This window comes from Pseudonocardia sp. DSM 110487 (assembly GCF_019468565.1).
Lineage (GTDB): Bacteria > Actinomycetota > Actinomycetes > Mycobacteriales > Pseudonocardiaceae > Pseudonocardia.
On record NZ_CP080521.1, the window covers coordinates 8332074 to 8793446 of the forward strand.

The 461373-nt window shown below is 72.0% G+C and carries 426 protein-coding genes, 3 tRNA genes, 3 pseudogenes and 1 riboswitch (2 of these 433 running past the window's edge); of the genes and pseudogenes, 199 read left to right on the plus strand and 233 right to left on the minus strand.

Features of this window, described 5'->3' with window-relative positions:
- A protein-coding gene (locus K1T35_RS39040) for an HAD hydrolase-like protein (RefSeq protein ID WP_255621210.1) crosses the window boundary here: on the plus strand, positions 1-241 show its end. The gene continues 437 nt to the left of window position 1, outside the view; only the last 241 of its 678 coding nucleotides appear in the window; the start codon falls outside the window, past its left edge; it ends in the stop codon at positions 239-241.
- A 512-nt stretch (positions 242-753) separates the two neighbouring features.
- Here K1T35_RS39040 and K1T35_RS39045 read toward each other — a convergent pair.
- Entirely contained in the window at positions 754-1566 is an 813-nt protein-coding gene (locus tag K1T35_RS39045; protein ID WP_255621211.1) for an SAM-dependent methyltransferase, read from the minus strand.
- 121 nt (positions 1567-1687) lie between these two features.
- Here K1T35_RS39045 and K1T35_RS39050 point away from each other — a divergent pair, with 121 nt between their 5' ends.
- Entirely contained in the window at positions 1688-2860 is a 1173-nt protein-coding gene (locus K1T35_RS39050; RefSeq protein ID WP_220256715.1) for an ABC transporter substrate-binding protein, read from the plus strand.
- Between the two features lie 14 nt (positions 2861-2874).
- Here the strand turns inward: K1T35_RS39050 and glpK (K1T35_RS39055) are convergent, their stop codons facing one another.
- Both glpK (K1T35_RS39055) and K1T35_RS39060 read right to left on the minus strand, forming a co-directional pair.
- Positions 2875-4371 (minus strand): glycerol kinase GlpK, encoded by a 1497-nt coding sequence (glpK, locus tag K1T35_RS39055; protein ID WP_220256716.1) that lies wholly within the window; start codon positions 4369-4371, stop codon positions 2875-2877.
- Positions 4372-4402: 31 nt separating this feature from the next.
- Positions 4403-5167 carry an IclR family transcriptional regulator gene (locus K1T35_RS39060; protein ID WP_220256717.1) on the minus strand — a complete coding sequence of 255 codons (765 nt, stop codon included), beginning with the start codon at positions 5165-5167 and terminating at the stop codon, positions 4403-4405.
- 147 nt (positions 5168-5314) lie between these two features.
- Here K1T35_RS39060 and K1T35_RS39065 point away from each other — a divergent pair, with 147 nt between their 5' ends.
- From K1T35_RS39065 to K1T35_RS39080, 4 genes are all read left to right on the plus strand, one after another.
- Positions 5315-6175 (plus strand): MIP/aquaporin family protein, encoded by an 861-nt coding sequence (locus K1T35_RS39065; protein ID WP_220256718.1) that lies wholly within the window; start codon positions 5315-5317, stop codon positions 6173-6175.
- A 38-nt stretch (positions 6176-6213) separates the two neighbouring features.
- A complete protein-coding gene (gene glpK, locus K1T35_RS39070; protein ID WP_220256719.1) occupies positions 6214-7731 on the plus strand; it encodes a glycerol kinase GlpK in 1518 nt (505 codons plus the stop codon).
- Positions 7732-7764: 33 nt separating this feature from the next.
- Entirely contained in the window at positions 7765-9474 is a 1710-nt protein-coding gene (locus K1T35_RS39075; protein ID WP_220256720.1) for a glycerol-3-phosphate dehydrogenase/oxidase, read from the plus strand.
- A 64-nt stretch (positions 9475-9538) separates the two neighbouring features.
- Positions 9539-9742 (plus strand): hypothetical protein, encoded by a 204-nt coding sequence (locus K1T35_RS39080; protein WP_220263321.1) that lies wholly within the window; start codon positions 9539-9541, stop codon positions 9740-9742.
- Here the strand turns inward: K1T35_RS39080 and K1T35_RS39085 are convergent.
- Positions 9739-10221, minus strand: coding sequence for a hypothetical protein (locus K1T35_RS39085; protein ID WP_220256721.1), 483 nt, complete (start codon positions 10219-10221; stop codon positions 9739-9741). The genes K1T35_RS39080 and K1T35_RS39085 overlap by 4 nt on opposite strands.
- A 234-nt stretch (positions 10222-10455) precedes the next feature.
- Here K1T35_RS39085 and K1T35_RS39090 point away from each other — a divergent pair, with 234 nt between their 5' ends.
- The 7 genes from K1T35_RS39090 (at position 10456) to K1T35_RS39120 (ending at position 16943) form a co-directional block, all read left to right on the plus strand.
- On the plus strand, positions 10456-11526 hold the full coding sequence (locus tag K1T35_RS39090) for an NAD(P)-binding domain-containing protein (RefSeq protein ID WP_255621212.1): 1071 nt from the start codon (positions 10456-10458) through the stop codon (positions 11524-11526).
- A 47-nt stretch (positions 11527-11573) separates the two neighbouring features.
- Positions 11574-12155: a Uma2 family endonuclease gene (locus K1T35_RS39095; RefSeq protein ID WP_220256723.1), complete on the plus strand. Its 582-nt coding sequence runs from the start codon at positions 11574-11576 to the stop codon at positions 12153-12155.
- 57 nt (positions 12156-12212) lie between these two features.
- Positions 12213-12794, plus strand: coding sequence for a DUF3558 domain-containing protein (locus tag K1T35_RS39100; protein WP_220256724.1), 582 nt, complete (start codon positions 12213-12215; stop codon positions 12792-12794).
- 108 nt (positions 12795-12902) lie between these two features.
- Positions 12903-13226 carry a hypothetical protein gene (locus K1T35_RS39105; protein ID WP_220256725.1) on the plus strand — a complete coding sequence of 108 codons (324 nt, stop codon included), beginning with the start codon at positions 12903-12905 and terminating at the stop codon, positions 13224-13226.
- Between the two features lie 109 nt (positions 13227-13335).
- On the plus strand, positions 13336-14799 hold the full coding sequence (locus K1T35_RS39110) for a hypothetical protein (RefSeq protein ID WP_220256726.1): 1464 nt from the start codon (positions 13336-13338) through the stop codon (positions 14797-14799).
- Positions 14800-14904: 105 nt separating this feature from the next.
- Entirely contained in the window at positions 14905-15468 is a 564-nt protein-coding gene (locus K1T35_RS39115; RefSeq protein WP_220256727.1) for a PadR family transcriptional regulator, read from the plus strand.
- Positions 15444-16943: a DHA2 family efflux MFS transporter permease subunit gene (locus K1T35_RS39120; protein ID WP_220256728.1), complete on the plus strand. Its 1500-nt coding sequence runs from the start codon at positions 15444-15446 to the stop codon at positions 16941-16943. Before K1T35_RS39115 ends, K1T35_RS39120 begins: the two co-directional genes overlap by 25 nt.
- Here the strand turns inward: K1T35_RS39120 and K1T35_RS39125 are convergent.
- Positions 16940-17197, minus strand: a complete 258-nt coding sequence (locus K1T35_RS39125) for a DUF3040 domain-containing protein (RefSeq protein WP_220256729.1) — start codon at positions 17195-17197, stop codon at positions 16940-16942. The genes K1T35_RS39120 and K1T35_RS39125 overlap by 4 nt on opposite strands.
- A gap of 211 nt (positions 17198-17408) precedes the next feature.
- On the opposite strand from K1T35_RS39125, the gene K1T35_RS39130 reads away from it, so the two are divergent.
- Entirely contained in the window at positions 17409-17822 is a 414-nt protein-coding gene (locus tag K1T35_RS39130) for a VOC family protein (protein ID WP_220256730.1), read from the plus strand.
- Positions 17823-17935: 113 nt separating this feature from the next.
- Positions 17936-19609 carry a sulfatase gene (locus K1T35_RS39135; RefSeq protein WP_255621213.1) on the plus strand — a complete coding sequence of 558 codons (1674 nt, stop codon included), beginning with the start codon at positions 17936-17938 and terminating at the stop codon, positions 19607-19609.
- 21 nt (positions 19610-19630) lie between these two features.
- Here K1T35_RS39135 and K1T35_RS39140 read toward each other — a convergent pair whose 3' ends face one another.
- Together K1T35_RS39140 and K1T35_RS39145 are read right to left on the minus strand one after the other, a co-directional pair.
- A complete protein-coding gene (locus K1T35_RS39140; RefSeq protein ID WP_220256731.1) occupies positions 19631-19855 on the minus strand; it encodes a hypothetical protein in 225 nt (74 codons plus the stop codon).
- Between the two features lie 113 nt (positions 19856-19968).
- Positions 19969-20874 carry an arginase family protein gene (locus K1T35_RS39145; protein ID WP_220256732.1) on the minus strand — a complete coding sequence of 302 codons (906 nt, stop codon included), beginning with the start codon at positions 20872-20874 and terminating at the stop codon, positions 19969-19971.
- Positions 20875-20893: 19 nt separating this feature from the next.
- Between K1T35_RS39145 and K1T35_RS39150 the strand changes: the two genes are divergently transcribed.
- The 4 genes from K1T35_RS39150 to K1T35_RS39165 all read left to right on the plus strand — a co-directional run bounded on the left by K1T35_RS39150 (position 20894) and on the right by K1T35_RS39165 (position 24698).
- Positions 20894-21985, plus strand: a complete 1092-nt coding sequence (locus K1T35_RS39150; RefSeq protein WP_220256733.1) for a sensor histidine kinase — start codon at positions 20894-20896, stop codon at positions 21983-21985.
- Entirely contained in the window at positions 21982-22635 is a 654-nt protein-coding gene (locus K1T35_RS39155) for a response regulator transcription factor (protein ID WP_220256734.1), read from the plus strand. The genes K1T35_RS39150 and K1T35_RS39155 overlap by 4 nt, the downstream gene beginning before the upstream one ends.
- An 86-nt stretch (positions 22636-22721) precedes the next feature.
- Entirely contained in the window at positions 22722-23120 is a 399-nt protein-coding gene (locus K1T35_RS39160; RefSeq protein WP_220256735.1) for a hypothetical protein, read from the plus strand.
- Positions 23121-23300: 180 nt separating this feature from the next.
- Complete coding sequence (locus K1T35_RS39165) at positions 23301-24698, plus strand: APC family permease (RefSeq protein WP_220256736.1); 1398 nt, start codon at positions 23301-23303, stop codon at positions 24696-24698.
- A gap of 81 nt (positions 24699-24779) precedes the next feature.
- Here K1T35_RS39165 and K1T35_RS39170 read toward each other — a convergent pair whose 3' ends face one another.
- The 5 genes from K1T35_RS39170 to K1T35_RS39190 form a co-directional block, all read right to left on the minus strand.
- The gene (locus K1T35_RS39170) at positions 24780-25178 is read right to left on the minus strand and encodes a PPOX class F420-dependent oxidoreductase (protein ID WP_220256737.1); all 399 of its coding nucleotides are present in this window, start codon (positions 25176-25178) and stop codon (positions 24780-24782) included.
- Complete coding sequence (locus K1T35_RS39175) at positions 25063-26127, minus strand: YihY/virulence factor BrkB family protein (RefSeq protein WP_220256738.1); 1065 nt, start codon at positions 26125-26127, stop codon at positions 25063-25065. Before K1T35_RS39175 ends, K1T35_RS39170 begins: the two co-directional genes overlap by 116 nt.
- A gap of 2 nt (positions 26128-26129) precedes the next feature.
- Positions 26130-27179 carry an SPFH domain-containing protein gene (locus K1T35_RS39180; RefSeq protein ID WP_220256739.1) on the minus strand — a complete coding sequence of 350 codons (1050 nt, stop codon included), beginning with the start codon at positions 27177-27179 and terminating at the stop codon, positions 26130-26132.
- Between the two features lie 2 nt (positions 27180-27181).
- Entirely contained in the window at positions 27182-27622 is a 441-nt protein-coding gene (locus K1T35_RS39185) for an NfeD family protein (protein ID WP_255621214.1), read from the minus strand.
- A gap of 89 nt (positions 27623-27711) precedes the next feature.
- A complete protein-coding gene (locus K1T35_RS39190; RefSeq protein WP_220256740.1) occupies positions 27712-28329 on the minus strand; it encodes a dihydrofolate reductase family protein in 618 nt (205 codons plus the stop codon).
- 53 nt (positions 28330-28382) lie between these two features.
- Between K1T35_RS39190 and K1T35_RS39195 the strand changes: the two genes are divergently transcribed.
- The 5 genes from K1T35_RS39195 to K1T35_RS39215 all read left to right on the plus strand — a co-directional run bounded on the left by K1T35_RS39195 (position 28383) and on the right by K1T35_RS39215 (position 33904).
- Entirely contained in the window at positions 28383-29042 is a 660-nt protein-coding gene (locus K1T35_RS39195) for a response regulator transcription factor (protein ID WP_220256741.1), read from the plus strand.
- A gap of 87 nt (positions 29043-29129) precedes the next feature.
- The gene (locus K1T35_RS39200) at positions 29130-30506 is read left to right on the plus strand and encodes a HAMP domain-containing sensor histidine kinase (protein ID WP_220256742.1); all 1377 of its coding nucleotides are present in this window, start codon (positions 29130-29132) and stop codon (positions 30504-30506) included.
- On the plus strand, positions 30503-31435 hold the full coding sequence (locus K1T35_RS39205) for a TAXI family TRAP transporter solute-binding subunit (protein WP_220256743.1): 933 nt from the start codon (positions 30503-30505) through the stop codon (positions 31433-31435). The genes K1T35_RS39200 and K1T35_RS39205 overlap by 4 nt, the downstream gene beginning before the upstream one ends.
- A gap of 551 nt (positions 31436-31986) precedes the next feature.
- Positions 31987-33309 carry an Nramp family divalent metal transporter gene (locus tag K1T35_RS39210; RefSeq protein WP_220256744.1) on the plus strand — a complete coding sequence of 441 codons (1323 nt, stop codon included), beginning with the start codon at positions 31987-31989 and terminating at the stop codon, positions 33307-33309.
- Between the two features lie 157 nt (positions 33310-33466).
- Positions 33467-33904, plus strand: a complete 438-nt coding sequence (locus tag K1T35_RS39215) for an Hsp20/alpha crystallin family protein (protein ID WP_220256745.1) — start codon at positions 33467-33469, stop codon at positions 33902-33904.
- Positions 33905-33936: 32 nt separating this feature from the next.
- On the opposite strand, the gene K1T35_RS39220 is transcribed toward K1T35_RS39215, so the two are convergent.
- Positions 33937-34266: a helix-turn-helix domain-containing protein gene (locus K1T35_RS39220; RefSeq protein ID WP_255621215.1), complete on the minus strand. Its 330-nt coding sequence runs from the start codon at positions 34264-34266 to the stop codon at positions 33937-33939.
- 261 nt (positions 34267-34527) lie between these two features.
- The gene (locus K1T35_RS39225; RefSeq protein WP_220256746.1) at positions 34528-34950 is read right to left on the minus strand and encodes a low affinity iron permease family protein; all 423 of its coding nucleotides are present in this window, start codon (positions 34948-34950) and stop codon (positions 34528-34530) included.
- Positions 34951-35035: 85 nt separating this feature from the next.
- On the opposite strand from K1T35_RS39225, the gene K1T35_RS39230 reads away from it, so the two are divergent.
- Positions 35036-35596 carry a helix-turn-helix domain-containing protein gene (locus K1T35_RS39230; RefSeq protein ID WP_220256747.1) on the plus strand — a complete coding sequence of 187 codons (561 nt, stop codon included), beginning with the start codon at positions 35036-35038 and terminating at the stop codon, positions 35594-35596.
- A complete protein-coding gene (locus K1T35_RS39235; protein ID WP_220256748.1) occupies positions 35589-36482 on the plus strand; it encodes an SRPBCC domain-containing protein in 894 nt (297 codons plus the stop codon). The genes K1T35_RS39230 and K1T35_RS39235 overlap by 8 nt, the downstream gene beginning before the upstream one ends.
- On the opposite strand, the gene K1T35_RS39240 is transcribed toward K1T35_RS39235, so the two are convergent.
- From K1T35_RS39240 to K1T35_RS39255, 4 genes are all read right to left on the minus strand, one after another.
- Positions 36483-36923, minus strand: coding sequence for an SRPBCC family protein (locus tag K1T35_RS39240; protein ID WP_220256749.1), 441 nt, complete (start codon positions 36921-36923; stop codon positions 36483-36485). It lies immediately after the preceding gene.
- A complete protein-coding gene (locus tag K1T35_RS39245; protein ID WP_220256750.1) occupies positions 36920-37471 on the minus strand; it encodes a TetR/AcrR family transcriptional regulator in 552 nt (183 codons plus the stop codon). Before K1T35_RS39245 ends, K1T35_RS39240 begins: the two co-directional genes overlap by 4 nt.
- 90 nt (positions 37472-37561) lie before the next feature.
- The gene (locus tag K1T35_RS39250; RefSeq protein ID WP_220256751.1) at positions 37562-38683 is read right to left on the minus strand and encodes a Gfo/Idh/MocA family protein; all 1122 of its coding nucleotides are present in this window, start codon (positions 38681-38683) and stop codon (positions 37562-37564) included.
- On the minus strand, positions 38680-39507 hold the full coding sequence (locus K1T35_RS39255) for a sugar phosphate isomerase/epimerase (RefSeq protein WP_220256752.1): 828 nt from the start codon (positions 39505-39507) through the stop codon (positions 38680-38682). Before K1T35_RS39255 ends, K1T35_RS39250 begins: the two co-directional genes overlap by 4 nt.
- A gap of 109 nt (positions 39508-39616) precedes the next feature.
- On the opposite strand from K1T35_RS39255, the gene K1T35_RS39260 reads away from it, so the two are divergent.
- From K1T35_RS39260 to K1T35_RS39270, 3 genes are all read left to right on the plus strand, one after another.
- The gene (locus tag K1T35_RS39260) at positions 39617-40954 is read left to right on the plus strand and encodes an NAD(P)/FAD-dependent oxidoreductase (RefSeq protein WP_220256753.1); all 1338 of its coding nucleotides are present in this window, start codon (positions 39617-39619) and stop codon (positions 40952-40954) included.
- A 21-nt stretch (positions 40955-40975) separates the two neighbouring features.
- Positions 40976-41794 carry a class I SAM-dependent methyltransferase gene (locus K1T35_RS39265; protein WP_220256754.1) on the plus strand — a complete coding sequence of 273 codons (819 nt, stop codon included), beginning with the start codon at positions 40976-40978 and terminating at the stop codon, positions 41792-41794.
- Between the two features lie 116 nt (positions 41795-41910).
- Positions 41911-43629 carry a hypothetical protein gene (locus K1T35_RS39270; protein WP_220256755.1) on the plus strand — a complete coding sequence of 573 codons (1719 nt, stop codon included), beginning with the start codon at positions 41911-41913 and terminating at the stop codon, positions 43627-43629.
- Positions 43630-43671: 42 nt separating this feature from the next.
- On the opposite strand, the gene K1T35_RS39275 is transcribed toward K1T35_RS39270, so the two are convergent.
- From K1T35_RS39275 to K1T35_RS39285, 4 genes are read right to left on the minus strand one after another with little or no spacing between them, the layout of a single operon-like run.
- The gene (locus K1T35_RS39275) at positions 43672-44793 is read right to left on the minus strand and encodes an epoxide hydrolase family protein (RefSeq protein WP_255621216.1); all 1122 of its coding nucleotides are present in this window, start codon (positions 44791-44793) and stop codon (positions 43672-43674) included.
- Complete coding sequence (locus K1T35_RS49475) at positions 44784-45923, minus strand: MFS transporter (RefSeq protein ID WP_255621217.1); 1140 nt, start codon at positions 45921-45923, stop codon at positions 44784-44786. The genes K1T35_RS39275 and K1T35_RS49475 overlap by 10 nt, the downstream gene beginning before the upstream one ends.
- The gene (locus K1T35_RS39280) at positions 45920-46057 is read right to left on the minus strand and encodes a hypothetical protein (RefSeq protein ID WP_220256757.1); all 138 of its coding nucleotides are present in this window, start codon (positions 46055-46057) and stop codon (positions 45920-45922) included. The genes K1T35_RS49475 and K1T35_RS39280 overlap by 4 nt, the downstream gene beginning before the upstream one ends.
- Positions 46054-46677 (minus strand): HAD-IA family hydrolase, encoded by a 624-nt coding sequence (locus tag K1T35_RS39285; protein ID WP_255621218.1) that lies wholly within the window; start codon positions 46675-46677, stop codon positions 46054-46056. The genes K1T35_RS39280 and K1T35_RS39285 overlap by 4 nt, the downstream gene beginning before the upstream one ends.
- A 58-nt stretch (positions 46678-46735) precedes the next feature.
- On the opposite strand from K1T35_RS39285, the gene K1T35_RS39290 reads away from it, so the two are divergent.
- Both K1T35_RS39290 and K1T35_RS39295 read left to right on the plus strand, forming a co-directional pair.
- Entirely contained in the window at positions 46736-47887 is a 1152-nt protein-coding gene (locus K1T35_RS39290; RefSeq protein ID WP_220256759.1) for an ROK family transcriptional regulator, read from the plus strand.
- Between the two features lie 74 nt (positions 47888-47961).
- Positions 47962-48729 (plus strand): PIG-L deacetylase family protein, encoded by a 768-nt coding sequence (locus tag K1T35_RS39295; protein WP_220256760.1) that lies wholly within the window; start codon positions 47962-47964, stop codon positions 48727-48729.
- On the opposite strand, the gene K1T35_RS39300 is transcribed toward K1T35_RS39295, so the two are convergent.
- Positions 48707-49078 carry a MerR family transcriptional regulator gene (locus K1T35_RS39300; protein WP_220256761.1) on the minus strand — a complete coding sequence of 124 codons (372 nt, stop codon included), beginning with the start codon at positions 49076-49078 and terminating at the stop codon, positions 48707-48709. The genes K1T35_RS39295 and K1T35_RS39300 overlap by 23 nt on opposite strands.
- Before the next feature lie 54 nt (positions 49079-49132).
- Here K1T35_RS39300 and K1T35_RS39305 point away from each other — a divergent pair, with 54 nt between their 5' ends.
- Both K1T35_RS39305 and K1T35_RS39310 read left to right on the plus strand, forming a co-directional pair.
- Entirely contained in the window at positions 49133-50092 is a 960-nt protein-coding gene (locus K1T35_RS39305) for a zinc-binding dehydrogenase (RefSeq protein ID WP_220256762.1), read from the plus strand.
- Positions 50093-50135: 43 nt separating this feature from the next.
- Positions 50136-50402 (plus strand): DUF1876 domain-containing protein, encoded by a 267-nt coding sequence (locus K1T35_RS39310; RefSeq protein ID WP_220256763.1) that lies wholly within the window; start codon positions 50136-50138, stop codon positions 50400-50402.
- Here K1T35_RS39310 and K1T35_RS39315 read toward each other — a convergent pair.
- On the minus strand, positions 50371-50883 hold the full coding sequence (locus K1T35_RS39315; protein WP_220256764.1) for an Lrp/AsnC family transcriptional regulator: 513 nt from the start codon (positions 50881-50883) through the stop codon (positions 50371-50373). The two genes, K1T35_RS39310 and K1T35_RS39315, sit on opposite strands and share 32 nt — an antisense overlap.
- 109 nt (positions 50884-50992) lie before the next feature.
- Here K1T35_RS39315 and hppD point away from each other — a divergent pair, with 109 nt between their 5' ends.
- Positions 50993-52198 carry a 4-hydroxyphenylpyruvate dioxygenase gene (gene hppD, locus K1T35_RS39320; protein ID WP_220256765.1) on the plus strand — a complete coding sequence of 402 codons (1206 nt, stop codon included), beginning with the start codon at positions 50993-50995 and terminating at the stop codon, positions 52196-52198.
- Between the two features lie 56 nt (positions 52199-52254).
- On the opposite strand, the gene K1T35_RS39325 is transcribed toward hppD, so the two are convergent.
- Complete coding sequence (locus tag K1T35_RS39325) at positions 52255-53946, minus strand: cation acetate symporter (protein WP_220256766.1); 1692 nt, start codon at positions 53944-53946, stop codon at positions 52255-52257.
- Positions 53946-54260: a DUF485 domain-containing protein gene (locus tag K1T35_RS39330; RefSeq protein WP_220256767.1), complete on the minus strand. Its 315-nt coding sequence runs from the start codon at positions 54258-54260 to the stop codon at positions 53946-53948. The genes K1T35_RS39325 and K1T35_RS39330 overlap by 1 nt, the downstream gene beginning before the upstream one ends.
- A 326-nt stretch (positions 54261-54586) precedes the next feature.
- Between K1T35_RS39330 and K1T35_RS39335 the strand changes: the two genes are divergently transcribed.
- The 8 genes from K1T35_RS39335 to K1T35_RS39370 all read left to right on the plus strand — a co-directional run bounded on the left by K1T35_RS39335 (position 54587) and on the right by K1T35_RS39370 (position 66887).
- A complete protein-coding gene (locus K1T35_RS39335; protein WP_220256768.1) occupies positions 54587-55354 on the plus strand; it encodes a GAF domain-containing protein in 768 nt (255 codons plus the stop codon).
- A 19-nt stretch (positions 55355-55373) separates the two neighbouring features.
- A complete protein-coding gene (locus K1T35_RS39340) occupies positions 55374-55547 on the plus strand; it encodes a hypothetical protein (protein WP_220256769.1) in 174 nt (57 codons plus the stop codon).
- Between the two features lie 453 nt (positions 55548-56000).
- Positions 56001-56687, plus strand: coding sequence for a response regulator transcription factor (locus K1T35_RS39345; protein ID WP_220256770.1), 687 nt, complete (start codon positions 56001-56003; stop codon positions 56685-56687).
- Positions 56684-57727, plus strand: a complete 1044-nt coding sequence (locus tag K1T35_RS39350; protein WP_220256771.1) for an ATP-binding protein — start codon at positions 56684-56686, stop codon at positions 57725-57727. Before K1T35_RS39345 ends, K1T35_RS39350 begins: the two co-directional genes overlap by 4 nt.
- Entirely contained in the window at positions 57724-59313 is a 1590-nt protein-coding gene (locus K1T35_RS39355) for a DUF4153 domain-containing protein (RefSeq protein ID WP_220256772.1), read from the plus strand. Before K1T35_RS39350 ends, K1T35_RS39355 begins: the two co-directional genes overlap by 4 nt.
- A gap of 68 nt (positions 59314-59381) precedes the next feature.
- Entirely contained in the window at positions 59382-62291 is a 2910-nt protein-coding gene (gene fdhF / locus K1T35_RS39360; protein WP_220256773.1) for a formate dehydrogenase subunit alpha, read from the plus strand.
- Positions 62292-62371: 80 nt separating this feature from the next.
- Complete coding sequence (gene glp / locus K1T35_RS39365) at positions 62372-63559, plus strand: gephyrin-like molybdotransferase Glp (protein WP_220256774.1); 1188 nt, start codon at positions 62372-62374, stop codon at positions 63557-63559.
- A gap of 76 nt (positions 63560-63635) precedes the next feature.
- Complete coding sequence (locus K1T35_RS39370; protein ID WP_220256775.1) at positions 63636-66887, plus strand: tetratricopeptide repeat protein; 3252 nt, start codon at positions 63636-63638, stop codon at positions 66885-66887.
- 52 nt (positions 66888-66939) lie between these two features.
- Here the strand turns inward: K1T35_RS39370 and K1T35_RS39375 are convergent, their stop codons facing one another.
- The 9 genes from K1T35_RS39375 to K1T35_RS39415 form a co-directional block, all read right to left on the minus strand.
- The gene (locus tag K1T35_RS39375; RefSeq protein WP_220256776.1) at positions 66940-68238 is read right to left on the minus strand and encodes an FAD-binding oxidoreductase; all 1299 of its coding nucleotides are present in this window, start codon (positions 68236-68238) and stop codon (positions 66940-66942) included.
- Positions 68239-68248: 10 nt separating this feature from the next.
- Positions 68249-69469, minus strand: a complete 1221-nt coding sequence (gene ispH, locus K1T35_RS39380) for a 4-hydroxy-3-methylbut-2-enyl diphosphate reductase (protein WP_220256777.1) — start codon at positions 69467-69469, stop codon at positions 68249-68251.
- Complete coding sequence (locus K1T35_RS39385) at positions 69469-70344, minus strand: geranyl diphosphate 2-C-methyltransferase (protein WP_220256778.1); 876 nt, start codon at positions 70342-70344, stop codon at positions 69469-69471. Before K1T35_RS39385 ends, ispH begins: the two co-directional genes overlap by 1 nt.
- Positions 70341-71636: a family 2 encapsulin nanocompartment cargo protein terpene cyclase gene (locus K1T35_RS39390; protein ID WP_220256779.1), complete on the minus strand. Its 1296-nt coding sequence runs from the start codon at positions 71634-71636 to the stop codon at positions 70341-70343. Before K1T35_RS39390 ends, K1T35_RS39385 begins: the two co-directional genes overlap by 4 nt.
- A 13-nt stretch (positions 71637-71649) precedes the next feature.
- The gene (locus tag K1T35_RS39395; protein WP_255621219.1) at positions 71650-73071 is read right to left on the minus strand and encodes a family 2B encapsulin nanocompartment shell protein; all 1422 of its coding nucleotides are present in this window, start codon (positions 73069-73071) and stop codon (positions 71650-71652) included.
- A gap of 278 nt (positions 73072-73349) precedes the next feature.
- Positions 73350-76841 carry an ATP-binding protein gene (locus tag K1T35_RS39400; RefSeq protein WP_220256780.1) on the minus strand — a complete coding sequence of 1164 codons (3492 nt, stop codon included), beginning with the start codon at positions 76839-76841 and terminating at the stop codon, positions 73350-73352.
- On the minus strand, positions 76838-78199 hold the full coding sequence (locus K1T35_RS39405) for a hypothetical protein (protein ID WP_220256781.1): 1362 nt from the start codon (positions 78197-78199) through the stop codon (positions 76838-76840). Before K1T35_RS39405 ends, K1T35_RS39400 begins: the two co-directional genes overlap by 4 nt.
- A 119-nt stretch (positions 78200-78318) precedes the next feature.
- Positions 78319-78984, minus strand: coding sequence for a response regulator transcription factor (locus tag K1T35_RS39410; RefSeq protein WP_220256782.1), 666 nt, complete (start codon positions 78982-78984; stop codon positions 78319-78321).
- Positions 78975-79676: a sensor histidine kinase gene (locus K1T35_RS39415; RefSeq protein ID WP_220256783.1), complete on the minus strand. Its 702-nt coding sequence runs from the start codon at positions 79674-79676 to the stop codon at positions 78975-78977. The genes K1T35_RS39410 and K1T35_RS39415 overlap by 10 nt, the downstream gene beginning before the upstream one ends.
- A 157-nt stretch (positions 79677-79833) precedes the next feature.
- Here K1T35_RS39415 and K1T35_RS39420 point away from each other — a divergent pair, with 157 nt between their 5' ends.
- From K1T35_RS39420 to K1T35_RS39440, 6 genes are all read left to right on the plus strand, one after another.
- Positions 79834-82335, plus strand: coding sequence for an Hsp70 family protein (locus tag K1T35_RS39420; protein WP_220256784.1), 2502 nt, complete (start codon positions 79834-79836; stop codon positions 82333-82335).
- Between the two features lie 470 nt (positions 82336-82805).
- Positions 82806-83048 (plus strand): hypothetical protein, encoded by a 243-nt coding sequence (locus tag K1T35_RS39425; RefSeq protein ID WP_220256785.1) that lies wholly within the window; start codon positions 82806-82808, stop codon positions 83046-83048.
- Positions 83045-83230 carry a hypothetical protein gene (locus K1T35_RS49935; protein ID WP_370645216.1) on the plus strand — a complete coding sequence of 62 codons (186 nt, stop codon included), beginning with the start codon at positions 83045-83047 and terminating at the stop codon, positions 83228-83230. The genes K1T35_RS39425 and K1T35_RS49935 overlap by 4 nt, the downstream gene beginning before the upstream one ends.
- A 218-nt stretch (positions 83231-83448) precedes the next feature.
- Positions 83449-83592 carry a hypothetical protein gene (locus K1T35_RS39430; protein ID WP_220256786.1) on the plus strand — a complete coding sequence of 48 codons (144 nt, stop codon included), beginning with the start codon at positions 83449-83451 and terminating at the stop codon, positions 83590-83592.
- A 53-nt stretch (positions 83593-83645) separates the two neighbouring features.
- Positions 83646-84995: a hypothetical protein gene (locus K1T35_RS39435; protein WP_220256787.1), complete on the plus strand. Its 1350-nt coding sequence runs from the start codon at positions 83646-83648 to the stop codon at positions 84993-84995.
- Positions 84996-85254: 259 nt separating this feature from the next.
- Positions 85255-85695 carry a transposase gene (locus tag K1T35_RS39440; protein ID WP_220256788.1) on the plus strand — a complete coding sequence of 147 codons (441 nt, stop codon included), beginning with the start codon at positions 85255-85257 and terminating at the stop codon, positions 85693-85695.
- Between the two features lie 903 nt (positions 85696-86598).
- Here the strand turns inward: K1T35_RS39440 and K1T35_RS39445 are convergent.
- Genes K1T35_RS39445 through sbnA form a run of 6 tightly spaced genes read right to left on the minus strand, consistent with a single transcriptional unit; the run spans position 86599 to position 97503 of the window.
- Positions 86599-87327: a DUF1775 domain-containing protein gene (locus K1T35_RS39445; protein WP_220256789.1), complete on the minus strand. Its 729-nt coding sequence runs from the start codon at positions 87325-87327 to the stop codon at positions 86599-86601.
- Positions 87324-88352 (minus strand): 2,3-diaminopropionate biosynthesis protein SbnB, encoded by a 1029-nt coding sequence (sbnB, locus tag K1T35_RS39450; protein ID WP_220256790.1) that lies wholly within the window; start codon positions 88350-88352, stop codon positions 87324-87326. Before sbnB ends, K1T35_RS39445 begins: the two co-directional genes overlap by 4 nt.
- Positions 88349-89338 carry a TauD/TfdA family dioxygenase gene (locus K1T35_RS39455; protein WP_220256791.1) on the minus strand — a complete coding sequence of 330 codons (990 nt, stop codon included), beginning with the start codon at positions 89336-89338 and terminating at the stop codon, positions 88349-88351. Before K1T35_RS39455 ends, sbnB begins: the two co-directional genes overlap by 4 nt.
- A gap of 52 nt (positions 89339-89390) precedes the next feature.
- Positions 89391-91931 (minus strand): amino acid adenylation domain-containing protein, encoded by a 2541-nt coding sequence (locus K1T35_RS39460; RefSeq protein ID WP_220256792.1) that lies wholly within the window; start codon positions 91929-91931, stop codon positions 89391-89393.
- 29 nt (positions 91932-91960) lie between these two features.
- Positions 91961-96511 (minus strand): Pls/PosA family non-ribosomal peptide synthetase, encoded by a 4551-nt coding sequence (locus K1T35_RS39465; RefSeq protein WP_220256793.1) that lies wholly within the window; start codon positions 96509-96511, stop codon positions 91961-91963.
- Positions 96512-96522: 11 nt separating this feature from the next.
- Complete coding sequence (sbnA, locus tag K1T35_RS39470) at positions 96523-97503, minus strand: 2,3-diaminopropionate biosynthesis protein SbnA (RefSeq protein WP_220256794.1); 981 nt, start codon at positions 97501-97503, stop codon at positions 96523-96525.
- A gap of 204 nt (positions 97504-97707) precedes the next feature.
- Between sbnA and K1T35_RS39475 the strand changes: the two genes are divergently transcribed.
- Positions 97708-99609: a molybdopterin biosynthesis protein gene (locus K1T35_RS39475; RefSeq protein WP_220256795.1), complete on the plus strand. Its 1902-nt coding sequence runs from the start codon at positions 97708-97710 to the stop codon at positions 99607-99609.
- Here the strand turns inward: K1T35_RS39475 and K1T35_RS39480 are convergent.
- A complete protein-coding gene (locus K1T35_RS39480) occupies positions 99573-100745 on the minus strand; it encodes a DUF418 domain-containing protein (protein WP_255621220.1) in 1173 nt (390 codons plus the stop codon). The two genes, K1T35_RS39475 and K1T35_RS39480, sit on opposite strands and share 37 nt — an antisense overlap.
- A 70-nt stretch (positions 100746-100815) precedes the next feature.
- Positions 100816-101739, minus strand: a complete 924-nt coding sequence (locus K1T35_RS39485; RefSeq protein WP_220256796.1) for a TIGR03854 family LLM class F420-dependent oxidoreductase — start codon at positions 101737-101739, stop codon at positions 100816-100818.
- A gap of 115 nt (positions 101740-101854) precedes the next feature.
- On the opposite strand from K1T35_RS39485, the gene K1T35_RS39490 reads away from it, so the two are divergent.
- The gene (locus tag K1T35_RS39490) at positions 101855-102583 is read left to right on the plus strand and encodes a 2-phosphosulfolactate phosphatase (RefSeq protein ID WP_255621221.1); all 729 of its coding nucleotides are present in this window, start codon (positions 101855-101857) and stop codon (positions 102581-102583) included.
- Complete coding sequence (locus K1T35_RS39495) at positions 102580-103359, plus strand: MBL fold metallo-hydrolase (RefSeq protein WP_220256797.1); 780 nt, start codon at positions 102580-102582, stop codon at positions 103357-103359. Before K1T35_RS39490 ends, K1T35_RS39495 begins: the two co-directional genes overlap by 4 nt.
- Positions 103360-103416: 57 nt before the next feature.
- On the opposite strand, the gene K1T35_RS39500 is transcribed toward K1T35_RS39495, so the two are convergent.
- Positions 103417-104304 carry an endonuclease domain-containing protein gene (locus K1T35_RS39500; RefSeq protein WP_220256798.1) on the minus strand — a complete coding sequence of 296 codons (888 nt, stop codon included), beginning with the start codon at positions 104302-104304 and terminating at the stop codon, positions 103417-103419.
- A 170-nt stretch (positions 104305-104474) separates the two neighbouring features.
- Between K1T35_RS39500 and K1T35_RS39505 the strand changes: the two genes are divergently transcribed.
- Entirely contained in the window at positions 104475-105119 is a 645-nt protein-coding gene (locus tag K1T35_RS39505; RefSeq protein WP_220256799.1) for a TenA family protein, read from the plus strand.
- Between the two features lie 44 nt (positions 105120-105163).
- On the plus strand, positions 105164-107755 hold the full coding sequence (locus K1T35_RS39510; protein ID WP_220256800.1) for a carboxylate--amine ligase/circularly permuted type 2 ATP-grasp protein: 2592 nt from the start codon (positions 105164-105166) through the stop codon (positions 107753-107755).
- A gap of 28 nt (positions 107756-107783) precedes the next feature.
- On the opposite strand, the gene K1T35_RS39515 is transcribed toward K1T35_RS39510, so the two are convergent.
- The gene (locus K1T35_RS39515; protein ID WP_220256801.1) at positions 107784-108581 is read right to left on the minus strand and encodes an LLM class flavin-dependent oxidoreductase; all 798 of its coding nucleotides are present in this window, start codon (positions 108579-108581) and stop codon (positions 107784-107786) included.
- Between the two features lie 31 nt (positions 108582-108612).
- Complete coding sequence (locus K1T35_RS39520; protein ID WP_220256802.1) at positions 108613-109404, minus strand: LLM class flavin-dependent oxidoreductase; 792 nt, start codon at positions 109402-109404, stop codon at positions 108613-108615.
- A gap of 105 nt (positions 109405-109509) precedes the next feature.
- Here K1T35_RS39520 and K1T35_RS39525 point away from each other — a divergent pair, with 105 nt between their 5' ends.
- Genes K1T35_RS39525 through K1T35_RS39535 form a run of 3 tightly spaced genes read left to right on the plus strand, consistent with a single transcriptional unit; the run spans position 109510 to position 114355 of the window.
- A complete protein-coding gene (locus K1T35_RS39525; protein ID WP_220256803.1) occupies positions 109510-111291 on the plus strand; it encodes an N-acetylglutaminylglutamine amidotransferase in 1782 nt (593 codons plus the stop codon).
- Positions 111288-113168 carry a prolyl oligopeptidase family serine peptidase gene (locus tag K1T35_RS39530; protein WP_220256804.1) on the plus strand — a complete coding sequence of 627 codons (1881 nt, stop codon included), beginning with the start codon at positions 111288-111290 and terminating at the stop codon, positions 113166-113168. The genes K1T35_RS39525 and K1T35_RS39530 overlap by 4 nt, the downstream gene beginning before the upstream one ends.
- Positions 113165-114355 carry a DNA glycosylase AlkZ-like family protein gene (locus tag K1T35_RS39535; protein ID WP_255621222.1) on the plus strand — a complete coding sequence of 397 codons (1191 nt, stop codon included), beginning with the start codon at positions 113165-113167 and terminating at the stop codon, positions 114353-114355. The genes K1T35_RS39530 and K1T35_RS39535 overlap by 4 nt, the downstream gene beginning before the upstream one ends.
- Here K1T35_RS39535 and K1T35_RS39540 read toward each other — a convergent pair.
- Positions 114342-115847, minus strand: a complete 1506-nt coding sequence (locus K1T35_RS39540) for a serine/threonine-protein kinase (RefSeq protein WP_220256805.1) — start codon at positions 115845-115847, stop codon at positions 114342-114344. The genes K1T35_RS39535 and K1T35_RS39540 overlap by 14 nt on opposite strands.
- 86 nt (positions 115848-115933) lie before the next feature.
- Positions 115934-117229, minus strand: a complete 1296-nt coding sequence (locus tag K1T35_RS39545; RefSeq protein ID WP_220256806.1) for an MFS transporter — start codon at positions 117227-117229, stop codon at positions 115934-115936.
- Between the two features lie 95 nt (positions 117230-117324).
- Here K1T35_RS39545 and K1T35_RS39550 point away from each other — a divergent pair, with 95 nt between their 5' ends.
- From K1T35_RS39550 to K1T35_RS39565, 4 genes are all read left to right on the plus strand, one after another.
- Positions 117325-118203 carry a LysR family transcriptional regulator gene (locus K1T35_RS39550; protein WP_220256807.1) on the plus strand — a complete coding sequence of 293 codons (879 nt, stop codon included), beginning with the start codon at positions 117325-117327 and terminating at the stop codon, positions 118201-118203.
- Between the two features lie 188 nt (positions 118204-118391).
- Positions 118392-118826 carry a CBS domain-containing protein gene (locus K1T35_RS39555; RefSeq protein WP_220256808.1) on the plus strand — a complete coding sequence of 145 codons (435 nt, stop codon included), beginning with the start codon at positions 118392-118394 and terminating at the stop codon, positions 118824-118826.
- 288 nt (positions 118827-119114) lie between these two features.
- Complete coding sequence (locus K1T35_RS39560; RefSeq protein WP_220256809.1) at positions 119115-119573, plus strand: hypothetical protein; 459 nt, start codon at positions 119115-119117, stop codon at positions 119571-119573.
- A gap of 9 nt (positions 119574-119582) precedes the next feature.
- Positions 119583-120326 (plus strand): hypothetical protein, encoded by a 744-nt coding sequence (locus tag K1T35_RS39565; RefSeq protein ID WP_220256810.1) that lies wholly within the window; start codon positions 119583-119585, stop codon positions 120324-120326.
- A gap of 336 nt (positions 120327-120662) precedes the next feature.
- Here K1T35_RS39565 and K1T35_RS39570 read toward each other — a convergent pair whose 3' ends face one another.
- Complete coding sequence (locus tag K1T35_RS39570; protein WP_255621223.1) at positions 120663-121286, minus strand: DsbA family protein; 624 nt, start codon at positions 121284-121286, stop codon at positions 120663-120665.
- A 160-nt stretch (positions 121287-121446) separates the two neighbouring features.
- Between K1T35_RS39570 and pepN the strand changes: the two genes are divergently transcribed.
- Positions 121447-123984: an aminopeptidase N gene (gene pepN / locus K1T35_RS39575; protein ID WP_220256812.1), complete on the plus strand. Its 2538-nt coding sequence runs from the start codon at positions 121447-121449 to the stop codon at positions 123982-123984.
- Between the two features lie 526 nt (positions 123985-124510).
- Here the strand turns inward: pepN and lipB are convergent.
- The 4 genes from lipB to K1T35_RS39595 form a co-directional block, all read right to left on the minus strand.
- On the minus strand, positions 124511-125155 hold the full coding sequence (lipB, locus tag K1T35_RS39580; RefSeq protein WP_255621224.1) for a lipoyl(octanoyl) transferase LipB: 645 nt from the start codon (positions 125153-125155) through the stop codon (positions 124511-124513).
- Positions 125156-125157: 2 nt separating this feature from the next.
- The gene (locus K1T35_RS39585; RefSeq protein WP_220256813.1) at positions 125158-125412 is read right to left on the minus strand and encodes a hypothetical protein; all 255 of its coding nucleotides are present in this window, start codon (positions 125410-125412) and stop codon (positions 125158-125160) included.
- A gap of 286 nt (positions 125413-125698) precedes the next feature.
- Positions 125699-126226, minus strand: a complete 528-nt coding sequence (locus K1T35_RS39590) for a DUF5130 family protein (protein WP_220256814.1) — start codon at positions 126224-126226, stop codon at positions 125699-125701.
- Positions 126213-126500: a hypothetical protein gene (locus K1T35_RS39595; RefSeq protein ID WP_220256815.1), complete on the minus strand. Its 288-nt coding sequence runs from the start codon at positions 126498-126500 to the stop codon at positions 126213-126215. Before K1T35_RS39595 ends, K1T35_RS39590 begins: the two co-directional genes overlap by 14 nt.
- Before the next feature lie 412 nt (positions 126501-126912).
- On the opposite strand from K1T35_RS39595, the gene K1T35_RS39600 reads away from it, so the two are divergent.
- From K1T35_RS39600 to K1T35_RS39625, 6 genes are read left to right on the plus strand one after another with little or no spacing between them, the layout of a single operon-like run.
- Entirely contained in the window at positions 126913-127971 is a 1059-nt protein-coding gene (locus K1T35_RS39600) for a Gfo/Idh/MocA family protein (RefSeq protein ID WP_255621225.1), read from the plus strand.
- Positions 127968-129071, plus strand: coding sequence for a DegT/DnrJ/EryC1/StrS aminotransferase family protein (locus tag K1T35_RS39605; protein ID WP_220256816.1), 1104 nt, complete (start codon positions 127968-127970; stop codon positions 129069-129071). The genes K1T35_RS39600 and K1T35_RS39605 overlap by 4 nt, the downstream gene beginning before the upstream one ends.
- Positions 129058-130485 carry a sugar transferase gene (locus K1T35_RS39610; RefSeq protein ID WP_220256817.1) on the plus strand — a complete coding sequence of 476 codons (1428 nt, stop codon included), beginning with the start codon at positions 129058-129060 and terminating at the stop codon, positions 130483-130485. The genes K1T35_RS39605 and K1T35_RS39610 overlap by 14 nt, the downstream gene beginning before the upstream one ends.
- Positions 130482-131468 (plus strand): glycosyltransferase, encoded by a 987-nt coding sequence (locus K1T35_RS39615; RefSeq protein WP_220256818.1) that lies wholly within the window; start codon positions 130482-130484, stop codon positions 131466-131468. Before K1T35_RS39610 ends, K1T35_RS39615 begins: the two co-directional genes overlap by 4 nt.
- Entirely contained in the window at positions 131465-132529 is a 1065-nt protein-coding gene (locus K1T35_RS39620) for a GNAT family N-acetyltransferase (RefSeq protein WP_220256819.1), read from the plus strand. The genes K1T35_RS39615 and K1T35_RS39620 overlap by 4 nt, the downstream gene beginning before the upstream one ends.
- A gap of 12 nt (positions 132530-132541) precedes the next feature.
- Positions 132542-133810 (plus strand): nucleotide sugar dehydrogenase, encoded by a 1269-nt coding sequence (locus K1T35_RS39625; RefSeq protein WP_220256820.1) that lies wholly within the window; start codon positions 132542-132544, stop codon positions 133808-133810.
- Here K1T35_RS39625 and K1T35_RS39630 read toward each other — a convergent pair.
- Positions 133747-135204 (minus strand): hypothetical protein, encoded by a 1458-nt coding sequence (locus tag K1T35_RS39630; RefSeq protein ID WP_220256821.1) that lies wholly within the window; start codon positions 135202-135204, stop codon positions 133747-133749. The two genes, K1T35_RS39625 and K1T35_RS39630, sit on opposite strands and share 64 nt — an antisense overlap.
- Before the next feature lie 104 nt (positions 135205-135308).
- Between K1T35_RS39630 and K1T35_RS39635 the strand changes: the two genes are divergently transcribed.
- A complete protein-coding gene (locus K1T35_RS39635) occupies positions 135309-136889 on the plus strand; it encodes a polysaccharide biosynthesis tyrosine autokinase (RefSeq protein ID WP_220256822.1) in 1581 nt (526 codons plus the stop codon).
- Here K1T35_RS39635 and K1T35_RS39640 read toward each other — a convergent pair whose 3' ends face one another.
- The 6 genes from K1T35_RS39640 to K1T35_RS49940 form a co-directional block, all read right to left on the minus strand.
- Positions 136890-138167, minus strand: coding sequence for a hypothetical protein (locus K1T35_RS39640; protein ID WP_220256823.1), 1278 nt, complete (start codon positions 138165-138167; stop codon positions 136890-136892).
- Positions 138143-139075 carry an NAD-dependent epimerase/dehydratase family protein gene (locus K1T35_RS39645; protein WP_220256824.1) on the minus strand — a complete coding sequence of 311 codons (933 nt, stop codon included), beginning with the start codon at positions 139073-139075 and terminating at the stop codon, positions 138143-138145. The genes K1T35_RS39640 and K1T35_RS39645 overlap by 25 nt, the downstream gene beginning before the upstream one ends.
- Positions 139076-139083: 8 nt before the next feature.
- Complete coding sequence (locus K1T35_RS39650) at positions 139084-140262, minus strand: glycosyltransferase (RefSeq protein WP_220256825.1); 1179 nt, start codon at positions 140260-140262, stop codon at positions 139084-139086.
- Entirely contained in the window at positions 140255-141640 is a 1386-nt protein-coding gene (locus K1T35_RS39655) for a UDP-glucose/GDP-mannose dehydrogenase family protein (RefSeq protein WP_370645218.1), read from the minus strand. Before K1T35_RS39655 ends, K1T35_RS39650 begins: the two co-directional genes overlap by 8 nt.
- 75 nt (positions 141641-141715) lie before the next feature.
- Positions 141716-142441: a right-handed parallel beta-helix repeat-containing protein gene (locus tag K1T35_RS39660; protein WP_220256826.1), complete on the minus strand. Its 726-nt coding sequence runs from the start codon at positions 142439-142441 to the stop codon at positions 141716-141718.
- 276 nt (positions 142442-142717) lie between these two features.
- Complete coding sequence (locus tag K1T35_RS49940) at positions 142718-143620, minus strand: SRPBCC domain-containing protein (protein WP_220256827.1); 903 nt, start codon at positions 143618-143620, stop codon at positions 142718-142720.
- 165 nt (positions 143621-143785) lie between these two features.
- Here K1T35_RS49940 and K1T35_RS39670 point away from each other — a divergent pair, with 165 nt between their 5' ends.
- Complete coding sequence (locus tag K1T35_RS39670; RefSeq protein ID WP_220256828.1) at positions 143786-144871, plus strand: peptidoglycan bridge formation glycyltransferase FemA/FemB family protein; 1086 nt, start codon at positions 143786-143788, stop codon at positions 144869-144871.
- A 10-nt stretch (positions 144872-144881) separates the two neighbouring features.
- Here the strand turns inward: K1T35_RS39670 and K1T35_RS39675 are convergent, their stop codons facing one another.
- Positions 144882-147539, minus strand: coding sequence for a LuxR C-terminal-related transcriptional regulator (locus K1T35_RS39675; protein ID WP_220256829.1), 2658 nt, complete (start codon positions 147537-147539; stop codon positions 144882-144884).
- Positions 147540-147584: 45 nt separating this feature from the next.
- On the opposite strand from K1T35_RS39675, the gene K1T35_RS39680 reads away from it, so the two are divergent.
- The 4 genes from K1T35_RS39680 to K1T35_RS39695 all read left to right on the plus strand — a co-directional run bounded on the left by K1T35_RS39680 (position 147585) and on the right by K1T35_RS39695 (position 152350).
- A complete protein-coding gene (locus tag K1T35_RS39680; RefSeq protein ID WP_220256830.1) occupies positions 147585-148247 on the plus strand; it encodes a phosphatase PAP2 family protein in 663 nt (220 codons plus the stop codon).
- Positions 148248-148269: 22 nt separating this feature from the next.
- Positions 148270-149574: a glutamate-1-semialdehyde 2,1-aminomutase gene (locus K1T35_RS39685; protein WP_220256831.1), complete on the plus strand. Its 1305-nt coding sequence runs from the start codon at positions 148270-148272 to the stop codon at positions 149572-149574.
- 206 nt (positions 149575-149780) lie between these two features.
- Entirely contained in the window at positions 149781-151028 is a 1248-nt protein-coding gene (locus K1T35_RS39690) for a phenylacetate--CoA ligase family protein (RefSeq protein WP_220256832.1), read from the plus strand.
- Positions 151025-152350 carry a putative glycoside hydrolase gene (locus K1T35_RS39695; protein WP_220256833.1) on the plus strand — a complete coding sequence of 442 codons (1326 nt, stop codon included), beginning with the start codon at positions 151025-151027 and terminating at the stop codon, positions 152348-152350. The genes K1T35_RS39690 and K1T35_RS39695 overlap by 4 nt, the downstream gene beginning before the upstream one ends.
- A 25-nt stretch (positions 152351-152375) precedes the next feature.
- Here K1T35_RS39695 and K1T35_RS39700 read toward each other — a convergent pair whose 3' ends face one another.
- The gene (locus tag K1T35_RS39700) at positions 152376-153866 is read right to left on the minus strand and encodes an oligosaccharide flippase family protein (RefSeq protein WP_220256834.1); all 1491 of its coding nucleotides are present in this window, start codon (positions 153864-153866) and stop codon (positions 152376-152378) included.
- 2 nt (positions 153867-153868) lie between these two features.
- A complete protein-coding gene (locus K1T35_RS39705; RefSeq protein WP_220256835.1) occupies positions 153869-154684 on the minus strand; it encodes a sugar phosphate nucleotidyltransferase in 816 nt (271 codons plus the stop codon).
- A gap of 179 nt (positions 154685-154863) precedes the next feature.
- Between K1T35_RS39705 and K1T35_RS39710 the strand changes: the two genes are divergently transcribed.
- Both K1T35_RS39710 and K1T35_RS39715 read left to right on the plus strand, forming a co-directional pair.
- Complete coding sequence (locus K1T35_RS39710; protein ID WP_255621226.1) at positions 154864-156090, plus strand: class I SAM-dependent methyltransferase; 1227 nt, start codon at positions 154864-154866, stop codon at positions 156088-156090.
- Positions 156087-157382, plus strand: a complete 1296-nt coding sequence (locus tag K1T35_RS39715) for a glutamate-1-semialdehyde 2,1-aminomutase (RefSeq protein ID WP_220256836.1) — start codon at positions 156087-156089, stop codon at positions 157380-157382. Before K1T35_RS39710 ends, K1T35_RS39715 begins: the two co-directional genes overlap by 4 nt.
- A 75-nt stretch (positions 157383-157457) precedes the next feature.
- On the opposite strand, the gene K1T35_RS39720 is transcribed toward K1T35_RS39715, so the two are convergent.
- The 4 genes from K1T35_RS39720 to K1T35_RS39735 form a co-directional block, all read right to left on the minus strand.
- Positions 157458-158753, minus strand: a complete 1296-nt coding sequence (locus tag K1T35_RS39720) for a DUF4038 domain-containing protein (RefSeq protein ID WP_220256837.1) — start codon at positions 158751-158753, stop codon at positions 157458-157460.
- A 287-nt stretch (positions 158754-159040) separates the two neighbouring features.
- On the minus strand, positions 159041-159946 hold the full coding sequence (locus K1T35_RS39725; protein ID WP_220256838.1) for a polysaccharide deacetylase family protein: 906 nt from the start codon (positions 159944-159946) through the stop codon (positions 159041-159043).
- Positions 159930-161420: an oligosaccharide flippase family protein gene (locus tag K1T35_RS39730; RefSeq protein ID WP_220256839.1), complete on the minus strand. Its 1491-nt coding sequence runs from the start codon at positions 161418-161420 to the stop codon at positions 159930-159932. Before K1T35_RS39730 ends, K1T35_RS39725 begins: the two co-directional genes overlap by 17 nt.
- A complete protein-coding gene (locus K1T35_RS39735) occupies positions 161417-162547 on the minus strand; it encodes a glycosyltransferase family A protein (RefSeq protein ID WP_255622737.1) in 1131 nt (376 codons plus the stop codon). Before K1T35_RS39735 ends, K1T35_RS39730 begins: the two co-directional genes overlap by 4 nt.
- A gap of 25 nt (positions 162548-162572) precedes the next feature.
- Between K1T35_RS39735 and K1T35_RS39740 the strand changes: the two genes are divergently transcribed.
- The gene (locus K1T35_RS39740; protein ID WP_220256841.1) at positions 162573-163379 is read left to right on the plus strand and encodes a GNAT family N-acetyltransferase; all 807 of its coding nucleotides are present in this window, start codon (positions 162573-162575) and stop codon (positions 163377-163379) included.
- 6 nt (positions 163380-163385) lie between these two features.
- Positions 163386-164687 carry a polysaccharide pyruvyl transferase family protein gene (locus tag K1T35_RS39745; RefSeq protein WP_220256842.1) on the plus strand — a complete coding sequence of 434 codons (1302 nt, stop codon included), beginning with the start codon at positions 163386-163388 and terminating at the stop codon, positions 164685-164687.
- A gap of 50 nt (positions 164688-164737) precedes the next feature.
- Here the strand turns inward: K1T35_RS39745 and K1T35_RS39750 are convergent, their stop codons facing one another.
- Together K1T35_RS39750 and K1T35_RS39755 are read right to left on the minus strand one after the other, a co-directional pair.
- Positions 164738-165721 (minus strand): NAD(P)-dependent oxidoreductase, encoded by a 984-nt coding sequence (locus tag K1T35_RS39750; protein WP_220256843.1) that lies wholly within the window; start codon positions 165719-165721, stop codon positions 164738-164740.
- Between the two features lie 103 nt (positions 165722-165824).
- Positions 165825-166421, minus strand: coding sequence for a hypothetical protein (locus K1T35_RS39755; RefSeq protein ID WP_220256844.1), 597 nt, complete (start codon positions 166419-166421; stop codon positions 165825-165827).
- Between the two features lie 200 nt (positions 166422-166621).
- Here K1T35_RS39755 and K1T35_RS39760 point away from each other — a divergent pair, with 200 nt between their 5' ends.
- Together K1T35_RS39760 and K1T35_RS39765 are read left to right on the plus strand one after the other, a co-directional pair.
- Positions 166622-167833, plus strand: coding sequence for a GNAT family N-acetyltransferase (locus K1T35_RS39760; RefSeq protein WP_220256845.1), 1212 nt, complete (start codon positions 166622-166624; stop codon positions 167831-167833).
- A 126-nt stretch (positions 167834-167959) separates the two neighbouring features.
- On the plus strand, positions 167960-169291 hold the full coding sequence (locus K1T35_RS39765) for a HAMP domain-containing sensor histidine kinase (protein WP_220256846.1): 1332 nt from the start codon (positions 167960-167962) through the stop codon (positions 169289-169291).
- A gap of 1268 nt (positions 169292-170559) precedes the next feature.
- On the opposite strand, the gene K1T35_RS39770 is transcribed toward K1T35_RS39765, so the two are convergent.
- From K1T35_RS39770 to K1T35_RS39825, 12 genes are all read right to left on the minus strand, one after another.
- Positions 170560-171261 carry a response regulator transcription factor gene (locus K1T35_RS39770; protein WP_220256847.1) on the minus strand — a complete coding sequence of 234 codons (702 nt, stop codon included), beginning with the start codon at positions 171259-171261 and terminating at the stop codon, positions 170560-170562.
- Positions 171262-171373: 112 nt separating this feature from the next.
- Positions 171374-173473, minus strand: coding sequence for an alginate lyase family protein (locus K1T35_RS39775; protein WP_220256848.1), 2100 nt, complete (start codon positions 173471-173473; stop codon positions 171374-171376).
- Positions 173470-174684 carry a glycosyltransferase family 4 protein gene (locus K1T35_RS39780; protein WP_220256849.1) on the minus strand — a complete coding sequence of 405 codons (1215 nt, stop codon included), beginning with the start codon at positions 174682-174684 and terminating at the stop codon, positions 173470-173472. Before K1T35_RS39780 ends, K1T35_RS39775 begins: the two co-directional genes overlap by 4 nt.
- Positions 174681-176927, minus strand: coding sequence for a glycosyltransferase (locus K1T35_RS39785; RefSeq protein WP_220256850.1), 2247 nt, complete (start codon positions 176925-176927; stop codon positions 174681-174683). Before K1T35_RS39785 ends, K1T35_RS39780 begins: the two co-directional genes overlap by 4 nt.
- A complete protein-coding gene (locus tag K1T35_RS39790; protein ID WP_220256851.1) occupies positions 176918-177976 on the minus strand; it encodes a glycosyltransferase family 4 protein in 1059 nt (352 codons plus the stop codon). The genes K1T35_RS39785 and K1T35_RS39790 overlap by 10 nt, the downstream gene beginning before the upstream one ends.
- On the minus strand, positions 177973-179472 hold the full coding sequence (locus K1T35_RS39795; RefSeq protein WP_220256852.1) for an O-antigen ligase: 1500 nt from the start codon (positions 179470-179472) through the stop codon (positions 177973-177975). The genes K1T35_RS39790 and K1T35_RS39795 overlap by 4 nt, the downstream gene beginning before the upstream one ends.
- On the minus strand, positions 179465-181033 hold the full coding sequence (locus K1T35_RS39800; RefSeq protein ID WP_220256853.1) for a hypothetical protein: 1569 nt from the start codon (positions 181031-181033) through the stop codon (positions 179465-179467). Before K1T35_RS39800 ends, K1T35_RS39795 begins: the two co-directional genes overlap by 8 nt.
- Before the next feature lie 110 nt (positions 181034-181143).
- Positions 181144-182616 (minus strand): sugar transferase, encoded by a 1473-nt coding sequence (locus tag K1T35_RS39805; RefSeq protein ID WP_220256854.1) that lies wholly within the window; start codon positions 182614-182616, stop codon positions 181144-181146.
- A 763-nt stretch (positions 182617-183379) separates the two neighbouring features.
- The gene (locus K1T35_RS39810) at positions 183380-184390 is read right to left on the minus strand and encodes an NAD(P)-dependent oxidoreductase (protein ID WP_220256855.1); all 1011 of its coding nucleotides are present in this window, start codon (positions 184388-184390) and stop codon (positions 183380-183382) included.
- A gap of 24 nt (positions 184391-184414) precedes the next feature.
- Complete coding sequence (locus K1T35_RS39815; RefSeq protein WP_220256856.1) at positions 184415-185581, minus strand: DegT/DnrJ/EryC1/StrS aminotransferase family protein; 1167 nt, start codon at positions 185579-185581, stop codon at positions 184415-184417.
- Between the two features lie 77 nt (positions 185582-185658).
- Complete coding sequence (locus tag K1T35_RS39820; RefSeq protein ID WP_220256857.1) at positions 185659-186804, minus strand: sorbosone dehydrogenase family protein; 1146 nt, start codon at positions 186802-186804, stop codon at positions 185659-185661.
- Positions 186805-186862: 58 nt separating this feature from the next.
- Positions 186863-187813 (minus strand): LLM class flavin-dependent oxidoreductase, encoded by a 951-nt coding sequence (locus tag K1T35_RS39825; protein WP_255621227.1) that lies wholly within the window; start codon positions 187811-187813, stop codon positions 186863-186865.
- A gap of 316 nt (positions 187814-188129) precedes the next feature.
- Here K1T35_RS39825 and K1T35_RS39830 point away from each other — a divergent pair, with 316 nt between their 5' ends.
- From K1T35_RS39830 to K1T35_RS39870, 9 genes are all read left to right on the plus strand, one after another.
- Entirely contained in the window at positions 188130-189641 is a 1512-nt protein-coding gene (locus K1T35_RS39830; protein WP_220256859.1) for a HAMP domain-containing sensor histidine kinase, read from the plus strand.
- Positions 189638-190357 (plus strand): LuxR C-terminal-related transcriptional regulator, encoded by a 720-nt coding sequence (locus K1T35_RS39835; RefSeq protein ID WP_220256860.1) that lies wholly within the window; start codon positions 189638-189640, stop codon positions 190355-190357. Before K1T35_RS39830 ends, K1T35_RS39835 begins: the two co-directional genes overlap by 4 nt.
- 198 nt (positions 190358-190555) lie before the next feature.
- Positions 190556-192046, plus strand: coding sequence for a sugar transferase (locus tag K1T35_RS39840; protein WP_220256861.1), 1491 nt, complete (start codon positions 190556-190558; stop codon positions 192044-192046).
- The gene (locus K1T35_RS39845; RefSeq protein WP_220256862.1) at positions 192039-192749 is read left to right on the plus strand and encodes a sugar phosphate nucleotidyltransferase; all 711 of its coding nucleotides are present in this window, start codon (positions 192039-192041) and stop codon (positions 192747-192749) included. Before K1T35_RS39840 ends, K1T35_RS39845 begins: the two co-directional genes overlap by 8 nt.
- A gap of 37 nt (positions 192750-192786) precedes the next feature.
- Positions 192787-193731, plus strand: a complete 945-nt coding sequence (locus tag K1T35_RS39850) for an LLM class flavin-dependent oxidoreductase (RefSeq protein WP_255621228.1) — start codon at positions 192787-192789, stop codon at positions 193729-193731.
- A complete protein-coding gene (locus K1T35_RS39855; RefSeq protein ID WP_255621229.1) occupies positions 193728-195347 on the plus strand; it encodes an amino acid adenylation domain-containing protein in 1620 nt (539 codons plus the stop codon). Before K1T35_RS39850 ends, K1T35_RS39855 begins: the two co-directional genes overlap by 4 nt.
- Positions 195347-195613 carry an acyl carrier protein gene (locus tag K1T35_RS39860; protein ID WP_220256863.1) on the plus strand — a complete coding sequence of 89 codons (267 nt, stop codon included), beginning with the start codon at positions 195347-195349 and terminating at the stop codon, positions 195611-195613. The genes K1T35_RS39855 and K1T35_RS39860 overlap by 1 nt, the downstream gene beginning before the upstream one ends.
- A complete protein-coding gene (locus K1T35_RS39865; protein WP_220256864.1) occupies positions 195610-196725 on the plus strand; it encodes a hypothetical protein in 1116 nt (371 codons plus the stop codon). The genes K1T35_RS39860 and K1T35_RS39865 overlap by 4 nt, the downstream gene beginning before the upstream one ends.
- A complete protein-coding gene (locus K1T35_RS39870; RefSeq protein WP_220256865.1) occupies positions 196722-197687 on the plus strand; it encodes a methionyl-tRNA formyltransferase in 966 nt (321 codons plus the stop codon). Before K1T35_RS39865 ends, K1T35_RS39870 begins: the two co-directional genes overlap by 4 nt.
- 15 nt (positions 197688-197702) lie before the next feature.
- Here K1T35_RS39870 and K1T35_RS39875 read toward each other — a convergent pair whose 3' ends face one another.
- The 4 genes from K1T35_RS39875 to K1T35_RS39890 form a co-directional block, all read right to left on the minus strand.
- On the minus strand, positions 197703-199184 hold the full coding sequence (locus K1T35_RS39875; RefSeq protein ID WP_220256866.1) for a DUF4091 domain-containing protein: 1482 nt from the start codon (positions 199182-199184) through the stop codon (positions 197703-197705).
- A 95-nt stretch (positions 199185-199279) separates the two neighbouring features.
- Positions 199280-200719: a hypothetical protein gene (locus K1T35_RS39880; protein WP_220256867.1), complete on the minus strand. Its 1440-nt coding sequence runs from the start codon at positions 200717-200719 to the stop codon at positions 199280-199282.
- The gene (locus tag K1T35_RS39885; protein ID WP_220256868.1) at positions 200716-201993 is read right to left on the minus strand and encodes a hypothetical protein; all 1278 of its coding nucleotides are present in this window, start codon (positions 201991-201993) and stop codon (positions 200716-200718) included. The genes K1T35_RS39880 and K1T35_RS39885 overlap by 4 nt, the downstream gene beginning before the upstream one ends.
- Positions 201990-203210, minus strand: a complete 1221-nt coding sequence (locus K1T35_RS39890; protein WP_220256869.1) for an O-antigen ligase — start codon at positions 203208-203210, stop codon at positions 201990-201992. Before K1T35_RS39890 ends, K1T35_RS39885 begins: the two co-directional genes overlap by 4 nt.
- A 54-nt stretch (positions 203211-203264) precedes the next feature.
- Between K1T35_RS39890 and K1T35_RS39895 the strand changes: the two genes are divergently transcribed.
- Positions 203265-203996, plus strand: a complete 732-nt coding sequence (locus K1T35_RS39895) for a hypothetical protein (protein ID WP_220256870.1) — start codon at positions 203265-203267, stop codon at positions 203994-203996.
- A gap of 17 nt (positions 203997-204013) precedes the next feature.
- On the opposite strand, the gene K1T35_RS39900 is transcribed toward K1T35_RS39895, so the two are convergent.
- Positions 204014-206098: a glycosyltransferase gene (locus tag K1T35_RS39900; protein ID WP_220256871.1), complete on the minus strand. Its 2085-nt coding sequence runs from the start codon at positions 206096-206098 to the stop codon at positions 204014-204016.
- A gap of 222 nt (positions 206099-206320) precedes the next feature.
- On the opposite strand from K1T35_RS39900, the gene K1T35_RS39905 reads away from it, so the two are divergent.
- Together K1T35_RS39905 and K1T35_RS39910 are read left to right on the plus strand one after the other, a co-directional pair.
- On the plus strand, positions 206321-207298 hold the full coding sequence (locus K1T35_RS39905; protein ID WP_220256872.1) for an NAD-dependent epimerase/dehydratase family protein: 978 nt from the start codon (positions 206321-206323) through the stop codon (positions 207296-207298).
- A 122-nt stretch (positions 207299-207420) separates the two neighbouring features.
- Complete coding sequence (locus K1T35_RS39910; protein ID WP_220256873.1) at positions 207421-208464, plus strand: hypothetical protein; 1044 nt, start codon at positions 207421-207423, stop codon at positions 208462-208464.
- Positions 208465-208483: 19 nt separating this feature from the next.
- Here the strand turns inward: K1T35_RS39910 and K1T35_RS39915 are convergent, their stop codons facing one another.
- The 4 genes from K1T35_RS39915 to K1T35_RS39930 form a co-directional block, all read right to left on the minus strand.
- The gene (locus K1T35_RS39915; protein ID WP_220256874.1) at positions 208484-209083 is read right to left on the minus strand and encodes an HNH endonuclease; all 600 of its coding nucleotides are present in this window, start codon (positions 209081-209083) and stop codon (positions 208484-208486) included.
- 104 nt (positions 209084-209187) lie between these two features.
- The gene (locus K1T35_RS39920) at positions 209188-210291 is read right to left on the minus strand and encodes a cystathionine gamma-lyase (RefSeq protein ID WP_220256875.1); all 1104 of its coding nucleotides are present in this window, start codon (positions 210289-210291) and stop codon (positions 209188-209190) included.
- Positions 210292-210397: 106 nt separating this feature from the next.
- Complete coding sequence (locus K1T35_RS39925) at positions 210398-211408, minus strand: NAD(P)H-dependent glycerol-3-phosphate dehydrogenase (RefSeq protein ID WP_255621230.1); 1011 nt, start codon at positions 211406-211408, stop codon at positions 210398-210400.
- Positions 211405-212112 (minus strand): 1-acyl-sn-glycerol-3-phosphate acyltransferase, encoded by a 708-nt coding sequence (locus tag K1T35_RS39930; RefSeq protein WP_220256876.1) that lies wholly within the window; start codon positions 212110-212112, stop codon positions 211405-211407. Before K1T35_RS39930 ends, K1T35_RS39925 begins: the two co-directional genes overlap by 4 nt.
- Before the next feature lie 60 nt (positions 212113-212172).
- Here K1T35_RS39930 and cofC point away from each other — a divergent pair, with 60 nt between their 5' ends.
- Positions 212173-212838: a 2-phospho-L-lactate guanylyltransferase gene (gene cofC, locus K1T35_RS39935; RefSeq protein WP_220256877.1), complete on the plus strand. Its 666-nt coding sequence runs from the start codon at positions 212173-212175 to the stop codon at positions 212836-212838.
- A gap of 73 nt (positions 212839-212911) precedes the next feature.
- On the opposite strand, the gene K1T35_RS49490 is transcribed toward cofC, so the two are convergent.
- Positions 212912-213202 (minus strand): hypothetical protein, encoded by a 291-nt coding sequence (locus K1T35_RS49490; protein WP_255621231.1) that lies wholly within the window; start codon positions 213200-213202, stop codon positions 212912-212914.
- On the opposite strand from K1T35_RS49490, the gene K1T35_RS39940 reads away from it, so the two are divergent.
- Positions 213177-215288: an RNA degradosome polyphosphate kinase gene (locus K1T35_RS39940; protein WP_370645536.1), complete on the plus strand. Its 2112-nt coding sequence runs from the start codon at positions 213177-213179 to the stop codon at positions 215286-215288. The two genes, K1T35_RS49490 and K1T35_RS39940, sit on opposite strands and share 26 nt — an antisense overlap.
- Positions 215285-216205: an NUDIX hydrolase gene (locus K1T35_RS39945; RefSeq protein ID WP_255621233.1), complete on the plus strand. Its 921-nt coding sequence runs from the start codon at positions 215285-215287 to the stop codon at positions 216203-216205. Before K1T35_RS39940 ends, K1T35_RS39945 begins: the two co-directional genes overlap by 4 nt.
- Before the next feature lie 108 nt (positions 216206-216313).
- Here K1T35_RS39945 and K1T35_RS49655 read toward each other — a convergent pair whose 3' ends face one another.
- Genes K1T35_RS49655 through leuC form a run of 3 tightly spaced genes read right to left on the minus strand, consistent with a single transcriptional unit; the run spans position 216314 to position 218838 of the window.
- Positions 216314-216778, minus strand: coding sequence for an HU family DNA-binding protein (locus K1T35_RS49655; protein WP_220256878.1), 465 nt, complete (start codon positions 216776-216778; stop codon positions 216314-216316).
- Positions 216779-216826: 48 nt separating this feature from the next.
- Entirely contained in the window at positions 216827-217420 is a 594-nt protein-coding gene (gene leuD, locus K1T35_RS39955; RefSeq protein ID WP_220256879.1) for a 3-isopropylmalate dehydratase small subunit, read from the minus strand.
- Positions 217420-218838: a 3-isopropylmalate dehydratase large subunit gene (gene leuC / locus K1T35_RS39960; protein ID WP_220256880.1), complete on the minus strand. Its 1419-nt coding sequence runs from the start codon at positions 218836-218838 to the stop codon at positions 217420-217422. Before leuC ends, leuD begins: the two co-directional genes overlap by 1 nt.
- A 53-nt stretch (positions 218839-218891) precedes the next feature.
- On the opposite strand from leuC, the gene K1T35_RS39965 reads away from it, so the two are divergent.
- A complete protein-coding gene (locus K1T35_RS39965; protein ID WP_220256881.1) occupies positions 218892-219593 on the plus strand; it encodes an IclR family transcriptional regulator in 702 nt (233 codons plus the stop codon).
- 250 nt (positions 219594-219843) lie between these two features.
- Here the strand turns inward: K1T35_RS39965 and K1T35_RS39970 are convergent, their stop codons facing one another.
- The 3 genes from K1T35_RS39970 to K1T35_RS39980 form a co-directional block, all read right to left on the minus strand.
- Positions 219844-220500, minus strand: coding sequence for a peroxiredoxin (locus K1T35_RS39970; protein ID WP_220256882.1), 657 nt, complete (start codon positions 220498-220500; stop codon positions 219844-219846).
- 231 nt (positions 220501-220731) lie between these two features.
- Complete coding sequence (locus tag K1T35_RS39975; protein WP_220256883.1) at positions 220732-221127, minus strand: hypothetical protein; 396 nt, start codon at positions 221125-221127, stop codon at positions 220732-220734.
- Positions 221128-221145: 18 nt separating this feature from the next.
- Positions 221146-221586: a class I SAM-dependent methyltransferase gene (locus K1T35_RS39980; protein WP_220256884.1), complete on the minus strand. Its 441-nt coding sequence runs from the start codon at positions 221584-221586 to the stop codon at positions 221146-221148.
- Between the two features lie 473 nt (positions 221587-222059).
- On the opposite strand from K1T35_RS39980, the gene K1T35_RS39985 reads away from it, so the two are divergent.
- Positions 222060-223853 (plus strand): Hsp70 family protein, encoded by a 1794-nt coding sequence (locus K1T35_RS39985; RefSeq protein ID WP_220256885.1) that lies wholly within the window; start codon positions 222060-222062, stop codon positions 223851-223853.
- Between the two features lie 835 nt (positions 223854-224688).
- Here the strand turns inward: K1T35_RS39985 and K1T35_RS39990 are convergent.
- From K1T35_RS39990 to gltX, 3 genes are all read right to left on the minus strand, one after another.
- Positions 224689-224761, minus strand: a tRNA-Glu gene (locus tag K1T35_RS39990).
- A 52-nt stretch (positions 224762-224813) separates the two neighbouring features.
- A tRNA-Gln gene (locus tag K1T35_RS39995) sits at positions 224814-224885 on the minus strand.
- Between the two features lie 46 nt (positions 224886-224931).
- Complete coding sequence (gene gltX / locus K1T35_RS40000; protein ID WP_220256886.1) at positions 224932-226425, minus strand: glutamate--tRNA ligase; 1494 nt, start codon at positions 226423-226425, stop codon at positions 224932-224934.
- A 60-nt stretch (positions 226426-226485) separates the two neighbouring features.
- On the opposite strand from gltX, the gene K1T35_RS40005 reads away from it, so the two are divergent.
- Positions 226486-227793 (plus strand): FAD-dependent oxidoreductase, encoded by a 1308-nt coding sequence (locus K1T35_RS40005; protein WP_220256887.1) that lies wholly within the window; start codon positions 226486-226488, stop codon positions 227791-227793.
- A gap of 141 nt (positions 227794-227934) precedes the next feature.
- Here the strand turns inward: K1T35_RS40005 and K1T35_RS40010 are convergent, their stop codons facing one another.
- The 11 genes from K1T35_RS40010 to K1T35_RS40060 all read right to left on the minus strand — a co-directional run bounded on the left by K1T35_RS40010 (position 227935) and on the right by K1T35_RS40060 (position 235578).
- Positions 227935-228765, minus strand: a complete 831-nt coding sequence (locus tag K1T35_RS40010) for a hypothetical protein (RefSeq protein ID WP_220256888.1) — start codon at positions 228763-228765, stop codon at positions 227935-227937.
- Positions 228762-229328, minus strand: coding sequence for a hypothetical protein (locus tag K1T35_RS40015; RefSeq protein ID WP_220256889.1), 567 nt, complete (start codon positions 229326-229328; stop codon positions 228762-228764). The genes K1T35_RS40010 and K1T35_RS40015 overlap by 4 nt, the downstream gene beginning before the upstream one ends.
- 283 nt (positions 229329-229611) lie before the next feature.
- The gene (locus K1T35_RS40020) at positions 229612-229998 is read right to left on the minus strand and encodes an STAS domain-containing protein (protein ID WP_220256890.1); all 387 of its coding nucleotides are present in this window, start codon (positions 229996-229998) and stop codon (positions 229612-229614) included.
- Positions 229999-230264: 266 nt separating this feature from the next.
- A complete protein-coding gene (locus tag K1T35_RS40025) occupies positions 230265-230843 on the minus strand; it encodes an alkaline shock response membrane anchor protein AmaP (RefSeq protein ID WP_220256891.1) in 579 nt (192 codons plus the stop codon).
- On the minus strand, positions 230843-231376 hold the full coding sequence (locus K1T35_RS40030) for a DUF6286 domain-containing protein (RefSeq protein WP_220256892.1): 534 nt from the start codon (positions 231374-231376) through the stop codon (positions 230843-230845). Before K1T35_RS40030 ends, K1T35_RS40025 begins: the two co-directional genes overlap by 1 nt.
- Positions 231373-231840, minus strand: a complete 468-nt coding sequence (locus K1T35_RS40035; protein WP_220256893.1) for an Asp23/Gls24 family envelope stress response protein — start codon at positions 231838-231840, stop codon at positions 231373-231375. The genes K1T35_RS40030 and K1T35_RS40035 overlap by 4 nt, the downstream gene beginning before the upstream one ends.
- A complete protein-coding gene (locus tag K1T35_RS40040; RefSeq protein WP_220256894.1) occupies positions 231837-232025 on the minus strand; it encodes a hypothetical protein in 189 nt (62 codons plus the stop codon). Before K1T35_RS40040 ends, K1T35_RS40035 begins: the two co-directional genes overlap by 4 nt.
- A gap of 52 nt (positions 232026-232077) precedes the next feature.
- On the minus strand, positions 232078-232587 hold the full coding sequence (locus K1T35_RS40045; RefSeq protein ID WP_220256895.1) for an Asp23/Gls24 family envelope stress response protein: 510 nt from the start codon (positions 232585-232587) through the stop codon (positions 232078-232080).
- A gap of 199 nt (positions 232588-232786) precedes the next feature.
- Positions 232787-233413 carry an Asp23/Gls24 family envelope stress response protein gene (locus K1T35_RS40050; RefSeq protein WP_220256896.1) on the minus strand — a complete coding sequence of 209 codons (627 nt, stop codon included), beginning with the start codon at positions 233411-233413 and terminating at the stop codon, positions 232787-232789.
- Between the two features lie 13 nt (positions 233414-233426).
- Positions 233427-233999 carry an RNA polymerase sigma factor gene (locus tag K1T35_RS40055; protein WP_255621234.1) on the minus strand — a complete coding sequence of 191 codons (573 nt, stop codon included), beginning with the start codon at positions 233997-233999 and terminating at the stop codon, positions 233427-233429.
- Between the two features lie 382 nt (positions 234000-234381).
- Positions 234382-235578 (minus strand): MFS transporter, encoded by a 1197-nt coding sequence (locus tag K1T35_RS40060; RefSeq protein ID WP_220256897.1) that lies wholly within the window; start codon positions 235576-235578, stop codon positions 234382-234384.
- 90 nt (positions 235579-235668) lie between these two features.
- Between K1T35_RS40060 and K1T35_RS40065 the strand changes: the two genes are divergently transcribed.
- Positions 235669-236112 carry an Lrp/AsnC family transcriptional regulator gene (locus tag K1T35_RS40065; protein WP_255621235.1) on the plus strand — a complete coding sequence of 148 codons (444 nt, stop codon included), beginning with the start codon at positions 235669-235671 and terminating at the stop codon, positions 236110-236112.
- Between the two features lie 82 nt (positions 236113-236194).
- On the plus strand, positions 236195-237019 hold the full coding sequence (locus tag K1T35_RS40070) for an alpha/beta fold hydrolase (protein ID WP_220256899.1): 825 nt from the start codon (positions 236195-236197) through the stop codon (positions 237017-237019).
- Here the strand turns inward: K1T35_RS40070 and cimA are convergent.
- The 3 genes from cimA to K1T35_RS40085 all read right to left on the minus strand — a co-directional run bounded on the left by cimA (position 237003) and on the right by K1T35_RS40085 (position 241201).
- Positions 237003-238643, minus strand: coding sequence for a citramalate synthase (gene cimA / locus K1T35_RS40075; protein WP_220256900.1), 1641 nt, complete (start codon positions 238641-238643; stop codon positions 237003-237005). The genes K1T35_RS40070 and cimA overlap by 17 nt on opposite strands.
- A 204-nt stretch (positions 238644-238847) precedes the next feature.
- Positions 238848-239807 (minus strand): iron-siderophore ABC transporter substrate-binding protein, encoded by a 960-nt coding sequence (locus K1T35_RS40080; protein ID WP_220256901.1) that lies wholly within the window; start codon positions 239805-239807, stop codon positions 238848-238850.
- Between the two features lie 44 nt (positions 239808-239851).
- The gene (locus K1T35_RS40085) at positions 239852-241201 is read right to left on the minus strand and encodes an MFS transporter (protein ID WP_220256902.1); all 1350 of its coding nucleotides are present in this window, start codon (positions 241199-241201) and stop codon (positions 239852-239854) included.
- Between the two features lie 174 nt (positions 241202-241375).
- Here K1T35_RS40085 and K1T35_RS40090 point away from each other — a divergent pair, with 174 nt between their 5' ends.
- From K1T35_RS40090 to K1T35_RS40100, 3 genes are read left to right on the plus strand one after another with little or no spacing between them, the layout of a single operon-like run.
- Positions 241376-241543 carry a hypothetical protein gene (locus K1T35_RS40090; protein WP_220256903.1) on the plus strand — a complete coding sequence of 56 codons (168 nt, stop codon included), beginning with the start codon at positions 241376-241378 and terminating at the stop codon, positions 241541-241543.
- Positions 241544-241554: 11 nt separating this feature from the next.
- On the plus strand, positions 241555-243033 hold the full coding sequence (locus tag K1T35_RS40095; protein ID WP_220263148.1) for an MFS transporter: 1479 nt from the start codon (positions 241555-241557) through the stop codon (positions 243031-243033).
- A gap of 37 nt (positions 243034-243070) precedes the next feature.
- Complete coding sequence (locus K1T35_RS40100) at positions 243071-244138, plus strand: phosphotransferase (protein WP_255621237.1); 1068 nt, start codon at positions 243071-243073, stop codon at positions 244136-244138.
- Positions 244139-244283: 145 nt separating this feature from the next.
- On the opposite strand, the gene K1T35_RS40105 is transcribed toward K1T35_RS40100, so the two are convergent.
- From K1T35_RS40105 to K1T35_RS40150, 10 genes are all read right to left on the minus strand, one after another.
- The gene (locus K1T35_RS40105) at positions 244284-245330 is read right to left on the minus strand and encodes a 3-isopropylmalate dehydrogenase (RefSeq protein ID WP_220256904.1); all 1047 of its coding nucleotides are present in this window, start codon (positions 245328-245330) and stop codon (positions 244284-244286) included.
- Between the two features lie 288 nt (positions 245331-245618).
- On the minus strand, positions 245619-246173 hold the full coding sequence (gene thpR, locus K1T35_RS40110) for an RNA 2',3'-cyclic phosphodiesterase (protein ID WP_220256905.1): 555 nt from the start codon (positions 246171-246173) through the stop codon (positions 245619-245621).
- On the minus strand, positions 246170-247087 hold the full coding sequence (locus tag K1T35_RS40115; RefSeq protein WP_220256906.1) for a ribonuclease Z: 918 nt from the start codon (positions 247085-247087) through the stop codon (positions 246170-246172). Before K1T35_RS40115 ends, thpR begins: the two co-directional genes overlap by 4 nt.
- 12 nt (positions 247088-247099) lie before the next feature.
- Positions 247100-248719: a phosphoglycerate dehydrogenase gene (gene serA, locus K1T35_RS40120; protein WP_255621238.1), complete on the minus strand. Its 1620-nt coding sequence runs from the start codon at positions 248717-248719 to the stop codon at positions 247100-247102.
- A 141-nt stretch (positions 248720-248860) separates the two neighbouring features.
- Positions 248861-249853 carry an LLM class flavin-dependent oxidoreductase gene (locus K1T35_RS40125; protein WP_220263151.1) on the minus strand — a complete coding sequence of 331 codons (993 nt, stop codon included), beginning with the start codon at positions 249851-249853 and terminating at the stop codon, positions 248861-248863.
- 83 nt (positions 249854-249936) lie between these two features.
- Positions 249937-250620 carry a hypothetical protein gene (locus K1T35_RS40130; protein ID WP_220256907.1) on the minus strand — a complete coding sequence of 228 codons (684 nt, stop codon included), beginning with the start codon at positions 250618-250620 and terminating at the stop codon, positions 249937-249939.
- 52 nt (positions 250621-250672) lie between these two features.
- Positions 250673-251860, minus strand: a complete 1188-nt coding sequence (locus K1T35_RS40135; protein ID WP_220256908.1) for an aminotransferase class V-fold PLP-dependent enzyme — start codon at positions 251858-251860, stop codon at positions 250673-250675.
- 63 nt (positions 251861-251923) lie between these two features.
- A complete protein-coding gene (ilvC, locus tag K1T35_RS40140; RefSeq protein WP_220256909.1) occupies positions 251924-252928 on the minus strand; it encodes a ketol-acid reductoisomerase in 1005 nt (334 codons plus the stop codon).
- A gap of 25 nt (positions 252929-252953) precedes the next feature.
- Positions 252954-253460, minus strand: a complete 507-nt coding sequence (gene ilvN / locus K1T35_RS40145) for an acetolactate synthase small subunit (protein ID WP_220263152.1) — start codon at positions 253458-253460, stop codon at positions 252954-252956.
- Complete coding sequence (locus tag K1T35_RS40150; protein ID WP_370645223.1) at positions 253460-255388, minus strand: acetolactate synthase large subunit; 1929 nt, start codon at positions 255386-255388, stop codon at positions 253460-253462. Before K1T35_RS40150 ends, ilvN begins: the two co-directional genes overlap by 1 nt.
- A 268-nt stretch (positions 255389-255656) precedes the next feature.
- Here K1T35_RS40150 and K1T35_RS40155 point away from each other — a divergent pair, with 268 nt between their 5' ends.
- The 4 genes from K1T35_RS40155 (at position 255657) to K1T35_RS40170 (ending at position 258803) form a co-directional block, all read left to right on the plus strand.
- Positions 255657-256268: a CDP-alcohol phosphatidyltransferase family protein gene (locus tag K1T35_RS40155; RefSeq protein ID WP_220256911.1), complete on the plus strand. Its 612-nt coding sequence runs from the start codon at positions 255657-255659 to the stop codon at positions 256266-256268.
- A gap of 56 nt (positions 256269-256324) precedes the next feature.
- Positions 256325-257149, plus strand: coding sequence for a phosphatidate cytidylyltransferase (locus K1T35_RS40160; protein ID WP_220256912.1), 825 nt, complete (start codon positions 256325-256327; stop codon positions 257147-257149).
- On the plus strand, positions 257146-258300 hold the full coding sequence (locus K1T35_RS40165) for a lysophospholipid acyltransferase family protein (protein ID WP_220256913.1): 1155 nt from the start codon (positions 257146-257148) through the stop codon (positions 258298-258300). Before K1T35_RS40160 ends, K1T35_RS40165 begins: the two co-directional genes overlap by 4 nt.
- An 89-nt stretch (positions 258301-258389) precedes the next feature.
- The gene (locus K1T35_RS40170; protein ID WP_220256914.1) at positions 258390-258803 is read left to right on the plus strand and encodes a PH domain-containing protein; all 414 of its coding nucleotides are present in this window, start codon (positions 258390-258392) and stop codon (positions 258801-258803) included.
- A 16-nt stretch (positions 258804-258819) separates the two neighbouring features.
- Here the strand turns inward: K1T35_RS40170 and K1T35_RS40175 are convergent, their stop codons facing one another.
- Complete coding sequence (locus K1T35_RS40175) at positions 258820-259578, minus strand: maleylpyruvate isomerase family mycothiol-dependent enzyme (RefSeq protein ID WP_220256915.1); 759 nt, start codon at positions 259576-259578, stop codon at positions 258820-258822.
- The gene (locus K1T35_RS40180) at positions 259575-260195 is read right to left on the minus strand and encodes a TetR/AcrR family transcriptional regulator (protein ID WP_220256916.1); all 621 of its coding nucleotides are present in this window, start codon (positions 260193-260195) and stop codon (positions 259575-259577) included. Before K1T35_RS40180 ends, K1T35_RS40175 begins: the two co-directional genes overlap by 4 nt.
- Before the next feature lie 191 nt (positions 260196-260386).
- Between K1T35_RS40180 and ilvD the strand changes: the two genes are divergently transcribed.
- The gene (gene ilvD, locus K1T35_RS40185; protein ID WP_220256917.1) at positions 260387-262228 is read left to right on the plus strand and encodes a dihydroxy-acid dehydratase; all 1842 of its coding nucleotides are present in this window, start codon (positions 260387-260389) and stop codon (positions 262226-262228) included.
- Between the two features lie 19 nt (positions 262229-262247).
- Here the strand turns inward: ilvD and K1T35_RS40190 are convergent, their stop codons facing one another.
- The 3 genes from K1T35_RS40190 to K1T35_RS40200 form a co-directional block, all read right to left on the minus strand.
- A complete protein-coding gene (locus K1T35_RS40190) occupies positions 262248-263168 on the minus strand; it encodes an aminoglycoside phosphotransferase family protein (protein WP_220256918.1) in 921 nt (306 codons plus the stop codon).
- Complete coding sequence (locus K1T35_RS40195; RefSeq protein WP_220256919.1) at positions 263165-263758, minus strand: DoxX family protein; 594 nt, start codon at positions 263756-263758, stop codon at positions 263165-263167. The genes K1T35_RS40190 and K1T35_RS40195 overlap by 4 nt, the downstream gene beginning before the upstream one ends.
- A gap of 94 nt (positions 263759-263852) precedes the next feature.
- Positions 263853-264770 (minus strand): 2-hydroxyacid dehydrogenase, encoded by a 918-nt coding sequence (locus K1T35_RS40200; protein ID WP_220256920.1) that lies wholly within the window; start codon positions 264768-264770, stop codon positions 263853-263855.
- 51 nt (positions 264771-264821) lie between these two features.
- Here K1T35_RS40200 and K1T35_RS40205 point away from each other — a divergent pair, with 51 nt between their 5' ends.
- Positions 264822-265979, plus strand: coding sequence for a sorbosone dehydrogenase family protein (locus K1T35_RS40205; protein ID WP_255621239.1), 1158 nt, complete (start codon positions 264822-264824; stop codon positions 265977-265979).
- 133 nt (positions 265980-266112) lie between these two features.
- On the opposite strand, the gene gatB is transcribed toward K1T35_RS40205, so the two are convergent.
- From gatB to gatC, 3 genes are read right to left on the minus strand one after another with little or no spacing between them, the layout of a single operon-like run.
- Entirely contained in the window at positions 266113-267612 is a 1500-nt protein-coding gene (gatB, locus tag K1T35_RS40210) for an Asp-tRNA(Asn)/Glu-tRNA(Gln) amidotransferase subunit GatB (protein ID WP_220256921.1), read from the minus strand.
- Positions 267609-269111: an Asp-tRNA(Asn)/Glu-tRNA(Gln) amidotransferase subunit GatA gene (gene gatA, locus K1T35_RS40215; protein ID WP_220256922.1), complete on the minus strand. Its 1503-nt coding sequence runs from the start codon at positions 269109-269111 to the stop codon at positions 267609-267611. Before gatA ends, gatB begins: the two co-directional genes overlap by 4 nt.
- The gene (gatC, locus tag K1T35_RS40220) at positions 269108-269425 is read right to left on the minus strand and encodes an Asp-tRNA(Asn)/Glu-tRNA(Gln) amidotransferase subunit GatC (protein ID WP_220256923.1); all 318 of its coding nucleotides are present in this window, start codon (positions 269423-269425) and stop codon (positions 269108-269110) included. The genes gatA and gatC overlap by 4 nt, the downstream gene beginning before the upstream one ends.
- 256 nt (positions 269426-269681) lie before the next feature.
- Between gatC and K1T35_RS40225 the strand changes: the two genes are divergently transcribed.
- Together K1T35_RS40225 and K1T35_RS40230 are read left to right on the plus strand one after the other, a co-directional pair.
- Positions 269682-270335 carry an ACT domain-containing protein gene (locus K1T35_RS40225; protein ID WP_220256924.1) on the plus strand — a complete coding sequence of 218 codons (654 nt, stop codon included), beginning with the start codon at positions 269682-269684 and terminating at the stop codon, positions 270333-270335.
- Between the two features lie 5 nt (positions 270336-270340).
- Positions 270341-271504 (plus strand): helix-turn-helix domain-containing protein, encoded by a 1164-nt coding sequence (locus tag K1T35_RS40230; RefSeq protein WP_220256925.1) that lies wholly within the window; start codon positions 270341-270343, stop codon positions 271502-271504.
- A 24-nt stretch (positions 271505-271528) separates the two neighbouring features.
- Here the strand turns inward: K1T35_RS40230 and K1T35_RS40235 are convergent, their stop codons facing one another.
- Complete coding sequence (locus K1T35_RS40235) at positions 271529-272140, minus strand: TetR/AcrR family transcriptional regulator (RefSeq protein WP_220256926.1); 612 nt, start codon at positions 272138-272140, stop codon at positions 271529-271531.
- 69 nt (positions 272141-272209) lie between these two features.
- On the opposite strand from K1T35_RS40235, the gene K1T35_RS40240 reads away from it, so the two are divergent.
- Together K1T35_RS40240 and K1T35_RS40245 are read left to right on the plus strand one after the other, a co-directional pair.
- Complete coding sequence (locus K1T35_RS40240) at positions 272210-272767, plus strand: peroxiredoxin-like family protein (RefSeq protein WP_220256927.1); 558 nt, start codon at positions 272210-272212, stop codon at positions 272765-272767.
- Positions 272764-273375 carry a hypothetical protein gene (locus tag K1T35_RS40245; RefSeq protein WP_220256928.1) on the plus strand — a complete coding sequence of 204 codons (612 nt, stop codon included), beginning with the start codon at positions 272764-272766 and terminating at the stop codon, positions 273373-273375. Before K1T35_RS40240 ends, K1T35_RS40245 begins: the two co-directional genes overlap by 4 nt.
- A 90-nt stretch (positions 273376-273465) precedes the next feature.
- On the opposite strand, the gene K1T35_RS40250 is transcribed toward K1T35_RS40245, so the two are convergent.
- The 12 genes from K1T35_RS40250 to K1T35_RS40305 form a co-directional block, all read right to left on the minus strand.
- Positions 273466-274608 carry an acyl-CoA desaturase gene (locus tag K1T35_RS40250; RefSeq protein WP_220256929.1) on the minus strand — a complete coding sequence of 381 codons (1143 nt, stop codon included), beginning with the start codon at positions 274606-274608 and terminating at the stop codon, positions 273466-273468.
- A gap of 8 nt (positions 274609-274616) precedes the next feature.
- Positions 274617-275690 (minus strand): ferredoxin reductase, encoded by a 1074-nt coding sequence (locus K1T35_RS40255; protein WP_220256930.1) that lies wholly within the window; start codon positions 275688-275690, stop codon positions 274617-274619.
- A gap of 109 nt (positions 275691-275799) precedes the next feature.
- Positions 275800-276546, minus strand: a complete 747-nt coding sequence (locus K1T35_RS40260) for a 3-keto-5-aminohexanoate cleavage protein (RefSeq protein WP_220256931.1) — start codon at positions 276544-276546, stop codon at positions 275800-275802.
- A 79-nt stretch (positions 276547-276625) separates the two neighbouring features.
- Positions 276626-278938 (minus strand): NAD-dependent DNA ligase LigA, encoded by a 2313-nt coding sequence (gene ligA, locus K1T35_RS40265; protein WP_220256932.1) that lies wholly within the window; start codon positions 278936-278938, stop codon positions 276626-276628.
- A 46-nt stretch (positions 278939-278984) separates the two neighbouring features.
- Positions 278985-280643, minus strand: a complete 1659-nt coding sequence (locus K1T35_RS40270) for a DUF1841 family protein (RefSeq protein ID WP_220256933.1) — start codon at positions 280641-280643, stop codon at positions 278985-278987.
- A 23-nt stretch (positions 280644-280666) separates the two neighbouring features.
- The gene (locus tag K1T35_RS40275; RefSeq protein WP_220256934.1) at positions 280667-281821 is read right to left on the minus strand and encodes a methionine synthase; all 1155 of its coding nucleotides are present in this window, start codon (positions 281819-281821) and stop codon (positions 280667-280669) included.
- A 154-nt stretch (positions 281822-281975) separates the two neighbouring features.
- Positions 281976-283052 carry a tRNA 2-thiouridine(34) synthase MnmA gene (gene mnmA / locus K1T35_RS40280; protein ID WP_220256935.1) on the minus strand — a complete coding sequence of 359 codons (1077 nt, stop codon included), beginning with the start codon at positions 283050-283052 and terminating at the stop codon, positions 281976-281978.
- The gene (locus tag K1T35_RS40285) at positions 283049-284263 is read right to left on the minus strand and encodes a cysteine desulfurase family protein (RefSeq protein ID WP_255621241.1); all 1215 of its coding nucleotides are present in this window, start codon (positions 284261-284263) and stop codon (positions 283049-283051) included. Before K1T35_RS40285 ends, mnmA begins: the two co-directional genes overlap by 4 nt.
- Positions 284264-284657: 394 nt before the next feature.
- Complete coding sequence (locus K1T35_RS40290; protein WP_220256936.1) at positions 284658-285413, minus strand: 1-acyl-sn-glycerol-3-phosphate acyltransferase; 756 nt, start codon at positions 285411-285413, stop codon at positions 284658-284660.
- 89 nt (positions 285414-285502) lie between these two features.
- Positions 285503-286267 (minus strand): GNAT family N-acetyltransferase, encoded by a 765-nt coding sequence (locus K1T35_RS40295; RefSeq protein WP_220256937.1) that lies wholly within the window; start codon positions 286265-286267, stop codon positions 285503-285505.
- Positions 286268-286410: 143 nt separating this feature from the next.
- A complete protein-coding gene (locus K1T35_RS40300) occupies positions 286411-287358 on the minus strand; it encodes an electron transfer flavoprotein subunit alpha/FixB family protein (protein ID WP_220256938.1) in 948 nt (315 codons plus the stop codon).
- Positions 287359-287377: 19 nt separating this feature from the next.
- Positions 287378-288160: an electron transfer flavoprotein subunit beta/FixA family protein gene (locus K1T35_RS40305; protein ID WP_220256939.1), complete on the minus strand. Its 783-nt coding sequence runs from the start codon at positions 288158-288160 to the stop codon at positions 287378-287380.
- Between the two features lie 220 nt (positions 288161-288380).
- Here K1T35_RS40305 and K1T35_RS40310 point away from each other — a divergent pair, with 220 nt between their 5' ends.
- Both K1T35_RS40310 and K1T35_RS40315 read left to right on the plus strand, forming a co-directional pair.
- Positions 288381-288521 carry a hypothetical protein gene (locus K1T35_RS40310; protein WP_220256940.1) on the plus strand — a complete coding sequence of 47 codons (141 nt, stop codon included), beginning with the start codon at positions 288381-288383 and terminating at the stop codon, positions 288519-288521.
- Positions 288522-288755: 234 nt separating this feature from the next.
- On the plus strand, positions 288756-289061 hold the full coding sequence (locus K1T35_RS40315; RefSeq protein WP_220256941.1) for a hypothetical protein: 306 nt from the start codon (positions 288756-288758) through the stop codon (positions 289059-289061).
- Positions 289062-289095: 34 nt separating this feature from the next.
- On the opposite strand, the gene K1T35_RS40320 is transcribed toward K1T35_RS40315, so the two are convergent.
- The gene (locus K1T35_RS40320) at positions 289096-289734 is read right to left on the minus strand and encodes a cyclopropane-fatty-acyl-phospholipid synthase family protein (protein ID WP_220256942.1); all 639 of its coding nucleotides are present in this window, start codon (positions 289732-289734) and stop codon (positions 289096-289098) included.
- A gap of 77 nt (positions 289735-289811) precedes the next feature.
- Between K1T35_RS40320 and K1T35_RS40325 the strand changes: the two genes are divergently transcribed.
- From K1T35_RS40325 to K1T35_RS40340, 4 genes are all read left to right on the plus strand, one after another.
- Entirely contained in the window at positions 289812-290147 is a 336-nt protein-coding gene (locus K1T35_RS40325; RefSeq protein WP_220256943.1) for a YnfA family protein, read from the plus strand.
- A 12-nt stretch (positions 290148-290159) separates the two neighbouring features.
- Complete coding sequence (locus K1T35_RS40330; RefSeq protein WP_220256944.1) at positions 290160-290912, plus strand: bifunctional 2-polyprenyl-6-hydroxyphenol methylase/3-demethylubiquinol 3-O-methyltransferase UbiG; 753 nt, start codon at positions 290160-290162, stop codon at positions 290910-290912.
- Between the two features lie 10 nt (positions 290913-290922).
- Positions 290923-292419 carry a 1,4-alpha-glucan branching protein domain-containing protein gene (locus tag K1T35_RS40335; RefSeq protein ID WP_220256945.1) on the plus strand — a complete coding sequence of 499 codons (1497 nt, stop codon included), beginning with the start codon at positions 290923-290925 and terminating at the stop codon, positions 292417-292419.
- A 162-nt stretch (positions 292420-292581) separates the two neighbouring features.
- Complete coding sequence (locus K1T35_RS40340; protein WP_220256946.1) at positions 292582-293841, plus strand: glycosyltransferase family 4 protein; 1260 nt, start codon at positions 292582-292584, stop codon at positions 293839-293841.
- Between the two features lies 1 nt (position 293842).
- On the opposite strand, the gene K1T35_RS40345 is transcribed toward K1T35_RS40340, so the two are convergent.
- Both K1T35_RS40345 and K1T35_RS40350 read right to left on the minus strand, forming a co-directional pair.
- Positions 293843-294001: a hypothetical protein gene (locus K1T35_RS40345; protein WP_220256947.1), complete on the minus strand. Its 159-nt coding sequence runs from the start codon at positions 293999-294001 to the stop codon at positions 293843-293845.
- 98 nt (positions 294002-294099) lie between these two features.
- Positions 294100-294858: an acyltransferase gene (locus K1T35_RS40350; RefSeq protein WP_220256948.1), complete on the minus strand. Its 759-nt coding sequence runs from the start codon at positions 294856-294858 to the stop codon at positions 294100-294102.
- A 67-nt stretch (positions 294859-294925) separates the two neighbouring features.
- Here K1T35_RS40350 and K1T35_RS40355 point away from each other — a divergent pair, with 67 nt between their 5' ends.
- Together K1T35_RS40355 and K1T35_RS40360 are read left to right on the plus strand one after the other, a co-directional pair.
- Positions 294926-295762, plus strand: a complete 837-nt coding sequence (locus K1T35_RS40355; RefSeq protein WP_220256949.1) for a ribokinase — start codon at positions 294926-294928, stop codon at positions 295760-295762.
- Between the two features lie 5 nt (positions 295763-295767).
- Entirely contained in the window at positions 295768-296697 is a 930-nt protein-coding gene (locus K1T35_RS40360; RefSeq protein WP_220256950.1) for a nucleoside hydrolase, read from the plus strand.
- Positions 296698-296753: 56 nt separating this feature from the next.
- Here K1T35_RS40360 and K1T35_RS40365 read toward each other — a convergent pair whose 3' ends face one another.
- From K1T35_RS40365 to K1T35_RS40380, 4 genes are all read right to left on the minus strand, one after another.
- The gene (locus K1T35_RS40365; protein WP_220256951.1) at positions 296754-297374 is read right to left on the minus strand and encodes a response regulator transcription factor; all 621 of its coding nucleotides are present in this window, start codon (positions 297372-297374) and stop codon (positions 296754-296756) included.
- A gap of 116 nt (positions 297375-297490) precedes the next feature.
- Positions 297491-298123 (minus strand): response regulator transcription factor, encoded by a 633-nt coding sequence (locus K1T35_RS40370; RefSeq protein ID WP_220263155.1) that lies wholly within the window; start codon positions 298121-298123, stop codon positions 297491-297493.
- Positions 298124-298140: 17 nt separating this feature from the next.
- Positions 298141-299283 carry a MacS family sensor histidine kinase gene (gene macS, locus K1T35_RS40375; protein WP_255621243.1) on the minus strand — a complete coding sequence of 381 codons (1143 nt, stop codon included), beginning with the start codon at positions 299281-299283 and terminating at the stop codon, positions 298141-298143.
- A gap of 71 nt (positions 299284-299354) precedes the next feature.
- The gene (locus K1T35_RS40380) at positions 299355-300314 is read right to left on the minus strand and encodes a class I SAM-dependent methyltransferase (RefSeq protein ID WP_220256953.1); all 960 of its coding nucleotides are present in this window, start codon (positions 300312-300314) and stop codon (positions 299355-299357) included.
- Between the two features lie 35 nt (positions 300315-300349).
- Between K1T35_RS40380 and K1T35_RS40385 the strand changes: the two genes are divergently transcribed.
- A complete protein-coding gene (locus K1T35_RS40385) occupies positions 300350-300691 on the plus strand; it encodes a hypothetical protein (RefSeq protein ID WP_220256954.1) in 342 nt (113 codons plus the stop codon).
- A 71-nt stretch (positions 300692-300762) separates the two neighbouring features.
- Here K1T35_RS40385 and K1T35_RS40390 read toward each other — a convergent pair whose 3' ends face one another.
- From K1T35_RS40390 to K1T35_RS40405, 4 genes are all read right to left on the minus strand, one after another.
- Positions 300763-301542, minus strand: a complete 780-nt coding sequence (locus K1T35_RS40390) for an enoyl-CoA hydratase/isomerase family protein (protein ID WP_220256955.1) — start codon at positions 301540-301542, stop codon at positions 300763-300765.
- On the minus strand, positions 301539-302222 hold the full coding sequence (locus K1T35_RS40395) for an alpha/beta fold hydrolase (protein ID WP_220256956.1): 684 nt from the start codon (positions 302220-302222) through the stop codon (positions 301539-301541). Before K1T35_RS40395 ends, K1T35_RS40390 begins: the two co-directional genes overlap by 4 nt.
- On the minus strand, positions 302219-302983 hold the full coding sequence (locus K1T35_RS40400) for an alpha/beta fold hydrolase (protein ID WP_255621244.1): 765 nt from the start codon (positions 302981-302983) through the stop codon (positions 302219-302221). Before K1T35_RS40400 ends, K1T35_RS40395 begins: the two co-directional genes overlap by 4 nt.
- A gap of 74 nt (positions 302984-303057) precedes the next feature.
- Positions 303058-303561, minus strand: a complete 504-nt coding sequence (locus K1T35_RS40405) for a pyridoxamine 5'-phosphate oxidase family protein (protein ID WP_220256957.1) — start codon at positions 303559-303561, stop codon at positions 303058-303060.
- A gap of 56 nt (positions 303562-303617) precedes the next feature.
- Here K1T35_RS40405 and K1T35_RS40410 point away from each other — a divergent pair, with 56 nt between their 5' ends.
- Complete coding sequence (locus tag K1T35_RS40410; RefSeq protein ID WP_255621246.1) at positions 303618-304262, plus strand: helix-turn-helix domain-containing protein; 645 nt, start codon at positions 303618-303620, stop codon at positions 304260-304262.
- A gap of 9 nt (positions 304263-304271) precedes the next feature.
- On the opposite strand, the gene K1T35_RS40415 is transcribed toward K1T35_RS40410, so the two are convergent.
- Positions 304272-305036 carry an ABC transporter ATP-binding protein gene (locus K1T35_RS40415; RefSeq protein ID WP_220256958.1) on the minus strand — a complete coding sequence of 255 codons (765 nt, stop codon included), beginning with the start codon at positions 305034-305036 and terminating at the stop codon, positions 304272-304274.
- 101 nt (positions 305037-305137) lie between these two features.
- Here K1T35_RS40415 and glgX point away from each other — a divergent pair, with 101 nt between their 5' ends.
- The 8 genes from glgX (at position 305138) to K1T35_RS40455 (ending at position 312965) form a co-directional block, all read left to right on the plus strand.
- A complete protein-coding gene (gene glgX, locus K1T35_RS40420; protein ID WP_220256959.1) occupies positions 305138-307141 on the plus strand; it encodes a glycogen debranching protein GlgX in 2004 nt (667 codons plus the stop codon).
- A gap of 6 nt (positions 307142-307147) precedes the next feature.
- On the plus strand, positions 307148-308398 hold the full coding sequence (locus tag K1T35_RS40425) for an APC family permease (protein ID WP_220256960.1): 1251 nt from the start codon (positions 307148-307150) through the stop codon (positions 308396-308398).
- Positions 308399-308490: 92 nt separating this feature from the next.
- A complete protein-coding gene (locus K1T35_RS40430) occupies positions 308491-309186 on the plus strand; it encodes an arsenate reductase ArsC (protein ID WP_220256961.1) in 696 nt (231 codons plus the stop codon).
- A 482-nt stretch (positions 309187-309668) separates the two neighbouring features.
- Positions 309669-309731: riboswitch (Fluoride riboswitch) on the plus strand.
- An 8-nt stretch (positions 309732-309739) separates the two neighbouring features.
- Positions 309740-310201: a CrcB family protein gene (locus K1T35_RS40435; protein ID WP_255621247.1), complete on the plus strand. Its 462-nt coding sequence runs from the start codon at positions 309740-309742 to the stop codon at positions 310199-310201.
- Positions 310198-310575, plus strand: coding sequence for a fluoride efflux transporter CrcB (crcB, locus tag K1T35_RS40440; protein WP_220256962.1), 378 nt, complete (start codon positions 310198-310200; stop codon positions 310573-310575). The genes K1T35_RS40435 and crcB overlap by 4 nt, the downstream gene beginning before the upstream one ends.
- 51 nt (positions 310576-310626) lie before the next feature.
- Positions 310627-311091 (plus strand): universal stress protein, encoded by a 465-nt coding sequence (locus tag K1T35_RS40445; protein ID WP_220256963.1) that lies wholly within the window; start codon positions 310627-310629, stop codon positions 311089-311091.
- Positions 311092-311104: 13 nt separating this feature from the next.
- Positions 311105-312094, plus strand: coding sequence for a sigma-70 family RNA polymerase sigma factor (locus K1T35_RS40450; RefSeq protein WP_220256964.1), 990 nt, complete (start codon positions 311105-311107; stop codon positions 312092-312094).
- A gap of 76 nt (positions 312095-312170) precedes the next feature.
- Positions 312171-312965, plus strand: coding sequence for an SDR family NAD(P)-dependent oxidoreductase (locus K1T35_RS40455; protein WP_220256965.1), 795 nt, complete (start codon positions 312171-312173; stop codon positions 312963-312965).
- 10 nt (positions 312966-312975) lie between these two features.
- On the opposite strand, the gene K1T35_RS40460 is transcribed toward K1T35_RS40455, so the two are convergent.
- Positions 312976-313182: a zinc ribbon domain-containing protein gene (locus K1T35_RS40460; RefSeq protein ID WP_220256966.1), complete on the minus strand. Its 207-nt coding sequence runs from the start codon at positions 313180-313182 to the stop codon at positions 312976-312978.
- A gap of 117 nt (positions 313183-313299) precedes the next feature.
- Here K1T35_RS40460 and K1T35_RS40465 point away from each other — a divergent pair, with 117 nt between their 5' ends.
- From K1T35_RS40465 to K1T35_RS40475, 3 genes are read left to right on the plus strand one after another with little or no spacing between them, the layout of a single operon-like run.
- A complete protein-coding gene (locus K1T35_RS40465; protein WP_220256967.1) occupies positions 313300-314748 on the plus strand; it encodes an MFS transporter in 1449 nt (482 codons plus the stop codon).
- Positions 314748-317231 (plus strand): PEP/pyruvate-binding domain-containing protein, encoded by a 2484-nt coding sequence (locus tag K1T35_RS40470; protein WP_220256968.1) that lies wholly within the window; start codon positions 314748-314750, stop codon positions 317229-317231. The genes K1T35_RS40465 and K1T35_RS40470 overlap by 1 nt, the downstream gene beginning before the upstream one ends.
- A 4-nt stretch (positions 317232-317235) precedes the next feature.
- Positions 317236-317865 carry a TetR/AcrR family transcriptional regulator gene (locus K1T35_RS40475; RefSeq protein WP_220256969.1) on the plus strand — a complete coding sequence of 210 codons (630 nt, stop codon included), beginning with the start codon at positions 317236-317238 and terminating at the stop codon, positions 317863-317865.
- A 1-nt stretch (position 317866) separates the two neighbouring features.
- Here the strand turns inward: K1T35_RS40475 and glgP are convergent, their stop codons facing one another.
- Complete coding sequence (gene glgP, locus K1T35_RS40480; RefSeq protein WP_220256970.1) at positions 317867-320407, minus strand: alpha-glucan family phosphorylase; 2541 nt, start codon at positions 320405-320407, stop codon at positions 317867-317869.
- A gap of 109 nt (positions 320408-320516) precedes the next feature.
- On the opposite strand from glgP, the gene K1T35_RS40485 reads away from it, so the two are divergent.
- The 3 genes from K1T35_RS40485 to K1T35_RS40495 all read left to right on the plus strand — a co-directional run bounded on the left by K1T35_RS40485 (position 320517) and on the right by K1T35_RS40495 (position 323857).
- A complete protein-coding gene (locus tag K1T35_RS40485) occupies positions 320517-320954 on the plus strand; it encodes an Rrf2 family transcriptional regulator (protein WP_220256971.1) in 438 nt (145 codons plus the stop codon).
- A gap of 93 nt (positions 320955-321047) precedes the next feature.
- The gene (locus K1T35_RS40490) at positions 321048-322472 is read left to right on the plus strand and encodes an MFS transporter (protein WP_220256972.1); all 1425 of its coding nucleotides are present in this window, start codon (positions 321048-321050) and stop codon (positions 322470-322472) included.
- A gap of 95 nt (positions 322473-322567) precedes the next feature.
- Positions 322568-323857: an MFS transporter gene (locus tag K1T35_RS40495; protein WP_220256973.1), complete on the plus strand. Its 1290-nt coding sequence runs from the start codon at positions 322568-322570 to the stop codon at positions 323855-323857.
- Positions 323858-323865: 8 nt separating this feature from the next.
- Here K1T35_RS40495 and K1T35_RS40500 read toward each other — a convergent pair whose 3' ends face one another.
- Entirely contained in the window at positions 323866-324369 is a 504-nt protein-coding gene (locus K1T35_RS40500) for an SRPBCC family protein (protein ID WP_220256974.1), read from the minus strand.
- Positions 324370-324445: 76 nt separating this feature from the next.
- Between K1T35_RS40500 and K1T35_RS40505 the strand changes: the two genes are divergently transcribed.
- From K1T35_RS40505 to K1T35_RS40515, 3 genes are all read left to right on the plus strand, one after another.
- Positions 324446-325348: a sigma-70 family RNA polymerase sigma factor gene (locus K1T35_RS40505; protein WP_220256975.1), complete on the plus strand. Its 903-nt coding sequence runs from the start codon at positions 324446-324448 to the stop codon at positions 325346-325348.
- Between the two features lie 57 nt (positions 325349-325405).
- Complete coding sequence (locus K1T35_RS40510; RefSeq protein WP_220256976.1) at positions 325406-325816, plus strand: PPOX class F420-dependent oxidoreductase; 411 nt, start codon at positions 325406-325408, stop codon at positions 325814-325816.
- A gap of 335 nt (positions 325817-326151) precedes the next feature.
- The gene (locus K1T35_RS40515) at positions 326152-328134 is read left to right on the plus strand and encodes an alpha-1,4-glucan--maltose-1-phosphate maltosyltransferase (RefSeq protein ID WP_220256977.1); all 1983 of its coding nucleotides are present in this window, start codon (positions 326152-326154) and stop codon (positions 328132-328134) included.
- Between the two features lie 56 nt (positions 328135-328190).
- Here the strand turns inward: K1T35_RS40515 and K1T35_RS40520 are convergent, their stop codons facing one another.
- The gene (locus tag K1T35_RS40520) at positions 328191-329018 is read right to left on the minus strand and encodes an NAD(P)H-binding protein (RefSeq protein WP_220256978.1); all 828 of its coding nucleotides are present in this window, start codon (positions 329016-329018) and stop codon (positions 328191-328193) included.
- A 95-nt stretch (positions 329019-329113) separates the two neighbouring features.
- Here K1T35_RS40520 and K1T35_RS40525 point away from each other — a divergent pair, with 95 nt between their 5' ends.
- A complete protein-coding gene (locus K1T35_RS40525; protein ID WP_220256979.1) occupies positions 329114-329476 on the plus strand; it encodes a helix-turn-helix domain-containing protein in 363 nt (120 codons plus the stop codon).
- Positions 329477-329967: 491 nt separating this feature from the next.
- On the opposite strand, the gene K1T35_RS40530 is transcribed toward K1T35_RS40525, so the two are convergent.
- Positions 329968-330579 carry a hypothetical protein gene (locus tag K1T35_RS40530; protein ID WP_220256980.1) on the minus strand — a complete coding sequence of 204 codons (612 nt, stop codon included), beginning with the start codon at positions 330577-330579 and terminating at the stop codon, positions 329968-329970.
- Between the two features lie 295 nt (positions 330580-330874).
- Here K1T35_RS40530 and treS point away from each other — a divergent pair, with 295 nt between their 5' ends.
- The 3 genes from treS to K1T35_RS40545 are packed head-to-tail and all read left to right on the plus strand — an operon-like array spanning position 330875 to position 335096.
- Complete coding sequence (treS, locus tag K1T35_RS40535; protein ID WP_220256981.1) at positions 330875-332626, plus strand: maltose alpha-D-glucosyltransferase; 1752 nt, start codon at positions 330875-330877, stop codon at positions 332624-332626.
- Positions 332623-334026 carry a phosphotransferase gene (locus tag K1T35_RS40540; RefSeq protein ID WP_220256982.1) on the plus strand — a complete coding sequence of 468 codons (1404 nt, stop codon included), beginning with the start codon at positions 332623-332625 and terminating at the stop codon, positions 334024-334026. Before treS ends, K1T35_RS40540 begins: the two co-directional genes overlap by 4 nt.
- Before the next feature lie 38 nt (positions 334027-334064).
- Positions 334065-335096, plus strand: a complete 1032-nt coding sequence (locus K1T35_RS40545; protein ID WP_220256983.1) for a sigma-70 family RNA polymerase sigma factor — start codon at positions 334065-334067, stop codon at positions 335094-335096.
- On the opposite strand, the gene K1T35_RS40550 is transcribed toward K1T35_RS40545, so the two are convergent.
- On the minus strand, positions 335097-335771 hold the full coding sequence (locus K1T35_RS40550; protein WP_220256984.1) for a hypothetical protein: 675 nt from the start codon (positions 335769-335771) through the stop codon (positions 335097-335099).
- Positions 335772-335875: 104 nt separating this feature from the next.
- On the opposite strand from K1T35_RS40550, the pseudogene glgB reads away from it, so the two are divergent.
- A pseudogene (gene glgB, locus K1T35_RS40555) lies at positions 335876-338065 on the plus strand (1,4-alpha-glucan branching protein GlgB); the annotation flags it as partial.
- 641 nt (positions 338066-338706) lie between these two features.
- Here the strand turns inward: glgB and K1T35_RS40560 are convergent.
- Positions 338707-339906, minus strand: a complete 1200-nt coding sequence (locus K1T35_RS40560) for a glycosyltransferase family 87 protein (protein ID WP_220256985.1) — start codon at positions 339904-339906, stop codon at positions 338707-338709.
- A gap of 79 nt (positions 339907-339985) precedes the next feature.
- Between K1T35_RS40560 and K1T35_RS40565 the strand changes: the two genes are divergently transcribed.
- The gene (locus tag K1T35_RS40565) at positions 339986-341329 is read left to right on the plus strand and encodes a neutral zinc metallopeptidase (RefSeq protein ID WP_220256986.1); all 1344 of its coding nucleotides are present in this window, start codon (positions 339986-339988) and stop codon (positions 341327-341329) included.
- A 58-nt stretch (positions 341330-341387) separates the two neighbouring features.
- Here K1T35_RS40565 and K1T35_RS40570 read toward each other — a convergent pair whose 3' ends face one another.
- Positions 341388-341978 (minus strand): TetR/AcrR family transcriptional regulator, encoded by a 591-nt coding sequence (locus K1T35_RS40570; protein WP_255621250.1) that lies wholly within the window; start codon positions 341976-341978, stop codon positions 341388-341390.
- 109 nt (positions 341979-342087) lie between these two features.
- Here K1T35_RS40570 and K1T35_RS40575 point away from each other — a divergent pair, with 109 nt between their 5' ends.
- Together K1T35_RS40575 and add are read left to right on the plus strand one after the other, a co-directional pair.
- Positions 342088-342870 carry an SDR family NAD(P)-dependent oxidoreductase gene (locus tag K1T35_RS40575; RefSeq protein WP_220256987.1) on the plus strand — a complete coding sequence of 261 codons (783 nt, stop codon included), beginning with the start codon at positions 342088-342090 and terminating at the stop codon, positions 342868-342870.
- Between the two features lie 209 nt (positions 342871-343079).
- Positions 343080-344105 carry an adenosine deaminase gene (add, locus tag K1T35_RS40580; protein ID WP_255621251.1) on the plus strand — a complete coding sequence of 342 codons (1026 nt, stop codon included), beginning with the start codon at positions 343080-343082 and terminating at the stop codon, positions 344103-344105.
- Positions 344106-344204: 99 nt separating this feature from the next.
- Here add and K1T35_RS40585 read toward each other — a convergent pair whose 3' ends face one another.
- Positions 344205-345119 (minus strand): tetratricopeptide repeat protein, encoded by a 915-nt coding sequence (locus K1T35_RS40585; RefSeq protein WP_220263163.1) that lies wholly within the window; start codon positions 345117-345119, stop codon positions 344205-344207.
- 314 nt (positions 345120-345433) lie between these two features.
- Here K1T35_RS40585 and K1T35_RS40590 point away from each other — a divergent pair, with 314 nt between their 5' ends.
- Entirely contained in the window at positions 345434-345727 is a 294-nt protein-coding gene (locus K1T35_RS40590; protein ID WP_220256988.1) for a hypothetical protein, read from the plus strand.
- 60 nt (positions 345728-345787) lie between these two features.
- Here the strand turns inward: K1T35_RS40590 and K1T35_RS40595 are convergent, their stop codons facing one another.
- A complete protein-coding gene (locus K1T35_RS40595) occupies positions 345788-346090 on the minus strand; it encodes an MTH1187 family thiamine-binding protein (protein ID WP_220256989.1) in 303 nt (100 codons plus the stop codon).
- A 113-nt stretch (positions 346091-346203) separates the two neighbouring features.
- Between K1T35_RS40595 and K1T35_RS40600 the strand changes: the two genes are divergently transcribed.
- The 3 genes from K1T35_RS40600 to K1T35_RS40610 all read left to right on the plus strand — a co-directional run bounded on the left by K1T35_RS40600 (position 346204) and on the right by K1T35_RS40610 (position 349156).
- Positions 346204-346731 (plus strand): MarR family winged helix-turn-helix transcriptional regulator, encoded by a 528-nt coding sequence (locus K1T35_RS40600; protein WP_220256990.1) that lies wholly within the window; start codon positions 346204-346206, stop codon positions 346729-346731.
- A gap of 416 nt (positions 346732-347147) precedes the next feature.
- A complete protein-coding gene (locus K1T35_RS40605; protein WP_220256991.1) occupies positions 347148-348032 on the plus strand; it encodes a pentapeptide repeat-containing protein in 885 nt (294 codons plus the stop codon).
- A complete protein-coding gene (locus K1T35_RS40610; RefSeq protein WP_220256992.1) occupies positions 348029-349156 on the plus strand; it encodes a helix-turn-helix transcriptional regulator in 1128 nt (375 codons plus the stop codon). The genes K1T35_RS40605 and K1T35_RS40610 overlap by 4 nt, the downstream gene beginning before the upstream one ends.
- Before the next feature lie 80 nt (positions 349157-349236).
- On the opposite strand, the gene meaB is transcribed toward K1T35_RS40610, so the two are convergent.
- Positions 349237-350211 carry a methylmalonyl Co-A mutase-associated GTPase MeaB gene (meaB, locus tag K1T35_RS40615; protein ID WP_220256993.1) on the minus strand — a complete coding sequence of 325 codons (975 nt, stop codon included), beginning with the start codon at positions 350209-350211 and terminating at the stop codon, positions 349237-349239.
- 7 nt (positions 350212-350218) lie between these two features.
- The gene (locus tag K1T35_RS40620; protein WP_220256994.1) at positions 350219-351409 is read right to left on the minus strand and encodes an acetyl-CoA C-acetyltransferase; all 1191 of its coding nucleotides are present in this window, start codon (positions 351407-351409) and stop codon (positions 350219-350221) included.
- A 119-nt stretch (positions 351410-351528) separates the two neighbouring features.
- Here K1T35_RS40620 and mce point away from each other — a divergent pair, with 119 nt between their 5' ends.
- The 3 genes from mce to K1T35_RS40635 all read left to right on the plus strand — a co-directional run bounded on the left by mce (position 351529) and on the right by K1T35_RS40635 (position 354636).
- The gene (gene mce / locus K1T35_RS40625) at positions 351529-351960 is read left to right on the plus strand and encodes a methylmalonyl-CoA epimerase (protein WP_220256995.1); all 432 of its coding nucleotides are present in this window, start codon (positions 351529-351531) and stop codon (positions 351958-351960) included.
- Between the two features lie 104 nt (positions 351961-352064).
- Positions 352065-353396, plus strand: coding sequence for a crotonyl-CoA carboxylase/reductase (ccrA, locus tag K1T35_RS40630; protein ID WP_255621252.1), 1332 nt, complete (start codon positions 352065-352067; stop codon positions 353394-353396).
- A gap of 91 nt (positions 353397-353487) precedes the next feature.
- Positions 353488-354636: a hypothetical protein gene (locus K1T35_RS40635; protein ID WP_220256997.1), complete on the plus strand. Its 1149-nt coding sequence runs from the start codon at positions 353488-353490 to the stop codon at positions 354634-354636.
- 40 nt (positions 354637-354676) lie between these two features.
- Here the strand turns inward: K1T35_RS40635 and K1T35_RS40640 are convergent, their stop codons facing one another.
- The gene (locus K1T35_RS40640; protein WP_220256998.1) at positions 354677-355090 is read right to left on the minus strand and encodes a nuclear transport factor 2 family protein; all 414 of its coding nucleotides are present in this window, start codon (positions 355088-355090) and stop codon (positions 354677-354679) included.
- 81 nt (positions 355091-355171) lie between these two features.
- Between K1T35_RS40640 and K1T35_RS40645 the strand changes: the two genes are divergently transcribed.
- Positions 355172-355615 (plus strand): MarR family winged helix-turn-helix transcriptional regulator, encoded by a 444-nt coding sequence (locus K1T35_RS40645; protein ID WP_220256999.1) that lies wholly within the window; start codon positions 355172-355174, stop codon positions 355613-355615.
- Here the strand turns inward: K1T35_RS40645 and K1T35_RS40650 are convergent.
- The 7 genes from K1T35_RS40650 to K1T35_RS40680 all read right to left on the minus strand — a co-directional run bounded on the left by K1T35_RS40650 (position 355612) and on the right by K1T35_RS40680 (position 363062).
- Positions 355612-355890, minus strand: coding sequence for a hypothetical protein (locus K1T35_RS40650; protein ID WP_370645228.1), 279 nt, complete (start codon positions 355888-355890; stop codon positions 355612-355614). The genes K1T35_RS40645 and K1T35_RS40650 overlap by 4 nt on opposite strands.
- Positions 355891-355899: 9 nt before the next feature.
- A complete protein-coding gene (locus tag K1T35_RS40655; protein ID WP_255621253.1) occupies positions 355900-357681 on the minus strand; it encodes a 3-hydroxyacyl-CoA dehydrogenase family protein in 1782 nt (593 codons plus the stop codon).
- A gap of 75 nt (positions 357682-357756) precedes the next feature.
- A complete protein-coding gene (locus K1T35_RS40660; protein WP_220257001.1) occupies positions 357757-359238 on the minus strand; it encodes an aldehyde dehydrogenase family protein in 1482 nt (493 codons plus the stop codon).
- Between the two features lie 61 nt (positions 359239-359299).
- Positions 359300-359902: a sortase domain-bontaining protein gene (locus K1T35_RS40665; RefSeq protein ID WP_220257002.1), complete on the minus strand. Its 603-nt coding sequence runs from the start codon at positions 359900-359902 to the stop codon at positions 359300-359302.
- Entirely contained in the window at positions 359899-360855 is a 957-nt protein-coding gene (locus K1T35_RS49660) for an excalibur calcium-binding domain-containing protein (protein WP_304940836.1), read from the minus strand. Before K1T35_RS49660 ends, K1T35_RS40665 begins: the two co-directional genes overlap by 4 nt.
- Before the next feature lie 505 nt (positions 360856-361360).
- The gene (nucS, locus tag K1T35_RS40675) at positions 361361-362020 is read right to left on the minus strand and encodes an endonuclease NucS (RefSeq protein ID WP_220257003.1); all 660 of its coding nucleotides are present in this window, start codon (positions 362018-362020) and stop codon (positions 361361-361363) included.
- A 19-nt stretch (positions 362021-362039) separates the two neighbouring features.
- Positions 362040-363062, minus strand: coding sequence for a YafY family protein (locus tag K1T35_RS40680; RefSeq protein WP_220257004.1), 1023 nt, complete (start codon positions 363060-363062; stop codon positions 362040-362042).
- A gap of 44 nt (positions 363063-363106) precedes the next feature.
- On the opposite strand from K1T35_RS40680, the gene K1T35_RS40685 reads away from it, so the two are divergent.
- Positions 363107-363637 carry an NUDIX domain-containing protein gene (locus tag K1T35_RS40685; protein ID WP_370645229.1) on the plus strand — a complete coding sequence of 177 codons (531 nt, stop codon included), beginning with the start codon at positions 363107-363109 and terminating at the stop codon, positions 363635-363637.
- 1 nt (position 363638) lies between these two features.
- Here K1T35_RS40685 and K1T35_RS40690 read toward each other — a convergent pair whose 3' ends face one another.
- From K1T35_RS40690 to K1T35_RS40700, 3 genes are all read right to left on the minus strand, one after another.
- Complete coding sequence (locus K1T35_RS40690; RefSeq protein WP_220257006.1) at positions 363639-365348, minus strand: tol-pal system YbgF family protein; 1710 nt, start codon at positions 365346-365348, stop codon at positions 363639-363641.
- A 104-nt stretch (positions 365349-365452) separates the two neighbouring features.
- Positions 365453-366700, minus strand: a complete 1248-nt coding sequence (locus K1T35_RS40695) for a cytochrome P450 (RefSeq protein ID WP_220257007.1) — start codon at positions 366698-366700, stop codon at positions 365453-365455.
- Between the two features lie 27 nt (positions 366701-366727).
- Complete coding sequence (locus K1T35_RS40700; RefSeq protein WP_220257008.1) at positions 366728-367426, minus strand: TetR/AcrR family transcriptional regulator; 699 nt, start codon at positions 367424-367426, stop codon at positions 366728-366730.
- A 100-nt stretch (positions 367427-367526) separates the two neighbouring features.
- Here K1T35_RS40700 and K1T35_RS40705 point away from each other — a divergent pair, with 100 nt between their 5' ends.
- Both K1T35_RS40705 and K1T35_RS40710 read left to right on the plus strand, forming a co-directional pair.
- Positions 367527-368300 (plus strand): enoyl-CoA hydratase-related protein, encoded by a 774-nt coding sequence (locus K1T35_RS40705; protein WP_220257009.1) that lies wholly within the window; start codon positions 367527-367529, stop codon positions 368298-368300.
- 38 nt (positions 368301-368338) lie between these two features.
- Positions 368339-369196: a transporter substrate-binding domain-containing protein gene (locus tag K1T35_RS40710; RefSeq protein ID WP_220257010.1), complete on the plus strand. Its 858-nt coding sequence runs from the start codon at positions 368339-368341 to the stop codon at positions 369194-369196.
- Between the two features lie 56 nt (positions 369197-369252).
- On the opposite strand, the gene K1T35_RS40715 is transcribed toward K1T35_RS40710, so the two are convergent.
- The 5 genes from K1T35_RS40715 to ehuB all read right to left on the minus strand — a co-directional run bounded on the left by K1T35_RS40715 (position 369253) and on the right by ehuB (position 372875).
- Positions 369253-369618, minus strand: a complete 366-nt coding sequence (locus tag K1T35_RS40715; protein WP_220257011.1) for a hypothetical protein — start codon at positions 369616-369618, stop codon at positions 369253-369255.
- A 213-nt stretch (positions 369619-369831) separates the two neighbouring features.
- The gene (gene ehuA / locus K1T35_RS40720; RefSeq protein ID WP_220257012.1) at positions 369832-370593 is read right to left on the minus strand and encodes an ectoine/hydroxyectoine ABC transporter ATP-binding protein EhuA; all 762 of its coding nucleotides are present in this window, start codon (positions 370591-370593) and stop codon (positions 369832-369834) included.
- Positions 370594-370597: 4 nt separating this feature from the next.
- Complete coding sequence (gene ehuD / locus K1T35_RS40725; protein ID WP_220257013.1) at positions 370598-371248, minus strand: ectoine/hydroxyectoine ABC transporter permease subunit EhuD; 651 nt, start codon at positions 371246-371248, stop codon at positions 370598-370600.
- Complete coding sequence (locus tag K1T35_RS40730; RefSeq protein ID WP_220257014.1) at positions 371248-371961, minus strand: amino acid ABC transporter permease; 714 nt, start codon at positions 371959-371961, stop codon at positions 371248-371250. The genes ehuD and K1T35_RS40730 overlap by 1 nt, the downstream gene beginning before the upstream one ends.
- Before the next feature lie 2 nt (positions 371962-371963).
- Entirely contained in the window at positions 371964-372875 is a 912-nt protein-coding gene (ehuB, locus tag K1T35_RS40735) for an ectoine/hydroxyectoine ABC transporter substrate-binding protein EhuB (RefSeq protein ID WP_220263166.1), read from the minus strand.
- Positions 372876-373141: 266 nt separating this feature from the next.
- Here ehuB and K1T35_RS40740 point away from each other — a divergent pair, with 266 nt between their 5' ends.
- The gene (locus K1T35_RS40740; protein ID WP_220257015.1) at positions 373142-374143 is read left to right on the plus strand and encodes a hypothetical protein; all 1002 of its coding nucleotides are present in this window, start codon (positions 373142-373144) and stop codon (positions 374141-374143) included.
- 688 nt (positions 374144-374831) lie between these two features.
- Here K1T35_RS40740 and K1T35_RS40745 read toward each other — a convergent pair.
- Entirely contained in the window at positions 374832-375920 is a 1089-nt protein-coding gene (locus K1T35_RS40745; protein ID WP_220257016.1) for an IS630 family transposase, read from the minus strand.
- 155 nt (positions 375921-376075) lie between these two features.
- Positions 376076-378070 (minus strand): protein meaA, encoded by a 1995-nt coding sequence (locus K1T35_RS40750; RefSeq protein WP_220257017.1) that lies wholly within the window; start codon positions 378068-378070, stop codon positions 376076-376078.
- A gap of 103 nt (positions 378071-378173) precedes the next feature.
- Between K1T35_RS40750 and K1T35_RS40755 the strand changes: the two genes are divergently transcribed.
- Positions 378174-378494, plus strand: a complete 321-nt coding sequence (locus K1T35_RS40755; RefSeq protein WP_255621254.1) for a hypothetical protein — start codon at positions 378174-378176, stop codon at positions 378492-378494.
- Here K1T35_RS40755 and K1T35_RS40760 read toward each other — a convergent pair.
- Together K1T35_RS40760 and K1T35_RS40765 are read right to left on the minus strand one after the other, a co-directional pair.
- On the minus strand, positions 378479-379297 hold the full coding sequence (locus K1T35_RS40760) for a DUF1206 domain-containing protein (RefSeq protein WP_220257018.1): 819 nt from the start codon (positions 379295-379297) through the stop codon (positions 378479-378481). The genes K1T35_RS40755 and K1T35_RS40760 overlap by 16 nt on opposite strands.
- 129 nt (positions 379298-379426) lie before the next feature.
- Positions 379427-380113: a DedA family protein gene (locus tag K1T35_RS40765; protein ID WP_220257019.1), complete on the minus strand. Its 687-nt coding sequence runs from the start codon at positions 380111-380113 to the stop codon at positions 379427-379429.
- 205 nt (positions 380114-380318) lie between these two features.
- Here K1T35_RS40765 and K1T35_RS40770 point away from each other — a divergent pair, with 205 nt between their 5' ends.
- Positions 380319-380873, plus strand: coding sequence for a dihydrofolate reductase family protein (locus K1T35_RS40770; protein ID WP_220257020.1), 555 nt, complete (start codon positions 380319-380321; stop codon positions 380871-380873).
- Between the two features lie 160 nt (positions 380874-381033).
- Here K1T35_RS40770 and murA read toward each other — a convergent pair whose 3' ends face one another.
- Together murA and K1T35_RS40780 are read right to left on the minus strand one after the other, a co-directional pair.
- Positions 381034-382302 (minus strand): UDP-N-acetylglucosamine 1-carboxyvinyltransferase, encoded by a 1269-nt coding sequence (murA, locus tag K1T35_RS40775; RefSeq protein ID WP_220257021.1) that lies wholly within the window; start codon positions 382300-382302, stop codon positions 381034-381036.
- A 10-nt stretch (positions 382303-382312) separates the two neighbouring features.
- The gene (locus tag K1T35_RS40780; protein ID WP_220257022.1) at positions 382313-382942 is read right to left on the minus strand and encodes a TetR/AcrR family transcriptional regulator; all 630 of its coding nucleotides are present in this window, start codon (positions 382940-382942) and stop codon (positions 382313-382315) included.
- Positions 382943-383028: 86 nt separating this feature from the next.
- On the opposite strand from K1T35_RS40780, the gene K1T35_RS40785 reads away from it, so the two are divergent.
- The 4 genes from K1T35_RS40785 (at position 383029) to K1T35_RS40800 (ending at position 385758) form a co-directional block, all read left to right on the plus strand.
- Entirely contained in the window at positions 383029-383481 is a 453-nt protein-coding gene (locus tag K1T35_RS40785; RefSeq protein WP_255621255.1) for a MarR family winged helix-turn-helix transcriptional regulator, read from the plus strand.
- 14 nt (positions 383482-383495) lie between these two features.
- Positions 383496-384341 carry a haloalkane dehalogenase gene (locus K1T35_RS40790; RefSeq protein WP_220257024.1) on the plus strand — a complete coding sequence of 282 codons (846 nt, stop codon included), beginning with the start codon at positions 383496-383498 and terminating at the stop codon, positions 384339-384341.
- Between the two features lie 80 nt (positions 384342-384421).
- Complete coding sequence (locus tag K1T35_RS40795; RefSeq protein WP_220257025.1) at positions 384422-385162, plus strand: SDR family NAD(P)-dependent oxidoreductase; 741 nt, start codon at positions 384422-384424, stop codon at positions 385160-385162.
- Positions 385163-385179: 17 nt separating this feature from the next.
- Complete coding sequence (locus K1T35_RS40800; RefSeq protein ID WP_220257026.1) at positions 385180-385758, plus strand: cob(I)yrinic acid a,c-diamide adenosyltransferase; 579 nt, start codon at positions 385180-385182, stop codon at positions 385756-385758.
- 40 nt (positions 385759-385798) lie between these two features.
- Here the strand turns inward: K1T35_RS40800 and K1T35_RS40805 are convergent, their stop codons facing one another.
- From K1T35_RS40805 to glyA, 13 genes are all read right to left on the minus strand, one after another.
- Complete coding sequence (locus K1T35_RS40805) at positions 385799-386260, minus strand: DUF2550 domain-containing protein (protein ID WP_220257027.1); 462 nt, start codon at positions 386258-386260, stop codon at positions 385799-385801.
- A 17-nt stretch (positions 386261-386277) separates the two neighbouring features.
- Positions 386278-386652, minus strand: a complete 375-nt coding sequence (locus K1T35_RS40810) for a F0F1 ATP synthase subunit epsilon (RefSeq protein ID WP_220257028.1) — start codon at positions 386650-386652, stop codon at positions 386278-386280.
- 11 nt (positions 386653-386663) lie between these two features.
- The gene (gene atpD, locus K1T35_RS40815; RefSeq protein WP_220257029.1) at positions 386664-388091 is read right to left on the minus strand and encodes a F0F1 ATP synthase subunit beta; all 1428 of its coding nucleotides are present in this window, start codon (positions 388089-388091) and stop codon (positions 386664-386666) included.
- 1 nt (position 388092) lies between these two features.
- A complete protein-coding gene (locus tag K1T35_RS40820) occupies positions 388093-389055 on the minus strand; it encodes a F0F1 ATP synthase subunit gamma (RefSeq protein ID WP_220257030.1) in 963 nt (320 codons plus the stop codon).
- Between the two features lie 26 nt (positions 389056-389081).
- Positions 389082-390731 carry a F0F1 ATP synthase subunit alpha gene (atpA, locus tag K1T35_RS40825; RefSeq protein WP_220257031.1) on the minus strand — a complete coding sequence of 550 codons (1650 nt, stop codon included), beginning with the start codon at positions 390729-390731 and terminating at the stop codon, positions 389082-389084.
- Positions 390732-390768: 37 nt separating this feature from the next.
- The gene (locus K1T35_RS40830; RefSeq protein ID WP_220257032.1) at positions 390769-391599 is read right to left on the minus strand and encodes a F0F1 ATP synthase subunit delta; all 831 of its coding nucleotides are present in this window, start codon (positions 391597-391599) and stop codon (positions 390769-390771) included.
- Positions 391599-392159 carry a F0F1 ATP synthase subunit B gene (locus K1T35_RS40835; protein ID WP_220257033.1) on the minus strand — a complete coding sequence of 187 codons (561 nt, stop codon included), beginning with the start codon at positions 392157-392159 and terminating at the stop codon, positions 391599-391601. Before K1T35_RS40835 ends, K1T35_RS40830 begins: the two co-directional genes overlap by 1 nt.
- A gap of 36 nt (positions 392160-392195) precedes the next feature.
- Positions 392196-392411, minus strand: a complete 216-nt coding sequence (atpE, locus tag K1T35_RS40840) for an ATP synthase F0 subunit C (RefSeq protein ID WP_220257034.1) — start codon at positions 392409-392411, stop codon at positions 392196-392198.
- A gap of 67 nt (positions 392412-392478) precedes the next feature.
- Positions 392479-393258 carry a F0F1 ATP synthase subunit A gene (gene atpB, locus K1T35_RS40845; protein WP_220257035.1) on the minus strand — a complete coding sequence of 260 codons (780 nt, stop codon included), beginning with the start codon at positions 393256-393258 and terminating at the stop codon, positions 392479-392481.
- 57 nt (positions 393259-393315) lie between these two features.
- Positions 393316-393534 carry an AtpZ/AtpI family protein gene (locus K1T35_RS40850; RefSeq protein WP_220257036.1) on the minus strand — a complete coding sequence of 73 codons (219 nt, stop codon included), beginning with the start codon at positions 393532-393534 and terminating at the stop codon, positions 393316-393318.
- A gap of 200 nt (positions 393535-393734) precedes the next feature.
- Positions 393735-394184, minus strand: coding sequence for a hypothetical protein (locus K1T35_RS40855; RefSeq protein ID WP_220257037.1), 450 nt, complete (start codon positions 394182-394184; stop codon positions 393735-393737).
- On the minus strand, positions 394181-395335 hold the full coding sequence (locus K1T35_RS40860) for a glycosyltransferase family 4 protein (RefSeq protein ID WP_220257038.1): 1155 nt from the start codon (positions 395333-395335) through the stop codon (positions 394181-394183). The genes K1T35_RS40855 and K1T35_RS40860 overlap by 4 nt, the downstream gene beginning before the upstream one ends.
- A 25-nt stretch (positions 395336-395360) precedes the next feature.
- Positions 395361-396650 (minus strand): serine hydroxymethyltransferase, encoded by a 1290-nt coding sequence (glyA, locus tag K1T35_RS40865; RefSeq protein ID WP_220257039.1) that lies wholly within the window; start codon positions 396648-396650, stop codon positions 395361-395363.
- 101 nt (positions 396651-396751) lie between these two features.
- Between glyA and K1T35_RS40870 the strand changes: the two genes are divergently transcribed.
- Positions 396752-397432, plus strand: coding sequence for a TetR/AcrR family transcriptional regulator (locus K1T35_RS40870; protein ID WP_220257040.1), 681 nt, complete (start codon positions 396752-396754; stop codon positions 397430-397432).
- A 12-nt stretch (positions 397433-397444) separates the two neighbouring features.
- Here K1T35_RS40870 and K1T35_RS40875 read toward each other — a convergent pair whose 3' ends face one another.
- The 10 genes from K1T35_RS40875 to argS all read right to left on the minus strand — a co-directional run bounded on the left by K1T35_RS40875 (position 397445) and on the right by argS (position 410047).
- Complete coding sequence (locus K1T35_RS40875) at positions 397445-398092, minus strand: L-threonylcarbamoyladenylate synthase (RefSeq protein WP_220257041.1); 648 nt, start codon at positions 398090-398092, stop codon at positions 397445-397447.
- A 474-nt stretch (positions 398093-398566) separates the two neighbouring features.
- Positions 398567-399445 carry a peptide chain release factor N(5)-glutamine methyltransferase gene (gene prmC / locus K1T35_RS40880; protein ID WP_220257042.1) on the minus strand — a complete coding sequence of 293 codons (879 nt, stop codon included), beginning with the start codon at positions 399443-399445 and terminating at the stop codon, positions 398567-398569.
- 40 nt (positions 399446-399485) lie between these two features.
- On the minus strand, positions 399486-400553 hold the full coding sequence (prfA, locus tag K1T35_RS40885) for a peptide chain release factor 1 (RefSeq protein WP_220257043.1): 1068 nt from the start codon (positions 400551-400553) through the stop codon (positions 399486-399488).
- Between the two features lie 73 nt (positions 400554-400626).
- Positions 400627-400845: a 50S ribosomal protein L31 gene (gene rpmE / locus K1T35_RS40890; protein ID WP_075955487.1), complete on the minus strand. Its 219-nt coding sequence runs from the start codon at positions 400843-400845 to the stop codon at positions 400627-400629.
- A gap of 128 nt (positions 400846-400973) precedes the next feature.
- Complete coding sequence (gene rho, locus K1T35_RS40895) at positions 400974-403199, minus strand: transcription termination factor Rho (protein WP_255621256.1); 2226 nt, start codon at positions 403197-403199, stop codon at positions 400974-400976.
- Between the two features lie 317 nt (positions 403200-403516).
- On the minus strand, positions 403517-404419 hold the full coding sequence (gene thrB / locus K1T35_RS40900) for a homoserine kinase (RefSeq protein ID WP_220257044.1): 903 nt from the start codon (positions 404417-404419) through the stop codon (positions 403517-403519).
- Positions 404419-405495: a threonine synthase gene (thrC, locus tag K1T35_RS40905; protein ID WP_220257045.1), complete on the minus strand. Its 1077-nt coding sequence runs from the start codon at positions 405493-405495 to the stop codon at positions 404419-404421. Before thrC ends, thrB begins: the two co-directional genes overlap by 1 nt.
- Positions 405492-406790, minus strand: a complete 1299-nt coding sequence (locus K1T35_RS40910; RefSeq protein ID WP_220263169.1) for a homoserine dehydrogenase — start codon at positions 406788-406790, stop codon at positions 405492-405494. Before K1T35_RS40910 ends, thrC begins: the two co-directional genes overlap by 4 nt.
- A 73-nt stretch (positions 406791-406863) precedes the next feature.
- Complete coding sequence (gene lysA / locus K1T35_RS40915; RefSeq protein ID WP_220257046.1) at positions 406864-408306, minus strand: diaminopimelate decarboxylase; 1443 nt, start codon at positions 408304-408306, stop codon at positions 406864-406866.
- Between the two features lie 91 nt (positions 408307-408397).
- Positions 408398-410047 carry an arginine--tRNA ligase gene (gene argS, locus K1T35_RS40920; protein ID WP_220257047.1) on the minus strand — a complete coding sequence of 550 codons (1650 nt, stop codon included), beginning with the start codon at positions 410045-410047 and terminating at the stop codon, positions 408398-408400.
- A 175-nt stretch (positions 410048-410222) separates the two neighbouring features.
- Here argS and K1T35_RS40925 point away from each other — a divergent pair, with 175 nt between their 5' ends.
- The 3 genes from K1T35_RS40925 (at position 410223) to K1T35_RS40935 (ending at position 411882) form a co-directional block, all read left to right on the plus strand.
- A complete protein-coding gene (locus K1T35_RS40925) occupies positions 410223-411068 on the plus strand; it encodes a DUF3105 domain-containing protein (protein WP_220257048.1) in 846 nt (281 codons plus the stop codon).
- Entirely contained in the window at positions 411068-411772 is a 705-nt protein-coding gene (locus K1T35_RS40930; RefSeq protein ID WP_220257049.1) for a DUF305 domain-containing protein, read from the plus strand. Before K1T35_RS40925 ends, K1T35_RS40930 begins: the two co-directional genes overlap by 1 nt.
- A gap of 35 nt (positions 411773-411807) precedes the next feature.
- Positions 411808-411882, plus strand: a tRNA-Arg gene (locus K1T35_RS40935).
- 131 nt (positions 411883-412013) lie between these two features.
- Here the strand turns inward: K1T35_RS40935 and K1T35_RS40940 are convergent.
- From K1T35_RS40940 to K1T35_RS40955, 3 genes are all read right to left on the minus strand, one after another.
- Positions 412014-412793 (minus strand): tyrosine-type recombinase/integrase, encoded by a 780-nt coding sequence (locus K1T35_RS40940; RefSeq protein ID WP_220257050.1) that lies wholly within the window; start codon positions 412791-412793, stop codon positions 412014-412016.
- A complete protein-coding gene (locus K1T35_RS40945) occupies positions 412742-413110 on the minus strand; it encodes a hypothetical protein (protein WP_220257051.1) in 369 nt (122 codons plus the stop codon). The genes K1T35_RS40940 and K1T35_RS40945 overlap by 52 nt, the downstream gene beginning before the upstream one ends.
- Before the next feature lie 203 nt (positions 413111-413313).
- Entirely contained in the window at positions 413314-414159 is an 846-nt protein-coding gene (locus tag K1T35_RS40955) for a hypothetical protein (RefSeq protein WP_220257053.1), read from the minus strand.
- Positions 414160-414282: 123 nt separating this feature from the next.
- Here K1T35_RS40955 and K1T35_RS40960 point away from each other — a divergent pair, with 123 nt between their 5' ends.
- The 5 genes and pseudogenes from K1T35_RS40960 to K1T35_RS40980 all read left to right on the plus strand — a co-directional run bounded on the left by K1T35_RS40960 (position 414283) and on the right by K1T35_RS40980 (position 418381).
- Positions 414283-414462 (plus strand): hypothetical protein, encoded by a 180-nt coding sequence (locus tag K1T35_RS40960; protein ID WP_220257054.1) that lies wholly within the window; start codon positions 414283-414285, stop codon positions 414460-414462.
- A 125-nt stretch (positions 414463-414587) separates the two neighbouring features.
- The gene (locus K1T35_RS40965) at positions 414588-415205 is read left to right on the plus strand and encodes a dihydrofolate reductase family protein (protein ID WP_220257055.1); all 618 of its coding nucleotides are present in this window, start codon (positions 414588-414590) and stop codon (positions 415203-415205) included.
- A gap of 53 nt (positions 415206-415258) precedes the next feature.
- Complete coding sequence (locus K1T35_RS40970) at positions 415259-415582, plus strand: YciI family protein (RefSeq protein WP_220257056.1); 324 nt, start codon at positions 415259-415261, stop codon at positions 415580-415582.
- A complete protein-coding gene (locus tag K1T35_RS40975) occupies positions 415579-416814 on the plus strand; it encodes an RNA polymerase sigma factor (protein ID WP_220257057.1) in 1236 nt (411 codons plus the stop codon). Before K1T35_RS40970 ends, K1T35_RS40975 begins: the two co-directional genes overlap by 4 nt.
- Before the next feature lie 194 nt (positions 416815-417008).
- A pseudogene (locus tag K1T35_RS40980) lies at positions 417009-418381 on the plus strand (IS1380 family transposase).
- Between the two features lie 386 nt (positions 418382-418767).
- On the opposite strand, the gene K1T35_RS40985 reads toward K1T35_RS40980, so the two are convergent.
- On the minus strand, positions 418768-419403 hold the full coding sequence (locus K1T35_RS40985; protein WP_220257058.1) for a TetR/AcrR family transcriptional regulator: 636 nt from the start codon (positions 419401-419403) through the stop codon (positions 418768-418770).
- Here K1T35_RS40985 and K1T35_RS40990 point away from each other — a divergent pair.
- The 5 genes and pseudogenes from K1T35_RS40990 to K1T35_RS41010 all read left to right on the plus strand — a co-directional run bounded on the left by K1T35_RS40990 (position 419363) and on the right by K1T35_RS41010 (position 423967).
- Positions 419363-420331, plus strand: coding sequence for an SDR family oxidoreductase (locus K1T35_RS40990; protein WP_255621259.1), 969 nt, complete (start codon positions 419363-419365; stop codon positions 420329-420331). The two genes, K1T35_RS40985 and K1T35_RS40990, sit on opposite strands and share 41 nt — an antisense overlap.
- Positions 420332-420481: 150 nt before the next feature.
- Positions 420482-421903 carry an IS1380 family transposase gene (locus K1T35_RS40995; protein WP_220257059.1) on the plus strand — a complete coding sequence of 474 codons (1422 nt, stop codon included), beginning with the start codon at positions 420482-420484 and terminating at the stop codon, positions 421901-421903.
- Between the two features lie 358 nt (positions 421904-422261).
- Positions 422262-422462 carry a hypothetical protein gene (locus K1T35_RS41000; protein ID WP_220257060.1) on the plus strand — a complete coding sequence of 67 codons (201 nt, stop codon included), beginning with the start codon at positions 422262-422264 and terminating at the stop codon, positions 422460-422462.
- A gap of 244 nt (positions 422463-422706) precedes the next feature.
- Positions 422707-423297 (plus strand): annotated as a pseudogene (locus K1T35_RS49945) (MFS transporter); the annotation flags it as partial.
- 100 nt (positions 423298-423397) lie between these two features.
- Positions 423398-423967 (plus strand): MFS transporter, encoded by a 570-nt coding sequence (locus K1T35_RS41010; protein ID WP_220257061.1) that lies wholly within the window; start codon positions 423398-423400, stop codon positions 423965-423967.
- Between the two features lie 339 nt (positions 423968-424306).
- Here the strand turns inward: K1T35_RS41010 and K1T35_RS41015 are convergent, their stop codons facing one another.
- Both K1T35_RS41015 and K1T35_RS41020 read right to left on the minus strand, forming a co-directional pair.
- Positions 424307-424669: a nuclear transport factor 2 family protein gene (locus tag K1T35_RS41015; RefSeq protein WP_220257062.1), complete on the minus strand. Its 363-nt coding sequence runs from the start codon at positions 424667-424669 to the stop codon at positions 424307-424309.
- A 15-nt stretch (positions 424670-424684) separates the two neighbouring features.
- Complete coding sequence (locus K1T35_RS41020; RefSeq protein WP_220257063.1) at positions 424685-425470, minus strand: SDR family oxidoreductase; 786 nt, start codon at positions 425468-425470, stop codon at positions 424685-424687.
- A gap of 91 nt (positions 425471-425561) precedes the next feature.
- On the opposite strand from K1T35_RS41020, the gene K1T35_RS41025 reads away from it, so the two are divergent.
- The 3 genes from K1T35_RS41025 to K1T35_RS41035 all read left to right on the plus strand — a co-directional run bounded on the left by K1T35_RS41025 (position 425562) and on the right by K1T35_RS41035 (position 430546).
- Positions 425562-426374 carry a MerR family transcriptional regulator gene (locus K1T35_RS41025; protein WP_220257064.1) on the plus strand — a complete coding sequence of 271 codons (813 nt, stop codon included), beginning with the start codon at positions 425562-425564 and terminating at the stop codon, positions 426372-426374.
- A 174-nt stretch (positions 426375-426548) separates the two neighbouring features.
- Entirely contained in the window at positions 426549-427574 is a 1026-nt protein-coding gene (locus K1T35_RS41030) for an aldo/keto reductase (protein WP_220257065.1), read from the plus strand.
- 227 nt (positions 427575-427801) lie between these two features.
- Positions 427802-430546 (plus strand): LuxR family transcriptional regulator, encoded by a 2745-nt coding sequence (locus K1T35_RS41035; protein ID WP_220257066.1) that lies wholly within the window; start codon positions 427802-427804, stop codon positions 430544-430546.
- 102 nt (positions 430547-430648) lie between these two features.
- Here the strand turns inward: K1T35_RS41035 and K1T35_RS41040 are convergent, their stop codons facing one another.
- Positions 430649-431500: an alpha/beta fold hydrolase gene (locus tag K1T35_RS41040; protein ID WP_220257067.1), complete on the minus strand. Its 852-nt coding sequence runs from the start codon at positions 431498-431500 to the stop codon at positions 430649-430651.
- A 59-nt stretch (positions 431501-431559) separates the two neighbouring features.
- Entirely contained in the window at positions 431560-432213 is a 654-nt protein-coding gene (locus K1T35_RS41045; RefSeq protein WP_220257068.1) for a maleylpyruvate isomerase N-terminal domain-containing protein, read from the minus strand.
- Between the two features lie 127 nt (positions 432214-432340).
- On the opposite strand from K1T35_RS41045, the gene K1T35_RS41050 reads away from it, so the two are divergent.
- From K1T35_RS41050 to K1T35_RS41080, 7 genes are all read left to right on the plus strand, one after another.
- A complete protein-coding gene (locus K1T35_RS41050; protein WP_220257069.1) occupies positions 432341-432760 on the plus strand; it encodes a YciI family protein in 420 nt (139 codons plus the stop codon).
- On the plus strand, positions 432757-434046 hold the full coding sequence (locus K1T35_RS41055) for an RNA polymerase sigma factor (protein WP_220257070.1): 1290 nt from the start codon (positions 432757-432759) through the stop codon (positions 434044-434046). The genes K1T35_RS41050 and K1T35_RS41055 overlap by 4 nt, the downstream gene beginning before the upstream one ends.
- Before the next feature lie 115 nt (positions 434047-434161).
- Entirely contained in the window at positions 434162-436078 is a 1917-nt protein-coding gene (locus K1T35_RS41060) for a serine hydrolase (protein ID WP_220257071.1), read from the plus strand.
- Positions 436079-436098: 20 nt separating this feature from the next.
- Entirely contained in the window at positions 436099-437454 is a 1356-nt protein-coding gene (locus tag K1T35_RS41065; protein ID WP_220257072.1) for a sensor histidine kinase, read from the plus strand.
- Complete coding sequence (locus tag K1T35_RS41070) at positions 437451-438110, plus strand: response regulator transcription factor (RefSeq protein ID WP_220257073.1); 660 nt, start codon at positions 437451-437453, stop codon at positions 438108-438110. The genes K1T35_RS41065 and K1T35_RS41070 overlap by 4 nt, the downstream gene beginning before the upstream one ends.
- Positions 438111-438234: 124 nt before the next feature.
- Positions 438235-438927: a TetR/AcrR family transcriptional regulator gene (locus K1T35_RS41075; RefSeq protein ID WP_220257074.1), complete on the plus strand. Its 693-nt coding sequence runs from the start codon at positions 438235-438237 to the stop codon at positions 438925-438927.
- Positions 438924-440150, plus strand: a complete 1227-nt coding sequence (locus K1T35_RS41080) for a macrolide family glycosyltransferase (RefSeq protein ID WP_255621260.1) — start codon at positions 438924-438926, stop codon at positions 440148-440150. The genes K1T35_RS41075 and K1T35_RS41080 overlap by 4 nt, the downstream gene beginning before the upstream one ends.
- Here the strand turns inward: K1T35_RS41080 and K1T35_RS41085 are convergent.
- Entirely contained in the window at positions 440122-440997 is an 876-nt protein-coding gene (locus tag K1T35_RS41085; protein WP_220257075.1) for a LysR family transcriptional regulator, read from the minus strand. The genes K1T35_RS41080 and K1T35_RS41085 overlap by 29 nt on opposite strands.
- Before the next feature lie 68 nt (positions 440998-441065).
- Between K1T35_RS41085 and K1T35_RS41090 the strand changes: the two genes are divergently transcribed.
- From K1T35_RS41090 to K1T35_RS41100, 3 genes are read left to right on the plus strand one after another with little or no spacing between them, the layout of a single operon-like run.
- Complete coding sequence (locus K1T35_RS41090) at positions 441066-441944, plus strand: serine/threonine dehydratase (RefSeq protein WP_220257076.1); 879 nt, start codon at positions 441066-441068, stop codon at positions 441942-441944.
- Positions 441945-441999: 55 nt separating this feature from the next.
- Positions 442000-442746 (plus strand): aminoglycoside 3'-phosphotransferase, encoded by a 747-nt coding sequence (locus K1T35_RS41095; protein ID WP_220257077.1) that lies wholly within the window; start codon positions 442000-442002, stop codon positions 442744-442746.
- Positions 442747-442786: 40 nt separating this feature from the next.
- Positions 442787-443596: a TIGR03620 family F420-dependent LLM class oxidoreductase gene (locus K1T35_RS41100; protein ID WP_220257078.1), complete on the plus strand. Its 810-nt coding sequence runs from the start codon at positions 442787-442789 to the stop codon at positions 443594-443596.
- Positions 443597-443600: 4 nt separating this feature from the next.
- Here the strand turns inward: K1T35_RS41100 and K1T35_RS41105 are convergent, their stop codons facing one another.
- Positions 443601-444047, minus strand: coding sequence for a helix-turn-helix domain-containing protein (locus K1T35_RS41105; RefSeq protein ID WP_220257079.1), 447 nt, complete (start codon positions 444045-444047; stop codon positions 443601-443603).
- 76 nt (positions 444048-444123) lie between these two features.
- Here K1T35_RS41105 and K1T35_RS41110 point away from each other — a divergent pair, with 76 nt between their 5' ends.
- Positions 444124-444843, plus strand: coding sequence for an SDR family oxidoreductase (locus tag K1T35_RS41110; RefSeq protein WP_220257080.1), 720 nt, complete (start codon positions 444124-444126; stop codon positions 444841-444843).
- Here K1T35_RS41110 and K1T35_RS41115 read toward each other — a convergent pair.
- The 3 genes from K1T35_RS41115 to K1T35_RS41125 are packed head-to-tail and all read right to left on the minus strand — an operon-like array spanning position 444818 to position 447428.
- Positions 444818-445696, minus strand: a complete 879-nt coding sequence (locus tag K1T35_RS41115) for a class I SAM-dependent methyltransferase (RefSeq protein ID WP_220257081.1) — start codon at positions 445694-445696, stop codon at positions 444818-444820. The two genes, K1T35_RS41110 and K1T35_RS41115, sit on opposite strands and share 26 nt — an antisense overlap.
- Positions 445693-446865 carry an MFS transporter gene (locus K1T35_RS41120; RefSeq protein WP_220257082.1) on the minus strand — a complete coding sequence of 391 codons (1173 nt, stop codon included), beginning with the start codon at positions 446863-446865 and terminating at the stop codon, positions 445693-445695. Before K1T35_RS41120 ends, K1T35_RS41115 begins: the two co-directional genes overlap by 4 nt.
- Positions 446866-446909: 44 nt before the next feature.
- On the minus strand, positions 446910-447428 hold the full coding sequence (locus K1T35_RS41125; protein ID WP_220257083.1) for a CGNR zinc finger domain-containing protein: 519 nt from the start codon (positions 447426-447428) through the stop codon (positions 446910-446912).
- Positions 447429-447517: 89 nt separating this feature from the next.
- Here K1T35_RS41125 and K1T35_RS41130 point away from each other — a divergent pair, with 89 nt between their 5' ends.
- Both K1T35_RS41130 and K1T35_RS41135 read left to right on the plus strand, forming a co-directional pair.
- Positions 447518-451531: a trypsin-like peptidase domain-containing protein gene (locus tag K1T35_RS41130; protein WP_220257084.1), complete on the plus strand. Its 4014-nt coding sequence runs from the start codon at positions 447518-447520 to the stop codon at positions 451529-451531.
- A 320-nt stretch (positions 451532-451851) separates the two neighbouring features.
- On the plus strand, positions 451852-452157 hold the full coding sequence (locus tag K1T35_RS41135; protein ID WP_220257085.1) for a trypco2 family protein: 306 nt from the start codon (positions 451852-451854) through the stop codon (positions 452155-452157).
- 9 nt (positions 452158-452166) lie between these two features.
- On the opposite strand, the gene K1T35_RS41140 is transcribed toward K1T35_RS41135, so the two are convergent.
- Together K1T35_RS41140 and K1T35_RS41145 are read right to left on the minus strand one after the other, a co-directional pair.
- Positions 452167-454047, minus strand: a complete 1881-nt coding sequence (locus K1T35_RS41140) for a serine/threonine-protein kinase (protein WP_220257086.1) — start codon at positions 454045-454047, stop codon at positions 452167-452169.
- Between the two features lie 39 nt (positions 454048-454086).
- Entirely contained in the window at positions 454087-454770 is a 684-nt protein-coding gene (locus K1T35_RS41145) for a class I SAM-dependent methyltransferase (protein WP_220257087.1), read from the minus strand.
- Positions 454771-455016: 246 nt separating this feature from the next.
- Between K1T35_RS41145 and K1T35_RS41150 the strand changes: the two genes are divergently transcribed.
- On the plus strand, positions 455017-455544 hold the full coding sequence (locus K1T35_RS41150) for a hypothetical protein (RefSeq protein WP_220257088.1): 528 nt from the start codon (positions 455017-455019) through the stop codon (positions 455542-455544).
- Here K1T35_RS41150 and K1T35_RS41155 read toward each other — a convergent pair.
- Positions 455537-456100: a TetR/AcrR family transcriptional regulator gene (locus tag K1T35_RS41155; RefSeq protein WP_255621262.1), complete on the minus strand. Its 564-nt coding sequence runs from the start codon at positions 456098-456100 to the stop codon at positions 455537-455539. The two genes, K1T35_RS41150 and K1T35_RS41155, sit on opposite strands and share 8 nt — an antisense overlap.
- Positions 456101-456203: 103 nt before the next feature.
- Between K1T35_RS41155 and K1T35_RS41160 the strand changes: the two genes are divergently transcribed.
- Positions 456204-457097: an LLM class flavin-dependent oxidoreductase gene (locus tag K1T35_RS41160; RefSeq protein WP_255621263.1), complete on the plus strand. Its 894-nt coding sequence runs from the start codon at positions 456204-456206 to the stop codon at positions 457095-457097.
- Here the strand turns inward: K1T35_RS41160 and K1T35_RS41165 are convergent.
- Together K1T35_RS41165 and K1T35_RS41170 are read right to left on the minus strand one after the other, a co-directional pair.
- Entirely contained in the window at positions 457084-457698 is a 615-nt protein-coding gene (locus tag K1T35_RS41165; RefSeq protein WP_220257090.1) for an RDD family protein, read from the minus strand. The two genes, K1T35_RS41160 and K1T35_RS41165, sit on opposite strands and share 14 nt — an antisense overlap.
- A gap of 69 nt (positions 457699-457767) precedes the next feature.
- Positions 457768-458727, minus strand: a complete 960-nt coding sequence (locus K1T35_RS41170; RefSeq protein ID WP_220257091.1) for a YafY family protein — start codon at positions 458725-458727, stop codon at positions 457768-457770.
- Between the two features lie 63 nt (positions 458728-458790).
- On the opposite strand from K1T35_RS41170, the gene K1T35_RS41175 reads away from it, so the two are divergent.
- Complete coding sequence (locus K1T35_RS41175; protein WP_220257092.1) at positions 458791-459909, plus strand: epoxide hydrolase family protein; 1119 nt, start codon at positions 458791-458793, stop codon at positions 459907-459909.
- A gap of 4 nt (positions 459910-459913) precedes the next feature.
- Positions 459914-461005, plus strand: a complete 1092-nt coding sequence (locus K1T35_RS41180; RefSeq protein ID WP_220257093.1) for a winged helix DNA-binding domain-containing protein — start codon at positions 459914-459916, stop codon at positions 461003-461005.
- 36 nt (positions 461006-461041) lie between these two features.
- Here the strand turns inward: K1T35_RS41180 and K1T35_RS41185 are convergent, their stop codons facing one another.
- Positions 461042-461373, minus strand: partial view of an NAD(P)-dependent oxidoreductase gene (locus tag K1T35_RS41185; RefSeq protein ID WP_220257094.1) — the 3' end only. It continues 580 nt past the right edge of the window; 332 of the gene's 912 nt are visible here — the last part of the coding sequence; its start codon lies beyond the right edge, outside the window; the stop codon is at positions 461042-461044.

A 461373-nucleotide genomic window follows, 5' to 3' on the forward strand; every position in this document is an offset into this window, starting at 1 on the left:
CGTGCTCGATCGGCTGGCGCTCGACCCCGCCCGCGACCCGGTGGTGCTGGTCGGCGACCGCCACCACGACGTCGAGGGCGCGGCCGCACACGGTGTGCCCACGATCGGCGTGACGTGGGGTTACGCCGAGCCCGGCGAGCTGTCCGGAGCGCGCCTGATCGTGGAGGACATCGACGAGCTCGCGAAGGCCCTCCGCGGCGACGCGGTCTGGTCGACCACGCTCCCGCGCGACGCGGCCTGAGCTCTGGTGCGGTGGCCACATTCGGTCGCCGGGTCTGGTCGGGCTGGTGCAGACCCGCAGTTGTTGTGGGGGCCTTCGGTGGCACCGGGCCCTCTTCAGTCGAGGCCGCAGGGCCTCGGTGGCGCCGCGCAGTGTGCGGGGCAGACGACGCGGGCAGGCCAAGGGCCTGCCCGATGGGGCGCGCGGCGCCACCGGAGGCGGTCTGAGCGGACATGATCGAGGCTTTGGCGCGGAAACGGGCGAAAACGGCCCGGGAACGCGCCGAAATGCTGATCAAGCCGCCATCCCGGGGACAATGCGGCGATCAAGGCGAAATGGTCGCTAGTTGATCTCCGATCGCGACCATCAGCCCTTGATCGCCGCGCTGACCTGCCGGTATCGGGTGCAGACGGTTGTTGTCGCGACCATGGACAACCGATACTGCGGATCATGGTGTCGGCGCCGGGGGTGGCGGCTCGATCTGACAACAGGCTCGCGTCAGGAACGGTGAACGTGGTGGTCACCGCACTACTTCACGGCTTGCGCGCGAGCCCGCCGTACTCGTCGACGGGCGCCGCGATCGGCGGCACGGCCGTCGGCCGCTCGGGTCGCCACAGCGGGGCCGACACGAACCCCGGCTCGACCCACTCCAGCCCGTCGAAGAACGTCGCGATCTCCGCAGGCTCGCGGTTCAGGTAGATCGGACCGCCGGTGTTGCCGTACTGCTTCTGCGCTTTCAGCTTCGCTTCGCTCGCGGTGCCGTCGCCGATCGCGAGATAACTACCCGGCGGCACGTGGTCGAGGATCCGCCTGACCAGCGCGCGGGCCTCGTCGGCGTCGTGGATGTGCCCGAGCACGCCGAGTATGAGCACGGCTACCGGCTCGGTGAAGTCGAGGATCTCCGCCGCGCCCCTCACCAGGCCGTCGACGTCCCGGATGTCGGCGTCGAGGTACCTGGTCTCCCCCTCGGGCGTGCCGACGAGCAGCGCCCTGGCATGGGCCAACACGAGCGGGTCGTTGTCGACGTACACGACGCGGCTGTCCGGCGCGACGCGTTGTGCGACCTCATGGGTGTTGTCCGCCGTCGGCAGGCCGGTCCCGATGTCGAGGAACTGCCGGATGCCGACGTCACCGGCCAGGAACCGCACCACGCGCTGCAGGAACCCACGTGCCTCCCGCGCGTTCACGGTGATCTGCGGGTACAGCGCCGCGAAGGCGTCGCCCGCTTCCCGGTCGACGGCGTAGTTGTCCTTACCGCCCAACCAGTAGTTCCAGATCCGGGCGGAGTGCGGGATGGTCGTGTCGATCCCGGTACCGGTGAAGGCGTCGGTCGGCTCCTCGCTCACAGCACCATCCTGCCGTCGGGCGCAGTCCGGCTCCACCTCGGGCCGATCATCTTGCTGGGCTCCGCCGGCAACCGCCAAGATCGAGCCACCTTCCGCCCCGACCTCTCCCGGGATGCTCTCCATGAGACGAATGACCGGCCTCCGCGCCGCGTCCCTTGCCCTGCCACTCGCCGCGGCGCTCGCGCTCGCCGCGTGCTCGGGAGGCGAGACGGTCCCCGCAGCGGGACCCGCCGCCTCGGCCGCGCCACCGGGCGGCCCTCTCGACCTCACCGGGGCCTGCCCCGCCACGGTCGTCATGCAACAGGACTGGCAACCCGAAGCCGAACACGGCGGGATGTACAGCCTCGTCGGGCCGGATCGCGTCATCGACACCGACGCCAAACACGTGCGCGGATCACTCGTGGCACAAGGCGTCGACACCGGCGTCGACATCGAGATCCGACCCGGCGGCCCCAACGTCGGATTCCAACCCGTACCCGCCGTCATGGCCCTCGACGACAGCATCGTGCTCGGCACCGTGAACTCGGACGCGGCGATCGCCGCGGCCGCAGGCCAGCCGACCGTCGCCGTCGTCTCACAGCTGACCACCAGCCCTCTGATGCTGATGTGGGACCCGGCATCCCACCCCGGCGCCCAGACACTGCGCGACGTCGCGGCGAGCGGCGTTCCCGTGCTCACGTCCGACCCCGTCATCACCGCGCTGCTGGTGGAACAGGGGATCATCACCTCCGCCCAGGTGGACACCAGCTACGAGGGCACCCCGGCGCGGTTCGTCTCCGAGCCACGGATCCTGCAACAGGGCTTCGCCACGGCGGAGCCCTACCTCTACGAGCGGGAGATCCGCGAGTGGGGGCGGCCGGTGGGCTACCAGAAGCTGGCCGACCTCGGCTACTCGGTCTACCCCTCTCCGCCGTCCGTGCGCGCCGACCGGCTCGAGCAGCTGCGGCCGTGCCTGCAGAAACTGGTGCCGATCATGCAGCGGGCCCAGATCGACTACCTGACCGAGCCCGGCCCGACGAACGCGCTGATCGTCGAGCTCACCGAGGCCTACCAGACGGGATGGACCTACTCGTCCGGCGTCGCCGACTACGCGGTGCGGACGATGCGCGAGCAGGGCCTCGTCACCGACGACCCGGCATCGGGCGTGTTCGGGCAGTTCGACCCGGCCCGCATGCAGCAGGTCGCCGACACCTTCGGCTCGATCCTCCGGTCGCAGGGCACGATCACGGATGTGCCGGACGCGGCCGGCCTCTACACCAACGAGTTCATCGACCCGGGCATCCGAATGGGCTGACGCACGAGTCGGGGTCAGTCGGCGGACGGGGACTGCACCCAGCCGTAGCTGCGGTTCACCGCCCGACCCCAGTTCTCGTGCTCGCGGCGGCGCAGTGCGTCGTCCATCGCGGGCTCCCACGCGGCGGCGCGGTGCCAGTTGGCGCGCAGCACCTCGAGGTCCGGCCAGTACCCGACGGCGAGCCCCGCCGCGTAGGCCGCCCCGAGCGACACCGCCTCGGAACCGAGCGGGCGCTCCACCGGCACGTCGAGGACGTCGGCGACGAACTGCATCAGCAGGTGGTTGGCCGTCATCCCCCCGTCGACCTTCAGGCGGGCGACCGGCACGCCGGAGTCGGCGTTCATCGCGTCGACGACCTCGCGGGTCTGCCAGCCCGTGGCCTCCAGCACCGCGCGGGCGAGGTGACCGCGGTTGATGAACGAGGTGAGCCCGACCATCACGCCGCGGGCCTCGGGGTGCCAGCGGGGCGAGTAGAGGCCGGAGAAGGCCGGGACGATGTAGCAGCCGCCGTTGTCGGGAACGGTGCTGGCAAGCGTCTCGATCTGAGCGGCGGTGCCGATCATGCCGAGGGAGTCGCGGAACCACTGCACCAGCGAGCCGGTGACCGCGATCGCGCCTTCGAGCGCGTACACCGGCGTGTCGCCGAACAGGTAGCCGACGGTCGGGATCAGGCCGTGCGTCGACTCGGCGAGCCGATGCCCGGTGTTCATCAGCAGGAACGCCCCGGTGCCGTAGGTGCACTTGATCTCGCCGGGCGCGAAGCAGACCTGGCCGACGAGCGCGGCCTGCTGGTCGCCGAGCGCCCCCGCAACCGGTACTCCGGGCAGCAGCGTGCCGCAGGTGCCGTACACCTCCGCGTTCGGGCGGATCTCCGGCAGCATCCGCCGCGGCACCCGCAGCACGTCGAGCAGCTTGTCCGACCACTGCAGCGTGCGGACGTCCATGAGCATCGTGCGGCTCGCGTTCGTGACGTCGGTGACGTGCCGGCCGGTGAGCCGCCAGATGAGCCAGCTCTCCATCGTGCCGAACAGCACGTCACCCGCCTCGGCGCCTTCGCGCGCCCCTGGCACGTGGTCGAGCAGCCAGCGCAGCCGCGGGCCCGCGAAGTACGTGGCAGGCGGGAGCCCGCAGATGGACGTGATCAGCGGCGCGTGCCCGTCCTCGACGAGCCGCGCGACGATGCCGTCGGTGCGCGTGTCCTGCCAGGTGATCGCCCGCGCCAGCGGCACGCCGGTGTGCCGGTCCCAGATCACGGTGGTCTCGCGCTGGTTGGCGATGCCGAGCCCGACGATGTCGTCCGGGGTGAGGCCCGCGCTCTTGAGGGCGGCCGGGACCACCCGCGTGACGTTGCGCCAGATCTCCGCCGCGTCGTGCTCGACGAGCCCGGGCCGCGGGTAGTGCTGCCGGTGCTCCCGCTGGGCGACGGCCAGCATCCGCCCGGCGCGGTTGAACAGCAGACACCGGGTGGAGGTGGTGCCCTGGTCGATGGCGGCAACAACGCGCTCACTCACGGCGCCTCCTCGGGTCGGGGGAGTTCAGGACTCATGGGCTCGCCATCAGTGCCGCCGAGATCTCCCGCGCCGCGGCCACCAGCTGCTCCGCCAGCCACGGGCGGAGTTCGCCGCCGATGCCGTAGAGGTCCTCCACCGGGCCGACCACCCCGATCGCGCCGACCACGATCCCGCCGCTCGCCCGCAAGGGCGCCGCCGCGCCGCCGACGCCCGACTCGTACTCCCCCGTATCGCTCGCCCACCCCCGCCTTCTGGCGAGGGTGAGCTGCGCCTCCAACGCGGTGACGGTGACGCAGGTGCGCCCGGTCCAGCGCTGCAGGTCCAGATCGCGCGCGGGTGGGGTGGCGACAGGCGAGAACGCGAGCAGGCATTTGCCGAGCGCGCTGGCGTGCAGCGGCTGCTCCTCGCCCGTGCGGATCCGCTGCGGCGTGCCGTCGGGCCGGAAGACGTGGTGCACGAGCCGGACCGCGCCCTTCGCCGGGACGCCGAGGTGCACGGCGAGGCCGGTGCTGCCGGCGAGCGAGTCGGCCCAATTCATGGCGCGGGCACGCAGGTCGTGCCGGTCCCAGCCACCGCGGCCGAGCTCGTGCAACGCCGAGCCGAGCCGGTAGCGGGACGAGACGACGTCCTGGTCGACGAAGCCGACGTCACGCAGCGTGCGGATGATCCCGTGGGCGGTGGGCCGGGGCAGGTCGAGCGCGGCCGCGAGCTCGTTCAGCCCGAGCGGCCGGTCGGTGCTGCCCAGCAGCCGGAGCACGGCTGCGGCCCGCTCGATGGACTGGATGGCACCAGGCACCCCGCGACTCTACGGCAGCGGATGTGATGTTCGTCCGATCGGCGGTTCGACAATGCCGAACACTGGCCGTTGACCGCCCTCTCCGGCCTGCCTACCGTCCGCGACACCCCGCATCCGAGCGGGTGCATCGAGGGGAGGGCTTCAGCGGTGAAGAACTCATACATCGGGGAACTGATCGCAGAGTTCCTTGGAACCATGATCCTCATTCTCTTCGGCGTGGGTGTGGTCGCGCAGGTCGTGACCAACCCCGACGGCGCCATGGGCGACCACGACTCGATCGCCTGGGCATGGGGAATCGGCGTGATCCTCGGCGTCTACGTCGCCGGGCGCGTGTCCGGCGCCCACATCAACCCGGCCGTCACGATCGCGCTCGCGGCATTCAAGGGTTTCCCGTGGCGCAAGGTGGCGCCGTACTGCCTCGCGCAGACGCTGGGGGCGTTCGTCGCCGCGATCATCGTGCGGTTCGTCTACGCCGACCTGATCGCGAGGATCGACCCCAACCACACCATCGCGTCGCAGGGCATCTACTCGACGTTGCCGGGCAACGGGGTCGAAGGCGCCAACGTCACGATCGCCACGGCGTTCTTCGACCAGATCGTCGGCACCGCGATCCTCGTGTTCGTGGTGTTCGCCCTGATCACCGCCGCCAACAACCCGCCGCTGGCCAACATGACGCCCGTCGTCATCGGCCTGCTCGTCGTCGGGATCGGCATGGCGTGGGGCGCGAACGCCGGCTACGCGATCAACCCGGCCCGTGACTTCGGGCCCCGGTTCGCGTCCTGGATCACCGGATACGAGACGGCGATGTTCGACCAGAACGGCAATCTCTACTTCTGGTTGCCGATCGTCGCGCCGATCATCGGCGGACTGATCGGCGGCGCGGCCTTCAAGTACCTGGTGGAGCGCTACCTGCCCGCCGAGGCCCCGGAGGTCACCCTGGAGCCCACGCCGTCCGAGGCCACTCCTACCGCGGAGTCCGCCGAGCCGAAGCACCAGCAGCAGTCCTAGCCGAGCAGCGGAACTGCCCCAACGAAGAGGAGAGACGCATGGCCGACTTCGTCGGTGCCATCGACCAGGGCACCACCAGCACCCGCTTCATGATCTTCGACCACGGTGGGAACGTGGTGGGCAGCCACCAGCTCGAGCACGAGCAGATCTTCCCGCAGGCAGCGTGGGTGGAGCACAACCCCGTCGAGATCTGGGAGCGCACCACCGCGGTCGTGCAGACCGCGCTCAACAAATCGAACCTCAGCTCGTCCGACCTGGCCGCGGTCGGGATCACGAACCAGCGCGAGACGTCGGTCGTCTGGGACAAGAACACCGGGCGCCCGCTCTACAACGCGATCGTCTGGCAGGACACCCGCACCGACCGCATCGCCTCCGCGCTCGACCGCGACGGGCGCGGCGACGTCATCCGGCAGAAGGCCGGCCTGCCTCCGGCCACCTACTTCTCGGGCGGCAAGATCCAGTGGATCCTGGAGAACGTTGACGGGGCCCGCGAGGCGGCCGAGCGCGGCGACGCGATCTTCGGCAACACCGACACGTGGCTGCTGTGGAACCTCACGGGCGGCCGGGACGGCGGCGTACACGTCACCGACCCGACCAACGCGAGTCGCACGATGCTGATGAACCTCGAGACGCTCGACTGGGACGATGAGCTGCTCGGCTTCTTCGGCATCCCGCGCTCGATGCTGCCGCAGATCCAACCGAGCTCGAACACCGCCGGCTACGGCACGACCCGGGCTAACGGCCCGCTGGGCGGCGAGATCCTGCTCACCGGCGACCTCGGTGACCAGCAGGCCGCCACCGTCGGGCAGGTGTGCTTCGCCCCCGGCGAGGCGAAGAACACCTACGGCACCGGCAACTTCATGCTGCTCAACACCGGTCACGAGCTGGTGCGTTCCAAGGCTGGGCTGCTGACGACGGTCTGCTACCAGTTCAACGACGACCGGCCGGTCTACGCGCTCGAGGGCTCGATCGCCGTCACCGGGTCGGCGGTCCAGTGGCTGCGCGACCAGCTGGGCATCATCTCCGGCGCCGCGCAGAGCGAGGCGCTCGCCCGCCAGGTGGAGGACAACGGCGGGGTGTACTTCGTCCCGGCGTTCTCCGGGCTGTTCGCCCCGTACTGGCGGTCGGACGCGCGCGGCGCGATCGTCGGTCTCTCCCGGTTCAACACGAACGCGCACCTCGCGCGGGCCACGCTCGAGGCGATCTGCTACCAGAGCCGCGACGTGGCCGAGGCCATGGAGCAGGACTCGGGCGTCCGACTGGAGGTGCTGAAGGTCGACGGCGGCGTCACCGCCAACGAGCTGTGCATGCAGATCCAGGCGGACGTGCTCGGCGTGCCGGTGAGCAGGCCCGTCGTCGCGGAGACCACGGCCCTCGGCGCCGCGTATGCCGCTGGGCTGGCGGTTGGGTTCTGGAAGAACACCGACGAGCTGCGCTCCAACTGGAACGAGTCGAAGCGCTGGCAGCCGCAGTGGAGTGACGAGCAGCGCACGACCGGGTACGAGCGCTGGAAGAAGGCTGTGACCAGGACGTTGGACTGGGTAGACGTCCACTGAGTGCTACAGCGGCGCTTCGAGAAGGGAACCACCATGAGATCGGTCGCGCTCTCCCCGCAGGCCCGTGAGGCCGCGCTCGACGCGATGAGCTCGACCGAACTCGACGTGTTGGTCGTCGGGGGCGGCGTCGTGGGCAGCGGTGCCGCCCTCGACGCCGCCACCCGCGGCCTGTCCGTCGGGCTCGTCGAAGCGCGTGACTTCGCCTCGGGCACCTCGAGCCGGTCGAGCAAGCTGATCCACGGCGGCCTGCGCTACCTGGAGATGCTCGACTTCCGGCTCGTCGCCGAGGCGCTGCAGGAGCGGGGGCTGCTGATCCAGACGCTCGCGCCGCACCTCGTGAAGCCCGTGCCGTTCCTCTACCCGCTCACCCACCGCGGGTGGGAGCGGCTCTACGCGGGCACGGGCGTCGCGCTGTACGACGTCCTCGGCCTGCTGTCCGGCCGCTCCCGCGGCGTGCCGGCGCACCGCCACCTCACCCGCCGCGGCGCACGCAAGATCGTGCCGTCGCTGCGCAAGGACGCCCTCGTCGGCGCGCTGCTCTACTTCGACGCACAGGTCGACGATGCACGGCACACCATGTTCGTGGCCCGCACCGCCGCCGCGTACGGCGCGCACGTCGCGTCCCGGGCGCGGGTGACCGGCCTGCTGCGTGAGGGCGAGCGGGTCACGGGTGCCGAGGTGCACGACCTGGAGTCCGGCCGCACACTGCGGGTCCGGGCCCGGCAGGTCATCAACGCCACCGGGGTGTGGACCGACGAGACGCAGGGCCTCGTCGGGGAGCGCGGGCAGTTCCACGTGCGGGCGAGCAAGGGCATCCACCTCGTCGTCCCGCGCGACCGCATCCGCGGCGACAGCGGGCTGATCCTGCGCACCGAGAAGTCCGTGCTCTTCGTCATCCCGTGGGGCCGGCACTGGATCATCGGCACCACTGACACCGACTGGAAGCTGGGCCTCGCCCACCCCGCCGCGAGCGCCGCCGACATCGAGTACCTGCTCGACCACGTCAACGCCGTGCTGGAGCAGCCGCTCACCCACGAGGACGTCGAGGGCGTCTACGCGGGATTGCGACCGCTGCTGTCGGGCGAGTCGGAGTCCACGTCCAAGCTCTCGCGCGAGCACGCCGTGGCGCACACGGTGCCGGGCCTGGTCGTCGTCGCGGGCGGGAAGTACACGACCTACCGCGTGATGGCCAAGGACGCCGTCGACGCCGCGGTGCACGGGCTGCACATCAAGGTGCCGCCGTCCGTCACCGAGAAGGTCCCGCTGCTCGGCGCCGACGGCTACGAGGCGCTGAAGAACGCGGCCCCGCTGCTCGCCCAGCAGTACGGGGTCCACGAGGCGCGCATCCTGCACCTGCTGGGCCGCTACGGGTCGCTGATCCACGAGGTGCTGCAGCTCGTGGTGGCCGACCCGACGCTCGGCGAGCCCCTTGCGGGCGCGCCCGACTACCTCCGCGCGGAGATCGTCTACGCGGCCTCGCACGAGGGTGCCCGGCACCTCGACGACTTCCTCGCCCGCCGCACCCGCATCTCGATCGAGACATTCGACCGGGGCGTCGGGGCGGTTGAGGAGATCGCGCGGCTCGTCGCACCCGTCCTCGACTGGAGTGACGCGCAGATCGAGCGCGAGGTGGAGCACTACCGCAAGCGCGTCGAGGCGGAGCGGGAGAGCCAGAAGATGCCCGACGACGAGACCGCCGACGCCGCCCGGATGGGCGCGCCGGAGGTCGTGCCAGTGGTCTAGACGTCACCCGTCCGGTTGTAGGAAAGATGTAGGGCCAGGTGTTCATGCAGTACTACTTGAAGGTATGACCGACGAGAAGCCCGCACGGGGTCGCGAACACATCGACCTGTCCCGCGACCCCACCCCGGGGGTGGCCGACCACGCCGCGGCCGAGGGCGCCGAGCTCGACCCGCTGATCGACCTGTCCCGCGATCCCAACCCCGGGGTGGCCGACCACGCCGCACCGGAGGACGACGAAGGCTCGACCGGGCGGCACCACCGGGTTTAGTCCTCGTCCCATACGCCGAGCAGGCTGACCAGCACGAACACCTGCACTGTCAGCGGAAGGCCAGGCAGCTCCGCCTCGGCCTCGCCGAACCAGGCGCTCGTGCGCCGGACCGCGCCGACGGGCTCGCCGTCGCGCACGAGCACCTGGTCGCGGCGCCACGGTGAAGGTCGCTCGAACGCGTACACGTCGCCGCCGACCTCCACGGTCCAGGTCGAGCGGCCGACGCCATCGGCGAGCGCGACGAGCCGGCCGGACTCGTCGCGCAGCCGGTAGCGCCGGCCCGTCCACCCGCCGCGCGCCACGTCGTAACGGTGCCCGCCGAGCTCGAACGTGCCGCCGCCGATGAATGCGGACGGCTTCCACGTACAGATCGGGGTGTCGTCGCGGGTGATGTCGTAGCGGGTGCTCAGCAGCCCTGCCCGGGACGCGCGCAGCACGATGCCACCCCACCATTCAACGCCGTGATCCGCCAGCCCCACGCAGCTTCTCCGAATGTGCCGGATCTGCTCTCGACCGCTGTTGGCGCCGTGATCGCTGGAATCGGGGACATCAGCACACCCGGCAGGGGGGCCGAGATGGCGCTGAGCGCGGTTCGGCGAAGATCGAAAAGCGTTGGCTGCCACCTCGGCGGGCGCGGTTCGTCACCGACCCGTTCCCACGCGGAGCACACCCGTTGTCCAACCGGGACTTCTCGGCCTCCCGCCCGCGTTGGGGTGGGCGTGCGCAGCGACGTGGATGTTGTGGTCATCGGAGCCGGGCAGGCGGGGCTGTCGGCCGCCTACGGGCTGCGCCGGGCCGGCCTCGCCCCCGGCTCCGGCTTCGTCGTGCTCGACAGCGAGGACGGGCCCGGCGGCGCGTGGCGGCACCGGTGGCGCACGCTGCGCGTCGACAGCGCGCACCGCATCGCGAGCCTGCCCGGGCTGCCGTTCGAGCCCGCCGACCGCACGCGGCCGGCTGCCGAGATCGTGCCCGCCTACTTCGACGCGTACGAGCGCGTGTTCGACCTGCAGGTGCGGCGCCCGGTGCGGGTGGGCGCGGTCCGCTCGACCGGCCCGGATCTCCAGGTCGAGACGGACGCGGGCACCTGGACCACTCGCGCACTGATCAACGCCACCGGCACGTGGACGCGACCGTTCCGGCCGCGCTACCCGGGTGCGGAGGCCTTCCGCGGCCGGCAGCTGCACACGTTCGACTACGCGGGGCCCGAGGAGTTCGCCGGCAAACGCGTGGTCGTCGTGGGCGGGGGAACGTCCGCGGTGCAGCTGCTGATGGAGATCGCCACCGTCGCCGGTGCTACGGCGTGGGTCACCCGGCGCGCGCCGGTGTTCCACGACGGGCCGTTCGACGAGGAGTACGGCCGCGGCGTCGTCGCGCGCGTCGAGGAGCGGGTGCGGGCCGGGCTGCCGCCGCAGAGCGTCGTGAGCGTCACCGGGCTCGCGCTGACCCCTGAGGTGCAGGCAGCGCAGGCGGCAGGTGTGCTGAACCGGCTGCCGATGTTCGAACGGATCACCCCGGACGGCGTCGCGTGGGCAGACGGCGGCTCGGTAGCCGCCGACGTGATCCTCTGGGCCACCGGCTGGCGCGCCGCACTCGGCCACCTCACCCCACTGCGGCTGCGCGCACCGGGCGGCGGCATCGCGGTCGACGGCACGCGAGTGCTCTCCGACCCGCGCATCCACCTCGTCGGGTACGGGCCCAGCGCCAGCACGATCGGGGCGAACCGCGCCGGGCAGGCGGCGGCGCGGGAGGTCGTGGCACTCCTGCGAGAGCCGGCAGCGGCGTAGCCGAATTCCGGCCCGGACCGTCGGTGCCGCCTGCCACTCTGACCGCCATGACGGCCGTCCCCCCGCAGCGACCACACCACCTGCTGACCGTCGCCGAGTTCGCCGCGTTCCACGACGCCACCGAGGGGCGCTTCGAGTTGCAGGAGGGCAACATCGTCTCGTCCCCGAGCCCGACGCCCGAGCACCAGTTGTGCCTCAAGGAGCTGCAGATGCAGCTCACCCCGCAGGTGCCCGAGCACATGGCGCTCATCCCCGAGGTGGACATCGACCTCGCCCTGACGCCATCCCACCGACCCGGGTTCGTCCGAATCCCCGACCTGGTGGTGGTTACGCGCAAGGGCCTCGCACGACGGCGGGCCGAAGGCGGCCTCCTGCGCGCCGACGAGGCGGTGCTCGCGATCGAGATCGTGGCGGACGGCTCGCGACGAACGGACCATACGATCAAGCACGGCGAATACGCCGACGCCGGTATCCCGCACTACTGGATCCTCGAACTGGACGATCGACCGGTGCTCATCGCGTGCCACACGGCCGGGGAGTTCGGTTACGTCGACGCCGCCCCGGTGGGCGGGACGTTCAGTGCCGAGGACCCCTTCCCCGTGCGGCTCGATCTCGACCAACTCCGCTGACTCCGGAAACCGGCAATCCCGCCTCCCAGCCTGATCTGCCCACTACAGTGTGTCGCCGTGGGGGTGCAGCGAGCGGTGCTCGGGATCCTGATCGTGGTGCTCACCGGCTGCTCGACGGGAGGCCAGGCCTCCCCCGCCGATCCACCGACCACAGAAGAAGCCGCCCCCACCACCGTCTCGCTCCCACCGCGGCCTCAGGACGTCCCGATCGACGACGTCGACCCCTGCACACTCCTGACCCGCGAACAACGGGCGGAGCTGCAGCTGGATCAGCCGCCGCAACCTCGCAGAGAACCCTCGGTGCTGTACCCCGGCGACGTGTCGCGATGCTCGATCGGAGGCAGTGAACCAGCGATCTCCATCAGCATTAGCGCAGTCACGACGGCGGGAATTGAGTTCTTCACGACAGGGCAGACCGCCTCTGAGGTCAGGCTCATCGAGCTTGCCGGATTCCCGGCTGTGGTTGCTGCACCCGTACATACAGATGACTCGTGCAAAGTCCTCATCGACACGGCACCTGGCCAGATGGTGGATGTCCAAGCGAGGTCCGCCGGCGCAAATCCACCGATCCCGGAGGAGCAGCTCTGCCGCGATGCAGAGCGGGCCGCAAGCCTGGTGTTGGACACCCTGCTCACCTGACGCTGGGCAGAAGCGTTCACGATCGCGAACGATCGTCCGCGAACCACCCCTCATGCTGAGTACGGAGCTGTAGCGTCGGCGCTCGCTAGCTTATGAGGGGAACGCATCGTGTCGAATTTGCTTCGAGTGGACCCGCACCGATTGACCGCAGTCCGCGAGGCCTATGACAAGGCTCTCAGCGAGCTGCGCCCGCAGCTCGACGACCTGGCTGAAGCGGGGCATATCAAGACCCCATGGCTAGGTGACAGCGTCAGCAACGAGGTCAAGGACACCTACAATCGCGTGGTGATGACGTCGGAATCCGGCACCTACCAAGCGATGGTGCGGTACGAGATCGAATTGACGGCGATTCGCGACCACATCGCGGAGGTGGAGAAGGCCTACCTCGCGGGCGACAGCGCGATCGCCGAGCGGACGCCACGGATGGCCTGACCAAGCACCGATCCGGACGGTGCCACCCGCGACGGCACACCGAGAAGCCGCGGCCCGGCCGGGTGCGCGGTTCCAGCACAGGAGTCCGTGAGCACAAGGGGGAATGCGAATGCCCGGGATCATCCCTCCGGGCCCGGGTGGCGTCGACAAGGCGGCGAACTCGGGCCAGGTGATCGCCGAAGGGGACGGCAACCGGTGGGAGGGCGCCACCCACGACGAGATCTGGGCGATGGTCCAGCAAGGCGACCCGGTGGCGGCGTCCGAGGCCGCGTCGTTCGCCTGGATGAAGACCCAGTTGCTGATCCAGAGCATCGAGGAGCGGCTGACCGCCGTGGTCTCGGGCACGGCCGCGGACTGGGAGGGGGCGGCGGCGAACGCCGCGCGCGGTGCGGTGTCGACGCTCGGTCAGTGGGCCATCGACGGCGCCGCCGGTGCGCGCGGCATCGGGCAGACGCTGCTCGACCAGTCGCACGAGGCCCTCCACGTGCGGCAGCACATGCCCGAGCCGAGGACACAGGCGCTCAGCGCCGAGTGGGACAAGTTCTGGATGGATCCCGGCTACGTCGTCGAGAACGTGTTCGACGGGTTCGCCGACCTGCGCGCCCTCGAGGAGCAGGCCGACAACGATGCCCGCCGGGCCCGGGATCTGATGACCCAGTACGAGACGCGGTCTCGCGGCGACAACATTCCCCGACTGCAGGAGATGACGCCCCCGCCGCAGGTCACGGTGGAGATCGGGCCGGCGACCGCGCCCGCAGGCGGGCCCGGGATCACGGCGCCCGGCGGTCCCGTGCCAGTCGGGCCTGCCGGTGTCGCGCCGGTGGCCCCGGCGGGCACGCCCGGCGTCCCACCTCCCCCGGTCGGCGAGGTACCGACCCCACCCGCCGCGGTACCGCCCGGTGCACCTGCCGCAGTACCCCCCGGCGGGCCCGGCACGACACCCACCGCGCTGCCGCCCAGCGGGCCGGGCGCGACACCCACCGCGGTACCCCCGGTGCCACCCGGGCAGGCGCCGCCCTTTCCCACGCCAGGAACGGGCAATGCCAACACGCCCCCCGCGACACCCCCCGCGGCGCAACCGGCGCCCTTTCCCACGCCCGGGACCGCCGGCCCCGGCAACCAGGCCGCGCCGCTCCCGACCGCTCCGGGCTCGCCGCTGCCGCCCGGTGCCGTCATCCCCCCAGGACCGAGCACGACCACCACCCCGCTGCCGCCACGACCCGGCGGCACCGGCCCCGGCGGCACCGCGCTGCCCAGGCCGGCGCCCGGCTGGCGGGACGTGGTCCAGGGCAACGCGGGCGGGCCCGGTGGCCGAGGCGTTCCGGACGCACCGCTCCGATCGGCGCCGTTCGGGGAACGGGCATCCTCGGGCGTCGCCGAACCGGCCGCGCGCCCCGCCGCCCCGCGCCCCGGCGTCCACCCGGCACCCGGCATGTACCCGCCCGTCGCAGCCGGGATGGGCGCGGGCGGGCAGGACCGGGAGCACCGCCGCGCACCGTTCCTGATCGACGACACCGGCGCCTTCGCCGACGACCGCTGGTTCCCTCCCGCGGTGATCACGCCCGACACGTAGCGGGATCGACGGCTCTCACACCACACTGCACCCTAACCACTCCGTCCGTAGTATTCGGCGCGGAGTAATCGGAGTGGAGTGATCGGGGGCTCGGCGGTGACGACGGTGACCCCACTCGGCATCTCCGTGCTGGCCCTGCTCGCCGAGCGGCCCATGCATCCCTACGAGATGTACCGGCTGCTGCTCGAGCGGCACGAGGACCGGCGCGTGAAGATCCGGCCCGGCTCGCTGTACCACACGGTGGACCGGATGGCCGAGATCGGACTGGTGGAGGCGACCGGTACCGAGCGCGACGGAGGCCGGCCGGAACGCACCACATATCGGATCACCGACGACGGCCGGGAGGCCCTCGCGGAGCGGATCCGCACGCTGCTGGCCGTCCCCGTGAACGAGTACCCGCAGTTCCCGGTCGTCCTCGGCGAGGCGCACAACCTGCCGCGGCACGAGGTGATCGAGCTGCTCAGGGCGCGGACCAGCCGGATCGAGGTCGAGCTCGGCGAGAGCGCCGCGCTGCTGCGCGCCGCCGCCGACCGGCAGGTCGAGGAGGCCTACCTGCTCGCCGCCCACTACCTTCACGAACAGCTCGCCACGGAGCTGGGCTGGCTCACCGACCTCATCGGCCGGCTCGAACGCAAGGAGCTGCGATGGCCGGACGAGGACACGGCGTGAACCCGCCCGGCAACCCGTGGCCCGCGCTCTGGGCGCTCGTCATCGGGTTCTTCATGATCCTGGTGGACGCCACGATCGTGTCCGTGGCGACGCCCGCGATCATGGCGGACCTCGGCGCCGACGTCGCGTCGGTCGTGTGGGTCACCAGCGCCTACCTGCTCGCGTACGCGGTGCCGCTGCTCGTCACGGGGCGACTCGGCGACCGGTTCGGCCCCAAGCAGGTCTACGCCGTCGGCCTCGTGGTCTTCACGCTGGCGTCGCTGTGGTGCGGGCTGACCGCGAACGTCGAGCAGCTGATCCTCGCGCGGATCGTGCAGGGCCTCGGCGCGTCGATGATGAACCCACAGACGATGGCCGTCATCACCCGCACGTTCCCGCCCGACCAGCGCGGCCGCGCGATGAGCCTGTGGGGCGCGGTCGCCGGCGTCGCCACGCTCGTCGGCCCGATCCTCGGCGGTCTGCTCGTCGACGGCCTCGGCTGGGAATGGATCTTCTTCGTCAACGTGCCGGTCGGCGTGGTCGGCCTCGTCCTCGCGCTGCGGCTCGTGCCGGACCTGCCCACCCACGTCCACCGGTTCGACCTGCTCGGCGTGCTGCTGAGCGGGGTTGGCCTGTTCCTGCTGGTGTTCGGGATCCAGGAGGGGCAGACGTTCGACTGGGGTCCGATCGTCGGGCCGATCTCGGTGTGGTCGCTCATCGTCGCCGGGATCGTCGTGCTCGCCGGGTTCGTGTTCTGGCAGGTGCGCAACCGGGGCGAGCCGCTGCTGTCGCTCGCCCTGTTCCGCGACCGCAACTTCAGCCTCGCCAACGCCGCGATCACGACGGTCGGGTTCACCGTCACGTCCATGTCGTTCCCGCTCATGCTGTACGCGCAGGGCGTGCGCGGGCTCACCCCCACGCAGGCGGCCCTGCTCCTCGCCCCGATGGCGGTGATCTCGGGGGTGCTGGCGCCGTTCGTCGGGCGGCTGACCGATCGCCACCACCCGCGCTACATCGCCGGCATCGGGATGGCCTGCTTCCCGGTGGGCCTGTTGTGGCTCGCGGCGGCGCTCGCGCCCGGGGCACCGATCTGGCAGCTGCTGCTCCCGCTCGTGCTGATCGGCACCGCGAGCGCGTTCGTCTGGGCGCCGATCGCGAGCACCGCCACCCGCAACCTCCCCATGGCGCACGCCGGCGCAGGCGCAGGCGTCTACAACACCACCCGGCAGGTCGGTGCCGTGCTCGGCAGCGCGGCCATCGCGGCGATGATGGAGACGCGCCTCGCCGCGCTCCTGCCGAGCATGTCCGGCGACGCGGAAGCCGTCACGCACCTGCCACCCGCGCAGCACGCCGCCTTCGCCACCGCGATGGCGCAGTCGCTGCTGCTGCCCGCCGGCGTGCTGCTGGCCGGGCTGGCCATGGTGCTGTGCTTCGCGCGGCCGGTCCACATGCGAAAGCAGCCCACCGGTGCTGCCGCGGTCGAGGGCCTCGCCTAGCGCCGGCGCCGGCGCAGCCAGATCCCACCGGCGACGATCGCGGTGAGCGACAGGACGAGGACAGCAGGCAGCCCCATGAGCATCGACGTCGCCATTCCGAGGACCCCGATCACGACCACGAGGATCGGCAGCAGCCGCGACGTACCGGTGCGCGGTGGCGGCCACCGCGAGAACCGGCCGGCGAACTCGGGATCCTCCTCCCGCAGCCGGCGCTCGATCTCCTCGAGGCGGCGCCGGTCGTTCTGGTTGAGCATCGCATCGTCTCCCCGACTGGACCCCGCGCACTCCCACCGGCCGGGGTGATCGGCGAGTTCCCGCAGGCGGGCCGATCAAACCGTGCGCTGATCGGATTCGGGTCGCCCCAGTACTCGTCGGGCGCAGGGTCGTATGCGGGGCGTGGCGAGCGCGCTTCCGGGAGACGACCGGGTCTGCGACGATGCTCGCCCCCACGACACGGAGGTAACGATGCCTTCTCGCCTCAACCCGTACCTGAGCTTCGACGGCAACGCGCGGGCGGCCATGGAGTTCTACGTCGACGTCCTCGGCGGCAGCCTGACGCTGAACACGTACGGCGAGTACGGCGACCCGGACGCCCCGGAGGCCGACCGGATCATGCACGGGCTGCTGGAGTCGAGCAGCGGGTTCACGCTCATGGGCGCCGACTCGCCGCCGGGCGTGCCGCTGGATCGCGGCAACGACGTGGCGCTGAGCCTCAGCGGTGACGACGTCGACGAGCTGCGCGGCTACTGGGAGCGGCTCTCCGAGGGCGGCACCGTGAGCGTCCCGCTCGAGAAGCAGATGTGGGGCGACGAGTTCGGCATGTGCGTCGACCGCTTCGGCGTGCGCTGGATGGTGAACATCAGCCAGCCCGTCACCTGACGGACACCGGTCGCGGCCACGTCCGCCGCGAGTGGTGAACTCTTCGCCGCGGGACCGCGTGTCCCCACTGGCGGACCACACCGGGTCCGCGTGACCCGGAGGTGCGCGAGAAGATGGTCCTGCGACGCCGGGCGGACACCGAGACGGAGCCGGCGCGGTGGCGTCCCATCGCGGCGCGGCTGGTCACGGTGATGGCCGCCCTGCTCGTGCTCACCGCCCTCGTCGCGCCTGACTCGATCACCGACCTCGTACCGGCCGCGTTCCTGCGGCTGCCCGTCGAGGCGCTCGTCGGCGTCGCGGTCCTGCTCGTGCTTCCCGCTCGGGCGCGCCGGGCCGTGGCGCTGGTCGGCGGCGCCGTGCTGGGTCTGCTCACCGTCCTGAAGATCCTCGACATCGGCTTCTCCGCGGTACTCGCCCGCCCGTTCGACCCGGTGCTCGACTGGGCCCTGCTCGACGACGGCCTCGGCTTCCTCGGCTCATCGACCGGCCCGGCGGGGGAGGTCGCCGCGGTCGCGGCCGCGATCGGTGTCACCATCGCGGTGCTCGTGCTCGTGACGCTCGCGGTGGCGCGGCTGGCGCGCGTCACCGTCCGGCACCCACGGCCCGCGACCCGCGCCGTCGCCGTGCTCACCCCCGTCTGGATGGCGTGCGCCGTGCTCGGCGCGCAGGTCGTGCCTGGGGTGCCGGTCGCGTCGGCAGCTGCCGCGATCGCTGCCGAGCAGCGGGCGGTACAGGTGCCGACCAGCCTGCTCGACCAGCAGGAGTTCACGGCGGCGCTCACCGCCGACCCGTTCCGCGACGTGCCCGCCGACCAGTTGCTCACCGCGCTGCGCGGCAAGGACGTCGTGCTCGCCTTCGTCGAGAGTTACGGGCGCAGCGCGATCGAGCGCCCCGAGCTCGCCGGACCGGTCACCGCCGCGCTCGACGCGGGGAGCGCGCAGCTCGCGTCCGCCGGGTTCGCGGCCCGCAGCGGCTTCCTGACCTCACCAGTTGCGGGTGGCAGCAGCTGGCTCGCGCACGCCACGATGCTGTCCGGGATGCGCATCGCCAACCAGGCCCGCCACGACGCACTCATGGCGAGCGACCGGCTCACGCTCGTCAGCGCCTTCGCCGAGGCCGACTGGCGGACCGCCGCCGTCATGCCGGGCACTACGGGCGAGTGGCCGGAGGCGCGGTTCTACGGCCACCAGCGCGTCTACGACTTCCCGGCCCTCGGCTACCGCGGCCCCGACCTCGGCTGGGCGAGCGTGCCCGACCAGTACACGATGTCGGCCTTCGAGCGCGCGGAACACGGGCAGCCCGAGCGGCCGCCCGTGTTCGCCGAGATCGCGCTCGCGTCGAGCCACGCCCCGTGGCCGCTCATCCCGCCGGTGATCGGCTGGGACCAGGTCGGCGACGGTTCGATCTTCCAGACGTTGGCCACCGGCGAGCCGCGCGACGCGGTGTGGGCCAAGGGCACCGAGGCCGTCCGCTCCGCGTACAGCCGCTCGATCGCCTACTCCCTCGGAACGCTCACATCGTGGGTGCAGAACTCCGGCGACGACGACCTGGTGCTCATCGTGCTCGGCGACCACCAGGCCGCTCCGATGATCATCGGGCCCGACGCGGGGTACGACGTCCCCATCTCGATCATCACCCGTGACCGCGGGGTCCTCGACCGGGTCGACGGGTGGGGCTGGGACGACGGTCTGCGGCCGAACCCGCAGGCCCCGGTCTGGCCGATGGAGGACTTCCGGGATCGCTTCCTCACCACCTTCGGCCCCGGCCCGACGCCCGAGTCGCACTGACGATCGCCACTTGGCCTGCCGCTACTTGGCGGCGTCCCCCAGTAGCGACATCGCCTGGGCGGCGCGGAAGTACTTGTTCTTGCCGAGGTCGCCGACGGTCTTGACGTTGAAGGCCTGCTTGAGCGCGTCGGCGTCTCCATCGCTGACACCGGCGAGCGCGCTCACCGGGGCCTTGAGGACCTCCTCGAGCGACTTGTCCTCCCACTCCTTGTCCAGCAGCTTGGCCAGATCCGCACTGACGGCCACGGTTCTCCTCCTCGAAACGGCGGTTGGCTGCGCCGACGAAGATCGCATCGTCGGCGCCACGACTAGGGAGCACTAGGTACCCGATCGACGCTCGCGGCATTCAGGGCGAGCGATCACGGTCGGCGTCCGGCGGCGCCGAGCGCTTCGACGAGGACGTCCGCGAGCAGGCGGGCTCCGTCGCCGGGCTCGTCGAGGTCGGGGTCGTAGATCGCCAGGTCGAGGCCCGCCACCCGTGGGTCGCTCAGGAGCGGCACGAGCGTCTCGACGAGCTCGGCGGGCTGCAGGCCGCCCGGGTCCGGGCTGTCGACCGCCGGCATGACGGACGGGTCGAGGACGTCGGCATCGAGGTGCACCCAGATCCGGTCGACGCCGGGAGCGATCGCCCCGAGCGCACGCGTGGCGGTCGCGCCGCACCCGGCGGCGAGCATCTCCTCGACCGTCGCCAGTACGGCGACCGCCTCCCGCGCCGCCGCCAGCAGCGGGTCGCCGGGCTCGTGCATGCCCAATGCGGCCGTGTCGGTGTCGCGGACGTAGGGCCGCAGCCCGTCGATGTCGGTCAGGTCCGGCTGCCCGCGGCCGGTGACCAGCGCGAGCCCTTCACCGGCCGCGGCGCCGACGGACGGCGAGTTGCCCGGGTGCCGGAAGTCGGAGTGCCCGTCGATGTACACCAGGCCGGGGCGGCCGCGGCGGCGCAGCCCGAGCAGCGTGCCGAGCAGGACGCTGCAGTCGCCGCCCAGTACGAGCAGGAACGAGCCGGGTGTCGCGGACCGGTCCACGCGGTCGGCCAGCGCGACGGAGTAGCGGGCGATGGCGGCCGCGTTGAACACCCCGTCACCCTCCGCCCAGCCGCCACGGTCGTAGCGGGGCGGGGTGACCACCCCGCCGTCCAGGGCGCCGAGCCGCGCGAGCAGGCCCTGGTCCCGCAGAGCGCCTGCGAGCTTGTAGCAGCCGGGCACGGTGCCGGGGCGCGGCGGCCGCAGCCCGAGGTTCGACGGTGCGTCGACCACGACGATGCTCATGCGCCATAGGGTGGCACCTGTGAACCGAGCGCTCGCGGTGCTCACGGCCGGCGCGTTCCTCACGCTGGTGATCGCGGTCGTCGGGGCGGGCGGCCCCATCGCCGCGCTGCCGCTCGGCGCGGCGTACACGCTGCTGAGCGTCGGCGGCTTCTGGTGGGTGAGCCGGCGCGCGCGGCCGGCATTGTCGGCGGCGTACGTCGCGGTCCAGCTCGCGCTGGCCTTCACGACCTTTGCGCTCCAGCCGAGCGTGGCCACCACGCTCTTCTTCGTGGTCCTGGTCAGCCAGTGCGTGCTGGTGCTCCCGCGCCCCGCCACCGCCGCGGTCGTCCTGCTCATCCCGTTCGCGCACGCGCCGATGGAGTCGTGGCAGGCGGCGCTGCGGGAGGGGGTCGGCCTGTTCGCGTCCGTGTTGTTCGCCGCGCTCATCACCGAGCTGCTGCGTCGGGAGCAGCAGCTGCGCCGCGACCTGGCCGAGGCGCACCAGCAGCTGCGCGACTACGCCGCGCAGGCCGAGCGCCTCGCCACCGCCCAGGAGCGCAACCGGGTCGCCCGCGACATCCACGACGGGCTCGGCCACTCGCTCACCGTCGTGCAGATGCAGGTCAAGGCCGCGCGGGCGGTGCTGTCCTCCGACCCGGCGAAGGCCGACGACGTCCTCGCCAAGGCGCAGCAGCTGTCGGAGGATGCGCTGGGCGCGGTGCGCCGATCGGTGCACGCCCTCCGCGAACCGCGCGCGACCGGCCCGCTCCCCGAGGCGCTCGGCGCGCTCGCCGAGGAGGCGTCGGCGGCGGGTGTGCCCACCCGGCTCGACGTGTCGGGCACGCAGCGCCCGCTCCCCGACGACGCGCGGGAGGCGCTGTACCGGGCCGCCCAGGAGGGCCTGACGAACGTCCGCAAGCACGCGCGCGCCGGCCGTGCCGACCTGCTGCTGCACTACGGCGAGGCCGCCGTCCGCGTGGAGGTCCGCGACGACGGAGTGGGTGGTGAGGCGAGTTCCGCCGGTTTCGGCCTGATGGGGCTGCGGGAGCGGGCCGCCCAGCTCGGCGGGCGGCTGCACGTCGAGTCGGCTCCTGGTGCGGGCTGCACGCTGTCGATGGAGGTGCCGGGGTGACCGTCCGGGTTCTGCTCGTGGACGACCAGGCCCTCTTCCGGGAGGCCCTCGCAACGCTGCTCGCCGTGCACGAGGGCGTCGAGGTGGTTGGCGAGGCGGGCGACGGTGACGAGGCGCTGCGCAAGGCCGCGGAGCTCGTGCCCGACGTGGTGCTCATGGACCTGCGCATGCCCGTGCTGGACGGCATCGGGGCCACCCGCAGGCTGCGCGTCGAGCAACCGGAGGTCCGGGTCATCGCACTCACCACCTTCGACGACGACCAGGACGTGTTCGCTGCGCTGCGCGCGGGCGCGGTCGGCTACCTGCTCAAGGACGTCTCCTCGGCGCGGCTGGTCGAGGCCGTGCACGCGGCCGCACGCGGGGAGTCGGTGCTACAGCCGTCGGTGGCGGCGAAGGTGGTGGCCCGGTTCGCGCAGCTGCCCGACACGGATGCGGAGGCGCGCCCGCAACCCCTGGTCGTGCCGCTGTCGGACCGCGAGCTGGGCGTGCTCCGCCTGCTGGCCGACGGCCGCAGCAACCGGGAGATCGCCGCGGAGCTGTTCCTCGCAGAGGGCACCGTGAAGAACCACGTGACGAACGTGCTGGCGAAGCTCGGCGCCCGCGACCGCACGCAGGCGGCACTGCGCGCCCGCGCCCTCGGGTTGCTCTGAGCTGAGGGGGTCATGCCGAGGTCATGACCCCGGTCCATGACCTCCGGCACCTGGCACGGAGGCCGCGCTCGACGACCCTTCCTGCCATGACAACCACGCACCCCCACCCCAACACCCGCACCAGCACCCGCAAGGCGCTCCGGTTCGCCACCCACTACCTCGAGATGGTCGTCGCCATGATCGTCGGGATGGTGGCGCTGGCCCCGCTCTGGCCCGCCGAGTGGGTCGCCCGCCCGGACGTGCACGCGATGACGATGGCGATCGACATGACGATCGCCATGGCGCTGTGGATGCGCATCCGGCGCCACTCGTGGCCGCGCACGGCCGAGATGAGCGCGACGATGTTCCTGCCGTTCGTCGTGCTGCTGGTGCCGTACTGGCTGGGCGCGATCTCCGCGATGACCGTCATGGTCGCCGCCCACGTGATCATGTTCCCGCTGATGCTGGCCGTCATGCTGTGGCGCCGGGCCGACTACTGGCACTGACATGAGAAGTCAGCTCTTCCATGCTGCTCGTGTCACTGCCCGTTTGTCTGCCTACGTGGTCGCTGTCCCGCTCGGCGCGCGGGATCCGAACCCTCCCGGTTCGTGTTACGGCGTCTGTTACATCAAATAATCACCAAGATCCTCGACCACCCCTCGTGGTAGCCGTCACACTCACTCGCCATGGCGGACACAGCCCCAGCACCAGCGCACAGTCAACCGGAACTCAAGCGAGCGATCGGCCCAGGGCTCCTGCTCTTCTTCGTCGTCGGCGACATCCTCGGCACCGGGATCTACGCCCTGACCGGTTCAGTTGCCGACGTGGTCGGCGGCGCCCTCTGGGCGCCGTTCCTCGGCGCGTTCGTGGTCGCGTTCCTGACCGCGTTCAGCTACCTGGAACTCGTCGGGAAGTACCCCGGCGCGGGCGGGGCGGCGCTGTACACGCACCGCGCGTTCGGCGTCCAGTTCCTGACGTTCATGGTCACGTTCACGGTGATGTGTTCGGGCGTGACGTCAGCGGCGTCGGCGGCCAAGGCGTTCGGCGACACCTACCTGAGGCAGTTCGCCACGCTGCCACTCTGGATCGTCGCACTGGCCTTCGTCGCGGGCCTCGCGATCATCAACTTCCGGGGCGTCGGCGAGTCGGTCAAGGCGAACGTGCTGCTCACCTGCATCGAGGTGAGCGGCTTGGCGATCATCATCATCGCCGGCCTCTGGGCGATCGGTGGCGGTCAGGGCGACGCCAGCCGGCTGACCGAAATCAACACCGGCGACACGGGGCCGTTCCTGGCGATCACCACTGCCGTCTCTCTCGCATTCTTCGCCATGGTCGGGTTCGAGGACTCGGTGAACATGGCCGAGGAGACCAAGGACCCGGTGAAGATCTTCCCTCGGGCGATGCTGCTCGGTATGGCCGTCGCCGGCACCATCTACGTGATCGTCGCGATCATCTCCTCGATGCTGCTGCCTTCGACCGCCCTGGCCGAGGCCGGTAGCGGTGCGCTGCTGGCGGTTCTCGAGGTCAGCGCGCCCGGCTTCCCGCTGCAGCTGTTCGCGGCGATCGGTCTGCTCGCCGTGATCAACTCCGCGCTGATCAACATGCTGATGGCGAGCCGCCTGCTCTACGGCATGGCCAACGAGCGCGTGCTGCCCAGCGTGTTCGCCACTGTGCACCCCACCCGCCGCACGCCGTGGGTGTCGATCGTGTTCAGCAGCGTCATCGCCTACATCCTGGTGGTGACCGTCGACCTGAGCGTGCTGGGCGGCACCACCGCGCTCCTGCTGCTCGCGGTGTTCACGATCGTCAACATCGCGGTGCTCGTGCTGCGCAAGCACAAGGCCGAGCACAAGCACTTCCGTGCCCCGACGTGGGCACCCGTCCTCGGCGTGTTCCTGTGCGGCTTCCTCGCCACTCCGCTGTCCGGCCGCCCGTGGAGCCAGTTCATCATCGCCGGCATCCTGATCGCAGTCGGCGCGGTGCTCTGGCTCATCAACCACCTGGTGGTCGGGAAGGTGGAGATGGATCCGAGTCACCTCGACGACAGCCGGGACCACCCGCACCCGATCGAACCGCCGAAGTAGACCGCTTCCGACCCGCCAGGGGTCGTGAGTGGATACGAGTGCTCCAGCGCATGTGCCGGCAGTCGTATCCACTCACGGCCCCTATTCCGGTTTCAGCGCGAAGTGGACCGTCCGGCCCGTCCTCCGCCTGCCCACCCAGTGGGCCAGTGGGACCAGCACGCCGTGCAGCAGCGGGTGCTTGCGCCTCAGCAGTCGCGCGGCCTCCCGCTCCTGCTCCCCGTCGAGCAGCCGGGCCGTGCCGCGGATCGCGGGACCCGTCGGGGCTCCCTTGAACGTTGACGGGGCCACCTCGACCGCGGGGTTGCGGCGCAGCCTGCGGGTCTTGCCGGCCTTGGCGAAGGAACGGAACACCGCGCGATGGCCGTCAACGGCGAGGCTCACTGGCGTGGTCACCGGCGTTCCGTCGCGGCGGTAGGTCGTGAGCGCCACCGTCCTCTGCGCCACGAAGGGCGCCAGCGCCGGGATCGGGGTCGAGGGCATCAGGGGTCTCCTCCAGTGGGTCGGACACCACCTGAGACGGAACGTCCCCCGAGCCTGTGACACGGGAGACCGGCCGCCCGCGCCTGTGCAGCGGCGCCGGCCACACCTCCTGGACCCCCGCGTTGAGGTACGCGCCGAGGATCACCGCCAGCGCGATGAAGTACATGCCGAGCAGGAAGGCGATCGGCGCGGCCAACGCTCCGTAGGTATAGCCGGTGCTGGTGACCCAGTCGAGGTAGAGCCGCAGACCGGTGGCACCCACCAGGAACACGACCGCCGCCAGCAACGCCCCTGGCAGGCCGCGATGCCACGGCGGTTTGAACGGCAGCGCGATCCTGTACAGCCCGGTGAGCGCCAGCACCAGCACCACGACGACCACCGGGAGGTAGACGACGGTCACCACCGCCCGTGCCGCCGGCTCGACCACGTCGGGCACGAGCGGCAGCAGGCGGTCGGGGCCGAGCGCCGCGACCGGGAGGAGCACGATGCCGACGGCGAGGCCCGCCAGGTAGAGCAGGATCGCGAGCGTGCGCTGCCACACCCAGCCGCGGACCGGGTACTGGTCGTGCGCCCTGGTGATCGCGTCGACGAACGTCGCCATCGCCGATGAGCCCGACCAGAAGCTCAGCACGAACCCGATCGAGACGACCTCGCCGCGCGCGGACGTGAGGATCTCGGCGACGGTGGGGACGAGGATCTCGTCGACGGCGTTGCGGCTGAACACCCCACTCGTGATCCGGATGATCCACTCCTGCACGGCGACGACCGTGTCCGGGCCGAACCAGCGCTCCACGTACCCGAGCGAGCCGAACAACCCGAGCAGCAGCGGCGGCAGCGACAGCGTCTGCCAGAACGCGGCCGACGCGGACTGGCTGAGCACGTCGTCGTCCCATGCCCGGGTCAACAGCCGGGTGATCAGGCGCCGGGCGGGACTCCCGGCGGACGCCACTACTACTCGCCGGCCGGCAACGGCCGTGACTGCCCGCCGTTGGTGAGCGGGATGCCGTCTGGGACGGCGGCGTCCGCGACCGCTTCGGCCGCGGCCTCCTCTGCCTTCGCCGCGTCCTCGGCGGCCTTGGCCGCCAGCTCGTCGTTGGGGCGCTGGTCCCGGGTGGCGGGCGAGCGCGGGACGGCCTCGGTGAAGGCCCGCGAGACGCCCTGCAACGCGGAAGTGACCTCGCTCGGGATCACCCAGAACGTGTTGCCCTCACCCTGAGCGAGCTGCGGCAGCACCTGCAGGTACTGGTAGGCGAGCAGCTTCGGGTCGGGGTCGTTGCGGTGCACCGCCTGGAACACCTCGTCGATCGCCCTGGACTGGCCCTCTGCCTTGAGGATCACCGCGGCCCGCTCCCCCTCGGCGCGCAGGATCGCGCCCTGCTTGTCGCCCTGCGCGGTGAGGATCTGCGACTGGCGGTGACCCTCCGCGGACAGGATGGCGGCGCGCTTGTCCCGCTCGGCGCGCATCTGCTTCTCCATCGCGTCCTTGATGGTCTTCGGCGGGTCGATGGCCTTGATCTCCACGCGGTTGACCCGCAGGCCCCACTTGCCCGTGGCCTCGTCCAGCACGCCGCGCAGCGTGCTGTTGATCCGGTCGCGGGACGTGAGCGTGCACTCCAGGTCCATCGAGCCAACCACGTTGCGCAGCGTAGTGACGGTGAGCTGCTCGACGGCCTGCAGGTAGCTGGCGATCTCGTAGGCGGCGGCACGCGGGTCCGTGACCTGGAAGTAGAGGACCGTGTCGATCTCGACGACCAGGTTGTCCTCGGTGATGACCGGCTGCGGCCGGAACGACACGACCTGCTCTCGCAGGTCGATCACCGGGTAGACACGGTCGATGTAGGGGATCACGAAGTTGAGACCGGGCTTCAACGTGCGCTGGTACCTGCCGAGCCGCTCGACGTTGCGCGCCCGCGCCTGCGGCACGATGCGCACGGTCCGCATGACGGTGACGACAGCGATCAGGGCGACGAGCAGGCCGACGATCATCAGGGCCAGATCCATGATCACTCCCTCGGATAGACGACGGCGGTGGCCCCGTCGATCTGCAGGACGTCGACCGTGGCGCCGGCCGGGATGACGACGGTGTCGTCCATCGCGCGCGCGGTCCACTCCTCGCCGCCGATCCGCACCCGGCCGTCCCGGCCGGTGACCTCCTGCACGACGTACCCCGGCTTGCCGACCAGTGCGTCCACCCCGAACGGGGCGCCGCCGCGCGGACCCGTCAGGTGCCGCCGCGCGAGCGGGCCCAGCATCACGACGCCGGCCACGGCCGCACCGGAGAACACGACGAGCTGCACCGGCACCGGCACCCCCAACGCCGCGGTGAGCGCGGTGATCAGGGCAGCGCCGCCGAGGATTCCCACCGCGGCGGTGAGCGTGAAGATCTCGAGGACGATGAGACCCACCGCAGCGATCAACCAGATGACCCACATGTCCACGGCCATCGGACCTCCCGCCCACGTCAATGAGGGGCTGACCACCTCAGTATGCGCCGCCGGACCAGGGAGAAGAAGGGTTCGCCTCCGAGCGGCGATCAGCCGACCCGGTAGCGCAGCCACACGAGATCGCGTTCCAGCGCCTCGGCAGCGATCAGTTCGAACGCCGCGGCCGACGCCTGCGCACCGCCGTGCCAGCTCTGCTGACCAGGACCGGCCAGCAGGGGGTGGACGAGCAGGCTCAGCTCGTCCAGCAGTCCGCGCCGCACCAGGGCACCGATCAGCCCGCCACCGCTGTCGACGCGCACGACGCGCGCGCCGTGGTGCTCGCCGAGCGCGGTGAGGGCCTCCGCGAGATCGACGCACTCTGCGCCCGCCACCAGCTCGGGCACCGCGTGGTGCGGCCGGGGCGGCGTGGCCGCGGCGCGCAGCGCGAGCACTCCCGACCAGTGGCCGACCGAGCCGAGGGCCTCCCATTCCCGCACGCGGGCCCTGCTGTCGACCACGGCCAGCAGTGGGGCACCCACGGGCGCTTGCCTGCGCGGCGCGGCACGCAGCGCCGGTTCCTGGGCCAGGATCGTGTCGGCGCCCGCCAACGTGACGTCCTCGGCCCAGGTGGCGGCCAGCTCGTAGAAGCGGCCGACGGCGGGAGCGAAGCCCGTGGTGGCGCCGTCGAGGGCGATCGCGACGTGGGCGACCACGTGGGGTCGGGCCATGCACTGACGGTAGGACGCGCATCCGACAGAAACATCCGTGGCACGCTCTGCCGGTGCGGGTGCTGGTGGTCGAAGACGACGACGGGGTGGCCGGCGCGGTGGTGGAGGCGCTCGGGACGCACGGCCACCGGGTCGAGCGGGTGGCGCGTGCCGCGGACGTGTGGCCGCACCTGCGCGACGCCGATCTCGTGCTGCTGGACCTCGGCCTGCCCGACGCCGACGGCATGGATGTGCTGCGCAGACTCCGCCGGATCGCGGCCACCCCCGTGCTGGTGCTGACCGCGCGGGACGCCGAGCGGGACGTCGTGCGCGGTCTGCGCCTCGGCGCCGACGACTACCTCGTGAAGCCGGTGCGGCTGCGGGAGCTGCTGGCGCGGGTCGACGCCGTCGTGCGACGCACTCGGCCGGCGGAAGGCCCGACCGGCGACGTGGTCGAGATCGAGGACCTGCAGGTGCACCTGGCCGCCCGCCGCGCCACGGTGGGTGGCGCGGACGTCGCGCTCACCGCGAAGGAGTTCGACATCCTCGCCGCGCTCGCCCGGCGGCCGGGCGCGGCCGTGAGTCGCCAGCAGCTGCTCGACGAGGTGTGGGGCGACGCGTACCTCGCGGTGAGCCGCTCCCTGGACGTCCACCTGGCGTCGCTGCGGAGCAAACTGGGCCGACCTGGACTCGTGTCGACGATCCGCGGCTTCGGCTACCGGCTGGGGCGCTGATGGAGTGGGTGGAGCGAACGGCGCATCGGCTCGCACCTTGCGAGCGAGCGGCACTCTCGCTCCATCAGTCGAGGGCGGCGCACTAGCGTGCGGCGTCGGCTTCTCGTCGTACTCCTCGCGTTCGCGCTCGCCGCCGTCGCCGGGTTCGCCGTCCCGCTGCTGCAGAGCACAGCGGCCGGACGCACCCAGGCGTTCGTGCTGACGCGGGCGGGCGACCTCGACCGGTTCGCCGCGCTCGCCCAGCAGGCCACCGGTCGAGCCGGGGCCGGCACCCTTGCTCAGGAGGTGCAGGCCCACCACACCGTCTACGGCGAGGGCGTCGCGGTCGTCGACCGATCGGGCCGGGCGATCGTGGAGGCCGGGCTGCGCGCCGACGACCCTGCCGTCGTCGCGGCCGTGGACGCGGCCCTGCGCAACCAGCCGGCGGCCCGGCAGGCGGGGCTGCGGCCGTGGTCGACCGGCCCGATCCTGTTCGCCCGCCCGATCGGCACCGGTACCCAGGTGGGAGGCGCGGTGGTGCTGCGGGCCGAGCCTGCGGCCGCGGCTGCCGACATCACCGCGGCGTGGGTGGCCGTACTGCTCGGTGCACTGCTGGCCGCCGCCGCGTGCGCGGCGCTCGCGCTGCTGCTCGCCCGCTGGGTGCTGCGACCGATCCGCGAGCTCGCGGCCGGCGTCGGGGAGGTCGCGGCGGGGCACCCCGGCGCGCACGTGTCCCCGCGCGCGGGCCCCACCGAGCTGCGCGCGCTCGCCGCCGCCTTCAACCGGATGTCCGACGCCGTCGCCACCAGCGCCGAGGAGCAGCGCAGGCTCGTCGCCGACACGTCGCACCAGCTGCGCAACCCGCTCGCCGCGCTGCGGCTGCGCGTCGACACCCTCGACCCGCACGTCGCCGCGGCCGGCCGCGCGACGTACCACTCCACCGTGGTGGAGCTCGACCGCCTCGAAGCGCTGCTCGACGGGCTGCTCGACCTCGCCGCCGCGGAGAGCCGCGCCACCGCCCTCGCCGTTGCGGCCCGGCCGGACGACCGCACCGAGCTGACGGCGGTCGTCGCGGAGCGCCTCGACGCGTGGCGCCCCGCCGCGGTACGGGCCGGTGTCGGGCTGCACGCGTCGGCTCCGGATCCCGTGGAGGCGGCCTGCACGGCTTCTGAGGTGGAGCAGCTGCTCGACGTGCTGCTCGACAACGCCGTCAAGTACGGCGGCCGCGGCGCCACGGTCGAGATCGCCGTCTGCCGCGGCGACGGGCTGGCGCTGCTCGAGGTGCGCGACGACGGTCCCGGCCTTCCGGCCGAGCAGCTGCGGCAGGCGACGCAGCGGTACTGGCGCGCCCCCGGCGGCACCGCGCGAGGCTCCGGGCTCGGCCTGCCGATCGCGGAGCGCCTCGTCACCGCGCGCGGTGGCACCCTGCGCGTCTCGTCCCCGCCGGACGCCGGCCTCGTCGTGACGATCGAGTTGCCGGCATGACCCGCGTCTCGCGCCGGGCGCTGCTGGGCGGCCTGCTCACCACCCCGCTCCTCGCGAGCTGCACGGGCACGACGACACCGCCCCTCCCGCTGGCGGCGGGCGAGCCGGGCGGCTTCTACGTCGAGTTCGGTGAGTTGCTCGCCTCCGCGCTCGCGGCGGCGGGCCTTCCCGCCGCTGTCGTGAACACCGGGGGCAGCGTGGACAACATCGAGCGGCTCCGCGATGGCACCGCCGCGCTCGGGCTCGTGCTCACCGACATCGCGCTCGCCGCCCGCAACGGGGACGAGCCGTTCGGCGTGCCGGTGCCGCTGCGGGCGATCGGCCGCGTCTACGAGAACTACATGCAGCTGGTGGTGCGGGCCGAGGACCCCGCCGTCAGCGCCGCCGACCTCGCAGGGCGCCCGGTCTCGCTCGGCGCCGTCGGCTCCGGCGCCGCCGTGTTCGGCGACCGGTTGCTCGCCGCGGTGGGCATCGCGGCGGACGTGACCCGCCGCCCGCTGCGCGACGCCGTCACCGCGCTCGAGTCGGGATCCACGGACGCGCTCCTGTGGTCGGGCGGGGTGCCGACACCCGCGCTCGCCGAACTCGCGGCGCGTCGCCCCGTCCGCTTGCTGCCGCTCGCCGAGCACCTGCCGCAGCTGCGTTCCCGCCACGGCGATGTCTACGGGGCGGTCACCGTGCCCGCCGACGCGTACGGCCCCGCCGCGCCGGTGCCGACCGTCGGCGTCGCGAACCTGCTGGTCTGCACCTCCGCCCTACCCCCGGCCACGGCAGGCGCCGTGGCCCGCACGCTCGTCGCCGCGGCCCCGGACCTGGTGCCGGAGTCGGCGCTTGGCACCCAGTACCTCGACCAGCGCTCGCTGATCGGCACAGGCGCGATCCCGCTGCACCCGGGAGCGGTAGCGGCGTACCGCGAGCTGCACGGGTAGGCGGTGGCCGCGCAGGACGTCGCCCAATACCCCAGGCGGACTTCTGGTCCAGCCGGACTTCGTGATCATTCCTCTGGTCGCCGGGCTCGGCCGCTCCTCGGCACGGCGGAGGCGCCGGCGCAACCCGCGTCGGCCTACGCAGCCCGTCGCAGGTCAGACACCCCGTCGACGGGGTGCGCCGCCCGAGAACGAGCGCGCCGGGCTCGACAGAGCCCGGACTGGGTGGCTCGGCGAGCCTGTGATCATCAGGTCGACGCCTTTCCCGACGCGAGGCGTCGGCTTTCGCGCCGAACCGCTGATCACCGCCTGGCTCGCGGTGCGTTGCGCGGAACGCACCTCCAGGGGGGTGCAGCCGGGTGCCGGACGCTTTCGTGGGCGCGCCGTGCCCGGCACCGGACAGCCCCGGGCCTCACCCACCAGCCCCCGGCCGCCGCCCACCACCGAAATCCGGCTGTAGGACTAAGGGCCCGTAAAGATCGCGCGCGAGCGCCGCGCGGCGGATCTACGGTCGGCGGGCGACAATCCCCGGCATCGACGAGGAGCGGGAGCGGATGAGTACGTCTGACACCACGGTGGCGAGGCCACCCGTTGGATTCGGAGCGAAGGTCAAGCAGGTCGGACCGGGGTTGCTCGCCGCGGCCGCCGGCGTCGGCGCAGGTGACCTCGTCGCCACGATGGTGGCGGGCGCCCGCTTCGGCACCGTGCTCCTGTGGGCGGCCGTGCTGGGCGCCGTGCTGAAGCTCGCGCTCGCAGAGGGCGTCGGCCGATGGCACCTCGCATCCGGCTCCACGCTGCTGGACGGCTGGCGGCGGCTCGGCCGCTGGGCCACCGTCTTCTTCGGTGTCTACATCGTGATCTGGGGGTTCGTGTACGGCGCCACCGCGATGTCCGCGGTGGGGCTCCCGCTGAACGCCCTGTTCGGTGGCCTCGACGTCCGGTACTGGGCCATGATCGCCGGTGTCGTGGGTCTCGTGCTGGTGTGGCTGCAGCGCTACGAGATCTTCGAGAAGTTCATCACCGTCCTGGTGCTGATCAAGTTCGTGTCGGTCGTCTCCGTGGCCTTCCTGGTGGCGCCCGACCTCCTGGACCTGGCAGGCGGTCTGGTCCCCCGGCTCCCCGACGGCTCGGTGATCTACGTGCTCGGCCTGATCGGCGGCGTCGGCGGCACGATCACGATGGCCGCGTACGGCTACTGGATGATCGCGAAGGGCTGGAAGGGCACCGGCTGGCTGTCGATGATGCGGCTCGACAACGCCGTCGGCTACACGATGACCGCGATCTTCGTGATCGCCATGCTCGTCGTGGGCGCCAACCTGCTGCTCGGCCAGGACCTCACCGAGAACGACAGGGGCCTGCTCGTGCTCGGCACCGAGCTGGGCACCCGGTACGGCGACTGGGCGCGGATCCTGTTCCTCGTCGGCTTCCTCGCGGTGACCACCACGTCCCTGCTCGGCGTGTGGAACGGCGTCAGCCTGCTGTTCACGGACTGGACGCGCGCCATCCGGCTGCCCCACGGCGCGGCGGCGGAGGTGGCGGCCGAGGCGTTGCGCACGGAACGGTCGACGGCAACCGAGACCGGATACGAGGCCAGGGCGGCCGAGCGCAGCACGCCGTTCCGGGCGTACCTGATCTGGCTGACGATCCCGCCGATGGCTCTGCTGTTCTTCGATCGCCCGTTCGCGCTCACGCTGATCTACGGCGTGCTCGGGGCCGCGTTCATGCCGTTCCTGGGGGTGACGCTGATCCTGCTGCTCAACTCCAAGCGGATCGCGGCGGACGGCCGGTCGGGCTGGCTGTCGAACGGGCTGCTCGGGTTGGCGTCGGCGCTCTTCGTCGTGCTGCTGGTGGCCGACATCTGGAACCGCGTCTCCTGACCACCGGCGTCGACGCGCCAGCGGGAGAGAGATTCACCCGGTCAGTGCAAGAGCATGAGCCCTTGCATGGCAAGAAACCTGTAGCTAGCATTGGAGGTATCCGAGCGGCACCCCGCGCTCGGGAGGCATCGCGCGATCATGGAAGGAGTGGCATGCGATGCTGATGCGCACCGACCCGTTCCGCGAGCTGGACCGGCTCACCCAGCAGGTGTTCGGCAACGTCCCCGGCACGTGGTCCCGACCCACCGCCATGCCGATGGACGCCTACCGGGACGGTGACCACTTCGTCGTCTGCTTCGACCTGCCCGGCGTTCCCGCCGACGCGATCGAACTGGACGTGGAGCGCAACGTGCTCACCGTCAAGGCCGAGCGGCGCCCGTTCTCGGGCGAGCACGTGGAGATGCAGGTGGCCGAGCGGCCGCTCGGCGTGTTCTCCCGCCAGTTGTTCCTCGGCGACACTCTCGACACCGACCACATCGACGCCTCGTACGACGCCGGCGTGCTGACGCTGCGGATCCCGATCGCCGAGAAGGCCAAGCCGCGCCGTATCTCGATCGCCGGCTCCGGCAGCGAGCCGAAGCAGATCGACGCCTGACGAACACCACTCGGACCGGCGGCCCCGACCGATCATCGGTCGGGGCCGTCGCCGTTCCGCGCTCCGATCCGCGCCTCGAGCTCGGCGATCCGCGTGCGAGCAGCGCTCAGCTCGTCCTGCAGCGCGACGATCCTGGCCGCCGCGTCGAGGTTCAGCCCTTCGTCGAACAGGGCGCGCATCCGCGTGGCCAGCACCAGCTGTCGCCGCGAGTAGCGCCGGTGGCCACCGCCGGAGCGAACCGGGATGAGGACGCCCGCTGCGTCCAGGCTGCGCAGGAAGGCAGGCTGCACGTCGAGCAGCTCAGCCGCCTGCCCCATCGTCATCGCGGGGTAGTCCTCGTCGTCGAGCTGGTCGACACCCACCGGAGAACCCCCTCCCCGCACACGACCGGGCCCGGTCGTGGAGACCGGGCCCGTGGATCAACATGACAACGGTATAGATGATCTCGATGCTCGACTGCCGTCCAGGCGACCACCTCCCGAGTCACTCGACTTCCATCGGAAGCTCGTGCAACACCAAAAACTGTAGTTCCGGCTGGAGATGGGGTCAAGCAGCTACGCCAGAAAACATGGTCCGTCCCTCGACCCGCTCCGCCTGCGGTCACCGTCACCAGGCGGTAGGGATCAGTCCTCCGCGCCCTCCCGGTCCTCGAGACCAACGGCCTTCCGCAGCTCCATGCGGTCGTCGCGCAGCTCGGGGTGGTCGGCGGCGAGCTTCTCCATCAGGTCCGACAGCCCCTCCGCGATGGCGTTCAGCTTCTTCTGCGACGCGTCGTCGGCGCGCTTCTGCGTGTTCTGCAGCAGCGCCACCAGCAGGAACGTCACGATCGTCGTGGCGGTGTTGATGATCAACTGCCACGTGTCGATGCTGGGCAGCACCACGAAGGACGGCGCCCAGAGCACGACGAGCAGCACGCAGAACATGAAGAACCACGGCCGGGAGACGAACTCGTTCACCGCCGACGCGAAGCGGTCGAAGATCGACAGCTTCCCCGTCACATCCGACGGCATCTCGCCGTCGTGTTTCCGCACCTCAGTGGCCGTCATCGCCGCCTCCGTTCCTCCGCGCCGATGATCGGGACTACCCGGACCCGTTGACAAGTAACTCTTTTACGTAAAAACTCTCTTCATCATGAAGGAGCTGTTGTTGGTCGACCGGTTCGACCAGGCGGAGGCGCTCTTCAAACCGCAACGGGTCGAGGTGCTGCGTCAGCTGGCCGAACCGCGCTCGTGTACGCAGGTGGGCGCCGTGCTCGGGCAGTCGGCGCAGCGCGTCTACTACCACGTGCAGCGGCTGCGGGATGCCGGCCTGATCGACCGGGTGGACGAGCGCCGCGTCCACGGCATCTCCGAGGGCATCTACCAGGCGGTCGCACGCTCGTACTGGCTCTCCCCGCGCCTTGTCGGCCCGATCGGCGGACGTGGCGCGCAGGACCAGCTGAGTCTCGGCTACCTGCTGAACCTCGTCGAGGACGTGCAGACCGACCTCGTGCGGCTGGAGGGCCGCCCCGTCGGCGATCTCTCCACGCTCGGCGTCTCGGGCGAGATCCGGTTGCCTCCCGGCGCCCGCAAGGCGTTCCTCGACGACCTGCGCTCGACGCTCCAGGACCTGTTCGCACGCCACGGCGGCAGCGAAGGCGAGGTGTTCCGGCTCGCCGTGGCCTGTTACCTCAAGGAGGCCCACGATGAGTGACCCGACCACTGCCGAAGGCACGCACGTGCTCGGCCTGCAGGCCCGGCTCCCGGTACCTTCGGCCACCGCGTTCCACGCGCTCACCGACCCGCCTTCCCTGCGGGAGTGGCTCGCGGACGAGGCGGACGTCGATCTCGACGCCGGACACTTCGAGTTCTGGGGTCGCCGCGTCCCGCAGGGCGAGCGGGGGCGGCACCGCCTCGTCACGGCGGAACCGGACCACCTGCTCGCGTTCACGTGGACGCTCGACGGGATCGAGACGGAGGTCCGGATCGAGCTGGCGCCCGCCGGTGAGCACACGGCGCTGGCCCTGCGCCAGTACCGGATGCCGACGCTCGACGAGCTGATGGCCCCGCAGGGCCGCCGGGACGGCCGGCATTCCATGCACACGTTCTGGGGCCTCGCGCTCGTCGAACTCGCCGAGCACCTCGCCGGGCGCGCACCCACCCTGCGCGCCGACTTCGACCCCGACCGGTCCCGCGAGATCCGCGCGGAGCTCGACATCGCCGCCCCGCCGGAGCGCGTCTTCGCATCGCTCGTCGAGCCCGCGCAGGTGGAGCGCTGGTTCGGCTGGGCACCCGAGATCGACCCCCGGCTCGGCGGGCGGATCTCGTTCGGGCTCGACGGCGAGATCAGCGAGTTCGAGCCGGGCGAGATGCTCGTCTACGCCGACGGGGCGGGTGCGGTCGTGCGGTGGGAGCTCGCCGGCTCAGGAGGCGGAACGCACCTGACGTTCGTGCAGAGCGGGTTCGGCGCCGACGAACTCGACAGCGCGGCCCAGCACGAGGCCGGGTGGCTCGCGGGCCTCGCCGAGCTGCGTCGCATGCACGAACTCGGCGCGGACTGGACTCCGGTGAGCACCGACCTACCGGAGGAACGCGAGTGATCAGTTACCGACCGGCGCCGCCGCGGCCAATCCCGTGACCATGCCGCGGAAGATCCGGGTCAGCGCGATCCGGTAGATCCAGCCCGTGCCGGGGCGACCGGGGAAGAACGTCGCGCTCCACCGGATGTGCGTGCCCGTCCCGGCCGGGGTCAGCTCGACGACGGCTCGGTAGTCGCGCAACGGCAGCCCGGAGAGCAGCGTGTAGCTCAGCCTGCCGGTCGGTTCCCGCTCCACGATCTCCTCCCGGACACAGTGGCGACCCGTGACGAACCGCGCAATGCCACCGAGCGCGTCCGGGTTGCCGCCCTCGCCGAGCCGCTCCGCGGTGTGCGACCCGAGGGGCGACCACGACGGCCACGTGGACCGGTCGGAGAGCAACGCCCAGACCTCCTCAGGCGACGCCTCGGTCGTCGTCTCTGCGGCGATGCGCTGGATCCTCATGTCACCCTCCCGATGAACAGCTCGACGGCCTCGTCCGCGCCCGCGCGGTCACCCGTGGCCAGCAGGTCGAGCAGCAGCCCGCGGACGGCCGCAAGGCCGAGCCGGGCGGTGGCCCGCGCCTCGTCGGCGGGTAGCCCGCGGTCGACGAGGAGCGCGCTGAGCTGGCCGAGCCATGCCGGGACGACCCAGGTCAGCATCGGCGCCGCGCCCGGGTCGCCCTGCAGCGCGCGGCCGTACAGCTCGAAGAAGAGCCGCTCGTGCGGGTGCAGGCGGGGATCGGCCACGCGCTCCCACATGCGCCGGGACAGGTCTGCCACCGACGCGTCAGGGTCGGCGGCGAGCTCGGCCATCGCGGCGCGCTGCTGCTCCTCGACGCTGCGCACGATCGCGAGCAGGAGCCCGTCCCGGGACCCGAAGTGGTAGATCAGCATCCGGTGGCTGGTGCCGATCGCCGACGCGATGCCGCGCAGGGTGGCACCGCCGAGGCCGTGCCCGGCAAGGTGGGTGATCGCCGACGACAGCAGCGCCGCCTTCGCGTCCCCCTCCACGGAGGCGACTGTACCACTTGGTACACCCCTCCGGTGGTCGAGTAGGGACGGCGCCCCCAGCGCCTCCGCTACTCGACCGGCGAGGGACGGCTATGGCGCCGGGACGTTCACCGCCGCGAGCACATCCGCCACCCGGACCGGGGCGCCGGTGCGGGCCGACTCGTAGACCGCCTGCACGGTGGCCAGCGCGAGCAGGGCGTCGTCGAGCGTGACGCCGGGGCGGCGGCCGGTGCGGATCGCCTCGACGATGTCGCGGTACTGCCGCGCGTGGCCGGTGAACATCGGGCCATGGGCCGGATCGGCCTCCTCATCGGCGGGCAGGACGAGCGCGGTCTGGTCGGAGCGGTCGCCCTTGTCGGCGCTGACCCCCGCGTCCCCCGCGGCCTCGGCGGACGCCAACTCCTTGCTGTGGAAGTAGCGGAGCCGGTCGTCGTCGATCACGGCGGAGCCGGCGTCGCCCAGCACCTGCAGCCGGACGGAGAGGCCGGGGTAGGCGGCCGTGGTGGCGTGCAGGGTGGCCAGCGCGCCGGACTCGAACCGCACGACCGCGGCCACCGTGTCCTCCACCTCGACCCGCTCGTGCGCGAGGAGCCCGGTCTGCGCCGTCACCTCGACCGGCGTGCCGAGGAACCACAGCAGCAGGTCGACGGTGTGCACGCCCTGGTTCATCAGCGCGCCGCCACCGTCGAGCTCCCACGTGCCCCGCCACGCGCCGGAGTCGTAGTAGGACTGGCTGCGCCACCAGGACACCGTCGCGACGGCCGATGTGATCCGGCCGAACCGGCCCGCGCTGATCGCGTCGCGCACCACGACGCTCGCCGGGTCGAAGCGGTGCTGGCTGATCACCGTGACCACGGTGCCCTCGGGCGCCGCCGCTGCGGCCGCCGCGATCGGCGCTGCCGCCTCGACCGTGACGTCGACCGGCTTCTCCACCACGACGTGGCGGCCCGCCTGCAGGGCGGCCACGGCGATCTGCGCGTGCGCCCCGCTCGGCACGCAGATCGCCACCGCGTCGACGTCGTCACGGGCCAGTGCCGCGTCCAGCGAGGTGGTGACCGGCGTGGCGCCGCCGAGCCGCGCGGCGACGGAGTCGGCCGCGGCGATGTCCGGGTCCACCAGCACGCTCACCGCGGTGTCCGGATCCGCCGCGAGCACCTCGGCGTGCAGCGTGCCGATGACCCCGCAGCCGACGACCGCGAACCGCACCGTCACCGGTACTCCACCCCCACCTTGTCGAGGATCGCCGTGAACGCGACGGTCGCCCGCCGGAAGTGGTGCTCGCCGGAGAACCCGCCGAGCGAACCCGCGGTGGCCAGGTGCGGCTCCATCGAGCAGAACCCGTCGTAGCCGTCGGCGACGAGCGCCCGCACGGTGGCCTCGACCTCGCCGTCGCCCTCGCCCGCCGGCACGACAGTGCCGTCGGCCAGCAGCGCGTCCTTCACCTGCAGGTACTCCAGGTGCGGGCGCAGGCTCTCGTAACCCTCGGTGAACGGGGTGACACCCACCTGCACGAAGTTGGCCGGGTCCCACGCCAGCCGCAGCTTCGGCGAACCGACCGACTCCAGGATGTCGAGGCAGCGCTGCGGGGTGTCGCCGTAGATCTCCTTCTCGTTCTCGTGCAGCAGCACGACGTCGTGCCCATCGGCCTCGGCGGCGAGCGCGGCCATCCGGCGCAGCACCTCGTCGCGGTGCGCCGACGGGTCGTCACCCTTCGGGATGAAGAAGGAGAACAGCCGGATGTAGGGCGCCTGCAGCACCTCGGCGACGTGCAGGGCGCGGCGCATCCGCACCAGGTGGGCGTCGAAGTCGTCGAGCACCCCGATCTTGCCGATCGGCGAGCCGACCGATGAGGTGCCGATGCCGGCGCTCTCGAGCGTCGCCCGCACCTTCTCCAGCTGGTCGTCGTCGAGGTCGAGGACGTTCGTATCCCACGCGCTGCGGAACTCGATGTGGCGGATCCCGAGGTCGGTGAGCACCCGGCACTGCTCGTCCAGGTCGGGGGAGATCTCGTCGGCGAAGCCGGAGAGGGTCCACATACTGCTGCACTCCCGTCTGAGCGCCGTTCGATCGGGGCGCCCGACGACTGAGCGTAGTCGGCGGCGGTGGCGGCGCTTGCCTTTCGGGCATCGCGGGTAGGCGATGGCCATGGCCTCGACAGCTCCAGGAACGGCACCGCCGCGCCCCCGTCCACGGGTCGTGATCGTCGGAGGGGGGTTCGCCGGCCACGGCGCCGCGCGGTCGCTCGCGAAACGGGCAGGCGACACGGCCGAGATCGTTCTGATCAACCCCACCGACTACTTCCTCTACCTGCCGCTGCTGCCGGAGGTCGCGGCAGGCGTGATCGACCCGCGCCGGATCACGGTGCCGCTGGCCGCCACCCTGCCCGGCGTGCGGGTGGTGCTCGGGGAGGTCGACAGGGCCGACCTCGACGCGCGCCGGGTCGCGTGGACCGACCCCGAGGGCGGTCGCCACGAGCTGGGCTACGACCGGCTCGTGGTCGCAGCGGGCAGCGTCAACAAGCTGCTCCCCATCCCCGGGGTCGCCGAGCACGCGCACGGTTTCCGGGGCATCCCGGAGGCGCTCTACCTGCGCGACCACATCACTCGCCAGATCGAGCTGGCCGCCTCCACCGACGATCCGGCGGAGCGGGAGGCGCGCTGCACGTTCGTCGTGGTCGGCGCGGGCTACACCGGCACCGAGGTCGCCGCGCAAGGCCCGCTGTTCACCGACGCGCTGGTGCGCCAGCACGGCGCGCTGCGCGACCAGCCCGTTCGCTGGATGCTGCTCGACCTGGCCGAGCGCGTGCTGCCCGAGCTCGACCCGCGGCTCTCGCGCACCGCGGACCGCGTGCTGCGCGAGCGCGGCGTCGAGGTGCGCACCGGCCAGTCGGTGCGGGAGGCCACCCACGAGCACGTATGCCTCACGACCGGCGAGAAGGTGCCCACCCGCACGCTGGTGTGGTGCGTCGGGGTGCGCCCCGACCCGCTCGTGGAGGGGTTCGGGCTTCCCACGAACAAGGGCCGGCTCGTCGTCGATGCACAGCTGACCGTCCCCGGGCACCCCGACGTGTCCGCGTGCGGCGACGCGGCCGCGGTTCCCGACCTGACCCGTCCCGGTGACGTGACGGCCATGACCGCGCAGCACGCCGTGCGGCAGGGCAAGCTCGCGGGCCGCAACGTCGCCGCGTCGCTCGGGCACGGCACGGCCCGCACCTACCGCCACCACGACCTCGGCTTCGTGGTCGAGCTGGGCGGGCGCGAGGCCGCCGCCAACCCGCTGCACGTGCCGCTCGCCGGGCTCGCCGCGAAGGCGGTGACCCGCGGCTACCACCTGCTGTCCATGCCGACCAACCGCACCCGGACCGCGGCCGACTGGCTCCTCGACGCGGTGCTGCCCCGCCAGACCGTGCAGCTAGGGCTGGTCCGGGGGCCGAACGTGCCACTGGAGACCGCGTCACCCGAACTGGAGCACGCCTCGCGGTGATCCGGGAGTAGCTTCCGCCCCATGGATCGGGAGAAGGTCGCGCTGACCGGCGCCCCGGAGACGATGCTCGCAACCCTCTACGCCCGCGCGCTCGACAGCCACGCCCCGCGCTCGATCCTGCACGACGAGGCGGCCGCGCGTGCCGTCGAGCGGATCGAGTACGACTTCCGCCGCACGGGGATCACGGCCACGACCGCGGCGGGCGTCGCGCTGCGCGGCCGGCAGCTCGACACGTGGACCCGCGAGTTCATGGCCGCGCACCCGGAGGCCACCGTGCTGCACCTCGCGTGCGGGCTCGACACCCGCGCCCAGCGCCTGGGTGTCCCACCCGGCGTCCGGTGGATCGACCTCGACCACCCCGATGTCATCGCGCTGCGCGAGCGGTTGCTGCCGCCCCCGCCGGGCGACTACCACCTCGTTCGCGGCTCGGTCACGGACGAGGGCTGGCTGGACTCGGTGCCGGCCGACCGCCCGACCGTGGCGGTGCTCGAGGGCCTCACGATGTACCTCCGCGAGGAGGACGGCCGGCGGCTGATCGAGCGGATCACCGGGCGGTTTCCCAGCGGGCAGCTGCTCTTCGACTGCTACGGCACCATCGGCATCCGGCTGCAGAAGCTCGTGCCCGCCGTGCGCAACGCGGGCGCCACCCTGCACTGGGGCATCGACGACCCCCGCGAGCTCGAGGCGTGGCACGAGCGGCTGGTGCTGCTCGATTCGCTGCGCAGTGTCGACATGCCGGGCCTGGACCTGCTCCCCACGGCGGGCCGAATCCAGATGCGGGTGCTCGCGCTGCTGCCGAAACTCCGGGACGTCGGGCGGATCTTGCGCTACCAGTTCTGACAGCTGCCCGCACACCGATATCTGCGCTCACGCACCCGAGTTACGATCGCGGGATCGTGACCGACGGCAGCGAAGACGGGTAGGAAAATGCTACGCCGACGATGGAGCCAATCGAGATGAGCGCGTCGACGGATACGAACGAAGGTCCGGACACCACGTTGAACAAGCGCTCGGGTCCGTCGAGTCCCGCCGTTGCGATCAAGCAAGCTCGCCGACTCCTGAAGCAGGGAAACTTCGGAAGGGCACGCGCAGCCCTCGGCTTCACAGCCAGTAGCACGACAGTCGAGATCGCCCGCCTCCGCGCGCTTGCGGACGTTGCGTCCGCCGAGAGCAAGCACGCGGAAGCCGCAGATATCTACGGCAAGGCGCACGCATTGTCTCCACAGACGATCGACGTCGCGCTCGACTACATCGACCGCTTGACGGACGTCGGAACCACTGCGATCGCCTACTCCGTGTTCCGCGCCCTACCGGAAACCTCCAAAGACAGCCAGAAGGCTTTACGCAACCTCTACTGGATTTATCGTTTCAATTCTTGGAATGCACACGCGAGCAAGCTGCAGTCGGAACACTCGGTCGTAGTTCCCGGGTTTCAACGACGCATTCGTGACTTGGCCCGACTTCCAGCGAGGCCACTACTGCTCCGCATCGAGCGTCGACTGATCGCCGACTTCGAGTACGAGATCGACAGGTTGTCATCCTTGCAGGCGCTGGGCATTCGCGACCCAGGTCGACGGTACCGCGCCTTTATGGATGTCGAAGCAGCGATCTTGAGCTCGTCCCGCACCAGCGCTCGGATCCACCTGGTGGGGAAGTTCGGCCTGCGGGCACTCTGGCTACTCGCATTCATCGGCGTGATCGCGTACTTCGTGTTCTCGGTAGGTGGAGGCGAGGTGACGCCGGAACTCATCATCGGCCCCGTCCTAGCTGCTTCGTGCTTCGGTCTCGGGGGATGGGCCTGGGGAAAGTCGCAGTCCGCGCTGACCGGCTTGGCGTACGTCATCTTACTCAGTCTTGTGGTCGGCGGATTGGGGGCGCTGATTCTCGGGCTTGCACCCGTGCCAATCCTGTCCATTACAGGATTCGCTTTGATCGCCGGCTCCGTGATCACGACCACCGCAGGCCTTGTCACTTTTGTTTTCAGCATCGGCGCCGCTCAGGCCAGACAGAAGGCAGCGGAGCGCAATGCCAGAGGCGCGATCATCCAGCGTCTTGCCGACCTCCTGTCAGACACAGACGAAGCAAGGGTGTCCGGTAGCGGCATATCAGGTTCCTACTGCGCCCTGCGACTCGAAGAGATCGCAATACTCCTGGAACACGGCATGGTCCAGGAACTGAGAACGTATGACCATCGGACGGATGAATGGCTAGGCGATCGACTCCGCGGCGCAGCCGAGGCGTTGCGGCACACAAAGCGACTTGCCCTGTCCCCAGACGGCATGAGCTATGCGAGAATGAGTCGCCTTCTCCGACAGCAACTGCTGGCCGTTGCCACCGATAATTGGATGAATGCCGCCTATCGACCGCCGCCACCGAAGACGGTACGAAGATGGCAGGACAAGTTGACCTCATCCCTTCGAGTCATCGCCGTCGCCGCGCTGCCCGGTATCGCGCTCCTGGCAATGAGCCCGTGGACGGACTTCGGTACCGATATCGGGAATTGGGCCCGTATCGCGGCCCTCGGCTGGGCAGTTCTCACGCTCATCTGGGCGATAGACCCAGCGGTACGAGACAAGGTCGATGTGGCACGGGGAATCGCCACGTCAATCCGGGAGTTCGGTGGAGGAAAGGTGAGCGCAGGAGAGCCGGGAGGAGACTCTCAGAAGACCCCGTAGGGTGTGCCAGCACCAGGATCGTGCCCGCCCGCGTGGAAGCCGTCAGCGCACCAGCCGGAAGAACGCCCGCAGTTCGCCCGCGAACAGTTCCGGCTGCTCCATCGCCGCGAAGTGGCCGCCGCGGTCGGGCTCGTTCCAGTAGCGGATGTCGGTGAACCTCCGGGCCGCCCACCGCCGGGACGGACGTGGGTTCTCGTGGGCGAACACCGAGCAGCCGGCCGGCACGCGCACCTCGTCGGTGGTCTCGCCGGCGAACGTGCGCTGCACCTCGCGGAAGCTCTCCCAGTACAGCCGAGCCGCCGAGGCGCCGGTGCCGGGCAGCCAGTAGAGCATCAGGTTGTCCAGCAGTTTGTCGCGCGTGAGCGTGCTCGCCGGGTCGGCCCACGCGTGGAACTTCTCGACGATCCACGCGGCCAGCAGGGCGGGCGAGTCGACGAGTCCGTAGCCGATCGTCTGCGGGCGGGTGGTCTGCTGCATCGAGTAGCCGTCGCCGTCCCCCTGGCCGCGGGCGAGGTCGTCGAGGGCGGCCTGCTCGCCCGCGGTGAGGTCGTCGAAGGTGGCCGGGTCGGGCGCGGCCAGCGGCGGGACGAGGTGGATGCCCGCGACGTGCGCCGCGTCGAGCTTGCCGATCCAGGTGCTGACGGACGTGCCCCAGTCGCTCCCGGCCGCGCCGTACCGGTCGTAGCCGAGCCGGGCCATGAGCTGCGCCCACGCCGCGGCGATGCGCTGCACGGTCCAGCCGCGTCTCGCGGGCTTGTCGCTGAACCCGTACCCGGGCAACGACGGGCACACGACGTGGAAGCGGGTCGGCCCCTCGGTGAGCAGCGCAATCACGTCGAGGAACTCGACGACGGAGCCGGGCCAGCCGTGCGTCAGCACCAGCGGGATCGCGTCCGGATGCGGCGAGCGGACGTGCAGGAAGTGGATGCCGAGCCCGTCGATCTCGGTGCGGAACTGCGGCATCGCGTTCAGGCGCGCCTCGGTGGCTCGCCAGTCGTAGCCGTCGGCCCAGTAGGCGCACAGCTCCCGCAGGTACTCGAGGGGCACGCCCTGCGCCCAGCCGTCGACGGTCTCTGGTTCGGGCCAACGGGTGCGCCGCAGCCGGTCGCGCAGGTCGGCGAGCTCGGCGTCGGGCACCGCGATGTGGAACGGGGTCACGGACACGAGGGCTCCCTCCGTGCGGCCGTCGCGAGCGCGACGGCGAGTGGCAGTACGGCGAGCAGGTACGCCGCGCGCAGGTCGAGCGCCGCGCCGAGGGCGGCGAGGACCACCGGCGCGACGAGGATGGCGGTGCCGGACGCGAGCGCCCCGAAGGCCGGACCGCGAACCGCCGACATGCCCGGCACCTGGACGAGCCGGGCGAGCGTGACGGGGTAGAACGCGGCCGTGCCCAGCCCGGCGACGACCAGGCCCGCGATGACCGGCACGGGCGCGTCCGGCACGGCGACGGCGAACGTGCCTGCGACGACCACGGCGCACCCCACGGGCACGACCGGGAACCCGCGGCCGATCAGCCACGGGGCCCCGTACCGGCCCGCGGCCATCCCGAGCAGGAACGCGACGGCCGCGACCCCAGCAGGGCCCGCCGCCAGCCCGGCGTCCTGCAGCCGGGCGGCGGCCCAGATCGTGAAGCAGAACTCGATCGACACCCCGAGCACCACCGCGGCCCACGCGACCGCGACGCGGCGGGAGACCGGCCGGGACGCCGGCGGGGCGGGCCCGGTCGGCACGGGCGCAGCCGGCGCGGGCCCCGCGGCCCATCCCGCGAATGCCGCGAGGGCCACGAGCGGCGGCACGGCGATCAGCAGCGCGAGCCGGCCATTGCCCAACTGCACGTCCAGCATCCCGACGGAGAGCGGCCCGAGGATGCCGCACACGCTGGAGACGGCGTTGACCTGCGACATCCGGGACCCGACGGCCGGACCGCGCAGCAGGGCGGGCGTGACCATGACCAGCCCGGCGGCCCCGGTCCCGAGCAGCAGCGCGCCGGCAGCCGCGAGGAGGGCCGTCGGCCCGGTGGCGAGCAACGCCGCCCCCGCCGCGGCGACGAGCGCGGAGCCACGCAGCACCGGTCTCGGCCCGCGCCGCAGCAGCACCTGCCCCGCGGCGCCCATGAGCAGCAGCCCGACGCCGAACGACGACGAGAGCCAGACGAGTTCCTCGGGCGGGCGGTCCAGGTCGCGGGCGAGCAGCACGAGGCACGCGCCGAGGCTGTTGATCGTGAAGCCGACGGCGGCCGGCCCCGACGCGACCCGCAGGACGACGTTGTCGCGCCGTACCGATGATTCGCTCATGGATGGGCCAGCAGGAGTGCCTGCTGCGGGGCGAGGCGCACGACGCCCGTCGGCGGGCGGTCGGGGGTGACGGCCGGGTCGTCCGTGTCGAACAAGGCGGGAGCGGGCGTGCCGCTGGATCGCGTGCACGTCACGGCCGCACGCGGGCCCGCTCCAGCAGGTGCGCGAGCTGCGCGAGGTCGGCGATCTTCAGGTCGCCGTCGAGGCCGCGGAGCGCGGCCGTGCGCATGCCTGCCGCCCGGCCGGAGGCGAGGCCGGGCTCGCTGTCCTCCACCACCAGGCACGCCCCCGGCTCGACGCCGAGCCGTCCCGCCGCGATCAGGAACCCCTCCGGGTCGGGCTTGCCCCGCCGCACCTCCTCGACCGTCACCAGCAGCGGCGGGTCGATCCCCGCCGCGCCGAGGCGCGCCTTGGCCAGCCGCACGTCCGCGCTGGTCACGACCGCCCATGGCAGGCCCAGCCGGTCAAGCGCGGCGAGCAGCTCGGACGCACCGGGGGCCGCGACGACGTCCGCGAGGTCGTCGTACTGGAGGTCCATCTGGCGCTGCGCGGAGACCGCGACGGCTCGGTCGTCCAGCGCGGGGAGCAGCCGGCGCACGGTGGGTTCTGGCGGGCTGCCGTGGACGGTCGGGAGCACGTCCACCGGATCGAGGCCGTGCTCGACCGACCAGGTGGTCCACGCCCGCTCGACGGATGCGTCGGAGTCGACGATCGTGCCGTCCATGTCGAGCAGGACCGCTCGTACCGACGTCATGTCCATGGGATCCTCCGATTAAACTCGGAGTTCGAGCATAATCCTGGAGGGAGGGGCGATGGCAAGCCCGCGCTGGCACGGGGCGCTCGCCGTGCTCGCCGAGATGCGCCGCAGCCCCGGCGCGACGCGAGCCGCTGTGGCACAGCGGCTCGGGCTCTCCAGCGGCTCAGCCACCGACATCACCGCCCGGCTGCGCGAGCTCGCGCTGCTGACCGAGACCCCGGCCGCCGCCGCCGGTCGCGGCAGGCCCACCACCGTGCTCACCCCGCACCCGGACGGACCGGTCGTCATCGCCGTCGACCTGCGCCACGAGGACTGGCGCTGCGCGGTCGCGGGCCTCGACGGCCGCCCCGCCCCGCTGGACGCCGCCCCGCATGCCAGCCGCGAGCCCGAGCGGGCCGTGGCTGCTATCGGGCAGGCGATCCGGCGGGTGCACGCCCGCCTCGGGGATCAGGTTCGCGCGGTCGGCGTCGCGGCGGCGGCCACTGTGCGGGACGGGCGCATCGTGCAGGCGTCCACGCTGGGCTGGGGCCCCGTCGACCTCACCCCGCTCGGGCTGCCCGGCATCCCGCTGCGCATCGACAACGACGCCACCCTTGCCGGCGTCGCCGAGGCGCGCGGCGGCGCGGGTGCGGGCGCCTCCACCGCGCTGCACGTCACGGTGGAGGTCGGGGTGGGCGGCACGCTCGTGGTCGACGGGCAGCCGGTGCGGGGGGCCACCGGGGCGGGCGGCGAGTTCGGCCACCTGCCCCTCGGCGACCGGAGGCTGCGCTGCCCGTGCGGCGCGCTCGGCTGCTGGGACATGACCGTCGACGGCCGCGCGCTCGCCCGCCACATCGGCGACCCTCCGCCGCGCGACCCGCGCACGTACGCCCTCGCCGTGCTCGCCCGCACCGACCAAACCGCCCGGGCCGCCGTGGATCGGGCGGCGGAGAGCCTCGGCCGGGGCATCGCCGGACTCGTCAACGCCCTCGACCCGGAAGTCGTGACGCTCGGCGGGCTCGCGGCGCCGCTGCGCGCGGCCGCACCGGGAGCGTTCGCCGACGCGTTCGCCGACGGGTTGATGACGTTCCGCCGGGGGGCTCCTCCCCCGCTCCGGGCCGCCGCCCTCGGCGACGACGCCGCGCTGCACGGGGCGGCCGCGACGGCACTGGACGCGGTGCTGACCGAGGAGTCCCTCTCGACGTGGGCGCGGCTGCGCGGCGCCTGAGGCCGTTACGACACGACGAGCGTGACCGACATGGTGTTCGTCCCCACCACGCCGCACGAGAGGACGCTCGCCCCATGACAGAGCTGCCCGCCCTGCCCGAGGACTCCTTCCAGAGGGTGCTCTGCGTCGTCGCGCACCCGGACGACATGGAGTACGGCACCTCCGCCGCTGTCGCGCGCTGGACCGCGCGCGGGATCGACGTCGCCTACCTGCTACTCACCCGCGGGGAAGCCGGAATGCCGAACCCGCCCGAGGAGACCGCGCGCCTGCGCCTCGCCGAGCAGCGCGCCGCCTGCGCGGCCGTCGGCGTCACGGAGCTGACCGTGCTCGAGCACCCCGACGGCATGCTCGTCTACAGCCTCGACCTGCGCCGCGACATCTGCTGGGCCATCCGCCGGTTCAAGCCGGACGCCGTGATCAGCGGCGGGTACGAGATCGAGTCGCCGATGGGCTTCGACCAGGCCGACCACCGGGCCGCCGGACTGGCCACGATCGACGCGGTGCGCGATGCCGGCAACCGGTGGGTCTTCGCCGAGCAGATCGACGACGAAGGCCTCGAGCCGTGGAGCGCCCGCTGGATTCTCATCCCGGGGCTCGTCGGCGGTCTCGAGGTGACGCACGGTGTGGACGTCACCGGCGAACCGCTGCAGCGCGGGATCGCCTCGCTGGAGGCGCACGCCGCATATCTGGCGGCGCTCCCCGACCACCCGGCGCCCGCGGACTTCATCCCGACGTTCCTCGCGCTGAACGGGAAGGCGATGGGGGTCGAGCACGCCGTGCTGTTCCGCGCCCACGACCTGCAAGCGCCGCCGGACCCCCTCACCGAGTCCCTCGCCGACTGACGCGTGCGGCGGCGAGGTAGCCGGAGATCGCGTCCCGGTTGCGGACGAGGCACTCGATGCGCGCGGACATGCGGGCGTGCTCGCGTTCCAGGATCGCGATCGTCTCCGGCGTCGCGTCGGAGACGTGGATCGCCCCCGTGGTGAGGCACGGGAGGATCTGCTTGATCACGCGGGTGGGCAGCCCCGCGTCGAGCAGGCCCCTGATCTGCCGGACCCGGTCCACGCAGGCCTCGTCGTAGTCGCGGTACCCGTTCACGCCGCGGCCCGCGGTGATCAGCTCCTGCTCCTCGTAGTAGCGCAGCAGCCTGCGGGACGTGCCGGTACGTTCCGCCAGCTGCCCGATGCGCATGTGCCCCACCTCATATCGACCTTCACACCGATGTGATGGTTCGAGTCTAGGGTCATGCGAGCTCTCCAGCAGACGGCACTGACCGGTCCGAGCGCCATGCGGCTGATCACCTACGCCCCCGTCCCGGCCCCGGGCCGCGGCGAGGTCCTGATCCGGGTCGGCGCGGCGGGTGTCAACTTCGCCGACGTCATGCAGACCCGGGGTACCTACGACGGCGGTCCGCGGGCGCCTTACATCGCCGGGTTCGAGGCGGCCGGTGAGGTCGTCGCCATCGGGCCCGGGGTGACCGGCCTCGAACCGGGCGCCCACGTGATCGGCATCGGGCCCGGCGCCTTCGCCGAGTACATGGTGCTGCCGGCCGCCGGGGCGGCCCCCGTTCCCGCGGGCTGGAGCGACGAGGAGTCGCTCGGGCTCGTCCTGAACTGGGCGACGGCACTCGCGGCGCTGCGGCTCGGCCGGGTCGCGGCCGGCGAGACCGTGCTGGTCCGGGCGGCGGCCGGCGGAGTCGGGCAGGCGGCGGTGCGCATGGCGACGCACTACGGCGCAGCCGTGATCGGCACCGCATCACCCGACAAGCACGACGTGGTGCGAGCGCTGGGCGCCGACCACATCCTCGACTATCGGAACGCCGATGTTCTGCGCCTCACCGGGGGCCGCGGGGCCGACCTCGTGCTGGAGTCCGCCGGCGGGGACGCGTTCCGGGCAGGGCTGGCCGCGACGAGGCGCGTCACCGGGCGGCTGGTCGTGTACGGGATGGCAGGCGGCGAGGCCACGATCAGCAACCGGGAGCTGAACTTCACCCACCCGATCCACGTGATCGGCCTGCACATCGGCACCCTCATGCAGGCGGCGCCGGACCTGTTCGCCGAGCTCATGGCCGAGCTGGCCGCGCTCGTCGCCGCGGGCGTCTACCCACCGGGCCGCCCCGCCGTCCACGACATGGCGGACGGGCCGAAGGTCCTCGCCGAGCTCGAGGCAAGGGCCACCGTCGGCAAGCTGGCGCTGCGCCCCTGAGGGGCGGACACTGTCTCGCACCGAGCGAGCCGAGGTGAGCGGCATGCAGGCGATGAAGCGCTGGAACGTCGCGATCGAGATCGACGAACAGGACGGCAGGACACGGGCGGTGGCCCGGCTGGATGCGGGGGCAGCGGAGCTCACGGGCGTCGGCATGGCCCGGCGCAGTCCCGAGGACCCGGACGTGCCGCGGATCGGCGACGAGCTCGCCGTGGCGAGGGCGCTGTCGGAGCTCTCCCACCAACTGCTCGACGCCACCGCGGCCGACATCGAGCGGATCACCCACCAGCCGGCGCACGTCCGTATCTAGGCGCACGGCTGGGGCCTGAACGCGGTCGCGCCTCCAGCAGCGGCAGGACCCGGGGCTTCACCACGACCGACAGCACCACCACGCTCGTGGACCGGGCGATGGTGGGGCTGCGGCCGAGCGCGAGCAGGGTGTCCTGCAGGTCCTGGTGCGACGACGCGCCGAGGCGGCAGAGCACGTCGGACGAGCCGGTGGTGGCGTAGGCCTCCAGCACCGCGGGCAGGCCCGCGAGCTCCGCGGCGACGTCCGCCAGCTGACCCTGCGCGATCTCGAGGGTGGCGAAGGCCTGCACCGGGTAGCCGGCAGCGGCCAGGTCGACGTCGGGTCCGTAACCGGTGATCACGCGCTCGCGCTCCAGCCGGTCCAGCCGCGCCTGCACGGTGCCGCGCGCGACGCCGAGCGTGCGCGAGAGCTCCAGCACCCCGGCGCGCGGGCTCGCGCGCAACGCGCTGATCAGGTCGACGTCGAGCGCGTCCAGATCCATGTGGGCAAACTGTACAGCTGACCGGCCCGATCAAGGCACAATCCGTTCAGCACGACCAGCTGTGTACCCGGCAGTTGCGCAGCACATCGAGTGTGAGCTGTCCTTGGGCATGGCCATCGAGCAGACCCTCACCAATCAGGAACGCCTGGCCGAGCTCGACCTCGACCAGCTGCGCCAGCTCGTCGGGCTCGTCGAGTACGACGCGGAAGCCGACCCGTTCCCGGTCACCGGCTGGGACGCAGTCGTATGGGCCGTCGGCAACGCCACCCAGGCCGCCGCGTTCTACCAGCTCGCCTTCGGAATGGAGCTGGTGGCCTACTCCGGCCCTGAGACCGGCAACCGCGACCACCACGCGTACGTCCTGCGCTCGGGCGCGGTCCGGTTCGTGCTGAAGGGCGGGGTGGACCCGGCCAGCCCAGTGCTCGACCACCACCGCCGCCACGGCGACGGGATCGTCGACATCGCCCTCGAGGTGCCCGACGTCGACCGCTGCATCCGGCACGCCCTCTCCCATGGCGCCACTGTGCTGGAGGAGCCGCACGACGTCACCGACGAGCACGGCACCGTCCGGCTCGCCGCGATCGCCACCTACGGCGAGACCCGGCACACGCTCGTCGACCGTTCCCGCTACACCGGCCCGTACCTGCCCGGCTACGTCGCCCGCACATCGACGTACCGCAAGCCGGACAGCGCGCCGAAGCGGCTGTTCCAGGCGCTCGACCACGTCGTCGGGAACGTCGAGCTGGGCCGGATGGACGAGTGGGTGGGCTTCTACCGCCGGGTCATGGGCTTCACGAACATGGCGGAGTTCATCGGCGACGACATCGCCACCGAGTACTCGGCGCTGATGAGCAAGGTGGTGGCCAGCGGCAACCACCGCGTCAAGTTCCCGCTGAACGAGCCCGCGATGGGCAAGAAGCGCTCGCAGATCGACGAGTACCTGGAGTTCTACGGCGGCCCCGGCGCCCAGCACCTCGCGCTCGCCACGAACGACATCATCCGTACCGTCGACGCGCTGCGCGGCGCGGGTGTCGAGTTCCTGGAGACGCCCGACTCCTACTACACCGACCCGGGCCTGCGAGCCCGGATCGGGGAGGTCAGGGTGCCGATCGAGGAGCTGCGGAAGCGCGGCATCCTCGTCGACCGGGACGAGGACGGCTACCTGCTGCAGATCTTCACCAAGCCGATCGGCGACCGCCCGACGGTGTTCTTCGAGCTCATCGAGCGCCACGGTTCCCTCGGCTTCGGCAAGGGCAACTTCCAGGCCCTCTTCGAGGCGATCGAGCGGGAGCAGGCGAAGCGGGGCAACTTCTAGCCCCGCCCGTGTCCGGTGGTCGAGTAGGGCCTGCGCCGCTACTCGACCACCGGCCTTCAGGCCATGATCTTGGGCAGCGGGGTCGTCTTGGGCGCCGTCGCCTTCTCCGAGCCCGCACCGGTCAGGGCACGGACCTCCATCTCCGCCTGCCGGGCGGCCGCGCCATCGTCCCTGCGGCCGAGGAACGTGCCGATCGCCCCGAGCAGGAACGACGCCGGGATCGACACCAACCCCGGGTTGGCCAGCGGGAAGACGGCGAAGTCGACGCTCGGCACCATCGACGTCGGGCGGCCGGAGATCGCGGGCGAGAGCAGGATCAGCACCACGCTGATACCCAACCCGCCGTAGATGCTGAACAGCGCGCCCAGGGTGTTGAACCGCTTCCAGAACAGCGAGTAGAGCAGCGTCGGCAGGTTTGCCGACGCCGCCACCGCGAAGGCAAGGGCCACGAGGAACGCCACGTTCTGGTTGCGGGCGAAGATCCCCGCGACCACCGCGACCACGCCGACGAGCACGGCGGTGCGGCGGGCGACCCGGACCTCGGCGTCCGGCGACGCCGTGCCGCGCTTGATGACGTTGGCGTACACGTCGTGCGCGAACGACGCCGACGCCGTGATCGTCAGGCCGGCCACGACCGCGAGGATCGTGGCGAACGCGATCGCCGAGATGATCCCGAGCATGAACTCGCCGCCGAGCTGGTAGGCCAGCAGCGGCGCCGCGGAGTTGGAGCCGCCGGGAGCATTCGCGATCCGCTCCGCCCCGCCGGGCACGAGCGAGGCCGCGCCGTAACCCAGTACCAGGGAGAACAGGTAGAAGATGCCGATCAGCCAGATCGCCCACACCACCGAGCGCCGCGCCTCCTTGGCGTTGGGCACGGTGTAGAAGCGCATCAGGATGTGCGGCAGGCCTGCCGTGCCGAGCACGAGGGCGAGGCCGAGCGACAGGAAGTCGATCTTGGCGAGATCGGACGCGCCGTACTGCAGGCCCGGGATGAGCAGCCGCTCACCCAGCTCCTTCACCGCGCCGGTGGGCGTCTGCATCGACGGGTTCTTCTCCACCGCCTCGCCGAGCACCGCCGAGAAGTCGAACGCGTGCCGGCCGAGCACCCACGTCACCAGGGTCGCCGCGCCCACGAGCAACAGCCCGGCCTTGATGATCTGCACCCACGTGGTGCCCTTCATGCCGCCGACCAGCACGTAGACGATCATCAGCAGGCCGACGATCGCGATGACGATGCCCTGTCCGAGTGTGTTGCTGTTCGGGATCTGCAGCAGCAGCGCGATCAACGCCCCTGCACCCGCCATCTGCGCAAGCAGGTAGAACAGCGACACCACGAGCGTGGACGTGGCCGCCGCCGCCCGCACCGGACGCTGCCGCATCCGGAAGCTCAGCACGTCGCCCATCGTGAACTTGCCGGTGTTGCGCAGCAGCTCGGCGACCAGCAGCAGCGCCACCAGCCACGCGACCAGGAACCCGATCGAGTACAGGAACCCGTCGTAGCCGTTCACCGCGATCGCGCCCGCGATCCCGAGGAACGACGCCGCGGACAGGTAGTCACCCGCGATCGCGACACCGTTCTGCGGCCCGGTGAACGACCGCCCTGCCGCGTAGTAGTCGGACGCCGTCTTGTTGCTCCGGCTCACGTGGAACACCACGACGAGCGTGACCAGCACGAAGGCCGCGAACACCGAGATGTTGAGGAGCGGACTGCCGAGCCGTTCGGTGGCTGCCTGGGCCAGCACGGACATCAGTAACCCTCCATGCGGGTGCGGATGGACTCCGCGACGGGGTCGAGGTGCCGGTCGGCGTAGCGCACGTAGAGCCCGGTGATCACGAACGTCGAGACGAACTGCAGCAGGCCGAGGACGATCCCCAGGTTGATGTAGCCCAGCACCGGGATCGCCATGATCTGCGGCGCGTAGGAGGCCATCAGCACGTAGCCGAGGTACCAGAGCATGAACACCGCGCTCATCGGGAACACGAACCGCCGCAGTCGTGATTTCAGCTCGCCGAACTCAGGGCTGGCCTGGACCAGCTCATGGAGCGTTTGGTCGTCTCTCACCCGGCACCGTCCGTATCAGTTTTCAAGGTGTGCCTCCAGCCGCATGCAACGACCGCGTCCCGAACCGGTTCCGCGGCCACTGACCTGCAAGATCGAATTTCGGGCACGATGGGGAGCGCCGTATCGATCAGGGCCGGTCCGACCGGGTGAAGGTACGTGTCCCCGCACCGGGTGTCAGCAGGCAGCAACCGAAAAACCACCACCGGGAGTAATCGGAATACGTCCGATGCTCGCGATCTTCCCCCTTTCGGGCCTACTTTCTGCCGCACTCCCGAGCGACACGTCGGTACCCGGTGTGTCGGACCCCGCGGCTACGCTCCCCCGCGATGGGGGGAACGAGAGAGGTCGTCCGGGCGGCGGCGCGTCCGGTCGCGGTCACCGCGGCCACCGTCGCGTGGGTGCTCGGCGCGGTCGTCAACGACCTCTCCGGATGGTCGTTCACGCTCACGGCGGTGGCCGGGGCCGTGCTCACGGCGCTCGCGGTCGGCATCCCGCTGCGCGCCGAGCACAACGCACGCGTGCGCGCCGACACCGCCGAGCAGATCGCCGAGGACGCATCCGCGCGGATGCAACTCGTTCTGAACGACACGCTCGAGCCGCTCACCTACCTCATCGGCCGTATCACCGACCGTCCGCGCTGGTCGTTCGGGCGCGAGGCGGTGGAGCTGCAGGGCCAGGCCAAGGCGGTCGTGCTGTCGGCCGCGGCCGAGGTGCTCGGCGCCGACCGCCTCCGCTCCTGCTTCTTCGTCCGCGTCGAGGAGAAGCCGGTGCGGCTCGTGCCGTCCGGGTTCCAGGGGCGCGCCGAACAGCCGCGCACCACGTTCGCGGAGGGCACGGAGCTCGGCGACTTCGCGCTGGGCATGCTCGCCCGCCGCGAGGACCTGTTCTGCGCCGACACGCACGCCACCCCGCTGCCCGGCTGGACGCCGGGCGGGCACACCTACCGCACCTTCATCGCGGTGCCGGTGGCCACCGAGGAGCGTGAGTTCGGGATCCTCACCGTCGACGGGCTCGAGGTCGGCGACCTCACCGAGGCCGACGTCGCCGCCGTACGGGTGCTCGCCCGCCTGTTGGCGGTCGCCCTCGGCGCCTGAACGAAGCTATCCTCGTGTCGTGGCGAAATCCAGGAAGAACGGTGACGACGTGCAGCGCGCTCGGCTGGCACGTCTCCTGAGCGACCCCGCCACCTACTTCGCCGACGCGCGCCGCCAGGCCCACGAGCAGGCGAGGCGCCTGCTCGCCTCCCGCCTCGACGAACACGGCGAACCCTCCCCCGGCCGCCCGTAAGGACGCGCCCGGCCCTCTGCCGCAGCCCCGGAGGGCCGTCCCCAAGGATGATCACCAGCCTGGTGCGTGAACGGCCACATCCGGCCGCCGATGCACCCAACCGGCGATCATGGGCACAGCGCCACCCATGATCACCAAGCTGGTGCACAGGCGGCCACATGCGGCCGCGAATGCACCCAGCCGACGATCACGCCCCGAGCCACGCCCCCTCAACCATGATCACCAGGCTGGTGCGCGAGCGGCCACATCCGGCCGCGGATGCACCCAGCCGATGATCACAATTCCAGGGTCACCAATCCCCAGCAGTGATCACCAGACCGGCGCGTGAGCGGCCACATCCGGCCGTCAATGCGCCCAGTCGATGATCATGTCGGACGCGGGGTGCGGAGACCTCCACACTTTCTCCACATCACCGACCTCTCGCCTCCACAGCCGGGGCCTAGATTCGGCGCCATGAGCGGGGGCCGGCGGGTGCTGGTGGTGGACGACGAGCCGACGATCGCCGGCTCGATCGCGGCGCGCCTGCGGGCCGAGGGGTACGTGGTCGACGTGGCGCACGACGGCCCGTCCGCGATGGCGCGTTTCGAGGCCGACGAGCCCGACCTGGTCGTGCTGGACGTGATGCTGCCCGGCTTCGACGGGCTCGAGGTGTGCCGCCGCATGCAGGCCCGCCGCCCGATCCCCGTGCTCATGCTGACCGCCCGCGACACCGAGACCGACCTGCTGGTGGGCCTGGCCGTTGGCGCGGACGACTACCTCACCAAGCCGTTCTCGATCCGCGAGCTGGCCGCCCGCGTCGGCGTGCTGTTCCGCAGGATCGACCGCGCCGCGGAGCAGCACGCGGCGACCGCCCGGATCGTGCTCGGCGACCTGGAGATCGACCCCGCCGAGCGGCGGGTGCTGCGCGGCGGCGAGCCCGCCCACCTCACGCCGACGGAGTTCGACCTGCTCGTGCACCTCGCGCGGCAACCGCGCGCCGTCCACCCGCGGGACGTGCTGCTCGCGAACGTGTGGGGCTGGGCCGACGCCACCGGCACCCGCGCCGTCGACAGCCACGTCAAGGCGCTGCGGCGCAAGCTGGGCGCCGACCTGATCCGCACCGTGCACGGAGTGGGCTACGCGCTCGAGGTGCCCAGGTGAACCGGCTCTCGGCGCTCGTCGATCTGCTGCCCCGCCCGCTCGACCCGGTTCGCTCGATCAAGCTGAAGATCAGCATCTTGCTCCTGGGGTCGGGCGCTGCCGGCGCGGTGTACCTGTGGCTGAACTACCGCTGGCTACCGCCGCTCGCGACGATGCTCGTCGCGATCGCGATCGTGCTGCTCACCGCGCAGGTGCTCGCGCACGGCATGACCCGGCCGCTGCGCGAGATGACGGCGGCGGCGATCGCGATGGCGCAGGGCGACTACACGCGCCAGGTCCGTGCCACCTCCAAGGACGAGGTCGGCCAGCTCGCCACCGCCTTCAACCGGATGGCCGCCGACCTCGCCGCCGAAGACCAGCAGCGCCGCGAGCTCATCGCCAACGTGTCGCACGAGCTGCGCACGCCGATCGCCGCGCTGCAGGCCGTGCTGGAGAACGTCGCCGACGGCGTGGCCGAGCCCGACCCGGCCACCCTGCGCACCGCGCTCGCCCAGACCGAGCGGCTCGGCACGCTCGTCGGCGAGCTGCTGGACCTGTCCCGCATCGACGCGGGCGCGCTCACGCTGCAGCCGGAGCTCGTGCAGCTAGCGCCGATGCTGGACAAGGCGGTGGCCGAGGCGCGGGTGACGGCCGAGGTGGCCGGGCGCGACGTCGGCTTCCGGCTCGACGTCGCGCCGCCTGAGCTCTCGGTGCGCGCCGATCCCAACCGGCTGCACCAAGTGGTGATCAACCTGCTCGACAACGCGGCGCGGCACGCGCCGCCGGGAACGGACGTCCACGTCGTCGGACGCCGAGAGGGAGGGGATCTCGTGCTCGAGGTAAGGGACGAGGGGCCTGGGATCGCCCCGGAGGAGCGGGACCGGGTGTTCCACCGCTTCACGCGCGGGGAGCGGGCGGTGGGTGGGGGCACCGGGCTCGGCCTCGCGATCGCGCGGTGGGCGGTGGACCTGCACGGCGGGCGCATCGCCGTCGTCCCCGCGCCCGGGTCGAACGGGCACCCGGGCTGCCGCATCCGCGTGACCCTGCCGGGGCGGTCGTGAACGGGGCGGCGGACGGCAAGGAGATGCCGCCCGAACCGGACACGCCGGGCCCGTCCACGGAAGCGGTTGAGGCGCCGGTTGCGGTCGCGGTCGCCCCGATGCCGCCGGTCGCGGCGGGCGCGCCACCGTTCGTGGCCGAGCCCCTCTTCTTCGCGAACTGGCGAGGGCCCTCCGCCCCGCCCACGCGGCTGCTGCTGGGGGCCGCCGCCGCGGCCGGGCTGACGACGGCGGTCGTGATTCCGCTGGACCGACCGGGGATCGGCTGGTTCGTCGCCGCGGTGGTGGCCGCGGTCGTGGTGGCCGCCGTGGCGCGACAGGCTCGCCGACTCGACCCCGCCCCGCACGCGCGGCGCGCGTACGCCGTCGACGCGGCGTGGGGGCTCGCCGCCGTCGGGCTGGTCGGGGTCACCGCCGTCCGCGACGCGGAGTGGCTGATCGCGCTCTGCCTGCTCGCGGCGCCGTGCGCGGCCTCGATCGCGGTGGCGGGCCGGCACTTCCGCAGCCTCGTCTTCAGCGCGCTCGCCGTTCCGCTGGCCGCGATGCGCGCGCTGCCGTGGGCCGGGAGGGCGCTGTGGGCCGCGCGGCAGGGCGCAGGCGGGAGTGCTGCCCGCACGGTCATGGCGGCCGTGGTCGGGCTGTGCCTGGTGGCCGTGTTCGCGCCGCTGCTCGCATCTGCCGACCCGGCGTTCGCCCGCCTGCTGGACGACGTGATGCCCACCGTCGACGACTCGGGCGTCGCGCGGGCCGTGCTGTTCACGTTCGCGGCGGGCGCCGTGCTCGGCTGCGGGTTCCTGCTGCTGGCGCCGCCCCCGCCACCCGGGCCGCGCGCGAGCGGGCCCGCCCGGCTGCGCCGCGTCGAGTGGGCCCTGCCGATCGGGCTGCTGGTGGGGCTGTTCGGGATGTTCGTCGGCGTGCAGTTCGCCACGCTCTTCGGCTCCGACGACTACGTGCGGCGCACCACCGGCGTCACCTACGCCGAGTACGCCCGCGGCGGGTTCTGGCAGTTGCTCGCCGTCACCGTGCTGGCGCTGGGCGTCGTGCTGCTCGCCTCCCGGTACGCACCCACTCCCACCGGCGCCGATCGCATCTGGAAGCGCAGCCTCCTCGCCGCGCTCGCCGGGCTCACGCTGGTGATCGTCGCGTCGGCGCTGCGCCGCATGTGGCTCTACCAAGAGGCCTACGGCTTCACGACGCTGCGTCTCGTGGTGCTGACGTGCGAGCTGTGGCTCGGCGTCTGCTTCCTGCTCGTGCTGGTGGCGGTGCTGCGCCTGCGGGCGCGCCCCGTCGTGCGCGAGATGGCGGCGGCGGGAGTGGCCGCCCTGCTCGCGCTCGCAGCACTCAACCCCGACGGGTTCGTGGCCACGAGCAACGTCGACCGGTTCGCGACGACCGGCCAGCTCGACACCTGGTACCTGGGCACGCTCTCGGCCGACGCCGTGCCGGCCCTCGCCCGTCTCCCCGAGGAGCAGCGCTGCGAGGTGTTCCCCCGCATCGCCACCGCGATGGACGTGCCCGAGGAGAGCTGGACGGGGTGGAACGCGTCCCGCACCGCCGCACGTGAAGTGCTCGCCGAGATGCGCTGCTGAGGCTCCGCATCGGCGCGTCGTCAACTAGGCTCGTTTTTTACCGCGTTCGCTGCTGAATGGGGAGCTAGATGACCGCCGTCCAGGAACCGGCCACCGCGGTCCGCACCGTCACCGTCTCGATCGACGGCCGGGAAGTCACGGTCGCCGATGGCACAACGATCTACGACGCGGCCAAGCAGGTCGGGGTGGACATCCCCGTGCTGTGCCACAACGAGCGGTACGACCCGGTCGGGGTGTGCCGGATGTGCGTCGTCGACACGGGAGGCCGCGCCTTCGCCGCGGCGTGCGTGCGGCCGTGCGAGGACGGGATGCAGGTGCAGACCGCCACCGACGAGGTCGAGCGCTCGCGCGCGGTGCTGACCGAGATGCTGATGTCGGACCAGCCCGCGCCCGAGGAGGACCGCAAGCACACGACCACGCGCGACAACCTCCTCTTCGATCTCGCCGACGGCTACGGCGTCGGGCAGGACACCCTGCCGCGCGGCTCGGGGCGGGGCACGGACCTGTCCAACCCGGTGATCGCGGTCGACCACGACGCCTGCATCCTGTGCGACCGCTGTGTGCGGGCGTGCGACGACGTGCAGGGCAACGACGTGATCGGCCGCTCCGGCAAGGGCTATGCCACGCGGATCGCGTTCGACCTGAACGACCCCATGGGCAAGAGCTCGTGCGTCACGTGCGGCGAGTGCGTGCAGGCCTGCCCGACCGGCGCGCTGACGAACAAGGCCATCGGCGGCATCCCGATCCGGCCCCGCGAGGAGCTGGACCAGGTCGAGTCGGTGTGCCCGTACTGCGGGGTCGGGTGCGCGCTCACCTACAACGTCGACCGCGAGCGCGGCGCGATCGTGTTCGCCGAGGGCCGCGACCAGCCGGGTTCGCAGAGCAGGCTGTGCGTGAAGGGCCGCTACGGCTGGGACTACGCCGCATCTCCTCAGCGCCTCACGGTGCCGCTGATCCGCGTCGACTCCTCGTACCCGAAGGGCCCGCTGTCGGCGGACGTGCGCGGTGACCGCAACGGCGACAACGACAGGGGCCGCGCGGGGGCGGGCGGCAATCGCAGCGGTGGCGGCCGGGACACCCGGCCGGGCAAGGACCGGGGCCGCAAGCCCGGCGGGCTCGTCGACTACGACGAGGTGCTGCCGCACTTCCGGGAGGCCACCTGGGATGAGGCGCTCGACCTCGTCGCCCGGCGCCTGAAGGAGATCCACGCCGAGAGCGGGCCGGGCGCGATCGCCGGGTTCGGGTCGGCGAAGTGCTCCAACGAGGAGGCCTACCTCTTCCAGAAGCTCATCCGCACCGGCTTCGGCACCAACAACGTCGACCACTGCACGCGGCTGTGCCACGCCTCCAGCGTGGCGGCGCTGTTCGAGGGGGTCGGCTCCGGCGCGGTCTCCACCACCTACGGCGACGTCGTGAACGCCGACGTCGTGATCATCACCGGTTCGAACCCGACGGCCAACCACCCGGTGGCCTCGTCGTTCTTCAAGCAGGCCCGCAGGCGCGGCACGAAGATCATCTATGTCGACCCGCGCGCGTCCACCGTGGCCGAGCACGCCGACGTGTTCGTACAGCTCAAGCCCGGCACCGACGTCGCGTTCTACAACGCGTTGATGCACGAGGTGATCCGCAACGGGAACATCGACCGGGACTTCATCGCGAACCGGACGTCGAACTACGACGAGCTCGCCCGGACGGTGGCGGAGTACCCGCCCGAGCGAGCCGCGCAGATCACCGGGGTCGACGCCGACATGATCCGCGAGGTCGCGCGGCTGTGGGGCGAGGCACGCGCAGGCGTCGTCTACTGGGGGATGGGGATCTCCCAGCACACCACCGGCACCGACAACGCGCGCTGCCTGATCGCGCTGTGCTCGATCACCGGCAATGTCGGGCGTCCCGGCACCGGCCTGCACCCGCTGCGCGGGCAGAACAACGTGCAGGGCGCGTCCGACGCGGGGCTGATCCCGATGTTCTACCCCGACTACCAGGGCGTCGACCGCGAGGCCACCCGCCTGCGGTTCGAGGAGGCATGGGGCACGCGGCTCGACCCGAACCGCGGGCTGACCGTCACCGAGATCGTCAAGTCGGCGCTGGAGCCGGGCGGCGTGCGCGGCATGTACATGCTGGGCGAGAACCCGTTCCTGTCCGACCCGAACATCAACAAGGTGCGCAAGGCGCTCACCGCGCTCGACTTCCTCGTGGTGCAGGACATCTTCCTCACCGAGACCGCCGAGTTCGCCGACGTGATCCTGCCCGCCACCTCCTACCTGGAGAAGGACGGCACCTACACCAACACCGACCGGCGCGTGCAGCTCGGGCGCAAGGTCCTCGACGCGCCCGGCCAGGCCCGCGCCGACTGGGCGATCGTGCAGGACATCGCGCGGCGGGTCGGGCTCGACTGGAACTACCAGAGCCCGAGCGAGGTGTTCGACGAGATGGTCGAGCTCATGCCGTCCTACGCGAACCTGCGCTGGGACAACCTGGGCTCCTCCGGCAAGCTCTACCCGAACGCCGATCCGGAGCACACCGACGGCACGATCGTCATGTTCGACGAGAGCTTCAACACCGACGACGGGCTCGCCCACCTCGTGCCCGCCGAGTGGCTGCCGGCCAAGGAGCTGCCCGACGCCGACTACCCGATGGTGCTCAACACCGGGCGACTGCTCGAGCACTGGCACACCGGCTCGATGACGCGGCGCTCGTTCGCGCTCGACGCGATCTCGCCCGTCGCCGAGGTCTACATGCACCCCAAGGACGCCGCCGACCGCGGGCTGGTCCACGGGGAGCTGGCGCGGGTGCGCTCGCGCCGCGGCACGATCGAGCTGCTGGTGCGGGTGAGCCACCGCGAGCAGCTGGGCAACGTCTTCATCCCGTTCCACTTCCGGGAGGCGGCGGCCAACCTGCTGACGATCGACGAGATCGACCCGTACGGCAAGATCCCGGAGTTCAAGTTCTGCGCGGTTCAGGTCGAGGCACTTTGAGCGAGCTTGCGAGCTCAACATCCGGCGCAGCGAGAGTTGGGCCCCGGCCCGCGGGCAGGGAGTTCTTCTCCACCCGCACGGTGGCCGAGGCGCTCGCCGGGTTCCGGCCCGCCCGACGCACGGCGGTGGAGGACGTGCCGCTCGCCGACGCCCTGCACCGGGTGCCGGCCAAGGCCGTCCCGGCCGCGGCGCCGCTGCCCGGCTTCGCCCGCTCCACCGTCGACGGCTACGCGGTGCGCGCCGCCGACACCTACGGCGCGTCCGAGGCCTTGCCCTCCTACCTCGATGTGCTGGGTGCGGTGCTGATGGGCGCCGCGCCGGACGTGGCCGTGCGGTCCGGAGGGGCGGTCGGGATGCCGACGGGCGGCGTGCTGCCCGATGGCGCCGACTCCGTGGTGATGGTCGAGCACACAGCCGAGACGATGCCCGGCACGATCGAGGTCACCCGGCCGGTAGCGCCCGGCAGCGGCGTCGTCCGCGCCGACGAGGACGTCGCGGCGGGCGCGGCGCTCGTGCCGGCGGGGCGGCCGCTGCGCGCCCCCGACCTGGGGCTGCTCGCGGCCGCGGGCGTCACCACGGTCCAAGTGCATGCCCGGCCACGGGTGGTGATCCTCTCCACCGGCGACGAGGTGGTGCCGCCGGACACCGCGACGCTGCGCCCCGGGCAGGTGCGCGACGCCACCGCCTCCGCGCTGGCCGGGCTCGTCCGGGACGCGGGCGGCGACCCGGTGATCGCGGGGATCGTCTCCGACGAGCCCGGGGCGCTGGAAGCCCGGCTGCGCGAGGTGCTCCCGGGCGCCGACCTGGTGGTCGTCTCCGCGGGGTCGTCGGTCGGTGCCCGCGACGAGACGGCGGGCGCCGTTGCCGCGCTCGGCGACGTATGGTGCCACGGCCTCGCGATCAAACCGGGCAAGCCGACGCTGCTCGCCGAGTGTTCCGGCGTGCCCGTGGCCGGGCTGCCCGGCAACCCGCTCTCGGCACTCGTGGTGTTCCGGCTTGTCGGGGTGCCGCTGGTGTGGCGGCTGGCCGGCTGCGACACTCCTCCGCCCGAGCCATCGACCCGCGCGCGCCTCACCCGCGACCTGCCCTCCGCGGCGGGACGGCTGGACGTGGTGCAGGTCACCCTGCAGGACGGGCTGGCCGAGCCGATCTTCGGCCCGTCGGCCCTCCTGTCGATCCTCGCCCGCGCCGACGGGTACCTGGTGGTCCCGGAGCCGGCGACGGGCCTGGACGCGGGAAGGGAAGTCGAGATCACCCTCTACCGCTAGTGCTTCCCACCGGAGGTGGGCAGCACTAGGTCCCGTCCGAGTATGAGCAGAGCCATATCTATGCAGGGGGAAGCACGTGGTCGACCTCCGTGGGGCGCGGGGCACCCAGATCGGCGACCACAACACGCAGAAGAACTATTTCGTGTTGCCGCCGGCCGAGGTGTCGTGGCCGGTGCGTGTCGGCGCGGTCCCGCTCTTGGCCGGCTGCTACCAGGATCGCGACGAGGCTCGGCTGCTGTCGGATGCGGTCGCCGAGGGCGGCACGGCGGTGGTGACGCAGGTGCTGTCCGGTCTCGGAGGCGTCGGCAAGACCCAGCTCGCGGCCGCCCACGCCCGCGCTCGCACCGACGTGGACCTACTGGTCTGGGTCACCGCGAGCAGCCGAGACGCCATCCTCACCGGCTACGCCCAGGCCGCCGCCCAACTCGGCCACCCGGCCGAGGACACCGAGGAGGCCGCACGATGGCTGCTGGCCTGGCTCCAAGCCGCGACCGAGCGGTCGTGGTTGATCGTCCTCGACGACCTGGCCGACCCCGTGGATCTGCGCGGGCTCTGGCCCGACGGGCCTCGGGGACGCACGATGGTCACCACCCGACGCACCGACGCCGCACTCACCGGTGCCGGGAGGCGACGTGTCGACGTGGGGCTGTTCACCCCTAACCAGGCCCGCGCCTACCTGGCCGCGAAACTCGACGTCGACCCGGACGACGAGCGGATGCGCGACGCCGACGAGCTCGCCGCCGATCTCGGCCACCTGCCACTGGCGCTGGCGCAAGCCGGAGCGTTCATCCTCGACCGCGGGGACACCTGCGCCCGATACCGCGCCCGGCTCGCCGACCGCCGCCGTCGCCTCGCGGAGCTCTTTCCACCGGACTCGCTGGCCGACGACTACCACGACACGGCGGCGGCGACTTGGTCGATCTCCATCGACGCCGCCGACGGCCTGCCCCCGGCCGGGCTGGCGCGTCCCGTGCTGGAACTGTTCAGCGTGCTCGACCCCAACGGTGTCCCCGCCGACCTACTCGCGACGGAAGCCGCGATCGAGTACGCGACAGCCCATTGCGCAACAGCTCCACGCGATGGGCAGGATCTGTTGGATGCGCAGCACAATCTCGCCCGGCTCAGCCTGATCAGCCTCGATCCCGCGGCAGGAGCGGCCGGGGTGCGGGTGCACGGCCTGATCCAGCGCGCCACCATCGAGCGCCTCGACCCGGACCGGCTCGGCGAGCTGCACCGAGCCGCCGCCGATGGCCTCATGTCGATCTGGCCGGAGATCGAGCGCGACACCCAGCTCGGCCACGTTCTGCGGGCGAACACCGCGACCCTCGCCGCCCAGGCCGGGGCGAACCTGTGGCAGCCCACAGCCCACCCCGTGCTCGGACGAGCCGGGCGGAGCCTCGGCGAATGCGGCCTGATCCACGCCGCGATCGGTCACGCGACGCTACTGGTGTCCGACGCGCACCACCACCTCGGCCCTGATCATCCCGACACCCTCACCGCCCGTAGCAACCTCGCTCAGTGGCAAGGCAAGGCTGGAGACCCCGCCGGCGCAGCCGCCGCCTACCAGCAACTACTCACCGACAGACTCCGGGTACTCGGCCCCGATCACCCTTCTACCCTCGCCACTCGCCACCAACTCGCCCACTCGCAGGGCAGGGCCGGGGACCCCGCCGGCGCGGCCGCGGCCTACGAGCAGCTCCTCACCGATGCGCTGCGCGCGCTGGGACCCGACCACCCCGACACCCTCACCATCCGGAACAACCTCGCCCACTTCAGCGCCCAGGCCGGAGACCCCGCCGGGGCAGCTTCCGCCTACGAGCAACTGCTGACAGACGTCCTGCGGCTGCTGGGGCCCGACCACGCCGGCACGTTCACCACGCGCTCCAACCTGGCCGACTCACGCGGCGAGGCCGGGGACGCGGCTGGGGCTGTCGCCGCCTTGGAGCAGCTGCTCACAGATCACCTGCGGGTGTTCGGCCCCGACCACCCGGAGACCCTCACCACCCACGCCAAACTCGCGAGCTGGCGCGGCCAGGCCGGAGACCCCGCCGGCGCAGCCGCGGCCTACGAGCAACTGCTCACCGATGTCCTGCGCGTGCTGGGACCCGACCACCCGGACACCCTCGTCGTCCGCGCCAACCTCGCGAGCTGGCGCGGCCAGGCCGGAGACCCCGCCGGCGCAGCCGCGGCCTACGAGCAGCTCCTCACCGATGTCCTGCGCGCGCTCGGACCCGACCACCCCGACACCCTCGACACCCGCCACCAACTCGCCAGCTGGCGCGGCCACGCCGGAGACCCCGCGCACGCAGCCGCGGCCTACGAGCGGCTCCTCACCGACCGCCTCCGAGTACAGGGTCCCGACCACCCGCGCACCCTCACCACCCGCCACGAAATCGCCTACTGGCGCGGCCAGGCGGGTGACCTGGCCGGCGAAGCCGCCGCCATCGATCAGCTACTCGCAGACCAGCTGCGCGTGCTCGGACCCGACCACCCCAGCACTCTCACCGCCCGCGTCAACCTCGCCACCTCGAGAATCAAATCCGGGGATCCGAGGAGCGCGGTCGCCGCCCTCGAAGCACTGCTCATCGACCTGTTGCGGGTGCTCGGCCCCGACCACCCCAACACCCTCACCACCCGCCACAACCTCGCCCACTCACGAGGCAATGCCGGGGACCCTGCCGGCGCGGCCACCGCCACCGAGCAGCTGCTCACAGACCAGCTGCGGGTGCTCGGCCCCGACCACCCCGACACCCTCACCACCCGCCACGCCCTCGCGACCTGGCGGGGTGTGGCCGGAGACGCCGCTGGCGCGGCCGTAGCCACCGACGCGCTGCTCGCCGATTCTCTGCGGCTTCTGGGGCCCGACCACCCCGATTCACTCGCCGCTCGCCACAACCTCGCGCACTGGCGCAACAAGGCCGGGGATCACATCGGCGCGATCACCGCCTACGAGCAGCTGCTCACCGATCGCCTCCGAGTACAAGGGGCCGACCACCCCCACACCCTCGCCGTGCGCTACGCAATCGCCACGCTGCGGGGCGAGGCCGGGGATCCGTCTGGCGCGGCAACCGCCATCGAGCAGCTGCTCACAGACCGGCTGCGGGTGCTCGGTCCCGACCACCCCGACACCCTCACCACCCGCCACGCCCTCGCCGCCTGGCGCGGTGTGGCCGGCGACCCATCCGGCGCGGCGACCGCCATCGAGCAGCTGCTCACCGACCGGCTCCGAGCGCTGGGGCCCGACCACCCGACAACCCGTGCCACCCGACACAACCTGGAGTACTGGCGCGGCAAGGCCGCTCAGCACCGTCCCGAGCCCAGTTCGTAGCTGTGCTTCCGGCACAGGGCGTCGTTCGCTCCACTCGCACCTGGCTCCCCAGCTACCAGTACAGGCCCTTCGGGTCCAGCTCCGCCACTAGCTCCGCGCGGCCGGGCACCTCGATCGGCCAGTCGCGCGCCGCCTGCTCTCCGAAGCGGAAGTTCGGGGTGCGGCCCGCCGTCCACGGGGCTACCGCGTCCATCAGCTCGCGGTGCAGGCGGGTGGGAACTTCTGTGCCGTCGACCAGCGAGAGCACCTGCAGCAGGTAGGGCGCGTCGCGGTGGGCCACAGCATCCGGGACGGCGGGCGGGCGGGCCAGCGCGCCGCCCATGTGCCGCAGTCCCAGGACGCACATGACCGGGGCGTTGGGCCCGGTGATGTCGAGCGCGGCGTCCAGCACGGCGGGGTCGAGCTCGCGCAGCATCGCGTTGGTGCCGGTGTAGGGGTGCGACTGGTCCGGCTCGTTGAAGATCTCCGCGGCCCGGGTGTACGGCAGCTCGCCGAGCGTGCCGGTCATCCGCACGGCCGCGCGCAGGGGCGCGACCAGCCGCTCCCCATCCGCGGCCGAGCCGGTCCATGCGATCCGGACCTGCGCGACGTACCGGCCGCGCAGGTGATCCGGCACCATCGGCACGTCGGGGTAGGGCAGCGCCCCGATCGACGAGGTGAGTCCGTCGGGCAGGTCGGACGTCCACCCCCGGTACGCGGCGAGCAGGTCACGCACGTGCTCGCCCGCGACGGACAGCGCGCCACCGTAGATCTGGCCGCCCGGCGCGAGCTCGATCTCCATTGCCGTCACGACGCCGAGGCCGTGCCCCGCCCCGCGCAGCACGCGGAAGAGCTCCGGGTCCGTGTCGGCGGTGACGTGGCGCAGCCGGCCGTCGGCGGTGGCGAGGTCGATGCGGCGCACCCGGTCGCTCGCCCAGCCCAGCTCCCTGGCCAGCGCGCCGATGCCACCGCCGAGCGTGTACCCGACCACGCCTGCCTCCGGCGACGACCCACTGGGCGGCACCAGCCCGTGCTCGGCCGCAGCGGCGACCACCCGCGCCCAGCGCGTGCCCGCCTCGACCCGTGCCATGCGGGTCCCGGGTTCGATCCGGACACCGTCCATCCGCCGGGTGCTGATCAGCACACCGCCCGGGAGCGGCGCCGCGCGGCCGTGGCCGCTGGTCTCCACCGCCACCGGCAACCCGTGGTCGGCGCCGTACCGCACCGCGGCCTGGACGTCGTCCGCGTTCTCCGCGCCGACGACGAGGTCCGGCCGGTGCGGGTGCGCCACCTGGTACCCGGCGAGCTGCTCGTCGAACCCGGCGTCCCCGGGCCGGAACACCGGACCGTTCACGTTCTCGATCGCCTTCATACCGGCGACGCTATGGGTCCTTCCGGACAGGATCGGTCCTGATGCCGGGTGGCATGGTGAAGGTGACCGATTCCCGGACCTCGCCCCGCTCGGTGACGGAGACCGGGCCGAGCCCGCCGAGCGCGGCGACGACCCCGTCGACCAGCTCCGGCGGGGCCGACGCACCGGCGGTCACGCCGACGACGCGCGCGTCGCGCAGCCAGTCCGGGCGGATGTCGCTCGCGTCGTCGACGAGGTGGGCCGCCGCACCCTGTCGCTGGGCGACCTCGACGAGCCGGCGCGAGTTCGAGGAGTTGTCCGAACCGACCACCAGCACGAGATCGGCCGCGGCGGCGACGTCGGTGAGCGCATGCTGGCGGTTGGTGGTGGCGTAGCAGATGTCCTCCGACGCCGGTCCGCGGATCTCGGGGAACCGCGCCCTGAGGGCCTCGATGATCGCCGCCGTCTCGTCGACGGCGAGGGTGGTCTGGGTCAGGTACGACACCCGCGCCGGGTCCTCGACGTGCGCGTTCGCCACGTCAGCCACGGACTCCACCAGTATCGTGCGCTCCGGGGCCTCGCCCAGCGTGCCCTCGATCTCGTCGTGACCCGCATGCCCGATGAGGATCACCGTGTCGCCGCGGCCGGCGAACCGCCGGGCCTCGGCGTGGACCTTCGCGACGAGCGGGCACGTCGCATCGATCACGTCGAGGCCGCGGCGCGCCGCCTCGTCGCGCACGGCGGGCGCCACCCCGTGTGCGGAGAACACCACGCTGGCCCCGTCGGGAACGGTGTCGAGCTCGTCGACGAACACCGCGCCGCGCGCTTCCAGGTCGGCCACCACGTGGGTGTTGTGCACGATCTGCCGTCGCACGTACACGGGGATGCCGCGCTGCTCGAGGACCCGCTCGACCACCTCGATGGCCCGTTCCACACCTGCGCAGAACGACCGCGGCGAGGGCAGCAGGACGGTGCGGGCCCCGGCCACCGACAGCCATGAGGCCGACACCGACCACGCGGCGAGCCATCCTTCGTCGTCGCCGTACGCCGTTGCCACGCCGAGCCCGGAGCCGGTGCCGGGCACGACGGCCGCGAGCACCCGCTCGTCGGGAGCGACGTCGAGCCGGATCGGGCCGCGAAAGGTGGCGACGCCCCGGCGCCGCAGCTCGCCGACGATCAGGTCGCCCGCCGGGCAGTCGATCGCGGCCTCACCGTTCCGCAACAGCTCGTCGGCGACGAGTACCGGATTCATCAGACGCGGTCGGCGGCGATGAGCAGGTAGTGGAAGCTGCCCTCCCGGTAAGCGGTCAGGAAGGGCTCCTCGATCCCGGTGGCCACGGGGGACTTCGCGCGCAGCTCCCAGTACGGAATGGTCTGCCCGGTCAGGTCGAGCACGTTGATCGGGACGAGTCCGTTGGCGGCCATCGCCTTGAAGTACTCGCTGCGCGGATGGATGTTGCACGTGTAGTGCTCGTCGATCCGGCTCACGGATTTCGAGCGGCCGCCGGTGACGTCGTTGTAGCAGCCCGTGATGCACACGTAGCGCCCACCGAACGACAACAAACGGGAGAATTCTGCGTAGAGTTCGAACAGATCCACGTACATGGTGGTCTCGTTCGTCCAGATGCCGCGCATGCAGCCCGCGTCGAATCCGGTGTCGAGCATGTTGCGGAAGTGGAAGCGCACGGTGTCGTCCACACCGCGCTCCGACGCCCGTTCATTGGCGAACCCGACCTGGTACTCGGAGATCGTCACGCCGTCGACCCGGCACCCGAAGCGCTGGTGCGCCATGAAGCTCGTGCCGCCCCTCCCGGAGCCGCCGTCCATGAGGCGGTCGGTCGGCGCGATCCGGCCGAGGTTGTCGAGCAGGACGTCGGCCTGCATCGTCTCCAGCCGGTGCATCTCCCGAATGATGCGGTCGTCGCGGGTCTCCGGCGGTCCCTCGAGGACGGACGGGTCGTACTCGCCGATGCCGTAGTGGTGGTGGTAGAGGCCGTCGACGTGGCCGAGCTCGAGGTTGACCGGGTCGTTTCGGTTGGTGTTCCAATACGCCGCGACCGCGCGCTGGTAGTCGGTGCGCAGCACGGACGCGTCGGTGGACGTCGCATCGGTGGACGTCGTGGTCATTCCGATCCTCCTTCGTGGTAGCGGCGCGTGGTGGCGTGCCATTCGCGACTGCCGCCCATCCAGGCCCATGTCTCGGCGAGGAAGCGCCGCAGCGCCGGCGAGCCGGCCACGCTGAGGGCGGCGGCCTCCGCCACGAACTCGTGCATCAACTCGTTGTGGATCTCGACGGTGCGCTTGATCGCCTCCCTGCGGGTAAGGCCCTCCTCCGCGACGAGCACGCTCGGGAGGTTGAAGTCGGTGTCCGACTCGTTCGCGCCCGAGTACAGGTCGTTGATCAGCACGTTCGCGTCGCCTGCCAGCGTGATCGCCCGGCGCACCCGCGGGTGGTAGAACTCGTGTGCCGACAGCTCGTAGCCGCTGACGACGTCGATGAGGATCATCGGCGGCAGGTAGCTGTTGAGGTGGCGCTGCACGAGGTACTCCCACACCGGCGGCACCCGGCCGTTGCTGTGCCAGTCGGCCTCCTGGTTCCACGCCACGTAGAGGATGGCCATCTGGTGCTGGAACCGGCCCATCTGCGCCGCCGACGTGTAGCGCGCCAGGTGCTCCATCGCGCTGCGGAAGGCCGTGGCGATCGGTTCGGCCTCCCGATACTCGTCCAGCTGAGGCGCGTACTTCGCCGGGAGCTGGGCCGGATCGACCACGGCGTGCAGCTTCGCCAGCCGGGACCCGACGATCCGCGGGTCGGCCCCCAGCTCCACCTCGTCGACGTAGTAGTCGTCGGCCGCCCACTCCGCCACCACGCACTTGGCGGCGGCGAGCAACCGGTCCGGATCGTCGGTGCCTGGGTGGGCGAGCATGATCAGGCGCCCGAAACCGGCGGCCCGGAGGCGGTCGAGGTTCCCGGGGTAGATGCCCACCTCCTCCGCCCACTCGAGCAACCGCTCGTCGACCTCCTTCCCCAGCGCCGGGTTGTCGCGCACCGCGCCGGGGCAGAACAGCTCCGGCATCGCGTCGTCGTCCGCGCTCGAGGACGGGCCCGGGGACGGGCTCGGGGCGACGCGCCATCCCGAGGTGCCGAGGCCGGCCGGACCACCGGGAATGCGGCCCGTCGTACCCCCGCCGAGCGCCGGGACCTCGCCCGTGGCTTGCGCCGGGAACCGCAACGCCGACGTCCCGACGCCGCTGGCGAACCGGCGCACGGTGGACGCGGCCCGACGCGGGTTCGCGCCGTCGACGAGCTGCGACAGGTCCGGCGGTGGCGCGTTCGCCGTGTCGGCGAGCACGGCGGCGGCCAGTGCGCTGAGATCGTCCACATCGGACGGAGCGGCCAGGTGTGGTGCCGCACGCATCTGTGCGGCCCCTTCAGTCGCCGTAGTGGGCGAGCTCGACGTTGTCGAGCACGCCGAGCGCGTCCGGCACCAGCACCGCGAGCGAGTAGTACGCGCTGACGAGGTAGGACATGATCGCCTGCTCGCTGATGCCCATGAAGCGCACCGACAGGCTGGGCTCGTACTCGTCCGGGATCCCGACCTGGTTCAGGCCGATCACGCCCTGGTCCTCCTCGCCGGTGCGCATGGCGAGGATGTGGGTGGACTCGCCCCGCGAGATCGGGATCTTGCCGCACGGGAAGATGGGCACCCCGCGCCACGCCGGGATCTGGTGGCCGTCGACGTCGACCGGGGTGGGGTAGATGCCGCGTCTCGTGCACTCGCGGCCGAACGCGGCGATCGCCCTCGGGTGGGCGAGCAGGAACCGGGTGCGGCGGCGCTTGGACAGCAGCTCGTCCAGGTCGTCGGGGGTGGGCGGGCCGGTGCGGGTGTGGATGCGCTGCCGCAGGTCGGCGTTGTGGAGCAGGCCGAACCCGCGGTTGTTGACCAGCTCGAACTCCTGGCGCTCGCGCAAGGCCTCGATGGTGAGCCGCAGCTGCTGCTCGAGCTGGTTCATCGGGTCGTTGTAGAGGTCGGCGACGCGGGTGTGCACCCGCAGGACGGTCTGGGCCACGCTCAGCTGGTACTCGCGCGGCGCGAGCTCGTAGTCGACGAACGTTCCGGGCAGCAGCGCCTCGCCCTCGTGACCGGCCGCCAGCGCGATCTCCGACTCACCGTGCTTGTTCTGCGGTTTGCCCGCCGCGTCGCGGTACTCCTCGACGTGGGTCTGGAGAGTGGCCGACCGCTCCTGCATCTCGTTGAACGCCTGGCGCGGGAGCACGAGCACCGTGACGTCGGTCATCGCCCGCGTCGTGTACTCCCAGATGCCCTCCTCGTCGAGGAGCGCCTCCTCGCCGAAGAACTCCCCGTCGGCCAGCACGTCCAGCTGAACGGGGTTGCCGTACGGGCCGGTGCCGTCCTTGCTGACCTTGCCATGGGCGATGAGGTACATCTGATCGGCGGGCGAGCCGAACTCGGCGATGGTCTGGCCGGCCGCGAACTCCTGCTGGGAGAACCGGCCGGCGAGCCCCGAGAGGACCTCCTGGTCGTCGTAGCCACGCAGCAGGCCGAGCTCCCCGAGCTCGCCGGGGACGACGCGGATCTCCCCGCCGTCGGTCGTGAAGGTCACCCGCCCGTCACCGACGAGATAGGTGAGCCGCCGGTTCACCCGGTACGTACCACCGGACACGTTCACCCACGGGAGCATCCGCAGCAGCCACCGCGAGCTGATCTCCTGCATCTGCGGCACGGATTTGGTCGTGGTCGCGAGGTTCCGCGCGGCTGCAGTGCTCAGACTTAAGCGCGACTGCTCTGCACGACCGTTCACACTCGATTCCGTCGACTCAGCCCGAGTCACGACTCACACACCAATCCCTGGTCGGGGTGGACAGCGGAAGGACGATCGAGGACAGACCGGATCGAAATTCAGCGGCAATACCGCATGATTTCGCACATGGATTGTATGGACGCAACCCCCGGTGACGCCCCCTGAATGCCGACCGAATCAGATCGGCACAGCTAGCAGCATGCCAAGGACGCCCATGACATCGAATACTCCGATAGGGTCGGATCGCTCTTGAAAAGAGTCACCCGCGGTGAGTCAAGTCGCGCAGACGGGTGAAGGCGCTCGTCCGTTCACCCGGCGCGCCCTGCTGCACCCGCCAACAACCGCTCGCACGCCTGTACGAGCACGTCGGCCGCCGTCCGCAGCTCCACCCTCGCGAGCGGGTTCGCCGCGCGACGCCGCCAGCGGGCCAGCTGCTCGGCAGCCGCCCGTGCGACGTCCTGCTCCGTCGCACCCGGTACGAGCCCGAGCCGCGTACGGGGATCGGTTCCCGATGCGCCGAGCAACCGCTCGACGGCGGGGCGCTCGCCGTCCGGGAGATCCAGCTCTCCCGCCCGCAGGGCGTCCACCACGTCCAGCTCCGTGAGCTCGAACGCCCCGGAACGGATCCGGTCCAGCCGGTAGCGCAGCCCGTCACCGCCCACCGGCGGCGGCTCGTGCCGCACCAGGTCCTCCAGCGCCAGCAACACCGCACGCGACTTGAGCGCGTCCGCGCGCCGGGTCAGCCGGTCCTCCATGAACTCGCGCAACCGGGGCAGGCCACTGCTCCGCAGGAGCGAAGCAGCGAGCGCCTGCCGGGTCGGAGCCCGCCCGGACCTGATCTCCGCGACGGCGAACCGCACGACCGCACCGCCGAACGGGACGGGCCGCTCCCGCTCGGACGCATCCGCTGAAGGCGCGACCGACGCTTGCGCAGCCCCGCCGCGACCGACCGGGACCGCACGGCGCCCTGCGGACCGGATCCGGTCCGCCTGGCCGGTGCCGACCATCGCCACGGGCATGGTCGCCACCTCGTCCAACGGTTCGGCGACGCTGTCGTCGAAGCCGCCGCCGTCGTCCTCGGTCCGGGCCAGCAGGGTCCGGAAGTGCTCGTCGGACAGCTGCAGGCCCGCCTGTGCGAACGAGGGCGCCACGGGCACGACGACGTGGCACAGCCGCCGCACGTCCGGCACCGCGGCGCACTCGATCGCCGCTCGCTCGGCGGGCTCGTCGGCCGGTCCGTCCACGAGGAGCGCCCCGATCGCGTGAGCAGGGCGATGCCATGCGGTGCCGAGGGGCCGGTCGGGCAGGAGCACGTCGCCGGCGGGGCCGCGGCGCAGGGGCACGACGAACGCGTCAGCGTCCAGAGCCGTGGCATCGATCAGCGCCGCCCCACCGGTGTCGCGGGTACCGCCCTTGCCGAGCGCCGTGAGCGTCGGCACGAGCGCCACCGGTCCGGCGCCGTCGCCCGGCACCCCGATCCGCAGCGGCGCGTCGAGACGCTCGGCGAGCACGCGAACGGCATCGGCGCGGGCGGTGCCGCGGTAGCGCTCCCGCGCCTCCCGCACGGCGTCGCGTACCTGGTCGATGAGGGGACGGGGCGCCTCGGCGGCATCGTCCCGGGCAGCAGGGCGGTTCGCGACACCCGCCGCGACGGGGGACGGGACGGCGGGCTGCGGCTCAGCCCGCCCCGGAAGGGGGACGAGGCCGTCCACCGTGGTGCCCTGCCCGGGAACGGACCGGACGTCGATCCGGCCCCCGACCGTGGAGATCCGGGTGGTGACGTTGCGCAGGCCCCGCCCCGGCGAGCCGCTCGCTCGGGTCTGGTCCCAGCCAGGGCCGTCGTCCTGCACGATGAAGCGCAGCCTGCCGTCCTCGATGCACATGCGCACCCCGATCGTGGCGCCCTGTGCGTGCTTGCGCGCGTTGTTCACCGCCTCGAGGCAGCAGAAGTACACCGCGGACTCGACGTCCTGCGGGAACCGGCAGTCCGCGTCCAGGCCGGCCGCATCCACCGCGACCGGTGGCTCGCCGGACGCCAGCTCCTTCTCCAGCGCCCGGACGAGTCCCCGCTCGGCCAACAGTGGTGACGACACCCCCATGGCGGTCTCCGCGAGCACCGACTCGGCCACATCGATCTGCTCGCTGACCTGCTCGAGCCGTGCTCGCGCCTTGCCGAACTGGGCCGTGGAGACCTGGTGCTCCACCAGGCCGAGCGCGAGCCGCAGCGACACGAGGTGGTGCTGCGCACCGTCGTGCAGGTCCCGCTCGATCCGCCGCCGCTCCCCGTCCATCTCGGCGACGACGGCACGCCGCGACGCGGCGATCTCGCTCGCGTGCGCGAGGGCGGCCCGCAGCTGCCGCTCCAGCTCGATGCCGTACCTGCTGGCCTGCAACACGGCGCCGAGGCTGTCCGCGACGTCCTCCAGCAGGTGCTGCCGCTGCTGCTGGAGGCCGCCGACGGCGTCGTAGTCCACCGCCAGCGTGCCGATGGCTTCCGTCCCGTGGCGGACGACCACCTGGACGAGCTCGCCCGAATCGCGCTCCGCTCCCTCGCTCCATGTGTAGCTGCGGTCCCGCAGACCGGGCCGGGTGACCGTCAACCGGCAGGTGGTTGCCCCCAGCCCGCGCCCCACGGCCTCCGCCACGCGCGCCAGGTCCGGAGCGTCCGTCGCGGTGACGCGGGAGAACGCCGTGATCCCGGCGAGCACGCTGTACGGGGTGGGCCGGGTGCCGAAGAGGAGCCGGTCGGTCCAGCGTTCGGCCCACACGTAGGCGGGACGCAGCGTCACCGCGGCCAGTACGGTCGCGAGCACGGCGGAGAGCAGCGCGCCGTCCGCGCCCGCGAGGCTCGCGGTGCTGGTGCGCACCAGGCAGTAGCCCCCACCGACCAGCACCGCCGTGAGCCCGGCCGCAAGCCCACGGCTGAACAGCCGCTCCGCGTTCCACAGGCCGCCCCGCCGGGTCGCCACGAACACCGCGCCCGCGATCGCGATCCCGGCCAGCCGGGAGAACCAGAACAGCAGCGCCGTCGGCTCGCCGCGCGCCTCGTCGGTCGGGTCCACCAGTAGCAGCAGGCTGCTCCATCCCGTTGCCCACATCAGCAGGGTGACCGCCGCGAGCACGATCGCGATGGCGGAGGCAACCGCGACCACGCTGAACAGCAGCCGCGCCTGGGTGCGCGCGGTCGCCGTCGGGGCGCCCCTGATCTGGCCCGGCAGGACCATGACCCCGACGACCGGCCCGAGGTACCCGAAGAACAGCACGCAGCTCACGATGGGCGCCAGCAGCGCGGTGCTGAGCCCGGCCAGCAACAACAAGCCGGCGCCCGCGAGTACGAGTGCGGTGCGCGACCGGCCGGACCGGGCCTCCCGCTCCGGTGGAAAGCCCAGCAGCGCGAGGACGAAGGCCGCGACCGCGATCCCCGGGAGCAACACCTGGTGGATCAGGCCGATCTGCAGGCCCGTGACCACATCGACCACCATGACGACGGCGATCGCCTGCACGTTGAACGCCCCTGCCGACGCGACCATCGCGAGCAGCAACAGCCTTGTCGACCAGCTCCTGTCCCTCCCGGCGACCAACACCCCCGCAACCACGAGCGCGAGCACGCTGAGGCCGTAATCGAGGACACCCTGCACACCGAGCCAGTCGATCAACGCCGCCCTGGACGCCATCCACCCGATGGCACCAGCGGCGAGCGCCATCACCGACACCGCCGTGCAGGCGAACAGGAGCACCCGGTACGCCGCGACGGCGAACGCGCTGCGCCGCGCACTGGCGACGCCGGAGACGGTCGTCACGGGATCCTCAGCTCAGCGCCGACGCTGGTCTCGACGATCGGCTCGAGCCGGTCGGGCAGCCGGACGCGCAGCTCGACCGAGCCGGACGACGTGGAATCGGCCGTCTCGGCGGCACTCGTGACGGTGAGATCACCGCCGAGCGCCGTGAGCCGCTCGCTCTCCTCGGCCAGCGCGACGCGGAGGTCCTCGGGGCTCGCCACCGCGGCCGGGTCCTCGATGCGCACGACGACGTGGGCGTCGGTGCGCTCGAGGTGCACGAGCAACTCACCGTCACCCGCGCCACCCGAAAGGGCACCGAACGCGGCCGCGACGACGTAGTACACGCCGGACTCGATCTCGTAGTCCAGGCGTCCGCCGAGGTCGCCGGACAACCGCACCGGCCGGGGCATGTCCGCAGCAACCTCGTCGAGCGCCGCAGCGGGTCCCTGGTCGCGCAGCACGGCCGGGTAGACACCGCGGGCGATCAGGCGAAACCGGTCGAGGAGCTCGTCGAGCGCGACGCGCGCCCGCGTGAGCGCCTCCTGGGCGGCCGCGCTGTCGATCGCCGCGTCCTCGGGTGGGTGGCCCAGCTCCGCGCCTGCCGCCGCGACATCGGCACGCAGGGCGGCCAGCCGGTCGCTCGTGGCGTTGCCCAACTCCATGACCAGGCGCTTGCGCTCCACCTCCCGTGCGCGGGCGAGGCGTTGCCGCGATGCACGCAGCTCCCGCGCGAGGTCGTCGGCACGGCGCACCCGCTCCGCGAGCTCGGCGTTCAGCGCCACCCCGCGCAGCAGCAGCGCGGCACCGTTGGCGACGTCCCGGACGAGCTCCTGGTCGCCGGGGGTGATCGGGGCGCCGGGTTTGGTGATCGTGAGCGCCGCACGCAGGACCGTGCCGTCCAGCACGGGGACGGCGTGGTCGACGTCCGGCCGGGCGAGCAGCACCGCAAGGTTCTCCACGGTCTCGGCCCCGCTGCCGGGACCAGGTGGCGGATGCTCCGCCGCCCCCACCAGCCGATCGGCGACAGCGAGCCACACGACCGCCCTGGTGGCGCCGGTGCCGTCGGCGAGCACCTGCGCGAGCCCTGGCAGCGCCTCCTCCAGCGCTCCGGCCCGGATGCGCGCCGCGGCCGCCGCGAGCGAGGAGTACGGCGTGACCTCGCGGTGGTGGGTGACCCGCTCCACGATGCGGTCGATCCGCGGCTGGACGGCTCCCAGCCCGATCGCGGCCATGGCGACCGCCACGAACGGGATCAGGATCTCGAGCGGTCCATGGCCGAGCGCTCGACCCGTCCAGTCGACCAGGACGACGAGCACGACGGCAACGCCGCAGGCGACCAGCAATGCCCGCAGCGCCCGTGCCACGATCATCCGATTCATCGCGCTCCCGATCCACGCCCGATCGGGTTCCGGACCAGCATCATCACGCTATTCGCCACGGCGGCAGAGGCCAATCGGGCGGACGGACTAGTGGCGCCGGCGCAGGCCATCGGTACGCGTCAGTCGCCGTTGCGCTGCGAGCGCAGGTAGGTGAGCACGGCCAGCACCCTTCGGTGGTGCTCCGTGATGTCGGCGTGCAGGCTCAGCTTCCCGAAGATGCTGGCGATGTGCTTCTCGACCGCCTTCGGCGTGACGAACAGCTGCCCTGCGATTCCGTTGTTCGACCGGCCTTCCGCCATGAGACGCAGCACGTCGAGCTCGCGCTCGGAGAGCGTGGAGATGACCCCCTTCCGCTCCCCGCGCGGCCGCTCCACCAGCCGCCTTGCGAGCACCGGCTCGATGACGATCTCACCGCTGTGGATCCGCGTGAGCGTGTCGCTCAGGACGTCCACGCTCCCGACCTTCTCCTTGAGGCGGTACCCGACGGACTCCGTCCCGATCTGCAGGATGCGCATCAGGTAGTGCGACTCGGCGTAGTGGGACAGGAACAGCAACCCCATGCCCGGGTGCGTGGCGCGCAGGCGTTCCGCGGTGACCAGGCCGCCGTCCGGCTCGGGTGGCATCCGGATGTCCAGGATCGCGATGTCGGCCGGTTCCTTGGCCAGCAGTTCGACGAGGGAGTCGCCGTCGGCGGTGCAGCCGACGACCTCGTGGCCCGCCGCCTCGAGAAGCATGACCAGGCCCTCGCGGAAGAGAGCACCGTCCTCTGCAAGAGCTACTCGCATGGGATCCTCATCGTGATCGTGGCGGCGCGCTGGCCGCTCGTGATGTCGATCGCGCCGTCCAGCGGCCGGACGGCTCCCAGCATCGCGTCGGCGTGCCACGCCTCGGCGCCGCCGACGTCCACGGCGAGCGTGTCGTCCTCCCGCCGCACGACGACGTCGACGCACTCCGCGCCGGGCGGCAGGGCTTCCAGGCAGCCGACCACGGCGAAGTAGGCGGCGCCCTCGGCCGCGGGTCCGAACCGGTCTTCGGAAGCGTTCACCCGCACCGGCGCGTCCAGCCGCTCGGCCGCCTCACGCAGGGCCGGTCCGAGGCCCGCCTCGTCGAGCAGCGGAGGGTAGATCTTCGAGGAGACGTCGCGCAGCTCCTGCAGCACGGCGTGCAGCTCGTCCTGGAAGCCGTCGATGAAGTCCTGCAGGTCGCATTCGGCCTTGGCTGCGCGGTGGCGCAACAACCCGAGCTGCAACGTGAGCGCGGAGATGCGCAGCGATGCGCCGTCGTGCAGCTGTCGTTCGAGGCTGCGGCGCAGCCACCACTGCTCGCGTTCGGTGCGGAGACGGGCCTCCTTCGAGGGTGCGGAGAGTCGGGTGACGGGTTCGGCGGGCGCCGGCGGGGACGGCGACTCGGGGGACGCGCCCTGCTCGGAGGCGCTGCGGGGAGCGTCGCCGGCGCGCTGCGCTGGCTCGAGCATCATGGCGTCATCGTCCGGCCACGGCGCGTATCAGTGAATGGGGTGCACCCCACCTCGGGTAGGGCTGTCCCCCTTGTTTGCCCGGGATCCGGCCAGAACGGTAATGGAAGGCCCCCGCGCGGCGACGGGGCAGACACCAGACCCGTTCCTGGGAGGAGACGTGGGCTATCACCTCGGGGTGGACCTCGGAACGACGTTCGTCGCAGCCGCGCTGGCCACCGACACCGGCGTCGAGATGTTCACCCTCGGCGACCGGTCGGTGGTGACGCCGGCCGTCGTCTACCTGCGCGAAGACGGCGCCCTCGTCTCCGGTGACGCGGCCGCCCGCCGAGCCGTCAGCAGCCCGGACCGGATCGGGCGCGAGTTCAAGCGCCGCCTCGGCGACCCGACGCCGGTGATGCTCGGAGGCTCGCCCTACGCGGTCACCGTGCTGCTCGGCACCCTGCTGCACGACGTCCTCAGCCGGGTGACCGAGACCGAGGGTGCCAAGCCGGACAGCGTGGTGCTCACCCACCCGGCCAACTGGGGGCCGTTCCGGAGGGAGCTGTTCGACGAGGTCCCGCACGTCGCGGGGCTCACGGCACCACGCATGATCACCGAGCCCGAGGCCGCCGCTGCGCACTACGCCGCCTCCCGGCAGCTGTCCGACGGCGAGATCATCGCCGTGTACGACCTGGGCGGCGGCACGTTCGACGCCACTGTGCTGCGCAAGCACCCGGGCGGCATCGAGATCCTCGGCGTCCCCGAGGGGATCGAGCGCCTCGGCGGCGTCGACTTCGACGAGTCGATCCTCTCCCACGTCAACTACGTGGCGGGCGGCGCGCTCTCCGAGCTGGACATGAGCGACCCGCAGACGGCCGTCGCGCTCGCCCGGCTGAACCAGGACTGCGTGCTGGCCAAGGAGGCGCTCTCGATCGACACCGAGACGACGATCCCGGTGTTCCTGCCCAACCGGCACTTCGACGTGCGGCTGACGAGGGCCGAGTTCGAAGACATGATCCGCGCCCCGGTCGAGTCCACGATCGGCACCCTCGTCCGCACGCTGCGCTCGGCCCAGGTCGACCCGAGCCAGCTCTCCGCCGTGCTGCTCGTCGGCGGCTCGTCACGGATCCCCCTCGTGTCGAGGATGATCTCCGAGGAGCTCGGCCGTCCGACGGTGGTCGACGCCCACCCGAAGTACGCGGTCGCGCTGGGTGCCGCCACCCTCGCGCGCGCCGGTGCCGGCACGAGACGCGGCGACGGGCCCGGCCGGGCCCCGGCCGCACCGGTCGGCGCGAAGATCGCTCCGGATGACGCACCGGCGGGCGCGGGGGCCCGGAGCGCACCCGCGGCCCCACAGGCGCCCGATGCGGGCGGGCCGGCGGCAACGCTCACGGCTCCGCCCCACGGGGGAGAGCCGGGCGGTCCTCCGCCGTTCCCCACCACACCTACTGGCTTCGACCGTCCGCCACAGGACGCTCAGGGAATGCCGCAGTGGCGACCGGGGTGGGGGCCACCCACCGGTCCGCCCGCGCCTCCCGCACTGGGCGGCGGCAGGAGGAGCGGCAGGAACCGCGCCCTGCTCGTCGTGGCAGCGGTGATCGCCCTGCTCGCCGTCGTCGGCGGGATCGGCTACGTCGCGGCCGATCAGCTCTGGCCCGGCCGGCAGACACCCACCGCGCAGCCCGCGCCGCCGGCGGCCGCGCCCGAGCCACCGGCCGCCGCACCCGAACCACCCGCCGCGCCGGAGCCTTCCGCCACTCCATCGTCGAGCGTGCCGGTGCCGTCGCTGGGCCAGACGCTGCCGGTCGGGCCAACATCGGGCTTCGTCGTCGTCGCACCCAACGGGCGGCAGGCCTACATCGCCAACCGGGCCGCCGGTGTCGTCACGGTCGTCGACACCGCGGTGAACCGGGTCACGGCCACGATCCCGGTGGAAGCGGGTCCGCCGCAGTTCATGGCGTTCTCACCGGATGGCAGGACCATCTACGTCAGCGTATGGGACGACGCCCGCACGATCGCCGCCATCGGGGTGCTCGACACCACCAGCAACTCGATCGTCGCGACGATCCCCGTCCGCACGAGGCCGTACCTCGCCGCCGTCACTCGCGACGGCAACTGGCTGTACGTGCCCAACCACGACTCCGGCACGGTCTCCGTCATCGACACCGCGACCAACGCCGTGACGACCGAGATCGAAGTGGCCCCCAACCCGCACTGGATCGAGTTCTCGCAGGACGGCACGCGCGCCTACATCGCCAACCACGAGTCGAACCTGGTGTCGGTGCTCGACACGTCGAACAACACCGTGGTCGCCGAGGTACCCGTGGACACCAGCCCGCACAGCGTGGCGGTCCACCCGACGCGCCCGCTCGTGGCCAACGTCAACTACGACTCCAGCACCGTCACGATGATCGACACGAACACCGAGCAGGTCGTGGCCAGGATCCCGGTGGGGCGCAAACCCCAGGACATCACCTGGGCGCCGGACGGCCGGTTCGCCTACACCGCCAACGTCGAGGACAACTCGGTGTCGGTGATCAACGTCGACACGATGACCGTGACGGCCACCATCCCGACCGGGGCATCGCCCACGTCCGTCGCGGTGCACCCGAACGGCGCCACCGGCTACGTCACCAACCTCAAGGACGGCACGCTGACGCTGCTCAACCTCGCCGGCTAGGGCCCGGCCGAGCACCGGCCTGCCCAGCATGAAGATCACGAGCATCGGGTGTCGAAGGCTGTCGGCGAGGGTGTTGCCGAATCAGGGGTGTCGGTGCCCCCGTGCAGCAAGGTCTGCAGTGGTCATGGGGCGCAGACCTGTCCGCGCCCCATGGCTGTCGGTGGGTGGCCTCCTGACGGCGAAGGCCCGGCGCCCACGAGCAGGCGCGACACCGTTCCGACCGGCCAGCCCACAACGCGGTCCGACCGGATTCGGCAACACCCTCCGGCACAGCCATGAACACCCGAAACGGCGGATCATGGCCACCGTCGATCACGAAGTCCGGTCGGCCTGCTGGGTGGGGGTGAACCCTACCCGGGACTTGGCGGGTTTCCTCCCTGGTTTCGTAGGGCCAGCGTCATGTATCGCGGGAGCGGCGAGGAGCATCCTTCAACGGTCAGCGCAAGACCCGGACCGGAAGGAGAACGACGATGAGCACCACCGCCGCACCTCTCACCAATCGTGATCGTGCCGTTCTCCGAGCCGTCGCCGCCGGCCGGTGCCGAATTTCCCCGGCCGGCGGTGAACTAGTCGTCGACGGTATGTATTTCGCCGACCCGTTCGCCGGTCCCCGCCTCGCCGCTGCCGGCCTGATCGCCGCGCCGACGGACACGGGACGCGCTCTGCTCACCGCGTCCGGGCGAGCGCTGATCGGCGCCGGGATGGCATCGTGACCACCGCCGCCGCCCGCCCCATCCGCACGACGCTCACGCGGCACGACCGATGCGACCGCTGCAACGCCGCGGCGCAGGTCAGGGCCCTGCTGCCGGCAGGGGGAGAGCTCCTGTTCTGCGGCCACCACGCCCGCGCACACGCAGCCAGACTGCGCGAGATGGGCGCAGACCTCAGTCCCTGACCCATCCCTTCCACGAGCCCGGTCGCCTCCCGCGACCGGGCTCTTCGCATGTCCGGCCAGGCTTTGAGAAGGGGGTTCGCCCCACCGGGTACGCGGGTGCCGGCTCCCCGCGTCGTGGGGTCTGCTCACTGTTTCCGGCGCCCGCCGACCGCCATTCTTTACATGGGCTTCAGAACTGCGGAATCCGTTCCGCGGCCCGTTTCCGAAGAGGTGGACAAATGTCGGACTACTGCGACGACGAGCACGAGGACGTCGACTGGGAGGAGCACGAGGACTCGGAGGACGAGGACTTCGAGGAGGTCGACTTCGAGGACGAGGACGAGGACGAAGAGGAGGACTGCGAGGACTACGAGTACGCCTGACCCTCGCACCGAGAACCATGAACGCGCAGCCAGTAACGGGCACCGCGCCCCGGATGCCCCACAGCGTCCCGGGTGCGGCGATGGGTGCGGCGCGAGCTGGAGGCCGGCCGGACGTCACCGGCCGGCCTTCGGCATCCCGGCGCCTCCCCGACAGCCCGGTCACCGTGCAGGTGGCCGGCGGTACACAGCAGGACCGCACCGCACTGGCGACGGCCCTGACGCGCGCCGGATCCGGCCGCGTCAGGTTCACCGGCGGCCACCCCGGTGGCCCGCTGGGCACCGCGGTGGAGGCCGTCGTGCTCGTTGTCTCCGCGATGCGGGTGATCGGGGCCGCCGAGCTCGACCTGGTGCGCACCCTGCGCCACCGCTCCCCCCGCCTCCTGCTCGCCCTCACCGCGGTCGACCGGCATCCCTCGTGGCGGGAGGTGCTCGACGCCGACCTCGAGCGGCTGCGGGCCGCAGGCACCACCGTCGCTCCCTTCGCCGTCTCGGTCGACATGCACAGCCACGCCGTCGTCACCGGCGACCACGCGCTCGCCACCGCCTCCGGCATCCCCGCACTCGCCCAGCACCTCGACGAGATCGCCGAGCGGGTCGCGCCCGGCTCCGCCCGGACCGTGGCCCTCCAGGCAGCGAACGCCCGCGCCGAGCAGGCGGCCACGCCGTCTGCCGCGCGCCGAGCCGCCGGACGCAGGCCCCGTGCTGCCAGGACCGACCGGACAGAGCCAGACCGCAGCCGCTGGAGGCAGGTACTCGCCGACGGCATGGCCGTCGCGTCGTCCGACGTGGACTTCGACCTGCGCAGCCGCGTGCGCGCCGCGGTCGCCGACGCCGAGGGAGTCGTGGAAGAGAGCGACCCCAGGCGGGACTGGTCCGACCTCGAGAGCTGGCTGCGCGCTCGCCTCGCCTACGAGGGCGAGCAGACGTTCGCGTTACTCGCCGACCGCACCGCGGAGGTCACCGCAGCGCTCGAGCGGGAGCTCGACGGAGAGCCGCTGCCGCGACCGGCACTTCCCGAGCTGCCCGACCTCTCCGGCCGGCTACCGGCCCGCAACGCACCCAGAGGCGTACGCCGCTCCCTGGCAACACGCAGCCGCAGCCTCGTGATGTCCGGATACGGCGGCCTGATGATGGCGCTGATCCTGCCGCGCCTCGCGGGGGTGCAGCTCCCGGTGTGGGTGATCGTCGCAGGCGCGCTGGCCACCGCGCTCCTGCTGGGCGGCGCCACCTTGAGCGGCGAACGCAAGCGGGAGCTGGAGACGAGCCGCACCCGGGCGAAGTCGCGGGTCCGCAACTGCGCCGACGGCTTCTTGCTGGTGGCGACGAAACACACGCGGGACAGCCTCCGCCGGACCCAGCAGGACCTGCGCAACGAATGCGTCCGGCGGACTGCGGAGACATAGCCCGGAAAGCTCACCAAGCTCGTAAGCTGTCGTGCTTTTGGCGGCAGGGCCCCGGTGGCGCCGGGCCCTCATCAAACCGGCAGGCCGACGCAGGGCCTCCGGCGGCGCCGCGCATCGTGCGGGGCCGCCCCTCACGACTCAAGGGCGCTCCGCGTCGCTTCGCGATCGCTGCGCGACCCTCCTGCTGACCGGCACCGGGTTGTCGCCCGAATCACGGGTTCGGATCGACTCCGCACTGCGGCTGATCGAGAACTTGGACGTGGAGATCGAGCGGTTCACCAAGCTGATCAGTGGTCGGTTGCGCAAGCATCCCGGCTATCGGGCGATCCAACAGATCCCCGGGGTCGGGCCCATCCTGGCCGCGGTGTTCGTGGCCGAGATCGGCGACATCACCCGGTTCCCCGGGCCGGAGCAGCTGGCCAGTTGGGCCGGGCTGACCCCGAAACACCACGAGTCCGACACCACGGTGCACCGCGGCCGGATCACCAAGCAGGGTTCCCGGCTGGTGCGCTGGGCCGCGGTAGAGGCGGTGCAACGGGTCGGCCCGCACACCCGTCCCGGCGTGGTTCGGGACCGGGTCGCCGCCCGCCGGGGCCGCAACATCGGTGTGGTTGCCGGCGCCCGCGAGCTGGTCGAGCTGGTCTTCTACGGCCTGCGTGATGGGCGCATCCGCCGGCTCACCCCGGCCACCCCGGCGTGAGTCGACCATCGATCGTGGTGGGCGCGGGTCGTGCAGGTCATGACCCCCATCCCAGGCGAGAGTCACGGTCCTGGGGATCACGGCGTGGTCGCCCCTTTGATTGACCTCGCCCACCGCGAACCGTCGTAGCACTCCATGCCTGATGGCGAAGGGATGACCGACAGCCCCCACGTGGGCCTGTCCACCGCCGGGGCACCGGCACTGGAGCATGCACCCGACCCCGATCACTCGAACCCCTGGAGCCGCGAGACCACCCCGACCCCGTTCTCCGCCCGTGAACAGCGTGCGCCGGCCGGCGTCGAGGTCAAGGACCTGCGGCCGCTGCGCGGTCGGCCCTGCGGGCCGATCCTTGACCCCGACGCCTCACCCCGGCGCGCCCACACACAGGCGCAGAGACCAAGAAGAAAGATCAGGAGCCACAAACCGGGGGTTGACCGGCCCCGCTCCTTCAGGGATGACCTGCGAGCCTCTGCGACCCCTCTGGGCAGCAGCACGGGCAGGCCAAGGGCCTGCCCAGATGGGCGCGCGGCGCCACCGGAGGCGGTTCTGGCGGGCATGATCGATGTTTCGGCGCGGAAACGGGCGAGAACCACCCGGGAACGCGCCGAACTGCTGATCAAGCCGCCGTCCTGGGGACAACGCGGCGATCAAGGGGAAATGGTCGCTAGATGATCTCAGATCGCGACCATCAGCCCTTGATCAGCGCGCTGACCTGCCGGTATCGGGTGCAGACGGTCCTTGTCACGACCATGGGCAACCGATACTGCGGATCATGGTGTCGGCGCCGGGTGGCGGGTGGCTCGATCTGGCAACAGGCTCAAACGACCCGGGACGCGCCGAATTACCGATCGGATCATGAGGGTGCGAGCTGAAACGCCCGCGTTCCGCAGAACGCGGGCGATATCAGCGACCGAGGTGGCGGCGTTGGCGGCGGGACAGTGCCCGCAGGAGCACGATCAGGGCCGCTGCCGCCGCCAGCACCGCGGCCGCGGTCGCGGCGACGCCTGCCGGCGTGGCCGCCGTCGGAGGGGCGGCGATCGCCTCTCCGTGGTGGTCGCCGTGCTCGACCGCCACCGCCACGGGGCGGGGTGCCGCGCCGAGGGCCAGCTTCAGCGCGTCGTGCGCCGGTTTGGGGCCGCCCTCGGCCCAGCTGTCCGTCCACTCGGCCGTGTTGCCGGCCGCATCCGTGCTGACGGCTCGGAAGCGGACCGGACCCGCGCCTTCCGGCATCAGGTCCACGTGCAGGGTGAAGTCCACCGCCCCGGCGGCACGGGGCTCCGTGGCTGTCCACGAGACGGCCGACGCGATCTCGGTGACGGGGCCGTTCGCGCTCGGGGCGGGCGCCGGGAGCACGGTGGTGGTGAGGTCCGCCGCCCACCCGGGCGGGGCCTGCGCCGTGACGCCGACCAGCGGCCGCCCGGTGGGCAGAAGCAGCTGGAAGCCGGTCACGGGCGCCGGATCGCCGTCGGTCAAGCGGAAGACCAGCGTGACGTTCCGGGCACCGGGTTCGACGCGGTCGGGCTCGATCACGAGCTCGGTGCCGTCGGGCGCACCGGCCGCCGCCGCGGCGCTCCCCGCACCCGGCAGGAGCGCCACGAGCGACAGCAGGAGCGCCGCGACAACCGACCTCATGACCCGTGGCGGCTCAGGTCGTGGAAGAAGCCGTCGACGACGTGCAGCTCGCCCGAGCGGGCCACCTCGTCGTAGACGTACTTGCCCACCGCGAGGTCGAGCACGCCGAGGCCGAACGGCGAGAACACGACCGGCCGGTCCGCCGGCACGCTCACACGACCGGCCATGACGTCGTCGAGCGTGCCGTCCAGGAAGTCCCTGTTGCCGGTCAGCTGTTCGACGAGGTGCGGCGAGGTGTCCGCCTTGAGGCAGTGCTCGACGTCGTCGACGATGTTGGTCGACGCGAGCAGGATCTCCGGCGCGAGGTCACGCAGTGACACGTGCAGCACCACCGGGTTATGTGCGAACCACGACACGTCGTGGATGTGCGGCTTGCCCGCCACGGTGGCGAAGACGACCAGGTCGGACGACCGGATCAGATCCTCGGCGCTGTCGTGCAGGGTGATGCGGCCCGCCACGCCGGACCGCTCGAGGTGAGCGCGGAACCCTGCCGCGCTGTCGGCGGACAGGTCGTGCACGCCGATCTCGTCGAACGACCACCCGGTGCTGGCCAGGAACATCTGGATGTAGCGGGCGATCAGCCCTGTCCCGACGAATCCGACGCGCGCCGGTCGGGCTCGCCCCCGCGTGAGCCGATCGGCCCCCAGTGCCGCCGACGCTGCCGTCCGCGTGGCGCTGATGATCGAGCTCTCCAGGCAGGCGAACGGGTACCCCGTGTCGTGGTCGTTGAGGATCAGCACGGCCGAGGCCCGCGGGATGCCCGCAGACACGTTCTCCGGGAAACTGGAGATCCACTTGAGGCCGTCCACCTTGATCGGCCCACCGATCGAAGCGGGAAGCGCGATGATCCGGGCGGTCGGGCGGTCCGGGAACCGGAGGAAGTACGACGGCGGGTTCACCGAGTCCCCGGCACCGTGCAGCCGGTATGTGGCCTCCACCAGCTCCATGACCTGCTTCTCCCGGCCCTGGAGCGCCCGCTGGACGTGGGCACCCGAGATCACCGCGAACGGCGGCACTCCGCTCACTGGGCACCCCCCGGCACCGGCATGCGCAGTGGTGCGCTCATGCCGACGAGCACCTCACGGTCGCCCTCATAGGGCTCGCGGCTGTGCGCCATCCGCACGTTGTCGACGAGCAGCAGATCGCCCGCCTGCCACGGCTCGCGGAGGGTGTTGGCCTCGTAGACCCGGTTGAGCAGCTCCACGATGTCCGCGCCGACCGGTTCGCCGCCGCCGAAGCAGGTCGTGAACGGCAGGTTGTCCGCGCCGTAGGCCTCCACCAGGTACTCGTGCACGTCGGGGTCCATCGTCCACTCGTTCAGGAAGGCGATCTGGTTGAACCAGCAGGCCTGCCCCGTGACGGGGTGCCCGACCAGCGCGTGGCGCCGCTGCCGGGTGCGCAGGCCGCCGTCCGGCCGCCACTCGAACTCGATCGCGTTCGCCCGGCAGTAGGCCTCGACGGCGCTGCGGTCGTCCGTGCCGAACGCATCGGCGAAGGACGCGCCGATCTCGTCGTTGTAGTTGCGGACGAGCATCCAACCCTCACGCGCGAACCGCTGCACCAGGTCCGGAGGCAGCTGGTTCATCACGGCCGACGAGTCGGCCACCCCGGTCACGCCGCCCACCTTCGGCGGGGTGAGGCAGGCGAAGAGCATCAGCGACGGGACCTCGAGCGTGTAGCTCAGCTCGTGGTGCATGCACATGGGCTGGTTCGCCGGCCACTTCGTCGAGGAGTAGACGCCCTCGGTGTAGGTCTGGCGCGGCGCGAACGCCTCCCGCTCGGCCATCAGCCCCATGCCGAGGCGCTGGTACACGGCCGCGACGTCCGCGGCGTTGCGCAGTCCCAGTCCGCGGACGAGAACGGCGCCGTGCTGCGCCACGACGGACCGCAGGCCGTCGCGGTGCTGGGCCATCCAGCTCGCGGCGTCGGCCGTGGGTTCGACGCGCAGGAGCGGGGTCCGGCCGGGACGCAGCTCGACGTCGAGCGGTGGCGCCAGGTGTGGGGACGACATCGGGATCTCCTCTTGTCGGGTTGGTTCGTGGGATGGAGTCGGATCGGATCAGTCAGGCGTATCGGCAGGCGACGGCGAGGTTCTGTCCGCGCTCAGCCGGTTCTTCGGTCGGTGCGGGCCTGCTGTCGATCAATTCGGCGAGATCGGCCAGTACCGGGTGCTTGATGACGTCCTTGAGGGACACGACGCGGTTCAGGGCGACCGCGAGCTTCACCGCGGAGAGCGAGGAGCCGCCCAGGTCGAAGAAGTGGTCCCGCCGGCCGATCCCGTCGTCCGCGAGGCCGAGCACCTTCGCCCACACGCCCGCGACCCGCACCTCGGTGGGCGTGACCGGCGGAGTGTGGTCGTCCGCGTCGGTCGGGACGACGAGCTCGGCGGCCAGCGCCGTGAGGGCCTTCGTGTCGATCTTGCCGTTTGCCGTCAGCGGCAGGCTCTCCCGCCAGTGGAACGCGACCGGGACCATGTAGTGCGGGAGCGATGCCCCCAGTCGGTCCCGCAGGACGTCCACCTCGAGCGCCCCGTCGCCGGAGTAGAAGGCGACCAGGTGCTTGCCCCGGTCGGGTCGCTCGGCCACGACGACCGCGCCGTCGCGGACGCCGGGCACGCGCAGCAGGGCGTTCTCGATCTCGCCGATCTCGATGCGGAAGCCGGAGATCTTCACCTGGCTGTCGCGGCGGCCGAGGAACTCCAGCTTGCCGTCCGGCCGCCAGCGGCCGTAGTCGCCGCCCTTGTACAGGCGCTGGCCGGGGCGGTGGGGGTCGGTCATGTAGGTCGTGCGCGTGCGCTCGGGGTCGTTGACGTACCCGCGGCCCACGCACACTCCGGAGAAGGCGATCAGTCCGGGAGCCCCGAGCGGCACGGGGTCGAGGTGCTCGTCGACGACGTAGACGTTGACGTTCTGCACCGCAGGGCCCAGCGGCATGCGGTCCGTGTCCGGTGCCTCGTGCATGACCTCGTGGTTGGTGTCGTCCGAGGTCTCGGTCAGCCCGTAGGCGTTGACCAGGGTGGTCCCGGGCCGGGCGGCGAAGTAGCGCTGGGCGAGCTCGGTCTTGAGGGCCTCACCCGTGGCGGAGACGCAGCGCAGGTCCGGGAGCTCGTGGGGGTGCTGCTCCAGGTACGACAGCACGACCTCGAGGTAGGAGGGCACCAGCTGCGCCACCCCGACCCGCTCGCGCTCGACCGTGTCGACGAACCGCGCGACGTCCAGGATCACGTCCTGCTCGACGAGCACGGTCCGCCCGCCGATCAGCAGCGCGGACACCAGCTGCCACAGCGAGATGTCGAAGCACTGCGGCGCGACCTGCGCGACCACGTCCCGCTCGCGGATGCCGAGGTCGGCGATCTTGGCGTGGAGGTGGTTGAGCATGCCGGCGTGCTCGCACATCGCACCCTTCGGCTCGCCGGTGGAGCCCGAGGTGAAGTAGATGTAGGCGAGCTGGTCCGCCGCGACGGCGACACCGAGGTCGGTGCCGGCGTGCTCCTCCGCGTAAGCGGCGTCGACGAACACCTGCTGCACCCCCGTGAGCGTGTCGAGGGCCTTGTCCAGCGTGGTCGTGCTGCCGAGCTCGGTCAGCACCAGCGTGCAGTCCGCGCGGGACAGCGTCCTCGCGATGCGGTCCGCTGGGAAGTGCGGCTCGATGGGCAGGTACACCCCGCCCGCCTTGAAGATCGCGATGACCGCGGCCATCCAGTCCAGGTTCCGCTCGGTCACCACCGCGACCACGCCCTCGCGGCGCATCCCGCGCGCCAGCAGCGCCCGGCCAAGCCGGTTCGCCCGCGCGTTGAGCTCCCGGTAGGTCCACTGCCGGTCGCGGTGCACGGCGGCGACGGCGTCCGGGTGCATCCGAACCCGCTCCTCGAACAGCTCGTGGAAGCGGCGGTCCGGCAGCTCCCGGCGCGGCCCGGCGAGCCCGTCGAGCTGGAAACGCCGCTCCTCGGCCGACAGGAGGCTCGCCCGCCCGTGGTCGGCGTCCGGGTCGGCGACCATCGACTCGAGCGCGGCGAGGTGGTAGCCGGCGATCCGCTCGACGCTCGCGGCGTCGAGCGCATCGGTCCGGTACCGCAGCCGCAGCGCCCCGCCACCGTTCGTCAGCCCCACCCTGAGCACGACGCCATCAGCAAGGTCTCGCCCGGCGTCGATGGTGTCGATCGGGTCGAACTCGGTCTCGAACGCCGGCCCGGCGACGCCCAGCTCGCCCTTCAGCCCCTCCACGTCGAACGCCCGGTGCCGCACCACGTCCATCTCGACCGGGGCGACGGCCTGCAGCAGCGACTGCCACGAGCCGGGTTCGGTGGTGAGCACGCAGGGCAGCGCTCGGCCGCCCGGCCCGGCCGCGTAGCCGGTCACGACGTCCTGCTCGCCGGACAGCGCGACCAGCACCTTCGCGTGCGCGGTCAGCGCGAGGGAGTGCAGGGGCAGGTACATCCGGCCGGCCAGCCGGCGCATCGCCGCGACGAGGTCGGCGGACAGCGGCGCGACGTGCTCGGCCGTGCCCGCGACCGGCTCGAGCGTCCACCGCGGGATCGCGGTCGCGCCGCCCGCGGCGAGGACTCCCTGCCAGAACTCCCGGCCGGTCTCGATCTGCGTGTTCATCGAATCGTTCCTCTCCTTGCCGGGTTTCATCAGTCGCGGACCAGCACAGCGGCCCAGTTGTCGTCGATGCTGATCCGGCGCACCTGCAGATCAGCGGATTGCTCGCGCATCTTCTTCGCGGGATTTCCGCCCCACCGTGCGCCGGCCGGCATCTCCTCGCCCTTCATGAGGAAGGAGTCGGCGGCGAGCACCGAACGCTCACCCATCGTCACGCCGTAGTGGACGAATGCGCCGACACCGAGCGTGCATCCGGCACCGATCGCGGTGCGGTCGGATTTGAATGCGCCGTCCTCCTGCGAGTGGCACTGCACGATGCTGCCGGCGTTGAGCGTGCTTTCGTCGCCGATGCTGACGAAGGTCTTCTCCACGAATGCGCAACCGTCGTCGAACACCCGCCTGCCGATCCGCACGCCCAGCAGCCGCCAGATCACGTTCTTGAACGGGGTGCCGTTGAACATCGGCAGGTACGCCTGAGCCGGCACCTTCCAGAAGCGCTCGTGCCGCCAGAAGGAGCGGTCGTAGATCGAGCAGCCCTCCGGCCGCAACGCCTGGAGCCCCGTCACGGCGCGCTCGACCAGCACGAACCAGGTGACGCCGAACAGGAGCACGAGGGCGTTGGCGAGCACGGCCACCGCTGCACCCCACGAGGCGTGGAGGTCGACGGCGATCATCCCGATGAGGGTCAGCGCGAAGACGTAGAACCACCGGACGAACAGGAACAGCGCCATCGTGACGAGGTTGTGCCTGTTCTTGGCGGCGAGGCGGCGGCGCTGCTCGCCGCTATCCAGGTCGAACCCGATGTCGCGCTGCACCGATCGCGGGATCTCGAAGCTGGGCGAGCCGAGCAGCCCGACACCTTCTCGGATCGGCCCATCGATCGGGACCATGACCTTCGTCGCGAGGAGGCAGTTGTCGCCGGTGCGCCCCTGTGACGGGTACGCGATGTTGTTGCCGAGGAAGTTGTGGGCGCCGATCGACGTTCGCGACACGCGGAACGAGGTGTTCGAGAAGTCGGCATTGATGATCGACAGCCCGTCCGCGACCACGGTTCCGGTGCCGACCGAGCTCAGGAACGGATTGTCGTGCTTCACCCGCTGGCCGAAGTTGGAACCGGTCTGTTCCACCCGGGAAAGGTCGTATCCGAGGCCACGCAGGTAATGGACGATGTAGGAGCTGTCCCCGAAGAGGAACGCGAAGAACTTGATGTTGGTCGTGCGCGCGATCGTCCGGTGGGCCCAGTAGTGGAACCCGTACAACGGGTAGACCTTGTCCGGCCGGATCGCGAGACCGAGCACTCGCGGGACGGTGAACACGAACAGCAGCCCGACCACCACGAAGCCGAACATCAGTGCGGCCGAGGCGACCAGCGCGTACAGGTAGAACGTCCAGTCCCGGATCGCCAGCGGACCGCTGCCGAGCAGCGCCATGACCTGCGGGACCTCGGCGAGCAGCATGATCGCGCCGCCCACGGCGAGCGGAAGGGTCAGCACGAGCAGGTTCAGCAGTTGCACGATCGTGAACACGACCCGGCGCAGCGTGCCGCAGGCCGTGCCGCCGACGCCCCGGTAGTCGACGTCCGTGCGCTGCGCCGGGGAACCGTGCCAGCGCTCGCCGCCCGGGACGGACTGGCCGGCGTGCAGCGACGAGGAGTGGCCGAGCTGGGCACCGTCGCCGAGGGACGTCCAGATGTCGAGCACCGTGTGATCGCCGACGAGCGCATCCTTGCCGAGGGTGACCGCACCGGTCTGGATGACGCCGTTGTGGGCCCGGTAGCCGCTGAAGAACGAGTCCTTCATGATCACGGCACCGTCGCCGAGGGTGAGCATGTCGGTGCAAACGGGAACGTTCTTGGAGAAGACCGCGACGCCGCGCCCGACCTTCGCCCCCAGCAGCCTGAGGTAGAACACGTAGAGGGGCGTGCCGACGAACAGGGCCATCGGGCTCCGCTGGACCAGCGTCTTCACCACCCAGAAGCGGAAGTACGCGAGGCTCCAGACAGGGACCTCCTGCGGCTTCCACCGGCCGACGAGCACCCACTTGAGCAGGACCGGAAGCCCACACAGGCCGACGAACGACGCGACGCCGACCACGACCGAGCGCAGGTAGATCCCGACCAGGTCGGGGCCGGCCGCGATCCAGTCGACGCCGCCGATGACGGCGTAGCCGGTGAGGGCCGGGTAGGCGACGAGGAACAGCAGCTGCAGTGCTCCGCAGAGGAGGTAGCGCTGCTTGCGGGTCGGTGCCTGCCGGTGCCGGGCAGCGCGCACCGTGCGCGCCCGGACCGCTCGCAGGATCTGCGTACCCAGCAACGGCGGCTCCGACGAGTCGGCCGAGCCGGCGGCCACGGCCGCTGGCGTGCCGAATGCCGTTGCCAGGCTCGCGATCGTGGGGTTCGCGTAGACGTCCTTCATCGCGACCGAAGGCAGGTCCTCACGCTTGCGCAGCCGGGCGCAGAACCGAGCCATCACCATGGAATCGGCGCCCAGGTCGTCGAAGAAGTTCGCATCGACAGGAACCTCGGCCCCGATGACCTCGGCCAGGACCGTGGCCAGCTCGGTGGCGAGACCGGTGTCGACGGAGCCCGATGCGGGCGCGAAGGCACGCGCGAGGGCCGCGATGCTCGGGTTCGCGTAGACGTCCTTCATCGCGACCGAAGGCAGGTCCTCACGCTTGCGCAGCCGGGCGCAGAACCGAGCCATCACCATGGAATCGGCACCGAGATCATCGAAGAAGTTCGCGTCAACAGGAACCTCGGCCCCGATGACCTCGGCCAGCAGGCCGGCGAGCTCCCGCTCCGAGGCGGACGTCGACCCGCCCGCTGGCGAAGTCGGCGGCTCGACCAGGTCCACCACCCCGACCGGCGCGATGATCTGCGTCGGGTCGGGATCGACGAACGGCACCGGGACGGACGCGGCCTGGGGGATGGGAAGTGCGAGAGCCTGCGGAACGGGAAGCCCGACCGCCTGCGGAACCGGCAGCTCGACCGGCTGCGGGACGGGCAGCTGAACGGCCTGGGGAACCGGCAGCGGGGTGGCCTGCGGCGTGGGCGGCTCGACCGGCTGCGGCACAGGAAGCTCGACGGCTTGCGGAACCGGCAGCTGGACGGCCTGCGGAGTCGGCAGCTCGAGTGTCTGCGACACAGGCGTCTCGGGCGCCGGCAGCACAACGGACCCGATCTCGTCCAGCTCTGCCCGGAACCCGCTCGCCGGCTGCTGCCCGTCGAGCCGGCCGTGGTACTCGATCTCGCCGTCCGGGTTGACCCGCCCAAGATCGCCGGTGCGGAAGATCCGACCGGACGGGTTCGCCGGGATGCCGAGGAAGTCGGGGATGAAGATCTTCTCGGTGAGGTCGTCGCGGTTCAGGTAGCCGCAGTTCAGCCCGATGCCGGCGATACCGATCTCACCGACCTGCCCGTGTGGGAGGGCGTGGAACGGATCCGCCGCGTCGAGCACGACCGTGCTGTAGGTGGGAAGGGGGATCCCGATGGTCGCCCGCTTGTCCGGGTGCAGCTCGGTCCAGGCGGCCGACACCGTCGCCTCGGCCGGGCCGTAGACGCTCAGGAACCGCCGGCCGGGCTTGTGCCAGCGCCGCACGAGGTCCTGTGGGCAGGCCTGACCGGCCACCAGCAGGAACCGCAGGTTGGGCAGGTCGTGCTCGAGCGTGGCCAGCAGGTCGGGGACGCAGGACATCGCGGTGACGAGCTGAGTGCTCAGGAACGCGTGCAGGTCCCGGCCCCGCAGGTCGACCCCGGCGGGCCGGGGCACCAGTGTCGCGCCGACGGCCCACGGCACCCAGATCTCCTCGACAGAGAAGTCGTACGCGATCGGCACGCCCTGGTAGACGCGGTCCCACGGCCGGATGCCGTACATCTCGGCGGCGACCTTGACGAAGTTGCAGACGCTCCGGTGGTCGACGGCGACGCCGGTTGGCCTGCCGTCCGGGCCAGGCCGATAGCTGATGTAGGCGAGCGAACCGTCCCGCACGCCCCGCTCGGCGTCCGTCAGCCGGTACGACTTCTGCTCGTTGATCAGCGGCAGAGCCCGGTCGAGGCGAACGATCTCGGCGCCGAGCAGATCCATCCGCTCCACGCGCTCGGCCACGTCCGAGACCGACAGCACCGTGCGCACCTGGGCGTCCTCGACGATCGTGGCCATGCGGTGCGCCGGGGAGCTCGGGTCCATGGGGACGTAGGCGGCCCCGATCTTCAGGACCGCGAGGATCGCCCGATACGCGTCCGCCGGGCGGTCGAGCAGCAGGCCGATCCGATCGCCCGCGTTCGCACCCCGCAGGCGCAGGAAGCGGGCGAGCTTGTTGGCCTGGGCGTCGAGCTGGTCGTAGGTGAGCGACTGCTCGGCGGAGTCGACCGCGAGCTGGCCCGCCCGGCCGTAGGTGCGGACCCAGTCGCAGCGCTCCTCGAACAGACGGTCGAGGCGCTCGTCCTTGCGGACCCGCCAACCCTGTGCCTCGTACCGGTCGACCAGCACGAGCTCGGACATCGGGATCGATCGACGGATGTCGTCGCGCTCGGCGAGCGAGACGGGCGGCAGCTGCGCCGGCGGGTCGGGCATCAGCGTGCTCATGACATGCCCCTTCAGGCTGCCCGGGCGACGGTGGACCGGGCGTCGAGCACGTCGTCGCCGTACAGGTCCTGCACCCAGTTGCTCTGGTAGATCGTGTCGAGGTAGCGCTCGCCGAGATCCGGGGCGATGGCCACTGCCGTGAGGTCGCGCGCGTCGTGGCGGGCCAGCCAGTCCATGGCGCCGCTGACCACCGTGCCGGTCGAGCCGCCGAACAGGAACCCGCGTCGGGCCAGCTGGTGGCAGGTGCGGATCGCGTCGCCCTCCTCGACGTGGAGGACCTCGTCCACGTAGCCCTCGTCGAGCAGCGGGGGGCGGACGTTCATCCCGAGCCCCGGAAGCATCCGGCGGGCCGCGGGCGTGCCGAAGCTGACCGATCCGACGGGGTCGACGGCGACGATCCGCACCGATGGGTGGTGCTCCTTGAAGTAGCGCGCGCAGCCCATCAGCGTCCCGGTGGTGCCGGCGCCGACGAACAGCACGTCCAGGCCGGGGAATTGACGCGCAATGGCGGGGCCGGTCGTCCGGTAGTGCGCCTTCCACGCATTGGCATTCGTGTACTGGTTGAGCCACACGTAACGCTTGTCGGACGCGCAGAGGTTGCGCACGTAGTTCAGCCGCGCGCCGAGGTATCCGGTCTCCGGGTCCGGCTCGGTGACGACGTGCACCTCACTGCCCAACGCCTCCATCAGCAACCGGGTCGCGAGGTTGCAGCGGGAGTCGGTGACGCACCGGAACCCGTAGCCCTTGCTCGCGGCGATGATGCTCAGCGCCACTCCCAGGTTCCCGGACGAGGACTCGACCAGGACGGACCCCGGGCGCAGGACGCCGCTGCGCTCCGCAGCCTCGACCATCTCGTTCGCGGCCTTCAGTTTGACGGAACCGGCGAAATTGAAGCCCTCGCACTTCAGGAACAGCGCGTGGCCGAAGATCGACCGCAGGTCGACGTAAAGATCGTCCTGGTTGAACTCCTGCGGAGCGGAGATGATCGGCATGATGGCCCCCTCATTTGCTGAACCGACCTGGATGACCTCGATCGGTCGGTGCGCGACTGGGACAAGAATGCGTCCGGAAGCGGCGCGGAACGATGGGGGCAGCACGTCGCCCGATGAGGGTGGCCCCCGGATCTACGGGGGGCTGTCCCGACCAGGTGGAGCGGGGGTGCACCACCCCCGCTCGCGACGTCGTACCGTTCCGAGGTGGTCGCCGACTCGCCCTTCGTGTCCGACGTCCCCGCCCACCAGGCGCTCGACGCGTGGCGGGACGCGTGCGCGGGCGCCGGTTGCCCGCAGCGGGTGGACGCCGTGCGGGTGCCGGTGGGCGATGCGGTCGGGCGGGTGACGGCCGAGCCGGTGTGGGCTCGCCGCTCCTCCCCCGCGTTCGACAGCGCGGGCATGGACGGGATCGCCGTGCGGGCCGCCGACACCGTCGGGGCCACCGAGACCGCGCCCGTGCTGCTCACCGACTTCGCCGTGGTGGACACCGGCGACCCGCTCCCCGGCGGCTACGACGCCGTGGTCATGCGGGAGCACGTCCACCGGGTGGGTGACGCCGCGGAAGTGCGCGCCGCCGTGCCGCCCTACCAGCACGTGCGCTCGATCGGCGAGGACGTGTCCGCGTCCGAGCTGCTGCTTCCCGCAGGTCACCGGCTGCGCCCGGTCGACGTCGCGGCGGCGGCCGCCGCGGGCGTGGTGGAGTTGTCCGTCCGGCGCGCCCCCGTGGTCGTGATCGTCCCGACCGGCGACGAGATCCGCCCGATCGGCACCGAACCGGGGCCGGGCGAGATCCTCGACACCAACTCGCTCATGCTCGCGGCGCAGGCCCGTGAGCTGGGCTGCACGGCACGCGTCACACCGATCGTCGCCGACGACCCGGCGCGGATCACCGAGGCGACGCGCAAGGCCGCCGCAGAGGCCGACCTGGTGGTGCTCATCGCGGGCTCGAGCGCGGGGCGCGACGACTACACCGCGCGGGTCGTCGCCGGTGCCGGCACGCTCGCCGTGCACGGCGTCGCGGTGCGGCCCGGCCACCCGGTCGTCCTCGGCGCGGTGGACGCCACGCCGGTGCTCGGCGCCCCCGGCTACCCGGTGTCGGCCGCGCTGACCTTCGAGATCTTCGCCGCGCCGCTGCTCGCGGGCCTCGAGGGCGCCGCGCCCCGCGAGCGGCCGGTCACCACGGCCCGGCTGGCCCGCAAGCTCGCCTCCAACATCGGGATGGACGACTGGGTGCGGGTGCGGCTCGGGCGGGTCGGCGGCGAGATCGTCGCGACGCCGTTGCCCCGCGGGGCCGGCGTACTCACCTCACTCGTGCGCGCCGACGGGCTGCTGGTCGTGCCGGCCGGGCTGGAGGGCCACCACGCCGGGGAGCGGGTGCGGGTCGAACTCCTGCGCGGGCTGGGCGAGATCGGGCGCACGATCGTCGCGATCGGATCGCACGACCTCGTGCTCGACGTGGCCGCGTCCGCGCTGCGGGCCGACGACCCGCTGATCACCCTCGCCGGCTCGAACGTCGGATCCCTCGGCGGGCTCGTCGCGCTCCGCGACGGCCTGTGCCACCTCGCCGGTTCGCACCTGCTCGACCCGGCCACCGGCGAGTACACGCTGCCGTACGTCGAGAAGGTCCTCGGCGGCGAGGAGGTCGCCGTGGTGCGGCTCGTGCACCGCGACCAGGGCCTGATCGTGGCCCCCGGCAACCCGCTCGGCCTCACCGGGATCGAGGGCCTCACCCGGGTCCGCTACGTGAACCGGCAGCGCGGCGCCGGCACCCGAGTGCTGCTCGACCACGAGCTGTCGAGGAGCGGCATCGATCCCGCCGACGTGGACGGCTACGCCCGGGAGGAACACACCCACCTCGCCGTGGCCGCGGCCGTCGCCGCAGGCCGTGCGGATGCGGGGCTGGGCATCCTCGCCGCGGCGAAGGCCTTCGGCCTCGACTTCGTGCCGGTGGCCCGCGAGCCGTACGACCTGGTCCTGCGCGCGGAGACGGTGGACGACCCGCTGCTCGCTCCGCTGTGGGACCTGCTGGCCCGCCCGGCCTTCCAGGGGGAGGTGGAGGCCCTGGGCGGCTACGGCTGCACGGAGATGGGCCGCAGGATCCGCTGACCCGTTCCGTAGGTCAGGCGGCGGAGCAACACCTCCGCCGGGCCACGCCAACCCTTTCGGCGCATCAGTTCCGCCATGCCCACCGTTGCGAGCCAGGTTGCGACCGCGAGCGCGGCCGTGCCCGCCACACCCAGGTCGTCGCTCAGGTCGAGGGCGTAGGGCGCGAACACGAGCGTCCAGACCACCGATTGCGACAGGTAGCAGGTCAGGGAGCGCTGGCCCACCGCCGTGACGGCGCGCGTGATCGGACCGCGGCGCTCGCCGATCCGCGCGGCCACGAGGGCGAGCGCCGCGGCGTATCCGGGTCCGCCCAGGTAGCCGGTGGCGTCGTGCACGGTCACCAGCAGGCCGAGGTCCGCACCGGCCGGGAGCACGCCTGCGACCGTGAGGCCCAGCGGCAGCCCGCCCGCGACCGCCGCGCCGATCCCGACGAACGCCGCGACACCGAGCAGCACGCGGTGCCGGGCCGGCTCCTCCAGCAGCCGCCTGCGCGCCGCGACGATGCCGAGCAGGAACGGCATGAGGAGCCCCACCGCCACCATCGGCACGAGCGCGGGCCACGCCGCCGCCCGCTCGACGATCGCGGTCAGCGGGTCCGGCGGCAGCAACGTCGGATCCGGCGCTTCCCGCAGCGACACATCGGCGTTGCCCTGAAGTGACAGCAGCACGAAGATCAGCCCGGCGAGTGTCAGCAGCACCCATTCCTTCCAGCGCACGGCGCCGACGAGGAGGAGGGCGAGGAGCCCGTACGCCGCCACGATGTCGCCGACGTAGAGCAGCACGCAGTGCAGGAACCCGATCGCGATCATCCAGAGGCTCCGGCGCCGCACGAGGCGGCTGACCGCCCGCCAGGCCGTGCCGGCGTCCTGCTGGCGACGCGCCAGCTGCACGACCCCGTACCCGAAGAGCACGCTGAACAGCGGGAACGCCCGCCCGTCCACGAGCGTGGTGATGGCGCCCGCGATCGCGGCGTCGAGCGCCGAGCCGTCCAGCGGGAAGCCGACGAGGTAGCGCTCCCCCCGCACGAAGTAGTGCGAGTTGGCGACGGCGATGAACAACAGCATCACGCCACGGGCGAGGTCGGGCGCGAGCACGCGCTCGGCCAGGCCGGTCGGGCGCAGACGGGTTTCCGGCACCCGTTCAGGAAACCCGGCATGATCGGCCGTGGTCACCAGCCGGAGGTCGCGGACTGGTCGACCTTGGTATTCACTCGTCGCTCAGCTCGTCCTCCAACGGTCGCAGCTCGGAGGCGAGCTGGTCGAGGAACCCTGCCCACGCAGGCACCGGCGCGGCCGGGCGGACCACGAACTTCGTGAGGCCCGCGTCGACGTACCGCCGGACGAGCTCGCGCGCCTCGCCCCATCCGTGCGGCACGAGGCATGCCGGGTCGAGGTCGGGGCGACGCCGGGTGACGCGCTCGCGCGCCGCGGCCACGTCGGCTTCGGATGCGTCGGGCGGGGCCACCGCGATGTTGGTGCCGTAGTGGTCGTCCTCGATCTCCCGGCCCGCCTCCGCGGCGGCGCGTTCGATCTGCGCGCGGGCGTCCGCGGCCTCGTCCGGGGTGACGAGGCTGCCCAGCCAGCCGTCGGCGAGCCGCCCGACCCGCCGCAGCCCGGCCGGGGCTCGGCCGCCCAGCCAGATGTCCGGAGACCGGGGCGGGAGCGGCGCGACGGACACGTCGTCGAGGTGGAAGAACCGGCCGTGATGGGTAACGCGCGGCTCCGCGAGCAGCCTGCGCACCACCGTGAGGGACTCGTCGAACAGGGCGGCCCGGTCGCCGTTCGGAGCCGGGAAGAGCTGCCGCTCCGCCGCGATCGCAGGCCGCACCCCGAACGCGGGCAGGATGCGCTTGGGCGCGAGCGCGGCCAGTGACGCGAGCTGTGCGGCGACCAGCGCCGGGTTCCGCCCCGGCAGCACGACTACGCCGCTGCCGACCTTGAGGTGGCGGGTGCGGGACACCGCGAAGCCCATCCCGACGAGCGGGTCGATCAGGGGGGCGGATGCCTGGTCGGCGAGCCACAGCGAGTCGATCCGCCGCGCCTCCAGCTCGTCGACGAGATCGGCCAGCTCAGGGCCGGGGCCCGGGCCGGCGGCGAGTGGAATCGACCCGATGCCGATGCGGACCTTCACGGCCGTCACGCTACTGGCGTCGGGCGGCTACCGTCAGTACCCGCTACCGGGCATTGATGTCGTGAGTGGATATGCGCGCTATAGCTCGCGTATCCACTCACGTAGTTTTCTGGGCGTGCCTGTCGACATTCCCCGCCCGGAACACCGGCAGCTCGACTACGGGGTCCGGCTGGAATGGGGCCGGGAGGGCGCCGCGCTGCTTGCTGCCGAGTGCGCCGTCGTGGTCGTGATCGACGTCCTGTCGTTCTCCACCGCCGTCGACGTGGCCGTCGGCCGCGGGGCCGCGGTCCTCCCGCTGCGTTCCGCGGAACGCGACAAGGCCGTTCCGCCGGACGTCGTCCGCGCCGGTCCACGGCGCGGACCGGGCCCGTCGCTCTCCCCCGCATCGCTCACCGGGCTGCCCGCCGGCACCCGCCTCGCGCTGCCCTCCCCCAACGGCGCCACCCTCTGCGCCGCGGTCGCCGCCACCGGGGCCGTGCTGCTCGCGGGCTGCCTGCGCAACGCGTCCGCCGTGGCGGCCGCCGCGCAGGCCGCCGGGGGGCCGGTCGGGATCGTCCCGGCAGGCGAGCGTTGGCCCGACGACACCATGCGCGTCGCCGTCGAGGACGCGCTCGGCGCAGGCGCCATCGCGGCCGCGCTGCCGGGCCGCTCCCCGGAGGCCGAGCTGGCCGCCGCCCAGTTCGCCGCCGCCCGCGATCGAGGGCTGGGCGAGGTGCTCGCGGCCACGTCGTCCGGGCGCGAGCTGCGTGCCGACGGCTTCGCGGCCGACGTGGAGCTCGCCGCCGCCCTCGACACGAGCACGGCCGTGCCGCGCCTGCGCGACGGCTTCCTGCAGGCGGCGTGACGGACGGGCGGTGGGTCGAGGTCGGCGACGGCGTTCTCGCCCGCCGGTACGGGGAGCTCGACCTCACGGTCGGCCTGGTGCTCGGCGCGGAGCGCGCGCTCGTCGTCGACACCCGCGGCGACGCCCGCCAGGGCGCGGAACTCGCCGCCGCGGTACGGACCGTGACGAGGCTCCCGCTGGCCGTCGCGATCACCCACGCGCACTTCGACCACTGCTTCGGCACCGCCGCCTTCGCCCCGGCACCGGTGTACGCACTGCCCCGCTGCCGCGCGGTGCTCGCCGCGACCGCCGCGGCCCAGCGGGATCGGTGGTCCGCCTACTACCGCGACCGCGACACCGACACCGCGGACGCGCTCGCCGCCACCGAACCCCCGCTTCCCGACGCCGACGCTCCCGCCACGCTCGACCTCGGCGGCCGCTCGGCCGACCTGCTGCACCTCGGCCGCGGCCACACCGACCACGACCTGGTCGTCGCGGTGTCCGACGCCGGCGTCGTGTTCGCGGGCGACCTCGTCGAGCAGGGCGCCCCACCGGACCTGGAGGACGCGGTCGTGCCGGAGTGGCCGGCCACCCTGGACGCGCTCCTCGCGCTGGAGCCCCGCACGGTCGTGCCCGGCCACGGCGACCCGGTCAACCCCGCCTTCGTGGCCGGGCAGCGGGCGGAGCTTGCCGAGGTGGCGGCGCTGCACGCCGCGGTGGCGGAGGGTCGGCTGTCGGCCGCAGAGGCCGCCCACCGCTCTCCCTACCCTGGCGTGCCATGGCCGTCGTGCCCATGATCAGAGATTGGGCGCGTTCCCGGGTGGATTTCGCCCGCGAATACGCCGGTTCTTCGATCATGCGCTGGAATTGGCGGCCAGCAGCGATGCTCGGATCTCCGCTACGACGTACTCCGGCCGGCTGACGAGGTCGTGCCAGGTGAAGCGCAAGAGTCTCCAGCCTGCGCGGACGAGGGCGTTGCCCTTGCTGCGGTCGGCGCGGAACCGATCCACGTCCGAGTGGTAAGCCCACCCGTCGACCTCGATGGCCAGCCTGGCATCGGGAAAAGCGAAATCGATGGTCCACCGCTCGAACGGCACGGCGCGCTCCCAGCCGGCGAGACCGGCTCCGCGGAGGATCGCGATCATCCGCCGTTCGGCCGCCGACTCGGCACGGTCGGCCGCCGCGGCAACAAGTGCACCGATGCGGGTGGCGCCGTGAGCACCGACGTTCCGGCAGTACGCCTGGTACAGGTCGTCGAAGGTGACGTGCTTCTGCGGAGCGCGGTCGAGGAACGCCGAACCGTCGGGCAGTGCGATCGCGGTCTCCAGCGCGGCGAGCGGCGCCGCCGCGCACCAGATGCCGTCGATGCGTTCCCGGTCCAGGTGGGAGAGGTCGCGACGACGGATCCGCACGCCCGGATAGCCACGCAGTCCCAGGCGGCGCGGCACGGTCACCGGGATTTCGGTCGGTGCAGTGGCCAGCATCCCGTGCCACCACGCCGCAGCCGGCCCGCCGACGGTCGCGTGGTCCCGTCCCCAGAGACCGGCCGCGCGGATCCGCGCCCGGACGGTGAGCCGGTGCCCAGCGGCGAGATACACACGTGGAGCAGCGCGACGCCAACCTTGGTCGCGGGCCCGCCGCCGCAGCACGCTCTCGTCGAGGCCGTGCTGGACGGCCTGGATGGTGGTGATCAGCCCGTCCTGGCGGGCGATCAAGGCGAGGAGGTCGGGCTGCGCGGCCATGACGGGCAGGATGGCGCGAGCCGGGCACTCTCCGAGGCCGTTTCGCCAAAACCGCCGCCATGATCGAAGTACCGGCGCGTTCGCGGGCGAGATCCGCCCGGGAACGCGCCGAACCTGTGATCATGCCGGGTACGGCACGTCGGCCGGGCCCCATCACTAGGGTCGCCCGCGTGACGTTCTCAGCACAGCTGCGGGAGCTGACCGCCCCCACGTGGGACGCCGCGGTCGGGCACCGGTTCGTCGACGAGATCTGGCGCGGCGGGCTCGACTCCGACGTGCTCACGACATACCTCGTGCAGGACCACCAATTCGTCGACGTCTTCCTGGCCCTGATGGGCGCGGCCGTCGCGTCCGCCGACCGCGCCGACGCCCGGGTGGTGCACGCCCGCCAGCTCGGGATCGTCGCCGGCCCCGAGAACGACTTCTTCGCCCGCGCGCTGGACACCCTCGACGTCCCGCTGGCCGACCGCACCGCCCCCGACCTGCTCGAGCCGACCCAGGGCTTCGTCGAGCTGATGGACGACGCGCGCCGCAGCGCCGACTACCCGTCGTGCCTCGCGGTGCTACTGGTCGCCGAGTGGCTGTACCTGGAGTGGGCCACGCGCCCCGAGGAAACGCCGCCGGAGGAGCCGATACAGGCGGAGTGGATCGCCCTGCACAGCGGGCGGGCGTTCGCCGCGTGGGTGGAGTTCCTGCGGGCGGAGTTCGACCGCGTGTGCGCCGCGCTCGGGCCCGACCACAGCGACCGGGTTCGGGAGCTGTTCGTCCGCGCCGTCGACCTCGAGCTGGCGTTCTTCGACGCGGCCTACACCTAAGTGGTGTAGCACTCTCGTCACATCGATGTGGCAGCGTCACCGCCATGAGTGACGTGCCGCTGATCGGCGCCGAGGAGGAGTTCCACGTCGTCGACCTGGAGACGCGACGCGCCGCGCCGGAGGTCGACGCCCTGCTCGCCCAGCTCGACGGCACGGAGTTCGCACCCGAGCTGCAGCGGTCGCTGGTGGAGACGAACACGCCGGTGTGCGGCACGCTCGACGAGCTGCGCGGGCACATCAGACGGCTGCGGGGCCGCCTCGAGGCCGTCGCCGAACCGCTCGGGCTGGGCGTCGTCGCGGCCGGCACCGTGCCGCTCGCCGAGATGGGCGGCGACGCCATCTCGGCGGGGGCCCGCTTCGAGAAGATGCAGCACGAGTACCAGATGCTGGTGCGCGAGCAGCACATCTGCGGCGCGCAGGTGCACGTGGACGTGCCCGACCGCGACCTCGCGGTGCAGGTCGTGCGCCGGGTCGCGCCGTACCTGCCGATCCTGTTGGCGATCTCGGCGAGCTCGCCGTACTGGAACGGCCGCGACTCGGGCTACGCGAGCTTCCGGTCGATGGTGTGGTCGCGCTGGCCCACCGCAGGCCCGCCCGCCCACGTCGAGACGGCGGCCGACTACGACGCACTGGTCGCCGACCTCATCGCGTCGGGCACGATCAGCGACCCCGGGATGGTCTACTTCGACATCCGGCCCAGCGCCCACCTGCCCACCGTCGAGCTCCGGGTGTGCGACGCCTGCCCGGACGTCGAGGACGTCGTCCTGATCGCGGGGCTCTTCCGCGCGTTGGTCGGCAAGGCCAGGGCGGACACGACGGATGGCCTGCCGCTGCCCGACGTGCGGCACGAGCTGCTGCGTGCCGCGTCATGGCGGGCGGCGCGCTCCGGGCTGGAGGGCGACCTGGTCGACCTCGTCGGGCCCGCCCTCGTCGCGCCGCCGCTGCTGATCGGCCAGCTCGTCGACCAGCTCCGCCCCCAGCTGGAGGAGCTCGGCGACTGGGAGCAGGTGCTCGAGCTCTCGGAGGCCACGCTCTCCCGCGGGAGCGCGGCGGCCCGCCAGCGGCGCGTGTTCGGCCGCCGTGGCGAGCTCACCGACGTCGTGGACGTGCTGATCGCCCACACCCAGGGCCGCACGCTGCGCACCGAGCCGCCCGCCACCGTGCCGAGCACACCCGGGCTGCTCGTCGGCTACCACACGGCTGACGACGAGCGGGCTGTGTCGATCGATCCGGCGTACGACGAGGCGGTGAGCGCAGGCGGCACCGTGCTGCCGCACTACGGGTGGATGTTCCGCACGCTCGACCGGCTGGGCCCGCGCGGCATGCGGGCGGCTGAGTCGGCGCTGCGCACCGAGCAGCAGGCCCGCGGCGTCACGTTCCGGGTGGGCAACGGCGACACCGACCGGCTCTTCCCGCTCGACCTCGTCCCCCGCATCATCACGGCCGAGGACTGGGAGGTCCTCACGGCCGGGCTGGCGCAGCGCGTGCGGGCCCTCGAGGCGTTCGTGCGCGACGTGTACGGCGAGCGCACGATCGTCGCCGACGGCGCCATGCCGGCGCAGGTGGTGGACGCCGCACCGGGCTGGAGCCGGCTGGGCAAGCTCGTGCCCGCCGACGCCGTGCGCATCGCGGTGGCCGGCATCGACCTCGTCCGCGACCGCGCCGACCACTGGTTCGTGCTCGAGGACAACCTGCGCGTGCCGTCCGGCATCGGCTACGCGCTGATCAGCAGGCGGCTGATCCGCAGCGCGATGCCCGACCTGGAGCCGCCCGCGGGCGTCGTCGGGCTCGAGGCGGTGCCCGGCATGCTGCGCTCTGCCCTGCTCTCGGCCACCGAGCCCGACGCCCCTGGGCACGACGAGGTCGCGCTGCTGTCCGCGGGCCCGTCCGACTCCGCGTACTTCGAGCACCGCCTCCTCGCCGACCGGATGGGCGTGCCGCTGGTGACCCCGCGTGACCTGCAGGTCACGGAGGACGGCGTGTACCTCGTCAGCACCGGGGCCCGCCGCAGGCTGTCGGCGCTCTACCGCCGCCTCGACGAGAAAGAGCTGATGGCCGCGACCGGCGCCGACATGCGCCCGATCGGCAGGGCGCTGTCGAACGCGGTGTCCCGCGGCACCGTCGCCGTGCTCAACGCGCTGGGCAACGGGGTGGCCGACGACAAGCTCGTCTACGCCTACGTACCGCAGATGATCCGGTACTACCTGGGCGAGGACGCGCTGCTCGACAACGTGCCGACCTACCCGTGTGTCGACCCGGAGCGGCGAGAGGAGGTGCTCGACCGCCTCCACGAGCTGGTGCTCAAGCCCGTGGATGGCTACGGCGGGCAGGGCATCGTGATCGGCCCGCACGCCGACCGGGCCGAGCTCGCCGAGCTGGCGGAGACGGTGCGCACCGATCCGGCGGGCTGGGTGGCGCAGGATCTCGTGCACCTGTCCACCCATCCCACCTTCGCCGGTGACCACCTCGAACCGCGGGCCGTGGACCTGCGCGCCTTCGTGCTCCAGTCGCGGGTGGGCGACCGCACCGCCGTGGACGTCGCCCCGGCCGCTCTGAGCCGGGTGGCGCCGGCCGGGAGCATGATCGTCAATTCCTCACGCGGAGGTGGGGCGAAGGACACGTGGGTGCTGCGGTGACTGCGGGTGCTCTAGCGGGCCGGCCCCCTCAGCCCCGCTTCGCCACGGCCGCGATCAGTGGCAGCGGGTCCGGAGCCTCCCCCACGGGCTGGAACACCACCGTGCTGGCCCCGATCTCGGCCAACGTGGTGACCGACTCGTCGATCCGGGCCACGAGGTCCGGAGCTCCCGCGTCGACCTCAACGAAGACCACCGTGTCGAACGGCTCGCCGGATCGACCGGCCGCCTTGCTGCCGGCGGCGGCGTTCGCCACGCCCTCCCGGACCTGGTCGAGGCTGAGCACCGAGTCGAGGATGACACCGTCGGCCACCTCGCCTGCCAGGCCGACGGTCTTGGGCCCGCGCCCGCCGACGAGCAGCGGTGGCGGGGACGCGGGTGGCCAATCGAGGGTGACGTCGCTCAGGCGCACGTAGCGCCCCTCCATGTCGACGGTGCGACCGTGCAGGAGATCCCGCACCGCGGTGGTGTACTCCCGCAGCAACGTCATCGGCGACGAAACCCTTGCCCCGACCTGCTCCATCCACTCCAGGACCCCGTGGCCGAGCCCTGGCCGGAACCGGCCGGGGAACATCCGGGCCACGGTGGCGATCTCCATCGCGGCGAGCGCCGGATTGCGCAGCGGCACCGGCAACAGCCCGACGCCGACGTGCAGCCGCTCCGTCCAGGCCAGCGCGGCCGTTGCCGTGCTGAGGCCACCCTCGAAGAAGCAGTCCTCCCACAGCCACAGCTGCGCGATACCCGCCGCCTCGGCCGCCCGCGCCACGTCGCGCAGCTGTTCGGGCGAGCACTGCGGGCGGAAGGTCACGCCGATCGTCGGATCCGTCATGTGGCGATCCCACCACGGGAGGCCGACACGATCACGTGCCTCGCGTCTCCCAGGCCGCGATCAGCGGCTCGGGATCGAAGGAGGGCTCGGCGCCGTGGAACACGACGGTGTCGGCGCCGATCCCGGACAGCGTTGCGATCGACTCGTCCATCTGCGCGGCCAGATCCGCGGACGTCGGGTCGAGCTCGACGAAGACGACGTTGTCGAACGGATCACCGCGGCCGGCAGCCGTGCGCCCTTCCGCCGCGGTGGCGAACACGTCGCGGACCTTGTCGAGCGCGAACCCGGCGTCGAGCAGAACTCCGTCGCCGATCTCGCCCGCCAGCCGCACCGTCTTCGGCCCGCGCCCGCCGACGATCACCGGCGGCGGCGAGGCGGGTGGCCAGTCGAGGGTGACGTCGCTCAGGCGCACGTAGCGCCCCTCCACGTCGACGGTGCGGCCGTGCAGGAGATCCCGCACCGCGGTGGTGTACTCCCGCAGCAACGTCATCGGCGACGAAACCCGCGCGCCGGCCTGCTCCATCCACTCCAGGTTGCCGTGTCCGAGCGCGGGCCGGAACCGCCCCGGGAACATCCGGGCGACCGTGGCGATCTCCATCGCGGCGAGCGCCGGGTTGCGCAGCGGCACCGGCAGCAGCCCGACCCCGACCTCTATCCGTTCCGTCCACGCGAGCGCCGCGGTGGCGGAGGTGAGCCCGCCCTCGTAGAAGCAGTCCTCCCACAGCCACAGCTGGGCGAAGCCCGCGGCCTCAGCGGCCCGCGCCACTTCCCGCAACCGCTCGGGCGGGGACTTCGGGGTGAACACCACGCCGGCCGCCGTCATGTGTCGATCACCCCAGAAGTGTCCGACACGAACTGGAAACACGCCACGGACTTGCGCGGGCGCCCGGTCGCGTCGTCCACTCGACGTCGAAGAGCGGAGGCTGCCATGTGCGGTATCGCGGGCGAGATCCGGTTCGACGGCACCGCGCCGGACGTCCCGGCGGTCGCGCGGATGACGGCCGAGATGCACCGCCGCGGCCCGGACGGGTCGGGGGTGTACTCGACGGGCGCCGTCGCGCTCGGGCACCGGCGACTGAAGATCCTGGACCTGTCCGAGCGCGGTGCGCAGCCGATGGTCGACCCCGAGCTCGGGCTCGCCGCCGTGTTCAACGGTCTGATCTACAACTACCGCGAGCTGCGCGCCGAGCTGGAGGCCGCTGGGTACCGGTTCTTCTCGACGTCCGACACGGAGGTGCTGCTCAAGGCGTTCCACCGGTGGGGCGCGGCCTGCGTCGAACGATTCCTCGGGATGTTCGCGTTCGGGATCGTCGAGCGCGACACCGGCGTGCTGACGCTCGGCCGCGACCGGCTGGGCATCAAACCGCTCTACGTCTCCGAGGCACCGGGCCGGCTGCGCTTCGCCTCGTCGCTGCCCGCACTGCTCGCGGGCGGAGACGTCGACACCTCGATCGACCCGGTCGCGCTGCACCACTACATGACGTTCCACTCGGTGGTCCCCGCGCCGCGCACGATCCTCGCAGGCGTCCGGAAGTTGCCCCCGGCCACGGTCCGCACGATCCGGCCGGACGGCACGTCCGACGACCGCGTGTACTGGCGGCCCGAGCACACCCGGAAGCCCGAGCACGCCGGCATGAGCGCCCGCGACTGGAGCGACGCGGTGCTGGAGGCGCTCCGGGTCGCGGTGCGGCGGCGGATGGTCGCGGACGTCCCGGTCGGCGTACTCCTGTCCGGAGGGCTCGACTCCTCCCTCGTGGTCGCGCTGCTGGCCGGGGAGGGCCAGACCGGGCTCGCGACGTTCAGCGTCGGCTTCCACGCGACGGCGGGCGAGGTGGGCGACGAGTTCGAGTACTCGGACCTGATCGCGCGCGAGTTCGCCACCGACCACCACAAGATCCTGATCGACCCCGGCCGGATGCTGCCCGCCGTCGACGCTGCGATCGGGGCGATGGCCGAGCCGATGGTCAGCCACGACTGCGTGGCGTTCCACCTGCTCGCCGAGGACGTGTCGAAGTCGGTCACCGTGGTGCAGTCCGGCCAGGGCGCCGACGAGGTGCTCGCGGGCTACGACTGGTACCCGCCGCTCGCGAGCGTGCCGCGGGAACACGGGCCGGCGGCGTACGCGAAGGTGTTCACCGACCGCCCGCACTCCGAGCTATCCGAGATCCTCGAACCGGAGTGGCTGCTCGACCACGACCCGAGCCGCGCGTTCGTCGCAGAGCACTTCGCCGCACCGGGCGCCGACGAGACGCTGGACGCCGCCCTGCGCCTCGACTCGACCGTCATGCTGGTGGACGACCCGGTGAAGCGGGTCGACAACATGACCATGGCGTGGGGCCTTGAAGCGCGGGTCCCGTTCCTCGACCACGAACTGGTGGAGCTGGTGGCGGCCTGCCCGCCGGGGCTGAAGCTCGCCCACGGCGGCAAGGGTGTGCTGAAGGACGCGGCGCGCGGGGTGGTCCCGGACGCCGTGATCGACCGGCCGAAGGGGTACTTTCCGGTTCCGGCGATCAGGCACCTCGAAGGGCCGTTCCTGGACCGGGTGCGCGACGCCGTCACGGATCCGGTCGCGAAGGCACGGGGGCTGGTCCGCCGGGACTGGCTGGACGCCATGCTGGCCGACCCGAACACGAAGAGAACGAACCTGGGCTCCAACGCGTTGTGGCAGGTGGCGCTGTTGGAGATGTGGCTGCAGGAAAGGGGGCTATGAGGATGGAGCACGCGGGGTTCACCGAGCGACGGCTCGCACGTCTCGGCGGCGGCACGGATGCGCATGGGCTCTTCCCCGCGCGTTACTCCCATCCGGCCCCGTCGCCGGACGGCACCCTGCTCGCCTGGATCTCCGATCGGGACGGCAGGCCGCGCGCGTGGGTGGCGCCACTCCCACCCGCAGGCAAGCCGGTCGTGGAGCCGGACCGGCCGCTGCCGGCCGACGGCGATGTCGAGACCATGTGCTGGTCGCCCGACGGACTCTGGATCGCCTGCCAGATCGCCCCGCACGGCGGCGAGCGCACCCGCGTGCAGGTGATCTCGCCGGACGGCAGCCAGGTGCGTGACCTCGCGCCCGGTGCGGCGGCCGCCACGCTCGGGGTGTGGTCGCACACCGGTCGCCAGCTCGGCATCACGATCTTCACCGAGGGCTCCGGCGACGGGCAGGCCTGCCTCGTCGACCTGCGCGACGGCACGTCCACCGTCCTCGCGTCCGGCCCGGCCGCTCGCATCTGCGCGGTGAGCGGCGACGGCAGGCGGGCGGTCGTGCGGCTGGGGCCCCGCGGGGCCCGCCGGCTCGAGCTGGTGGACCTGCGCACCGGCCGGCGCACCGAGCTCCTGCCCGGCGGGGCCAACGTGGCGGACGCACGGTTCGGCGTCACCGGCCGCCAGCTCTACGTGCACACCGACGCGGGGCGCGAGCGCCCTGCGCTGCTCGCCGTCACGCTGCGCGGCACCAGCGGTGTCTCCACGGTCTACCCGATCGCCGAGCGCCCCGACGACGACCTCGACATGGTGTCCCTCGACCCCGCAGGCGTACGCGCCGCGCTCGCGTGGAACGTCGACGGGCGCAGCGAGATCGAGCTGCTCGACCTGCGCTCCGGGATGCTCGAGCCGGTCGTCCCGGTGCCCGGCGACGTCGTCACGGGCGCGGCGTTCACCCTCGACGGCACCGCGCTGCTCGTCGCGAACGAGGGCCCAGCGGTGTCACCGCGGCTCTCGCGGATCGGGCTCGACGTGCACGGGGTCGCCACCCCGCTGCTGCGCCCCGCCAAGCAGTTCCGCCCGGAGAATTTCGGCAGAGCGCTGGTGGAGCCCACGCTGCACGAGTTCCGGGCCGAGGACGGCCTGCGCCTGTCGGGCTGGCTGTTCCGGCCGAGCGGAGCGCTCGGCCCGCAGCCCACGCTGATCTGGCTGCACGGTGGCCCCGAGGCGCAGGAGCGGCCGACGTTCCAGCCGCTGTTCCAGGCGCTGGTCGCGGAGGGCATCGCCGTTTTCGCGCCGAACGTGCGCGGATCCGGCGGCTACGGGCGCACGTTCACCACGGCCGACGACGGCGAGCGCCGCTTCGCCGCGATCACCGATGTGCGCGTGGCCGTCGACTTCCTTGTCTCCGCCGGTCTCGCCGACCCGACGCGCGTCGGCGTCTCCGGCCGCTCGTACGGCGGCTACCTCGCCCTGGCGGCGCTGGCCTGGTTCCCCGACCTGTTCTCCGCCGGCGTCGACGTGTGCGGCATCGCCGACTTCGCCACGTTCTACGCACACACCGAGCCGTGGATCGCCGCCTCGGCGGCCACGAAGTACGGCGACCCGCACGCCGACGCCGCCCTGCTGCAGGAGCTCTCCCCCCTGCACCGCGTCGACCGGATCACGGCGCCGCTGCTCGTGGTGCACGGCGCGCACGACACGAACGTGCCGCTCGAGGAGGCCCAGCAGGTGGTGGACGCACTGCGCGAGCGCGGCGCGAGCCCCGGTTTCCTGCTCTTCGAGGACGAGGGCCACGAGGTGCGCGGCACCGACAACCGGGTGGTGTTCGTCCGCGAGGTGGTGCGCTGGGTGACCGCGCACCTGCTGGGGCTGTCCGAGCAGACGGCGTGATCACCACCGCGGCACTGCGGGCGTGGTGGCACCACCGGCAGGGCCTCGACGGGCACCTGGCCGGGCGGTCCCCCGCCGACGTGCTGGCCCGCACGGGGTGGGCCCGGTCCGTCGGCGGCTCCGCGCCGTACCTGACGCTGTTCGCGCGGGCAGGCATCGGACGCGGTGAGGTCGACAAGGCCGTCGCCGCCCAGGAGATCTGCGAGCTGCCGTCAGCGCGCGGGTGCACCTACGTGCTCCCCGCATCCGACTTCCCGGTCGGGCTGGCCTGCGGCGCGGGCGCGCCCGAGGCCGAGCTCACCGCGGCGGTGAAGCACCTCGACGTCACCCGGTCCGAGGTCGAGGAACTGTGCGACGCGGTGCTGCGCGTGCTGGACGGCGCCGGCAGGCCGCTCGACCCGGCCGCGCTGCGGCGCGAGCTCGGCCCGGCCGTCCGGGGCCTGGGCGAGGCAGGAAAGAAGCGCGGCACCACGTCCACGCTCCCGCTCGCACTCGGCCTGCTGCAGGGCCGCGGCCGGATCCGCCGGGTCCCGGTGAACGGGCGGCTCGACGAGCAGCGGTTCGGATACGTGCCGTGGGTCCCGTCGCCGCTGCTCGACGCGCCGGATGGTGAGGCCGCACGCACCGTGCTGGCCGCCCGCTACTTCCACTGGGCCGGCCCGGCGTCACTCACCCACTTCCGCTGGTTCTCCGGGTTCGGTGCCGCGGCCGCGAAGGCGGTTGTCGCACCACTGGGCCTGGTGCCGGTCGGCGACCTGCTCGCGCTGCCCGAGACGGTCCACGAGCTGGCAGCCTTCGAGCCACCGGACGAGCCGTCGTACGCGCTGGTCGGCTGGATCGACGGCATCCACCTCCTGCACCGCGACATGCACCGGCTGCTCGATCCGGTGGACACTGCGCGGCCGGAGCCGGCGTCCACGCGGGGACGCACGCTGGGCGACCTCACCGACCCGCCGTGCCAGCTGATCGTGGACCGCGGGCGGATCGTCGGGCTGTGGGAGTACGACCCGGACGCGCGCGAGATCGTCCGGCAGCTGTTCGTGCCGGAGGACGACGCCCTGCGCGCGGCCGTCGCGCGCACCGAGGAGTTCGCCCGCGAGCAGCTCGGCGACGTGCGCGGGGGAAGCCTCGACTCACCGGCCTCCCGAGCGCCACGGCTCGACGCATTGCGGGCTACAGCCGGCTGAACGACTCCATGATCGTCTGGCCGGCGGACCCGGTGCCCAGGACGAACCGGTACGGCTCGTTGGACGTGCTGCCGTCCTGGCGGGTGAACACGACCGTGGCCTCGACGGTGTCGTCCCCGGTCTGGCGGATGTTCTGCAGGTTCACCGACCGGAACTGCGCCCAGAAGCTCTCGTAGCCGTCCCGGCCTTGGGACTGGCCCTGCGCCTCAGGGCCCAGCAGCTGCCACGCGGAGTCGGTGTCGCCGGGCAGGAGGCCGTAGTAGTTCTGGACGAATGCGACGGCGTCGGATGGGGCGGCGGGGGCCGATGTGGGCGCGATGGTGGGTAGCGCTGTCGGGGCAGGTGCGGTGGTAGCCGGGGACGAGGTGGGCGGGGCGGCGGGAGCGCTGGTGGGGGCCGGCTGGGCCGCCGGGCTGCCGCCGGGCTCGGTGCCCGCGCCGCTGGTCAAGATCGCAGCGACAACGCCTGCGCCGAGGGCCACCACGGCGAGCACCCCGAGGAGCAGCGGCGTCCGCCGATTGCGCCGCGGCGCCGGGCGGCCCGGCGCGGGGCGTGGCACGTCCGAAAGGGTGGGCGGCGGGGACTTCGCGGGCGCCGTCACGGCGGTGCTCACCGGCGCCGTCGCGAGGGGGGCGAACCCGGCGTCGCCCCCGCTGCTCAGGGCCGTGAGCGCCTCGCGGGCCTGGGCCGCCGACGGCCGGTCCTCCGGCTCCCGGCTCAGCAGCCGCATGATCACGTCGACGACGGGCCCCTCCTGCTTCGGAGGCCGCGGCTGCTCGGTGGCGACCTTGTGCAGCAGGGCGTAGGCGTTGTCGTCGAGCCCGAATGGCGGGACTCCCTCGACCGCGGCGTAGAGCGTGGCGCCGAGCGCGAACACGTCGGACGCCGCCGTGGGGTTGAGCCCGCGTGCCACCTCAGGGGACAGGAACGCGGGCGTGCCTGCGATCAGGCCCGTGCGGGTGAGCTGCACGTCGTCGACGGCACGGGAGACCCCGAAGTCGGTGAGCTTGACCCGCCCGTCGTCGGCGATCAGCACGTTGCCCGGCTTGACGTCCCGGTGGGTGACGCCCGCGAGGTGCGCGGCGGCCAGCCCGTCGGCGACCTGACGGCCGATGTCCGCGGCTTCCTGCGGCGGCAACGGGCCCTTCTCGCCGAGCACCTGGGCCAGCGACCGCGACGGGAGGTACTCCATCACCAGCCACGGCCGGTCCTCGTGCACGACGACATCGAACATGCTGATGACGTGCGCGTGCTGCAGCCGGGCGCCGATCCGGCCCTCGCGCAGGAGGCGCTGGCGCGACTCCTCGAGCGCGTCGCTGCCCGCGGCTGTGGGCGGTGCGGCCGCGATGAGAAGCTCCTTGACAGCGACCGTGCGGTTCAACAGCTCGTCGGTGGCTCGCCATACCGCACCCATCGCGCCGGCACCGATTCGCTCGTCGAGCCGGTAACGGTTACCGACGCGGACGGGTGTGTGATCGGATGCGGGGCTCATCGCCCGCAAGGGTAGCCAGGCGCGCTGAGAGCATGCTTAGCGCGGGGCCCGCACCCGATCGGGTGAGGGCACGTACCCCGGAAGGCTCAGCCGCGACGCCAGGACAGTACCCACAGGAGTACGGCGGCGCCAGAGACGAGAACCGCAGAGAGGAACGCTGGGCCGCCAGTGAGCGCGCCCATCACCGCCACGCCGACGGTTGCCCCGGTCTGGCGAACCGCGTTCAGCAGGCCGCTCGCCGTGCCGGCGGTGCCATGCGGCGCGGCCGCGACCACGACGGTGACCAGCGCGGGCAGTGTCAGCGACACCCCGGTGCCGATCAGGAGCAGGCCAGCCGCGAGCAGCGGGTACAGCGCGGCGGGCCAGGCCGCGAGCAGCCCTGCGCCCGCGGTGAGCAGCACCAATCCGACGAGGACGGGCAGCCGAGGCCCGCGGGCGGCGACGATGCGCGCCGTGAACACCGGCCCCGCGGCGGTCGGGAGCGTGAGGGGCAGGAACGCGAGGCCGGCCAGCATCGGCGTGAGGTGGTGCTCGTCCTGAAGGAGCAGCGTGGTGGTGAACAACACGCCCGCGAGTACGAAGTTGATTGCCGCGCCGGCCACCAGGCCGGACACCACCTGGGGCGCGCGCAGGAGCTCGGGCGGGACCGTGGGCACCTCGCTGCGCCGCTCCCAGCGGACGAACAGCAACGCGCCGATCACCGCTGGCACAACGGCGAGGGGCTGCGCGGCGACGACTCCCTCCGTCACGGATGCGAGGACGAGGCACGCGGCGAGCTGCGGTCGCCAGTCCACCCGGCCTGGCACCGGCCCGATGCGGCCCTCCCGCGTGGTCATGGCGAGGCTCAGCGCGGCGAGCGGGACGTTCACGAGGAAGACGGCCCGCCAGCCGCCCACGTCCACGAGGAGCCCGCCTGCGAGCGGGCCCGCGACCAACGCGACGCCCGTCGTGGCCGCCCACGTGCCGAGCGCCCTCGCCCGGCGCGCCGGGTCGGGGTACAGCTGCGTGATCAGCGCCAGCGAGCTCGGCAAGCACGCCGCCGCGGCCACCCCGAGCAGCGCCCGCAGCCCGACCAGGACACTCGCCGTGGGTGCGGCCGCGGAAGCCAGCGACAACAGGCCGAAAGCGGCGACGCCCCAGCGGAAGACACGCGCCGCACCGAGGCGGTCCGCTGCCGCGCCGCCGCCGAGGAGGAACGCGGCGAACGTGACGGTGTAGGCGTCGACCACCCACTGCTGCTCGGCGAGCGTCCCGCCCGTAGAGGCCCGCAGGTCGGGGAGGGCGACGGTCAGGACCGTCGTGTCGAGGAGCACGAGGAAGTACGCGAGGGAGATCCCCAGCAGGCGCGAAGTGGTTGCGCCGGTGTTCGGAGCGGTCGTCACGCCGCCGACTCTGCGCAGCGCTCCTCTCTCCACCAACAGGCCGGACCGGACGGAGCGTTCGGGCTTCCCGAACGCCGGCGACCTACGCTGACCACGTGGACCTCCGGCACCTGCGCGTCTTCCTGGCCGTCGCGGAGGCGGGCACGGTGGCGGCAGGCGCCGAGCGCGCCGAGCTGTCGCGCGCCACGGTGTCCGAGCAGGTCCGGGCGCTCGAAGGCGCGCTCGGCGTCGCGCTCTTCGAGCGCAGGCGCGACGGGATGGCGCTCACCGAACAGGGCAGGCGGCTCGTGCCGGCGGCGCGGCAGCTGCTCGACCACGCCGAGGCAGTGCGCCGCCTCGTCACCGACGCTCCGGCGACCATCCGGGTCGGCACCCTCGAGACGCTGATCGCCACCCGGCTCCCCGCCGTGATCGGCCGGCTGGCCGACCGGCGCCCCGACCTCCGCCTCGACGTGCGGTCGATGATGCGCGGGGCGCTCCTACGAGCCGTCCGCGAAGGTGAACTGGACGCCGCGCTCCTGCTGGACACCGGCGCCTCGCTCGGAGGCCTCGGATTCGACGGCGAGAGCGGCGCGCTCCAGTTCGTCGACATCGGTACCGTCCGGCTCCACCTCGCCGCTGGGCCGCGGCACCGGCTCGCGAGCGCCGGGCCGCTCGCACCCGCCGACCTGACCGACGAGCTCGTCCTCGTGACGCCCGCCGGCTGCTCCTTCCGCATGGCCACCGATCGGCTGCTCGGTGCGGGCGGCAGGCGCACCGAGCTCGCCGGCGTCTCCACCGTGAAGGCATGGGCCGGGCAGGGCCTCGGCATCGCGCTGCTGCCGGATTTCGCGGTGGCCGGCGAGCTGTCCGACGGCACCCTCGTGTCGCTGCCGCTGCACGGCCCGCCCGTCGAGCTCGCCCTTCGCGTCGTGTGGCGGGGCGGCGACGAAGGTCGCGAACTCCGTGACGCGCTCTATGCAATTGCCTCCTGAGCTGCGAATCCTTATCGCACCGACCGCTCAGCGCACGAGATCAGGCATCGGTGACAGACCGTGCGTCTTTCCGGTGACGACGCTCTCGCGTGGGAGCGGGAGCCGCCCGGCGGGGGCACCATGGTCACACCGCGCTGCGCAGGCGGGCGCCGCGCGAACTCACCACAGCCGGCAGCGAAGGGGAGAAGATGAAGATCGCCGACATCCTCGACACCAAGGGATCCACCGTTCATTCCGTGCTGCCATGGCTCACGGTGTCAGAAGTCGTCGAGCGCCTCGGCAGGCTGGAGATCGGGGCCGTGCTCGTGTGCGACGAGCACAGCACCATGAAGGGCATCGTGTCCGAGCGGGACATCGTCCGCGCGCTGCGCAAGCACGGCACCACGCTGCTCACGATGCCCGTGAGCGAGGTGATGACCCGCTACGTCCAGACGGCGAGCCCGGACGAGACGGTCGCCCACGCGATGGCCCGGATGACGTCGGGCCGCTACCGGCACCTCCCCGTCGTGGAGAACGGCCGCCTCGTGGGCATGGTCAGCATCGGCGACCTGGTGAAGCACCGGGTGCGCGAGATGGAACTGGAGACGGGTGTCCTCCGAGACGCACTGATCTCCCGCTACTGATCTAGGGATGTCGGCAAAGCCACTTTCATGACGCCTGGCGTCGTGAGAGTGGCTTTGCCGACTCCATGGCCCCGCGTGGCCCTTGGAACGTTCACACTCGCGAACACTCTCGCGCGAACCGGCACGCGGCCCGTACGACTGGGCACCATCCCGCTGGAAGATCGCCAGGGGGAGGACCCGATCTGTATGCACCCTCGTCGACCGGTCCGCATCGATGAGCCAGTCTCTTCCAAAGCACGCCGCTCCACGCACGTCTCCATGTGGCATCGCCCAGCTCTGCCGCTGCTCGTGGTCACGGTATTCATACTGACGGTCGCCGGAGCCGGCCAAGCCCACGCTGACGCCGCCGGGAAAGCAGCGCTGGCGCCGGCACAGGACGCCGGGCTCTTCACGGGCCACGGCGACCACGTCCACATCTCGAGCACGGCGCCCAGGTCTGCGTCCGCACACGGGTGGTGGACCGTCGATGCAAACGTCGGGGAGCCACCAACGCACGCGGTCGTAACCGTTCAACTACAGATGAAGCTGCAGGATGAGAACGATGCGACGTGGATCGACGCAGGCGAACCGGGATCAGAGCGGGTCAAGCCAGGCGGCGGTTCCGCAAACAGAGCGAATGCCCGAGTGCAGTGCAAGAACTCCGCCAGGACCATATGGCGGAGCGTGATCGATGTCGACATCATCGGCTACGCCGACTCGCCGAATCAAACGATAACCCCGGAGCGCGCCATCCCATGCCGAGTATGATCTGCACCCATGAAGGTGCTCAGCCCCAGCATGTTCGTGGCTATCTTCGGCGAACTTCGATCGCACCGGTGGATCACCTCCGATGCTCTGACGGAGGACGCATACAGCTTCTTCGCCAGCCGTGCCGAGCTCATGGGCTGGTCGCGGCAGGATGGTAGTGGTCTGTGGGGCATGAACGACGCGTCCTTCGACCTTTCCGCGAGTAACCCCCGTATCGCATGGTTTCAGGTAGGACTCGACGAGCGCACGGTCGACGGGGCGAGCTTCCCCTTCTACTCCCTGCTGGCATGCGGGTGCGATGTACTGGGCAGGATTGGCGAGATCACGGTGCGGGCGGCGCAGTTCCTCGTGCCGGTGCAGATGGGCGGCACACCGGCAGCGATCTCATCGGTTCCCAACTGGTTCAACGCGTGCGACCCCGCGGCCCGCGTGAGCATGCGCGTCACGCTCGATTCCGGCGAGGACCCCGTCCTGCCGCAGGTGGCGGTCAACGTAGCCGAGCTCGCGTCCCGGATCGCGCGAGAGCCCTTCGCGATCGCACCAGCCGCAGGCACCACACACGTGCGACTTCTTCCAGAGGTGACGGACGGCTTCTGGCTGGGCGACAGCCGCCACCCCGTCACCTTCGACACTGTCGCACCGGACTGGTCCGCCGACTCCATCGCCTGGACGGCGAACCTCCTCACCGAGTCCTGTCGTCGCGTCGGAGTGAAGACCTCAATACTGATCAACATAGACCGAGCCGAGGGTTGATCTGCAATACCGGGTGTCCATGGCTGCGGCGACTACCATGAACAACCGATATTCGGGATCTTCGCGGGAATGATCCGCTGTTTCGGGTGTACATGGTCGTGGGAGCAGCCATGGGCAACCGACAGTCCGGATCATGCCGGCCGCACCCGGAGCGGCCGCTGTCCGCGGCCGGGTTCCATCAGCTCGGTCTGGTCGGACCGTCCGCCGGCACCCGGACGGCACCACAGAGCACCGGGAACGTTCCGCGGAACGCCCATGATCGCCGGTGAGGCACCCACACACGCCGGACCCCGGCCGGATCCAGCGTGCCGTACATCACGAACTCCTGCTGTCCGGCTAGTCGAACGCGGGGTCCTCCACGCGCGTGCGCTTCAGCTCAAAGAAGTGGGGGTACGTCGCCAGCAGGCGGGCCCCGTCGAAGACGCGGCCCGCGTCCTCGCCGCGGGGGATGCGGGAGAGGACCGGGCCGAAGAAGGCGACGCCGTCGACGTGGATCGTCGGGGTGCCCACGTCGAGGCCGACCGGGTCCATGCCGCGGTGGTGGCTCGCCTTGAGCGCCTCGTCGTACTCGGTGCTCGTCGCGGCGTCGGCGAGGGAGGCGGGCAGGCCCAGCTCGGCGAGCGCCTCCTTGATCACGACGTCGAAGTCCTTGTTGCCCTGGTTGTGGATGCGGGTGCCGAGTGCGGTGTAGAGCGGCTCGAGGATCTCGTCGCCGCGCTCCTGGGCGGCGGCGATCGCAACCCGGACCGGGCCCCACGCGCGGTCCATCAGCTCGCGGTACTGGTCGGGCAGGTCACGCCCCTCGTTGAGCACCGCGAGGCTCATCACGTGCCAGTTGATCTCGATGTCGCGGACCTCGCTCACCTCGAGGATCCAGCGCGACGTGATCCACGCCCACGGGCACAGCGGGTCGAACCAGAGGTCGACACGTGCGGTTTCGGTCGGCGCGGCGCTCGTCACGGCTGCTCCTCGGGTCTGGTGCTCGCTCTTTCCCGGCACCAACCCGACCGGGGTACCCGGCATTCCACGCCCAGCCCGATCTCGACGGCGCGCCGCAGACGCACGTGGTTGGATCGGCAGCCAGTCCGAGCGCCAACCGACCCAGGAGTGCCGAGTCCGCATGGCCCCTCCCAACCTGACCCGCACCGACGCCGAGCGTCGGGCCGCGCTGCTGGAGGTCGTCGACTACGCCGTCGAGCTCGACCTCACCGACGGCGCTGGATTGCCGGGTGACGCGACGTTCGCCACCACGACGACCGTCCGCTTCCGCTGCGCCGAGCCGGGCGCAGAGAGCTGGATCGACTTCGTGGGGCCCGACGTCGCCGAGGCCGCGCTGAACGGCGAGCCGCTCGACGTGTCCGGCTACCGCGAGGAGGACGGGATCGCGCTGCCCGGCCTCGCCGCCGACAACGAGCTGCGGGTGGTTGCCACCGGCCGGTACATGAACACCGGCGAGGGCCTGCACCGGTTCGTCGACCCCGTCGACGGTGCCGTCTACCTGTACTCCCAGTTCGAGACGGCCGACGCGAAGCGCATGTTCGCCTGCTTCGACCAGCCCGACCTCAAGGCGCGCTACACCCTCACGGTCACTGCGCCCGAGGACTGGAAGGTCGTCTCGAACGCCTCTGCTGAGAGCGTCGATGACGGCGTGCACCGGTTCGCGACGACCGAGATCATGTCGACCTACCTGGTGGCGCTGATCGCCGGCCCCTACACCGTGTGGCACGACGAGCACGACGGCATCCCGCTGGGCATCTTCTGCCGCGCGTCGCTGGCCGAGCACATGGACGCGGAACGACTGTTCACCGAGACCAAGCAGGGCTTCGACTTCTACCACCGCAACTTCGGCGTGCGGTACCCGTTCGGCAAGTACGACCAGCTGTTCGTGCCCGAGTTCAACGCGGGCGCCATGGAGAACGCGGGCGCGGTGACGTTCCTGGAGGACTACGTCTTCCGGTCCCGCGTCACCCGGTTCCTCTACGAGCGCCGCGCCGAGACCGTGCTGCACGAGATGGCACACATGTGGTTCGGCGACCTGGTCACCATGCGGTGGTGGGACGACCTGTGGCTGAACGAGTCGTTCGCCACCTGGGCGTCGGTGCTCTGCCAGGCGGAGGCCACGGAGTACACGCAGGCATGGACCACGTTCGCGAACGTCGAGAAGTCGTGGGCCTACCGGCAGGACCAGCTGCCCTCCACGCACCCGGTCGCCTCCGACATCCCGGACCTGCAGGCCGTCGAGGTGAACTTCGACGGCATCACCTACGCCAAGGGTGCGTCGGTGCTCAAGCAGCTCGTCGCGTACGTCGGGCTGGAGCCGTTCCTCGCGGGGCTGCGCACCTACTTCCAGCGCCACGCCTGGGGCAACGCCACCTTCGACGACCTGCTCGCGGCGCTGGAGGAGTCGTCCGGCCGCGACCTGTCCGGCTGGGGCGCCCAGTGGCTGAAGACCACCGGGCTCAACCTGCTGCGCCCGTCGTTCGAGCTGGACGACGACGGCCGCTTCACCCGCTTCGCCGTGGTGCAGGGCGGCGCGCGGCCCGGCGCGGGCGAGCTGCGCACCCACCGGCTCGCCGTTGGCGTCTACGACGACCGCGACGGCAAGCTCGTGCGCACCCACCGCGTCGAGGTCGACGTCTCGGGCGAACGCACCGAGGTGCCGGAGCTCGTCGGGGTGCCCCGCGGGAAGCTCGTGCTGGTCAACGACGACGACCTCACCTATTGCGCACTGCGCCTCGACCCTGGCTCGCTCGCCACACTCGTCGACCGAATCGGGGACATCGCGGAGCCGCTGCCCCGCACGCTGTGCTGGTCGGCGGCATGGGAGATGACGCGGGAGGCAGAGCTCAAGGCCCGCGACTTCGCGACTCTCGTGGCAGGCGGGTTCGGTGCCGAGTCCGAGGTGGGCGTGGTGCAGCGGCTGCTGATGCAGGCGCAGACCGCGATCACGTCATACGCCGACGAGCAGTGGGCCGCCGAGCGCGGCTGGTCGATGTTGGTCGACGCCCTGCTGTTCCGGCTCTCCACGGCGCCGGCAGGCTCGGACGCGCAGCTGGCCGTCGTCAACGCGCTCACCGGCGGCGTGCTCTACACGACGGTGCTGGAGGGCATGCAGGGCTGGCTGGACGGCGTCGGCGTGCCGGACGGGCTGACCATCGACACCGACCTGCGCTGGCGGCTCCTGCACGCCCTCGTGGCCCACGGCTACGCGCGCGAGGCCGAGATCGACGCCGAGCTGGAACGCGACCCCACCTCCACCGGGCAGCGGCAGGCCGAGCGCGCCCGCGCGCTGATCCCCACGGCCGAAGCCAAGGAGCGGGCCTGGACCCGGGCCGTCCACGACGACGACATCCCGAACGCCGTGCAGGAGGCGATCATCAGCGGCTTCTCGCACCCCATCCAGCGCGGGTTGCTCGGTGGGTACGTGGAGCGCTACTTCGGCGAAGTGGCCGAGGTGTGGTCGCGGCGCACCAGCGAGCGGGCCCAGCAGGTGGTGGTGGGGCTGTTCCCGTCGTGGGCGGTGGACAAGTCCACGGTCGAGGCCGCGGACGCGTGGCTGGCCGACGAGTCCCACCCGCCTGCCCTGCGCCGGCTGGTGTCCGAAGGTCGCGCCGGCATCGTCCGGGCGCTGGGGGCGCGGGAGTTCGACAAGTCGTAGCCGGCCGCCGAGTAGCACGGTCGCCTGCGTACCCCACCTGGGCCGGCGCTCCTCGTCTCCGCCGGCGCGCCCCGTCGACGGGGCCCGCCGGCCGATACAGGGTGCGCCAGGGGAGCCGGGCGCGGCAGTGCAGGCTCCGGCCTCTTGGGCCTCCGGTGGCGCCGCGCAGTGTGCGGGGTCGCCCCTCACGACTCAAGGGCGCTCCGCGTCGCTTCGCGATCGCTGCGCGACCCTTGACTCGCGAGCCTCTGCGACCCCTCGGGCAGACGTCGCGGGCAGGCCAAGGGCCTGCCCGATGGGGCGCGCGGCGCCACCGGAGGCGGATCCACGGGCATGATCGAGGCTTCGGCGCGGAAACGGGCGAAAACAACCCGGGAACGCGCCGAACTGCTGATCAAGCCGCCATCCCGGGCCACGCACCCCTTGTCGGCCCACGCCACCCGTCGACGGTAGGCGCCAGCCGACACGGGACGCGCGAGCGGGGACGAGGAGCGTCGAGCGTCCGTCGGCGGGGGCGGTGCCCGGCTCAGCGGGCGCCGAGCGCCTCCGCGAGGGCGTCGCGGACCTCGGCCTCCTTCGGGGCCGGTTCACCGCGCTCCCCGGCCAACACCTGCAGGGACGTGATCCGGTCGGCGAGGCCGCAGGAGACGAAGTGGTCGAAGGCCGTCATGTCCGGGTCGACGTTCAGGGCGAACCCGTGGCTGCTGACGCCGCCGCGGATCCGCATACCGATCGAGGCGATCTTGCGACGATCCGGCGTCCACACGCCGACGAGGCTGGAGCCGCCGGGCGGGGTCTGCCTGCGGACGGCGGGGAAGCCCAGTGCGTCCAGGGCGGCGATGATGCCCTGCTCCATCCAGCGGACGACATCGGCGGGGCCGCGCTCGCGCACGTTGGCGACGAGGTAACCGACGATCTGGCCAGGGCCGTGGTACGTGGCCTGCCCGCCGCGGTCGACCTCGACCACGGGTAGCCCGGACGCGGCCGCCGGGAGGTCGGCCGGCGAGGTCCGCGAGCCATAGGTGACGACCGGTGGGTGGGAGAGCAGGAACAGCCGGTCGCCCGCAGTGCCTGCCTGGCATTCCGCCACCCAGCCCAGCATGGCCGTGGTGGCGGCCTCGTACTCGATCTCGCCCAGGTCGATCCGGGTGAGGCCGGGGAAGACCTGCACCGTCAGTGGGTGAGACCCACGCTGCGCAGGAAGCGCCGCCACGCGCTGTTGGCCGGGCGGTACTCGCCGCAGGCGGAGCGGCCGCAGGCGCCGCAGTCGGTGCCGGGCCGGTAGTGCTCGTGTGCCGCCGGACCGTGGCCGCACGTGCACGGGTCGACGACCGTGTGCTGCGCGGGCGGCTGGGGCGGGTCGGCGGGAACCGGCGAGGACACCCGCCGCTGCACCGGGAAGGACTCGAGGTCCGGGATGACCGGCATGCCCGTGGGCGGCGTGAGGACGGACGAACCAGTGCCCCGCCGGCCGCGACGCTGCCCATCGCCGGCTGAATGTCCCGTTGCCGCGTCACCCATGTAGGCCCTGCCCTTCATCAGTCCGTGGCCCGTGAAGGGCCGTGGACGCACAGTATGCGATGCGGGGCACTGAGTCGACCATCACCAACTCCGGTTAAAGCTCGGAGGTTACGGTCGATCTGTTACCGGTCGCGGTCCGCGTGGGCGCGGGGTACCCGATGACGAGCGGTCGGGAAACGCGGCCTGGGCCGGGTCAGCGCGTGCGGCGACGGCCGCCGGCCTGGTCGGCCAGCATGCGCAGGCCGCTCAGCAGACCGCCGAGCAGGTCGCCCTCCTTGAACGAGGCCACCATGCTCATGACGGCGAGCTTGGCGCCGCGGTCGGGCAGCCGGCTGCGGGCCTCGGCACCGCTCAGCACCTCCACGAACCGCTGCTCGGGGCTCACGGCCACGAGCACGGCCTCGCTGGCCCCCTCGAGCTGGTCGTGCAGCTCGGCGACGCGGGCCGACGGATCCGGGCCGAGGTCACCGAGGTACACGCTGAAGCGCAGGCCGGTCTCCCGGCTGGTGAGCGTGAGCGCCTCGTCGAGCCGGGCCATCTGCACAGGGGTGAACGGCTGCTCGGCCCGCGACGGCTCCTGGTACTCCTCCGCGCGGGAGATCCGGCCCGATGCCGTGACGACCGCTCCGACGGGCAGGTCCTCGCTCTCGGGCCGGACGACGGCGGTGCCGGTGCCGCCGTGGTCGGTGGTGCTGCCCGGGTGCGCCTCACCAGCTGCCACGAGCACCTCCTCGCTCGGCGCCGGCGCGCGCACCCACGAGTGCGGGGCCGCGGTCGGCGGTGTGGTCACCTGCGTGGTCGCCCGAGTGGTCGACGGGCGGCAGGTGCGCGCCCTCCGGGTTGGCCGTCCACCACATCGGGTCGTGCGGCCACGGCTGCCCCACCCGGTACCGGGGCCTGCGGGCCATCCGCGGTGCGACCACCAGCAACGCGATACCCAGGTACAACGCCACCGACGGCACCGCGAAGTAGAGGATCGTCTCCCACACGCTCACGTGCGAGAACGATAGTCGACGCGGCGCCGGCGGCCTGCCGCAGGGCGCTCCACGGGGAGCGGGGACCATAATCGTCAACAGCTATTGCGCGCGAGATATATCTACTAAGGTTAGGCGGACCTCACCAGAATCATCGCCCACTTGCAGCAACACCGTCCGGCAGACGTGTTCCCTGCTGTCCCCCAAACGCCGACCTGAGAAAACCCTGTAACACCCCCACCTATTCTCCTGATAGCCAGAACAGGCGGCGGGTACGGCATTCGAAGATCTCGTCGGCGAGGTTCGTGATCAGTCAGGGACACGGGGCGCGAACGCCGTTCGAGATCCGCGAGTGCGGGCCTGTCGCCGGGCGGCGGTGCTCAGTTGCGCCGGCGTCGGTCAGGGGGAATGCATCGCAGGGTCTGGGGGACCGGTGGCGAAGCGAGTTGACATACGCGTGGCCGTGGTGGGTTACGGCTACTGGGGGAGCAAGCACGTCCGCGTGCTGAGCACGATGCCCGACGTCGACGTCGTGGTCGTGGACGAGCACGTCGAGCGGCTCGAGGAGGCGGTGGCCTACTACCCGTCGGTGGAGAGAACGGCCACGTCCCTCGAGGACGTGCTCGACGACGTCGACGCGGTGCTGGTGGCCACGCCCCCGGCGGCGCACGCGGAGATCGCGCTGCAGGCGATCAACGCGGGCAAGCACGTGCTCGTCGAGAAGCCGATGGCCACGTCGGTCTCCGACGCGGAGGCGATGGTGCTCGCGGCCTCTGTACAGGGCGTGCAACTGATGGTCGGGCACACATTCGAATACAACGCCGCCGTGCGCAGGCTGCGGGACATCATCCGTTCCGGCACGCTCGGCCGCGTCCTCTACATCGATTCCGCACGGCTGAGCCTCGGCCGTTACCAGCGCGACGTGAACGTGATCTGGGACCTCGCGCCGCACGACATCTCGATCGCGTCGTTCCTGCTCGACGAACTGCCGGTCGCGACGTCGGTATGGGGCGACCGCAACGTCACGCCGTGGCGGGAGGATGTCGCGTACCTGCGGCTCGACTTCCCGGAGACGCGCGCGTTCGTGCACGTGAGCTGGCTGAACCCGAACAAGGTGCGCCGCACGACGGTGGTCGGCGAGCGGAAGATGGCCGTCTACGACGACATGTCCGACAACGAGCGGATCCGGATCTACGACATCGGCGTCGACCCGGCGAGCATCGACGACCCGCACAGTGCGCACGAGCGGCCGGTCAGCTACCGCACCGGCGACATCGTCTCGCCGTTCGTGGCGTTCCACGAGCCGTTGATGGCCCAGGACCGGGCCTTCGTCGACTCGGTGCGCACCGGCATCCCGTCGGAGACACCCGGCGAGCGCGGGCTCGACATCGTGCGCGTGCTCGCGGCCACCGACGCCGCGCTGGTCACCGGGCGCACGGCCCCGGTGCTCAAGCCCTCGCGGATCCTGCCCGGCGTGCGAGCGGTCTCGTGACGACGACGGTTCCGTTCCTCGACCTCGCCGCTGTGCACCTCGACCTGCGTGACGATCTCGACGTCGCGTGGAAGGAGGTGCTCGCGCACGGGCGATTCATCGGAGGGCCCGAGGTCGCGGCCTTCGAGGCGGCGTTCGCCGCCCACTGCGAGGTGGCGCACTGCGCAGGGGTGGCCAACGGCACCGACGCGCTCGAGCTGATCCTCGCCGGGCTGGGGATCGGGCCGGGCGACGAGGTGATCGTGCCGGCGAACACGTTCGTGGCCACCGTCGAGGCCGTGCGCACCGCGGGCGCGCGGCCCCGGTTCGTGGACGTGCGCCCCGACACCCTGCTGGCCGACCCGGCCGCCGTCGCCGCGGCCATCACGCCGCGGACGGCGGCAATCGTGGCCGTCCACCTGTTCGGGCAGATGGCCGACGTCGACGCGCTGGGGAAGCTCGCGTCCCGGCACGGGCTGGCGCTGATCGAGGACGCCGCGCAGGCCCACGGGGCTCGCTACCAGGGCCGGCGCGCTGGTAGCTGGGGCGCGGCCGCCGCGTTCAGCTTCTACCCCGGCAAGAACCTCGGCGCACTCGGCGACGGCGGGGCGGCGGTCTCCGACGACGCGCAGCTGATCGACCGGATCCGGCTGCTCGCCGACCACGGCCGCTCCGTCGACGACCGGTTCGTCCACGAGGTCTCCGGCCGCAACAGCCGCTTGGACACGCTCCAGGCGGCGGCGCTGCGGGTCAAGCTCGCCCACCTCGATCGAATGAACGAAGCCCGTGTCGCGCTGGTCGAGCGGTACCGGCGCGGCCTGCCCTCGTGGTGCGTGCCGGTCGCGGTGGACCCCGCCGCCGACCCCGTCTACCACCTGGCGGTGGTCCAGGTGCCGGACCGGCCCACCGTCACGTCCGCGCTCGACGCCGCCGGCATCGGGTGGGGGCTGCACTACCCGGTGCCCTGTCACCGTCAGCCCGCCTTCGCCGAGTACGCCGACGGTCCGCTCCCCGTGGTCGAGGAGGCCGCCGGGCGGATCCTGTCGCTCCCGCTGTCGCCCGGCATGGCGCCGGAGCAGGTCGACCTGGTCTGCGAGGTCCTGCACGATGTCCCGATCTGATCGTCACCGGCACGTGCCCTCGTTGCGGGCGCCCCGCGTGCTGATGTACCACTACTTCGGCGACGCACCCGGCGCCGACCCGGAGCAGCTCTTCGTCAGCGAGGAGGCGTTCGCGGCGCAGCTGCGTCACCTGCGCCGCAGCGGCTGGCACGCGCTCACGCTCGACGAGTACCTCGCCGCGCTGGACGGGGCCCCGACCCCGCGCCGCTCGTACCTGGTGACGATCGACGACGGGCACGAGTCCGCCGTGCGCGTCGCGGCGCCCGCGCTCCACGCGGCAGGCGTGCCGTCCGTGCTGTTCGTCTGCCCGGATCACATCGGCGGCCGGGCCGAGTGGACCGACGCCTACGCCGACGAGCGGCTCGCGCCGGCCGAGGAGCTGAAGGGGCTCCCGGACCTCGGCATGGAGCTGGGCGTCCACAGCGCCGACCACACCCGCATGGCCGGGATGGACGACGCCACCCTGCACGTCCACGTCACCGACGCGCGCGACCGGCTCGAGGCCACCACCGGGGTGCGGGCCCGCTCGTTCGCCTACCCGTACGGCACGCACGACCCCGCGGCAAGGGCCGCGGTCGCCGCCGAGGGCTACGAGGTGGCGTTCGCCGTGGCCCGCGAGAACGGCCGCTTCGCGGTCGACCGGGTGTTCGTCCGCAGCGGCGACTCGTTGCTGCGGTTCCGGTTCAAGCTGTCCACGGCGTACCGGGTGATCTCCCGGGTCGGCGGGCGGGCATGGCGGCTGCGGCACGCGGTCCGGAGGCTCGGGGCGCGGCTGCGGGGCATGGTGTCCGGTCGCGGCGCCGCGATCGTGCGCCGACTGGCCGACGTCGTGGTCTCGGGGGCCGCGCTCGTGGCGCTGGCGATCCCGATGCTGGTCATCGCCGCCGCCATCCGGATCGAGAGCGACGGGCCCGCCCTGTTCCGGCAGCGGCGGGTGGGGCTGCGCCGCCGTCCGTTCGAGATGCTCAAGTTCCGCACGATGAAGCCCGGCGGCGACGACAGCGCGCTGCGGGAGTTGATCGCGCGCGAGCTGCGGGGCGAGGACACCGTCGTCGACGGCAGCTCGAAGCTGAACGGTGACACCCGCATCACCCGCGTCGGCCGGTTCCTGCGCCGCACGAGCCTCGACGAGCTGCCGCAGCTGATCAACGTGCTGCGCGGCGACATGACGCTGGTGGGGCCGCGGCCGTGCCTCGAATGGGAGGCCGAGATGTTCCCGGCCGAGTACGGGGCGCGGTTCGACGTGCCACCTGGCCTCACCGGGTTGTGGCAGGTCAGCGGCCGCAGCGCCCTCGGCACGCTCGACATGCTTCGCCTCGACGTCCGGTACGTGGAGGAGCGCACCCTCGCGCGCGACCTCGAGATACTGGTCCGCACGGTGCCGGCCGTGCTGGGTGGGGGTGGATCGCGGTGACCACCGTCCTCGTCGCGACGACGGGCGGCCACCTCACCCAGCTGCACGGCCTCGCCGAGCGGATCCCGCCCGACCCGGACTCCGTCTGGGTCACCCACGCCAACGAGCAGAGCACGTCGCTCCTCGCCGACCGGGACGTGGAGTACGTGCCGTACGTCGGCCAGAAGGACGTGCCGGGCGTGCTCCGGTGCATGCTGCACGCCCACCGGCTGTTCCGGGAGCGGCGGCCCACCCGGGCAGTGTCCACCGGGTCGGGCATCGCGCTGGGCTACCTGCCCTACCTCGCCGCGCGCGGGGTCGAATGCCACTACATCGAGAGCGCGGCGCGGGTGGGCGGGCCCTCGCTCACCGGCCGCATCCTGCGCTGGGTCCCCCGGGTGCACACCTACACCCAGTCCCAGAGCTGGAGCGGCGGGCCGTGGCGCTACGGGGGCAACGGGTTCGACGCGTACGAGGCGGTGCCGGCCCGGCGGGAGCCCGGCGACCGCGTCAAGGTCGTCGTCACGGTCGGCACGGCGGCCGAGTTCCCGTTCCGGCGGCTCGTGCTCCCAATGGCCAAGCTCCTTGCCGCCGACGGGCCACTCGAACAGGCCATGGGCCGTCCCGTCGACGTCCTGTGGCAGACCGGGTGCACACCGGTCGACGACCTGCCGATCACGGCCACCCCGTTCCTGCCCGCCGCGGACCTCACCGCCGCGCTCGCGGAAGCCGACATCGTGGTCAGCCACGGCGGCACCGGCTCTGCACTGGCCAACCTCGCCGCGGGCCGGTTCGCCGTCATGGTGAGCCGGGAGGCCGAGTTCGGCGAGGCGGCCGACGACCACCAGCGGGAGCTCGCCGACGAGCTGGCCGCGCGCGGGCTCGCCCTGCACCGCAGCCCCGCCGACATCACGGTGGACGACCTCGTGGCCACGCTGTCGACGGCGGTGCGCAGGGCGTCCGAGGTGCCGCCGTTCGAGCTCCGGACCAAGACGGAGCCATGAACGTCCTGACCGTCGTCGCAGCCGACCCCGTCACCGATCCTCGGTGGCGCCGGCTGGCCGCGGAGCCGGGCGCGAGCCTGTTCACGTCACCGCCGTGGATCAAGGCGGTGTGCCGCTCCTACGGCTTCACGCCGGAGGCGCGGATCGCGCTCGACGCCGCGGGCGAACCGGTCGGCGGGTTCGCGTGGGTCGCCGTGCAGGACGTGCGCGGGAGGCGCCTGTCGAGCCTGCCCTTCTCCGACCGGGCCGACCCGCTCGTGGCGGAGCCGCCGGTCTGGACCGCCCTGCTGGACGCGGCGAAGACCGGCGACGACCAGCTGACGCTGCGCTGCCTCGACGACTCGGCCGCGCTCGCCGACCCGCGGCTGCGCGCGATCGGCGCGGCGGCGTGGCACGGCACCCCCCTCGACGCGGGGATCGACGAGCTGCACCGGCGGATCTCCAGCACGTCGCGCCGCAACATCGCGGCGGCCGGGCGGGCCGGGGTCCGCGTGGACGTCCGCGACGACCTCGACGCGGTGCGCACCTTCCACCGCCTGCACGTCGGGCTGCGCAAGCACAAGTACCGGCTGCTCGCGCAGCCGCGCGAGTTCTTCGAGAACATCTGGCACGAGTTCCACGAGGGCGGCGCCGATGACAATGGGCGCTGCGTCACCCTGCTCGCGTCACTCGACGGCGAGGTGATCGCCGGCGCGATGTTCCTCGAGTGGAGCGACGTCCTCTACTACAAGTTCGGCGCCTCGGTGCCGGAGCACCTGCGGGCACGCCCGAACGACGCCGTCTACTGGACCGGGATCCGGCGCGGCGTCGAGCGCGGCATGCGGCTCGTCGACTGGGGCTTGTCCGACCTCGACCAACCCGGCCTCGTCGGGTTCAAGAGGAAGTGGGCGAGCGACGAGCGCCGCATCGTCACATTGCGCTCCGGCACCTGGCTGCAGGCGCCCGAGCAGGAGGAGTTCGGGCGGGAGCTGGGTGAGCTCACCCGCCTGCTCACCGACTCGTCGGTGCCCGACGAGATCACCGCGCGGGCGGGCGCGCTCCTCTACCGCTATTTCTGCTGAGGGGGATCAGTCATGTCGGTTGTCGCAGGTCCGGTTGTTGTCGTCGGCCAGGGCTATGTCGGCCTGCCGCTCGCGGTGCGCGCGGTGCGGGTCGGCCACACCGTGATCGGGTTCGACCTGGACAAGCACCGCGTCGACCAGCTGCGGCGCGGCGAGAGCTTCATCGACGACATCGGCGACGACGACATCGCCGACTGCCTGCGCACGGGCCGCTTCACGGCCACCGACAACCCCGGCGACATCGCGGGCTTCCGCGTCGCCGTGGTGTGCGTACCCACGCCGCTGCGCGACGGCGCTCCCGACCTGTCCTACATCGAGGAGTCGGCCCGCCTGCTCGCGCCGCACCTGACCGCGGGCGCCTGCGTCGTGCTCGAGTCCACGACCTACCCCGGCACCACGGAGGAGGTCTTCGGCCCGATCCTCGAGGCCGGGTCCGGCCTCTCGGCAGGCACCGACTTCCACCTCGGGTACAGCCCCGAGCGCATCGACCCGAACAACGCCACCTGGCACCTGCAGAACACGCCGAAGATCGTCTCCGGCGTCGACGAGGCCTCCGCGGCCGCCGTGCGGGAGTTCTACGACACGATCGTCGACCGCACGGTGGCGGCGCCGGGCACCCGCGAGGCGGAGCTGTCGAAGCTGCTCGAGAACACCTTCCGGCACGTCAACATCGCGCTGGTCAACGAGCTGGCGGTGTACTGCCACGAGCTCGGCATCGACGTGTGGTCGGTCATCGACATGGCGGCGACGAAGCCGTTCGGGTTCATGAAGTTCACGCCGGGGCCGGGCGTGGGCGGCCACTGCCTGCCGATCGACCCCTCGTACCTGTCGTGGCGCGTGCGCCGCTCGCTCGGCCGCACGTTCCGGTTCGTCGAGATCGCCAACGACGTGAACGACAACATGCCCGCGTACGTGGCCTCGCGGGTCACCGAGCACCTGAACCGCCGCAAGCTCGCGGTGAACGGCAGCAAGGTCCTGCTCGTCGGGCTCACCTACAAGCGCAACTCCGGCGACGCCCGCCAGTCCCCTGCCGTGCCGGTGGCACACCGGCTCGCCGACCTCGGCGCACAGCTGTCCGCGATCGACCCGAAGGTCATGGCGGCCGACGTGCCCGACGGCGTGGAGCTGGTCGAGTGCACGCCCGAGGTCCTCGAAGGGGCCGACGTCGTGGTGATCCTCACCGACCACGACGACATCGACTGGGAGCTCGTCGAGCGTCACGCCGACCGGGTGCTGGACACCCGCAACCGGCTGTCCGGGGCGGGAGTGGATCGGCTGTGATCCGCGTCCGACAGCGCTGCCACGATCCCGACGAGCCCGAAGAACAGGCCGAACATCGGTGGGCCCGTGAACGTCACGGTGGCGATGGACTGCACGAGGCAGGCCACCATCCAGCCCATCGTCACCAGGCCGATCCACCGCACCAGCGGCTGCCCCGACGACCCCCACAGCCTGCGAGCCGCGCGGTAGATCGCGATCAGGCCGGCCACGAAGGCGATGGTGCCGAGGAAGCCGGACTCGCCGATGATCGCCGGCCACTCGGTGTCGGTGAGGAAGCGGCCGTTCTCCACGCCGCGGCCCAGTCCCCAGACATCGGGGAACCCGCGCGCGACGTACTCGGGGCTGTAGTTATCGGCGGCCGTCGCCGACCCGTACCGGCCGAACCCGGCGCCGAGGGGGAAGTGGCCTGCAGCCACGTCGAAGGAGCCGACGGTGAGCACCGTGCGCGCCGCCGAGGTCGCAACGCTCGGGTCGAGGTAGTCCGAGTAGGTCTCGTTCACCACGGCGGCGATCGGCGCGGCCAGCACGACCGCCGCGAGCGGGACGCACACGGCCGCGGCGAGCAGCGCGCCCCAGGAGCGCCCCATCGCCTTCACCCAGACCCAGGCCGCCACGAGGCTGCCGATGGCGGTCCGGCGCGCGGACAACAGCGAGCCCGCGGCGGTGGCGATCATGAGCACGAACGTCAACACGCCTTTGCGCACCGCTATCCGCCAGGCGGTGAGCGCCACCGCGGACAGCGTCATGAACTGCCCGAGGTCGATCGGGTGGCTGAACGGCCCGACGAGGGACGGGAGCGCTCCGCGGGCCTGTACGGCGTTCTCGTCGCTCGCCATGAACGCCAGCCAGGGGTCCTCGAGCGCGAAGTTGGCCGCGGTGGCCGCGACGCAGAAGACCACGAGGACCACGCCGGCCTTTGCCGCGGAGCGCAGGTGCCGCTCCTCCCAGTCGACCTGAGCGACCGCCCACGCGAACACGAGGCCCTTGGCCACCACCACCGCGCCGGTGAGGAAGATGTCGGGGGCGACCCCGAGGACGAGGCCGCTCACCAATCCGGCGACGACGAAACCTGCGAACCACCACTGCCCGGGGAACACGCGCAGCGACTGCCTCGCGGCGAGGCGGCGCAGCGGCAGGACGAAGGCGCAGAGCAGCACCATCGCCTCGTCCAGGTAGCTCAGCTCCGGCACCGGCACCAGGTGCATCAGCGGGCGGACGAACAGCGCCGCGAGGACGGCGAGCCCCACGGTGGTGCGCGGGGCCGCGACCGCCATGAGCAGGAGGACCGCGCCGACGAGGGTCGCCACGGCGGCGATCGGCTGCACGACGGCGAGCGCACCCAAGGCGGCTGCCGCCAGCGGCCATGGCCACACCGGCCGGTTCAACACGGTCATCACACCAACCGTGCCAGGCTGGAGAGGACTGGTGCAAGGCGCGCTCCCCCACCCTGCACGTCCCTAGACCGAAAATTGCGACGGGCTGATTCCCGGGGGCGAAAATGACCGTTGACCGAGCCATCCACCTACTGCGCGAGCGCTGGAAGATCGTGGCGCTATGCGTGGTGCTCGGCGTGCTCGGAGCGGGGGTCGCGAGCTACCTCGCTCCCCGCCAGTACAACTCCGACATCACGCTCTACGTCTCCCTGCAGGGGGCTGCCGAAGACTCCGACGAGGCGTACCAGGCCAACGAGCTCGCCAAGGAGCGGGTTCTGTCCTACGAGCCGCTCCTCACCGACGAGCGCATCACGCAACCCGTGATCGACCGGCTCGGGCTGGCGATGACCCCGGTGGAGCTGGCCCAGCACATCACCGTGACCGTCGACGCGGACACCGTCGTCCTCACGGCCGACGTGCGGGATTCCACCCCTGACGGGGCGGCGAGCATCGCCAACGCGCTCGCCGAGGAGTTCGTGGGCCTCGTCGGGCAGCTCGAGGAGCCGATCGGCACCGCGCCTCCCCCGCCGGCCCCCGGCCAGCCGGCCCCACCGGCGCAGGAACCCACGAAGATCGGGGCCGAGATCATCCGTCCGGCCACAGCGGATCCCAACCCGGTGTCCCCCGATACGCCGTTCAACCTGGCGCTCGGCGGAGCGCTGGGTCTGCTGATCGGCGTCGTGGGCCTGGTCGTCCGCGAGGCACGGGACAACTCGGTCCGTTCGGCAGCCGAGCTGCGCGAGCTGGTGTCGGCCCCGGTGCTCGCGGAGATCGCTCACGATCGCCGGGTGCCCACGCGCCCGTTGCTCGTCGATGACCCCTTCGGAGCCCCGCGTGCTGAGGCGTTCCGGAGGCTGCGCACGAACCTGCAGTTCCTGAACGGGCGGCAGGGCCGGGGCGTGATCGTGGTGACGAGCGCACGAATCGGCGAAGGCACGTCCACCACCGCGTGCAACCTCGCGATCACGCTCGCCGAGGCCGGCAACCGCGTCCTGCTGGTCGATGCCAATCTGCGCGACCCGGGGGTGGCCGACTACCTGGGGGTGGACCCGGTCCCGGGTCTGGTGGACGTCCTCGTTGGACGGATGGTGTGGCAGGCCGCGTGCAAGCCCTGGAGCCGGGGCGCGTTCGACGTGCTGCCGGCCGGTTCGGTCACCCACGACCACAGCCAACTGCTGTCCTCGTTCGGGCTCGCCGACCTGTTCGGCGACATGCGCAACCATTACCACTTCATCGTGCTCGACACGCCCGCGCTCCTGCCGGTGTCCGACGCCGCGGCGGTGGCCGCGCGGGCCGACGGCGTCGTCCTCGTGGTGCAGCACCGGCAAACCTCGCGGGAGCAGGTGAGCACGGCCATGGCGGCGTTGAACTCGGTGTCCGCGCGAGTGCTCGGTACCGTGCTCGCGATGCGGAAGGGCCGGCTCGGCAGGGAGGCCCGGGTGGCGACCTACCGTTCGTCCCCGCCACCGCCCCGGCGCGATGCGCCCCCGGTGCCGGTTCCCGCCGAGATCACGAGCCCGCCCACGGGAATCCCGCAGGCCATCCCCGAGCAGGCCACGACCAACGGCAAGCGGGAGGAGGGTGGCGTCGGGTCCCACGCCGTCTACGACTCGAAACGGCGGCCGTCGCCGACACGGCGTTCCTGATCACCGCAGTTCGTGGCCGATCGTCTGCGGTACGGCGGTGCGCAGCAGCACGATGTAAACGCCGGCCATCGTCCACCGCAGCAGCACGGTGGCCACCACGATGCCGACAGGGCCGAGGAGCACGAAGAAGATCACGTCCAGCACGGCGTTGAGCACGGCGGTCGCGGCGGCGATCCCCAGCATCCATCGCTGCCTGCGGGCGACCACCAGCAGGCGGGTACCGACCACGTTGAACACGTGGGCCGGGAGCGACAGCATCACGATCGCGCCCCACAGGAACCCCTGGCCCCACGACGCGGGCAGCAGGCCGGACGCGAGCCCGGCGAGGCAGACCAGCGCCCCGCCAGCGGTGAGCACCACGGTGACCAGCCCGAGCACCCGCCCGTCCCGGCGCAGCAGCGCGGTCGCCTCGCCGGGCGCCATCGTCGGCAGCCGGGCCCACGCGCCCACCCTCCGCACGAGGAATGCCATGTTGACGAACTGGGCCGCCGCGTACATCAGCCGGTCGGCCATCTCGTAGCTCGACACGGAGCCCGCTCCGGATGCGGAGAGGAACAGCCGGTCGACCGCCGGGCCGAGCTGCGTCACCCCGGAGGAGAGGGCCTGCGCGACCAGCCCGAACGGTGTCAGGGCCCCGTCCTCGGCGCCCGCCTGCTTGGCGCGGAGCCTGCGCGCCGCCACCGCGAGGACGACCGCCCTGGCCGCCTCCCCCGCCGGCAGCATCGCCGCCACCGCGACGAGGGGCGCGTCCCACCACACGGCAAGGAGCACGGCGGGCAGGAGCGTGCGCATCGCCTGCACCGCGATCGGCACCGTCGGGCTGCCCCGTGCGATGCACTCCCCGGAGAGGATGCTCGCCACCGCGGCGAGGATCGGGGCCGGCCCGACGGCACATACGAGCAGGATGAACTCGCCCCGCGCGGGCGAGCCCACGGCGTAGGCGAGCCCCAGCGCGGGCACCACCAGCACTGTGAGGGCCGTCGCGAACAGCAGGACGCGCCGCCGGTAGTCGCGCAGCGCGGCAGGGCCCGGGTTGCGCTCCCTGCCGAGCACCCGCCCGTACTCCGCGATCGTGGTCAGCTCGACGGCCGAGCCGACGATCACCGACACCGTGATCGCCACGGACGTCGCGAGCAGCAGCAAGTCCGAGGCGCCCGGCGTGAGCACCAGCGCGGCGACGAACGGGAACGTGAACCCCGGCAGCGACCCGATGATGGCCGCTGCCGCGGTGTGCAGGTCCTTCCGCAGGAGGCCTACGCCAGCACGGTGGCGGCCCACCGGTACTGCTCCTCGAGCCCCTCGCGCAGTGGGACGGCGGGCGCCCAGCCGACAGCCGCCTCGATGGCGGCCGTGCTCCCGCCCGTACGCTCGACGTCACCGAGCACCGGGTCGCCCCTGCGGACGACGGGCGTGCGGCCCGAGATCTCGCCGAGGAGCTCGATGACCTCGTTCACCGTGGTGGAGGTTCCGCCTGCGACGTTGAACACCGCGCCCGCGGGGAGGTCGGCCCCTGAGACGCGCAGGTTGGCCTCGACCACGTCGTCGACGTAGGTGAAGTCGCGGACCTGCTCACCGGTGCCGAACACCGGGATCTCCGCGCCGTCGCGAATGGCCGTGCAGAAGTTGGTGAAGGCCATGTCGGGCCGCTGGCGCGGACCGTAGACGGTGAAGTAGCGCAGCGACACCGTGGGCAGGGCGTAGTTCTGGGCGTACAGGACGCAGAGGTGCTCCGCCGCCAGCTTGGTGACGCCGTACGGCGACAGCGGCTGCGGCCGGTCGGTCTCCTCGGTGGGATAGCGCAGCGCGTTGCCGTAGACCGACGACGAGGAGGCGTAGACGAAGCGGACGAGGCGAGGCGCCCGCAACGCCGCCTCCAGGAGCTTCTGGGTGGCGCCGACGTTGCCCTGCAGGTAGGCCCCGAAGTCGCTGCCCCACGACTTGCGCACCCCGGGCTGGCCCGCCTGGTGGTAGACCACCTCGATGTCGGCGAGCAGGGTGGCGAGGTCGACCGCGTTCAGGTCGGCCTCCACCAACCGCAGCCGGGGGTGCTCGATGTCGCGCAGGTTGTCGCGCTTGAGCCGCGGGTCGTAGTAGTCGGTGAGCGCGTCGACGCCCACGACGTCGTGCCCGTCGGCGAGCAGCCGGCGCGCGAGCGTGCTGCCGACGAAGCCGGCAACGCCAGTCACCAGCGCCTTCACGACGATGCAGCCGGGGTGAGACCGCGGAAGAACACGTCCCGGACGACCCGAGGCGCGCTCAAGTCGGCGACAGCGGCCGTGACATCGGTGCGGTCCAGCCCGCGCGTCGCGCGGATGGCATCGGCAAGCGCGGCTGCGTCCCGCCCGCGAACGAAGCCAGAGACGCCCTCGGTGACCAGGCCGCCGGTGTCGGCGCCCTCGGTGACCACCGCCGGCAAGCCCGTCGCCATGGCCTCGACCAGCACCCGCGGGAAGCCCTCGTAGCCGGCGTGCGAGGTCATCAGGAAGACCCCGGAGCGGCTGCGGGCCTCGGCCACGTCGGCCGGCCCGAGCCGCCCTCGCAGCGCGATGCGGTCGGCGACCTCCTTCGGCAGGGCCGCGATCTGTTCCTCCAGCGCGGGCCGCAGCGTGCCGGACCCGATCACCTCGAGCGTCCACGGCTCATCGGGCCGTTCCTGCGCGAGGTGTACGAAGGCGCGCACAGCCAGCGCGGGGTCCTTCGGGACCTCCAGGCGGCCCACCCAGACCACTGCGTGCGGGTTCGCCGGTCGCGTGACCGGCTGCGTGATGGCCGGGTCGAACCAGGTGGGCGCTGACACCGTGCGCGGGTTCCACTGCCGCACCTTCTCCGCGTACGCCGGGTTGAACACGATCACCCGCTCGGCGAGCCTCGCGATCATCCGGTCGAGCCGCTCGTGCAGGCTGCCGGTGAACCGCCAGTACGAGTCCGACGTCGGCCCGAGCAGGCCCCGTTCCTGCGTGTGGATGCAGTACACGAGCGGCCCGCGGAACAGCACGCGGGTGAACATGCCCGTGTCGACGCGGTGAGCCTGGACGGCCTTCGGCTTCGGGATGGATCGCCGGTAGCGCAACAGTCCCGCCACGAGCCGCAGTGAGTAGGGCAGGAAGCCCTTCGGCCGGGACGTGTCGATCCGGGCGACCGGCAAGAACCAGATATCGCGGTCGCCCCGGCGGAGCCGTTGCCACACGCCGAGCGGCTGATCCGGCGAGCCCGCCTCGTGGACCCCGACCATGCCCAGCTGGACGCCCTCCGGCGCGTAATCGAAGAACCCGCGCAGGCAGGTGTCGATCCCGCCGATGGTGACCGCGCGCCGCGGGTCGGACTGCTGGATCACGAGACGGTCGATCTCGCCGTCCTGTGGAGCGTCAGGCATCGCCGTCCCCCACGATGTTCCCGGCAAGGCGCGGCGACCGCCCGACCGCGATCCACGAGAAGCCGGCGCGGCGCAGGACGTCCGGGTCCACGAGGTTCCTCGTGTCGACCACGATCGCCTGCCGGACGACAGTCGCCAGCCGCGGCCAGTCCAGCCCGCGGAACTCCGGCCACTCGGTGAGGACGACCAGCGCGTCGGCGTCCTTCGCGGCCACGTAGGGGTCGTCGACGACCGTCAGCAGGTCTCCGTCGAACCCTGCGCCGTTCAGCATGGGGTCGTCGGCCCGGATCGCCGGGTCGAACGCCTGCAGTTCGGCGCCGGCCTGCCGCAGCAGAGCGGCGACGGCGAGCGCGGGCGAGTCGCGCAGATCGCTGGTGCCGGCCTTGAACGCCAGCCCCAGCAGGGCGATCCGCTTGCGGGTGAGCGACCCGTTCCGCTTGCCCGTGACGGCGGTCTGGATCTTCTCGAGGATCCGCCTGCTCTGGCGGGTGTTCGTCTCGATGGCCGCCCGCAGGAGCCGGAACTCGAAGTCGACCGAGTCGGCCAGCTGCAGCAGCGCCGAGGTGTCCTTGGGCAGGCACGAGCCGCCCCAGCCGGGACCGGGCGAGAGGTAGGACTGGCCGATCCGCTTGTCGTAGCCGAGGCCCTCCGTGACGTCCTCGACGTCGGCGCCCAGCCGCTCGCACAGCTCGGCGATCGCGTTCACGTACGACAGCTTCGTCGCGAGGAAGCAGTTCGCGGCGTACTTGATCATCTCGGCGCTCGCCAGATCGGTGAGCACGGTCGGGGCGCCGAGCCGGGCGTACAGCGCCGCGACGCGCTCGGCGGCGTCCTGGGCGTTCGAACCGACGATGATGCGGTCGGGGTGCAGGAAATCGTGCACCCCGGAGCCCTCCCTGAGGAACTCCGGGTTGCTCACCACGGCGACATCGGGACGGTCGATGAGCTCCGCGGTGCGCTCGCCCGTGCCCACGGGCACGGTGGACTTGTTGACCACGATCGCCCCGGCGGGCAGGACCTCGCGGACCTCGTCGACGACCGCCTCGACGGCGGAGAGGTCCGCGATACCCCCGATCCCCATGGGGGTGGGCACGCAGACGAACAGGACCTCGCACGGCATGCCGTCACTGCGCAGCTCGTCGAGCGCGGCCCGCGCACCGGTGACGAACGACAGCCGGCCTGCCGCCAGCATCTCCCCGACCATCTCGGCGAGCCCCGGCTCACGGATGTCGATCTTCCCGACCTGCAGCCGCTCGACCTTCGAGCGGTCGACGTCGGCACAGATCACCCGATGACCCAACGACGCGAGACATGCTCCGGTCGTCAGGCCGACATACCCAGTTCCCACCACCACGATGCGGCGGGCAAATTCCGACACCAGCGTCTCCTCCCCCGTCAACGCAGGACGTCGTCATGACCCTGTCGGGCCAGCGCTCGGCCGCGTTACCAGTTCCTAATCGGCGGGCGGGCCCTGGTAACCCTGCGCCGCCGACGGGTCGTCGAACCCGACCTCACGGCTGTACCCCGGGCCGATCCGGTTGTCCTTCACAACCACGCCGGTGGAGTCCCTGCCGAGCGCAAAGGCTTTGTTCCCCTCGCCGACCATGTCGTTGTTGCTGATCGTGACGTCCTGGATGTCCTCGAGCGCCACCGACTGCGCCTCGGCGTTCGACTCGCAGTAGTTCCCGTCGAACAGCCAGTTGCGGCTCACGCCCTCACCGGAGCCGCCCTCGTCGTTCGGCCCCTCCGCCATCAGGCACTGCGCCCGGATTCCCTCGCAGCGGTTGCCCTGAATGACCACGTTCGAGCTGCCGGGTAGGTCCACCGCGAACGTCTGGATGCAGTCCACGTGCGAGTCCTCGACGTCGTTCCCCTCGAGGTCGTACACCCGGTTGTTCAGGATCTGGGCGCCGTTGCCGAAGAAGCGGATCGCGTCGACGTCGTCACCGGCGTAGTCGACCTGGGTGATCTCGTTGTTCCGCACCGTCACGTTCTCGCCGTTCGCGATGATCCCGGTGCCGTCGGCGCCCTTGGACACGAAGCCCTCGACGACGACGTTGTCCGCGTTGATCCGGATCCCGGGGACCACGGTCCCGTTGCCGTGGTAGTACACCGGGGCGTCCGGCGTTCCGCTCGTCGTGATCCTCAGCTCCTCGTCCAGCTCCCCGGAGAAGCACACCGCGTCTCCCGGTGCCGGGGTTTCCTCCGGTGCGAGGCAGCGCGCCGGCGCCGGCGGCGGCGCCGAAGGGAGTGTGGACGAGCGCGCGGGCGCCGGCGTCCCCGCGGTCGAGCAGGCCACCACACCCGTACTCATCAGTACCGCGAAAAGGATCCCCAGGCCCCGCAGCACCACGTCCGGACCTCCCCCGCCGAGACAGCGAATCCAGCCTCCACTTCGCAGCGTACGGAAGGCATGAAGCACGTTGGGCCGAACTGGTGACGAAACTGTGAGGGCTCACAGCTGCCGGAACATCGCCACCATCTTGTCGAGGCACTGCTCGAGGCCGGCCCGGGACACGTCACGGGCCTCGGCGGTGCCGTAGCCGAACTCGCGCACGGTCAGCTCGGTGCGTTCGCCGTCGGTCGGCCGGAGTGTGACCACGTGCCGCACCGCGCGGGGCACTCCCGGCGGGATGGCGTCGTCCGGGAGCAGCGCCCGGTCGGCGTCGGTGAAGTCGAGCACGAACTCGAGCCGCTCGGGCGGGACGACCTCCCGATAGGTCCACGTGTTGTACATGTCCTGGCCGCCGTACTCGGCGGGAGCGCGCATGCAGACCAGCGAGGTGCCGCCTTCCCGGACGTCGAGCTCCGCGAGCGGCGAGGTGAAGCCCGTCGGACCCCACCAGCGCATGACGTACGCGGGCTCGATCCACGCCTTCCACGCCTCCTCGACCGGCGCGTCGAGCACGCGGGTGACGGCGAGGTCGTGCGTCAGGGCGCCACCCCGGCTGCTGATCTGCTGCACCGACCACTGGTTGCCGTCCGGGTCGCTGAAGTGGACGAACCCCACGTTGTCGAGCGCGTCCCCTTCGCGGGCCGGCCGGAACGACGTGCCGTCTTCGGTGACGACCACCCCGCTGTTCTCCACGCCCCGCTCCACGAGCTCAGCGTGCGCGGCACGAACGTCCGGGACGACGAGGACGAGTCCGCGGAGCGACCCCGGCACCATGTCCTCGAAGTAGCCCGCCGCCACCTGGATCGAGCAGCCCGAGCCCGGGGGTGTCAGCTGGACGAACCGGTGCTTCTCGTCGGCCCGCACGTCGAGGTCGACGGCGAACCCGAGCTGCTCGGCGTAGAACCCCTTCGCGCGCTCCACGTCAGCCACGGGCACCTGCACCACTTCCAGCGTCCACTGCATGATCTGCTCTCCCTTCCCTCCGGTCCGAGGGAATCGTGCCCGGAGGAGGCGGCCCACCGGATCCGTACCGACCACCTGTCCGCTACGCGGGCGCCACGCGGCCGGGCCTGTGATCGAAGCCCGAGGCCGGGACGGGGCGTACCGTGGCCTGGCGGCACGAGGGGGATGGGATCAGTGCTGGAGATCGAGTTCGACGACGCGCCGTCGCACCCGGAGTGGGACGCGTGGGTGGCCGCCGCACCCGGGGGCCACCACCTCCAGTCGAGCGGTTGGGCCTACGTCAAGGCCGGCGCCGGCTGGCAGGCGAGCCACATCCTGCTGCGCCGCTCCGGCGAGCTGGTGGGGGGCTGCCAGCTCCTGACGCGGGGCATGCCCGTACTCGGCCGGATGGGGTACGTGCCGCGCGGTCCCGTGCTCGCGTCAAGGGACACGGAGCTCGTCGACGCCGTGCTGGCCGCGCTGCGCGACCACGCACGGCGGCACCGGATCGCGGTCGTGAAGATCCAACCACCGGTCGACCGACCTGACCTCCCGGAGCTGCTGGAGTCACGCGGTCTGATCGCGAGCGAACTCCATACCGCGCCGGTGGCGAGCGTGGTGGTGGACGTCGGGCCGGACCGCGACGAGGACACGATCTTCCGAGGGCTGCGGGCCACGACCCGCCGTCGCGTCCGGCAGGCGCGCAAACACGGCGTCACCGTACGAACCGGGGACGCCGAGGACCTGACGGTGCTGCAGGCGATCATCGAGGCCACCGCGCGGCGCCAGGGCTTTGCTCCCTACCCCGTGGACTACTACCAGCGCCTGTGGTCGGCGTTCGGCACGTCCGGTCAGGCCCGCCTGCTGATCGCCGAGCACGACGGCGTGCCGTTGTCGGCCGTGCTGCTCGTGGCGTTCGGCGACACAGTGATCTACAAGATCGGCGGCCTGGCGGACGTCGAGGGCTCGCCGCCCGGCGCGAGCGAGCTGACGCACTGGACGGGCATCGCCTGGGCGCACGACACCGGTCACCGCCATTACGACTTCGAGGGCATCCCGCTCGACGTCGCGCAGGCTCTTCGCGACGGGAACCCGGTCGAGCCGAAGGGCGTCGCCTTCTTCAAGCTCGGGTTCGGGGGCGAGGCAGTGGTGTACCCCGGCACGTACGACCTCCTTCCCGAAGGGTTCTCCGGCCACGCGCTCAGGTACGTCCTGCCGCGTGCCGAACGGTGGCGAGGAGTCGTGCACCGGCTGTCCGGGCGCCGCGGCTGATCCGCCGGGCTCATCCGGGCCGGGACACACCCAGCGCGGTGAGCTGGGCCCGGCCCCCGGCCGCCCGCCCGGGCAGGAGCAGGAGGGTGGCGGCCCACTCGAGCCGCGCCCCGATGCGCTCGAAGCCCGCAACCGCGGCCTCGAGCGCGTCATGGTCACCGTGCAGCCGGCCCGTGGCGCGGGCGAGGCACGCGGCCGCCCATGCGTGCCCGGCGGAGCCCGACTCGGCCGCGGCGAGCCGCTCGGCGGCGTCCGGCCTGCCGGCCACGACGGCCAGCTCGGCGTGGGCGGCCACCGCGTAGGCGTGGTAGCGGCCGCTCGTCGGCTCGGGCACCTCGGCCGCGCGACCGAGGTGCACAGCGGTCCGCGCCGCGGTGAACACGCCGAGCGGCGCGTGCTGCAGGTGGAAGACGTTCGCGCCGCCCGCCTCCGCCGCACGCGCGTTCCACAGCGCGGCCTGCTCCTCGTCGCCGGACAGGCCCCACGCGAGCGCCGCGAACTGGGCGGCCACCGGCAGCCACACCGCAGGCGGGCGGCCGGCGCGCTCCCAGCCCTCCCACATCGCGGGCGCCTCGCGGCGCGCCCAGCCGAGGTCACCCGCCAGCACGAGCGCGGGCAGCACCGTGCTCACCGACAGGTGCGGCGAGTCCCCGTGCAGGTCGGCGTCGAGGATTCGGCGGGCCACGTCGGCCGCGGCCGCGATCTCCCCGACGGCGACCGCGTCGGCGCACGCGACGGCGAGCACGTCCTCGATCTCGGCAGCGCCCTCGGGCTCGGTGGGATCGAACGCGGGGACGAGCGCCAGCCGTTCGGTGGAGAGCCGGTGAGCCTCCTGGAGGTCACCGCCGACGACCGCGGCACCGCGCAGCGCCCCGAGGGCCGCGGAGAGCGGCAACGAGTCGCCGGTGCGGCGGGCCGCGGCGACGGCCGCCTCGGCGAGCGCCCGGTCGGGCCAGAGCTTGCGCGGCCCGGCATTCCAGGCTCGCGCGATCGCGAGCCGCGTGGCGGCGACCGGGTCCGCGCCGTCACCGGCATCGGCCGCCTCCGCGAGCAGCGCGCACAGCCGCTCGTAGGGCACCTCGACGGCGAACGTCGCCGGGCAGCGGCACGCGAGGTCCACCGCGAGCGCCAGCGCCGTCGCCTTCAGGTTCCCGTCGACGGCGACCCGACCGGCCGCCACCAGCAGGTCGAACGCGAGACCCGTGTCGTGGCCCACCTCGGCGCACTCGGCGGCCGAGCGCAGGTCGCGGGCCTGCTCGTCAGGGGCCCCTGCGTGTGCGGCCGCCTGCTCGTAGCGCCTGCGCGCTTCCTGGAGGAAGCCACGGGCGTGCGTGATCCGCCCGAGCGAGCGCGCGAGCCGGTGCGCCGCCGGATCGGGGCCGGGTGGGTAGGACGACAGCGCGTCACGCAGGTCGTCGAGCACGAGGTCCACCTCCGCCCGGCTCGGCTCGACGAGCGCCGCGGCCTTCTCGACCGCCCACATCCGGTACCGGTCCTGCACCTCCGCGGCCTCGCCCGACTCCCGCAGCTTGTCCGCGGCCACGGCGCGGATCGTGGCCAGCAGCCGCCAGCGGCCGTGGGCGTGGACGACGAGGCTCTTGTCGACCAGCCGGCCGAGTACGTCGGCGGCCACCGGTGGCTCGACCCCACCGACGGCCGCCGCGGCAGGAAGGTCGAACCCGCCCGCGAAGACGGCCAGCCTGCGGAACAGGGAGCGCTCCTCGCCGTCCAGCAGGTCGTGGCTCCAGCCGATCACCGTGCGCAGCGACCGGTGCCGCACCTCCGTGCCGCGGCCTCCCGTGAGGAGCCTCAGGTAGTCGCCGAGGCCGGTGAGCAGGCCGGGCCCGCCGAGCGCCGCGCTGCGGGCCGCCGCGAGCTCGATCGCGAGCGGGAGCCCGTCGAGGCGGGCGCACAGGTCCGCGACGGCGCCGGGATCGATGGGCTCGGGAGCGCGGTCGGCGAAGAGCCGCTCGGCGTCGGACCCCAGTGGGAGGGGCCCGACGGCCACCACCCGCTCCCCCGGCACCGCGAGGCGCTCGCGGCTGGTGGCGAGCACGGTGACGGTGGGGCACGCGGCGAGCAACCGCTCGACGAACCCGGCCACGGCGTCGACGACGTGCTCGCAGTTGTCCAGTACGAGCAGCGAACGGCCGCGGGCGAGCCGCCCTCCGATCGCGGCCTCGAGCGGCTGCTGAGGCCCCTCCGCCACGCCGAGCGCGGCCGCGACCGCCTGCGGCACCGAGTCGTCGCGGGCCGGCACCAGGTCGACGAACGCGCCGCCGAACGGGAACGTCGCCGACCCCGCCACCACCACCGCCAGCCGCGTCTTGCCGACGCCGCCCGGCCCGGACAGCGTCACCAGCCGGTGCTCGGCCAGCGCGGCGAGCACCGCGGCCTGCTCGGCGGCACGCCCGACGAACGACGTCCGCGCGGCCGGGAGCCCGGCGATCCCGCCCGGCGGCGGCGCCGGGCCGGCATCCGGGCCCACCAGCGCGGCCAGCTCCCTGCGATCGGCCACCCCGTACTTGCGCAGCAGCGTCGAGACGTGCCCCTCGACGGTGCGCACCGACAGGTGCAGCCGCCCCGCGATCTGGGCGTTGCTCAGATGCGCGCCCACTGCAGCGAGGACCTCGGCCTCGCGGCCGGACACCTCGACCGGGTGCGCCATCGGTCCATCATCGCGGAACCCGAGAAGCGCGGTAGCTTGGATGGAGTGACGGCCCTCGCTTCGCGCCCGGACCGGGCGATCCTCCCGCCCACCCTGCGTGCACCGGCCGCTGCTGTCTCGGTGCTCGCGCTCTTCGTCTTCGGTGTGTTCGCGGCCAGGTACGCGGACGACGACTCCGCCGGCCGGCTCGACCGGCGCGTCCAGAAGCTCTTCGGGGCATCCGATCGAGGGCTGTCGCTCACCGACGCCGTGATCCTCCTCGGCAACCCGGTCACCGTCGTCGTGCTCGCGGTGCTGCTCGCGGGCCTCGCGCTCGTGCTCGGCCACCGCAGGCTGGCCGTGCTCGCGATCGTCGGACCGGGGCTCACCGGGGTCGCCACCACCACCCTCAAGCCGGTCATCGGGCGCACGATCGACGGCGGGTTCGCCTTCCCGAGCGGCCACACCGGCGGGGCAACCGCGATCGGTGTGGTCGCCGCGCTGCTGCTGATCACCGTGCTGCGCCCGGCAACCGGCACGAGCGCGCTCTTGCTCTCGGCGGGTGCGTTGGTGTCCGGGGGAGCGATGGCGCTCGCGCTCGTCGTCGACCGCGTGCACTACCCCACCGACACGGTCGGCGGGTTCTGCGTGGCCGTGGCGGTGGTGCTCACCAGCGCGCTGGTGATCGAGCGCCTGCCTCGCGCAATACCTCGATGGGGTGCGCGGTAGCCCTCCGTCCATCATGGCTCGCATGACGGACCCGTCCCTGCCGAAGTCGGCGGCGCTCAACGCCCGCCTGCACGCCGCGGTGCCGGGTGGCGCCCACACCTACGCCAAGGGCGACGATCAGTACCCCCAGGACCTGGCACCGATCATCTCCCACGGTCGCGGCGCCCACATCTGGGACGTCGACGGCAACGAGTACATCGAATACGGCTCCGGCCTGCGCGCCGTGTCACTCGGCCACGCCCACCCGCGCGTCGTCGAAGCCGTCCGGCGAGAGTTGGACAAGGGCAGCAACTTCGTCCGCCCCGCCGCGATCGAGGTCGAGGCCGCCGAACGGTTCCTCCAGACCGTCCCCACTGCCGAGATGGTCAAGTTCACCAAGAACGGCTCCGACGCCACCACCGCCGCCATCCGCCTCGCCCGCGCCGCCACCGGACGCACCGTGGTGGCCCTGTGCCGTGACCAGCCGTTCTTCTCCACCGACGACTGGTTCATCGCCGGCACACCCATGTCCGCCGGGATCCCCGAGCAGGACGTCATCACGTTCCCCTACGGCGACCTCGACGCCCTGTCGAACCTGCTGGAGCAGCACGATGTCGCCGCCGTGATCCTCGAGGCTGCCACTCAGACCGAGCCGCCCGCCGGCTATCTGGTGGGTGTCCGGGATCTGGCCACCCGCCACGGCTCGGTTCTCGTCTTCGACGAGATGATCACCGGCTTCCGCTGGTCCGAACACGGCGCCCAAGGCGTCTACGGGATCACCCCCGACCTCTCCACCTTCGGCAAGGCAATCGGCAACGGCTTTGCCGTCTCCGCCCTCGCCGGCAAGCGCGAGCTCATGGAACGCGGTGGGCTGCGCACCGACGAGGAGCGGGTGTTCCTGCTCTCCACCACCCACGGTGCCGAGACCCACTCACTCGCCGCCGCCATCGCGGTGATGGACACCTACGCCGAGGAAGGAATCGCCGACCGGCTGCACGAGCTGGGCGACCGCCTCGCCGCCGGGGTGCGGGACGTCGCCGCCGGTATGGGGGTGGCCGACCACGTCCAGGTCCGCGGCCGCGCGTGCAACCTCGTCTTCGCCACCCTCGACGCCGACGGCAAGCCCTCGCAGCCGCACCGGACGCTGTTCCTGCGCCAGCTGCTCGGCGGCGGCGTGATCGGACCGTCGTTCGTGGTCAGCGCCGCCCTCACCGACGACGACATCGACCGCACCGTCGACGTCGTCGCCCAGGCGTGTGCCGTGTACCGGAAGGCGCTCGACGCGGGCGACCCGACGCCGTGGATGGGCGGGCGCCCGGTCAAGCCGGTCTTCCGCCGTTACGCATGATCGGTGACCTGTGGCGACGGTGACATGACGTAACGGTTCATCACCGCGAGGCGAGCGAAGAGCCGTCGGAAGAGCAGTCGATCGGCGCTCCGGCGGCGCCGTGGGGGAACGCGTCAATGTCACCACCTGGTGGGTTTCAGAGCCTTCTGCACCGCATCCGGCGGGCACACCCCGCCGGTCCCGCGATGCGCCGGTCGCTGGCGACCATGGACCAGGCATCCGCCGATCGGATCCGCCGCTACCAGGAGCGCAGGCTCCGCCTGCTGGTGCGCCTCGTGGCGGCTCGTTCGCCGTTCTACCGGCGGTGGTTCGCGGAGGCCGGCGTGGACCCGGCGTCGATCCGGACGCTCGAGGACCTGCCACGCCTTCCGCTGCTCGACCGGCAGGCCGTGATGGACGCGCCTGCCGACTTCGCCGTGCAGCCGCTGCGGCTCATGTGGCCCTCGAGCTCCAGCGGGACCTCCGGGAGGCCCGTCACCGTCTACCGCACGGCGGGCTCGTCCGCCTTCGAGCAGGCCGCGCTGCAGCGCCAGTGGGGCTGGTTCGGCCTCCCCCGCGACGCGCGCCGGGTCGTGCTGCGGGGCAGCTCCATCGCGGTGGACCGCGGCGTGCTGACCCACGAGATCCCCGGAGACCACCAGCTACTCGTCTCCAGCTTCCACCTGACGCCGGACGCGCTCCCGGAGATCCTCCGGACCATCCGGGCGTACCGGCCGGACGCCGTCGAGGGCTGGACCTCCAGCCTCACGCTGCTCGCCGCGCGGATCCGCGACGCGGGTGAGCGGCTGCCGGTGCAAGCGGTGATCACGTCCTCGGAAACGATCAGCACGCGGCAGCGGGAGCTCATGGGCTCGGTGTTCGAGGCGCCGATCGTCGACCACTACGGCCAGACCGAGCGCGTGGCGATGGCCGGCACCTGCGAGGCGCTCGGCTACCACGTGTTCCCCGACTACGGGATCGTGGAGCTGCTGCCGGCAGAGGACGGTCACGCGGAGATCGTCGGTACCCCCCTGCACAACTGGGGCTTCCCGCTGCTGCGCTACCGCACCGGTGATCTGGTCGATCCGGCTCCGTCCGGCCCCTGCCCGTGCGGGCGGGCGTTCCCCCGCCTCGGGGCGGTCGCCGGCCGCAGCGAGGACGCGTTCGTCGCGGCGGACGGGCGGCTGATCCCCTTGCCGTCCACGGTCATCGACGACCTCGCCGGCGTCGACGAGGCGCAGATCGCGCAGCTCGCGCCGGGCCGGTTCGAGGTCCGCATCGTGCCGGGCCGCGGTTTCGACGCCGACGTGAACCGCGCCCAGGTACTCCGCAACATCGAGCGGCTGATCGGCCCCGGTCAGGACGTCGCGATCCGCCGGATGGACCGGATTCCCCGCTCGAGCGCCGGCAAGCTGCGCACAGCGCTGGTCCTCCCCGGAGGAATGCCGGATGGCGCGGGCACACTGATCAAGTGAAGGTGGGTGGCGCGACCGCGCCGATCTCATTGCTGGCCGTCCTCGCCGCGCTGCTGGTGTCCTGCGCGAGCACCCCGGCCACAGCTTCCGTCACCCCGCTCCCGTTCCCGTTCCCGCGCACGGCCACCTACTGGCTGGAGCAGAACGAGATCCCGGCCGTCGACGAGCTGGCGCGGTACGACCTCGTGGTGATCGACAGCGAGTGGGGGCACCGGCTCGACCGAGCCGAGTTCGAGCGGCTGCGCGCGCTCAACCCGGACATCGTGCTGCTCGCCTACGTGAACCTGATCGACTACCGGCCCGAGCTCGGCTCGGCGGGCTACTACGCCGACCGCTACGCGCTCTGGCAGTTCCGCGACTCGACGACCAGCACCTTCCCCGAGGAATGGCTGGCCAGAACGGCGCGGGGAGCTCGGGTGAGCGAGTGGCCGGACACCGTCATGGCCAACCTCGCGGACACCGGACCCAGGATCGACGGGCAGACCTATCCCGAGTACGCGGCCCGGTGGGTGGTGGACCAGGTGTGGTCGACCGGGTTGTGGGACGGGGTCTTCCTCGACGTGTGGGGAGACCGGATCTTCGGGGCGAGCCACACCCGCTGGGACGTCGACGGCGACGGCGACGACGACCCGGAGGACCGGATCTACGGTCCCGACGGCCCGTGGGAACGCGGGGTGACGAGCGCCGAGCAGATCATGCGGCAGGCGATGCCCGGCGCCATCCTGGTCGGCAACGGCGAGCGCACGCTGCGCGACGAGCTGCTCGACGGGCGCGTCTTCGAGAGCTTCGCCGATCCGGGTGCAGGCCGGGACCCGGCCTCCGACATCGACGGCTACGCCGCCGCGGCCGCGAGCGACGGCCACCGGCAGCCCGGCCTCGCAATGAACATCAACGTGCGGCGCGCGCAGGCCGGCTCGCCGGACGAGTACCGCAACGCGAGGTTCTTCCTCACCGCGACCCTCCTGCAGGACGGGTTCTGGGCGCCGATGGGGCAGCACTACGGCGAGCTGGCCTACTACGACGAGCTGGACGGCGGCGGCCTCGGCCCCGGCTACCTCGGCGCGCCGCTCGTCACGAACCCGGCGCCCGAGCGGCTCGACGAGCCGTTCGACGACGGCGTCGGCGTCGTGGCACCGGACGTCGTGCGGCGCGACTTCGACCACGGGATCGTGCTGAACAACGCGGGCCCTGTCGCCCAGACGGTCGATCTCGGCGGCACGTTCCGCCGTCTCACCGGTCGCCAGGACCCGGCGACGAACGACGGCTCCCTCGCCACGTCGGTCACCCTGCCGCCCCGCGACGGGCTGGTGCTGCTGCGTTGACCCGCTGGTCGAGTAGCGGCAAGCCCTATTTCGCGCGGCTCCTCAGGAGGGGCAGCACCACTGTGCGGACGGTCCCCCGCGCCACCACCGCCAGCGCCGCGGCGTAGACGGCCAGGAACGCGAGCACGTCGACGACGAGCAGCAGGAAGCCGAACAGCAGGCCGTGGGCGTCGGAGTGCAGGACCTGGTGTTCGAGCACGAAGACCGCCGCCACCGCGACAGTGCCTGCCGCGAGCGGCGGCACGATCACCGCGACCATGTCCCGAGCGCTGACCCCGACCGCCGACCGGGACAGGTACAGGCCGACCACACCCGCGGTGAGTGCGGTGGTGGAGATCGCCAGTCCGACGCCGAGCAGGCCGAACGGGATGATCAGCACCAGGCTGGCGACCCCGACGACGAACTCGATTCCCGTCAGCCAGTTGAGCATCCGGGTCCGACCGGATCCCTTGATGGCCTCCTCGCTCACGGAGACGAACGCCTTCCCGATGCCCAGTCCCGCCATCGCCACGACGGCCGCCCCTGCGGCGCGCCACGGCTCGCCCAGCAGCACGACGACCGCGGACTCGCCGGCCGCGATGATCAACCCGGACACGACGACGGCGAACACCGTGACCGAGCCGAGTGCCCGCAGGTAGCTCGCGCGCAGGCGCTGCCCGTCCTCCGCGATCCGGGAGAAGGCGGGGAACAGGGCGTTCGCGACGATGTCCACGATCGCGTTGACCGGTAGCCGCGAGATCCGGGTGGCGTAGCGGTAGAAGCCGAGGTCGGTGGTGGAGAGCCCACGCCCGACGGCGACGGCCTCGATCGCCTGCTGGGTGCGGGCCCCGACGAAGTTCACGGTCACCGGGAAGCCGTAGCGGACGAGCTCACGCCACATCTGCCAGGTCGCCCGGCCGCGGCCGGGCCGCCAGTCGGTGATCGCCCACAGGCCGGCGAGCCACACCACGTAGGACACGTAGCTGCCGGCCACAAGGCTCCACACTCCGTAGCCGAGTAGCGCGAGCGTGACCGCCGTGACGGCGAAGCTGATCGAGACGAGCGGCCCGACGACGAGCCTGCGCTTGACGCTGAACTGCCGCTGGAGCATCGCCTCCGGCACGTTCGTGAGCGCGTGCAGGAAGAGCGCGCCCGAACAGACGGCCGCGATGGCGCCTACCGCAGCGTCGTCGAAGGCCAAGCCGACGAGCGGCGCGGCGGCGAACGCGCCGAGCGACATCACCAGGCCCGTGACGATCGTGCCGCGGAAGACGGTCTCCGCCGCGTCGGCCACGTCCCGCTCGCGGTGCACGAGTCCGGCGCGCAGGCCGCTCTCGGACATGTCCGAGAGGAACATGGTGAGGATCGTGCCCGCTGCGAACAGCCCGACCTCGGCAGGCGTGAGCAACCGCGCCAGCACGATCGTCTGCACCAGCGAGACCGCCTCGCCGACGAACATGGCCGCAGCCGATGCGGCGGCTACCCGCTTGATCTTGCCCCCGAGCGCGGGTGCGCCGGGAGTCGTTCCTGCGCTCACGCTCAGTGCGCCGCCGCGCTCAGGACCGGCGATGCGGACGGCAGATCCGTCCGCCACGGCATCCACGGCGTGTGGCCCGCCTGGTACATCGCCTCCAGCGCGACCCGCTCCTTCAGGGTGTCGGCGGGCTGCCAGAACCCGTTGTAGGGGTACGCCGCGAGCCTGCCCTCCTTGGCGAGCACCGCGCACGCGTCGGCGACGAGGTCGCTGTTCTCCGGCAGGTAGTCGAAGACCTCCTGGCGCAGCACGAGGTACCCACCGTTCTCCTGCAGCCGCATGTCCTTCAGCGCCGTGATCGCCTCGATGCGGTTGCCGTCGTTCACCTCCACCACGTGGAACGCCGCCTGCGGCGGCACCGCGAGCAGCTGCCCGACGGCGTCGGGCGTGGCGGCGAACTGGTCGACCATCGCGTCGATGGGGGCGTCGGTGAGCACGTCGGCGTAGTTCGCGAGGAACATCTCCTCGCCGTCGAGCAGGCGACGCACCCGGCGCAGCCGCTCCCCGATCGGCGACTCGAGGCCGGTGTCCACGAAGGTGATCGTCCAGTCCGCGATGTCACTGCCGAGCAGCCGCACCTCGCCACCATGGAGGACGAAGTCGTTGGAGCCGGTCTCCTGGTAGTCGAGGAAGTACTGCTTGATGTGGTGCCCGCCGTAGCCGAGGCACAGGATGAAGTCCTTGTGCCCGTAGTGGGCGTAGTAGCGCATCACGTGCCAGAGCAGTGGCCGTGGCCCCACCGGCACCATCGGCTTCGGCTTGTCCGAACTCCCGTCCCGCATGCGCATCCCATAGCCGCCGCAGAAGAGCACGACCTTCACCCGCAGGCACCCCCTCGACGCCGGGACCGAACGGTCCGCGTTCCGAGGCTCTATTCGGCCCGCCGAGCGGCCCCGTTACGTACGGCCGTTGTGCGGTAACGGGAGGCGGCAGTGGGCCGAGTCCCGCAGCGAGCCGTTGACCACGTCGGTCCAGCCCCCCAATCCCGAGGAGTCATCCGTTGAGCCCTGCGTGCCGCCTGTGCTCCGCGCCACTGACGCGCACCTTCGTCGACCTGGGTATGTCCCCTCCCTGCGAGAGCTACCTGCGGCCCGACCAGCTCGACGAGCCCGAGACGACCTACTCGCTGCACGTCCGGATCTGCGAGCGCTGCCTGCTCGTGCAGCTGCCTGCCCACGTGGCGGCCGAGGAGATCTTCACGGCCGACTACGCCTACTTCTCCTCCTACTCCGACAGCTGGGTCGCCCACGCCGGTCGCTTCGTCGAGGACGTGGCCGTGCGGCTCGGCCTCGGCGCGGGGAGCCTCGTCGTCGAGGCGGCGAGCAACGACGGCTACCTCCTGCAGCACGCCGTCGCGCGCGGGATCAGGGTGCTCGGCGTCGAGCCGTGCGGGGGTGTCGCCGACGCCGCGCGGGCGCGGGGCGTACCGACGGAATCGGTGTTCCTCGGCGAGCGCACCGGCACGGACATCGCCGAACGCCACGGCCCCGCCGACCTCGTGGTGGCCAACAACGTGCTCGCGCACGTGCCCGACCTGCTCGATTTCGCCCGCGGGCTGCGGGCGCTGGTCGCGGACGCCGGCACCGTGTCGCTGGAGTTCCCACACCTGCTGCGCCTGATCGAGGGCAGGCAGTACGACACGATCTACCACGAGCACTACTCGTACTTCACCCTGCGCACGGCCGCTGCCGCGCTCACGATGGCCGGCCTCACCGTGGTCGACGTCGAGGAGCTGTCCACCCACGGCGGCTCGCTACGCGTGCTCGCGCGTCCCGGCGAGCACCGGCCGTCCGAGATGGTGGAGAAGGTTCTCGCCGACGAGCGGGCCGCGGGGCTGCACACGGTCGAGGGTCACGCGGGGTTCGCGCGCGACGTGTTCGAGGTGAAGGCGGGCCTGCTCGATTTCCTGCTGACGGCGGCGCGCGACGGCCGGTCGGTGGCCGGGTACGGCGCCCCGGGCAAGGGCAACACCCTGCTGAACCACTGCGGGGTGCGCGAGGACCTGCTGCCGTTCACGGTGGACCGCAACCCGCACAAGCACGGGATGCACCTGCCCGGCACGCACATCCCGGTGTACCCGCCGGAACGACTCGCGGAGGTGCGGCCCGACTACATCCTGATCCTGCCGTGGAACCTGCGCGCCGAGATCGCCCAGCAGATCGCCTACACGCGCAAGTGGGGTGCCCGCCTGGTCGTACCGATCCCCCGCCTGGAGTTCGTCCGATGAGGCTGCCCCGATCCGCCGCCCTCACCGAGCGGCTGCACGCCGCCGTGCCGGGCGGTGCCCACACCTACGCCAAGGGCGACGACCAGTACCCCCAGGACCTCGCCCCGATCATCTCCCACGGCCGCGGCGCCCACATCTGGGACGTCGACGGCAACGAGTACCTCGAATACGGCTCCGGCCTGCGCGCCGTGTCACTCGGCCACGCCTACCCCCGGGTGATCGACGCCGTTCGCCGCGAGCTCGACAAAGGCAGCAACTTCGTCCGCCCCGCCGCCATCGAGGTCGAGGCCGCCGAACGCTTCCTCCAGACCGTGCCCACCGCCGACATGGTCAAGTTCACCAAGAACGGCTCCGACGCCACCACCGCCGCCATCCGGCTGGCCCGCGCCGCCACCGGCCGCACCCTCGTCGCCCTGTGCCGCGACCAACCGTTCTTCTCCACCGACGACTGGTTCATCGGCGGCACGCCGATGTCGGCGGGCATCCCGCAGCAGGACGTCATCACGTTCCCCTACGGCGACCTCGACGCACTGTCCTCGGTGCTGGAGCAGCACGAGCCCGCCGCGGTGATCCTCGAGGCCGCCACCCAGACCGAGCCGCCCGCCGGCTACCTCGACGGCGTCCGCGACCTCGCCACCCGCCACGGCGCGGTGCTCGTCTTCGACGAAATGATCACCGGCTTCCGCTGGAGCGAGCACGGCGCCCAAGGCGTCTACGGGGTGACCCCGGACCTCTCGACGTTCGGTAAGGCCCTCGGCAACGGCTTCGGGGTCTCCGCCCTCGCCGGCAGACGCGAGCTCATGGAACGGGGAGGCCTGCGCAGCCGTCACGAACGCGTCTTCCTCCTGTCGACGACGCACGGCGCCGAGACGCACGCTCTCGCCGCCGCCATGGCCGTCATGGACACCTACGCGGAGGAAGGCATCACCGAGCGGCTCCACGCCCTCGGGGACCGCCTCGCCGCCGGCGTGCGCGACGTCGCCGCCGGGATCGGCGTTGCCGACCACGTGCAGGTCCGGGGACGAGCGTCCAACCTCGTCTTCACCACCCTCGACGCCGACGGCAAACCCTCCCAGCCCTACCGCACCCTGTTCCTGCGCCAACTCCTCAGCGGCGGTGTGATCGGACCCTCCTTCGTGGTCAGCGCCGCCCTCACCGACGACGACATCGACCGCACCGTCGACGTCGTCGCCCAGGCCTGCACCGTCTACCGCAAGGCCCTCGACGCAGGCGACCCCACACCATGGATGGGCGGACGCCCCGTCAAACCGGTGTTCCGCCGCTACGCCTAGATGGGTCTCGGTGGGCCGAGCGGCACCATCGCTTGCTTCTAGCGCGCGAAGGTGCCGCTCGCTCCACAGGAGCCCTCAGCCCGTCCCTACGGGGAGAAGCAGGAGCCAGTCCTCCCCACCCGCCGAGTTCCGGCCCGGTGTGGTCACCGTGCCGGAGGGCCCGACAGCCGCCTCCAGGGGCGGGGCGGTGGCGTCCGCCGGATCGACCCAGCGGGCGGTCGGCGGCTGGGCAAGCTTCGCCGGGTCCACGGTCACCGCGCGCGCGGTCGGGACGTAGGCCACCAGCGAGCCACCGGCCCTGGCGGCGGTGACGTAGTCGCTGCCCATGATCCCGACCTCGACGCCGGCGGCGACCGGTGCGCCACGCCCGCCGACGAGGATCTCGTCGGACTCGTCCGGCACGAGCGCCTGCCAGTCGAGCGACTCGAAGAACTGCCGCAGCCGGCCCAGCTGGGCGACCGCGGGCGTGTCGAGCCGCCCCTCCCAGCCGGGGTGGAACTCCCAGTCGTCGGAGCCGTAGACGTAGCCCGGCGAGCCCGACGTCAGCGCCCACGCCATCTGCCGGCGCAGCACCTCGTCGCCGGTCACGGGCGTGCCGGGCAGGTTGTTCTCGCCCTCGTAGTTCGCCTCCGAGAGCAGGGCAGGCCGCCGGTCACGCCGGTACGCGTCGAGCACCGCCCGGTACGTGGGCAGGTAGGTGTAGACGAAGTTGAAGTCGGCGTGCGGCGCCCACATGGGGCTGTCCGTGGACTGCGACGTCGGGTAGCCGAGCTGGATCGAGAACGGCCGGGTGTCGCCCGTCGACCGGATTCCCTGCCGTACCTGCTCGAACTTCGCGTCGTGCTCGGGTGGCGAGTCGTGGCGGCCGGTGAGGTCGCTCGGGAAGTGGTCGCCGCCGGTCATCCAGACGATGTTCGGGAAGCGGGCGTACCGCTCGGCGACCATCGCACCGTAGCGGTGGGTGTCCTCGAGGGACGCGTACTTGAAGACGTTGCTGACGTTCCAACCGTCGATCGGGTAGAGGAACAGCGTGTTCCCGTGGGCGCACGCCGAGCGCACGTACTCGTCGACGCGCTGCCAGTACAGCTCGTTCCACCGGGTGACGTCCCCGCCGTCGAACGGAAGGATCCCGTCGAACGTCCGGCCCTCCTCGTCGAGCCCACCGTTGTCCGGGGCGCCGATCAGGGAGACGATCGAGGTGTTGAAGCCGCCCGCCTCCCGGTCGGCGAAGTAGAGCTCGGCCTGCGTCGGCGACCAGCGGACCATCCCCGCCCACGGGGAGTCCCCGAACACGAGGACCGGGGCGCCGTGCTGGTCGGTGAAGTACCGGCCGCTCGCGTCGATCGCGCTGACGTACCTGTGCTCGTCCATCCTCGCCTCGTCGCATGCCGGCTGCGGTTCCACCTCGGTGACGGTAGGACCGGATCCTGCCGGGCTGCACGCCACCGCGAACAGCAACGCCACACCCGCGAGAGCGAGGTTCCGGCCCGCCACCGAGTGCCCCCCGCCGAAAGTCCGCCCCATATCTCGACGGCCCAGCTTCCCGCTGGGCGCACCGGCGAGCCGCCCGAGTATGTCCAATACGAGGACGGCTCGCCGGCGCACCCAGCAGAAACCTGGATCCGCCGATATACGCAACGGACTTCCGGCGGGGGGCACTAGACCATCTGCTTGAGGATCTTCGCCGCGAACCGGGGCGCGCTGGTCGATGTCGAGACCATGGTCCGGGTGATCTCGAACGGCGGTGCGTCGGCCGACACCGGACCTCCCCACGCTGTCACCGCGTGCGAGTAGCCCGCCTCGCGCGCCGCCGCGAACGTCGCGTCGTCGTAGTCGTCGCGGGTGCCGTTCGGGTAGGCGAGGGTGGCCACCTCGGCCGACAGCTCCCGCTGCAGGACCCGCCGCGACTCGCGCAGGTCGACGTGCTGGTCGGCAGCGGTCTCGCGGCCGAGGATCGCGTGGGAGAGCGTGTGGGAGCCGACCGTCATCCCGGCCGGGACGAGCCCGCGCGCGGCGTCCCAGTCCAGGAAGAGCTCGTCGGCGCGGTACTCACCGCTGGGGCGCAAGTCCTCGACGAGCCGCTCGACCGCGTTCATGCGTTCATCGTGCGTCATCCGCTTCACGAGGGTCTCGACGGTACGCAGGGCGGCCCCGTCGTCGCCCAGGACCAGCTCTTGCCCGTCCAGCCGCACCCTGCGCGCGCGGGCCCGCCCGACCGCCCAGCCGAGGCGTTCCCACCAGGCGTGCTGCTCCCCCGACAGGAAGCCCGGCACGAGGTAGATCGTCGCGGGCATCCCGTACCCGCGCAGCACGGGCGCGGCCAGCTCGAGGTTGTCGCGGTACCCGTCGTCGAAGGTCAGCGCGACAGCGCGCGGCGGGAGCGGCCGCCCCGCGGCGAGCGCGTCCAGCGCGTCTTCGAGCGGTACGACGTTCGCGATCCGGTGGAGCACGCGCATCTGGCGGGCGAACGTCGCGATGCCCGCGCCGGGCCTGCTCGGCCAGAACCAGGTCGACTCGATGTTGTGATAGCCCAGAACCAGCAGCCGGTCAGCTCTGCTTCGCACGCTTCCCCCATACCCGTGCCGCGTCCCGCACCGCACGGGCGAGGCCCGGTGCGACCACGTGGAGCGCGGCGAGATAGATCGCTCCGAGGAGCAGTGTCTCCGCGGCGACCAGGCCGAGCCCCGCGGGCACCGGCCACGTGTCGGCCCGCACGATCGTGCGCTCGAGGAACCCGACCGCCACCGCCGCCACGACCGCCGCGGCCGTGGCGGGCAGCATCCGGGCGGCGAGCGCCCGCCCGGAGACGCCGACGACCGAGCGAACCATGGCGAGCCCGGTCAGCGCGACCACGATGGCGGCCCCCGACACCGCGAGACCGACGCCCGGCAGGCCCCACGGCACCAGCACGATGAGCAAGCCGACCCCGCTGACGAGGCCTGCGCCGGTCATCCAGTTGATCCGGACGGACCTCCCGACGCCCTTCATGACCTCGGTGACGACCGCGGTCACGGCCTGCCCCAGCCCGAAGCCCGCCATCGCCGTGAGCACCACACCCGCGCCCCGCCACGGCTCGCCGAGCAGCAGCACGGCGAGCGCCTCGCCGCAGACCGCGAGCGCGGCGGCCACGGGTAGCGCGAGGAACCAGATCCAGGTCAGCGCTCTGAGGAACGCCTCCCGGATCCGTTCCGGGTCACCGGCGAGCCGCGCGAAGGCCGGGAACAGCACGAAGCCGCCCGCCTCCACCACCACCGTCGCGGGCAGGACCGCGATCCGGCGCCCGTAGCGGTAGTTCCCCACGGCGCTCGCGTCCAACGCGCGACCGACGACGGCGATCTCCAACACGTCCCGGCCGCGCTCGACCAGCGAACCGAGGACGAGCGGGTAGCCGTAGGACGCCATCGCCCACCAGAGCCGCGGCGAGAACCGGCCCCGACCGGGGCGCCAGCCGGAGAGCACCCATCCCGCGAGCACGCAGGCGCTGACCATCGCGTACTGGGCCACGACCAGTGCCCACACGCCCCAGCCCGTCGCCGACATGGCGACGGCCACGACCGCGAACACCAGCGCGCCGATCGGGTCCACGACGATCCGCCTGCGGAAGTCGAGGCGCCGCTGCATCAGCGCCTCCGGCACGTGCGTGAGCGAGTGCAGCACGAGGGCCCCGGCCGTCGCAGCCGCAACGGCCCCTGCCGCCGGATCGTCGAAGAGCTCCGTGACCAGCGGGGCGGCCGCGAGCACCGCGAGTGCCGCCAGCACGGCGCCGGCCAGCGTCGCCCAGAACACGGTGTCGGCGGCGTCGCGCACGTCCCCGTCCCGCTGGATGAGCGCCTGGGTGAGTGCTCCCTCGGCGAGCACCATCAGGAGCAGGCCGAGGGCCGTTCCCGCGGCGAACGCGCCGACCTCGGCGGGGGTGAGCAGGCGCGCGAGCACGAGCGTCTGCCCGAACGTGATCACCTGGACCGCGCCGAGCGCCAGCACGGAGAGCGCGGCGCCCCGCCGCAGCACCGACCCCAGTGCCGGGACGCGGGCGGTCACGTGGAGGGGCGCAGCAGCGCTCTCCCGCGCCGCGTGAGCGTGGCAAGGGTGCCGCTCAGCCACTGCTTCGCCGGGTGCACGTTGCGGAGGACGCCCGGCGCCAGCACGAGGCCCACGTAGACCACCGCGGGACGCACCGAGCGGCGCTGCTCGAACGCCCGACGCGCCTGGCGTCGGGCGGTCGGGATGTCCGACTCGATCAGCGCCGTGCGTGCGCGCCGCATCGCCTGGTCGAAGCGCAGCTTGCGCAGGCTGTGGTCCAGCGCGTCCTGGACCTCGGGCGCGTCGGTGAGCGACTGGGCGTTGAGGAACGCCCGCTCGAGGCTGGTCTCGAACGCGTCGACCTGTGCCGGGTCGCGGGAGAACGAGTCGGCGCGCAGCCGGTAGCGGGCGAGCCGCTCGGGGAGGCACCGGACGTCACAGCCCGCGGCGATCATCCGCAGGAACATCGCGAGGTCCTCGACCTTGGGCGTGTCGCAGCTGTACCCGCCGCCCTTGGCCCACGCCTCGGCCCGGATACCCGCGGTGTAGTAGAGGACGTTCCCGCCGATCATCTCGACGAGCCCGATGGGGTGTTCGAGGTCGGCGGGCGTGCTGATCCCGACGGACTGCCGGTAGCTGCGGATCTGGTCCAGCCCGTCCTCGTCCTCGAAGAGGTACGCATCGATCCCGACGACGTCGATCTCGGGGCGCGCGTCGAGGATCGCCGCGGTGCGCTCGCAGAACGTGGGCATCAGCAGGTCGTCGCTGTCGAGCACCGCGTAGTAACGCCCGCGCGCCACCGCGGCCGCCGCGTCGATCCCGCCACCGAGGCCGCGGTTCTCCTGGCGCACCAGCCGGATGCGGGGGTCGTCGGAGTACTTCTCGACGATGCGCACGACCTCGTCGGACATGCCGTTGTCGACGACGATGAGCTCCCAGTCCTCCAGCGTCTGGGCGCGCACGGACTCGATCGTCTCGGGGAAGTAGGCCTCGGTGCGGTACACCGAGGTCAGGATGCTGAACACAGGAGCGCCCGAGGCGGGGAGCGGTGGAGTCACGACCTGGTGGTCGGGTCGCCGCCGCCGGGCGTTAGCAGGGAGATCGACCCGTAACGAAGCGCTCTCCCGGTTCGAGCCCAGGCGCATCCCCGATCCGAAGAGGAGTTGATTCGTGTCCCGGCCGGCCTCCTCGATGTCGCAGATGCGCAACGTGTTCCGGGTAGCAGCGCGGTTCTACCTCCGGCCGGTACGGCGGGCGCTCGAGGATGCGCGCCATCACGCCGCGCGGCGGACATGGGGCGTTCAGCTCGGGCCGCAGCCGGTGCTCGGGAACGAGATCGTGCTGCGCAGTCCGCGCTTCGGCGACGCCGAGCAGTGGCGCGAGGTGCGTACGCGCGAACGGGAGCGCATCGAGCCGTGGTGGGCCTCATCGCCGCTCGGCTGGGAGCAGCGGCACGCCGATGCCCAGTGGGTCAGCGACCTGTTGCAGGCCAGGCGGGAGGCCCGCGCCGGGCGCGCGCTCCCCCTCGTCGTCGAGATCGACGGGCAGCTGGCGGGCCAGTGCAACCTCGAGTGGATCGCCCCGCACACGAGCACCGCCGAGATGGGGATCTGGATTGACTCCCGCTGGGCACGCAGGGGGCTCTCGCCCGTGGCAGCGGCGATGATGGTGGACTACGCGATCTTCGACCTCGGCCTGCACCGGCTGATCGCGCCGATCGCCACGGGCAACGCCGCCGCTGCCGGCGGGGCACGGAAGCTCGGAATGCGGCTCGAGGGCACGATGTCCGGGTTCCTCGACGTCGGCGGTGTGCGGCGCGACCACGAGCTGTGGGCGCTCACACCGGGCTGCGTCCCTGTGGGCGGCCTGACCGCGGCGATGCTGCAGTCGGCGGAACACCGACCGGCCTGTGATACCGATCTCACCGCTCGGGTTCAGGCGGGCCGCCGTCACATTTCCCGCCGGACAGGCGACTAGTACGCCGTGACGAGATCGGGGGCCGGGTTGCGGATCGTGGTACAGAACGGCGAGTACTGGCTGTCCAACAAGGGCGATCTGGCGATGCTCGACGTCACCCTGCGCCGACTGCACCGGCAGTGGCCTGCAGCGCGCCTCGGGGTGATCACGAGCGCTCCGCTGCTGCTGCGCGCGTTCGCTCCTGCCACCGAGCCGCTCACCGTCACGGGCCCGGGGGCGTGGCCACGATCCGGCCTCGCGGCGCGGCTCGCGTCCCGCCTCGGTCCGGGGGTGGCCGGTCCTCCCTCGATCGCGTGGCTGTCGGCTCGGGACCGGGTGGACGGCCTCTGGCAGCGCGTCGTGCGGCGGCTCGGCGTGCGCCTGCCTGCGGCGTCGGGTTGGGTCCCCGATGCGGCGTCCGGCGCCACGCTGGTGTTGGCGATCGGCGGTGGCTACCTCACCGACGTCGACGCCGAGCAGGTGCACCGCACGCTCGACCTCCTCGAACACGCTGCCGATCGCGGCATCCCCACCGCGATGGTCGGGCAGGGCCTCGGCCCGCTCGACGAACCCGTGCTGCGGGAACGGGCCCGCGCGGTGCTGCCACGCGTCGACCTGATCGCGCTGCGAGAAGGGCGGACCGGCCCCGGGCTGCTCGCCGGGCTCGGCGTCGCGGCCGAGCGGATCGTGGTCACGGGCGACGACGCCATCGAGCTGGGCTACGCCGCACGCCGCGACGAGCCGGGATCCGACATCGGCCTGTGCCTGCGGGCCGCGGGTTACTCACCGGTGGCACGGGCCGCAAGGGCCTCGGTGGCCAGCACGGTCACGACACTCGCCACCGAGACCGGGAGCACGATCCGGCCACTGATCATCTCCGAGTACCGCTCCGAGGACCGCCGCTCGACCCTCCCCCTCGTCGCCGGGTTCCCCCGGGTCACACCGGTGCTGGGCCGCTACGCCACCCCGCACGAGCTCGCCCGCCGGGTTGCCCACTGCCGCGTGCTCGTCACCGGCGCGTACCACCTCGCGGTGTTCGCGCTGTCCCAGGGCATCCCCGTCGTCGGCCTCAGCTCGTCCCGGTACTACGACGACAAGCTCCACGGCCTGCGCGACATGTTCGGGGGCGGGCTGGAGCCGATCCGGCTCGACGACCCGGACCTCGACAAGCGCCTCGGGCAGGCCGTGCGCAGCGCATGGGACCGTGCGGGCGAGCTGCGCGAGCCGCTGCGCGAACGGGCCCGCGAGCAGATCGCGGCGAGCCGGCAGGCCTACGAGCGCGTCTTCGCCCTCGTCGAGCGCACCGACCCCGTGGCCAACCGCGCCTGACGACGTCCGCGCATGGCGTAGTTCCGGGGGCGGTCACGAGCCCGCCGAACCTATGCCGTGCGTCGCTGCGCGGCCTCGCGCCGAGCCGGCCCGGTCATCTGCGCGAGGTGCCAGTCGACGGTGCGGGCGATTCCGGTGGCCAGGTCCACCTTGGGTTGCCAGCGCAGGTGCTGGACGGCCGGCCCGATGTCCGCGACCAGGTCGCGCTCCTTCGCACGGTCGGGGAGCCGGCCGAAGGCCGGCGCGACGTTCGCATCGATGGTGTCGGCGATCAGTTCGACGGCCTCGTGGATCGAGTGCACGGATCCGGAGCCGATATCGAGCACCCTCCCGGCCGCGCCGGGCTCGGTCGAGGCGGAGAGCAGGGCGTCGACCACGTCGGCGACGTAGACCCAGTCCACCCGGCGGCGTCCGCTGCTCAGTTCGGGTGCGGCTCCCCGCAGGAGACTGTCGATGACGTAGGGCACCAGCCGCTTGCGGTTCGGCTCGTCGGGTCCGTAGACCATGGCCAGGCGTAGCACGGTGACCGGCAGGTCCCACAGGTCGCGGAACAGCTCCGCGTATGCGGTCGCGGCGATCTTCGACGCGGCGTACGGCGACTGCGCACCGCCGTTGCCGGTGGCGGCGATCTCCTCGATCGATCCTGCGAGCACCGCACGGCAACTGGGAACGGCGGCCGAGGCCGTCATGACGTGGACGGCGCTGAGCAGGTTGTCGGCGAGCATGGGGACGACGGCATCGAGCGCACGCGTTCCGGCGGCTCGGCTCGCGAGGTGTACGACGACGTCGGGTCGGACCTCGCTCACCACGTGCTGGGTGGCGGCCAGGTCGGCCAGATCACACACCCACCAGCGCGGCCCGGGCTCGAGGGAGCGCCCTGCCCGGGTCGTCGCATGGACCTCGGCGCCCATCGCCAGCAGTCGACGGATCAGGTGGCGGCCGATGAAGCCCCGACCGCCGGTGACGAGATAGCGCATCCGCTCCGGCCGGGCAGGACTCGGCGGATCCGGTGCGGCGGTATGCGATAACGGCATGTGAAGTCCTCACAATGTGCGTACGCGGTGAGCGCGCGCGGGGATGGCCGGCCCATCGGGCGGACGTGAGAGGGCCCGTCAGCGGACCGTTGGGTGAGAGGGATCAGCGCAGCAGGAGCGGCGAGGCCGGTGGTCCTCTGCGTGGAGCGCGAGCAAACCATCCCTGCAGCCGACGAAGGCTCGATCCGAGCGGAGTCGTGCGAACCCGGACCGGCACGGGCTCGGCGGGTTCGGTCGGCTCGGTGAAGAGCAGCCGGACGGGATCGAGTACCGAATCGAGGAGCCCGTTGCATCGGGCGAGGACCGCGAAGATCGCGATCAGGCTGCCGGACACCACGACCTGCATCGCCGCGGTCGGCGCGTCGACCGCCATGACGTGCAACAGGCCGTGCCCGGCGTGCTCCGTGCCGGACGTGGCGAGCTTGCCGAGCCCGTGCAGCACCGGCTGCAGGGCCACGACGCCGACCAGCGCGGCCGCCAGACCCGCCGCACGTCCGCGCAGGCGCAGCCACAGCACCGCGGCGATGGCCACGACGAGCGCGAGTCCGAGGGTGTGCGTCGGATGCTCGTCGCCGGCGAGGTCCCATGCGACGGCGAGCCCCACCGCGGCAGCAGCTGCTGTGGTCAGCACGAAGCGCAGGCCGATCCCCATCTCGGAGACGGCCGAGGGCTCCGCCGCGCTGACTGCGAACTGCCGCATCGTCGACGAGTGTGCCTCACGTTCCTGTGACGGCGCTGAAAGAGGAAACCGCTAAGCCACTCAGAGGACACCTGAAGTACACCAGGACGTCACCCTCGACGCCGTGCTGACCAGGCGCCGCCAGAGCGGCCAGCACGTTTACCTCACCCTGGCCTCCGGATTGCCATGGCATTGCCGGGGCGCTCATACGCTCGCGGCACATGGGGCTACCGCAGGAACGGGCGTTGGTTACCGGTCCGGCCCAGGGCGGTCCCGGGCTCGTCGATCGCAACGGGCACGAGCCGTACCGCCAGTACTGCACGAACGGGGTCCGGGTCACGGTCTCGGCCGATCCCGGCGTCGACGCGCTGCAACGCTGGGACCTGATGGTTGCGGCGACGCCGGGCGCCGACGTTGCACAGCTGTCGCCCTGGGCAGCGGTGCGCCGGCACGCCGGGTTCCAGCCGATCTTCGTCATGGCCGAGGACGCAGCCGGCCTGATCGGCGGCGCCCTGGTCCTGTATCGCCGGCTACCCGCCTTCGGCGGCGTCGGCTATCTGCCCTACGGTCCGGTGCTGCCGGACGGAGCCTCCCAGGATGCCGCCGGCAACGCCGTGTGCGCCGCCCTCACCGGCCTGACCGATCGGGGACTGCGGGCACTGTTCGTGCAACCTCCGCACGGAGGCGATCTTGTCAGTCAGCGGCTCGAGCGACTGGGCTTCCGCAGCTCGAGCGCCGGCATCGCGCCCGCCGCGACCTTGGAGCTCGACCTGTCCCGGCCGGTCGACGCCCTGCACAGAGCGCTGCGCAGCGGCACCCGAGGGAGCATCCGACAGGCGGCGAAGCGCGGCGTCGAGGTACGTGCGGGCACCGAGCGGGATCTGCCGACCGTCGCGGAGCTGCTGTCCGCGACCGCGGCCCACCACCGCTTCTCGTCGCTTCCGCTGCCGTACCTGCGCGCGCTGTACCGGCATCTCGCCCCGGACGGCTACGTGAAGATCTTCATCGCCGAGCACGCCGGTGTTCCGGTCGCGGCCCAGGTGGTCACCTGCTGCGGCGGCGTCGCCAAGTTGCGGCTGGTCGGGATGCGCCGTTCCACACCGGCGGCGAGCGGGGCCGCGGCGCTGCTGCAGTGGGAGACGATCCAGTGGGCGAAGCGGAACGGCCACCGGTGGTTCGACTTCGGCGGAATCGCCCCGTCCGCGGTCGATGCCATCCAGGCAGGGCCGGCCGGCCTGGCTGATCGAGTGAACGGGCGGGACTACTTCAAGGCCTCCTTCGGCGGCCGGCCCGTCCGCTACCCGCAGGCCGTGGAGCGATTCTCCGGGATTTTCGTGCGCGTCGGTTACGACCTCGCCCAGAGGTCGGACCTGGGCCGTCGCACCCTCCGCCGGGTCCGGCAGTTCCTCCGGGCCGGTGGGGCGGCTCGCTGACGAATCACGGCGCGCGGCGCGCGTCGGGCGCGGGACACGGGCGGATGACACGCGTGGCGGCGGACGGGCATGCTGGGTGACCGCCGGCGCGGCGCCCGCGGCCGGCCGCCGAACGGGGAGCTCGCCGTGCGCACTCGCATCGTCGGTCTGGCGGTCTGGGTATCGGTGCTGGCCACCGCGCTGTTCGGGGTACCACTCGGCATCGCGGTGTTCGAGTACGCCGTGCAAGCCGAACGCAACAAACTCCTGCGAACCGCCGATGCGGTCGCGATCGCCGTGGCCGAGGACGTCTACGACGGCGAGCAGGTCGACGCGATCCACCAGCGAGATGCGGTCGACATCAGCGTGTACGCCGCAGACGGCGCCCAGCTCGGCGGAGTCGGGCCGGCAACCGTTCCGGCGGACGTGAGCAAGGCACTGCGAGGCAAGGCGGCGAGCGGGACCGACGGCGAGAACCTCGTCGTCGCCGTACCGGTGACGCACGAGGACGACGTCATCGGAGCCGTGCGGGCGGCTGCGCCGCGCAGCTCCGTCGTCCAGGAGGTGGCCCTGCTGTGGGCGGCGATGATCGCACTCGCCGCCCTCGCCGTCACGACCGCATGGCTCGTCGGGCGCCGACAGGCGCGCCGACTCGCGCGCCCTCTCGAAGAGCTGGCCGTCGCCGCGCGCCGGTTGGGAGACGGCGACTTCAGCGTCCGGACCCAGCGAGGCGGGATCGCCGAGATCGACGCGGTGGGCACCGCACTCGACAGCACCGCCACCAGACTCGACGACCTGGTCACAAGGGAACGCGCCTTCTCTGCCGACGCCTCCCACCAACTGAGAACCCCGCTCGCCGGCCTCCGGCTGCGCCTCGAAGCCGCCCTGGAAGGCACCGACCACGACCGGCGCGCCGCCATCGAAGCGAGCCTCGCCGATGCCGACCGCTTGGAGACAACCGTCGAGGAACTCCTCGACCTCGCCCGCGACCGACTGAACAGGCCGATCGAGCCGGTCGACGTCGCGGGCCTGCTGCAGGAGCTCGCGCCATCATGGCGTGAGCAGCTGGCGCGGCTCCACCGCGAGCTCGATCTACGCCTCGACGCCGACCTCCCGCAGACACGCGCGTCCACCGCGGCGCTGCGGCAGGTCCTCGCCGTCCTCCTCGACAACGCCACGAGGCACGGCGCCGGTCGCGTCACCCTGACCGCCCGCGAGACCACCGACGCGGTCGCCGTCGACGTCTCCGACGAGGGCACCGGCATCAGCGAACCGGAAGCCACGCTGTTCGCACGTCGCGCGCAGGGCAACGGACACGGGATCGGCCTCGCACTCGCCCGGCGCCTGATCGAGGCCGAGGACGGGCGACTCCAGCTCAGCAGCCGAGCCCCTGCCGTGTTCACACTCCTGCTGCCGGTCGAAGACGACGCCCCGCTCCCACCAGCATCAACGCCCCAACCGCGGGACGAGCACGTCTAATCCCTCAGCCGGATTTTGTGATCATTGTTCGGCGCTGCTGCCGGGTCCGTTCGGTGGTGGCCACGTCCATGATCCGAGGTATCGGGTCGCTATGGCTTTGGCGACAACCATGAGCAACCGCTACTTGCGATCTTCGCGGGCATGATCTGAAGTTTCGGGCGCTCATGGTCGTGCGGGCAGCCATGGGCAACCGATAGTTCGGATCTTGCCCGCCGCCGATCGGGCGCCTGGCGATCGGGGTGCGATCGGGTCGGTCCATCGGTTCGGTCTGGTCGAGCATCTGCCGTGGGCGCGCCGTTCCCGGCCCGGGCCGACCGGCACCCGCCCCGTGATCCGGGCTTCGCGTGTGGTTCTGCCGGTTCGCATCGACCCGGTCGCCTTGCCGGGGTGGCTGGGTTGGGTGCACTACCGAATAGTGGGGTTGCGTGGGCGGCCGTCCCCGACGCGGGCACAGGCCTGTTTCGAGGAGACCGTCCTGCCGGGTGCCACGCGACTGGCTGTGGTCCCGACCCTCCACACCCAGCCCCGCTCCTGGATGATCGAGGCCAGACCACCCCAGGGACAGGGCTCCACGCACAGGTCCATGATCAGCAGGAACGGGACACCAGCTGCAGGGGTGCCTCGCCGGTCAGAACACCAGCTGCAGGGGTCAGCCCAGGTCCCCGATTCCGCTGATCACACCCCAGATTCCAGGGGTGGCCGGTGGCGAGGACGGGACCACAGCCAGATGCGTAGCACCCAGACGGCGGTGGTCTCGTCGAGGACGGGCGTGCCCCGCGTCGGGGACGGCCGCCCGAGCAACCACATGATTCGGTAGTGCACCCAACCCTGCCACCCCGACACGACGACGCCGGTCGAGGGGAACCTGCCAGAACACGCCGGTAGCCGAGGGCTGGCGCGTGAGGCCGCGGGCTACCCGGTGCCGGGAACGGCGCGCCCACGAAAGCGTCCGGCACCCGGCCGCACCCCCCGGGGGTGCGTTCCGCGGAATGCGCCGCGCCCCAGACGCTGATCAGCGACTCGGCGCGAAACCCGACGCCCCACGTCGGGAAACGCGCCAACCTAATGATCACAGGCCCGCCGAGCCACCCAGCCCGGGCACTGCGGAGCCCGGCGCGCTCGTTCTCGGCTGACGCACCCCGTCGACGGGCTGTCTGACCTACGACGGGCTGCGTCGCCCGACACGGGATGCGCCGGCAGCGCCGCCGTGCCGAGATGCGGCCCTAGTCCTGCCACCAGAGGAATGATCACGAAGTCCGCCTGGAGTACTAGGAGGGGTCTGCCAGCTCCAGCCGGTAACCGTGCCGGCGCAAGGTGACGATCACAGGAACCCGAGCGGAGGGATCGGCAACCTCCCCGATCTTCCGGCGCAGCGCCGCGATGTGGACGTCCAACGTCTTCGTCGGCCCGAACCAGTTCTCGTCCCACACCTCGGTCATCAGGGTCTCCCGGGTCACCGCCGTGCCGGGTTCCACGGCGAGGCGGGCCAGTAGGTCGAACTCCTTCGGGCGCAACGCCATCTCCCGACCCGCGACCGTGACCCGGCGACGGGACGTGTCGACGACGAGGTCACCGACCTGCCGGACGGCCTCGCCCACAGCAGCCACCTCGCTGCGGCGCAGGTGAGCTCGGACCCGCGCCCGCAACTCGAACAACCGCACCGGCTTCACCAGGTAGTCGTCCGCGCCCGCCTCCAACCCCACGACGACATCCATCTCGCTCGAACGGGCCGTGAGCATCACGAGGACACATCCCGGGCGAACCTTGCGCAGCTGCCGGCAGACCTCCACACCGTCGACGTCCGGCAACCCGAGGTCGAGCAGCACGAGATCCACGGCGGCCCCGGCAACGTGCTCGAGCGCCGCCTCGCCCGTGCGCTCCCACACCACGTCATAGCCCTGCGAACGCAGGCTGGATGCCAAGACATCGCCGATGGTCGAGTCGTCCTCGACGACGAGGATGCTGGCCACACCTCATTCTTGCAGGACGCAGGCCGGTCGAAGGTGATCAGGACGCTCGGGTCGCGCCTTCCCTCCGGCGTGTCGTCGGCGACGCCGATGCGCTCGGCGCGCAGTAACCTGATCAACCGGTCACAGGGGTGCGGACCGTCACGGCCCCCGGGGAGCGGGGGTCGAGGGTGACCGACCGCGGCACCTGCGCGTCGCCCTCCCGCTCGGTCCAGCTCACCTCGATCACGTCCGTCCCGTCGATCGAGAGCCCTTCCACGACGGGCGCGGCGTGCTCGGACACCGTCAGGACGGTCGCCGCCACCACCGGCAGCCGTGCGGCTTCGAGCACCGTGCCCACGAGCCAGGACGGCTCCCACGCCTCGAACCGGGGCGACCACCACCCGAGCCGGGTCTCCTCGTCCCCGCGCGCGGACCACGGCTCGCCGACCGAGGTCGCGATCTGCATCACGGGCCGTCCGTCCCGGGTGACGAAGTGGGTGCCGTCGGCCGTCCGCACGTCGAGTTCGGGGTGCAATGGCCACGCGGTGCGGATGCGGTGCTCGCCCTCGCCGGTGAGCAGGTCGACGACCAGCAGGGAGTTCTGCCCCCGGGGCGCCACGACGTACCGCCGATGCGTGACGGGTTCTGCGAGCCGCGTGTAGCCGTCGTGCTCGGCCTCGACGATCCCGTGCTCGAGGTCGACCGACCGCACGGTCGTGTTCGCGTGGCGCACCCAGAGGAACGGGCCGCCCGGGACCGACTGGTCCTCGTCGTCGACGGCGACGGTGGCGTGCGCCCGCGTGCCGCGGAAGGCGCGGCGCCACCCCGGCTCGGCGTAGTAGCTGCCAGTGCCCGGGTCGCCGACGAGGTCGCGGCCGCCCGCGGTCACGGTGACGGACAGGGCGTCGGCATGGCCGTGAGCCGCGATCGACAGGTACCCGAGCGGCCCCACGTCCACGGTGATCCTGCGGTCGTCCCGGCGCATGACCACCAGCCCGCCATCGGGCGCGTACAGCTCCCGCGCGGCCGGGGCGGGGGACGTGGCACCGCGTTCCGGCGGCCCGCCGAGCCAGGCAGCGGCGAGGTCGGCGGGTGCCTCGCCGCGCACGGCGGAGACCGCGGCGAGGTGCCGGTGTACGTCGGGAACCTGGTCCGGGAGCAGTCGAAGGGCGATGCCGCCGTCGTCGTCGCCGTAGCGGGGCAGCGGGTCGCCGTCGCCGAGGAGCGCCCGCAGGTAGCGCGCGCCGCGCCTGAGCCCGTCGAGGACGGGCTCAGGGACCCGGTCACCTCGCAGCCGCAGCAGGGCCGCAGGCACGAGGAACAGGTCGGAGCAGAACAGCTGGTACACGGTGGACTGCTCGGCCCCTGCGCCGTCCGGCAGGATCTGCCGCTCGGCCTCTCTGGCCAGCACCGCGAGCGCCCTCGCCTCCCAGCGCCGCGCCCCCGGGATCTCGGGGTGCAGGATCGCGATGGCGGCGAGCCCGGCCATCTCGCCCACGAGGTGGTTGTTCGCGGAGCTGAACCGCGAGCGCTGCCGCCAGAGCAGCGGCGCGCACTCGCTCAGCATCGCGACGACCCGCGCGTACCGCTCCCGGGTCAGCGACGGGGCGTCCCGAAGGCCCTGGAGCGCGATCGTGACCGACAGCGCCCGCACCCCGACCTCGAACGCCCCCCGCCATGCGATGCCGTTGCCCACCGGGTTCTGCTCCAGCCAGCCGTCGAGCTGATCCAGCGCCGCGTCCGCGTAGGCGCGGTCGCCGGTGAAGAGCCACGCCTGGGCGAGCCACGGCAGGTGCTGGAGCCGGTTGAGCTCCCAGATCCATTTCGGGTCGGCTGCCGCGGTGCGGTGGTCGAGCCGCTTGGCCGGTACGGCGGGCCAGCGGAAGCCGGTGCGCGGGTCGAGCAGCCAGTCGATCGGCCCAGGCCCGACGTCGACCGGCTCCTGCCCGAAGAACGCGAACCGGCCTGCGCGGCACTCGTCGGCCGCCGCGACCACGGCAGCGGCCTCGGCCGGGAACCGGCGGGCCAGGTCGGCGGCCCTGGCGCGGTCGAGGAGCACGGGCCTGCCGATGGCGTCACGGAACCCCGCGAAGGTGACTTCCCAGTCAGCGTCCCGCTGCGCGGGCCGCAGCACGGGCGCCGCGGTCTCGGACACGAGGCGCCCCACCCGCCACGCCACCTCGGGCGCGCTCATGGCCCTGGCCCGGGACCAGTACCAGCCCAGCCGCTTCATCTCACCGTCACCCTCGTCCTCCGCCGATTCAGCAGCCGCTCGTAGAAGTCGAGCAGGTTGCGCTCGGACACCTCCCATGACAGCCGGTCGGCCACCCGGGCCCGGCCGATCGCGCCCATCCGCGCGCGGCGATCGGGGTCGTCGAGCAGCTCGTCGAGCAGCGCCGCGAACGCCCGCTCGTCACCGGCGGGGGCGTAGGCGGCCGCCTCGCCCGCCGAGACCCTCGCCTCCCGCAGCTCGAACGAGACCAGCGGCCTGCCCATCGCCATGTACTCGACGACCTTGTTCATCGTGGAGAGGTCGTTGAGCGGGTTCTTCGGGTCCGGTGACAGGCAGACGTCCGCGGTGGACAGGCAGCGCTGCACGAACTCGTCGGGCACCCGCCCGGTGAACTCGACGCAGTCGGACAGGCCGAGGTCCCGCGAGAGGGCGATCAGGTCGTCGAGGTCGTCCCCGCCACCCATGAGCACGGTGTGCAGGTCGTCGCGGCCCCGGTCGTGCCGCAGGTGGGCGAGCGCGCGCAGCGCGCCGTCGACCCCGTCCTGCGGGCCCATCACCCCGAGGTAGGCGGCGAGGTACCGCTTGCCGCGGCGTAGCCCCGGGTCGGGCTCGCGCGGGCGGAACCGGGACAGGTCGGGAGCGCTGCGCACGACCTGCACGGTGCCGGGCGCCTTGCGGCCGCGGGTGAGCGCGATCTGCCGGTAGCTCTCGTTCGTGCTGATCACGCCGTCGGCCAGCGCGAAGGTGACGCGTTCGAACAGCTTCGCGACCCCGAGGAGGGCCCGGCCGCGTCCGAAGCGGGAGCGGAACAGTTCCGGGACGAGGTCGTGGTGGTCGAAGACGAACCGCGCGCCGGCGGCCATGAGCGGCAGCGCCGCGAGGAACAGCAGGTCGGGCGGGTTGCAGGCCTGCACGACGTCGACCGGGCCCTCCCGCCGCACCCGCAGGGCGAGCCGAAGCGTGTGCCACAGTGCGAGCCCGTACTCCCGGACGTACCCGGTAGGCCCGCCCGTCGCCGCGCGCAGCGGGTAGCGCAGGATCCGCACACCCTCGAGCACGGCCTCCGGCTCGGTGTCCATCGCGCCGCCCATCGGGCAGATGACGACCACCTCGTACCCGGCCCGGACGAGCGCTCGGCTCTCCTGCCACACCCGCCGGTCCATCGGGACCGAGAGGTTCTCGACGAGGATCAGCACCCGTTGTCGCCTCATCGGACCGCCAGCCTCGTGAGGAGCTCCTGGAACCGCGCCGCGGTGTGCTCGATCGAGTACTCGGCCTCCGCGCGCCGCCGCGCCCGATCGCCCATGTCGGCTCGCATCGCCGGGTCGTCGAGCAGGCTGCCGATACGGCCGGCGAGGGCGGCCGGGTCCCCGACCGGCACGACGTATCCGTCCCTGCCGTCCGCGATCAGGTCGCGCACCGCCCCGCAGTCCGTCGCGACGACGGGCACGCCCGCGGCCATCGACTCCAGCACCACGAGCGGCGCGCCCTCGTGCACCGACGACAGGCAGGTGACGTCGCAGCCCGGCAGGAGCTCCCGGACGTCGTCGCGGACGCCGGTGAACAACACGTGCTCCGCGATCCCCAGCTCGGCCACGAGCGCCCGGAGCGCGGGCTCCTCGGGTCCGCCGCCGATCACGACGAGGCGCAGGCGCGGCCGGTTCGCGGACAACAACGCCACGGCCCGCAGCAGGACGTGGTGCGCCTTCTGTCGGCTCAGCCGGGCGGCGATGCCGATCACCAGGTCCGCATCGTCGAGCCCGAGCCGTCGGCGGGCCTCGGCCCGGTCGGCCGCGCCAGGCCGCGGACCGACGACGATCCCGTTCGGGATCACCACCTCCGGCGCGCTGCGCCACGGGAACCGCCCGACCCCCTCCTCGTCGTGCAGGTAGTGCCCCTGGCTGGGGGCCAGCAGCACGAGGGCATGGGACAGGAACAGCGTCTCGACGACGTGGCGCGGGAGCACCCGCCCACCGACGCGGGTGAGGTCCATGTCGTGCGCGGCGACGACGTTCGCCGCCCCGGCGAGGCGCGCCGCGACCCGCCCGAGGGCCAGCGCCGCCCGGTTGTGGTGGGCGACGAGCACGACGTCGGTGCGGGCGGCGCGCAGCGAGCGGACCAGCCGCGGGAGCGTCCGCATGTCGAACCGGCCCGTGCGTTCGAGCACCTCGACCGGCACCACATCGCGGAACGCGTCGCCGAGGGGGCCATCGGCGCGCAGGCACACCAGCCTCGGCTCGACGATCGACCGGTCGAACCGTCGGCACAGGTCGAGCAGCAGCCGCTCGGCGCCGCCCACCGCGGTCTGGTCGAGGACGATGGCGAGCCGCACGGGCTTGCGCCCGGCCGTCCGTGCCAGCGCAGCGCCCGCGCGGGCCACCGACCGACCGAGCGTGAACTCCGCGAGCACGCGGTCGCGGGCCGCGCGGCCCATCTCCGCCGCCCGCGACGGATCGCGGAGGATCTTCACGAGCGCGTCGGCCATCGCGCGTGAGTCCCGTGGCGGCACGAGGTATCCGGTGGCCCCGTCCTCGATCATCTCCGGCACGCCGCCAACGGCCGTGCCGACGACCGGCACCCCGGCCGCCATCGCCTCGAGCACCGCCATCGGGAAGCACTCGGTCGTGGAGCTGAGGACGGCCACGTCGAGCGTGGGCAGCAGCGCGGCCACGTCGGATCGCGATCCGGCGAACGTGACGTTGCCGGCGATGCCGAGCTGACGGACAAGGTCCTCGAGCTCCCCCCGGAGCGGCCCGTCGCCGATCACGACCAGGTTCGCGTCGGGAACCTCGTCGACCACCATCCGCATCGCGCGCAGGAGGGTCCGGTGGTCCTTCTCCTCCCGCAGCACGGCGACGATCCCGATCGTCCTCGTCCCCGCAGGCTCACCTGCCGCGAAGAGGGCGGGGTCGACGCCGTTGTGGATGATCTCGACCTTCTCCGCGGGGTGGCCGAGGTGGTCGACCAGGTAGGGCCGCTGCGCGTGCGCGACCCCGTAATAGGCGCTGGTCACCGGCTCGAGCAGCCGGTCGACCACGGGCCGGACCCGGCCGCGGGGCGTGATGTCGGTTGCGTTGTGCACCCAGACGACCGAGCGCGGCACCCGGGTGAGCGCCGCGGCGATCCGGCCGAGTGCCTCGGCGTTGTAGCCGCGGGTGACCACGACGTCCGGCCGCTCCGCCCGCATCGCACGGATCAGCGCGCCGAGCGCCCGCACCGGGCGGGTCCGGCTGTGCAGGGCTCGCGCCGGCACGTGCGTGCCGCGGAGCTCGCCGAACAGCTCGCCCTCGTCGCCGACGCACACGACCGTCACGCGGAACTCGTGCGGATCGAGCGCGGGCGCGAGCGTCACCACGTGCCGCTCCGCCCCGCCCACACCCAGGTCGGGCACGACGAACATGACGCGCAGCGGGCCCACCCGCCGCGGCGCTCTCCGCCACCACGTCACACCCATCGCCCCGCAACCCCTCGGTAGATCGTGTCCATCCGGCGCCATACGACGTCCACGTCGAACTCCTCGAGCGCCCGCTCCCGTGCGGCAGCACCGAGCGCGGCGCGCAGCCCGTCGTCGGCGAGCACCTTCCGCAGCGCGGCGGCCAGCGCCTCCACGTCGTCCGGCGGAACCAGCAGGCCCGTGCGGCCGTCGTCGACCAGCTCGGGGATGCCCCCCACCTCGCTCGCGACGACGCACAGGCCGTGCGCCATCGCCTCGAGCACGGCCATCGGCTGCCCCTCGTTGCGGGACGGCAGCACGAGGACGTCGGCGTCGGCGAGCAGCTCTCCCACCTGTGCCGGCTGCAGCCAGCTCCGCACCTGGACCGAGCCCTCGAGTCCGTGCTCCGCGATCAGGCGTCTTGCGCGGTCTACGGCGCCGTCACCCGCGAGCGTCAGGCGGGTGCCCGGTGCGAGCCGGGCCCACGCCTCGATCAGCACGAAGGCGCCCTTGCGGTCGCCGATCTCGCCGAGGAAGACGGTGTGGGGCGCGGCGCCCTGGCGGCGCGCCGCAGCAGCGGGCACCCGCACGGCGTTGGGCACCGGCACCACCCGGGCCGCAGGGGCGATCGCGGCCAGCTCCCGCGCCCAGCGATCACCAAGGGCCACCACGACGGCGGCCCGGGTCAGGGTGGCGCGCACGACCGCTTGCAGCGGCCGCGGCAGCCGGTCGTGGAACAGGTGGAACTCGGCGCCGTGCAGGTGCACAACGGCCGGAACGCGCGCCGCCCATGCCAGCCAGAACAGGGTGGCCTTGCGCACGAAGCTGCCGTTCGAGGCCATGTGCAGGTGCACGAGGTCGGGCCTGCGCAGCAGCAGAGCGGCCATGTAGTGCGCGATGGCGCGGGCGAACGTGCCCACCTTGATCGCCCGGCTCCCGTCCCGGTGGGACGTGACGTGCTCGACCCGCCACGTCTCCCACAGCGGGGTTCCGCGCAGCATGCGCACGTAGCTGGCGACACCGCCCCGTGTCCGCATGCTCGTGGAGACCACGAGCGCCCGCTGCCTCACGGGACCGCCACCGGCTTCCGGGCCGGCTCGGCGGCCCCGACCGCCGCGCCGATCAGGAGGAACACCAGCAGGTTCGCGAAGTCGAAGTAGCGCAGGTCGACGGTGAGACCGCAGACGACCCACGTCCCGAGCACGGTCAGGGCGATCAGGCCGAGCCGCCGGCCGGCGAGGCCCTCGACCGGCATCCGCCGCATCAGGGACACCAGCTTCCACGTCACCCCGAGCAGCACGACCAGCCACAGCCCCAGCCCCACGATGCCGAGCTCGGCGGCGATCCCGAGCTCGTTCTCGTGTGACGCGATCGCGTACCCGCGCTGGAAATCGACGTCCGGCGCCCAGACCTGGTGGTAGTAGGTGTTCAGGGCGGCGAACCGCGCGATACCCCAGCCGAGGAGCGGCTTCTGCTCGATCGCCCACAGGGCGGTTGCGATGGCGTTGAGTCGGTCGTCGACCTCACTCGTCGAGCCGATCCCGCCCGCCGCGCGGTCGCTGCTCGTGAACGTCGTCCACGTGACCGCAACGAACGCGAGCGCGCCGGCAAGGGTCAGGACGAAACCGGCGCGCGCGCCCGCGGCGAAGATCGCGCACATCAGGACGGCGATTCCGAAGACCAGCCACACCGCGCGGGTGTGGGTGAGGTAGATCCCCGGTACGCACAGACCCGCGACGACGAGCGCCGCGACCCGCACCGCCGGGCGCAGCGACCGCTCCCTGACGAGGAACATCGCGGTGACGAAGCCCGCGATCATCGTCAGGCCGTTGACGACCGGCTGGTTGAAGATGCCGACCGCGCGGCCCTCCCACGTCTGGGACTCCAGGATGTACTGCGGCCAGACCAGCGCGGTGGGCCCGGTGAACTGCAGGATGCTCGTCGCAGCGGCATACGCGGCGAGCACGGTGATCAGGAACAGCACCGGCCGGATCGACCGCTCCGACCGGAACGCCACGCGCGCCACGACGTAGGCGAGGAACGGCATGAACGTGCCGGTCATGATGAAGCGCAGGACGGGGACGACGGCCCCGGTCCCCGGCTCGACGGGGGGCAGCTCGTGCGGCCACACCGTCGAGACGAGGTTCCACAGCAGGTAGGCCACCATGGCGGCCTCGATGACCCCGAACCGGAACCGCAGGGTGCCGCGCACGGCCGCCACTCCTGCCGCGATCATCAGCGCCAGCAGCGCGAAGACCATCGGCTCCGATGGGAGCGCGGGAACCTCGATCGCCAGCCGGGTGAAGCTCGCGACGACCAGCACGAGCATGGCCGCCGTCGGCGAGCCCAGCACGAGGGCGGCCATCGCCAGTCCGACGGCCACGAACAGCAGCCCGGACGGACCGCTGACCGGCCCGGCGAACACCACACCGACGATGACCAGCACCCCGGCGCCGACAGCGGCACGCACCGGGAAGGCGGGCGCCGAGACGATCGCGGCTGCGTTCACCCGGAGCAGTTCCGCGCCGCGCCGGACGGTGCCGGTCAGCGTGGACGCGTCAGCCATGGTCCGGGACGTCCGCCTGCGACTGGTTGTGGTTCTCGGAAGCGGCGCCGACCGGGACGGTGGCCCACGGCTGCGGGCGCGGGGTGGGGACAGCACTCCGCGTGGACGGGTCGCCGTTCATCTCGGTCGATGCGTACCGGTCCCCGGCATTGTCGGCCGTGGTGTCTCCGTAGGTGTCCTGGACGGCGTTCCGCGGGTGCAGCACCTCACGAGGGCTGTCGAAGTGCGGCTTGTCGAGCACGACCCCGGTGACGTGTGCGTCCACCTGTCCGAGCAGCCGGAGCGCCTCGCGCGCGTCGGCCCATGACGTCGTGTCGCCCTCGAGCACGAGGAGCACCCGGTCGGCGGCCGCGCAGACGACCTGGCTCTCCGGAGCCTCGAGCAGGGGCGGCGCGTCGAGCACGGCGAGCGGGCTGCCGCCGGCGATCTCGTCGAGGATCTCGCTCACCTGCTCGGGCGCCACGAGCGACCAGGCCCCGTCGCCGGTCTTGCGACCGACCGGCAGCACGAGCACCCCATCCGACCCGGCGAGGAGCGCGTCCCGCGCCTCCGCCCTGTCGGCGAGCGCGTCCAGGAAGCCGGGCCGGATGTCGGGCGTCGTCAGGTCGGTGCGGACCAGCACCGCCTGCCTGCGGCGGGCCGATGCGGCCGATGCGAGCTCACGCGCGAGCCGCCGCGCCGCCGCACTGCCGTGCGGAGCCACGACCGCCACGACCGTGCGCTCCGCCCCGACACCGCGGCGCAGCGAGTTGGCGAGGTTGCGCACCACCCGGGCCCGCTCAGCGGGCGCGACGCGGGCGATGTCCGCGAGGACTTCGACGCCGAGCCGGGCCGGCACGTCCACCCCGCTGCGCACCCGCGAGTCGGTCGCGACGAGCAGCAGCGCGATGAGCACGCCGAGCAGCGCTCCACCGGCCGCACCCGTCGCCGTTGCGACGAGCGGGCTCTCCCTCGAGCTCGCCACGCCGGGCTCGGACTGCAGTGGCTTCAGGTGGTTCGTGTTGTCGGCGAGTACGTCGGTGAGCCGTCCCTGCAGGGACCGGATCTGGTCGAGCACGATGTTGACCTGGACGTCCTGGAGCACCTCGGGACCGACGAGCTCCGCCGAGTTGCGGTCGATCTCCGCCTGGATGTCCTCCGCCGTCCGGCGGCGGTCCTCGATCAGGCTCTCGCGCACGTCGTTGCGGAAGGTGTCGGTCGCGGCGGTTGCCGCGGTCCGCGCCGCCTGCTCGTCGGAGCCGGTCGCCGTGATGTAGAGGATCGGGCTGGTCGCTCCCGTCATCGCCGCCAGTGTGACGTTCGCCGGGATCCCCGCCTCACGTCGCAGCAGCTCCTGGTAGCTCTCCTGGTTGAAATAGTCGACGTAACCGAGTGCCAGCACCGCGTCCTGCTCGGGCCCGCGCTCGGACGACTGCGTCGAGAGCGCCGCCGTCGCCGTGTAGGAGGTGGTCGCCGTGGTGAAGAACCACGCCGCCGACGTCGCCGCCCCGACCAGCGCGAGCACGACGATCACCGGCCACCGCCGGAGGACGCGCACGGTGTGTTGCTGCAGCGGGCTCATTAGCCGCCCTTCTCGTGTGGAAAGTGCTTCCCCGACGCATCCGAGCGCGGAGATCCGGATGAACTACTCGTGTGGTGATCGCCGGGCATTACTCCACCCGGCTCTGGGCGTCAGTAGGCGCCACGGGTGCCGGCGACTGCGCCGAACGTCCGCCAGAGGATCAGCGCGTCGAGCGCGAGGTTCCAGTTCTCGACGTACCGCAGGTCGAGCCGGACGGACTCCTCCCACGACAGGTCGCTTCGTCCGCTGATCTGCCACAGCCCGGTGAGCCCCGGCTTGACCAGCAGCTTGCGCTGGGCGTCGCGCCCGTAGGTGGCGACCTCCCTCGGCAGCGGCGGCCGCGGGCCGACGAGCGACATCGAGCCCATGAGGACGTTGACCAGCTGCGGCAGCTCGTCGAGCGAGTAGCGGCGCATGACCGCTCCCACCCGGGTCACCCGCGGGTCGTGCTTCAGCTTGAACAGCGGTCCGGCGCCGTCGTTGTCCGGGCGCAGCTCGCCGAGCCGCTGCTCGGCGTCGACCACCATCGTGCGGAACTTGAGCATCGAGAACCGGCGGCCGTGGCGCCCCACCCGCGTCTGGCGGAAGAGGACCGGGCCACCGTCGAGCTTAACCGCGATCGCGATGGCGAGCAGCAGCGGAGCGACGATGATCAGCAGCAACGCGGAGCCGAGCCGGTCGACGACGTGCTTCGTGACCCACGAGACGCCTGCGAACGTCGGCCTCGTCAGCCGGAGCAATGGCAGCCCGTCCACCGGATCGACGTGCAGCCGAGGCCCGGCCACCTCCATCAGACCGGGATCGACGACGAGCTCGGCCGCCGCCATGTCCTCGAGGTTCCACGCCAGCTGGTGGAGCCGGCGCGGAGTCCAACCCGGCGTCGGGCACACCGCCACCACCCGGTGGCCGCCTTCGCGTGCGGCATCGGCCACACCGTCGAGGTCGCCCACGACCGGGACACCGAGGATGTCCTCCGCCCCGTGGTGCGCCGCGCCCGTTGGCGTGCACACCCCGGTGACCGTCCACCCCCTGTTGGTGTCGCGGCGGGTCCGGATGATCAGGTCTGTTGCGGCCTCGATCGTGCCCACCGCGAGCACCGGCAGCGTGCACCGGCCCTGCTTTCGCATGCGGTAGAGCCGCAGCCGGAGGACGAGCCGCCCACCGGCGGCCAACGCGCCTGCCATCGGCATCAGCCCGAAGACCCACGGCCGAGGGGCCGTTGCCTCGAGGGCGAGCCCCAGCAGGCCGAGCGTGACGGCGCTGGTGACCACCGCGCGGATCAGGCGGCTGAACTCCTCGGCGCCGTGGCCGAGGATGCGCGGGTCCCACGCCCTTGTGGCGATCAGCGCGCAGACCATCAACGAGCCCGCGACGATCCCGACGCTCGGGGAGACGTCACCGAACTCGGGGACATGAGTCCCGAGGCCGAGTGCCAACCCGACCAGCACGGCGATCGTGATGGCGATGAAGTCGGTGACGACAGCGGCGGCCCGGTACCGCGACTCCCACCCGCTGATCGGGTCCCCTGCGCGGCCGGCGACGCGAGCCGACGCCGCACGGGCGCTGCTCGACGTCGCTGCCACGGACTCCCCGGTACGGAGATCAGAGCTCACGTGGTCGGTCCCCCCCTTTGTCCCCTCGCCGGGCGTCGTGAGCGGCGGAATCTCTTCGCATCGCCCTTCGCAGCGCCGGGCCCACCCCCGGCTGAGGCCCGTGATGCCAGTCGTAGACGCCGCGACGCCTGTTACGGGTGATCGCTGTGTGGGATCTCAGGTAGGTAACGCATGGGCGCGCCGGTACTCCGGATGCCGATCGACGGCTCATCCGTTCGGTGCAGGGGCACGGCGGAGCCGCCGACACCGGCGCAACCCGTGCCAGTCGACGCACCTCGTCACCGGCCAGCCACCCCGTCGACCGGGCGTGCCACCCGAGAACGCGCGCGCCGGGCGACACGGGCCGGGCCGATCCGGCATCAGCCTGTGATCACCAGACCGGCGCCTTTCCCGACGCGGGGCGTCGGCATTCGCGCCGAACCGCTGATCACCGCGTCCGGTCGCGCTGCGTTCCGCGGAACGCGCCCCCGGGTGCGGCCGGGTGCCGGGTCTTTCGTGGGCGCGATGCCCAACCAGACCGACCCGATGGACCGACACGATCGCGCCAGACCCACCCGGGCCCCTCGGCCGGTGGCGGGCATGATCCGAACTAGCGGTTGTCCACGGTTGCCCCGACGACCATGAGCACCCGAAACTCCGGATCATGCACGGGAAGATCGCAAGTAGCGGGTGCTCATGGCTGCCGGCACAACCATGAGCAACCGATACTGCGGATCATGGGCGCGGCCACCCGCTAGCTCAGGTGGCGCACCTCGTAGTTGCCGTAATGCTTCTCGTCGGCCGCGCAGAAGACGCCTGCCTGGACGGCCGATATCAGGGCGGGAACGTAGTCCTGGACGGTGTGGTCGACCCGGAACCCGAGCCGGTCCGCGATCTTGCCGAACGCCACCCGGTAGTTGCGCGGATCCGTGTCGCCCTCGCGGAACTCGACCGAGGTGCCGGAGAGGTGCTTCTGCGCCTCTTCCACGATCATGCGCTTGGTGAACTGCTGCGCCTCGTCACCGACGTTGAACACCTCGCCCCGAACCGCATCGGGACGCGCGGCGAGCACCGTCATCACCGCCTTGGCGATGTCGCGCACGTGGCAGTACGGACGCCACGTCTCGGCGTCGTAGACGAGCAGCTCGGCCGTCGTCGCCAGTTCCCGCGCGAACTGCGACACCGTGAGATCGAAACGCATACGCGGCGAGAGCCCATACGCGGTGGCGATCCGCAGTACGGTGCGAACGCAATCCGCCGACCGTGCCCCGGTCAGGATGTGGCGCTCCATGTCGATCTTGGTTTCGGCGTAGAGCGACTGCGGATTGAGGTCGCTCTCCTCGTCCGCCAAGCTCGTGCTCTCGTGGATCCCGTAGTTGCTGCACGTCGACGTGAAGACGAACCGCTCGACGCCGAGCGAATCGAGGCTGTCGAGGATGCGGGCGGCGCCTTCGGCGTTCACCTGCCGGGCCAGCTCGGGGTACCTCTTGCAGATCGGGTCGCCGACGAGCGCGGCGAGCAGCGCGACGCTGTCGCAGCCAACGGCAGCCTTCGCGACGGCGCGGGTGTCGCGCAGATCGCCCCGCATCAGCGTGAGCCGGGGGTCGTCAAGGAGGTGCTGCAACGAGAAACCGTTGTCGTACACCAGCTGGTCGAGCACGTTCACGTGCGCGCCGGCGTCCAGCAGCCGCGCGACGAGCACCGATCCGACGTAGCCCGCCCCGCCGACCACCAGTACGCGCCGCCCCGCGAAGTCCGTTTCCACCGTCAGCAGCTCCCTCGGATATATCTAGGCCTGGCGCTGCGCCAGGGCGTCCCGCAGCGTTTCGACAACGCGTTCTACGTCGGACGAGGTCAGCCGCGGGTGGAGCGGAAGCGTCAGCTGACGCCGGCTGAACAGCTCGGTGTTCGGCAACGACCAGGGGCCGGAGGTCCGCTGGTAGTACTCGAACCGATGAATGGGCGCGTAATGCACGCTCGTCTGCACCCGGGATGCCCGCATCCGGGCCATCACGGCAGCGCGATCAGCTGATTCCGGAAGCAGCACCGGCATGATGTGCGCCGTGGTCCGATGCGCACGCTCGAATGGCACGACGACGTCGGGCGTCGTGCTCGAGACGAGCGCCCGGTATTCCTCGGTCAGCGTCCGACGGCGGTCGTTCCACACCGGAAGGCGCTCGATCTGCACGATGCCGATCGCCGCCCGCAACTCGTCCATGCGGAAGTTGTGCCCGCACTCCACGACGTCGTAGCCGACCGCGCGACCGCGGTCCCTCGCCAGGGTGCTCGCCGTCATTCCGTGGCTGCGCAGCAAACGCGCCCGCGCCCGCCTGGCCTCGTCCGAAATGATGATCATCCCGCCTTCGGCGGTGGTCATGTTCTTGTTGGTGAAGAAGCTGAAAGAGGCGGCGTCGCTGAGCGTGCCGACCGCGCCGGAGAGACCCACGGCATGCGCGGCGTCCTCGAAGAGGAGCAAACCGAACTCGTCCGCGAGGGCCCGCCACCGCGGCATGTCCATCAGGTACCCGCCGTAGTGCATCACCATGATCGCCCGGGTGCGGGGCGTGATGCGCGCACGGGCGTCCTCCACCGACATGTGCGGCCGATCCGGCGACTCGATGTCGACGAAGACCGGGGTCGCGCCGGCGTGCACGACGACGCTCGCGGTGGCGACGAAGCTCATCGACGGCAGGAGCACCTCGTCGCCCGGTCCGACGTCGAACGCCGCGAGGCTCACCTGCAAGGCAGCCGTCGCGGAGTTCACCGCCACCGCGTCGTCGATCCAGTGGAGCGCGGCAAACGCTTGCTCGAATCGCCGGACGCGCTCTCCCATCGTCAGCCAACCATCGTCGATGACTTCGGCGAGCGCTCGTTTTTCCGCTTCTCCGAGCACGGGTGCCCCGAGTTCGATCAATGGCGCGGAAACGACCGGAGATCCGCCTGCGGTGCTCAACACGGCTGTTCACTCGGCCATCGCCCACCCGCCGTTACGGGCACCCGCGAGGCCGGCGGAATCGTGCTCCGAAACGGTGATCAGCCGGGCGGCTGGATCCGGAGTATGCGATCGTCACCGTCGCGGATGTCCCCCCGCCCGTCGCGGTTCGACGTCGACGCCCAGAGCGCGCCGTCCGGTGCGGCCACAACCGTGCGGAACCGCCCGTACGTGGCGTCCACCAATACCGCGGGCTCTCCCACGCCGCCGGAACCGTCGAGCGGAACGCTCCAGATCCGTTCTCCGCGCAGCGCCGCGACGTAGAGGGTGTCGCCGATTATCGCCGCTCCCGAGGGAGAGGCCTCCCGGACGGTCCAGGTGAGCAGCGGGTTGGTGAATCGGCCACCTTCGGTGTCCCCGCTGCCCTCCAGCTCAGGCCACCCGTAGTTCCGGCCCGGTTCGATCAGGTTGATCTCGTCGAGATCGTTCTGCCCGAACTCGGTCGCGAACAGGCGGCCGTCGGCGTCGAACGCCAGTCCCTGTACGTTGCGGTGCCCGAGTGAGTACACCGGCGACCGCGGGTCGGGGTTCCCCGGGGCGGGGGCCCCGTCCGGGGTCACGCGGAGGATCTTGCCGTTCAGATCGTTCGGATCCTGGGCCGCATCGTCGTCACCGGCATCGCCGGTCCCCACGTAGAGCAGGCCGTCCGGACCGAAGACCATTCGGCCACCATTGTGGTACGTGCCCTGGTCGATACCGGTCAGAATGGTTTCTGGCCGCGCCGGGGCGTCGAGCCGGAACCGGATGATCCGGTTGTCCTCGGGCGCGGTGTGATAGGCGTAGATGAGCTGATCCGAGTCGAAGTCCGGCGACACGGCCAATCCGAGTAGCCCGCCTTCACCCTCGGCCTGGATGGCGATGCGCGCCACTTCGCGAACCGACCCCCCGCCGGAGTCGACCCGGAGGATCCGGCCGGATTCCCGCTCGGCGACCACCGCGCCGCCGTCCGGGAGGAACGCGATGCCCCACGGCACCTCGAGGCCCGACGTGAGCTCCTGTACCTGCACCCCCGAGACCACGGCGGCGTTTCCCGGAGCCGCGGGCTCGTAAGCCGACGACGCGCAGCTCGCGAGTGCCAGCGCGGCGAGCCCCGCCACGACGCCCCGCCTGCTGATCGCGGCCCAGCGTCGGGGCGACACCCACGGCGCCGAGCCCGGTCCCATTGCCCTGCCGGCCACCGCGGCCATCGTCCGTCCCTCCGCTGGAACGAGGTCCAGCCGTCGTCGTCTCGACCGTCTCACCCGATCACGCGGGCGCGAGCTCACTCGCCTTCTCCAACGCGAGGCAGTTGTGGGCGAGCTCCTCCTCGCTCGGCGGGACGTCGAGTATGACCGTCGTCGTACCGAGTGCCATGTAATGCGCGAGTGAGCGGGCGACCCGCGCGTAGCTGCCGACCAGGTACGGGCAGAACGTCTTGTAGTTCCGGAACGGCACGAGCCAGTACGGGTCGGGTTCGTCGTCGCCCCGCGTCGGGTCGGAGTCACCGGAGAGCTGGCCGTGCCAGTGCGAGTCGGACACCGCCATCGCCATCCGATGGGTGATCTGACCGCGGCGGTCCTCCGGGAACCGGGCACGGGCGATCCGCCACGCCTCGTCGGACGTGTCACGCGCGATGATCCCCACCCGGATGCCGAAGTGGGAGTCCTGTCCGTGGCCCGTCCACAGGGCCTCCTCGCCGGGGGGTTGCGGGTACTTCACCGCGGTCGCCCCCAGCGACCGCGCCGCCTCCCGCCCCGCTGGTGACGACCCGGAGACCAGTACCTGCGGCAACAGGTGCTCGGGCACCTGGAGCCCCGGCAGAGCGGCCAGCACGAACTTCGTGTACTCGACGAGCCGGGTGTAGCGGTCGTCGTGCGGCGTGGTGTCGCCCAGCGCGAGCAGGTCCTTGACGAATCCGCCCGCGACCATGTTGAGGTGCACGGACCGGCCGTGCATGTGCGCGATCGAGGCGACCATCTTCGCCGCGGTGTGGGGAGGCATGTACACCGGTTGCACGGCGACCAGCGGGTTCAGCTGCCGGGTGTTGCGGACGACGACCTGCGCGACGAGCCACGGGTCGATGAGCCGGTTGTCGGTGTACACGAGCGTTCCCGCGCATCCGGCGCGATCGCTCCACCTCGACACGTCCGCGACGGCACTCAGGTAGTCCGCGCCCTCGTACCCGGTGGACGGGGGGCACGTCGTATAGATGTCCACGACTGTCTCCATCTGCCCCTTGCGCGATCTGCCGCGTCTGCGTGATGTCGGGGCGAATCGACCTTCGGCCGCGATCGACAACGCGGCACCAGGCAAGGCACGCCGCGCATGGGCGGGGACTCGCTGCCGGTCTCCGGCTCGTTAACCGCGAGCGCCGAGCCGCCCCGCAGGGCCGAGTTCTCGATCAGGATCGGCGCCAGGAGGTGCCCCGTCGCTGATCAACCGCCACATCAGCCATTCACGGCGCACTAACGGCGGCGGTCGCTCGAACGACTCTCGGGCAGCGACCCGTGTGCCTCAGTGAGGAGGTTCGTCGATGCGGTTGCCAGTCGCCGTCGCGCCGTGGGACGCGCCGGGCCAGAGCGCGGCCGCCTGCCGCGTCATCCGGGACGTCGTCCTCGTGATCACGGCTATCGCCGTGGTGGCAGTGGTGTGTCCACCGTTGCAGAGCCAACTGCCGCACGCTCGGTTGACGCTGGTCCTCGCATTGTTCGTCGCGGCAGGAGGTGCGTCCGCAGCCCTGCTGGCCACGCTGGTCGCCCGGCTCACCGCCACCCCTCGCATCGGCTGGCTCAGCCTCGTGCTCGCGTGCTACAGCCTGCTCGCCATCCCCACGACGATGATCGGCGCACTCGACGTCGCCCCAGCGCTGGCGGTCGGGGCTGTGCGCCTGCTCGTCCACGGCATCATCGTGGTGTTCCTCATCGTCGCGCTGATCGGCTCGCCGCCCCCGGTGGGCTGGCGAACCGGCCACACGGTTCTCGGTGGCTGCGCCCTGATTGCGGCCGCAGGCGGGATCGGGCTCACCTTTCCCACGGCCGTCCAGGCGGTCATGACGTCGCCGCAGGCACGGATCGCGGGCGCGCTGGTGTGGAGCGGGTTGGCCGCCGCGATCGCCCTGCGCGCCGTGCGACGGCGCGCGTGGCCCCTGTGGCAGGTGGGTGCGGGGCTCACGCTGCTGGGGATCACCGACGCCGGGCGGGCCTGCGCGGACATCTGGCTGAGGGCAGACCTGGATCTGGTGTTCTCCGGCGTCGATCTGCTCGCCGTCGGTGTGGTCCTGTGGGGAACCGTGCACCTGGCAGGTGATGCCCTCGACCGGCTCGCCGACGAGCAGGCCGCCCACGACGAGGAGCTCCGGCTCGCCGAGATCCGGCTCGCCCGTACCGCCGAGCGCGACCACGAGCTGCGCAACGGGCTCGCCGGCCTGGCCGGGGCGACGAGCCTCATGCGCGCGGACAGGGCGGATCCGCTGCTGAGGGACGCCGTCGCGTCGGAGCTGTGCCGGCTCGACGAGCTGTTGCGCGGGCACGGCGACGGCCGGAGCCTGCCGGGCAGCTCGACGTATGCCATCGGTCCGGTCCTGAACGGGCTCGTCGCGCTGCATGCGGCGAACGGGATGGACATCCGGCTCGACAGCGACCCGGGACTGCGCGCCAACGGGGCGCCGGACGCGCTCGCCCAGGTCATGGCCAACCTCGTCGGCAACGTCGCGCGCCACGCCCCGGGAAGCCCGGTGCGGTTGACGGCCTTCCGCGACGGTGACGGCATCGTGATCCATGTGCGCGACTTCGGGCCGGGCATCCCGCCCGGTCGCGAGCACGCCGTTTTCGAGCCCGGCGTGCGCGCCGAGAGGACCGGCGGCACGGGCCTCGGCCTGCACATCTGCCGCAAGCTCGTCGAGGCCTCATGCGGCTCGATCGAGATCGCCCCGCCGACGCCCGACCGCGTCGGCTGCACGGTGGTCGTCCGGCTGCCGGGCCCGCCTGCATCCGACGAGGCCTCGCAGTCGCCGATTCCGGCGCGCCTGTGGTGCAACGCTTCATGAGCGGCGCCGTCGACGGTGGGCTCGCCGGCACCGGGACGGGCGCCGTCGGCTATCCGGTCCTGATCATCGATGATCACGAGCTCTTCAGCACCTCGTTGACCATGGCGCTGCGCAGCAAGGGCTTCGACGCCGGTGTTCTCCCGGTCGCCTACGTGCCCGGCTTCCTCGGCGGCAACGCGGGTCCCACCGGCCTCGTCGTGCTCGACCTCGATCTCGGCCATGATTCATCGGGTCACCGGGTCGACGGCGCCGACCTCGTGGAGGGCCTGCGGGCGCGGGGCTGGAAGGTACTGGTAGTGACCGGCAGCCTCGACGATTCGCGGGTCGCTGCCGCGATCGCCGCGGGGGCCATCGGCTCGGTCCCGAAGTCGCGGCCGTTCGAGGCGCTGCTCCAGACGGTGGCCGCCGCTGCCGAGGGCCAGCCGGTGATGACGAGAACCGAACACCGGGAGTGGCTGGAACGGCATCGGCACCACGTCGCGAAGGAGCGCGAGGTCGCCCGGCGGCTCGCCCGCCTGAGCCCGCGCGAACGCGAGGTGCTCGCGCTGCTCGCGGAGGGCATGCGCGCTGCCGCGATCGCCGCGCACTTCGTGGTGAGCATGCCGACGGTCCGCACGCAAATCAGATCGATCCTCTCCAAGCTGCAGGTCGGCTCGCAGTTGGAGGCCGTCGCGCTGCTCCGTCAGGAGTCCGCTCCCGGCAGCCGCCACACCTGACTCGTCGAACTGCGCTTCTTCATTCGTCAATTCGAACTACTCGCTGCGTTCGAGCGGGTACCGGCCGCTCCCGCGGCCACCGGCCGCGCCGGCTGTTCCACAATTCTGACGATTCGCTCGACTCCGGTCCCTGCCAGCATCTCCTACGAGCATCGACCTCGATTTCTCGCGGTCGGCTGATTCGCACCGAGGAGCAAGGTGGAGACCACGCCCGTTTCCGCTCGGACCCGCGATCACTCGCGAGCGCGTCCGTTGCACCGGGCCGCCACGGTGACGCGGGCCCGCGCCCACCGTCGGGCCCATCTCGTGCGGTCGATCGCGCTCGCGATGATCGACACGGCTGCATGGGCGTTCGCGCTCACCTGCGCACTCCTGCTGAGGTACGAGTTCCAGCTCGGCGAGATCGATCCGGGCGGCCTGCTCCGGATCGGCGGCATCGCCGTGGTCGCCCAGCTGCTGTGCGGCGGCATCATCCAGTTCTACCGGCCGTTCCCGATCGGCAGTTTCGACGACGTCGCCGACGTGGCCCGATCGATGCTCGTGGTGGGTGTTCTGCTCTTCGTCACGAACGTCGTCGTGTCGCCGTTGATCGTGCCTCGGACCGTCCCGTTGATCGCGCTTCCCATTGCCATCATGGCGACGGTCGGACTCCGCGGCACCATCCGTTCCGCACGAGTGCGGGCGCTCCGCCGATACCATCAGGGCAGCCGCCGGGCAATCCTTCTCGGAGCGGGCGCGGACGGCCCCCATCTCGTCCGCTCCATGCTCGAGCACCCCGACCGGAACCTCCTTCCCGTCGCACTGCTCGACGACGACACGAGCCTTCTGCAACAACGTTTCGACGGCGTTCCCGTCCACGGCACCAAGGCCGACATCGAAACCGCGGCGGCCCGTTTCAGGGCCGACATGCTGCTCATCGTCGGCCCGTTGCCGGCGCGGGTCGACCGGTCGGTCGTCGACGCCGCGACCCGCGCCGACCTGCAGATCGTGCACGTTCCCCCGCTCACCGAGATATTCCCATCCGCCGGGACGCGGGACGGCACCTCCGTCAACGGTCTGCACCCACACCGGGTCCGGCAACGCGGGAAGCGCACGCTGGACGTCCTCCTCTGCATTCTCGCCCTGCCCATCGTGCTCCCGGTCTGCCTCCTCATCGCGATCGTGCTGGCGGTGGGTCAAGGCGAGGTGCTGTACTGCGCCCAACGCATCGGGCGCGACGGCCGCCAGTTCACGATGCTGAAGTTCGCGACGATGCGGCCGGGCGATTCCGGACCTCGGGTGACCCGGGAGCGCGACCCCCGGATCACCCCCATCGGCAGGTGGCTGCGCGCGACCAAACTCAACGAGCTGCCCCAGGTGTTCAACGTCGTCAAGGGCGACATGAGCATCGTGGGCCCACGCCCAGAGGATCCGCGCTATGCGGCGTCCTTCACCCCGGAGCAGACCGAGGTGCTCCGGGTGCGCCCCGGCCTCACCGGCCTCGCCTATCTCGAGTTCGGCGACGAGCAAGCGTACATCGAGAGCGTGGATCCGGCCGACATCGAGGCATATTACGTCCGCGAGCTGCTTCCGGAGAAACTCCGAATCGAGCTCCGGTATCTCGAGACGTGGTCCGTCGCGCGTGATCTCGCGATCATCGCCCGGACGGCCACACGTCTCTTCAGTATTTCAGGAGGACCACATGGGTGACGTCATGGCAGTGATCCAGGCAGGCGGGCTCGGCACGCGGCTCGCTCCGTACTCGACGGTTCTCCCCAAAGCTCTCATGCCCCTCGGGGAGGGCACGGTCGTCGACAACATGATTTCGCAGTTCGGCGACGCGGGCGTCAAGCGCGTCTTCATCACGGTCAGCAAGTTCGGTCCGCTCATCCGGTCCTACTGCGGCGACGGAAGCCGCTGGGGCGTCGACATCGAGTACGTCGTCGAGAACGAGCCGCTCGGCACCATCGGCCCGCTCAACGCCCTGCGGGACCGGCTGAAGGACCCCTTCTTCGTCGCCAACTCCGACGTCTACACCGACATCCGGCTAGGCGATGTCATCGACTACCACGCGATCCGGCCCGCGCCGCTGACCGTCGTCGCGAAGCGGCAGACGATCGACATCTCATACGGGGTGCTCGAGCAGGAGTCGGGGCGGGCGAAGGGCTTCCACGAGAAGCCCTCGCAGCAGTACCTGGTGAGCACGGGGATCTACCTCATGGAGCCTGCCATCTTCGAGCACATCCCTGCAGACGGCGCCTTCGGGTTCGACCAGCTGATGCTGGCGATGCTGGCGGACGGCACCCCGGTGAACGTCTACGAGCACGCCGGTTCGTGGATCGACATCGGACGGATCGACGATCTCCGTCGCGCGCAGGAGCACGCGGCCGCCCCCCTGATGAGCCAGACGTGAGCACGGCCGATCGGCGCGGCCCGGGAGGTGCACGCTGGTGATCAAGGTCTATTCGACGTGCCCGCGACCGCCGGACATGTCGGCGCGGGACTACGTGGCCGCCATCAAGAACGTGGCGGCCTGGAGCGAACGGGCCGGTCTCTGCGGAATGCTCGTCCACGCCGACGACGCGCAGGTGGATCCCTGGCTGCTGGCCCAGGTCGTGATCGAGAGCAGTGAGCGGCTGCGCCCGCTCGTCGCCGTGCGGCCGGAGCACCTGCATCCGTACACGATGGCGAAAACGGTCTCCTCGCTCGCCTTCCTGCACGGCAGGCCGGTGCACCTCAACATGCTGGCAGCCGGGATCCGCGGCGAGCCGCTCGGTGCCGGCGGGGGCACGTCGCACGACAAGCGGTACGCGCAGACCGTGGAGTACGTGAACCTCGCCATGGGCCTCATGCGCGGCGAGTGCGTCACCCTCGCGGGCGAGTACTACGCGGTGACCAACCTCCGGCTGACACCCGCGATACCGGACGGCCTGCTGCCGGAGATCATCATCTCGGGAAGCTCCCCTGCGGCGATGGCGGCGGCACGGGCCATCGGGGCCACGGCGGTGAAGCACCCGGCCCCACCCGGCGCGGAGCAGACGTGGCTGGACGCCGCGGACCGCCGGTTCGGGGTGCGGATCGGGATCGTGGCGCGCGCTGACTCGGACGAGGCATGGCGGATCGCGCACGAGCGCTTCCCGGGGCACCGGCGCGAGTGGATCGGCAGACGGGTCACCATGACCGGCAAGGCCGACGGGTACTGGCTCGACCCGTTCCACGACAACCAGGCGCCCTGCCCGTACCTCGTGGGCACCTACGAGGCCGTGGCGCAGATGATCGCCCACTACGTCGTGCTCGGATCCCGGACCTTCATCCTGGACGTTCCGCCGTCCGAGAACGAGCTCGCCCACGTCAACCTCGTGTTCGACGCAGCTCAGGAACTGGCGGTCGCATGATGCACCAACTGCAGGACTACCTGACCCGCGCCGCCGACCGGTGGCCCGACGCAGGTGCGCTCGTCATGGGCGACGAGCGCTGGACCTACGGTGAGCTCGAGACCTTCACCAACCGCTTCGCCCGGATGCTGCGCGCCGAGGGCTGCCGGGACGGCTCCCGCGTCTGCGTACTGGCATCGAAGTCGCCCGCGACCGTCGCCAGCCTCGTCGCGGTCCTGAAGGCGGGCGGCGTCTACGTGCCGATCGACAGCGCCAGCCCGACGGAGCGGGTCGCGCGCATCCTCTCGGCATCGGAGCCGGACGTGGTACTGGTCGACTCGTCGAGCGTCGACGTGGCCGACGGCCTCGTCGAGGCGGGGGCGGTCGACGCCGGTGCGACCCCGATCGGCGGGGTCGCGGGTCAGGTGGTCGGGCGTGCCTTCACGACGACGTTCGACGCCGCACAGGCCGGCACCCTCTCCGGGGAGCCCCTCGGCGGGCGCCACGGCTCGGACGCGCTCGCGCACCTGCTGTTCACGTCGGGTTCCACGGGCATCCCCAAGGGCGTGATGATCACCCATGCGAACGCGATCGCGTTCGTCGAGTGGGCGGTGCGGTATTTCGGCATCCGTCCGACGGACCGGGTCTCGGGGCACCCGCCCCTGCACTTCGACCTGTCGACCTTCGACATCTACGGCACGCTGGCCGCCGGTGCCGAACTGCACCTCGTGCCGAGCACCATGAACCCGAGCCCGCGGGCGATCGCGGATCTGATCCGCGGCAGCGAGCTGACCCAGTGGTTCTCGGTGCCTTCCGTGCTGACCTACCTGATCAAGTTCAACGCGATCGAGCAGGACGACTTCCCAGCACTCGAGCGCCTGCTCTGGTGCGGGGAAGTCCTTCCGACCCCGGTGCTGGCGCAGTGCATGCGGCTGCTGCCGCACGTCCGGTTCACGAACCTCTACGGCCCCACCGAGGCGACCATCGCGAGCAGCTACTTCACGGTGCCCGGCGTGCCACGTGACGAGACCGTTCCCATTCCCATCGGGGTGCCGTGCGGCGGCGAGGACCTGCACATCCTGGACGACTCGCTCCAGCCGGTGGAACCGGACGAGATCGGGCACCTGTACATCTCCGGTGCCGGCCTCTCGCCCGGGTACTGGCGCGACCCCGAGAAGACCGCGGCGGCCTTCCTGACCCCGGCCGATCCGCTCGCGAGGCCCGACCGCATCTACCGCACCGGTGATCTCGCCCGCCGGGACCGCGACGGCGTCGTCCACTTCCTCGGCCGGGTCGACTCGCAGATCAAGAGCCGCGGCTACCGCATCGAGCTCGGCGAGATCGAGGCCGCGGTGAACGCGACGTCCGAGGTGCGGGAGTGCGCCGTCGTCGGTGTCGACGTCGGCGGCTTCGAGGGAACGACGATCTGTTGCGCCTACTCGGTGCGGGAGGGATGCGAGCTGCCGCCGATGGCGCTGCGGTCCGCGATCAGCCGGCTGGTCCCCGCCTACATGCTCCCGAGCCGCTGGCGCGTTCTCGACAACCTGCCCAAGAACGTGAACGGCAAGATCGACCGGAGCCTGCTGAGAGAGCAGTTCCGGCACGAACTCACATCCACCGCCCGAGCGGAGGCATGATGCTCGACGCGTCCGACGCCCACATCGGCCAGATCATGGGCCTGATCCGCACCAGCCTGAACATCGAGCTCGACGACCCGGACCTCGACCTGTTCGACACGGGGCTGGCCGACTCGCTCGCCGTCGTCATGCTGATCGCCGCGGTCGAGGAATGGCTCGCGTGGGTCCTGCCGCTCGAGGACTTCGACCTGGACAACTTCCGCACCGCGCGGCGACTCGCCGAGTACCTCGAGTCGACCGGGGCGCTGCTGCGGGGGGCGACGTGACGACGATCCGGGCGCTGACCGCCGCGGACCTCCCGGCCGTGTGCTCGCTCTTCGAGCAGGTCGCTCGGTCCGGTGGGCCGGAACCCCCCGATGCGCTCGTCAAGTACTTCGAGCTGACCTTCATGGCCAACCCGTGGGCCGACGACGACATGCCGTCGCTGGTGCAGGAGGACCGGGACGGGAACCTGGTCGGGTTCATCGGCTCCCAGGTCCGGCGGATCCGCGTCGACGGGAGGGCCGCACGCGTGGTGTTCAGCGGCCCGCTGGTCGCCGCGCCCGGTTCCCCCGGAACCGGCGCTTTGCTCACCCGCCGCCTGCTCGCCGGTCCCCAGGAGGTGACGCTCTCCGACGGCGCCACCGACTACATGCGCAGGATCTGGGAGGGGCTCGGCGGGTACACCGCCGTCGCGCCGTCGGTGACCTGGGCGAAGATCTTCCGGCCTGCGGGGTTCGCGAGGTACGTGGCCGAACGCGGCGGGCGCAGCGGCCTCGGCCGGACGCTGCGCGTCCTCGGGCCCGGCCTCGACACCGTGGGCCGGGGGCTCATGCGGCGAATACCGCGAATGATCCCGCGGCGGCCCGACGTGACCGTCGAGCCCCTCACCGCCGACGGCCTTGCCGCGCAGCTGCGCTCGGCCGGTCGGAGGCTGAGGCTCTACCCGGACTACGACGAGGCCTACCTGGAGTGGCTGTTCGACATCCTGCACGTCGTCCGAGGGACTCCCTACCGCCACCTGGTGCTCGACCGTGCCGGTACACCGCTCGGCTGGTACGTGTACTACCTCGCCGACTCCGGCCTCGCCCACGTCCTGCAGGTCGCGGCGACCAGGTCGGGGCGAGTGGCGGACGTGCTCGACCACATGCTGTGGCACGCCGACGCGCAGGGCGCACGCGCCGCTCTCGGCAGGCTGGAGTCCGCCACGTTCGGGGAGCTCGCCCCGCGCCGCTGCCTCCTCGTCCAGACCGGGCTGTACTCCCTCATCCACACCGAGAACTCCGCGATCGCCGGCCTGCTCGCAAGCCCGAGGGCCATGATGTCGACGCTCGACAGCGGCGTGTGGATGGGCCACAACACCCTCTTCTCCGACCAGCGCAGACACCCGAGCCCATGAAGATCGTCCTCGTTGCCCAGGAAGCCGCGGGCGTGCGAGCGCTGCGCCTCGTGCTGGACTCGCCCCACCGGCTGCACGCGGTGCTCAGTGATCCCGACCGCGCCGCCGACATCGGCCACTCCCTCGCCGCGGTGGCCCGCGACCACGGCGTTCCGGTCCTGCCCGCCGTGACCGTCAAGGATCCCGGCTTCGCCGACGAGCTGGCGCGCGCGCAGGTCGACGTGCTGCTCAACGTGCACTCACTGCACCTCATCGCGCACGACGTGCTCGCGGCTCCCCGTTTCGGCTGCTTCAACCTGCACCCGGGTCCGCTGCCGGAGTACGCCGGGATGAACGTGCCGAGCTGGGCGATCTACCGGGGTGAGCGCACCCACGGGGTCACCCTGCACTGGATGAGCCCCGCCATCGACGCGGGCGCGATCGCGTACAGCACGACGTTCCCGATATCGCCGCGCGATACCGGGCTCACGGTGTCGGCGTCCTGCGCCCGGCTGGGTGTCGCGCTCGTCGCCCGCCTGCTCGACGAGCTCTCGACGAACCCGGACGCCATCCCCGCCGTGGCCCAGGATCACGGCAACCGGCGCTACTACGGTCGTTCCGTCCCGAACGACGGGTGGATCCGGTGGACGGCCCCGGCACGCCAGGTGGCCGACTTCGTCCGCGCCTGCGACTACGGACCCTTCACCTCTCCGTGGGGCAAGCCGCGGCTGTACACCCCCACCGGTTCGGTGCTCACCACGGGCCGGGCGAGCGCGACGGCCGAACAGACGGCTGGCACCGCTCCTGGCACCGTCGGCCACTGCGACCGCCACGAGCTGTGGGTCGCCGCGAGCGATGTCTGGCTCGTGCTGCGGGACCTGCGGACCGCGCCAGACGGAGCCCCGGTCGCCGCGTGCGATGTGCTGAGCCCCGGCAGCGTCCTCAGCAGGCCGGCGCTGATGCCAGGGGCGCCGGTGAGCTGATCGGCGAACGTGCTGCTATCGAGGCAGTTGCAGGGCCGCGGGGTCGAGCAGCCCTGCGAGCTCCAGCCTCGCCCGGTACAGCTCCTCGGGATCGTCGGACCACGTCCGCCAGTCCTGGCCGACGGACCGGCTGATCCGCCCGGCGTCGACCGGGTTGACGCGCCCCGCGAGCCGGGCGTACGCGTAGTCCTCGACGCCGTCCCGCACCCATTTCAGCCTGATGGACGGGACGACACCGTCGGGCAGGCCGACCTCGTCACCTGGGTAGACGAACATTCCGTCGCCGGGGAACCGGCCGTCGTACAGCACGACCGTCTCCCACGGATCGACGCCCTCCCAGTTGTCCACGCGCCAGTACAGGGTTCCGGTGATCCCCAGGCTGTAGTTCAGGAATCCGGGCAGTACCCGGAAGTTCGCCGGTGAGTAGTCGATGAGCCATTTCGGGGAGTAGCTGTCCTGCGCCAGTGCCGTGTAGGACCACAGCTGCATGCGGGGATCGGCGCCGCGCATCTGGTCGATGACCTCGGGGTCGAAGTCCTTGGGCAGGAAGGCCCATATGTCGACCCCCGGCCCGCCGGCGTCGTCGCTGAACAGCCGCGGGTCGGGCGGCATCGTCACGAGCTGCTTGACGCCTGCCGCGTGGAGGTTGCGTGCCCATTCCTTCAGCGGCTCGACGTAGTCGTCGCACTCGTCGATCTCGTCGGCGGTGTAGTTGTAGATCAGGGCTCCCGGGGACGCTGTCGCCGTCCGCTCCCGGATCTCACCGGGCGTCGGCGGCGGGCCCAGTTCGCAGTTCTCCCGGTCCGCGCCGCTGTAGAAGCCCGCGTTCACCGCGTTCAACCCCACGTCCCGGCCGAGCGGCCCGAGCAGGTCCAGCGACGAGCCCGGCATCAACCCGTGCCGCAGCAGCTCACGGCTCGTCGACTCCGAGTCCGACTCGCTGAGGAAGGCCGTGCGCAGCAACGGAACGTCCGGCAACGTGAAATCCAGGACGGTCAGGGTCAGCTGCCCGTCGAACCCGCCGTGGTCGGTGGTCACCTCGTACGTGCCCGTGTACTCGCCGGCTGTCGCGCCCTTCGGCACGCGGACGTCGACCCAGTACGGCTGGCTCTCGCCCGGCCGCACCACCGCTCCGCGGGCGCGGATCGACCCGTTCAGCTCGGCGCGGGTGCCGGGGTCGACGAACGGGACGAGACCGTCGGCGTACAACCCCGCTCCCTCCGGCCGGTTGCTGCCTCCACGGTCCGGGCTCCCCTGAGTGGCCCGCACGTAGTGCTCGCGGTAGAGCGTGATGTCGTCCGCGGAGATCGTCGCGCCGTCGGGGCCCGCCAGCTCCGTCACGGTCACGTCCTCGACCGTGACCGCGTTCTCACCGCCGGACACCACGATCTGGAAGGACTCGTACTCGTTGCGTGCAGCGGTCAGGACTGCCGCGCCCGCCGGCGACGGCGCGTCCTCGAGCGCCACGCGGGTGAGGGAGCCGGTCGTCCAGACCACGGGCGGCGCGCCGCTGGGCGGTGCTGCGGATGCGCATCCCACGGCCGCGGTTGCCAGCAGCGCGACAGCGGTTGCAGTGGCGAGTACCGCCCGATTCACGATGCCGGGCCGGCGAAGGCCACTCCGCCGACGGTCACTCCCGCCGCGCGCAGCTCCTCGTCGGCTCGTTGCAGGTCCTGGCGGCGGGTCCGGGCGCCGACGACGAGCAGCGACGTCTCGACCGCCCTGCCGGCGAGCTGGGCGTCGGGGTGGTCGCGCAGCGGTGGTGTGTGGACGACGACGACGTCGCGGACCTCGGCGAGTCGGCCGATGACGTCGGCGACGCGCCGACCGGAGAGCAGGTCGACGACGCTCGTCGGCGCGATTCCCGGGACGAGCACGGACAACTTCGGCGTGTCCGGCGACTCCTGGAGGAACGTCTCGGGTTGTGCACCCGCCAGTGCGTCGGCGAGCCCCGGCCGGTCCAGGTCGGCGCCGAGCGTCCCGAGTATCTCGGCCGGGCTGCGGAAATCCGCCCACACGAGCGCGCAGGACGTCCCCGACTGCGCATAGCTGCGAGCCAGGTTGACGGCTGCCGCCGACGCGTCGAGCCGATCCGACTCGGCGATGCCGCACACGAGCACGGTGCCGCGCAGCTTCTCGCGGTTCGGCCACAGCCTGGAGCGCATCAGCCCCGTCGCCTCGTAGGCGTCGGTCCCCGGCGCGAGCAGCAGCCGATCGAACCCTGGCTCGCCCCGGCGGCGCGACCGCTTCGGCGCGGCGGGAACCGTCCCCAGCAGCGGTGCGTGGACGACCTCCGCCGCCGCGCGTGGATCCCCGATCCGGGAGCTCGTGCCCTCCCTGATCGCGGCGATCCCGAGACCGGCGACGAAGCCGACCACCGCGGCGGCGAGACCGTAGAACGCCAGCTCGGTCGCGGGGGAACCGGCAGGGAGGAGCGTCGCCTGGGTCAGCACGACCGGACGGGCGCGCGCATCGGCGAAGGAGCCGTTCGCGGCCATCGCCAGCGCCTCCGAGTAGGCCGCGAACTCGCGCTCCAGCCGCTGGATCTTCCCTTCCGGATCGCCGACGGGAAGGCGCTGCATCTCCAGCTGGGTGTGCTCCACCGCCCGCTCCAGCTCCGCGACGGTCGCGCCCCACGCCTCCCCCGCCACGCGTTCCCGCAACGTGACGAAGGTCGCCGCGTAGGTGTCGACGACCCTCGCGGCCTCCTCCGGCGAGGGCGCGGTCGCCTCGATCGTGATGAGGAACGAGGTATCACTCGCCGAGACCGCGACGTCCGGCTCGTACCCGAGCACCTGTTCGACCGCGTCGGTCACGTACTGGCTCTCGACGAACTGCACCTCGGGAGCGAGCTCGGCGCCGGACACGAAGATCTCCGTCCGCGCGGTGTGCACAGGGCCGCGCATCAGGACCGCGGCCACCGTTGCAGCCGTGCACACCACGACGACCGCCGCGATGAGCAGCCCCCTGCGGCGGATGACGCGGGCCCAGAAGCTGATCTCCAGTTCGTCGAGCTGGTCCCTACGGTTCATGCCCGTTCCCATCTCTTCCACCCGACCTTTCGCCCTTGTGGGCGAGGCGCCGACGCGCCCGGCCTCGGCACCTGCTTCCAGGCGACGAGCGCGCTGACCCAGTAACAGACCGCAAACCCCGCTGCCGCTCCGTTCGCGCCGAACAGCGCGGCGAGCCCCAACACCATGAGCAGGGTCAGCGGGGCCATGACCAGCTGGATCCGGACGATCCGGTCGGCCAGCCGGAAGGTCCCGAGAGCCGCGACCGCGCACGCCATGACCGCCTCGGCGACGACGCTGATCCCGAGCAGCACGCGCGGCACGAAGGTGCCGTCCCAGCTGTCACCGAGTAGCCACGAGCCCGCGGCATCGGGCAGCGCGACCACGGCGACACCCCAGATGACCGCCACCGCGCCGAGGACGAAGGCCGCGCGGACGACGAGCCGGTGCACGGCTTGCCGGCCGTCGAGGCGAGCGGCGTCGGGAAGGATCATCGACCGCAGGGTGAGGATCAGGATTCCGAGCGGCCCGAAGAACAGGTAGGCACCACGGAGCACGCCCAGCTCGGACAGCGCCGTCACGGCGGGCATCAGCAGGTAGGTCAGGTTGGCCGGCAGGTAGGCCAGCGTGTCGCTGGCGCCGAGGGGCGCCGCGAGGTGCTTGTTCGCGACGAACCACCGATGCGGCCACTGCCAGGCAGGAAGGATCGAGGAGCGGACGGCGGAGGCGACAGCCGCGACGGCGCCACCGAGGGCCCATCCGACGATCGCGCCGGTCATCGTCACGTGATCCGCGACGAGCAGGACGGCGGCGGCGACGGCGATCTGCACGAGAACGCGCAACCCGTCGTTGAAGGCGGCGCCCCTCGGCGTTCCACGAGCGAAGGCGAACCCGCGGAGCGCCTCCTGGACGAACAGGAACGGGAGCGAGACGGCGAGCACGACGTACGCGGGCTCGAGATGCCCGACGAGTAACGCCCCGGCCCCGAGGCAGGCAAGCCCGAACGCGACCCCGACCCCGACGGCGTACGTCACGAGCTCGCGAGCCCGTGCACGCAGCTCGCCCGTCCCCGCGTACTGGATGCTGAGCACGTCGTTGCCGGTCGTGCGCACGATGGCCAGCCCGACCATGTAGAAGACCATCAGCACCGCGAACGCGCCGAACTCGGCGGCGGTGACCACGCGCGCCACGAGCACGGACAGCAGGAAGTTGCTGCCCGTGTTCGCCGCCTGGCTCACGATGCCCCAGTGGGCCTGCCGCAGGTTCGACGGAGCCCGTTCGGTCGCCCGGCTCATCTGAGACCCACCTCGTCGGCCGCGCTCGGCGCAGCCGCGGGAGTCGTCACGAGCGCGTAGACCGCCCCGGTCGCCGCGAAGACCAGCCACCAGTGCCGCTGGTAGAAGGCCTCGATGCCGAACGACACGCCGAACATCACGATGTGCCCGCAGAGCAGGGCGAGCGGGATCGTGCGGAACTCGCGCGGAGCGAGCCGCCACGCGAGGACGAGCCGCACCGCCACCGTCGCGATGAACCCCATGAACACCACCAGACCGATGGCGCCGAGGTCGGACAGGAACCACAGCGACGTGTTGTGCACGACGATGCCCTGCTGCTCGATGTAGACGCCCAGCCCGAGCCCGATGATCGGGTTCTCGAGGAAGCCGTTGAACGCGACCTCGCCGATCACGACGCGGGACGCGGTCGTGCCGGGCCTCATGACCAGGTCCATCGAGTTCGGGATCGCCGCGAGGAGGAGCGGAACCACGACGAGCGCCGGAATCACGACCCGCAGCACCGCCCGGCCCCCGACCCACGGCCGCAACAGCAGGATGGCGAACAGACCGAACGCCAGACCCATCCACGACGAGCGCGAGAACGTGAGCAGGAGCGTGGTCGGGAGCACGACGTAGGCGATCAGCGCCCACTTCCCCCGAAGCAGGGCGCCCGGGGTTCCCACGGTGAGGTGGAGCAGGACGAACGCCAGCGCCAGCAGCCCGCCGAAGGCGTTGGCGTCGAGCACAAGGCCGGAGATCCGCTGGCCGGGGTAGGGCTCGTTGATCAACGGCAGGGTGGGCCCGCCGGCATAGACCAGCAGCTGCGCCCCCAGCGCCACCGCGGCGTGGAGCAGCACGGCGCCGACGAACGCCCGTAGCAGCCAGATGACCCGGTCCCAATCCCGCATGAAGTCGACCAACGCGGTGAACAGGCCGAACAGGACCAGCAGGCCGAGCCCCTTCTGCAGCAGGGCGTACGAGGTGATCTCACCAATGCGAAACGCCGACACCAGCATTCCGAACGCGAACAGCGGCGCCAGCGCGAACTGCCACGGCGTCCAGGCCTTCGCGACATGCCGCAGCTGCGGAGCGCGGACGAACAGGTAGGCGGCGATGAAGATGTCGGCAGGCGCGATCTGACGCGTCGTTCCCCATGCGAACTGGATCGGCATCGCCACGAAGTACGCGACGAGAAGCAGCGCAGGCGCCGAGCGCCGCCACGACGCCGACGTATCCAAGATCGCCTTTTGCCCGCCTGCCGACGCCATCACGGCCCCGACGGATCAGGGCGCGTGGATGCCGCCGACGCTCGCCGAATCAGAAGCGAAACGTTGGAGCGATCGTCACCGAGAGATATCAACGAGAGACCTGCCCTGGGAGCCGTAATGTCGCGTGCCGTCGTCCTGTCGCTCGTCGCCGCTCTGCTTATCGTTACCACCGGCTGCAGCACCGTCGAGACACCCGGTCCGGTCCGCCAGGTAGCGGACCCGACAAGCACCGCGGGAAGATCCGAATTCAAGATTATGATCACCGGCCAGGCCGCCCGCTTGAACCCCACGACCCGTGCATGGGAGCCGGTTGATCAGTTCCGCCGCCTCGGCACGCTGATCATCGAGCCCGACCCGTCCGGCACCGGTTTCTCGGTCGGAATGGCATCCGGTTCGTTCTCCGACCTCACCGCGGGCACCCTGCACGTCGTGTCGAACACCTACCTCCTGCGCGACGACGGCTTCGTCGCCCCGGAGAACTGGCAGGCCAAGCGCGCCGCGGCGACGGTGACGACAACCCCGAACGGCCACACGGCGACGATCGACCCGCAGGCAGCGCAGACCGTCGAACTGAACAATTTCGTCGTCTCCGGTTCACCGATCGGCGTTCCGAGGCAGGTCCTCCAGGGCACCCTCACGATCGAGGTGAAGGGCCGATCGGTCAGCGGGACCATCGAGCTCTTCGGAGGCGACTACGTCGACACCGGTGCGGGGATGTACGCCTCCGACGTCTACGACGCGACCTTCACCAGCTGAAGGGGAAAGCCGCCGGATCAACGGTGGCCGTCGACGAACCGGACCCAGCCGTCCGCGACGCGGTGGGCGTCGAGGTGGTGCACCGACTTCGCATTCCACGCGCCCGGCCGAGGGCGCAGAATCTCCTCCGGCAGCGTCGACTCGCGATATTCCGTCGCCGAGATCAGGTCGATGGCGTGTCCGAGAACGCTCTCCCCGTAGTGTCGCGAGCAGCGTTGCGAGAATCGCAGCGGCCGGCCGTCGACGTCGACGATCCGGCCGCCGCAGCGGGCCGAATCCGAGTTCCGCGTGACCAGCGGGCTGGCGGGATGCTCGCGCCACGGTCCACGGATGTCGGCACTGCTGAAGAGTCGCAACTCGTCGTACGTGTGCTGGCGGCTGGTCTCGGTCAGCAGATACCAGCGTCCGGCGCGCTCGAACAGGCTGCTGTCCTTGTACGGCAGCCCCTCGGCGAGAATCGCGCACAGTTCCCAGCGGTCCGGGAACCGCGCGGCGCGGTAGAGCCTGATCTGACCCGACTCGGCAGACTCCGGAATCATGAACGTCTCGTCGCCCGACTCGATCACGTGCGGGTACGACAGGTGGAACGGCTCCGCGAGAACCGGACCGTGATAGATCCATGACCGCAGGTCCGTGCTCGTGGCGAGCGCGATCTCACCGCGCCTCGCCCCCGCCGCCACCTGTTCGAAGAACAGGTGCCACCGGTCGTCCCGGTGCACCGCGAACGGGTCGGCCACCATCTGCAGGCCGAGCTCGCCCATCGCCGCGTCCGAGAACACCAGATCGGTTCGGCCGGCCTCGTGGTCGAGCGGATGCGCGACGTGCTGCACCGCGATGCGCCACGGCGCGGGCGCCGCCAGCTTCGAGCGCACCGCAAGGGGCACCAGACGCCGCGCGGCCCGGAACAACCGCGCGCGCCCCGTTGGCCGGACGCCGCTCGCATCGGCGTGAATGCGCCGGTACAGGGCGAGCAGGGGCGCGATCGCGTGCTCGACCGCGTACCGCTCCTCCACAGCCGCGCGTCCGGCTTCGCCGAGGCGCCTGCGCTCGTCCGGGTCGGCAGCGACCTTGCGCAGCGCCTCGGTGAGCGCCTCCGACTCGCCGGCCGGCACCAGCACACCGGCCTCCCCGTACGCGACGGCCTCCCGGCATCCGCGGATGTCGGTCGTGACGGCCGGGACCTCGCATGCCATCGCCTCCATCAGCGAGACGGGCATTCCCTCCCGGTGCGAGGGCAGCACGAAGACGTCGGTGGCCGCGAGCACCTCGGGAATGTCGTTCCGCTGACCGAGGCGGAGGGTGCGGCGTGCGGCCTCCGGGTGCTCGGACTGGATCTCCTCCAACCGGTGGAGCGCGGCCTGGTCGCGCTCCGTCGGTGAGAGGCCGCCCGCCAGCCAGAGCCATGCGGGCCGGTCGGCCAGCAGTCCGGAGAACGCGGCAGCCAGCTCGAGGAGGCCCTTCTCGGCGACGAGCCGCCCGACGAAGGTCACGACGAGTTCGTCGTCGGGAACACCCAGCTCCCTGCGTACGGCGCGGCCTGCGTCGGCACCGAGCGGCCGGAACCGCCGCGTGTCGATCCCGACCCCCGGTGTGCCGATGACGTGCGACGGGTCGACGGTGAAGCCGCGGTTCCGCGCGAACCGCAGGTCCTCCTCGTTGACGGTGACGATGTAGTCGGTGAGGTGCCGGCCGAAGAACCGCTCGAGGCTGACGTGTGCCGTCCGGGTGAGCGGGCTCATCCGCTCGTGGAAGTAGAAGCCGTGCGCGTGGCTGATGACGACCGGGACACCGGCGAGCCGCGCGGCGAGCCGCCCTTGCAGGGCGGCGAGCGGGCCGTGCAGGTGCAACACGTCGAACCGCTCCCGGGCCAGGTAACGCGCGAGGTCGGCGATCTCGCTGGTGAAGGCCTGCGCCGTGATCTTCCGGCTGACCTTGATCCGGTGGAATTCCACGCCCTCGCCGAGGTAGCGGCGCAGTACCGCTCCGTCGTGGTCGAGATTGCACGCGGCGACGACCTCGTGTCCGTCCGCGGCCAGCGCGGTGAACAGCGGGGAGACGAAGTTGAACGCGGTCTCGACGTGGGAGAGCTGGCAGATTCGCACGGTCCGGCCCTTCTCGCACAACAATTCAGTCCAGTACCCGGATCTGCGACCCACCGTCCGCCGGACCTGGAACTGCCACCGCACAAGTACGCCACAGGCGCCCATACCGGACATCGCCAAGATTGGCGATGTCCGCGAACTCGGGCCCGGCTCGGCGGGTAACGGTGCGGCGCCCGCATCCGAGCGCTCACGGTCCCCGCGAGTTCGAGTCGAAGGATGCGCATGACGAGCGACATCGGTTTCCGCCGCGCCGCCGTGACCGGCGGAGCCGGCTTCATCGGGTCGACGGTCGTCGATCATCTCGTTGCCAAGGGCTGCGACGTGCTCGTGGTCGACGACCTCAGCAGGGGCTCACTGGCGAACCTCGGCGGCGCGCTCGCGGCAGGGGCGGAGCTCGTCGAGCTCGACGTCCGGGACGGCGAATCACTCGAGCGCGAGTTCATCGCGTTCCGCCCGGAGGTCGTGTTCCACCTCGCCGCGCAGATCGACGTGCGATTGTCGATGGAACGGCCGGCCCTGGACGCCCATACCAACGTCGTGGGTTCGATCACGACGTTCCAGGCGGCACACCGAGCAGGAGCGCGCCGCGTCGTGAACACATCGACCGGCGGCGCGATCTACGGCGAGACCGACGTCATTCCGACTCCCGAAACGGTGCCGCCGCGGCCGTTGTCGGCGTACGGCTTGAGCAAGCGCACCTCCGAGGAGTACGCGAGCTGGTTCCGCCGCACCGCCGGCCCGGACGTCGTCACGCTCCGGTACGGCAACGTCTACGGGCCGCGGCAGGACCCGCGCGGCGACGCGGGCGTCATCGCGATCTTCATCGACACGCTCCTCGCAGGGGGACGGCCGACCGTGTTCGGGGACGGCCGCCAGACCCGCGACTTCGTGCTCGTCGACGACGTGGCGAGGGCCAACGTGGCCGCCGCTGTCGCGGGATCCCTCGCCCATGACGTGTACAACGTCGGTTCCGGAACCGAGGTCAGCGTCCTCGAGCTCCTGGCGACCCTCACCGAGCTGCTCGGCGCCGATCCGGTCGCGGCGGCGCCGGAATTCGTCCCGCTCAGGCCGGGTGAGGTGCAGCGCAGCTGCCTCGACGTGCGCCGGGCGCGGGCCGGCCTCGGGCTGGCCGCACCGACCCCGCTGCGCACCGGGCTGGCGGCCACGGTCGCGTGGATCCGGACGCTCGCGGAGGCGTGAGCGCGTCGCTCGCGGGCCGGGTGCAGTAACGGGACCCGCCGACCACTCGACATGCCGAATGGAGCTCCCCAGCACCCGGCCGGTCCGATCTCGGCCGCCCCTGACGTCGAGGGGTCACCACCTTGCGCAGCATCACACTCGGGCACCGCGGCCTGATCCCGATCAGCCGCGCGCTCACCATCGACCTGCTCGTGCTCGCCACCCTGTTCACGGGCGCCGTGCTGCTCGGTGTCCTGATCCACGGCAGACACGCCGTTGCTCACGAGGCCGTCGGGGTGCTTGCGCTCGCGGCCGCGCTCGCCGCAGCCATCCTGCTCGCCGCGGTGGCCGGGCTCACCGGCAGCGCCCGCACCGGGCGGATCGCGGGCGCCGTCGCCCTGTACGCGGCCGTTGCGCTGCTCGTGCGGGCGGCCGGCCTGGAGGACCCCATGAACATCTGGGTGCTCGCCGGTTCCGTCGCCATGCTCGGCGCGCTCGGGCTGCTCGTGCTGGCCGTCCGCGGGCCCGTCACGGGACGGGCCGGGCGGCTGGCGGCCTGCGCCGTCGGCGGGCTCACGGTCGCGATCGTCGCGGTCGTCGCCGCCGTCGCCGTCGTGCTGCCGGGGCGGATGCCGCCGGGCTGGCTGGTGGCCACGCTCGACGTCGTCGCGTGGTCCGGTGCCGGTGCCGCCGGGATCATCGCGCTGGGGGCGGGCACCCGGTCCGGGCGGGCGCTGGTCCGCCGCACCGGGATCGCCTTCGCCACCCTGTCGGCCGCCCACGCCGTGCGGATCATCGCGGGCCAGCCGCCGGGGTCCGACCCCGGTGCCGTCGACGCCGCCCTCGAGCTCACCGCCGTCGCGATGCTGCTCGTCGCCGCGGTCGCCTTCTTCGTCGCCGTCCTGCGCGGCCTTCGCACGCCCGCGGTTGCGCCGGCCCCGGCCCCTGCCGGCGACGTCGCGCGCACGGACGACCGCCAGGACGCCGCGGCCCCGAGCCTTGTCGGCTCCGTCACCGTCGGCCCGGTCACGGACGCGATGCGGATCCTCACCCCTGCGCTGGTGGCAGGCACCCCTGTCGACGGCCACGACCGCGCAGGCGGCCCGCCGCGCCGGTGGAGCCGCACGAGCCCGCATCGCCGCGGCCGCCCCGACCGCGGGCGCCCGCCCGGCCGCACCCGCGATTGACCCCCACGGTGGTCGAGGGTCAGGCGGCGCGCTCTCCCAGCCACGGCTCCCATGACGGCAGCGGCTCGACCGCCAGCACCAGGATCCCGCCTGCCGCGCGGTCGGGGGCCCGCGGGGGGACGGCGAGCGTCCACCCGAGCTCCTCGATCAGCCGGTCGGCCTTCTTCGAGTTGCAGGTGCGGCAGGCCGCGACGCAGTTGTCCCAGGTGTGGGCGCCGCCCCTGCTGCGCGGGACGACGTGGTCGATCGTGTCGGCCCGCTTGCCGCAGTAGGCGCAGCGCCGCCCGTCGCGCCGGAGGACGCCTGCGCGGGTCATGGGCACGGCGTGCCGGTAGGGCACGCGGACGTAGCGGGACAGGCGCATCACCGACGGCGCGGGGATGGTGAGACTCTCGGAGTGGAAGGCGACGCCGCCGAGGGTTTCCTCGACGCATTCGGCCTTACCGGTGAGCATCAGAACGATGGCGCGCTTCGCCGTGACGACGGCGAGCGGCTCGAAAGTGGCGTTGAGAAGCAGGACCCGGGACCCCGTCGGGATCGCGCTCGGGTGCCGCGCGATCCCCGGCGCCTCCCCTGGATCGGGGTCGGCACCGATGGGGTCCGGTTGTCGATGCTTCACGCGACCACCTCCCTGCCGCAGATAAGACCACAGCGGAGCGGCTTACGCACGTGTGATAGAGGACCAACTCGCCGACCGCGCGGTCGGCGGCGGGGGCCGCTCGGTCAGCGGGTGATCGCGTCCAGCGCCGCGCGTACATCGGAGACCAGATCCGATTCGTCCTCGCAGCCTGCGGAGAAGCGCAGCAGGCCTGCCGCCACGTCGTCGCCCCACCGCTGCCGGCGGTCGACGGTGCTGCGCGGGCCGCCGAAGCTGGTGGCCGAGCCGATCAGCCGCGAGGCTGCGAGGAACTCCCCGACGGCCTCCTCGGAGGCGAGTGTGAACCGCAACACGCCGTTCCACCGCCGCATCTGCCGCGCCGCGACCACGTGGGCGGGATCGGCGGGGTCGCCCGGCCACCGCACGTCGGTGACGGCGGGGTGCCCACGCAGCACGGGGACGAGCGCGGCGGCGTTGCGCGCCTGCCGCTCGAGCCGCAGGTCGAGGGTGGCGAGACCGCGGTGGGCGAGCCATGTCTCCATCGGCCCTGGCACCGCTCCGCCGCGCGAGCGCGCCTCGCGCAGGCGCGCGACCAGCTCGGGATCCCGCGCGCTGACGTGGCCGAGCACGACGTCGCCGTGCCCGGCGAGCGCCTTCGTGTCGGAGGCGATCACCAGGTCGGCCCCGAGCTCCAGCGGCCGCTGCCCGAGCGGCGTCGCCGTCGTGTTGTCGACGGCGAGCAGGGCGCCCGCCGCGTGGGCGGTCGCCGCGGCCGCTGCGATGTCGGCGACGTCGAGCCCGGGGTTCGACGGGGTCTCGAGCAGCACGAGCGCCACCCCGTCGAGCGGCGGGAGCGGCGCGGCGGTCGGCGTCTCGCGGACCTCGACGCCCAGCGGCGCCAGCTCCCCGTGCGCGAGGGAGCGGGCGAGGTAGTAGCCGTCGGACGGCAGCACGAGCGCACCGTCGCGGCCCGCGAGCCGCAGCACGGCCGCGATGGCGGCCATCCCGGAGGCGAAGACCACGCACTCGCCGCCGTCGAGCTCACCGATGGCGGCCTCGAGCGCGCGCCACGTGGGGTTGCCGGGCCGCCCGTAGAAGTCGGCAGGCGTCGGATCGGACGGGAGGCCGAGCTCGAAGGTCGAGGAGAGCACGGGCCCCGGGTGCATCGGCGTCCCCGGCCGACCGACCTCGTGCCCCCCGTGCACGCACCGCGTGCCGTCCCCGATCACGCCGGCACCCTACGTCCCGCCCGTCGACAACCGACTTCACACACCCCGTGTCCCCTTCACACATGGCGGGCCTTGTGTGAAGCCCGCAATCGATGTGTGAAGTGCGTTACTCCGGGCGCGGGGCCCGGCTGATCAGCTCCTTGCCCATCTCCGCCGCCGAGAGGCCCTCGTGGCATACCCTCCGCACCGCGTCGGCGATCGGGAGCTCCACACCAAGGCGCTCGCCCAGTGCGCAGATCGACTTGCAGCTCTTCACGCCCTCCGCGACCTGCCCGTGGTTGGCCGCCTCCGCCTGGGCGAGGGACTCGCCGCGGCCGAGGTGCTCGCCGAAGGTCCGGTTGCGCGACAGCGGGGAGGAGCAGGTGGCCACGAGGTCGCCGAGCCCGGCGAGGCCTGCGAACGTCAGCGGGTCGGCGCCGAGCGCGGTGCCCAGCCGCGCGGTCTCGGCCAGCCCGCGGGTGATCAGCGATGCCCTCGTGTTGTCGCCGAACCCCATCCCGGCAGCGATGCCGCACGCCAGCGCGATGACGTTCTTGCCGGCGCCACCCAGCTCGCAGCCGATCACGTCCGTGTTGGTGTAGGCGCGGAAGTAGCCGGTGGTGCAGGCCTGCTGGAGCGCGACCGCGCGGTCGTGGTCGGCGCATGCGATCACGGTGGCGGTCGGCTCCTCCGCGGCGATCTCCCTCGCGAGGTTCGGCCCGGACACCACCGCCACCTGCTCCGCCGGCACGTCGGCGACCTCACGGATCACCTCGCTCATCCGCAGCAGCGTGCCCAGCTCGACGCCCTTCGCCAGGCTCACCAGCGTGCATCCGGCCGGCAGCAGGTCGCGCCAGCCCGCGAGGTTGGCTCGCAGCGTCTGGGACGGCACCGCGAGCACCACCGTGTCGGCCCCGTTCAGCGCCTCGGCGGGGTCGGAGGTTGCGGTCAGCAAGGACGGGAGGGCGATCCCCGGCAGGTAGTCGGGGTTGGCATGACGCTCGTTGACGGCGGCGGCCACCTCGGGGCGGCGCGCCCACAGCCGCACCTCGCGCCCCGCGTCGGCCATCACCTTGGCGAACGTCGTGCCCCACGAGCCGGCACCGAGCACAGCGACGCGCCGCACCGGAGCCGTCACGAGGCCGTCCTCCGGTAGAACTCGTCGGGGGCGGGCTCGCCGCGCACCTCGGCGAGGACGTCGCGCACCCTCGTCATGATCAGGTCGGTGACCTCACGCAGGAGCACGGCGTCGACCGGGCGGTCGCGGTAGGCGGAGAGGTCGATGGGCTCCCCGCAGCGCACGATGATCGGCTTCCGCGGCAGCGGCCGGAACTTCTTGTTGTAGCCGTCCAGCACCTCGCGGGTGCCCCAGTGGACGAAGGGCACCACCGGCACATCGGCCGACAGCGCCAGCCGGGCGACTCCGGTGCGCGACTGCATCGGCCAGCCGTCGGGATCGCGGGTGATCGTGCCCTCGGGATAGATCACCACGACCCTGCCCTGACGCAGCGCGCTCGTACCGTCGCGCAGGCTCTGCTGCGCGTCGGCCGTCTCCCGGTAGACCGGGATCTGGCCGCTTCCGGCGAGCGCCCAGCCGAGCACCGGCGCGCGCCACAGGCTGTGCTTGGCGAGGAACCGCGGCACCCGGCGGGCCTTGTGCACCACGAGCCCGCTGAAGACCGGGTCGAGGTGGGAGACGTGGTTCGCAACCATCAGCGCGCCGCCGGTCGGGGGGATGTGCTCCTTGCCCTCGAACCGGGAGCGGGCCACCAGCCAGCTGATCGGGTAGAAGAAGACCGCGCAGAACGCGATCCAGAACCCGCCCTTCTCTCGACTGACCACGCCCAGAGTGTTCCTGGCGCGGCCCCCAAGGTCCACCACCGGGTCAGGCACGATGGAGGGGTGACCTCGACCGTGGACCTGGTCGTCCCCGTCAAGCCCCTCGCCAAGGCGAAGTCCCGGCTGCGCGGTGCCGCCGACGGCGGCATCGGCGAGCCGCGCGCCCACGCCCGGCTGGCGATGGCGCTCCTGCGCGACACGATCGACGCGGTGCGCGCCGCTCCGGCCGTCCGGCGGCTGCTGGTGGTCAGCTCGGACCCGGTCGTGGCGGCCGAACTGGGCGTGTTCGGCATCGACGTGGCACCGGACGGTCCGGTGCCCGGCCTCAACCCTGCGTACGAGCGCGGCGCCGCCCTGCTGCGCGAGCAGGACCCCGCAGCGGCCGTCGGCGCGCTGCAGGCCGACCTCCCCGCCCTGCGCCCCGACGAGCTCGACGAGGCGGTCGGCGCAGCGCTGGCGCTGTTCGCGGCCGGTGCGCGGCGCGCTTTCGTTGCCGACGCCGATGGCACCGGCACCACGTTCCTGCTCGCCGCTCCCGGCACCGCCCTCGACCCGAGGTTCGGTGTGGGCTCCGCAGGCGCCCACGAGCGATCCGGCGCCCTCCGCATCGCCGGATCGTGGCCGGGCCTGCGCCGCGACGTCGACACCGCAGCCGACCTGCGTGAAGCCGCCGCGCTGGGAGTCGGCGAGCACACGAGCTGTGCGCTCGCCCTGATCCCCGGCTGCTGAAAGCGGACGAAAGTCCCTTTCGTCAGACGGATCGCGGTACGCAACCGACCGTTCACTCCGATGTCGGTCACCGTCACGAACACATCACGGCTGCCGTGAGGAACAATCGCGGCGTGGCTGACGACACTCGCAGGACGCAGGCGAACGGATCGGGTGAGGTGAGCGCCCGGCGGACCCGCACAGGCCGTAGCGCCCCCCGGCCGTCGACGCGGCGGGTCAGCCCGGCGGGCAGTACGAGCACGAACGGGGTGGCGGCCACCACGGCCACGCGCGACCAGCCCGGCCCGGCGGCGCCGGCCACCGGCGCCCGCACGGCGAACTCGCCGTCGGCCGCCGCGGTGCCGGTGAGCCCACCTGCCCGCACGCGCGCACCCGTCTCGGAACTGCCCGACGACCGCTACTTCAACCGCGAGCTGTCCTGGCTCGACTTCAACGCGAGGGTGCTGGCCCTCGCCGAGGACCCGAGCCAGCCCCTGCTGGAACGCGCCAAGTTCCTGGCGATCTTCGCGTCGAACCTCGACGAGTTCTACATGGTCCGCGTCGCCGGCCTCAAGCGCCGCGACGAGACGGGGCTCGCCGTCCGCAGCGCCGACGGTCTCTCCCCGCGCGAGCAGCTGGCCCGGATCTCGACCCGCACGCAGGCGATCCAGGAGGCGCACGCGCGTCTGTTCCTCGACCACGTCCGGCCCGAGCTGGAGGCGCAGGGGATCCACATCCTGCGCTGGACGGACCTGTCCGACGAGCAGCACGCGCGCCTCTCGGCGTACTTCTCCGCCCAGGTGTTCCCGGTGCTGACGCCCCTGGCGGTCGACCCGGCCCACCCCTTCCCGTACATCTCGGGGCTCTCGCTGAACCTCGCCGTCACCGTCCGCGATCCGGACGGCCGCACCGAGCGGTTCGCGCGCGTCAAGGTGCCGAACAACGTGCCTCGGCTCGTGCGCGTCGACACCGAGGACGACACGATCACGTTCCTGCCGATCGAGGACCTCATCTCCGCCCACCTCGGGGAGCTGTTCACCGGGGTGGAGGTGGCCGAGGTGCACGCGTTCCGGGTCACCCGCAACGCCGACCTCGAGGTGGAGGAGGACCGCGACGAGGACCTCCTCCAGTCGCTCGAGCGCGAGCTGGCCCGCCGCCGGTTCGGCCCGCCGGTGCGGCTCGAGGTCACCGACACGATGAGCGACCACGTGCTGGAGCTGCTCCTGCGCGAGCTCGACGTCGATCCGCACGACGTGGTCACGGTGCCCGGCCTGCTCGACCTCACCGCGCTGTGGGCCGTGCACGGGGTCGACCGACCGGACCTGAAGGACGACCCGTTCGTCCCCGCGACGCACCCCGCGTTCGCCGACCGGGAGACCCCGCGCAGCGTTTTCGCCACCCTCCGGGAGGGCGACGTGCTCGTGCACCACCCGTACGACTCGTTCTCCACGAGCGTGCAGCGGTTCATCGAGCAGGCCGCGTCCGACCCGAACGTCCTCGCCATCAAGCAGACGCTCTACCGCACGTCCGGCGACTCGCCCATCGTCGACGCCCTCATCGACGCGGCCGCGGCCAACAAGCAGGTCGTCGCGCTCGTGGAGATCAAGGCGAGGTTCGACGAGCAGGCCAACATCCGCTGGGCCCGTGAGCTGGAGAAGGCGGGCGTGCACGTCGTCTACGGGCTGGTCGGGCTCAAGACCCACTGCAAGACCTCGCTCGTGGTGCGCCAGGAGGGCTCCACCATCCGCCGTTACTGCCACGTCGGCACCGGCAACTACAACCCGAAGACCGCCCGGCTCTACGAGGACATCGGCGTGCTCACCGCCGACCCGACGATCGGCGCCGACCTCACCGACCTGTTCAACTCGCTCACCGGCTACTCCCGCCAGACCTCCTACCGCAGCCTGATGGTGGCGCCCTACGGCGTGCGGCGCGGCATCGTGCGGCGCATCGAGGACGAGATCGAGGCCAAGCGCGACGGCCGCGAGGCCGGCATCCGCATCAAGGTCAACTCGCTGGTCGACGAGCAGGTGATCGACGCGCTGTACCGGGCGTCGCAGGCCGGGGTGCCGGTCGACATCGTGGTCCGCGGCATCTGCGCGCTACGGCCCGGCAGGAAGGGCCTCTCGGAGAACATCCGGGTGCGCTCGATCCTCGGCCGCTTCCTCGAGCACTCCCGCGTCTTCCACTTCGTCGCCGCCGACGAGTACTGGATCGGCAGCGCCGACATGATGCACCGCAACCTCGACCGGCGCGTCGAGGTGCTGCTGCGGGTGTCCGACCCGCGCCTGGCCACGAAGCTCGGCGAGATGTTCGACTCCTGCCTCGACCCGGCCACCCGCTGCTGGACGCTGCACGCCGACGGCCCGTGGGAGCCGTCGCCTCCCCCTGAGGAGGGCGTCTCACACGTGCGCGACCACCAGGCCGAGATGATGCTCCGCCACGCCTCCGTCTCGGCGGAGGCGGAGTGACCGCGCCGCGGGTGATGGAGCCCACCGCGGCGGATGTACTGGCGGCGGGTGCGGTGCTGTGGCGCCCCGGCACGCACGGCATCGAGTTCGCGCTCGTGCACCGGCCGAAGTACGACGACTGGTCGTTCCCCAAGGGCAAGCTCGACTCGGGCGAGACGATGCCCTTCGCCGCCGTCCGCGAGATCGAGGAGGAGACCGGCCAGACATCGCGCCTCGGCCCGCTGCTCGGCGACGTCCGCTACGCCGTGGCCGAGGGCCGCAAGCTGGTGCGCTACTGGGCCGCTGAGGCGATGGGCGGCGAGTTCACGCCCGGATCAGAGACCGACGAGCTGCGCTGGCTGGACCCCGCATCGGCGGCTGAGCTGCTGTCCTACCCGCACGACCTCGACATCCTGCACCGCTTCGCTCACGTCGGCCCGCCGATCTCGGTGATCGCCCTGGTCCGGCACGGCAAGGCAGGCAGCCGCAACCAGTGGGATGGCGACGACGCGCTGCGCCCGCTCTCCGGGTCCGGCCATGAGCAGGCCTGGCAGCTCGACCGGCTGCTCGGGTTGTTCGGCCCCGACCGCGTGATCACCGCGCCGCCGGTGCGCTGCCGCGACACGGTCGTCCCGCTCGCCGACCGGCTGGCTCTGCCGATCACCGACGAGCCCCTGCTCGGCGAGAGCGGCTACATGGAGGACCCTGCGGCCGGCCTCGCTCGCATCCGCACGCTGGCCGCTGTCCCCGGCGTCACGGTCGCGTGCAGCCAGGGCGGGGTGATCCCCCGCATCGTCGGAACCCTCGCCGCGGGCGCAGGCCTGCCCGGGGTGGACCCGGACGACGTCCGGGCCAAGAAGGGCAGCACGTGGCTGCTCACGTTCGGCCCCGACGCCGCACTGCGCACCGCCGACTACTACGAGGACCCAACGGGCTGAACACCCGAAACTCGCGATCACACGTCCTGAGATGCGCCTCAGCGCCCCGTGCAGGGCGTTGACGCGCATCTCGGACTGATCATCGGTCTGCGCACCTCGGCGCCGGGCCTACTTCTTCGACTTCGCCTTCTTGGCCTTGCCGCCCTTGTCGCCGTCCTTCTCGCGAGCCTTGGCCTTGCTCTCCTTGGCCTTGCCGTTGGCCAACGCCTTGCCGTTCTTCCCGCTCTTCCCGTTCTTGGCGGGAGACTCGACGGCGGGCTCCGGCGTCACCGGCTTCGGCGCGGAGCCGTTCGTCTGCACGGCCGCCCCGACGGCGGCCCGGAACCCGGCGCCGGGCCGGAAGGCGGGCACGGTGGTGGCCGGCACGGCCACCGTGTCGCCGGTGCGCGGGTTGCGCGCGGTGCGGGCGGCCCGCGCGCGGCCCTCGAAGACCCCGAACCCGGTGAGCGTCACCGACTCGCCGGAGCGGACCTTGTCGACGATCGTCTCGAGCAGCCCGTCGATGGCTGCCGCGGCGGTGCGCCGATCTCCGAGCCGCTCGGCGAGCGCGTCCACGAGCTGCGTCTTGTTCATGCGTGCACGGTAGAACGCGGTCTGCGGGCCGCCGGAAGCGGCACGCCGTTACACCTGGGTAGTGGTGGGGAGCCGCGCCGGCCGGGCGGCCTCGAACGCCGTGATCTCGTCGACGTGACGCAGGGTGAGCCCGATGTCGTCGAGGCCCTCCAGCAGCCGCCAGCGCGTGTAGTCGTCGATCTCGAACGGCACCGTGAGGTCGCGCGCCTGCACCGTCTTCTCCTCGAGGTCGACCGTGACCTCGACGCCCGGCTCGTTCTCCAGCAGCTTCCACAGCAGCTCGACGTCGGGCTGCGCGACCTCCGCGGCCACGAGGCCCATCTTCGCGGAGTTGCCGCGGAAGATGTCGGCGAACCGGGAGGAGATGACCACGCGGAAGCCGTAGTCCATCAGCGCCCAGACCGCGTGCTCGCGCGACGAGCCCGTGCCGAAGTCGGGGCCCGCGACCAGCACGGATCCCCGCGAGAACGGCTCCTGGTTCAGGATGAACGACTCATCGTTGCGCCACGCCGAGAACAGGCCGTCCTGGAAGCCGGTGCGCGTGACCCGCTTGAGGTAGACGGCCGGGATGATCTGGTCGGTGTCGACGTTGGACCGACGCAGCGGCACGCCGATCCCGGTGTGGGTGCGGAAGGCTTCCATCAGGCCAGGTCCTCCGGGCTGCTCAGGGTGCCGCGCACCGCCGTGGCGGCGGCCACCAGCGGCGACACCAGGTGCGTGCGGCCGCCCTTGCCCTGGCGGCCCTCGAAGTTGCGGTTGGACGTGGACGCGCTGCGCTCACCCGGCGCGAGCTGGTCGGGGTTCATGCCGAGGCACATCGAGCAGCCCGCGGAGCGCCACTCGGCACCTGCGGCCCTGAAGATCTCGTCGAGACCCTCCGCCTCGGCCTGGAACCGCACCCGCATCGAGCCGGGGACCACGAGCATGCGGACGCCCTCGGCGACCTTCCGGCCCTTGATCACATCGGCGGCCGCCCGCAGGTCCTCCATGCGCCCGTTGGTGCACGAGCCGACGAACACGGTGTCGACGTGGATGTCCCGCAGCGGCATGCCGGCCTCCAGCCCCATGTAGGTCAGGGCCTTCTCGGCGGAGACGCGCTCGTTCTCGTCGACGATCTTCGCCGGGTCCGGTACCCGCTCGCCGAGCGGAAGGCCCTGCCCGGGGTTGGTGCCCCAGGTGACGAACGGGGTGAGGGCGTCTGCGTCGATGTCGACCTCGACGTCGAACACCGCGTCGTCGTCGGTGCGCAGCTCGCGCCACGCCGCCACGGCCTCGTCCCACTGCTCGCCCTTCGGCGCGCGGTCGCGGCCCTTCAGGTACTCGAACGTCGTGTCGTCCGGCGCGATCATGCCGGCGCGTGCGCCCGCCTCGATCGACATGTTGCAGATCGTCATCCGGGCCTCCATCGAGAGGTTCTCGATGACGTTGCCCCGGTACTCCAGCACGTAGCCCTGGCCGCCGCCGGTGCCGATCTGGGCGATGATCGCCAGAACCACGTCCTTGCTCGTGACGCCCGGACGGAGCGTCCCGTCCTCCGAGTTGACGTTGATCGCCATGGTCCTGAACCGCTTGAGCGGCAGCGTCTGCGTGGCGAGCACGTGCTCCACCTCGGACGTGCCGATGCCGAACGCCATCGCGCCGAACGCGCCGTGCGTGGACGTGTGGCTGTCGCCACAGACGACCGTGAGGCCCGGCTGGGTGAGCCCCAGCTGCGGCCCGACGACGTGCACGATGCCCTGCTCGGCGTGGTTCATCGGGTAGAGCGGCACGCCGAACTCGGCGCAGTTCTTGCGCAGCGTCTCGACCTGCGTGCGCGACACGGGGTCGGCGATGGGCAGATCGACGTCGGTGGTGGGGACGTTGTGGTCCTCGGTGGCGACCGTGAGGTCCGGCCTGCGTACGCGTCGGCCTGCGAGTCGCAGGCCGTCGAACGCCTGCGGGCTGGTGACCTCGTGCACCAGGTGCAGGTCGATGTAGAGGAGGTCGGGTTCCTGCCCCTCCCCCTCGCGGACCAGGTGTAGGTCCCAGACCTTCTCTGCCAGCGTGCGTGACTTTCCCACGGCGGCAGCCTCCTCGCTGGACGTCTCACATTTCGGGAAGTTAGTATCGGCTCGTGAGACAGCATAGCGGCATCGGCGTGCTCGACAAGGCCGTGGGGGTGCTGCGGGCCACGGCCGCCGAGCCCTGTGGCCTCGCCGAACTGTGCGAGCGCACCGGGCTGCCCCGTGCCACGGCCCACCGGCTCGCCGTCGGCCTCGAGGTGCACGGGCTGTTGCACCGTGGCACCGACGGCCGCTGGCGGCCTGGTCCCGCGCTCGCCGAGCTCGCGGCCGGTGGCGTCGACCCGCTGCTCGAGGCGGCGGGTGCCGTGCTGCCCCGGCTGCGCGACATCACCGGCGAGAGCGTGCAGCTCTACCGCCGCGACGGGATCCACCGCATCTGCATCGCCTCGGCGGAGCCCACGAGTGGCCTGCGCGACACCGTGCCGGTGGGAACCAAGCTGCCGATGACGGCCGGCTCCGGCGCCAAGGTGCTGGCAGCGTGGGCCGAGCCGGCGATCCAGCGCGCCGTGCTCGCGGAGGCGAAGTTCAGCGATCGCGTGCTGGTCGACGTGCGCAGGCGCGGGTGGGCGCAGAGCGTTGCGGAGCGCGAGTCCGGCGTCGCGAGCGTGTCGGCGCCGGTGCGCGACGGCACCGGGCAGGTTGTCGCCGCCGTCTCGGTGTCCGGTCCGGTCGACCGCATCGGCCGCCGCCCTGGCGTCCGGTGGGCGGCCGATCTGCTCGCCGCGGCAGAGGCGCTGCAGCACCGCCTCTAGCGCCCCACGCTCGTGCAGGGCGACGTCGTCCTGTCAGGGGTGCGATGCATCGGGGCGTCACCCCGGCGAACATCGTGCTGTCCGCCGGCTGCGATGCCTATCTGGTGGACTTCGCCCTGGCCAACTGCGCCAGGAGCGACACCGAACCCCGTCGGTCACCGACCCGACATCGTCACCCCCTCGCATTGGATTGCGAGGAGACGCTCTTGTCACGGACCAGGATGCGGCCCCGGCCTGCGCCGGCTCGCGGTCACGGCTGGGGCACGAGGCGAATGTAGGGACGCGGGGCGTCCCAGCCCTGCGGCCAGATCTTCCTGGCTTCGTCATCGGAGACGGATCCGGCGATGATGACGTCCTCGCCCTGTTGCCAGTTCACCGGTGTCGCGACCCGGTGCTTGGCGGTCAACTGCAGCGAGTCGATGACCCGGAGCACCTCGTCGAAGTTGCGACCGGTGGTCATCGGGTAGACCAGGACCAGCTTGATCTTCTTGTCCGGGCCGACGACGAAGACGTTGCGCACCGTCTGGTTCTGAGCTGGGGTGCGCTGGGTCGGATCACCGGAGGTGTCGGGCGGCAACATCCCGTACAGCTTCGAGATCGAGAAGTCGGCGTCGCCGATCACTGGGTAGTTGGGCGCGTGGCCCTGGGTCTCGGCGATATCGCCGGCCCACTTCGCGTGGTTTTCCACGGGATCGACCGAGAGCCCGATGATCTTCACGTCGCGCCGGTCGAACTCCGGCTTGATCTTGGCCATGTACCCCAGCTCGGTCGTGCAGACCGGGGTGAAGTCGCGCGGGTGCGAGAACAACACCGCCCACGACTCACCGATCCAGTCGTGGAACCGCAGCCTGCCCTCCGTGGTCTCGGCCTCGAAGTCCGGTGCTGTGTCGCCGATCTGCAGTGCCATGTCTGCCCTCCTCACCCGGATGGTCGATCCTCTGATGTCGTCCGCGGGCCGGCGGTCCGATACGGGACGCCGCCCATGCGGGGCGTGAATCCTCCTCCTGTCTCGTGCGGTGTGTCTGCCTCCATCCGGCACTACCGTCGTGGCAAAAGGGGGCGTCGGCGGCGGGTTCACGGGCCGGCGGGTTGATCGACATGGGCGCAACGGTGGCGGTCACGGCAGCCGCTCGCTCTCTCATCTACGGCCCAGCCGATTTGGGCGAGTAGCGAGGAAGAGCGCGCGCCGCAGGTGGCCGGCCTCGATCAGGGCGATCGCCTTACGTCGGCGAGCGAGCTTGCGCGCGAAGGCGCCGGGCGTCTCGAGCGCGGCAAGACCGGCCTCGAACTCCTGCCCGTACCGCAGCCATCTGCGTGCGGTGTCGAGGTAGTCCGCGGTCACGTCGACCTCGTCGAGATCGGCGAATCCAGCCGAGCGGAGCAGGCTGAGGTAGTCGCTGCGTGTCCTGACCTCCGGCGGTCCATATAAGACGGCCCGGCGATGATCATCTGCGGGCAGCCCCGGGGCGACGGCGATCGTGTAGAAGGCGATCCGTCCGCCCGGGCGGAGCACCCGCCTGTTGGCTCTCAGCACGGAGAGCTTCTTCCGTAGTCAACAGAGCACGTCGGTGTGAATGACCGCGTCGAAGCTCTTGCCCGCGAACGGAAGGTGCGGCCCGCTGGCGACGACGACGGCGCACCGGGCGCCGAGCCGCTCACGGACCGCCCGCGCGCGGGCGCGACGCAAGCCGTCGAGAGGCACGTCCGACAGCACCACGCGACATCCGGTCTGCATCGAGAGATACAGCCCTGGCCAGCCGCTGCCGCTGCCGAGGTCGAGCAGTCGAACGCCGGCGCGCAGCTCGAGGCGGCGAGCGAGCTCGTCGGCCTGCACGACGGTCGTGTAGCCGTCCGCCCCGAAGTCGGATCCGATGACCAGCTTTTCGACCCGCGCCACAAGCTTGTCCGGTTGCAGGTCCACGCCTCCGCGCTCCCAACTCTCGAATGTGCACGTCGGGCGCCGCACCAGCTCGGCGCCTTCGGTGCCGTCCACGACGGTAGCGACCGCGGGCGTGCAGCGGACCTCGTCGGACGGCTGGCCCTGCGCGCCTTACCAAAACGGCGCTCGAGATGCGCGGGGTCGTCCGTCCCGCGCGTCGTCGTGACGACAGCTGTCGGCCCACGCCGGGCCGCGGACGGCCGAGCAGCAGCACGCGAGCGTCTCACCGTGCAGCGCTCATGATGCGGGGTCGTCAGCCCGGCACCGCCCGAGTTCAACAAATAGGGTGATAGTTGAGGCGAACCCGGCGGTACCGGAGGCGCTCGGAGGCCGGTCTCGTGGACAGCCCGCGAGGCGCGGGCACAACGCTCGACGCCGAGCTACCGCTCACCGCCGTGAGCGGCTCCGTCACCTCCCGCTAGTACCGATCGCGCGGTCGGTCCAGCCATCATCCTGCCGGGCCGCTAACGTGATCTCAGATCGGCTCGATGAGCACAGAGAGTCGCCAGTAGTGAAGACGGGGGACGATGAGCTACCTGCTCGGCATCGATCTGGGCACCACGCGCACGGCTGCCGCGGTCGGCAGGCGCGACGCGCGACCCGGCGAGACCGAGATCGTCAACCTCGGCGACCGGTCCAGTGCCGTCCCCTCGGTGCTCTACCTCGGTGACGACGGCAGCGTCGTCGTCGGGGAGGCCGCGGATCGCCGCGCGCTGAGCTCCCCCGACCACGTCGTCCGTGAGTTCAAGCGCCGCATCGGCGACCCGACCCCGCTGATCGTCGGCGGCAGGCCGTGGGCGCCGGAGGAGCTGTCGGCCCGGCTGGTGCGGTGGGTAGTCGACCGCGTCGCGCAACGCGAGGCCGGCCCCGCGGCCCGCATCGCCGTCACGCTCCCCGCCTCGTGGGGCCCGCACAAGACCGAACGGCTCGGCGGTGCGCTCGCGGGGCAGGGTCTGCAGGTGTCCTACCTCGCCGAGCCGCAGGCGGCGGCGTTGCACTACGCCTCGGCCGAGCGGGTGGAGCCCGGCTCGACGATCGCGGTCTACGACTTCGGCGGCGGCACGTTCGACGCGGCGGTCGTGCACAAGGACGGCAACGCCTTCAAGCTGCTCGGCCGGCCCGAGGGGGTCGACCGCCTCGGCGGCATCGACTTCGACGAGATCGTCTTCCAGCACGTCGTCGCCGGGATGCCGGAGGCGTTCGAGGGGCTCGACGAGAACGATCCCGCCGTGCTGTCCGCGGTGGCGGCGCTCCGGCGCGAGTGCGTGGAGGCGAAGGAGGCGCTCAGCAGCGACACTGAGGTGTCGATCCCGGTGCTGACGCCCGCCGCGCAAGGCTCGGTGCGGATGCACCGCAGCGAGTTCGAGGCGGCGATCCGCCCGCAGGTCGAGGACACCGTCGACGCGCTGCAGCGCGCGGTGGCATCGGCCGGCCTGGCGCCGCAGCAGCTGTCGGCGGTGCTGCTGGTCGGCGGTTCGTCCCGCATCCCGCTCGTCGGGCAGCTCGTCTCGGAGCTGCTCGGCCGCCCCGTCAGCGTCGACGCCGACCCGAAGAACGCGATCGCGATGGGAGCCGCGCTGTCGCTGATGCCGGCCCCGCCGACGGGCACCGGGCCTCGACCCCGCGTCCCGGCGCCGCGCGCGGGTGGCGCTGCCCGATACCCCGTCGCCGCGGGCGCGCCGCCGGTCGGCGGAGGCGGACCACAGGGCCCGTACGGGCCGCCCGCGGGCGGCCCGGGCGGATACGGCCCCGGCCCGATGGGCGGCGCCGCCAGCTCGAGCATCCCGCCGTACCGGCAGGCACCCCCGCGCCCGCCGGTGGCACCGCCGCCGCGCCCGGCGACTCCCTCCTACGCCCCCGCCTTCGAGGACGAGCCCCCCTTCGAGCCCGAGTACGACTACGCGCCAGAGCCTCGAGGCAAGTCCCCGTCGTACCTGGTGACGGTCGGGGCGGTGGCAGCTGCGGCCGCCGTGGTGGCCGCGGTGTTCCTGTGGCCGCGCCCCGACATCGAGCCGGCGAACGCGTCGACGCCGCGCACGCCCGCCACGTCGCAGCAGTCGACGGAACCGGCGCCGACGCCGACGACCTCGGAAGAACCCGCCCCGGCGGAGCCGCCACGCGCGACCCGCCCCGCTCCTCCACCCCCACCGCGAGCCACGACCCCGCCACCGGTCACGACGACCGAGCCGCCGGCGACCACCACCCCACCGACGTCCGAACCGTCGGCGACATCCACCCAACCGTCGACGTCGGAGCCGCCCGAACCCACCGGCGGGAACGAGGGTGGCGGCAGCCAGACCGCCGAAGCGGCGCCGGTCTGACGGTCTCATGCCGTCGGTTTGGCCAGGTAGAGCCTGAGGCGCGGGCCTCCGATGGCGCCGCGGACATGTGTGGGCCGCTTCTACGGTTGGCGGGCGTGGTGGCCTCCGGTGGCGCCGCGCATCGTGGGGCCTGACATCTACAAGGCTGGCTGGGCCTTCGGTGGCGCCGCGCATCGTGCGGGGCCGCTCCACACGGGCAGGCCACGGGTCTGCCCTTCGGGCGCGGCGGCGCCACCGAAGGCGGTCCCACGGGCAATGATCAGGGCGTCGGCGCAAGGGCGGCCACATACGGCCGGCCGTGCGCCGAAGCGATGATCATGGGCACCGGCCTGTCCGCAACCACCACGAAGATCACCAGATGCGTGCCACCGCGGCCGTATGTGGCCGGCCAGGCACCGATCCGATGATCATGTCGCCGATGAGGCCGCCAGGCCCTCAAGATCGGCGACCCCGTGCCCTCACAGCTGCCCGTCCCGCGGCCAGCGCACCGAATCGGCGATCTTGCCCCCGGGCGAGGCCGACAACGGCGGCGACGGCAGGCCTGACCGCCAGCGAGAAGTACCTCAAGGTTGCCAACCGGACACTCAGGTCCTGCTCGGGGTGATCTCCCAAGGTCACGCACCCGTTCTCGGGTCACGCGACCCGTCGACGAGCCGCGCGAGCCGATAAAGGGTGCGCGAGCACAGGCACAGCCGGAACAGACAATGCCAAGGTGACCGAGGATGGGGGTCCGGGGGGCGAAGCCCCTCCGGGTGGGGTCTGGGGGCTGCGCCCCCAGAGAAAAAAACGGAGCGAGGAGGCCTGCGTTCTCCGCAGGCACACCTCGCCCCTCGCGTAGCCCCGACGGGATTTGAACCCGCGCTACCGCCTTGAGAGGGCGGCGTCCTAGGCCGCTAGACGACGGGGCCGTGGGAATTGCTCCGGTTTTGAGTTTATCAGACAGCTTCTGGAGCGTTTCCGCTGGGGTACCAGGACTCGAACCTAGACTAACTGAACCAGAATCAGTCGTGCTGCCAATTACACCATACCCCAAGGGCCCGCGTTCACCCGGAGGTGTCTGCGCCCTGCGGCAACTACTCTAGCCGAGGCTCGCGGCGCGCTCCAAACCGGCCCTCAGTCGGGCGAGGGAGCGCTCGCGGCCCAGCAGTTCCATGGACTCGTAGAGCGGCGGCGACACCGTCCGACCGCTCACGGCGACCCGCACGGGCGTGAACGCCTTGCGCGGCTTGAGTCCCAGCCCGTCCACCAGCGCAGCCTTGAGGGCGCCCTCGATCTGCTCGGTTGACCACTCCGGGAGCGCATCGAGGCCGGTCAGGGCCGCTTCGAGCACCGGGGCGGCGTCGGCGCCGAGGTTCTTCTCCGCCGCGTCGGCCTCGGGCGAGAAGCCCTCCTCGGGCACGAACAGGAAGCGCAGCATGCGCGCCGCGTCGGACAGCACGACGCTCCGCTCCTGCACCAGTGGTGCCGCGGCGGCCAGCAGCGCGCGCTGCCCCTCTGTGGGCGTGCCGGTGATCACACCTTCGGCCTCGAGGTACGGCTCGACCCGCCGCGCGAACTCCTCCACGGGCAGCGCCCGCAGGTGCGCCGCATTGATCGCCTCTGCCTTCTTGAGGTCGAAGCGTGCGGCATTGCTCGATACCCGTGTGATGTCGAACGCATCAACCATCTCGGCCATCGTGAACACGTCGCGATCCTCGGCGATCGACCAGCCGAGCAATGCGAGGTAGTTCAGCAGCCCCTCCGGCACGAATCCGCGCTCGCGGTAGTGGAAGAGGTTCGACTGGGGGTCGCGCTTGGAGAGCTTGCGATTGCCCTCGCCGGTGACAAGCGGCAGGTGGCCGTAGCGGAACGGCCCGTTGCCGATCCCCACCCGCTGCAGCGCTTCGAGCAGCGCGATCTGGCGCGGCGTGGACGAGAGGAGGTCCTCGCCGCGCAGGACGTCGGTGATGCCCATGAGGGCGTCGTCGAGCGGGTTGGTGAACGGGTAGAGCGGGGTGCCGTCGCCGCGGGCGAGCACGAAGTCGGGCACCGTGCCCGCCTTGAACGTGATGGGACCCCGCACGTAGTCGTCGAACGAGATGTCGCGGTCGGGCATCCGCAGCCGGAACACCGGAGAGCGGCCCTCGGCGCGGAACGCAGCCTTCTGCTCATCGGTGTGGTCGCGGTCGGCGTTGTCGTAGCCGAGCTTGGGGTCACGGCCCGCGGCCCGGTGCCGCGCCTCGATCTCGTCCGGCGTCGAGTACGACTCGTAGACCTCGCCCGCCTGCACGAGGAGCCCGAGGGCGTTGCGGTAGGTGTCGCGCCGCTCGCTCTGCCGATACGGACCGTACGAGCCCCCGACCTCTGGCCCCTCGTCCCAGTCGAGGCCGAGCCAGCGCAGCGCGTCGAGCAGCGCTTCGTACGACTCGACGGAGTCGCGGCGGGCGTCGGTGTCCTCGATGCGGAACACGAAGGTGCCGCCGTGGTGGCGGGCGTGCGCCCAGTTGAACAGGGCGGTGCGGATCAGTCCGACGTGCGGGGTGCCCGTCGGCGACGGGCAGAAGCGCACCCGGACGTCGTTGCCTGCAGTCATGATGCGGGTAAGCCTATCGAGGGCCGGCCGGTCACTTCTGAGCGGAGTAGAATTCAACAAATGTTGAGCAACGAGCGCACGACCTGCCTCGTCGTCGGCGGAGGACCAGCGGGCCTGATCCTCGGCCTGCTCATGGCGCGCGCCGGCGTCGAGGTCACCGTTCTCGAGAAGCACGGCGACTTCCTGCGCGACTTCCGCGGCGACACCGTGCACGCCTCCACCCTCACCCTGCTCGACGAGCTCGGCCTCGGCGAGCGCTTCGCCGCCCTCCCCCAGCGGCGGATCGAGCGGGCGCAGGTGCAGTTCGACGCCGGTGTCGCACAGATCGCCGACCTGTCCCGCCTGCCCGGTGCCCACCAGCACATCGCGATGGTGCCGCAGTGGGATTTCCTCGACCTCGTGGCCGATGCGGCCGAGGAGGAGCCCACCTTCACCCTGCGCCGCAACGCGGAAGCGATCGGCCTCCTCCACGAGGGTCGGCGCGTGGCCGGTGTCCGCTACCGCGACCGGACCGACGGCTCCGAGCACGAGCTGCGTGCAAGCCTCACGGTCGCGTGCGACGGGCGGGGCTCCGTGGTGCGCGCTGCCGCCGGTCTCGTCCCCCGCTCGTTCGGGGTGCCGATCGACGTCTGGTGGTTCCGGCTGCCGCGACGGGAGACGGACCCGGCGGGCGGGGTCGGCCGGATCAGCGCAGGCCAGTTCGCCGTCATGATCGACCGGGGCGACTACTGGCAGTGCGCCTTCCTCATCAGCAAGGGCAGCGACGCCGCGATGCGCGCGGCAGGGCTGGAGCGGTTCCGCGAGCGGATCGCCGGCCTCCTGCCATGGATGGCGGATCGGCTCGATGCGCTGACGTCCCTCCACGACGTGAAGCTGCTGGACGTGAAGCTGGAACGGCTGCGCACCTGGCACCGCGAAGGGCTGCTGCTGATCGGCGACGCGGCGCACGCGATGTCCCCTGTTGGCGGTGTGGGCATCAACCTCGCGGTCGCCGACGCGGTGGCCACAGCGAGGCTGCTCGCGCCCGCGCTGCGCTCCGGTGGGATCGTGCCGCGCTCACTGCTGCGCAAGGTCCAGCGACGGCGCTGGTGGCCCGCCGCGCTGATCCAGGGCGGACAGCGCATCGCCCACCGGGCCGTGTTCAGGGGCCGCGGCGCCACCGCCGGCACCCCGGTGGCGAACACCGACCCCGTTGGGCTGGCGGACGGAGTGCCGCTCGCCCCGGCGGAGGCGCTCCCGCCACCCCTGCGTCTGCTCCGGCAGTTCCCGGTGCTGCAGGGCGTGCCGGCCCGGCTCATCGCGATCGGCCCGCTGCCCGAACACGCACCGGACTGGGCCCGCCGCACCACCGAGCCCGCCGACCGCTGACACGGCAGGCCCGGCGGCGCGGCAGCAAAGGCCCGGAGGCGCCGACCACCAGGTGCAGTCGAGATCGGCGTGGCGCTCACCACCGGCCCGGACGGCTGACGCCATCCGGACCGGTGAAGCACTCGTCGGCGCTTGTCGCGATCACTCAGGAGTGGTGCGTTGTCCGGTGTCGGCGTCCTCGCGGTTTCGCCAGATCCTCGATCCGGCGATGCCCCCGATCGCAGCGGCAGCGGCGGCTGCGCCCAACCCGAGGGCGGCCCAGCCGGCCGTGTCGCGGGCGGTATCCAGTGCCTGACCTGGGTCGACGGTCTGCTGTGCTGCCTGCGCGGCATCCGGTGCCTGTGAGGCGACGCTGGCCAGCGGCCCCAGCAGAGCCGTGCCACCGATCAGGGTGAGGGCGAGAATGCCGAGCACACTCAGCGTCCACACCAGGACACCGTGGAGCATCCCGTCACCTGCCGTGCGCCACATCGTGCTGGCTGCAGCCGTGAGTCCGCCGACGAAGAAGGCGATCAGCGCCAGGACGCCGGTCACGATCCCCGCGGCGACACCGGACCCGTCGCGACCGTCGAGGCCCAGGTCGAGCCAGCCCAGCGCGAAGAACAGCAGTTGCAGCACGATGAACACGGTCAGCACGACCGACGCGCCGGCCCAGATCGGACCCCACCGCACACGGTCGCGGCGGTCGACGGCGCGGTCGGTGGCGACCCCTCGGTCGGTGTGTGGCTCGACGGCTGAAGCGGTCGACGTCGCCCGGGTCTCCGTGAGGGGCGGTGAGATGTAGGGATCAGCCACGCTCGGGAAGTCGTCGCTGTCGGCGGGCATCGAGCCTCCGGCGCGGTAGGCGCCCTCGCCACGAGTAGACATGCTCTGGTCCTTCTGTTCGGCAGTTCGGTGTGTGGAGGTTCGGCGGAACGAGTGGATGTGGGGCGCACATCTCGTCATGCCGAGCGCTGACGGCGGGATCGTCATACGGCGGAGAGCCATCGCATGGGCTTGGCCAGGATCCCGGGTAGCTGCTGGCCGGGCCGCTGCTGCTCCCCCTCCACGGAGTTGAGCACGGCGATCCCGCCGGTGAGAGCGGGGACGAGCCATTGCGCGACCTTGAGCTGCTGCTGCACCTTCGCCACACCGGCGGGGGTGTCCTGCACGGCGTCGGTGCCGCCCTCGACCGGAGCGCCGTCGGCCTCCTCGAGCATCCTGCCCAACACACGGCTGTAGGCCGTCAGGCCGAGCGCTGCGATGGTCAATGCCGTTTTCGCAGCGGTGGAGGCGCCGACGCCACGCTGGGTGGCGACGCGGCCCTTGTTCGCGAACAGCAGCCCCGCGCCGCCGACCAGATGGGCGGCGATCGCAGCCAGGTTGACCGGAGTCCACCTTGCCCACCCGGCGTTGGCGACGTGCAACCGCTGCTTCGGGTCGGAGACGTCGGCGGCGGCACCGTTGACGGCGACTGCGCCGGCGAGCGTGCCGCCGAACCATGCGGCGAGTCCGAGGTCGTGCATGCTGCGGACGACCGTGTTGCGCTGTGACATACCTCTATCCCTTCGGTGGTCGTTCGGGCTGCTGGTGCCCGTTCCAGGTCGTGGTGGGGGCACCCCTCTCAGCTCCCGCCACGTCCCGGCATCTCGTTTCTCCGGATTCCGAGCCTTCGTAGCGCTACGGCGGTTTGGTCGACAGCCCTGAACCAGGGCTGGAGATGCTGGAGATGCGACTCCGGGCGGGGCGCGCCCGACCCTCTCTTCCAGAGCGACCGGTCTCTCGCCGCCCTTCCTCTGAATACCCACCGAGGTGGAACTCAACCCCATGGCAGCGAATTCAGGTCGGCGATTTTTCCGACGGTGTCGCCATGCTCGGACGACAGTCGAGAATGGAGTCGAGGCCGCAGATCGTGATCGGCCTCCGCACCGGACGGTGATCCGTGCCGGTGAGAACGAGGTGGCCGCCGGCGAGCCTCAACCGAGCATCCAGATGCAGCAGCGCGGTGATTCCCGCAGCCGCCAGGAAGCTCACCTCGCTCATGTCGAGGATGATCGTGGTTGCGTCGTCGAGCGCATCAGCGAGGCCGGCCACCTGGCCGGCGTTCGAGCTATCGATCTCGCCCTCGAGCTGCACCGTGACAGTATCGGCCGCCACCCGACGATGTCGGGCCCACATGATCGGCAGCTGATTTGCGGCCCGCTCCCGCGTTTGATCATATTTCATCGGACACTCCGTGCGTCTGTCGGGTCGCTTGCGGGCAGGGTTGACAGAAATCGATCAATCGTGGCTTTTCGCGAAATCGTCGTCTTTTCATCCCAGCGGCCGATGCGGCGAATGACGGTATCAAGTTCGAGGAGGCCGAGAATCCTCTCGACGTCCCTCACGGGCGCGAACGCGCTGCGGGCTCTGCGCGCCGCGCACAAAAGGCCTCACGGTCCTGGAACGGCCCTGAGATTGCGTTTTCGCCTCCGCAGGAAATGGCGCCTGCTTCAGCCGGTTCGTGCTCCGCCGGCGGTGACCAGGCGCAGCAGCAGGTCGGCGTGCAGCGCGGGCAGGTTCAGGGCGTGCGTGAGGCGGGGGATGGCGTCGGCACCGATGCGGCGGCGGAGCTCGGAGATGTCGGCGTGGTCGTCGGCCGACACGCGCAGGTACAGGTGAGCGTGCTGGTGCGGGCCCGTCAGGCTGGCGGTCGCCGATCGCACGCCGGGATAGTCCTCGATCTCGTCGGCGAGCGGGCGCACGGCAGCGTCACTGCCGATGTGGGTGGTGCCGGTGGTGATTTCGGATGAGAGCTGCCAGTTGCTGCCGGCGGGCCGCCGGGCCGTCTGGGCGATCAGCCAGCGTAGCGCCAGCAGCCCGATGACGACGGCGACCGCGGCGAAGGCCGACGGTCCCCACCCCGGGAGGACCAGCCCGGGCGGCAACAGCGGCGCATCGGCCGGAACCGGCAGCAGATCGCCGAGGAAGCCGGCGCCGACCAGCAGGACGACCCCGCCCACAGCGAGGCAGAGCAGGCCCAGCAGAGCCAGAACGGTGCGGTTGAGCCGGGCAGGACGGTTCGGGTTCATCACGCGCTCCGATCCGAGGTGACGGTCACCCGAAGTCGCGCAGGTCGGGCGAGGTTGATGTCATCGAGGCGTTCAATGACGAGCGCGCGGACCAGGTCGGGCAGCCCGGAGCGGTCCCGGAGCGGGGTGCGGGCGTTCACCGTGACGGTTCGCGCACCGACCCTGACTCGCGCACCGGTGATGCCGTCCGCGCGCCGTGCGTGACTCGTCAGGTCACGGGCCAAGCTCCGACGAGAGATCCCCGCAGCGGTGTGGTCGTCGCCCGGGGCCAGGGCCAGCACCTGCGGACGTCCGGGAAGCAGGCCACACGCCAGCAACGCGAGCCCGACCGAGGAAAGGATCCCGCCCGCCGCGAGGACGCGAGCGTCGTTCCAGGTCGTGGTGCGCCCCAGCTCCCCGAGGGTGCCGAACGCGACCAACGGCGGGCCACCGGTGATCAACTGGGCGCAGGAGATCACCACGACCACGGCGGCGACGAACAGCATCAGGCCGACGATCGTCGCGGGCAGAGTGCGGCGCGGGCGGCGGATCATCGCACCACCCGCCGAGGGCCGGCGGGGCGGTGCAGGGCGACGACGACGACGTCGACCATGCCAACGCGCTTTCCGGTCAGTTCCCACACCCGCTCGACCAGCCTCCGGCGGACCCGGCCGGTCACTTCGTGCACCGGGTCGGGGTAGGTCACCGACAGCCGGATCCGCAGCGACACCATCTCGCCGGCCACGGTCACCTCCACCCGCGGGGCCTGCTCGGCGTCCTCACCCGTCACCGCCACACCCAGCACACGCCGGGCCGCGCCCCCTACGCCGGGTTCCTCGCCGGCGATCCGGGCAGCGACGGACTCGATGACCCGATGGCCGACCGTGGTCCGACCACGTTCGGCGGCCGGGGCCGGCCGATGATCAGGAACGGTGGGGGCGACAACCACGCCGCCCGGATGGACGCTGGTGCGCCCGGCCGGATCGGCCGAGGTGACGCCCGGACCGGCCGCCCTCATCGCGGGCCGCGGTGTCGGGCGCCCGCACCGAGCGCGGACAGGTCGAGCTGCCCGTCGAGGAACCGGCCGGTCAAGGCCCCGAGCGCGCCCATCATCGCAACGATGGCCATGGCGCCGAAGCCGCCCCACGCGGCCGTCACCCCGAGCACCAGGCCCACGGCCAGGCCGATCACTGTGAGTTTCATGAGGATCACTCCTTCTCAGCCGGTTCCAGGGCGTCGCCGACGGGACGGCAGCTCACGTGACGCGAGCGGGTTCAGAGGACTCGTCACCGGGGTCCTCGTCGGGCAGGTGCAGGTCGTTGACGTTGATGTTGACCTCGACGACCTCCAGGCCGCTCATCTGCTCGACCGCACCGATGACGTTGCGGCGGATCGACTGGGCCAACTGCCCGATCGGGACCCCGTACTCGACGACGATGTCGAGGTCTATCGCCGCCTGCTTCTCCCCGACCTCGACGGTGACCCCGCGGCTCGAGGTGGCTCGGCCGCCCGGGATCCGCTCGGTGATCGCCCCGAAGGTCCGGGATGCGCCCCCACCGAAGTCGTGGACGCCGCTCACCTCACGAGCGGCACGACCGGCGATCTTCTGCACGACGGCGTCGGCGATGGTGGTGCGGCCCTGGCTGCTCGCCAACGCCGCGCTGCCGGCCCCACCGCCGGTCGTCGCGCCGGTCGCGCTGGGTCCAGCCGTGTTGGAACCGCTCGTGGAACGGGCTGAGGTCTGCTCCGTGGCAGCACTGGTCATCTACTCGATCTCCTTCGATCAGAACCGGTGACTCGCCCTCGCCGGTACGCACGGGGAGGCGTTGCGGTCATGTCTGGTGGACACAGCGGGAGGGAGGACCTCACGCACGCCTGATGTGACGTACAACACATCGAGTGGAGCCGTGTCGCAGGCGCCGTTCGTCCCGCTGGACCGACGCCGCGGCTGCTCGGAGATCCGGCTACTCGAAGATGTCGTCGATGATGACGGTGACCTGTACCGGTTCGAGGCCGGTGAGTGCGCGGACCTCGGCGGTCACCGCCTCGCGGACGCGCTCGCCGAGGCGGTGGAGGTCGACTCCGTAGTCCGCGGCCAGGGTGATCTCGATAGCAGTGCTGCGTCCGGCGACGCCCGCGACGACCTCCGCGCCACCGGCCGGGTTCTCGGCGGCACCGTCGGCGCGGACATCGGACCTGTCGCCGGTACGGCCGGCGATGCGTTTGCCGAGGGCCACCCGTACACCGGGCACCGCCTGAGCGGACTCTCGCGCAATCACGACCACGACCCTGGCGGCGATGCGGGTGCGGCCCCGCGCCGACTCGAGCACCCCGTAGTCCAGGTGCTCCACGGCGCCTCGAATCCGACGCAGAGCGTTCTCCACGATGCTGTCCGGCGCACTGGGCTTCTCCGCCGCCAGCTCGGTGAGCGGGGCCCACAGCCGCTCGTACTCGGCCAAGGCCGCGTGGCAGTGCGGGCACCGCCGCTGATGGGCGTCGCGTTCGCCGCGCCGACCGGCGGCGACCTGAGCCAGCACGTCCTCGACCCGCCGGCCGCACGTCAGGCGTTCGCCGCGCGTGCCGCCGGTCATGAGCGGCGCTCGCTCATGACCAGCTCCGCAGGGACTCCACCAAAGTCAACCGCGCTCGATGCAAACGTCCCCGCACTGCGTCCTCCGAGATGTTGACGACGGCGGCAACCTCCCGATAGGTCAAACCCTCCAACTGGTGTAGCACGATCACGGCCCGCTGGTCAGGGGGTAGAGCTGCGATCGCCTCCATCGCTGCCCCCGCGCGCTGGCGGGCGATCACCGTATCCTCCGCGCCGGCCACAGGTTGTGGATCGCCCTCGAGTACGGGGCGGGTCCAGCGACGGCGTCGGATCTGGTTCAGACAGCGATTGACCACGATCCGGTACAGCCATGTGGTGAACGAGCTCGCCCCGGTGAACCCGGCCAGCGCGGTCCACACCTGGATCATCACGTCCTGCGCGATGTCCTCCGCGTCATGCCGATTGCCCAGCATGCGCAGCGAAATCCGGTAGATCCGGTCCCGGTGGCGGCGAACCAACACCTCGTAGGCATCCATGTCGCCGGCCCGCGCCTTGGTGACGAGCCACCTGTCGGCATCGTCATCGGACAGCGCGGCGCCGGCCCGCTCGGCGTCGTCACGACGCACCGATGATCCGCCCGTTCCTCCGTTGCCGAGGTGAATCGCCCCGGGTTCCGTGGAGGCTTGGAAGCCACGGGCGAGTGGACAGTCCCGCCCAGATCGTCCGAGCGCTCCGCGGAGCGGTGCTCGGCCGGGTCGTCCTCAACCCGAGAAGAGGCGGGACCCGGCTGGGCCGGAACCGGTGTCACGGCCTGTGGGGTGCTCGCTCATGGTTCATCTCCAGACACTCGGTCCTTCTGATACCCCGCACGGCCGCGCCGAACCTGAGGAAGCCAGCGACCGGCGACGGTCATCGACGCGCCCGTGCGGAGGCGGCCCTGTGTCGTCGCGACGGCCCACGACCAGCGCCACCGGCGTGGCGATCGCTCTGTAGGACGTGGAATGGGGGTCAGCGCGGGCCCGGGATCTGGTCGCGCTGGTCCAATGCCGCAGTCGATGAGTGGGGCTTGCGGCTTGCCGTCACGGGGACCGCCAGCGCGAGGAGCGCGGCTGCCGTGACGGCCAGCCAGCCGAATCCGGCCCGCTCGTACATCAGTCCGGCCAGCGTGCCGGCCACGGCGGCGCCGCCGTAGGTCGCGGCGGTGTTGAGCGCGAGCACCGCGCCCCGGAGGCCTGGGGCGATCGCGGCCAGCCGGCTGAGCAGCAGCGTCAGCCCGACGTGGTTGACCAGACCCCATATGACCGCGATCCCGAGGAACAGCGCGAGCGCGCCGATCGTCGCGGCGAGCGCCAGGTACACCGCGGCCAGCAGGGCGAGCGCCGGGGCCACCAGGCGGGCGGTGCCGAGGCGGTCCAGGAACCGGTCGACACCCGCCGCGATCCCGAACCCGATGCCGTAGGCGAGGGCGACGAGCCCGGCCATCGTCGCACCGCCACCGTGCACCGCACGCACCTCGACGCCGACGAACGCGAACACCCCGTAGAACGCGGCCATGTACGCGAGCACCCCGGTGAGCAGCGCGGCGACGCCCGGTGCGCGCAGGGCTGCGCCGAGAGCACCGCGGGTGGGACCGACCGCGGGGGTGGCGGGCAGCAGCACGTACAGCGCGATCTGCGTGACACACAGCGCAGCGAGCGCTCCGAACGCCGCCCGCCAGCCGATCGCGTCGCCGAGCACCGTGGCGAGCGGCACCCCCGCCACCAGCGCGATCGACCAGCCGGTGAGCACCCGACCCGTCGCGCGCGCTCCGGCGCCTGGTGGCGCGAGCTCCGCGGCGAGCGCGTACGTCGCGGGCAGCACGACACCCACCCCGATACCGCCGGCGAGCTGGGCGAGCGCGAGCAGCGCCCAGTGTGACGCGACGGCGGACCCGGCAGCGGCCACGGTGAGCGCGCCCATGCCTGCCAGCAGCACGGTGCGCCGCGGAATGGCGTCGAGCCTGCGGCCGAGCAGCAGGGCCGACGCGACGATGCCCGCGCCGTACGCCGAGAGCGCCCGCCCGGCCTCGGCGGTGCTCGCGGCGAGGCCCGCCGCGATGTCGGGGAGCAGCGGGGCGAGCACGAAGGCCTGGGCCCCGACCACGACGACGCCCGCCGTGAGTACCGCGGTGGCGAGCGCTGGAGGGCGTTGGTGGACGACGGTCATGCACCGAAGATGGATCGGGCATATCGCGGCGTCCAGGCCGATCCATCAAGTCCGAACGACTTTCGGCCAGAAGAATGTCAGCATTGGGTGGTGGACGCCATCGACCGGAAGATCCTCGGCCTGCTGCTCGAGGACGCGGGTCGTACCTACGCCCAGCTCGGCCGCGAAGTGTCGCTCTCACCTGCCGCCGTGCACGAGCGCGTGCGTCGGCTGCGCGCGTCGGGCGTGGTCCGGCGCACCACGGTGGAGGTCGACCCGGACGCCATCGGCCGGCACGTGCTCGCGTTCGTGCTCGTCGACAGCGACGGATGGGTCAAGGACGAGCTGTTCGCCGCCACCCGCGCCGACCCGCGCATCGAGGAGGCGCACTCGGTGGCCGGCAGCAGCAACTTCCTGCTCAAGGTGCGGGTCGCCGACCCGGACGAGCTGGAGGACGTGCTGCACGACCTCTACCGGGTCGATGGCGTCGTCCGCAGCCGGACGATCATGGTGCTGCGGCGGGGCTTCGAGCGTGGGATCGGGCCCCCGGGGTGAACTCGTTTACCTCCGACGTCATCGACGTACCTACCTCGGCGGGAAGAGGGTGATCTCGTCACCAAGCGCCGAGGAGGACCCGATGCCGCACTTCACCGCCACCGACGGAACCCGGCTCGCTTACGAGGAGTACGGCACCGGCGAGCCGATCGTGTTCGTCGCCAGCTGGGTGCTGGATGCGGACATGTGGGAGTACCAGATCCCGTACTTCGCCGAACGCGGGTACCGCTGCATCGCGCTCGACCGGCGCGGGCACGGCCGCTCCGACCGCCCGTCCACCGGCTACGACATCGACACCACCAGCGACGATCTCGCCGCGTTGCTGGAGCACCTCGACCTGACCGGCGTCACGCTGGTGGGCCACTCGTTCGGCGGCGCCGAGGTGGCGCGCTACCTGGCCAGGCACGGCGAGGAGCGGGTGGGCCGCGTCGCCCTCGTCTCGGCGGTGGTCCCGTTCCTGAAGCAGACCGACGACAACCCGGACGGCCTCCCGGAAGCCGCACTCGAGGCCACCATCGCCCAGTTCCGGGCCGACCGGCCGAAGTGGTTCGCCCGGCAGGCGCAGGTCTGGTACGCCACCCACCTCGGCAACGACGTCTCGCCCGCGCTGATCGACTGGACGATCGGCAAGTGCCTGTCCGCGTCGCCATGGGCCACCACGCAGCTGATGCGCTCGATGTTCCACGCCGACCACCGCGCCGGACTGCGCGAGATCACGGTGCCGACGCTCGTCGTGCACGGCGCTGCCGACACGTCGGCCCCGGTCGCGCTCACCGGCCGGCGCACCGCGCAGCTCGTGCCCGGCTGCCGCTACGTCGAGTACCCGACGGCCGGCCACGGCCTGTTCGTGACGCACGCCGAGCAGCTCAACGCCGAACTGCTGGACCTGCTCAAGAGTCGACCGTGACCGGTCCGCGCTCGCGCAGTGCCGTGTAGGCGAGCGCGTCGACCAGCGCCAGCCAGGACGCCTCGACGACGTTGCTGTGCACGCCGACCGTCGTCCACGAACCGGCCGGACCGGTGGACTCCAGCAGCACCCGCGTGACGGCGTCGGTGCCGAAGCTCTCCGAGCGGCCGGTCGTCAGGATCCGGACCTTGTAGTCGGAGAGCTCGACGTCCGACAGCCACGGGCACGTCGGGGTGAGCGCCGCCCGCAGCGCGGCGTCGAGCGCGTTGACCGGGCCGTTGCCCTCGGCCGTCGCGATCTGGCGCTGCCCGTCGGCGAGCACGACGCGGACCGTCGCCTCCGCGACGACCACACCGTCGGTCCCGTGCTCCAGGATCACCCGGTAGGACTCCAGCGCGAACGGGACCCGATCCGCCTCTCCCATCGCCGAGCGCATGAGCAGCTCCAGCGACGCGTCGGCGGCCTCGAACGACCAGCCGGCCAACTCCCGCTCCTTGACCGTGCGCGTCACGGCCGACACCGCGTCGGGATGGCCGGCCAGGTCCAGGCCGAGCTCGGTTGCCTTGAGCTCGACGCTGGCCCGGCCGGCCATCTCGGTGACCAGCACCCGCTGCCCGTTGCCCACATCCACGGGGTCCATGTGGTTGTAGAGCTCCGGGTCCACCTTGATCGCACTCGCGTGCAGGCCCGCCTTGTGGGCGAACGCTGACGTCCCGACGTAGGCCTGGTGGGTGTCGGGAGCGATGTTGGCGATCTCCGCCAACGCGTGCGAGGTGCGGGTCAGCTCGCCGAGCGCGCCGTCCGGTAGGACGGGCATGCCCAGCTTGGTCACCAGGTTCCCGACCACGGCGAACAGGTCGGCGTTGCCGGTCCGCTCGCCGTAGCCATTGGCGGTGCACTGCACGTGCGTCGCGCCTGCCTGTACCGCGGTGACCGAGTTGGCCACCGCGGAGCCCGTGTCGTCCTGGCAGTGGATGCCGAGCCGGAAACCGGTGCGGGCGGCCACCTCGGCGACCACCTCGGCGATGCCCAGCGGGAGCATGCCGCCGTTCGTGTCGCACAGCACCGCGACGTCGGCGCCCGCGGTCATGGCCGCCTCGAGCACCCGCAGCGCCGTGTCGGGGTCGAACTTGTAGCCGTCGAAGAAGTGCTCGGCATCGAGGAACACCCGCCTGCCCTCCGCGCGCAGGAAGGACACGGTGTCGGCGACCATCGCGCAGTTCTCGGCGACGTCGGTGCGTAGCGCCCGCTCGATGTGGCGGCGGTCGGACTTCGCTACCAGCGTCACCACAGGGGCCTGGGAGTCGAGCAGCGCCCGTACCTGGGGGTCCTCGGTGACGCTGAGGCCGGCGCGCCGCGTCGAGCCGAACGCGACGAGCACAGCGTGCCGCAGCTCGAGCTCCCCCGCCGCGGCGCGGGCGAAGAACTCGGTGTCCTTCGGCATCGCGCCCGGCCAGCCGCCCTCGATGAAGCCGACACCCACCGCGTCCAGGTGGCGGGCGACGGCGAGCTTGTCGGCCACCGAGTAGCTGATGCCCTCGCGCTGGGCCCCGTCCCGCAGCGTCGTGTCGAAGACGTGGAATGCGTCGCCGAGCGGGGTTCCGGCCGGTTCGGTTCGGGACATTCGAGGGGCTCCTGGGCGGTCGGGCGCGATTCGGGCAACAAAAAAGACCCCCCGCGAGTGCGAGAGGTCTGCGCGTCGGCTGTGGTGCTCGTTAGCCGACGCGCTCGTCAATAATGATCACGCAAAGATGCTGCACGCCGCGAGTGTGGCACGGGCCGTCCCACGCTGTCACACCGCCCGCCCACATACTGGGATCGGCGTGCCCTACCGCGCCGCTGCCGCGAGCCGTGGGACGAACTGGTCGAGCAGGTACGGCAGGCTCAGAGCGCTGGAGAACTGCAGCGCGTCGTAGTCGGTGCCGTCCATGAACAGTGCCCGGCCCTCGCGGACGACCGGCAGCGCGGCGAGGATCGGGTCGGTCTCGATCTCGACGCGCTCCTGCGGCGAGCCCGCCTGCCAGATCAGCACGTCGGCGTTCAGCATGCTCGCGTTCTCCCGGCTCACCGTGCCGTAGAAGCTGTTGCCCGCCGCGGCGTCGAGCTCGGGCGGCACCACCATGCCGAGCGCGCCGAAGAACCGGGTGCGGGTGTCGTCGGTGGCGTGGAAGGGATAGGCGCCCTCGTACATCGGGCCGGAGAGCGCCAGCGTCCGGCCCGCGAGTTCCGAATGTGCGGCCTTCACCTCGGCGAACCGAGCCTCGACCTGCGCGACCAGCTCCTCCGCCCGTTCTGGCTGCCCGAGTGCCTGCCCGGTCACGCGGGTCTGCACCTGCCATGGCGTGCCGAAGTCGACGTACTCGGCCGGCTGCACGACCGTGGGCGCGATCCGGCTGAGCGTGTCGTACTGCTGCTGGTCCAACCCGGCCGTCACAGCCATGATCAGGTCCGGGCGCAGCGCGGCGATCTTCTCGAAGTCGATCTCCTCCCGCGGGAGGATCTCGGGCCGAGCGTCGCCTGCCGCGGCATCGGCCCACGGGAAGATCGCGTCGTCCCGCGACCCGAACGCGTACCGGACGGCGACGGGCACCACACCGAAAGCGAGGATCGCGTCCTGCTCGGTGTACCCGAGCGACACCACGCGCTGTGGCTGCGCCGGCACCATCGTCTCGCCGAACTTGTGCGGCACCGTGATGGTCGCGGGCGCCGCCGCCTCCGGCGCGGCACCGGAGGCGCACCCCGCGACGAGGACAGCGGCGGCAAATCCGATCAGCAGGCGGCGAAGCACCCGCGCTGTCTACCCGAAGTTAGGTGAGGCTGCAATAACCTGGATCACGCATCGGCTTCCAGCCGCAGGTCACGACCGCGCGTCTCCGGCATCTTGATCGCCGTGACCAGGCTGACCAGCATGATCGCGCTCATGTAGATCGCCACGCCGATCCAGCCCGCGGCGAGCTGTACCAGCACGCCGGAGAGCAGCGGCGCGATGCCGCCACCGAGTACCGCGGAGAACTCGCGCCCGAGCGCCACCCCCGCGTAGCGGTAGCGCGATCCGGCCAGCTCGGCGAACGCTGCGCCCTGCGAGCCGACCGTGCCGTACGCGGCGAAGACGAACCCGATCACGATCACGAGCACGACGAGCCCCGGATTGCCCGTGTCGAGCATCAGGAATGCCGGGGCCGGGAAGACGACCAGGAAGGCGGCGACCGCGATGATCACGGGCCGGCGGCCGAACCGGTCGGTGAGCGATCCCGTGACGAACGCGGACACACACCCGAACAACGCCCCGACCAGCAGCGCCTGCGGCACCAGCCGAGGGTCGACCCCCACCGTCTGGATCAGGTAGCTGCCCATGAACACCTGGAACACGTACGACTGCGTGTTGCCGCCGATGTTCAGCGCGAACGTCCGGAAGAACGGTCGCCGCCCCACGGTGAACACACTCCTGATCGGCGACTCCGCGGCCTTCTGCTCCCGCTTCGCCTCTTCGAATACGGGCGCGTCACGCAGGCGCCTGCGCAGGACGTACGCGGCGACCGTCACGAACGCACTCGAGAAGAACACCACCCGCCAGCCCCACGCGAGGAGCTGATCCTGCGGCAGCAGCTGGGCGAGGATCCAGACCACCGCCCCCAGCGCCGTGCCGGCCGACGCGCCCACGAACACCAGCGACGCGTACCGCCCGCGACGCTCGCGTGGCGCGACCTCGGTGAGCAGCACCACCCCACCCGCCTGCTCCGCGCCGGCCCCGGCGCCCTGCAGCAGCCGCAGCACCACGAGCAGTGCCGGCGCGAGCAGCCCAGCCTGCTCGTACGTCGGCAACGCCCCGATGAGGAACGTCGAGATCCCCATCAGGAACAGCGTGGCCACCAGTACGAACTTGCGGCCCAGCCGGTCGCCGTAGCGGGAGAAGAACAACCCGCCGAGCGGGCGGGCGAGGAAACCCACCGCGTACGTGGCGAAGCCCGCCAGCACCCCGATCGCCGGGTCCGCCTGAGTGAAGAAGATCTTGTTGAAGATGATCGCGGTGGCGGTGCCGTAGATGACGAAGTCGTACTGCTCCAGCGCCGTGCCGATCAACCCGCCCCATGCCGCTGTGCGGAGGTTGCGCCGGTCGACGAGGTTGCCGGAGCCGTCGTCAAGGGCCTGCACCCCACCCTGGGGCCTCACATCTTCAGCCATCCAGGCGACCCTAATGGCACCTCGCTGCCGCGGCCGGCCGGCGCCGCGCCGTGCGCTCGCGACGGTCCCGGCTCGGGACCGATGAGTTCCGGGTCTCTCCACGGTCGACATCTCCAGTGGCTGACGAGTACGTCGGTCCCGCGCTTGCCGGACCAATCTGGAGGAACTCGAGCCATGCCCGCGAACTCGGTTGTCTGCGCGGCCGTTCTGGTCGCTGACCTCGATCGTGCCCGGCGCTTCTGCTGCGAGACGCTCGGCCCGGATGAGGCGTTCTACCTGGCCGGTGGCCGGACGGTGCTGCACATGGCCGCGCCGTCGATGGCGACCGGGGCAGCCCGGTGAGCGCCGCACGGATGGCCGCGCGTCCCCGCCTGGGCCTGGTGGTGCTCATGCTGCCGACCCTGCTCGTGTCGATGGACATGTTCGTGCTGCACTTCGCCGTCCCCGAGCTCAGCGCCGATCTGCAGCCGAGCGCGGTGGAGCTGCTGTGGATCGTCGACATCTACGGATTCCTGGTGGCCGGCTCGCTGATCACGATGGGGACGCTCGGCGACCGGATCGGTCGGCGCAGGCTGCTGCTGATGGGTGCGGCGGCGTTCGCCGGGGCCTCGGTGCTGACGGCGTTCTCGGTGAGCCCGGCGATGCTGATCGTCGCCAGGGCGCTATTGGGGCTGGTCGGTGCGAGCCTGCTGCCCTCGACTCTCGCGCTGATCCGGAGCCTGTTCGACGACGAGCGGGAGCGGGGTGCCGCGTTCGGGGTGTGGGTGGCGGTGTTCACCAGCGGCGGGGCGATCGGGCCGCTGGTCGGTGGGGTGATGCTGGAGCAGTTCTGGTGGGGCGCGGTGTTCCTGCTCGGTGTGCCGGCCATGGTCCTGTTGCTGGTGCTGGGTCCGATGCTGCTGCCGGAGTCGCGGGACCCCGACCCCGGGCGGCTGGACCTGGCCAGCACCGCGATGTCGCTGTTCGCGGTGCTCGGCATCGTCTACGGGCTCAAACGCGTCGCCGTCGACGGGCCGGACATGGTCGCCGTGCTCGCGGTGGTCGCGGGGCTGGCGGTGGGAGTGGTGTTCCTGCGCCGTCAGCGGATCCTCACGCACCCGTTGATCGACCTGACGCTGTTCCGCGCGGCCCGGTTCAACCTCGCGCTGGTGGCGCAGCTGTGCACGAATGCCGCGTGGGCCGGCACCTACCTGTTCGTGGCGCAGCATCTGCAGCTGGTGGCCGGGCTGTCCCCGTTGGTGGCCGGGCTGTGGACGTTGCCGGGTGTGGCTACGGGCATCGTCACCTCCACCCTGGTGCCGAGGCTCGCCGGGCGAGTACCGCCGGACCTGCTGCTGGCCGGGGTGATGGCGGTGTCCGCTGCCGGGTGCGTCGTGCTCGCGACCGCAGGGCCGGGTATCGGTGTGGTGGTCGCCGGCGCGGCCATCATCATGGGGATGGCCAGCGCGGTCGTTGCGGTGAGCACCGATGTGATCGTCGGGTCGGCGCCACCGGAGCGGGCGGGCGCAGCGTCGTCGGTGTCGGAGACCAGCTCCGAACTCGGGATCGCATTCGGTGTGGCGCTGCTGGGCGCCGCCGGCGCGGCGGCGTTCAGGGGCGCATTGGTCCCGCCCGCCGGAATCCCCGAATCGGGGCTGGGGACCCTGGGCGGCGCGCTCGACATCGCGCGCGGCCTGGCCGACGATGTGGCGTTCGCGGACGCCGCACAGGCGGCTTTCCTCACGGGCATGCACGTCGCGGCCTGGGTCGGCGCCGCGGTCATGGCCGCAGGCTCGGCATCGGCGCTGGTGGTATGGCGTCGCACGCCGGCCGCGACACTGCCCTCACGCTGACGCGCTTCGGAGATCGTCCACCCCCGAGGAGAAGCCGATGATGCGTCGTTCTCGGCATGAGCCACCCGGAAAGCAGGAACTCGCTCGCAGCCGGATCGCCCGCCACGGCACAGCTGCATGGTCGTCGCCGGAATGGCACGCCGACGCGGTGATGTGGCTCGACGAGCAGCTGGCCACCGCGGGCATCCACCGCCACGGCGATGTCGAGCAACCACACCTGCGCCCGTGGGCAACGGTGCTGCGGGTGCCCACCTCCGCCGGTCCGGTCTGGCTGAAGGCAGCCGGACCCGGCACCGCATTCGAGGTCGGCCTGTACGACCTCCTCGCCCGGATCGCCCCGGGCCACGTGCTGACACCGCTCGCCTCGGACCCGGAGCGCGGCTGGATCCTGCTGCCCGACGGCGGCCTGCCCATCGGGGAGCGTCTCGCCGGCACCGAGCTGACGACGGCGCTCGTGGATGCACTCGGACAGTACGGCCAGCTACAACGCGAGCTGGCTACCCATGTCGACGAGCTCCTGTCCCTGGGTGTCGCAGACATGCGCCCCGCTGTCATGCTCGACCGGTTCGATGAAGCGTTGGAAGTCACCGGCGCCGCCATCGACGGACGCGGCGGCACCGCGGATGCGACGCATGCGCGAGTCGCGGCGATGCGACCCACATTTGCCCGGTGGTGCTGGCAGCTCGGCGAGTCACGGGTGCCGGTGAGCCTCGACCACAACGATCTCCACCCGTGGAACATCCTGGGCACAGGCGTCGCGACGTTCTACGACTGGGGCGACAGCGTCGTCGCCCACTCCTTCGCGGCAATGCTCGTGCCACTGGGATTCGTGCAGCGCCTACTCGACGCGAAGCTCGACGACCCCGCATTCCTCCGCGCGCGTTCCACCTACCTGGAGGGATTCGCCCACACCTCGGGCGAGGAGGACCTGGGCGCAACCCTCGAACTCGCGTGCCGGGTCGCGAAGGTCGCCCGCGCGCTCACCTGGAACCGCGCATTGCAGGCCGCCCGCGACGACGGCGAGGAGATCGACGACGACTGGGTCCGCGCGCCCCTGGACAGTGTCGCGTCCCTCCTGGACGAGTCCTACCTCGGCGGGGCTTGATCCCACGGTGGCGCCGCTGTGCCGAGCCTGCTCGATCGACCGAACCCGCCCACCCCTCCGCGCGGTTCCGGCTATCCGGATGTCAGCAAGCCACCTTCATGCCACGAGATGGCATGGAGGTGGCTCTGCTGACACGTGGACGGGCCTACGCAGTCGGGCTCGGGGTGGCCCTCGCGCTCACCAGCGCCGCCAGGCGGTCGCCGATCGACTGGGTGTGGCCGGTGGCGCTGTGGTCGCGGGTGGCCAGGTCGAAGGAAACGGCGGCCTCGATGCGGCGGGCGGCGTCGCGGTTGCCCAGGTGGTCGAGGAGGAGGGCGACCGAGAGGACGGCGGCGGTCGGGTCGGCGATGCCCTGGCCCGCGATGTCGGGGGCGCTGCCGTGCACCGGCTCGAACATGCTCGGGTTGCGCCGGCTCACGTCGAGGTTGCCGCTGGCGGCGAGGCCGATGCCGCCGGTGACGGCCGCAGCGAGGTCGGTGAGGATGTCGCCGAACAGGTTGTCGGTGACGATCACGTCGAACCGGCCGGGGTCGGTGACCATGTGGATCGTGGTGGCGTCGATGTGCTGGTAGGCCACCGACACCTCGGGGTGCTCGAGGGAGACCTCCTCGACGATCCGCGACCACAGCCGGCCCGAGTAGCTCAGCACGTTCGTCTTGTGCACGAGTGTGAGGTGCTTGCGCGGCCGCCGCGATGCGCGCGCGAACGCGTCGCGCACCACCCGCTCCACGCCGTACGCGGTGTTGGTGCTCACCTCGGTGGCGATCTCGTGCGGGGTGTCCTTGCGCAGGATCCCGCCGGTGCCGACGTAGGGACCCTCGGTGCCCTCGCGCACGACGATCAAGTCGATCTCGCCCGGTGACGCGAGCGGCCCGCGGACGCCCGGGTAGAGCCGCGCGGGACGCAGGTTGACGTGGTGGTCGAGCTCGAACCGCAGCCGCAGCAGTAGGCCGCGCTCCAGGATGCCGCTGGGGACCGACGGGTCGCCGACGGCTCCGAGCAGGATGGCGTCGTGCTGCTGCAGCTCGGTGAGCACCGACTCCGGCAGAAGTTCTCCGGTGGAGTGCCAGCGCGCGGCGCCGAGGTCGTAGGTGGTGGTCTCGGCGCCAGGCGATACCTCGTTGAGGACCTTGAGCGCCTCGTCGATGACCTCCGGCCCGATGCCGTCCCCCGGAATGACCGCAAGGCGCATTGCCGATGTCCTCTCTCCGTCTGGCCCCGAAGCAGCCGGGCGCACGTTACCGGCCGCGACGGCACCGCTCCGCCGTCCGCCACCCGATCGCGGTCACCCGGTCGCGTGGATCTGGTGCGAAAGCGGATCACCGCGCCGTTCTCCGGCGCGGGACACGCCCCCGAGCGGGCCATTCTGCCCCTCCGCCCGACCGCCTCGAACGGCGCCCCCGCTCTCGGCCAGCACCCGTACGGCGGATGCTCATCCCTCCGAACGCGCGCACACAGCTACGCCGGGAACGGTTAGTGATCAACTTCCGGTGAGTGGCCACGACGCCAGCAGCTCGTACCGGGAGGTGCGGCCGGGTCCGCCACCGAGGTGGCTGCGCACGAGGTGCAGCTCGGCCGCGGTCCACGTGCGCCCCGCGAACCCGGCCAGCGCGGCGACGACCGGCCTCAGGTCGGCCCCGTTCCGACCACGGGCCAGTGTGAGGTGGGGCCGGTAGGGCCGGTCCTCGACGTCGACCCCTGCCCGCCGGGCCGCCGCCCGCACGGACGCCGCGAGCCCGCCCAGCGCCCCCACGTCACCTGCCACGCGGGTCCAGAGCACGCGATCACCGAACCGGCCTGCGCCGTGCAGCGCGAGCCGCATCGGCGGGTGCCGGGCGGCGGCGCGGCCCAGCCGCGCCGAAAGGTCCATGCGTGTCTCGTCATCGACCCCACCGAGGAACGCCAGCGTGAGATGCCACTGGGCGGGCAGGCTCCAGCGCAGCTCCGGGTGCGCGGAGCGCATCGCCGCTGTGGCCGAGCGCAGCTCGTCCAGTACCTCGGGCGGCGGCGTCACCGCCACGAACAGCCGCATCATCCACGCCGGGGTGGCAACGGCACGCGGGCCAGGTCCGCGGCCACCACGATCTCGCCGCCGAACACCTCGGACGCCTCGGCCGCGAACCGGGCGGGGTCGGCGTAGCGCTGGGAGAAGTGGGTCAGCACCAGCTTCCGCACCCCGCAGTCGGCGGCGACCGTCGCGGCCTGCCGGGCCGTCAGGTGCCCATACGTCCGCGCGAGCGACTCGTCCTCGGTGAGGAACGTCGACTCGATGACGAGCATGTCGGCGCCGTCCGCCAGCGCGTACACCCCGTCGCAGAGGCGGGTGTCCATGACGAAGGCGAACCGCTGTCCGCGCCGCGGAACACTGACGTCCGCCAACCGCACCGTGCGGCCCGACACCACGATCGCGCCCTCGCGCTGCAGCCTGCCCACGTCGGGACCGGATATCCCGCGCTCGGCGAGCCGCCCGGGCAGCATGCGTAGCCCGTCCGGCTCGGTGAAGCGGTAGCCGAACGCCTCAACCGGATGGTCCAGCCGAAGCGCCTCGAGCACGCCGGACGGGCCCGACGCGAGCACGCCGTCCCGCTCGACCGGCTCCTCTTGAACGTCCGCGACCTCGTGGAACGAGCTGGCGTACCGCAGCGCCGCGAAGAACTCCCGACCGGACGCCGGGTAGTGCGCGATCACCGGGTGCGCGACGCCGTCCAGCGAGAGCCGCTGGACGATGCCGGGAACGCCCAAGCAGTGATCACCGTGGAAGTGGGTGAGGCAGATCCGGGTGATCGCGCTGCTGGGCACGCCGGCCAGCAGCATCTGCCGCTGCGTGCCCTCCCCCGGGTCGAAGAGGAACCCCTCCCCGTCCCAGCGGAGCAGGTAGCCGTTGTGGTTGCGGGTGCGGGTCGGGGCCTGGCTGGCGGTGCCCAGCACGACGAGCTCCCGACCCGACATCCCGCGGACCGATCAGTCGAACGAGATCAGCCGCGTGGTCCTGGCCCCGACCGACGCGCCGATCGGCTCCAGCACGCCCGGGTCGACCGGCCGGTCGACGCGCAGCAGCATGATCGCGTCGGTGCCGTCGGTGGTCTGGCTGATCTGCGCGGCCTCGATGTTGACGGCCGCCTCGCCGAGCAGGGAGCCGACCCGCCCCATCACGCCAGGACGGTCGGCGTACTCCAGCAGCAGCACCTCGCCCTCGGCGCGCAGGTCGAAGTGCCGGCCGTTGACCTCGACCAGCTTCTCCACCTGCGCCCTGCCGGTGAGCGTGCCGGACACGGTGATGGACTCGCCGTCGGGCATCGCCGCGCGCAGCTGCACCACGCTGCGGTGGTTCTCGCTCTCCGGCGCCGTGGTCAGCTCGACGTCGACCCCGCGCTCGGCGGCCAGCGCCGGCGTGTTGACGAAGGTGACCTGGTCCTCGACGACGTTGGTGAACACGCCGCGCAGGGCCGCGAGCTGCAGCACCGAGACGTCCTCTGACGCGAGCTCACCGGCGACGTCGACCGTGACGGTGCTGGGCACCCGCCCTGCGAGGGCGTAGAGCACGGCGCCGAGCTTCTGCACGAGCGGCAGCCACGGCCGCACCTCCTCGCCGACCACGCCGCCGACCTGCACGTTCACCGCGTCCGGCACGAACTCGCCCGCAAGCGCCAGCTGCACGGACTTCGCGACATCGGTGCCGGCCCGGTCCTGCGCCTCGTCGGTGGACGCGCCGAGGTGCGGGGTGACGACCACCTGCGGCAGCTCGAACAGCGGGCTGGAAGTGGTGGGCTCGGTGAGGTAGACGTCGATCCCGGCGCCGCCGACGTGCCCGCTGCGCACGGCCTCGGCAAGCGCGTCCTCGTCGACGAGGCCGCCGCGGGCGGCGTTGACGATCAGCACGCCCTTCTTGGTGAGCGCGAGCTGGTCCTTGCCGATGAGGCCGAGGGTCTCCGCGGTCTTCGGCAGGTGGATCGAGATCGCGTCGGCGCGGCGCAACAGCTCATCGAGGTCGGTGAGCTCGATGCCCAGCTGGGCGGCGCGGGCCGGCGCGACGTAGGGGTCGTAGGCGATCAGCTCGACGCCGAACGCGGCGAGCCGCTGGGCCACCAGCTGCCCGATCTTGCCGAGGCCGACGATGCCGACCGTCTTGCCGTTGAGCTCGACGCCGGTGAACGAGCTGCGCTTCCACTGGCCCTGCCGCAGGCTCGCGTCGGCGGCGGCGATGTGCCGCGCGGTGGCGAGCAGCAGCGCGACCGCGTGCTCGGCCGCTGAGACGATGTTCGACGTCGGCGCGTTGACGACCATGACGCCGCGGGCCGTGGCGGCAGGCACGTCGACGTTGTCCAGCCCGACACCGGCGCGGGCCACGACCTTCAGCCGCGTGGACGCGGCGAGCACCTCGGCGTCGACCTTCGTGGCCGAGCGGACGAGCAGGGCGTCGGCGTCGGTGATCGCGGCCAGCAGCGCGGGGCGGTCGGTGCCGTCCACGTGGCGGATCTCGACGTCGTCACCGAGAAGGGCGACCGCGGACGGCGCGAGCTTCTCGGCGAGCAGGACGACAGGGCGGGTGGCTGCCTGCCCTCTAATCTGGACGGTGCTCACGACGGATGCAGGGCTCCTGGATCGGGGTCAGGTGTGCGACCCCCGATCGTAGATGCGCAGATCGGGCCCGGTACCCGCGGCGTGGGCGGTTCGACATGCGAAGGGGACGAACCGCCCGGCCTAGCGTTCCGAACCGGAACGCTAGACGACCGCGGGACGCACCTGCTCCACGAGCAGCTCGACGGAGCGCATCCACGCCGACCTGTCGACCACCGGGAACGTCACGATCAGCTCGTCGGCGTCGGCGCGGCGGGCGAAGTCCTCCAGGTACTTCACCACGACGTCCGGGGTGCCCGCCGCGGTGTAGCGCGTCATCGACCGGATCTGCTGCCCGGCAGGCGCCTCGAGCAAGATCTCGGCCTCCTCGTCGGTGAGGTCGTGGCCGCCGCGCGACAGGAACCGCTTCACGCGGTCGCGCTGCACCGCGTGCAGCGCCTTCGCGGCCTCGTCGGCGGAGTCGGCGGCAACAACGTTCACGGCGGCCAGCACGCGCGGCTGTCCGAGCTGGGCGGACGGCCGGAACTCCTTGCGGTAGAGCGCGACGGCCTGCTCGAGGGCGTCGGGCGCGAAGTGCGAGGCGAAGCCGTACGGCAGCCCGAGCGCCGCGGCCACCCGGGCGCCGTACAGCGAGGAGCCGAGGATCGTGATCGGCACGTTGGTGCCCCGGCCCGGGTAGGCGTGCACGCCCGGCACGAGGCTCTCGTCGGAGAGGAACGCCTGCAGCTCCTGGACGTCCTGTGGGAAGCGGTCGGCCGCGGTGTGGTCCCGGCGCAGGGCGGCGACCGTGGTCTGGTCGGTACCGGGCGCCCGGCCCAGCCCGAGCTCGATGCGCCCGGGATGCAGGGTGGCGAGGGTGCCGAACTGCTCGGCGATCACCAGCGGCGAGTGGTTGGGCAGCATGACGCCGCCGGAGCCGAGCGCGATCCGCTCGGTGTTCGCCGCCACGTGCGCGATGAGCACGCTCGTGGCCGACGAGGCAACCGCCCGCATGTTGTGGTGCTCCGCGTACCAGATCCGCCGGAACCCCCACTCCTCAGCGCGCTGCGCGAGCCCGACGCTCGCCTCGAGGCCTTCGCGGACCGTCTCGCCGTCCCCGACGGTGGCGAGGTCGAGGATCGAGAGCGGAAGTGGCAGGGACACGGCGGTGACCTTTCGTCGCGGGACACCTTGGTCAACCGCCCGGCCCCGGCCCGTCTTCCCGCGAAGGGGGCAAGGGGCTACTCGCCCTCCTCGACATGCCGGAGGATGTGCTCGACGAAGTCCTCGATCGGCTGGGCGGGCCCGGCGTCGGGAGGCCGGATGTGCGCCGGCTCGCCGAAGTCGGAGAGGACGACGGTGATGCGCGAGCCGACGTCGACCGATCCGAAGAGCCCGTTCACGCTGGCCGGGAGCTCGAGCCGGCATTCGACGATGCGGCCGGAGGCATCGGTGCGGACCCGGCCGGTCGCGACCGCGTCGAGATGACCTGCCTGGTGGAAGGACGTCCGGAGCTCGTCGCGCAGCGGCGCCGGACACGTCTCGAGCGCACGCGCGGCGCTCATCGTCACACCGTGGTCGCCGCCGTCGCCCGTCCGCACGTCCACCACCCCGTAGAGCCAGCCGAGCACGGACAGCAGGCCGGCCGATGCCCAGCTGCCCATGTCCAGGACGTGCCACTCGTCGCCGGTATCCCGGCTGTAGACGATCCCGCCGTCCGTGATCTGGAAGACGTCAGGGACGTCCGCCGGTAGTTCCGTCACCGTGTGGCAGGCCTCGCGCCGGTGGGCGAAATCGCAGACCCCCTGGCTGCGTTCCCGCATCATCCCGGCGGGCTCGGACTCCATCCGCATCTCGAAGTGGACGGTGCCGGCGTCGACCGTCACCCCCACCGCCGCCCGGATCTTCGCGTCGTCCGCCTCCACCGGTCCCCCCGTTCCCGCAGTGCGCCCGGATGCATCCTCGTCGTCCACTCGGTCAGCGGGGAAGGCCGGCGATCACCTCGGTCCCGCGGTCCAGCTCCGCCTCCGTGTTGTAGTAGTGCGGGGACAGCCGCACGAGCGGGTGCACGTCGCGCACCTCCGTGTCGAACTGGGTGTGCTCGGGATCGGTCGAGGTCACGTTGACCCCGGCGCGGGCGAGCTCGGCGACGACATCGTCGGTGGGCATACCGTCGACCTTCGCCGTCACGATCGCGCACCGGTTGCGGCCCAGGTCGTGGGTGGACACGCCGGGCAGCGCGTCGAGCCGCTCCCGCAGCTGCGCGCCCAGCGCGAGGGTGCGCCCGGCGATGGCGTCCAGGCCCAGGTCCAGTGCCTGCCGGACCGCGGCGCCGAGCCCGAGCAGGTTGACGTAGCTGTTCTCCCACGACTCGAAGCGCCGGGCGCCGTCGACCCACGTGAAGCCGCGCCCGCCGTCCCACGTGGCGGAACGGATCTCGGCGACGTACGGGTCGAGCCGCTCCAGTGCTGTCGAGCGCACCCAGAGGAACCCGGTGCCGCGCGGGCCACGCAGGAACTTGCGCCCGGTGGCGGACAGCAGGTCGCAGCCGATCTCCTCCACGTCGACCGGGAGCTGCCCGACAGACTGGGTGGCGTCGAGGAGGTACAGCACCCCGGCCTCGCGGGCGATCCGGCCGATCTCGGCGGCCGGGTTGACCAGCCCGCCGCTCGTCGGGACGTGGCTGACCCCGATCAGCCGGGTGCGCTCGTCGACGAGGTCGGCCAGCGCCGCGGTGTCGAGCTGCCCGCTCTCGTCGTTCGGGACGACGACGACCTCGGCGCCGGTGCGCTTCGCGACCTGGAGGTACGCCAGCACGTTGCTGCCGTACTCGGCGCGGCCGGTGAGGATCCGGTCGCCGGGACCGAGGGGCACCGAGTAGAACGCGGCGTTCCAGGCGTGGGTGGCGTTGTCGAAGAAGGCGATCTCGTCGGGGGCGCCTCCGACCAGCTCGGCCACCGCGGTGTACACGGCCGCGATGTCGTCCTGGGCGGCGTCCGCTGCCTCGTACCCGCCGATCTCGGCCTCGCGGCGGAGGTACCCGGTCATCACGTCGAGGGTCGGTTGCGCCAGCAGTCCCGTGCCCGCGTTGTTGAGGTGGACGCGGTTCGCGCATCCGGGGGTGAGGGCACGAAGGGCGTCGACGTCCACGGCCCGATCATGCACGAACGGCACCCTCGCCCGACATGGTCGGAACGAGAGTGCCGTTGGTGCGATTCAGCCGCAGGCTCAGGTGGCCTTCTGGCCCACCCAGCTCATCAGGCCGCGCAGTTTCTCCCCGACCTGCTCGATCGGGTGGTTCTGCCCCTCCTTCTGGAGGCGGGTGAAGTTCGGGCGGCCGGCGTCGTCCTCGGCCACCCACTCGCGGGCGAACGTGCCGTCCTGGATCTCCCCCAGGATCTTGCGCATCTCCTGCTTCACCGCGGGCGTGATCACGCGCGGGCCGCGGGTGAGGTCGCCGTACTCGGCGGTGTCGGAGATGGAGAAGCGCTCGTTGGCGATGCCGCCCTCGTACATGAGGTCGACGATCAGCTTGAGCTCGTGGAGGCACTCGAAGTAGGCCACCTCGGGCGCGTAGCCGGCCTCGGTGAGCACCTCGAACCCGGTCTGCACCAGCGCGGCCGCGCCGCCGCAGAGCACCGCCTGCTCACCGAACAGGTCGGTCTCGGTCTCCTCCTTGAACGTCGTCTCGATGACGCCCGCGCGGGCGCCACCGATCGCCGCGGCGTAGGAGAGCGCGAGCGCCTTGCCGTTTCCGGATGCGTCCTGCTCGACCGCGATCAGGCAGGGCACGCCCTTGCCGTCGACGAACTGGCGGCGCACGAGGTGGCCGGGGCCCTTCGGGGCGACCATCGCGACGTCGACGTTCGACGGCGGCTTGATCAGCTCGTAGCGGATGTTGAAGCCGTGGCCGAAGAAGATCGCGTCGCCGTCCTTCAGGTTCGGCGCGATGTCCTCGGCGTAGATGTGGCGCTGCTTCGTGTCCGGCGCCAGGATCATGATCAGATCCGCCCAGGCGGAGACCTCGGCGGGCGTGCCCACCTGCAGTCCCTCGTCCTGCGCCTTCTGCCGTGACCTCGAACCCTCGGGCAGGCCGATCCGGACGTCGACGCCGGAGTCGCGCAGCGACAGCGAGTGCGCGTGGCCCTGGCTGCCGTAGCCGATCACCGCGACCTTGCGGCCCTGGATGATCGACAGATCGGCGTCGTCGTCGTAATAGATGTTCACGCTCATGACGGGTGTGGTTCGTCCTCTCCAGTTAGCGAACAGCTGCTGCGGTGATGGAGCGGGGACCGCGGCCGACGGCCACCATCCCGGACTGCACCATCTCCCGGATCCCGAAGGGCTCGAGGTTCTTGAGCAGTGCGCTGAGCTTCTCAGCGGTGCCGGTGGCCTCGATGGTGAGGGCCTCCGGCGTCACGTCGACGGCCTTGGCGCGGAACAGGTCGACGATCTCGAGCACCTGGCTGCGCACGCCCGGGTCGGCGCGCACCTTCACCAGGAGCAGCTCGCGCTGCACCGAGGCCGCCGGCTCGAGCTCGACGATCTTGATGACGTGGATGAGCTTGTTGAGCTGCTTGGTGACCTGCTCGAGCGGGAAGTCGTCGACGGCGACGACGATCGTCATCCGCGAGACCTCGGGGTGCTCCGTGGGCCCGACGGCGAGCGACTCGATGTTGAACCCGCGGCGCGAGAACAGGCCGGACACGCGGGCGAGCACGCCCGGCTTGTCCTCGACCAGCACCGACAGGGTGTGCCTCTGGATCATGCTTCCCTCGTCATCTGCGTGCTGGCCACCGCGTCGTCGGCCACGAGCTCGTCCGAGTCGAACAGCGGCCGGATGTCGCGGGCCGCCATGATCTGGTCGTTACCGGTACCGGCCGCGACCATCGGCCACACCTGGGCGTCGGCGCCGACCACGAAGTCGATCACGACCGGACGGTCGTTGATCTCCATCGCCCGGTGGATCACCTTGTCGACCTCGTCCTTGGACTCGGCGCGCAGCCCCACACACCCCATGGCTTCTGCCAGCAGCTTGAAGTCGGGGATCCGGTGCTTGTGGGTGCCGAGGTCGGTGTTGGAGTACCGCTCCTCGTAGAAGAGGTTCTGCCACTGCCGGACCATGCCGAGGTTGCCGTTGTTGATGATGGCGACCTTGATCGGGATGTTCTCGATGGCGCAGGTGGCGAGCTCCTGGTTCGTCATCTGGAAACAGCCGTCGCCGTCGATGCACCAGACCACCGCGTCCGGCAGGGCCATCTTGGCGCCCATCGCGGCCGGCACGGCGTAGCCCATCGTGCCGAGGCCTCCCGAGTTCAGCCAGGAGCGCGGCTTCTCGTACTTGATGAACTGCGCGGCCCACATCTGGTGCTGGCCGACGCCCGCGGTGTACACCGCGTCCGGCCCGGCGATCTCCCCGATCCGCTCGATGACGTACTGCGGGGACAGCGAGCCGTCGGCAGGCCAGTCGTACCCGAGCGGATAAGTCGTGCGGAGCTCGTCCAGCTGGGCCCACCACTGCCCGAGGTCGGCCGCGCCGGAGGCGCGCTCCGCCCGGACGGCGTCGATCAGCTCGGTGAGCACCTCCTTGCAGTCGCCCACGATCGGGACGTCCGCGCGGCGGTTCTTCGAGATCTCGGCCGGGTCGATGTCGGCGTGCACGACCGTGGCGTTCGTCGCGAACGTCGACAGCTGGCCGGTGACCCGGTCGTCGAACCGGGCGCCGAGCGTGACCAGCAGGTCGGCCTTCTGCATCGCGGCCACGGCGGCCACCGTGCCGTGCATGCCCGGCATCCCGACGTGCTGAGGGTGGCTGTCCGGGAAGGCCCCGCGCGCCATCAGGGTCGTGACGACCGGGATGCCGGTGAATTCGGCCAGCTCGAGCAGCTCCGCCGTGGCCTCTGCCTTGAGCACGCCACCGCCGACGTAGAGCACGGGCTGCTTCGCCGAGCACATCAGCTTCGCGGCCTCGCGGATCTGCTTGCCGTGCGGCCGGGTCGTCGGCCGATATCCGGGCAGCTTCATCTCCGGCGGCCAGGAGAACGTGGTCTTCTCCTGCAGCACGTCCTTCGGGATGTCCACCAGGACAGGGCCGGGTCGGCCCGTCGAAGCGAGGTGGAACGCCTCCATGATCGCCCGCGGGATCTCCGCCGGGTCGGTCACGAGCATGTTGTGCTTGGTGACCGGCATGGTGATGCCGGTGATGTCGGCTTCCTGGAACGCGTCGGTGCCGATCAGCGGCCGGCTCTGCTGGCCGGTGATCGCGACCATCGGGACGGAGTCCATGTGCGCGTCGGCGATCGGTGTGACCAGGTTCGTCGCGCCGGGGCCCGACGTCGCCATGCAGACCCCGACCTTGCCGGTGGCCTGCGCGTAGCCGGTGGCGGCATGGCCCGCCCCCTGCTCGTGGCGCACCAGAACGTGCCGCACCTTTGTGGAGTCGAGCAGCGGGTCGTAGGCCGGGAGGATCGTGCCGCCGGGGATGCCGAAGACTACTTCGCAGCCCACCTCCTCGAGCGAGCGCACGAGCGACTGGGCGCCCGTCATCGGCACCTCCTCGATGCGCCGTACCGGCTGGCCCGTGGTCGCGGGCTGGCCATGGCGGCCAGGAGGCGGCCCCGGTTTCGGGGCCTGCGGCCCGGGGACCGGGCCGGATCGGGGCGTTGCGGTGGTCATCTGCTGATCGCTCCGCATGGGTTTCGGGATCCGGACAGAAAAAAACCCCCGACCGTCTGGCTGACGGAACGAGGGTGGCGCGTCGACGACCGAGGGCTCGCTCAGGCGTGGACGCGCCTGCGAAGTACGAGCACTCGGATGGCGGACATGGCAGCGACGCTAGTGGCCGGGTGCGCCGCGCGTCAATTCCGTGGGAAGTCCGTACCAGATCGTGGGACGGGCGGTCTTGGCGTTTCACGTAGTTCTGCGGAGGCGTCGAACGCCCGCGCGGCGCGACGCTGCCTTGATGAGCTCAGGCCTGTACGCCCTCAAGCCCTGGTACGCCGACCGACTCGCAGGCGCCCGCCGCGCCCTCGCGGCCCGCGGCGTGACGCCGAGCACCGTCACCGCCGCCGGGGTCGGCTTCGGAGCGCTGGCCGGGCTCGTACTGGCGACGGTGCGCAGCCCGCTCGCGGCGACGGTGCTGGTCGCCGCGCTGCTCGCGCTGCGGCTGGCGGCGGCGAACCTCGACGGCGCGCTCGCCCGCGAGACCGGCACGGGCACCCGGTGGGGCGCGGTCGTCAACGAGCTGGGCGATCGCGGGGCCGAACTGGCCGCGCTCGCCGGGTGCTTCGCCCTCGCCCCGCCGTGGCTCGTGCTGCTGGCGATGCTCACCGCGAGCGCGCCGTCATGGGTGGCCCTCTCCGGCGCCGCCGCCGGAGCGGCGCGGATCAACGGCGGGCCGGTGGGCAAGACGGAGCGCTGCCTGCTGCTGATCGTGCTCGCCGCGGTGCCTGCGCACGCCGACGTGCTGCTGGTCGTGCTCGCCGCGGGCTCGGCGCTGACGGCCGCGGTCCGCCTCCGGGCGCTGCACCGGGCGCTCGCGCCAGCCAGGTTCAGGACCGGTAGGACTACGTAGCTCGATCCGGTGGTCGCACGGATGGATCGGACCGTGAGCCGCGACACCCTCGACCCATGGATCCGGTGACCCTCACCCTCGGCGCACTCGGCATCGGTGGAGCCGCCGTCGGCGGCGCCCGCAACGCCGAGCTCACCGCACGCTGGCGTACCTGGCTGATCGCGGCCCCGCTCGTGCTCGGCCCGCTGCTCGTCGGTGGGCGCGCCGGTGGGGCCGTGCTCGCGGCGGGGCTCGCGGCCGTCGCGGCCGTCGAGTTCGCGCGGCTGGCGTGCCTCCCCCGCACCGACACGGTGGCGCTGGTGCTGCGGGTCGTCGCCGTGCCGGGCGTGGCGCTCCTGCGCCCCGACCTGCTCGGGCTGCTGCTCCCCGTGCTCGCGGTCGGTGCGGCTCTGCCCGCGCTGCTCACCGGGGACACCGAGGCGGGAGGGCGGCGCGCGGCGTACGGCGCGTTCGGCACGGTGTGGATCGGCGGCGGCCTCGCCGGGCTCGCCGTGCTCGATCCGGCGGTCGCCGTCGCGGTCTGCCTCGCCGTCGCCGTCGCGGATGTCGGGGCGTGGTGCGGTGGCAAGCTGCTGGGCAGGCGCGGCCCGGGCGCCCGGCCGCTCTCACCGCTCTCGCCCGCGAAGACGTGGGGCGGCGTCGCAGGGGCCGCGCTCGGCGCGGGCGGCGTGCTGCTGGCGCTGGGCATGCCGTCGGCCGGGTTGCTCCTCGCGGTCGTCGTGGGAGGTGTGCTGGGCGACCTGCTGGAGTCGATGCTGAAGCGGGAGGCGGGCCGCAAGGACGCCGCGACGTGGCTGCCCGGATTCGGCGGCCTGCTCGACCGGATCGACTCGCTGCTGGTGGCGCTGCCGCTCGCCGTGCTGGTCACGGGGTTGGCATGACCGCCCGGCCGGCCGCCGCGGCGCGGCACTGGTTGTGGCGGCTCGTCCTGACGCTGACGGGTGGGCTCACGGTCGTCGGGGCGCTGCCCCGCGGCGGGTGCGTCGTGGTCGCGAACCACAGCTCGCACGCCGACACCGCGGCGCTGCTCGCCGCGGTCCGCAGCCGGCACGCCCCGCGGGTCGCCGCCGCCGCCGACTATTGGTTCGCCGGTGGCTGGCGTGCCGCCGTGTGCCGGGCACTGGCCGCCGCGTTCCCCGTGCGCCGCACCGGCGGTGGGAGCGCCGACATGGAAGCCGCCGTCGACCTGCTGCGCGCAGGGCGGGCCGTGATCGTCTATCCGGAGGGCACGCGCGGCACCGGCGTCCCGGCCCGCTTCCACGCGGGTGCCTTCCGGCTCGCCGCGGCGGCCGGGGTTCCGGTGGTGCCGGTCGGCATCGCGGGCACGGCCGACCTGCTGCCCAAGCACGGCAGGCTGCACCGCGCCCGCGTGACGGTCCGCATCGGCACCCCGGTGCCACCGGACCCGGAGGTAGCCCGCGCGGAGGTGGCCCGCCTCGCAGGCCCCTCCCGACGAACGGGCCGTTCATCGGAAGAGACGCGGCGGCGCGTCGGCCGGGTCGCCCTGTCCGGCACGGGCCTCGTGATCGTGGCGGCGTGGAGCTTCGCCGAGGCGATCGTGTGGCCGCTCCTGCCGGAGCTCGTGCTGTTCGCACTGGTGCCGGCCGCGCCGCGGGCCGGCGTCCGGCTGGTTCCGGCAGCGGTGCTGGCCAGCATGGCCGGCGGGCTCTGCACGCTCGCCCTCGGGATGGCGGGCGCGGCCCCCGCGGCCCCACTCGTCACGGAGCGGATGCGGGTCATGGTGGCGGAGCAGACCGCGGACGAGGGCGCGCAGGCGGTGCGCCACCAGCCGCTCTCCGGCATCCCGTTCAAGGTCTACGCGGCCGAGGCAGGGCGGGCGGGGGTCGACCCGCTGCCGTTCCTCGGCGCGGCGATCGGCCACCGCGGGGTGCGCATCGCCTCGGTCGGCGCGGCGTGCACCCTGCTGGGCGTCGCGCTGCGGCGGTGGCCTGAGCGGTACCTCCAGGTCCTCGGCACCGGCTGTGGGCTCTTCGCGATCGGGCTCACGCTGGTGGTCGCGGCCTGGATGTGAGCAATCGAGCGAGCGGCAGCGAGCCGATCATCAGCACGGTGCGACGATGGTGGCGTGAGCGAGCTGACCAATCGACACCGCAGCATGGCGTGAGCGCCCCACCAGAGCCCCCACCGCGCGCCGTCTTCCGCGTCTCCCCGCTCGTCGTGCTGGTGGCGCTGACGTTGGCCGTCTGCGTCACCCCCGTGGCGTGGGCCGCGCCGTACCTGTGGCTCATCTACCTGATCCCGATCGGGATCATCGTGTGGACGCTGCGCGTGCGCACCACGGCCGACCCTGAGATGGTCACCGTCCGCAAGATCGTCGGCGGGCGCCGGGTGCCGTGGGGCGAGATCGCGAAGGTGCGTCTCGGCCGCGCCCGCAACCCCGCTTCGGCCCGCGTCAGCGCCGTGCTGGCCGACGGCTCCGAGCTCGCGCTGCCCGCCGTGCACGTGCGCGACCTGCCCCGCCTCGCCGCGGTGAGCGGCGGCCGCCTTCCCGATCCGGCGGCGACCGCCGAGTAGGCAGGCCCCGTTCCTGTCAGAAGGGCACCTCCACGCCGAGCAGGCCATCGCCGTGGCCACGGCCCGACAGCACCCGGCAGAACTCCACCGCGTCCAGCTCCAGCTCGGGGCCGTCACCGCGGCTCCACCGTCCGCCTGCCGGGCCGGTCAGCACGAGCGTGTGGGGCATGCCGTGCCGGCCGGCCCACTCGGCCACGACGTCGGCGACGATCGCGCCGTCGTGCTCCGGCGTGAGCACCAGATCCCGGCCGGTGGCGCGGGCGGTGTCGACGCGGTGCATCCACGTGTCGCGGGTGAGGATCGTGTCAACGAGAAAGCCGAGCACCCAGTGCTCCTGCTCACCGTTCACGATCTGCACGCCCGGCATCGTCATGGCGAGGACCTCCGCCGGGGTCTCCCGACGGCACTGCGCGGCGAGTGGGCCGACCTCCGCATACCGCTGGATGAGCTCTTCGGGCGTCATGTTGCCGCGCTCCTCGACCTGCAACCCGGTGAGCGCATCGATGAACACCCCGCCCCGCCGATGGGCCACCTCGTTCTGACGCGCGCCTTCCTCCGGCGACGCCGCTAGCTCGGCCATGCCGAGGCAGTGCGCCGCCATCTGGCGCACGTCCCACGCCGGGCAGTCGGTCGGCAGCGTCCAGTCCTCCGGCGAGAGGCTGCGCAGCATGTCGAGGAACCGTCCGTACTCGGTGGCGGCCAGTCGAATCGCCACCTCGCGGTCGAGGGCCGAACGGCGGGGCTCGGCCTTGCTGCGCGTGTCGGTCTTGGTCATCGGGACTCCTCGGTGTCGTCGGTACGAGGGATGCCGAGCTCGTCGGCGTACATGTCGACGGCCCGGTCGAGCAGGCGGGCCCAGCGGTCGCCGCCGGGGTCGTTCGCCCATTGCTGGTCGACCAGGCCCGCGACGAGCGCCGTGTAGAGGTCGATGTCGGCGTCGTCGGTGATCCCCATGGCCGCCATCCGGGCGCGCAGACCTTCGAGCACGCGCACGGCGGGGGCGTAGCTCTCCGCGCTCGGCGCGAAGTCCGGGATCGTGCGCAGGTTCATCAGCTGGTGGCGGGCGAGGTCCGCGACCGAGAAGTCGAAGTACCGTCGCGCGAACCGCTTCAGCGTCGGCCGCGGATCGCCGGGCGCGTCCGGCTCGGTGCGCTCGACGAGCTCCTCGTACTCCGTCCACGCCTGGCCGAACATCGCGTCGTAGATCGCGTGCTTCGACGCGAAGTGCGAGTACAGCGACGGCGCCCGCATGCCGACGCGGGCCGCGACCTCGCGCAGGGTCAGCGCCGCGAGCCCGTTCTCCCGTGCGACCGCCCACGCGGCGGAGAGGATCTCCTGGCGCGCCGCCTCACGTCGTTTGCTCTGCCAATCAGCAGTAGCTTCGCCTAACACGATTAGGAATCGTCCTCGGCGCCGGGCCATCCGTCAAGGGCGCGTGCGGCGGGCGCGTAACGTGGTATCGATCCCGCAGCGGGTCCGCCGGACGACGGCCCCGGCCAGGCCCGCGCGGAGCGCAGCGATGCCCGCGGAGCCACCGCTCGCGGCCGAGTGCGCGCAGCTTCGGCCCAGCGAGAGGAAGAACCGTGCCGGCACTCCGGTCCCGAGTCACCACCCACGGCCGCAACGCCGCCGGAGCGCGCTCGCTCTGGCGCGCCACCGGCATGGGCGACGACGACTTCGGCAAGCCGATCGTCGCGATCGCCAACTCGTACACCCAGTTCGTGCCAGGGCACGTGCACCTCAAGGACCTCGGCGACCTCGTCGCGGGCGCCATCCGCGAGGCGGGCGGCGTGCCGCGGGAGTTCAACACGATCGCCGTGGACGACGGGATCGCGATGGGGCACGGCGGGATGCTCTACTCGCTGCCCTCGCGCGAGGTGATCGCCGACGCCGTCGAGTACATGGTCAACGGCCACGCCGCCGACGCGCTCGTCTGCATCTCCAACTGCGACAAGATCACGCCCGGCATGCTCAACGCCGCGATGCGGCTCGACATCCCCACCGTGTTCGTCTCCGGCGGGCCGATGGAGGCGGGCAAGGCCGTCGTCGTCGGCGGGGTCGCGCAGGCCCCCACCGACCTGATCACCGCGATCGCGGCCTCTGCGTCGTCGCATGTGGACGAGGCCGGCCTCACCGAGGTCGAGCGCTCCGCATGCCCGACCTGCGGCTCGTGCTCCGGCATGTTCACCGCGAACTCGATGAACTGCCTCACCGAGGCGCTCGGGCTCGCGCTGCCCGGCAACGGCTCCACGCTGGCCACGCACGCCGCGCGGCGTGAGCTGTTCCTCGAGGCGGGCCGCACCGTGATGGCGATCGCGAAGCGCTGGTACGACGAGGACGACGCCTCCGTGCTGCCGCGCTCGATCGCGAACAAGAAGGCGTTCGAGAACGCGATGGCCCTCGACGTCGCGATGGGCGGCTCCACCAACACGGTGCTGCACATCCTCGCCGCGGCGCAGGAGGGCGAGGTCGAGTTCACCCTCGCCGACATCGACGCGGTGTCGCGCCGGGTGGCGTGCCTGGCGAAGGTCTCGCCGAACTCGAACTACCACATGGAGGACGTGCACCGCGCCGGCGGAATCCCCGCGATCCTCGGCGAGCTGTGGCGGGCCGGGCTGCTGAACGAGGACGTGCACACCGTGCACTCGCCGTCGCTTTCCCAGTGGCTCTCGGAGTGGGACATCCGCTGCGGGTCGGCGTCGGAGCAGGCGGTGGAGCTCTTCCACGCCGCGCCCGGCGGGGTGCGCACCACGGAGGCGTTCTCCACGCAGAACCGCTGGTCGTCGCTGGACACCGACGCGGAGAACGGCTGCATCCGCGACCTCGCCCATGCCTACTCCGCCGACGGCGGCCTCGCCGTGCTGCGCGGCAACATCGCCCCGGACGGCGCCGTGATCAAGACCGCCGGGATCCCGGAGAACATCTGGCGATTCGAGGGCCCGGCCCGGGTCGTCGAGAGCCAGGAGGAGGCCGTGTCGGTCATCCTCACCAAGCAGATCCAGCCCGGCGATGTGCTCGTCGTGCGCTACGAGGGGCCGGCAGGCGGGCCAGGGATGCAGGAGATGCTGCACCCCACCGCCTTCCTCAAGGGCGCGGGCCTCGGCGCGAAGTGCGCCCTGATCACCGACGGCCGCTTCTCCGGCGGTTCCAGCGGTATCTCGGTGGGGCACATCTCCCCCGAGGCCGCCGCGGGCGGCGTCATCGGCCTGATCGAGGACGGCGACACCGTGCTCATCGACGTCCGGGCGCGCGCACTCGAGGTGCTCGTGCCGGACGAGGTGCTGGCCGAGCGCCGCGCCAAGATGGACGCCTCGGAGCGGCCGTGGCGACCCCGCGACCGCGACCGTCAGGTGTCCAAGGCACTGCGGGCCTATGCGGCGCTGGCGACGAGCGCCGACAAGGGCGCCGTCCGCCAGGTTCCGTAGCCGCAGGCCCTATCGGACGTCAGGGCCGTACATCGGGCCGTAGCGCGGCAAGATCGCACCCTGCCAGCGCGGGGCCGAGCGCGTCGAGGGCGCCGGCCGCGATATCGACCATCTCGACGACGCGTGCGGCGCCGAGGTGGTCGGCGGCGAAGCCCAGGTACTGCACGTGTACCTGCACCTGGGCCCAGAGCCGTTCCACCTCGCGCAACTCGTCCGGGACCGGATCGACGTACGTGGCCGGGGCGGGCGCGCCCTGCGCGGCGAGCGTCGCGACGTCCAACCCGGCGGGCGCGACGCGGGCGTTGCCCCAGTCGATCAGCACGCCTCCTTCCGGCGTGAGCAGCACGTTGCCGCGGTGCGCGTCCCCGTGCGTGAGCGTGCGCGGAAGCAGGGCGAGCGCCGCACGCAAGTGGGCGTCGGTCGACCAGGCCTCGAGCAGATCGACGATCTCGGCGAGCCGCGCGTCGCCGGTGCGGTCGCGCGCGCCGCGAACCGCCGGAAGCGTGTGCACGGTGACCATCCCCCACCACCAGCGCGCGTCGACGACGGGGACGCCTCGCGGACGTTTCCGGTGCCAGTGCGCGTGCACGCGGCCGAGCACGTCCCACACCTCGGCGGGCACCTCCCCGCCGTCGAGCGCGGCCCCGGCGTAGAAGGGCATCAGCAGCCATGCGCCGTGCCGGTCCCGGCCGGCCGCGAGCAGGCGGGGCCGGTCCACACCGGGTACGACCGTGATCGCGCGCATCGCGGCCACCTCGCTCGGCCGCGCCCGTTTGAGGACGACCGAGAAGATGTGATCGTCGGCGTCCAGGTCGATCCGCTCGACCGCGGCGGCGACGTACCCGCCGCCGAGCGGCGCCCGCGCGGTGACCGCCACCGGCGCCCCCGCCCACCGCTCCACGGCCTTCAGCCATGCGTAATCCGGCGGCGGGGGTGTCACCGCAGCAGCACGAGCACCAGCACGGCGGCGACCACACCGATGACCAGGGCGAGTACCCCCCACGGGGCGGGGCGACGGTTCCAGGTGCGGCCCTTGTCCAAGGCGATCCGGCCCGCCCCGGTGAGCGTGAGCGCGGCCGCCGCCAGCCCGAGCACCACGTCGAGCTCCACAGCACCCGCCCCCGCAGGCGAGGCGATGAAGAAGCCGTTGCCCGCCCTGAGCGCGACCGCGTTGATCGTGATGCCGACCAGGCCCGCCGCCGCGAGCGGGGTGAGGAAGCCCAGCACGACGAGCGCGCCGCCCACGACCTCCGTGATCCCGGTGACCCATGCCAGGATCACGGTCTGCTGGAACCCGAAGCCCTCCAGCACGCGGGCGAACCCATCGATGCCCGGTCCGCCCCAGAGGCCGGCCACCTTCTGCATCCCGTGGGCGAAGAACGTGCCGCCCACGGCGAAGCGCAGCAGGAGCAGCCCGAAGTCGGTGCCCGGGTTCCACGCCAGCGGCCTGCGATTGGGCAACGTCTTGGCGGGCTCGGAAGAACCGAAGCCGCCCGCGCCGGGCAGGATCGACGTGGGCTGGTCGCTCATGGCGCCCGAGCGTAGCCGCCGTGCACGTCAGCAAAGCCAATTTGCCGCAACCTGGTGTCGGCAAATTGGCTTTACCGCAAGAGAAGGACGCTGCTCAGTAGCCGTCCGCAACGAGGTTCGGCGGCTCCTCACCCCGGACGAACGCGGCGATCTGCTCGGCCGCGATGTGGTAGGCCCGCTCCAGCCGGCCGGGCACGCTGCCTCCGACGTGCGGGCACAGGAAGAGCCCTTGCGCGGCCCACAGCGGGTGGTCGGCGGGCAGCGGCTCCGGTTCGGTGACGTCCAGCGCGGCCAGCAGCCGCCCGCTGGTGAGCTCGGCGGTGAGCGCGTCGGTGTCGGCCACCGGCCCGCGGGCGGCGTTGACGAGCAGCGCGCCGTCCGGCATCGCGGCGAGGAACTCGGCGTCGATCAGCCCGCGGGTCGCTTCGGTCAGCGGGACGATCACGACGCAGGCGTCGTGCTGCCCCAGCAGGTGGTGCACCTCGTCGATCCCGTGGACGCCTGGGCGGGCCCGGCGCGCCACGAGCGTGGTGGCCACCTCGAACGGGGCGAGCCTGCGGACGGTGTGCTCGGCGACGTCACCGGCGCCGACGATCAGCACCCGCTTGCCGGCGAGGGTGTCGGTGACGTGGTAGTCCCAGCGCCGCGCCACCTGCGCGCGCACGAACTGCGGGAAATGCCGGTACACGCTGATCAGCGCACCGACGATCCACTCCGCGGTGGCCCCGCTGTGGGCCCCGCGGCAGTCCGAGAGCGCGACCCCAGCGGGCAGCCGCCCGACCCACGCCTCCGCGCCCGCGGTGAGCAGCTGCACCAGCCGCAGCTCAGGCAGCCGTTCCACGACTGAGACCGCCGTGGTGGGGGCGAGGAACGGCGGTACGAGGACCTGCGCCCGCGCCGCCGCGGCCGGGAGCTCGCCGCCCGGGTCGTAGCGCACGACCTCCACGCCCGCCACGTCGGCGAGCGCCGCCTCTCCCTCGTCCTCCGGCACCAGCACCGTGATCTCACCCATGAACGGCACTATTCACCGGGCACTCACCCGCCGCTACCTAACCTGGACCTCGTGGGAGGACGGGTGCGGCGCGCGGCCGCGGCGGCGCTGCTCGTGCTGACGCTCGGTGGCTGCGCCACGTTCCCCGAGCAGGGCCCGCGCGAGTGGCGCGAGCAACTGGAGGGCGCCGGAGAGCTGGGCGGGCCGCCCGTGGTGCCGGAGGACACCCCGCCGCCGCAGACGCCGCAGCCGCCCGGCCCGGAAGGCCAGGGCGGACCTCAGCAGGTGCCGTCGGGTTGCCAGGACCCCGACCCCCAGGTCATCGCCACCTGCCTGGAGCCGGTCGGCGCCATCGCGGTGCTCCCCGACGCGGCGTCCGCGCTGGTCGGAGAGCGGCAGACCGGGCGGGTGCTGCGGGTCGAGCAGGGCAGCGAGCCCCAGCTGGTGGCTACCGTGCCGGTGGACGCCGCCGGCGGTGGCGGCCTCAGCGGGCTGGTGCTGTCGCCGTCCTACATCGAGGACCAGCTCGTCTACGCCTACATCACCACGCCGCAGGACAACCGCGTCGTGCGCCTCGCGGCGGGTGAGCCGCCCAAGCCCGTGCTCACCGGCATCCCCCGTGGCCCGGTGAACAACGGTGGTGCCCTCGCCGTCGACGAGGACGGCTCCCTGCTCGTGGCCACCGGCAACGCGGGCCAGGCCACTCCCCCGCCCGACTCCCTTGCCGGCAAGCTGCTGCGCATCGACCTGCAAGGCCGTCCGGCGAAGGGCAACCTCGACCCGCTCTCGCCGACCATGAGCTCCGGCCTGCAGTCGCCCGGCGGGATTTGCGTCGACCCCCGGCGCGGCACGGCCTGGGTCACCGACCGGCGGGCGGGCGAGGACGCGCTGCACCTGATCGTGCCCGGCCCGCTCCCTTCTCCGGCGTGGCGCTGGCCCGACCGGCCCGGCGTAGCGGGCTGCACGGCTCAGGACGGCGCCGTGGCGGTCGCCCAGATGCGCCCGGAGTCGCTGTTCGTGATCCGCTCCGACGCGAAGAACCTGTTCGTCGGAGCCCCCGAGACCCTGCTGCAGGAGACCTACGGCCGCCTCTCCGCGGCCACCCTCGCCCCGGACGGGCTGGTGTGGCTCGGCACCGTCAACAAGGCCGGCGGCGGCCAGCCGGTGTCCTCCGACGACCGGGTGATCCGGATCCAGCCCCTCGCCGCCGGAGGAGACCACCGCCAGTAGCGCCCCTTCCGGTGGTCGAGTAGCGCCGGCCCGCCAGGGCCGGCGCGTATCGAGACCACAGCCACGATCGGGGATGGTGGTCTCGATACGGGCCGGCGCTGGAGCGCCGGCCCTACTCGACCACCGGGTTGGCTCAGCTGCAGCGCTCGATCACCAGCTCGCGCACGCGCTTGGCGTCGGCCTGGCCCTTCGTCGCCTTCATGACCGCCCCGACGATCGCGCCCGCGGCCTGGACCTTGCCGCCGCGGATCTTCTCGGCGACGTCCGGCTGGGCCGCGAGTGCCTCGTCGACGGCGGCGAGCAGTGCGGTGTCGTCGGAGACCACGGCAAGGCCGCGCGCGGCGACGACCTCGTCGGGCTCGCCCTCGCCCGCGAGCACGCCGTCGACCACCTGGCGGGCCAGTTTGTTGGACAGCTCGCCCGCCGTCACGAGCGCGATCACCCGTGCCACCTGGGCCGGCGTGATCGGGAGCCCGGCCAGCTCGACGCCACGGGCGTTCGCCTGCTGCGTCAGGTACGCGACCCACCACGACCGGGCCTCGCCCGCAGGGGCGCCCGCCGCGACGGTGGACTCGATGAGGTCGAGCGCCCCGGCGTTGACGAGGTCCCGCAGTTCCAGGTCGGTGAGCCCCCACTCGGCCGTGATCCGGCGGCGACGCTCCCACGGCAGCTCGGGAAGCGTGGCGCGCAGCTCCTCGACCCACTCGGCGGGCGGCGCGATCGGCACCAGGTCGGGCTCCGGGAAGTACCGGTAGTCCTCGGCGGTCTCCTTCGTCCGTCCCGCCGACGTGGTGCCGGTGGACTCGTCGAAGTGCCGCGTCTCCTGGATGATGCGCCCGCCTGCGAGCAGCACGCCCGCCTGGCGCGTCATCTCGTAGCGGACCGCCCGCTCCACCGAGCGCAGCGAGTTGACGTTCTTGGTCTCGGTGCGGGTGCCGAACTCGGTCGTGCCCTTCGGCATCAGCGAGACGTTGGCGTCGCAGCGCAGGGAGCCCTGGTCCATCCGGACGTCCGAGACGCCGAGCGCGCGCAGCAGGTCGCGCAGCGCCGTGACGTACGCGCGCGCCACCTCGGGCGCCCTGTCCCCGGTGCCGGTGATCGGCTTCGTGACGATCTCGATCAGCGGAACGCCCGCGCGGTTGTAGTCGAGCAGCGAGTACTCGGCGCCGTGGATGCGCCCGGTCGAGCCGCCGACGTGCAGCGACTTGCCGGTGTCCTCCTCCATGTGCGCGCGCTCGATCTCCACGCGGAACACCGAGCCGTCGTCGAGCGGCACGTCCAGGTACCCGTTCACGGCGATCGGCTCGTCGTACTGGGACGTCTGGAAGTTCTTCGGCATGTCCGGGTAGAAGTAGTTCTTCCGCGCGAACCGGCCCCACGGCGCGATCGTGCAGTTCAGGGCGAGCCCGATCCGCATCGCCGACTCCACGGCGGACCGGTTGACCACCGGCAGCGCGCCGGGAAGGCCGAGGCACACCGGGCACACCTGGGTGTTCGGCTCGGCCCCGAACGCGGTGGGGCAGCCGCAGAACATCTTGGTCTGCGTGTTGAGCTCGACGTGGACCTCGAGGCCGAGCACCGGGTCGAAGCGCTCCAGGACCTCGGTGTAGTCGACGAGCGTCGGCGTGCTCACGACGGAACCTCCAGCGAGGGGACTCGATCGATCACGGTGCCGTTCTCGGAGTTGCGCGCCGCCTCGTAGGCCGCGGCGACCCGGTACATGACGGCCTCGCCGAGCGCGGGCGCCATCACCTGCAGCCCGACCGGCAGCCCGTCGGCCAGCCCGCTCGGCACCGACATCGCGGCGGTACCGGCCAGGTTGGTGGGGATCGTGGCCAGGTCGTTGAGGTACATGGCCAGCGGGTCGTCGACCTTGTCGCCGATCTTGAAGGGGGTGGTCGGCGCCGTTGGCGAGACCAGCACGTCGGCCTGCTCGAACGCCGTGGCGAAGTCGCGGCTGATGAGGGTGCGCACCTTCTGCGCCTGCCCGTAGTAGGCGTCCCAGTAGCCGGACGAGAGCGCGTACGTGCCGAGGATGATCCGGCGCTTCGCCTCGGCACCGAACCCGGCCTCCCGGGTGGCGGCCATGACGTCCTCGGCCGATGCGCCGTTCTCGACCCGCAGCCCGTAGCGCATGGCGTCGAACCGGGCGAGGTTGGACGACACCTCGCTGGGCAGGATCAGGTAGTACGCCGCGAGCCCGTACTCGAAGTGCGGGCAGGAGACCTCGACCAGCTCAGCGCCGAGCTTCTCCAGCTGGCGCAGCGCGTCCTCGTAGGACGAGCGGACGCCCGCCTGGTAGCCCTCGCCGGACAGCTCGCGGACCACGCCGACCCGCAGCCCGGACAGGTCACCGCCCGCACCGCGGCGCGCGGCCTCGACGACCGATGGCACCGGCTGGTCGATCGAGGTGGAGTCCATCGGGTCGTACCCGGCGATCACCTCGTGCAGCAGCGCGGTATCCAGCACCGTGCGCGCGCACGGTCCGCCCTGGTCGAGCGAGGAGGCGCAGGCGATCAGCCCGTACCGCGAGACCCCGCCGTACGTCGGCTTGGCGCCCACGGTGCCGGTGAACGCGGCGGGCTGGCGGATCGAGCCGCCCGTGTCGGTGCCGATCGCGAGCGGCGCCTCGAACGCGGCGAGCGCCGCGGCCGAGCCACCACCGGAACCGCCCGGCACGCGCGTGGTGTCCCACGGGTTGCGGGTGGGCCCGAACGCCGAGTACTCGGTGGACGAGCCCATCGCGAACTCGTCCATGTTGGTCTTGCCCAGGATCGTGATCCCGGCGGAGCGCAGGCGCGCGGTGACCGTGGCGTCGTACGGCGGGCGCCAGCCGTCGAGGATCTTCGAGCCCGCCGTGGTGGGCATGTCGATCGTGGTGAAGACGTCCTTGAGCGCCAGCGGCACGCCGGCCAGCGGCGACGCGGGTGCGCTCCCCGCGGCCAGGCTCTCGTCGACCATCGACGCCGACTCCAGCGCGGCGTCGGCCGCGACGTGCAGGAACGCGTGCACCTGGTCGTCGACGGCCGCGATGCGGTCGAGGTGGGCCTGCGCGACCTCGACGGCCGAGACCTCGCGGGAGTGGATCTTCGCGGCGAGCTCGGCCGCGGTCATCCGCGTGAGCTCGCTCATGCTTCCTCCCCCAGGATCTGCGGCACGCGGAAGCGGCCGTCCTCGGCGGCGGGGGCGCAGGCGAGCGCCTGCTCCTGGCTGAGGCCGGGGCGCAGCTCGTCGGGGCGGAACACGTTCTGCAGCGGCACCGCGTGGGAGGTGGGCGGGATGTCGTCGGCGGCGACCTCGCCGACGCGGGCGACCGCACCGAGGATCACCTCGAGCTGGCCTGCGAAGACATCCAGCTCGTCGTCGGTGACGGCGAGCCGGGAGAGCCGGGCGAGGTGCGCAACCTCCTCCCGGCTGATGTGCGCTGCCGCGGATTCGGCGGACATGTCCCTCCAGGACGGGTGTGCTGCGGAGGCCCGCAACCGGTGCGGACGATGGTGATCCCGACGCCGCGCCATGCGCTGGCATCGGCCCCTGTGAGTCTAGTAGCGGGGCGGGTACGGGCTGTCGCCCGCACCGGATGTTGTGCCGAAACCGCCCGCTCCTGACACAATCCGGGGAGCAGTGCCGCCGCGTGAACCGCCCCGACTGCGGCGGGAGTACTCCCGCGGTGGGGGGCGTGTACGCGAGAGGACGTGTGGTGTGTCGTTCCTGCTCCGGGTCGTGCTTCCGGACAAGCCGGGCAGTCTCGGGGCCGTAGCCACCGCGCTCGGCAACGCGGGTGCAGACATCCTCGGCGTCGACGTGGTGGAGCGCGGCCTGGGTCACGCGGTGGACGACCTCGCGGTCGAGCTGCCTCCCGGCCGACCGCCGGACGTGCTCATCACGGCGGCCGAATCCGTGCCCGGCGTCGAGGTCGAGTCGGTCCGGCCCCATTCGGGCCGGCTGGAGACCCACCGCGAGCTGGAGCTGATCGACCAGATCGCCGGCGACCCCGACACCGGCCTCCAGCTGCTCGCCGAGGGCGTGCCACGCATCTTCCGGGCCGGCTGGGCGCTGATCGCCGCGCGGGAGAACGGATCCTCCTACCGGCTCGCCGAGAGCACCGCCGCTCCGGAGACCCGCGCGGGCGACCTGCCGTGGCTCCCGCTCGACAAGGCGACGGTGCTGGACCCCGTGGTGCACTGGATGCCGGAACCGTGGAGCGACCTCGACACCGAGCTCGCGGCGGCGCCGTTCGGCCCGAAGGCGCGGGCCCTGGTCGTCGGCAGGCCCGGTGGGCCCGCGTTCCGCCCATCGGAGCTGGCGCGCCTGTCCCATCTTGCCGGCATCGTCGTCACCGTGCTGGGCCCATAGTGTCGATGGACCGGCCATGGTCCCGCGTGCCGAGCTGGGTCGGCGCAGCGTTGCGCCCCGAGCTGGCCGGCACGATCGATGGCATCATCGCCGCCGTCCGCGGGGAGGTGCCCGAGTACGCCCGTCCGCTCACGGGCCGCTTCGGCGCCCGGATCACCGAGGGTGTGTCGGTGGCGCTGGGCCAGTTCCTCGACCTGCTCGGCCGCGACGACCCCCTTGGCGACGGCACCGTGTACCGCGCGCTCGGTCAGCTGGAGCACCGGGAGGGCCGCACGCTCGCGGCCCTGCAGTCGGCCTACCAGGTGGGCACCCGGACGCTGTGGCAGCGCCTGGCCGCCAGCACCACGGCCCGGAAGCTACCCCCGGACGTGATCTTCACCCTCGCCGAGGCCCTGTTCGGCTACATCGAGCAGATCAGCGCCGCGTCGGTGGCCGGATGGGCGGACGAGGAGGCCAGCCAGGCCGGATCGCTGCAGGCCCGCCGGCATGCGCTCGTGGAGCTGCTCGCCCGGCCGGCCCCGCCTGCCGAACTGGAACGGGTCGCCGCCGCCGCGGGCTGGACCGTGCCGCCGCGGGTCGCCGCGCTCGCCGTCGACGACGCCGTCGCGATCGCCGCGCGGCTGCCCGGCGCGGTGGGCGCCGACCTGGACCCGGTGGGCCTCGTCGTCGTCACCGCGCGCGGTGAACCCGATTCCGCGTGGCTGGAGCGCGTCCGCGGTGCCACCGGTGATCGGCGGGCCGTGCTCGGGCCGGTGGTCGAGCCCGCGAATGCACATCGCTCCGTGGAGCTGGCCCAGGCCGCATGGCCGCTGCACGCCGCGGGCCGGCTCGACGCCGGCGCTCCCGTCGTCCGGGCCGATGAGCACCTGCTTGCGCTGCTGCTCGCGGCGGCACCCGAGCTCGCCTCCGCCCTTGCCGAGCGTGCGCTCGCCCCGCTGCGCGCGCTGCCGGCCGGCGCCGCCGTCCGGGCCGAGGAGACCCTGCGAGCCTGGCTGGACGCCCACGGCGACGTCACCGCCACCGCCACCGCACTGCACGTGCACCCGCAGACGGTGCGCTACCGCCTCGCCTCACTGCGCGAGACGTTCGGCGAGGCGCTCGACGACCCGGCCGCCCGACTGGAGCTGGCGCTGGCCCTCCGGAGCGGCCCGGCCCGGGACCGCACCTGATCGTCCTGGGGCTGCGCCCGGGGCTCAGGTCGCGGTGAGCCCACGCAGGACTACGTCGAGGCCGCGCCTGAACTCCTCGTCGGGCGTCACCGACCTCGCGTCGGCGGCCGTGCGCGCGAGCAGCGGGTACTCGTCGGGACGCAGCTCGGACATCACGATCGTGCCAGGCCCGGACAACGCCGCGAAGTGCTCGTTCTGCAGGAACCCCAGCAGGTGCCCGATCAGCGTGCGCTGGGCGAGCACGCGGTCGGTGCCGTCGAGGCCGCCGTCGGTGAGCACCGACAGCATGGCCTCGATCAGGCGGAGCGAGCCCGGCGCCGCCTGCCGGTGTCGCAGCACCAGCGGAACGATCCCCGGGTGCCGGGCCACGGCGACACGCAACCGGTCGAGCAGCACCCGGACGCGGTCCTGCCAGCTGCCTTCCGGCAGCGACAGGTCGACCGAGCGGAACACGTGGTCGACCACGAGCAGCTCGAGGGCCTGCCGGTCGGCGACGTAGCGGTACAAGCCCATCGTCGCCACGCCGAGCTCCCGCGCGACGGTGCGCATCGTCAGCGCGGAGAGTCCGTCGCGGTCGACGACGGCGAGCGCGGCGGCGACCAGCTGGTCGTCCGTGAGTGAACGAGGACGAGGCACGGCTTGACAGCGTACAAGGTACGCGCATACTGGCCGTAGGCGTACCTTGTACTCTTAAGGAGTCCGATCATGACACCCGCAACCGTCAGCGCGCGCACGCTCGTCACCGTGACCGGCGTCGACGTGCCCGTCCCCGACCCGGACCGCCTGGTCCACCTGCAGTTCCGCCGGTTCGCCGGTTGCCCGGTGTGCAATCTGCACCTGCGCTCGATCGTCAACCGGCGCGCGGACATCGAGGCTGCCGGCATCCGGGAGCTCGTCCTCTTCCACTCCAGCGCCGACGCGCTGCGCCCCTACACGTCGGATCTGCCGCTCGACGTCGTCCCGGACCCCGGGCGGGTGCTGTACCGGGAGTTCGGCGTCGAGTCCGGCCCGCGGGCCCTGCTCGACCCGCGCGGCTGGCCCGCGATCGCCCGGGCGGTCGTACGCGAGCTGCAGGCCGTGCGGGGCGGCCGTCCCGCTCCCCCGGCCCGTCCCGAGGGCGGGCGGCTCGGCCTGCCCGCCGACTTCCTCGTCGCATCCGACGGACGGGTGCTGGCCGCCAAGCACGGCGCGCACGTCGATGACCAGTGGTCGGTCGACGAACTGCTCGCGCTCGTGCCGAACGCGGCGCGGGACCTCGCATGATGAGCGCCGAGGTGTACGTGACCGGCCGCGTGCTGGGCGGGGACGAGGAACGCCAGCTCGCCGACCGCGTGCTGCAGGCGCTGACCACCGAGGAGTCGGCGCCGGACGCGGTGATGGACTCGGCGCGCGAGCTGGCCCACGTCCTCGTCCGGCAACCGGGCGCGTGGGCCACCGGCGGCCCGCCGCCCGACGCGGCGCCCCGTTACCTGGTGCGCCTGACCGTGCCGCAGGCCTGGTGCAACGACCGGCGGTTCGCCGACCACGTCGTGCCGCTGATCACTTCAGCGATCGCCGGGACGGAACCCGATCCCACCCGGCTGAACCGCGAACCACATTGCGTCGTGCAGATCGTCGGCCTACGCGAGCACTGCGTGGGCACGCTGGGCCGAACCGTCACGAGCACCGAGATCACCCGGCTCATGACCAGGGGGTTCCGCGAGTCCGGCGACCGTCCCGACGCGCCCGAGGGCAGCACCATCGACCCTGTGTGCGGGATGCCGGTCGAGTGGGCCTCCGCGAGGTTCACCCTCACCCACGACGGCGTCGACTACGCCTTCTGCGCCCCGTCGTGCCGCAAGGTCTTCGCCGAGGACAGCGCCATCACGTGATGCAGCCGCACTCCGCTCACACATGAACTTCGGCGCTCGCACACCAACCGGAGTTGGTGTGCGAGCGCCGCTGTTGGTGTGTGAGCCTCGTCAGCCGGCCAGCCGGACCGGAGTTCCGACCAGCTTCGGCCGCTCAGGCAGCGGGGTGACCTCGGCCTTCGGGCCACCGCCCGGGAAAGCGAGCCGGGCGAGCTTGCGCAGCACGGTGCCGTACTGCTTCGCGAGCGACCCCGTGGTGTACGGCAGGCCGTAGCGCTCGCAGATGTCCCGGACCCGCGGTGCGATCTCGGCGTAGCGGTTGCTCGGGATGTCCGGGAAGAGGTGGTGCTCGATCTGGTGGGACAGGTTGCCGGTCATGATGTGGAACAGCGGGCCGCCGGAGAGGTTGGCCGAGCCGAGCATCTGCCGGACGTACCACTGGCCCTTCGTCTCGCCCTCGAGCCGCTCCTCCTCGAACGTCTCGGTGCCGTCCGGGAAGTGGCCGCAGAAGATCACGGCGTGCGACCACACGTTGCGCACGACGCTCGCGGTGGCGTTCGCGGCGACCGTGGAGAGGAAGCCGGGGCCGGACAGCAGCGGGAAGAGCACATAATCCTTGGCGAGCTGCTTGCGCGCCTTACGCCAGAGGTTGCGGGCCTCCTTGCGGACCTGCGACCACGGCTTGGTGCCCTCCTGCGCCTTCTCGATCTCCAGGTCGTAGAGCGCGATGCCCCACTCGAAGATCGCCGCGAGGCCCATGTTGTAAATGGGCTGCAGCAGGTAGACCGGCTTCCACTCCTGCTCAGGGGTGACGCGCATGATCGCGTAGCCGAGGTCGCGGTCCTTGCCGCGGATGTTGGTGAACGTGTGGTGCTCGTAGTTGTGCGACTTCTTCCACGACTCGGCGGGCGAGGCGTGGTCCCACTCCCACGTGGTCGAGTGGATCTTCGGGTCCCGCATCCAGTCCCACTGGCCGTGGAGGATGTTGTGGCCGAGCTCCATGTTCTCGAGGATCTTGGCCGCGGACAGTGCCGCCGTGCCGGCCAGCCACGCGGGCGGGAACAGCGAGAACAGCAGCGTGGCGCGACCGGCGACCTCGAGGCCGCGCTGCGCGGCGATGACCTTGTGGATGTACTGGGCGTCGCGCTCGCCGAGCGAGCCGACGACCTCGGCACGGATCGCGTCGAGCTCCGCGCCGATCGCCTCGACCTGCTCGTCGGTCAGGTGCGCTGCGGCGCTGGGGGTCTCAGGCATGTTCGCTCCTACAGCTCGATCTCGACGTCGCCCGCGGCGCCGGAGACGCACGTGCGGACGGTTTGGCCTGGTGTGTCGTGCACCTCGCCGGTGCGCAGGTCGCACACGCCGCCGGAGCGCAGCTTCCCGACGCATGTGTGGCAGATGCCCATTCGGCAGCCGTTCGGCAGCAGTGCGCCCGCCGACTCGCCGGCCACCATCAACGGAACGCCGGGGCCGGCGTCCGCCGTGATCCCGCTCGTCGTGAACACGACGCGGCCACCGCTGCCGGTGTCCGTAGCCGGGGTGGGCGGGACGAACCGCTCGATGTGCAGCGCGTCGGAGTCGCCGTACCGATCCCAGTGGCCGGCCAGCGCGTCGAGCAGACCGGCCGGGCCGCACGCCCACGTCTGGCGGGCCGCCCAATCGGGCACCACGTCGGCGAGGGCATCCGGGCTGAGGCGGCCCTCGGCGGCGGTGTGCCGCTCGACGAGGCGCAGCCCCGTGGTCGCGGCGAGCCTGCGCAGTTCGGACCCGAACACCAGATCGGCCGGGGTGTGGTCGCAATGCACGACCACGGCTCCGTCCAGGGCGTCCGGGCACGTTGCGGCGAGCTCGCGCAGAATGCCCATGACGGGCGTGATCCCGCTGCCCGCTGTGACGAACAGCAGCTTCTCCGGCACCGGGTCGGGCAGCACGAACTCGCCTGCGGGCGGCCCGATGCGCAGCAGCGCGCCGACCGGGGTGCGGTGCGCGAGCGCACCGGACACGGTGCCGCCCGGCACCGCGGTGACGGTGACGGCGAGGCGCGGGTCGTCCGGCCTCGAGGTGACGGAGTAGGTGCGCCACTGCCACACGCCGTCGAGCCGGGTCCCGATCCCGACGAACTGGCCTGCCCGGTGCGGGGTGCGCGCCCGGGCGGTGTGTAGCAGCAGCGTGGTCGTGTCGGCCGTCTCACGACGCAGTCCCACGACACGCGCGTGCGGCTCGCTGGTGGACCACAACGGGTTCAACGTGCCGAGCAGGTCATCGGGGAGCAGCGGCTGGGTGAACCAGGCCGCGGCCCCGTGCACTCGCCTGCCGATGTCGCCGAGCACTCCCATGCGGCCGACGCTATTGCTCGCATCGCACACGTGGCCACGGCTCGGGCCACGGTCGGCGGGCCAAATCTGTTGCTTGAGCCAAACCCGCAGGTCGAGTAGCGGGAAGAGCTCAGATCCGGTAGCCGCTGCTCCGGAGCTTGCGGCGGATGTCCCACGCCTCGGAGACGAGGTGGTCGTTGCCAGCGGCGAGGTATCCCTCGGGGGTGACGAGAACGTCCTCGAACCCGATCCGGGTGTCGACGCCCAGCATCATCGCCTGCTCCAGCACGGGCCAGGCACCGGTGTCCTCGCCGTGCAGCAGGATCGGCACGGGCATCGAGCCGAGCGCACGCAGGACGCGGAGCCCCTCCGCCACCGCGGTGCTGGGGTCGGTGACGGTGGACTCGGCGAGCACGCGTGTGGTGCCCGGCGGCACGCCGTTGACGCGCAACGTGACCGCGTCGCCGCTGGTCCACACCCCGAGCTCGATGCCGATTCCCACCGAGCGGGCCGCGGCGCAGACGTCGACCCAGCCCTTCTCGTGCACGTTGACCGAGCACACGTCGGGCTTGCCCACGCCGAGGTGCCCCCAGGCGAGCACGGCCTCGATGCGCTTGCGCGGATCACGCTCGATCCAACGGCCGGTGGTGACGCCGATCTCCATCGCCGGCACCTGCGCTCGGATGGCGGCGACGGTGTCGCCGACGAACACCGGGTCGAGCGTCTCCAGCCCCGATGGGTCGCGGGGGTGCACGTGCACCGAACTGACCTTGAGCTCGGAGACGGCACGGGCGGCACGGGCGAGGTCTCGCGGGGTGACCGGGAGCAGGGGATGCGCGTCGGCCGGCCACGACCCGTTCAGCACCGCCTGCAGCACGCTGGCACCCCCATCCCCGGGAATCCTAGCCGTCGGATCTCCGGATCGTACGTGCACCCGATGGGGATGATCATGCCGGTCAGGTCTCGACCGTGGCGACCTCCCGCGCCGCGTCCGGCCCCCGCTCCAGCAGCACGCGGAAGCCCGCCTCGTCGAGGATCGGAACGCCGATCTCGAGCGCCTTGTCGTACTTCGAGCCGGGCGAGTCGCCCGCGACCACGAACGCCGTCTTCTTCGACACCGAACCCGCCGCCCGGCCACCGCGCGCCGTGATCGCCTCCTTCGCCTCGTCGCGGGAGAAGGCCTCCATCGAGCCGGTGATCACGATCGACATGCCCTCGAGCGTGCGCGGCACCGACGCGTCGACCTCGTCGACCATCCGCACGCCAGCCGCCCGCCACTTGCCCACGACCTCGCGGTGCCAGTCGACCGAGAACCAGTCGCGCAGGGCCGCCGCGATCGTCGGCCCGACACCCTCGACGCTCGCGATCGGGGCCAGCGCCGCGGCGAGCGCCTTGGCCTGTGCCCGCGCCGCCTCGCGCGCCGCGCGTTCCCCGGCCGCGGCGCGCTCGTCGGTGGACCCGCCGTCCGCATCGGTCACGGCGGCGACCGCCTCCGCCCCGGTGGCGGCAGGCGTTGCGGTGCCGCCGGGCGTGTCGTCGCTCGGGTCCTCCGCCGTGCCGTCGGAGGTGATCACGACCCCCGCTTCCGCGGTGGCCCGTGCCGCCTCCTCCGCGGCGGCCTCGATCGCGTCCATCGACCGGAACTCGCGCGCCAGCGCCTGCGCGGCCGTGGGCCCCACGTGCCGGATCGACAGGCCCACGAGCACCCGCCACAGCGGCCGGTCCTTCACCGCCGCCAGGTTGGCGAGGAGGCGGTGGCCGTTGGCCGACAGCTCGCCGTCCTTCTTGCGGAAGAGATCGACCTGCAGCAGGTCGGCCTCGGCGAGCCCGAAGACATCGCCCTCGTCCTGCACCACGCCCGACTTCAGCAACGCAACCGCCGCCTCGTACCCGAGGCCCTCGATGTCGAACGCGCCGCGCCCGGCCATGTGGAACAGCCGCTCCCGCAGCTGCGCGGGGCAGGACCGGTGATTGGGGCAGCGCAGGTCGATGTCGCCTGCCTTCTGCTGGGCCAGTTCGGTGCCGCACTCCGGGCAGTGGGTGGGCATCACGAACTCGCGCTCGGTGCCGTCGCGCATCTCGACGACCGGGCCGAGCACTTCGGGGATGACGTCGCCCGCCTTGCGGATGACGACCCGGTCGCCGATGAGCACGCCCTTGCGCTTGACCTCCTGCGCGTTGTGCAGGGTGGCCAGCGCGACCGTCGAGCCCGCGACGACCACCGGCTCCATCTGCGCGAACGGGGTGACCCGGCCGGTGCGCCCGACGTTGACCTGGATGTCGAGCAGCTTGGTGGTGGCCTCCTCCGGCGGGTACTTGTACGCGATGGCCCAGCGCGGTGCCCTCGACGTGGACCCGAGCCGCCGCTGCAGCGTGACCTCGTCGACCTTGACCACGACACCGTCGATCTCGTGCTCGATGTCGTGGCGGTGCTCGCCCCAGTACCGGACGTGGGCGAGCACCTCGTCGATGCCGGTGAGGACGACGCTGCGCTCGGAGACGGGGAGTCCCCACGTGCGGAACGCGTCGTAGCACTGGGACTGGCGGTCGAACGTGAAGCCTTCCCGCTTGCCGAAACCGTGGCAGATCAACCGCAGCTTGCGGGACGCGGTGACCTTGGGGTCCTTCTGCCGCAGCGATCCGGCCGCGGTGTTGCGCGGGTTGGCGAACGGTGGCTTGCCCGCCTCCACGAGGGAGGCGTTGAGCGCCTGGAAGTCCTCCAGCCGGAAGTAGACCTCGCCGCGCACCTCCACCACCCTCGGCACCGGGAACTCGTCGGTGCCGGTGAGGCGGTCGGGCACCTCGTCGAGGGTGCGCATGTTGAGCGTGATGTCCTCGCCGGTGCGGCCGTCGCCGCGGGTGAGGGCGCGGGTGAGCTTGCCGTCCTCGTAGAGCAGGTTGACGGCGAGCCCGTCGATCTTCAGCTCGCACAGGTAGTGGAGCTTGCCCTCGCCGACGTCGCGCGTGATCCGCTCGGCCCACGCACGCAGCTCGTCCTCGGTGAAGGTGTTGTCGAGGCTGAGCATGCGCTCGAGGTGGTCGTACGCCGTGAAGTCGGTGGCGAACTTCCCGACCACCTTCTGCGTGGGCGACTCGGGCGTGACCAGCTCGGGGTGCGCGCTCTCCAGCTCGACCAGCTCGCGCCACAGGGCGTCGAACTGCCCGTCGGAGATGACGGGCGCGTCGAGCACGTAGTAGCGGAACTGGTGGTCGGCCACCTCCGCGGCCAGCCGCGCGTGCCGTCCGCGCACGTCTGTGTCAGTGCTCACGAGCAGAGGTTAGCGACGGGGACCGACATCCGGCGGGATCCCGCGCTCACCGCTTCCGGCGCAGTGGGACGATCCGGGCCTCCTCCGTGCGGCCCAGCATGTCGACCTGCGCCACGTACCGTCCGAGATCGACCGGCTGCCCGGCGAGTGCCCCGTGCAGGTGCTCCACCAGCACCTCGCCGATCGCGTGCAGCACGTCGTGGCGGTCCATGCCGGTGGCCGAGAGCCGCTTCGCGGCCTGCCAGACCTCGGGCGGCTCGTCGTCCCACAGCTGGTTGGCGACGATCTCGTGCACCGTGATGTGCAGCCGGGGGTTCACCCCGTCGACGGTTTCCGAGCCGGCGTCGGCGAGGGCCTCGTGGTACTCCGGGTGCTCGCCCTCGATGAGCATGCCGCGGTCGTCCGGGTCGCTCGGGTCGAGGAACGGGAACTCCTCTTCCCCGATCCGCGTGCCGACGGTCGGCGCCGCGAACATCCTGCGTTCGAGCAGCTCGGGCAGATCCTCCGGCCGCACGTCGTCCAGCTCGAGTCCGGCGAGGTAGGCGTCCGCGACGTCGGACGCCATCGGCACGGGGTCGCCGGGCCGGCCGATCGAGCAGGCCATGTCGTCGACGGCCTCCCGCAGCTCGGCCATCGCCGCGGCCGGGAGCTCCGCCCGCCGCCCCGCCCATTCCGCCCATGCGCGCACGGTGGCCGGGAGCGCCTCGAACTCGTCGTCCGTGATCTCGGGACCGTCGTTGAGGGTCTCGTCGAGGAACTGGTCGATCAGGCCGGGCCCGACGCGCAGTGGCCGTGCGGGATCGACGGCGTCGCCGAACTCGACGAGCAGCTCGGCGCAACCACGGGCCCCGGGCGGGAGATCGCGCGCTTCCTCCGAGCGGAGGAACTCGTCCACGACGCCGGCCCGTGCCGCGGCGTCGAGCGGGACGGGTGCGGGCACCGGCCGAGGCGCCGGAAGCAGCCGCACCCTGGCGAGGGCGAGCGCGCGGGACGGTGTGAACTCCTCGTCCACGGGCGGTTCGAGCCCGGCCTGCGCGAGGCGGTCGGTCTCGGCGAAGGCCGGGACGAGGAGTGCGGCCGCCGCAGCCGGCGCGATCTCGCGCACGTCGGTGGTGGCGTCGGCCAGCTCGCGCAGGTCCGCGAGCACCCCGTCCGGCTCGTCGGTGACGAACGCGTCCTTCGCGATGCCGCCCAGGATGTGATCCACCAGTACGACGACCCCGTGCCTGCGGTCGGCACGCTCGACGATGAGCAGCACGCTCGTCTGGTCACCGAACACGTCGCCATAGCTCCACGCCGCGCTGATCCGCTCGGTGCCCAGCACCGCGGCCCACGCGGGCTCGTCGACCCCGCGCGCGACCAACGCGTCGGCGGCCGCGGCGGCCTGCTCCCGCTGCGGTTCGGTGCCGACCGACGCGATCACCCGCAGCAGGCCGACCGCTCCGGCCCGCGACCTGCGGGCGGCGTGGGCCACCAGGCCCTCACCCAGCAACACCTCCGGGTCGGCGGCGCCGTGGAACTGGCCCCACCACGCGCCGAACAACTCGGACACGTAGAGCTCGGCGTCGAGCGCGTCGCCGCCGGACTCGAGCTCGCGGAAGGCGCTCTGCGCCATGCTCGCGACCACGGCAGCCGGCCCTGGCGGCTCGTTCCGGCCGCGCGTCCCCGACTTCCTGCGCTTCCGTCCCTTGCTCTGCGGACTCACCCGGGCAACGGTGCCAGATACCGCTACCAGTCCTCTGGCGGGTCGACGAACGCCTGGCCGATGTCGCGGACCAGCGCCATCGCCCGGAGCGCCCACTCCGGCGTAGCCCCGGCGAGCCCGCACGTCGGCGTCGGGACCACGAGCGCGCCGAGGCGGGACCGGTCGAAACCGAGCCGGTCCGCGAGATCGAACGCGGGACGCGCGATCTCGCGCAGCTGCGGTCGCGTCGCGGGCTCGCGTGCCGGCACGAGACCGAGCAGGAGAGGCGTGCCCGCGTCCCAGATCTCGCCGAGCGCGTCGAGCGCCGCGGGCACCGCGGTCTCCCCGTGGAACACCGGCAGTGTGGCGTCGATCCCGACACCCGCCGCTCCCGTGCCTGCGAGCAGCCGGACCGGCGGCCGGTCGGCGCAGCAGTGCACGACCACCGGCACGCCGAGCGCCGAGACGAAGTCCCGGAGGGCGTCCTGGGCCTCCGTGCGCCCGACCGCCCGCACCGTGCCGTAGCCGGACGCGGTGGGCAGCGCGCCCGCCAGCACCGCCGGCAGCGTCGGCTCGTCGATCTGGACGAGGACGTGGGCGCCGGTGCGCGTGGCCACCTCCGCGACGTGGGCGCGAAGCCCTTCCAGGAGGCTCGCGGCGAACTCCCGGACCGCGCCTGCGTCGGTCAGCACGCGGTGACCGCTGTGCAGCTCGACGGCGGCGGCCAGCGTCCACGGCCCGGCGGCTTGCACCTTCACCCACTCCGGCCGGGCGGGCTCGCAGGCCTCGTCGAACGCGTCGAGGTCCCCGCGCAGCAGGTCGACGGCCCTGCGGTGGTCCCGGCCGCGTCGCGCCGCGACCCGGTAGCCGCTGGGCACGACCTCGACCGCGATGTCGACGAGCAGCCCTGCCGTCCGGCCGATCATGTCCGCCCCGACCCCGCGGGCCGGGAGCTCGGGCAGGTGCGGCAACAGTGGCAGCTCGCCCACCACGGTCGCGGCCGCATCCCTGGGGTCGGTGCCGGGAAGCGAGCCGACGCCCGTCGCGGCGCCGTCGGGCCAGCGAGCAGGCGGCGCGGCCGACTCCGCGCCGTCGGCGGGCTCGGGCTGGACGAAGGCGCCGCCCCCCACCGTCTCCCCCGGTCTGGAGCCGGCAAGGCCGGCGGCGGCGAGTGCGGCCTCGAGCGGATCGGTACTCACGGCCGGTGTCTACCACCGCCACTCCTGCCTCATGCCGCGGACCCGGCCGAAAGGGACGAGACCCCGACTCGCGCGCACCCAGACCCCGACTCGCGGACGGGGAGCCTTCGGCCCCCGCGAGTCGCGGTGTGAGTGTGCGCGAGTCGCGCCGCTACTACGCCGTGGCGGTGATCGTGGCGCTGCCAAGGACGATGTCCCCGGCCGCGTCGGGGCGGTAGAGCGCCACCGCCTGGCCGGGGGCCACGCCGCGCAGCGGCTCTGCGAGCTCGACGTGCAGGCCGTCGGCCGTCTGCTCGGCGACCGCCGCGGCCATGCCGCCGTGCGCGCGGACCTGGGCGACGCAGTCGAACCGGGCCCCTGGCGCGGCCCCCGCGCTCCAGACGGGGCGGCCGCCCTCGATCGTGCGAACGTCCAGCGCCGTGGCCGGCCCGACCGTCACGGTGCCGGTGACGGGCTCGATCCCGAGCACGTACCGGGGGCGGCCGTCGGCGGCGGGGGCATCGACGCCGAGGCCCTTGCGCTGCCCGACGGTGAATCCGTGCACGCCGTCGTGGCGGGCCAGCTCGGCCCCCGTCGCGGCGTCGACGATCGAGCCCGGCCGCACGCCGAGCCGGGAACCGAGGAACGCCCGGGTGTCACCGGAGGGGATGAAGCAGATGTCGTGGCTGTCGGGCTTGTCGGCCACCCGCAGGCCGCGGGCGGCGGCCTCAGCGCGGACAGCGGGCTTCGGGGTGTCGCCGATCGGGAACATCGCGTGCGCGAGCTGCTCGGTGGTGAGCACGGCGAGGACGTACGACTGGTCCTTGTCCGCGTCGACGGCTCGCCGCAGCTCACCCGCGACCAGCCGCGCGTAGTGGCCGGTGCAGACGGCGTCGAATCCGAGCGCGACCGCCTTGTCCAGCAGCGCGGCGAACTTGATCTTCTCGTTGCACCGCAGGCACGGGTTGGGGGTCTGCCCGGCGGCATAGGCGGCGACGAAGTCGTCCACCACGTCCTCGCGGAAGCGGGCGGCGAAGTCCCAGACGTAGAACGGGATGCCGAGCACGTCCGCGGCCCGGCGGGCATCGCCGGCATCCTCGCGCGAGCAGCAGCCGCGGGAGCCGCTGCGCAGGGCGTCCGGGGTCTCGGAGAGCGCGAGGTGGACGCCGACCACGTCGTGGCCGGCATCGACGGCGCGGGCGGCGGCCACCGCCGAGTCGACGCCACCGCTCATCGCTGCGAGAACCCTCATCGCGCCAACGCCGCCTTCCCGGCGCGCCGGGCCCGCTCGACGACCGGGCCGATCACGGCCGCGACCGCGTCGACGTCGGCGGCCGTCGAGGTGTGGCCGAGTGAGAACCTCAAGGACCCGCGGGCGGTCGCCTCGTCGGCCCCCATCGCGAGCAGCACGTGGCTGGGCTGCGCCACCCCTGCCGTGCACGCCGAGCCGGTGGAGCACTCGATGCCCTGTGCGTCGAGCAGCATCAGCAGGCTGTCGCCCTCGCAACCGGGGAACGACAGGTGTGCGTTGCCCGGCAGCCGCGAGGGCCCGCCCTCGACGACGCCGGTGCCAGGGTCCCCGTTCAGCGTGGCCTCTGGCACGACGGCCCTGATCCGGGCGACGAGGTCGTCGCGCAGGTCGGCGAGCGCCGGGCCGCGCCGGGGCGCGTCGGCGACGGACAGCTCCACGGCGGTGGCCAGACCCACCACCGCGGGGGTGTCGAGGGTGCCGGACCGCACGTCGCGCTCCTGCCCGCCGCCGTGCAGCAACGGGGTGAGCACGACCTCGCGGCCCAGCAGCAGCGCGCCTGCCCCGATCGGGCCGCCGAGCTTGTGACCGGTGAGCGACAACGCGTCGACACCCGACGCGGCGAAGTCGACCGGGAGCGTCCCGACGGCCTGCACCGCGTCGGTGTGCATCGGCACGTCGAACTCGTGGGCGATCGTGGCGAGCTCGCGGATCGGGTTGACCGTGCCGACCTCGTTGTTCGCCCACATCACCGAGACCAGAGCGACCCGCTCCGGCTCCTTCGCGAGGGCCGCGCGCAGCGTCTCGGGGCGCACGCGGCCGACGTCGTCGACCTCGAGCAGTTCGACCTCGGCGCCCTCGTGCGCGGCGAGCCACTGGGCCGCGTCGAGCACGGCGTGGTGCTCGATGGCCGAGACCAGGACGCGGGTGCGCCGGGCGTCGGCGTCGCGGCGCGCCCAGTACAGGCCCTTGACCGCGAGGTTGTCGCTCTCCGTGCCGCCGGTGGTGAGCACCACCTCCGACGGCCGCGCGCCCACGGCGGCCGCGATGCGCTCACGCGCCTCCTCGACGTCGCGCCGCGCGCGGCGGCCGGACGTGTGCAGGGAGGACGCGTTCCCGGTGCGGCTGAGTGCCTCCGCCATCGCCGCCACGGCCTCGGGAAGCATCGGCGTGGTGGCGGCATGGTCGAGGTAGGTCGCGCTCGTGGCAGCCACCTCCCCGGTCGTTCGATCCGCGGGCCAGGATAGTCGCCGCGAATGGCCGTCCCGGTCGCGCCCGCTAGGAGGGTCCTGAACGACTCGGGCCGTAGCGAGCGGCGTCCAGGTGGTGTCCTCGCAAGGCGGACGATCGCGCCGATACCGCTGTTGTATCGGGGCGATCGTCCAACGCGGCGAGGGCGCCGCCTGGGCGCCGCGCAGTAGGTCCGAGTCGTTCAGGGCGCTCCTAGTGCCCCCCGCCGGAAGTCCGCCGAGTAATTCGGCGGCCCAGGCCCACGCTGGCCGCACCGGCCGACGGGGCCGAGTACGTCCAGTACGAGGCCCGCCGTCCGGCGCACCCAGCGAGAACCTGGATCCACCGACTTACCCAACGGACTTCCGGCGGGGGACACTAGGCGGCGAGGGGGGCGCTGTGCCGGCGGCGGATGGCCGGGTGCGGCACCCCCGTCACCGCGGCGACCGCGTCGCCGGCGGACCGGGCCAACTCGCGGCGGTCGGCGGACGGCGGCAGCGCCGGAAGGATCGTGAGCTCGCAGTCGATGCCGGGCAGCGCCAACACCCGCATGAGGGAGTCCCACAGCGTCTGCTCACCGATGAACGCCGCGGCCGTCGCCCGCTCCCCGCCCGGCAACCGCAGGACCACGGCGACCGGCCGCACCGGCGCGCCCGCGTCGATCGCGGCCTGGAACACCGCCCGCCGGAACGGTCCCGCCGCGGCCCCGCACCACGTCGTGCCCTCCGGGAACACGGCGACGTCGGCGCCGTCCCGCAGCGCGTCGGCGGTGTCCGCGACGGTGGCCCGCAGCCCGCGCAGGCCCGCCCGGTCGACGAACAGCGCCCCGCTGCGGCGCGCGACGCCGCCGATCACGGGCCAGTCGCCCATCTCACGCTTCGCCACCATGCGCACCGGGCGCAGCGTCCCGACCGCGAGCACCTCGACCCACGACAGGTGGTTCACCGCGAGCAGCTCACCGCCGTCACCCAGCTCGCCCGCCACGCGCAGCCGCACACCGCTGCACCGGAGCACGACCCGGTAGCACGCGCGGAGCCAGTGGGCACGCGCGTCGGCCGGCAGCAGTGCGACGCCGACGAGCGAGGCCACCAGCACGACCGCAAGGCCGCAGAGCCGGCAGAACACCAGCGGCACCCGCCCTCCGTCGGACGGCGGCTGGCAACCGGGCCCGCACGGCGACACCGGCAGCCAGCCGGACGCGGTGGCTGTGGGGTGTCCGAGCATCAGGATTCGCCGAGGAAGAACCGGGCGTAGCGCTCGTCCATGTGGTCGAGGCCGAGTAGCACGAAGAAGTCGGCGCAGTCGAAGTCGGGGTCGAGGGCGGGTGGCCCGCAGACCCACGCGCCCAGCCGCAGATAGCCCTGCAGCAGCGGCGGGATCGCGACCCGGCGCGGCCGGCGCAGCACCGGCGGCTGCCACGGCCGCAGCGGCCGCACCCGGTACGGCTCTGGCGACAGGTGCCTTGCCAGCGCGCGGTCCCACACGGTCGAGGCCGCCGCCCCGCCGTCGCCGAGCGGCACGCTCGCGCAGCCCGCGAGCCAGCGGTGCCCGGTGAGCAGCATGTACCGCGCGAGCCCGGCCCAGACCAGGCCGACGACCGCCCCGTTGCGGTGGTCGGGGTGCACGCACGAGCGGCCCGTCTCCACCAGCGAAGGGCGCAGCGGCGCGAGCTCGTCGAGCACGAACTCGCCTTCCGAGTACAGCCCGCCGGCCCGCGCGGCCGCGGACGGCGGCAGCATCCGGTAGTTCCCGACGATCTCGCCGCTGCTCTCGTCCCGCACCAGTAGGTGGTCGCAGAACGCGTCGAAGCGGTCGACGTCGAGACCGGGTTCCGGGGTGTGCAGTACGGCCCCGAGCTCCTCGGCGAAGACGCTGTGGCGAAGCCGCTGGGCCGCGCGCACCTCATCCGGCTCCGTCGAGAGCAGTAGGGAGTAGCGGGAGGAGGAGTCCGACTGCGGCGTACGGGCGAGCACCTGCGTCGAGGTCACGGGGGTCTTGGTACGGGCCGAAGGCAACACCCGTACCCGAATGCATGAACGATGGAGTGGCAGGCGGATGAACAGCGCGGCCGCCACCTGACACACCCGTGCCCCGAGCGGATCTCCGCCCGGGGCACGTGGGTCGGGCTGCCTCAGCCCTTGCGCTTGGCGATCTCCTCACGCAGCTGGGGTGCGACCTTGAACAGGTCGCCCACCACACCGAAGTCGGCGATTTCGAAGATCGGGGCCTCCGGGTCCTTGTTGACCGCGATGATCGTCTTCGAGGTCTGCATCCCCGCCCGGTGCTGGATCGCACCGGAGATGCCGAGCGCGATGTACAGCTGCGGCGAGACCGTCTTGCCGGTCTGGCCGACCTGGAACTGGTGCGGGTAGTAGCCCGAGTCCACCGCCGCCCGCGACGCGCCGACCGCAGCGCCGAGGGAGTCGGCCAGGGCCTCGACCACCGCGAAGTCCTCCGCCGACCCGACACCGCGGCCACCGGAGACCACCACCGACGCCTCGGTCAGCTCCGGCCGGTCGCCACCTGTGATCGGCTCCCGGCTCACGACGGTGGCCGAACGCCCGGTCGCCGCCGGCACCTCGACCGTCTCCTCGGCGCCCGCGCCGGGCGCGGGCTCGGCCTCCACCGAACCCGGCCGCAGCGTGATCACCGGGTGTGCGCCGTTCGCCTTCGCCTCTGCGGTGTAGGCGCCACCGAACACCGAGTGCGTCGCACCCTCGGGCGTGACCACCACGACGTCGCCGAGCAGCCCGGAGTTCGTGCGCACCGCCACCCGGCCCGCGATCTCCTTGCCGTCGGCCGAGACCCCGATCAGCACCGCAGCCGGGTCCTTGGACTCCACCAGCGACGAGAGCACCGCCACCTCGGGCGAGAGGAACTCGCTCGAGTCGGTCTCCGCGACGTAGATCTTCGCCGCCCCGTACTCCTTCAGCCCGTCGGCCAGCTTGCCCGCCGTGCCGGCCGGGCCGACCACCACCGCCGACGGCTCACCCAGCGCCCGGGCCGCGGTCAGCAGCTCGAACGTGCTCTTCTTGATCTCACCCTCGAGGTGGTCGACGAGGACCAGTACCTCAGCCATGACTGTCCGTCTCCCTCTCTCAGATGAGCTTCTGGCCGACCAGGTACCCGGCGATCTTCTGCCCGCCGTCGCCCTCGTCGGTGACCTTCTCGCCCGCGCTCTTCGGCGGCTTGGGCTGCGACGAGGTCACGGCCGTCAGCGCGTTGGCCAGCCCGACCTCCGATGGGTCGATCCCGGCGTCGGCCAGGCCGAGCGTGGTGACCGGCTTCTTCTTCGCAGCCATGATCCCCTTGAACGACGGGTACCGCGGCTCGTTGATCTTCTCCCCGACGGACACCACGGCCGGGAGCTCCGCGGTCAGGGTGGTGATCCCGTCGTCGGTCTCGCGCTTCACGGTGACGGTCGAGCCCTCCACGGTGACCTCACGGGCGTGGGTCAGCGCGGGCACGCCCAGGATGTCGGCCAGCATCGCCGGCACCGCGGCGGCCCGCCCGTCCGACGCCTCGTTACCCGCCACGACCAGGTCGACGCCTTCGACCGTGCCGATCGCCTTGGCAAGAGCCTTGGCGGTCTGCACGGCGTCCGACCCCGCCAGCGCCTCGTCCGACAGGTGCACGGCCTTGTCCGCGCCCATCGACAGGGCCTTGCGGATCGCGTCCGTCGCCCGGTCCGGCCCCATGGTCAACACCGTGACCTCGGAACCGTCGTGAGCCTCCTTCAGCTGCAGCGCCGCCTCGACCGCCCGCTCGTTGATCTCATCCAGCACCGCGTCGGTGGCGTCGCGGTCCAAGGTGCCATCCGAGCGCAGCTTCCGCTCCGAATACGTGTCGGGCACCTGCTTGACCAGCACGACGATGTTCATCGGACCTCTTCGACCTCCTGCCGGTGCGGACGTGCCGCGATGGGCCTGTCGGACGCTCGGCGTCCGGCGCCGTCAAACATGCCATCCCGGTTCGGAATCGGCGCGCCGGACGCCCGGTTCGGGCAATTGTTACCAGCGGGTAGCTGCGCGGCAAACGTCCCGCGGGTGAGACTGCTCACCCGTAGCGCGTAGCAGGCGTGACGGCGGGTAACACGGACTGATGGCACTTCTGCACCGAATCCGCGCATTCCTCGCGAGCCCACAGGGCAAGCGCCTCACCGATCAAGGCAGGCGCATGGCCGCCGACCCGCGCAACCGCGAGCGCGCCCGCGGCTTCCTCTCTCGCCTGCGCGGACGCTGATCCGTCCGGGGAAGGCGGGAACGCCGACGGGCGAACCTGGCGCAGCGGGTACACGCACGGGCCGATCCGCGGGTACTGTCCGGCAACCCGACCCGCGGAGCCGCCCATGTCCGTACCGGCCCGACAGGGACGAACCCGCCTCTCCACCACCCAGCACGTGTCCGGTGGCAGTGTGGTGGGCGTGGTCGATCCCCCCGTTCTCGCACTACTCCGACCCGTCCCGGGACGGGTCGGATGATCGTCACAGGCTACGACGACCGCCAGGGCTGCGGCTACGTCCTGCGCACCGGCGCCGACGCGACGGACGGCGTCCCGATCGGCGAGGAGGTCAGCCACGGCGGCATCGCCGTGCGGGCCACCCCTGAACTCGCCGCGCTGCTGCGGGACGCGCTGCGGTCCCGACCCACCGCATTGCTGAGCTGGCAGGGACCGCGGGTGCCGCTCACGCTGGAGGACGCCACGCTCCTCGCATGGCTCATGCACGACGTCGGCGGCGTCCTGTCCGTCCGCGGCGCGCCCCGGCACCCGCCTGCCGGCTGAGCCGAGACCTGCGGCACGGAGCGCAGCGGAGCGATCAGACTCTGCGGACGCGCAGGACGTTGTCCGTACGGTGGCCCGGCCGGCCGTCCGGGTCGGGGAAGTCGCGCTCGACGACCTCTTCGAGCTCCACCCTCCAGCGTCCCGGCTCCAGGTCCAGCGACTCGAGCACCTCGGCGTTCGTCGGGAAGTGGTGCTCGAAGGGCGGGGTCTCCTGCCACGAGGGCCAGCCCCCGTGCCCGACGACGAGCAGGACGCCGCCCGGGGCCACCGCGGCCGCTGCCCGCGCCAGGATCGTCTCGCGCTCGCCGTCCACCGCGACCGGCGAGTGGAGGAACTGCGCCGACACGAGGTCGAAGGAGCCGTCCGGGAACGAGCGGGACAGGTCGTGCCGCTCCCACCGGATCCGCTCCTCGACACCGGCCTCGCGCGCATGGTCCGCGCCCCGGCGCAGCGCCGTGGCGGAGACGTCCACGGCCGTGACCTGCCAGCCATGGCCTGCGAGCCAGATCGCGTCCCCGCCCTCCCCGCAGCCGAGGTCGAGGGCGGTGCCCGGCGGCAGCCCGTCGACCTCCCGCACGAGGAGCGCGTTCGGCCGCCCGCTCCAGACCCGGCCCTCGGCGCCGTAGCGCTCCTCCCAGTACTGCTCCGCGCTCTCCGCGGTGTCCTGATTCATGGGCCCACCGTGCCTGCGCGCAACGCCGACCGGCAATATCGTTTGCCGTTCCGGCAACAGCCTTATCGTGTGCATCCGTGACCGTTGCGCGCTCCGTCGTCCTGTTCGTGCTCGCGGCGATCGCCGAGATCGGCGGTGCGTGGCTGGTCTGGCAGGGGGTGCGGGAACACCGCGGCCTGCTCTGGATCGGGGCGGGGGTGCTCGCGCTCGGCGCGTACGGGTTCGTCGCGACCCTGCAGCCGGACCCGCACTTCGGCCGGATCCTCGCCGCCTACGGGGGCGTCTTCGTGGCCGGTTCGCTGCTGTGGGGTGTCGTGCTCGACGGGTTCCGGCCCGACCGCTACGACATCATCGGCGCGGTGATCTGCCTGGTCGGAGTCGGCGTCATCATGTACGCCCCGCGCCCGGCCTGAGACGGTGTGCACGTGACGACAACCGATTCGGCCCTTCCGCTGACCGGCGAGCGCACGGTGCCGGGCATCCCGGAGGAGAACTACTGGTTCCGCCGGCACGAAGCCGTCTACATCGCGCTGCGTGATCTGGTCGCGGGGGCGTCGGTGCTGGAAGCCGGCTGCGGCGAGGGGTACGGCGCCGGGATGCTCGCGGAGGTCGCCACCGGCGTCCTCGCGCTGGACCTCGACGCGGCGACGGCGGCACACGTCGCGCGGCGCTACCCGGGAGCCGGGGTCGCGCGGGCCAACCTCGTCGCGCTGCCGGTGCGCGACGGCGGCGTGGATGCCGTGGTGTCGCTGCAGGTGATCGAGCACCTGTGGGAGCAGGAGCGGTTCCTGCGGGAGTGCCTCCGGGTGCTGCGCCCCGGCGGCGCGCTGGTGGTGTCCACGCCCAACCGCCTCACGTTCTCCCCTGGCCGCGACACCCCGCTCAACCCGTTCCACACCCGGGAGCTGTCCGCCGCCGAGCTCGCCTGCCTCGTCCGGGACGCGGGCTTCGCCGACGTCGAGGTCGAGGGCCTGCACCACGGGCCGCGGCTGCGCGAGCTCGACGCCCGGCACGGCGGCTCGCTCGTCGACGCCCAGGTGGCCGTCGCGCTCGCGGGCGGGTCGTGGCCGGCCGCGCTGCGGCGCGACGTCGGGTCCGTGACCGCCGGGGACTTCGTGCTGCAGCCCGGCGACGTCGACGCGAGCCTTGATCTCGTGGCGTTCGCGACCCGCCCGTAGCGTTCACCCGATGAGGGAGCCCGTCGGGACGTTCTGCCTCGTGCTGCACAGCCACCTGCCGTGGCTCGCGCACCACGGGCGCTGGCCCGTCGGGGAGGAGTGGCTCTACCAGTCGTGGGCGCACGCCTACCTGCCGGTCCTGGACGTGGTGCGGCGGCTGGCCGCGGAGGGCAGGCGGGAGCTGCTCACGCTCGGCGTCACGCCGGTGCTGGCCGCCCAGCTCGACGCCCCGCACTGCCTGCGCGGCGTGCACGACTGGCTCGGCGGCTGGCTGCTGCGCGCGCACGGCGCCGCGTCGCGGCTGCCCGATCTCTCCGCGCGGGAGCACCGGGCGGCGACGGCTGCGCTGGAGGTGTTCGAGCGCGACTGGCGCCACGGCGCGTCCCCACTGCTGCGATCGCTCGCCGAAGCGGATGCGCTGGAGCCGCTCGGCGGCCCCGCGACGCACGCGTTCGGCCCGCTGCTGCAGCCCGAGGTCCGTGCGTTCGCGCTGGAGGCCGGGCTCACCGACTCGACCGTCCGGCTCGGCGCGCGACCGGCCGGGATCTGGGCACCCGAGTGCGGCTACGCGCCCGGGATGGAGCGCGGGTACGCGGCGGCGGGGGTGCGGCGCTTCCTCGTCGACGGACCGGCGTTGCGCGGCGACACCGCGCTCGGCCGGCCCGTCGCCGACTCGGACGTGCTGGCGTTCGGCCGCGACCTGGAGGTGACCTACCGGGTGTGGTCGCCGCGGTCCGGCTACCCCGGCGGGCGCGACTACCGCGACTTCCACACCTACGATCACCCGTCGGGCCTCAAGCCGTCGCGGGTGACGGGGCGGCAGGTGCCGCCGGAGGCCAAGCGGCCCTACGACCCGGCGCGCGCCGCCGCGGCCGTCGCCCGGGATGCCGCCGATTTCGTCCGGGTGGTCCGCGAGCGGCTCGTCGCCCTGCGCGAGCGCATGGGGCGGCCGGCACTCACGGTGGCGGCGTTCGACACCGAGCTGTTCGGGCACTGGTGGCACGAGGGCCCGGCCTGGCTGGAGGCGGTGTTGCGCACACTGCCCGACGCGGGCGTGCGGGTCACGACGCTGCGCGGGGCCGCGGCCGCCGGGCTGGTGGGTGCGCCGGTGGAGCTGCCGCCGTCGTCGTGGGGGTCGGGCAAGGACTGGCGCGTGTGGTCGGGCCCGCAGGTCGCCGACCTGGTGGAGCAGCAGGAGCGGGTGCAGAAGGCGCTGCTTGGCGCGGTGGCGCCCGGGCTCGCCCGCGACCCGGTCCGCGACGCGCTGGCCACGGAGGCCCTGCTCGCGCTCTCGAGCGACTGGGCGTTCATGGTCAGCAAGGACTCGGCGGCAGGCTACGCCCGCGAGCGCGCGGCGGTGCACGCCGCACGCGTCGAGGAGCTCGCCGGCCTGCTGGGGGCGGGCCGCCACCGAGCAGCCGAGCGCCGGATCGCGAGCTGGAGCGGCGACGACGCGGTTTTCGGCCACCTCGACGCCCGCGGCCTGCTCCCCGCTCCCCGCCCCTGAGCAGCACCCCGACTCGCGTACACGCAGAGCGCGACTCGCGTACACGCAGAGCGCGACTCGTGGACGGGAACACGCCCCAACTCCGCGAGTCGCGGTCTGGTGCGCGCGAATCGCGGTCTGGGTGCGCGCCTCTGTGCCGCTACCCACCGGTAGGTTCCCCCAATGCGAGTGCTGATGATCTCGTGGGAGTACCCGCCGGTCGTGGTCGGTGGCCTCGGGCGGCACGTGCACGCCCTCGCCACCGAGCTGGTCACCGCCGGGCACGAGGTCGTCGTGCTCTCCCGCCAGCCCGCGGGGAGCGACGCAACGACTCACCAGACCGACGACGAGGTGCTGGACGGCGTGCGGGTGCTGCGCGTCGCCGAGGACCCGCTGCACCTGGAGTTCGACCGCGACCTGGTGGCCTGGACGCTCGCGATGGGGCACGCGATGCTGCGTGCCGCCCTGACCCGGCTGATCGCGTCATGGCGTCCGGACGTGGTGCACGCCCACGACTGGCTCGTGGCGCACCCGGCCATCGCGCTGGCCGACGTGCTCGAGGTCCCGCTCGTCGCAACGATCCACGCCACCGAGGCAGGCCGTTACTCCGGCTGGCTCTCGTCGCCGCTGTCCCGGCAGGTGCACTCCGCCGAGTGGTGGCTCGCGCAGCGCGCCGACAGCTTGATCACCTGCTCCGCCGCGATGCGCGCAGAGGTGGCCGAGCTGTTCGACGTCGATCCCGATCCGATCGTGGTGCTGCACAACGGCATCGCGCCGCGACGCTGGCGGGCGAACGCGGCGCGGGTGCGCGCAGTACGGGAGTGCTACGCCCCCGGCGATGCGCCGGTGCTGCTGTACTTCGGCCGGCTGGAGTTCGAGAAGGGCGTGCACGACCTGATCGCGGCGCTGCCCCGGATCCGCCGTGCCCACCGGGGCACCCGGCTGCTGGTTGCGGGCACCGGCACCGCGCACGACCAGCTCGTGGCCGCCGTGGAGACGCACCGGGTGCGCCGCAGCGTCACGTTCACGGGCCACCTGCCCGACGCCGACCTCGCCGCCCTGCTCCGTGCGGTCGATGCCGTGGTGCTCCCGAGCCGCTACGAGCCGTTCGGGATCGTCGCGCTGGAGGCTGCCGCGGCGGGCGCGCCGCTCGTGGCATCGACAGCGGGCGGGCTCGGCGAGGTGGTGGTCGACGGGGAGACCGGGGTGTCGTTCGCGCCAGGGGACGTGGCGGGGCTGGCCACTGCCGTGGGCGCGGTGCTCGCGAATCCGGCCGCGGCTGCTCGGAGGGCCCGCGCCGCACGAAAGCGTTTGGGGAGCACGTTCGAATGGAGCCGGATCGCCGCCGACACCGCATCGGTGTACGCGGCGGCGACCCGCAGCGGCGCGGCCGAGCTCGGCCGTCCGAAGATCCCTACGGGGAACGTGTTCGGGCGGGAGTAGCTCAGGCGGCGTCGCTGCGCAGCACGTCGAGCGCTGCGTCGGGGTACTCGCTGGCGAGCTGCTCCACGAGATCGTCGCGGTTCTCGCCGACCGCCGCATTCACCGCGAAGGTGTACTCCTCCTCGAGTGCCTGCAGACGGCGGACGGTGGCGTCCTTCATGGTCGGAACGCTTCCTCTCGGAACGGGTTGTGATTCCACCGTGACCAACGGAGGAAACCCCGGCTTCGTTCCCAGAAGAGATCTCAGCATGCCGGAGGTCACATCGATTCAGACTCCATGAGCCTCGCCTCGACGGCCGCGGCGGACTTCCGCGCGATGTCGGCGAGCGCGGCGCGCCGCTGCGACGCGGCCTCGTAGTCGGCCTTCCGGTCGCGCACCACGCGGGCGGGCGCCCCTACCGCGATCGAGTATTCCGGCACGTCGCCCCGTACGACGGCATGCGCGCCGAGCACGCAACCGGAGCCGACGCGGGAGCCGCGCAGCACCGTCGACTTGACCCCGAGCCAGCAGTCCGGCCCGATCCGCACCGGCGTCTTGACGATGCCCTGGTCCTTGATCGGGAGGTGGACGTCCTCCGTGCGGTGGTCGAAGTCGGTGACGTACACCCAGTCGGCGACGATCGTGGCGGCGCCGATCTCTACGTCGAGGTAGCAGTTGATCGTGTTCTCCCGCCCGAGCACGACCTTGTCGCCGATGCGCAGCGAACCCTCGTGGCACCGGATCGCGTTGCCGTCCCCGATGTGCACCCACCGGCCGATCTCCAGCCGCCCGTAGCCGGGACGCGCGTGCAGCTCCACGCGCCTGCCGAGGAAGACCATGCCGCGTAGCACCACGTGCGGGTTGGCGATGCGGAACCGCAGCAGTCGCCAGTAGCGCACCAGGTACCAGGGTGTGTAGGCGCGGTGGCGCAGCATCCAGCGCAGGGACGCGAGCGTGAGGAAGCGGGCCTGCCGCGGATCGCGCCGACCCGCGCGGCTCCACCTGTGACGCATCGGCGCGCCCCACATGCTCGTCATGGGGGGACCTTATGACGTGGGTCGGAGCGGCTTGCGTCAGCGGCACTGATCGGCGAACGTCTTCGCCGTGTCCCGGATCGCCGTGATCGGCAGCGTCAACCTCGACCTCGTCGCCAGGGTGCCACGCCTGCCCGAACCCGGCGAGACGCTCGCCGCGAGCGGGCTGCGGCGCGTGCCCGGTGGGAAGGGCGCCAACCAGGCGCTGGCCGCGCGGCGCCTCGGCGCCGACGTCACGATGGTGGCCGCGGTGGGCGCCGACGCGGCCGCCGACGAGGCGCTCGCCCTGCTCGCCGCGGACGGGGTGCGGCTCGACCGCCTGCGCCGCGAACCGGACGAGCCCACCGGGCATGCGCTGATCACGGTGGACGACGCCGGTGAGACCACGATCGTCGTGATCGCGGGCGCCAACGCCACGCTGTCCGTGACCCCCGATGACGTACGCGACGCCGACGCCGTGCTCACCGTCCTCGAGATCCCCGACGCCACCGTGACGGACACGGTGCGGCTCGCCACGGGCATGGTCGTGCTCAACGCGGCGCCCGCACGCCCGCTGGACCCCGAGCTGATCCGCCGCGTCGACCTCATGGTGGTCAACTCCGCGGAGTACGCCGCGATCGACGGGCTCGACGCCGCCGGCGCCGTCGCCGTGACGTACGGCGGCAAGGGCGCGGTGCTGCGGCGCGGGGGGCGCGAGGTGGCCCGCGCCGAGCCGCCGCCCGTCACCGTGGTGGACGGCACAGCCGCGGGCGACACGTTCACCGCAGCCCTCACCGTCGCGCTGCTCGACGGCGCATCCGACGAGGAGGCGCTGCGCAGGGCCTGCGCCGCGGGGGCGCTGGCCGTCACGAAGGCGGGCGCGCAGCCGTCGCTGCCCACCGCGGCCGAACTGGAGGCCGTCCTGTGAGCGGGGTGAGCACCCCCATCGTGATCGACACCGATCCCGGTGTCGACGACGCCGTGGCGATCATGCTCGCGCTCGCGTCGCCCGAGGTGGAGCTGAAGGCGATCACCACCGTCTTCGGCAACGTCGCGCTGGACGCCACCACGGCGAACGCGGGGCGCCTCCTCGCGCTCTGCGATCGTGCCGACATCCCGATCGGGGTGGGCGCCGCGCGGCCGCTCGTCCACCCGCAGCGGGAGCGAGCGGCGCAATGGCACGGCAACGACGGGCTCGGCGGGCGCGCGGCCGCGCTGCCCTCTCCGGCGACACCGGACGCACGCACCGCGATCGAGCTGCTCACCGACGTGCTGCGGGCCTCGGACCGGCCGGTGACGCTCGTACCGGTTGGGCCGCTGACGAACATCGCGCTCCTGCTCGCCGTCCAGCCGGAGCTGGCTCCGAGGATCGAGCGGATCGTGTGGATGGGCGGCTCGTTGGGAGCCGGCAACACCACAGGCGTGGCCGAGTTCAACGCGTACAGCGACCCGGAGGCCGCGCACCGGGTGCTGACCCAGGGCGAGGTGCCGGTCACGATGGTGCCGCTGGACCTCACGCTGCGCTGCCCCGCCGGCCCGGAGTGGATCGAGGCGCTCGCCGGCGCCGGGCCCCGGTGTGCCGCGCTCGCCGAAGTCATCACGCACTACCGGGCGGCTTTCCGCACCCAGTACGGCATCGACGCGGTGGCCGTCCACGACGCTGTGGCCGTGCTGGAGGCCGTGCTGCCGGGCACGCTGCGGACGACCCCGAAGCCGGTCGCGGTTGCCTGCGACCTCGGCCCGGCCCGGGGCGCGACCGTCGGGATGCCCGAGGGCTCCGGCCCTCCGGTGCGGGTGGCGCTGGACGCCGACACCGACAAGGTGCTCACGGAGATCCTGGAGCGCCTGCGCCGCCTCGGCTGACTCCGTCAGGGTCGTGAGTGGATACGCGCGCCATAGCTCGCGTATCCACTCACGAGTCAAGCGAGGCCGTGTTCGATCGCATAGCGGACCAGGGCCGCCCTGCTGTGCAGGTGCAGCTTGCGCAGCACGTTCTGCACGTGGTTCTCGACCGTGCGCGGGGAGAGCACGAGGCGGGTGGCGATCTGGCGCGCGGTGAGCCCGTCCACCACGAGCCGCACCACGTCGGACTCCCGCTCGGTGAGCTGGCGCTCCCGTTCGGCGGCGGGCCGGCCGAACTCCTCGAGCAGGACGTCGGCGAGGCCGGGGCTGAACACCACCTCGCCCGCGGCGGTGCGGCGGACCGCGCCCGCGAGCTCGGTGGGCGCGACCGGCCCCGCGAGGTGGCTGGTGGCGCCCGCGCGCACGGCGGCGAGCGCGACGGCGTGGTCGGACTCGGCGGAGAGCGTGAGCAGCGGCACCTGCGGCACCGCGGCGGCGAGCTCTGCGACGGTGCTGAGCGTGGCGGGGCCACCGTCGAGCTCGATGACGATGACCTGCGGGCGGCGCTCCGCGACGAGCGGCAGCGCACCGGACGGATCGGTGCCAGCCACGACGACCCCGCCGCGCTCCAGCACCGCCGCGACGTCCGGGACGGCGCGCGTCGTGGTGACGAGCACGGCGGAAGCCTGAGCGTTCATCCGGCCGACGCCGCCCACCGCCGCACGATCATGTCCGGATCCTCCCAAAGTGGGACGCTCCGCGGAGCCGGTTCCGATGTGATCACCCGTACGGCGCACACGGTCACCGGCAGTGCTCACTCCTCGACGAGGCCCCTCTCGATCGCGTACCGGGCCAGCTGCACGCGGTTGTGCAGCTGGAGTTTGCGCAGCGTGCTCTGCACGTGGGTCTCGACGGTGCGGTGCGAGACACCGAGCCGTTCACCGATCTGCCGCGCCGTGAGACCCTTTGCGACCAGGCGTAACACGTCGGTCTCGCGCTCCGTGAGCGCGGGGACCGCGGGATCGGACCGCTCCGTGCCCGCGAGCCTGCGGTACTCCCCCAGCACCAGGCCTGCGAGGCCGGGTGTGAACACCGGGAATCCGTCCGCGGTGCGCTGCACGGCGGCGAGGAGCTCCTCGGCGCTTGCGGACTTCACGAGGTAGCCGGCCGCACCCGCCTTGACCGCCTCGAGGACGTCGGTGTGCTCACCGCTCGCCGAGAGCACGAGGATCCGGGTGTCGGGCAGGGAGTCGAGGATCCCCTCGATCGCCTGCACCCCGGACTTCTCGCCGAGGTTGAGGTCCATCAGCACGACGCGCGGCCGCACCGCTCTGGCGATCCGGACGGCGGCGTCCGCGTCCGGGGCGGTGGCCACCACGTCGAGGCCGCGCTCGGCGAGGTCGCGGGCAACGCCCTCCCGCCAGATCGGGTGGTCGTCGACCACCATCACCGTGATCCCGTCCGTCACGCCCCGTCCTTCCGCGCCATCTCGACGATCCACTCCGTGCCACCCGGCCCGGTGTCGCAGGTGATGGTGCCACCCAGGTCCTGCACCCGACCCCGCATCGAACGGGCCACCCCGAGCCGGCCCTCCGCCTCCGCGGCGGCGAGCCGGCCTTCGGGGATGCCATGCCCCTCGTCCCGGACGCTGATCTCCACGCCGGTCCCGACGTCCTCCAGCAGCACCCATGCCGGCGCGTCCGGGCCGACGTGCAGCGCGACGTTCGCCAGCGCCGCGCCCACGACGGCCACCAGCTCGTCGACGGTGTGGGCCGGCAGCTCGACGGGGTGTGCCGGCGTCGACACCGTGACGCGGGAGGACGCGAGCACGCGCAGCGCGGCCGCGAGGTCGCGCCGTCCGCGCTCGTCGACGGGCGCCGTCCCGGTGGTGAGCAGCGTGCGCAGCGCGACCTCCTGCTCCCCGGCCAGCGCGCCGAGCTCGCCCGCCGATCCGCCGAGCTCCGCGCCGCGCCGCCGCACGTACCCGAGCACCTGCAGCACCCCGTCGTGCACGGCGCGGGCCAGCCGCTCGCGCTCGGCCATCGCGGCCTCCGAGGCGACGGCGAGGCGCACGCGCTCGGCGGAGCGGCGCAGCACGGTGGAGGCGAACCCGATGGTCAACCCGGCGAGCGCGAGCAGCTGAATGTCCGGCAACTCGGCCTCGAGGCGCGCCTGGAACCCCACGAGCGCGGCGCACACGACCGCCGCGCCTGCGATGCCACCCGGGACTCCGTAGGCGATCGCGCAGGCCAGCACCGCGCCGGACGTCCATATCGAGCCCATCACGGGCGCGTCGGCCGCGAGCTGCGCCGGGGTCTGGACGAGCGGGGTGGCGGCCATGACCGCGAACGTCACGAGGACGTCGACGCCGGCCACCCACCCGCGGCGGTCCGGGTCCGCCGGGCGGCGCAGGTATGCGTACCCCGAGCCGGCGGTCCACCCGATCATCGCGACGAGCACGCCGACGGCACCAGCTGGGGAGGCGAAGTCGGCCAGCGACAGGAGCACGCCTGCCGCGACACTCACCAGGGTGAGCACCCGGTAGACGACCATCCCCCGCCACAGGGGCTCGAGCGGGTGCTCGACGTCGGCTCGGGGGAAGGTCACCGGGTCAGTGTCCCGGGGCCTGTCGGGCCCGCCATCCGCAGGACTACGCAGTCTTGATCGCGCAGTCTCGGTTACGCAGGCTTCGTCCCGCTGACCAGCGCGTTGTAGAACCAGCCGCGCGGCACGACCCGCGCGAGTACGTTGGCGTCCAGCCAGGACAGCCGCTGCCATGACGTGTAGGCGAACATCGCCCACCCCCACCCGAGCTTCCCCGGCGGCACCGCGGCCTCGAACGTGCGCACCGGCCAGCCGAGCATCGCCGCGGTGAACTCCTCGGTGACCACCCGTGCGTCCGGTGCACCCGCCCGGCGCGCGGTGGCCTCCAGCTCGGCCGGGTCGAACACGTGGATGTCGACCATCGCCTCCAGCGCCGCGGCCCGGGACGACTCGTCGAGCTCCTCCTGCGGCCGCCGCCAACCCCGCAGCGGCTGCAGCCGGGTGATCGTCGTGACGGCCTTCCAGGTCAGCGAGCCGAGGCGCCGGGCGTACCGGTCGCCGATCCGCGTCGGCTCGCCCGCGAACACGAACCGCCCGCCCGGCTTGAGGACGCGCAGCACCTCCCGCAGCGCCAGCTCCACGTCCGGGATGTGGTGCAGCACGGCGTGCCCGACCACGAGGTCGAAGGTCTCGTCGTCGTACGGGATGCGCTCGGCGTCGGCCACCCGGCCGTCGACGTCGAGTCCGAGGTGCTCCGCGTTGCGCAGGGCAGCCTGCACCATGCCCGGCGAGAGGTCGGTGACGGAGCCACGCGTGGCCACGCCCGCCTGCATGAGGTTGAGCAGGAAGAAACCGGTGCCGCAGCCCAGCTCCAGCGCCCGCTCGTACGGCCGGCCTGCCTCACCCGCCGCGTAGCGGAAGCGGTCGGCTGCGTAGGTGATGCAGCGCTCGTCGTAGGAGATCGACCACTTCTCGTCGTAGGTGCCGGCCTCCCAGTCGTGGTAGAGCACGTTGGCCAGCTTCCGGTCGTGCTGCGCCGCCGCCACCTGCTCGGCGGTGGCGTGCGGGTTCGGTGCCGGGTCTGACGTACTCATGGGTAGGGACATTAGTGCCCCTATGATCAGTGGTGATGAGCGAGCGTGTGACGCCTCCCGCCGGGGCATGGGGCGCGAGCGACCAGTCGCTGACGCCGCGTGCGGGGCACGGCATCGTCATCGTGGTGTCGATCGCGCTCGCGGCCGCGCTGGTGGCGAGCAGCCAGGCCGCGGGCGGCGCCGGTCTGATCCCGCTGCTCATGCTGCTGCTCAGCTGCGCCGCGCTCATCGTCCCGGTCGCCGTGATGGCCATGACATGGGCGCACGCCGGTCCCCGGGTGCGCGGGCTGTTCGCAGCGGCCGGTCTCGCCTGCCTCGTGGTACTCGGGTTCGCCGTGGCCGGCATCGTCGTGGCCGCGCCCACCGTCCTGTCCTGAGCGGGCGTCCGGGCCCGGGCGAGCGGCTCCCCCGCGTACCGAGGGATCGTGCCGCTCGCCCACACGGGGTGCTACCGCCCGACGAACTTCGCCTTCCCCGGCCCGTTCTCGACGAACGACTCCATGCCGATCCGCCGGTCCTCGGTGGCGAACAGCGCCGCGAACAGGTCTGCCTCGATGTCGAGTCCGGTGCGCAGGTCGACGTCCAATCCGCCGTCGATCGCCCTCTTGGCCGCCGCGAGCGCCACAGCGGGCCCGTCCACGAACTGCTCGGCCCACCGCCTGGCCGCCGCGTAGACGTCGTCGGCGGGGACGACCTCGTCCACCAGCCCGATCTCGAGCGCCTCATCGGCCTTGACCATCCGGCCGGTGAAGATCAGGTCCTTGGTGCGCGACGGGCCGATGAGGCGCGACATCCGCTGCGTGCCACCGCCGCCGGGGATGATGCCGAGCAGGATCTCCGGCTGGCCGAGCTTGGCGTTGTCGCCGCAGACGCGGCGGTCGCAGCCCAGCGCCACCTCCATGCCGCCGCCGAGCGCGTAACCCGTGATTGCCGCGACCGTGGGCTTGGGGACCTCGGAGAGCGCCCCGAAGCAGGCCGAGAGCCTGCGCGCGACGGGAGCCATGTCCGAGTAGGACAGGCCTGCCATCTCCTTGATGTCGGCCCCGGCGGCGAAGACCTTCTCGCCCCCGTACACGACGACGGCGCGCACGTCGTCCCGCCGGGTTGCCTCCTCAGCGGCGGCCTTGAGCTCCTCCTGCACCTGCCGGTTGAACGCGTTCATCGGCGGCCGGTCCAGGCGGATCGTGCCGACGCCGCCGTCGACGTCGAGCTTCACGAATTCGGTCACGGCCGTGACATTAGGGCCTCTGCCAGTTCCACGGGGCGGCTGAGCGCGACGCAGTGCCCGCCAGGCAGCTCCTCGACCTCCACGCCGGGCAGCCGCTCGGCCACCACGCGGCGCTGGAACTCCAGCGGGAAGAACCGGTCGTCACAGCCCTGCAGGAACCGGGTGGGTACGTCCGGCCATGCCGCGAGCGGCCACGGCTTCTCGAACGGCGTGCCGGACTGCTCCGGCTCACCGACCGCCATCGCCTCGGCCACGATCTCCGGCGGGACGTCGTGGAGGAAGTCGACGAGCGGGTCGAACCCCTCCGCGCTCCGGCCCTGCCGCTCGGCGTACGCAGCGCGGGCCGCGGCCTGGCCGGTTGCCCCCCACCACTCGCCGGCGGACTCGCCCGGCTTCGGGACCATCGCGTTGAGCAGCACGATCCCGTCGACCGGCATCCGTTGAGCCACGAGCGACACGGTGAAACTGCCCAGCGACTGCCCGACGAGGACGAGCCCCTCGCGGCGGTCGCCGATCGCGTGGACGACCGCTTCGGCGTACTCGTCGAACCCGGCGTCGTCGTTGCCGGCCGGGAGGTCGACCGCGATCGCTTCGTGGCCCCGCGCCCGCAGCTCGGGGACAAGGCGGTGCCAGTACCACGCCTGCCCGCCGGCACCGGGCACCAGCACGAATGTGGTCATGACATCCCCTCTCCGACACTCGGCGTCGCCGGATGCGACGCCCCTGTGAAGAAACCCACCAGTAGCTCCGCCACGGCTTCCGGCTCGGCCACGTGCGACTGCCCTGCGAGCACGTGGCGCCGGGCGCGCGGCACGTGGGCGACGATCGCGTCAGCGGCGTCGTCGAAGAAGCCGGGCCGCAGCCCGGCCATGTGCGGGTCGTCGAGCCCGCCCGTGATGACGAGCGTCGGCTGGGCGATCCCGGTGATCCGGTCGGGCGGGCCGTCCGCACCGAGGCACGCCGCGTCGTAGGCGAGCGTGTGGGCGATCTCCTCGAGACCCGGCCAGAAGGGGGTGGCGCGCGCCGCGGCGATCTCCCCCTCACCTACTCCTGCCAACCGCATGAACAGCTCGACCGCCGCACCGCGGCGGCCCGCGGCGACCAGCGGCGTGAGCGCCTCGACGTAGTCGCGCCACCGCTGCGTCGCGTCGGCGCCCACCGGGTAGGGCACCTCGTACACCGCCAGCGTGTCGACCGCGCTGCCGGCAACGGCCGCCTCCAGCGCGAGGGCGCCGCCGGACGAGACGCCGTACAGGTGCGCCCGCCCGCCGACCTCACCGATGATCGCGTCGAGGTCCTCGATCTCGCGCCGGACGTCGTAGGGCGGGGTGTCGCTGCTGGCGCCCCTGCCGCGCCGCGCGTAGTTGCAGACGGTGAAGTGCCGGGCGAGCAGCGGGACGAGCGGAGCGTTCTCCGAGCCGTCGTCCAACCCGCCGCCCACCAGGACGATAGGCGGGCCGCTCCCCGCGAGCTCGTACGCGATCCGCGTACCGTCCCTCGACGTCGCGCGCCCGATCACGCTTGCCCCCGCTGCGCGAACTCGTCGGCCGACCCGCCGCCGGGGAATCGGGTGGTGAAGTCGAGCACACCCACCCACGTCGGGCGCACCGCGATGCGGGCCATGCGGACGCCGGGCTGGTCCACCTCCGCCACCGCGGCCCGGCCGGCCTCCTCGCCCTGGTAGCGCATCTGGGCCAGCACGTACTCCGGCACGATCCCGTCGACGTCGGTGACCTCGGCGCGGCCGCGCAGCAGCAGCACCTCCGGCGGCGCGGCAGCGGTGTCGATCGTGATCGCCACATCGGGACGGGCGCGCAGTGCGGCGATCTTGCGAGCACCGGCGAACGTCGCGAAGACGATCTCCTCGCCGGTCCAGTGGAAGAGCATCGGGAACACGCGCGGGGTGCCGTCGGCCGCCGTGTAGGCGAGCCGGGCGAGTTCGCGGGAGGCCAGCAGCCGCTGCGCGGTCCCGCTCGCGATCAGGTCCGGGTGCCCCTGCGGAAGTGCCGTCGTCCCCATGGTCCTAATTTAGGAGCTATTACCCCTTAAGCACAAGTGCTTGCTACAGTTTCTTCATGCGGCAGTACGACGATCCCTGCGGGGTGGCCCGCGCACTGGACGTGGTGGGCGAGCGGTGGACGCTGCTCGTCGTCCGGGAGCTGCTGTTCGGGCCGAAGCGCTTCTCCGACCTGGTCAGGGGCCTTCCGGGGATGAGCCAGAACGTGCTGTCACAGCGGCTGCGCGAGCTGGCGAGCGTCGGGCTCGTGGAGCGGCGGCGGCTGGGGCCGCCGGTGAGCGGGCAGGTCTACGAGCTCACCGAGCACGGGGCGGCGCTGCGTCCCGTGGTGATCGAGCTCGCGCGGTGGGGCAGCCGGATCCCCACGGTGTCCCGCGCCGACCTGTCCGTCGACGCGCTGGCCCTCGCGCTGCTCACCACGTTCCAGCCGGACGGGGCCGAGGACGTCCGGATCACGCTGGCGCTGGGCGACGACCGGTTCGCCGCCGAGATCACCGGCGGGCGCCTCGAGATCGTCCGCGGGGAGACCCGGCACCCGGACGCGGAGATCCGCACCGACGCGGCCGTACTGCGGTCGGTGGTGTTCGGCGGCCGCCCGCTGGCCGAGGCGGTCTCCGCAGGCGAGGCCGAGGTGCGAGGCGACGCGGAGAAGGCGACGGACTTCGTGTCCCGCTTCCCCCGGCCGGCGCCGGTCGGTTCCTGAACGTCCCCGCTACCGCAGCCAGGCCGAGTAGCGGCCCCTTCGCTTCTGCACCGAGAGCGGCAGGTTGAAGGTCGTGCTCAGGTTCTCGTCGGTCAGCACGTCGTCCAGCAGGCCCGCGGCCACCACCGCGCCCTCGCGCAGCAGCAGCGCGTGGCTGTAGCCCACCGGGATCTCCTCGACGTGGTGGGTGACCAGCACCGACGCCGGGGCGTCCGGGTCGGCGGCGAGCGCGGTGAGGCGCCCGACGAGGTCCTCGCGTCCGCCGAGATCGAGGCCTGCCGCCGGCTCGTCGAAGAGGATCAGCTCCGGGTCGGTCATGAGGGCGCGGGCGATCAGGGTGCGCTTGCGTTCCCCCTCGGACAGGGTGCCGTACTCGCGGTCGGCGAACCCGTGCATGCCCATCGCGGCGAGCAGGCTGTCGGCGCGGTCGGTGTCGGCCCTGTCGTACCGCTCCCGCCAGCGGCCGAGCACGCCCCACCCCGCGCTGACGACGACGTCGCGCACCTTCTCGTCGTTCGGCACCCGCAGGCCGAACGCGGCGGACGTGAGGCCGATCCGCGTACGCAGCTCGAACACGTTCACCCGGCCGAGCTGCTCGCCGAGCACGTGCACCGTGCCGGTCGTCGGGTGCAGCTCAGCCGCGGCGATGCGCAGCAGGGTGGTCTTCCCGGCGCCGTTGGGGCCGAGGACCACCCAGCGCTCGTCGAGCTCGACGGTCCAGTCGATGTCGCGCAGGAGGGTGGCCCTCCCGCGGCGGACGGTGACCCCCGACATCCGGACGACGGTGTCCGCAAGATCACCCGCGGTGGGCCCCGTGGTTTGCAGGGACTCATAACTTGATCCGGGCGCAGCCACGGGGCATATCCTCGCCGATCGTGCCGGTCTTCCCGCTGGGTGCCCATGCAGACGACGGAGGCGTGCGCTTCGCCGTGGCCTCCACCAGCGCGGATGCCGTCGAGGTATGCCTCGTCGACGGCGTCGACGGCGCCCTGTCCGAGAAACGGGTGGCGCTCACGGAGCGCACCTTCGGCGTGTGGCACGGGTACGTCGAAGGGGTGAGGCCGGAGCAGCGCTACGGCTACCGCGTGCACGGCCCGTACCGGCCGTGGGACGGCGTACGGGCCAACCCGGCGAAGATCCTCGTCGACCCCTACGCGCGCCGGATCACAGGCGGTGTCACCGACCTGCGCGCGGCCAGGGGCTGGGTGGACGATCCGCTGACCGGCCCGGCCAGCGAGATCGACTCGCTGGGCCACGTGCCGCTGTCGGTGGTCAGCGCGCCCGACGGTGCGCCCGCGGGCCAGAGCCCCGACGTGCCCTGGTCGGAGACGGTGATCGCCGAGCTGCACGTGCGCGGCTACACCAAGCTGCACCCCGAGGTGCCGCCAGAGCACCGCGGCACGTACCTGGGGCTGGCCCATCCGGCCGTGATCCAGCACCTGTGCCTGCTCGGCGTCACGGCCGTCGAGCTGCTGCCGGTTGCGGCGATCGCGGACGAACCGCCGCTGCTGGAGCGCGGGCGCTCGAACTACTGGGGCTACGCGACGCTGGGCTTCCTCGCCCCGAACCCGCGATACGCGAGCAGGCCGGGCGCCGAGATCGAGGAGTTCCGGGCGATGGTGGCGGCGCTGCACGCCGCGGGCATCGAGGTGATCCTCGACATCGTGCCGAACCACACCGCGGAAGGCGGGATCGGCGGCACCACGCTTGCCTACCGCGGGCTGGACGCCCCCTCGTACTACGCGCTGCGCAGCGACGGTCACGACGCCGACGTCACCGGCACCGGCAACACCCTCGACGCCGGCTCACCCACCGTCATCCGGCTGGTCTGCGACGCGATGCGGTACTGGGTCACGGTGCTCGGCGTCGACGGCTTCCGCATCGACCTGGCCAGCGTGCTCGGCAGGCCCCGCTCCGGCCCATTCGACCCGCACGCTCCGCTGCTCACTGCGATCGCCATCGATCCCGTCCTCTCCACCGTCAAGCTCATCGCCGAGCCGTGGGACGCCACCGGCGAGGGCTACCAGGTGGGCGGGTTCGGCGTGGCATGGTCGGAGTGGAACGGGCGCTACCGCGACGCCGTGCGCGACTTCTGGCGGGGCCACGGCAGCATCGGCGAGGTCGCGTCCCGGCTCACCGGGAGCTCCGACCTGTACCGGATCTCCGGCAGGCGCCCGTGGGCGTCGATCAACTTCGTCACCGCGCACGACGGCTTCACCCTGCGCGACCTGCTCTCGTACGAGCGCAAGCACAACGAGCGCAACGGGGAGGAGAACCGCGACGGCACCGACGACAACCGCTCGCAGAACTTCGGCGAGGAGGGCGAGACCGCCTCCCCGGTGCGCGCCGCCCGCAGGCTCGCAACGGCACGGGCGATGCTGGGCACGCTGCTGCTGTCCACCGGCACTCCGATGCTGCTGGCAGGCGACGAGCTGTGGCGCACGCAGCGGGGCAACAACAACGCGTACTGCCTGGACGACGAAACGTCATGGGTGGACTGGTCGCGGCGGGACGGGGCGCTCGCGGCGTTCACCGCACGGGTCGCGGCGCTGCGGCGCGACTCCCCCGCACTGCACCGCGACCAGTTCTACCGCGACGGCGAGGTGCTCTGGTGGCACCCGTCGGGCCGGCGGCTCGGCGGGCACGACTGGCACGAAGGTGGCCTGCACACCCTCGGGCTCCTACGCGGCGAGTGGCTGCTGCTCCTGCACGCGGGCACGGAGGCGGTGGCCGCCACACTGCCCCCGGAGGGCCCGTACACGCCGGAGCTGGACAGCACCCGCGCCGACGGCATCCCGGCCTCCCGCCGTCCGCTTCCCGCCGAGACCACCATCACGCTCCCGCCCCGCTCCCTGCTCCTGCTGAGGACTGCATCATGAGTGATCATGAGTGATCAGCAAGGGCTCGCCCGGCGGCTGGGGACGACCGACGCCATGGTGATCGGGCTGGGCTCGATGATCGGTGCAGGGGTGTTCTCGGCGTTCGCCCCCGCCGCCACTGCCGCAGGGGCCGGGCTGCTCGTCGGCCTGGCGATCGCCGCCGTCGTCGCGTACTGCAACGCGACCGCGTCGGCGCAGCTCGCGGCCCAGTACCCGACCTCGGGCGGCACCTACGTCTACGGCCGCGAGCGGCTCGGGGACTGGTGGGGGTTCCTGGCCGGGTGGGGGTTCGTGGTCGGGAAGACGGCCAGCTGCGCGGCGATGGCGCTGACGTTCGCGGCCTACGCCGTGCCGCCCGCATGGCAGCGGCCGGTCGCGGTGGCAGCGGTAGTCGGACTGGCGGCGGTGAACTACCGCGGGGTGACCCGCACGGCCCGCCTCACCCGGGTCATCGTCGTGGTCGTACTGCTCGCGCTGGCCGTCGTCGTCGTCGCGGCCCTCCTCGGCGGGCAGGCCGATCCGGTGCGCCTGACGGCGGGCCTGGCCGGCGGTCTCGACCCGTACGGGGTGCTGCAGTCCGCGGGCCTGCTCTTCTTCGCCTTCGCCGGCTACGCCCGGATCGCCACCATGGGCGAGGAGGTCCGGGAGCCGGCGCGGACCATCCCGCGCGCGATCGTCGGTGCCCTCGCCATCGCGGTCGCGGTGTACGCCGTCGTCGCGGTCGCGGCGATGCTCGCGCTCGGCCCGGACCGGCTCGCGGCGTCGCGGGCACCACTGGCCGACGCGGCCACCGCCGGCGGCTGGGACTGGGTCGTGCCCGTCGTGGCGGTGGGTGGCGCGGCCGCGGCGCTGGGCGCGCTGCTGGCGCTGATCGCCGGGATCGGGCGCACCACGCTCGCGATGGCCCGGCAGTCCGACCTGCCCCGCTGGCTCGCCGCCGTGCACCCGCGCTACCAGGTGCCGCACCGCGCGGAGATCGCGCTCGCCGTGGTCGTGTGCGTGCTCGTGCTCACCCTCGACCTGCGCGGCGCGATCGGCTTCTCCTCGTTCGGGGTGCTCCTCTACTACCTCGTGGCCAACCTCGCGGCCTTCACACAGCCCGCCGAGCGGCGCCGGTTCCCCCGCTGGCTGCAGGTCCTCGGCGCGGCGGGCTGCGTGCTGCTCGTGGCCACCCTGCCATGGCAGGCGGTCGTCGCAGGGCTCGCGGTGTTCGCCGTCGGGGCCGGCTACCGCGCCGTCCGGTTGGCGGCCGGGTGAACAGTTCCTGAACGACCCGGCGGAGCCGTGCACCCGCTCGTACCGTGATCCGGGATCGCGTTGCCTGCCCCGTCGACGCCGCCGGAGAAGACATGGCCCGCAACATCGAAGAGTTCGAGCTGCTGAACACGCAGTCGCAGCTGCGCAGAGCGGCGATGCACGCCTTCGACTACTACGAGGGCACGATCCCCCTCGCCGAGTGCCAGTCCGTCGTCGAGGAGTCCTACGAGCTCCTCTGGCGCACCGCGGTGATCAAGCACCACCTGGTCGCGCTCGCCGATCGCTGGTCGATCGAGCGCCTGCGCCGGATCGGGATCCTGGGCCACGGGCTCCAGCGCACGGCGCCCGAGGTCCTGTTCGTCGACGCGGACGACTCCGGCCTCGGCGCCGCCGCCGCCGCGCTGCTCTCCGGGTACGCACGCGGGCGCGTCCTCGGCGGATCGGCCGGGCTCCGGCCCGCCGCCGCCCTCGACCCGGCGATCAGCGAGGCGGCCGCCGCCCGCGACCTCGACCTGTCCGACGCCTTCCCGAAGGCCGTCACCGCCGAGGCCGTGCACACCGCCGACGTGCTCGTAGTGCTCGGTGACATCCCGACGCCGCCGCTCGAGGCGGCCGTACCTCGCACCGAGCGCTGGGAACTGCCCCGCTTCGACGGCAGACCGGCCGACGTCGCCCGCGCCGCGCTGGACGACCTCGACATCCGGGTGCTGGCGCTGCTCTCCGAGGTTCTGGCCACGGCACGCGAGGTCCGGCGCATCGACACCGCATCGAGCCTCGACAGCCGCTAGCGCGGTGGCCACATTCGTTCGCCGGGTCTGGTCGGGCGGGGTGCAGAGCCGCAGTGGTTGTGGGGCCTCCGGTGGCGCCGCGCAGTGTGCGGGGTCGCCCCTCACGATTCAAGGGCGCTCCGCGTCGCTGCGCGATCGCTTCGCGACCCTTGATTCGCGAGCCTCTGCGACCCCTCTGGGCAGAAGCACGGGCAGGCCACAGGCCTGCCCAGATGGGCGCGCGGCGCCACCGGAGGCGGTCCGACGGGCATGATCAATGCTTCGGCGCGGAAACGGCCAAAAACCACCCGGGAACGCGCCGAACTACTGATCAAGCCGCCGTCCCGGGGACAATGCGGCGATCAAGGCGAAATGGTCGCTAGATGATCTCTAGGAGCGACCATCAGCCCTTGATCAGCGCGCTGACCTGCCGGTATCAGGTGCAGATGGTCGTTGGCGCGACCATGGGCAACCGGAACCGCGGATCGAGCGGGCGCCGTAGACTCTGCGCCGGCGATGGAGCTCGCCCTGAACCGCCCTCCCGGGCCGATGGCTCCTACCGAGGGAGGTGTCCGTGTCGGATGTACGCACCGCTGCCCCGGCCGGCGGCCTGCTCCGGCGCAAGGGGCTGGACGTGCTCGCCGTGATCGCCGCGGGCGGCGTGCTCGGGGCCGAGGCGCGCTACGGCGTCGGGGCCCTGATCCCGCACACCCCCGACGCATGGCCGTGGTCGACGCTGCTGGTCAACCTCTCCGGTTGCGTGCTGATCGGCGTGCTCATGGTCGTGATCATCGAGTTGATGTACGGGCACCGGCTGCTGCGCCCGTTCCTCGGCGTCGGGGTGCTGGGCGGGTACACCACGTTCTCCACGGCCACCGTCGAGGTGCTCTCGCTGATGACCGCGGGCCGCCCGGGCGCAGCGTTCGGCTACGTCATCGCAACGCCGGTGCTTTCCGTGCTCGGCTGCGGGATCGGAGTCGTCGCCGCCCGCTTGCTCGCCGGCCGGTCGCCCCGCCGCCCCGAGGTGGCCCGGTGAACGCCACGACCGCGCTGTGGGTGGGCATCGGCGCGGCGGTCGGCGCGCCGATGCGCTACCTCGTGGACCAAGCCGTCAAGAGCCGCAACCGCTACCGCTTCCCGTGGGGCACGTTCACCGTCAACGTGATCGGCTCGTTCGTGCTCGGCGCGCTCACCGGCGCGGCCACTGTGCTGCCTGCGGCGGTGTCGGCAGCCGTCGGCACCGGCTTCTGCGGGGCGCTGACCACCTACAGCACGTTCAGCTACGAGACGTTCTCGCTGCTGGAGGACAACGGCCGCGCCACGGGATCGGCGTACCTCGTCGGCAGCGTCGTCACCGGCCTGCTGGTGGCGGCGGTCGGCTGGTGGGCGACCTTCACCATGGTCACCTGACCGCAGGTGGGCGACACTGGTGGTCCACCAGGAACCACCCGGGAGGACGCCGTGAGCACTCCCTCCGACGCCGGCCGGCCCGCCGAACCCACCCTCGTCGTCGGCCACGGCCAAGATCCCTCCAGCGACCACGCCCTGACGGCCGCGGTCGACCTCGGGCGAAGGCTGGGCGGGCGCCTGCACGTCGTGCACGTCATCGACCTGAACGACTACCCGGTCAACATCGACGCGCCCGACTGGGAGCAACGCGGCGCCGAGGCGGTGGCCGCCGAGCAGCGGCACGTCGAGCACCTGCTCGCCGACGCGCCGGTGCCGTGGACCTACGAGGCACGCCACGGCGATCCGGCCAAGGTCCTCTGCACAGCTGCCGACGAGCACGACGCACTGCTGATCGTCGTCGGGTCCCGCGGCGAGGGGCTGCGTCGCGCGCTCGGTCGCCTGATGGACCCGTCGATCTCGCACGGGGTCATCCAGCGCCAGCACCGGCCGGTGCTGGTCGTTCCCACGCACGACTGAGAAACGGCTTCACATGACGGCTCCTGGGCCGGTGCGGTCGGACGAGTTCGAGGGCTCGACGGCGGCGTACCGAACCGAACTGCTCGCCCATTGCTACCGCATGCTGGGTTCGATCCATGACGCCGAGGACGCCGTTCAGGACACGTACCTGCGCGCGTGGCGGTTCTACGAGGGGTTCGACGGCAGGGCGCCGATCCGGTCCTGGCTGTACCGCATCGCCACCAATGTGTGTCTCACGGCGCTCGATCGCCGCGGGCGACGCCCGCTCCCGTCCGATCTGCACGCCGCGCACCAGGACGCCGTCGGGCCGGTCGCCGAGGCTCGCCAGGACGTGCCGTGGTTGGAGCCGGCCCCCGACGCGGCGTTCACCGGCGCCGACCCGGCCGGTGTCGTCGTGGCCCGGGAGAACGTCAGGCTTGCGTTCATCGCGGCGCTCCAGCACCTTCCGGCCCGGCAACGATCCGTGCTCCTGCTGCGCGATGTGCTGGCGATGACATCGAACGAGGTCGCCACGACGATCGGCACCACCACCGACGCCGTCAACGGCATGTTGAAGCGGGCCAGGAAGCAGCTCGCCGCAGAAGACCTCGCGCGCGACGACGTCGCCGAGCCCGACGAGCCCGCCGAGCGCGCGCTGGTGGGGCGCTTCGTCGCGGCGTTCGAGAGCTCCGACGTCGCCGGGCTGGTCGAACTGCTCAGCGACGACGCGATCTTCGAGATGCCGCCGCTCCCGAGGTGGTTCGCGGGCGTCGCCACCATCCGGCAGTTCGTCGACACCCACGTCCTCCACCCGGGCAACAGCTGGCGCGTGGTCCCGACGCGGGCGAACGGGCAGCCGGCCGTGGCCACCTACCTGCGGGACGACGGCACCAGTCCGCATCGGGGGCACGGGATCACCGTTCTCACCGTCCACGGCATGCGGATCAGCCGCATGGTCTCGTTCCTCGACCCCGGCCTGCTCGGTGTCTTCGGCCTGCCGCCGACCTACCCGGATCGGGCGTGACCAGTTTCCGCTCACCGGCTGGTCGTGATCCCGACGGCGGCGACATCCGTCGCCGGATCGGGAGAGGGAGCCCAGCATGCTCGAGGGCAAGAACGCGGTCGTCTACGGAGCCGGTGGGGCCATCGGCGGGGCGATCGCCCGCACCTTCGCCGCCCGAGGCGCGCGCGTGCACCTGGCCGGCCGGAACGCTACCGCGCTCGACGCCGTGGCCGAGGAGATCGCCGGAGCGGGCGGCGCGGTGGAGACAGCACAGGTCGACGCGCTCGACGAGACCGCGGTCGGCGCGCACGTCGACACGGTGGTTGCGTCCGCGGGGAGCATCGACATCACGGTCAACGCCGTGGGGATCGACCACATCCAGGGAGTGCCGCTCGCGGAGCTGTCCACGAAGGACTACAGCGCGCCCATCGCTGCCTACACCCGGACCCATTTCCTGACGGCGACGGCGGCTGCGCGGCACATGATGCGGCAACGCCGTGGGGTGATCCTCACCCTGTCGACGCCCGGGGCACTCATGGCGGGCGCCGTCGCCGGCGGGTTCGGGGTTGCCTGCGCTGCGATCGAAGGACTGACCCGCCAGCTCGCCGGCGAGCTGGGCCCCTACGGCATCCGGGTCGTGTGCCTTCGCCCCGACGGGATCCCGGAGGCGATCGGCGCAGGCTCGCACAGCCGCCAGGTCTTCGCCCGCCGCGCCGAGATCCTCGACATCTCGCTGGACCAGTTCATCGACCGGTTCGCCGACGGCACCCTGCTCAAGCGCTCGGCCACCCTGGACGACGTCGCCAACGTGGCCGCCTTCATGGCGTCGGACCAGGCACGGGCGATGACGGCGACAACCGCGAACATCAGCGCAGGTTCGGTCGTCGGCTGACACCGCGGGGTCAGCCCCCGCAGCATCCGCCTCCGCAGCAGCCGCCACCGGCCGGTGCCGACGCCGAGCCGCGCCCGCCCACCGCAACCGTGCTGAGCAGCTTGACCGTGTCGTCGTGCCCGTCCGGGCAGCGCGCAGGCTCGGAGGCATCGGCCATGGGGCGGCTGACCTCGAAGGTCGAGCCGCATTCACGGCAGCGGAAGTCATAGCGGGGCACAGCCAGAGCCTATCCAGCGTGCCTCAGGACCAGAAGATGGACCACAAGTGAACGTTGCGTTTCGTAGGGGTGGACTCTACTCTCCCTAGAGAACGCAGCGTTCTCTAGGAGGTCAGGATGGCGCGCCGTGTGCTGCCGGGTCTCATGCTCGTGATGCTGCTCGGCGCCCTCGACCAGACGGCGATGGCTCCTGCGTTGCCCGCCGTTGCGACCGACCTCGGTCGGTTCGACCTCATGCCGGCCGTGATCACGGCGTACCTGGCGGCGGCCACCGTCGCGATGCCGCTGCACGGCAAGCTCGGCGACCGGTTCGGCCGGACGCCCGTGCTGCTGGTCGCGATCGTGGTCTTCGTGCTCGGCGCCGTGCTCTGCGCCACCGCCACCTCGATGCCGGCACTGATCGTCTGGCGGGTCGTGCAGGGAGCGGGCGGCGGCGGGCTCATGATCGGGGCGCAGGCCGTGCTCGGCGAGGTGGTGAGCCCGCGGGAACGCGGGCGCTACCTCGGCCTGCTCGGCGCGGTGTACGTCGTCGCCGCGGTGGGCGGTCCGCTGTGGGGCGGGCTCGCCGTCGACCACCTGACGTGGCGCTGGATCTTCGCGATCTACCCGCCGCTCGGCCTGGTGGCGCTGGTCGTCGTGGCCCGCACGCTGCGGCTGCCGCCGCCGGCGGAGCGGCGGCCGTTCGACGTGCTCGGGGCGATCCTGCTCTCGCTCACCGTCACGGGCGTCGTCCTGCTCGGCAGCGGCCCGGGCGGCCTCACCCCGCTGGTCGCGGTGGCCACCGTGCTCGCCGCGGCGGGCTGGCTCGCCACGACGCGCCGAGCCGCCGACCCGGTGCTGCCGCTGCGACTGTTCCGCGCGCGCTCCATCGCGATCCCGACGGCCGTCAGCCTGCTCATCGGATTCGCCCTGTTCGGCACGATCAGCTACCTGCCCGCGTTCCTCCAGGTGGCACGGGGCGTCACGGCCACGCAGGCCGGGCTCGTGGTCACAGCGCTCATGGCGGGCGTCCTCGTCACCACGACGGTGTCCGGCCGGATCATCACGCGCACCGGCCGCTACAAGGCGTTCCCCATCGCGGGCACCGCCACGGCAGCGCTCGGCCTTGCCCTGCTGGGCACCGTCGGAGCCACCACGCCGCTCCCGCTGGTGCTCGCCGCGCTGCTGCTGGTCGGGCTGGGCGTCGGAATGGTCATGCAGGTGATGGTGCTGGTCGCGCAGAACGGGGCCGAGCACCGCGACCTGGGTGCGGCGACGTCAGCGGTCACGTTCGTGCGCCAGATCGGCGCGAGCACCGGGGTCGCCGTGATCGGCGGCCTGATCACGTCCCGGTTCGCGGCGGCGCTTCCCCCGGGCACCGACGCACGCGTCGCCACCACCCTCGATCCGGAGCGGCTCGCCCACCTGCCCGCCGCCGTGCGCGACGCGTTCGGCGCGGCCGTTCCCCCGGTGTTCGGGTACGTCGCCCCGCTGCTCGGGCTGGCCCTGGTGCTGGCCGTCGCACTGCCCGCCCGGCCGCTGCGCGACACGGCGCATGTCGGCTCACCTTCAGGAAGGAGGCCGTGATGACACACGCCCCCACCCGCCCCGCCACCGGCTTCGTGCTCCCGCTCACTGCCGTCGGCCGCCAGGATCTCGCGGCCGCGGGCGGCAAGGGCGCCAACCTCGGCGAGCTGGTCCGCGCCGGGTTCCCCGTGCCGGACGCCGCCGTGGTCACCACCGATGCCTACGCCGCTGTCGTGGAGCACGCGGGCCTCGCTCAGGCCGTGGCCGCCGCTGCCGAGGACGACGGGGCCGCGCTGCGGGGCGCGTTCGCCGCCGCCGAGATCCCCGCCGACATGCGCGCGGCGATCCTCGACGCCTACGCGCTCCTCGGGAACGGGCCGGTGGCCGTCCGGTCGAGCGCAACGGCCGAGGACCTGCCCGGTGCGGCGTTCGCCGGGCAGCAGGACACCTACCTCAACGTCGTGGGCCCCGAGGCGCTGCTCGACGCGGTCCGCCGCTGCTGGGGGTCGCTGTGGACGGAGCGGGCCATCGCCTACCGGGCGCGCCGCGACGTCGATCCTGCAGGCGTGCGGATCGCGGTGGTGGTGCAGCGGATGGCGCCTGCCGCGTTCGCGGGCGTGCTGTTCACGGCCAACCCGGTGAGCGGCGACCGCGAGGAGGTGGTCGTCGACGCGAGCAGCGGGCTCGGTGAGGCCGTCGTATCCGGGCTGGTCACGCCCGATCACTACGTCCTCGACGCGGACGGGAACGTGCGCGAGCGGCGTCCCGGGCTGCGCGAGGTCGTGGTGCGCGGGGTCGAGGGCGGTGGTGTCGAGCACCGCGCCGACGAGGCACACGTGGAGCTTCCGGACGCGGTGCTCGCCGAGCTGGCCGCGCTGGGCCGGAAGGTCGCCGCGCACTTCGGGCGGCCGCAGGACATCGAGTGGGCGTGGGCCGACGGCCGGATCTGGCTGGTGCAGGCGAGGCCGATGACCGCGCTGCCCCCTCCGCCCATCCACCTGTCCCGGATCCAGCGCATCACCGGCCCGCAGATCATCGAGTACGTGCCGGTCCGCCCCTACCCCATGGACGTGAGCGGCTGGATCGAGCGCGGCATCGGCCGCATGGTCGCGCGGATGCTCTTGGAGATACCCGGGTTGCGCATCGACTTCGCCGACGTGCTCCCCGAGGTCGACGGGGTGGTGGACCGGTTCGTCCCACCTCGGCCGCGCCCCACCCGGAAGGTGCTCGGCGCACCGGCTCGCAACCTGCGGCGGATCCGGCGCTTCCGCCCGGCCGACTGGACCCGCGATCCGCGGTACGCCCGCTTCGAGCGGGAGGTGCACGAGCTCGCGGCCCTCGACGTGGGCGCGCTCGGCTGGGACGAGCTGCGCCGGCTGCCGCAGCGCGCGTTCGACACCGCGGACATCGTCACCGACCTGCGCGTGGACTACCTGCCCCTGGTCGGGATCGACCTGCTGCGGTTGCGCCTGCTTCAGGTGCTGCTGCGCCGCCGCGACGTCGCCGGGCTCACCCTCGGCACGCACACCCGCACCGAGGACGCCAACCGGGAGCTGCTGCGGCTCGCCGAGCGCGTGCGCGCGGACGGGGCGCTGCGCGCGGTGTTCGGGCTCGACCCGGAGGCGCTCGCGGAACGGATCGAGCAGGATCCCGCGTTCGCCGACTTCCGTGCCGCGCTCGCGGCGTTCCGCGCCGAGTACGGCCACCGGGAGACGGCGAGCCCGCTGCTGATGTCCTCGCCGACATGGGGCGACGCGCCCGTCACCGTGCTCGGCATGGTGAAGGTCCTCGTCGAGGACGCGCCACCGGCGCCGCCGGCCGACCGCGCGGAGCAGGCCGAACGACAGCTGCTGGCGCACCGGCTGGTGCGCCTGACCCGCTCCGCGCGGCGCGTGCGGCGCCTGCTGGCCGCAGCCCGCGCCGGCATCGCGTTCCGCGAGGACACGCACTTCCACGCCACCCGCGTGCTCCCGGTGCTGCGCCACGCCGTGCTGGAGATGGGACGCAGGCTGGCCGCCGCCGGTGTGCTGCGCGACGCGGACGACGTGCTGCACCTGCGCCTCGAGGAGCTGGAGGTTCTCGGCGACCCCGCCACGCTCGCCCCGGCCGACGCCGAGCGCATACGGGCCGCGGCGCGCGCCCGCTCGGCCCGGCGCGCCGAGCTGGCAGGTGTGCCGCTCATCGCACCGTCGGTGCTCTTCGCGGGCCGCGCTGCGCAGGGCGATGCGCTGGTCAGCGGCACCCCGGCCAGCGGCGGGCTGGCCACGGGGCCGGTGCGAGTGATCCGCGACACCGCCGACTTCGGCCGGCTCCGCAGCGGTGAGATCCTCGTCTGTCCCTACACGAACCCCGCATGGACCCCGCTCTTCCAGCGGGCGGCCGCCGTGGTCGTGGACACCGGGGGCGTCGGGTCGCACGCCGCGATCGTCGCCAGGGAGTACGGCATCCCGGCCGTGATGGGCTCGGCCACCGGCACGAGCGCGCTCACGGACGGCCAGGTCGTGACGGTAGACGGCGACACCGGCAAGGTCACGGGAGACTAGGGGCGTGAGCTCCCCGGCGCGGCCCCTCTCAGAACCGGACCTCGACCACCGGAAGCGGCCCCGCAGGCGTGGCGCCGCGCTGGAGACGGCGATCCTCGACGCGGTGCTGGCCGAGCTCGCCGACGTGGGCTACGCACGGCTCTCGATGGAGCGGGTGGCCGAACGCGCGGGCGCTAGCAAGGCGTCAGTGTACCGGCGCTGGCCCAGCAAGGTCGAGCTCGTGATGGACGCGGTGTACCACGTCTTCCCAGAAGCCGGGTCACCACCGGACACGGGCAGTCTGCGCGGCGACCTGCTGGCCATGATGCGCGCGGTCGCCGAGCAGCTCGCGGGACCGGCGGGCCAGGCGCTCTCCGGAATCCTCAGCGACGCGCTCGGCGATCCGGACCAGGCCCGGCGCGTGCGCTCCTACGCTCGGGGCAACAGCCAAGGGGGCGTGCGCGAGATCGTGCGCCGCGCGGTCGCCCGCGGCGAGGTGGACCCCGCCGCGGTGACCGAACGGCGCCTCGAGGCAGCGCACGCCCTGCTGCGGCACCAGTTCATCACCCGCGGCGTCCCGATCCCGCTCGACGTGATCGAGGAGATCGCCGACGAGGTGGTGATCCCGCTGCTCCAACTCCCGAAGAGGTCGTGATTCAGCGGGGCAGGACGATCTTGCCCAGCTCCGCGGACGAGGCCAGCAGCGGGTGGGCCGGCAGCACGCGCACGGTGTAGCCGGTGAGGCCCGCGTGCGGCAGCTTGACCATCGACTCGAAGCGCTCGCCCATGCCGTCCGCCGCGCTGACGTGCTCCATCCCCACGGTGACGCTCTCGGCGAGGTCGTCCGTCTCGCCGACGCGCCCGATCACCGCCTCCACCAGGACGTCCTTCGGCTCGAGCCCGGCAAGCTGCACCGAAGCGCGCACGGTCATCGGCGCGCCGACCTCCGGGGTGTCCGGCAGGCCGGACGCGTCGACGCCGGTGATCTCGACCTGCGGCCACGCGGCGTTGAGCCGGGCCCGGTAGGCGGCCAGCTCGCGCGCGGGCCCGTAGTCGTCGCCGGAGATCCGGGCGGCCGCACGCGCGGCGGGGGCGTACCAGTCCTCGACGTACTCGCGCACCATTCGCGTGGCCTGCACCTGCGGACGGAGCGTGGTGAGTGTGTGGCGCACGAGCTCCACCCAGCGCGGAGGCACCCCGTTCGTGCGCTCGTAGAACGCGGGCGCCACCTGCGTGGCGAGCAGCTCGTAGAGCGCGTTGGCCTCGAGGTCGTCGCGCCGCACCGGGTCCTCGATGCCGTCCGCGGTGGGGATCGCCCATCCGTTGGCGCCGTCGTAGAACTCGTCCCACCAGCCGTCGCGGATCGACAGGTTGAGCCCGCCGTTGAGCGCCGACTTCATGCCGGATGTGCCGCAGGCCTCCAGCGGCCGCAGCGGGTTGTTCAGCCACACGTCGCAGCCCCAGTACAGGTACCGCGCCATCGACATGTCGTAGTCGGGCAGGAAGACGATCCGATGGCGCACCGCGGGGTCGTCGGCGAACCGGACGATCTCCTGGATCAGCGCCTTGCCGCCGTCGTCGGCCGGGTGACTCTTGCCCGCGACGACGAGCTGCACCGGTCGGTGCGGGTCGAGCAGCAGGTCGCGCAGCCGGTCCTTGTCGCGCAGCATCAGTGTGAGCCGCTTGTACGTCGGCACTCGGCGGGCGAACCCGACGGTGAGGATCTCCGGGTCGAAGACGTGGTCGGTCCACGACAGCTCCGGCGTGGACGCGCCGCGCTGCAGCCACGCCTCCCGCACCCGGCGGCGCACCTCGGACACCAGCCGCGCCCGCAGCGCGCCGCGCAGCTCCCACAGCATCTCGTCGGAGACGGGCTCGCGTGGACCGTTCGCCACGGGGCCGCAGTCCCCGAGCAGCGCGGTGACCTCGCGGGCCTCCCACGTGGCGCCGTGCACCCCGTTGGTGACCGAGCCGATCGGCACCTCGTCGGCGTCGAAGCCCTCCCAGAGCGGGCCGAACATGCCGCGCGACACGGCGCCGTGCAGCTGGGAGACGCCGTTGGCGCGCTGGGCCAGCCGCAGGCCCATGTGGGCCATGTTGAACATGTTGGGGTTGTCCTCGATGCCGAGCGCGAGGACCCGGTCCATCGGGACGCCGGGCAGCATCCCGTCGAAGAAGTAGTGCCGCACCAGGTCCACCGGGAACCGGTCGATGCCCGCTGGGACGGGGGTGTGCGTGGTGAAGACGGTGCCGGCGCGGACCGCGGCGACGGCCTCGTCGAAGGAGAGCCCGTCGCGCTCGTGCAGCTCGCGGATGCGCTCGAGGCCGAGGTAGCCGGCGTGACCCTCGTTGGTGTGGAACACCTCCGGCTGCGGGTGCCCGCTGACCGCGCAGAACGCGCGCACCGCCCGCACCCCTCCGATGCCGACGAGGATCTCCTGCTTGATGCGGTGGTCCTGGTCGCCTCCGTAGAGCCGGTCCGTCACGCCGCGCAGGTCCGGCTCGTTCTCCTCGATGTCCGAGTCGAGCAGCAGCAACGGCACCCGCCCTGCCGTGGCCTGCCAGACGCGCGCCTTGAGCACGCGCCCGCGCGGCATCCCGACCTCGACGAGCACGGGTTCGCCGTCCTCGCCTGCGAGCAGCTGCAGCGGGAGGCCCTGGGGGTCGAGCACCGGGTAGTGCTCGAGCTGCCAGCCGTCGAGCGAGAGCGACTGCCGGAAGTACCCGGAGCGGTACAGCAGCCCGACGCCGATCAGCGGCACACCGAGGTCGGACGCGGCTTTGAGGTGGTCGCCCGCGAGCACGCCGAGGCCGCCGGAGTAGTTCGGCAGCACCTCGCTCACGCCGAACTCCATGGAGAAGTAGCCGACGGCAGCGGGCAGCGAGGGGTCGTCCTCGCGCTCCAGCTGGTACCAGCGCGGCTCCTGCAGGTAGCTCGTGAGGTCGTCGGCCAGCTCGCGCACGGTGACGACCGTGTCCGCGTCCTTGGCCAGCTCCTCGAACCGCGCCGAGGAGATCTCCCCGAGCAGCCGCACCGGGTCGTGTCCCGCGCGCTCCCACGCGTCGGGGTCGAGCGTGGCGAAGAGGTCCTGGGTGGGCGTGTGCCAGGTCCACCGCAGGTTGGTGGCCAGTGTCTGCAGCGGAGCCAGCGCGGAGGGCAGCTGGGCGCGAACGGTGAACCTGCGGAGAGCCTTCACCCGGCAGACGATAGATGAATGGATCCCGGGATCGGTCCAGTGCTCGCCGCTTGATTGACAGCCGATCGAACTAGAACTAACTTGGTTGCAGTTCGAGCGGAAGGATCACATGGGCCTCAGCAGTAGGAGCGCCGTCGCGATCCATGCGCTCACGATGCTGGGCCGCTGGAACGACCGGTCGCTCACCTCGGCGGAGATCGCCGACAGCCTCGCGAGCAACCCCGTTCTGGTGCGGCGCATCCTCGGCAGCCTGCGGGACGCGGGCCTCGTCCTGTCCACCGAGGGACGCGGCGGCGGCTGGACCCTCGCCCGCAGCCCGCGGGAGATCACGCTCCACGACGCGTTCGCCGCGGTGGAGGAAGGCCCGGTCCTGTCCCGGCACGCGCATCCACCCAGCGACGCGTGCGAGGTCGGGCGGCACATGCAGGCCCTGCTCGAGTCCGAGTTCCGCGCCGCGGAGCACGCCATGGAAGAGCGACTCGGACGCACGACCATCGAACACCTCGTCCAGGAGACGCTGACCCGCGAACGCGAACTGGCGCGCTAGTCGCCCCCGAGAACGGCGGAGGCAATCGACCTCCGCCGTTCATTTTTGCCCTAACTGTAACCATCAACGTGGCAGTAAACGGAGGAACGCCCTATGACGTCCACGACGGAACGAACCGGCGCGGGGCCCGCCCTGCTGGCCGTGCTCACGCCGGCACTGCTCGCCACGGTCGTCGCGAGCGACATGGTCAACCTCATGCTCCCGGCGATCGGGGCCGAGTTCGGGGCCTCCGCCGCCGAGCTCGCGTGGGTCGTCACCGGCTTCCTGCTGGTGTTCTCGATCGGCATCCCCCTCTACGGCCGCCTCTCCGACCGGGTGAGCCTGCGGCGCCTCTTCGCGTTCGCGCTGCTGACCTACGCGGCCGGGAGCCTGGTCTCCGCGCTCGCCCCGAACCTCCCCGTGCTCGTGTTCGGGCGGATCGTGACGGGGGTGGGCGGGGCCGCGATACCGGTGCTGTCGATCATCGCCGTCACCAGGTTGCTGCCACCCGGCAAGCGCGCAACGGGCATCGGCGTCGTCTCCGCGGCCGCGGGCGTCGGCACCGCGGCCGGGCCGGCCGTCGGCGGGGGGATCGGGCAGCTGCTCGGGTGGCCAGCGCTCTTCTGGCTCATGTCGGTGGTCGCGCTCGTGCTGCTCCCCGCGGCGTGGCGGGTGCTGCCGGGCGAGCCTCCGGCCGGCACGGACCGGTTCGACCTGACCGGCGGGACCCTGTTGGGCCTCGGCGCGGGGCTGGTGCTGTACGGCATCACACAGGCACAGGTCGCGGGCGTCACCGCGGCCTCGTCGTGGGGCAGCCTCGCCGTGGCGGTGGTGGCGCTCGCGCTCTTCGGGTGGCGCACGGTCCGCGCCGAGCACCCGTTCGTCCCGCCGGCGCTGTTCGCCAACCGCGTCTTCCGCACCGCGGTCGGCGTCGCGTTCCTCTCCATGATCGTCAACCTCGGCGCGCTGGTGTTCGTCCCGCTGCTGCTGATCGACGTCAACGGGCTCACCCCGGGAGAGGGGGCCATCGTCATGGTGCCGGCCGGGATCGCCGTCGCTGTCCTCTCGCCGCTCGTCGGCAGGCTGGCCGACCGCATCGGCGCCCGGCCGCTCGTGTTGACGGGCCTCACCGCGATGCTCGTGTTCGCCCTCTTCCTCTCGACCGTCACGGGGGTGATCCCGGCCGGGGTGGGTGTTCTCGGCCTCAGCGTCGGCTTCCTCCTCGTGCTGACCCCGATCATCAGCGCCGCCGCGAGCGCGCTGCCGCCCGACCAGGTCGGCGTCGGCCTCGGGATCCTCCAGGGCGCCCAGTTCCTCGGCGCAGGCACCGGGCCGGCCCTGTTCGGCGCGCTCGTGAGCGCGCGGGAGCAGGGCGGCGGCGCCGCACTCAACCCGCTGTTCACCGCCCACGCGGGAGCCGCATTCTCCGACGCGTTCCTGGCCATGGCGGCGGTCTCCGCCGTCTCGCTCGTCGTCGCGTTCCGGATGCGTCCCCGGGGTGTGGCTCGACACGCTCACGCGGGCCCTGCTGCGGGATGAGGGGACTTCCGCCACATGAAAAGTGCGATGGCGCGCGAAACGGGCACCGGGCACTGTTCTGCCACCCCACACTCGCCGCGCCATCGGGAGCGCACATGTCAGCGTCGACCGCGCAGCCCACTCCGACCGACGTGCGGAAGGTGGCCCTCGCCAGCCTCGTCGGCACCACGATCGAGTGGTACGACTTCTTCCTCTACGCACTGGCCGCGGTGATCGTCTTCCGGAGCCAGTTCTTCCCCGGCACATCCGAACTCGCAGGCACGCTGGCCACGCTGGGCACGTTCGCCGTCGGGTTCATCGCACGCCCGCTCGGCGGGGTAATCTTCGGGCACATCGGCGACCGGATCGGGCGGAAGATGACGCTCGTCACCACGCTGGTGACGATGGGGGTCGCGACCTTCCTGATCGGTCTGCTGCCCACGTACGAACAGATCGGGGCCGCCGCGCCGATCCTCCTCGTCGTGCTGCGCATCGCGCAGGGCCTCGCGGTCGGTGGGGAGTGGGGCGGCGCGGTGCTGATCTCGGTCGAGCACGCCCCCGAGGCCCGTCGCGGCTTCTACGGCGCCTTCCCCCAGCTCGGCGTGCCGCTGGGGCTGATCACCTCGAACCTCGCGATCCTGATCCTCGCCGGTGTGATGCCGAGCGAGCAGTTCTTGGCATGGGGCTGGCGCATCGCGTTCCTGATCAGCGCACTGCTCGTCCTCGTCGGGCTCTACGTCCGGCTGAGGGTCACCGAGAGCCCCGAGTTCGCCGCGGCCCGCGAGAACCCGCCGTTGCAGCTGCCGATCGTGACGGTCGTGCGCAACCACTGGCCACAGGTGCTCTGCGGGACGGCGATCTTCTCCGGCATCACGGCGATGGGGTACATGGCCGCGACGTTCGCGATCCAGTACGGGTCGACCACCCTCGGCATCGTCAACACGTTCCTGATCCTCGCGGTGATCGTCGGCGCGATCGTCGAGGTGCCGCTGTCACTCTGGTTCTCGGCGAAGTCCGACGAGATCGGCCGGCACCGGATGATCGTGTACGGCTCCGTCGTGGCCGGGGTGGCCGCGATCTTCTTCCTCCCGGTGATGTCCACGGCCGTCCCTGCGCTCGTCTTCATCGCGATGTTCTTCGCCCGCGTCTCGGGTTCGCCGATGTACGGCCCCGCGGCCGCCGTCGCGGCGGGCGCCTTCCCGGTGGAGGTCCGCTACACGGGCGCGTCGATCGGCTACCAGTTCGGCGCGATCGCGGGCGGAGCGCTCGCGCCGATCATCGCCACGCTGATCCTCGCCTCGCCCGCCGGCGTGTGGGGCGTGTCGGCCTACCTGGCGGCCATGGTCGCGGTGACCGGCATCGGCGCGTACGTGGCCGGCCGGCTCGCGGCACGTCAACCTGTGTGACGCCGAACTCAGGACGGATGCTCCGCTCCTCCGGCGGCACCGCGACGGCGTTGGTCAGGCCCCGAGTACGTGCCGCGCTCCAGCAGTTCTTTCAGGTTGCGATGGCTTTGCGGCGCTCGGCTGGCCGCGATCCGGCCGAAGACGTCGGGCATCAGCAGCTTGCCCGCTCCCCGCCCGTGGAAGTCCAGCGTGAAGGTGACCCGCGAGCCGCTGCCACCGTCGATCGGCTCCACCGAGATGGTCGCGTTCACCCGCAGCGGCCCGTCGACGCTGCCAGCGGCGAAGCTCATCGGCGGGCGGAAATCGGTGATCTCCTGTGTGGTCCGGTACTCGACCCGCCCGATCTTCCGCGTGGTGGTGAACCTCGTGCCGAGGCCGGGCGGGCGGTCTCCGTGGATGCGCACGCCGGCAACGTCGCTCTGCCACTCGGCGAACCGCCCGGGATCGGTGGCGTAGGCAAAGACCTCCTTCGGTGGGCACGCGATCTCGATGGTCGAGGTGATCGGCGGCATGGCTCCCCCTGGGGTGTCACATCGACTGGGTTCGATCCGTCATCAGTGATGACGGATCGTGTCGGGAGAATGTGACGTGTCGGAAGCCGAGCGCCTCGCAGAGCGCTTCCACGCCCACCGCGGTCGGCTGCGGGCGGTGGCGTACCGGATGCTGGGTTCGCTCAGCGAGGCCGACGACGCCGTGCAGGAAGCCTGGCTGCGCGTCAGCCGCGCGGGCGCAGCGGGCGTCGACGACCTCGGCCGGTGGCTGACCACCATCGTCGCGCGGGTGTGCCTGGACATGCTGCGCACTCGCGCCGCGCGGCGGGAGCAGCCGTCCGGGGTGCACCTACCCGACCCGATCCTCGCCTACTCCGATGCGCCGGACCCGGAGCAGGAGGCGCTGCTCGCCGATGCGGTCGGGCTGGCGCTCCTCGTCGTCCTGGAGGAGCTCGCGCCGGCCGAGCGGCTGGCACTCGTGCTGCACGACACCTTCGCCGTGCCGTTCGAGGAGATCGCCGCCATTCTCGGACGTTCCCCGGCCGCCGCCCGTCAGCTCGCCAGCCGCGCCCGCCGCCGCGTTCGTACCTCGGAGGCGCTGCCCGACGCCGACCTCGCCGGTCAGCGCAAGGTGGTGGACGCCTTCCTCGCGGCCGCCCGCACCGGCGATCTCGAGGCGCTGGTCGCCGTGCTGGACCCCGACGTCGTGGTCCGCGCCGACTGGGGAGCGCCCGCTGCCGGCTCCAGGGTCCTGCGCGGGGCGCGGCCGGTGGCCGAGCAGGCACTCGCCTTCTCGAGACGGGCCGCGTCCACGCGACCCGCGCTGATCAACGGAACTGCCGGGGTGGTCGCGACCGCACACGGGCGGCCGGTCGCGGTAATGGGTTTCACCGTCAGGGACGGGAGGATCACCGAGATCGACATCCTCGCCGACCCGCAGCGCCTCCGGCGGCTGCACCCGGCGGTCGTCCCCGAACCGCCGATCACCGCCGGACCATGAACCGGGCAGCTCGCGCGGTCGCCGGCGCTGGCGATCCTTGGTCGCTAGGGTCGTCCGATGGATCTCGACGAGGCACGAGAGGTCATCCGCGAGCAGCACCGGGCGGTGCTCGCCACGATCCGGGGTGACGGCACCCCGCAGATGTCGCCGGTCCTCGTTGCCGTGGACGACGAGGGGCGCGCGCTCGTGAGCACCCGCGAGACCGCCCTCAAGGTGCGCAACCTGCGCCGGGACCCGCGGTTGTGGCTCTGTGTGCTGCCGGACGGGTTCTTCGGACGCTGGGCCCAGGTGGAAGGACGTGCGGAGATCATTTCCCTGCCGGGCGCGATGGACGGCCTCGTGGACTACTACCGGCGTGTCTCGGGCGAGCACGAGAACTGGGACGACTATCGCGAGGCCATGCGTCGGGACCGGCGGGTGCTGCTGCGGGTCGAGCTCACCCGCGCAGGCCCCGACCGCGCCGGCTGAGAAGAGCGACCGACGGACGGCGGCCGTCCTCACGGCAGGTCGGGTACGTCCGGCCCGCCGTCGTCGGAGGTACGGCGACGAACGGGACTCCCGCGGCCGTGCCGGTGATCGTGATCTCTTCCGTCATGTCTCCCCCTCCGGGTGAAGACGCCGGCGCGGACGTGCTGATACGCCACCCGGAGCAACTCAACCGTCGCCTCCGCCGGCTCGCCACCGGCATCATTGGGTCGGTCGGGTGACCATCGGGTGAACGGCGGCGCCCCGTTCTGATCGAACGCAGATCGGGTAGGTAGTTTTGTGACTTCCACGACGGGTGCTCAGCTGGGGGTGTGCCGATGACCGGTCGGCTCGGAATCGATGACGTGACTCCCACCGTGAGCGGTGGTCGTCATCCGAGCAAGTCCGTCGTCGGCGAGGTCGTCCCGATCACGGCCACGGTGTGGCGGGAGGGCCACGACGCGGTGGCGGCCAACGTCGTCTGGCGCCGGATCGGCAGCCAGGGCGCGGCGCACCACGTCCGCATGACTCCGGTCGGCACCGGCACCGATCGGTTCGCCGCCACCGTCGTGGCCGACGAGCCGGGCCTGTGGACCTTCCGCGTCGACGCGTGGAGCGACCCGTGGTCCACGTGGCGGCACACCGTCACCGTCAAGCTGTCGGCCGGGCAGGGCGCCGAGGAGCTGGCCAACGACCTGGAGGTAGGTGCCCGGCTGCTGCAGCGGGTGGGCCGCCGCCCAGGTGAGCGCCCGCACCGCGACCTGCTCTTCGGCGCAGCCAACGCGCTGCGCGACACCGCGCTCCCGCTGCACGCGCGCGTGGCACCCGCGCTGTTCCCGGCCGTCGAGAAGATCATGACCGAGCGTCCGGTCCGCGAGCTCATCACGCGCGGGCGCCCGCAGCAGATCCACGTCGACCGCGAGCGGGCCCTTTTCGGGTCGTGGTACGAGTTCTTCCCGCGCTCGACCGGCGGCGTCGACGAGATGGGCCGCCCCATCCACGGCACGTTCCTCACGGCGTCGAAGGAGCTCGACCGCGTCGCCACGATGGGCTTCGACGTCGTCTACCTGCCACCGATCCACCCCATCGGCACGGTGCACCGCAAGGGCCGCAACAACAACGTCAACGCGGGGCCCGGTGACGTCGGCTCGCCGTGGGCGATCGGTTCCGCCGAGGGCGGGCACGACGCCATCGAACCGGAGCTCGGCACGCTCGAGGACTTCGACGCGTTCGTCGACCGCGCCCGTGACCTGGGCATGGAGGTCGCGCTCGACTTCGCTCTGCAGTGCGCCCCCGACCACCCCTGGGTGGCAGAGCACCCCGAGTGGTTCACCGTGCGCCCCGACGGCACGATCGCCTACGCGGAGAACCCGCCGAAGAAGTACCAGGACATCTACCCGGTCAACTTCGACAACGACCCGGCCGGGATCTACGCCGAGTCGCTGCGGGTGGTGCTGCACTGGGCCGAGCACGGGGTGCGGATCTTCCGCGTGGACAACCCGCACACCAAGCCGCCGAACTTCTGGCACTGGCTGATCTGGCAGGTCAAGGCCCGCTATCCGGACGTGCTGTTCCTCGCCGAGGCGTTCACGCGCCCCGCGCGGCTGTTCGGGCTCGCGCGGCTGGGCTTCACGCAGTCGTACACGTACTTCACGTGGCGAACCACGAAGCAGGAGCTCACCGACTTCGCGCTGATGCACGCCGAGCGCGCCGACGAGTGCCGGCCCAACTTCTTCGTGAACACCCCGGACATCCTGCACGAGTCGCTGCAGACCGGCGGGCCCGCGATGTTCGCGATCCGGGCCACGCTCGCGTCCACGCTGTCGCCGACGTGGGGCGTCTACTCCGGCTTCGAGCTCTTCGAGTCGGAGCCGGTGCGCCCCGGCAGCGAGGAGTACATGAACTCCGAGAAGTACGAGCTGCGTCCCCGCGACTTCGCCACCGCCCTCAACCACGGCCGCTCGCTCGAGCCCTACCTCGGAAGGCTCAACGAGATCCGCCGCGCCCACCCGGCGCTGCAACAGCTGCGCGACCTGCACTTCCACGAGGTCGACAACGACTCGATCATCGCCTACTCGAAGACCGACCCGGTCACCGGCGACACCGTGCTCGTGGTGTGCACGCTCGACTCGTTCCACCCGCAGGAGGGCACCACCTCGCTGAACATGCCCGCCCTGCGCGCCGAATGGGACGACCGCCTCACGGTGCACGACGAGATCACCGACGAGACCTACGAGTGGGGCCGGTACAACTACGTGCGACTCGATCCGTCGCGGAACGTGGCGCACGTCTTCCGCGTGGCGCGGAGCGCCACCCCTTGATCGGCGGAAGTGGTGTCAGGGCGACAGATTCGTCGCGCTGACACCACTTCCAGCGATCAGTCGCGGAACGCCGTGATGTTCCGCCCGACCCACTCGGCGTACGCCCGTGGCGGGCGGCCGAGGACTCGCTCGACGTCGGGGCTCACACGCTGGTCGGCGGGTGTCGCCTCCCCGAAGATGTCGAGGGTTGTGTCGGCGACCCGCTCCGGCATGAACCGCAGCATCTGCGCCTTGGCCTCCGCGCGGGTCTGCTCGACCAGCCGCACCTCCTCGCCCAGTGCCGCACCGATCGCCGCGACCCGCCGCCGCGGCGCGATCGGCACCGGCCCGCTGAGCTCGTACACCTGGCCGACGTGCCCGTCGCCCAGCAGGACAGCGGCGGCGACGTCGGCGATGTCAGCGGGGTCGATGACGGGAAGACCGACGTCCGGGAACGGTGTGAAGACCGTTCGCCGGTCGCGGACCGCCTCCGCCCACCACAGGTCGTTCGACGCGAAGCCGCCAGGGCGCAGCACGGTCCAGTCCACGCCCGACCCCGTCAGAGCGTCCTCCAGGTCGGACGGGTGACGGCCGGTGGCAACGCCTTGCGAGGACAGCAGGACGACGCGGCGCACGCCCCGGGCCTGCACGACGTCGAGGACGGCGGCCATGTCGCCACCTCCCGCGTCCCACTCCCCGGAGGTCAGCAGGAACAGCGCATCAGCTCCGTCCAACGCCGGCTCGAGGGTCGCCGGGTGCATCAGGTCGGCCTCGACGTGCACTACGCCCGCCGGCAAGTCCGAGGCCGGCCTGCGCGACACCGCCGTCACCTTCTCCCCCGCCACGGCGAGCGCCTGCACCAGCGGCCGCCCCACGTTCCCGGTAGCTCCGGTCACCACGATCACGATCTGCTCCTCCCGCTCGTCCGGCTGGTCAGCCGGTACGAACGGAAGCTAGTGTCCGGAGGCTAGTAGGTACCTAGAGGAAAGTGACTATCTCCGTGACTGTGCAGGCGTGCCCGATCACCCCGGTCGTCGACATCGTCTTCAGCCGGTGGACCACCCCGATCCTGTGGACGCTGCACGCGTCCGGCCGGCAGCGGTTCGTCGAGCTCCAGCGCCGCATCGAGACGATCACCCCGAAGGTGCTCACCCAGCGGCTGCGGCAGCTGGAGCGCGACGGCCTCGTGACGCGCACCTACCACCCCAGCGTCCCGCCGCGGGTGGAGTACGAGATCAGCGAGCTGGGACTCAGCCTCGCCCCGCTGTTCCAGCAGCTCGCCCACTGGGCCGACGACCATCTCGACGAGGTCGACAAGGCGCGCCACAGCTACGACGAGGCCGGCCGGCCCCTGAGCAGCTAGCCCGCACGTCTCGCGGAGATCAGGGCGCATCCGGCTGCGCGAGTACGCCAGCACTAGCCGGGAGGCACCGTCCAGAGCCCCCGAGGCCTCCGGTAGTGCGTGCCACGGAATGGCCGGTTCACGGCCACGGCAGCTTGATCAGTAGTTCGGCGCGTTCCCGGGTCGTTTTCGCCCGCTTTCGCGCCGAAGCGTTGATCATGTCCGTCGGACCGCCTCCGGTGGCGCCGCGCGCCCTGAGGGGCAGGCCCTTGGCCTGCCCGCGCTGCATGCCCCAGGGGTCGCAGAGGCTCGCGAATCAAGGGTCGCGCAGCGATCGCGCAGCGACGCCGAAGGCGCCCTTGAATCGTGAGGGGCGACCCCGCACACTGCGCGGCGCCACCGGAGGCCCCGGGTTCCTCAGGCCCGGCGCCACCGAAGGCGCCCACAACCACTGCAGGTCCGCACCCCGCCGACCAGACCCGGCGAACGGATGTGGTCGCCGCACGCGCCGATCAGCGCGGCGAGTGCAGCCACGGCTCCCGCAGGTCGTAGTAGCGCAGGTCCTGGATCAGCTCCATGGCCTCCCGCAGCACCTCTGCGGCCTCGGCGGGTATCTCGCCCCGCTCGCCAGCCCGCGCCTCCTCCTCGGAGGTGAAGTACATGACCTGCGTGAACGCGCCGTCTCCGCCGTCGTGGAGGGCGGTGATGTAGCCGAGCAGGTCCGGGCGAATGTCCGGGTGGTCCCGATCGAGGCTCGACGTCATCTCGCGCAGCCGGGCCACGTCACCCGTGCGCCCCTGCATCACCTGCACGAATCCGGCCTCGTCCGAGCCGCCGCGACGCGCCACGGACACATCGCTGCAGTCGTGGAACTGCACGCCCTCCGGGAACAGCTTCTCGACACCCGAGAACCACTCGCCCTGCTGGGCCCGCCCGCTGTTGCGGCGCGCCGCCTCCGCCGACTCGAAGCGGGCGATGCCGATCAACGTGCCGTCGTCGGTCACGCCGACCGTGCTACCGAGCCAGCCATCGGCGCCGGGCGCCAGCCGCCGCGTCCAGTCCTCGAGCGCCTCGCGCATCTGCTCCGCGTCGCCGATCTGCCCTTGGAACACCTGTACGAACACAGCCCACTCCTTCCACTCGAGGGGCGACCAAGGGTCCTCCTGCAGACGGGCGTGCGCGCCGTCCATACGGCGTAAGGACCGGACTCGACGGACGCGCGAGCCCGTCACGCGCGGTGAGCCTACGGATGCGATCCGCGACTCGTCTGAGGTGGCTGCCCCCGAGCTCCGCGACGCCGGGAGCTACGCTCCGACGCGGCCGCCGAGCCACGTCCTGCACCCGGGCCCTCCGCCCGGTAAGACTGGCCGGGTGCCCCCTCCGCCATCCGTCCCCGCCCGGTAGGAACGCGATACGCCCATGTCGATCGACACCTCGGCCACAGAGACCCGGCACACCGAAGACGACCAGATCGTCGAGACATCGTCCGAGGATTTCGAGCATGCGCGCCCGCTGGACGTCGATCATGATTGGTTCAAGCGGGCCGTCTTCTACGAGGTGCTGGTCCGGGCGTTCTCCGACTCCAACCGGGACGGCACCGGCGACCTGCGCGGCCTGACCGAGAAGCTCGACTACATCCAGTGGCTCGGCGTCGACTGCCTCTGGTTGCCGCCGTTCTACGACTCCCCGCTACGCGACGGCGGCTACGACATCAGGGACTTCCGCGCGGTGCTGCCCGAGTTCGGCACCGTCGACGACTTCGTGGTGCTGCTCGACGAGGCGCACAAGCGCGGCATCCGGGTCATCACCGACCTCGTCATGAACCACACCTCCGACACGCACCCGTGGTTCGAGGAGTCCCGGCGCAACCCCGAGGGCCCCTACGGGGACTACTACGTGTGGTCCGACGATGACTCCCGCTACGCCGACGCCCGGATCATCTTCGTCGACACCGAGACGTCCAATTGGACCTACGACCCGGTGCGCGGCCAGTTCTACTGGCACCGCTTCTTCTCCCACCAGCCGGACCTGAACTACGACAACCCCGACGTGCAGGACGCGATGATCGACGTCCTGCGGTTCTGGCTGGACCTGGGCATCGACGGGTTCCGGCTCGACGCGGTGCCGTACCTGTTCGAGCGCGAGGACACCAACTGCGAGAACCTCGAGGAGTCGCACGCGTTCCTCAAGCGCTGCCGCAAGGTGATGGACGTCGAGTACCCGGGCCGCGTCATGCTCGCCGAGGCCAACCAGTGGCCGTCGGACGTCGTGGAGTACTTCGGCGACGCCGAGGTCGGCGGCGACGAGTGCCACATGGCGTTCCACTTCCCGCTCATGCCGCGCATCTTCATGGCCGTCCGCCGGGAGAACCGCTTCCCGATCTCGGAGATCCTGGCCCAGACGCCCGCGATCCCGTCCGGCGCGCAGTGGGGCATCTTCCTGCGCAACCACGACGAGCTGACGCTCGAGATGGTCACCGACGAAGAGCGCGACTACATGTACGCGGAGTACGCCAAGGACCCGCGGATGAAGGCCAACATCGGCATCCGCCGCCGGCTGGCCCCGCTGCTCGACAACGACCGCAACCAGCTCGAGCTGTTCACGGCGCTGCTGCTCTCGCTGCCCGGCTCGCCCGTCCTGTACTACGGCGACGAGATCGGGATGGGCGACAACATCTGGCTCGGTGACCGCGACGCCGTGCGCAGCCCGATGCAGTGGACGCCGGACCGCAACGCAGGCTTCTCCACCTGCGACCCAGGGCGGCTTTACCTGCCGCTGATCATGGATCCGCTCTACGGCTACCAGGCCGTGAACGTCGAGGCGCAGCTCAACAGCACCACCTCGCTGCTGCACTGGACCCGGCACATGATCGAGGTCCGCAAGCGCCACCACGCGTTCGGGCTGGGCGAGTACCACGAGCTCGGCGGCTCGAACCCGTCGGTGCTCGCCTACATCCGTTCGTCCGGCGACGACGTGGTGCTGTGCGTCAACAACATGTCGCGCTTCCCCCAGCCGGTGGAACTGGACCTCTCGGCGTGGCAGGGTTACGCCCCCCACGAGTTGACCGGAGGTGTGCCCTTCCCGCGTATCGGAGAGCTGCCCTATCTGCTCACCCTTCCCGGGCACGGCTTCTACTGGTTCTCGATCACCCCTGCGGAGGAAACTGGATGACGCTCGCCGAGGAGCTCCCCGAACTTCTGCCCGCGTGGCTGCCGAAGCAGCGCTGGTTCGCCGCGAAGGGCCGGCAGGTCCGGTCCGTCGCGATCGCGTCCATCACGCCGCTGCGCACCGACGGGGTGCCCCTCCTCGACCACGTGCTCCTCGCCGTCGACTTCGCCGACGACTCCCCGGTGCAGCACTACCAGCTCCTCGTCGCCCGCCGCGAGCACCCGCGCGGCGAGCTGGAGCACGTCGTGATCGGGGCCGTCGGCAGCCACGTCGCCTACGACGCGCTGTGGGACACCGCGGTCACCGAGTGGCTGCTCGACGCCATCCGCACCGGGCACACGGCGGGTGACATCCGATTCGTCCCCGAGCCGGGCGCCGAGATCGCGCAGGGCGTGCCCGGCCGGGTGCTCGGGGTCGAGCAGTCCAACACCTCGGTGTCGTGGGGCGAGCAGTCGATCCTCAAGCTGTTCCGCCGCGTGCTGCCCGGGATCAACCCGGACCTCGAGCTGCACCGGGCGCTGCGGTCGGTCGGCAGCGTCGACGTGGCCGCGCTGCAGGGCGCGATCGAGGGTGTCCTCCACGGGGAACCGGTCACGCTCGGGATGCTCCAGGACTTCGCCGCGAACTCCGCCGACGGCTGGGCCATGGCCCAGGCGAGTGTGCGGGACCTGTTCGCCGAGGGCGACCTGCGGGCCGACGAGGTGGGCGGCGACTTCGCGGCCGAGGCGTCCCGCCTCGGCGAGACCGTCGCCGTCGTGCACGCCGAGCTGCGCGAGGCGCTCGCCACCGGCGAGGCCGATCCGCGGGCACTGGCGAGGGAGTGGCACGACCGCCTGTCCGCATCCGTCGCCGAGGTGCCGGCGCTCGCCGAGCACGCCGGGCCGATCGACTCGATCTACGACGCCGTCGCGGCACTCACCGGCCCGCTGCCCACCCAGCGGGTGCACGGCGACCTGCACCTCGGGCAGACGCTGCGCACGCCGCAGGGCTGGCTGGTGATCGACTTCGAGGGCGAGCCCGCCGCCCCGCTCTCGGAGCGCGTCCGGCCCGACTCGACGTTGCGCGACGTCGCCGGCATGCTCCGGTCGTTCGACTATGCCGCGTTCCACCAGCTGTCCCAGTGGGAACCGACCGACCAGTGGACCGACCCGGACCACGACTCCCAGCTCGTCTGGAGGGCCAGGGAGTGGGCCGAGCGCAACCGATCCGCGTTCTGCGACGGCTACGCGCTGCGCGCCGGCACCGACCCGCGGGAGCAGAACGTCCTGCTACGGGCGTTCGAGCTGGACAAGGCCGTGTACGAGGTGGTCTACGAGTCCCGGTTCCGGCCGGCGTGGTCGGCGATCCCGCTGGCGTCGATCCGCAGGCTCACCGCCGACGCCCAGTCCGACGCGGGCGTCTGACCGGAAACTGTCGGTTGGCTGCGACACACTCGTGAGCGATGACCGAGTCCGATAGCGACGTGGCCGAGGCCGAGCTCCAGCGAGCGAGGGCGGGCGACGGCGAGGCGTTCCGCCGCCTGGTTGCGCCGCTGCACGCCGAGCTGCAGGCGCACTGCTACCGGATGCTCGGCTCGCTCCACGACGCCGAGGACGCCCTCCAGGACGCATTGCTGCGGGCCTGGCGGGGCATGGACCGGTTCGAGGGGCGCAGCTCGGTGCGCTCGTGGCTCTACAAGATCGCCACGAACGCCTGCCTCGACGCGATCGGCAGGCGGGGCAGGCGGGCGCTGCCGATCGACCTCGGCCCGTCGGTGGACCGCGCCGCGGTCGACGAACAGCCACTCACCGACGTCGCATGGCTCGGCCCCTACCCCGACTCCGCCGTCGCCGACGGCCGGGCGGCACCGCACGCGCGCTACGAACAGCGCGAGAGCGTGGAGCTGGCGTTCGTCGCGGCGATGCAGCACCTGCCGGGCAACCAGCGGGCCGCGCTGCTGCTGTTCGAGGTGCTGGGCTACTCGGCGAAGGAGGTCGCCGACACGCTCGACACCACCCCGGCATCGGTCAACAGCGCGCTGCAACGGGCCCGGAAGGTGGTCCACGAGCTGCGGCCGGTGCAGAGCCAGCAGCAGACGCTGCGCGCGCTCGGCGACACCCGGCTGCGCGAGCTCGTCACCGAGTACGCCACCGCGCTCGAGCGGGGCGACGCCGACACGCTCGTCTCCATGCTCACGGCCGACGCCACCTGGTCGATGCCACCGCTGCCCAGCTGGTACCGCGGCGCCGGGCCGATCACCGACTTCCTCGTCGAGCTTCCGCTGCGCCACCGCTGGCGCCACATGCCGGTGCGGGCCAACGGCCAGCAGGCCGTCGCCTGCTACATCTGGGACGAGCAGGCGGGCGCGTTCGTCGGCCGCATCATCGACGTCCTCACGCTGCGCGGCGACCGCATCGCCGCGGTCACGGCCTTCATCGACGAGGGCCTGTTCCCGCACTTCGGTCTGCCGGAGACCTTGCCTGCGGAGTCATGATCACGGGATGGGCGCGCCGCCCGCGAGGCGCGCCTGCAGGTCGTTCGTCGCCGTCCAGCGGCTCACCGCACACGCGGCCTGCGCGTAGACCTGGGCGTCGGCGCTCGCGGAGCGCAGCCAGTCGTCGAGGGTCTCCGGCAGCGGCCCGGCAGGCTCGACGAGGCAGCGGTCGCCGTCGGGCCGCACGTAGCGCGGGTCGTCCGAGACGAGGACGGCGAGCCCCTCGTCGAACCACTGAGGCACGGTCCGCTTCCCGAGCCGGGTGTGCAGCTCGACGTGGGTGAGCTCGTGCGCCGCGATCACCGGGTCGATCCCGCGGGGCGACAGCATCACCGCGCGGTTCAGCACGGCGATCCCGCGCTCACCGCCACCGCCGATCCCCGAGTAGCACTCGTCGGTGAGGCAGGCGACGAACGCCGGAGTGGCGCGCAGGCCACCGAAGAACGCCGCGACGCGGCGCGTGCCCTCGTCGACGGCGTCGCTCACCTCCTGCCGTTGCGCGGCGGCGACGCCCGGCTCGACGTGCAGGCCCTTTCGCACGCGGTCCAGCCCGTAGCAGCCGGGGCAGGTGGTGGCGGCGACGGCCGGGAACGCCACCGCGACGCCGACCACGAGGGCGAGCAAGAGCGCGAAGATCCCGCCCATGAGCAGCCGCCCACACATGCGCCCGATCATGCAGCAAGCGCACAGTGATCGGATCGTTGCTCCCAGGGTCGGCGACCTTGGACCGGGCGCACTAGGGTGCGCGCGTGGATCGTGAGGAGAACCGGACCCAGACGATCAGCGAGCGACCCGACCCGTGCCCGCCGGATCCGCACACGATCGACCGGCTGCTCGGCGGAGCGCACCACGACCCGCACGCGGTCCTCGGTGCGCATCCGCACGCGGACGGCACCGTTGTTCGTGTCCTGCGCCCGCACGCGGACGAGGTGGCGGTCGTGCGCGACGGCGGGGAGGGGTTCCCGCTGGTCAAGGTGCACGACTCCGGCCTGTTCTCCGGCGTGGTGCCGGGGCCCCCCGCCGACTACCGCCTCGCCGTGCGTTACGGCGAGCGCGTCGACATCGTGGACGACCCCTACCGCTGGCTGCCCACGCTCGGCGAGATCGACCTGCACCTGATCGGAGAGGGCCGCCACGAGCGGCTGTGGGACGTGCTCGGCGCGCACGTGCGCAGCTACGACACCCCCGCGGGCCGGGTCACCGGCACGAGCTTCGCGGTGTGGGCGCCCACCGCGCAGGGCGTGCGCGTCACCGGCGACTTCGACGGCTGGACCGGATGGGCACACCCGATGCGCGTGCTCGGCGGCTCGGGCGTGTGGGAGCTGTTCATCCCCGGCATCACGCCCGGCACCCGCTACAAGTTCCGCATCCTCGGCAAGGACGGGCGCTGGCGTGACAAGGCCGACCCGCTGGCCTTCCGCACCGAGATCCCGCCCGCGACGGCGTCGGTGGTCGACTCCTCGGAGCACAGCTGGGCCGACGAGGAGTGGATGGCGGCGCGCGCGCTGCGCCAGGCGCACGCCGAGCCGATGAGCGTCTACGAGGTGCACCTCGGCTCGTGGCGGCCGAACCTCGGTTACCGGGAACTGGCCCGCGAGCTCGCCGACTACCTCGACGAGGCGGGGTTCACGCACGTCGAACTGCTGCCGGTGGCCGAGCACCCGTTCGGCGGGTCGTGGGGCTACCAGGTCACGTCCTACTTCGCGCCCACCGCGCGCTTCGGCACCCCGGACGACTTCCGCTACTTCGTCGACCACCTGCACCAGCGCGGCTACGGCGTGATCGTCGACTGGGTGCCTGCGCACTTCCCGCGCGACGAGTGGGCGCTCGCGCGGTTCGACGGCACCCCGCTCTACGAGCACGCCGACCCACGGCGCGGCGAGCAGCCCGACTGGGGCACGCTCGTGTTCGACTTCGGCCGCCGCGAGGTGCGCAACTTCCTCGTGGCCAACGCCCTCTACTGGCTCGACGAGTTCCACATCGACGGCCTGCGCGTCGACGCCGTGGCGAGCATGCTGTACCTCGACTACTCCCGCCCCGAGGGCCAGTGGCTGCCCAACGTCCACGGCGGCCGCGAGAACCTCGACGCGGTGGCGTTCCTGCAGGAGATGAATGCCACCGTCTACCGCAACCACCCCGGCGTCGTGACGATCGCCGAGGAGTCCACGGCATGGCCCGGCGTCACCCGGCCCACCCACCTCGGCGGGCTGGGCTTCGGCTTCAAGTGGAACATGGGCTGGATGCACGACACGCTCGACTACGCCGGGCGTGACCCGATCTATCGGGGCTACCACCACAACCAGATGACGTTCTCGCTGATGTACGCGTTCAGCGAGAACTTCGTGCTGCCGCTGTCGCACGACGAGGTCGTGCACGGCAAGGGCTCGCTGTGGGAGCGGATGCCGGGCGACGCCTGGAACAAGGCGGCCAACCTGCGCGCGCTGCTGGCGTACATGTGGGCACACCCGGGCAAGCAACTGCTGTTCCAGGGCGGCGAGTTCGGCCAGGAGCGGGAGTGGTCGGAGTCCCGGTCGATCGACTGGCACCTGCTCGAGGACCCGCTGCACGGCGGCGTGAAGACCCTGGTCGGGGACCTGAACCGGACCTACCGCGCCACGCCCGCGCTGTGGACGAAGGACTTCACTCCCGAGGGCTTCTCCTGGATCGACGCCAACGACGCCTCCGGCAACGTCCTGAGCTTCCTGCGCCACGGGGTCGACGCCGACGGCAAGCCCACCGTGCTCGCCTGCGTCGCCAACTTCTCCGGCAGCCCCAAGCGCGACTACCGCGTCGGGCTGCCCTTCGCCGGACGGTGGCGCGAGGTGCTCAACACCGACGCGCAGATCTACGGCGGCTCCGGCGTCGGGAACCTGGGCGCCGTCGAGGCCGAGCTGACGATGTGGCACGGGCGGCCGGCGTCGGCCGTGTTGCAGCTTCCGCCCGCTGGTGTGCTGTGGCTCGTGCCGGAGCCGGGTGGCGGCGCGGTGAGCAGGCGCGCCGCGGCGACGACCGCGGCGGCGCCGAGCGCGGCACCGACCGCGGCGGCCACTACGGCCGCCAGCCAGGCGGCGACCGCCGAACCGGCCCCGCCCGGTGTCGCCGACGAGCCCGACTTCGCCGAGGAGGTGCCCGCCTCCGACGCGCCCGAGCGCGCGCCCGTGTCGCGGCCGTCGCCCACCGAGGGCGCGGGTGAGCCGGACCTCGACGCCGAGGTCCCCACGTCCGATGCGCCGGAACGGCCGTCGGCCGTCGCGGGGCCCGCCGCGGTCAGCACGGGGACCAGCGCGCCGGTGACCCGTCCGGCCACCGAGCCCGCCGATGTCGCCCCGGCGTCGCAGAACGGATTCGGCCCGGCGGGGACCACCGCGTGGGCCGACGCGCCGTGGAGCACCGCGCGTGCCGGTGAGACCGCTCCGCCGGCGGAACCGAGTCCCGACGACGCCGCGGACACCGGAGAGCTGCCCACGGTGTCCCCGGCACCCGCCGAGACCGGCCGGGACGACGCCGTGCCGGAGAACCCCGCGCCGGGCGCGGAGACGGTGCTCGACGACGGCCCGGCCGCCCCGGTGAGCGGCGACGCTCCTGAGGAGGCGCCGCCGACCCCGGCGGCTCAGTCCGACGGCACCGGCTCTTCCGCTGCCGAGCGCACCGACGACGACAGCAGCACCGCCCAGTAAGCGAGCAGGATCGCGCAGTAGAGCGACCGGGCCAGGTCAGGGGCGACACCCTCGGGTGGCCAGTCGGCGTTCCACGACACTGGGATGACGGCGAGCGCCAGCCCGGCCGCCGTGAGCGCGCCGAGCCCGAGGGGCACGAGCGCGAGCGCGCCCGGGAACAGCAGCAACAGGTAGTTGTGCCAGGCGATCGGGGAGAACAGCAGCCCGGCCGCGAGCACCGCCCACGGCGCGGTGCCGGCCGGGTCGATCCGGTCGCGGTTGCGGCCGATCCAGACGAGGGTGCCGACGAGCACGGCCAGCCCGGCCAGCATGCCGAACACGGACGGCACGCCGAACCGCACGGCGAGCCCGGGCAGCGATGCGTTGTCGACGGTGTCGGGCACCGGCTCGGAGAAGGCGATCTTCAGCCACTCGATCCCGCTGGACGGCCCCGCGATGAGCACGCCGGCGAGGGTGGCGACCGCCGCCGACGCAACGCCGGCCCGCAGCGGCACCCAGCGGCGCTGGACGGCAAGCAGGAGCAGGACCGGCGCGAGCGACGGCTTGAGCGCCACCGTGACGCCGTACAGGACCGCGGCGAGCACCGGCCGTCCGCGCCGCTGGGCGATCCAGCCCGCGACGAGACCGGCCAGCAGCAGCGGGTAGATCTGGCCGAGCACGAGCGCGCCGTGCAGCGGGGAGGATGCCAGCACCGCGACGAGCGCCAGCACGGTGGCGGTGCGCGAGAGCTGCAGCTCACGGGCCACCGCGAGGATCGCTGCCGCGACCAGCAGCACCGTGAAGACCATGAACACCCGGTACGCGGTGAGCGCGTCCAGCAAGGCGAACGGCACCAGCAGCACCGTGAGCAGCGGGGGGTTGAGGTTGGTGAGCTTCGCCGGGGTGTCGTAGATGTCATCGCCCGACACGAGGGCGACGGCGGAGTGCCAGAACGTGTCGAAGTCGACGTGCAGGTCGCGCATGTCGGGCCCCGGCAGCATCGTCACCAGCGCGTCGGGGTGCCGGACGTGCAGCACCACGGTCGCGACGATCGACGCCAGCACGAGCACGCCGGACACCGCCCAGCGCAGCGTCACGACCCGCTCGCGCGGTGCCGGAGGGGCCCGGTCCGGCCCTCGGTTCAGCAGGGACACGGTGCCTGACGCTATCCGGCCGGTAGGAGTTCGCCCGAAACGGTCCCCCGCAACGGCCCCGCAGGTCATGATGAAGCCCGTGTCAGCACCGATCAATCGGCTCACGACGCTCGTCGCCGCGGTCCTGATCCTGACCAGCGCATGCGGTCAGGTGGTGCCCGGGAACGCACGCGCGGCCGCCGCTCCCGCGCCTGCCACCCCGGCGGGCGCGGCCCAGTCCGATCCCGCGGGGCGGGTCGCGGAAGCCACGACCACGGCTGTGCAGGAGTTCTGGCGCGCCGAGTTCCCCGCGGCGTTCGGCCGCGAGTGGCGCGACATCAGCACGTTCGTCGCCGTCGAGACGCGCGACCCCGCGGCCCCGCCGCCACCGTGCATCAACCGCGCTGCCGACCTGTCCGACCAGGCCTTCTACTGCCCTGCCGCCGATGTGATCGCGTGGGACGCCGACGGCCTGATCCCGGCACTGCACGAGCGGTTCGGCCCGGTGGGCGTGGCCGTGGTGATCGCGCACGAGGTGGGCCACGCCGTGCAGTCGCGGCTCGGCGTCGACGCCGACCAGGGCCGCGACCCCCAGCGGTTCCCCACGATCCTGCTGGAGTCGATGGCCGACTGCTACGCGGGCGCCGCGCTCGCCCGCTTCGCCGAGGAGCCGGTCGCGGGCCTCCCGCTCGGCCTCGAGGAACGCGACATGGCGATGCAGGCGCTCGTCGGGTTCCGCGACCCGCTCGGCGTCGCGGCGGGCGACGAGTCCGCCCACGGCAACGCGTTCGACCGGGTCTCCGCGTTCCAGGACGGCTGGACCGACGGCGCAACGCTCTGCGCCGGGATGACGGTGGACAACCGGCCGTTCACCCAGCGCCGGTTCGGCTCAGAGGCCGATCTCGCCCGGGGCGGCAACCTGCCGCTGAGGGAGCTGCTCGCGTTCGTCGAGCGCGACGCCGCGGAGTTCTTCGGCCCCCTCGCCCCCGGCTGGGATCCGCCGCAGCTCTCCACCGGCGGCGCCTGCCCCGCGCCCGAGCTCGCCGCACAGGGGCCTGCGGCCTACTGCCAGGAGGACGGCGGGGTGGCGGTCGACGTCGCCGCGCTCGAACGGCTCCACGACGAGGTCGGCGACTTCGCAGGCGCCACCGTCGTGGCGGGTCGCTACGGCATCGCGATGCTCGACGCCAGTGGGGAGTCGCCGCTCGGCGCGCCCGCCGGGGCCGCCGCGACCTGTCTCACCGGCGCCTACACCGGCAGGCTGTTCGACGCAGGGGACGGCTTCCAGCTCTCCCCCGGCGACCTCGACGAGGCGGTGCAGGTGCTGCTCGCCGCCGACTGGGTCGCCCGCGACGCGGCGGGCGTCTCCGACTCGTCCGAGCGCGGGTTCGAGCGCATCGGACGGTTCCGCACCGGGGTGCTCGAGGGGCCTGCCGCCTGCTGACCCTTCGTGGGGAGGGGCCGCAGCGCTCCGCACCTCGCTCGTCCTAGGCCGTGTCGGGTCAGAGTGGGGTGGCTGGGTTGCCGACTCCGCGGAGCAGCGTGTTGATCAGCTGGGTGGCCAGGGTGTCGGCGTCGGGGTCCGACTCGGTGCCGACGTCCTGGCAGGCCTCGTGGATCAGGGCGTAGTACACCCGGCGCGCCCAGACAGGGTCGACGTCGGCGCGCAGTGCGCCGTTGTCCCGCAGGCGCCGGAACAGCCGGTCGCACGTGTCGAGCATCCGGCACTGGATCTCCTCGACCTCGCCGCCCTTAGCGAGGGCGGTGCCCATCGAGAAACTCCAGGAGAACTTCACCCGGAGCACGTTCGCGGTCGCCTGGTAGAGCGCGACAAGGGGTGGCGCGGTGTCCGGGCGGGCTTCGTCGACGGCGGCTTCGAGCTGCCGGCTGGCCCAACCCGCGAGTGAGGCGATCAGCGCCTCGCGGGTGCTGAACCGGCGGTGCACCGTCGTGCGCGCGACGCCTGCCGCCGCGGCGATCTCCTCCATCGTGGCCGCCGGATCGCGGGTGAGGACCCGCTCCGCCGCCTCCAGGATCGTCAGCACGGTCCGCTCAGCGTCCACGCGCAGAGGGCGGCTGCTGACATCACTCACCACCCAAGTCTACTCGACTGTCGCGCAGCGACCCATAGTTGCGACATTGATGACGCAGCAGATACGTTTACGAGGTCGGTCAAGACGCAACTCAGAGGAGGGGTCCGGTATGGATCTCCAGTTGAAGGACAAGACCGCGCTGGTCACCGGTGCCAGCAGGGGGATCGGCCTCGCGACTGTCGAGCGGCTCGTCGAGGAAGGTGTCCGGGTCGTCGCGGCCGCCCGGACCGAGACGCCGGACCTGCAGCGCACAGGCGCGCATGTCGTCCCGGTGGACCTGACCGACCCGGATGGTCCGGAGCGGCTGGTCGCGGCGGCCCGGCTGGAGCTCGGGGAGCTCGACCTGCTGGTGAACAACGTCGGCGGCGGTGAGGGCGACGCGACGGCAGGCTTCCTCGGGGTCGACGACCAGTTGTGGCAGCACGTCTTCGGGCTGAACTTCTTCGCGACCGTGAAGACGACCCGGGCGGCGTTGCCGAGCCTGATCCGCCGGCGCGGTGCCATCGTCAACATCTCGTCGAGCGGTGCGCGGATCCCGTCGGGCGGGCCGGTCTCCTACACGACGGCGAAGGCCGCGCTGACTGCTCTCGGCAAGGCGCTGGCCGAGGAATTCGGACCGCAGGGCGTGCGCGTCAACACCGTGTCGCCGGGGCCGGTGCGGACGGCGCTCTGGGAGCACCCGGAGTCCTACGGCGGCCAGCTCGCGGCCAAGCTCGGCGTACCACACGACCAGCTGCTGGCAGCCCTGCCGGCGCAGGCGGGGATGCTGACGGGACGGCTCATCGAGGCCGCCGAGGTCGCCGACCTGATCGTGCAGCTCTGCTCGCCGCGCGCGGGCAGCATCACGGGCGCCGACTACCTGATCGACGGCGGACTGGTGAAGACCGCGTAGCCGATCCCGACGGCGCCCACGCGCTCGTGCCGCCGGGCAGAGCCAGCCCTGCTTGACGCGCGGCCACGGCCGGGGGAAGGTGGCCCTCGTGGATCTCCGGACGGCCGAGCTGCTCAGGCGGCCGCTCTACGGGCAGTGCTACGACCGGGGCGACGCCGACTGGTAGGAGCGGCACGCCGCCCACCGTCCCGTCTTCCCGAGAGGTTTCCGTGTCCGCGTCCTCCGTGGCGGCGTTCGTCGCTGCCCTGCCCAAGGTCGAGCTCCACCTGCACCTGGTCGGCTCCGCCTCACTCGACACCGTGCTCGCCCTCGCCCGCCGCCACCCCGACGGCGGTGTCCCCACCGACCGCGACGAGCTGCGTCGCTTCTACGCCTTCACCGACTTCCCGCACTTCCTGACCGTCTACCACCGGGTGAACCTGCTGGTCACGACCGGCGCCGACATCGTCACCCTGCTCGAAGGGCTCGCGGCCGAGCTGGCACTCCGCAGCGCGCGCTACGCCGAGGTGCAGGTCACGCCCGTCCGCAACCGCATGGCCGGGATCAGCTACGCCGACCTCGCGGCGGCGCTCGCGGACGGCCGCGCACTGGCCCGCGAACGGCACGGGGTGGAGCTGGGCTGGGTCTTCGACGCCGACGCCACGCTCGGCCCGGCCGGCGCGGAGGAGACGGTCGACTTCGCGGTCGGGTACCGGCCGGAGGGCACCGTCGGCATCGGTCTCGGCGGGCCGGAGGTGGGTGTGCGCAGGGCCGACTTCGCGCCCGCCTTCCGCCGTGCCGTCGCCGCCGGGCTGCACAGCGTGCCGCACGCGGGCGAGACCGTCGGCCCGGACGAGGTCTGGGCCGCGGTCACCGAGCTCGGCGCGGAGCGCATCGGGCACGGGATCGGCGCCGCCGGGGACCCGCGGCTGCTGGAGCACCTCGCCGAGCACGGGATCCCGCTCGAGGTCTGCCCGATCTCCAACCTGCGCACGGGTGCGGTCAAGGACGTCGAGGCACACCCGCTCCCTGCGCTCGTCGCCGCGGGTGTGCCGGTCACCCTCGCCACGGACGACCCTGGCATGTTCCACACCGATCTCGACGCCGAATACCTGCTCTGCCACGAGGCGTTCGGCATGGGCATCGCCGAGCTCGCGGACATCGCCCGCACCGGGGCACGCGCCGCCTTCTGCTCACCCGGACTCCGCGACGAGATCCTCGCGGAGATCGACCAGGTCGAGGCCGCCCACACATGATCGTTCCGAGATCGCGGTTCTCGCCCGCGCGAGGGCGCCGGTCTGCGATCTCGGAACGATCATCGGCACGTTGGAGCGCTTCGCCCCGGCCGCGAGCGGTCAGAAAAGGGCGCGGGCCAGGGCTCGGCGGGCGGAGCTGACGCGCGCGTCGTCGGCCGGGTACAGCTCGAAGAGGCTCACCAGGTGCTCGCGCACGCGATCGCGCTCATCGTCTGCCGTGCGCGCGACCGTGCCGATGAGACGGTTGAACGCCGCCTCGGCGCGGTCGCTCGCCACCTCGGCGTCGGCCGCGGCCAGCTGCGCGTCGACGTCGTCGGGCGCTGCGTCGGCGCGAGCGATGGCGGACGGGTCGGCCGACTCCGCCCTTGCGAGGAAGCGCACCTGCGAGAGCGCGGCCTTGGCCTGCTCGTTGGCCGGTTCGACGGCGAGGATCTGCTCGTAGGCCGCTTCGGCCGCGGCGTAGTCGCCGCGTTCGAGGGCGTCCTCGGCCGCGGTGAACCGCGGGTCCTCCGGCTCCTCGGCGGGCGCGCCGTTCGCCGCACCTGCCTCGGCCTGCGCGATGGCCGGCATCCGCTCGCGCAGCGCGTCGAGGAGGGCGCCGATCCACTGCTTGACCTGCGGCTCGGGGAGCGCACCCGTGAAGGCGTCCACCGGCTGCCCGCCCGCGACGGCAACCACCATCGGGATGGACTGCACGCCGAAGGCCTGCGCGATCCGCGGGTTGGCGTCGACGTCGACCTTGGCGAGGATCCAGGCCCCGTTACCGGCCTCCGCGAGGCGCTCGAGCACCGGCGAGAGCTGCTTGCAGGGGCCGCACCACTCGGCCCATAGATCGACGACGACGGGGACCTGCATGGAGCGCTCCAGCACGTCGGTCTGGAAGCTCTGCTCCCCGACGTCGACGACGAACTGACTCGCGCCGCCGTCGCCGTCGGACCGCGGCGGGGCCGCCTTCTGGCGGGCGGCCGCGTCGGAGCGGGCTTTCAGCGCGGATAGATCCACGGCACCGGCCATTGCGCGCGACAACGCGGCCGTCTGTGCCGCCTGACGGGGATCGGGTCGAGACACGCCACTCATCCTGCCACCGGCCATGGGAACCGCGCGCGGCCGCCGAACATCCGCCGAACGGGGCCGGATTCTCGGGAACTCGTCACGACGCGTGGCCACGGCGCGCAATACATCGATCGCGCTCCGCCACCGATCACCAGACCGGGCGAGCACCAGACCAGCCCGCCACTCGTTGAGCATGTGTGAGTGATCAGATGGTCGCTCTGCGTAGACATCCGCTCGGCCGCACCCCGCGGCTTCCCTCACTCGAAGGAACCTGCATGAGCACGGAGAACACCGTCGCCGACCGCCTGCTCGAGGACGCCCGCAAGAAGACCGCCAAGAGCGAGAGCCCGGTGCTGGGCAAGGTGGCCCTGATCGTGGGTGCGATCGCACTGCTCGTCAGCCCGATCTCGATCGTCGGCTGGATCGTCGGCGCCGGGGCCATCGGCCTCGGCGCCGCCGCGGTCCGCCGCCCCGCCGCCGCCAAGCAGGCGAAGATCGCGATGGCGCTCGGCGGCGCGGCGATCCTGATCGGCGTCTTCTTCTTCACCCTGAACGTCGCCATGGGCTGACGTCTGCACGCGAGAGGGCCGCACGGTGACCGTGCGGCCCTCTCCGGTGTCCCCGCTCTCTCAGTTCTCCTCGAGGGCGGCCTCGACCCGTTCCACCTTCGACCGGAGCTGACCGGTGTGACCGGGCCGGATGTCGGCCTTGAGCACCAGGCTCACCCGAGGCGCGTGGGCCTGCACCGCCTCGACCGCGCGCTTGATCACCGCCATCCCCTCGTCCCACGTCTCCGCCTCGATCGTGGTGAACATCGAGGTGGTCTCGTTGGGCAGGCCCGACTCCCGGACCACGCGGACGGCGTCGGCGACCGCCGCGCTCACACTGTCGCCGGGCGTACCTGCCGGCGCGATGCTGAAGGCGAAGAGCATGGGGCCACACTGCCCCAGCCGCCCCTGCGGCCGCGACCCGGAGAACCGCGACTCGATCCCGTACCAGATGACGATCCGAGCTCGTGACAGCAACACTGCTAACGTCGCGAGCCATGGCCAGTCGGCAGCCGCTGCCCTTCGACCCGATCCTGCGCGCCGCCGAGCTGTGGGACGAGCGGATCGGCCCGGCCCGCACCATGGCCGCGGTGACCAGCGTGATGCGGGTGCAGCAGATCCTCCTCTCCGCAGTGGACGGGGCCCTGCGGCCGCACGGACTGACCTTCGCCCGTTACGAGGCGCTCGTGCTGCTCACCTTCTCCCGCACCGGACGGCTCCCCATGCGCGTGATGGGCGAGCGGCTCCAACTGCACCCCACCAGCGTGACCAACATCGTCGACCGGCTGCAGGCCGACGGCCTCGTGCGCCGCATCCCGCACCCCACCGACCGGCGCGCCACCCTCGTGGAGATCACCGATGCCGGCTCCTCGCTCCGGGAAGCGGCCACCAAGTCGGTGACCGCCATCGACTTCGGACTGAGCGGCCTCACCCCCGACGAGGAGTCCCAGCTCACCACGCTGCTGGGGCGGGTGCGCCGGGCGGCGGGCGACTTCGAGGAGCGCGACGAGCAAGCCCGCAGCTGACGCCGCCACACCGGCCGCCGTCATGTACCGAGCCGGCCGGATGCGCTCAGCCCCGCTCCACGTCGCTCCCTCCTTCGCTGCCGGGCGGCGGTGCCGGGTGCCCAGCGCCACCCGGCCACGAGCGCATGGCCGCGCGTCGCGACCGGCTCCGCCTCCTCCCCGATCCGGGGCGGTTGCCCGCACGGGCAGGCCTCTCCGCTCGCCTGCGCCGCCGCCTGCCGGCGCAGTAGCCACCGATCGCGCCACCGGCCGACCCGGCCAGCGCCCACGCCGAACACGTCGTGAGATCCATGACGCCCCCCTCTCCAGGCGTTACCGCGCTGTTGCGGCAACCCCGTTGACACTAGGTCGCATCCCCGACATCCTGGAATCGCGACGGACGGGACCGCGGGGGGATGAGGTTGAAGGGTCGACTGATGCTGCTGGCCACGGTGATCGTGGCGATCGCGGTCACGGTGGCCACCACGGCGGTGCTCCTGCTCGTCGAGCCCATGGCGCCGCGGTCGGAGGCCGTTCGCACGGGCGCGCTGAGCGGAGGCGCGGTGGTCGCGCTCTACGCTCTGTGGCTCAACGACCGCAGGCGCCGGATCGAGGAGGACCGCCACGAGCTGGAGGGCGTCAAGGTCGCCGACGAACGTTTCGCGCGGTCCGTCGAACTGCTCGGCAACGAGGCCGACCAGGTGCGGGTCGGCGCGCTGCATTCCCTCGCATGGCTCGCGGGCTCCACTCCGCGCTACAAGCAGACGGTGCTCGACGTCCTGTGCGCCTACCTGCGCCGACCGTTCGACCACCCGGAGTTGCGCGACGAGCCCGACGGCGCCGCCGAGGAGAGCGATCCGGAGGCCGACCGCGAACGGGAGGTCCGACTCACTGCCCAACGGCTGATCACCGACGTGCTCCCGTGGGGCGCCGACACCGACCCGCGCATCTATGACCTCGACCTCTCCGGGGCGCGCCTCGAGCACTTCCGGCTGGAAGGCAGGCGGATCGGGCGCCTCATCGCTCGCCGCGCCCGCTTTCACGGCATCACGCGGCTCGCTCAGCTGGAGGCCGCCAAGCCCGTGCTGTTCACCGGTGCGTCCTTCAAGGGGCGCCTCGATCTGCGCGAGGCGCGGCTCAACGGAGGGGTCTCCTTCGAGCGCGTTCAGTTCACAGGCGACGTGTTGCTCGACGGCACCGCCGTCTCCACGTTCCTCGACATCAGCACCGCCGCGCCGGCGGGTCAGCAGGGCGCGCTGGTCGTCAGCCCGCAAACCCGCATCGACGGCACCGCCGAGGGATGGGCGCTCGCCGCCCCATGACCGGACGCATCGGGGCGGGTGGGCTGAGAGCGGCGCGCGCGGAGCGCGGCTGGTCGCAGTCGCAGGCCGCGCGCGAGCTGGTCACACTCGCCCGGTCGAGCGGCGCCCCTGTGGCGGGAGCCGCGAGCCTCAAGACCCTGCTCTCCCGATGGGAGAACGGCCACGCGGTGCCCGAGCCGCAGTACCGAGCCCTGCTCGGAGAGCTGTACGGCCGCACGCCTGCCGAGCTCGGCATCGCGGCTCCTCCGGCCGATCCGGCGGCAGCCGGTGCACCGGCCCGGTTCAGGGCCGCACTCGCCGCGGCCGCGGCGCTCGACGAAGCCGCGCTGGCTCTGTGGCGCGAGCAGCTCGACGTCGCCACGCGGCTCGACGACGAGCTCGGGGCCACCGGAGCGGGCGAGCTCGTCCGAGCTCTCGTCGAGCGGCTGGACGAGACCGGCCGTCACACGCTCGCCCCATCCCGGCGCGCGGCGGTGGCCACCGTGCTGGCCCCGGCCGCGATCCTCGCCGGAGGGCAGGAGCTCGATCGCGGCCGGCCGGACATCGCGTGGCAGCGGTACGACCTCGCGCGCACGGCAGCCGCCGAAGCCGACCTGCCCGACGCAGCTGCCGACGTCGTCGCCGGCCAGGCCACCGTCCTGATCGATGTCGGCGAAGCCGCGGCCGCGATCTCGCTGCTCGACGCGGTGGAGCCGGCGCTGCCCCGCACCGCACGTCCCCGGGTGGCGGGGGCCCGTGCCGGAGCCGCGGCAGCGCTGGGCGACGCCACCGCCGCGCGCCGCGCCATCTCGGCCGTGAGCAGGCGGCTGCCGGCCGACACCGTGGAGCCGGCCGTCGCGGTCGAGCTCGCCGACCTCGACCGTTGGCACGGCCACGCGCTCACCGTCCTCGGTGATCCCGCGGCGGCCCACCCGCTGCGGCGTGCCCTCACCGCTCCGCCCCGCTCGGCCCGCCATCGCGCCGCTGTGCACGCCGACCTCGCGCTCACGCTGGCCGTCGAGCACCCCGACGACGCGGCCGCCCACGCCCGCGCCGCCCACGCGCTCGCCGAGCGCATCGGCTCGACCCGTACGCAGGAACGCCTGGCGGCCCTGCGCCCATCGGCTACTCCCCACGCACCCTGAACCCGGCCCACGCAGCCCATGCGCCCGATCGAGCGGTAGCGCACGCTGGAACGGGGTGCGTGAGCGGCGCCGCCAGTGCCCTACAGCGCGCGCCCACCCAGCCGGGCCGTCAGCTCGTCCGCCGCCCCGTACGGGTCGATCTCGCCGGCGAGCACCCGCTCGGCGAGCTGCGTCAGCCCGACCGCACCACGGAGGTCGCCGATCCGGTTCCGGTGCTGTTCGAGCGCGATCGCCTCGATCTCGGCCTCCGCCCGCGCCCGCCTGCGACGGGCCCGTTCCCCGCCGCGGTCGAGCCAGTCCCGGTGCGCGTCGAGCGCGGCCACGAGCTCGTCCACGCCCTCGGCGCGGGCGGCCACGGTGCGCACCACGGGCGGGCGCCACGCGTCCTCGGCACCCCGCTCCCCGAAGGCGAGCATCTGCCGCAGGTCGCGAACGGTCTGGGCGGCGCCGTCCCGATCGGCCTTGTTCACCGCGAACACATCGGCGATCTCGAGGATCCCGGCCTTCGCGGCCTGCACGCCGTCGCCCATCCCCGGTGCGAGCAGCACGACGGTGGTGTCGGCGAGGGCCACCACCTCCACCTCGGACTGGCCCACTCCCACCGTCTCGACGAGCACCACGTCGCACCCGGCCGCGTCGAGCACGCGCAGCGCCTGCGGGGTGGCCCATGCGAGCCCGCCGAGGTGGCCGCGGGTGGCCATCGAACGGATGAACACCCCGTCGTCGGCGGCGTGCTCGCCCATCCGCACGCGATCACCGAGCAGCGCGCCGCCGGAGAACGGCGAGGAAGGATCGACGGCGAGCACACCCACCTTCCGGCCCTGCGCCCGCAGGAGGCGGACCACGGCCGACGCGGTGGTCGACTTCCCGACGCCGGGCGGGCCGGTCACGCCCACGACGTGCGCATGTCCGGTGTGCGGGCCGAGCGCGGCGGCCACCTCGCGCAGGGCGGCGTCGGCGCCGTCCTCGACGAGGGAGATCAGCCGCGCGACGGCCAGCTGCTCGCCACCCCGGGCGCGCTCGACGAGCTCCGGAACACCCGGCCGCCGCGACACCTGGCCGCTAGCTCGATGCCGGAACGCGGATGATCAGCGCGTCGCCCTGGCCGCCTCCACCGCAGAGCGCGGCGGCGCCGACTCCTCCGCCACGCCGTCCGAGCTCCAGCGCGAGGTGCAGCGCGAGCCGGGCGCCGGACATGCCGATCGGGTGGCCGAGCGCGATCGCGCCTCCGTTGACGTTGACCTTGTCCGGGTCGATCCCGAGCTTCTTCGTGGAGACCAGCCCGACGGCGGCGAACGCCTCGTTGATCTCGACGAGGTCGATGTCGGTGGGCGCGATGCCCTCCTTCTCGCACGCCTTGACGATCGCGTTGGCCGGCTGCTCGTGCAGGCTCGCGTCCGGGCCCGCGACGACGCCGTGGGCGCCGATCTCGGCGATCCAGGTCAGCCCCAGCTCCTCGGCCTTCGCGCGGCTCATCACCACCACGGCGGCCGCGCCGTCGGAGATCTGGGACGACGAGCCGGCGGTGATCGTGCCGTCGGAGGAGAACGCGGGGCGCAGCTTCGCGAGGCTCTCGCCGGTGGTGTCGCCGCGCACGCCCTCGTCGGTGGAGACGACGAGCGGGTCGCCCTTGCGCTGCGGCACGGTGACGGGTGCGATCTCGGCGTCGAACGTGCCGTCGGTGGCGGCCTTCGCGGCGAGCTGGTGCGAGCGCGCGGCGAAGCCGTCCTGGTCCTCGCGGGTGACGCCGTAGCGGGCGTTGAACTTCTCGGTGGACGCGCCCATCGGCAGCTGGTCGAACGCGCAGAAAAGCCCGTCGTGCGCCATGTGGTCGAGCATCGTGACGTCGCCGAACTTGAACCCGGCGCGCGACTTCGGCAGCAGGTGCGGCGCCTGCGTCATCGACTCCTGCCCACCGGCCACCACGATGTCGAACTCGCCGGCGCGGATGAGCTGGTCGGCCAGCGCGATCGCGTCGAGCCCGGACAGGCACACCTTGTTGATCGTGAGTGCCGGGATGTCCATCGGGATGCCCGCCCCGAACGCGGCCTGCCGGGCGGGGATCTGCCCCGTCCCAGCTGTGAGCACCTGGCCCATGATCACGTACTGGACCTGATCGGGAGCGACGCCCGCCCGCTCGAGCGCAGCCTTGATGGCCACGGAGCCCAGCTGAGCACCGCTGAAGTCCTTCAACGCGCCGGACATCTTGCCCATCGGCGTGCGGGCCCCGGCGACGATCACGGATCCGGACACGACTGACCTCCATCGGCTGCGCTGGCGGGCGATCCGACGATACCCGCCGGTAGGCACCCTCGCGGCCGTGACGACTCGCACACCTGTCGGCACGCAGTGCCGCCGGTTATCGTCCGGAAATGGGAGAACACACGGTCCTCGCGGTCGACCACGTCGGGATCGCGGTGGCGGACCTCGACGCGGCGATCGAGTGGTACGCCTCCACTTTCGGCCTGGTGGCGACGCACACCGAGACCAACGAGGAGCAGGGCGTCCGGGAGGCAATGCTGTCCGCCCCCGGCGACTCCGGCGCGGCCATCCAGCTGCTGGCCCCGCTGCGCGCGGACTCCGCCATCGCGAAGTTCCTCGACCGCAGCGGCCCCGGCATCCAGCAGCTGGCTTATCGGGTGACTGACGTCGACGCGAGCTGCGAGGCCCTGCGCGCGAAGGGCCTGCGCCTGCTCTACGACGAACCGCGCCGCGGCACGGCGGGATCGCGCATCAACTTCGTGCACCCGAAGGACGCCGGCGGCGTGCTCGTGGAACTGGTTCAGCCCTCTGAGCAGCACTGAATCGGTCTCAGTGGCGGCCGTCACGGCGTCGGACCAAGCACATGCGTACTATACTGCGCAGTAACTTTCGCCCGGGTCACGACTCGAGCCAACGGAGGCCAGCCGTGCAGGAAATCCGCGACGCCATCCTCGCCGAGCAGTTCGACGCCGTCCCTGGACTGGACGTGCCCGACCACTACCGGGGCGTCACGGTGCACGCCGACGAGGCGGAGATGTTCGCCGGCATCCCCACGCGTGAGAAGGATCCACGCAAGAGCCTCCACCTCGACGAGGTGGCGACGCCCGAGCTGGGCCCCGGCGAGGCGATCGTTGCGGTGATGGCGAGCGCCATCAACTACAACACGGTCTGGACCTCGATCTTCGAACCCATGCCGACCTTCGGTTTCCTGCGCCGCTACGGGCGGGTGTCCGAGCTGACGAAGCGCCACGACCTGCCCTATCACGTGGTGGGCTCCGACCTCGCGGGCGTCGTCCTTCGCACGGGCCCCGGCGTCACCCGCTGGAAGCCGGGCGATCGAGTGGTGGCGCACTGCCTGTCCGTCGAGCTGGAGAGCCCAGACGGGCACGACGACACGATGCTCGACCCGGAGCAGCGCATCTGGGGCTTCGAGACCAACTTCGGAGGGCTCGCGGAGCTCGCACTGGTCAAGTCCAACCAGCTGATGCCCAAGCCCGCCCACCTGACCTGGGAGGAGGCGGCCTGCCCCGGCCTGGTCAACTCCACCGCGTACCGCCAGCTCGTCTCCCGGCACGGCGCGGCCATGAAGCAGGGCGACACGGTCCTGATCTGGGGCGCGTCGGGCGGGCTCGGTTCGTATGCAACCCAGTACGCGCTGAACGGGGGCGCGATCCCGGTCTGCGTGGTCTCGTCACCGCAGAAGGCCGAGATCTGCCGGCGCATGGGTGCCGAGCTGATCATCGACCGCACCGCGGAGGCCTATCGGTTCTGGAAGGACGAGCACACCCAGGACCCGCGGGAGTGGAAACGCTTCGGCGCGCGGATCCGCGAGCTCACCGGCGGTGACGACCCGGACATCGTCTTCGAGCACCCGGGCCGCGAGACGTTCGGCGCGAGCGTCTACGTCGCGCGCAAGGGCGGCACGATCGTCACCTGCGCGTCCACGTCGGGCTACGAGCACAGCTACGACAACCGCTACCTCTGGATGAACCTCAAGCGGATCATCGGGTCGCATTTCGCCAACTACCGCGAGTCGTTCGAGGCCAACCGGCTGATCGACAAGGCCCTGATCCACCCGACGCTGTCGAAGGTCTACCCGCTCGACGAGACCGGGCAGGCCGCGCTGGACGTGCACACCAACAGCCATCAGGGCAAGGTCGGCGTGCTCACGCTCGCCCCGCGGGAGGGACTCGGCGTCACCGATCCGGAGAAGCGTGCCCGCCACGTGGACGCGATAAACCGCTTCCGTGGGGTCTGATCCACCCGGCACCACCCACAAGGGTGAGGCTGTTCACCCCCTCAACGCGCAGCCGACCACCCTCTGAGGCCCGCCCGGTACGGTGAACGACATGGCCGGGAACCCCTCACCTCCCCCGTCCGATGCCGGCTTCGAGGTCGTCCGCAGGGGCTACGACCAGGGGCAGGTCGACGCCCATCTGCGCCGGTTGGACGCCGAGGTCAGCATCCTCGAGACGGACCGGGATGCTGCGCTCGCGCAGGCCGTGCAGCTGGCGAGGGAGCTGGACGAGGCACGGGTGCGGGCGGAGAAGCTGCGGGCGCAGGTCCGCACGCTTGCCAGCCCGAACCAGAGCCCGCAGGGAACCACCGAGCGGATCCGGGCGATGTTGCGGCTCGCCGAGGACGAGGTCGCCGACATGCTCTCCCGCGCCGAGACGGACGCGACCCGGCGCACGAAGGAGGCCGAGGCGGAGGCTGCGCAGACCCGCGCCGCCGCACAGGCCGACGCCGCCGCCATCCACGAGGAGGGGCGCATCGAGGCCGAGAAGATTCGGAAGGAGCTCGAGGAGGAACGCGCGGCGGTCGCGTTGGAGCTCCAGGAGGCACGCGAGCGGCTGGCCGCGGAACGCACCTCCACGGAGGCCGACCTTGCCGCGCGGATCGAGGCCGCCGAAGAGGCGCAGGCCAGGGCGTGGGCGGATTCGGAGGCCCGCCGCAAGCTGGTGGAGGAGGATTTCACCATCGCCATGGACCAGCGGCGAACCGAGTCGCTCTCCGCCCTCGCGGCCAAGCACACGGCCGCCCTCCGCGAGGCCGAGAGGCTACGCGAAGCGGCTGCGGCCCAGGCGCGGGAGACGATCGCGCGCGCCGAGGAGCAGGCCCGGGAGCGCCTCGCCGAGGCGCAGCGCCGGGTTGACGAGCTGGTCACCGCCCGCGCCCTCATGGCGGAGCAGCTCACCCGCACCAGGGCGATGCTCGACGACACGCTCGGGTCGCTTCATCTGGCGCCGGAGCAGCTCATCCCCGCAGCGCGCACCGCCGACGACGTGACAACGGCCTTCTCCGAGGGCCATCCCTCCATCGACGCTGATCATGGGGCGGACGCGGAGGAAGCCGACGCAGAGACGGCCGACGACGGCGACGCGGACAGCACCGGCGATCAGGACACCGACGACTCGGCCACAGCGGCCGGCATCCCGGCCCGCCACCCGTCCCGCCGCCAACGGCGCCGCTCGAGGGCCGGTTCGACCCCCCGCTGACACACTCGCGCGAGTCGCGGTCCGGGTGCGCGCGGGCGGCTTACGCCGCCGGCGCTGCGCTCCCCCGCGTCCGCCAGGTGGGCGCCGTCTCCACTCTCGTCAGGCGCCAGCCCTCGCCCGTACGGCTGACCGAGAAGCGGTACACCTCGCCCATCGTGAGCTCCGGCCGTCCGTCGGCTCGGTCGGCGAAAGTCACGAGGGCGTTCGCGCGGACGGAGGCCGTGTCCTCAGTGAGCTCGATCAGGAGGCCGCCGAGGAGGTGCTGGGTTGCCGTGTCGGGGGTGTGATTGCGGGCTGCCTGCGCGATCAGGGCATCGCGTCCCTCCGCGGTGCCGCCGGGCGTTCTGGCCGTCGCGTCGACTGTGAAGAGCGACTTCATGTCGTCGAACCGGCCGTCGTCCAGGCAGGCCGCGAGGCGCTGCACGAGGTTCTCAATGTCCTGTCGATCGGTCACGGGAACATCCTCCGTTTCGTTGGTCCAACCAACGATAAACCAAAAACGTTGGCCCTGCCAACGGATTGGTAGGGTGTGTGGGTGGACGTCCGCACCGCCCCTGCCCGGCTCCGCTCGTTGCCCAGCTGGCTGTTGAACCAGGTCGCGCTGCCCGCGCAGCGCATCATCGCCGAGGCGCTGGGTTCTGCGGGCGCGCGGCGGCAGCACTACTCCGTCCTCTCCGCGCTGGAGGAGTTCGGCCCGGCGAGTCAGGCGGCACTCGGCAGGCGGTGCGGGATCGACCGGAGCGACATGGTCGCGCTCGTCGACGAGCTCGCAGCGGCCGGTCGGCTGGAGCGCACGCCCGACCCGGACGATCGTCGCCGCAACGTCATCGCGATCACCGACGCGGGGCGGGAGTTCCTGGCGACCCTCGACCGGCTGCTCGCCGGCGCCCAGGACGAACTACTCGCCCCCCTGTCCTCCCACGAGCGGGCCGATCTGGTCCGGCTCCTCGGTGCCGTTCTCGTCCACCACTCCGATTAACCCGGGCGCCGCCGCGAACGCGCGGACCAGCAGCTCACGTGCCAGTGCCTGCGGTCGGCCACGGAGCCCAGATCGTCCGCAGGCCATGTCACGACGTGCCCGGTGCCTGCGCGGATCAGCTGCTGGCAGCCGGGGCAGCGGTAGTCCTTCCCGGCGGCCGAGCCCGGCACGCTGCGCACCACCCAGTCACCGTCGGCCGCGGACTCGCGGCGCGTGGCGGCGGCCGAGCGCAGCGGCGCATGCTCCGGGCGACGGTGGCGGTTCGAGCGAGGCACTGCTGCCCCTCAGCGACCGTTGTAGTCCCGGAATCCGTGACCGGTCTTGCGACCCAGCCGCCCGGCCGTCACCAGGTGTTCCAGCAGCGGCGCCGGCGCGAACCCGGAGAGCCGGAACTCGTGGTAGAGCGTGCGCTCGATGGCCAGCGACACATCCAGACCCACCACGTCGAGCAGCTCGAACGGACCCATCGGCAGGGCGCAGCCGGTCTTCATCGCCGCGTCGATGTCGTCGGCGGTGGCGTAGTGCGCCTCCAGCATCTTCACCGCGTCGTTCAGGTACGGGAAGAGCAGCGCGTTGACGATGAAACCGGCCCGGTCCCCGCACGAGACGGGGACCTTGCCGAGCCGCTCGCACAGCGCGATGCCGGTGGCGGTGGCGTCGGCGGAGGTGGTGATCGTGGAGACCACCTCCACCAGCTTCATCACCGGCGCCGGGTTGAAGAAGTGCAGGCCGAGCACGTCCTGCTGGCGGGTCGTGGCCGCCGCGCACTCGACGACGGGCAGCGACGACGTGGTGGTGGCGAGGATCGCGCCCGGCTTGCAGATCTCGTCCAATGCGGCGAACACGGCCCGCTTGACGTCGAGCTCCTCTGCGACGGCCTCGACCACGAGGTCGACGTCGGCGAGGTCCTCCAGCCGCGTGGTGGTGGTGATCCGCGAGAGCGTGGCGTCCCGCTCCGGCTCCTCGATCTTGCCCCGCACCACTGCCTTGTCCAGCGACTTGCGGATGCCGGCGACCGCGCCCTCGACCTTCGACTCACTGCGCCCGCGCACCACGACGTCGAACCCGGCCTTCGCGAAGACCTCGACGATGCCCGACGCCATCGTGCCCGTGCCGACCACGCCGACCCGCTGCACCTCGCGCACCGGAACGTCGGCCGGGATCTTCGAGCCCGGGGTGAGCGCGTCCGGCACCACCTCGGAGCTGTGCGGCTTGGCGTACGTGTAGAAGCCCCGCCCGCTCTTGCGACCGAGCAGGCCCGCGGTGGTCATCTGCTTCAGGATCGGTGCCGGCGCGTGCAGCGGGTTGCGCGACTGCCGGTACATCGTGTCGAGGATCTCGTACGAGGTGTCCAGCCCGATGAGGTCGAGCAGCGCCAGCGGGCCCATGGGGTAGCCGCAGCCGTAGCGCATCGCGGCGTCGAGGTCCTCTCGGGTGGCGTAGCGCTCCTCGTACATCCGCGCGGCGTGGTTGAGGTAGCCGAACAGCAGCGCGTTGGCGATGAACCCGGCGCGGTCGCCGATGACGACCGGCACCTTGTCGAGCGACGCGACGAACGCGCGGGCGTCCTCGATCACGTCGGGCTCGGTGACGACGGTGCGGACGAGCTCCACGAGCTTCTGCACCGGCGCCGGGTTGAAGAAGTGCATCCCGAGGACCTTGCCGGGCCTGCCGGTGTGCACGGCCAGCTCGGTGACCGACAACGAGGAGGTGTTGGACGCGAGGATCACGTCGGGCCGGCACACGCGGTCCAGCTCGCCGAGGACGTGTGCCTTCAGGTCCAGGTGCTCGGGCACCGCCTCGACCACCAGGTCGGCCTCGGCGAGATCGGCGAGCGACGTGGTGGTGGTGATGCGGCCGAGCAGCTCGTCGGCGGCCTCCTGAGTCAGCTTGCCGCGCCCGACCGCTCGCGCGGTGGACGTCTCCAGGTGGGCCCGCCCGCGCTCGACGGCCTCGGCGTCGACCTCGGCGGCGAGCACCTGCAGACCGTTGCGGGCGAACACCTCGACGATGCCCGCTCCCATCGTGCCCAGGCCGACAACCCCGACCGTCCGGAACTCGCGCACGCTTGACCTCCCGCTTCCCCGAGGGACGAACCGCCGCGATCCTCCCATCCGGGGCGCGGTCGCGGAGTGTGAGAGCTACCTCCCGTGACGAACCCGCACGAGCCCGATCAGGGCTTTCATGGTGCGGGCGCTCCGGGAGAAGCTGGTGACGGGCACGGGAAGCGGGAACCGCTGGCTGGCCACGGCCTGCGGGCGGGCGAACTCGCGCAGCCCGTCCTCGCCGTGGATGCGCCCGAAGCCCGAGTCGCCCACTCCCCCGAAGGGGAGGCCCGGAATGCCGGCGAACGAGATCACTCCGTTGACGGCGACCATGCCGCAGCGCAGCCGCCCCGCGATCTCCTCGCCACGCGCACGGGAGAACACGGAGGCACCCAGGCCGTACGCGGTGGCGTTGGCCCGCCGCACCGCCTCGTCGACGTCCGGCACGCGGTTGACCACGAGCAGCGGCCCGAACGTCTCCTCGGTGACCGCGCAGCTGTCCTCGGGGACGTCGACGATCACGACCGGCTCCACGAACGGCGGGTGCACCGACTCCGCCCCGCCGACGACGGCACGCCCGCCGCGGGCCAGCGCGTCGTCGACGTGCCGACGCACGACGTCGACCTGCGCCGGCATCGTCATCGGTCCGTACGCGCCGCCCGATCCGGCGTGCAGCCCCCTGGATTTCGCCACGACCTTCGCGGTGAACTCCTCGGCGACCGCGTCGAGCACGTAGACCCGCTCCACGCCCGCGCACGTCTGGCCTGCGTTCGACATGCCGCCCCACACGGCCGCGTCGGCCGCCGCGTCGAGATCCGCATCGGCGTCGACGATCATCGCGTCCTTGCCGCCGCATTCGACGAGCACCGGTGTCAGGCTCTCCGCGCACGCGGCCATCACGCGCTTGCCGGTGGCGGTCGAGCCGGTGAAAGCGACCTTCCCGACGCCCGGGGCGCGGCAGAGGGCGGCGCCCGTCTCCCCGAACCCGGTGACGACCTGCAGCACCGGGCGGCCGTCGACGATCTCGGCGAACGTGTCGGCGAGCGCGACGCCGACGCCAGGGGTGAGCTCGCTCGGCTTGAACACCACGGCGTTGCCCGCCGCCAGCGCGTAGGCGATCGAGCCCATCGGCGTGAACACCGGGTAGTTCCAGGGCCCGATCACGCCGATCACGCCGTACGGCCGGTAGGTCACGCTCGCCGCCTGGTTGCCCATCAGCAGGCCCGGAGCGACCTTGCGGCGGCCGAGCACCTTCTCGGCGTGCCTGGCGGCCCAGTCGAGGTGGTCGATCGCGAGGACGAGCTCGAGGCGCGCGTCGTCGATCGGCTTGCCGGTCTCCTCGACCACCACGCCGGCCAGGTCGTCGAGCTTGCGCACGAGCACCGCACGCCAGGCGGCCAACAGTCGCTTGCGCTCGGCGGCGCCGATCCCGTCCCACCACGCGGCACCCGATGCCGCCCGGGCCACCGCGGCGCGCACCGCCGCCTCGTCGTGCACCGGATGCGTGCCGACGACGTCGCCGGTGCGCGGATCGAGGGACTCGAAGGTCACCGGGGCAGGCGCTTCGGTGGCGGTCATTACTCCAGAGTAATCCCTGGAGTAGTGGCCGACTCTCGCCGATTCGGTCCCCGGGCCCGGGCTAGGGCGCCAGCTTCGCGAAGGCCACGGTGTTGTCCACGTAGTGGCCGGTCCTCTCGTCGAACGCACCACCGCAGGTGATCAGGTTCAGCCGGATCGCGTCGTCGGCGAGGTAGACCCGCTGCCCCGGGAACTCATCCTTCTTGAACGACTCCACCGACTCGACGACGAACCGCAGACGGTTGTCGCCGCCCTGCTCGACGAGAACCTCATCGCCCGGCACGAGCGTCGACAGGCGGGCGAACAGGCCAGGCTGCCCCTTCTGACCGGTCGGCGTCAGCCCGTCCACGTGGGCGGCGATCACAGCCGAACCGCGCTGGCCCGGCTTCGTCTCGTCGCCGTCCACGTCGATCTTCTCGCCCGCGTACCACCCGGCGATCTCCGGATGCTCCACCGGCGGCACCTGAACGGAACCGTCCGGGTTGAGGCCCAGGTCGATCAGATCGGACTCGACACCGAGCTTCGGGATCGACACCGACACCGGGTCGGCCACCACGGGCGCCGGCGGCGCCTGCGGCGGCGGGACGGGCGCCTCGGCGGCCGGGGCGGAGCACCCGCCGACCAGGAGGACGGCGAGTGCCCCGAGCCCGACGAGGAGTCTCACTTCGCGGGGCCGACGCCGGTGGCGACGCCGCCGACCGGCAACGGGATGGAACCGCTGTAGCTGTGGTCGCTCACGGAGACGGTGTTGTCGCTGCTCGACGAGTCGCCGTCGCTGCTCGACGAGTCGCCGTCGTCGCTCGACGAGTCGTCGTTGTCGCCGTCACCGTCGCCGTTGTCGTCGCGGTCGTCGTCGCGGTTGTCGTCGCCGTTGTCGTCGTCTCGGTCACCGGAGCCGCCCCACTCGCAGCCGATACCGTCGTCGTCGCGGTCGAGGTGGTCCGCGTAGCCGTCCTCCCACCAGAAGATCGGGGCCGCGCCGGCATCCCGCACCTCGTCGCAGTTGTCGTAGCTGACGGAGTCGTCGCCGTCGTCGTCGTGGCCGTCGTGATCGTCGTCGCGTCCGTCGTGGTCACGCCACCACTGCCGCCAGTCGTGGTCACGCCAATCCGGGCCATGTCCGTCGTGATCACGTCCGCCGTGATCACACCAGCCGGGGCGGGCGAGGCCACCGACGAAGGCCACCGGAGCGACATCCTCGCTGACAACGGGGACCTCGGGCTCCGACTCCGGCTCCGACTCAGCCGAGTCGTCGTCGGTCGCCGGCTCGGTGGGCTCCTCCGGGCGCTGCGGCTCCGGCTCCTCGTCCTTGACGGGCGGAGGCGGCGCCTCCGACCGCGGGGCCTCCACCAGCGGGGGCGGCACTTCCGTAGCCGGCTCCTCGACGGGTGGAGGCGGCGGAACCTCCGTGGCCGGGCCCGGGTCCGAGATGGGCGGCCGCACGACCGCCGTGACCAGGGGCGGAGGGGGCACGACCGGCGGGGGCGGTGTGGTCGTCTGCGCGACATCGCACCCGCGCCGGTGCGGCTCTGCGGTCGTGTCACTCGCCCACGCGGGCGTCGCCACGACGGCGAGCGAGATGAACGTGGCCGCGGCTACGGCGGCAGTCCTCTTCAACGTGCCTCTCCTGAATGGTTGGTCGGCAGCGATCTGTGCATGGCGGAGCTGTTGCGCCGAGGCACATTCCTGCCGGACGGATCGGGGTATCCGCCGGGAGTGTGGGTTTCGAACCGAGTGGCAATTGGACCGGACGGCCACAACGACAAACCGATGCCGAATACCAGCCGGCGCCGATCGGAGTTTCAGCGGTGTCGTCGGGCTTCACCCAGGCCGTCGCGGCCGGCGACACGCAGTTCTGCAGCGACCTCCAGAAAAAAGGGCGGATGGCGCGGTGGGGTGGCGCGCCCATCGGGGAGCTCGGGCTTGGGTTACGTCGCCAATGTCGGTCGAGAGCGCCACGCCGTTACCGACCTCGGTTACCCAGCCGGCGGGAGACTCGCCGCGATACCGGGATACTGGTACTTCTGCGCGTTTCCGCTGGGATGTTCGACGTCCCGGACCTTCACCCGTACGGTCCTGCGGTACCCGGGCACTCAGGCCGGGATAACGATCCTGTTGCGGCTCAGAACAGCCGCAGGTCGTCGCTCTCCACCCCGCGCAGTGCGTTGTAGTCGACCGTGACGCACCGGATGCCCCGGTCCTCGGCCAGCGTGCGGGCCTGGGGCTTGATCTGCTGCGCCGCGAACACCCCCGCAACCGGCGCGAGCAGGGGGTCGCGGTTCATGAGTTCCAGGTAGCGCGTGAGCTGCTCGACGCCGTCGATCTCGCCGCGGCGCTTCACCTCCACCGCGACCGAACCGCCGTCGGCGGAGCGGCACAGCAGATCCACCGGGCCGATCGCGGTCATGTACTCCCGGCGCACCAATGTGTAGCCGTCGCCCAGCACGTCGGGGTGCGCGGCGAGCAGCTCCTGCAGGTGCGCCTCCACGCCGTCCTTCACCAGGCCGGGGTCGATGCCGAGCTCGTGTTTCGAGTCGTGCAGCACCTCGTCGATCGTGATCACGAGCGACTCCTCGGCCTTGTTGCGCACGGTCCACACGCCGGGCTGCTCCTCGAGCCAGCACGGCGGGCTCATCCAGTTCAGCGGCTTGTAGGCGCGGTCGTCGGCGTGGATGCTGACCGAACCGTCGGCCTTGACGAGCAGGAGCCGCGGGGCCATGGGCAGGTGGGCGGTGAGTCGCCCTACGTAGTCCACTTGGCACCGGGCGATGACGAGACGCACGATGGCGAGCGTAGGGGGGTCAACGCGGCGCGTTGCGGGCGGCCAACGCCATGCCGGCCGCCGCCAACCTGGTCCGCAGCTCCGGCGGGTCGAGCCCCTCGACCTCCCCGCCGAGAGCGGTGAGCTGGCCTGCCGCAACCGCGATGCTCTCGACGTCGAGCTCCAGCTCGCGCCAGCCATCGGCGTCCGGTGGACCGGCGTGCGCGATCGCGCGGAGCGCGGCGTCGTGGTCGACGGCGCCCGCCAGGAACTTCAGCCCGCGCGGACCCACCCGCACCCGGACGGTGGCGCGCAGCATCTGGCTCTCGAACCGGCCCGCGGCCCCGGCCCACCACTCGGCCAGTTCGAAATCCGCCGGCCGCTCGAAACGCTCCCCGGTGGGCTGCGCCTCGACGATCCGGTCCACGCGGTACGTGCGGACGGTGCCGTCGACGCCGGCGGCGTCGATGCGCACAGAGTCGATGCGCGCTCCGCTGACGCTGCGCGCGGCCAGATACCAGGTGCCCGCCTTCAGCACGAGCCCAAGCGGATCGAGGGTCCGCTCGACGATCTGATCGCGACCGCGCCGGTAGCCGATGCGCAGCCGCTGCTGGTCCCACACCGCCTCCGCGACGGCGGCCAGCTGGGTGACCTGCTGGGGGGTGTGGAACCAGCCGGGCGCGTCGAGGTGGAACCGCTGCGCCACGGCCCGCGCCTGCTCCCGCAGGTCCGCGGGCAGGGTGGCGAGCAACTTGGCCTGCGCGCCGGCCAGCGCCGCGCTCATCCCGAGCTCGGCGAGCACCTGCGGGGCGCCGACCGCGAAGATCGCGGCCGCTTCCTGGGCCGTCAGCCCGTCGAGGCGCGTCCGCCAGCCTTCGAGCAGCCGGATCCCGCCTCCGCGTCCCGGCTCGGTCCACACCGGCACGCCCGCGGCGGAAAGTGCCGCGACGTCGCGGTAGATCGTGCGCTCCGACACCTCCAGCTCCCTCGCGAGCTCGGCGGCCGTCGCTCCGCGCACGCGCTGGAGGGTGAACAGCAGGGTGACGAGGCGGGACGCGCGCACCCCCGGAATCGTGCCCGACGCCGCCACGGGGCACGGTGTGCGGCGTGCAGAGGATCAGCAGCCGCCAGGTGTACGCCAACCCGTGGATGACGGTCCGGGAAGACGCCGTTCGCCGCGACGACGGGTCCGAGGGCATCTACGGTGTCGTCGACAAGCCGACCGCCGCCATCGTCATCCCCCGCGACGGCGACCGGCTGCACCTGGTGGAGCAGTTCCGCTACCCGATCGGCAAGCGACGGTGGGAGTTCCCGATGGGGACGGCCCCGGACCGCGCGGAGGTCGACCCCGCCGAGCTGGCCGCCCGCGAGCTCGCCGAGGAGACCGGGCTCATCGCTGGGCACATGGAGTTCCTCGGCGACCTCGACCTCGCCCCCGGCACGTCCAGCCAGCGCGAACACGTGTACCTGGCGACCGACCTGCGCGAAGGCCCGATCAGCCGTGAGCACAGCGAGCAGGACATGCGGGCCCGGTGGTTCAGGATCGCCGAGTTCGAGGACATGGTCCGGCGCTCGGAGCTGGTCGACGCCCAGACGCTCGCGGCCTACCTGCTGATGCTGCTGCGCGCGCGCACCTGAACTACCTGTCTCGGACCCACACGCACAGCATGCCGCCACCCGGCTTGACCGCGATCTCACCGACCGTATCGTCCGGCCCGACCTGCTCCCGGTCCTGGAGCACGTAGTAGGTGCCGGGGCGGAGCCGGATCGTGCTCGACGGCTTGCCCGCCGGGCCGGGACAGGACTCGGTGCCCACGGGGTAGGACACCGGGCAGCCGGGGCATCCCGGGAGGGTCACCTCCTGCGCCGTGGGCCCGGTGACCAGCACGCGGACGTTGCTGGAGGTCGCGTTGTAGACGAGCACCGGCTCGCTCGCGGGCGCGTCGATCGGCGCGGGCAGCGGCAACGGTGCGGCCGCGGTACGGCCCACCTCCGCGGTGATCAGAGCCGAGCGGGCCTGCGGGACCCCCGGGTCGTTCGGGTAGTCGGTCATCAGCGCCTGGAAGCGATCTGTGGCACCTGTGTAGTCACCCGCGGCGAAGTTCGCGAGCCCACACCCGGAGAGCGAGCGCGCGCGGTCGCCGTTCGCCACCGCGGCGACACCCGCGGCATCGGGCAGCGTGATGGCGTAGTCGAGGACGGGGAGCGCGTCGCAGAACCGCCCCTCCGCGAACGCGGAGTTGGCCTCAGCGAACGTGTCGAGGACGGCCTGCGGCACACCGGCGGCCGTCTGCGTGTCGCCGAGCTCCCGCCCGACCAGCAACAGATCGTCCATCGCGGCACGCATCGCGTCGACGCGCGCCCCGCCGGCGGCCCCGGCCATCGACGCGCGGGCCGCCGACGCCCGCTCGACGTGCGTGGCCGCCAGGTCCTCACGCACCTGCGCCGTGCCCTGCTCGCCGCCGAGTTCCCGGAGCAGCTCGCCGTAGCGGGCGATCGCACCGTCCAGGTCGCCCGCGCCACGCAACGCCACCGCCCACGCCAGCAGGGCGCGCCGCGTGCCCTCGCGGACGAACGGCTCGAGCAGGCTGCCGGGGTGGTCGCGCCGGAACGCCTGGTAGGCGGTCACCGCCGCCGCGAGGGCACCGGTCCGCTCGGACTGCTCGGCCCCGAGGAAATCGGTGCACTCGGCACGCCTCACGGCGGCGGCAGGGACGTCACGGCTCAGCGTGAGCTCGTACGGCCCGGTGAGCGCGTCGAAGGAGCGGCTCGCCTCGACGCAGTCGGCCCGGCCCTGGGCTTCGAGGCCTGCCGCGTACGTGGCGCGTGCGGCCCCGGCGTACCCGATGTGTGCTCCGACGATCGCCAGCACCGCGACGAGCCCGAGCGCGACCGGACGCAGCCACTGCACCCGCGTGGCGGGCCGCGGAAGGCCGCGAGCCACGCCCCACGCGTCGGCCGCCGTGGCCACGGCCCACGTCGCGGCGAGGATCCGCCACAGCCACGGTGAGCCGGACGCGTCGTTGGCGAAGGCGATCCAGGCCATCAGCGCCACGATGACGATGCAGGCGGTGGCCCGCAGCCAGCGCCGCAGGTAGAGGTACCCGAGCCCGAGGCCGGTGAGGTTGAGCAGCGCCGCCGCGGCCGCGGACGACGCGGGCTCCGCCGGCTCGGCCTCGTCGGCGGATGACTCGACCGGTTCCTCGGCCGGGACCTCCTCCGGCTCCGGCTCGTCGCGCGGTTGCGTGGCCACCCCCGAGAGCTCCACCCCGGAAATCTGCACGGTCGCGTCGTCGCGACCAGCTTCGTCCGGGGCGTCGCCGGTGCCGTCGCCGCCCATCTCCCTCACCCCTCTCCGTCCCCCTCACCGGAGAGAGTTGACCACTGACGGCCGGGGAGCAATCCCCAACCAGGATCCGGGCGGGCGGCGACGGCACCCAGTTCGGAGGTCGGCTACCCAGGCCCTAGCCGCACCGGAAGCCGGGCGAGCCGCCGCATCCCGGGAGCCGGTACCCACTCGGGTTCGTCGGAGGCGAGGGCGAGCCGGGGGAACCGCTCGACGAGCGCCCGCAGCGCAACCTCGCCTTCCTGCCGGGCCAGCGCCGCCCCCAGGCAGTAGTGGAGGCCGTGGCCGAAACCGACATGGCCCTCACCGCGGCCTGCCGGTCGCCGCGTGACGTCCAGCCGCTCGGCCTCCGGATACTCGCGGGGGTCGCGATTGGACGAGACGAGCACGGGCTGCACGACCTCACCGCGGCGGATCGCCACGCCCCCGAGCTCCACGTCCTCCGCCGCGTAGCGCATGCGGGCGACCTGCACCGGACCGCACCAGCGCATGAGCTCGTTCACGGCGCCGGGCCACAGGGTCGGGTCAGCACGCAGGAGGTCGAGCTGGTCGGGATGGGTGAGCAGCGCGTACGTCGCGTTGCCGATGAGGTGCGCCGTGGTCTCGTGGCCCGCGATCACGAGAGTGATCACCATCGAGACGAGCTCGTCGGCGCTGAGCCGGTCGCCGTCGGCTTCCTGCACCTGGACCAGGGCGGTGAGCAGGTCGTCGGCCGGCTCGGCGCGCCGGTGCTCGATCATCTCGTGGACGTGGTCGATCATCTCGCGAGCCGCGGCGGGCATCATGTCGGGCCGCATCTGCATGAACGCGCTGCTCCACCGGTGCCAGGCAGGCCGCTCCTCCTCCGCGACGCCGACCAGCTCGCAGATCACCGTGATCGGGAGCGGGTAGGCGTACTCGGCGACCAGGTCGACGGGTTCTCCGAGTCCGGACATGCGGTCCAGGAGGCCCGCGGTGATCTCCTCGACGCGCGGGCGCAGCGCGCTGATCCGGCGAACGGTGAACGCGCGGGACACGAGCTTGCGCAGGCGCGAGTGGTCCTCGCCGTCGTAGTCGAGGATCGAGTCGGCGAAGTAGTGCGCGAGGTCGGCCGGGATGCCGACCATCTCGACCAGCTTGTCGCGCACGCTGTCGACCTCCACACCCGGCACCGACCGGGCGCCGTTGACGAAGCGCGGGTCGGACAGGACCGTGCGCACGTCCGCCTGCCGCGTGACGAACCAGGCGGGTGTCCCGTCCGGGGTGCGGCCGCGCACCAGGGGCGCCTGCTCGCGCAGCCGCCCGTAGCCGCCGACCGGGTCCGCGATCAGCCCGGGGTCCATGATGTCCGGTACGGCTGGTGGCGTCGCGGCCATCGGTGGCTCCATCTCCTGGATCCGGCGTCAGCGGACGCGGCGGTTCCATTCGTCGTCGATGTGTACGAGCAGCGCCCGGTAGCGCTGCGCGATGCCGGGTGCGATCCGCTCGAGCACGGCGGCAGGCGGGTCGGGTACCTCGAGGGCCGCGGCGAGGGTGCGTTCGAGCAGGTCGGCGCGCGCGGCGACGTCCAGCTGCGGGATCCCGGTGCCCATCCCGTCGATCACCATGAAGCCCGTGCCAACCGCGGAGAACGCGTACAGCGCGGATTCGGCGTCGAGCCCGGGACGCAGGCAGCCGCCGTCGGCCAGCAGGCGGATGTGCTCGACCGCGGCCTGCTGGCGGCGCGCGATGAACTCGCCGAGGGTGTCGCCGGCCTCGTGCACGAGCCTGCCGAGCACCTCCGCGTCACCCATGTAGAGGGAGCGCGCCACCGGGTCCGCCGTCATCTCCTCGAAGACGTGCCGCATCAGGCGGCTCGGCAGCACCTCGCGCGCGTCCGCCTCCATCCGGTCGGCGATCCGCAGCACGATCTCGCGGTGCACCCGGATCAGCACGGAGAGGAAGAGCGCATCCTTGGACCGGAAGTGCAGGTAGACGGTGCCCTTGCCGATGCCGGCGTGCCGAGCGACGTCGTCGATCGTCACCCGCTGGTAGCCCCACCGCACCAGCAGTTCGGCCGCGCTGTCGAGCACCCGCTCGACGCGCAGTTCGGGTGCCGCCATGCCGTCCCCTCAGAACTCTGTGACCAGATTTGCTCATCCAGTCATGCGGTCACCTTACGATGGGTCGGCAGGCGCGGCAACCCCGGGCTACCGTCGGGACATGGGCGACTACGAGCACCTGCTGGTGAAGCAGGACGGGGCAACCGTCCGGATCACGATGAACCGACCGGAGCGGCGCAACACGCTCACCGAAGCCCACATGCGTGAGCTGCTCGACGCCTTCGAGGCGGCGGGGCGCTCCGACGCCACCGGCATCGTGCTTGCCGGCGAAGGCAAGGCCTTCTCAGCGGGCCACGACTTCGCGGACGTCGCCGCCCGCGACCTCGCAGGCGTGCGCGACCTGCTGCAGCTGTGCACCCGGTTGATGCGCACGATCGAGTCGGTTCCGCAGGTCGTGATCGCCCGCGTCCACGCGATCGCAACCGCCGCCGGCTGCCAGCTCGTGGCGTCCTGCGATCTCGCCGTCGCCTGCGAGTCGGCTTCCTTCGCGATCCCGGGTGGCAAGGGCGGCTGGTTCTGCCACACCCCCGCCGTGCCGGTCGCTCGCAACGTCGGCCGCAAGCGGTTGATGGAGATGGCGTTCACCGGGGACCCGATCGATGCCAGGACGGCCGCCGAATGGGGTCTGATCAACTACGCGGTGCCCGACGCCGAGCTCGACGCCCGCGTCGACGAGCTGCTCGCCCGCGCCACCCGGGGCAGCCGGTTCGCCAAGGCCGTCGGCAAGCAGACCCTCTACGCCCAGCTCGACCGGCCCGAGGCCGACGCGTACGCCATCGCCCTCGAGGTCATGGCGTCGATGTCGCAGACGCCGGGCGCGAAGGAGGGCATGGCGGCGTTCATGGAGAAGCGGCAGCCCGTCTGGCCGGACTGAGATCAGCACCGGCAGGCCCGGCCCCTACGCTGCTCGCGATGCTCTCCCGACGGCGACTCCTCGCGCTCACGGTCCCAGCAGGCGCGCTCGTGGCGTGTAGCCGGCCCGCGGGCAGCGCGCTGGAGCGGGCCCGCGCCGACGGCGCGATCCGGATCGGGATCTCCGGCGAGCACCCCTACTCCTACGCGGACGCCGACGGCCGGGTCACCGGTGCGCAACCGGAGGTGGCCCGCATCGTGCTCGAGCGCATCGGGGTGCCAGGGCTCGACGCGGTGCAGGTCCCCTTCAACGAGCTCGTCGCCCGGCTTCGCGACGGGCAGTTCGACCTCGTGGCGGCCGGGATGTCGGTGACCCCCGACCGCTGCCGCGAGATCGCCTTCACCCGCCCCGACTTCGTGGCGTTCCCCGCGTTCCTGGTCCACGAGGGCAACCCGCGGCGGCTCGAGTCCTTCCGCGACGTCGCCCGCTCCCGCGCTCGGCTCGCCGTCCTCGCCAGTGCGATCGAGATCGACTACGCCCGCGCGGCCGGCGTGCCGGACGACCAGCTGGAGATCGTCTCCAGCCAGTCGGAGTTGTTTCGCGCAGTGGCCGACGAGCGCGTGGCCGCGGGGGCACTCACCCGGATCTCGCTGGTGGACGTGCTGCGCCGCAACCCCGGATCGGGGCTGGCGGTCACCGACGCCGTCGAGCCCGTCGTGGGCGGCCGCCCCGTCGTCCCCGGCGCCGCCTTCGCGGTCCGCATCGGGGAGACCGACCTGCTCACCGCCTTCGACCGGGAGCTCGCGGCGATGCAGGCCTCGGGCGAGTGGCTGCGGGTCACGGAGCCGTTCGGGTTCACGCGCGAGAACCTGCCGCCGCCGGATCTGACGACGGCCGCGCTCTGCCGGCCCGCCTGAGCGCCGACTCTCGTCCGACACTTTCCACAGTCAGCTGTACACAGCACTCGTCATGATTATTCGGGAAGGTCGTATGGACAGTAACTATACTGCTCAAAAAGTTGACCTTCACGGCCTATTTGCTCTATATCGCGAGCAGTCACGCGATATACGACCTGCTGCTCATTGTAGAGCACCAGCTCCCGGTAATGCCTGGTGAAGGCCCATGGCCCACTATCGTCTTTGTAGATGTGCATAGTCGGCTCCTCGACCTCCCGCCACTCGATTTCGAGGAAGCCCACACCGTCGGCGCGAACTGCAAGGATGTCATCGCACCAGATCGAGGTAACGAAGCCGGTTTGCTCGAAAGCTTCCGCTCGACCGGCAGTTCCCACCGCCACCACCGTCACGAGAGCCGCAACGCAAGCGCCCAGCTTCCACATCCTGTGGACCATCTGATTCTCCCGCGGGCCGTTGATTCGCACCGACTGTCCGAGATCTTCCACGCAGAGTCAAGATCCGCGGACAGCCAGCGACGAGCAACCACCCCTGCGGCGTAGCGAAGATCACGGAGCGTCACCAACGGCGTTCGATCAAGCGCGTCCCGCGAAAAGGCGATATACAGACACACCTCTCGTGGGTTCCGGTCGGAACCACTAGTGCGCGAGCACGGCCTTCAGGAACTCTTGGGTCCGTGGGTTCTCCGGCTCTGAGAACAGCTTCCCCGGCGGCGCATCCTCGATCACCTTCCCGCCGTCGAACATCATCACCCGATGCGAGAAATCGCGGGCGAAGCCCATCTCGTGGGTGACGCAGAGGATCGTGATGTCCGTGGTCTCCCCGATGTCCTGCAGCAGCTTGAGTACTCCCGCCACCAGCTCCGGGTCCAGCGCCGAGGTCACCTCGTCGAGCAGCAGGACGTCGGGCTGCATGGCGAGCGCCCGCGCGATGGCAACCCGCTGCTGCTGCCCACCCGAGAGCCGCGACGGGTGCTCGTCGATCTTCTCCCCAAGCCCGACCAGGTCGAGCAGCTCCTTCGCCCGCGCGTTCGCCTCGTCCTTGGACAGGCCGAGCACCCGAGTGGGCGCCTCGATGAGGTTGCCACGGACGGTCATGTTCGGGAACAGGTTGAACTGCTGGAATACCATCCCGATGCGCTTGCGCACCTCGCGGCTGTGCTTCTCATCGGCCGGGACGAGTTTGCCGCCCCTCTCCATGTGCGACAGGTACTTGCCTGCGACCTGGATCGTGCCCTCCGTGACCGACTCCAGGCACATCAAGAGTCGCAGGATCGTCGTCTTGCCCGATCCGGACGGCCCGATCAGCGTGACATGCTCCCCCGGCGCGACCGTGAAGGCGAGGTCGGACAGCACGACGTTGTCGCCGAATCGCTTCTCGACCCCGTCGAACACGATCATCGGTTCAGATGGTGCCGACACGGCGCTCCAATCTCCGGACCAGCAGTGACGCTGGGTAGCTCAAGGCCAGGAAGAGCAGCCCAGCGATGGTGTAGGGCTCGTCGTAGCTGAACGTACGACCACCAGCCTCACGTGCCCAGCCGACGATGTCGAGGAGGGTGATCGCGATGAGAATCGGCGTCTCCTTGAACATCGAGATCACGTAGTTCCCCAGCGCCGGAAGCACCCGCGGGATCGCCTGGGGCAGCACGACGCCGGTCCAGACCCGCGACCGGGGAAGGCTGAGCGCCGTGGCGGCTTCCCATTGTCCAGGAGGCACGGCATCGATGCCGGCCCGGTAGACGTCTGCTGTGTAGGTGGCGTAGTGCAGGCCGAGCGCGATCACGCCGGTGGCGAACGGTGGGATCAGGATCCCGATGTCGGGCAGCACGTAGAACAGGAAGAACACCTGCACCAGCAGGGGGGTGCTGCGCACGAACTCGATGAACCCACGCACCACGATGGCGATCGGCCATGGGCCACGCAGCAGCATGGCGAGCACGAGCCCGAGGCTGAACGCGAAGAGCGATCCGAGCACTGTCAGTTGCAGGGTGAGAACCAGTCCCTGCAGGAGCGCTGGCAGAACCTCGGCGGCGAATGACCAGTCCCATCCCATCAGACGACTCCTGCCGTCGTCTTCGCCGCTGCCCGCGCCCGCGCCGACGGCTTCCGGCCCACCCGGGCTGACGCGGCGGACTCGAGTAGCCGCATCACCGTTGTGATCACCAACGCCAGCAGGAGGTACAGCACGAGCACGACCAGCCACACGAGCGGAAGTTCTTGTTGGAAGTTCGACACGAGCCGCTGGTTGGCCAGGTTGGTGATCTCGTTGATCGCGACGAACGACAGCAACGCCGTGCTCTTGAGCAGCTGGATGAACAGCGTGTTGAACGGCGGGATCATCTCGACCACGGCCTGCGGAAGGATCACGCGGCGCATCCGCTGCGTCGGGCTCAGGCTGAGCGCCATCGCGCCCTCGTACTGCGCCCGCGGCACCGACTGGATGGCGCCTCTCACGATCTCTGCGCCGTACGCGCCGTGATTCAGGCCGAGAACGAGGATGCCCGCCCAGATCGGCACGAGCTGGAACCCGACGAGCAGCGGCAGCGCGAAGAAGATCCAGAACAGCTGCACGACCTCCGAGGTGCCGCGCAGCCCTTCCACGTAGATCCGGCTGATCACCCGCACGGTGCGTGACGGCGAGAGCATGCCCAGCCCAGCGGCGAGCGCCAGCACGATCGTCAGCGCGATACCGCCGACCGTCGCCATCACCGTGACCGGGATCCCCGGCGTCAGCACGCGAAGGAACGTGCCGATGTCGTCGAACATGGTCAGGCCGAGCAGAGTTGCTCGGTGGTCAGGTCATCGGCCGGCAGGTTGGCCTCGGAGAAGCCGAAGGGCGTGGCGATCTCCACCCAGCGCCCGCTGTCGTGCAGCTTCGCGAGCTCCGTGTTGAAAGCCTCGCGGAGGTCGTTGTCGGCCTGCCGGAACACGAAGCCACCGGCCGAGACAACCTCCTCGCCGTTGACGACCGGTGTGAAGCCGGTCGTCACCTCCACCGGAGCACCCGGGTTGAGCTCGGTGGTCAGCCACTTGAGGGAGATGTCGGTGAGCGCGGCACAGTAGACCCGCCCGTCGGTGACGGCCTGCAGCAGCGCGTTCTGCGTCTCGAACACCTGGATGTTCGTGACGCCGGCCGCCTCCGCGTAGTCCTGCTCGACGGCTGCACCGAGCACGCCGAGCTGAAGGTTCTTGGCTGCCACATCTTCGAACTTCGCCACCTGCTGCGGGTTGCCCGTCGGGACCATGAACGCGGTGAGCGCCGAGTAGTCAGGGATCGAGAAGGCGGCCTGCCCGCATCGCTCGGGGGTGATGTTCATGCCTGCGCAGACCATGTCGTACCGGTTCGCGTTCAGCGACGGGATGAGCGCGCTGAACTCGACCTGCTGGGCCTGCACGTCAGCGATCCCGAGGGCCTGCATCACGGCGCGGGCCACCTCAGGAGCCTCACCGGTGACGTCGCCCTCTGGCGACGTGAAGCCGTACGGCTGTTCACCTGCGATGCCGATGTTGATCGTTCCGGCTTGCCGGGCACGCTCCAGGGCGCCGCCTGCCCCGCCCTGGCCACCGCCCTGCGGAACCGCCTGACAAGCCGACAGCGCCGTCCCCCCGCCGATCGCCACCGCTCCGGCCGTCGCCGTCCGGCGAAGGAAATCGCGCCTGCTCCAGCCTCGCTGCGTCATGAGGTTCTCCTTCGGTCGGGTGGCGGCCCCCTCCGGTCGCCGACGTTGACATCCGAACGTAGGTGATCGCGTCCGACTCACCGCCACTCGGGCGGACCAGGCCACCGACTCGTTACGTGACCGCAACGAGGAGCAGACCTTTCTCGTGTATCACCCGTTCGGATGCCTTGGCCGCTGGCCCGAGCGGGTACATCCTGCGCCTTTTCGTCGCGGCGCGCAGGGCATGCCGGCAAGCCGGGTGCCGCCGGATGCGACAGGATCGGGGCATGTTGCGCATCGCCGGGCTACCGGTCTGGGTCGGACCGTCCGACGTCATCGCGGGCGCCCGGGCCGTGGTCGGGTGGAGCGACGAGGCCGTGCAGGTGGTCTCCTCCCTTCCGGCGCGGGTGGCCGGCCTGCTCGACGAGGCCGACGGGCTGGTGCAGCGGATCACCGCCGTTGCCGACCGCGCCGACGTCATCGTCGATCGCACCGACGGGATCATGCGGTCCGTCGACGAGCTGCTGGGCACGGTGCAGGCCGCGGTGACGCGGGTCGACGAGGTCCTCCGCGACGCCGACGGCATGGTCCGCACCGTGGACGCCCTGCTGGCCGACGTCCGTACCGTCTCCGACGCCGCGACCGCGTTGGTGGCGCACGCAGGCGGGGTCGCCGAGGACGCGGCCGGGCTCGTGGCACGTGCGAGCGGGGTCGCCGACGGCGCCGCCGGGCTCGTGGCCAGGGCGGACGGGGTCGCCGATGGTGCCGCGGTCCTCGTGGAGAAGGCGGGCACCGTTGCCGACGAGGCCGCGGTCGTCGTGGCCGGGGCCGGCACCGTCGCGGAGGACGCGCGCACGATCGTCGCCACCGCGGGCGGGGTGGCCGACGACGCGGGCGTGGTGATCGGCAAGGCCACCGCGGTGGCCGACCGCGCGGGCGCCGTTGTCGACCAGGCGGCGGGCGCGGCGGATGGCGCCTCCGAGCTGCTCGCCGTATACCAACCGATCGCACGCCAGGCCGCCCCGCTCGCACAGCGGTTCGTCGAGGAGTTCTCCGAGGAGGAGGTGCACGCCGCGATCCGGATCGTCGACCAGCTGCCGCAACTCACCGAGCACATGGAGCGCGACATCATGCCGATCCTCGCCACCCTCGACCGCGTCGGCCCGGACGTCCACGAGCTGCTCGAACAGCTCAAGCAGGTGCGCCAGGCGATCCAGGGCATCCCCGGCTTGAGGTACTTCAGCCGCCGCGGCGAGCGGGAGGACCCGGGAGAGAACGGCGTCCGCTGACTTCGCCTCACACTCCCATCCGAGTACGGATTCACCAGGGACACGGTGATCGCCGAACCACACGTACCCCTCCACCACGCCGGTATGCGACTGATCCGCCGTTATCCGTCCAACCACGCCTCTATGTCGCTGGCGGTGCGGTCACATCCACCACGGTAGCGACCGGATGACCTCGAGCGTTCACTATTGCAAATTTCTTGGTCTTTGGCCGGCGGCCGCCCCGGCCTGTTGCGAGTCAGCACGTCGAGGGTCGCTACCAGGCCGAATCGGTTTCGCTTCACAGTGACATGAGGAGCTTTGATCCTCATCGCAACCGAACGACGAGTTGACCAACCGATGCCCCCCTGGTAGTCAAGCTAGGCATCTGGCTCACCGGTCCGGAGAGAGGATCCATGCGCACACTATCCGCCATCACCCTTTCCACTGCGGTAACCGCAGGCACCCTAATAGGAGGGGCAACACCGGCCTATGCTCACCCCAACCGGGAAGACTGCTATGACACAAATGAGAATGCTCCGGACGGCGGGTTCAATTGCCAACTCGGGCCGTACCAGAGCATAAATGAGGCGCTGGCCGTGGGCCGAGGATACGAGGCTGGCGGGCACATCCGATCCTACTGGACGGAAGTACCTCTCCCCGGAATGGTCTTCCTTATCATGTCCGTCAAGCCGCACTAGCTAGTGCCGCGTCAGGCAACGTTGGGTAGGTAATCAGGTCGGCGGATCTTGGAGTCGACCGCGAAGCGCCGCTTGGGCTTGGCGCGGCGGTTGGCCCAGCGGATGTAGCCGGCGATCGCGGTCTCTTGGGCGGCGCGGGAGGGGTAGTCGCTGCCGTCGAGGGTGAAGTAGCGCAGCGCGGTGAACTCCGACTCGATCCAGTTCAGCCAGGACGCGTTGGACGGGGTGAACACCAACTCGACGTCATGATCGGCACACCAGTCGGCGACCTCGCTCTTCTTGTGCGGCGAGAAGTTGTCACACACCACATACAGCCGCCCGGTCGGGAACCTGGTCCGAAGCTGCCGGAGGAAGCCGAGGAACTCCTGCCAGCGCTTGCGGTCTCGGAACCGGTAGAACATCTGCCCCGAGGACAGGTCCAGCGCGCCGAACATGTGCCGCACCCCGGCCGTGCGGGTGTAGGTCGCCCGTTGCCGGGCCGGCTGACCTTTACGGAACCAGCCCCGACCCGGGCGAGGCATCAGGTTCAGCGGCCCGAACTCATCGACGCAGATCACCCGCCCATCCGCGGGTGGGTTGTCGTAGAGATCCAGGATCCGGGCCATCTTCGGCGCGAAGTCCGGGTCCCGGCTGCCCTTCCAGGTCTTGGTGGCCTGCCAGCGGATCCCGGCCTCGCGCAGGATCGCGCGCACCGTCTCGGTGCTGATGACGACCCGGTGGTACTCACCCAGGTGCTCCACCAGCTTGGACAGGCTCCAGACCGTGAACGGGCGGCCCAGCTGCTGCGGCGAGGCCTTGGCTACCCGGCACACGATCTCGCGGACCGCGGGGCCAAACCTACGAGGTCGGCCCCCGCTCCATTTTGGGTCCAAAGCCGCGAACCCCAGCTCGTTGAACGCGTGGATCACCTCCCGCGCGTACTGGGTCGTCGCGGCAAACATCGTGGCCGCGTCCGCCGCGCTGCGCCCCTGCACCGAGGCCAGCACGATCCCGGCCCGCCGCAGCCGCACCCGATCCTTCGCCGTCCTCGTGATCTTGACCAGACGTTGGGCCTCCGCCGGCTCCAACGCGCGGACGAACACCTCAGGCTGCCGTGCCATCACCACCTCCGGCCGACAGCCTCCCGGCCCCAAACGTGGCAGATCAAGCCAGCGCCATTACAGCGCCGACCTTCCTTGATGAGGCACTAGCGTCGATCTTTCGTAATACCGTCCCACCACCGTCCGCGTCGCGGGCGTCGGCCTCTGGACCCTGCTCAGCCCGCGTCGTGCGCGGCCAGCACGAGCGAGACGATCTCATCCATCATCGCCGTGAGCTGGTAATCCTTCGGCGTGAACACCGCCGCCACCCCGCGCTCGCGCAGCTCCGCGGCGTCCTCGGCCGGGATGATCCCGCCGACGACCACCGGCACGTCGTCGGCGCCCGCGGCGCGCAGGCCGTCGACCACGGCGGGCACGACCTCCAGGTGCGAACCGGAGAGCACCGACAGCCCGACCACGTGCACGCCCTCCTGCACGGCCGCGGCCACGATCTGGGCCGGCGTCAGCCGGATGCCCTGGTAGACCACCTCGAACCCGACGTCGCGGGCCCGCACGGCCACCTGCTCCGCGCCGTTGGAGTGCCCGTCGAGGCCGGGCTTGCCCACCAGCATCCGCAGGCGCGACCCGATCGTCTCGCCCGCCGCCCGCACCCGCTCGCGCACCTCGACGATCTCGCCGGCCGCTGAGCCGCCGACCACGGCGGCCGACACCCCGGTGGGCGCCCGGAACTCGCCGAACACCTCCCGCAGCACCCGTGCCCACTCGCCGGTGGTGACGCCGACCTTCGCGCAGGAGATCGAGGCGCCCATGAGGTTCGTGTCCGTCTTCGCCGCGTCGCGCAGCGCGTCCAGCGCGGAATCGACGGCGGCGGCGTCCCGGCCCGCCCGCCACGCGCGGAGCGCCTCGATCGCGGCTGCCTCGGTGGCCGGGTCGACCGTCTCGATCGCCGCGGCCCCCTCCGCCTGCAGCGGGCTCGGCTCGGTGGCCTGGAACCGGTTGACGCCGATGACGACGTCCTCGCCCGCCTCGATGCGCCTGCGTCGCTCGGCGAGCGCACTCACCAGCCGCCCCTTGATGTAGCCGGACTCGACGGCGGCGACCGCCCCGCCCATCTCCTGCACCCGGTCGATCTCGGCGCGGGCGCCCTCGACGAGCTCGGCCACCTTCGCCTCGACCACCCGGCTACCGTCGAAGAGGTCCTCGTACTCGAGCAGGTCGGTCTCGTAGGCCAGCACCTGCTGCATGCGCAGTGCCCACTGCTGGTCCCACGGACGGGGCAGACCGAGCGCCTCGTTCCAGGCGGGCAGCTGAATCGCCCGGGCCCTTGCGTCGCGGGAGAGCGTGACGGCGAGCATCTCGAGCACGATGCGCTGCACGTTGTTCTCCGGCTGCGCCTCGGTGAGCCCGAGCGAGTTGACCTGCACGCCGTAGCGCAGCCGCCGCTGCTTCGGGTCCGCTACGCCGTAGCGCTCGCGCGTGATCTCGTCCCAGAGCCGGGCGAGGGCGCGCATCTTGCACATCTCCTCGACGAACCGCAGCCCCGCGTTCACGAAGAACGACATGCGCCCGACGACATCGCCGAACCGCTCCTGTGGCACCTGACCGGAGTCGCGCACCGCGTCCAGCACGGCGATGGCCGTCGACAGGGCGTACGCCAGCTCCTGAGGGGGTGTCGCCCCGGCCTCCTGCAGGTGGTAGCTACAGATGTTGATCGGGTTCCACTTCGGGATGTTCTGCACCGACCATGCGATCGTGTCCGAGATCAGGCGCATGCTCGGCGCCGGCGGGAACACGTAGGTGCCGCGGGACAGGTACTCCTTCACGATGTCGTTCTGCGTGGTGCCCGCGAGCTCGTCGCGGGGGGCGCCGTGCTCGTCGGCCACCGCGACGTACAGGGCGAGCAACCACATCGCGGGCGCGTTGATCGTCATCGACGTGTTGGCCTCGGCCATCGGGATGCCGTCGAAGAGCGTGCGCATGTCCCCGATGTGGCTCACCGGCACCCCGACCTTGCCGACCTCACCCTTCGCGAGCTCGTCGTCGGGGTCGTAGCCGGTCTGCGTGGGCAGGTCGAAGGCGACCGAGAGCCCGGTCTGCCCCTTGGCCAGGTTGCGGCGGTAGAGCGCGTTCGACTTCTTCGCTGACGAGTGACCCGCGTACGTCCGGATCACCCAGGGGCGGTCGCGCTCACGGTCGGTCGGGTACGGCACCGGGCACCTCCGCGTCGAGATGAGCGAGGAATCCGATGCTACTGGCGCGTAGCCCTCATGGCGCCGCTTCACGAGCGGGGTCACACCGGCGGAGAATCGACCGGTGGCAGACGCCCGGCTCACCATGATCTTCGGCGCCCTCCTGATGCTCGGGATCGTGCTGCTCGCGCTGCGCTGGACGTTCGGCACGGGCCGGGACCAACCCGCGCCACATCTGCCCGATCCGGACGACCCGACCGGCGACGGCCTGCTCACCGAGGTCTCCCGGGTTCCGACGGAGGCCGCGGCGCATGTGCTGCGCGCCCGCCTCGCCGACGCCGGTATCCGCGCCACCATCGGTCGCGGCGGCGACGCCTACCGCCTGCTCGTCTTCCCCGCCGACCTGGCGAACGCGCGAGTGGTGGTCGGTCAGACCCGGTGGTAGCGCGCGTCGAAGAAGCAGAAGACGCCGTAGGCCAGCACCCCGAACGCGATGGCGACCAGCAGGTACTGCCCGAACGGCTGCCCGGCCAGCGTGCGCAGCGCGGCGTCCAGCCCTGCCTCCTCGGGCCGGTACAGGATGGCCGCGATGACGACGAGCACGCCGACGATCCCGATCGCCACGCCCTTCGCGACGAATCCGACCTGACCGGTGCGTAGCGCCGCCTCCCGCGCTCGCCGGTCGGCAGGGAGGCTCATGGCGCGGCGGAACCTCTGCTGCACCCCCGAGACGACGGTGACGGCGCCCGTCACCAGGACCCCGAGCCCCACCGCACCGACGATCAGCTGCCCACCGGGCAGCCCGAGCACGCCCGCCGCCGCCCGCTGCTGGCCGCCGCCACCGCCGCTGCCTGCTGCGGTACGCGCGGCCAGCACGGCGAGCACCGCGAAGATCACGGCCTTACCGGCACTCGTCGCGCGCAGACGCACCTTGGTGGTGCGCTCCGACTCGTAGGCGAACCCCCAGACGGCCTCCTGCGTCCGCCACAGCGCCACCGCGGCGAACCCCACCACCAGGCCCCAGAGCAGGACGCGGCCGTGCGGCTGCTGGACGATTGCCTGGAACGCCCCCGTCTGGTCGGCGCGCTCCCCGCCGTCGGTGCCGAACGCGATCTGCAGCGCCAGCCAGGCGACGAGCAGGTGCGTGAGGCCGTACGCGGCGATCCCGATCCGGGCGCCGATCCTGACGGGCGTGCTGCGGGCCGCCCGCCGCGCCGATCGCTCGGCCGCGTGCGCTTCGCCGGTCATCGGGCGATTCTCGCCCCGACCGGGCGGCAACGACAGAAGAGGTGGTCGTGCTCCGCGTCGCCGGAGCACGACCACCTCTCCTCCCCCCTTCACCCGGACCGGGCGCCGCCCCCACGGTCGCCCGGTCCGTCAGCGCCGCTCGGGCGCTTCCCCCACGGTGATCGCCACGGTCGGCGCGTCGCCGACAACCGGCTCCCCAGTCGGCCGCCTGCGATTGCGCACCCCCCGCACGATCAGCGCGACCACCACCGCCGCGACCACCACGCTCGTGACCGTCGGCCCGAGCAGGTGTGCGGACTTGCGGATCGCGATCGACGCGGCGCTGCCGAGCCCGACGTAGACCAGGCCCCACAGCACCGCGCCGAGCGCGGTGTACCGCGCGTACCGCCCCCACGGCATGCGCAGCGTCCCCGCGATCACGGGCACCAGCGAGTGGGCGACGGCGAGGAACCGCGACGCGACGAGCGCACGGCCCGTCCCCCCGCGCAGCACCCTCTCGGCGCGCACCCAGTTCGCCTCGCCGATCTTGCGACCGGCCCAGCTCGCCCGGATCCGACCCCCGAACCTCCGGCCGAGCAGGTACCCCCCGTTCTGCCCGACGACGCTGGCCCCCGCCGCGATCGCGGCCAGTGCCAGGTACTCCCCCGTGCCGCCGACGGTCGTCGCCGCGGCGAGCAGGACGACCTCCCCCGGTGTCACGAGTCCGACCAGCACGGTCGTCTCGAGCACCAACAGCACGCCGACCACCGTGTACAGCTGCCACATCGGAATCGCGTCGATCATCGCGAAGAACGAGTCGAGCCATTCGGTGATCACTCGTCTACCCTGGCGTGGACGGGCCGCCGAGCCCATCGGGGCAGCCCCTGAACCGGGGTAGGGATCTCCCCCGTATCGGCTCGGGGGTTGCCACCTCGGTCATGAGCGCGACCACCAGCGGACGGCCTCCGGTACCGATTCCTTTCCGATCCGACCCAGGTCTGCCTGTTCGAGCCGGACCGTCCGGCCGGGAACGGAGACCCTCATGCGCAAGCTCACCGTGCAGACCTTCGTCACGCTCGACGGCGTGGCCCAGGACCCGGGCGGGTTCGGAGAGCTGGAACGCGGCGGCTGGGCGCTCGGCTTCTTCGACGACGCCTCGGCCGAGCACGCGACGCAGAGCCTGCTGGCGAGTGACACCTTCCTGCTGGGCCGGCGGACCTACGAGATCATCGAGAAGGCCTGGTCGCACAACACCGGGCCGTACGCCGAGGCGATGCACCGCATTGCGAAGGTCGTCGTGACGAACACCCTGCACGGCCCGTTGCCGTGGAACGCCACCGCGGTCGCGGGCGACCCCGCGCGTACCGTGGCCCGGCTCAAGGAAGAGCCCGGCGGCGACATCCTGACGTACGGCAGCTTCACGCTCGTGCGCACCCTGCTGCGGCACGGCCTCGTCGACGAGCTCGTCCTCGGCGTCCACCCCGTCGTCCTCGGCGCCGGCACGCGGCTCTTCGACGACGGGCTGCCGAACCCGCTGCGGCTCGTGGACGCGACGCCGACCTCGACGGGAGTCGTTGCGCTCACCTACAACCCCTAGTGTCCCGAACCGGAAGTCCGGTGCATAAATCGGCGGATCCAGGTTTCCGCTGGGTGTGCCGGCGAGCCGGCCTCGTACCGGGCGTACTCGGCCGGTTCGCCGGTGCGCTCAGCGGGAAGCTGGGCCGTCGAGTTATGTGGTGGACTTCCGGTTCGGGACACTAACGCTGCGGCTCCGCCCGCACGCGTGCGACATCGGCGCCGAGGCCGCTGAGGTTCTCGACGAACCGCGGGTAGCCGCGGTCGATGTGCTCGACGTCCCACACGTCGGTCACGCCGTCCGCGCACAGGCCGGCCAGCACGAGTCCCGCGCCCGCCCGGATGTCGCTCGCCCACACCGGGGCGCTGGACAGGCGCTCCACGCCCCTGACGACGGCGTGGTGCCCGTCGGTGCGGGCATCGGCGCCGAGGCGCACCATCTCGTCGACGAACCGGAAGCGGGCCTCGAACACGTTCTCAGTGATCATCGACGTGCCGTCGGACACCGCGGACAGCGCGATCGCCATCGGCTGCAGGTCGGTGGCGAAGCCCGGGTACGGCAGCGTCACGAAGTCGACGGCCAGCGGCCTGCGGTCCATCCGCACCGTGAACTCCTGGGTGCCGATGTCCGTCTCGGCGCCTGCGGAGCGCAGCTTGTCCAGCACCAGGTCGATGTGGTGCGGGTCGACGCCGCGCACCGTGACCTCACCGCGGGTCATCACGGCGGCGAACGCCCAGGTGGCGCCGACGATCCGGTCACCGATCACGCGGTGGCGCGTGGGCTGCAGGTGCGTGACGCCGTGCACCGTGAGCGTCGAGGTGCCGACACCGTCGATCTTGGCGCCCATCTGCTGAAGCATCGTGCAGAGGTCGACGATCTCCGGTTCGCGCGCGGCGTTGTCGATCACGGTGGTGCCGTCGGCGAGCACCGCGGCCATCAGGATGTTCTCGGTGGCGCCGACGCTGGGGAAGTCGAGCCAGATCTGCGCGCCCCGCAGCTCCTCGGCCTCCGCGACGACGCGTCCGTGCTCGATCTCGGTGGTCGCGCCGAGCTTGCGCAGACCGGCCTGGTGCATGTCGAGCGGGCGGGAGCCGATCGCGTCGCCGCCGGGCAGTGGCACCACGGCGCGACGGCACCGGGCGACAAGGGGCCCGAGCACGCAGACCGATGCGCGCAGCCGGGAGACGGATGCGTAGTCGGCCTGTGCGCCGGGCTGCGCAGGCACGTCGATCGTCACCGTGCTGTGCTCGACCTCGACGGTGCAGCCGAGGCTGCGCAGCACGTCGGCCATCAGCGGGACGTCCAGGATCTCGGGGCAGTTGGTGATCGTCGTCGTGCCCTCGGCCAGCAGCGCCGCCGCCATCAGCTTCAACACGCTGTTCTTCGCCCCGACCACGTCGACGGCGCCGACGAGCCGGGCACCACCGCTCACCGCGAAGTGCTCCGCCACGCGGGCGACGCTATCCGGTGCCGACGGCGGCGGCGCGGGCGGCCACCACCCCGTCCCATCCCGCCAGCAGGCAGTCGACCACGGTGTCCAGCTCGTCACGGGTGGCGCCGTCGCGCGCATGCAGCGAGAGGCCGTATTGCACCGACATCACGTAGGCGGCCAACGCACCGGCGTCGGCGCCGGGCGGCACGTCCCCGTCGGCCTGCCCCCGCACGAGCCGCTCCTTCACGGCCGCCGTGCCGGACCGGCGCTGCTCCGCGAGGAAGTCGCGGATCCCCTCGGTGCTCGGCGTGTACGTGGTGGCGGCCAGCACGACCATGCAGCCCGTTGGCCTGCCGGGAGTGGTGTAGGAGCGGACGTTCGCCCGCAGCATCGCCTCGATGCCCCCGATGGCCGTAGGGGCCTCCTGCAGCGCCCGCAACGGCGGTTCCCCCTCCATGCCCTCGTAGAGGGCGACGGCCTCGCGGAACAGCGCCTCCTTGCTCCCGAAGGCCGCGTAGAGGCTGGGCGGGCGGATGCCCATCCGCGCGGTGAGGTCACCGATGGACGTTCCCTCGTAGCCGTGCTCCCAGAACGACTCCATCGCCAGCCGCAGCGCGGCGGCGCGATCGAACCCGCGTGGACGTCCTCGCACCGCCATGAGCGCGCCCCCTTCTGTAGCGACCCCTCAAGATACGCCTCTGCGAGATAGTAGCCATGTACATAATCGCCATGTACCTTGAATTCGTGCGATTAGGACCTCCAGGAGCGGCCACCGGGGCCATCGTGTGGCGGCTCGCGACGAAATGGCGCGTTGCGGTCGACCGCGCGCTGGCCCCGCTCGAACTGACCCACGCCCAGTACGTCCTGCTGGCCGCCCTCCACGGGCTGGAGCGGGCAGGGCGTCGACCGAGCCAGCGCGAACTGGCGGACGACACCGGCCTCGAGCCGCTGTACGTCTCCAAGCTGGCACGCGCGCTCGAGGCGAAGGGCCTCATCGCGCGCCGGCGCGATGAGCAGGACACCCGCGCCGTCCGGCTCACCCTCACCGACCAGGGGCGGGAGACCGCGCGATCGGCCATGCGGATCGTCCAGGAGCTCCTCGAACGCCTACTCGCACCGTTCGGCGGCCGCGACAGCGACCGCACGGCGGCGCTCGTCCGCGAGCTCGCAGAGCTGCTCGACGCCCCACTCCCGTAGAGAGGAACACCACGATGCCCGAGACCCCTGTCCTCGACTCGACCATCCACCACACCGAGACCGGTTCCGGCCCGACGTTCGTCTTCCTCCACGGCAACCCGGCCTCGTCGCACATGTGGCGCGCCGTAATGCCCCGCATCGGCAGGGGCCGGCTGCTCGCACCCGACCTGATCGGGATGGGACGGTCCGGCAAGCCCGCCATCCCGTACCTCTTCGCCGACCACGCCCGCTACCTCGACGCCTGGTTCGACGCACTCGGCCTCGACGACGTCGTGCTCGTCGGCCACGACTGGGGTGGCGCGCTCGCCTGCGACTGGGCAGCCCGGCACCCGGAGCGCGTGCGCGGCCTCGCGCTGTTCGAGGCGATCATCAAGCCGATCGACAGCCACACTCTGAGCCCGCAGGCGCAGGCCCGCGCCGAGCTGGTCCGCACCCGCGGCGCGGAACTGTTGGAGTCCGACCAGCTCATCCGAATGGCCTACACCGGCGGCGTGCGCACTCCCGTTCCGGAGGACGTGCTGGCCGAGTACCTCCGCCCGTTCCCGGCCCCGCAGGCACGGCGCCCGGTTCTCGCCTGGGCCCAACAGATGCCGATCGACGGCGAGCCCGCCGAGATCGTCGCCCGGATCGAGGCCTTCGACGCGTGGCTCGCGAAGAGCACCGAGGTGCCGAAGCTGCTCATGACATTCGCGGGGTCGCCCACCCTGCTGATCAACCCCGAGACGGCCGCGTGGAGCGCGGACAACATGGCCTCGGTCGAGATCGTCCCGTGCGGGGAGGCAGGGCACCACGCCGCGGAGGACCGGCCCGTCGAGATCGGGGATGCGATCGCCGCATGGGCCGAGCGCCACCTTCTGTAGCGGTCACTCAAAATAACTCTTGACGCCGCGCCCTCCCGATCGCAGACTTCCATAGTGCTCGCTACAGAAAGGAAGTCGGGATGAACGACCTCACAGGTCGCGTGGCCCTCGTGACCGGCGGCAGCCGGGGAATCGGCGCGGCCATCGCGGTCCGACTGGCCCGCGAGGGTGCCGACGTGGCGCTGACCTACCGCGAGGCCGGTGACAGCGCCGCGAAGGTGGTCCGCGAGATCGAAGGGCTCGGGCGGCGCGGGATCGCCGTGCAGGCCGACAGCGCGGACCCGGTCGCCGTGCGGGCGGCAGTCGGCCGGACCGTCGCCGAGCTCGGCCGGCTCGACGTGCTCGTCAACAACGCGGGCGTGTTCCCGTACGGCCCGTTCGAGCAGGTCAGCCCCGAGGAGCTGGACCGGACCATCGCGATCCACGTGCGCGCGTCGTTCGTGGCCGCGCAGGCGGCCTCCCCGCACCTCGGCGCGGGCGGGCGGATCATCAGCATCGGGAGCAACCTCGCCGAGCGGGTTCCGCACGACGGGATCGCGCTCTACTCGATGACGAAGTCGGCGCTCAACGGTCTCAGCCGGGCACTCGCTCGCGAGCTCGGGCCGCGTGGCATCACCGTGAACGTCGTGCACCCAGGCTCGACCGACACGGAACTGAACCCGGCCGACGGGCCGTCGGCCGAGAACCAGCGCGTTGCGACGGCGCTCGGCCGCTTCCAGACCGCGGACGACGTCGCCGCCACCGTCGCGCACCTCGCCGGACCGGGCGGGCGCACGATCACCGGCACCGCGCTCCTCGTCGACTCGGGGGCGAACGCGTGACGACATAGGCTGCGCCCATGGCGGTGCACCTGACCAGGATCTACACGCGGACCGGCGACGACGGCACCACGGCTCTCGGCGACTTCAGCCGCGTCCGCAAGACCGATCCGCGGCTCGCGGCGTACGCCGACACCGACGAGTGCAACGCGGCACTCGGGGTCGCCGTCACCGTCGGCGGGCTGGCCCCGGAGTTGCTCGGCCCGCTCCGGCAGGTGCAGAACGACCTCTTCGACGTCGGCGCCGACCTGTGCGCGCCGATCGTCGAGAATCCGCAGTACCCACCACTGCGGATCACCGAGCGCTACATCACCCGGCTCGAGGGCTGGTGCGACGAGTTCAACGAGGGCCTGCCCAAGCTCGACTCGTTCATCCTGCCCGGCGGCACGCCGGGCGCGGCGTACCTGCACGTGGCCCGCACCGTGGCGCGCCGGGCGGAACGCTCAGTGTGGGCACTGCTGGAGGTTGACGCCGAGCGCACCAACCCGCTCACGGCGAAATACCTCAACCGCCTCTCCGACCTGCTGTTCATCCTCGGCCGGGTGGCCAACCCCGACGGGGACGTCCTCTGGCAGCCCGGCGGCCCCCGGCGGTCGTGAGTGGATACGCGCGCTATAGCTCGCGTATCCACTCACGACATCAGGAGGCCTGGCGGTAGCCGGTGCGGCCGGGTGGGGCGGCCTCCACCCAGGACAGGAAGCCGGTGAGGACACCGGGGGCCATGGCGAGCTCCAGCTCCACACCGTGGATGCGGCAGAGCAGCACGGAGGCGCCCTGCGGGATGACGTAGGCCTCCGGGTTCACCGGGATGCGGCGGCCGACGATCTCCAGTTCGGTGCGGTCGACGACGACCGTGGGCCCCGGCCGCAGCGACGTGAGGCGGAACCAGGCCAGCTCGTCACCGCGGTAGCGCCCAACCCCGAAGTGCCATCCCGCGGTGCCGTCCTGCGCGCGGGACCTGGACACGCGAGCGGGGCGGCGGCGCAGACAGACGTCCACGCCACCGCCCCGCATGAGTCGCACTCTCCGAAAGGCGAGGTATCCGAGGCAGAGGCAGGCGAGCAGCAGCAGGATGCTGACGAGCAGCGTCGTCGCTCCCACTCGCGGCCTCGGCTCGACTACTCGGCCGCGCCGGCGGCTTTGAGCCGCGCGTTCGCCCTTGCCGCCGCGGCTGCTCCCTCTGGCTCCGACGAGTCGGCGCGTTGGAGCGCGTTGCGGGCCCGCGCGACGTCGATCTCGTCGGCCAGTTCGGCGTACTCCGCGAGCACGGTGACGTTCTCCGGTGTGATCGACAGGAACCCGCCGTGCACGGCCAGCGTGGTGGACGTGCCGTCGGTGCCGTCCACGCGGACGACGGCCGTGTCCTCCAGCTGCGCGAGCGTGGGCTCGTGACCGGGCAGTACCCCGATCTCACCCACCGTGGTGCGGGCGAGGACGAAGTCGGCCTCACCGGACCAGATCCGCCGCTCGACCGCGACCAGCTCGACATTCATGTGCGCCACGATCAGCCCTCGAGCTTCTTGCGGTTCTTGTCCAGGTCCTCGAGACCACCGCAGAGGAAGAACGCCTGCTCGGGGGCGTCGTCGAACTCACCCTTGGCGATCTTGTCGAACGCCTCGATGGTCTCCTTGAGCGGAACCGTGGAGCCCGGCTGGCCGGTGAACTGCTCGGCGACCAGGAGGTTCTGCGACAGGAAGCGCTCGATGCGCCGCGCCCGCCCGACGAGCTGGCGGTCCTCCTCGGAGAGCTCGTCGATACCCATGATCGCGATGATGTCCTGCAGGTCGTTGTACTTCTGCAGGATCCGCTTGACCTCGTTGGCCACCCGGAAGTGCTCGTCGCCGACGTACTGCGGGTCCAGGATCCGCGAGGTCGACGTCAGCGGGTCCACCGCGGGGTAGATCCCCTTCTGGGAGATCGGGCGGGAGAGCTCCGTGGTGGCGTCGAGGTGGGCGAACGTGGTGGCCGGCGCGGGGTCGGTGTAGTCGTCCGCCGGCACGTAGATCGCCTGCATCGAGGTGATCGAGCGGCCGCGGGTCGAGGTGATGCGCTCCTGCAGCTCGCCCATCTCGTCGGCCAGCGTGGGCTGGTAGCCCACCGCCGACGGCATGCGGCCCAGCAGCGTGGAGACCTCGGAGCCTGCCTGCGTGAACCGGAAGATGTTGTCGATGAAGAGCAGCACGTCCCGGTTCAGCTCGTCGCGGAAGTATTCCGCCATCGTCAGCGCCGACAGGGCGACCCGCATACGCGTGCCGGGCGGCTCGTCCATCTGCCCGAAGACCAGTGCGGTGTCGTTGATGACGCCCGATTCGGTCATCTCCGTGATGAGGTCGTTGCCCTCACGGGTGCGCTCGCCGACGCCGGCGAACACCGACGTGCCGCCGAAGTTCTTGGCGACACGGGTGATCATCTCCTGGATGAGCACCGTCTTGCCGACGCCCGCGCCGCCGAACAGGCCGATCTTGCCGCCCTGCACGTACGGGGTGAGCAGGTCGATGACCTTGATGCCGGTCTCCAGCATCTCGGTGCGGCCCTCGAGCTGGTCGAACCTCGGCGCGGACCGGTGGATGCCCCACAGGTCGCCAGTCGGCTTGAACTCCGGGTCGTCCAGGCAGGCGCCGAGCGCGTTGAACACGTGGCCCTTGACCTGGTCACCGACGGGCACCGAGATCGGACGCCCGAGGGAGGTGACCGTCTGGCCACGCACGAGGCCGTCGGTGGGCTGCATCGAGATGGTGCGCACCAGGTTGTCGCCCAGGTGCTGCGCGATCTCGAGGGTGAGCGTCTTGGCCAGGTCGCCGAACTCGACGTCGACCGTGAGGGCCGTGTAGAGCTCCGGGACGGAGTTGCGGGGGAACTCGACGTCGACGACCGGGCCGGTCACGCGGACGACCCGGCCGGTCGTGGTCTGGGTATCTGCGGTGGCGGTCATCTCAGCTCTCACTCCCTGCGCTGACGAGAGCGTCGGCGCCACCGACGATCTCACTGATCTCCTGGGTGATCTGGGCCTGACGGGCCTGGTTGGCCTCGAGTGTCAGGGTACGGATCAGCTCGTTGGCGTTGTCGGTTGCGGCCTTCATGGCCCGCTGTCGGTTGGCCGACTCCGAGGCAGCGGCCTCGAGCAGCGCGGCGAACAGCCGCGCCCCGATGTACTTGGGCAACAGCGCGTCGAACAGCGAGTCGGCGTTCGGCTCGAACTCGTAGAGCGGCTTGACCTCGCCCGCCGACTGCTGCGCGGCTTCGCGCCGCTCCTCGATCTCGCCGCCGGGGGCGCCGACGGTGTCGGCCTCGTACTCCACCTCGAGCGGGGCCATGCGCCGCGCCTGCGGCACCTGGGTGACCATGTTCTTGAACTGCGTGTACACGAGGTGCAGCTCGTCGACACCCTCGGCGCCGTCCTCGGTGCCGGTCATGAACGCATCGACGAGGACGCGCGCCGCCTCGGCGGCGTGGGCGTAGGTCGGCTGCTCCGAGAAGCCCGTCCAGGACTGCTCGACGTTGCGGCGCCGGAACTTGTAGTAGCCCACGCCCTTGCGGCCGATGACGTAGAGCACCGGGTCCTTGCCCTGCTCGCGCAGCAGCTGCTGCAGCTGCTCCGCCTCCTTCAGGACGTTGACGTTGTAGCCGCCGCACTGGCCGCGGTCGCTCGTGACGACGAGGACCGCGGCGCGCTTGGCCTGCTCGCGCTCGACGAGCAGCGGGTGGTCCAGCGCCGAGTTGTTGGCCAGCTCGGTGAGGACGGCCGTGATCTGCTCTGCGTAGGGCCGCGAAGCGTCGACCCGGGCGCGCGCCTTCATGATCCGCGAGGTCGCGATGAGCTCCATCGCGCGCGTGATCTTCTTGATGGACTGCGTCGACCGGATCCGCCGCCGCAGCACGCGAATCTGTGCCGCCATGCGCTACTCCCTCAGCTCCCGGCCGACTAGCTCGAGGCCGGAGCCGGCTTGTTGACCTTGACCGTGTCGCGGTCGACCTCGTCCTCGTCGAGCGCCTCGGCCGCGGCCTCCTTCGGCACCACCGACGAGCCGTCGGTCGCGGTGAACTCCTGCTTGAAGCCCTTCACGACCTCGGCGATCCGGTCGGCGAGCTCGTCGGAGAGCTTCCCGGTGTCCCGGATCTCCCCGAAGATCCCGTCGTGGTTGCGCCGGACGTGGTCGAGGAAGTCCGTCTCGAAGCGGCGCACGTCGGCCACCGGCACGGAGTCGAGGTACCCACGGGTGCCGAGGAAGATCGAGACGACCTGCTCCTCGACGGGGAACGGCTGGTACTGCGCCTGCTTCAGCAGCTCCACAAGGCGCGCACCGCGCCCGAGGGCAGCGGCCGACGCGGCGTCGAGGTCGGAACCGAACGCGGCGAACGCCTCCAGCTCGCGGTACTGCGACAGGTCGAGGCGCAGCGAACCGGAGACCGAGCGCATCGCGCGGACCTGGGCGGAACCACCCACGCGGGACACCGAGATACCGACGTTGATGGCCGGCCGGACACCCTGGTTGAACAGGTCCGACTCGAGGAAGCACTGGCCGTCGGTGATGGAGATGACGTTCGTCGGGATGTACGCCGACACGTCGTTGGCCTTGGTCTCGATGATCGGCAGACCGGTCATCGAGCCCGCGCCCAGCTCGTCGGACAGCTTCGCGCAACGCTCCAGCAGGCGGGAGTGCAAGTAGAAGACGTCGCCGGGGTAGGCCTCACGGCCCGGCGGGCGGCGCAGCAGCAGCGAGATCGCACGGTAGGCCTCGGCCTGCTTGGACAGGTCGTCGAAGACGATCAGGACGTGCTTGCCCTGGTACATCCAGTGCTGCCCGAGCGCGGAGCCGGTGTAGGGCGCGAGCCACTTGTAGCCGGCCGGGTCGGACGCCGGGGCGGCGACGATGGTGGTGTAGTCCAGCGCGCCCGCGTCCTCCAGCGACTGCCGGATACCGGCGATCGTGGAGCCCTTCTGCCCGATCGCGACGTAGATGCAGCGCACCTGCTGCTTCGGGTCGCCGGTGGCCCAGTTCTGCTTCTGGTTGATGATCGTGTCGACGCAGACCGCGGTCTTGCCGGTCTTGCGGTCACCGATGATCAGCTGGCGCTGGCCGCGGCCGATCGGGGTCATCGAGTCGATGGCCTTGATGCCGGTCTGCAGCGGCTCGCGGACCTCCTGCCGCTGCACCACCGACGCCGCCTGCAGCTCCAGCACGCGGTTGGTCTCGGCCTCGATGTCGCCGAGCCCGTCGATCGGCTTGCCCAGCGGGTCGACGACCCGGCCGAGGAAGTTGTCGCCGACCGGCACCGAGAGGATGTTGCCGGTGCGCTTGACCTGCTGGCCCTCCTCGATGTGGGCGTAGTCGCCCAGGATGACCGCACCGATCTCGTGCACGTCCAGGTTCAGCGCGACACCCTGCACGCCACCGGGGAACTCGAGGAGTTCGTTGGTCATCGCCGAGGGCAGGCCCTCGACGTGGGCGATGCCGTCGCCGGTGTCGGTGACGATGCCCACCTCCTCGCGGGAGGTGTCCGTCTCCAGCGACGAGACGTAGCTGGAGATCGCACTCCGGATCTCCTCGGAGGAGATCGTCAGCTCTGTCATGGCTGTCGTCTGTCCTTCTGTTCGTAAAGTTCGGTGGTCAGCTGGGGAGGGAGCGGCGGGCCGCGGCGAGCTTGCTCGACACGCTGCCGTCGATGACCTCGCCGCCGACCTGCACGACCAGACCACCCAGCAGGCTGGGGTCCAGCTCGATCTGCAGCGACATCGGGCGCCCGTAGAGGCGCGTCAGCGAGTCGGTGAGCTTCTGCTCCTGCTCCGGCGAGAGCGCAACCGGGGTGGCGACGCGGGCGACCGACCGGTCTCGGCGTGCCGCCGCCAGCTCGGCCAGCTCCTCGCTCACGACGTCGAGGTGCCGGTCGCGCGGGAGCCGGACGCTCTCGCGCAGCAGCGCGGCGGTGACCGGCGAGACCTTGCCCTCGATCAGCCCGTCGAGGAGCGAGATGCGCCCGTCGGCCGGCGTTGTGATGTCGGCGAGCAGGCTGCCGAGGTGGTGCTCCCGGTTGAGGACCCGGCCGAAACGGAACAGCTCGTCCTCGACGTCGTCGAGCGAGCCCTCCTTCTCCGCGACGGCGAGCAGCGCCTGCCGCGCAAGCACCTCGAACGCGCTGACCAGGTCACCGAGCCGCGACCAGCGCGCGGCCACGAGGCCCTTCGCGACGTCGAGCGTCGGCGCAGCGAGCTGCTGCCCGAACAGCCGGTCCACCAGAGCGGTGCGGGCCGCCTCCGGCGACGACGGGTCGGCGAGCAGCCGCCGCAGCGACCGCTCCACGTCGAGCAGGCGCGTGACCGCGAACAGCTCGTCGCCGAGCCGCCGCAGGTCTGCGGCCGTGGCCGAGTCGGCGTAGGCGTCCAGCCGGGCCGTGGCCGAAGCCAGCGACTCCCGGCTGGCCGCCTGCAGGACCTCGGCCATCAGCTCGCCCCGCCGGCCGGCGCCGTCTCCCGGGTGGCCAGGCTGTCCAGCTCGGCGAGGAACGCGTCAACCGTGGCCGAGCGGCGAGCGTCGTCGGCGAGGGACTCGCCGATCAGGCGCTCGGCCAGCTGCACTGACAACCCACCGACCTCGCCACGGAGCTGGCGCACTGCCTGCTCGCGGGCAGCGGCGAGCTGCTCCTCGCCGCGCTGGCGGATCCGGGCGGCCTCTTCCTCCGCCTGGGCCCGCAGCTCGACCTTGATCTGCTGGCCCTCGGCACGAGCGTCGTCGCGGATGCGCGCGGCCTCGGCCCGCAGGCCGGCGAGCTGCTCCTCGTACTGCCGCTTGAGCTCGGCCGCCTCCTGCTGCGCCTCCTCGGCCCGCTTGAGCCCGCCCTCGATCTTGTCCGTGCGCTCGGCGTAGACCTTCTCGAACTGCGGGAACGCCGTCTTGCGGAGGACGAGGAACAGCAGGATGAACGCGATGGTGCCGACGATGATCTCGACGGTGTGCGGGACGAGGGGGTTCAGCTCCTCGGCCGCGAGAACGGTGGTGATCATGGGTGTCTCCTCCGCCTACCCGGCGTTCGGCGTAGGTCAGGCTCCGGGCAGCGCGAACGCGAGCACCAGGCCCAGGATCGCGAGCGCCTCGGAGAGCGCCATGCCGATGAACGCGATGCCCTGCAGCTGGCCACGGGCCTCCGGCTGGCGGGCGACGCCGTTGATGAACGCGGCGAAGACGATGCCCACCCCGATACCCGGGCCGATCGCGGCGAGACCGTAACCGATGACGTTCAGGTTACCGACAACCATTGCACTTTCCTTTCGTCCGGTCCGGGGGCACGTCCCACGGAGCCGTCAGTCGTGGAGGTGGGACGACCTAGTGGTCGTCGGCCAGCACGGTGCCGATGTACGACGCCGTGAGGATCGTGAAGACGTAGGCCTGCACCACCTGGATGAAGGCCTCGAAGAACGTGAAGACGATGCCCATGCCGAACGCGAACGGCGACAGGACCCCGAGCAGGATCGACTCGGAGTGCAGCAGCATGTACTCGCCGCCGAGGATGAACACCAGCAGCAGCAGGTGGCCCGCGAACATGTTCCCGAAGAGCCGCAGCGACAGCGTGACCGGCCGCAGCAGGATGTTCGAGAGGAACTCGATCGGCGTGAGCACGGTTCGGACCCACCACGGCACGCCCGGCGGCCAGGTCGACACCCGCAGATATCCCATGAACCCGTGCCTGCGGATCCCGACGACGTTGTAGATCAGCCAGGACATGATCGCGAGGGCGTAGGCGACGCCCGGGTGCGAGAACGACGGGAACTGGATCAGCGGGACGATCCCGAACAGGTTGTTCACCAGGATGAAGGCGAACAGCGTGGTGAGGTACGGGACGTATTTGAGGTACTCCGGCCCGATGTTGTCGCGGGCGATCGAGTTCCGCACCATGCCGTGGAACGACTCGCCTAGGAACTGCGCCTTGCTCGGCACCAGCGCCGGCCGCCGCGCGGTGTAGGCGAAGAACGCGTACACGATGATCGCGGCGAGCACGAACTGCAGGACCGGCTTCGTGACCTCGCCGAAGATCGGCGGCAGCTGGAAGTCCTCGACGCCCGGGGCGTTGAAGCCCGGGTTGGGGGCGGTGGCCGGGATGGTCACCCAATGCTCCTTCCGGTTCCACCTTCCGGGTGATCCGGAACGGCAGAATCGTGACGATCAGGACTTAACGTACCTGATGTAGATCAAGTACAGCGAGGCAGCCCCACCGAACAGCAAGCCGACCGGCAGGAACACACCCGTGCCCAGCAGTGCGTCCAACCCCCAGCCGATCCCGCCGAAGAGCAGGAAGCCGGACAGGAGGTAGGACAGAGCGGTCCACGCGTCGCCCGGCGGTGGCGTCTTGGCGCCGCCGCCGTTCGACTGGTCCGGCTCCATCAGGACGGACCATATCAGGCGGGTTAGCAGCTCTTTACCAGGGATGACCTCGACGGACGCCCCGACGGCTCGTCAGCGGCGCTGTTCGGGCCGCCCGCGGCGGCGACGTGGCTCTATCGGCCGTAGAAGAACGGACGAACGTGACACGGATCCCAGAGAGACCCCGCTCACAGCCGAACGCCTCACCCATTCGGGATCACTCAAAGGTCTACGGCCGGTATCCGAGTGCGCACGAAACCGACCACCTCGCCGACGATCCACGCCACCGTCACCGCGAGGATGGTGAACGCGAACGAGCGACCGTCGAACAGCGTGGTGCCCTGGAACAGCAGCAGGAACACCAGCATGAAGAGGATCTTCAGACCGAACGCGGTCATCGCGCCGATCATCACGCCGGCCGGCGTCGCGCGCGCCGTTCGCGCCATCACCCACGTGCCCAGCCAGCCGAGGCCACCCGCGATCACGGCGCCGGCCAGCGCCCCGACCACCCCGGCCCCACCACGCAGCACGAATGCCGCCACCAGCGCGATCACGACGACGACCGCCGTGACGATCACGGCGTAGCGCTGCATCGCGGACGCGAGCTTGAGCACCGTGGCGACGTGCGGGGCGTCCTTCTGTGCATTCGATTGGGGTTCGGGTGCGGTCATCTAGGAGCCCTCACTCTCGGGATGGCGGAGGCGAGCACGGCCACGACAAGGCCGATCCCCACCGTCCACAGCACGATGAACGGGTCGTCGATCAGCGCCAGCGCCACCGCGCCGAACGCCAGCAGGCCGGCCCACAGGTAGATCAGCAGCACCGCGCGTCGCTGGCTGTGCCCGATCTCGAGCAGCCGGTGGTGCAGGTGCATCTTGTCCGGCGAGAACGGCGACAACCCCTTGCGGGTGCGCCGCACAACGGCCATGAGCAGGTCGAGCAGCGGGACGAACACCACGGCGGCGAGCACGATGAGCGGCGCGAACAGCGCCAGCACATCCTTGCCGTCCGCGCCGATGATCGAGATCTTGCCCGAGGCGCTCGTGGTGGCGGCGGCCAGCAGCACGCCGATCAGCATCGAGCCGGAATCGCCCATGAAGATGCGGGCCGGGTTGAAGTTGTGCGGCAGGAACCCGAGGCACGCGCCCGCCAGCACGGCGGCGATCAGGGCGGGCGAGTACACCGACGGGTCGTTGCCGACCCGCCCCACCAGCCCGATCGTGAAGAGGCCGACGGCGGCCGCCGCGATCATCCCGACACCCGCTGCGAGCCCGTCCAGACCGTCGACGAAGTTCATGGCGTTGACCAGCGCCACCGTGAGCAGCACCGTCAGCAGCACGCCCTGCTCCTGCCCGAGGATCAGCAGGGAGCCGGACTCGCCGGAGTCGGAACCGCCCCACGGCACGAAGAACACCGTCCACTGCACGCCGAAGATCACCAGGATGCCGGCGGCCGTGGTCTGGCCCGCGAACTTGGTGAGCGCGTCGAGGTCGTAGCGGTCGTCGAGCGCGCCGACGGCCGCGAGCAGCAGGGCGGCGAGCAACACGCCGCCCACCTCGGAGGCGTTGTTGTCGAACGCCAGCCGCAACGCGGGAAGCTGGTAGGCCATCCCGACACCCGCGAGCACGCCGCCGAGCATCGCCAGCCCGCCCCAGCGCGGGGTCGGCGTGACGTGCACATCGCGCTTGCGGGGCCACGCAACGGCCCCGAGCCGCAGCGCGAGCACCCGCACCGGGCCGACCAGCAGGAACGTCACGACCGTCGCCGTCAGACCCGCGAGCAGGAACTCCCGGATCGGCAGGACGAGCGTGGGTACCGCCACGGCAGCGCTGATTTCCGGGTGCCGGTCAGGGGCGCGGGTAAGCGGGCGCGCGCGCGACGAGCGCCGACACCGCGTCGGCCACCTCGGCCAGCTCCGCGTCGCCTGCCGGAGTGCCGTGCTCGGCCCGCACCGCGCGGCCCAGCAGGCTGCCGATCTCGGCCATGTCCGTCTCGGTCATGCCCTGCGTGGTGACGCTCGGCGAGCCGACGCGCAGGCCGGACGGCTTGAGCGGTGGCGCCGGGTCGTACGGGATGGAGTTCTTGTTCAGAGTGATGCGCGCGGCGTCGCAGCGGGTTTCGGCCTGGTCGCCGGTGACGCCGATCGGGCGCAGGTCGACGAGCGCGAGGTGGGTGTCGGTGCCACCGGAGACCGGCCGCATCCCCTCGGATTCGAGGGCCTTGGCCAGCGCCTGGGCGTTGGCGATCACCTGGCTCGTGTAGGCCTGGTACTCCGGCTGCGCCGCCTCGCGCATCGCGACGGCCTTCGCCGCCACGGAGTGCATGAGCGGGCCGCCCTGCGAGAACGGGAACACCGCCTTGTCGACGGCCTTGGCGTGCTCCGCCTTCGCGAGGATCATGCCGCCGCGCGGGCCGCGCAGCACCTTGTGCGTGGTGGCGGTGACGACGTCGGCGAACGGCACCGGCGACGGGATCGCCTTGCCGGCCACCAGCCCGATGAAGTGGGCCGCGTCGACCATGAGCTTGGCGCCGACCTCGTCGGCGATCTTCCGGAACGCGGCGAAGTCGATCAGTCGCGGGTACGCCGTCGCACCGGCGATGATGAGCTTGGGGCGGTGTTCGAGCGCGAGGTCGCGCACCTGGTCGTAGTCGATCAGCTCGCTGTCCTCGCGCACGGTGTAGGACACCGCGTTGAACCACTTGCCGGAGAAGCTGACCTTGCTGCCGTGCGTCAGGTGACCGCCCTGCTTGAGGTCCATCGCGAGCACGGTGTCGCCGGGCTGCGTGAACGCGGCGTAGACGGCGAAGTTGGCCGATGCGCCCGAGTGCGGCTGCAGGTTGACGTGGTCGGCCCCGAAGAGCTCCTTGGCCCGCGCGTTGCCGATCTCCTCGGCGCGGTCGACGACCTCGCAGCCGCCGTAGTAGCGGCGGCCGGGATAGCCCTCCGCATACTTGTTCGACAGCGTGGAGCCGAGCGCGGCCAGTACCGCGGGGCTGGTGAGGTTCTCGCTGGCAATCAGCTGGAGTCCGCCGCGCAGCCGGGCCAGCTCGTCGAGCACCACTCCGGCGATCTCCGGGTCCTGGTGCTGCAGCGCGTCGAAGTCCGGGCCCCAGAAGGGCGTGCTCTGCTCGCTCACGGTTGAACGGTACCCGCTGCGGCTCGACGCCCATCCGGGCGTTCCCGGAGCAATGATCTCATTCGTTGCCAGTGCTCTCGATTCGTGCCACACTGCCCTGCGTGACCGCCGCCGGAGCCCGCGCGCGCGTACGCGCCGAACTCACCCGCGAAATCGTCGACTCCGCGCGTCGCCACCTCGCCACCGACGGCGCAGCCGGGCTCTCGCTGCGGGCCGTCGCCCGTGAGCTGGGCATGGCCTCCTCGGCCGTGTACCGGTACTTCGCGAGCCGGGACGAGCTGCTGACCGCGCTCATCGTCGAGACGTACGACGCGCTCGGCGCCGCCGCGGAAGAGGCCGAGGCCGCCGTCGCCCGCGACGACCTGCGCGGGCGCTGGCGAGCCACCTGCGGCGCCACGCGGGAGTGGGCGCTGGCGCACCCGCACGAGTATGCGCTGGTCTACGGCTCGCCGGTGCCGGGCTACGCGGCGCCGGAGGCCACCGTCGGGCCCGCGTCCCGCGTGGGCGTGTTGCTGTGCCGGGTGGTGGCAGACGGGGTCGCAGCCGGCACCGTCGAGGCGGAGCCGGACGGGCCGGGCGCAGGTGACGTGCTCACTCCGGGCGTCGCCGAGCGGCTCGGCCTGCCTTCCGCGCTGGCCCCGCGCGTCGTCGCCGCGTGGAGCAGCCTCTATGGCGCGATCAGCTTCGAGGTGTTCGGGCAGACCCACAACGTCGTGGAGGACCACTCTCGCTACTTCGACGCGGCGGTCGAGCGCCTCGCGGACCTCGTGCCGCTCCCCTGAATCCACTGTGATTCAGGCGGGGAGGACCTCTCGGCCCAGCACCTCGGACACCGCTTCCGTCGTGACCGCGCCCTCGCGGAGCACGCGGGGCTCGTCGCCGGTCAGGTCCACGATGGTGGACGCCACCGGCTCGCCGGACGGACCGCCGTCGAGGTAGACCGCCACCTTCTCCCCGAGCTGCTCCTCCGCCTCCGCCACCGACGCGGCGGGCGGCTGCCCGGAGACGTTCGCGCTGGACACGGCCATGGGGCCGACGTCACGCAGCAACTCCAGCGCCACCGGGTGCAGCGGCATCCGCAGCATCACCGTGCCCTTGGTCGAGCCGAGGTCCCAGTTCAGCGAGGGGGCGTGCGGCAGCACCAGCGACAACCCACCCGGCCAGAACGCCTCGATCAGGTCCCTTGCCGACTTCGGCACGCCGAGAACGAGGCCGTCGATCGTCTTCCAGGAGCCGACGAGCACCGGGACGGGCATGTCCGGCCCGCGCTGCTTCGCGCTGAGCAGGTTGCGCACCGCCGGGGCACTGAACGCGTCGCAGCCGATGCCGTAGACCGTGTCGGTCGGCAGCACCACGAGCCGCCCGGCCTTCACCGCCCGTGCCGCCGCGGCGAGACCCTCGGTGCGCGCGTCGGGGACCGCGCAGTCGTACCTGGAAGCCACGGACGGAGCCTATGACGCGGGCCGACGCACCCGTTCCCCGGCCACGCGCCCCGTCGACGGGTCGTGTGGGCCGACAACGGGTGCGTGGGCGGAGAACGGGTGCGTGATGGACGCTTGATCAGCAGTTCGGCGCATTCCCGGGTCGTTTTCGCCCTTTTCCGCGCCGAAGCCTCGATCATGCCCGCCCAGACCCGCCTCCGGTGGCGCCGCGCGCCCTGAGGGGCAGGCCTCTGGCCTGCCCGCGCTGCATGCCCCAGGGGTCGCAGAGGCTCGCAGGTCAAGGGTCGCGAAGCGATCGCGAAGCGACGCGGAGCGCCCTTGACCTGGGAGGGGCGGCCCCGCACACTGCGCGGCGCCACCGGAGGCCTTCGAGCCCTGCGACCTGGGGGCGGCATGACGCACCGTCCCCGGCCACGCACCCGTTGTCGGCCCGCGCCACCCCTCGACGGGGTGCGTCAGAGGAGAACAGGAACGTCAGGCGCGGTGGAGAGGGCGGCGGCGGGCGGTGGCGAAGCGGGGGCGGCCGGTCAGGTCGGGGTGCTCCTCCACGTCCGTGAGGACCCGGCGGCGACGCATCAACGCGGGGACGGCCTCGCCGTGGGTGTCGTCGTGCTCGATCGCGAGCCCGCCGCCGTAGCGCAGCAGGGCGGCGGACGTCGAGATGACGGCACGGATGATCTCCAACCCGTCCGGTCCGCCGTAAACGGCCGTGGGCGGGTCCCAGTCGGTGACCTCCGGCGGCAGCGGGGTGCCGTCGGGGACGTATGGCGGGTTGCAGAGCACGAGGTCGACGTGGGTCTCGAGCTCGACGAGCAGGTCGGGCCTGCGTACGTCGGCGGCGTGCAGCGTGACGGAGGTACCGCCGCGGGCGACGTGGTCAGCGATGTTGCGATGTGCCCAGGTCAGGGCGTCGGAGTCGAGCTCGACGGCGTGTACCACTGCGTCCGGGCGGCTCGTCGCGACGGCGAGGGCCAGCGCCCCTGTTCCCGTGCAGAGGTCGACCACCACCGGGGCCGCGACGTCGGCGATCTCTCGCAGCCCCCACTCCAGCAGCAGCTCGGTCTCCGGACGCGGGGTGAACACACCGGGTCCGACCGCCACCTCGACCGGGCCGAGCACCGCGGTGCCGAGCAGGTGCTGCAGCGGCTCGCGGGCTGCCCTGCGGTCGACGAGCTTGCGCAGCGCGTCCAGGGCGGGCGTGTCGACGAGGGGATGCATCATCAGCTTGCCCCGGTCGACGCCGACGACGTGCGCCGCGAGCATCTCCGCGTCCACCCGGGGAGAGGCGATCCCGGCCCCGCCGAGCACCCGCTCGGCCTCGAGGATCGCGAGCCGTAGAGGCTTGCGGCTCACGGAGAACCCTCCCCGAGCGTCGGCATGACATCCCGGGGACTCACGAACCCACTGCCTCCGCGCGGTCCGCCGCCTGGAGGGCGTCGATCACGCCGCCGAGGTCGCCGTCCAGGACGGACGACAGGTTGTGGGACTTGTAGCCCACCCGGTGGTCGGAGATGCGGTTCTCCGGGAAGTTGTAGGTGCGGATGCGCTCGGAGCGGTCGACCGTGCGCACCTGGGAACGCCGGTCGGCCGAGGCCTTCGCGGCCGCCTCCTCCTCGGCGAGCGCTTGCAGCCGCGAGCGCAGCACCTCCATGGCACGGGCGCGGTTCTGCAGCTGCGAGCGCTCGTTCTGGCAGCTCACGACGATGCCGGTGGGCAGGTGCGTGATCCGGACCGCCGAGTCCGTGGTGTTGACGCTCTGCCCGCCGTGGCCGGAGGAGCGGAAGACGTCGATGCGCAGGTCGTTCTCGTCGATCTCGACGTCGGCGTCCTCGCCGGTGTCGGGGTAGACGAGCACGCCCGCCGCGGAGGTGTGGATGCGCCCCTGCGACTCGGTGACCGGCACCCGCTGCACGCGGTGCACGCCACCTTCGAACTTGAGCGCCGACCAGACGCCGTCGGCGACCGGTTCGCGCGAGCGCACCAGGAGCGTGAGGTCCTTGTAGCCGCCCAGGTCGGACGGCACCGAGTCGATGATCTGGGTGGACCAGCCGCGACGCTCGGCGTAGCGCAGGTACATGCGGGCGAGGTCGGATGCGAACAGGGCGGATTCCTCGCCGCCCTCCCCCGACTTGATCTCCATGATCACGTCGTAGCCGTCGTGCGGGTCGCGCGGCGAGAGCAGGTCGGCGAGCCGACGCTCCAGCACCGGGATCTTCGCGGCGAGCTCGTCGGCCTCTGCGGCGAACGACGGGTCCTCGGCCGCGAGCTCCCTCGCGGTGGCGATGTCGGCGCGCGCGGCGCCCAGCTCCCGCGCGACCGCGACGATCGGGCCGATCTGCGAGTAGCGCCTGCCCAGCTTGCGGGCGGTGGCGGGGTCGGCGTGCACGGACGGGTCGGCGAGCCGCAGCTCCAGCTCGGCGTGCTCGGCGAGCACGGCCTCGACTGCCGGTGCTGATGTCATGACTCCTCCTCCTTCCCTGGTCCGAACATGCCGACGGCGCCCATCCGCGAGGGAATGGGCGCCGTCGTCGAAGCTACTTCTTGCCGGCCCGCTTGCCGTAGCGCGCCTCGAAGCGGGCGACGCGCCCGCCGGAGTCGAGGATCCGCTGCTTGCCGGTGTAGAACGGGTGGCACGCCGAGCAGGTCTCGACCGTCATCTTGCCGCTGGTCTTGGTGCTGCGGGTGGTGAACGAGTTGCCGCAACCGCAGGTGACCTGCGTCTCGACGTACTCGGGGTGGATGCCTGAACGCACGTTGGTTCCTCTCGAAGTGGCGCCGGGTCCCTGGTTGCGCAGGGTGAACCGGAGCCGGAGCGTGACACCCCATTCAACCACCCGGACCGCCCGCGGATTCCCGCGGGCGGCCCGGATCGGAGGTGGGGTCAGTCGTTGTCGGCGCCGGGGGTGCTCTTCGCGACCTGCATCAGGAACTCGATGTTGGTGCGCGTCTTGCGGAGCTGGGTGAGCAGCAGGTCGATGGCCTGCTGGTCGTCCAGGGCGGAAAGGACCCGGCGCAGCTTCACCATCACGCCGTACTCGTCGGGCGACATCAGCAGCTCGTCCTTGCGGGTGCTGGAGTCGCCGACGTCGATGGCCGGGAAGACCCGCTTGTCGGCGATCTTGCGGTCGAGCTTGAGCTCGGCGTTGCCGGTGCCCTTGAACTCCTCGAAGATCACCGTGTCCATCGTTGACCCGGTCTCGACGAGCGCGGTTGCGAAGATCGTCAGCGAGCCGCCGTCCTCGATGTTGCGCGCGGCGCCGAGGAACCGCTTCGGCGGGTACAGCGCGGTGGAGTCGACACCACCGGACAGGATGCGCCCGGACGCCGGGGCAGCCAGGTTGTAGGCCCGGCCGAGGCGGGTGATGTTGTCGAGCAGCACGACCACGTCGTGGCCCAGCTCGACCAGGCGCTTCGCCCGCTCGATCGACAGCTCCGCGATCGTGGTGTGGTCGGTCGGCGGCCGGTCGAACGTGGACGCGATGACCTCGCCCTTCACCGACCGCTGCATGTCGGTGACCTCCTCCGGCCGCTCGTCGACGAGGACGACCATGAGGTGGCATTCGGGGTTGTTCGTGGTGATCGCGTTGGCGATGTTCTGCATGATCGTGGTCTTGCCCGCCTTCGGCGGCGACACGATCAGCGCGCGCTGGCCCTTGCCCACCGGCATGACCAGGTCGATCACGCGCGTGGTGAGCTTGTGCGGCTCGGTCTCGAGGCGCAGCCGCTCGTTGGGGTAGAGCGGGGTGAGCTTGGTGAACTCGGGCCGCTGCTTCGACGTCTCAGGGTCCTGCCCGTTGATGGAGTCGACGCGGACCAGCGGGTTGAACTTCTGCCGCGACTGCTCGCCCTCACGGGCCTCGCGCACGGCGCCGGTGATCGCGTCGCCGCGGCGCAGGCCGTACTTGCGGACCATCGACAGCGACACGTAGACGTCCGTGGGCCCGGACAGGTAGCCGGTGGTGCGGACGAACGCGTAGTTGTCGAGGATGTCGACGATGCCGGCGACCGGCAGCAGCACGTCGCCGTCGCGGACCTCGGTGTCGACGTTGCCCTGGCCGCCGCCGCTGCTGCCACTGCTGCGGTCGCGGTCACGGCCCCGGCGGCGGTCGCGGAACCGGCGGCCGCGCCTGCCCCGGCCATCACCGTCGTCGTCACCGTCGTCGTCGGGCCGGTTGTCGCGCGGGCCACGGGAGTCGGAACGGTTGTCGGCACGGTTGTCCGGCCGGTCGCCGCGGTTGTCGCGGTTGTCGGCACGGTTGTCCGCCCGGTCGCCGCGATCGGCGCGGTTATCCGGCCGGTCGCCGCGGTTGTCCCGGTTGCCATCGCGGCCGTCGCGGTTGCTGTCACGGTCCCGCCCACCGCGGCCGCCCTCACGGCGATTGTCGGAACGCGTGTCGGCACCGTCACGGCCACCGTCGCGCTGGTCGGCGACCGGAGCGGGGCTCGCGGCCTCCGCCGGCTGCTGCGCCTGTTCGGGCTGCTGCTCCGACTGCTGCTCGGCGCGGTTGCGCCGGCTCTGCCGGGAGCGCCGGGGCGGCGCGGCGGTGTCGGTGGCCTCGGGGCCGGTGTCGTTCTGGGCCGCCTTCTCGGCGACCTTCTCCGTGCCGCCCTCCGCGGGGGCCTTGTCGGCGGTCGGCGCGGGCTCGGCGACCGGCGCGGGGTCGGCCGTGGCGGCCTGCGGCGCGGCGTCGGCAACGGCCGCACCGTTCACAGTGGACGGCGCGCCGGCCGGCCGGGACGCGGCCCGGCGGCGGCGGGTGGGGGCCGCGGCAGGCGCGGTGTCGGCAGCGGGGGCGTCGGCAGCGGGGGTGTCGGCCGCCGGCGCGGAGCCGTTGACGGCGGGCGCCTCGGTGCTCACCGGGGCGGCGGGCTCGTCACCGGTGCCGGGAAGGGTGGGCTGGGCGTCCGCGGAACGCTTGCGGCTCGGCGGCGCGCCCTGCTTCTCCTTGATGGCGGCGATCAGTTCGCCCTTCCGCATCCCGGCGATGTCCGGGATGTTCAGCTCGCCGGCCAGCTGGCGGAGCTCCGCCAGCACCATGCCGGTGAGGCCGCCGCGCTTCTTGGGGGCGGGTGCAGCCTCGGTGCTGACGAGATCGGTCTCGCTCACAGATGTCCTTCCTGACCGACCGGGCCTCCAGCCCTGGTCAGCGGGATTCACACACTCGCCCGGACGGTGTGCCGGACGACATGTCGGTCAACGGGTCGCGGGAAGAGCGGCCGCCCCGACAGCAAGGGTGGCGATCGTGGCGACGCTCCGGGGAAGAGGCCGCTCGGGTCGGAACCGGTTTGGCGCTTGAGATCTGGCGGATTCCGGCTCGAGTGGCCACGCGGATGCCGCGTGGATCGCCGTTGCGGTGCCGAGAGTAGACGGTCTGCCCTGATCGCGGCAACAACCCCCTGTCGTGGCGCGCCGGGCGGGCCGCCTCAGCCGATCTCGACGCGCGCACCCGCCCCGTCGACGGGGAGCGCGAGGGCCGTGAAACCGTGAAGGTCCAGGTCCGGCGGCAGGATTCCGTCGGTGGTGATGGCCAGCACCGTGGGGCCGGCTCCCGAGATCGCGGCGGGGATGCCGCGATCACGCAGCGTGTCGACCATGGCGGCCGACTCCGGGTAGGCCGGGCGCCGGTAGTTCTGGTGGAGCCGGTCCTCCGTGGCCGGCAGCAGCAGCTCGAGGCGCTGGGTGAAGGCCAGCACGGCGAGCGCGGTGCGGCTACCGGTGAAGGCCGCGTCGACCAGCGGAACGCGTTCGGGCAACAGCCCGCGCGTGGTGCTGGTGAGCGATTCGGTTCCCGCGACGAGCGCAACCGGGTGGATGCCCGGATGCGTCTCGAGGCGTACAGCGTGAAAACGCCGCGAGGTATTCCCCGCGCTCTCCCACGCGACCACGAAACCGCCGAGCAGGCTGGCCGCCGCATTGTCGGCGTGCCCTTCCATCCCCGCCGCGACGTGCAGGATCGTGTCGCGCTCCAGCTCGGCATCGCGCCCTGCGAGCGCCACGGCCGCCGTCGCGCCCGCTACGGCCGCGGCCGCCGAGCTGCCGAGTCCCCGCGAATGCGGGATCGCGTTGTGGCAGCGCATCCGGATGCCGGGCGGGGCGTCGCCGACGAGGTCCCATGCCGAACGCATCGCCCTGACCACGAGGTGGGCCTCGTCGCACGGCACGCGGCCTGCGCCCTCCCCGGACACCTCGATCTCGATGCCCTCGGCGGCGACCGACACCTCGACCTCGTCGTAGAGACCGAGCGCGAGCCCGAGCGTGTCGAAACCCGGTCCGAGGTTGGCCGACGAGCCCGGCACCCGCACCCGGACCTCACCCGGTCGCCCCATCAGCCCAGTTCCAGGGCCGCGGCGACGGCGCCGGGGTCGATCGGGACCACGGTGGGCTCCGGCGCGGTGAGCAGGGCGGAGTCCGGGTCCTTCAGTCCGTGGCCGGTGACGGTGCACACGACGAGCGAACCGCGGGGCAACGTGTCGTCGGCCGCCGACTGCAGCAGCCCGGCGACGCTCGCGGCCGACGCAGGCTCGACGAACACGCCCTCCCTCGCCGAGAGCAGCCGGTACGCGGAAAGGATTTCGTCGTCGGTGACGGCGGCGAAGCGGCCGTGCGACTCCTCGCGGGCGGTCATGGCGCCCGCCCACGAGGCGGGCGCGCCGATCCGGATCGCGGTGGCGATCGTCTCCGGGGCGGCCACGGGCGCACCGTGCACGAGCGGCGCGGCTCCCGCGGCCTGGAAACCGAACATCCGTGGCGGCGTGTGGATCAGCCCGTCGGCGAGGTAGGCCTTGTAGCCCTGCCAGTACGCGGTGATGTTGCCCGCGTTGCCCACCGGCAGGCAGTGCACGTCGGGGGCGCGGCCGAGCTCGTCGCAGATCTCGTACGCCGCGCTGGCCTGGCCCGCGATGCGGGTGGGGTTCACCGAGTTGACGAGCGCGGCCACCGGGTAGTCGGCCGTGGTCTTGCGGGCGAGCTCGAGGCAGTCGTCGAAGTTGCCGTCGACCTGCAGGATCCGGGCCCCGTGCGCCACGGCCTGGGCCAGCTTGCCGAGCGCGATCTTGCCGCGAGGCACGAGCACCGCGCAGGTCATGCCCGCGCGGGTGGCGTAGGCGGCGGCGGAGGCCGAGGTGTTGCCGGTGGACGCGCAGAGCACGCCCTGCTTGCCCTCCGCGAGCGCATGCGTGACCGCCATCGTCATCCCGCGATCCTTGAACGAGCCCGTCGGGTTCGCGCCGTCGACCTTGAGGAAGACCTCGCAGCCGGTGGCCGCGGACAGGTGCGGCGCGGGCAGCAACGGCGTGCCGCCCTCCCCCAGCGTGACCACGGTCCAGCCCGGCTCCACCGGCATCCGCTCCCGGTAGGCCTCGATCACCCCCGGCCAGCGGGTGAGCTTCTGCGCGGCGGTCATCCCGCAACTCCCTTCCGGCCCAGGTCCTCGACCCGAAGCACGCTGTGCACGCCGTGGACCACGTCGAGCCCGGCCAGCACGTCCACCGTGGCGGCGAGCGCCGCCTCCGGCGCCCGGTGCGTGACGATGACGATCCGCGCGGACCCGTTGTCGTCGCCCTCGCCGGTCTGCCGCGCCGCCGCGATGCTGACGCCGTGGTGGGCGAACTCGCCGGTGATCGTCGACAGCACGCCAGGGCGGTCGGCCACCTCGAGGCTCACGTGGTAGCGCGTGCGCAGCGTGCCGATGGGCCGCACCGGCAGGCTCGCGTAGGCCGACTCCCGCGGCCCGCGCCCGCCCAGAACGCGGTTGCGCGCCACCGCGACGAGGTCACCGAGCACGGCGCTCGCCGTGGGCGCGCCGCCCGCGCCCTGCCCGTAGAACATCAGCTGCCCGGCGGCCTCCGCCTCGACGAACACGGCGTTGTACGCCCCGTCGACGGACGCGAGCGGATGTGCGGCGGGAATCATCGCCGGGTACACGCGCGCCGAGACCGACTCGGGAACGCCCTCCTCGGCGGGCGTCCGCTCACAGATCGCGAGGAGCTTGATCACACAGCCCATCGTGGCCGCGGCCGCGATGTCGGTGGAGGTCACCGCGCGGATGCCCTCGCAGTGCACGTCGGCGGCGTTGACGCGGGTGTGGAAGGCCAGCGACGCGAGGATCGCGGCCTTGGACGCGGCGTCGTAACCATCGACGTCGGCGCTCGGGTCGGCCTCGGCGTAGCCCAGCCGCGTGGCCTCGTCGAGGGCGTCGGCGTAGCTCGCCCCGGAGGCCGCCATCGCGGAGAGGATGAAGTTCGTGGTGCCGTTGACGATGCCGGCCACCCGGGTGATCCGATCCCCGGCCAGCGACTCGCGCAACGGCCGGAGCAGCGGAATCGCCCCGGCGACGGCCGCCTCGAAGTACAGGTCGACGCCCGATGCGTCGGCGGCCTCGGCGAGCGCGGGTCCGTCCTCGGCGAGCAGCGCCTTGTTGGCCGTGACCACCGACTTGCCGGCCTTCAGCGCTTCCACGAGCAGCGTGCGGGCCGGCTCGATGCCGCCGATCACCTCGACGACGACGTCCACGTCGTCGCGCGTGACCAGGCCGGACGCGTCGGTCGTGAGCAGGTCGCCGAGGTCGGTGTGTTTGTGCGGGCGGCGCACGGCCACCCCGGCCAATTCGACGGGCGCGCCGGCGCGGGCCGTCAGCTCGTCGGCCTGCTCGTGCAGCAACCGCACGACCTCGCGGCCGACGGTGCCGCAGCCCAGCATGGCCACGCGGATCGGTTTCACGCCCCGATCCTCGCTGGTGCGCTCCTCAGATGCGCACCCCGGGTGCGCGGCCTCACCCCGACACCTCCAGCCGGAACTGGTCCTCGAGCGTCTCCCTGCGCAGGAGGGCCCGCGCCTCGCCGTCGCGCACGGCCACCACCGCGGGCCGGGGCAGGCGGTTGTAGGAGCTCGCCATCGAGTAGCAGTAGGCGCCCGTCGCGGCAACGGCCAGCAGATCGCCGGGGGCGAGGTCGGCGGGCAGCCAACAGTCGCGCACCACGATGTCACCGCTCTCGCAGTGCTTGCCGACCACCCGCGAGAGCACAGCGTCGCCGCTGCCGTCGCGCTCCGAGGAGCGGGACACGAGCCGGCAGTCGTACACCGCGTCGTAGAGCGCGGTGCGGATGTTGTCGCTCATGCCGCCGTCGACGCTCACGTAGCGTCGCATCGACGACCCGCCGAGCGGTACGTCCTTGAGCGTGCCCACGGTGTAGAGCGTGATCCCGGCCGGCCCGGCGATCGCCCGGCCCGGCTCCACCGCGATCTTCGGGACGTCCAGGTCCTCGGCGTGGCACTCCCGCTTGACGATGCCGCGCAGCTCCTCGGCCAGCTCCTGCACGTCGACCGGGGTCTCGTCGGCGCGGTAGGCGATGCCGAACCCGCCGCCGAGGTCGAGGGTGGTGAGCGCCGCCAGCGCGTCACCGCCGTGCTCCTTGTGCAGCTTCGCCAGGAACCGCACGACGCGGTGGGCGGCCACCTCGAAGCCCTCGGTGTCGAAGATCTGGCTGCCGATGTGGCTGTGCAGGCCCACCAGCTCGAGCCCGTCGACCGCGAGCACCCGGCGCACGGCCTCTGCGGCCGCGCTCGCCTCGCCGCCGGAGATCGAGAAGCCGAACTTCTGGTCCTCGTGGGCGGTGGCGATGAACTCGTGCGTGTGCGCCTCGACGCCGACCGTGAGCCGCACCATCACCGGCACGACGACCCCGCGCTCGCGGGCCACTGCGTCCAGTCGGGCGATCTCGTGGAACGAGTCGAGCACGACCCGACCGACGCCCGCCTCGACGGCCGTGACCAGCTCGTCGAGGGACTTGTTGTTGCCGTGCAGCGCGATCCGCTCCGGCGGGAACCCCGCGCGCAGCGCGACGGCCAGCTCACCGCCGCTCGCCACATCGAGGGAGAGGCCCTCCTCCGCGACCCAGCGGGCCACCTCGGTGCAGAGGAACGCCTTGGCCGCGTAGTGCACGGCCTCCGCCCCGAACGCGGCCGCGAACTCGGCGGCCCGCGAGCGGAAGTCGGCCTCGTCGATCACGAAGAGCGGGGTGCCGTACCGCTCGGCGAGGTCGCGGACGTCGACGCCCGCGGCCTCCAGCGCGCCGCCCTCCCCTCGGGCGGCGTTCCGCGGCCACACCCCGGGGGCGAGCTCGTCGAGCCCGGCGGCGTCGAGCGGTCGCGGGCCCGCGGTCTCGGGCGGGACCGTGATGCCGGCGTGCAGCGGGCCGGCGGGGTGGACGTTCATGAATCAGCCTCTTGATCAGCAGTTCGGCGCATCGACGGGCGTATCTGGCGCGTTTTCGCGCCGAACCGGTGACCACGCCGTCCTGCAGCGTTCACATCCGCTCCGGAGCCGAGACACCCAGCAGCCCGAGGCCGTTGGCGAACACCTGGCGCGCGGCGACGCAGAGCGCCAGCCGGGCCTTGTGCAGGTCGGCGACCTCCTCGTCGCCCATCGGCAGCACGCGGCACGTGTCGTAGAACTTGTGGTAAGCGCTCGCCAGCTGCTCGAGGTAGCGGGCCACCCGGTGCGGCTCACGCAGCTCGGCCGCGGTCGCCACGACGGCCGGGAACTCGCCGATCGTGCGGATCAGGTCGCCCTCGCGGGGGTGCTCCAGCAGGCCGTAGGCGTCGCCCGGCTCGACGCCGAGGTCGGCGGCGTTGCGGGCGAGCGAGGCCAGCCGGGCGTGCGCGTATTGCACGTAGAAGACCGGGTTGTCGTTCGAGCGCTTGACGAGCAGGTCGAGGTCGATGTCGAGGGGCGAGTCGACCGACGAGCGCACCAGCGAGTACCGCGCCGCGTCGACCCCGACCGCCTCGACCAGGTCGTCCATGGTGACCGTGTTGCCGGCGCGCTTGCTCATCCGCACCGGCTTGCCGTCCTTGACGAGGTTGACCATCTGTCCGATCAGCACCTCGACCACGGCCGGGTCGTCGCCGAACGCGGCGGCGGCCGCCTTGAGCCGTCCGATGTAGCCGTGGTGGTCGGCGCCGAGCATGTAGATGCACAGGTCGAAGCCGCGCGAGCGCTTGTCGCGCAGGTAGGCGAGGTCGCCCGCGATGTAGGCGGGGTTGCCGTCGCTCTTGATGACCGGCCGGTCCTTGTCGTCACCGAAGTCCTTGGAGCGCAGCCACCACGCCCCGTCGGCGAAGTACAGGCTGCCGGAGTCCTTCAACTGCTGCACCGCGGCGTCGACCGCGCCCGACTCGTACAGCGACTGCTCGTGGAAGAACACGTCGAAGTCGGTGCCGAACTCGTGCAGGGTGCGCTTGATGCTCTCGAACATCCGGCCAACGCCCACACGCCGGAACACCTCGTCGCGCTCGGCGTCGGGCAGGTCGAGCACCCCCGGCTCGGCCGCGACGACCTCCTGGGCGACCTCGCCGATGTAGGCGCCCGCGTAGCCGTCTTCTGGCGTCGGCTGCCCGAGCGCCGCCGCTACCAGCGACCGGGCGAACCGGTCGATCTGCGCGCCCGCGTCGTTGAAGTAGTACTCACGCGTCACCTTCGCGCCGCGGGCGGAAAGCACCCGGCCAAGGGCGTCGCCGACGGCGGCCCAGCGGGTGGCACCCATGTGGAGCGGGCCGGTCGGGTTGGCGGAGACGAACTCGAGGTTGACGTTGCGCCCGGCGACGTCGTCGCCGGTGCCGTAGCCCGCGCCGTCGGCGAGCACGTTCCCGACGAGGGCACCCTGTGCGTCGGCGGCCAGCCGGATGTTGATGAAGCCAGGCCCCGCGACCTCGGCACTGGCCACGCCCTCGCGCCCGGCCAGCTCCTCGACCAGCCAGCCTGCCAGGTCGCGCGGGGCGACACCGGCCTTCTTCGCGGTGCGCATGGCCACGTTGGTGGCGTAGTCGCCGTGCTCGGGGTTGCGCGGGCGCTCCACGGTGACGTCGGCGGGCAGAGCCGTGAGGTCCAGGCCGCGTCGCGTCAGCAGGTCGGACGCGGCGGCACGGACCAGTTCGGCAAGCACGTCGGGAGTCACCCGTCAAGTCTAGTTGTCCCACTTGTGGATCTGCCGCACGGCGGCGTTGATCCACAAGACAAGGCGTTGGGCAGGTGCGCTCACGGGATTCTCATGCCCGGCTCCTACACTGCGATGTCGCAAGGGCCGTCCGGGTGACGGTCCGTGCTCGGAGATTCCTAGGTCTGGACGGTTCATGGTCAGCGGTAAGACGAGCAAGGCGGTCCGCAAGTCCCGGCCGACGGTGGTCGTCCAGAAATCCACCCCGTGGGGGCTCATCGCCGCGGTCGTGGTCATTGCGCTCTTCGCGGGCGTCGTCTTCGGCTACGCGTTCATGCGCAACGAGGAGAACAGGGCGCAGGCCGACGCGATGGCGCCGTTCACGCCCACCGCGGAGAACCAGGACCCGTCCACCACGATCGCGGGCGTTCAGGTCCAGCCGTACGAGGGCGGGCTGCACGTCGACCGGGCCACCCGCGTCGCCTACACCCACAGCCCGCCGATGGGCGGTGCACACGACTACGTCTGGGCCACCTGCAACGGCGTCGTCTACCCCGCCGCGATCCGCAGCGAGACCGCCGTGCACTCGATGGAGCACGGCGCCGTCTGGATCGCCTACAACCCGGACCAGGTCACCGGCGACGCGCTGGAGACGCTGCGCGGCAAGGTGGCGAGCCAGCCGTACACGCTGATGTCGCCCTTCCCGGGGCTCGACCAGCCGATCTCGCTGCAGTCGTGGGGCCACCAGCTCAAGCTGTCGGACGCGAACGACCCGCGGATCGATCAGTTCATCGCCGCGCTGCGGCTGAACCAGTACCAGTACCCGGAGCCCGGCGCGAGCTGCAACGAGGTCGGCGCGCAGGAGGGCGGCTTCCAGCAGGACAACCCGCCGCCCTTCGAGCCCGCGCCTGCCCCTGGCGCGCCCGGCGCATACCCGGAGACCACCCCCGGTGCGGCCGGGGTGACCCCTGACGGAGCGACGCCGGGCGGGGCGGCACCCGCACCGGCACCGGGCGGGGCGGCACCGGCACCCGGTTCGTGATGGCCGTGAGCACCCCCACCGCGCCCCCCGAGGCGGCGCAGCCCGCTCCCCACGAGGCCCGGTGGATCCGCCCTGTTCTCGCCGTCGTCGCGGTCATCGGGTTGTTGCTGCTCGGCGCCGCGGGTGGGCTGCTCCTGTCCGGCGTTCCCGGCTCGGGCGCGCCGGACGTGCCGGCGAGGGACTCGGTGGACGTCGGTTTCTCCCAGGACATGACCGTGCACCACCAGCAGGCCGTCACGATGGCCTCGTGGGAGCGCGACCACACCACCGACCCGGTGCTGCACCAGCTCGCCGCCGACATCGAGGCCACCCAGACCGCCCAGATCGGCCGCATGCAGGGCTGGCTGGAGCTGTGGGGCGCACCGGCGCTCCCGACCGGCGGGCACATGAGCTGGATGACCGAGCCGTCGCACGACCACGCCCCGGCGTCGGCGGGCGGGGTCAGCACCATGCCGGGGATGGCGAGCAACGAGGAGCTCGCCGCCATGCGCGGCGCAACCGGCCCCCAGCTCGACGTCCTGTTCCTGCAGCTCATGCTCCGCCACCACGAGGGCGGCGCCGGGATGCTGCAGTACGCCGCCGATCGCGCGGCCGTGCCGCAGGTCCGCAACCTGGCCGCGCAGATGCTGCGCTCCCAGACCAGCGAGAGCGTCTACCTGCGCCAACTGCTCGCCGAGAGGGGAGGGCAACCCCTGCCGCTGTAGATCCCGGCGTGCGCTAGGGTTGTCCCATTCGCACGGCCCCCGTAGCTCAGGGGATAGAGCACCGCCCTCCGGAGGCGGGAGCGCAGGTTCGAATCCTGCCGGGGGCACCATCACGGTGACCATGAGAAACGGCCCCTCACCTGCGAGAACAGGGTGAGGGGCCGATCTTGTTGCGTCCGGCCGTCTACGGCCACGACGGGCCGTTGCCGAGCGTTCGTGCTGAATACGTGCAGAAGTTCTGCTACGCCCCTCGGTGGCCGAGTGCGTCCATGACACGCCGGCGGAGGGCCTCGTCCTGCCCGTCGATGCACTTGGCGTAGACCCGAAGCAGCATCTCCACCGAGTGGCCCGCCCACTCGGCAACTTGTGGTGCCGGCACTCCGCCGTTGAGCCACGTCGACACGCAGGCGTGCCGCAGCGAGTACGGGGTGGCGGCCAGTGGCCCAGCGAGCACCTCGGGGGTGAACGTCGCCTTCCGGGCGGCCCGCCATGCCCGCATGTAGGTCAGCTTCAGCAGATCGTCTGCCCGCTCCCCCACGAACAGTCGCCCATCCGGACCGGTGCCGAACTCGGCGATGTGAGCGTGAATGAGTGCCGTCAACTCCGGCGGCGACGGCATGGTACGGCCCTCCCCCCGCTCGCGGTTCTTGAGCTGCCGTCGATCCCGCGGGCGGCCGTCGTTGGTCCAGTGCGAGCCCGCGTGCGGCGTGGATTCCTCCAGATAGATGTCACCCCATCCTTTTGTCGGTAGCGCGAGGTTGTGCTTGCCTACGTTCGCGGCTTCCTCCGGACGCAAGGCGGCGAAGTACATGAGTGCGAAAAATGCCACCAGTCGCGGGCCGCTGCGCTGGACGTCGCGAACCGCGCGGAGCAATGTGCGAGCCTGCACCGGGTTCACCACCGAGCGCCGGTCGACGGCAACGGATGGCTTTGGGACCCTCCATTTTCCCTTCATCGAAGGCAACGGGTTCATGTCGAGCAAGCCGCGTTCGACGGCATATTCCGCAACGTTGAACAGCACTCGTCGCCGCTTGCTGACCCGCTGGCCGCGGCTGGCTGGCCGTCGACCCGGACAGCGATCGTGGTCAACACCCGCCGCAGCACGTCCGGCTTGCCCAACTGCCTCACGGAGATCGAGTGCCGGTGAACCCAGTCTTGCACTTCATCGGGGCATTCCGCGCGTTGGAGCGTGTTGAATGCGTACCGGTGCAGGGCCCGCCGAAGGTCCACTCCGGCGGGCTCGTTCCGACGCTCATCGGCGAGCATCGCCGGTGTGATTGCAGTCAACGCCTCGGAAAGGCTGCGCCGGTACGTCGCGGCCGCGAGCGGCCATTTCATGTCGATATAGTCACACGCGAACGGAAGCCAGGATGCACTTTGGTCCGCGACGCTTGGTGCGCCATTCGTAGAAGGTGGATCGGGAGATGCCGAGCTCGGCGCAGACGTCCTGGACGGTGAGCCGGGCAAACCGCGCGGTTTGCGGGTTTGCTGGTTTGAGCCCAGGGACAAACCGCAAGATCGAGTTGCCATGTTTGTGCTGGTCACCCTGCTGTTCCAGCGGTTTGCGGGTTTGCGAGGTTTCTTTCGGGGGTCTGGGAGGATCGGGTTTCGGCGGGTCGGTGCTCGACCCAGTAGGAGCGGCCGTGGTTGTGCGGGTTGGTGACGCTGCGTAGAACGACGTCGCCGCGCCAGCGCCCGATCTGGCCGGTGAGGCGGCGGCCGAGGCTCTTCACCGACAGGAGCTGGCCGCTGCCGGTGGTGGGGAAGGTGCCGTCCCACGGGTCGCTGCCGGCGAAGCCTTTGGCGGTGCGGCGCAGCTCGTTGGCGGACAGGTGGCGGTCGCCGTGCAGCTCGTGCCAGCGCATCAGGAAGACCCGCCATTCGGCGGCGTCGTCGTCGAGGTCGCGGTTGTCGCCGGTGTTGGCCAGGAACGGGCCGATGCCGTGGTGCTCGAGCAGTCCGCCGAGCTGTTGTGCCCAGCGGGTGAACTGACGCATCTCCGGCACCGACGTCGACGACGGGGCGCCGTGGGCGGTCCAGTCGAGCACCAGCACGAGCAGGTGCCACAGCACCCGGGACTGGTTGGCCGGGTCGAGGATCCAGGTGTCGAGGTTGGGGATGGAGAACCCGGTGCGGGCCTCGGGGTGGGGCATGTCCGGGTCGAGGCGCACCCACACGGTGCGGGAGGCCATGTCGCCGCCGGTGCGCAGGTTGTTCCCGGTGGCCAGCCACAGTCGGTCGTTCGGCGCGGAGATCGCGGCGTTGGAGCCGAGCCGGCGGTCGGTCCAGGTGCGTTCGGTGACCAGCCGCGCGAGCACCGCGGAGTCGATGACGGAGCCTTCGGGGAGGATGTCGAACACGATCACCCCGGCCTGATCCGCGAGCACGGAGGTGATCGCCTACGAGCTCGGTGGTGACCAGGCGCCGGAGGTCGTGCGGGGTGAACCGAACGGGTTCGCCGTTGTCGGTCAGCGCGGCCGTGGTCGCCGTATGAACAGGGCGGGACCAGGGTGAGCCGCGGCACCTCGATCAAGAACATCGTGCACACCTTGCGGACGGTCCGCTCCGCCACCATCCGCCTCGACGGCCACGAGATCACCCTCGAACCCGACATCCCTACCTCGGCCCAGGCCATCCTCGAGGAAGTGGAGCGCAGTCGCCGCGACACTGTCGTGCTGTCGGATCGCTGACGACCGGCGTCGCGGAAAGTTCTTCAAAGAAGTCCGGGAGGCGGTGTCGGATCGGGGCGGTGGTGTTCGTAGCAGGGGTGAGGCCGCCCGCAAGGGGGCGGCGCCAAGGTGAAGGAACTGCGACCATGAAGCTGACGACCATCACGAACGTCTCCGTCGACGGTGTGATGCAGGGGCTCGGCGGGCCGGACGAGGACAGCAGGGGCGGGTTCGAGCGCGGCGGTTGGGCCTTGCCGCTGTTCGACGACGAGGCCGAGACGTTCCTCGGCCAGGTCAACCAGCGCGCCGACGCGTTCCTGTTCGGCCGCCGGACCTACGAGATCTTTGCCGGCTCGTGGGGAACCGGATCCTGGGGGACGAATCAGGGCGACAACCCCATCGGAGTGGCGTTGAACACGCGGCCCAAGTACGTCGCATCGACCACGCTCACCGACCCGCAATGGGCGGACACGACCGTCCTCTCCGGTGACGTCGCGGCCGCGATCCGCGAGCTGAAGGCCAAGCCGGGGGATGACCTGCAGGTGTACGGCAGCGGCAGCCTGGTCCGCTGGCTGTTCGACAACCAGCTGGTCGACGAGATCACCCTGCTCACCTATCCCGTGGTTGTCGGCCAGGGCACACGGCTGTTCCCCTCCACCGGCCCGGACACAGCACTCGAGCTGGTCGAGTCGCGAGCCACCCCCGGGGGCGTAACGATCCAGGTCTACCGACCGGCCGGGCGCCCGCAGTACGCGACGGCCTGAAGTCCCTGACCACCGAACCATGCTGTCTCGACACCTCAGGAGACGATCTTCAGATGCGATACCTGGTTTCCGTGATCGATGACAAGAGCAATCCCGGCAGCACGGACAGGCTGCCTGCCATCAGCGCGTTCAACGAACGACTGATCGCCGAGGGCTACTGGGTTTTCGCGGGCGGACTCGCGGACACCGACGCGGCCACGGTCATCGACAACCGGGGCGAGCAGGCGGTGTTCAGCGACGGGCCTTTCGTGGAGTCGAAGGAGTACCTCGCCGGCGTCTGGGTGTGGGAGGCCCCCGATCTGGATGTGGCGCTCGAGCTCGCCACCGAGGCGTCGAAGGTCTGCGATCGGAAGATCGAGCTGCGGCCGTTCCAGTGAGCGACGTCGAGGAGGCGATCACCCGGGCCCATCACGAGGAGTGGGCGCGGGTGGTCGCCTCCTTGACCAGGCGTTTCGGTGACCTCGACATCGCCGAGGAGGCAGCGGCCGAGGCGTTCGCGACCGCCGTGGAGCGGTGGCCGGCCGACGGCGTACCGCCCAACCCCGGCGCCTGGCTGACCACCACCGCCAACCGCAAGGCCATCGACCGGATCCGGCGCGAGAACAAGCGCGACGACAAGCAGAAGGAGGCTCAGATGGCGCACCACGACGACCCGCCCGAGCCCGTCGGCGCCATCGACGACGACCGCCTGCGGCTGATCTTCACCTGCTGTCACCCGGCTCTCGCGATGGACACCCGCGTGGCGCTGACCCTGCGCATGGTCGGCGGTCTGACGGTGCCCGAGATCGCCCGCGCGTTCCTGGTGCAGGAGACCGCCATGGAGCGGCGGATCACCCGCGCGAAGGCCAAGATCAAGGCGGCGCGCATCCCCTATCGCGTGCCGGCCGCGCAGGATCTCCCGGCACGCGTATCTGGCGTGCTCGCCGTCCTCTTCCTGGTGTTCAACGAGGGCTACCTGGCGACCGGTCCCGACACCGATCCGGTGCGTCCGGGCCTGACCGGCGAGGCGATCCGGCTCGCTCGCCTGCTCCGTGCCCTCCTGCCGGAGGACGGTGAGGTGGCCGGGCTGCTGGCGCTGATGCTGCTCACCGAGGCCCGCCGCACGGCTCGGGTGTCGGCCAGCGGCGAACTGGTCGCCCTGGACGAGCAGGACCGTGGGGCCTGGGACGCGGCGCTGGTCGCGGAGGGGCATCGGCTGGTGCGCGAGCGCCTGGCCGCTGCCGCCGCCGGGGTGGCTCCGGGTCGCTACCAGATCCTCGCCGCGATCAACGCGGTGCACACCTCCGCCCGCGACATGCGCGACACCGACTGGTCGCAGGTCCTTGCCCTCTACGACCAGCTGGTCCGCCTCGACCCCTCCCCGATCATCGCCCTCAACCGGGCCATCGCGGTCGCCGAGCTCGACGGCCCGGAGGTGGCACTGGCGGCCGTCGACCGCCTCGAGGACAAGTTGTCCGGCTATCACGCCTACCACGCGACCCGCGCCGACCTGCTGCGCCGGCTGGGCCGCAGCCAGGAGTCGCGCGCGGCGTACGACAGAGCCATCGAGCTGGCGGGCAACACCGCCGAGACCGCCTACCTGACCCGCCGCCGCGACCAACTGCGGTAGCGCCCACGGATCCCGATCGAAACCCCGCGCGCAGCGGCGGCCGACCCCGGGCGCCGCAGACGATGCCCCGCTAACCCGGGGCTTTCATGGGGGGATCGGCGGCCGAGCGTATCGAATAGCTGAAGGGTGCTCCTGAGCAGCAAGGATGTGACTTGTCGAAGGTCCACATCCGCCGCAACAAGGAGCCCCTTCAGGTGGGCAAGCGTAGTGGGTTGTACCCGCGTCTGGCCGTGGACACGGCCGGGTCGAAGGTCGTGTCGCTTGCCGGTGGGGTGCTGTTGACCGAGACCGCCGGGGCGCTGGCGGCAGCCGAACGCGCGCCACGATCCGGCGAAGATCGTGCTGGACCTGGCGGTGATGCTCGCGCTGGGCGGGGACTGCCTGGCCGATATCGCGTTGTTGCGCGCCGAACCCGACGTCTATGGCCTGGTGGCCTCGGACCCGACGGTGTCACGGGCGATCGACCGGCTCGCCCAGGACGCGGTCGCGGTGCTACGCGCGATCAACACAGCCCGGGCCGCGGGGAGAGCGCGGGTGTGGGAGCTGGCCGGCGAGCACGCCCCCCGACCACGGCATCGACCCTGGTAGCCCGCTGATCATCGACGTGGACGCCACCCTCGTGACCGCGCACTCGGACAAGGAGGGTGCGGCCCCGACGTTCAAGCTCGGGCTCGGCCACCATCCGCTGTGGGCGTTCTGCGACCACGGCCCCACCGGCAGCGGGGAGCCGCTGTCGCACCTGCTGCGGCCCGGGAACGCCGGCTCGAACACCGCCGAAGACCACATCGCCGTCATCCGCGAGGCGCTGCGCCAGCTGCCCGGCCACCGCCCTGGTCTGCGGCCGGGTCGCAAGATCCTGATCCGGATCGACTCGGCCGGCGCCACGCACGACCTGCTGGACTGGATCGTCGCGCAGCGGCTGTCCTACTCGATCGGGTTCACCCTGCCCGCCTCGATCCTCGGCGAGCTCGCCACGGTCTCGGAGTCGGACTGGCAGCCGGCCTACGACGCCGACCGGGAACCCCGCGACGGGGCCTGGGTACTGGAGGTCACCGGCCTGCTGGACGTGTCCCGGTGGCCGAAGGGCATGCGGGTGATCGTCCGCAAGGAGCGCCCACACCCCGGTGCGCAGCTGCGCCTCACCGATGCCGACGGGCACCGCCTGACCGCGTTCGCGACCAACATCCCACCCGGCGGACCCGGCCGCCAGCTCGCCGACCTGGAACTGCGCCACCGCCGCCGGGCCCGCGCCGAGGACCGCATCCGCGCCGCGAAGGACACCGGCCTGACCAACCTGCCCCTGCACGAGCTGAACCAGAACAAGATTTGGTGCGCTATCGTCGCGCTGGCCTGCGAGCTCACCGCCTGGGCGCAGATGCTCGGCCTCACCGAGCACCCCGCCCGCCGGTGGGAGCCCAAGCGGCTGCGGCTGCGGCTGTTCTCCATCGCCGGCCGCCTGGCCCGCACCGGGCGACGCACCATCCTGCACCTGGCCGCCCACGCACCCTGGGCGCCGCTCCTGGCCCAGGCGGTCACCAGCCTGCGGGCACGCGCAGCGCCTGTCTGACACCCAGCCCACCTGCCCCGACAACACCAGACACCCCGGCCCGTGGAATCGGCGCCCACCCGAGCGACATCGGGCGCACCGTCATACCCACCATGCAGAATCACGCCGCGAAGACCGGCCACCACCGGTCTTGATCACTGCCAGACCAGCGACGAAAGATCCGGGCTAGTTGGCGGCCCCACCGCGGGACGAGTCGGCCCGCCGGTCAGCGCTCGAGCGGAGCGTTGCGGGTCTCGTGGGTGAACCAGACGATGACCAGTGCGACCGCACTCGTCGCCGGTGCCCTACCTGGGCGGCATGGCCCACGGGGCCAGCGTGCACCACGAACTGCAGATGCTGGTCCGGGCGGGTCTCAGCCCGCTCGGATCGATCCAGGCTGCTACCCGTCACGGTGAGGCCGGGGGTCGCGACGCAGTGAGCCAGCGGTCAAGTTCGTCGAGGATGTTTTCGATGATTGGGTACAGGCCGTCGGCGATCGCCTCTTGGCTTTCGCCCTCGGCGGTGCGCCGGCCGGCCTCGCCGATGATTATCCGGAACACGCCGGCCAGTGCGATTCCCTGCAGTTTGGCGATCTCCGGCGGGACGGTGGTGGTGTCGGTGATGGCCTCGGTGATGGCGGCGGCCTGGCGGTCGGTCAGCTCCAGCGCGAGCCGGTGGACGGTCGGGCTGATGGCCGCCAGGGGGCCGAGCTCGCCCCGCCAGAGCGCCGGCGGAATGCGGCGGATGCCGGCGACGGAGTCGAGGACGTAGCTACGGATGGCGGCCGCCGGGCTCGTGCCGCTCGGCCGGTCGCGGACGAGGTCGCACAGCCGTTGCCGGATCTGCTCTTCGCGGTCGGTGACCAACTGCTCCTTGGTCCGGAAGTAGTTGTAGACCGTCTGCTCGGCAACTTCGGCCTCGCGTGCCACGTCGCTGACGGCCACATGTTCGTAGCCGTGCTCGGCGAACAGCCGGGCCGCCGTGTCCGCGATGAGCCGGCGGGTGCGCGCCTTCTTGCGCTCGCGAAGTCCGGGACTCGACATCTCCGCAGGCTACCAGCGACGCTCCAAGATTTGTGCGAGTACTATCTTTGGGGTCGACCACAAAATGCAACCGAGGGACGCTGAGATGATCTTGATCACGACCGCGGGCAAGGTGGGTGCGGAGGCGGCGCAGCTGCTCGCCGACCGAGGAGAACAAGTCCGGGTCCTGGTACGCGACCCCGAGAAGGCGGCGGCTCTGGCTCGGTCGGGGGTGGAGGTGGTTGCCGGTGATCTGGGAGTTCCGGCGACCATCGACGCGGCGATGCGCGAAGTCTCGTCCGTGGTGCTGGTCAGCCCGGCGATACCCGCCCAGGAGCTGAACGTCATCGACAGCGCGGCCCGGGCCGACGTCCGGCACGTCGTGAAGATCACCAGCAAGGCGTCGGCGAACTCGCCGATCGCCCGGCGACGCGACCAGACCGAGATCGAGAACGGGCTCATCGCATCCGGGCTGGGCTACACCCTGTTGCGCAACAACGCCTACATGCAGAACTTCTTCATGTCGGCCCCGTCGATCGCCAAGGAGAGCAGCTTCGGCTCGGCCGCCGGCGACGGCCGCCTCGGCATGGTCGACGCGCGTGACGTCGCCTCGGTCGCCGCGGAGATCGCTGTCGCCCCGGCTTCGCACGCGGGGAAGACCTACTGGCCGACAGGCCCCGAGTCGATCTCTTTCGCGGCTGCCGCGGTGGTGCTCTCGAAGGTCCTCGGCCGGCCGATCGCGTTCGAACCGCTGACGGTCGAAGAGCAAATGCAGGCAATGATCGAGGTCGGCGTACCAGCCGGTCTGGCCGCGATGAACGCACAAGCGGTGGGCCTGTTCGCCGAGGGCGACTGCGACTACGTCACCGACGACGTGCCCTCGATCCTCGGCCGGTCGGCGCGCGGCTTCGAACAGTTCGTCACCGACCACGTCGCGACCTTCTCGTGAAGCCCGGTATCCGGGCCGGGCGAGCCGACACATCCGTCAGACATCGTTGATCGGCGCGAAGGCGTGTTGAACGGCTGAAAGGTGCCCCTGAACAGCAAGGATGTGGCTTGTCGAGGGCCATGTCCGTATGAGTTCAGGAGCACCTTCCAGGTGAGCAAGCGTAGTGGGTTCTACCCGAGTCCCGGCGTGGACACGGCCGGCTCGAATGTGGTGTCGCAGGCCGGTGGGCTGTTGCTGACCGAGACCATCCGCACGGTCCGGCTCGACGCGCAGCTGTCGGCCGCGCTGGCGGGCTGGCGGCACCCGAACGCGGTGCACGAGCCACCGAAGATCGTGCTGGATCTGGCGGTGACGCTGGCGTTGGGCGGGGACTGCCTGGCCGACATCGCCGTGCTGCGCGCCGAACCCGGCCAGTTCGGCCCGGTGGCCTCGGATCCGACGGTGTCCCGGGCGATCGACCGGCTCGCCCAGGACCCGGTCGCGGCGATGCGCGCGATCAACACCGCCCGGGCCGCGGCCCGCGCCCGAGCCTGGGAGCTGGCCGGTGAGCACGCCCCGGACCACCGCATTGACGCCGGTGACCCGTTGACCGTTGATGTCGACGCCACGCTGGTCACCGCGCACACCGACAAGGAGGGCGCGGCCCCGACGTTCAAGAAGGGGTTCGGGCATCACCCGCTGTGGGCGTTCGTCGACCACGGCGGCGCCGGTGACAACGCCGGGACCGGGGAGCCGTTGTCGGTGCTGTTGCGCCCGGGCAACGCCGGCTCCAACACCGCCGCCGACCACATCACTGTCATCCGTGAGGCGCTGCGCCAGCTTCCCAGCCACCGGCCGGGCACCCGACCCGGGCGCAAGATCCTCATCCGCATCGACTCGGCCGGCTGCACCCACGAGTTGCTGAACTGGATCACCAGCCAGCGGCTGTCCTACTCGGTCGGGTTCACCCTGCCCGACCACATCGTCGACGGACTCGCCCTCGTCCCCGACACCGACTGGCAGCCGGCCTACGACGCCGACCGGGAGCCGCGCGACGGCGCCTGGGTCCTCGAGGTCACCGGACTGCTGGATCTGTCCGGGTGGCCACCCGGTACGCGGGTGATCGTCCGCAAGGAACGCCCGCACCCCGGCGCGCAGCTACGCCTGACCGACGCCGACGGGCACCGGTTGACCGCGTTCGCGACCAACACTCCGCCGGGCGGACCCGGCCGCCAGCTCGCCGACCTGGAACTGCGGCATCGCCGCCGGGCCCGCGCCGAGGACCGCATCCGCGCCGCGAAAGACACCGGGCTGACCAACCTGCCACTGCACGACCTCGATCAGAACCGGATCTGGTGCGCCATCGTCGCGCTGGCCTGCGAGCTCACCGCATGGGCGCAGCTCCTCGCACTGACCGAGCACCCCGCCCGGCGGTGGGAACCCAAACGGCTGCGCCTGCGGCTGTTCTCCCTCGCCGGCCGGCTCGCCCGCACCGCACGACGCATCGTGCTGCACCTATCCAGCCACGCACCCTGGGCGGATCTGCTCCTCCAGGCGATCACCACCCTGCAGGCCCGAGACGCGCCAGGCTGATCACCAAGCCCGCCTGCCCCGACAACCTCCACCTCCGGCCCGTGGAACCGGCGCCCACCCGAGCGACCTCGGCTGGCCTGTCACACCCACCATGCAGAATCACCCGGCAAACGCCGGTCGCAACCGGTCACGAGCACCGCCCGACCAACGACGAAAGATCCGGGCTAATGGCAATCAGATCGGCCTAATCCCCCTGAGGTCGTTCAGCTTCGGGAGTACTGGGCCGACTTCGGCCCCCCGTACCCGCTGCGTCAGCATCAGAGTTCAGTCAACTAGTCGCGCGATCGCGACCGTCGCCGAGGACCGCGTGCGGCTGCAATCACGGCAGCAGCGGTCACTCACCCGCTTCCTTCCCGACATGGTCGATGCCCTCGGCACCTCGTTCCGCGATGTCGTGCTCGACGGCGTTATCTGGGGTAGGGAGCAGGTTGTCCATCATGTCGAAGAAGGGCTAGATGAACTGCTAGCGCCTTCGTTGTGGACTGCTTATCTTTGGTCCGTCTACGACGCGCTGCTCCACCAGGCCGCCCGTCGGATGCCGTCATCAGGCGGCCGCTGAGTTCGCCGAGAGCGAAAACGCTGCATCGACTAGACGTTATCCGTGCTTTCCTTGGCCCGCATACGGATCAGCTACTCGGACGGCGCCGTAGTGCCGTCAAGGAGACGAGGGCGAGGATGACTGGGACCGGCACGCCGCAGTTGGTCCGGCAGCAGCCGCTCGTGCACCGAGCCTCGCCCGAGGGGTGGACGTCGTGACCGCGCCCTGGCCAGGATCCTTGCGCAAACGCCGGTAGGTCGTCGCGATGGCAAAGACGGGGGGCCCTGCCCGTCGGTTCTGGCTGCTTTGGAGCGCATCCACCGCCACCAACCTCGGGGACGGGATGCGGCTGGTCGCGCTCCCGCTGTTGGCGACCAGCGTCACCACCGACGTACGACAGATCGCCCTGGTGACCGTCGCAACGTTCGCGCCGCTGCTGCTGTTCGGGCCGTTCGCCGGCGTTCTGATCGACCGCACGAATCGCCGCAACGCGATTGCTTTCGCGCATCTCGCGCGGGCGGCGCTCCTGCTCGGGCTCGCGGCGCTGATCGCCTCCGACCAGGTCACGCTCGGCTGGATCATCACGGCTGCAGTGTTGTATGGGGTGGGCGAGGCCGTCGCAGACCCTGCCTCGCAGGCCTACCTGCCTCAGCTGATACCGGCGCAGCAACTCGCCACCGCGAACTCCCGGCTGATGACCGGCCAAGTCATCGCCGACCAGTTCCTCGGTCGTGCGATGGGCGGGCTGCTGTTCGCGCTGAGCCAGTTCCTGCCGTTCACGGCGAACGCGGCCGTGCTGCTGGTGGCCGGGACACTGCTGTTCACCTTGCCCAGCGCACGGGCCGCAACGCGCGACCCCGATCCGGCGACCGGACGCCTCCGGGCTGTGGCGCGCGACCTAACGCGACGGCTGGGATGCGCTCGTCTCGTCACCGCTACTGCGCGGCCTGACGATCATGGTGGGGCTGTGGGCGCTCGCCGCCGGAACGTTCTGGGGCATCGGCGTGGTCTACGCCCTCGACGAACTCGACTCCGGGGAAGCTGGATTCGGGATCATGGTGTCCCTGTCCGCGTTCGGCTCGCTGATCGGCGCCGCGATCACGCGGCCGATTGTCGGGCGGATCGGGATCTTCCCGACGGCGATGGCCGGAATCATGGTGAGCGTCGTCGCGGTGGCCGCGATGTCGCTGGCCAACCACCTACTCGTCGCCAGCGCGTTGCTCGCCCTCAACAGTGTCGCGCTCTCCTGCTGGATCATCCTCACCATCACCATCCGCCAGACCGTGGTGCCCGCCCACCTCCTCGGCCGGGTCACCGCGGCCGACCGAATGCTGTATGCGCTGTCGTTCCCATCCGGGGCAGCGCTGGCCGGCCTGCTCGCCTCGGCGATCGGAACCCGCCTGACATTCCTGATCTCGGCGGTCCCGATCCTGCTCGCGGCCCTGATGGTGCCCTCGCTGCGACGGCCACTGATCGATGCCTGGGCGCAGGCTCACCAGACAGGAAGGCCCGGCGAGCCCGCCTAGCGCAAGGGCGGGAAGCGTCGGCGGCGCAGTAGCTCCTGCGCGGATGACACGCCTACGTCCAGGGCACCCGCCTGCTCGGCACAGAGGCCTCCTTCAACCACGTCGGATCCACGCCTGTCCCGAATGTGTGCAGAAGTTCGACGCATCAGACCAGACGTAGACGCGTTTCCGCTGGTCAGAAGGCGAGGTTGGCCACCATGAGTCGAGCCCTCCGGAGGCGGGAGCGCAGGTTCGAATCCTGCCGGGGCACCAGCACGGTGACCATGAGAAACGGCCCCTCACCTGCGAGAACAGGGTGAGGGGCCGATCTTGTCGTGTCCGGTCGCCTACGGCCGTGAGTCAGGGCTCGATGGCGAGCCGGCTGATACTCCTATCACGGAGCGTGAACCGGAACCGTAGGTCGACGACGCCGCCGGGGAAGTTGCCTTCGAGGTGGTGGGTTGCGATGTAGTGCTCGTTGTCGACCTTCTGGGCGCCGGTGAGCGTGATCGTGTAGGTGTATTCGCCGGCCGAGCGCTGCAGCCAGTCGCGGATCTGGTCGGGCCCCTGGTACGTCCGGCCCTCGTCGATGACGGTGGCGTCGTCGGTGTAGTGCTGGACGGCGGTGTCGATGTCGCGCGCTTGGTGCGCGGCGAGGTAGGTGTGGATCGCCTCCGGAAGCTGTTCGGGGGAGATCTCGGGTACGGGATCCGATGTGGTCATGAGTGGTCTCCCTTGTCAGCCGACGGTCGGGACGGTGCCGCCATCGATGGTGTGTTCGGCGCCCGTGATCGCCGCGGCCCGGTCGGAGACGAGGAAGGCGACGAGCTCGGCGACCTCACAGGGCTGTGCCGCGCGGCCGAGGGGAATGCCGCCGAGGGAGTCCATGACCTGGTGCAGCGCGTCCTCCCGGGAGACGGCACGCGTAGCTGCGATTCGATCCACCAGCGCGTCGGCGCCTGCGGTCCGGATGAAGCCGGGAGAAACGATGTTCACCCGGATGCCGCGTGGCCCGAGCTCGTTCGCGAGGCCCTTGCTGTAGGTGGTGAGCGCCGCCTTCGCCGCGGCGTAGCCGAGGGTTGCCTCGTGCAGCGGCATGCGCCGCTGGATGGACGAGACGTGCACGACCGCGCCGCGGCCAGCGTTGACCATGGCGGGGAGCAGGGCTCGGTCCAGCCGGACAGCCGCGAGCAGGTTGAGCTGGAGCTCGTCGTCCCAGTGCCGATCGTCGAGGGCGGCGAACCCGCCGGGCGAGGCGCTCGAACCACCGAGCGTGTGCACGAGGACGTCCAGCGTGCCGAACCGGTCCCGGACGTGGTCGACCACGGTGCCGATGCCCTCGGTGGTGGTCAGGTCGGCGGTGAGGAACACGTCCGGTTCGGGCCAGTCCGCAGGCCGGGTCCGGGCGGTTGCCAGCACCCTCGCACCGGCTTCGCGCAGCCGCTCGGCGATCGCCGCGCCCGTGCCTCTGCCGGCGCCGGTCACCAGGGCCGCGCGGCCGTCCAGTCGATCACTGATGCTCATGCCGTTCACCGTCGGCTCTCCCCCAGGGAGAGGGTCAAGCCCCGCAGCGCGGCGTTGACCCTCCCGCCAGGGGAGGGTGCACAGTGCAGGGATGCGGTCAGGTCTCAGCATCGGAGAGTTCGCACAGCTCTCGCATCTGAGCGTGCGCACGCTGCGCCGCTACCACGAAGCAGGCCTGCTCGAGCCGGCTTCTGTCGACCCGGCCAGCGGTTACCGCTACTACGCGGCCGAGCAGATCCCGACCGCCCAGGTGATCCATCGGCTCCGCGAGCTGGACATGCCGCTCGCCGAGGTGAGCAGGATCCTCGTCACCGAGGATCCCGAGACCCGCGCCGCCTTGATCGCCGGTCACCTGAAGCGGCTGGAGACCGAGCTCGACCGCACCCGGGCCGCCGTCGCCTCCCTGCGGCAGTTGCTGCGACCGGATGTCGAGCAACTGGACGTGCAGCTGCGGACGGTGCCGGCCAGAACCGTCGCTGCGGTCAGCGGCGTCGTCGACATGGACGAGATGCTGGGCTGGTACGACGACGCGATGTATGAGCTGGACACCGCCGTCGCCGGGAACCAGCGGCTCGGCCCGCCCGGAGGCCGCTACGCCAACGAACTGTTCACCGCCGGCCGCGGTACCGTGCTGGCTTACCGACCGGTCGCCGACCCGCCGACGGCCGGTCGCGTCGCCCCGCTGACCCTGCCCGCGACCGAGCTCGCCGTCACCGTCCACCACGGCGCCCACGACGACATCGACGTCACCTACGGCCGACTCGGCGCCTGGGTCGTCGACCACGCCTTGGCCGTCGACGGGCCCATCCATGAGACCTACCTCCGTGGCCCCAGGGACGACCCGGCAGTGGAGTCGTGGAGAACCGAGATCGGCTGGCCGATCTTCCGCCTTTCACAAGCCTGAGCGCGGCGGGCTGTGCGCGGCGCAGTCCAGCAGGCAGGACGGTCCTGGGACGGCCCTGCCTGCGTACTCGGCGACCGCACTACGTAGTCGGAGGGGCGTGACTTCCACCGACGCGAATCGGATGCCGCCGGCGCGAACCTCGCGGCAGGACGATCCCCTCACCAAGGAGCAGTCATGGATTACCGGCCGCTGGGCCGCACCGGCATCTCGGTCAGCGAGCTCTGCCTCGGCGCGATGATGTTCGGCGCTGCGGGCAACCCCGACCACGACGAGTCGATCCGGATCATCCACCGGGCGCTGGACGCCGGGATCAACTTCATCGACACGGCCGACATGTACTCGTTCGGCGAGTCGGAGGAGATCGTCGGCAAGGCGCTGACCGCCGGGCGGCGCGACGACGTCGTACTCGCCACCAAGGTCGGCCTGCCGTGGGACGACCGGCCCAACCACGGCGGCGCGTCCCGCCGCTGGATCATGCAGTCCGTCGAGAACTCCCTGCGGCGGCTGGGCACCGACTGGATCGACCTGTACCAGATCCACCGCCTCGACCCCACGACGGACATCGACGAGACGCTCGGCGCCCTCTCCGACCTCCAGTCACAGGGCAAGATCCGCGCGTTCGGCGCCTCCACGGTGCCCGCGTCCGAGATCGTCGAGGCCCAGTGGGTGGCGGAGCGGCGCGGCCGCGAGCGTTTCCGCACCGAGCAGCCGCCGTACAACCTCCTGACCCGCGAGATCGAGTGGGACGTCCTGCCCACCGCCCAGCGCTACGGCATGGGCGTGCTGACCTACAGCCCGCTGGCGATGGGCTGGCTCACCGGCCGCTACCGCGCCGGCGAGGAGGCGCCGGACACCGGCCGTTCGCAGATCTTCCCGGGTCGTTTCGACCCCACGCTGCCGGCCAACCGGCGCAAGCTCGACGCGGTCGAGGCACTCGCCGTGCTCGCCGAGGAGACCGGCCTGACCCTGATCGAGATGGCGATCGCGTTCGTGGTCCGCCACCCCGCTGTCACCTCCGCGATCATCGGCCCGCGCACCATGGAGCACCTCGAGTCCCAGCTCCCGGCGGCAGGCGTAGCGCTGTCCGCCGACGTGCTGGACCGCATCGACGAGATCGTCCCGCCCGGCGTCACCCTCAACCCGGAGGCGGACAACATGTCGTTCTCCGCTGCTCTGAAGCCCGCCAATCGGCGGCGCTGACGCTCACGGATACCGTCCGGACCGGACGGGTCGGCGGCGCACCCTGCGCCGCCGACCCGTCCTTCTGTTTCGCGCCGACACTCCACGAAGCACAAGGCGTCCTGATCGCCCTGTAGCTCGGCACCGGCTCGGGGACACGAGCCCGGCCGGTGCCGACGGTGACGGGCTGCTCCCGCCGTGATCACGATCTCCGCGGCCGGCGCTAGGCTTTCGCGTGGGAGGACCACGTGCTGCTCTTGGGCCGCAGCGCCGAGTGCGCCGCCGTCGACCAGTTGCTCGCGCGGGCCCGGAACGGCCGCAGCGGCGCGCTGGTCGTGCACGGCGAGGCGGGCATCGGCAAGACCGCGCTGCTTGAGCACGCCCGCGATGCCGCGTCCGGGTTCACGGTGCGGCAGGTGGCCGGAGTCGAGGCCGAGATGCCGTTCGCGTACGCGGCCCTGCACCAGCTGTGCGCGCCCCTCCTCGACCGGCTCACGCCGCTGCCCGGCCCGCAGCAGACCGCGCTTCTCGTGGCACTCGGGCAGATCAGCGGCGACCCCCCGGACCGGTTCCTGGTCGGGCTCGCCACCCTCGGCCTGCTCGCCGAAGCCGCCGCCGAGCAACCCCTGTTGTGCCTGATCGACGACGCCCAATGGCTGGACCCGGCCTCCGCGCAGACACTCGGATTCGTCGCGCGGCGCGTCGAGGCCGAGCGCCTGGCGCTGATCTTCGCCCGGCGCGACCCCGCACCCGGCGCCGGAAACACCGAGGCGTTCACGGGCTTGCCGCAGCTGCGCCCGAACCGGCTCGGCGACGCCGACGCGCGGACGCTGCTCGCCGAGGCGGTGCACGCCCCGCTCGACGAGCGGGTGCACACCCGGATCCTCGCCGAGGCCCGTGGCAACCCCCTCGCCCTCCGGGAACTGGCCCGCGGCCCCCGACCGGCGCGGACGGCCGCACTGGCTGCCGGCTTCGGGCTACCCGACGCGGTAACCGTCCCGGACCGGGTCGAGGAGAGCTTCCGGTACCGGTCCGAGAGCCTGCCCACCGCCACCCGGTTGCTGCTGCTGACCGCCGCCGCCGACCCGACCGGTGACACCGGGCTGCTGATGCTCGCCGCCGCCCACCTCGGCGTCGGCGCCGACGCCGCCGCACCCGCCGAGGAAGCCGGCCTGCTCGAGATCGACACCCAGGTCCGGTTCCCGCACCCGCTGGCCCGCTCCGCCGTCTACCGGGCCGCGGCACCACCCGACCGACGCCGTGTCCACCACGCGCTGGCCGCGGTGACCGACCCGCGGACCGACCCCGACCGCCGGGCCTGGCACCACGCGCAGAGCGTGCTCGGCACCGACGAGACGGCCGCCGTGGAACTGGAACGCTCGGCGGACCGGGCCCGGACTCGCGGCGGGGTCTCCTCGGCCGCCGCCTTCCTGGAACGGGCGGCCGCCCTCTCCCCCGAGCCGGCCGGCCGTGCCCGCCGGGCCCTGGCCGCCGCGTCCGCCAAGCACGAGGCAGGTGATCCCGTGGCCGCGTCTGACCTTCTGACGGTCGCGGCAACCGGCCCGCCGGACGCGTTGCACGCGGCACGGGTCGATCTGCTGCGCGCGCGGGTCGCGTTCCACGTCACGCGGGGGAACGACGCGCCGGGGATGCTGCTGGCGGCCGCCGCGGGGCTCGCCCCGCTCGACGCCGCGCTGTCCCGCGAGGCCTACCTCCAGGCGATCGAGGCGTCGATCATCGCCGGCGCCCGCACCTGCGGCCGCGGGATCCTCGAGGTGGCCGAGGCTGCCCGGACGGCACCCGCGCCACCGGCCCCGCCCCGGCCGGTGGACGTCCTGCTCGACGGCCTGGTGACCTACTACCTCCACGGGTACGAGGCAGGCGTGCCCGGCTTCCGGCGGACGCTGGAGACGTTTCTCGGCCTGCCGCAGGGCGCAGGCGACCTCCGCTGGCTGTGGCTGGGCTGCCACACCGCGATGGCGCTGTGGGACGACGCGGCGGGCGGGATCCTCGCCGGCCGCCACCTCCGGCTCGCCCGCGACGCTGGGGCGCTGGCCACGCTGCCGTTCGCGCTCACCTTCCACGCGACCCTGCTGGCGCACGCCGGCAAGCTCACCCGGGTCTCCGAGCTGATCGCGGAGACCGACGCGATCACGCGAGCGACCGGAGCCGCACCGCTGCCCTACGCCCGGCTCATGCTCGCGGCATGGCGTGGCAGGCGCGCCGAGGCCTCCACGCTCCACACGGCCGTGGTCCAGGACGCGAACGAGCGAGGCGAGGGCACCGCGATCACCGTCGCGGACTCCAACATGGCGGTCCTCCACAACGGCTTGGGCGGCTACGGCGCCGCGCTCGACGCCGCCCAGCGGGTGTGGGAGTCCGGAGAGCTGGTGCACAGCACCATGGCCCTGCCCGAGCTGATCGAGGCGGCCGTCCGCTCCGGTGCGCCGGAACGCGCCGCGGCCGCGCTGGCCGAGCTCAGCCCGCGGGCCCGCGCGTGCGGTACGCAGTGGGCGCTCGGTCTCGAGGCCCGTTCCCGTGCGCTGACCAGTGCCGGACCGGCTGCCGATGCGGGCTACCGCGAGGCGATCGAGCGCCTCGGCGACTGTCGGATGGCGGCTCACCTCGCCCGCGCCCACCTGGTCTACGGCGAGTGGCTGCGCCGCGAAGGCCGCCGCCGCGACGCTCGCGAACAACTCCGGATCGCCCATGACCAGCTCACGGCGATCGGCGCGGACGGGTTCGCCGCCCGCGCCGCGCGCGAGTTGCGCGCCATCGGTGACCAGCCGCGCGAACGGTCCGACCGGCCCGCGACCGGGCTCACCGAGCACGAGCTGCACATCGCCCGCCTGGTCGCCACCGGCGCCACCTCCAAGGAGATCGGCACCCAGCTGTTCCTCAGCCCGCGCACGATCGAGACCCACCTGCGCAACATCTTCCGCAAGCTCGGCATCAGTTCCCGCCGCGAATTGCGGACCATGCAGCTCTCCTGACCACGCCAACCCGTGCCGAGACCACCAGGTCAGCCGCGCAGCGCGGCCTTCCACCCCACCCAAGATCAGGACCAGGCGAGGGTCGATCTTGTTCGGTCCGGCCTACCGTGCGGTGTGCTCGAGCACCGCCGTGGCCACCTCCGCGTGTGCCCGGCGGGGGAGCTCCGCGCCGACGCCCTCGAGGACCAACAGGCGTGCGCCGGGGATCTCCTCGGCCAGCGCCTCCGCATTCCCCACCGGGAAGAACGGGTCGGCCTCCCCGTGCACCACCAGTGTCGGCGCGGTGACCTCCCGCAGCCGTTCGCGCCAGCGCGGCGTGCAGTCCAGCTTCGAGAACACCGTGCTCATCAGGCCGGCGCGCGCCGATGCCGGGTGCGGACCGGAGCGGTCGAGGACGCGGGCCGCGTGGGCGCGGGCCTCGGCGGGGTCGAACCGCGGTGAGCCGGACAGCACCCGGGCCGCGGCCACTGCACCGTCCAGGATCGACGTGCGGTCGGTCCAGTCGATCGGTGGGGCGCTGCCGAAGTGGGCCATGACCGCCGGGGAGTGCTCGGGCAAGTCGTGGTCGGCGGGACCCGGCGCGACCGGGCGGGTGCCGACCAGCACGAGCGAGGCGACCCGTGACGGGTGGTCCAGCGCCAGGAGCTGTGCGATGAAACCGCTGGTCGCGAGGCCCGCGACGTGGGCGCGGGCGATGCCGAGCCCGTCGAGCACGCCGACGGCGTCGGTGACGAGGTCGCGCAGCGTGTAGCCGGGCGAGTCGGGGTCCACGGTGGTCGATCGGCCGGCGTCCCGCAGGTCGTAGCGGATGACGAACCGGCCGGTGAGGCGCTCGACGAGCTCGTCGTCCCACGAGGCGACGGTGGTGCCGATCAGCAGCAGCGCGCTGTCGGCCGGCGAGCCGACGGTGTCGACGCACAGCTCGACGTCGCCGACCGGCAGAAGGGTCTCCATGCCGATGAGACCAGGCGAACCGGGCGAACTCATCGGGCCTCGTCCGAGGTTCACCACAATCAACCGAGGACGAACGGGAGCTTGGGGGCGAGGTCGCCGAGCTCGGCGACCTCCACGGCGCTCGGTGGGCGACGTCCAGTGCCGATCAGCAACGCGTCCTCGTCGGAGAACACCGCGGGGAACGGGGTGCCGGCGATCTTCTCCAGCAACGCGCGCGTCGCCGCGAGGGTCGCCACCGGCGGCTCGGCGGCCGACGGCAGGTGCGCGATCAGGTCGAGGTGGTGCAAGGTCCACTCGAGCACGTATGCGGACAGGTAGTCGCCGACGGTCAGCACCTCGCCCTGGGTGCTGACGCGGAGGGCGGGATCGGCGAGTTCGGCGGCGCGGCCGGCGGCGGAGCCGACGTCGTCGAGGTGGTGCCTCAGCAACCCCGGCTCGCCGTATGCGGCGGCCAGCCGCGGGATCAGCGCGTCGAGCGGGTCGTCGCCGGTCGGCGGATCGACGAGCTTCCAGTAGGTGACCGCGTCCACCGTTGGCCCGGTCTCGGCGGGCGTGACCAGGGTGATCAGAACGTCCTGGGCGTCGATGACCAGGTGGCACACCAGGTCGCGCACGAGCCAGCCGGTGCAGCCCGATGGTCGCTCGAAGTGCCCGTCGGGCACGTCGGCGACCGCAGCGCGCAACGCCGTCCACGAGCGTGTGAAGAGATCCACTGCCGCAAGCTATTGCGGGCGCGAGTGGCGAACAAGGGTCCGCGCGGCGGTGTCGATTCCGGCGCTTCCCGTTCGACCTCGGGGGTGAGAGGGTCCGGCCGGGGCCCGCCGACACCAGGGGATGACCATGAAGTACATGCTGATCATGCGTGCGACCGACGAGTCCTTCGCGGCGTACGCGGACGTGGACTTCGACGAGATCGTCGAGTCCATGGGCAGGTTCAACAACGACTTGGTCCAGGCCGGTGTACTGGTCGCCGCCGAGGGGCTCGCGGATGCCGCGGAGGGCGTTGTGATCGACTACTCGGCGGAGGTTCCCGTCGTCACGGACGGGCCGTACGGCGAGACGAAGGAGCTGTTCGGCGGCTTCTGGATCCTCGACGTCGCGTCCAAGGAGGAGGCCGTCGAGTGGGCGAAGCGGGCTCCGATGACCGGGCCCGGTGTGAAAGCCGAGATCCGCAGGGTGACGAGCATCGACGAGCTCCCGCAGGACAACGAGTGGATCCAGAAGGAGCGGGCCTGGCGGGAGGCCACGGGCCAGCTGTGAGCGACGCCGGAGGCGGGCGACGGGCCGTCGAGGCGGTCTGGCGGATCGAGTCCGCGCGGATCGTCGGCGCCCTCGCCCGCTACACCGGCGACTTCGCGCTCGCCGAGGACCTCGCCCAGGAGGCGCTCGCCGAAGCGCTCGTCACGTGGCCGGCCGACGGCGTCCCCCGCAACCCGGCGGGCTGGCTGCTCACCGTGGGGCGCCGCCGCGCGATCGACGGGTTCCGGCGCCGGTCGGCGCTCGACGACCGGTACGCCGCCCTCGCCCGGGAGCTGGGCGAGGGCAGCGACGCGGCGGACGCCGACGTCCTCTGGGACCCCGACCAGCTCGACGACGACGTGCTGGCGCTGGCCTTCATCGCCTGCCACCCGGTGGTGTCGCGGGAGGCCCGCGTGGCGCTGACGCTGCGCGTGATCGGCGGCCTGACGAGCGACGAGATCGCGCGCGCGTTCCTCGTGCCGACGGCCACCGTGCAGGCGCGGATCACCCGGGCCAAGAAGACCCTCGCGGCGGCCCGGGTGCCGTTCGAGGTACCGCCGCCGCGCGAGCGCCGCGAGCGGCTCGGCTCCGTGCTCAGCGTGGTGTACGTGATCTTCACCGAGGGTTCGACGGCGACGTCGGGCCCGGAGCTGATCCGCGGCGATCTCGCGCACGAGGCGGTCCGGATGGCGCGGATCCTCGCCCGCCTGATGCCGGCCGAGCCGGAGGTACTCGGCCTGCTCGCGCTGATGGAGCTGACCGCGGCGCGGTTCCCGGCCCGCACCGGCCCCGACGGCGAGCCGGTGCTGCTGGAGCAGCAGGACCGCGGGCGGTGGGACCGGGCCGCGATCCGGCGCGGCCGCGCCATGCTCGCCCGCGCCGGACACGTCGGGCGCGGGCTGGGCGCCTACGGGCTGCAGGCCGCCATCGCGGAGTGCCATGCCACAGCGCCGTCGGTCGCGGAGACGAACTGGGAGCGCATCGTCCTGTTGTACGACGCGCTCGGCCGCCTCGCGCCCTCCCCCGTCGTCGAGCTCAACCGCGCGGTCGCGATCTCGATGGCCGACGGGCCCGCGGCCGCGCTGCGCGTCGTCGACGGCCTCGCCGCCGACCCGGCGCTCGCCGGGTCCCACCTCCTGCCCAGCGTCCGCGGCGAGCTGCTCGGGCGCATGGGCCGCACCGAGGAGGCGCGCATCGAGCTGGCACGTGCTGCAGACCTGTGCGGCAACACACGCGAGCGGGAGCTGCTGGAGCGGAAGCGGGCGGCGTTGCAACCCGCGTCGAACCGCATCCTCCGAAGGTCGTAGGCACGACTGGGGGCCTGAGCAGGATGTGTGTACGGGCGCGCCCCGACAGGCTCGATGCATGACATCGATCCGCGCCCGGCTAGCGGCGCTAGCACTAGCCGCCGCCTGCGCCGTAGTGACACTGCTGAGCGGCTGCAGCGCCCCGGCGGCACCGACCCCCGCTCCGCCGATCCCCGCCCCGCGCGCTGCGGACCTGACCGGGCCGGACGTCGACGCGTGGCTGGACGGGCTGCTCCCGGCCGCCCTCCAACGGTCGGGCGTCGCGGGGGCGGCGGTCACCGTGGTGCACGACGGGCAGGTCCTCACCGCCCGCGGGTACGGGTACGCGGACACCGGCTCCGACGGGGGCGAACCACGTCCGGTCGATGTCGATCGGACGCTCTTCCGGGTCGGGTCGGTCTCGAAGGTCTTCGTCGCGACCGCCGTGTTGCAGCAGGTCGAGCAGGGGCGGATCGACCTCGACACCGACGTGCAGCGGTACCTGGACTTCCCCCTCCCCCGGACGTTCGACGGGCCCATCACGATGCGCCACCTCCTGACGCACACGGCCGGGTTCGAGGAGCGGATCAAGGGCGTTCTGACCTTCGGTGCTCCCCCGCCGGACCTGCGCGACACCGTCGCCGTGGACCCGCCGGAGCAGGTGTTCGAGCCGGGGACGGTCCCCTCGTACTCCAACTACGGCTACGCGCTCGCGGGCTACGTCGTGGAGCGCGTGAGCGGGATGCCGTTCACCTCCTACGTCGACCGCAACGTGGTCGACCGGGCAGGCATGACGTCGTCGAGCTTCGCGCAGCCGTTGCCGCTGCACCTCGCCGACCGCCTCTCCCGCGGCTACCCCACCAGCTCCGAGCCGGCCGGCCCCTTCGAGATGGTCGGTCCCGCTCCCGCCGGTGCCCTGTCGGCGACCGCGACCGACATGGGCCGGTTCATGCTCGCCCAGCTCGGCGAGCCCGGACGAGGGCCGGCCGTGCTCCGCCCCGACACCCTGGCGCTGATGAAGCAGCCCGCGCCCGACCCGGCCACCCTCGGCACGCTGGGCGCCGGCCCCCGCATGGCCCTCGGCCTGTTCGACGAGAGCCGGGGCGGCCACCGGATCGTCGGGCACGGCGGCGACACCGACTTCTTCCACTCGCACATGCAGCTCTACCCGGACGACCGGACCGGCGTCTTCGTCACGCTCAACAGCGCGGGCCGCGGTCCCACGGACACCCTCGAGCTGCGGGAGTCCGTGCTGAACGGGTTCGCCGACCGGTACTTCCCCGCCGCGGACGCCACGCAGCGACCTGCGACGTCGACTGCCGCGCGCCACGCCGCCATGGCCGAGGGCGCGTACGAGAGCGCGCGCCTGCCGTTCAGCAACTTCCTCACCGCGTTGGGTCTCGTGGGCCAGACGCACATCGCCGCGCGACCGGACGGGACGGTGCTCATCACGCCCGGTCCGCTGAGCCTGTACCCGGCCGCCTACCGGGAGGTCGAACCCTGGGTGTGGCAGGAGGTCGGCGGCCGGCGGATCGTCACGATGCGCGCGGGAGGGGACCGCGTCGAGGCCGTCGGCTTCGAGTCCGCCTTCACGCTCCTGCGCGCGGAACCCGCTCGCGACGCGGGCATCGTCCTGCCGCTGCTCATCGCTTCGGCGGCCGTCCTGCTCGTCGGCCTGCTGGTGTGGCCGGTCGGCGCGATGATCCGCCGCCGCTACCGCGTTCCGGCGCCCCCGACGCCGGCCCGCGCGGCACGCGTCCTGACCCGGATCGCCGCGGCCGCCGCCGTGCTCGCCCTCGCGGGCTGGACGGCGCTCGTGCTCACGATCGCCGGCCTGCAGGACGTGCCCGAGGCGTTCATCCGCGTCCTGCAGGGCGCCCAGTGGGTGGCGCTCGCCGGGGTGCTCCCCTCGGCCCTGCTCGTGGTCGCCTCCGTCCGGTACCGCGCGGGTCTGATCAGGACTCTCGGTAACGTGTCGCTGCTGCTGGCTCTGGTGGGGACCGCGTGGTTCGCGCAGGCCTTCGGCCTGCTCTCGCTCGACGTGTCCTACTGACGGCGGATCCCGGTGACCCGATGACCTCGCAGACCTGCAGCCCCACCGAGGCCGACGCGCCGTACGGCTGGCCGGACCGGCTGGCGGCATGGGCCGACGCCCAGCTCACGCGGATGGGCCTGATCAGCCGGTTCGGGCGCGACTGCGCGCTGGCAGTGGTGCTGTGCCTCGTCACGACCGGCCTCTTGCTGCTGCTGTTCGCCGACCCGGCGCAGACCCCGGGCCTGACGCTCGAGCCGTTCCAGGTGTCCGCGACGATCGTCCTGTCGGCGGTGCAGTCGCTCCTGCTGTGCGTCCGGCGTGTGCACCCCGTGCTGTGCCTGTGGCTCGTGGCGCTGCCGCAGGTGGCGATGTTCGCCGTGCTCCCGGCCGGAGCCGCCGTCCGCGGTCTCGCACCTGCGATCGCCGGCTACGGGTGTGGTGCGCTGTTGCCGGCCCGCCGGGCGGTCCGCGTCGTCGCCGCCGTCGCGCTGTTCGAGAGCGCCGGACTCGTGGTCGTGAGTTTCCTCCCCGGCCAGAGCGCGGCGCCGTCGGTGGCCGGCCAGCTCGTGTCGGGCGTGCTGACCTACGCCGCGTCCGCGCTCTTCGGCGCGTACATCGCCACCCGCCGGCAGAACGCCGGGCTCGAGCGGCTGCGCGCGGCGGAGGCGGTCGAGACGCAGCGGGCCAGGGCGGATGCGGCGATCGGGCTGGAGCGGTCCCGGATGGCGCGCGAGCTGCACGACATCGCCGCGCACCACCTGTCCGGCATGGTCGTGCAGGCGGCGGTGGTCGAGCGGCTGATCGACCGGGACCCGCAGGCGGCGAAGGAGGCAGCCGCGTGGATCCGCGCTCAGGGTCGGGAGACGCTGCACAACCTGCGCCTCGTCGTCGGCGTGCTCCGGGGGCCCGGGGGCGGGGAGCTGGACGACGAGGGGGCGCCGGTGCCCGGGCTGGGCGTCCTCGACCGCCTCGTGCGGACGGCTCGCGAGCTCGGTACACCCGTCGAGCTCGTGCGGGACGGTGAGCCGATGGAGGTGCCACCCATCGCGGACGTCACCTTCTACCGGGTCGTGCAGGAGGCGCTCGCGAACGTCCGGGAGCACGCCCCCGGCGCACCGGCGCGCATCGTCCTGCGCTACGGGACGGCCGACGTCTCGCTGGAGATCGAGAACGCGGCCCGGCCCGCGCCGGACCGGCCTCGCGTCAACCGGGGATTCGGGCTGGCCGGGATGCAGGAGCGGGCGCAGCTGATCGGGGCGGCGCTCGACGCCGGGCCGACCCCGTCGGGCGGGTGGCGGGTGTCGCTCCGCCTCCCCCTCGACGGGGAGACCACGTCGCCGCACGCGGGGGCCCATCGATCCGTTCCGCACCCGGGCACGAGACTGGCGCCGTGATCAGAGTTGTGCTCGCCGACGACCAGTCGGTGGTCCGGGCAGGTTTCCGGGTGATCCTGGAGCTCGCGGGTGACATCGAGGTCGTTGGTGAATGCGCCGACGGCCCGACGGCCGTGCGTCTCGCCCGCCGCCTCGCCCCCGACGTCGTCTGCATGGACGTGCGCATGCCCGGTGGCGACGGGCTTGCCGCCACCCGCGAGATCACCTCCGGTGACACGCACGCGCCCGCCGTGCTCGTCGTGACCACGTTCGACCTCGACGAGTACGTCTTCGGCGCCCTCGAAGCCGGGGCCAGCGGCTTCGTCCTGAAGGACACGGAGCCCGACGACCTCGTCGACGCGGTCAGGCGACTCGCGCGCGGGCAGGGTCTCGTCGACCAGGCCGTGACCCACCGCGTGATCGCCGAGTTCGCCCGGCGCCGTCCCGTGCGACCGGCCGCCGACGCGGCGCACCAACTCACGGCCCGCGAGATGGACATCGTGCGCCTGCTCGCCCAGGGCATGTCGAACGCCGAGATCGCGCGAGAACTCGTCATCGAGACGAGCACGGTGAAGTCCCACCTCGGCCGGGCGATGGCCAAGATCGGCGTCCGGGACCGCCTGCAGACCGTGGTGTGGGCCTACCAGAACGGGATGGTTCCGCAGCGCCCGGCATGATCGGCAACCACTTCACACATCCCGTGGCGACTTCACACAGCGCCCGCCTTGTGTGAAGTTCGCACTGGATGTGTGAAGTACCAACGGGGTGCGGGTGGCGACCTGGGAGTAGCCTCGTGACCAAATGAGAAATCTGGTCACGAGTCACGACCGCGGCGAGCGGATCCTGGACGCCGCTGCCGACCTCGTGCTGCGGTGGGGCTACAAGCGGGTCACCATCGAGGAGGTCGCCAAGCACGCCGGTATCGGCAAGGGCACGGTGTACCTGCACTTCAGGTCACGCATCTGGCTGTTCGTGTGCGTGCTGATGCGCGAGTCCCTCGACCTCGTCGACGAGCTGATCGCCGCGATCCGCCGGGAAGCCGCGGCGGTACTGATCGCCGAGCAGGTGCGCCTGACCTATCTCGAGGTTCAGCGGCGCCCGCTGCTACGGGCGATGTTCGCCCGTGACAGCGAGGTACTGGGCGAGCTGGCGCACGACTCGGACGCCGACCCCGTGCACGCCTGGAGGGCCGAGCTCGCCGCCGACGTCTTCCGGCTGCTCCGCGAGCACGGGCTGATGCGCACCGACCTGGACATCGCCATCCAGATGTACGTCGTGGGCGCGGTGCAGACCGGCTTCTACCTCCAGCAGCCTGCCCTCGGCTCCCCCGAGGAGACCGCGGCCGCGCTGCACCACACCGTCCACTCCGCGGTGGAGCCGCTGACGGCACCCGATCCGGACGCCCTCGCGGCCGTCGCTCCCGCGGTGCTCGCGCGGTACGAGCAGTTCCGCACCACTCTCGCGGCCGCAATCACCGAGAAAGGACCTGCATGAGTCGCATCGTCATGACCGGAATGCCGGCGGCCGGTCACGTCAATCCCAGCCTGCCGCTCGTGCACGAACTCGTGCGCCATGGAATCCAGGTCGTCTACTACTCGACCGAGCAGTTCCGGGGCGCGATCGAACGCACCGGCGCCCAGTTCAAGGCATATCCGCCGGGGACGATCACGGCGCACGACATCGCCGAGGCCACGCGCTCCGGCAGTGCGGTGCGCGTAGTTGTCAGGGGCCTAGCCTCCACGGAAATCCTGCTGCCGTTCCTGCAGGCCGAGCTGCGCGCCGACCCTCCCGACGCGGTAGCCCACGACTCGAACGCGATCTGGGGCCACATGGCCGCGAAGAGCCTCGGCCTACCCACGATCTCGTTCATGACCACCATGCTGGTGGGCACCGACGCATTCCGCAGCCAGACCGCCCGGGAATGGCTGCAGTTCCTGAAGGCCGCGGTCCGGGACATGCCCGCGGCCGTCGCGGCCCGGCAGCGGGTCGTGCGCCGATTCGGAAAGAACCTCTTCCCACCGCGCCCCGCATTCCCGACGCTCGGCGACGTCACGCTCTTCCCGATCCCACGGTGGCTGCAGCGGCCCGATTCCCGGATCGACGAGAGGTGCCACTACATCGGGGCCACGATCGATCCGGAGACCCGCGAGAGCGGGCTCGACGCCGAGCTGGCCGCCCACGTGGACGGCCCCGAACCGCTCGTCCTGGTGTCGCTCGGCACCCTCCACTCGGGCACCGATGACTTCTTCCGCACGTGCTTCGCCGTGCTCGCCGACCTGCCAGCGCGGGTCCTGCTCGCGGTCGGCTCCCACACCGATCCTGCCCGGCTCGGGCCGGCGCCGGCGAACACGCTGGTCCGAGCGTCCGTCCCCCAGCTCGAGGTGCTCCGGCGCACGGCCGTGTTCGTCACCCACGGCGGCATGAACAGCGCCCTGGAGGGGCTGGCGAACGGGGTTCCGCTCGTCGTCGTGCCCCAGCAGTTCGAGCAGCTGCTCATCGGCCGGTCCATCGCCGAACGCGGCGCCGGCGTCGTGCTGCGCCACAACCTGTCGAATCGTCCCGTCCCGCCTGCCGAGCTGCGCGCCGCCGTCGCGCGGACCCTCACCGACCCGTCCCGACGCGCGGCCGCCAAAGCGCTCGCCGACACGGTCGGCGAGGGCGGCGGGGCCCCCGCGGGCGTCCGGGCGATCAAGGAGCTGTTGGTCGCAACCGGTTGAGGAGATCCACGACCGGCGCGGATGGCCTGGGCGGATGCACGGCGTACACCTCACGCACCGGAGCGCTTCCGTGCAGATCCCGCACGACGACCGCGCGGCGCCCGGCCAGCATGGTCGCCGGCACGAGGGACACTCCGAGGCCCGCCTCGACGAGCGCGAGCGTCACCTCGTAGTCCCGCGTCTCGTAGGCCACGCGCAGCTGGCCGAGTGACTCCAGGCACACCCGGTTCGGGACGCCGGGCGCACCGGAGACCCAGTCCTCGTCGCCCAGGTCGGCGAGCGCGATCTCCGGGACGGTGGCCAGCCGATGGCCGCGTGGGAGCACCAGGCGCAGCGGGTCCCTGAGGAGGAGCCCGCGGCGCAGGCCGCGGACCGCGGGCAGCGAGACTCCCGGATAGCGGTGCGTGACGAGCAGGTCCAGCTCGCGTGCGGCGACCAGGCCGTACCCCTCGGGCGGTTCGATGTCCACCAGCGAGGTGCGGATCCCTGGCCGTCCCTCCTTCAGGGCCGCAAGCGCGCGTGGCAACAGCGTCCTGGCCGCGGTCGAGAACGCGCCGACCGCGATCCGCTGAGGCTCAGCACCCGCGGCCGCGCGCACGGCCTCCTCGGCGGCGCGGAGCTCGCCGAGAACCCGCTCACCGTGCTCCAGCAGGACCTGCCCCGGCCCGGTGAGCCGTGTGCCGGCCCGCCCGCGTTCGAGCAGCGGCACGCCGACCTCGCGCTCCAGCTTCGCGAGCTGCTGGGAGAGCGCCGACGGTGTGAACCCCATCCGCGCGGCCGCCGCCGCGATCGAGCCGGCATGGGCGACCTCGACGAACACGCGCACCCGCTCGGCGTCGAGTGCCATCAGCGTTCCTAATGGTCGTTGAGAAAGTCGTACTTCAGCTTAACGATATGTGGGCCCATCCTCGGCGTATGGCACTCCTTCCGACGGCCGCCGACGTGGCCGCGGCCGCGGCCCGCGTGGCCCCGCACGTCCGACGCACACCGACCCTGCGCGCCGAGATCGACGGCCGCCCCGTCGTGCTGAAGCTCGAGCACCTGCAGCGCAGCGGCTCGTTCAAGCTCCGCGGCGCCCTGAACGCGCTGCTCTCCGGGGAACCACCGGAGCGCGTCGTCACCGCGTCCGGGGGCAACCACGGGCTCGGCGTCGCCACCGCGGCCGGCATCCTCGGCGTCCCGGCCGTCGTCTACGTGCCACGCACGGTCCCCGAGAGCAAGGCCGGCCGGATCGAGGCGACCGGCGCCAAGCTGATCCGCCACGGGGACGCCTACGCCGACGCGGCGGCGGCCGCACGCGCCGAGCCCGGCCGGTACGTGCACGCCTACGACGACCCGGCGGTCGTGGCCGGCCAGGGAACGGTGACGGCCGAGGTCGTGGAGGAGTCGCCGGACGTCGATGCCGTGGTGGTCGCGGCGGGCGGCGGAGGGCTGGCCGCGGGCGCCGCCCTCGCCGCAGGGGGCCGAGCGGTCGTCACCGTCGAGCCGAGCGGCTGCCGCGCGGTGCACGCCGCGCTCCAGGCCGGCTCGCCGGTCGACGTCGAGATCGACTCGGTGGCCTCGTCGGCCCTCGGCGCCACCCGTATCGGCGACGTGCCCTTCGCGGTGCTGCGGGCCGCCGACGTGGTGCCACTGCTCGTGAGTGACGCCGAGATCCTCTCGGCACAGGAGCGGCTGTGGGTGGAGTTCCGGCTGCGGGTCGAGCCGGCCGCGGCGGCCCCCTTCGCGGCATGGCTGGCCGGGCGGGTCCCCGGCGAGCTCCCCTGCCTCGTGCTGTGCGGTGCGAACTCGTGAGGGCACGTCACAGGGCGGACTGCAATGGGGTTGATCGCATCACGATCATGGAGTCGTGAGCCGACCCGCCCTCGCCGGTAGCCCCACCGCACCGGTTGCCGTCCCCGCCGTCATCGCGGAGCTCGCCGGTGACGACATCGTCGTCCCGGTGTGGCAGAACGTGCTGGGCGGGCTCACGTTCCGCCTCGACGGCGGGGACGGCCGTGTCCGGTACGCGAAGTGGGTCGCCGCCGGCACGCCGGAGATCGACCTCGCAGGCGAGGCGGAGCGGCTGATGTGGGCGCAGGGCCGAGTGCCGGTCCCGCACGTGCTCGACCAGGGCGGCGACTCGGACGGGACATGGCTGGTCACGGAGGGAGTGGCGGGCCGCTCTGCGGTGGATCCCCGGTGGATCGCCGAACCGGCGGTTGCCGCAGCCGCGATCGGGCGTGGCCTGCGCCTGCTCCACGACGCGCTGCCCGTCGACGAGTGCCCGTTCGACTGGAGCGTCGAGCGCAGGCTCGCCCGCGCGGAGCACCGGCGCGTGGACCTCGCCGAGCCGCCCCCGATCGACCGCCTCGTGGTCTGCCACGGCGACGCCTGTGCCCCGAACACGCTCCTGCACGACAACGGCACGTTCGCCGCCCACGTCGACATGGGTTCGCTCGGAGTGGCCGACCGGTGGGCGGACCTCGCCGTCGCGGCGTGGAGCACGGAATGGAACTACGGGCCCGGCTACGAAGGCCATGTCTACAAGGGGTACGGGATCGCGCCTGACCCGCGGCGGATCGACTACTACCGGCTGCTCTGGGACATGTCGTGAGACCGGGAACACGCCGAGAGCACGCGTAGTTCCTGGGGACATGACGAAGCTCGGGCCGCTCGGCGGCGCCTACTCCGACCTCAACACCGCCGACGCGGCCACCGCGGCGGCCGCCGCCATCGAGCTCGAGGAGCTCGGGTTCTCGACGCTCTGGATGGCGGGCGGCCCGGGCAACAACCTCACCCAGATCGCCAACGTCGTCCGCGGGACGGCGCGGGTCTCGGTGGCGAGCGGCATCCTCTCGGTCGACCAGGTACCGGCCGCCGAGGTGACCGCGGTCTACTCGGACCTGGAGAAGACCCATCCCGGCCGGTTCACGGTCGGCCTCGGCGGCGCGCACGGGGCGAAGCCGCTCGGCACCCTCAACGCCTATCTCGACGAGGTGGAGCAGGTGGTGCCCCGGTCCCGGCTCGTCCTCTCGGCGCTCGGCCCGCGGATGCTCGAGCTCGCCCGCGACCGCGCCGACGGCGCGTACCCGTACCTCGTCACGACCGACTACGTCGCCTCGGCCCGGAAGATCCTCGGCGACGAGCGGCAGCTCGCCGTGCTGCTGGACGTGATCCCCGAGTCCGATCCGGCGCGCGCCCGGGATATCGCGCGGGAGGGCGGAATGCGGTTCCTCGCCACCCTCCCCGGCTACGCGGCCAACCTCCGCCGCATGGGCTTCGGCGACGACGACATCGCCGAGCTGTCGGACCGGCTGGTCGACGGCGTGACCATCTGGGGAGACCTCGACGCGATCGTCCGGCGCATCGGCGAGTACCACGCGGCCGGCGCGGACCAGGTCGTGGTGCAGCTGGGCCGCCTGTCGCGCGAATGGTGGGCCCGCATCGCCGAAGCGGTGCGCTGACGGATCAGCTCGGGTACGTGGACGTCCGGCGGAAGCGCACCTCCTCCAGCGGGACCTCGGCGCCCTCGTCGTCCACGAATGCCACGCGTAGGCGACGGCCGTCCGCCGAGCGGCGGGCGACCGTCGGACCCGGCTCGTACGGGCGGTGCTCGTCGCCCCACTGCTGCAACGCCCCCAGCACGATCTGCAGCTCGCGGCCCGCCGGTGTGAGGTGGTAGCTGTCGCGCGCCCGCGCGCCGGGCTCGCGGTAGGGCCGCTTCTCGAGCACGCCACCGGCCACGAGCGTGGCGAGGCGATCGGAGAGGACGTCGGGGGCCACGCCGAGCGCAGCGCGGAAGTCAGCGAACCGGGTGGTGCCCGACAGTGCCTCGCGCAGGATCAGGAACGTCCAGCGCTCTCCGAGCACCTCGAGTGAGCGCGCGATCGAGCACGTCTGTTGCGTCACAACCACGGGTTCATCCTACCGCTCTGAGTTGGAAATCCGTACCCAGTAAGCTACGTTGGAGAAACCAACTCAGGGAGGCATCATGGAGATCCGGAACTCGGTAGCGCTGGTGACGGGGGCGAACCGCGGCCTGGGCCGGCACCTCGCGGCAGGCCTGCTGGAACGCGGGGCGCAGAAGGTGTACGCCGCGGCGCGCAACCCGGACGCGGTGGACCTGCCCGGCGCCACCCCGCTGCGGCTGGACATCACCGATCCGGACTCGGTGTCCGCGGCGGCGGCAGCGGCGGGCGACGTGACCGTGCTGGTCAACAACGCCGGGTCGCTCACGGGCGCAGCCCTGCTCGACGGCGACCTCGCCGACATCCGGCTGGAGATGGAGACCCACTACTTCGGCACGCTCGCCGTCGCCAGGGCGTTCGCCCCGCTCATCGCGGCGAACGGCGGCGGCGCGGTGCTCAACGTGCTGTCCGTGCTGTCCTGGTACCACCCCACCGCGTCGGGCGCGTACAACGCCGCCAAGGCGGCCGAGCTGGCGCTGACCAACTCGCTGCGCCTCGAGCTCGCGCCGCGCGGCATCACCACCACGGCGCTGCACGTCGGCTACATGGACACCGACATGATCGCCCACCTCGACGTGCCCAAGAGCGACCCGGCTGCGATCGCCGCGCTCGCCCTCGACGGCGTCCGGGACGGCGAGCTGGAGGTCGTCGCGGACGACATCAGCCGCACGGTCCGCGGCGCGCTGTCCGCCGAGCTGCCGGTGCTCTACCCCGAGCTCACGCCAGCTGGAAGTGCCAGATGATCTCGACGGGGATGCCGGCATCGGCCGCGCGAGCGGCCTCCGGCACCACCGCGGCCAGCGACCACGGCCATACCTCCCACGGCCCCAGCTCCGTCGCACGGGGAGCGGCGGGAGCGGGCGCCATGACCGGTTCCTCGCAACGCCGCAGCTCCAGGCCCACCCCGAGCGCGGCGCGGAGGTAGTCGCCCACGAGGTGGCGGTGGCCAGGAAGCCGGCCGGGGCGGCCGTCGGCGTCGCGCAGGGTGGGGATGGCACCGCGCATGATGCGCTCCGGGTGCATGTCGGAGATCACCAGGTGTCCGCCGGGGCGCAGCACGCGCGCGAACTCTGCGAACGGGGGGCGGAGGTCCGGGACGTGGGCCAGCGCGAGCCCGCAGGTCACGAGGTCGGCGGACGCGTCGGCGACCGGCAGCGCACCGAGGTCCCCTGACCGGAAATCGCCGCTGGGGACGTTGGTGCGGGCGCGGTCGAGCATGTCCGGCGAGCTGTCCACACCGATGACCCGATGCCCACGTGCGGCGAGCAGCGCGGAGAACCGGCCGGTGCCGCAGGCCGCGTCCACCGCGACGCCCGCCGCAAGCGCGTCCACGATCTCCTCGACGACCGGTTCGTCGAAGTCGAAGGCGGTGTTGCGGCCGTCGTCGTAGGTGGCCGACCAGACCCGGTAGCCGTCGACGGTGCCCACCCGCTCGACGGTCACGGCCGCGTCGGCCAGCGACTCGTCGGCGAGCAACTCGCGGACCTCCGCGATCCGGGCCTCCACGAAGTCCCGGTCGTGCTCGCCGATGAACCCCCGCAGTAGGGCGACCCCTTCGAGCCCGAGCAGGTAGGCCAGCGGGTGCTCGTAGATCACGGCTCGGGACGGTAGCCACGGATGTCGGGTTGCGGCCATCGACTTCTCAGCAGCCGCAGCATCGCGACGATCCCGGCGAGCGGGCCCACGGCCAGCAGAGCGAACGCCCAATACCAACCGGCCGCCTGCTCGATGGCGGGAACGAGCCAGATGGTCGCACCGGTCAGCAGGTACCCGAGCGCCATCTGCACGGTCAGCGCGGTGCCGACGTAGCTCTGGTCGGCCAGTTCCGTGACGAGCGTGGAGAACTGCGTGGAGTCACCGACCACGCTGTAACCCCACACCAGCCCGACGGCGACCAGCAGCCACAGCGGGCCGTCGAGCAGCAGGCCGACCGTCGCCGCGCACGTGCCCGACACGGCCAGCATCGCGATCGCGGTGCGCTCCCTGCCGATCCGGTCGCCCAGCGCACCGCAGGTCCAGTTGGCGAGCCCGCCCGCCACGAACACCGCGAACGTGACGTATGCGGCCATGACCGGGTCGTCCAGCCCGCGCCGGTGCATCGCGGCCGTGAAGAAGACGAGGAACCAGGCCCACATGGCGTACAGCTCCCACATGTGGCACAGGTAGCCGATCATTGCGAGGCGGGTGCCGCGGTCGCGCAGCACTGCCCGGACCTGCCGCGGGTCGAAGGCCGCTGCCGGGAACGGGAACGGCCCTTCCACCACGGCCACGAGGGTGAGCACGCCGCCGGCGACGGTGACGACCGAGGTGGTCACGATGACGGTCCGCCAGTCCAGCCCGCCGAGGCCGTTGACCAGGTGCGGCACCCCGGCGCTGACGGTGAACGCACCCACCAGCACACCGATGGCCGTGCCCCGGCCCTGCCGGTACCACGTGGAGATCAGCTTGAGCGCGGGCGGGTAGACGCCCGCGATGAAGAACCCGGTGGCGAACCGCGCCGTGATGCCGAGGCCGAGGCTCTCCGTGGCGAGGAGGAGCAGGTTGGCCCCGGCCGCGCCGAGCGAGGACAGGAAGATCAGCCGGGTGGGCGCGATCGCGTCGGCCACGGTGAACGCCGCGGAGAGCAACGCGCCGGTGACGAAACCCCACTGCACCGCGATCGTCAGCCACGCGACGGCCTCCGCCGAGAGCCCCCACTCGGCGCGCACCTGCGGGACCACCGCGGTGGCCGAGAACCAGGTCGACTTGATCAGCAGCAGCGTCACCGCCAGCACGGCAAGGGTTCCGTGCGGCGTCCGGCACTTCACGATCATGAGACGCGGCGGGCCCGGAAGGCCGCAACCGAGCTGCGGTTCTGGCAGGCCCGCGAGCAGTAGCGGCGCCGGGGGCCGCGCTGGACGTCGGCGTACACCCGGTCGCACCCCACGGCCCGGCAGCGCCCGAGCCGCTCGGCACCGTGCTCGCAGACGGCCAGCGCCAGTCCGAACGCCGTGTTGGCCCGCACCCGGTCGACGAGATCGGCGCCCGGCTCGCCGTAGTGCAGGTGCGGGCCCAGCCCGTGGTCGGAGATGTGCGGCCGCAGCGACACCTCCGCCAGCAGCCCGTTGAGCAGCGCGATCACCTCGGTGCCGCCGAACGCGGGGCGTAGCCGATGTGCCCAGGCCCGCAGCCGGCCGGCGTCTGCCGCGGACAGCTCGGGCACCAGGTAGCGATGCGTGCCGAGCAGCCCGGCGAGCCCTGTGTCCGATACCCCGGAACCGGTGGTGACCGCGTTGACGAGGTCCACCGCGGTGCCCGCGCCGTCGATCCGGTATCCGCTGGCCTCCATGCGACCCCCGTAAGCGAATTAGCCCCAGAATAGCCTTACGCGGCCCGTAACCGGTAGGTTGCAGGGAGTTCCGAGGGGGGATCACGGCCGTGGACGCGGAGCCGGGCATCGACCCGCACCGGGTGGCCGAGGTCATCGTCAGAGGCGCGGATGGTGGCCGGCGGGGTTCCGGCTACCGGGTCACGTCGAGCGTGGTGCTCACCGCGGCCCACGTGGTGGCCGACGCCATGGACGTGCGTCTGCGCTTCGACGCCGACACGAAAGGCGAGTGGAGCACCCCGGCCCGCGAGGTCCTTGCCGACCCGGCCTCGGATCTCGCGGCGGTCGTCATCGACTCCCCGTACGACGTGCCCGCCTGCTCCTTCGGCCGCGTCGGCGACCATCCCGACGAGCTCGTCGTGCAGGCCGTCGGCTTCCCGCGGTTCAAGCTGAAGGGCTACCCCGACACAGGCAGCTACCGCGACTCGCACCAGGCCGTTGGCACGGTTGCTCCGCTGTCGAACCTGCGCTCGGGGCACCTCGAGGTGACGGTCCGCCCGCCCGAGCACGACCCGGACCCGGTCGTCTCCCCGTGGGAGGGAATGTCCGGGGCCGCGGTGTGGGCCGGCCGCCGCATCGTCGGGGTCGTCACCGAGCACCACCGCTCCGACGGCCTCATCAGGCTCGCGGCCGCGCGGGTCACGCAGCTCCTCGACGGCCCGGACGGCGACACGGTGCGCCGGCTGCGGGACCTGCTCGGACAGCGGCCCGGCCTCCAGGACGTGGCGGAATCGGTCTCGCCGCGTGCGCCGTACCTCATTCAGGTGCGCGACATCGCGCCGGAGAGCCTGCTCGGCCGGGAGCAGGAGCGGCAGGAGCTGGCCGAGTTCACCGAGCCGTACGGTTGGTGGGAAGGATCGCCGTGGGCGGGCAAGACCGCCCTCATGGCGTGGTTCGCCCTCCATCCGCCGCCGGACGTCGACGTGGTCCCGTTCTTCGTCGGCAACGGACGTGCCGGGAGCTCGGACGGCGACGCGTTCCTCGGCGCGGTCACCGAGCAGCTCGCCGCGCTGGCCGAGCTGGAGTACGAGCCACCCGAGACGGCGATCGACCGCCGTACCGCTCTGTTCGCCCTCCTGGAGGCGGCGGCGCGCCGGTGCCGGGACGCGGGGCGCAGGCTCCTCGTCGTCGTCGACGGGATCGACGAGGACACCGGCCAGGACACTCGCGAGCCGAGCATCGCATCGCTGCTGCCCCGGCATCCACCGCCGGGGGTCGCCGTGCTGGTGACCAGCAGGCCGGGCCGGTCACTCCCCGATGACGTCCCGGCCGACCACCCGCTGCACAGCTGCACCCGCCGCAGGCTGGCGGTCTCGCCCCATGCCCGGGAAGTCACCCGGTTCGCCCGGCGGGAGCTGAGGGAGCGGCTGCGGGAGGGGCCGCTGCACGAGAGCTTGATCGGCCTGATCGCCGCGTCCGGCGGCGGCCTCACGCACGACGACCTCGCGGAGCTCACCGGCACCACCGCGTTCGCGGTGGCCGACCTGCTGTCCGGCGCGTTCGGGCGCAGCGTCGCCGCCAGGATCCATCGCCAGGCAGGCGGCGCACGGGGCTACGTCTTCGCGCACCGGACGCTCCGCGAAGCGGCCGTGGACGAGCTCGGGCCACGGCTCGACCGGTACCGCGCCCGGCTGCACGCGTGGTGCGACGACCACCGGCGGCGCGGCTGGCCCGCCGGCACACCCGCGTACCTGCTGCACGACCACCCGCGCGTGCTGGCCACGGCCGGCGACGCGGCGCGCCTCACCGACCTCGCCACCGATACGACGCGCCACGAGCGGCTGCTCGAGGTCACCGGAGGTGACGCCGCGGCGCTCGACGAGATCGCGCTCGCCCAGCTGGTCGGCGCCCGGCGCGACGAACCCGACCTGGTGGCCGCTGTGCTGCTCGCGGTGCGCCGCGAGGAGCTCACCAGCCGCAACCGGAACGTTCCGGTGCAACTGCCCGCGGTTTGGGCCGCGCTGGGACGCGGAGAGCGGGCCGCTGCGCTGGCCCGCGGCCTCACGAAGAGCAGGCGGCGGGCCGCTCTCGCCGCCGCGGCCCCCGCCGCCGCCGACGCCGGCCACCTCGACGACGCCGAGGCGCTCGCCGAACTTGTGCCGGATCGCGACCGGCGGGACGAGGCGTTCGCGGGCATGGCGGTGGCAGCCGTACCCCACGACTCCGAGCGGGCCGAGCGCTGGGCGCGGGGGTGCACGCCGAGGCGCAGGACGCGCGCGCTCGCGCGGGTGGCCGTAGCGCTCGCCGGGAAAGACCTACAGCGGGCCAAGGCGATCGTCGCCGAGCTGGTGTCGTCCGAGCCGGACACCCGCAGCCTGCCGGATGTCATCGCGGCCGCCGTGGCGGTGGGTGAGGACGCAACGGCCGAGGAGCTGATCGGCCGGGCCGCTCGCGGTCCGGCGCGCCCCCGCCTCCTCGCCGTGCTGGCGAAGGCGCTGTCGGCCGCCGGCCAGATCGACCGGGCCAAGGAGGTCGCCGCAGGCATCCGGCGGCCGGGGGCGCGGCTACCGGTCCTGGCCGCGCTGGTGCACGACGACGTTGCGCGCGGCGACAACGTTCTCGCGTTATGGCATCTCCCCCAACTGCGCGACGCCGCCCGCTCGGCCGCGAACCGCGGCGACGCGCTGCGCGACCTGGTCACGCTGGTGTGCGCGGTGTCCGACCACGATCAGTCGGTGGCTGGCAGGTTGCTGGCCGAGGCCGAGCACCTCGCCGCAGGCCTCCACGAGGACAAGCAGGGGTGGGCGCTCGCCCGCCTCGCCGTCGCGTCTGCCGCGGCCGGCGACATCGCACGTTCCGAGGAGCTGCTGGACCGGGTCGACGACGTCGACCGCCTCGCCGACGCGCTCACCGAGATCGCCGAGCGCGCCGCGCGCCGTGGCGAGTCCCGGCGAGCCGAGGTGGTCGTGCGCCGCGTGCCACGGGCCGGCCGGCGGATGCAAGCGCTCGCGGACGTCGCCGCGGCCTTCGCGGCGGGTGGCGACCGTGCCCGCGCCGCCGCCCGCGCCGTCGAGGCCGAGGGGATGGCACGGCGAACGACCGACCTCAACCGGCTCGTGACGATGTGCGACCGGGTGGTCGACGGCCTGGTGGCGATCGACGCGCTGCCGGCGGCCGTCGAGCTCGCCGAGCAGATCCCGGACCCGGCACGACGGGCCGCGGCGTTGACCCGGGTGGCCTGCGCACTGGCCGCTTTCGGAGCGATCGACGACGCCGTTGCCCTCGCCGACGCGCTCGACGATCCGGAGCACCGGTCATGGGCGCTGGTCGACGTCTGCGAGGCGCAGGCCGCCGCACACCGCACGGACGACGCGGTCGCCACCGCGAATGCGGTACTCGCCGATCCGCCCGGCGACGGCTACACGCGAGTGGTCGCGCTCCTGCGCCTGTCGACGGCGCTGCACACCGTCGGCGCCACCGGCGACGCGGAGCGGCTGCGGAAGGCGGCAACGGCGCAGGCGGTCGAGGACGTCACGGATCCCGACCAACGCGTGCGGGCGATCGCCCATCTCTCGGTCGCACTGGCGGCGGCCGGTGACGCGGACCGCGCCGCCGTGCTCGCCCGGAGCACCGAGGCGGAGCTGGCGGGCATCGCCGACCGCGGGCGTCAGGACCGGACCCGCACGCGGGTGGTCGACGCGTTCGCCGCGGCCGGCTTGATCACGTGGGCCGAGGACGTCGCACGTACGATCGCCGGCCCGGCGGCAAGGTCCCGGGCCATGGCCGCGCTCGCGACGGCGGTCGCGAGCGACCCGGACCGCGCATGGACCCTGCTCGGCCGCGCCGAGGAGCTGCTCGAGGCCATCCCGAGACGGGAGGACGGCTGGGCCGCGGCCGGGCGGCTCACCGGTGCCGCCGCCGTGGTGCTCGCCCGCGACGCCGACCCGGGCGGCACCCGTCGGGCCCTGATCACCCGCCTCGTCGTCGAGTTGCTCGCCACGGGCGGATGGATCGAGGCGGTCCCGGCCATCGCCCGGCTGGAGTGGGAGGCGTTCGACGCCCTCGCGGACTGGCTCACGACACGCACGGCTGCCGGACTCGAAGAAAACTTGGGAATGGCTTAAGGCACAGCTCCGTGTGCCCCGTCACGTTCCCCGCTAGGGTGTAGTCATCCGATCACATACCGCAGCCGAGAGGAGGCGCACCGTGTGCCTGCAGACCCCATCATCGCCACTGGTGGCGCCCAACCGGCAGAGCCGGTGGCCTGACTATTTCGTCATGCTCATTCGACTCTGCCGTTCTCCCGGCCGAACGCACCGGCCACGCGTGGGGATGGGCTACCAGCTGTAAAAGGCGGATCGCCATCCCGGCACCGGGTCGTGCGACCCGGTCGCGGAGTGGGATCCTCCAGGCGTCACCGCCTGGACCACGCGAGGAGTCTCGAATGCCGCTGGCGCTCTCGGAAGTCATCGCGCAGCTGCGCGCCGAACTCGCCGAAGCCATGCGCGCCGGTGAGAACGAACAGTTGCGCTTCGAACTCGGCCCCGTCGAGGTCGAACTCACCGTGGGTGTCGACAAGGAGGCCAAGCCGGGCGCCAAAGCGAAATTCTGGGTGCTCGAATTGGGCACCGAGACACGCTTCGCGTCCGCCTCCACGCAGCGGATCAAGCTGACGCTCGACCCGCGTCACGCCGCCCAGCCCGGGCGCAGGCCCACGATCTCGGGCGACGAGGCACCGGACGAGCGCTAGTGTCCCGAACTAGGCGGCGTCGAGCCGGGAGCTCGCGATCGTGGCCAGCTCCGACGCCTGTGTGCACGACGCCGGCTCGGGTCGGTACACGTACAGGTTCATGACCTCGATCCGCGGGTTTCCGGTGTCGTCCATGTACTCACGCTGCTGAACGACGACAGAGCACCAGCCGCCCGGCTCGATCACCATGCGCCCTGGCTTGCCTCCGACATCGGCGGGCTCGCCGTCCTCCGCGCCGAACGGAAGCCTCCGGGCGAATGCGATCGTGACGTTGCTGGTGGTCGACTCCGGCAGTCCCCACTGGCAGGAGAAGCCACCGAAGCCGGGCCACGAGCGGGCCGTCGTGCCGGTGGCGCGGGCGGCTTCCTCCGAGGTCAGCAGGTCACAGGCATTGCGTGCGGCCAGCACGGAGTCGGCGGGCCACGCCCGCTGCCCGATCCCCGGGGCGACGAGCCGGGCGGCGCCTGCCTCGGCGACCGCGGCCGCGATCAGGCAGAGGCTGCTCACCGGCTTCGGGCCGGAGATGCTCAAGAGCGCCGAGCTCCCGTCCGGATGCAACACCCGGTGCTCGCAGTACTCCTCGTCCACGTCCGACTCGAGCACCCGCGGACCGTCGGCGGGCGGGGACCAGCCGCTCGTGGTCCGCTGCGTCTCGGCGCCGTTGAACAGCTCGGCGTAGACCCCCAGTACGCCCCCACCGGTGGCATCGAGGTTGGCGGTGCACTCGCGGAACCGGCCGTTGTGCGGCTCGATCGACAGTTTGCCGAACCGATTGAGGACCGCCGGATCGAGGAGCGAGCAGGGATCGGCCGTACGTTCCACCGCGAGCGGGCCGGGCACGGCCGCGACGGACGTTCCGTCCGCGGGCGTGGTCCCCGCGGGGGTGGTGGGCGCCGCCTGTGGTGGCGACGCGGGCTCACCGGAGCCGACGACCAGCACCGTGGCCACCACGGCAGCTGCTGCGGCAAGGGCGACTGCCGCGATGGCAAGCGCCCGGCGCCGACGCCCCGGTGGTTCGAAGGTCCTCGTCGGAGCGATCGGGCGGCCCATGGACGCTGCCATTTCGCACAACGCGTGCTGCGCCTGGACGGCCGTGGGCCGAGCCGCGGGGGCGTCGGCGGTGAGGTCGCGAAGGAGCCCGGTCAACGGACCGGCCTGCCGCGGGGGCGGCGCCCCACCCCGTCCGATGCGAGCGAGGAAGGCGAGCAGGTTTCCCTCGCCCGGACCGAACGGCGGCTGTCCCTCGACCGCGGCGTACAACGTGGCGCCCAGGGAGTACATGTCGCTGCGCGCGTCGGTGGCCTCGCCGCGGGCGGTCTCGGGCGCGAAGTAGGCAGGCGTCCCGGTGAGGACGCCTGTTGCCGTGAGCGCGGGCACCGCCGCCGCGTGGGAGATCCCGAAGTCGGCGAGCTTGACCATCGGAGCGGCGGGGGATCCGGTGACGAGGACGTTGTCCGGCTTGACGTCGCGGTGGACGATGCCTGACGCGTGAGCGGCTGCGAGCGCGCCCGCGATCTGCGCACCGATCATGGCCACGTCGACCGGAGGCAGCGCACCCCACTCGCCGAGCAGGTTCCCGAGCGAACGGGCCGGCACGTACTCCATGACGAGCCACGGCTCGTCGTTCTCGATGACGACGTCGAACACCGTGACGACGTGCGGGTGGTGCAGCGCTGCCGCGATCCGCGCCTCCCGCATCGTGCGTTCCCGCGCAACGGCCGCGTCGGCGGCGGGCAGCCCGTCGAGCCTGACCTGCTTGAGCGCAACCGTGCGGCCGAGCAGCTCGTCGGTGGCACGCCAGACCGTGCCCATCCCGCCCCTGCCGAGCAGCTCGTGCAGCCGGTACCGGCCGGCCACCATCCGGCCGACCCCGTCGTTCCCCCCACCCATGCCAACCCCCCGTTCGCTCGATCGAGCGTAATGGGCGGCTCAGCCAGGCCTCCCACCAGCCGGAACCCGGGCCCGCACGGCCAGCACCACGGGCGTGGGCCCACCGCTCTCGGCGAACCGCTCCGGCACCATGCCCGCGTCCAGAACGGCGTTCAGCAGCTCGGCGAGCGGGAGGTGGCTGGCGCCGACCTTGTCGCGGATGCCCTGGTCGGTCCACGACTCCGTGGTCCAGTGACCATCGCCGTAACCGGGCCGGATCACGACCGCCTCCGGATCTGAGCGGTCGGCGAACCCGCCGCAGAAGCACGGGTGGACGCCGACGTGGACGAACACCCCGCCCGGCCGCACCACCCGCGCGGCCTCGCGGAGCACGGCCGGGTAGGCGGGCATGTCGGTGTGGACCATCACCGCGATCGCCGCATCGACGGACGCGTCACCCAGCGGGAGCCGTTCGGCGTCGGCGCGGGTACACGCGAGCCGGCCCTGCGCGTGCCGCAACATCCCGGCCGAGACGTCGACGCCGATCGGTGTCCAGCCCAGCGCCCGCACGCTCGCGGCGTGCACCCCGGTGCCGCAGCCGATCTCGAGGCAGCGGCCGGCGCCCGGCCCGAGCAGGTCCCGCAGCGAGCGGTCGATCCCGAGCGGATCGTCCGCCGAAGTGCGGGGCAGGAACTCCCCCTCGTACCAGTCCGCGATCTCGTCGTACGCCGCCGTCGCCGCCATGCGCCCTCCCCCGCAGTCGAGGCCGAGGTTAGCGGCCGGCGAGTGGATCGAACGGCCCCTTCGCGCACGCGGGAGGTCACACACCGACTTCGGCGGTCGCACACCGACTGCTGTCAGTGCGCCAACACAGACGTCGGTGTGTGGACAGTCGGATGGCGCCGGCTCCAGGATCAGTGAAACGTCGCTGAGGCGCCCGTGCAACTCGCCGCCGTCACAGTCCTGCCCGTAGCCACGAGAGGAGCACGGATGGGCAGGAAGTGCGGCCGCACGGCAGGACGGTCGAAGGGGCGGGCCGTCGGGCTCGGGGTCGCGCTGATCGCTCTCGGCCTGGTCACCGGCTGCGCGGTGCAGGTCAACAACCCCGGGTTCGCAGCCGGCCCGACGCCGTCCGCGACGGCCGGTGCGGCCGTCTCCACGCGGGTTCCCACCGGATCGGCCGCCGCCCCGAGCCCGGGTCCCATCGCCCAAGGCGACGGGGTGGCGGCCCTGTGCCGGGTGTCGACGGCCGCCGAGTTCCAGTTGGCGGTCGAGTACGGGAGCCACCTAGGCCCCGCGTCGCTGCGATACTCCGCCGACATGTGGGACGCGCTGGCGTCCAGCGGGCCTCCGGAGCTCAGCGCGGACGCCGCGGAGCTCGCCGTCCAGTACCGCGTGCTCGCCGGCGCCGATGACATCGACAGCGCGTGGGAGCGGGTCGGCGACACGGCGACCGCGGCGTTCCGGCGGGTCGAGTCCTACGCTGACGCGCACTGCGACTCGGGCCAGGTCAAGTAGCGGGCCGGCGTAGCCCTGCCAGCAGGAGCCCGACCAGTCGGCGAGCGTCGTAGCGGGGGTCGCTGTCCGCGCCGATGCAGAGGTTCCCGACGGCCCGCATGAGCTCGTAGGCCTCCAGGTCGGCGCCGATCTCGTCGGAAGCGGCTGCCTCGTCGATCAACCGGGTGCACACCGGCAGGAGCCGGTCGAGGAAGTAGGCGTGCAGGGCCTCGAACTGAGGGCTGTCCGGCCGTAGCGCGGCGGCCAGTCCGTGCTTGGTCACGAGGAGATCGACGAACAGGTCGATCCATCGGACCAGCGCGGCATACGGGGACTCCGCGCAGGCCAGGCCGGTTTCGCCCGCCTCAGCGCACGCCTCGATCTGGTGCCGGTAGACGGCGACGACCAGGTCCGCGCGTGTTGGGAAGTGGCGGTAGACGGTGCCCGTCCCGACGCCTGCCCTCGCCGCGATGTCGCGCACCGGCGCCTCCACGCCGGAGGCGACGAAGACCGCGGCGGCGGCGTCGAGCAGAGCTTGCTCGTTGCGCCGGGCGTCGGCCCGCCTGCGAGCTGACACGCCCACCCCTTCCTAACCGGAACTTCGTTCCGTATGGTTACCGGAACAATGTTCCGCCTGGCCATCATGACAGGCGGTGCCGGTGTCGAAAGGACCACGGCCCATGTCGGAGACCTCCTCAACGAGCTTCGGGATCATGACCGCCCCGATGCAGGTCGACTACCAGGACATCCTGCGTGTCTGGCGCGAGGCGGACACGGTTCCCGAGATCGAGCACGCGTGGCTGTTCGACCACCTCATGCCGATCGCGGGCGACCCGGACGGACCGATCCACGAAGGCTGGACGCTGCTGTCGGCCCTCGCCGCACAGACCCGCAGGCTGCGGATCGGCCTGCTCGTGACGAGCAACCGCTTCCGGCCGCCCGCGATGCTGGCCAAGATCGCCACGACCGTCGACATCGTCTCCGGCGGGCGGCTCGACTTCGGCATCGGCGCCGGCTCGCGGCCCAGCCACCCGCTGGCCAAGCGCGAGTACGACGCGCACGGCCTGCCCTTCCACGACGCCGCCCACGCCGTGGCGAGCCTCGCCGAGGCGTGCACCGTGATCCGGCGGCTGTGGACGGAGGCCGAGCCGTTCGACTTCGACGGCAGCCACGTCCGGCTCACCGGGGCGTTCGGCAACCCCAGACCCGTCCAGCACCCCCATCCACCGATCGTCATCGGCGGGCGATCGGCCGCGACGCTGCGCGTGGTCGCCGAGCACGCCGACGTGTGGAACATCCCCGGCGGCGACATCGACGACGCCGTCCGCCGCGGCGCGCTGCTGGACCGATACTGCGTAGAGATCGGGCGCGATCCCGCCTCGATCACGCGCTCGATCCACCTGCCCGTCTCGTACGAGGAACCCGGCTCCACGCGGGGCGCGATCGCCGAAGCGATCGACGCAGGCTTCCGGCACATCGTCCTCGGGTTGCCTGCGCCCTACCCGGCCGAGGTCGCGCGATGGGTCGCCGACGAGCTCGTCACGACGTCGGCAGGGCAGCTCACGGCGCCTTGATCACGACTGTCCCCGCGAAGCGGTCGTGCAGGGCCTGGCGCAGCCGCTGGTCGGTGATGACCGGGACGCCGTCGGCGACGCTCAGCCCGACGGCGAGCAGCATGCCGAGCGTGGCGGCCGACCAGCTGAGCCCCGCCAGCAGCCCGATGAGGGCGAACGCGCCGGGGTAGGCGGCCGCGCGCCGCAGCAGGACCTGCTGCGACAGCGGGCGGCCGTCGACTCCGGCGACGCGGATCTTCATCGCCATCTTGCCGAGGGTCTGCCCCGACCGGGCATGCAGGAAGTAGTCGTACCCGGCGTAGAGGAGACCGGCCACCACCCAGTTCACCAGATACAGCAGGAACAGACCGGGGCCTGCCAGCACCCCGTACGCCGAGACCGCGAAGAGCGGCACGAACAGGGCGAACAGGATCGACGACACGATGATGTTCGCGACCATGAACACGGCGCCGTCGATGATGCGGGCCACGAGCCGCTCCCACCACTCGGCGAGCGGCGGCCCCATCGGCGGCTGCGGGCCGGAGTAGCCCGGCCCGCCGGGGTAGCCGTACGGAGGTGGGCCGGGGTGGTTCTGCGGGGACCATGGCTGCTCGTTGCTCATCGACTTCTCCAGATCCAGTGGGACGCGGTGCGAGGGAGAAGCGTGCTGCCGCGGGGTCCCACCGACGTTTCACGCGCGTCTCACGGCCCTGGCGTATCGCTCCGAGAGGAGGGCGATGTGGTCCGCCAGCTCCGGTGGATCCACGACCTCGAAGTCCACGCCGAGCATGCCGAGGTGCACGGCCAGGCTCTCGAGGCTGTCCGACCCGGTGTGGAGGACGCAGGTCGCGGCGTCGCGCGCCTCGACGTGCCCGACCGCCGCCGTGATGCGCTCCGCGACCTCGTCGGCGGGAGCGTGCACCACCACGCGGGCCCGATACCGCCACGCCGCGGCGGAGACGCGGCCGGACAGGTATGTGGTGACGTCGTCGGTGGGGAGGGGCCGCGGGGCGAAACGCGGGCCGGTCGGGATGCGCGGGGTGATGCGGTCGGCGCGGAAGGTGCGCCAGTCGCCGCGCTCGACGTCCCATGCGAGCAGGTACCAGCGCCGACCCCATGCGATCAACCGGTAGGGCTCGACGTCGCGCCGCGACTCTCCACCGCCGTGGGTGCGGTAGTCGAAGCGCAGCCGCTCCGCGTCGCGGCAGGCGGCGGCGAGCGTGGTGAGCACCTCGGCGTCGACCTGCGGCGAAGGCGTGTCCTCGGGCACGCGCAGCGCGAACTCGCCCAGCGCGGCGACCCGCGTGCGCAGCCGACGCGGCAGCACCTGCTCGATCTTCGCCAGGGCACGCAGCGACACCTCCTCGACACCGGCCAGGCCGGTGGCGGCACGCAGGCCGAGCACCGTGGCCACGGCCTCGTCGTCGTCGAGGAGCAACGGCGGCAGCTGCGCGCCTGCGCCGAGGCGGTAGCCGCCGACCGCGCCCCGGTTGGCGTCGACCGGGTAGCCGAGCGAGCGCAGCCGATCGATGTCGTTGCGGATGGTGCGCTCGCTCACCTCGAGCCGCTGCGCCAGCTCGGGCCCGGTCCACTCGCGACGCGACTGCAACAGCGACAGCAGGCGCAGCAGTCGCGCGGACGTCTCCAACATGGAAGGAATTCTGCCCGACTATCAGGCACGAACCTTGCCTGATTGGCCCGTACCGTCGTGTTCATGGAGATCACGCCGTTCCAGATCGACGTCCCCCAGGCCGACCTCGACGACCTCGCCGACCGCCTTGCCCGTACCCGCTACACCGAGGAGCTCACCACCGGCGGCGACTACGGCGTGCGCGTCGAGCCCGTGCGCGAGCTGGTGCGCCGCTGGCGCGACGAGTTCGACTGGAGGGCCGTCGAGAAGCGGCTCAACGCCATCCCGCAGTTCACGACGACGATCGACGGACAGAACATCCACTTCCTGCACGTCCGCTCCCCCGAGCCGGACGCGTTCCCGCTGATCCTGACGCACGGCTGGCCGGGCTCGTTCGTCGAGTTCCTCGACGTGATCGGTCCGCTGACCGACCCCCGGGCACACGGCGGCGACCCGGCGCAGGCGTTCCACCTCGTCATCCCGTCGATCCCGGGCTTCGCGTTCTCGGGCCCGACCACCGAGCCCGGCTGGAACCGCTACCGCACGGCTCGCGCGTGGAAGGAGCTGATGGCGCGGCTGGGTTACGAACGCTACGGCGCGCACGGCAACGACGGGGGCTCGTTCGTCTCCCCGGAGCTGGGGCGGCTCGACCCCGAGCACGTGGTGGGCGTGCACGTCGACCAGATCTTCTCGTTCCCGTCCGGCGACCCGGCCGAGTTCGAGGGTATGCCAGAGGCGGAGATGGCCGAGCTGGCCACGCTGCAGAGCTTCGCCGCGGAGAAGTTCGGCTTCAACGAGCTGCAGTCGACGCAACCGCAGAACCTCGCCCACGCGCTCGCCGACTCCCCTGCCGGCCAGCTGGCGTGGAGTTACCAGCTGTTCGGCGACGCTGTCCACCCCGACTTCGTGCTGACGAACGTCGCCATCTACTGGTTCACCCGCACCACCGCGTCGTCGATGCGGTTCTACTGGGAGGACCGGCACACCCCCGAGGAGGAGAAGCCGACGGGGCCGACGACCGTGCCGCTCGGGCTGGCCGCGTTCGCGCACGACTTCTCGGGCATCCGGCGCTTCGCCGAGCGCGACCACGCGAACATCGTGTCGTGGACGGAGTTCGACCGCGGCGGGCACTACGCCGCGCACGAGGTGCCGGACCTGCTGGCCGGTGACCTGCGGCAGTTCTTCGCCGGGCTGCGGGGCTGATCCGATGCCCCAGGTGCTCGGCCCGCGCACGTTGAACCGGGCCACCCTCGCCCGCCAGTTCCTGCTGGAGCGCACCACCCGGTCGGTCCCCGAGGTGGTCGAGCACCTGGTCGGCCTGCAGGCACAGACCCCGCACAGCTGGTATCTCGGGCTGTGGAGCCGCATCGCCGGCTTCCGGCCCGAGGCCGCGGCCGATCGGCTTACCGACCGGTCGTTGGTGCGGATCGCGCTGATGCGCTCCACCATCCACCTCGTCACGGCACGGGACGCCCACGGCCTGCGCGCGGCGATCCAGCCCGTGCTCGACAGGGATCTGTTCACCAACCAGCTCCACGGAGACGCCGTCCGCGGACTCGACGTCGACGAGATCGTGGCGGCCGCCCGCCCGCTGCTCGCCGAGCGCGCCCGCACTTCACGGGAGCTCGGCGCCCTGCTGCAGGACCGCTGGCCCGACCGGCCCGCCGCGGGCCTCGCGTACGCCGTGCGAAACCGGCTGCCGCTCGTTCAGGTGCCGCCGCGTGGGCTGTGGGGACGCAGCGGCCCCATCGCGCACACCAGCGCCGAGTCGTGGGTGGGCGACGGCGCCCCGTTCTCGCTCGAGACGCTGGTGCGCCGCTACCTCGCCGCGTTCGGCCCGGCCACGGTGATGGACGTGCAGACCTGGTCGGGGCTCACGCACCTGCGCGAGGTGGTCGAGCCGCTCCGCTCGCAGCTGCGCCTGTTCCACGACGAGTGCGGCCGCGAGCTGTTCGACCTGCCCGACGCCCCGCGCCCCGACGCCGCCACACCGGCTCCGGTGCGGTTCCTGTACGACTTCGACAACCTGCTGCTCTCGCACGCCGACCGCAACCGCGTGAGCACCGACGAGTTCCGCCGCGCCTTCGTGCGGCGCAGCGGACCGGTGCCGGGCGCGGTGCTCGTCGACGGGTTCACCGCGGCCCACTGGACGCTCACGCGCGACCGGGAAACCGCCAGACTGGAGGTGCACCCGCACCGCCCGCTGACCGGCGGAGAGGCCGAGGCGGTCCACGCCGAGGCAGCCATGGCCCTCGCCTTCATGGCGCCCAACGCCGGCAAGGTGGCCTTGCTGGCGTGACACGACGGGAAGGCCACCTTGCTGACGCCGGGAGGGTCACATGAGAGCCGCCGCCGTCGCCGGCCAGCCCTCGTTCGCACTCCGGTTCCGCGGGGCCCAGCCCGTAGCCGCGCGGAACCTGCCATTCGACACGCGCAGAGAACCGAGGAGCGAGGCGACCCGCGGACCGAGCAACCGCGCCGCCCTGCCGGGCACGCCCACCCACCTCCGCCTGCCGACGGCCTCAGCCAGCGCCGCGGCGAACTCGCGCTTCGGCAGCGGCACGTCGTCGGCGACGTTGAAGGTGCCGGACGGGGCGTCGAGCGCCGCGACGACGGCTGAGGCGGCATCGGCGAGGTGGATCGGGCTGGTGTAGGCGTCCGCGTCGC

Excerpts from the sequence above, each read along its gene's own strand:
- K1T35_RS40040 (WP_220256894.1), bottom strand. The coding sequence starts at position 232,025 with ATGAAACTCACAGTGATCGGCCTGGCCGTGGGCCTGGTGCTCGGGGTG.
- K1T35_RS39050 (WP_220256715.1), top strand. The coding sequence starts at position 1,688 with ATGAGACGAATGACCGGCCTCCGCGCCGCGTCCCTTGCCCTGCCACTC.
- K1T35_RS40250 (WP_220256929.1), bottom strand. The coding sequence starts at position 274,608 with ATGCCTGAGACCCCCAGCGCCGCAGCGCACCTGACCGACGAGCAGGTC.
- K1T35_RS40450 (WP_220256964.1), top strand. The coding sequence starts at position 311,105 with ATGACGGCTCCTGGGCCGGTGCGGTCGGACGAGTTCGAGGGCTCGACG.
- K1T35_RS39260 (WP_220256753.1), top strand. The coding sequence starts at position 39,617 with ATGGCCTCGACAGCTCCAGGAACGGCACCGCCGCGCCCCCGTCCACGG.
- K1T35_RS39325 (WP_220256766.1), bottom strand. The coding sequence starts at position 53,946 with ATGTCCGTGCTGGCCCAGGCAGCCACCGAACGGCTCGGCAGTCCGCTC.
- K1T35_RS40195 (WP_220256919.1), bottom strand. The coding sequence starts at position 263,758 with ATGAGCGACCAGCCCACGTCGATCCTGCCCGGCGCGGGCGGCTTCGGT.
- K1T35_RS40500 (WP_220256974.1), bottom strand. The coding sequence starts at position 324,369 with ATGCCGCCGATCACCTCGACCATCGAGATCGCGTGCCCACCGAAGGAG.
- K1T35_RS40945 (WP_220257051.1), bottom strand. The coding sequence starts at position 413,110 with ATGAAATGGCCGCTCGCGGCCGCGACGTACCGGCGCAGCCTTTCCGAG.
- K1T35_RS40070 (WP_220256899.1), top strand. The coding sequence starts at position 236,195 with ATGCCGCACTTCACCGCCACCGACGGAACCCGGCTCGCTTACGAGGAG.
- gatA (WP_220256922.1), bottom strand. The coding sequence starts at position 269,111 with ATGAGCGAGCTCACGCGGATGACCGCGGCCGAGCTCGCCGCGAAGATC.
- K1T35_RS41135 (WP_220257085.1), top strand. The coding sequence starts at position 451,852 with ATGCCGCTGGCGCTCTCGGAAGTCATCGCGCAGCTGCGCGCCGAACTC.
- K1T35_RS40635 (WP_220256997.1), top strand. The coding sequence starts at position 353,488 with ATGGCCGGGAACCCCTCACCTCCCCCGTCCGATGCCGGCTTCGAGGTC.
- K1T35_RS40305 (WP_220256939.1), bottom strand. The coding sequence starts at position 288,160 with ATGAACATCGTCGTGCTGGTCAAGCAGGTGCCCGACACGTATTCGGAG.
- K1T35_RS39315 (WP_220256764.1), bottom strand. The coding sequence starts at position 50,883 with ATGGATCTGGACGCGCTCGACGTCGACCTGATCAGCGCGTTGCGCGCG.
- K1T35_RS39445 (WP_220256789.1), bottom strand. The coding sequence starts at position 87,327 with ATGAGGTCGGTTGTCGCGGCGCTCCTGCTGTCGCTCGTGGCGCTCCTG.
- sbnA (WP_220256794.1), bottom strand. The coding sequence starts at position 97,503 with ATGCCGATCATCTCCGCTCCGCAGGAGTTCAACCAGGACGATCTTTAC.
- K1T35_RS39720 (WP_220256837.1), bottom strand. The coding sequence starts at position 158,753 with ATGGACGAGCACAGGTACGTCAGCGCGATCGACGCGAGCGGCCGGTAC.
- leuD (WP_220256879.1), bottom strand. The coding sequence starts at position 217,420 with ATGGAAGCCTTCCGCACCCACACCGGGATCGGCGTGCCGCTGCGTCGG.
- K1T35_RS39755 (WP_220256844.1), bottom strand. The coding sequence starts at position 166,421 with ATGCGGCAGTTCGCAGTCAGCGCGGCGGAGCCCTCGGCCGTCTCCGAG.
- gltX (WP_220256886.1), bottom strand. The coding sequence starts at position 226,425 with ATGACTGCAGGCAACGACGTCCGGGTGCGCTTCTGCCCGTCGCCGACG.
- K1T35_RS40745 (WP_220257016.1), bottom strand. The coding sequence starts at position 375,920 with ATGGCACGGCAGCCTGAGGTGTTCGTCCGCGCGTTGGAGCCGGCGGAG.
- K1T35_RS39255 (WP_220256752.1), bottom strand. The coding sequence starts at position 39,507 with ATGTGGACCCTCTCCGGCTTCGCCGACGAGATCTCCCCCGACCTGGAC.
- K1T35_RS41025 (WP_220257064.1), top strand. The coding sequence starts at position 425,562 with ATGCGGTCAGGTCTCAGCATCGGAGAGTTCGCACAGCTCTCGCATCTG.
- K1T35_RS40705 (WP_220257009.1), top strand. The coding sequence starts at position 367,527 with ATGGGCGACTACGAGCACCTGCTGGTGAAGCAGGACGGGGCAACCGTC.
- K1T35_RS40005 (WP_220256887.1), top strand. The coding sequence starts at position 226,486 with ATGTTGAGCAACGAGCGCACGACCTGCCTCGTCGTCGGCGGAGGACCA.
- K1T35_RS39235 (WP_220256748.1), top strand. The coding sequence starts at position 35,589 with ATGAGTGACCCGACCACTGCCGAAGGCACGCACGTGCTCGGCCTGCAG.
- K1T35_RS39520 (WP_220256802.1), bottom strand. The coding sequence starts at position 109,404 with ATGACGGCGGCCGGCGTGGTGTTCACCCCGAAGTCCCCGCCCGAGCGG.
- K1T35_RS39870 (WP_220256865.1), top strand. The coding sequence starts at position 196,722 with ATGAAGATCGTCCTCGTTGCCCAGGAAGCCGCGGGCGTGCGAGCGCTG.
- K1T35_RS40730 (WP_220257014.1), bottom strand. The coding sequence starts at position 371,961 with ATGTTCGACGACATCGGCACGTTCCTTCGCGTGCTGACGCCGGGGATC.
- K1T35_RS39075 (WP_220256720.1), top strand. The coding sequence starts at position 7,765 with ATGAGATCGGTCGCGCTCTCCCCGCAGGCCCGTGAGGCCGCGCTCGAC.
- K1T35_RS39555 (WP_220256808.1), top strand. The coding sequence starts at position 118,392 with ATGAAGATCGCCGACATCCTCGACACCAAGGGATCCACCGTTCATTCC.
- K1T35_RS41150 (WP_220257088.1), top strand. The coding sequence starts at position 455,017 with ATGGGCAGGAAGTGCGGCCGCACGGCAGGACGGTCGAAGGGGCGGGCC.
- K1T35_RS40810 (WP_220257028.1), bottom strand. The coding sequence starts at position 386,652 with ATGAATGTCGAGCTGGTCGCGGTCGAGCGGCGGATCTGGTCCGGTGAG.
- K1T35_RS40925 (WP_220257048.1), top strand. The coding sequence starts at position 410,223 with ATGGTCAGCGGTAAGACGAGCAAGGCGGTCCGCAAGTCCCGGCCGACG.
- K1T35_RS41160 (WP_255621263.1), top strand. The coding sequence starts at position 456,204 with ATGTCGGAGACCTCCTCAACGAGCTTCGGGATCATGACCGCCCCGATG.
- K1T35_RS40485 (WP_220256971.1), top strand. The coding sequence starts at position 320,517 with ATGGGCCTCAGCAGTAGGAGCGCCGTCGCGATCCATGCGCTCACGATG.
- K1T35_RS41125 (WP_220257083.1), bottom strand. The coding sequence starts at position 447,428 with ATGGAGGCCAGCGGATACCGGATCGACGGCGCGGGCACCGCGGTGGAC.
- K1T35_RS39390 (WP_220256779.1), bottom strand. The coding sequence starts at position 71,636 with ATGCGTGCGGCACCACACCTGGCCGCTCCGTCCGATGTGGACGATCTC.
- thpR (WP_220256905.1), bottom strand. The coding sequence starts at position 246,173 with ATGATGCGGCTGTTCGTGGCGGTGACGCCGCCGCCCGAGGTACTGGAC.
- K1T35_RS40910 (WP_220263169.1), bottom strand. The coding sequence starts at position 406,790 with ATGCTGGGCTGCGGCACCGTCGGCCGCGAGGTCGTGCGGTTGCTGCAC.
- K1T35_RS39795 (WP_220256852.1), bottom strand. The coding sequence starts at position 179,472 with ATGGCTGACGCGTCCACGCTGACCGGCACCGTCCGGCGCGGCGCGGAA.
- mnmA (WP_220256935.1), bottom strand. The coding sequence starts at position 283,052 with ATGAGGGTTCTCGCAGCGATGAGCGGTGGCGTCGACTCGGCGGTGGCC.
- K1T35_RS40230 (WP_220256925.1), top strand. The coding sequence starts at position 270,341 with ATGGACCGGCCATGGTCCCGCGTGCCGAGCTGGGTCGGCGCAGCGTTG.
- K1T35_RS40115 (WP_220256906.1), bottom strand. The coding sequence starts at position 247,087 with ATGTCGGGTCGGGAGCTCGTCGTGCTGGGCACCGCCAGCCAGGCCCCG.
- K1T35_RS41085 (WP_220257075.1), bottom strand. The coding sequence starts at position 440,997 with ATGGCACTCGACGCCGAGCGGGTGCGCGTGTTCGTCGAGGTCGCCCAT.
- K1T35_RS41040 (WP_220257067.1), bottom strand. The coding sequence starts at position 431,500 with ATGGAGACCCTTCTGCCGGTCGGCGACGTCGAGCTGTGCGTCGACACC.
- K1T35_RS39885 (WP_220256868.1), bottom strand. The coding sequence starts at position 201,993 with ATGAGCCGGGCGACCGAACGGGCTCCGTCGAACCTGCGGCAGGCCCAC.
- K1T35_RS39690 (WP_220256832.1), top strand. The coding sequence starts at position 149,781 with ATGGACCAGGCATCCGCCGATCGGATCCGCCGCTACCAGGAGCGCAGG.
- K1T35_RS41050 (WP_220257069.1), top strand. The coding sequence starts at position 432,341 with ATGAAGTACATGCTGATCATGCGTGCGACCGACGAGTCCTTCGCGGCG.
- K1T35_RS41180 (WP_220257093.1), top strand. The coding sequence starts at position 459,914 with ATGCCCCAGGTGCTCGGCCCGCGCACGTTGAACCGGGCCACCCTCGCC.
- K1T35_RS40315 (WP_220256941.1), top strand. The coding sequence starts at position 288,756 with ATGATCGTCACAGGCTACGACGACCGCCAGGGCTGCGGCTACGTCCTG.
- K1T35_RS39345 (WP_220256770.1), top strand. The coding sequence starts at position 56,001 with ATGAGCGGGGGCCGGCGGGTGCTGGTGGTGGACGACGAGCCGACGATC.
- prfA (WP_220257043.1), bottom strand. The coding sequence starts at position 400,553 with ATGACATCAGCACCGGCAGTCGAGGCCGTGCTCGCCGAGCACGCCGAG.
- K1T35_RS40380 (WP_220256953.1), bottom strand. The coding sequence starts at position 300,314 with ATGAGTACGTCAGACCCGGCACCGAACCCGCACGCCACCGCCGAGCAG.
- K1T35_RS41010 (WP_220257061.1), top strand. The coding sequence starts at position 423,398 with ATGGTGGGGCTGTGGGCGCTCGCCGCCGGAACGTTCTGGGGCATCGGC.
- K1T35_RS39820 (WP_220256857.1), bottom strand. The coding sequence starts at position 186,804 with ATGGCCGCGGTGGCCGGCAGGGCAATGGGACCGGGCTCGGCGCCGTGG.
- K1T35_RS40340 (WP_220256946.1), top strand. The coding sequence starts at position 292,582 with ATGCGAGTGCTGATGATCTCGTGGGAGTACCCGCCGGTCGTGGTCGGT.
- K1T35_RS40045 (WP_220256895.1), bottom strand. The coding sequence starts at position 232,587 with ATGACCAGTGCTGCCACGGAGCAGACCTCAGCCCGTTCCACGAGCGGT.
- K1T35_RS40335 (WP_220256945.1), top strand. The coding sequence starts at position 290,923 with ATGAGGGAGCCCGTCGGGACGTTCTGCCTCGTGCTGCACAGCCACCTG.
- K1T35_RS39635 (WP_220256822.1), top strand. The coding sequence starts at position 135,309 with ATGACCGTTGACCGAGCCATCCACCTACTGCGCGAGCGCTGGAAGATC.
- K1T35_RS40965 (WP_220257055.1), top strand. The coding sequence starts at position 414,588 with ATGAAGCTGACGACCATCACGAACGTCTCCGTCGACGGTGTGATGCAG.
- K1T35_RS40790 (WP_220257024.1), top strand. The coding sequence starts at position 383,496 with ATGCCCGAGACCCCTGTCCTCGACTCGACCATCCACCACACCGAGACC.
- K1T35_RS40415 (WP_220256958.1), bottom strand. The coding sequence starts at position 305,036 with ATGTCGGGGGTCACCGTCCGCCGCGGGAGGGCCACCCTCCTGCGCGAC.
- K1T35_RS40100 (WP_255621237.1), top strand. The coding sequence starts at position 243,071 with ATGATGCGTCGTTCTCGGCATGAGCCACCCGGAAAGCAGGAACTCGCT.
- K1T35_RS40830 (WP_220257032.1), bottom strand. The coding sequence starts at position 391,599 with ATGGCCGAGGTCCTGCAGGCGGCCAGCCGGGAGTCGCTGGCTTCGGCC.
- K1T35_RS39120 (WP_220256728.1), top strand. The coding sequence starts at position 15,444 with ATGGCCGGACGAGGACACGGCGTGAACCCGCCCGGCAACCCGTGGCCC.
- K1T35_RS40150 (WP_370645223.1), bottom strand. The coding sequence starts at position 255,388 with ATGCGGAGCGATCAGCAGATGACCACCGCAACGCCCCGATCCGGCCCG.
- glpK (WP_220256719.1), top strand. The coding sequence starts at position 6,214 with ATGGCCGACTTCGTCGGTGCCATCGACCAGGGCACCACCAGCACCCGC.
- K1T35_RS39985 (WP_220256885.1), top strand. The coding sequence starts at position 222,060 with ATGAGCTACCTGCTCGGCATCGATCTGGGCACCACGCGCACGGCTGCC.
- K1T35_RS40710 (WP_220257010.1), top strand. The coding sequence starts at position 368,339 with ATGCTCTCCCGACGGCGACTCCTCGCGCTCACGGTCCCAGCAGGCGCG.
- K1T35_RS41030 (WP_220257065.1), top strand. The coding sequence starts at position 426,549 with ATGGATTACCGGCCGCTGGGCCGCACCGGCATCTCGGTCAGCGAGCTC.
- K1T35_RS41080 (WP_255621260.1), top strand. The coding sequence starts at position 438,924 with ATGAGTCGCATCGTCATGACCGGAATGCCGGCGGCCGGTCACGTCAAT.
- K1T35_RS39455 (WP_220256791.1), bottom strand. The coding sequence starts at position 89,338 with ATGTCGTCCCCACACCTGGCGCCACCGCTCGACGTCGAGCTGCGTCCC.
- K1T35_RS39510 (WP_220256800.1), top strand. The coding sequence starts at position 105,164 with ATGAGTGACGTGCCGCTGATCGGCGCCGAGGAGGAGTTCCACGTCGTC.
- K1T35_RS40025 (WP_220256891.1), bottom strand. The coding sequence starts at position 230,843 with ATGAACCCGAACCGTCCTGCCCGGCTCAACCGCACCGTTCTGGCTCTG.
- K1T35_RS40595 (WP_220256989.1), bottom strand. The coding sequence starts at position 346,090 with ATGCTCTTCGCCTTCAGCATCGCGCCGGCAGGTACGCCCGGCGACAGT.
- K1T35_RS40820 (WP_220257030.1), bottom strand. The coding sequence starts at position 389,055 with ATGGCGGCACAGATTCGCGTGCTGCGGCGGCGGATCCGGTCGACGCAG.
- K1T35_RS40030 (WP_220256892.1), bottom strand. The coding sequence starts at position 231,376 with ATGATCCGCCGCCCGCGCCGCACTCTGCCCGCGACGATCGTCGGCCTG.
- K1T35_RS40365 (WP_220256951.1), bottom strand. The coding sequence starts at position 297,374 with ATGAACGCTCAGGCTTCCGCCGTGCTCGTCACCACGACGCGCGCCGTC.
- K1T35_RS39230 (WP_220256747.1), top strand. The coding sequence starts at position 35,036 with ATGAAGGAGCTGTTGTTGGTCGACCGGTTCGACCAGGCGGAGGCGCTC.
- K1T35_RS40060 (WP_220256897.1), bottom strand. The coding sequence starts at position 235,578 with ATGACCGTCGTCCACCAACGCCCTCCAGCGCTCGCCACCGCGGTACTC.
- atpD (WP_220257029.1), bottom strand. The coding sequence starts at position 388,091 with ATGACCGCCACCGCAGATACCCAGACCACGACCGGCCGGGTCGTCCGC.
- K1T35_RS39225 (WP_220256746.1), bottom strand. The coding sequence starts at position 34,950 with ATGACGGCCACTGAGGTGCGGAAACACGACGGCGAGATGCCGTCGGAT.
- K1T35_RS39525 (WP_220256803.1), top strand. The coding sequence starts at position 109,510 with ATGTGCGGTATCGCGGGCGAGATCCGGTTCGACGGCACCGCGCCGGAC.
- K1T35_RS39540 (WP_220256805.1), bottom strand. The coding sequence starts at position 115,847 with ATGAGCCCCGCATCCGATCACACACCCGTCCGCGTCGGTAACCGTTAC.
- K1T35_RS40010 (WP_220256888.1), bottom strand. The coding sequence starts at position 228,765 with ATGACGATCCCGCCGTCAGCGCTCGGCATGACGAGATGTGCGCCCCAC.
- K1T35_RS41020 (WP_220257063.1), bottom strand. The coding sequence starts at position 425,470 with ATGAGCATCAGTGATCGACTGGACGGCCGCGCGGCCCTGGTGACCGGC.
- K1T35_RS39305 (WP_220256762.1), top strand. The coding sequence starts at position 49,133 with ATGCGAGCTCTCCAGCAGACGGCACTGACCGGTCCGAGCGCCATGCGG.
- K1T35_RS41145 (WP_220257087.1), bottom strand. The coding sequence starts at position 454,770 with ATGGCGGCGACGGCGGCGTACGACGAGATCGCGGACTGGTACGAGGGG.
- K1T35_RS39860 (WP_220256863.1), top strand. The coding sequence starts at position 195,347 with ATGCTCGACGCGTCCGACGCCCACATCGGCCAGATCATGGGCCTGATC.
- thrC (WP_220257045.1), bottom strand. The coding sequence starts at position 405,495 with ATGACCGCCGCGCAGAAGCTCACCCGCTGGCCGGGGGTGATCGAGGCC.
- K1T35_RS40700 (WP_220257008.1), bottom strand. The coding sequence starts at position 367,426 with ATGGCGGCACCCGAACTGCGCGTCGAGCGGGTGCTCGACAGCGCGGCC.
- K1T35_RS39685 (WP_220256831.1), top strand. The coding sequence starts at position 148,270 with ATGACGGACCCGTCCCTGCCGAAGTCGGCGGCGCTCAACGCCCGCCTG.
- K1T35_RS40465 (WP_220256967.1), top strand. The coding sequence starts at position 313,300 with ATGGCGCGCCGTGTGCTGCCGGGTCTCATGCTCGTGATGCTGCTCGGC.
- hppD (WP_220256765.1), top strand. The coding sequence starts at position 50,993 with ATGGCCATCGAGCAGACCCTCACCAATCAGGAACGCCTGGCCGAGCTC.
- K1T35_RS40490 (WP_220256972.1), top strand. The coding sequence starts at position 321,048 with ATGACGTCCACGACGGAACGAACCGGCGCGGGGCCCGCCCTGCTGGCC.
- K1T35_RS40985 (WP_220257058.1), bottom strand. The coding sequence starts at position 419,403 with ATGTCGAGTCCCGGACTTCGCGAGCGCAAGAAGGCGCGCACCCGCCGG.
- K1T35_RS40795 (WP_220257025.1), top strand. The coding sequence starts at position 384,422 with ATGAACGACCTCACAGGTCGCGTGGCCCTCGTGACCGGCGGCAGCCGG.
- K1T35_RS40370 (WP_220263155.1), bottom strand. The coding sequence starts at position 298,123 with ATGGTGGTCGACGACCACCCGATCTGGCGGGAGGGCGTTGCCCGCGAC.
- K1T35_RS49940 (WP_220256827.1), bottom strand. The coding sequence starts at position 143,620 with ATGCAGTGGACGCTGGAAGTGGTGCAGGTGCCCGTGGCTGACGTGGAG.
- K1T35_RS41015 (WP_220257062.1), bottom strand. The coding sequence starts at position 424,669 with ATGACCACATCGGATCCCGTACCCGAGATCTCCCCCGAACAGCTTCCG.
- lysA (WP_220257046.1), bottom strand. The coding sequence starts at position 408,306 with ATGAACGTCCACCCCGCCGGCCCGCTGCACGCCGGCATCACGGTCCCG.
- thrB (WP_220257044.1), bottom strand. The coding sequence starts at position 404,419 with ATGGGGCGACCGGGTGAGGTCCGGGTGCGGGTGCCGGGCTCGTCGGCC.
- K1T35_RS40320 (WP_220256942.1), bottom strand. The coding sequence starts at position 289,734 with ATGAATCAGGACACCGCGGAGAGCGCGGAGCAGTACTGGGAGGAGCGC.
- K1T35_RS39880 (WP_220256867.1), bottom strand. The coding sequence starts at position 200,719 with ATGAACCGTAGGGACCAGCTCGACGAACTGGAGATCAGCTTCTGGGCC.
- K1T35_RS39625 (WP_220256820.1), top strand. The coding sequence starts at position 132,542 with ATGTCGGTTGTCGCAGGTCCGGTTGTTGTCGTCGGCCAGGGCTATGTC.
- K1T35_RS39785 (WP_220256850.1), bottom strand. The coding sequence starts at position 176,927 with ATGGGTGTGACGTGGTGGCGGAGAGCGCCGCGGCGGGTGGGCCCGCTG.
- K1T35_RS39295 (WP_220256760.1), top strand. The coding sequence starts at position 47,962 with ATGACAGAGCTGCCCGCCCTGCCCGAGGACTCCTTCCAGAGGGTGCTC.
- K1T35_RS39385 (WP_220256778.1), bottom strand. The coding sequence starts at position 70,344 with ATGACCACGACGTCCACCGATGCGACGTCCACCGACGCGTCCGTGCTG.
- K1T35_RS40300 (WP_220256938.1), bottom strand. The coding sequence starts at position 287,358 with ATGGCTGAGGTACTGGTCCTCGTCGACCACCTCGAGGGTGAGATCAAG.
- K1T35_RS39845 (WP_220256862.1), top strand. The coding sequence starts at position 192,039 with ATGGGTGACGTCATGGCAGTGATCCAGGCAGGCGGGCTCGGCACGCGG.
- K1T35_RS39565 (WP_220256810.1), top strand. The coding sequence starts at position 119,583 with ATGAAGGTGCTCAGCCCCAGCATGTTCGTGGCTATCTTCGGCGAACTT.
- K1T35_RS39095 (WP_220256723.1), top strand. The coding sequence starts at position 11,574 with ATGACGGCCGTCCCCCCGCAGCGACCACACCACCTGCTGACCGTCGCC.
- K1T35_RS39425 (WP_220256785.1), top strand. The coding sequence starts at position 82,806 with ATGAGCACCACCGCCGCACCTCTCACCAATCGTGATCGTGCCGTTCTC.
- K1T35_RS39205 (WP_220256743.1), top strand. The coding sequence starts at position 30,503 with ATGACCCGCGTCTCGCGCCGGGCGCTGCTGGGCGGCCTGCTCACCACC.
- K1T35_RS40760 (WP_220257018.1), bottom strand. The coding sequence starts at position 379,297 with ATGACCGGCGAAGCGCACGCGGCCGAGCGATCGGCGCGGCGGGCGGCC.
- K1T35_RS39760 (WP_220256845.1), top strand. The coding sequence starts at position 166,622 with ATGGGGCTACCGCAGGAACGGGCGTTGGTTACCGGTCCGGCCCAGGGC.
- ispH (WP_220256777.1), bottom strand. The coding sequence starts at position 69,469 with ATGAATCCGGTACTCGTCGCCGACGAGCTGTTGCGGAACGGTGAGGCC.
- K1T35_RS39855 (WP_255621229.1), top strand. The coding sequence starts at position 193,728 with ATGATGCACCAACTGCAGGACTACCTGACCCGCGCCGCCGACCGGTGG.
- K1T35_RS40590 (WP_220256988.1), top strand. The coding sequence starts at position 345,434 with ATGAGCACGGAGAACACCGTCGCCGACCGCCTGCTCGAGGACGCCCGC.
- K1T35_RS41090 (WP_220257076.1), top strand. The coding sequence starts at position 441,066 with ATGGCACTCCTTCCGACGGCCGCCGACGTGGCCGCGGCCGCGGCCCGC.
- K1T35_RS40540 (WP_220256982.1), top strand. The coding sequence starts at position 332,623 with ATGACGCTCGCCGAGGAGCTCCCCGAACTTCTGCCCGCGTGGCTGCCG.
- K1T35_RS40385 (WP_220256954.1), top strand. The coding sequence starts at position 300,350 with ATGAGCGAGCGTGTGACGCCTCCCGCCGGGGCATGGGGCGCGAGCGAC.
- K1T35_RS39435 (WP_220256787.1), top strand. The coding sequence starts at position 83,646 with ATGCCCCACAGCGTCCCGGGTGCGGCGATGGGTGCGGCGCGAGCTGGA.
- K1T35_RS39650 (WP_220256825.1), bottom strand. The coding sequence starts at position 140,262 with ATGCCTGACGCTCCACAGGACGGCGAGATCGACCGTCTCGTGATCCAG.
- pepN (WP_220256812.1), top strand. The coding sequence starts at position 121,447 with ATGGCCCCTCCCAACCTGACCCGCACCGACGCCGAGCGTCGGGCCGCG.
- K1T35_RS40455 (WP_220256965.1), top strand. The coding sequence starts at position 312,171 with ATGCTCGAGGGCAAGAACGCGGTCGTCTACGGAGCCGGTGGGGCCATC.
- K1T35_RS39970 (WP_220256882.1), bottom strand. The coding sequence starts at position 220,500 with ATGGCACTGCAGATCGGCGACACAGCACCGGACTTCGAGGCCGAGACC.
- K1T35_RS40715 (WP_220257011.1), bottom strand. The coding sequence starts at position 369,618 with ATGTGGAAGCTGGGCGCTTGCGTTGCGGCTCTCGTGACGGTGGTGGCG.
- K1T35_RS39160 (WP_220256735.1), top strand. The coding sequence starts at position 22,722 with ATGACAACCACGCACCCCCACCCCAACACCCGCACCAGCACCCGCAAG.
- K1T35_RS39620 (WP_220256819.1), top strand. The coding sequence starts at position 131,465 with ATGAACGTCCTGACCGTCGTCGCAGCCGACCCCGTCACCGATCCTCGG.
- K1T35_RS39460 (WP_220256792.1), bottom strand. The coding sequence starts at position 91,931 with ATGAACACGCAGATCGAGACCGGCCGGGAGTTCTGGCAGGGAGTCCTC.
- K1T35_RS40515 (WP_220256977.1), top strand. The coding sequence starts at position 326,152 with ATGACCGGTCGGCTCGGAATCGATGACGTGACTCCCACCGTGAGCGGT.
- K1T35_RS40770 (WP_220257020.1), top strand. The coding sequence starts at position 380,319 with ATGCGCAAGCTCACCGTGCAGACCTTCGTCACGCTCGACGGCGTGGCC.
- K1T35_RS40020 (WP_220256890.1), bottom strand. The coding sequence starts at position 229,998 with ATGAAATATGATCAAACGCGGGAGCGGGCCGCAAATCAGCTGCCGATC.
- K1T35_RS40495 (WP_220256973.1), top strand. The coding sequence starts at position 322,568 with ATGTCAGCGTCGACCGCGCAGCCCACTCCGACCGACGTGCGGAAGGTG.
- K1T35_RS40740 (WP_220257015.1), top strand. The coding sequence starts at position 373,142 with ATGTTGCGCATCGCCGGGCTACCGGTCTGGGTCGGACCGTCCGACGTC.
- K1T35_RS40155 (WP_220256911.1), top strand. The coding sequence starts at position 255,657 with ATGAGCTCAGGCCTGTACGCCCTCAAGCCCTGGTACGCCGACCGACTC.
- treS (WP_220256981.1), top strand. The coding sequence starts at position 330,875 with ATGTCGATCGACACCTCGGCCACAGAGACCCGGCACACCGAAGACGAC.
- K1T35_RS39300 (WP_220256761.1), bottom strand. The coding sequence starts at position 49,078 with ATGCGCATCGGGCAGCTGGCGGAACGTACCGGCACGTCCCGCAGGCTG.
- K1T35_RS49475 (WP_255621217.1), bottom strand. The coding sequence starts at position 45,923 with ATGAGCGAATCATCGGTACGGCGCGACAACGTCGTCCTGCGGGTCGCG.
- K1T35_RS40310 (WP_220256940.1), top strand. The coding sequence starts at position 288,381 with ATGGCACTTCTGCACCGAATCCGCGCATTCCTCGCGAGCCCACAGGGC.
- K1T35_RS40430 (WP_220256961.1), top strand. The coding sequence starts at position 308,491 with ATGGCCCGCAACATCGAAGAGTTCGAGCTGCTGAACACGCAGTCGCAG.
- K1T35_RS40970 (WP_220257056.1), top strand. The coding sequence starts at position 415,259 with ATGCGATACCTGGTTTCCGTGATCGATGACAAGAGCAATCCCGGCAGC.
- K1T35_RS39170 (WP_220256737.1), bottom strand. The coding sequence starts at position 25,178 with ATGCCCTCGACCCCGATCCCGGCGCTGGCGCCCTTCGTGGCGCAGAGG.
- K1T35_RS39180 (WP_220256739.1), bottom strand. The coding sequence starts at position 27,179 with ATGGATCTGGCCCTGATGATCGTCGGCCTGCTCGTCGCCCTGATCGCT.
- K1T35_RS40035 (WP_220256893.1), bottom strand. The coding sequence starts at position 231,840 with ATGAGGGCGGCCGGTCCGGGCGTCACCTCGGCCGATCCGGCCGGGCGC.
- atpE (WP_220257034.1), bottom strand. The coding sequence starts at position 392,411 with ATGGTTGTCGGTAACCTGAACGTCATCGGTTACGGTCTCGCCGCGATC.
- K1T35_RS39110 (WP_220256726.1), top strand. The coding sequence starts at position 13,336 with ATGCCCGGGATCATCCCTCCGGGCCCGGGTGGCGTCGACAAGGCGGCG.
- K1T35_RS40855 (WP_220257037.1), bottom strand. The coding sequence starts at position 394,184 with ATGACCGCACCCGAACCCCAATCGAATGCACAGAAGGACGCCCCGCAC.
- K1T35_RS41100 (WP_220257078.1), top strand. The coding sequence starts at position 442,787 with ATGACGAAGCTCGGGCCGCTCGGCGGCGCCTACTCCGACCTCAACACC.
- mce (WP_220256995.1), top strand. The coding sequence starts at position 351,529 with ATGGGAGAACACACGGTCCTCGCGGTCGACCACGTCGGGATCGCGGTG.
- ilvC (WP_220256909.1), bottom strand. The coding sequence starts at position 252,928 with ATGAGCGTGAACATCTATTACGACGACGACGCCGATCTGTCGATCATC.
- K1T35_RS40695 (WP_220257007.1), bottom strand. The coding sequence starts at position 366,700 with ATGGCCGCGACGCCACCAGCCGTACCGGACATCATGGACCCCGGGCTG.
- K1T35_RS39335 (WP_220256768.1), top strand. The coding sequence starts at position 54,587 with ATGGGGGGAACGAGAGAGGTCGTCCGGGCGGCGGCGCGTCCGGTCGCG.
- K1T35_RS40245 (WP_220256928.1), top strand. The coding sequence starts at position 272,764 with ATGATGAGCGCCGAGGTGTACGTGACCGGCCGCGTGCTGGGCGGGGAC.
- K1T35_RS39290 (WP_220256759.1), top strand. The coding sequence starts at position 46,736 with ATGGCAAGCCCGCGCTGGCACGGGGCGCTCGCCGTGCTCGCCGAGATG.
- K1T35_RS39750 (WP_220256843.1), bottom strand. The coding sequence starts at position 165,721 with ATGCCGTTATCGCATACCGCCGCACCGGATCCGCCGAGTCCTGCCCGG.
- gatC (WP_220256923.1), bottom strand. The coding sequence starts at position 269,425 with ATGTCCGCCGAATCCGCGGCAGCGCACATCAGCCGGGAGGAGGTTGCG.
- ehuD (WP_220257013.1), bottom strand. The coding sequence starts at position 371,248 with ATGGGATGGGACTGGTCATTCGCCGCCGAGGTTCTGCCAGCGCTCCTG.
- K1T35_RS39675 (WP_220256829.1), bottom strand. The coding sequence starts at position 147,539 with ATGGCGCACCCGGTCGAGGTGTCCGGCCGCGAGGCCGAGGTCCTCGCT.
- K1T35_RS39500 (WP_220256798.1), bottom strand. The coding sequence starts at position 104,304 with ATGGCCGCGCAGCCCGACCTCCTCGCCTTGATCGCCCGCCAGGACGGG.
- K1T35_RS40930 (WP_220257049.1), top strand. The coding sequence starts at position 411,068 with ATGGCCGTGAGCACCCCCACCGCGCCCCCCGAGGCGGCGCAGCCCGCT.
- K1T35_RS40605 (WP_220256991.1), top strand. The coding sequence starts at position 347,148 with ATGCTGCTGGCCACGGTGATCGTGGCGATCGCGGTCACGGTGGCCACC.
- K1T35_RS41165 (WP_220257090.1), bottom strand. The coding sequence starts at position 457,698 with ATGAGCAACGAGCAGCCATGGTCCCCGCAGAACCACCCCGGCCCACCT.
- K1T35_RS39530 (WP_220256804.1), top strand. The coding sequence starts at position 111,288 with ATGAGGATGGAGCACGCGGGGTTCACCGAGCGACGGCTCGCACGTCTC.
- K1T35_RS40410 (WP_255621246.1), top strand. The coding sequence starts at position 303,618 with ATGCGGCAGTACGACGATCCCTGCGGGGTGGCCCGCGCACTGGACGTG.
- cimA (WP_220256900.1), bottom strand. The coding sequence starts at position 238,643 with ATGTCCCGAACCGAACCGGCCGGAACCCCGCTCGGCGACGCATTCCAC.
- K1T35_RS40510 (WP_220256976.1), top strand. The coding sequence starts at position 325,406 with ATGGATCTCGACGAGGCACGAGAGGTCATCCGCGAGCAGCACCGGGCG.
- K1T35_RS40545 (WP_220256983.1), top strand. The coding sequence starts at position 334,065 with ATGACCGAGTCCGATAGCGACGTGGCCGAGGCCGAGCTCCAGCGAGCG.
- K1T35_RS40015 (WP_220256889.1), bottom strand. The coding sequence starts at position 229,328 with ATGTCACAGCGCAACACGGTCGTCCGCAGCATGCACGACCTCGGACTC.
- K1T35_RS39125 (WP_220256729.1), bottom strand. The coding sequence starts at position 17,197 with ATGCTCAACCAGAACGACCGGCGCCGCCTCGAGGAGATCGAGCGCCGG.
- K1T35_RS41065 (WP_220257072.1), top strand. The coding sequence starts at position 436,099 with ATGACCTCGCAGACCTGCAGCCCCACCGAGGCCGACGCGCCGTACGGC.
- K1T35_RS39190 (WP_220256740.1), bottom strand. The coding sequence starts at position 28,329 with ATGGCCCGACCCCACGTGGTCGCCCACGTCGCGATCGCCCTCGACGGC.
- K1T35_RS40425 (WP_220256960.1), top strand. The coding sequence starts at position 307,148 with ATGAGTGATCAGCAAGGGCTCGCCCGGCGGCTGGGGACGACCGACGCC.
- K1T35_RS39780 (WP_220256849.1), bottom strand. The coding sequence starts at position 174,684 with ATGAGGCGACAACGGGTGCTGATCCTCGTCGAGAACCTCTCGGTCCCG.
- K1T35_RS40835 (WP_220257033.1), bottom strand. The coding sequence starts at position 392,159 with ATGATCACCACCGTTCTCGCGGCCGAGGAGCTGAACCCCCTCGTCCCG.
- K1T35_RS39285 (WP_255621218.1), bottom strand. The coding sequence starts at position 46,677 with ATGACGTCGGTACGAGCGGTCCTGCTCGACATGGACGGCACGATCGTC.
- K1T35_RS41170 (WP_220257091.1), bottom strand. The coding sequence starts at position 458,727 with ATGTTGGAGACGTCCGCGCGACTGCTGCGCCTGCTGTCGCTGTTGCAG.
- K1T35_RS39670 (WP_220256828.1), top strand. The coding sequence starts at position 143,786 with ATGGGATCAGTGCTGGAGATCGAGTTCGACGACGCGCCGTCGCACCCG.
- K1T35_RS39835 (WP_220256860.1), top strand. The coding sequence starts at position 189,638 with ATGAGCGGCGCCGTCGACGGTGGGCTCGCCGGCACCGGGACGGGCGCC.
- K1T35_RS39185 (WP_255621214.1), bottom strand. The coding sequence starts at position 27,622 with ATGGCCGTGGACATGTGGGTCATCTGGTTGATCGCTGCGGTGGGTCTC.
- K1T35_RS40095 (WP_220263148.1), top strand. The coding sequence starts at position 241,555 with ATGGCCGCGCGTCCCCGCCTGGGCCTGGTGGTGCTCATGCTGCCGACC.
- ehuA (WP_220257012.1), bottom strand. The coding sequence starts at position 370,593 with ATGATCGTGTTCGACGGGGTCGAGAAGCGATTCGGCGACAACGTCGTG.
- K1T35_RS39585 (WP_220256813.1), bottom strand. The coding sequence starts at position 125,412 with ATGCCGGTCATCCCGGACCTCGAGTCCTTCCCGGTGCAGCGGCGGGTG.
- K1T35_RS39515 (WP_220256801.1), bottom strand. The coding sequence starts at position 108,581 with ATGACGGATCCGACGATCGGCGTGACCTTCCGCCCGCAGTGCTCGCCC.
- K1T35_RS39265 (WP_220256754.1), top strand. The coding sequence starts at position 40,976 with ATGGATCGGGAGAAGGTCGCGCTGACCGGCGCCCCGGAGACGATGCTC.
- K1T35_RS39145 (WP_220256732.1), bottom strand. The coding sequence starts at position 20,874 with ATGAGCATCGTCGTGGTCGACGCACCGTCGAACCTCGGGCTGCGGCCG.
- K1T35_RS40585 (WP_220263163.1), bottom strand. The coding sequence starts at position 345,119 with ATGGCCGGTGCCGTGGATCTATCCGCGCTGAAAGCCCGCTCCGACGCG.
- K1T35_RS40610 (WP_220256992.1), top strand. The coding sequence starts at position 348,029 with ATGACCGGACGCATCGGGGCGGGTGGGCTGAGAGCGGCGCGCGCGGAG.
- K1T35_RS39375 (WP_220256776.1), bottom strand. The coding sequence starts at position 68,238 with ATGAAGGCGATCGAGAACGTGAACGGTCCGGTGTTCCGGCCCGGGGAC.
- K1T35_RS39905 (WP_220256872.1), top strand. The coding sequence starts at position 206,321 with ATGACGAGCGACATCGGTTTCCGCCGCGCCGCCGTGACCGGCGGAGCC.
- K1T35_RS41075 (WP_220257074.1), top strand. The coding sequence starts at position 438,235 with ATGAGAAATCTGGTCACGAGTCACGACCGCGGCGAGCGGATCCTGGAC.
- K1T35_RS40165 (WP_220256913.1), top strand. The coding sequence starts at position 257,146 with ATGACCGCCCGGCCGGCCGCCGCGGCGCGGCACTGGTTGTGGCGGCTC.
- K1T35_RS40405 (WP_220256957.1), bottom strand. The coding sequence starts at position 303,561 with ATGGGGACGACGGCACTTCCGCAGGGGCACCCGGACCTGATCGCGAGC.
- K1T35_RS49655 (WP_220256878.1), bottom strand. The coding sequence starts at position 216,778 with ATGAACAAGACGCAGCTCGTGGACGCGCTCGCCGAGCGGCTCGGAGAT.
- K1T35_RS39775 (WP_220256848.1), bottom strand. The coding sequence starts at position 173,473 with ATGAAGCGGCTGGGCTGGTACTGGTCCCGGGCCAGGGCCATGAGCGCG.
- K1T35_RS40105 (WP_220256904.1), bottom strand. The coding sequence starts at position 245,330 with ATGCGCCTTGCGGTCATTCCGGGGGACGGCATCGGGCCGGAGGTCATC.
- K1T35_RS40240 (WP_220256927.1), top strand. The coding sequence starts at position 272,210 with ATGACACCCGCAACCGTCAGCGCGCGCACGCTCGTCACCGTGACCGGC.
- K1T35_RS40085 (WP_220256902.1), bottom strand. The coding sequence starts at position 241,201 with ATGGCTGAAGATGTGAGGCCCCAGGGTGGGGTGCAGGCCCTTGACGAC.
- K1T35_RS39830 (WP_220256859.1), top strand. The coding sequence starts at position 188,130 with ATGCGGTTGCCAGTCGCCGTCGCGCCGTGGGACGCGCCGGGCCAGAGC.
- K1T35_RS40550 (WP_220256984.1), bottom strand. The coding sequence starts at position 335,771 with ATGATCGGGCGCATGTGTGGGCGGCTGCTCATGGGCGGGATCTTCGCG.
- K1T35_RS40470 (WP_220256968.1), top strand. The coding sequence starts at position 314,748 with ATGACACACGCCCCCACCCGCCCCGCCACCGGCTTCGTGCTCCCGCTC.
- K1T35_RS39310 (WP_220256763.1), top strand. The coding sequence starts at position 50,136 with ATGCAGGCGATGAAGCGCTGGAACGTCGCGATCGAGATCGACGAACAG.
- K1T35_RS39240 (WP_220256749.1), bottom strand. The coding sequence starts at position 36,923 with ATGAGGATCCAGCGCATCGCCGCAGAGACGACGACCGAGGCGTCGCCT.
- K1T35_RS40345 (WP_220256947.1), bottom strand. The coding sequence starts at position 294,001 with ATGAAGGACGCCACCGTCCGCCGTCTGCAGGCACTCGAGGAGGAGTAC.
- K1T35_RS40800 (WP_220257026.1), top strand. The coding sequence starts at position 385,180 with ATGGCGGTGCACCTGACCAGGATCTACACGCGGACCGGCGACGACGGC.
- K1T35_RS40600 (WP_220256990.1), top strand. The coding sequence starts at position 346,204 with ATGGCCAGTCGGCAGCCGCTGCCCTTCGACCCGATCCTGCGCGCCGCC.
- K1T35_RS41175 (WP_220257092.1), top strand. The coding sequence starts at position 458,791 with ATGGAGATCACGCCGTTCCAGATCGACGTCCCCCAGGCCGACCTCGAC.
- K1T35_RS39410 (WP_220256782.1), bottom strand. The coding sequence starts at position 78,984 with ATGCGAGTAGCTCTTGCAGAGGACGGTGCTCTCTTCCGCGAGGGCCTG.
- K1T35_RS39430 (WP_220256786.1), top strand. The coding sequence starts at position 83,449 with ATGTCGGACTACTGCGACGACGAGCACGAGGACGTCGACTGGGAGGAG.
- K1T35_RS40395 (WP_220256956.1), bottom strand. The coding sequence starts at position 302,222 with ATGACCACATTCGTGCTGGTGCCCGGTGCCGGCGGGCAGGCGTGGTAC.
- K1T35_RS40050 (WP_220256896.1), bottom strand. The coding sequence starts at position 233,413 with ATGACCGGCGGCACGCGCGGCGAACGCCTGACGTGCGGCCGGCGGGTC.
- K1T35_RS39715 (WP_220256836.1), top strand. The coding sequence starts at position 156,087 with ATGAGGCTGCCCCGATCCGCCGCCCTCACCGAGCGGCTGCACGCCGCC.
- K1T35_RS41000 (WP_220257060.1), top strand. The coding sequence starts at position 422,262 with ATGGTCGATGCCCTCGGCACCTCGTTCCGCGATGTCGTGCTCGACGGC.
- K1T35_RS39415 (WP_220256783.1), bottom strand. The coding sequence starts at position 79,676 with ATGATGCTCGAGCCAGCGCAGCGCGCCGGCGACGCTCCCCGCAGCGCC.
- K1T35_RS39630 (WP_220256821.1), bottom strand. The coding sequence starts at position 135,204 with ATGACCGTGTTGAACCGGCCGGTGTGGCCATGGCCGCTGGCGGCAGCC.
- K1T35_RS41140 (WP_220257086.1), bottom strand. The coding sequence starts at position 454,047 with ATGGGTGGGGGGAACGACGGGGTCGGCCGGATGGTGGCCGGCCGGTAC.
- K1T35_RS40090 (WP_220256903.1), top strand. The coding sequence starts at position 241,376 with ATGCCCGCGAACTCGGTTGTCTGCGCGGCCGTTCTGGTCGCTGACCTC.
- K1T35_RS40160 (WP_220256912.1), top strand. The coding sequence starts at position 256,325 with ATGGATCCGGTGACCCTCACCCTCGGCGCACTCGGCATCGGTGGAGCC.
- K1T35_RS39210 (WP_220256744.1), top strand. The coding sequence starts at position 31,987 with ATGAGTACGTCTGACACCACGGTGGCGAGGCCACCCGTTGGATTCGGA.
- K1T35_RS40575 (WP_220256987.1), top strand. The coding sequence starts at position 342,088 with ATGGATCTCCAGTTGAAGGACAAGACCGCGCTGGTCACCGGTGCCAGC.
- K1T35_RS39270 (WP_220256755.1), top strand. The coding sequence starts at position 41,911 with ATGAGCGCGTCGACGGATACGAACGAAGGTCCGGACACCACGTTGAAC.
- K1T35_RS39610 (WP_220256817.1), top strand. The coding sequence starts at position 129,058 with ATGTCCCGATCTGATCGTCACCGGCACGTGCCCTCGTTGCGGGCGCCC.
- K1T35_RS40660 (WP_220257001.1), bottom strand. The coding sequence starts at position 359,238 with ATGACCGCCACCGAAGCGCCTGCCCCGGTGACCTTCGAGTCCCTCGAT.
- K1T35_RS39135 (WP_255621213.1), top strand. The coding sequence starts at position 17,936 with ATGGTCCTGCGACGCCGGGCGGACACCGAGACGGAGCCGGCGCGGTGG.
- K1T35_RS40780 (WP_220257022.1), bottom strand. The coding sequence starts at position 382,942 with ATGGCGGTGCGAGGACGTCCACGCGGGTTCGATCGCGCCGCCGCGCTG.
- ehuB (WP_220263166.1), bottom strand. The coding sequence starts at position 372,875 with ATGACGCAGCGAGGCTGGAGCAGGCGCGATTTCCTTCGCCGGACGGCG.
- K1T35_RS40850 (WP_220257036.1), bottom strand. The coding sequence starts at position 393,534 with ATGGAGCCGGACCAGTCGAACGGCGGCGGCGCCAAGACGCCACCGCCG.
- K1T35_RS41110 (WP_220257080.1), top strand. The coding sequence starts at position 444,124 with ATGGAGATCCGGAACTCGGTAGCGCTGGTGACGGGGGCGAACCGCGGC.
- K1T35_RS39800 (WP_220256853.1), bottom strand. The coding sequence starts at position 181,033 with ATGAGCCCGCTGCAGCAACACACCGTGCGCGTCCTCCGGCGGTGGCCG.
- K1T35_RS39405 (WP_220256781.1), bottom strand. The coding sequence starts at position 78,199 with ATGAATCGGATGATCGTGGCACGGGCGCTGCGGGCATTGCTGGTCGCC.
- fdhF (WP_220256773.1), top strand. The coding sequence starts at position 59,382 with ATGACCGCCGTCCAGGAACCGGCCACCGCGGTCCGCACCGTCACCGTC.
- atpA (WP_220257031.1), bottom strand. The coding sequence starts at position 390,731 with ATGACAGAGCTGACGATCTCCTCCGAGGAGATCCGGAGTGCGATCTCC.
- K1T35_RS39080 (WP_220263321.1), top strand. The coding sequence starts at position 9,539 with ATGACCGACGAGAAGCCCGCACGGGGTCGCGAACACATCGACCTGTCC.
- K1T35_RS39465 (WP_220256793.1), bottom strand. The coding sequence starts at position 96,511 with ATGAGCACGCTGATGCCCGACCCGCCGGCGCAGCTGCCGCCCGTCTCG.
- K1T35_RS40255 (WP_220256930.1), bottom strand. The coding sequence starts at position 275,690 with ATGGGAGTGCTCGGCGACATCGGCAGGCGAGTGCACGGGGCCGCGGCC.
- K1T35_RS40350 (WP_220256948.1), bottom strand. The coding sequence starts at position 294,858 with ATGACGAGCATGTGGGGCGCGCCGATGCGTCACAGGTGGAGCCGCGCG.
- K1T35_RS39215 (WP_220256745.1), top strand. The coding sequence starts at position 33,467 with ATGCTGATGCGCACCGACCCGTTCCGCGAGCTGGACCGGCTCACCCAG.
- K1T35_RS39130 (WP_220256730.1), top strand. The coding sequence starts at position 17,409 with ATGCCTTCTCGCCTCAACCCGTACCTGAGCTTCGACGGCAACGCGCGG.
- K1T35_RS39165 (WP_220256736.1), top strand. The coding sequence starts at position 23,301 with ATGGCGGACACAGCCCCAGCACCAGCGCACAGTCAACCGGAACTCAAG.
- K1T35_RS39735 (WP_255622737.1), bottom strand. The coding sequence starts at position 162,547 with ATGCGCCTGGGCTCGAACCGGGAGAGCGCTTCGTTACGGGTCGATCTC.
- K1T35_RS40175 (WP_220256915.1), bottom strand. The coding sequence starts at position 259,578 with ATGACCAAGACCGACACGCGCAGCAAGGCCGAGCCCCGCCGTTCGGCC.
- K1T35_RS40200 (WP_220256920.1), bottom strand. The coding sequence starts at position 264,770 with ATGGGTGAGATCACGGTGCTGGTGCCGGAGGACGAGGGAGAGGCGGCG.